437 protein-coding genes, 13 tRNA genes, 3 other RNA genes, 1 pseudogene and 1 riboswitch (2 of these 455 cut by a window edge) are annotated in these 448413 nt (G+C 63.9%); of the genes and pseudogenes, 222 read left to right on the top strand and 232 right to left on the bottom strand.

Translation table 11 applies throughout. The features are described 5' to 3' along the window. Positions 1–225: the 5' portion of a hypothetical protein gene (locus WJS89_RS03145; protein ID WP_346339470.1), read on the bottom strand. Its footprint begins 432 nt before the window's first position; only the first 225 of its 657 coding nucleotides appear in the window; the start codon lies at positions 223–225; its stop codon lies beyond the left edge, outside the window. Between the two features lie 221 nt (positions 226–446). Here WJS89_RS03145 and WJS89_RS03140 point away from each other — a divergent pair, with 221 nt between their 5' ends. The 4 genes from WJS89_RS03140 (at position 447) to WJS89_RS03125 (ending at position 5806) form a co-directional block, all read left to right on the top strand. Continuing rightward, on the top strand, positions 447–2675 hold the full coding sequence (locus WJS89_RS03140; protein ID WP_346339469.1) for a hypothetical protein: 2229 nt from the start codon (positions 447–449) through the stop codon (positions 2673–2675). 102 nt (positions 2676–2777) lie between these two features. Further along, positions 2778–3284 carry a hypothetical protein gene (locus WJS89_RS03135; RefSeq protein WP_346339468.1) on the top strand — a complete coding sequence of 169 codons (507 nt, stop codon included), beginning with the start codon at positions 2778–2780 and terminating at the stop codon, positions 3282–3284. Beyond that, a complete protein-coding gene (locus WJS89_RS03130) occupies positions 3284–3892 on the top strand; it encodes a hypothetical protein (protein ID WP_346339467.1) in 609 nt (202 codons plus the stop codon). Before WJS89_RS03135 ends, WJS89_RS03130 begins: the two co-directional genes overlap by 1 nt. Before the next feature lie 273 nt (positions 3893–4165). Continuing rightward, on the top strand, positions 4166–5806 hold the full coding sequence (locus tag WJS89_RS03125; protein ID WP_346339466.1) for a recombinase family protein: 1641 nt from the start codon (positions 4166–4168) through the stop codon (positions 5804–5806). On the opposite strand, the gene WJS89_RS03120 is transcribed toward WJS89_RS03125, so the two are convergent. After that, positions 5777–5853: transfer RNA gene (locus WJS89_RS03120), tRNA-Arg, on the bottom strand. The two genes, WJS89_RS03125 and WJS89_RS03120, sit on opposite strands and share 30 nt — an antisense overlap. Positions 5854–5983: 130 nt before the next feature. On the opposite strand from WJS89_RS03120, the gene phaR reads away from it, so the two are divergent. Genes phaR through alr form a run of 6 tightly spaced genes read left to right on the top strand, consistent with a single transcriptional unit; the run spans position 5984 to position 12559 of the window. Next, complete coding sequence (gene phaR, locus WJS89_RS03115; protein ID WP_346339465.1) at positions 5984–6484, top strand: polyhydroxyalkanoate synthesis repressor PhaR; 501 nt, start codon at positions 5984–5986, stop codon at positions 6482–6484. A gap of 55 nt (positions 6485–6539) precedes the next feature. Beyond that, a complete protein-coding gene (locus WJS89_RS03110; RefSeq protein ID WP_346339464.1) occupies positions 6540–7061 on the top strand; it encodes a hypothetical protein in 522 nt (173 codons plus the stop codon). A gap of 43 nt (positions 7062–7104) precedes the next feature. Further along, positions 7105–8454: a bifunctional UDP-N-acetylglucosamine diphosphorylase/glucosamine-1-phosphate N-acetyltransferase GlmU gene (gene glmU, locus WJS89_RS03105; RefSeq protein WP_346339463.1), complete on the top strand. Its 1350-nt coding sequence runs from the start codon at positions 7105–7107 to the stop codon at positions 8452–8454. Continuing rightward, positions 8455–10278 carry a glutamine--fructose-6-phosphate transaminase (isomerizing) gene (gene glmS, locus WJS89_RS03100; protein ID WP_346339462.1) on the top strand — a complete coding sequence of 608 codons (1824 nt, stop codon included), beginning with the start codon at positions 8455–8457 and terminating at the stop codon, positions 10276–10278. A 29-nt stretch (positions 10279–10307) separates the two neighbouring features. Further along, positions 10308–11522, top strand: a complete 1215-nt coding sequence (locus tag WJS89_RS03095) for a bifunctional alpha/beta hydrolase/OsmC family protein (RefSeq protein ID WP_346339461.1) — start codon at positions 10308–10310, stop codon at positions 11520–11522. Beyond that, positions 11519–12559, top strand: a complete 1041-nt coding sequence (alr, locus tag WJS89_RS03090) for an alanine racemase (RefSeq protein ID WP_346339460.1) — start codon at positions 11519–11521, stop codon at positions 12557–12559. The genes WJS89_RS03095 and alr overlap by 4 nt, the downstream gene beginning before the upstream one ends. Here the strand turns inward: alr and WJS89_RS03085 are convergent. The 4 genes from WJS89_RS03085 to WJS89_RS03070 form a co-directional block, all read right to left on the bottom strand. Next, the gene (locus WJS89_RS03085) at positions 12556–12924 is read right to left on the bottom strand and encodes a hypothetical protein (RefSeq protein WP_346339459.1); all 369 of its coding nucleotides are present in this window, start codon (positions 12922–12924) and stop codon (positions 12556–12558) included. The genes alr and WJS89_RS03085 overlap by 4 nt on opposite strands. Positions 12925–13014: 90 nt before the next feature. Then, entirely contained in the window at positions 13015–13662 is a 648-nt protein-coding gene (gene nth, locus WJS89_RS03080; protein ID WP_346339458.1) for an endonuclease III, read from the bottom strand. After that, positions 13659–14351, bottom strand: a complete 693-nt coding sequence (gene dapB / locus WJS89_RS03075) for a 4-hydroxy-tetrahydrodipicolinate reductase (RefSeq protein WP_346339457.1) — start codon at positions 14349–14351, stop codon at positions 13659–13661. The genes nth and dapB overlap by 4 nt, the downstream gene beginning before the upstream one ends. Before the next feature lie 37 nt (positions 14352–14388). Then, complete coding sequence (locus WJS89_RS03070; protein WP_346339456.1) at positions 14389–14784, bottom strand: acyl-CoA thioesterase; 396 nt, start codon at positions 14782–14784, stop codon at positions 14389–14391. A 92-nt stretch (positions 14785–14876) separates the two neighbouring features. Here WJS89_RS03070 and WJS89_RS03065 point away from each other — a divergent pair, with 92 nt between their 5' ends. Continuing rightward, positions 14877–15578: an NAD-dependent deacylase gene (locus tag WJS89_RS03065; protein ID WP_346339455.1), complete on the top strand. Its 702-nt coding sequence runs from the start codon at positions 14877–14879 to the stop codon at positions 15576–15578. Between the two features lie 17 nt (positions 15579–15595). On the opposite strand, the gene WJS89_RS03060 is transcribed toward WJS89_RS03065, so the two are convergent. From WJS89_RS03060 to lepB, 4 genes are read right to left on the bottom strand one after another with little or no spacing between them, the layout of a single operon-like run. Beyond that, entirely contained in the window at positions 15596–17404 is a 1809-nt protein-coding gene (locus tag WJS89_RS03060; protein WP_346339454.1) for an SLC13 family permease, read from the bottom strand. Positions 17405–17450: 46 nt separating this feature from the next. Continuing rightward, entirely contained in the window at positions 17451–18344 is an 894-nt protein-coding gene (era, locus tag WJS89_RS03055) for a GTPase Era (RefSeq protein ID WP_346339453.1), read from the bottom strand. Continuing rightward, complete coding sequence (gene rnc, locus WJS89_RS03050) at positions 18341–19030, bottom strand: ribonuclease III (protein ID WP_346339452.1); 690 nt, start codon at positions 19028–19030, stop codon at positions 18341–18343. Before rnc ends, era begins: the two co-directional genes overlap by 4 nt. Further along, positions 19020–19877 (bottom strand): signal peptidase I, encoded by an 858-nt coding sequence (gene lepB / locus WJS89_RS03045; protein ID WP_346339451.1) that lies wholly within the window; start codon positions 19875–19877, stop codon positions 19020–19022. The genes rnc and lepB overlap by 11 nt, the downstream gene beginning before the upstream one ends. 78 nt (positions 19878–19955) lie before the next feature. On the opposite strand from lepB, the gene pgi reads away from it, so the two are divergent. Genes pgi through WJS89_RS03025 form a run of 4 tightly spaced genes read left to right on the top strand, consistent with a single transcriptional unit; the run spans position 19956 to position 25616 of the window. Further along, on the top strand, positions 19956–21470 hold the full coding sequence (gene pgi, locus WJS89_RS03040; RefSeq protein ID WP_346339450.1) for a glucose-6-phosphate isomerase: 1515 nt from the start codon (positions 19956–19958) through the stop codon (positions 21468–21470). Next, positions 21467–22819 carry a glutathione-disulfide reductase gene (gorA, locus tag WJS89_RS03035; protein ID WP_346339449.1) on the top strand — a complete coding sequence of 451 codons (1353 nt, stop codon included), beginning with the start codon at positions 21467–21469 and terminating at the stop codon, positions 22817–22819. The genes pgi and gorA overlap by 4 nt, the downstream gene beginning before the upstream one ends. Next, positions 22819–24405: a phytoene desaturase family protein gene (locus tag WJS89_RS03030; RefSeq protein WP_346339448.1), complete on the top strand. Its 1587-nt coding sequence runs from the start codon at positions 22819–22821 to the stop codon at positions 24403–24405. Before gorA ends, WJS89_RS03030 begins: the two co-directional genes overlap by 1 nt. Continuing rightward, complete coding sequence (locus WJS89_RS03025; protein ID WP_346339447.1) at positions 24402–25616, top strand: CaiB/BaiF CoA transferase family protein; 1215 nt, start codon at positions 24402–24404, stop codon at positions 25614–25616. Before WJS89_RS03030 ends, WJS89_RS03025 begins: the two co-directional genes overlap by 4 nt. A gap of 3 nt (positions 25617–25619) precedes the next feature. Here the strand turns inward: WJS89_RS03025 and WJS89_RS03020 are convergent, their stop codons facing one another. Genes WJS89_RS03020 through WJS89_RS03005 form a run of 4 tightly spaced genes read right to left on the bottom strand, consistent with a single transcriptional unit; the run spans position 25620 to position 29587 of the window. Continuing rightward, the gene (locus WJS89_RS03020; RefSeq protein WP_346339446.1) at positions 25620–26279 is read right to left on the bottom strand and encodes a potassium channel family protein; all 660 of its coding nucleotides are present in this window, start codon (positions 26277–26279) and stop codon (positions 25620–25622) included. After that, a complete protein-coding gene (locus WJS89_RS03015; protein ID WP_346339445.1) occupies positions 26272–27603 on the bottom strand; it encodes a TrkH family potassium uptake protein in 1332 nt (443 codons plus the stop codon). The genes WJS89_RS03020 and WJS89_RS03015 overlap by 8 nt, the downstream gene beginning before the upstream one ends. Positions 27604–27623: 20 nt before the next feature. Continuing rightward, on the bottom strand, positions 27624–28391 hold the full coding sequence (locus WJS89_RS03010) for a hypothetical protein (RefSeq protein WP_346339444.1): 768 nt from the start codon (positions 28389–28391) through the stop codon (positions 27624–27626). Continuing rightward, the gene (locus WJS89_RS03005; RefSeq protein ID WP_346339443.1) at positions 28388–29587 is read right to left on the bottom strand and encodes a toxic anion resistance protein; all 1200 of its coding nucleotides are present in this window, start codon (positions 29585–29587) and stop codon (positions 28388–28390) included. Before WJS89_RS03005 ends, WJS89_RS03010 begins: the two co-directional genes overlap by 4 nt. 230 nt (positions 29588–29817) lie before the next feature. Between WJS89_RS03005 and WJS89_RS03000 the strand changes: the two genes are divergently transcribed. The 3 genes from WJS89_RS03000 to WJS89_RS02990 are packed head-to-tail and all read left to right on the top strand — an operon-like array spanning position 29818 to position 32047. Next, positions 29818–31170 (top strand): pilus assembly protein TadG-related protein, encoded by a 1353-nt coding sequence (locus WJS89_RS03000; RefSeq protein ID WP_346339442.1) that lies wholly within the window; start codon positions 29818–29820, stop codon positions 31168–31170. Positions 31171–31173: 3 nt separating this feature from the next. Next, complete coding sequence (locus WJS89_RS02995) at positions 31174–31647, top strand: TadE/TadG family type IV pilus assembly protein (RefSeq protein WP_346339441.1); 474 nt, start codon at positions 31174–31176, stop codon at positions 31645–31647. Position 31648: 1 nt separating this feature from the next. Continuing rightward, a complete protein-coding gene (locus tag WJS89_RS02990; protein WP_346339440.1) occupies positions 31649–32047 on the top strand; it encodes a TadE/TadG family type IV pilus assembly protein in 399 nt (132 codons plus the stop codon). Here the strand turns inward: WJS89_RS02990 and WJS89_RS02985 are convergent. Next, positions 32044–32802, bottom strand: a complete 759-nt coding sequence (locus WJS89_RS02985) for an enoyl-CoA hydratase-related protein (protein WP_346339439.1) — start codon at positions 32800–32802, stop codon at positions 32044–32046. The two genes, WJS89_RS02990 and WJS89_RS02985, sit on opposite strands and share 4 nt — an antisense overlap. A gap of 99 nt (positions 32803–32901) precedes the next feature. Between WJS89_RS02985 and fsa the strand changes: the two genes are divergently transcribed. From fsa to WJS89_RS02970, 3 genes are read left to right on the top strand one after another with little or no spacing between them, the layout of a single operon-like run. Then, a complete protein-coding gene (fsa, locus tag WJS89_RS02980; protein WP_346339438.1) occupies positions 32902–33558 on the top strand; it encodes a fructose-6-phosphate aldolase in 657 nt (218 codons plus the stop codon). A 36-nt stretch (positions 33559–33594) separates the two neighbouring features. Continuing rightward, positions 33595–34146, top strand: a complete 552-nt coding sequence (locus tag WJS89_RS02975; protein ID WP_346339437.1) for a DUF484 family protein — start codon at positions 33595–33597, stop codon at positions 34144–34146. Next, entirely contained in the window at positions 34143–35054 is a 912-nt protein-coding gene (locus tag WJS89_RS02970) for a tyrosine recombinase XerC (RefSeq protein WP_346340070.1), read from the top strand. Before WJS89_RS02975 ends, WJS89_RS02970 begins: the two co-directional genes overlap by 4 nt. Here WJS89_RS02970 and WJS89_RS02965 read toward each other — a convergent pair whose 3' ends face one another. Genes WJS89_RS02965 through rsmI form a run of 4 tightly spaced genes read right to left on the bottom strand, consistent with a single transcriptional unit; the run spans position 35055 to position 37847 of the window. Next, a complete protein-coding gene (locus WJS89_RS02965) occupies positions 35055–35666 on the bottom strand; it encodes a DedA family protein (protein ID WP_346339436.1) in 612 nt (203 codons plus the stop codon). Next, entirely contained in the window at positions 35663–36610 is a 948-nt protein-coding gene (gshB, locus tag WJS89_RS02960) for a glutathione synthase (protein ID WP_346339435.1), read from the bottom strand. The genes WJS89_RS02965 and gshB overlap by 4 nt, the downstream gene beginning before the upstream one ends. Positions 36611–36642: 32 nt before the next feature. Continuing rightward, positions 36643–36996, bottom strand: coding sequence for a YraN family protein (locus WJS89_RS02955; protein WP_346339434.1), 354 nt, complete (start codon positions 36994–36996; stop codon positions 36643–36645). Beyond that, the gene (gene rsmI / locus WJS89_RS02950) at positions 36993–37847 is read right to left on the bottom strand and encodes a 16S rRNA (cytidine(1402)-2'-O)-methyltransferase (protein WP_346339433.1); all 855 of its coding nucleotides are present in this window, start codon (positions 37845–37847) and stop codon (positions 36993–36995) included. The genes WJS89_RS02955 and rsmI overlap by 4 nt, the downstream gene beginning before the upstream one ends. Here rsmI and WJS89_RS02945 point away from each other — a divergent pair. Next, the gene (locus WJS89_RS02945; RefSeq protein ID WP_346339432.1) at positions 37846–39024 is read left to right on the top strand and encodes a penicillin-binding protein activator; all 1179 of its coding nucleotides are present in this window, start codon (positions 37846–37848) and stop codon (positions 39022–39024) included. The genes rsmI and WJS89_RS02945 overlap by 2 nt on opposite strands. Here WJS89_RS02945 and hemW read toward each other — a convergent pair. Further along, positions 39021–40148 carry a radical SAM family heme chaperone HemW gene (gene hemW, locus WJS89_RS02940; protein WP_346339431.1) on the bottom strand — a complete coding sequence of 376 codons (1128 nt, stop codon included), beginning with the start codon at positions 40146–40148 and terminating at the stop codon, positions 39021–39023. The genes WJS89_RS02945 and hemW overlap by 4 nt on opposite strands. A 34-nt stretch (positions 40149–40182) precedes the next feature. Between hemW and WJS89_RS02935 the strand changes: the two genes are divergently transcribed. Beyond that, positions 40183–40785: a CAP domain-containing protein gene (locus tag WJS89_RS02935; protein ID WP_346339430.1), complete on the top strand. Its 603-nt coding sequence runs from the start codon at positions 40183–40185 to the stop codon at positions 40783–40785. Here WJS89_RS02935 and rdgB read toward each other — a convergent pair. Together rdgB and rph are read right to left on the bottom strand one after the other, a co-directional pair. Continuing rightward, positions 40782–41390 carry an RdgB/HAM1 family non-canonical purine NTP pyrophosphatase gene (gene rdgB / locus WJS89_RS02930; protein WP_346339429.1) on the bottom strand — a complete coding sequence of 203 codons (609 nt, stop codon included), beginning with the start codon at positions 41388–41390 and terminating at the stop codon, positions 40782–40784. The two genes, WJS89_RS02935 and rdgB, sit on opposite strands and share 4 nt — an antisense overlap. Then, a complete protein-coding gene (gene rph, locus WJS89_RS02925; RefSeq protein WP_346339428.1) occupies positions 41387–42103 on the bottom strand; it encodes a ribonuclease PH in 717 nt (238 codons plus the stop codon). The genes rdgB and rph overlap by 4 nt, the downstream gene beginning before the upstream one ends. Before the next feature lie 85 nt (positions 42104–42188). Here rph and WJS89_RS02920 point away from each other — a divergent pair, with 85 nt between their 5' ends. From WJS89_RS02920 to grpE, 3 genes are read left to right on the top strand one after another with little or no spacing between them, the layout of a single operon-like run. Beyond that, positions 42189–42440: a hypothetical protein gene (locus WJS89_RS02920; protein WP_346339427.1), complete on the top strand. Its 252-nt coding sequence runs from the start codon at positions 42189–42191 to the stop codon at positions 42438–42440. Between the two features lie 40 nt (positions 42441–42480). Continuing rightward, positions 42481–43512, top strand: a complete 1032-nt coding sequence (hrcA, locus tag WJS89_RS02915; protein WP_346339426.1) for a heat-inducible transcriptional repressor HrcA — start codon at positions 42481–42483, stop codon at positions 43510–43512. Then, complete coding sequence (gene grpE / locus WJS89_RS02910; protein ID WP_346339425.1) at positions 43509–44051, top strand: nucleotide exchange factor GrpE; 543 nt, start codon at positions 43509–43511, stop codon at positions 44049–44051. The genes hrcA and grpE overlap by 4 nt, the downstream gene beginning before the upstream one ends. Before the next feature lie 25 nt (positions 44052–44076). On the opposite strand, the gene WJS89_RS02905 is transcribed toward grpE, so the two are convergent. Both WJS89_RS02905 and WJS89_RS02900 read right to left on the bottom strand, forming a co-directional pair. Beyond that, positions 44077–44442 carry a hypothetical protein gene (locus WJS89_RS02905; protein WP_346339424.1) on the bottom strand — a complete coding sequence of 122 codons (366 nt, stop codon included), beginning with the start codon at positions 44440–44442 and terminating at the stop codon, positions 44077–44079. A gap of 82 nt (positions 44443–44524) precedes the next feature. Next, entirely contained in the window at positions 44525–45745 is a 1221-nt protein-coding gene (locus WJS89_RS02900; protein WP_346339423.1) for a nucleotidyltransferase family protein, read from the bottom strand. Between the two features lie 94 nt (positions 45746–45839). Between WJS89_RS02900 and galE the strand changes: the two genes are divergently transcribed. From galE to WJS89_RS02855, 9 genes are all read left to right on the top strand, one after another. After that, positions 45840–46826, top strand: coding sequence for a UDP-glucose 4-epimerase GalE (galE, locus tag WJS89_RS02895; protein ID WP_346339422.1), 987 nt, complete (start codon positions 45840–45842; stop codon positions 46824–46826). Further along, complete coding sequence (locus WJS89_RS02890; protein ID WP_346339421.1) at positions 46823–47905, top strand: hypothetical protein; 1083 nt, start codon at positions 46823–46825, stop codon at positions 47903–47905. Before galE ends, WJS89_RS02890 begins: the two co-directional genes overlap by 4 nt. Continuing rightward, positions 47902–49194, top strand: coding sequence for a lipopolysaccharide biosynthesis protein (locus WJS89_RS02885; protein WP_346339420.1), 1293 nt, complete (start codon positions 47902–47904; stop codon positions 49192–49194). Before WJS89_RS02890 ends, WJS89_RS02885 begins: the two co-directional genes overlap by 4 nt. 76 nt (positions 49195–49270) lie before the next feature. Next, a complete protein-coding gene (locus WJS89_RS02880) occupies positions 49271–50239 on the top strand; it encodes a polysaccharide pyruvyl transferase family protein (RefSeq protein WP_346339419.1) in 969 nt (322 codons plus the stop codon). Next, positions 50236–51213 (top strand): glycosyltransferase family 2 protein, encoded by a 978-nt coding sequence (locus tag WJS89_RS02875; protein WP_346339418.1) that lies wholly within the window; start codon positions 50236–50238, stop codon positions 51211–51213. Before WJS89_RS02880 ends, WJS89_RS02875 begins: the two co-directional genes overlap by 4 nt. Further along, positions 51210–52325: a glycosyltransferase gene (locus WJS89_RS02870; protein ID WP_346339417.1), complete on the top strand. Its 1116-nt coding sequence runs from the start codon at positions 51210–51212 to the stop codon at positions 52323–52325. The genes WJS89_RS02875 and WJS89_RS02870 overlap by 4 nt, the downstream gene beginning before the upstream one ends. Continuing rightward, entirely contained in the window at positions 52325–53392 is a 1068-nt protein-coding gene (locus tag WJS89_RS02865; RefSeq protein ID WP_346339416.1) for an EpsG family protein, read from the top strand. Before WJS89_RS02870 ends, WJS89_RS02865 begins: the two co-directional genes overlap by 1 nt. Beyond that, on the top strand, positions 53389–54276 hold the full coding sequence (locus tag WJS89_RS02860) for a glycosyltransferase family 2 protein (protein WP_346339415.1): 888 nt from the start codon (positions 53389–53391) through the stop codon (positions 54274–54276). Before WJS89_RS02865 ends, WJS89_RS02860 begins: the two co-directional genes overlap by 4 nt. Continuing rightward, positions 54273–55436 (top strand): glycosyltransferase, encoded by a 1164-nt coding sequence (locus WJS89_RS02855; protein WP_346339414.1) that lies wholly within the window; start codon positions 54273–54275, stop codon positions 55434–55436. Before WJS89_RS02860 ends, WJS89_RS02855 begins: the two co-directional genes overlap by 4 nt. On the opposite strand, the gene WJS89_RS02850 is transcribed toward WJS89_RS02855, so the two are convergent. From WJS89_RS02850 to WJS89_RS02825, 6 genes are all read right to left on the bottom strand, one after another. Next, positions 55420–56637 carry a sugar transferase gene (locus WJS89_RS02850; protein ID WP_346339413.1) on the bottom strand — a complete coding sequence of 406 codons (1218 nt, stop codon included), beginning with the start codon at positions 56635–56637 and terminating at the stop codon, positions 55420–55422. The two genes, WJS89_RS02855 and WJS89_RS02850, sit on opposite strands and share 17 nt — an antisense overlap. Continuing rightward, the gene (locus tag WJS89_RS02845; RefSeq protein ID WP_346339412.1) at positions 56627–58573 is read right to left on the bottom strand and encodes a polysaccharide biosynthesis protein; all 1947 of its coding nucleotides are present in this window, start codon (positions 58571–58573) and stop codon (positions 56627–56629) included. The genes WJS89_RS02850 and WJS89_RS02845 overlap by 11 nt, the downstream gene beginning before the upstream one ends. Then, complete coding sequence (locus WJS89_RS02840; protein WP_346339411.1) at positions 58570–60768, bottom strand: GumC family protein; 2199 nt, start codon at positions 60766–60768, stop codon at positions 58570–58572. The genes WJS89_RS02845 and WJS89_RS02840 overlap by 4 nt, the downstream gene beginning before the upstream one ends. 16 nt (positions 60769–60784) lie before the next feature. After that, complete coding sequence (locus WJS89_RS02835) at positions 60785–61480, bottom strand: polysaccharide biosynthesis/export family protein (protein ID WP_346339410.1); 696 nt, start codon at positions 61478–61480, stop codon at positions 60785–60787. A 107-nt stretch (positions 61481–61587) separates the two neighbouring features. Continuing rightward, positions 61588–64059: an O-antigen ligase family protein gene (locus WJS89_RS02830; protein WP_346339409.1), complete on the bottom strand. Its 2472-nt coding sequence runs from the start codon at positions 64057–64059 to the stop codon at positions 61588–61590. A 284-nt stretch (positions 64060–64343) separates the two neighbouring features. Then, complete coding sequence (locus tag WJS89_RS02825) at positions 64344–65168, bottom strand: hypothetical protein (protein ID WP_346339408.1); 825 nt, start codon at positions 65166–65168, stop codon at positions 64344–64346. Between the two features lie 142 nt (positions 65169–65310). On the opposite strand from WJS89_RS02825, the gene WJS89_RS02820 reads away from it, so the two are divergent. Continuing rightward, positions 65311–66447 (top strand): site-specific integrase, encoded by a 1137-nt coding sequence (locus WJS89_RS02820; protein WP_346339407.1) that lies wholly within the window; start codon positions 65311–65313, stop codon positions 66445–66447. A 25-nt stretch (positions 66448–66472) separates the two neighbouring features. Here WJS89_RS02820 and WJS89_RS02815 read toward each other — a convergent pair whose 3' ends face one another. Then, positions 66473–66817: a thermonuclease family protein gene (locus WJS89_RS02815; protein WP_346339406.1), complete on the bottom strand. Its 345-nt coding sequence runs from the start codon at positions 66815–66817 to the stop codon at positions 66473–66475. Between the two features lie 250 nt (positions 66818–67067). Between WJS89_RS02815 and WJS89_RS02810 the strand changes: the two genes are divergently transcribed. The 5 genes from WJS89_RS02810 (at position 67068) to WJS89_RS02790 (ending at position 72324) form a co-directional block, all read left to right on the top strand. Beyond that, positions 67068–67307 (top strand): helix-turn-helix domain-containing protein, encoded by a 240-nt coding sequence (locus tag WJS89_RS02810; protein ID WP_346339405.1) that lies wholly within the window; start codon positions 67068–67070, stop codon positions 67305–67307. Then, positions 67304–69595: a DUF5906 domain-containing protein gene (locus tag WJS89_RS02805; protein ID WP_346339404.1), complete on the top strand. Its 2292-nt coding sequence runs from the start codon at positions 67304–67306 to the stop codon at positions 69593–69595. Before WJS89_RS02810 ends, WJS89_RS02805 begins: the two co-directional genes overlap by 4 nt. 433 nt (positions 69596–70028) lie before the next feature. Further along, positions 70029–70469 (top strand): hypothetical protein, encoded by a 441-nt coding sequence (locus WJS89_RS02800; RefSeq protein ID WP_346339403.1) that lies wholly within the window; start codon positions 70029–70031, stop codon positions 70467–70469. After that, a complete protein-coding gene (locus WJS89_RS02795; RefSeq protein WP_346339402.1) occupies positions 70462–71817 on the top strand; it encodes a phage terminase large subunit in 1356 nt (451 codons plus the stop codon). The genes WJS89_RS02800 and WJS89_RS02795 overlap by 8 nt, the downstream gene beginning before the upstream one ends. Before the next feature lie 180 nt (positions 71818–71997). Continuing rightward, positions 71998–72324, top strand: coding sequence for a hypothetical protein (locus tag WJS89_RS02790; protein WP_346339401.1), 327 nt, complete (start codon positions 71998–72000; stop codon positions 72322–72324). Between the two features lie 8 nt (positions 72325–72332). Here the strand turns inward: WJS89_RS02790 and WJS89_RS02785 are convergent, their stop codons facing one another. Beyond that, positions 72333–72470: a hypothetical protein gene (locus WJS89_RS02785; RefSeq protein ID WP_346339400.1), complete on the bottom strand. Its 138-nt coding sequence runs from the start codon at positions 72468–72470 to the stop codon at positions 72333–72335. Between the two features lie 36 nt (positions 72471–72506). Here WJS89_RS02785 and WJS89_RS02780 point away from each other — a divergent pair, with 36 nt between their 5' ends. The 3 genes from WJS89_RS02780 to WJS89_RS02770 all read left to right on the top strand — a co-directional run bounded on the left by WJS89_RS02780 (position 72507) and on the right by WJS89_RS02770 (position 75208). Then, complete coding sequence (locus tag WJS89_RS02780; RefSeq protein ID WP_346339399.1) at positions 72507–73220, top strand: hypothetical protein; 714 nt, start codon at positions 72507–72509, stop codon at positions 73218–73220. Between the two features lie 4 nt (positions 73221–73224). Further along, the gene (locus tag WJS89_RS02775) at positions 73225–73497 is read left to right on the top strand and encodes a hypothetical protein (protein WP_346339398.1); all 273 of its coding nucleotides are present in this window, start codon (positions 73225–73227) and stop codon (positions 73495–73497) included. A gap of 94 nt (positions 73498–73591) precedes the next feature. Next, the gene (locus WJS89_RS02770) at positions 73592–75208 is read left to right on the top strand and encodes an Alw26I/Eco31I/Esp3I family type II restriction endonuclease (protein WP_346339397.1); all 1617 of its coding nucleotides are present in this window, start codon (positions 73592–73594) and stop codon (positions 75206–75208) included. 5 nt (positions 75209–75213) lie between these two features. On the opposite strand, the gene WJS89_RS02765 is transcribed toward WJS89_RS02770, so the two are convergent. The 8 genes from WJS89_RS02765 to WJS89_RS02730 all read right to left on the bottom strand — a co-directional run bounded on the left by WJS89_RS02765 (position 75214) and on the right by WJS89_RS02730 (position 83934). Then, positions 75214–76476 (bottom strand): DNA cytosine methyltransferase, encoded by a 1263-nt coding sequence (locus WJS89_RS02765; RefSeq protein WP_346339396.1) that lies wholly within the window; start codon positions 76474–76476, stop codon positions 75214–75216. Further along, positions 76443–78023: an N-6 DNA methylase gene (locus WJS89_RS02760; protein ID WP_346339395.1), complete on the bottom strand. Its 1581-nt coding sequence runs from the start codon at positions 78021–78023 to the stop codon at positions 76443–76445. Before WJS89_RS02760 ends, WJS89_RS02765 begins: the two co-directional genes overlap by 34 nt. A 164-nt stretch (positions 78024–78187) precedes the next feature. After that, positions 78188–78263: transfer RNA gene (locus WJS89_RS02755), tRNA-Lys, on the bottom strand. A 105-nt stretch (positions 78264–78368) separates the two neighbouring features. Then, positions 78369–79499 (bottom strand): rod shape-determining protein RodA, encoded by a 1131-nt coding sequence (rodA, locus tag WJS89_RS02750; RefSeq protein WP_346339394.1) that lies wholly within the window; start codon positions 79497–79499, stop codon positions 78369–78371. Next, positions 79499–81445 (bottom strand): penicillin-binding protein 2, encoded by a 1947-nt coding sequence (gene mrdA, locus WJS89_RS02745; RefSeq protein WP_346339393.1) that lies wholly within the window; start codon positions 81443–81445, stop codon positions 79499–79501. Before mrdA ends, rodA begins: the two co-directional genes overlap by 1 nt. Before the next feature lie 23 nt (positions 81446–81468). After that, positions 81469–81906, bottom strand: a complete 438-nt coding sequence (locus WJS89_RS02740; RefSeq protein ID WP_346339392.1) for a hypothetical protein — start codon at positions 81904–81906, stop codon at positions 81469–81471. Between the two features lie 83 nt (positions 81907–81989). After that, positions 81990–82883, bottom strand: coding sequence for a rod shape-determining protein MreC (locus WJS89_RS02735; RefSeq protein WP_346339391.1), 894 nt, complete (start codon positions 82881–82883; stop codon positions 81990–81992). Between the two features lie 7 nt (positions 82884–82890). Continuing rightward, complete coding sequence (locus WJS89_RS02730; protein ID WP_346339390.1) at positions 82891–83934, bottom strand: rod shape-determining protein; 1044 nt, start codon at positions 83932–83934, stop codon at positions 82891–82893. Between the two features lie 154 nt (positions 83935–84088). Between WJS89_RS02730 and mutL the strand changes: the two genes are divergently transcribed. Further along, on the top strand, positions 84089–85912 hold the full coding sequence (mutL, locus tag WJS89_RS02725) for a DNA mismatch repair endonuclease MutL (RefSeq protein WP_346339389.1): 1824 nt from the start codon (positions 84089–84091) through the stop codon (positions 85910–85912). A 120-nt stretch (positions 85913–86032) separates the two neighbouring features. Here mutL and WJS89_RS02720 read toward each other — a convergent pair whose 3' ends face one another. Next, complete coding sequence (locus WJS89_RS02720) at positions 86033–86473, bottom strand: hypothetical protein (protein WP_346339388.1); 441 nt, start codon at positions 86471–86473, stop codon at positions 86033–86035. A 352-nt stretch (positions 86474–86825) separates the two neighbouring features. Here WJS89_RS02720 and WJS89_RS02715 point away from each other — a divergent pair, with 352 nt between their 5' ends. After that, positions 86826–87443 (top strand): outer membrane protein, encoded by a 618-nt coding sequence (locus WJS89_RS02715; protein WP_346339387.1) that lies wholly within the window; start codon positions 86826–86828, stop codon positions 87441–87443. Positions 87444–87550: 107 nt separating this feature from the next. Then, positions 87551–87769, top strand: a complete 219-nt coding sequence (locus tag WJS89_RS02710) for a hypothetical protein (protein WP_346339386.1) — start codon at positions 87551–87553, stop codon at positions 87767–87769. On the opposite strand, the gene ilvC is transcribed toward WJS89_RS02710, so the two are convergent. After that, positions 87703–88695: a ketol-acid reductoisomerase gene (gene ilvC / locus WJS89_RS02705; RefSeq protein ID WP_346339385.1), complete on the bottom strand. Its 993-nt coding sequence runs from the start codon at positions 88693–88695 to the stop codon at positions 87703–87705. The two genes, WJS89_RS02710 and ilvC, sit on opposite strands and share 67 nt — an antisense overlap. A 13-nt stretch (positions 88696–88708) precedes the next feature. Beyond that, complete coding sequence (gene miaA / locus WJS89_RS02700; RefSeq protein WP_346339384.1) at positions 88709–89635, bottom strand: tRNA (adenosine(37)-N6)-dimethylallyltransferase MiaA; 927 nt, start codon at positions 89633–89635, stop codon at positions 88709–88711. On the opposite strand from miaA, the gene serB reads away from it, so the two are divergent. After that, a complete protein-coding gene (serB, locus tag WJS89_RS02695) occupies positions 89628–90446 on the top strand; it encodes a phosphoserine phosphatase SerB (protein WP_346339383.1) in 819 nt (272 codons plus the stop codon). The two genes, miaA and serB, sit on opposite strands and share 8 nt — an antisense overlap. Here serB and WJS89_RS02690 read toward each other — a convergent pair. Then, positions 90443–91366: an SPOR domain-containing protein gene (locus WJS89_RS02690; RefSeq protein ID WP_346339382.1), complete on the bottom strand. Its 924-nt coding sequence runs from the start codon at positions 91364–91366 to the stop codon at positions 90443–90445. The genes serB and WJS89_RS02690 overlap by 4 nt on opposite strands. A 181-nt stretch (positions 91367–91547) precedes the next feature. Between WJS89_RS02690 and WJS89_RS02685 the strand changes: the two genes are divergently transcribed. The 3 genes from WJS89_RS02685 to WJS89_RS02675 are packed head-to-tail and all read left to right on the top strand — an operon-like array spanning position 91548 to position 94999. Then, entirely contained in the window at positions 91548–92279 is a 732-nt protein-coding gene (locus WJS89_RS02685; RefSeq protein ID WP_346339381.1) for an AAA family ATPase, read from the top strand. Between the two features lie 7 nt (positions 92280–92286). Beyond that, on the top strand, positions 92287–93531 hold the full coding sequence (locus WJS89_RS02680) for a hypothetical protein (RefSeq protein WP_346340087.1): 1245 nt from the start codon (positions 92287–92289) through the stop codon (positions 93529–93531). Positions 93532–93574: 43 nt separating this feature from the next. After that, entirely contained in the window at positions 93575–94999 is a 1425-nt protein-coding gene (locus WJS89_RS02675) for a tetratricopeptide repeat protein (protein ID WP_346339380.1), read from the top strand. A gap of 29 nt (positions 95000–95028) precedes the next feature. On the opposite strand, the gene WJS89_RS02670 is transcribed toward WJS89_RS02675, so the two are convergent. Genes WJS89_RS02670 through WJS89_RS02660 form a run of 3 tightly spaced genes read right to left on the bottom strand, consistent with a single transcriptional unit; the run spans position 95029 to position 97610 of the window. Beyond that, positions 95029–95928, bottom strand: a complete 900-nt coding sequence (locus WJS89_RS02670; RefSeq protein WP_346339379.1) for an aspartate carbamoyltransferase catalytic subunit — start codon at positions 95926–95928, stop codon at positions 95029–95031. Between the two features lie 9 nt (positions 95929–95937). Next, positions 95938–96408 carry a Holliday junction resolvase RuvX gene (ruvX, locus tag WJS89_RS02665; RefSeq protein WP_346339378.1) on the bottom strand — a complete coding sequence of 157 codons (471 nt, stop codon included), beginning with the start codon at positions 96406–96408 and terminating at the stop codon, positions 95938–95940. After that, positions 96405–97610 (bottom strand): DUF3089 domain-containing protein, encoded by a 1206-nt coding sequence (locus WJS89_RS02660; protein ID WP_346339377.1) that lies wholly within the window; start codon positions 97608–97610, stop codon positions 96405–96407. The genes ruvX and WJS89_RS02660 overlap by 4 nt, the downstream gene beginning before the upstream one ends. Before the next feature lie 80 nt (positions 97611–97690). On the opposite strand from WJS89_RS02660, the gene gatC reads away from it, so the two are divergent. The 5 genes from gatC (at position 97691) to WJS89_RS02635 (ending at position 102901) form a co-directional block, all read left to right on the top strand. Continuing rightward, a complete protein-coding gene (gene gatC / locus WJS89_RS02655) occupies positions 97691–97978 on the top strand; it encodes an Asp-tRNA(Asn)/Glu-tRNA(Gln) amidotransferase subunit GatC (protein ID WP_346339376.1) in 288 nt (95 codons plus the stop codon). Continuing rightward, positions 97979–99457, top strand: a complete 1479-nt coding sequence (gene gatA, locus WJS89_RS02650; RefSeq protein WP_346339375.1) for an Asp-tRNA(Asn)/Glu-tRNA(Gln) amidotransferase subunit GatA — start codon at positions 97979–97981, stop codon at positions 99455–99457. It abuts the gene before it with no gap. Further along, on the top strand, positions 99448–99705 hold the full coding sequence (locus WJS89_RS02645; RefSeq protein WP_346339374.1) for a hypothetical protein: 258 nt from the start codon (positions 99448–99450) through the stop codon (positions 99703–99705). The genes gatA and WJS89_RS02645 overlap by 10 nt, the downstream gene beginning before the upstream one ends. Next, positions 99702–101168 carry an Asp-tRNA(Asn)/Glu-tRNA(Gln) amidotransferase subunit GatB gene (gene gatB, locus WJS89_RS02640; protein ID WP_346339373.1) on the top strand — a complete coding sequence of 489 codons (1467 nt, stop codon included), beginning with the start codon at positions 99702–99704 and terminating at the stop codon, positions 101166–101168. The genes WJS89_RS02645 and gatB overlap by 4 nt, the downstream gene beginning before the upstream one ends. Positions 101169–101242: 74 nt before the next feature. After that, a complete protein-coding gene (locus tag WJS89_RS02635; RefSeq protein ID WP_346339372.1) occupies positions 101243–102901 on the top strand; it encodes an alkaline phosphatase family protein in 1659 nt (552 codons plus the stop codon). Positions 102902–102913: 12 nt separating this feature from the next. On the opposite strand, the gene WJS89_RS02630 is transcribed toward WJS89_RS02635, so the two are convergent. Continuing rightward, a complete protein-coding gene (locus tag WJS89_RS02630; RefSeq protein ID WP_346339371.1) occupies positions 102914–103051 on the bottom strand; it encodes a hypothetical protein in 138 nt (45 codons plus the stop codon). Positions 103052–103153: 102 nt separating this feature from the next. Here WJS89_RS02630 and WJS89_RS02625 point away from each other — a divergent pair. The 7 genes from WJS89_RS02625 (at position 103154) to WJS89_RS02595 (ending at position 109018) form a co-directional block, all read left to right on the top strand. Next, positions 103154–103238 (top strand) — tRNA-Leu (locus tag WJS89_RS02625). A 71-nt stretch (positions 103239–103309) separates the two neighbouring features. Beyond that, positions 103310–104878 carry a trigger factor gene (tig, locus tag WJS89_RS02620; RefSeq protein ID WP_346340069.1) on the top strand — a complete coding sequence of 523 codons (1569 nt, stop codon included), beginning with the start codon at positions 103310–103312 and terminating at the stop codon, positions 104876–104878. A 3-nt stretch (positions 104879–104881) separates the two neighbouring features. After that, entirely contained in the window at positions 104882–105865 is a 984-nt protein-coding gene (locus WJS89_RS02615) for a glycosyltransferase family 2 protein (protein ID WP_346339370.1), read from the top strand. A 38-nt stretch (positions 105866–105903) separates the two neighbouring features. Beyond that, entirely contained in the window at positions 105904–106563 is a 660-nt protein-coding gene (locus tag WJS89_RS02610) for an ATP-dependent Clp protease proteolytic subunit (protein ID WP_346339369.1), read from the top strand. Positions 106564–106640: 77 nt separating this feature from the next. Further along, complete coding sequence (locus WJS89_RS02605; RefSeq protein ID WP_346339368.1) at positions 106641–106826, top strand: DnaJ domain-containing protein; 186 nt, start codon at positions 106641–106643, stop codon at positions 106824–106826. A gap of 346 nt (positions 106827–107172) precedes the next feature. Beyond that, complete coding sequence (gene clpX, locus WJS89_RS02600; RefSeq protein WP_346339367.1) at positions 107173–108456, top strand: ATP-dependent Clp protease ATP-binding subunit ClpX; 1284 nt, start codon at positions 107173–107175, stop codon at positions 108454–108456. 94 nt (positions 108457–108550) lie between these two features. Further along, positions 108551–109018 (top strand): CPBP family glutamic-type intramembrane protease, encoded by a 468-nt coding sequence (locus tag WJS89_RS02595; protein WP_346339366.1) that lies wholly within the window; start codon positions 108551–108553, stop codon positions 109016–109018. Here the strand turns inward: WJS89_RS02595 and WJS89_RS02590 are convergent, their stop codons facing one another. Then, complete coding sequence (locus WJS89_RS02590) at positions 109019–111157, bottom strand: DUF3857 domain-containing protein (RefSeq protein WP_346339365.1); 2139 nt, start codon at positions 111155–111157, stop codon at positions 109019–109021. A 100-nt stretch (positions 111158–111257) separates the two neighbouring features. On the opposite strand from WJS89_RS02590, the gene lon reads away from it, so the two are divergent. The 3 genes from lon to WJS89_RS02575 all read left to right on the top strand — a co-directional run bounded on the left by lon (position 111258) and on the right by WJS89_RS02575 (position 114253). Beyond that, complete coding sequence (gene lon, locus WJS89_RS02585; RefSeq protein ID WP_346339364.1) at positions 111258–113660, top strand: endopeptidase La; 2403 nt, start codon at positions 111258–111260, stop codon at positions 113658–113660. 163 nt (positions 113661–113823) lie between these two features. Next, positions 113824–114102: an HU family DNA-binding protein gene (locus WJS89_RS02580; protein ID WP_346339363.1), complete on the top strand. Its 279-nt coding sequence runs from the start codon at positions 113824–113826 to the stop codon at positions 114100–114102. Positions 114103–114178: 76 nt separating this feature from the next. Then, positions 114179–114253, top strand: a tRNA-Val gene (locus tag WJS89_RS02575). A gap of 67 nt (positions 114254–114320) precedes the next feature. Here WJS89_RS02575 and WJS89_RS02570 read toward each other — a convergent pair. Then, positions 114321–115022, bottom strand: coding sequence for a Crp/Fnr family transcriptional regulator (locus tag WJS89_RS02570; protein WP_346339362.1), 702 nt, complete (start codon positions 115020–115022; stop codon positions 114321–114323). A gap of 232 nt (positions 115023–115254) precedes the next feature. Here WJS89_RS02570 and WJS89_RS02565 point away from each other — a divergent pair. The 8 genes from WJS89_RS02565 (at position 115255) to WJS89_RS02530 (ending at position 121220) form a co-directional block, all read left to right on the top strand. Continuing rightward, positions 115255–115331, top strand: a tRNA-His gene (locus WJS89_RS02565). Positions 115332–115363: 32 nt separating this feature from the next. Then, entirely contained in the window at positions 115364–116416 is a 1053-nt protein-coding gene (locus tag WJS89_RS02560) for a Glu/Leu/Phe/Val family dehydrogenase (RefSeq protein ID WP_346339361.1), read from the top strand. 52 nt (positions 116417–116468) lie between these two features. Next, entirely contained in the window at positions 116469–117200 is a 732-nt protein-coding gene (gene ccmC / locus WJS89_RS02555) for a heme ABC transporter permease CcmC (RefSeq protein ID WP_346339360.1), read from the top strand. Between the two features lie 118 nt (positions 117201–117318). Continuing rightward, positions 117319–117774 carry a cytochrome c maturation protein CcmE gene (gene ccmE / locus WJS89_RS02550; protein WP_346339359.1) on the top strand — a complete coding sequence of 152 codons (456 nt, stop codon included), beginning with the start codon at positions 117319–117321 and terminating at the stop codon, positions 117772–117774. Next, on the top strand, positions 117771–119714 hold the full coding sequence (locus WJS89_RS02545) for a heme lyase CcmF/NrfE family subunit (RefSeq protein ID WP_346339358.1): 1944 nt from the start codon (positions 117771–117773) through the stop codon (positions 119712–119714). Before ccmE ends, WJS89_RS02545 begins: the two co-directional genes overlap by 4 nt. Beyond that, positions 119708–120226: a redoxin domain-containing protein gene (locus WJS89_RS02540; protein WP_346339357.1), complete on the top strand. Its 519-nt coding sequence runs from the start codon at positions 119708–119710 to the stop codon at positions 120224–120226. The genes WJS89_RS02545 and WJS89_RS02540 overlap by 7 nt, the downstream gene beginning before the upstream one ends. Further along, positions 120226–120597, top strand: a complete 372-nt coding sequence (locus tag WJS89_RS02535; protein WP_346339356.1) for a cytochrome c-type biogenesis protein — start codon at positions 120226–120228, stop codon at positions 120595–120597. The genes WJS89_RS02540 and WJS89_RS02535 overlap by 1 nt, the downstream gene beginning before the upstream one ends. Beyond that, complete coding sequence (locus tag WJS89_RS02530; protein WP_346339355.1) at positions 120594–121220, top strand: tetratricopeptide repeat protein; 627 nt, start codon at positions 120594–120596, stop codon at positions 121218–121220. The genes WJS89_RS02535 and WJS89_RS02530 overlap by 4 nt, the downstream gene beginning before the upstream one ends. Here WJS89_RS02530 and ald read toward each other — a convergent pair. Next, positions 121199–122305 carry an alanine dehydrogenase gene (gene ald, locus WJS89_RS02525; RefSeq protein WP_346339354.1) on the bottom strand — a complete coding sequence of 369 codons (1107 nt, stop codon included), beginning with the start codon at positions 122303–122305 and terminating at the stop codon, positions 121199–121201. The two genes, WJS89_RS02530 and ald, sit on opposite strands and share 22 nt — an antisense overlap. A gap of 92 nt (positions 122306–122397) precedes the next feature. On the opposite strand from ald, the gene WJS89_RS02520 reads away from it, so the two are divergent. Both WJS89_RS02520 and WJS89_RS02515 read left to right on the top strand, forming a co-directional pair. Beyond that, complete coding sequence (locus tag WJS89_RS02520; RefSeq protein WP_431993538.1) at positions 122398–124344, top strand: potassium transporter Kup; 1947 nt, start codon at positions 122398–122400, stop codon at positions 124342–124344. Continuing rightward, positions 124341–124862 carry a 2'-5' RNA ligase family protein gene (locus WJS89_RS02515; protein ID WP_346339353.1) on the top strand — a complete coding sequence of 174 codons (522 nt, stop codon included), beginning with the start codon at positions 124341–124343 and terminating at the stop codon, positions 124860–124862. The genes WJS89_RS02520 and WJS89_RS02515 overlap by 4 nt, the downstream gene beginning before the upstream one ends. Here the strand turns inward: WJS89_RS02515 and WJS89_RS02510 are convergent. Then, on the bottom strand, positions 124855–125268 hold the full coding sequence (locus WJS89_RS02510; RefSeq protein ID WP_346339352.1) for a DUF3775 domain-containing protein: 414 nt from the start codon (positions 125266–125268) through the stop codon (positions 124855–124857). The two genes, WJS89_RS02515 and WJS89_RS02510, sit on opposite strands and share 8 nt — an antisense overlap. 166 nt (positions 125269–125434) lie before the next feature. Here WJS89_RS02510 and WJS89_RS02505 point away from each other — a divergent pair. Continuing rightward, positions 125435–125511, top strand: a tRNA-Met gene (locus WJS89_RS02505). A 1-nt stretch (position 125512) separates the two neighbouring features. Here WJS89_RS02505 and WJS89_RS02500 read toward each other — a convergent pair. Next, positions 125513–125845 carry a hypothetical protein gene (locus tag WJS89_RS02500; protein WP_346339351.1) on the bottom strand — a complete coding sequence of 111 codons (333 nt, stop codon included), beginning with the start codon at positions 125843–125845 and terminating at the stop codon, positions 125513–125515. A gap of 761 nt (positions 125846–126606) precedes the next feature. On the opposite strand from WJS89_RS02500, the gene WJS89_RS02495 reads away from it, so the two are divergent. Further along, positions 126607–126677, top strand: a tRNA-Leu gene (locus WJS89_RS02495). A 42-nt stretch (positions 126678–126719) separates the two neighbouring features. Here the strand turns inward: WJS89_RS02495 and WJS89_RS02490 are convergent. Further along, positions 126720–127316, bottom strand: a complete 597-nt coding sequence (locus WJS89_RS02490; RefSeq protein ID WP_346339350.1) for an SDR family oxidoreductase — start codon at positions 127314–127316, stop codon at positions 126720–126722. A gap of 85 nt (positions 127317–127401) precedes the next feature. After that, positions 127402–127767, bottom strand: a complete 366-nt coding sequence (locus tag WJS89_RS02485) for a DUF1622 domain-containing protein (protein ID WP_346339349.1) — start codon at positions 127765–127767, stop codon at positions 127402–127404. A 346-nt stretch (positions 127768–128113) separates the two neighbouring features. On the opposite strand from WJS89_RS02485, the gene proS reads away from it, so the two are divergent. The 4 genes from proS (at position 128114) to dnaE (ending at position 134896) form a co-directional block, all read left to right on the top strand. Then, a complete protein-coding gene (proS, locus tag WJS89_RS02480) occupies positions 128114–129442 on the top strand; it encodes a proline--tRNA ligase (protein WP_346339348.1) in 1329 nt (442 codons plus the stop codon). After that, positions 129439–130689, top strand: coding sequence for a lipoprotein-releasing ABC transporter permease subunit (locus WJS89_RS02475; RefSeq protein WP_346339347.1), 1251 nt, complete (start codon positions 129439–129441; stop codon positions 130687–130689). The genes proS and WJS89_RS02475 overlap by 4 nt, the downstream gene beginning before the upstream one ends. Beyond that, on the top strand, positions 130682–131374 hold the full coding sequence (locus tag WJS89_RS02470) for an ABC transporter ATP-binding protein (RefSeq protein WP_346339346.1): 693 nt from the start codon (positions 130682–130684) through the stop codon (positions 131372–131374). The genes WJS89_RS02475 and WJS89_RS02470 overlap by 8 nt, the downstream gene beginning before the upstream one ends. Positions 131375–131437: 63 nt before the next feature. Beyond that, the gene (gene dnaE / locus WJS89_RS02465; protein WP_346339345.1) at positions 131438–134896 is read left to right on the top strand and encodes a DNA polymerase III subunit alpha; all 3459 of its coding nucleotides are present in this window, start codon (positions 131438–131440) and stop codon (positions 134894–134896) included. Between the two features lie 227 nt (positions 134897–135123). Here the strand turns inward: dnaE and mtgA are convergent. Together mtgA and WJS89_RS02455 are read right to left on the bottom strand one after the other, a co-directional pair. Then, positions 135124–135807: pseudogene (mtgA, locus tag WJS89_RS02460) on the bottom strand (monofunctional biosynthetic peptidoglycan transglycosylase); the annotation flags it as partial. A 108-nt stretch (positions 135808–135915) separates the two neighbouring features. Then, entirely contained in the window at positions 135916–136788 is an 873-nt protein-coding gene (locus WJS89_RS02455) for a hypothetical protein (protein ID WP_346339344.1), read from the bottom strand. 9 nt (positions 136789–136797) lie between these two features. On the opposite strand from WJS89_RS02455, the gene WJS89_RS02450 reads away from it, so the two are divergent. Beyond that, on the top strand, positions 136798–137826 hold the full coding sequence (locus WJS89_RS02450) for a hypothetical protein (RefSeq protein ID WP_346339343.1): 1029 nt from the start codon (positions 136798–136800) through the stop codon (positions 137824–137826). Between the two features lie 99 nt (positions 137827–137925). Continuing rightward, positions 137926–140574, top strand: coding sequence for an alanine--tRNA ligase (gene alaS, locus WJS89_RS02445; protein ID WP_346339342.1), 2649 nt, complete (start codon positions 137926–137928; stop codon positions 140572–140574). Positions 140575–140692: 118 nt separating this feature from the next. Here the strand turns inward: alaS and WJS89_RS02440 are convergent, their stop codons facing one another. The 4 genes from WJS89_RS02440 to WJS89_RS02425 form a co-directional block, all read right to left on the bottom strand. Beyond that, complete coding sequence (locus WJS89_RS02440; protein ID WP_346339341.1) at positions 140693–142441, bottom strand: cation:proton antiporter domain-containing protein; 1749 nt, start codon at positions 142439–142441, stop codon at positions 140693–140695. Between the two features lie 170 nt (positions 142442–142611). Beyond that, complete coding sequence (locus WJS89_RS02435; RefSeq protein WP_346339340.1) at positions 142612–143361, bottom strand: hypothetical protein; 750 nt, start codon at positions 143359–143361, stop codon at positions 142612–142614. A gap of 71 nt (positions 143362–143432) precedes the next feature. Next, a complete protein-coding gene (locus WJS89_RS02430) occupies positions 143433–145043 on the bottom strand; it encodes a GNAT family N-acetyltransferase (protein ID WP_346339339.1) in 1611 nt (536 codons plus the stop codon). Positions 145044–145050: 7 nt separating this feature from the next. Continuing rightward, entirely contained in the window at positions 145051–146271 is a 1221-nt protein-coding gene (locus WJS89_RS02425) for an NADP-dependent isocitrate dehydrogenase (protein ID WP_346339338.1), read from the bottom strand. Positions 146272–146413: 142 nt separating this feature from the next. Between WJS89_RS02425 and WJS89_RS02420 the strand changes: the two genes are divergently transcribed. Beyond that, positions 146414–147160, top strand: coding sequence for a phosphatidylserine decarboxylase (locus tag WJS89_RS02420; protein WP_346339337.1), 747 nt, complete (start codon positions 146414–146416; stop codon positions 147158–147160). Further along, positions 147157–147969, top strand: a complete 813-nt coding sequence (locus WJS89_RS02415; protein ID WP_346339336.1) for a CDP-alcohol phosphatidyltransferase family protein — start codon at positions 147157–147159, stop codon at positions 147967–147969. Before WJS89_RS02420 ends, WJS89_RS02415 begins: the two co-directional genes overlap by 4 nt. Here WJS89_RS02415 and WJS89_RS02410 read toward each other — a convergent pair. Beyond that, positions 147902–148108: a hypothetical protein gene (locus WJS89_RS02410; RefSeq protein WP_346339335.1), complete on the bottom strand. Its 207-nt coding sequence runs from the start codon at positions 148106–148108 to the stop codon at positions 147902–147904. The genes WJS89_RS02415 and WJS89_RS02410 overlap by 68 nt on opposite strands. 249 nt (positions 148109–148357) lie before the next feature. On the opposite strand from WJS89_RS02410, the gene rpsB reads away from it, so the two are divergent. The 11 genes from rpsB (at position 148358) to fabZ (ending at position 159097) form a co-directional block, all read left to right on the top strand. Next, the gene (gene rpsB, locus WJS89_RS02405) at positions 148358–149113 is read left to right on the top strand and encodes a 30S ribosomal protein S2 (protein WP_346339334.1); all 756 of its coding nucleotides are present in this window, start codon (positions 148358–148360) and stop codon (positions 149111–149113) included. 113 nt (positions 149114–149226) lie between these two features. After that, complete coding sequence (gene tsf, locus WJS89_RS02400; protein WP_346339333.1) at positions 149227–150150, top strand: translation elongation factor Ts; 924 nt, start codon at positions 149227–149229, stop codon at positions 150148–150150. A gap of 138 nt (positions 150151–150288) precedes the next feature. Beyond that, complete coding sequence (pyrH, locus tag WJS89_RS02395; RefSeq protein WP_346339332.1) at positions 150289–151017, top strand: UMP kinase; 729 nt, start codon at positions 150289–150291, stop codon at positions 151015–151017. Beyond that, positions 151017–151574: a ribosome recycling factor gene (gene frr, locus WJS89_RS02390; RefSeq protein WP_346339331.1), complete on the top strand. Its 558-nt coding sequence runs from the start codon at positions 151017–151019 to the stop codon at positions 151572–151574. The genes pyrH and frr overlap by 1 nt, the downstream gene beginning before the upstream one ends. Next, a complete protein-coding gene (locus tag WJS89_RS02385; RefSeq protein WP_431993530.1) occupies positions 151571–152317 on the top strand; it encodes an isoprenyl transferase in 747 nt (248 codons plus the stop codon). Before frr ends, WJS89_RS02385 begins: the two co-directional genes overlap by 4 nt. Further along, positions 152314–152946, top strand: coding sequence for a phosphatidate cytidylyltransferase (locus WJS89_RS02380; RefSeq protein WP_346339330.1), 633 nt, complete (start codon positions 152314–152316; stop codon positions 152944–152946). Before WJS89_RS02385 ends, WJS89_RS02380 begins: the two co-directional genes overlap by 4 nt. Continuing rightward, entirely contained in the window at positions 152937–154100 is a 1164-nt protein-coding gene (locus tag WJS89_RS02375; protein ID WP_346340066.1) for a 1-deoxy-D-xylulose-5-phosphate reductoisomerase, read from the top strand. Before WJS89_RS02380 ends, WJS89_RS02375 begins: the two co-directional genes overlap by 10 nt. Continuing rightward, the gene (gene rseP, locus WJS89_RS02370) at positions 154100–155224 is read left to right on the top strand and encodes an RIP metalloprotease RseP (RefSeq protein ID WP_346339329.1); all 1125 of its coding nucleotides are present in this window, start codon (positions 154100–154102) and stop codon (positions 155222–155224) included. The genes WJS89_RS02375 and rseP overlap by 1 nt, the downstream gene beginning before the upstream one ends. 92 nt (positions 155225–155316) lie before the next feature. Further along, the gene (gene bamA, locus WJS89_RS02365) at positions 155317–158019 is read left to right on the top strand and encodes an outer membrane protein assembly factor BamA (RefSeq protein ID WP_346339328.1); all 2703 of its coding nucleotides are present in this window, start codon (positions 155317–155319) and stop codon (positions 158017–158019) included. After that, on the top strand, positions 158019–158618 hold the full coding sequence (locus WJS89_RS02360; RefSeq protein WP_346339327.1) for an OmpH/Skp family outer membrane protein: 600 nt from the start codon (positions 158019–158021) through the stop codon (positions 158616–158618). Before bamA ends, WJS89_RS02360 begins: the two co-directional genes overlap by 1 nt. A gap of 5 nt (positions 158619–158623) precedes the next feature. Next, positions 158624–159097, top strand: a complete 474-nt coding sequence (fabZ, locus tag WJS89_RS02355; protein ID WP_346339326.1) for a 3-hydroxyacyl-ACP dehydratase FabZ — start codon at positions 158624–158626, stop codon at positions 159095–159097. Here the strand turns inward: fabZ and WJS89_RS02350 are convergent. From WJS89_RS02350 to WJS89_RS02335, 4 genes are read right to left on the bottom strand one after another with little or no spacing between them, the layout of a single operon-like run. Further along, positions 159094–159789: an ABC transporter ATP-binding protein gene (locus WJS89_RS02350; protein ID WP_346339325.1), complete on the bottom strand. Its 696-nt coding sequence runs from the start codon at positions 159787–159789 to the stop codon at positions 159094–159096. The genes fabZ and WJS89_RS02350 overlap by 4 nt on opposite strands. Then, positions 159786–160733, bottom strand: coding sequence for a FecCD family ABC transporter permease (locus WJS89_RS02345; RefSeq protein ID WP_346339324.1), 948 nt, complete (start codon positions 160731–160733; stop codon positions 159786–159788). The genes WJS89_RS02350 and WJS89_RS02345 overlap by 4 nt, the downstream gene beginning before the upstream one ends. Beyond that, on the bottom strand, positions 160730–161470 hold the full coding sequence (locus WJS89_RS02340; RefSeq protein WP_346339323.1) for an ABC transporter substrate-binding protein: 741 nt from the start codon (positions 161468–161470) through the stop codon (positions 160730–160732). Before WJS89_RS02340 ends, WJS89_RS02345 begins: the two co-directional genes overlap by 4 nt. Beyond that, entirely contained in the window at positions 161457–163304 is a 1848-nt protein-coding gene (locus WJS89_RS02335; RefSeq protein WP_346339322.1) for a TonB-dependent receptor plug domain-containing protein, read from the bottom strand. Before WJS89_RS02335 ends, WJS89_RS02340 begins: the two co-directional genes overlap by 14 nt. Before the next feature lie 95 nt (positions 163305–163399). Then, a riboswitch (cobalamin riboswitch) is annotated at positions 163400–163536 on the bottom strand. 110 nt (positions 163537–163646) lie between these two features. Between WJS89_RS02335 and rpmE the strand changes: the two genes are divergently transcribed. Together rpmE and WJS89_RS02325 are read left to right on the top strand one after the other, a co-directional pair. After that, a complete protein-coding gene (rpmE, locus tag WJS89_RS02330; RefSeq protein ID WP_346339321.1) occupies positions 163647–163877 on the top strand; it encodes a 50S ribosomal protein L31 in 231 nt (76 codons plus the stop codon). Between the two features lie 6 nt (positions 163878–163883). Continuing rightward, a complete protein-coding gene (locus WJS89_RS02325; RefSeq protein ID WP_346339320.1) occupies positions 163884–164408 on the top strand; it encodes a GNAT family N-acetyltransferase in 525 nt (174 codons plus the stop codon). A gap of 22 nt (positions 164409–164430) precedes the next feature. Here the strand turns inward: WJS89_RS02325 and WJS89_RS02320 are convergent, their stop codons facing one another. Continuing rightward, positions 164431–165633 carry an acyl-CoA dehydrogenase gene (locus WJS89_RS02320; protein ID WP_346339319.1) on the bottom strand — a complete coding sequence of 401 codons (1203 nt, stop codon included), beginning with the start codon at positions 165631–165633 and terminating at the stop codon, positions 164431–164433. Between the two features lie 100 nt (positions 165634–165733). Between WJS89_RS02320 and WJS89_RS02315 the strand changes: the two genes are divergently transcribed. The 5 genes from WJS89_RS02315 to msrA are packed head-to-tail and all read left to right on the top strand — an operon-like array spanning position 165734 to position 171009. Then, positions 165734–167533 (top strand): M61 family metallopeptidase, encoded by a 1800-nt coding sequence (locus WJS89_RS02315; protein WP_346339318.1) that lies wholly within the window; start codon positions 165734–165736, stop codon positions 167531–167533. After that, positions 167530–169014 (top strand): FMN-binding glutamate synthase family protein, encoded by a 1485-nt coding sequence (locus WJS89_RS02310; protein WP_346339317.1) that lies wholly within the window; start codon positions 167530–167532, stop codon positions 169012–169014. The genes WJS89_RS02315 and WJS89_RS02310 overlap by 4 nt, the downstream gene beginning before the upstream one ends. Before the next feature lie 50 nt (positions 169015–169064). Next, positions 169065–169826 carry a fatty acid desaturase gene (locus WJS89_RS02305; protein ID WP_346339316.1) on the top strand — a complete coding sequence of 254 codons (762 nt, stop codon included), beginning with the start codon at positions 169065–169067 and terminating at the stop codon, positions 169824–169826. Beyond that, complete coding sequence (locus WJS89_RS02300; RefSeq protein WP_346339315.1) at positions 169823–170344, top strand: sterol desaturase family protein; 522 nt, start codon at positions 169823–169825, stop codon at positions 170342–170344. Before WJS89_RS02305 ends, WJS89_RS02300 begins: the two co-directional genes overlap by 4 nt. Positions 170345–170355: 11 nt before the next feature. Continuing rightward, positions 170356–171009 carry a peptide-methionine (S)-S-oxide reductase MsrA gene (msrA, locus tag WJS89_RS02295; RefSeq protein ID WP_346339314.1) on the top strand — a complete coding sequence of 218 codons (654 nt, stop codon included), beginning with the start codon at positions 170356–170358 and terminating at the stop codon, positions 171007–171009. Positions 171010–171057: 48 nt separating this feature from the next. Here the strand turns inward: msrA and WJS89_RS02290 are convergent. Continuing rightward, positions 171058–171147: transfer RNA gene (locus tag WJS89_RS02290), tRNA-Ser, on the bottom strand. A 140-nt stretch (positions 171148–171287) separates the two neighbouring features. Between WJS89_RS02290 and WJS89_RS02285 the strand changes: the two genes are divergently transcribed. The 9 genes from WJS89_RS02285 to WJS89_RS12430 all read left to right on the top strand — a co-directional run bounded on the left by WJS89_RS02285 (position 171288) and on the right by WJS89_RS12430 (position 179362). Then, a complete protein-coding gene (locus WJS89_RS02285; RefSeq protein ID WP_346339313.1) occupies positions 171288–172379 on the top strand; it encodes a lytic murein transglycosylase in 1092 nt (363 codons plus the stop codon). A 96-nt stretch (positions 172380–172475) separates the two neighbouring features. Next, positions 172476–173630, top strand: a complete 1155-nt coding sequence (locus WJS89_RS02280) for a D-alanyl-D-alanine carboxypeptidase family protein (RefSeq protein ID WP_346339312.1) — start codon at positions 172476–172478, stop codon at positions 173628–173630. 4 nt (positions 173631–173634) lie between these two features. Beyond that, the gene (gene tmk / locus WJS89_RS02275) at positions 173635–174264 is read left to right on the top strand and encodes a dTMP kinase (protein WP_346339311.1); all 630 of its coding nucleotides are present in this window, start codon (positions 173635–173637) and stop codon (positions 174262–174264) included. Beyond that, complete coding sequence (locus WJS89_RS02270) at positions 174261–175232, top strand: DNA polymerase III subunit delta' (protein ID WP_346339310.1); 972 nt, start codon at positions 174261–174263, stop codon at positions 175230–175232. The genes tmk and WJS89_RS02270 overlap by 4 nt, the downstream gene beginning before the upstream one ends. A 45-nt stretch (positions 175233–175277) precedes the next feature. Next, complete coding sequence (gene metG / locus WJS89_RS02265) at positions 175278–176780, top strand: methionine--tRNA ligase (protein WP_346339309.1); 1503 nt, start codon at positions 175278–175280, stop codon at positions 176778–176780. Further along, positions 176777–177562: a TatD family hydrolase gene (locus WJS89_RS02260; RefSeq protein ID WP_346339308.1), complete on the top strand. Its 786-nt coding sequence runs from the start codon at positions 176777–176779 to the stop codon at positions 177560–177562. The genes metG and WJS89_RS02260 overlap by 4 nt, the downstream gene beginning before the upstream one ends. Positions 177563–177597: 35 nt before the next feature. Further along, positions 177598–178323 carry an MBL fold metallo-hydrolase gene (locus WJS89_RS02255; protein ID WP_346339307.1) on the top strand — a complete coding sequence of 242 codons (726 nt, stop codon included), beginning with the start codon at positions 177598–177600 and terminating at the stop codon, positions 178321–178323. Then, positions 178320–178907, top strand: a complete 588-nt coding sequence (locus tag WJS89_RS02250) for a retropepsin-like aspartic protease family protein (RefSeq protein WP_346339306.1) — start codon at positions 178320–178322, stop codon at positions 178905–178907. Before WJS89_RS02255 ends, WJS89_RS02250 begins: the two co-directional genes overlap by 4 nt. A 251-nt stretch (positions 178908–179158) precedes the next feature. Next, complete coding sequence (locus WJS89_RS12430) at positions 179159–179362, top strand: hypothetical protein (RefSeq protein WP_431993771.1); 204 nt, start codon at positions 179159–179161, stop codon at positions 179360–179362. Positions 179363–179789: 427 nt separating this feature from the next. On the opposite strand, the gene WJS89_RS02245 is transcribed toward WJS89_RS12430, so the two are convergent. Then, complete coding sequence (locus tag WJS89_RS02245) at positions 179790–180347, bottom strand: antitoxin Xre/MbcA/ParS toxin-binding domain-containing protein (protein WP_346339305.1); 558 nt, start codon at positions 180345–180347, stop codon at positions 179790–179792. 314 nt (positions 180348–180661) lie between these two features. Here WJS89_RS02245 and mazG point away from each other — a divergent pair, with 314 nt between their 5' ends. Then, positions 180662–181405, top strand: coding sequence for a nucleoside triphosphate pyrophosphohydrolase (gene mazG, locus WJS89_RS02240; protein WP_346339304.1), 744 nt, complete (start codon positions 180662–180664; stop codon positions 181403–181405). Here the strand turns inward: mazG and hflX are convergent. The 5 genes from hflX to dusB all read right to left on the bottom strand — a co-directional run bounded on the left by hflX (position 181402) and on the right by dusB (position 187832). After that, the gene (hflX, locus tag WJS89_RS02235) at positions 181402–182694 is read right to left on the bottom strand and encodes a GTPase HflX (RefSeq protein ID WP_346339303.1); all 1293 of its coding nucleotides are present in this window, start codon (positions 182692–182694) and stop codon (positions 181402–181404) included. The genes mazG and hflX overlap by 4 nt on opposite strands. Then, on the bottom strand, positions 182691–183122 hold the full coding sequence (hfq, locus tag WJS89_RS02230) for an RNA chaperone Hfq (RefSeq protein WP_346339302.1): 432 nt from the start codon (positions 183120–183122) through the stop codon (positions 182691–182693). Before hfq ends, hflX begins: the two co-directional genes overlap by 4 nt. Continuing rightward, a complete protein-coding gene (ntrX, locus tag WJS89_RS02225) occupies positions 183119–184501 on the bottom strand; it encodes a nitrogen assimilation response regulator NtrX (RefSeq protein WP_346339301.1) in 1383 nt (460 codons plus the stop codon). Before ntrX ends, hfq begins: the two co-directional genes overlap by 4 nt. Continuing rightward, a complete protein-coding gene (locus WJS89_RS02220; RefSeq protein WP_346339300.1) occupies positions 184501–186684 on the bottom strand; it encodes a sensor histidine kinase NtrY-like in 2184 nt (727 codons plus the stop codon). Before WJS89_RS02220 ends, ntrX begins: the two co-directional genes overlap by 1 nt. A gap of 137 nt (positions 186685–186821) precedes the next feature. Beyond that, positions 186822–187832, bottom strand: a complete 1011-nt coding sequence (dusB, locus tag WJS89_RS02215) for a tRNA dihydrouridine synthase DusB (protein WP_346339299.1) — start codon at positions 187830–187832, stop codon at positions 186822–186824. A gap of 62 nt (positions 187833–187894) precedes the next feature. On the opposite strand from dusB, the gene WJS89_RS02210 reads away from it, so the two are divergent. Both WJS89_RS02210 and WJS89_RS02205 read left to right on the top strand, forming a co-directional pair. Then, a complete protein-coding gene (locus WJS89_RS02210; RefSeq protein WP_346339298.1) occupies positions 187895–189043 on the top strand; it encodes a bifunctional 2-C-methyl-D-erythritol 4-phosphate cytidylyltransferase/2-C-methyl-D-erythritol 2,4-cyclodiphosphate synthase in 1149 nt (382 codons plus the stop codon). Then, positions 189040–189528: a CinA family protein gene (locus WJS89_RS02205; RefSeq protein ID WP_346339297.1), complete on the top strand. Its 489-nt coding sequence runs from the start codon at positions 189040–189042 to the stop codon at positions 189526–189528. The genes WJS89_RS02210 and WJS89_RS02205 overlap by 4 nt, the downstream gene beginning before the upstream one ends. On the opposite strand, the gene WJS89_RS02200 is transcribed toward WJS89_RS02205, so the two are convergent. Both WJS89_RS02200 and lipA read right to left on the bottom strand, forming a co-directional pair. Further along, a complete protein-coding gene (locus WJS89_RS02200; protein ID WP_346339296.1) occupies positions 189489–189950 on the bottom strand; it encodes a type II toxin-antitoxin system RatA family toxin in 462 nt (153 codons plus the stop codon). The genes WJS89_RS02205 and WJS89_RS02200 overlap by 40 nt on opposite strands. Next, the gene (gene lipA / locus WJS89_RS02195; protein WP_346339295.1) at positions 189950–190870 is read right to left on the bottom strand and encodes a lipoyl synthase; all 921 of its coding nucleotides are present in this window, start codon (positions 190868–190870) and stop codon (positions 189950–189952) included. Before lipA ends, WJS89_RS02200 begins: the two co-directional genes overlap by 1 nt. A 59-nt stretch (positions 190871–190929) precedes the next feature. Here lipA and WJS89_RS02190 point away from each other — a divergent pair, with 59 nt between their 5' ends. Further along, positions 190930–191553: a carbonic anhydrase gene (locus WJS89_RS02190; protein WP_346339294.1), complete on the top strand. Its 624-nt coding sequence runs from the start codon at positions 190930–190932 to the stop codon at positions 191551–191553. An 8-nt stretch (positions 191554–191561) separates the two neighbouring features. Here WJS89_RS02190 and WJS89_RS02185 read toward each other — a convergent pair whose 3' ends face one another. After that, the gene (locus WJS89_RS02185) at positions 191562–191906 is read right to left on the bottom strand and encodes a YMGG-like glycine zipper-containing protein (RefSeq protein ID WP_346339293.1); all 345 of its coding nucleotides are present in this window, start codon (positions 191904–191906) and stop codon (positions 191562–191564) included. Between the two features lie 104 nt (positions 191907–192010). Here WJS89_RS02185 and WJS89_RS02180 point away from each other — a divergent pair, with 104 nt between their 5' ends. The 4 genes from WJS89_RS02180 (at position 192011) to WJS89_RS02165 (ending at position 194253) form a co-directional block, all read left to right on the top strand. Next, positions 192011–192730, top strand: coding sequence for an NYN domain-containing protein (locus WJS89_RS02180; protein ID WP_346339292.1), 720 nt, complete (start codon positions 192011–192013; stop codon positions 192728–192730). Between the two features lie 58 nt (positions 192731–192788). After that, entirely contained in the window at positions 192789–193319 is a 531-nt protein-coding gene (locus tag WJS89_RS02175) for a pyridoxamine 5'-phosphate oxidase family protein (protein WP_346339291.1), read from the top strand. Between the two features lie 13 nt (positions 193320–193332). After that, positions 193333–193590 (top strand): hypothetical protein, encoded by a 258-nt coding sequence (locus tag WJS89_RS02170; protein WP_346339290.1) that lies wholly within the window; start codon positions 193333–193335, stop codon positions 193588–193590. 84 nt (positions 193591–193674) lie between these two features. Continuing rightward, entirely contained in the window at positions 193675–194253 is a 579-nt protein-coding gene (locus WJS89_RS02165) for a pyridoxamine 5'-phosphate oxidase family protein (protein ID WP_346339289.1), read from the top strand. A 105-nt stretch (positions 194254–194358) separates the two neighbouring features. On the opposite strand, the gene WJS89_RS02160 is transcribed toward WJS89_RS02165, so the two are convergent. From WJS89_RS02160 to WJS89_RS02140, 5 genes are all read right to left on the bottom strand, one after another. Beyond that, positions 194359–195711, bottom strand: a complete 1353-nt coding sequence (locus WJS89_RS02160; protein WP_346339288.1) for a sensor domain-containing diguanylate cyclase — start codon at positions 195709–195711, stop codon at positions 194359–194361. Positions 195712–195873: 162 nt separating this feature from the next. After that, the gene (ettA, locus tag WJS89_RS02155) at positions 195874–197553 is read right to left on the bottom strand and encodes an energy-dependent translational throttle protein EttA (RefSeq protein ID WP_346339287.1); all 1680 of its coding nucleotides are present in this window, start codon (positions 197551–197553) and stop codon (positions 195874–195876) included. Between the two features lie 146 nt (positions 197554–197699). Continuing rightward, positions 197700–199334 carry a long-chain fatty acid--CoA ligase gene (locus WJS89_RS02150; RefSeq protein WP_346339286.1) on the bottom strand — a complete coding sequence of 545 codons (1635 nt, stop codon included), beginning with the start codon at positions 199332–199334 and terminating at the stop codon, positions 197700–197702. A 39-nt stretch (positions 199335–199373) separates the two neighbouring features. Then, positions 199374–199694 carry a YbaB/EbfC family nucleoid-associated protein gene (locus WJS89_RS02145; protein ID WP_346340065.1) on the bottom strand — a complete coding sequence of 107 codons (321 nt, stop codon included), beginning with the start codon at positions 199692–199694 and terminating at the stop codon, positions 199374–199376. Positions 199695–199707: 13 nt separating this feature from the next. Further along, positions 199708–201450, bottom strand: coding sequence for a DNA polymerase III subunit gamma/tau (locus tag WJS89_RS02140; RefSeq protein ID WP_431993769.1), 1743 nt, complete (start codon positions 201448–201450; stop codon positions 199708–199710). 162 nt (positions 201451–201612) lie between these two features. On the opposite strand from WJS89_RS02140, the gene ffs reads away from it, so the two are divergent. Next, an RNA gene (ffs, locus tag WJS89_RS02135) (signal recognition particle sRNA small type) lies at positions 201613–201706 on the top strand. A gap of 114 nt (positions 201707–201820) precedes the next feature. On the opposite strand, the gene bla is transcribed toward ffs, so the two are convergent. Genes bla through WJS89_RS02115 form a run of 4 tightly spaced genes read right to left on the bottom strand, consistent with a single transcriptional unit; the run spans position 201821 to position 205216 of the window. Further along, positions 201821–202738 (bottom strand): class A beta-lactamase, encoded by a 918-nt coding sequence (gene bla / locus WJS89_RS02130; protein WP_346339284.1) that lies wholly within the window; start codon positions 202736–202738, stop codon positions 201821–201823. Beyond that, on the bottom strand, positions 202735–203064 hold the full coding sequence (locus WJS89_RS02125; protein WP_346339283.1) for a 2Fe-2S iron-sulfur cluster-binding protein: 330 nt from the start codon (positions 203062–203064) through the stop codon (positions 202735–202737). The genes bla and WJS89_RS02125 overlap by 4 nt, the downstream gene beginning before the upstream one ends. Then, complete coding sequence (locus WJS89_RS02120) at positions 203061–204149, bottom strand: cysteine desulfurase family protein (RefSeq protein WP_346339282.1); 1089 nt, start codon at positions 204147–204149, stop codon at positions 203061–203063. The genes WJS89_RS02125 and WJS89_RS02120 overlap by 4 nt, the downstream gene beginning before the upstream one ends. Beyond that, entirely contained in the window at positions 204146–205216 is a 1071-nt protein-coding gene (locus tag WJS89_RS02115; RefSeq protein ID WP_346339281.1) for a cysteine desulfurase family protein, read from the bottom strand. Before WJS89_RS02115 ends, WJS89_RS02120 begins: the two co-directional genes overlap by 4 nt. Positions 205217–205338: 122 nt before the next feature. Here WJS89_RS02115 and WJS89_RS02110 point away from each other — a divergent pair, with 122 nt between their 5' ends. Beyond that, positions 205339–205995, top strand: a complete 657-nt coding sequence (locus WJS89_RS02110; protein WP_346339280.1) for an alpha/beta hydrolase — start codon at positions 205339–205341, stop codon at positions 205993–205995. 88 nt (positions 205996–206083) lie between these two features. On the opposite strand, the gene WJS89_RS02105 is transcribed toward WJS89_RS02110, so the two are convergent. Further along, positions 206084–206275, bottom strand: a complete 192-nt coding sequence (locus WJS89_RS02105) for a hypothetical protein (protein WP_346339279.1) — start codon at positions 206273–206275, stop codon at positions 206084–206086. A 35-nt stretch (positions 206276–206310) separates the two neighbouring features. Here WJS89_RS02105 and WJS89_RS02100 point away from each other — a divergent pair, with 35 nt between their 5' ends. Further along, positions 206311–206562, top strand: a complete 252-nt coding sequence (locus WJS89_RS02100) for a hypothetical protein (RefSeq protein WP_346339278.1) — start codon at positions 206311–206313, stop codon at positions 206560–206562. A gap of 10 nt (positions 206563–206572) precedes the next feature. On the opposite strand, the gene WJS89_RS02095 is transcribed toward WJS89_RS02100, so the two are convergent. Further along, the gene (locus WJS89_RS02095) at positions 206573–207511 is read right to left on the bottom strand and encodes a threonine ammonia-lyase (protein ID WP_346339277.1); all 939 of its coding nucleotides are present in this window, start codon (positions 207509–207511) and stop codon (positions 206573–206575) included. Positions 207512–207700: 189 nt separating this feature from the next. Between WJS89_RS02095 and WJS89_RS02090 the strand changes: the two genes are divergently transcribed. Genes WJS89_RS02090 through WJS89_RS02080 form a run of 3 tightly spaced genes read left to right on the top strand, consistent with a single transcriptional unit; the run spans position 207701 to position 210505 of the window. After that, entirely contained in the window at positions 207701–208888 is a 1188-nt protein-coding gene (locus tag WJS89_RS02090) for a type III PLP-dependent enzyme (protein ID WP_346339276.1), read from the top strand. Between the two features lie 43 nt (positions 208889–208931). After that, positions 208932–210008, top strand: a complete 1077-nt coding sequence (locus WJS89_RS02085; RefSeq protein WP_346339275.1) for a 1,9-bis(guanidino)-5-aza-nonane synthase — start codon at positions 208932–208934, stop codon at positions 210006–210008. Positions 210009–210064: 56 nt separating this feature from the next. Continuing rightward, positions 210065–210505, top strand: coding sequence for an MAPEG family protein (locus WJS89_RS02080; protein ID WP_346339274.1), 441 nt, complete (start codon positions 210065–210067; stop codon positions 210503–210505). Here the strand turns inward: WJS89_RS02080 and WJS89_RS02075 are convergent. Genes WJS89_RS02075 through WJS89_RS02055 form a run of 5 tightly spaced genes read right to left on the bottom strand, consistent with a single transcriptional unit; the run spans position 210502 to position 217199 of the window. Next, the gene (locus tag WJS89_RS02075; protein WP_346339273.1) at positions 210502–211689 is read right to left on the bottom strand and encodes a class I SAM-dependent RNA methyltransferase; all 1188 of its coding nucleotides are present in this window, start codon (positions 211687–211689) and stop codon (positions 210502–210504) included. The two genes, WJS89_RS02080 and WJS89_RS02075, sit on opposite strands and share 4 nt — an antisense overlap. Next, positions 211686–213035, bottom strand: a complete 1350-nt coding sequence (locus tag WJS89_RS02070) for an NAD(P)H-hydrate dehydratase (RefSeq protein WP_346339272.1) — start codon at positions 213033–213035, stop codon at positions 211686–211688. Before WJS89_RS02070 ends, WJS89_RS02075 begins: the two co-directional genes overlap by 4 nt. Before the next feature lie 10 nt (positions 213036–213045). Beyond that, complete coding sequence (locus WJS89_RS02065) at positions 213046–213894, bottom strand: 4-(cytidine 5'-diphospho)-2-C-methyl-D-erythritol kinase (protein ID WP_346339271.1); 849 nt, start codon at positions 213892–213894, stop codon at positions 213046–213048. Then, a complete protein-coding gene (locus WJS89_RS02060; protein ID WP_346339270.1) occupies positions 213881–215524 on the bottom strand; it encodes a tetratricopeptide repeat protein in 1644 nt (547 codons plus the stop codon). Before WJS89_RS02060 ends, WJS89_RS02065 begins: the two co-directional genes overlap by 14 nt. A 22-nt stretch (positions 215525–215546) precedes the next feature. After that, the gene (locus tag WJS89_RS02055; protein WP_346339269.1) at positions 215547–217199 is read right to left on the bottom strand and encodes an electron transfer flavoprotein-ubiquinone oxidoreductase; all 1653 of its coding nucleotides are present in this window, start codon (positions 217197–217199) and stop codon (positions 215547–215549) included. 95 nt (positions 217200–217294) lie between these two features. On the opposite strand from WJS89_RS02055, the gene WJS89_RS02050 reads away from it, so the two are divergent. The 6 genes from WJS89_RS02050 to WJS89_RS02025 all read left to right on the top strand — a co-directional run bounded on the left by WJS89_RS02050 (position 217295) and on the right by WJS89_RS02025 (position 222829). Next, positions 217295–218041 (top strand): uracil-DNA glycosylase family protein, encoded by a 747-nt coding sequence (locus WJS89_RS02050; RefSeq protein WP_346339268.1) that lies wholly within the window; start codon positions 217295–217297, stop codon positions 218039–218041. Beyond that, positions 218041–219759 (top strand): lytic transglycosylase domain-containing protein, encoded by a 1719-nt coding sequence (locus WJS89_RS02045; protein WP_346339267.1) that lies wholly within the window; start codon positions 218041–218043, stop codon positions 219757–219759. Before WJS89_RS02050 ends, WJS89_RS02045 begins: the two co-directional genes overlap by 1 nt. 43 nt (positions 219760–219802) lie before the next feature. Then, positions 219803–220873, top strand: a complete 1071-nt coding sequence (locus WJS89_RS02040; protein WP_346339266.1) for a PA0069 family radical SAM protein — start codon at positions 219803–219805, stop codon at positions 220871–220873. A 43-nt stretch (positions 220874–220916) separates the two neighbouring features. Then, entirely contained in the window at positions 220917–222353 is a 1437-nt protein-coding gene (locus WJS89_RS02035; protein WP_346339265.1) for a M28 family peptidase, read from the top strand. Between the two features lie 44 nt (positions 222354–222397). Continuing rightward, a complete protein-coding gene (locus WJS89_RS02030; protein ID WP_346339264.1) occupies positions 222398–222697 on the top strand; it encodes a hypothetical protein in 300 nt (99 codons plus the stop codon). A gap of 55 nt (positions 222698–222752) precedes the next feature. Then, positions 222753–222829: transfer RNA gene (locus WJS89_RS02025), tRNA-Pro, on the top strand. A 120-nt stretch (positions 222830–222949) separates the two neighbouring features. On the opposite strand, the gene WJS89_RS02020 is transcribed toward WJS89_RS02025, so the two are convergent. The 3 genes from WJS89_RS02020 to WJS89_RS02010 all read right to left on the bottom strand — a co-directional run bounded on the left by WJS89_RS02020 (position 222950) and on the right by WJS89_RS02010 (position 226075). Further along, a tRNA-Ile gene (locus WJS89_RS02020) sits at positions 222950–223026 on the bottom strand. 42 nt (positions 223027–223068) lie between these two features. Next, complete coding sequence (locus WJS89_RS02015; RefSeq protein WP_346339263.1) at positions 223069–224691, bottom strand: sensor histidine kinase; 1623 nt, start codon at positions 224689–224691, stop codon at positions 223069–223071. Between the two features lie 154 nt (positions 224692–224845). Beyond that, positions 224846–226075, bottom strand: a complete 1230-nt coding sequence (locus WJS89_RS02010; RefSeq protein WP_346339262.1) for a hypothetical protein — start codon at positions 226073–226075, stop codon at positions 224846–224848. 179 nt (positions 226076–226254) lie between these two features. Between WJS89_RS02010 and WJS89_RS02005 the strand changes: the two genes are divergently transcribed. From WJS89_RS02005 to trmFO, 4 genes are all read left to right on the top strand, one after another. Then, the gene (locus tag WJS89_RS02005; protein WP_346339261.1) at positions 226255–227019 is read left to right on the top strand and encodes a YaaA family protein; all 765 of its coding nucleotides are present in this window, start codon (positions 226255–226257) and stop codon (positions 227017–227019) included. Between the two features lie 127 nt (positions 227020–227146). Beyond that, positions 227147–229933 carry a DNA gyrase subunit A gene (gene gyrA, locus WJS89_RS02000; RefSeq protein WP_346339260.1) on the top strand — a complete coding sequence of 929 codons (2787 nt, stop codon included), beginning with the start codon at positions 227147–227149 and terminating at the stop codon, positions 229931–229933. Between the two features lie 74 nt (positions 229934–230007). Beyond that, positions 230008–230481 (top strand): host attachment family protein, encoded by a 474-nt coding sequence (locus WJS89_RS01995; protein ID WP_346339259.1) that lies wholly within the window; start codon positions 230008–230010, stop codon positions 230479–230481. Positions 230482–230559: 78 nt separating this feature from the next. After that, on the top strand, positions 230560–231915 hold the full coding sequence (gene trmFO, locus WJS89_RS01990) for a methylenetetrahydrofolate--tRNA-(uracil(54)-C(5))-methyltransferase (FADH(2)-oxidizing) TrmFO (protein WP_346339258.1): 1356 nt from the start codon (positions 230560–230562) through the stop codon (positions 231913–231915). Positions 231916–231921: 6 nt separating this feature from the next. Here the strand turns inward: trmFO and WJS89_RS01985 are convergent, their stop codons facing one another. The 6 genes from WJS89_RS01985 to eno all read right to left on the bottom strand — a co-directional run bounded on the left by WJS89_RS01985 (position 231922) and on the right by eno (position 237290). Continuing rightward, positions 231922–232389, bottom strand: coding sequence for an EF-hand domain-containing protein (locus tag WJS89_RS01985; protein WP_346339257.1), 468 nt, complete (start codon positions 232387–232389; stop codon positions 231922–231924). A gap of 57 nt (positions 232390–232446) precedes the next feature. After that, positions 232447–233064 carry a squalene/phytoene synthase family protein gene (locus WJS89_RS01980; protein WP_346339256.1) on the bottom strand — a complete coding sequence of 206 codons (618 nt, stop codon included), beginning with the start codon at positions 233062–233064 and terminating at the stop codon, positions 232447–232449. A 25-nt stretch (positions 233065–233089) separates the two neighbouring features. Beyond that, entirely contained in the window at positions 233090–234484 is a 1395-nt protein-coding gene (locus tag WJS89_RS01975; protein WP_346339255.1) for a pyruvate dehydrogenase complex E1 component subunit beta, read from the bottom strand. Further along, on the bottom strand, positions 234484–235551 hold the full coding sequence (pdhA, locus tag WJS89_RS01970; RefSeq protein WP_346339254.1) for a pyruvate dehydrogenase (acetyl-transferring) E1 component subunit alpha: 1068 nt from the start codon (positions 235549–235551) through the stop codon (positions 234484–234486). Before pdhA ends, WJS89_RS01975 begins: the two co-directional genes overlap by 1 nt. 76 nt (positions 235552–235627) lie before the next feature. After that, on the bottom strand, positions 235628–235933 hold the full coding sequence (locus WJS89_RS01965; RefSeq protein ID WP_346339253.1) for an FtsB family cell division protein: 306 nt from the start codon (positions 235931–235933) through the stop codon (positions 235628–235630). Positions 235934–235997: 64 nt separating this feature from the next. Continuing rightward, entirely contained in the window at positions 235998–237290 is a 1293-nt protein-coding gene (gene eno, locus WJS89_RS01960; RefSeq protein WP_346339252.1) for a phosphopyruvate hydratase, read from the bottom strand. A gap of 137 nt (positions 237291–237427) precedes the next feature. Here eno and WJS89_RS01955 point away from each other — a divergent pair, with 137 nt between their 5' ends. Genes WJS89_RS01955 through WJS89_RS01935 form a run of 5 tightly spaced genes read left to right on the top strand, consistent with a single transcriptional unit; the run spans position 237428 to position 239701 of the window. Then, positions 237428–238072, top strand: coding sequence for a hypothetical protein (locus tag WJS89_RS01955; RefSeq protein ID WP_346339251.1), 645 nt, complete (start codon positions 237428–237430; stop codon positions 238070–238072). Further along, complete coding sequence (locus WJS89_RS01950; protein WP_346339250.1) at positions 238073–238459, top strand: phage holin family protein; 387 nt, start codon at positions 238073–238075, stop codon at positions 238457–238459. Continuing rightward, positions 238456–238941 (top strand): hypothetical protein, encoded by a 486-nt coding sequence (locus WJS89_RS01945; protein WP_346339249.1) that lies wholly within the window; start codon positions 238456–238458, stop codon positions 238939–238941. The genes WJS89_RS01950 and WJS89_RS01945 overlap by 4 nt, the downstream gene beginning before the upstream one ends. Further along, positions 238938–239411, top strand: a complete 474-nt coding sequence (locus WJS89_RS01940; protein WP_346339248.1) for a hypothetical protein — start codon at positions 238938–238940, stop codon at positions 239409–239411. Before WJS89_RS01945 ends, WJS89_RS01940 begins: the two co-directional genes overlap by 4 nt. A gap of 56 nt (positions 239412–239467) precedes the next feature. Beyond that, a complete protein-coding gene (locus tag WJS89_RS01935; protein WP_346339247.1) occupies positions 239468–239701 on the top strand; it encodes a DUF4170 domain-containing protein in 234 nt (77 codons plus the stop codon). A gap of 105 nt (positions 239702–239806) precedes the next feature. On the opposite strand, the gene WJS89_RS01930 is transcribed toward WJS89_RS01935, so the two are convergent. The 5 genes from WJS89_RS01930 to carA form a co-directional block, all read right to left on the bottom strand. Further along, complete coding sequence (locus WJS89_RS01930; RefSeq protein WP_346339246.1) at positions 239807–240448, bottom strand: rhomboid family intramembrane serine protease; 642 nt, start codon at positions 240446–240448, stop codon at positions 239807–239809. Further along, the gene (gene greA, locus WJS89_RS01925; protein WP_346339245.1) at positions 240448–240924 is read right to left on the bottom strand and encodes a transcription elongation factor GreA; all 477 of its coding nucleotides are present in this window, start codon (positions 240922–240924) and stop codon (positions 240448–240450) included. Before greA ends, WJS89_RS01930 begins: the two co-directional genes overlap by 1 nt. Positions 240925–241002: 78 nt before the next feature. Next, positions 241003–244356: a carbamoyl-phosphate synthase large subunit gene (gene carB, locus WJS89_RS01920; RefSeq protein WP_346339244.1), complete on the bottom strand. Its 3354-nt coding sequence runs from the start codon at positions 244354–244356 to the stop codon at positions 241003–241005. Next, positions 244356–244892 carry a hypothetical protein gene (locus WJS89_RS01915; protein WP_346339243.1) on the bottom strand — a complete coding sequence of 179 codons (537 nt, stop codon included), beginning with the start codon at positions 244890–244892 and terminating at the stop codon, positions 244356–244358. The genes carB and WJS89_RS01915 overlap by 1 nt, the downstream gene beginning before the upstream one ends. Continuing rightward, entirely contained in the window at positions 244889–246049 is a 1161-nt protein-coding gene (gene carA / locus WJS89_RS01910; protein ID WP_346339242.1) for a glutamine-hydrolyzing carbamoyl-phosphate synthase small subunit, read from the bottom strand. Before carA ends, WJS89_RS01915 begins: the two co-directional genes overlap by 4 nt. A 151-nt stretch (positions 246050–246200) precedes the next feature. On the opposite strand from carA, the gene WJS89_RS01905 reads away from it, so the two are divergent. From WJS89_RS01905 to WJS89_RS01865, 9 genes are all read left to right on the top strand, one after another. Further along, entirely contained in the window at positions 246201–246656 is a 456-nt protein-coding gene (locus WJS89_RS01905) for a GatB/YqeY domain-containing protein (protein ID WP_346339241.1), read from the top strand. A gap of 101 nt (positions 246657–246757) precedes the next feature. Next, positions 246758–247072 carry a GIY-YIG nuclease family protein gene (locus WJS89_RS01900; RefSeq protein WP_346339240.1) on the top strand — a complete coding sequence of 105 codons (315 nt, stop codon included), beginning with the start codon at positions 246758–246760 and terminating at the stop codon, positions 247070–247072. Positions 247073–247081: 9 nt separating this feature from the next. Further along, on the top strand, positions 247082–248902 hold the full coding sequence (dnaG, locus tag WJS89_RS01895) for a DNA primase (RefSeq protein WP_346339239.1): 1821 nt from the start codon (positions 247082–247084) through the stop codon (positions 248900–248902). 11 nt (positions 248903–248913) lie between these two features. Then, on the top strand, positions 248914–250926 hold the full coding sequence (rpoD, locus tag WJS89_RS01890; RefSeq protein ID WP_346339238.1) for an RNA polymerase sigma factor RpoD: 2013 nt from the start codon (positions 248914–248916) through the stop codon (positions 250924–250926). A 270-nt stretch (positions 250927–251196) separates the two neighbouring features. Then, the gene (locus tag WJS89_RS01885) at positions 251197–251496 is read left to right on the top strand and encodes a PspC domain-containing protein (protein WP_346339237.1); all 300 of its coding nucleotides are present in this window, start codon (positions 251197–251199) and stop codon (positions 251494–251496) included. Between the two features lie 187 nt (positions 251497–251683). After that, positions 251684–252355 carry a DUF6975 family protein gene (locus tag WJS89_RS01880; protein ID WP_346339236.1) on the top strand — a complete coding sequence of 224 codons (672 nt, stop codon included), beginning with the start codon at positions 251684–251686 and terminating at the stop codon, positions 252353–252355. A gap of 36 nt (positions 252356–252391) precedes the next feature. Then, positions 252392–253237, top strand: a complete 846-nt coding sequence (locus tag WJS89_RS01875) for an AAA family ATPase (RefSeq protein WP_346339235.1) — start codon at positions 252392–252394, stop codon at positions 253235–253237. Between the two features lie 82 nt (positions 253238–253319). Continuing rightward, positions 253320–254225, top strand: a complete 906-nt coding sequence (locus tag WJS89_RS01870) for an ABC transporter ATP-binding protein (protein WP_346339234.1) — start codon at positions 253320–253322, stop codon at positions 254223–254225. After that, positions 254218–254958, top strand: coding sequence for an ABC transporter permease (locus tag WJS89_RS01865; protein WP_346339233.1), 741 nt, complete (start codon positions 254218–254220; stop codon positions 254956–254958). Before WJS89_RS01870 ends, WJS89_RS01865 begins: the two co-directional genes overlap by 8 nt. Before the next feature lie 4 nt (positions 254959–254962). On the opposite strand, the gene WJS89_RS01860 is transcribed toward WJS89_RS01865, so the two are convergent. After that, entirely contained in the window at positions 254963–256369 is a 1407-nt protein-coding gene (locus WJS89_RS01860; RefSeq protein ID WP_346339232.1) for a methyl-accepting chemotaxis protein, read from the bottom strand. A 112-nt stretch (positions 256370–256481) separates the two neighbouring features. Between WJS89_RS01860 and WJS89_RS01855 the strand changes: the two genes are divergently transcribed. Beyond that, entirely contained in the window at positions 256482–257663 is a 1182-nt protein-coding gene (locus tag WJS89_RS01855; protein ID WP_346339231.1) for a vWA domain-containing protein, read from the top strand. Here WJS89_RS01855 and WJS89_RS01850 read toward each other — a convergent pair. From WJS89_RS01850 to WJS89_RS01835, 4 genes are all read right to left on the bottom strand, one after another. Next, positions 257660–259276: an ATP-binding protein gene (locus WJS89_RS01850; protein ID WP_346339230.1), complete on the bottom strand. Its 1617-nt coding sequence runs from the start codon at positions 259274–259276 to the stop codon at positions 257660–257662. The two genes, WJS89_RS01855 and WJS89_RS01850, sit on opposite strands and share 4 nt — an antisense overlap. 304 nt (positions 259277–259580) lie before the next feature. Then, positions 259581–260321, bottom strand: a complete 741-nt coding sequence (locus WJS89_RS01845; protein WP_346339229.1) for a class I SAM-dependent methyltransferase — start codon at positions 260319–260321, stop codon at positions 259581–259583. Position 260322: 1 nt separating this feature from the next. After that, positions 260323–261525, bottom strand: a complete 1203-nt coding sequence (locus WJS89_RS01840) for an exo-beta-N-acetylmuramidase NamZ family protein (RefSeq protein ID WP_346339228.1) — start codon at positions 261523–261525, stop codon at positions 260323–260325. Continuing rightward, positions 261522–262034 carry a DOMON-like domain-containing protein gene (locus tag WJS89_RS01835; RefSeq protein WP_346339227.1) on the bottom strand — a complete coding sequence of 171 codons (513 nt, stop codon included), beginning with the start codon at positions 262032–262034 and terminating at the stop codon, positions 261522–261524. Before WJS89_RS01835 ends, WJS89_RS01840 begins: the two co-directional genes overlap by 4 nt. Positions 262035–262105: 71 nt before the next feature. On the opposite strand from WJS89_RS01835, the gene tyrS reads away from it, so the two are divergent. Continuing rightward, positions 262106–263332: a tyrosine--tRNA ligase gene (gene tyrS, locus WJS89_RS01830; protein ID WP_346339226.1), complete on the top strand. Its 1227-nt coding sequence runs from the start codon at positions 262106–262108 to the stop codon at positions 263330–263332. Between the two features lie 73 nt (positions 263333–263405). Beyond that, positions 263406–263780, top strand: coding sequence for a hypothetical protein (locus WJS89_RS01825; protein ID WP_346339225.1), 375 nt, complete (start codon positions 263406–263408; stop codon positions 263778–263780). A gap of 31 nt (positions 263781–263811) precedes the next feature. On the opposite strand, the gene recG is transcribed toward WJS89_RS01825, so the two are convergent. Further along, positions 263812–265854 (bottom strand): ATP-dependent DNA helicase RecG, encoded by a 2043-nt coding sequence (gene recG, locus WJS89_RS01820; RefSeq protein WP_346339224.1) that lies wholly within the window; start codon positions 265852–265854, stop codon positions 263812–263814. A 116-nt stretch (positions 265855–265970) separates the two neighbouring features. Here recG and WJS89_RS01815 point away from each other — a divergent pair, with 116 nt between their 5' ends. Both WJS89_RS01815 and mfd read left to right on the top strand, forming a co-directional pair. Beyond that, positions 265971–266231 carry an FAD assembly factor SdhE gene (locus WJS89_RS01815; RefSeq protein WP_346339223.1) on the top strand — a complete coding sequence of 87 codons (261 nt, stop codon included), beginning with the start codon at positions 265971–265973 and terminating at the stop codon, positions 266229–266231. Beyond that, positions 266228–269725, top strand: coding sequence for a transcription-repair coupling factor (gene mfd / locus WJS89_RS01810; protein ID WP_346339222.1), 3498 nt, complete (start codon positions 266228–266230; stop codon positions 269723–269725). The genes WJS89_RS01815 and mfd overlap by 4 nt, the downstream gene beginning before the upstream one ends. On the opposite strand, the gene WJS89_RS01805 is transcribed toward mfd, so the two are convergent. Beyond that, a complete protein-coding gene (locus tag WJS89_RS01805) occupies positions 269722–270516 on the bottom strand; it encodes an EAL domain-containing protein (RefSeq protein ID WP_346339221.1) in 795 nt (264 codons plus the stop codon). The two genes, mfd and WJS89_RS01805, sit on opposite strands and share 4 nt — an antisense overlap. A gap of 129 nt (positions 270517–270645) precedes the next feature. Here WJS89_RS01805 and WJS89_RS01800 point away from each other — a divergent pair, with 129 nt between their 5' ends. After that, entirely contained in the window at positions 270646–271428 is a 783-nt protein-coding gene (locus WJS89_RS01800; RefSeq protein ID WP_346339220.1) for an NAD kinase, read from the top strand. 60 nt (positions 271429–271488) lie between these two features. Next, positions 271489–271563: transfer RNA gene (locus WJS89_RS01795), tRNA-Asn, on the top strand. Between the two features lie 21 nt (positions 271564–271584). On the opposite strand, the gene WJS89_RS01790 is transcribed toward WJS89_RS01795, so the two are convergent. The 5 genes from WJS89_RS01790 to addA all read right to left on the bottom strand — a co-directional run bounded on the left by WJS89_RS01790 (position 271585) and on the right by addA (position 282230). Beyond that, positions 271585–272262 (bottom strand): 3'-5' exonuclease, encoded by a 678-nt coding sequence (locus WJS89_RS01790; RefSeq protein ID WP_346339219.1) that lies wholly within the window; start codon positions 272260–272262, stop codon positions 271585–271587. Positions 272263–272409: 147 nt separating this feature from the next. Further along, on the bottom strand, positions 272410–275553 hold the full coding sequence (gene putA, locus WJS89_RS01785) for a bifunctional proline dehydrogenase/L-glutamate gamma-semialdehyde dehydrogenase PutA (RefSeq protein WP_346339218.1): 3144 nt from the start codon (positions 275551–275553) through the stop codon (positions 272410–272412). Positions 275554–275563: 10 nt separating this feature from the next. Further along, positions 275564–278320 (bottom strand): preprotein translocase subunit SecA, encoded by a 2757-nt coding sequence (secA, locus tag WJS89_RS01780; protein ID WP_346339217.1) that lies wholly within the window; start codon positions 278318–278320, stop codon positions 275564–275566. 130 nt (positions 278321–278450) lie between these two features. Further along, complete coding sequence (gene trxA, locus WJS89_RS01775) at positions 278451–278771, bottom strand: thioredoxin TrxA (RefSeq protein WP_346339216.1); 321 nt, start codon at positions 278769–278771, stop codon at positions 278451–278453. 66 nt (positions 278772–278837) lie between these two features. Beyond that, positions 278838–282230: a double-strand break repair helicase AddA gene (gene addA / locus WJS89_RS01770; RefSeq protein ID WP_346339215.1), complete on the bottom strand. Its 3393-nt coding sequence runs from the start codon at positions 282228–282230 to the stop codon at positions 278838–278840. A 56-nt stretch (positions 282231–282286) separates the two neighbouring features. Here addA and WJS89_RS01765 point away from each other — a divergent pair, with 56 nt between their 5' ends. Next, complete coding sequence (locus tag WJS89_RS01765; RefSeq protein ID WP_346339214.1) at positions 282287–282448, top strand: hypothetical protein; 162 nt, start codon at positions 282287–282289, stop codon at positions 282446–282448. 16 nt (positions 282449–282464) lie between these two features. On the opposite strand, the gene addB is transcribed toward WJS89_RS01765, so the two are convergent. The 8 genes from addB to WJS89_RS01725 form a co-directional block, all read right to left on the bottom strand. After that, entirely contained in the window at positions 282465–285392 is a 2928-nt protein-coding gene (gene addB, locus WJS89_RS01760; RefSeq protein WP_346339213.1) for a double-strand break repair protein AddB, read from the bottom strand. Further along, positions 285385–286137, bottom strand: coding sequence for a nucleotidyltransferase family protein (locus tag WJS89_RS01755; protein ID WP_346339212.1), 753 nt, complete (start codon positions 286135–286137; stop codon positions 285385–285387). The genes addB and WJS89_RS01755 overlap by 8 nt, the downstream gene beginning before the upstream one ends. Next, on the bottom strand, positions 286134–287126 hold the full coding sequence (locus tag WJS89_RS01750) for an aminoglycoside phosphotransferase family protein (RefSeq protein ID WP_431993767.1): 993 nt from the start codon (positions 287124–287126) through the stop codon (positions 286134–286136). Before WJS89_RS01750 ends, WJS89_RS01755 begins: the two co-directional genes overlap by 4 nt. Further along, on the bottom strand, positions 287123–287554 hold the full coding sequence (gene tsaE / locus WJS89_RS01745) for a tRNA (adenosine(37)-N6)-threonylcarbamoyltransferase complex ATPase subunit type 1 TsaE (RefSeq protein WP_346339210.1): 432 nt from the start codon (positions 287552–287554) through the stop codon (positions 287123–287125). Before tsaE ends, WJS89_RS01750 begins: the two co-directional genes overlap by 4 nt. Then, positions 287551–289887 carry a sensor histidine kinase gene (locus WJS89_RS01740; protein WP_346339209.1) on the bottom strand — a complete coding sequence of 779 codons (2337 nt, stop codon included), beginning with the start codon at positions 289885–289887 and terminating at the stop codon, positions 287551–287553. The genes tsaE and WJS89_RS01740 overlap by 4 nt, the downstream gene beginning before the upstream one ends. Positions 289888–290010: 123 nt before the next feature. Then, entirely contained in the window at positions 290011–293268 is a 3258-nt protein-coding gene (locus tag WJS89_RS01735) for a TonB-dependent receptor domain-containing protein (protein ID WP_346339208.1), read from the bottom strand. Between the two features lie 252 nt (positions 293269–293520). Then, positions 293521–294918 carry an adenosylhomocysteinase gene (gene ahcY, locus WJS89_RS01730; RefSeq protein WP_346339207.1) on the bottom strand — a complete coding sequence of 466 codons (1398 nt, stop codon included), beginning with the start codon at positions 294916–294918 and terminating at the stop codon, positions 293521–293523. An 82-nt stretch (positions 294919–295000) separates the two neighbouring features. Continuing rightward, positions 295001–295567 (bottom strand): YqgE/AlgH family protein, encoded by a 567-nt coding sequence (locus WJS89_RS01725; RefSeq protein ID WP_346339206.1) that lies wholly within the window; start codon positions 295565–295567, stop codon positions 295001–295003. Between the two features lie 121 nt (positions 295568–295688). Between WJS89_RS01725 and WJS89_RS01720 the strand changes: the two genes are divergently transcribed. The 3 genes from WJS89_RS01720 to WJS89_RS01710 all read left to right on the top strand — a co-directional run bounded on the left by WJS89_RS01720 (position 295689) and on the right by WJS89_RS01710 (position 296897). Next, on the top strand, positions 295689–296168 hold the full coding sequence (locus WJS89_RS01720) for a peroxiredoxin (protein WP_346339205.1): 480 nt from the start codon (positions 295689–295691) through the stop codon (positions 296166–296168). A 101-nt stretch (positions 296169–296269) separates the two neighbouring features. Further along, positions 296270–296566, top strand: a complete 297-nt coding sequence (locus WJS89_RS01715) for a hypothetical protein (protein WP_346339204.1) — start codon at positions 296270–296272, stop codon at positions 296564–296566. A gap of 124 nt (positions 296567–296690) precedes the next feature. Continuing rightward, entirely contained in the window at positions 296691–296897 is a 207-nt protein-coding gene (locus tag WJS89_RS01710; RefSeq protein WP_346339203.1) for a hypothetical protein, read from the top strand. A 30-nt stretch (positions 296898–296927) separates the two neighbouring features. Here WJS89_RS01710 and WJS89_RS01705 read toward each other — a convergent pair whose 3' ends face one another. From WJS89_RS01705 to WJS89_RS01665, 9 genes are all read right to left on the bottom strand, one after another. After that, the gene (locus WJS89_RS01705; RefSeq protein WP_431993766.1) at positions 296928–298772 is read right to left on the bottom strand and encodes a M2 family metallopeptidase; all 1845 of its coding nucleotides are present in this window, start codon (positions 298770–298772) and stop codon (positions 296928–296930) included. A 94-nt stretch (positions 298773–298866) separates the two neighbouring features. Then, positions 298867–299622 (bottom strand): alpha/beta fold hydrolase, encoded by a 756-nt coding sequence (locus WJS89_RS01700; RefSeq protein ID WP_346339201.1) that lies wholly within the window; start codon positions 299620–299622, stop codon positions 298867–298869. Continuing rightward, positions 299619–299939 carry a hypothetical protein gene (locus WJS89_RS01695; protein ID WP_346339200.1) on the bottom strand — a complete coding sequence of 107 codons (321 nt, stop codon included), beginning with the start codon at positions 299937–299939 and terminating at the stop codon, positions 299619–299621. Before WJS89_RS01695 ends, WJS89_RS01700 begins: the two co-directional genes overlap by 4 nt. Then, positions 299936–300961: an aspartate-semialdehyde dehydrogenase gene (locus WJS89_RS01690; protein WP_346339199.1), complete on the bottom strand. Its 1026-nt coding sequence runs from the start codon at positions 300959–300961 to the stop codon at positions 299936–299938. Before WJS89_RS01690 ends, WJS89_RS01695 begins: the two co-directional genes overlap by 4 nt. A gap of 165 nt (positions 300962–301126) precedes the next feature. Next, the gene (locus WJS89_RS01685; RefSeq protein WP_346339198.1) at positions 301127–301858 is read right to left on the bottom strand and encodes a polysaccharide deacetylase family protein; all 732 of its coding nucleotides are present in this window, start codon (positions 301856–301858) and stop codon (positions 301127–301129) included. Further along, complete coding sequence (locus WJS89_RS01680) at positions 301845–304091, bottom strand: S9 family peptidase (protein WP_346339197.1); 2247 nt, start codon at positions 304089–304091, stop codon at positions 301845–301847. Before WJS89_RS01680 ends, WJS89_RS01685 begins: the two co-directional genes overlap by 14 nt. A 97-nt stretch (positions 304092–304188) precedes the next feature. Further along, a complete protein-coding gene (rplS, locus tag WJS89_RS01675) occupies positions 304189–304575 on the bottom strand; it encodes a 50S ribosomal protein L19 (protein ID WP_346339196.1) in 387 nt (128 codons plus the stop codon). Between the two features lie 13 nt (positions 304576–304588). Next, positions 304589–305311 (bottom strand): tRNA (guanosine(37)-N1)-methyltransferase TrmD, encoded by a 723-nt coding sequence (trmD, locus tag WJS89_RS01670; protein ID WP_346339195.1) that lies wholly within the window; start codon positions 305309–305311, stop codon positions 304589–304591. 46 nt (positions 305312–305357) lie between these two features. Then, a complete protein-coding gene (locus WJS89_RS01665) occupies positions 305358–305687 on the bottom strand; it encodes a DUF5818 domain-containing protein (protein ID WP_346339194.1) in 330 nt (109 codons plus the stop codon). 76 nt (positions 305688–305763) lie between these two features. Between WJS89_RS01665 and WJS89_RS01660 the strand changes: the two genes are divergently transcribed. Beyond that, on the top strand, positions 305764–306711 hold the full coding sequence (locus WJS89_RS01660; RefSeq protein ID WP_346339193.1) for an NAD(P)/FAD-dependent oxidoreductase: 948 nt from the start codon (positions 305764–305766) through the stop codon (positions 306709–306711). On the opposite strand, the gene rimM is transcribed toward WJS89_RS01660, so the two are convergent. The 4 genes from rimM to WJS89_RS01640 all read right to left on the bottom strand — a co-directional run bounded on the left by rimM (position 306696) and on the right by WJS89_RS01640 (position 309870). Further along, positions 306696–307196, bottom strand: a complete 501-nt coding sequence (gene rimM, locus WJS89_RS01655) for a ribosome maturation factor RimM (RefSeq protein WP_346339192.1) — start codon at positions 307194–307196, stop codon at positions 306696–306698. The two genes, WJS89_RS01660 and rimM, sit on opposite strands and share 16 nt — an antisense overlap. A 6-nt stretch (positions 307197–307202) precedes the next feature. Then, the gene (gene rpsP, locus WJS89_RS01650) at positions 307203–307679 is read right to left on the bottom strand and encodes a 30S ribosomal protein S16 (protein ID WP_346339191.1); all 477 of its coding nucleotides are present in this window, start codon (positions 307677–307679) and stop codon (positions 307203–307205) included. Between the two features lie 28 nt (positions 307680–307707). Next, entirely contained in the window at positions 307708–309150 is a 1443-nt protein-coding gene (gene ffh / locus WJS89_RS01645; RefSeq protein ID WP_346339190.1) for a signal recognition particle protein, read from the bottom strand. 156 nt (positions 309151–309306) lie between these two features. Further along, positions 309307–309870, bottom strand: a complete 564-nt coding sequence (locus WJS89_RS01640; protein WP_346339189.1) for a DUF924 family protein — start codon at positions 309868–309870, stop codon at positions 309307–309309. A 39-nt stretch (positions 309871–309909) separates the two neighbouring features. Here WJS89_RS01640 and dapF point away from each other — a divergent pair, with 39 nt between their 5' ends. Genes dapF through WJS89_RS01610 form a run of 6 tightly spaced genes read left to right on the top strand, consistent with a single transcriptional unit; the run spans position 309910 to position 315139 of the window. Beyond that, the gene (dapF, locus tag WJS89_RS01635; RefSeq protein ID WP_346339188.1) at positions 309910–310710 is read left to right on the top strand and encodes a diaminopimelate epimerase; all 801 of its coding nucleotides are present in this window, start codon (positions 309910–309912) and stop codon (positions 310708–310710) included. After that, positions 310707–311924, top strand: a complete 1218-nt coding sequence (gene mtaB, locus WJS89_RS01630) for a tRNA (N(6)-L-threonylcarbamoyladenosine(37)-C(2))-methylthiotransferase MtaB (protein ID WP_346339187.1) — start codon at positions 310707–310709, stop codon at positions 311922–311924. The genes dapF and mtaB overlap by 4 nt, the downstream gene beginning before the upstream one ends. Further along, positions 311921–312838: a signal recognition particle-docking protein FtsY gene (gene ftsY / locus WJS89_RS01625; RefSeq protein ID WP_346339186.1), complete on the top strand. Its 918-nt coding sequence runs from the start codon at positions 311921–311923 to the stop codon at positions 312836–312838. Before mtaB ends, ftsY begins: the two co-directional genes overlap by 4 nt. Then, positions 312835–313455, top strand: coding sequence for an inner membrane-spanning protein YciB (locus tag WJS89_RS01620; protein WP_346339185.1), 621 nt, complete (start codon positions 312835–312837; stop codon positions 313453–313455). The genes ftsY and WJS89_RS01620 overlap by 4 nt, the downstream gene beginning before the upstream one ends. Further along, complete coding sequence (locus tag WJS89_RS01615; RefSeq protein ID WP_346339184.1) at positions 313452–314381, top strand: ABC transporter ATP-binding protein; 930 nt, start codon at positions 313452–313454, stop codon at positions 314379–314381. The genes WJS89_RS01620 and WJS89_RS01615 overlap by 4 nt, the downstream gene beginning before the upstream one ends. Next, complete coding sequence (locus WJS89_RS01610; protein ID WP_346339183.1) at positions 314378–315139, top strand: ABC transporter permease; 762 nt, start codon at positions 314378–314380, stop codon at positions 315137–315139. Before WJS89_RS01615 ends, WJS89_RS01610 begins: the two co-directional genes overlap by 4 nt. Positions 315140–315187: 48 nt before the next feature. On the opposite strand, the gene WJS89_RS01605 is transcribed toward WJS89_RS01610, so the two are convergent. Beyond that, positions 315188–315817 carry a superoxide dismutase gene (locus WJS89_RS01605; protein WP_346339182.1) on the bottom strand — a complete coding sequence of 210 codons (630 nt, stop codon included), beginning with the start codon at positions 315815–315817 and terminating at the stop codon, positions 315188–315190. An 84-nt stretch (positions 315818–315901) separates the two neighbouring features. Continuing rightward, a complete protein-coding gene (gene pspF / locus WJS89_RS01600; RefSeq protein ID WP_346339181.1) occupies positions 315902–316939 on the bottom strand; it encodes a phage shock protein operon transcriptional activator in 1038 nt (345 codons plus the stop codon). Positions 316940–317092: 153 nt separating this feature from the next. On the opposite strand from pspF, the gene pspA reads away from it, so the two are divergent. Genes pspA through WJS89_RS01555 form a run of 9 tightly spaced genes read left to right on the top strand, consistent with a single transcriptional unit; the run spans position 317093 to position 320564 of the window. Beyond that, complete coding sequence (pspA, locus tag WJS89_RS01595; protein WP_346339180.1) at positions 317093–317758, top strand: phage shock protein PspA; 666 nt, start codon at positions 317093–317095, stop codon at positions 317756–317758. 36 nt (positions 317759–317794) lie between these two features. Continuing rightward, the gene (gene pspB, locus WJS89_RS01590; RefSeq protein ID WP_346339179.1) at positions 317795–318121 is read left to right on the top strand and encodes an envelope stress response membrane protein PspB; all 327 of its coding nucleotides are present in this window, start codon (positions 317795–317797) and stop codon (positions 318119–318121) included. Beyond that, positions 318121–318507, top strand: coding sequence for an envelope stress response membrane protein PspC (pspC, locus tag WJS89_RS01585; RefSeq protein WP_346339178.1), 387 nt, complete (start codon positions 318121–318123; stop codon positions 318505–318507). Before pspB ends, pspC begins: the two co-directional genes overlap by 1 nt. Positions 318508–318520: 13 nt before the next feature. Continuing rightward, a complete protein-coding gene (locus tag WJS89_RS01580; protein ID WP_346339177.1) occupies positions 318521–318844 on the top strand; it encodes a hypothetical protein in 324 nt (107 codons plus the stop codon). Continuing rightward, the gene (locus WJS89_RS01575) at positions 318844–319143 is read left to right on the top strand and encodes a hypothetical protein (RefSeq protein ID WP_346339176.1); all 300 of its coding nucleotides are present in this window, start codon (positions 318844–318846) and stop codon (positions 319141–319143) included. The genes WJS89_RS01580 and WJS89_RS01575 overlap by 1 nt, the downstream gene beginning before the upstream one ends. Then, positions 319143–319463 carry a hypothetical protein gene (locus WJS89_RS01570; RefSeq protein ID WP_346339175.1) on the top strand — a complete coding sequence of 107 codons (321 nt, stop codon included), beginning with the start codon at positions 319143–319145 and terminating at the stop codon, positions 319461–319463. Before WJS89_RS01575 ends, WJS89_RS01570 begins: the two co-directional genes overlap by 1 nt. A 2-nt stretch (positions 319464–319465) precedes the next feature. After that, positions 319466–319702: a hypothetical protein gene (locus tag WJS89_RS01565; RefSeq protein WP_346339174.1), complete on the top strand. Its 237-nt coding sequence runs from the start codon at positions 319466–319468 to the stop codon at positions 319700–319702. Positions 319703–319722: 20 nt separating this feature from the next. After that, positions 319723–320130 (top strand): SufE family protein, encoded by a 408-nt coding sequence (locus WJS89_RS01560; RefSeq protein WP_346339173.1) that lies wholly within the window; start codon positions 319723–319725, stop codon positions 320128–320130. After that, entirely contained in the window at positions 320127–320564 is a 438-nt protein-coding gene (locus WJS89_RS01555) for a PaaI family thioesterase (protein WP_346339172.1), read from the top strand. Before WJS89_RS01560 ends, WJS89_RS01555 begins: the two co-directional genes overlap by 4 nt. On the opposite strand, the gene WJS89_RS01550 is transcribed toward WJS89_RS01555, so the two are convergent. The 9 genes from WJS89_RS01550 to WJS89_RS01510 all read right to left on the bottom strand — a co-directional run bounded on the left by WJS89_RS01550 (position 320561) and on the right by WJS89_RS01510 (position 328186). Continuing rightward, entirely contained in the window at positions 320561–321097 is a 537-nt protein-coding gene (locus tag WJS89_RS01550) for a J domain-containing protein (RefSeq protein ID WP_346339171.1), read from the bottom strand. The two genes, WJS89_RS01555 and WJS89_RS01550, sit on opposite strands and share 4 nt — an antisense overlap. Positions 321098–321162: 65 nt before the next feature. Beyond that, positions 321163–321536, bottom strand: an RNA gene (gene rnpB / locus WJS89_RS01545) — RNase P RNA component class A. 16 nt (positions 321537–321552) lie between these two features. Next, the gene (locus WJS89_RS01540) at positions 321553–322233 is read right to left on the bottom strand and encodes an N-acetylmuramoyl-L-alanine amidase (protein ID WP_346339170.1); all 681 of its coding nucleotides are present in this window, start codon (positions 322231–322233) and stop codon (positions 321553–321555) included. A gap of 35 nt (positions 322234–322268) precedes the next feature. Continuing rightward, positions 322269–323120 carry a CheR family methyltransferase gene (locus WJS89_RS01535; RefSeq protein WP_346339169.1) on the bottom strand — a complete coding sequence of 284 codons (852 nt, stop codon included), beginning with the start codon at positions 323118–323120 and terminating at the stop codon, positions 322269–322271. Beyond that, complete coding sequence (cheB, locus tag WJS89_RS01530) at positions 323120–324226, bottom strand: chemotaxis-specific protein-glutamate methyltransferase CheB (protein WP_346339168.1); 1107 nt, start codon at positions 324224–324226, stop codon at positions 323120–323122. Before cheB ends, WJS89_RS01535 begins: the two co-directional genes overlap by 1 nt. A gap of 13 nt (positions 324227–324239) precedes the next feature. Next, positions 324240–324605 carry a response regulator gene (locus WJS89_RS01525; protein WP_343347162.1) on the bottom strand — a complete coding sequence of 122 codons (366 nt, stop codon included), beginning with the start codon at positions 324603–324605 and terminating at the stop codon, positions 324240–324242. A gap of 65 nt (positions 324606–324670) precedes the next feature. Then, entirely contained in the window at positions 324671–325117 is a 447-nt protein-coding gene (locus WJS89_RS01520; protein WP_346339167.1) for a chemotaxis protein CheW, read from the bottom strand. Further along, on the bottom strand, positions 325114–327471 hold the full coding sequence (locus WJS89_RS01515) for a chemotaxis protein CheA (protein ID WP_346339166.1): 2358 nt from the start codon (positions 327469–327471) through the stop codon (positions 325114–325116). Before WJS89_RS01515 ends, WJS89_RS01520 begins: the two co-directional genes overlap by 4 nt. A 79-nt stretch (positions 327472–327550) precedes the next feature. Then, positions 327551–328186 (bottom strand): histidine phosphotransferase family protein, encoded by a 636-nt coding sequence (locus tag WJS89_RS01510; protein WP_346339165.1) that lies wholly within the window; start codon positions 328184–328186, stop codon positions 327551–327553. 79 nt (positions 328187–328265) lie between these two features. On the opposite strand from WJS89_RS01510, the gene WJS89_RS01505 reads away from it, so the two are divergent. Both WJS89_RS01505 and rpoH read left to right on the top strand, forming a co-directional pair. After that, entirely contained in the window at positions 328266–329213 is a 948-nt protein-coding gene (locus WJS89_RS01505; RefSeq protein ID WP_346339164.1) for an RluA family pseudouridine synthase, read from the top strand. 83 nt (positions 329214–329296) lie between these two features. Next, positions 329297–330214 carry an RNA polymerase sigma factor RpoH gene (rpoH, locus tag WJS89_RS01500; protein WP_346339163.1) on the top strand — a complete coding sequence of 306 codons (918 nt, stop codon included), beginning with the start codon at positions 329297–329299 and terminating at the stop codon, positions 330212–330214. A 4-nt stretch (positions 330215–330218) separates the two neighbouring features. Here rpoH and WJS89_RS01495 read toward each other — a convergent pair whose 3' ends face one another. The 3 genes from WJS89_RS01495 to WJS89_RS01485 all read right to left on the bottom strand — a co-directional run bounded on the left by WJS89_RS01495 (position 330219) and on the right by WJS89_RS01485 (position 333003). After that, positions 330219–331004, bottom strand: coding sequence for a TIGR01459 family HAD-type hydrolase (locus WJS89_RS01495; protein WP_346339162.1), 786 nt, complete (start codon positions 331002–331004; stop codon positions 330219–330221). Continuing rightward, positions 331001–332317, bottom strand: coding sequence for a dicarboxylate/amino acid:cation symporter (locus tag WJS89_RS01490; RefSeq protein ID WP_346339161.1), 1317 nt, complete (start codon positions 332315–332317; stop codon positions 331001–331003). Before WJS89_RS01490 ends, WJS89_RS01495 begins: the two co-directional genes overlap by 4 nt. Before the next feature lie 65 nt (positions 332318–332382). Then, positions 332383–333003, bottom strand: a complete 621-nt coding sequence (locus tag WJS89_RS01485) for a glutathione S-transferase family protein (RefSeq protein ID WP_346339160.1) — start codon at positions 333001–333003, stop codon at positions 332383–332385. A gap of 71 nt (positions 333004–333074) precedes the next feature. On the opposite strand from WJS89_RS01485, the gene WJS89_RS01480 reads away from it, so the two are divergent. After that, a complete protein-coding gene (locus WJS89_RS01480; protein ID WP_346339159.1) occupies positions 333075–334361 on the top strand; it encodes a multidrug effflux MFS transporter in 1287 nt (428 codons plus the stop codon). Positions 334362–334480: 119 nt separating this feature from the next. Here the strand turns inward: WJS89_RS01480 and recA are convergent, their stop codons facing one another. From recA to dapA, 8 genes are all read right to left on the bottom strand, one after another. Next, entirely contained in the window at positions 334481–335551 is a 1071-nt protein-coding gene (recA, locus tag WJS89_RS01475; RefSeq protein WP_346340064.1) for a recombinase RecA, read from the bottom strand. A gap of 102 nt (positions 335552–335653) precedes the next feature. After that, complete coding sequence (locus tag WJS89_RS01470; RefSeq protein WP_346339158.1) at positions 335654–336448, bottom strand: alpha/beta hydrolase; 795 nt, start codon at positions 336446–336448, stop codon at positions 335654–335656. A gap of 3 nt (positions 336449–336451) precedes the next feature. Beyond that, positions 336452–336799 (bottom strand): response regulator, encoded by a 348-nt coding sequence (locus WJS89_RS01465; protein ID WP_346339157.1) that lies wholly within the window; start codon positions 336797–336799, stop codon positions 336452–336454. A gap of 61 nt (positions 336800–336860) precedes the next feature. Beyond that, positions 336861–339254 carry a hybrid sensor histidine kinase/response regulator gene (locus WJS89_RS01460; RefSeq protein ID WP_346339156.1) on the bottom strand — a complete coding sequence of 798 codons (2394 nt, stop codon included), beginning with the start codon at positions 339252–339254 and terminating at the stop codon, positions 336861–336863. 14 nt (positions 339255–339268) lie between these two features. Beyond that, the gene (locus tag WJS89_RS01455; protein ID WP_346339155.1) at positions 339269–341410 is read right to left on the bottom strand and encodes a M13 family metallopeptidase; all 2142 of its coding nucleotides are present in this window, start codon (positions 341408–341410) and stop codon (positions 339269–339271) included. A 24-nt stretch (positions 341411–341434) separates the two neighbouring features. Further along, positions 341435–341998, bottom strand: a complete 564-nt coding sequence (locus WJS89_RS01450) for a DUF2062 domain-containing protein (RefSeq protein ID WP_346339154.1) — start codon at positions 341996–341998, stop codon at positions 341435–341437. After that, positions 341991–342461: an SsrA-binding protein SmpB gene (gene smpB / locus WJS89_RS01445; RefSeq protein WP_346339153.1), complete on the bottom strand. Its 471-nt coding sequence runs from the start codon at positions 342459–342461 to the stop codon at positions 341991–341993. The genes WJS89_RS01450 and smpB overlap by 8 nt, the downstream gene beginning before the upstream one ends. After that, a complete protein-coding gene (dapA, locus tag WJS89_RS01440) occupies positions 342458–343339 on the bottom strand; it encodes a 4-hydroxy-tetrahydrodipicolinate synthase (RefSeq protein ID WP_346339152.1) in 882 nt (293 codons plus the stop codon). Before dapA ends, smpB begins: the two co-directional genes overlap by 4 nt. Positions 343340–343437: 98 nt before the next feature. On the opposite strand from dapA, the gene WJS89_RS01435 reads away from it, so the two are divergent. Both WJS89_RS01435 and WJS89_RS01430 read left to right on the top strand, forming a co-directional pair. Continuing rightward, positions 343438–345417: a lytic transglycosylase domain-containing protein gene (locus tag WJS89_RS01435; RefSeq protein ID WP_346339151.1), complete on the top strand. Its 1980-nt coding sequence runs from the start codon at positions 343438–343440 to the stop codon at positions 345415–345417. A 3-nt stretch (positions 345418–345420) separates the two neighbouring features. Next, positions 345421–345912, top strand: coding sequence for a GreA/GreB family elongation factor (locus WJS89_RS01430; protein WP_346339150.1), 492 nt, complete (start codon positions 345421–345423; stop codon positions 345910–345912). Here WJS89_RS01430 and WJS89_RS01425 read toward each other — a convergent pair. The 3 genes from WJS89_RS01425 to aspS all read right to left on the bottom strand — a co-directional run bounded on the left by WJS89_RS01425 (position 345897) and on the right by aspS (position 348758). Continuing rightward, complete coding sequence (locus WJS89_RS01425) at positions 345897–346052, bottom strand: DUF2256 domain-containing protein (protein ID WP_346339149.1); 156 nt, start codon at positions 346050–346052, stop codon at positions 345897–345899. The two genes, WJS89_RS01430 and WJS89_RS01425, sit on opposite strands and share 16 nt — an antisense overlap. Positions 346053–346065: 13 nt before the next feature. Beyond that, positions 346066–346836 carry a polyphosphate kinase 2 family protein gene (locus tag WJS89_RS01420; protein ID WP_346339148.1) on the bottom strand — a complete coding sequence of 257 codons (771 nt, stop codon included), beginning with the start codon at positions 346834–346836 and terminating at the stop codon, positions 346066–346068. Positions 346837–346928: 92 nt separating this feature from the next. Continuing rightward, a complete protein-coding gene (gene aspS / locus WJS89_RS01415) occupies positions 346929–348758 on the bottom strand; it encodes an aspartate--tRNA ligase (protein WP_346339147.1) in 1830 nt (609 codons plus the stop codon). 110 nt (positions 348759–348868) lie between these two features. On the opposite strand from aspS, the gene rnd reads away from it, so the two are divergent. Beyond that, entirely contained in the window at positions 348869–350038 is a 1170-nt protein-coding gene (gene rnd / locus WJS89_RS01410) for a ribonuclease D (protein WP_346339146.1), read from the top strand. Here the strand turns inward: rnd and WJS89_RS01405 are convergent. The 4 genes from WJS89_RS01405 to WJS89_RS01390 are packed head-to-tail and all read right to left on the bottom strand — an operon-like array spanning position 350035 to position 355551. After that, positions 350035–351501 carry a Ppx/GppA phosphatase family protein gene (locus tag WJS89_RS01405; protein ID WP_346339145.1) on the bottom strand — a complete coding sequence of 489 codons (1467 nt, stop codon included), beginning with the start codon at positions 351499–351501 and terminating at the stop codon, positions 350035–350037. The two genes, rnd and WJS89_RS01405, sit on opposite strands and share 4 nt — an antisense overlap. After that, positions 351498–353660: an RNA degradosome polyphosphate kinase gene (locus tag WJS89_RS01400; RefSeq protein WP_346339144.1), complete on the bottom strand. Its 2163-nt coding sequence runs from the start codon at positions 353658–353660 to the stop codon at positions 351498–351500. The genes WJS89_RS01405 and WJS89_RS01400 overlap by 4 nt, the downstream gene beginning before the upstream one ends. After that, entirely contained in the window at positions 353657–354262 is a 606-nt protein-coding gene (locus tag WJS89_RS01395; RefSeq protein WP_346339143.1) for an HdaA/DnaA family protein, read from the bottom strand. The genes WJS89_RS01400 and WJS89_RS01395 overlap by 4 nt, the downstream gene beginning before the upstream one ends. Next, complete coding sequence (locus WJS89_RS01390) at positions 354259–355551, bottom strand: heavy-metal-associated domain-containing protein (RefSeq protein WP_346339142.1); 1293 nt, start codon at positions 355549–355551, stop codon at positions 354259–354261. The genes WJS89_RS01395 and WJS89_RS01390 overlap by 4 nt, the downstream gene beginning before the upstream one ends. A gap of 64 nt (positions 355552–355615) precedes the next feature. Between WJS89_RS01390 and purM the strand changes: the two genes are divergently transcribed. Together purM and purN are read left to right on the top strand one after the other, a co-directional pair. Beyond that, positions 355616–356683 (top strand): phosphoribosylformylglycinamidine cyclo-ligase, encoded by a 1068-nt coding sequence (gene purM, locus WJS89_RS01385; RefSeq protein ID WP_346339141.1) that lies wholly within the window; start codon positions 355616–355618, stop codon positions 356681–356683. Beyond that, positions 356673–357245, top strand: coding sequence for a phosphoribosylglycinamide formyltransferase (gene purN, locus WJS89_RS01380; protein ID WP_346339140.1), 573 nt, complete (start codon positions 356673–356675; stop codon positions 357243–357245). The genes purM and purN overlap by 11 nt, the downstream gene beginning before the upstream one ends. On the opposite strand, the gene WJS89_RS01375 is transcribed toward purN, so the two are convergent. From WJS89_RS01375 to WJS89_RS01360, 4 genes are all read right to left on the bottom strand, one after another. Further along, positions 357242–357784 (bottom strand): NADPH-dependent FMN reductase, encoded by a 543-nt coding sequence (locus WJS89_RS01375; protein ID WP_346339139.1) that lies wholly within the window; start codon positions 357782–357784, stop codon positions 357242–357244. The genes purN and WJS89_RS01375 overlap by 4 nt on opposite strands. A gap of 269 nt (positions 357785–358053) precedes the next feature. Continuing rightward, positions 358054–358476, bottom strand: coding sequence for a nucleoside-diphosphate kinase (gene ndk, locus WJS89_RS01370; RefSeq protein ID WP_346339138.1), 423 nt, complete (start codon positions 358474–358476; stop codon positions 358054–358056). A gap of 72 nt (positions 358477–358548) precedes the next feature. Beyond that, on the bottom strand, positions 358549–358989 hold the full coding sequence (locus WJS89_RS01365) for a DNA polymerase III subunit chi (RefSeq protein ID WP_346339137.1): 441 nt from the start codon (positions 358987–358989) through the stop codon (positions 358549–358551). Positions 358990–358996: 7 nt separating this feature from the next. Next, positions 358997–360451, bottom strand: coding sequence for a leucyl aminopeptidase (locus WJS89_RS01360; RefSeq protein WP_346339136.1), 1455 nt, complete (start codon positions 360449–360451; stop codon positions 358997–358999). Positions 360452–360560: 109 nt separating this feature from the next. Here WJS89_RS01360 and WJS89_RS01355 point away from each other — a divergent pair, with 109 nt between their 5' ends. The 4 genes from WJS89_RS01355 to rsmA all read left to right on the top strand — a co-directional run bounded on the left by WJS89_RS01355 (position 360561) and on the right by rsmA (position 366039). Beyond that, on the top strand, positions 360561–362786 hold the full coding sequence (locus tag WJS89_RS01355) for an LPS-assembly protein LptD (protein ID WP_346339135.1): 2226 nt from the start codon (positions 360561–360563) through the stop codon (positions 362784–362786). A 62-nt stretch (positions 362787–362848) separates the two neighbouring features. Further along, positions 362849–364180, top strand: a complete 1332-nt coding sequence (locus WJS89_RS01350) for a peptidylprolyl isomerase (protein WP_346339134.1) — start codon at positions 362849–362851, stop codon at positions 364178–364180. 15 nt (positions 364181–364195) lie between these two features. After that, the gene (pdxA, locus tag WJS89_RS01345; protein WP_346339133.1) at positions 364196–365227 is read left to right on the top strand and encodes a 4-hydroxythreonine-4-phosphate dehydrogenase PdxA; all 1032 of its coding nucleotides are present in this window, start codon (positions 364196–364198) and stop codon (positions 365225–365227) included. Continuing rightward, positions 365224–366039 (top strand): 16S rRNA (adenine(1518)-N(6)/adenine(1519)-N(6))-dimethyltransferase RsmA, encoded by an 816-nt coding sequence (gene rsmA, locus WJS89_RS01340; protein ID WP_346339132.1) that lies wholly within the window; start codon positions 365224–365226, stop codon positions 366037–366039. The genes pdxA and rsmA overlap by 4 nt, the downstream gene beginning before the upstream one ends. On the opposite strand, the gene WJS89_RS01335 is transcribed toward rsmA, so the two are convergent. Genes WJS89_RS01335 through WJS89_RS01320 form a run of 4 tightly spaced genes read right to left on the bottom strand, consistent with a single transcriptional unit; the run spans position 366036 to position 370083 of the window. Beyond that, a complete protein-coding gene (locus WJS89_RS01335; protein ID WP_346339131.1) occupies positions 366036–366533 on the bottom strand; it encodes a hypothetical protein in 498 nt (165 codons plus the stop codon). The genes rsmA and WJS89_RS01335 overlap by 4 nt on opposite strands. 29 nt (positions 366534–366562) lie before the next feature. Further along, positions 366563–367732, bottom strand: a complete 1170-nt coding sequence (locus tag WJS89_RS01330) for an RsmB/NOP family class I SAM-dependent RNA methyltransferase (protein WP_346339130.1) — start codon at positions 367730–367732, stop codon at positions 366563–366565. Beyond that, positions 367729–369192: an IMP dehydrogenase gene (gene guaB / locus WJS89_RS01325; RefSeq protein WP_346339129.1), complete on the bottom strand. Its 1464-nt coding sequence runs from the start codon at positions 369190–369192 to the stop codon at positions 367729–367731. Before guaB ends, WJS89_RS01330 begins: the two co-directional genes overlap by 4 nt. A gap of 57 nt (positions 369193–369249) precedes the next feature. Continuing rightward, positions 369250–370083 (bottom strand): HpcH/HpaI aldolase/citrate lyase family protein, encoded by an 834-nt coding sequence (locus WJS89_RS01320; RefSeq protein ID WP_346339128.1) that lies wholly within the window; start codon positions 370081–370083, stop codon positions 369250–369252. Positions 370084–370137: 54 nt separating this feature from the next. Here WJS89_RS01320 and WJS89_RS01315 point away from each other — a divergent pair, with 54 nt between their 5' ends. The 3 genes from WJS89_RS01315 (at position 370138) to WJS89_RS01305 (ending at position 372168) form a co-directional block, all read left to right on the top strand. Further along, positions 370138–371142 (top strand): SPFH domain-containing protein, encoded by a 1005-nt coding sequence (locus WJS89_RS01315; protein WP_346339127.1) that lies wholly within the window; start codon positions 370138–370140, stop codon positions 371140–371142. Then, positions 371142–371594 carry an NfeD family protein gene (locus WJS89_RS01310; RefSeq protein WP_346339126.1) on the top strand — a complete coding sequence of 151 codons (453 nt, stop codon included), beginning with the start codon at positions 371142–371144 and terminating at the stop codon, positions 371592–371594. The genes WJS89_RS01315 and WJS89_RS01310 overlap by 1 nt, the downstream gene beginning before the upstream one ends. Positions 371595–371730: 136 nt before the next feature. After that, positions 371731–372168, top strand: coding sequence for an FKBP-type peptidyl-prolyl cis-trans isomerase (locus tag WJS89_RS01305; protein WP_346339125.1), 438 nt, complete (start codon positions 371731–371733; stop codon positions 372166–372168). A 75-nt stretch (positions 372169–372243) separates the two neighbouring features. Here the strand turns inward: WJS89_RS01305 and WJS89_RS01300 are convergent, their stop codons facing one another. Continuing rightward, the gene (locus WJS89_RS01300) at positions 372244–373848 is read right to left on the bottom strand and encodes a phosphoenolpyruvate carboxykinase (protein ID WP_346339124.1); all 1605 of its coding nucleotides are present in this window, start codon (positions 373846–373848) and stop codon (positions 372244–372246) included. Positions 373849–374037: 189 nt separating this feature from the next. Here WJS89_RS01300 and WJS89_RS01295 point away from each other — a divergent pair, with 189 nt between their 5' ends. Genes WJS89_RS01295 through WJS89_RS01255 form a run of 9 tightly spaced genes read left to right on the top strand, consistent with a single transcriptional unit; the run spans position 374038 to position 380542 of the window. Next, positions 374038–374763 (top strand): response regulator transcription factor, encoded by a 726-nt coding sequence (locus WJS89_RS01295; protein ID WP_346339123.1) that lies wholly within the window; start codon positions 374038–374040, stop codon positions 374761–374763. Next, entirely contained in the window at positions 374760–376343 is a 1584-nt protein-coding gene (locus tag WJS89_RS01290; protein WP_346339122.1) for a sensor histidine kinase, read from the top strand. The genes WJS89_RS01295 and WJS89_RS01290 overlap by 4 nt, the downstream gene beginning before the upstream one ends. Continuing rightward, positions 376340–376765 carry an HPr kinase/phosphorylase gene (locus tag WJS89_RS01285; RefSeq protein WP_346339121.1) on the top strand — a complete coding sequence of 142 codons (426 nt, stop codon included), beginning with the start codon at positions 376340–376342 and terminating at the stop codon, positions 376763–376765. The genes WJS89_RS01290 and WJS89_RS01285 overlap by 4 nt, the downstream gene beginning before the upstream one ends. After that, positions 376762–377682 (top strand): RNase adapter RapZ, encoded by a 921-nt coding sequence (gene rapZ / locus WJS89_RS01280; RefSeq protein ID WP_346339120.1) that lies wholly within the window; start codon positions 376762–376764, stop codon positions 377680–377682. The genes WJS89_RS01285 and rapZ overlap by 4 nt, the downstream gene beginning before the upstream one ends. Positions 377683–377693: 11 nt before the next feature. Further along, positions 377694–378104, top strand: coding sequence for a PTS sugar transporter subunit IIA (locus WJS89_RS01275; protein ID WP_346340063.1), 411 nt, complete (start codon positions 377694–377696; stop codon positions 378102–378104). Between the two features lie 11 nt (positions 378105–378115). Continuing rightward, entirely contained in the window at positions 378116–378391 is a 276-nt protein-coding gene (locus tag WJS89_RS01270) for an HPr family phosphocarrier protein (RefSeq protein WP_346339119.1), read from the top strand. Positions 378392–378400: 9 nt separating this feature from the next. Continuing rightward, positions 378401–379204: a TrmH family RNA methyltransferase gene (locus tag WJS89_RS01265; protein ID WP_346339118.1), complete on the top strand. Its 804-nt coding sequence runs from the start codon at positions 378401–378403 to the stop codon at positions 379202–379204. A gap of 23 nt (positions 379205–379227) precedes the next feature. Beyond that, a complete protein-coding gene (locus tag WJS89_RS01260) occupies positions 379228–380094 on the top strand; it encodes an META domain-containing protein (RefSeq protein ID WP_346339117.1) in 867 nt (288 codons plus the stop codon). A 22-nt stretch (positions 380095–380116) separates the two neighbouring features. Then, positions 380117–380542, top strand: coding sequence for a hypothetical protein (locus tag WJS89_RS01255; RefSeq protein WP_346339116.1), 426 nt, complete (start codon positions 380117–380119; stop codon positions 380540–380542). Here WJS89_RS01255 and WJS89_RS01250 read toward each other — a convergent pair. Then, positions 380536–381864 carry a DNA recombination protein RmuC gene (locus tag WJS89_RS01250; protein ID WP_346339115.1) on the bottom strand — a complete coding sequence of 443 codons (1329 nt, stop codon included), beginning with the start codon at positions 381862–381864 and terminating at the stop codon, positions 380536–380538. The two genes, WJS89_RS01255 and WJS89_RS01250, sit on opposite strands and share 7 nt — an antisense overlap. A gap of 110 nt (positions 381865–381974) precedes the next feature. Between WJS89_RS01250 and WJS89_RS01245 the strand changes: the two genes are divergently transcribed. After that, the gene (locus WJS89_RS01245; protein WP_346339114.1) at positions 381975–382367 is read left to right on the top strand and encodes a four-helix bundle copper-binding protein; all 393 of its coding nucleotides are present in this window, start codon (positions 381975–381977) and stop codon (positions 382365–382367) included. Positions 382368–382440: 73 nt separating this feature from the next. Here WJS89_RS01245 and def read toward each other — a convergent pair whose 3' ends face one another. Together def and recR are read right to left on the bottom strand one after the other, a co-directional pair. Further along, positions 382441–382983 (bottom strand): peptide deformylase, encoded by a 543-nt coding sequence (gene def / locus WJS89_RS01240; RefSeq protein ID WP_346339113.1) that lies wholly within the window; start codon positions 382981–382983, stop codon positions 382441–382443. A 43-nt stretch (positions 382984–383026) separates the two neighbouring features. Continuing rightward, complete coding sequence (gene recR / locus WJS89_RS01235) at positions 383027–383623, bottom strand: recombination mediator RecR (RefSeq protein ID WP_346339112.1); 597 nt, start codon at positions 383621–383623, stop codon at positions 383027–383029. A gap of 48 nt (positions 383624–383671) precedes the next feature. On the opposite strand from recR, the gene fmt reads away from it, so the two are divergent. After that, positions 383672–384577 carry a methionyl-tRNA formyltransferase gene (gene fmt / locus WJS89_RS01230; protein WP_346339111.1) on the top strand — a complete coding sequence of 302 codons (906 nt, stop codon included), beginning with the start codon at positions 383672–383674 and terminating at the stop codon, positions 384575–384577. After that, a complete protein-coding gene (gene truA / locus WJS89_RS01225; RefSeq protein WP_346339110.1) occupies positions 384574–385320 on the top strand; it encodes a tRNA pseudouridine(38-40) synthase TruA in 747 nt (248 codons plus the stop codon). Before fmt ends, truA begins: the two co-directional genes overlap by 4 nt. Here truA and WJS89_RS01220 read toward each other — a convergent pair. Then, entirely contained in the window at positions 385305–386537 is a 1233-nt protein-coding gene (locus tag WJS89_RS01220; RefSeq protein ID WP_431993466.1) for a pyridoxal-dependent decarboxylase, exosortase A system-associated, read from the bottom strand. The genes truA and WJS89_RS01220 overlap by 16 nt on opposite strands. After that, positions 386534–388006 carry an AMP-binding protein gene (locus tag WJS89_RS01215; protein ID WP_346339109.1) on the bottom strand — a complete coding sequence of 491 codons (1473 nt, stop codon included), beginning with the start codon at positions 388004–388006 and terminating at the stop codon, positions 386534–386536. Before WJS89_RS01215 ends, WJS89_RS01220 begins: the two co-directional genes overlap by 4 nt. A gap of 59 nt (positions 388007–388065) precedes the next feature. Here WJS89_RS01215 and WJS89_RS01210 point away from each other — a divergent pair, with 59 nt between their 5' ends. Continuing rightward, positions 388066–388362 carry an acyl carrier protein gene (locus WJS89_RS01210; RefSeq protein ID WP_346339108.1) on the top strand — a complete coding sequence of 99 codons (297 nt, stop codon included), beginning with the start codon at positions 388066–388068 and terminating at the stop codon, positions 388360–388362. Here the strand turns inward: WJS89_RS01210 and WJS89_RS01205 are convergent. The 6 genes from WJS89_RS01205 to tpiA all read right to left on the bottom strand — a co-directional run bounded on the left by WJS89_RS01205 (position 388359) and on the right by tpiA (position 394305). After that, complete coding sequence (locus WJS89_RS01205; RefSeq protein ID WP_346339107.1) at positions 388359–389342, bottom strand: hypothetical protein; 984 nt, start codon at positions 389340–389342, stop codon at positions 388359–388361. The two genes, WJS89_RS01210 and WJS89_RS01205, sit on opposite strands and share 4 nt — an antisense overlap. A gap of 222 nt (positions 389343–389564) precedes the next feature. Next, complete coding sequence (gene trxB, locus WJS89_RS01200) at positions 389565–390533, bottom strand: thioredoxin-disulfide reductase (RefSeq protein WP_346339106.1); 969 nt, start codon at positions 390531–390533, stop codon at positions 389565–389567. A gap of 35 nt (positions 390534–390568) precedes the next feature. Further along, a complete protein-coding gene (gene pyrG, locus WJS89_RS01195) occupies positions 390569–392203 on the bottom strand; it encodes a CTP synthase (RefSeq protein WP_346339105.1) in 1635 nt (544 codons plus the stop codon). Positions 392204–392305: 102 nt separating this feature from the next. Further along, positions 392306–392695 carry a preprotein translocase subunit SecG gene (gene secG / locus WJS89_RS01190; RefSeq protein ID WP_346339104.1) on the bottom strand — a complete coding sequence of 130 codons (390 nt, stop codon included), beginning with the start codon at positions 392693–392695 and terminating at the stop codon, positions 392306–392308. A 148-nt stretch (positions 392696–392843) separates the two neighbouring features. After that, positions 392844–393467 (bottom strand): hypothetical protein, encoded by a 624-nt coding sequence (locus tag WJS89_RS01185; protein WP_346339103.1) that lies wholly within the window; start codon positions 393465–393467, stop codon positions 392844–392846. A gap of 88 nt (positions 393468–393555) precedes the next feature. Further along, positions 393556–394305: a triose-phosphate isomerase gene (tpiA, locus tag WJS89_RS01180; protein WP_346339102.1), complete on the bottom strand. Its 750-nt coding sequence runs from the start codon at positions 394303–394305 to the stop codon at positions 393556–393558. Between the two features lie 187 nt (positions 394306–394492). Between tpiA and WJS89_RS01175 the strand changes: the two genes are divergently transcribed. The 4 genes from WJS89_RS01175 to WJS89_RS01160 all read left to right on the top strand — a co-directional run bounded on the left by WJS89_RS01175 (position 394493) and on the right by WJS89_RS01160 (position 398234). Then, positions 394493–396451 (top strand): peptidylprolyl isomerase, encoded by a 1959-nt coding sequence (locus WJS89_RS01175; RefSeq protein WP_346339101.1) that lies wholly within the window; start codon positions 394493–394495, stop codon positions 396449–396451. A 3-nt stretch (positions 396452–396454) separates the two neighbouring features. Continuing rightward, a complete protein-coding gene (locus tag WJS89_RS01170; protein ID WP_346339100.1) occupies positions 396455–397033 on the top strand; it encodes an anthranilate synthase component II in 579 nt (192 codons plus the stop codon). Positions 397034–397094: 61 nt separating this feature from the next. After that, a complete protein-coding gene (lexA, locus tag WJS89_RS01165) occupies positions 397095–397760 on the top strand; it encodes a transcriptional repressor LexA (protein ID WP_346339099.1) in 666 nt (221 codons plus the stop codon). 117 nt (positions 397761–397877) lie between these two features. After that, positions 397878–398234, top strand: coding sequence for a VOC family protein (locus WJS89_RS01160; RefSeq protein WP_346339098.1), 357 nt, complete (start codon positions 397878–397880; stop codon positions 398232–398234). A gap of 73 nt (positions 398235–398307) precedes the next feature. Here WJS89_RS01160 and WJS89_RS01155 read toward each other — a convergent pair whose 3' ends face one another. Beyond that, positions 398308–400446 (bottom strand): ComEC/Rec2 family competence protein, encoded by a 2139-nt coding sequence (locus WJS89_RS01155; RefSeq protein ID WP_346339097.1) that lies wholly within the window; start codon positions 400444–400446, stop codon positions 398308–398310. A gap of 26 nt (positions 400447–400472) precedes the next feature. Here WJS89_RS01155 and gltX point away from each other — a divergent pair, with 26 nt between their 5' ends. Then, the gene (gltX, locus tag WJS89_RS01150; protein ID WP_346339096.1) at positions 400473–401873 is read left to right on the top strand and encodes a glutamate--tRNA ligase; all 1401 of its coding nucleotides are present in this window, start codon (positions 400473–400475) and stop codon (positions 401871–401873) included. A 4-nt stretch (positions 401874–401877) separates the two neighbouring features. Then, positions 401878–403167: a citrate synthase gene (locus WJS89_RS01145; protein ID WP_346339095.1), complete on the top strand. Its 1290-nt coding sequence runs from the start codon at positions 401878–401880 to the stop codon at positions 403165–403167. 7 nt (positions 403168–403174) lie between these two features. On the opposite strand, the gene WJS89_RS01140 is transcribed toward WJS89_RS01145, so the two are convergent. Together WJS89_RS01140 and WJS89_RS01135 are read right to left on the bottom strand one after the other, a co-directional pair. After that, positions 403175–404464, bottom strand: a complete 1290-nt coding sequence (locus tag WJS89_RS01140) for a sensor histidine kinase (RefSeq protein WP_346339094.1) — start codon at positions 404462–404464, stop codon at positions 403175–403177. A gap of 34 nt (positions 404465–404498) precedes the next feature. After that, positions 404499–405671, bottom strand: a complete 1173-nt coding sequence (locus tag WJS89_RS01135) for a hypothetical protein (RefSeq protein ID WP_346339093.1) — start codon at positions 405669–405671, stop codon at positions 404499–404501. 119 nt (positions 405672–405790) lie between these two features. Between WJS89_RS01135 and WJS89_RS01130 the strand changes: the two genes are divergently transcribed. Continuing rightward, positions 405791–408637: a coiled-coil domain-containing protein gene (locus WJS89_RS01130; protein ID WP_346339092.1), complete on the top strand. Its 2847-nt coding sequence runs from the start codon at positions 405791–405793 to the stop codon at positions 408635–408637. Here WJS89_RS01130 and WJS89_RS01125 read toward each other — a convergent pair. From WJS89_RS01125 to thiE, 31 genes are all read right to left on the bottom strand, one after another. Next, complete coding sequence (locus WJS89_RS01125) at positions 408634–408894, bottom strand: DUF1467 family protein (protein WP_346339091.1); 261 nt, start codon at positions 408892–408894, stop codon at positions 408634–408636. The genes WJS89_RS01130 and WJS89_RS01125 overlap by 4 nt on opposite strands. A 4-nt stretch (positions 408895–408898) precedes the next feature. Further along, positions 408899–410533: a ribonuclease J gene (locus WJS89_RS01120; RefSeq protein WP_346339090.1), complete on the bottom strand. Its 1635-nt coding sequence runs from the start codon at positions 410531–410533 to the stop codon at positions 408899–408901. After that, on the bottom strand, positions 410530–411309 hold the full coding sequence (locus WJS89_RS01115; RefSeq protein ID WP_346339089.1) for a type III pantothenate kinase: 780 nt from the start codon (positions 411307–411309) through the stop codon (positions 410530–410532). Before WJS89_RS01115 ends, WJS89_RS01120 begins: the two co-directional genes overlap by 4 nt. A gap of 9 nt (positions 411310–411318) precedes the next feature. After that, positions 411319–412014, bottom strand: coding sequence for a biotin--[acetyl-CoA-carboxylase] ligase (locus tag WJS89_RS01110; RefSeq protein WP_346340061.1), 696 nt, complete (start codon positions 412012–412014; stop codon positions 411319–411321). A gap of 14 nt (positions 412015–412028) precedes the next feature. Next, complete coding sequence (gene nuoN / locus WJS89_RS01105; protein ID WP_346339088.1) at positions 412029–413468, bottom strand: NADH-quinone oxidoreductase subunit NuoN; 1440 nt, start codon at positions 413466–413468, stop codon at positions 412029–412031. Further along, positions 413468–415012 carry an NADH-quinone oxidoreductase subunit M gene (locus WJS89_RS01100; protein WP_346339087.1) on the bottom strand — a complete coding sequence of 515 codons (1545 nt, stop codon included), beginning with the start codon at positions 415010–415012 and terminating at the stop codon, positions 413468–413470. The genes nuoN and WJS89_RS01100 overlap by 1 nt, the downstream gene beginning before the upstream one ends. Continuing rightward, the gene (gene nuoL, locus WJS89_RS01095) at positions 415012–417075 is read right to left on the bottom strand and encodes an NADH-quinone oxidoreductase subunit L (RefSeq protein ID WP_346339086.1); all 2064 of its coding nucleotides are present in this window, start codon (positions 417073–417075) and stop codon (positions 415012–415014) included. Before nuoL ends, WJS89_RS01100 begins: the two co-directional genes overlap by 1 nt. A 4-nt stretch (positions 417076–417079) precedes the next feature. Further along, on the bottom strand, positions 417080–417385 hold the full coding sequence (gene nuoK, locus WJS89_RS01090; protein ID WP_346339085.1) for an NADH-quinone oxidoreductase subunit NuoK: 306 nt from the start codon (positions 417383–417385) through the stop codon (positions 417080–417082). Continuing rightward, positions 417382–417984 carry an NADH-quinone oxidoreductase subunit J gene (locus WJS89_RS01085; protein WP_346339084.1) on the bottom strand — a complete coding sequence of 201 codons (603 nt, stop codon included), beginning with the start codon at positions 417982–417984 and terminating at the stop codon, positions 417382–417384. Before WJS89_RS01085 ends, nuoK begins: the two co-directional genes overlap by 4 nt. A 25-nt stretch (positions 417985–418009) precedes the next feature. Then, complete coding sequence (gene nuoI / locus WJS89_RS01080; protein WP_346339083.1) at positions 418010–418492, bottom strand: NADH-quinone oxidoreductase subunit NuoI; 483 nt, start codon at positions 418490–418492, stop codon at positions 418010–418012. Further along, complete coding sequence (gene nuoH / locus WJS89_RS01075; protein ID WP_346340060.1) at positions 418489–419517, bottom strand: NADH-quinone oxidoreductase subunit NuoH; 1029 nt, start codon at positions 419515–419517, stop codon at positions 418489–418491. Before nuoH ends, nuoI begins: the two co-directional genes overlap by 4 nt. Before the next feature lie 131 nt (positions 419518–419648). Next, entirely contained in the window at positions 419649–421646 is a 1998-nt protein-coding gene (gene nuoG / locus WJS89_RS01070; RefSeq protein WP_346339082.1) for an NADH-quinone oxidoreductase subunit NuoG, read from the bottom strand. A gap of 167 nt (positions 421647–421813) precedes the next feature. Beyond that, positions 421814–422644, bottom strand: a complete 831-nt coding sequence (locus tag WJS89_RS01065; protein ID WP_346339081.1) for a hypothetical protein — start codon at positions 422642–422644, stop codon at positions 421814–421816. Beyond that, on the bottom strand, positions 422641–423456 hold the full coding sequence (locus tag WJS89_RS01060) for a hypothetical protein (protein ID WP_346339080.1): 816 nt from the start codon (positions 423454–423456) through the stop codon (positions 422641–422643). The genes WJS89_RS01065 and WJS89_RS01060 overlap by 4 nt, the downstream gene beginning before the upstream one ends. A 5-nt stretch (positions 423457–423461) precedes the next feature. Next, positions 423462–424154: a hypothetical protein gene (locus tag WJS89_RS01055; RefSeq protein ID WP_346339079.1), complete on the bottom strand. Its 693-nt coding sequence runs from the start codon at positions 424152–424154 to the stop codon at positions 423462–423464. A gap of 284 nt (positions 424155–424438) precedes the next feature. Next, on the bottom strand, positions 424439–425140 hold the full coding sequence (locus tag WJS89_RS01050; RefSeq protein ID WP_346339078.1) for a hypothetical protein: 702 nt from the start codon (positions 425138–425140) through the stop codon (positions 424439–424441). A gap of 70 nt (positions 425141–425210) precedes the next feature. Beyond that, positions 425211–426521 (bottom strand): NADH-quinone oxidoreductase subunit NuoF, encoded by a 1311-nt coding sequence (nuoF, locus tag WJS89_RS01045; protein WP_346339077.1) that lies wholly within the window; start codon positions 426519–426521, stop codon positions 425211–425213. Further along, on the bottom strand, positions 426521–426670 hold the full coding sequence (locus WJS89_RS01040) for a hypothetical protein (protein ID WP_346339076.1): 150 nt from the start codon (positions 426668–426670) through the stop codon (positions 426521–426523). Before WJS89_RS01040 ends, nuoF begins: the two co-directional genes overlap by 1 nt. Continuing rightward, the gene (locus tag WJS89_RS01035; protein ID WP_346339075.1) at positions 426667–426807 is read right to left on the bottom strand and encodes a hypothetical protein; all 141 of its coding nucleotides are present in this window, start codon (positions 426805–426807) and stop codon (positions 426667–426669) included. Before WJS89_RS01035 ends, WJS89_RS01040 begins: the two co-directional genes overlap by 4 nt. Next, the gene (locus WJS89_RS01030) at positions 426808–427473 is read right to left on the bottom strand and encodes a complex I 24 kDa subunit family protein (protein ID WP_346339074.1); all 666 of its coding nucleotides are present in this window, start codon (positions 427471–427473) and stop codon (positions 426808–426810) included. Continuing rightward, complete coding sequence (locus tag WJS89_RS01025; RefSeq protein ID WP_346339073.1) at positions 427473–427925, bottom strand: hypothetical protein; 453 nt, start codon at positions 427923–427925, stop codon at positions 427473–427475. Before WJS89_RS01025 ends, WJS89_RS01030 begins: the two co-directional genes overlap by 1 nt. Then, positions 427922–429115 (bottom strand): NADH-quinone oxidoreductase subunit D, encoded by a 1194-nt coding sequence (locus WJS89_RS01020; RefSeq protein ID WP_346340059.1) that lies wholly within the window; start codon positions 429113–429115, stop codon positions 427922–427924. The genes WJS89_RS01025 and WJS89_RS01020 overlap by 4 nt, the downstream gene beginning before the upstream one ends. A gap of 83 nt (positions 429116–429198) precedes the next feature. Further along, positions 429199–430071 (bottom strand): NADH-quinone oxidoreductase subunit C, encoded by an 873-nt coding sequence (locus WJS89_RS01015; protein WP_346339072.1) that lies wholly within the window; start codon positions 430069–430071, stop codon positions 429199–429201. Beyond that, positions 430068–430541 (bottom strand): NuoB/complex I 20 kDa subunit family protein, encoded by a 474-nt coding sequence (locus WJS89_RS01010; RefSeq protein WP_431993763.1) that lies wholly within the window; start codon positions 430539–430541, stop codon positions 430068–430070. The genes WJS89_RS01015 and WJS89_RS01010 overlap by 4 nt, the downstream gene beginning before the upstream one ends. Before the next feature lie 95 nt (positions 430542–430636). Beyond that, positions 430637–431014, bottom strand: coding sequence for an NADH-quinone oxidoreductase subunit A (gene ndhC, locus WJS89_RS01005; protein ID WP_346339070.1), 378 nt, complete (start codon positions 431012–431014; stop codon positions 430637–430639). 84 nt (positions 431015–431098) lie between these two features. Beyond that, positions 431099–431911: an inositol monophosphatase family protein gene (locus WJS89_RS01000; protein ID WP_346339069.1), complete on the bottom strand. Its 813-nt coding sequence runs from the start codon at positions 431909–431911 to the stop codon at positions 431099–431101. Next, complete coding sequence (locus tag WJS89_RS00995; protein WP_346339068.1) at positions 431912–432517, bottom strand: DUF302 domain-containing protein; 606 nt, start codon at positions 432515–432517, stop codon at positions 431912–431914. It abuts the gene before it with no gap. Then, positions 432517–433080, bottom strand: a complete 564-nt coding sequence (gene efp / locus WJS89_RS00990; protein ID WP_346339067.1) for an elongation factor P — start codon at positions 433078–433080, stop codon at positions 432517–432519. Before efp ends, WJS89_RS00995 begins: the two co-directional genes overlap by 1 nt. A gap of 47 nt (positions 433081–433127) precedes the next feature. Next, a complete protein-coding gene (locus WJS89_RS00985; protein ID WP_346339066.1) occupies positions 433128–433814 on the bottom strand; it encodes a M23 family metallopeptidase in 687 nt (228 codons plus the stop codon). A gap of 4 nt (positions 433815–433818) precedes the next feature. Beyond that, positions 433819–434976, bottom strand: a complete 1158-nt coding sequence (locus WJS89_RS00980) for a L,D-transpeptidase family protein (RefSeq protein ID WP_346339065.1) — start codon at positions 434974–434976, stop codon at positions 433819–433821. Positions 434977–435028: 52 nt separating this feature from the next. After that, complete coding sequence (gene thiE / locus WJS89_RS00975; protein WP_346339064.1) at positions 435029–435688, bottom strand: thiamine phosphate synthase; 660 nt, start codon at positions 435686–435688, stop codon at positions 435029–435031. Positions 435689–435723: 35 nt separating this feature from the next. Here thiE and WJS89_RS00970 point away from each other — a divergent pair, with 35 nt between their 5' ends. Next, positions 435724–436122 (top strand): hypothetical protein, encoded by a 399-nt coding sequence (locus WJS89_RS00970; RefSeq protein WP_346339063.1) that lies wholly within the window; start codon positions 435724–435726, stop codon positions 436120–436122. Here the strand turns inward: WJS89_RS00970 and WJS89_RS00965 are convergent. Further along, the gene (locus tag WJS89_RS00965) at positions 436119–437012 is read right to left on the bottom strand and encodes a fructose bisphosphate aldolase (RefSeq protein ID WP_346339062.1); all 894 of its coding nucleotides are present in this window, start codon (positions 437010–437012) and stop codon (positions 436119–436121) included. The genes WJS89_RS00970 and WJS89_RS00965 overlap by 4 nt on opposite strands. Positions 437013–437139: 127 nt before the next feature. Between WJS89_RS00965 and WJS89_RS00960 the strand changes: the two genes are divergently transcribed. Then, entirely contained in the window at positions 437140–437883 is a 744-nt protein-coding gene (locus WJS89_RS00960; protein WP_346339061.1) for a phosphatase PAP2 family protein, read from the top strand. Here WJS89_RS00960 and WJS89_RS00955 read toward each other — a convergent pair. From WJS89_RS00955 to tkt, 4 genes are read right to left on the bottom strand one after another with little or no spacing between them, the layout of a single operon-like run. Continuing rightward, positions 437880–438305: a DUF4440 domain-containing protein gene (locus tag WJS89_RS00955; RefSeq protein ID WP_346339060.1), complete on the bottom strand. Its 426-nt coding sequence runs from the start codon at positions 438303–438305 to the stop codon at positions 437880–437882. The genes WJS89_RS00960 and WJS89_RS00955 overlap by 4 nt on opposite strands. After that, on the bottom strand, positions 438305–439510 hold the full coding sequence (locus WJS89_RS00950; RefSeq protein WP_346339059.1) for a phosphoglycerate kinase: 1206 nt from the start codon (positions 439508–439510) through the stop codon (positions 438305–438307). Before WJS89_RS00950 ends, WJS89_RS00955 begins: the two co-directional genes overlap by 1 nt. Positions 439511–439535: 25 nt before the next feature. Next, positions 439536–440540, bottom strand: a complete 1005-nt coding sequence (gene gap / locus WJS89_RS00945) for a type I glyceraldehyde-3-phosphate dehydrogenase (RefSeq protein WP_346339058.1) — start codon at positions 440538–440540, stop codon at positions 439536–439538. Continuing rightward, positions 440533–442509 carry a transketolase gene (tkt, locus tag WJS89_RS00940; RefSeq protein ID WP_346339057.1) on the bottom strand — a complete coding sequence of 659 codons (1977 nt, stop codon included), beginning with the start codon at positions 442507–442509 and terminating at the stop codon, positions 440533–440535. Before tkt ends, gap begins: the two co-directional genes overlap by 8 nt. 133 nt (positions 442510–442642) lie before the next feature. On the opposite strand from tkt, the gene WJS89_RS00935 reads away from it, so the two are divergent. The 5 genes from WJS89_RS00935 to WJS89_RS00920 all read left to right on the top strand — a co-directional run bounded on the left by WJS89_RS00935 (position 442643) and on the right by WJS89_RS00920 (position 444091). Then, the gene (locus tag WJS89_RS00935; protein WP_346339056.1) at positions 442643–442810 is read left to right on the top strand and encodes a hypothetical protein; all 168 of its coding nucleotides are present in this window, start codon (positions 442643–442645) and stop codon (positions 442808–442810) included. Then, positions 442810–443109: a cell division protein ZapA gene (locus WJS89_RS00930; protein WP_346339055.1), complete on the top strand. Its 300-nt coding sequence runs from the start codon at positions 442810–442812 to the stop codon at positions 443107–443109. Before WJS89_RS00935 ends, WJS89_RS00930 begins: the two co-directional genes overlap by 1 nt. Positions 443110–443142: 33 nt before the next feature. Further along, a non-coding RNA gene (ssrS, locus tag WJS89_RS12425) (6S RNA) lies at positions 443143–443294 on the top strand. A 3-nt stretch (positions 443295–443297) separates the two neighbouring features. Beyond that, entirely contained in the window at positions 443298–443873 is a 576-nt protein-coding gene (locus tag WJS89_RS00925; protein WP_346339054.1) for a 5-formyltetrahydrofolate cyclo-ligase, read from the top strand. Beyond that, positions 443870–444091, top strand: coding sequence for a DUF2842 domain-containing protein (locus tag WJS89_RS00920; RefSeq protein WP_346339053.1), 222 nt, complete (start codon positions 443870–443872; stop codon positions 444089–444091). Before WJS89_RS00925 ends, WJS89_RS00920 begins: the two co-directional genes overlap by 4 nt. 62 nt (positions 444092–444153) lie before the next feature. Here the strand turns inward: WJS89_RS00920 and WJS89_RS00915 are convergent. The 3 genes from WJS89_RS00915 to WJS89_RS00905 form a co-directional block, all read right to left on the bottom strand. Next, positions 444154–444230 (bottom strand) — tRNA-Asp (locus tag WJS89_RS00915). Positions 444231–444280: 50 nt separating this feature from the next. After that, a complete protein-coding gene (locus WJS89_RS00910) occupies positions 444281–445447 on the bottom strand; it encodes an AI-2E family transporter (RefSeq protein WP_346339052.1) in 1167 nt (388 codons plus the stop codon). A gap of 117 nt (positions 445448–445564) precedes the next feature. Then, positions 445565–445649 (bottom strand) — tRNA-Leu (locus WJS89_RS00905). A 159-nt stretch (positions 445650–445808) separates the two neighbouring features. Between WJS89_RS00905 and WJS89_RS00900 the strand changes: the two genes are divergently transcribed. Further along, positions 445809–446693, top strand: coding sequence for a hypothetical protein (locus WJS89_RS00900; RefSeq protein WP_346339051.1), 885 nt, complete (start codon positions 445809–445811; stop codon positions 446691–446693). On the opposite strand, the gene WJS89_RS00895 is transcribed toward WJS89_RS00900, so the two are convergent. Beyond that, on the bottom strand, positions 446690–448198 hold the full coding sequence (locus WJS89_RS00895) for a YifB family Mg chelatase-like AAA ATPase (RefSeq protein WP_346339050.1): 1509 nt from the start codon (positions 448196–448198) through the stop codon (positions 446690–446692). The two genes, WJS89_RS00900 and WJS89_RS00895, sit on opposite strands and share 4 nt — an antisense overlap. 151 nt (positions 448199–448349) lie before the next feature. Here WJS89_RS00895 and WJS89_RS00890 point away from each other — a divergent pair, with 151 nt between their 5' ends. Next, positions 448350–448413: the start of a hypothetical protein gene (locus WJS89_RS00890; RefSeq protein WP_346339049.1), read on the top strand. It continues 272 nt past the right edge of the window; only the first 64 of its 336 coding nucleotides appear in the window; the start codon lies at positions 448350–448352; its stop codon lies off the right edge, out of view.

Genomic DNA, 448413 nt, shown 5'->3' with positions numbered 1-448413 from the left:
GAGGTCGCCGAGACCGTGCAACCAGAGCACCGAACCAAGCTCGTATTTCTTCGCATCGCGCGATCCTGCTCCGCCTCGGCGATGGGACGCGGCTTGCGATAGCCGGCGTAGCTCGGAGATGCCCTCGCGTACTATCTCGATGTCTCCTTCCATCAGTCTTTGCGATTCACCAAGTCGCTTCAGCACGTCGGCGACCGGGTTCAGCTCGTTCGATTCGTTTGTCATGAGGGAATGGATAATCCATCTTCCCCGGTCCCTATTCCAACCTATCCCCCAAGCCACGAATCCCCTCGGTTCAGGGGATAGGTTGGAAGTCGCAAGTTCGAGGGGCGGGTAGGGATAGGTCGGAAGTGAGAGGGGGGTGGTGCGCGATAAAGTGTTTCTCGTTTGCGAAGCGACCCGAGCAACACCAACCCACCCCCCTCGAGAAGCAGAATAGGTCGAAGATGCAGCTCGAATCACAGTCGTTGAAATCACGAAATGCGGCTTTGGCAGACGCGCTCAAGGCTGCCCGATCGGCTCGCTACCGCGATACGATGGCGAGTCGGGGTGCCGCCCGGGACGACGCTACACGGGATCGGCTCCATCGACGTCGCATCCGTCAGGATGAGCAGGAACTGGAACGGCTTCGCCGACATGGCATCAGAATCAAGGTACTTGAAGACCATCGACCTAGGCTCGGACATCGGACGGCGAAGAAGCTGTATCATCGTACGAAAGGGATCCTCGACGGATCAGTCGGAACCAGTATCGCTCGCGGCCCTGATGGAAAGTTCTCGCTGCATTTCAGCTTTGTCGCCAGAGGCCTCGGCGCACGCGGCAAACGAATTTGGCGTTCGGGAGAGGCCGTCCGTGCGGCCCGCTACATCACGCGCGAAGATGCATTGGAAGAAGAAGAGCGCGGCTGGTGGTCGAATATCGCCGACGACCGCAGCGAATTGGTCGCCTTTCTCCGTACGCTGGAGGATGTCGAGCGTCACGATCGCAGGAATGCGAACGTCTACTGTACGGAAATCATCTCGCTTCCCTACGAGATGACCGCGCAGCAGCGGCGCGAAACGGTCGATGCAATCTGCGGCTTCTTTCGCGAGCGCGGGCTTCCATTCGTTGCCGCGCTACATACGCCCGATCGTGGAGGCGATCAGCGGAACTATCATTGCCACCTCATCTACTCATTGCGACCGGCGAAGCGCCTCGAACCGTTCGAATGGTCGTTCGGCCTCGCCAAGCACACCAAAATCAATTGCCCCGACGGCATTCGCAGTCGACGCGAGGCGGTGGTGGCAACGATCAACGAGCATCTGCGCCGCGCTCGGATCGCGAAGACCTACACGCCGCTCAGCAATCGCGCCCGAGGGATGCCGCTCCCGCCGCCAAAAATTGGCCAGATCAAAACCTGGGCGATGCGTCGCCTCAAAGCCAATGAAACCCGATTGGCGCGTTTGAACCGGTTCCGATCACTTGCAGCGGACATGCGGGCTAGCCTGCAGAGACACCCACCGCGCATCGAAGCAATATCGCGAACATTGCAAGATCGCTTGGCGCTCATAGCCACAACGGAAGAGCGAGCAACCAGCGCGGCACATGTCCGATTGAACTCGTGCCACGAGCATCTTTCGAGAAAAATGAAGGGAATGGAGCGGTCGATCCGTTCATCGGAGCTCGCCCGACGTAATAGCGTAGTTTCGGCTAGGACGCTCTCCTGCCTCTCGAAAATGAAGGACGAGATTCGATCGGAGAATGCGCAGCCCTTCGGTCCTGAGGGTCGCCTGACGACACGCCGAATTAGGATCGAAGCCCTCCGCGGACACCTTTCAGCACGATTGACGTCTTTCGAAGATCGAATGCGAACTGCTGCATCGGCGCCACCTCCGCGCAGCGGAGACCAGGGTACCCCCGTAGACACCGCGAATTCAAAGCTGGAGGTGCGTCTCGATGCGATTCAAGAACGAGTGAGATCCGCAATAGCAGAGGTCATTCGACGGCTGGACGTTGCCCGATCGCGCAGTCGCGAGGTTCTAGACCTCTATTCCTCTTCAGTCGCAGCAAGCCGCCGGAGGCCGGTCCGATCGACGGTTACCGCCAAGATGCTCGACGAGGTCCAGAACCTTCCATCGACGTTGTCGGAGAATCTTGCCTCGCCAGAGCCCACTCCGACGATAGAACCGGCCGGAGCTGCTCAGCCCGCCGACCTCGACATGCGAGATCGACAACAGCGCCTTCGCGCACATGTGCGGGCCAGGTTCGCTGGCTCGTCGGATTCGGATGCGACCGCAACGGCTGCACCTGGCGAGAGCCAAGCGAAGAGGGCACGTCCGAGACCGACGGGCGGTGTCGACGTGCGATCAAATCAAATGGGAGAGGCTGATCGCCCCGCGTCAGCCACCAAGCAGGTGGAACGTGCAAATCCGAGATCGAAAGAGCAGTCTGAAAAATCGCCAACGACGCCATCGCAGCCTGATGCTGAGCTGAAAAATACTGGGCCGGCGACTGGCGAGGCTGATCTTGGCCAAGAATTCGCGAGAGAACCCGAACGTCGTCAGACCGAAGTATCTGAGGAGACCGACGAAACGCCAGCGATTGCGCCGTCGAGCGAACCATCCTCGTCGGCTGACGAGGATTTTGAGAGGCTGCGCTGGCTACAGGAGATGATGAACCAGCAAAGAGGAAGGTGAAGGGAGCGCGCCGCTGGCGCAGAAATGGAATGGACGGGAGGGAGTAAGCTTCCTTCGGAATGAAAAACAGAGGGAAGCGATTAACGAAAACGGAGCTTCCCGATGAACAATAATCCTCTTTTCGAACCGTCAATCGTCAGCGAGCGCATGCGTTCACTGATGCTCTGCCTGACCGAGCAGGCTCGAGGCTACAAGATCGGGCACGGCCTTCCCGCGGGAGCCCTCTATCTTCCCGACATTCACTTGGTGATTGCGACGACGCCGTGTCTTCCGCCGGCATTTGATCGAGCCATGCAATTTGTTGGGTCCAAAGGCGGCGTCGACGTCCTTCTCGCACATCACGGCTTCTTCCCTGAGGTGCTCGATGACGTCATCTTCAGCTTCTTCTCGAAGGACAACGAGGCAACTACGCGCCACCGGCTCTTCATCGATCAAAAGCATCGCACCTGGCTTGTGGGTCCCCATCCGGGCCGTCATTTTCTCCTGAGCCGCACCGGCCTGCAATTCTCGGACATTCCGCCGTTCGCGTCGAACGACGAGCGGAGCGATGGCCTTTGCCGTGCAGCGAAGCTGATCGCCAATCTGACCTGCGGGCGAGAGGTCGCCTGATGGCTCGTAAGATCAAGGCACCGCCGGGCCTCGACTACGATCCCGTAGTGGGCGCGCACCCCAATCTGTCGTTCGGAGTCGCAAGGGTCGAAGGCGCGAATGCTCTCAACGCTACGAGGTTTGTCGCGAAGCGGCTCTTCCCGGTGTCGGCACCGAAAGACTGGTCAACACCGTGGCCCTTGCCCACATGCTATCGGCACGACGTCCTGCTGCCGGTTGGGGCGAGTGACGATCTTGTGACGCCGCGGCGCCTCGTCGAAGCCTACGACGATCAGAGTTTCGGGGACGTCAAGGATCTCGCCATCATCGTGACCTTACGGTTCCCGCAAGTCGACGAGCCAGGCGACCCCATCCAACTTCATAGTGCATGGGAGACAGGGCGCGCATTCGGAACGACACTCGTGAGAACATATGGCGCACCGACGATTGCCGTCATGCACGTGCCATCTCGGGCCTCGCGCCCGGGGGTCCCTCATGTTCACCTCATGCTGCTCGCACGGCAGCTCCTGCCGTCAGGCTTCGGGAAGTTCCTTCGACCTCTCCTTGCCGATGAAGGAAGGGACTTGGTCGATAGCCATTGGTCGGAACACCTGAACCAATCGACTTGACGAAGCTATCACGTCTAGGTCCTGGCGTAACGCGCGAAATTCGCACCATTCCAAGAGGTTGAAGCCTTTCGGGGATAGGTTGGAATTTGGTCTCCCCGAATCGTGCGACAAAGTCAGCATGAACAATCGGGACGGAGAAACGAAAGGAGATTGTGGCGGCCGGTGCGTGGTCGACCTGCTTCCCGAAGGCTTTGCCTGCAGCGACGCTGAATTAGAGCTCGTCGACAAACTTCTGGGGGGAGAATTGCATGAACTGTTCGAGAGGAAAAGAGAATGAGTGGTGATGCCCGGCCGAAAGTCTGCGCCTACGCGCGCGTATCGACGGGACGACAGGCCACGAATGACCTGTCGATCCCGGATCAGATCGCGCGCGCGGAAAAGTGGTGTGAGGCGAACAATGCCGAACTCGTGGCAACGAGGATCGATGCGGGTGCATCGGCGACCGACGACAATCGTCCGGAATTCCAGCGGATGGTCGAGGCGGCGACTTCCGACGACAAGCCCTACGATATCATTGTCGCGTATTCGCTGTCGCGGATGTTTCGCAACGCCGTTCACTTCATGCAGTATCGAGCTGCGCTTCGCCGCGCTCAGGTGCGGATCGTATCGATCACGCAGGAATTCGGCGACGACGAAGCATCGGACCTCGCGATGGGAATGCTCGCCCTGTTTGACGAATACCAGTCTCTCGAGACGGCCAAGCATACGCAACGAGCGATGCTGAAGAATGCCGAATTGGGCTTCTGGAACGGTCAAACGCCGCCGCTTGGATATCGAACCTACGAGGCGGAAAAGCGCGGCAGCAAGATCAAGAAGAAGCTGGAAGTGTTCGAAGACGAAGCATTCGTCGTGCGGAAGATCTTCAGCCTTTATCTCGACGGACCACCCGGCGAATTACCACTGGGCATCACACGTCTCGCTGCCTGGCTCAACGAGAATGGCTACAAGCATCGCGGAAAGAAATTTCACGTTTCGAACGTGCAGAAAATACTGCGGAATACGGCCTATATCGGCGTCGCATTCTACAACAAGCGCGACTCCAAACTGGGCGTGACGCGACCGGAGGAAGAATGGATTCCGATCCCTGTTCCAACGATCGTATCGGAAGAGAACTTCCAGACGGTTCAAGCGCGCCTCGTCCAAAAACAACCGGCAATGACCCCGGCGCGGGTCACAACGACCAGTAATCTTCTGATTGGGCTGGCGAAGTGCGGGTGTGATGGCGACGGCTGTGGCGGTGGCATGACCTTATCGACCGGTAAAGGCGGTCGGTATCGATATTACGCCTGTTCGAACAGAGCCCGCGCTGGCGAAACGGCGTGCAAGGGTAACCGCATATCGATGCCCAAACTGGATGAGGCGGTTCTCGACGCCATCGAGGCTCGACTTCTCCATCCAGAACGCTTGCAGGCCCTTCTGGCAGGATGGCTCGATCACTCCGATCAAGCCATCTCCGAACGTCGTGAAACTTTAAAGTCGCTGCGCGGTCGCAAAACCCACCTCGAAGCTGGCCTCGAGCGGTTGCTCGATCTTGTAGCCGACGGTCGTTTTTCATCGAGCGACGCCATCTTCGCGAAAAAGCATGGCGATCTCTCGTCCCAACTCGCTCAAGTGAAGACAGACATCGTGCTGCTGGAACGGCAACTGGCCAGTTCGGACCGAAGAGTCACTCGTGAACGGATTGAGCAATTCGCCGAGCTGCTTCGGGACAAGCTGCGGGGTGACGACCCTGCCATGCGACAAGCCTATGCACGAATGATCGTCGAACGCGTCGAAGTGGGCTCGAACATTATAAGGATTAAAGGAGGCACGAACGATATCGCCCGTGGCGTCGGTCGGGTGGGCACCATGCAAAAAGGCACAGTGCCCACCTTCGAACGTAAATGGCGCACCCGACAGGATTCGAACCTGTGACCTCTGCCTTCGGAGGGCAGCGCTCTATCCAGCTGAGCTACGGGTGCCGATCCGGCATCCAAAGCGCCTAGCCTGTCGCCGCGCGCCGTTCAAGACGCCTTGCACGGCCACGCTGTTCGTTTGTTGCGGGCGCGAAGGGGGGCGTGTAGGGCGGGATTGGAACAATCGGGAGCCAACATGTCCAAGGTCGTCATCAAGAAGTACGCCAATCGTCGGCTCTACGACACCGATCGCTCGAGCTATATCACTTTGGACGACCTGTCCGAACTGATCCGCGCCGGACGCGAGGTCGAAGTCGTCGACGCCAAATCGGGCGAAGACATCACCCATCAGGTGCTCACCCAGATCATCGTCGATGAAGAGGCCGAAGGCGGGGGGATGCTGCCGGTGCCGTTCCTTCGCGAGCTCATCAGCCTCTACGGTGGCGGAATGCAGTCGGCCGTGCCCGCTTATCTCGAGGCCGCGATGGACGCCTTCAAGAAGCAGTCGGCGGCGATGGGCGGAGCCTTCGACGGCTCGATGCTCACCGACATGGCCAAGCGCAACATGGAGATGTTCCAGCAGGCGGCGACGGCCTTCACGCCGGGCGCGGCCAAGAGCGAGACCCGCAAGGATGCGGAGATCGATGCGCTCCGGGCCGAACTGGCGGCCTTGAAGGACAAGGTCGACAAGCTCTAGGAACGTTTCGGCTCCCCAACCGTCTTGTCGAAGAGACGAAAACGGAGGGTGCCCCATGGCTGACGACAAGCAAAGGAAGAGCGCGAAGGACTTCGGCAAGATCGCCATGAGTCCCGAGGTGATTGCTGCGGGTCTCGCCGCGGCTGCCGCCGCGCTCGCCGCCAGCCCCAAGGCGCGCAAGAAGATCCAGGAAGCCACGCTCGAGGCTGCCGACAAGGCCAACAAGGCGGCGACCGAAGCGATGACGACAACGACGCGGATGGGCGCGATGATCATCGACGCGGTCGCGGATGCGGCACAGCGGATGATGTCGGGCGATTGGGATGCGGACGACGATCCCGTCGCGCCGCCTGCCGCGCCCAAGGCCAAGCCCGCGAAGAAGAAGCCTGCGCCTGCCACGGCCAAATCGGCTGCGCCAGCGAAGAAAGCGGCGACCAGCAAGGGTGCCGTTTCCAAATCCGACGTCACCAAGAAGAAGGCGGCGCAAAAGCCTGCGTCCAAGGCCAAGGCGAAGCCGGCTGCGAAGAAGGCGCCGGCCAAAAAGGCGTCGTCACGCAAGTCCGGATCGGCGAGCTGATCGTACTGGCGTTCACATCCACCCCGTGCCATCGCCCGACGCCATGACCAAGCCAGCCATCGTGATCCTTGCCGCGGGCAAGGGTACCCGCATGAAATCGCGTCTCCACAAGGTTCTGCATCCGATCGCCGGACGTCCGATGATCGAGCATCTGCTCGACAGCGCGGGCGAATTGTCGGTGTCGAGGACGGTTGTCGTCGTCGGTCAGTGGAAAGAGCAGCTCGAGGAACGGCTTGCGGGCCGCGATATCGTCTTTGCGGAGCAGCGCGAACAGCTGGGCACCGGACATGCGGTACAGCAGTGCCGGGAAGCGCTCGCCGGTCACGAGGGTCCCGTCATCCTGCTGTTCGGCGATGTACCGATGGTTCGACCGAGCACACTGCGCTCGATGACCGAGCGGCTGCGTGGAGACGACAAGCCCGGCATCGTCGTCCTGGGCTTCGAGCCCGCCGATACCAAGGCCTATGGCCGCATCCTTACCATGGGCAACGACACGATCGACAAGATGGTCGAGCACAAGGACGCGAGCGAGGAAGAGCGCCGCTGTCGCCTTTGCAATTCGGGCATGATGGCGGTCGAGGGCGCGCATCTCTTCGATTGGCTCGACAAGGTTACCAATGATAATGCGGCAGGCGAATATTACCTTCCCGATATCGTCAACATCGCCAAGCGCGAGGGCCGCCGACCGGTGGTGGTCAAGGCCGACGAAGCCGAGGTCACGGGCATCAACAGCCGCGCCGAACTGGCCGATGCCGAAGCCCAGTGGCAGGCGTTCAAGCGCGAGGAAATGATGGAGGGGGGTGTCACGCTGCGACAGCCCGGGAGCGTATTTTTCAGCTGGGACACGGACATCGCCGAGGATGTGGAGATCGACCCCAATGTCGTTTTTGGCCCGGGGGTGACCGTAGCAAGCGGGGCGCGGATCCGCTCTTTCTCGCACCTTGAGGGCGCTCGCGTGGGCGAGAATTGCGAGGTCGGACCCTACGCACGGCTGCGACCCGGCGCGGATATGCGTACGGGGTCCAAGGTCGGCAACTTCGTCGAGATGAAGAAGACCGTTCTGGGTGAGGGGGCCAAGGCCAATCATCTGACCTATCTCGGCGATGCGAACGTCGGCGCGAATGCCAATATCGGCGCCGGGACGATCACCTGCAATTACGACGGCTTCAACAAGGCGGTCACGAATATCGGCGCCGAGGCGTTCATCGGATCGAACAGCGCGCTGGTCGCGCCGGTTTCGATCGGCGGCGGCGCGATTGTCGGTGCGGGCAGCGTGGTGACGCGCGACGTTGCAGAAGGTGCCATCGCGGTGGCGCGGGGCGAGCAGAAGCAGATCGATGGAGCGGCAGCGCGGTTTCGCGAGCGCGCGCAGGCGAAGAAGGGCAAGAAGTAAATGTGTGGGATCGTCGCCATCGTCGGCAAGAAGCCGGTCGCCGAGCGCCTCTACGACGGGCTCAAGCGCCTCGAATATCGCGGCTACGACAGCGCCGGCATCTGCACGCTCATCGACGAGGATTTCCAGCGTCGACGTGCGGAGGGCAAGCTCGAGAATCTGCGTGCGTTACTCGACGCGCAGCCGCTCGATGGCCGGATCGGCATCGCGCACACCCGCTGGGCCACCCATGGCGCTCCCAACGAGAAGAACGCGCACCCGCACATCGCGGGGCCGGTCGCGATCATCCACAACGGGATCATCGAGAATTTCAAACCCTTGCGTGCGGAACTCGCCGCCGAGGGTGTCGAGATGCAATCGGACACCGACAGCGAGGTCGTTGCCCATCTCGTGGCGCGCGAACTGAAGGGCGGTGCGAGCCCGAAGGATGCCGTCGGCGCGGTTCTCTCGCGGCTGCAGGGCGCCTTCGCGATGGCCTTCCTGTTCCGCGAGCATGACGATCTCGTCATCGGCGCGCGGCGCGGTAGCCCGCTCACCATCGGCTATGGCGAGGGAGAGAACTACCTCGGCTCCGATGCCATCGCCCTCGCGCCATGGACGCAGCAGATCGCGTATCTGGAAGAAGGCGACTGGGCGGTCCTCACCCGCGACCATGTGCAGATCTACGACGCCGACAACGAAGCGGTGGACCGCGAGATCGTCACCTCGGGCGCCAACGCCAGTGCGGTCGAAAAGGGCAACTACCGTCACTTCATGCAGAAGGAGATGTTCGAGCAGCCGATCGTGGTCGCGCAGACTCTGCAGAGCTACGTTCGCCCCTACGACGGCGAAATCTCGCTGCCCGACAACAGTCTCGAGCTTTCGACCATCAACCGCGTCACCATCGTTGCGTGCGGCACCAGCTTCTACGCGGGAATGGTCGCCAAATACTGGATCGAACGGTTCGCGCGGGTGCCGGTGGACATCGATGTGGCGAGCGAATTCCGCTATCGCGACCCCATCCTCGTGAAGGGCGAACTGTCGCTGTTCATCAGCCAATCGGGCGAAACCGCCGACACGCTCGCCGCGCTGCGCCATGCCAAGGAATGCGGGCAGGTCATCGCGGCGGTGATCAACGTGCCGACCAGCACGATGGCGCGCGAGGCGGACCTGCTGCTCCCGACCCATGCGGGCCCCGAGATCGGCGTTGCTTCGACCAAGGCGTTTACCTGCCAGCTCGCCGTGCTCGCCGCTTTCTCGGCGCGGCTTGCGCGCGCCAAGGGAATGATGGACGCGGCACAAGAAGCCGAAATCGTCGAGCATCTGCAGGAGGCGCCCGAAGCGATGCAGCGTGCGCTCGACCATGACGACGACATCGCCTCGATGGCGCATCTCGTCAGCCCTGCGCGCGACGTGCTCTATCTTGGCCGCGGTCCCGACTATCCGCTGGCACTGGAAGGTGCGCTCAAGCTCAAGGAAATCAGCTATATCCACGCCGAGGGCTATGCGGCGGGCGAGATGAAGCACGGGCCGATTGCGCTCATCGACGACAAGGTCCCCGTTATCGTTCTCGCGCCCTCCGGCCCTTATTTCGAGAAGACCGTCTCCAACATGGAGGAGGTGCGGGCGCGCGGCGGCAAGATCATCTTCATCTCGGATGCCGACGGAATCGAGGCGGCAGGCGAGGGGTGCGTGGCGACCATCGAGATGCCGAAGGTCCATCCGCTTATCCAGCCGCTCGTCTATGCGGTGCCCGTGCAGCTGCTCGCCTATCATGTCGCGGTCGAGAAGGGCACCGATGTCGACCAGCCGCGCAATCTCGCCAAGAGCGTGACGGTCGAATAGGCTAGCGCGTCCGCCGCCAAGGAGGCTCGATGCAGACGACCGAAACCTTTCGCTTTCCCGGCGCCGACGGGCATATGCTCGACGGGCGGCTGGAGACGCCCCGTTACGGCGAACCGCGCGCGGTCGCGATCTTCGCGCACTGCTTCACTTGCGGAAAAGACAGCCGCGCGGCGACCTTCATCACCCGGGCGCTCGCGGCGCGGGGTATCGCCGTCCTGCGCTTCGACTTTGCGGGGCTGGGCGGTTCGGAGGGCGATTTCTCGAGCTTCGCGACGCAGGTGGCTGACCTCAAGGCCGCCGCCGATGCGCTGGCCGAGGCGGGCCACCCCGCAACGATTGTCATCGGCCATAGCCTCGGCGGCGCGGCGGTTATCGCCGCAGCGCCGGAGATTGCCAGCGTCAAGGCTGTCGTGACGATTGCAGCCCCCTCGGACACCGATCATGTCCTCCATCATCTCGGCGAAAAGCGCGAAGAGATCGAGGTCCACGGCGAGGCGACCGTCCGCATCGGCGGTCGCGATTTCTGCGTGAAGAAGCGGTTCATCGAGGAAACGGCAGGCCAGTTGCAGTCCGAGCGGCTGCACGCGCTGTCGATCCCCATTCTCGTCATGCATTCGCCGACCGACGAACTGGTTGGGGTCGAGCATGCGCGCGCCATCTTCGAGGCGGCCAAACACCCCAAGAGCTATATCAGCCTCGACGATGCCGACCACCTCCTCACTCGCGACAGCGACGGTGATTATGCGGCCGGAATCATCGCGGCATGGGTCGAGCGCTACGCCGTACCGGTGGAGGAGATGGCGCACACGCCCGCCATGCCCGGCACCGTTCGTGTCGAGACCGCGGGCGGCAAGTTCGCGCAATGGGTTGTGACCGGGTCGCACCGCTTCATCGCCGACGAGCCCAAGAGCTACGGTGGCGAGGACGACGGGCCGACACCCTACGATCTGCTGCTCGCCGCGCTTGGTACCTGCACCTCGATGACGATGAAGATGTACGCCGAACGCAAGAAACTGCCGCTCGACAAGGTCACGATCGAACTCGAGCACAGCCGCGACCATCACCAGGATTGCATCGATTGCGACAAGGACGGGGCGAAGATCGAAGCGATCGACCGGCATATCCGGATGGAAGGGGACCTGACGGCGGAGCAGCGCGAACGGCTGATCGAAATCGCCGACCGATGCCCCGTGCATCGGACGCTCGAAGGCGACCTGCACATCCATACGACGAGCGAAAAATGACCCACCGGCCCCTCCGGCTACGGATCGACGGCGGGGCGCTGCGCCACAACTGGCGTGCGCTCCGCGACGCGGCGGGAGGCGTGGCGACGGGTGCTGCCATCAAGGCGGATGGTTACGGACTGGGTGCGCCTGAGGTGATGGAGCGGCTGGCAGGTGAGGGCGCGCGGGACTTTTTCGTCGCCACCTGGATGGAAGCGGACGACCTCGGGGAACTACCAGACGGCGCGCGCCTCGCCGTGCTGCACGGTCTGGGCCCCGACGACGGTGCGGCGATTGCGGCCTCGGCCGCGCGACCTGTCCTCAACAGCGTCGATCAGGTCAGGCGCTGGCGGGTCCTCGGGTTCGACCGACCGTGCGACGTCATGGTCGATACCGGCATGAACCGACTGGGCCTCGGGCTTCATGAACTCGATGCGCTCGACGGACTGGAGATCGACACGCTCCACAGTCATCTCGCCTGCGCAGACGAGCCCGACCATCGATTGAACCGCATCCAGCTAGACCATTTCCGGAGCGTCCGCGAACGGGTCGATGCGAAGCAGTACAGCCTCGCCAATTCGGCCGGCATCCTCCTTGGCGAGGAATGGCGGTTCGACCTGGTCCGACCCGGCATCGCGCTCTACGGCGGACTGCCGACAGGCGCGTTCGCCGACGTGATCGAGCCGGTCGTGGGTATCGAGGCGCAGGTGCTGCAGCGACGCGCGGTCAAGGCGGGCGAGAGTGTGGGCTACAATGCGACCTATGTCGCCGACCACGACCTTTCGATCGCGATCCTCAATCTCGGCTATGCCGACGGCTTCCCGCGCAACATGAGCGGCAAGGCGATGGCGCGGATCGACGGGAAGGAACTGCCGCTATTGGGCCGGGTGTCGATGGATCTTGTCGCGATCGACGCGAGCGACGTGCCGGGACTGGGGGAGGGAGACTGGGTGGCGGTCGACTACGACCTGCCGACGGTCGCCAAGGCAGCGGACATCAGTCAATATGAGGCGCTGACCGGTCTCGGTCGGCGGTTCGAGCGCGCCTGGACAGACTAGCGCTCGGCGGACGCCATGTAGGCCGGGCTTTCTCCCATCCGCGCAAGCAGCACGTCGGCGACCCGGTGGCTCGAGAGGATTTCGCCCTCCGCACCCTCGAGCGCGATATCGTCATTGTCCTTGACCGAGCGGAGGAGGATCAGCGCCTCGCGCTCCTTGCCTTTCATGGCGAACACCTGGGCAAGATTGATCCGCGCCCCGACGTCGGTGCGTGCGGACTGGAGCAGCTTGCGCTCTGCGGCGTCATAATTACCGGCCATCATTTCTTCGAAGGCGATATCGGGACCGCCGAACCCTTTGTCCTGCGCCGCTGCCGGCGCGGCGAAGGCTGCTGCGGCAGCCGTAAGGGCGAGGATGCGTTTCATGGCCAGTCTCCCGATCGTTCGGGTCCCTGATAACCAATATGACACCAATGTGTCAATCAATTCGCATAAAACTGTAACATTCTCGGCGGCTCAGGTTTTTGCGGGATCGGGCGTCTTCTTCCGGAACCGGCAGAGGTCCTCGACCACGCATTTCCAGCACTCCGGCTTTCGCGCCTTGCAGGTGTAGCGTCCGTGCAGGATCAGCCAGTGGTGCGCGCCGCGGCGAAAGGGGGCGGGTGTCTGCTTGTCGAGTTTATTCTCGACCGCGAGCGGCGTCTTTCCCGGCGCCAGGCCGGTCCGGTTGCCGACCCGGAAAATGTGGGTGTCGACTGCGAAGGTCTCTTGTCCGAACGCCTCGTTGAGCACGACATTCGCGGTCTTGCGCCCGACGCCGGGGAGCGTCTCGAGGGCAGCGCGGTCCTTCGGCACCTCGCCGCCATGGTCCTCGACGAGGATGCGGGCGGCGGCGATGACGTTCTTCGCCTTCTGGTTGAACAGGCCGAGGGTCCTGATGTGGCTCTTCAGCGCGTCCTCGCCAAGATCCAGCATCTGCTGGGGCGTTTCGACCTTGTCGAATAGCGCGCGCGTCGCCTTGTTGACGCCGACGTCGGTCGATTGCGCCGATAACGCCACCGCCACGACGAGCTGGTAGGGATTGCCGTAGGCGAGTTCGGTTTCGGGATCGGGGTTCGCTTCGGCAAGCCGCGCATAGAAGTCGAAGATTTCGGCCTTCTTCATGCCGCGTCGATGACGTCGGCCATGCTGTAGAGACCCGGGCTCCGCCCTTGAAGGAATCGTGCCGCCGCAATCGCACCGCGGGCGAAGATCGCGCGGTCCTCGGCGCGGTGCGACAGGATCAGCCTTTCCTGCGGACCGAGGAACAGGACGTCATGATCGCCCGCCACGCTGCCGCCGCGAAGGGCCGCATAGCCGATGGCGCCCTGTGTGCGCTCGAGGCCCGTTCCGTCCCGGCCCCGTTCGTCGATGGTATTTCCGCCGCGCCCCCGCGCCGCCGCGCCGCCGAGGTGCAAGGCAGTACCGGAGGGTGCGTCCGCCTTGTGACGGTGATGCGTTTCGCTGATTTCCACGTCCCAATCTTCAGGCCTCAGAACGCGCGCCGCGCGCTCGACCAGATCGGCGAGCAGCGCCACGCCGATCGAGGTGTTCGGCGCCTTGAGGACGGCGATCGCCTTGCTCGCTTCGGTCAGCATGGCGTCATGCTCGTCGCCCAGGCCCGTGGTGCCAACCAGAAGGGCGCAACCGGCTCCTCTGGCATCTTCGACCGACCGTTCGAGCGCATCGGGAGCGGAAAAGTCGATGAGGACATCTGCGCCGTCCTCGACAAGCGCGACATCGGTCAGGTTTTCGGTGGCGGCGGCGATGGCGCGGCCCATGCGCCCGTCCGGAGCGAACAGCTTGATCTTCATGAGCGCTGTTGTGACGGCGCGCTCGCCGTCGCGCAAGCTAGTCGCCGACGAAACGGCTGACGATCTCGTCCTCGAGGCGTGCCGGACGCTGGCTCGCCGCGTCGAGACAGCACCACACGCTCTTGACCTCGGCCACCACATCCTCGCCGCGCTTGATCACGGTGGTGAAAAAAGCGCGTGCGCCGCGCATCTTTTCCGCCACGACATTGGCAACGATATTGTCATCGAGAAAGGTCGGGCGGCGATAGTCGATTTCATGCTTGAGCGCGACCCACAGATGGCGGGCGACGGCGTCGGGCGGGGCGATGGTCGACCAGTAATCGACGACCGCTTCCTGAACCCACCTGAGATAGACCGAATTGTTGACATGACCCATGTGGTCGATGTCGCCGGGTTCGATCCCGATGGGGTGCTGATACGTACGCTCGACCATGGCCACAATCTCGCCTTTATTGACATTCGTGTCAATGACTGAATGGCTGGCAAAGGTTGCAGTTTCATTGAGAACAGAACATTTTAGCAGCGATGCAACCGCGCAACATCGTCATCCTCACCGGAGCCGGCATCTCCGCCGAAAGCGGCGTCGCCACCTTTCGCGGGCCCGAGGGCCTGTGGGAAGGGCATCGGGTCGAGGACGTCGCCACTCCCGAAGCGTTCGAGCGTGACCCTCAACTGGTCCAACGCTTCTACGATGCGCGGCGGGCCGCGCTGCAGGCGGTATCGCCAAACGCGGCGCACGAGGCACTGGCGCGGCTCGATGCGGAGTGGGACGGCGACCTGCTGATCGTTACCCAGAATGTCGACGATCTTCACGAGCGGGCGGGGGCCGAGCGCCTCCTGCACATGCATGGCGAGCTTCGCAGCGCGCTATGCACCGCGTGCGGCGAGCGCTCGAACAGTCCCGCCACGCTGATCGACGAACCGCCCTGTCCCCATTGCGAGCGGCCCTCGCTGCGACCGGACATCGTTTGGTTCGGCGAAATCCCCTATGGGATGGACCGGATCGAGGACGCATTGATGCTCGCCGACCTGTTCATCTCGATCGGGACGTCGGGGGCCGTCTATCCCGCCGCGGGCTTCGTTCAGAGCGCACGGTATCGCGGCGCGCGCTGTATCGAGCTCAATCTCGACCCGAGCCAGGGGAGCATCTTCTTCGACGAGAGCCGGATGGGGCGCGCGGGCGAACTGGTCCCCGCGTTTGTCGATGATTTGCTGGTGGGGGCTTAGGCAAGCACGCGCAGCGTCTAGAAGAAAAAGGTGATCGCCGAACAGGTGCCGATTCCGACGGCGACATTCATCGGCAGGCCGATGCGAAGAAAATCGGCGAAGCGATAATTGCCCGCGCCGTAGACGAGCGTGTTCGTCTGGTAGCCGATCGGGGTTGCGAAACTGGCGCTGGCGCCGAACATGACCGCGACGATCAGCGGGCGCGGATCCGTTCCCAGCTGGGTCGCGAGCGCGATGACCAGCGGGGCCATGACCACGGCGACGGCATTGTTGGTGACGGTCTCGGTCAGAAGGCTGGTGACGGCGTAGATGCCGACAAGCAACAAGAGCGGCGAGGCGGCGGCGAGGGCGGGGGCGAGGGTGTCGACGATGAGTTCGACCGTTCCGGCGTTCTGCAAGCCTGCGCCGAACGCGAGCATCCCGAAGATCAGCACGAGCGTGTTGCCGTCGAGCGCTGCCCAGGCATCCTCGGGCTCGATACAGCGCGTGAGAAGCACGAACGCGACACCGCCCAACGCGAGCGCCTCGATCGGCAACCCAAATAGCGCGGCAAGGAGAACGACACCCGCCAGCGCGGCGACGGCGAGTGGAGCCTTGCGGCGGAGGAAGGGACGGACCTGCGCCTCGCCGACGTCGGCAAGCCCGATATTGGCTTCCAGCGCCTGCTGCGCATCGGCCCCGGCGGCGAGGAGCAGGCGGTCGCCGGCGCGCACGCGCACGCTGTTGAGGTCGGGCCCTGCGAGATGGCGCGGCCGGGCGAGCCCGAGGACGCGGACATGGAGCCGCGAAAGCAGCGGGATTTCTTCCAGTTGGCGACCCACGATGGGATGCGAGGAGGTGATCATCGCCTCGACGAGCTTGAGGTCGCGCGGGCGCTCCGTACCGTGCATCCGGACGCCTTCGCCAAGCCCGGTGAGCCCGACGCCCCATTCGCGCCCTTCACCGAGCGAGGCGAGTTCCACGGGAGAGGCGGCGACGATCAGCGTGTCGCTGGCACGCAGCGTCAGCGTTTCGGCGTGTGCGCGGACGATGTCGCCGCCGCGCTTGATGCCGACGAGACGCACCCCCTGCCGCTTGGCGAGCGGCGTGCCCTCGAAGGTCTGCCCGATGAAACGACTGTCGGAGCGCAGCTGCAGTTGGGAGAGATAGCGTTGATTGTCCTCGCCCCCGCCGAACGCCTGTTCCGGACGATCCGGGAGCAGCGACTTTCCGAACAGGCCAAGAAACAGCAGGCCGGTCGCGGCGGTGACCATTCCGACCATGCTGATCTCGAAGATGCCGAAGGCGGGCTGGCCTTCGCCCTGCGCCACCCCGTCGACGAGCAGGTTCGTGGAGGTGCCGATGAGCGTCATCGTGCCACCAAGGATCGAGATGTACGACAGGGGGATGAGGAGCCGCGTGGCGTTGACCCCGATCGCCTTGGCCAGCCGTTTGACGAGCGGGACCATGACGATGACGACGGGCGTGTTGTTCATGAAGGCCGAGGCGAGGAGCGTGCCGCCACCGACTTCCGCGGTAGCGAGGCGCGGGCGGCGCGCGGTGCGGCGGATGACGTAGCCCGTGACTTCCTCGAGCGCGCCGGTGCGCAGCAGGGCGCCGGAGAGGATGAACATCGCTGCGATCGTAATGGGGGCGGGATTGGAAAAGACGCCGAGCATATCGTCGACGGGCAAATAGCCCAGCAGCATCAGCACGATCGCGCCGCCGATGGCGATCACCGCGGGCGGGCGCCGCTCGGTGAGAAAGGCGAGGAACAGAAGGACCAGCAGCGCAAGCCCGATGGGCGCGCTATACGTATCGAGAAAAGCAAAAGGCGCGCGGCTCATCGAGGATGAACCGCATACGGAGCGCCTGGTTGCGCGCCCAGGGTCGTCAGACTTTCCAGTCGAGCCCGACTTCGTCGTAGACCTCGCGGTCCTCGTCCCACTTGGGATCGACTTTGACGTGAAGGAAAAGGTGGACCGGGCGACCCAGATGCTCGGCGATCTCGCCGCGCGCCGCTTCGCCGATGGCTTTGAGGCGCGATCCGCCCTTGCCGAGTACGATGCCCTTCTGGCTGTCGCGCGCGATGCGGATCTGCTGGTGGATCGCGGTCGACCCGTCGTCGCGATCGTCCCATTGCTCGGTGACGACGGTGGAGGCGTAGGGCAGTTCCTGGTGGAGCTGGCGGTAGATCTGCTCGCGGGTCAGCTCGGCGGCAATCATGCGGTCGGTGGCGTCGGAAAGCTGGTCCTCGGGGAAATGCCAAGGGCTTGTCGGCATTGCGTCGGCGAGATGTTGCTTCAAGTCGGCGACGCCTTCGCCATCCAGCGCACTGGTGAAGAAGACGGCCTCGGGCGACAAACGGTCAGAGAGCGTCTGCGCCAAGTCGAGAAGCTTGTGCTTCTTGGTGATATCGACCTTGTTGAGGACGATGATCTTGGGTTCGGGCCGGGTTTCGACGCCCTCCAGCAGCATCTCGTCGCGCTTGCCGATACCCGTCGAGGCGTCGATCATGATGACGAGCCGGTCGGCGTCTTCCGCACCGTCCCACGCCGCCTTGACCATCGCGCGGTCGAGGCGGCGGCCGGGGGCAAAGATGCCGGGCGTGTCGAGGAGCAGGATCTGCGCCTCGTCATGGATGGCGATGCCCATGAGGCGCGTGCGCGTGGTCTGCGCCTTGGGGCTGACGATCGCGACCTTCTGGCCGACGAGCGCATTGACGAGCGTGGACTTGCCCGCATTGGGCGCGCCGAGAATGGCGACGAGGCCGCAGGTGGTGGTCATGATTCGAGGACTTTCAATAGGGCCGCCGCAGCTGCGGTTTCCGCTTCCTGCTTGCTCGCGCCATCGGCCTCGGCGCTTTGGCCGCCGCGCATGAAGGCACGGATGGTGAAGCGGGGGCTGTGGGGAGGGCCCTTGGTGGCGGTCAATTCGTACGTCGGCGTTCCGAGCTGGCGGGCGGCGGCAAGTTCCTGCAGCGCGGACTTGGGGTGGACGGGGGCCTTGCGCTGGCCGTCGAGCCAGGGCTTCCAGTGGTGGCGCACAAAAGCGTCGCAGGCATCGAGACCCGCCTCGAGATATAGCGCGCCCAGCATGGCTTCGACCACATCCCCGATGATATTGTCGCTGAATTGCGCCTTGTCGTCCCGCGCTTGGCGCCCCAGGCGAACATAGTCGGGAATGCCGAGCGCGCGACCGACTTCGGCGCAGGTCTCGCGCGCGACGAGGGCATTGAAGCGGCGGGCGATCTTGCCTTCCGCCTCGCCGGGGAAGCGTTCGTAGAGCCAGCCCGCGACGGTGAGGCCAAGCACGCGATCGCCGAGAAACTCGAGGCGCTCGTAACTGTCGGCGCCTTTCTGCGTCGACTGGTGGCTGCCGTGCGTGAGTGCGGCGAGGAACAGGTCGGGATCGCGCGGGGCGTGGTTCAAGGTTTCGCGGACGAAGGCGGCGACGGGATCGCTATCCGCCATAACCCATTCCGATCCGTTCCCAGCGCGCGGCGGAGAACCAGGTCCAGGGCAGAAACCAGTTGGCGCTGCCATCGCTCGACCAGTAGTTGAACTCGGCGCGGCCGACGATATTCTCGTAGGGAACCAGCCCCATGCCGCCGATGGCGGGCTGGAAACGGCTGTCGAGGCTGTCGTCGCGGTTGTCGCCCATCACGAAATAGGCACCTTCGGGCACCGTCACCGGCGCGCGATCGTCGCCGGGGCTGCCGGTGCGCTGGTCGAGCACCCTGTAGGTGTGGCCGCCAGGCAGTGTTTCGAGAAACGCCGGGTAGAGGCACAATTGCTCGCCGTTGGCGCCCGGTTGCTCGAACTTGCTTCCGCCCGGCACGACGCGGCAGGGGCTGTTAGGACTGATCGTCATCGCGAAATCGCGTTCGAGACGCTCGCGGGGAAGAAGTTCGCCGTTGAGAATGACGCGGCCGCCGCGCACTTCGATGCGGTCGCCCGGCACCCCGATGACGCGCTTGACGACATCGACGCTCGTATCGCCCGGACTGCGGAAGACCACCACGTCGCCCCGTTCGGGTTCGCCCGCGAGAATCCGCCCTTCGAAACTCGGGATGCCCAGGGGGAAGCTGTATTTCGAATAGCCGTAGGGCCACTTCGATACGAACAGGTGATCGCCGATCAGCATCGAGGGCAGCATCGAGCCCGAGGGGATCGAGAAAGGCGCGACGATGAAGCTGCGCAGCACCCAGGCGAACAGGGCCAGGCCGATGACGAAGCGCAGGATCGAGCCGAGGCTCTCTTCCTTCTTTTCCTTCTTCTCCTTCTTCGGAGCAGGCGTGGTCGTGTCGGCGTCGGTCATGGCCGTCCTTTTCCCGTCATGATCGGCGGCGTCAAGCGGGGATGGCTTTTGATGGCTGCACCGTTAGTAGGGGAGCCGATGACCGACACCTCTCCCCGCACCGCCGCGCTCGACGCCATCGCCAATTATGAAGGGCCGCCGCTGGGCGCGCTGTTCGACGCCGAACCCGACCGCTTGAAGCGGATGGTGATCGAGGACCAAGGGCTGACATTCGACTTTTCCAAGACACATCTCGATGCCGATCTGGTGGAATTGTTCGAGGAAGCGGCGCGGGCGGCGGATCTGGAAGGCGCGCGCAAGGCGCTGTTCGCGGGTGAGGCGGTCAACTTCACCGAGGGGCGCAGCGCCACGCATGTCGCCGAACGCGGCGAAGGAGCGAGCGAGGACAACGAGGTCGCCGCCAAGCTGCGCCAGCGGATGCGCAGCCTGATCGACGCGATCGAGGGCGAGGCATTCGGCGAGATCGACGCCATCGTCCACATCGGGATCGGCGGCTCGGTGCTGGGGCCAGCGCTCGTGGTCGATGCGCTGGGGCGCGACGGGGCCAATATCGACTTGCGCTTCGTGGCCAATGTCGACGGCGAGGCGATGGACGAAGCGTTGATCGGGCTCGATCCGGAAACGACGCTGGTGGTGGCGGTGTCGAAGAGCTTCACGACCATCGAGACGCTGACCAACATGGGCGCGGCGATCGACTGGCTCGAAGGCGCCGGCGTCGAAGACCCTTACGGGCGCGTCATCGCGGTCACGGCGAATCCCGAAAAGGCGATCGAGCATGGCGTGGACGAGACCCGCATCCTGCCGTTCGCCGACAGCGTGGGAGGACGCTATTCGCTGTGGAGCGCAGTGGGCGTGTCGATCGCCGTCGCGCTGGGGTTCGACAAGTTCGAGGAACTGCTCGAAGGGGCGGCGGCGATGGACCGGCATTTCAAGCTGAAGCCATTGGCGCAGAATGCTCCCGTCATGGCCGCATTCGTCGACCTCTACTACACCCAGAACCGGCGCGCCGAAACGCGCGCCACCTTCGCCTATGACGAGCGGTTGCGGTTGCTGCCCCTCTACCTCCAGCAGCTGGTGATGGAGAGCAACGGCAAGAGCGTCGGCGTGGACGGCGCCCTGATTGACCATCCTACCTCGGCGATCTTGTGGGGCGGGGTGGGGACCGACGCCCAGCACGCGGTCTTCCAACTGTTGCACCAAGGCAGCCATCTGGTGCCGGTCGAGTTTCTCGCGGTGATCGAGAACGAGGATAGCCAGGATCCGCGCCAGCATCGGCAGCTCCTGCTCAACGCCTTTGCACAGGGCGCGGCGCTGATGGCCGGACGCGATGCCGAAGAGGCGGCAAGAAGCTATCCCGGCGATCGTCCCTCCACGACGATCCTGATCGACAAGCTCGCGCCCGAGCGACTGGGGGCGCTCATCGCGTTCTACGAACATCGCACCTTCGTCGAGGCAACATTGCTCGGGCTCAATCCGTACGACCAGTTCGGGGTGGAACTGGGCAAGGACATGGCACGCGCGGTCGACGATCCCGAGACGCGGGGCGACATGGATGCTTCCACCAAGATGCTGATCGAAAAGGCCGGACTATGAGTGACGCGTACGACTATGACCTGTTCGTGATTGGTGCGGGATCGGGCGGGGTGCGCGCCTCGCGCATCGCCGCCGCGCACGGCGCCAAGGTGGCCATCGCCGAGGAATATCGTGTCGGTGGCACCTGCGTCATTCGTGGCTGCGTGCCCAAGAAGCTTCTCGTCTACGGCGCCCAGTTCGCGGAGGATCTCGAAGACTGCCAGCGGTTCGGCTGGAACATCGACGAGCCCGAATTCAGTTGGGAGAAGCTGCGCGACAATGTGGCGAGCGAGGTCGATCGGCTGGAGGGGCTGTACCGCGATACGCTCGATGGCAACGACGTCGAGATCTTCGATTGCCGCGCGCGGCTGAAGGGCGGCCACGAAATCGAGGTCGACGGCAAGACCGTGACCGCCAAATACATCCTCATCGCCGTCGGCGCGCGCCCGCGGATGCCCGAGATCGAAGGCTGCAAGGAGCATGCGATCGTCTCGAACGACGTCTTCAAGCTGGAAAAGCTTCCCGAGCGGATCGCCATCGCGGGGGGCGGCTATATCGCTAATGAATTCGCGGGCATCTTCCACGAGTTCGGCTCCAAGGTGACGATCATCAATCGCGGCGACACCATCCTGCGCGGCTATGACGAGCAACTGCGCGACCGATTGCTGCAGATTTCGATCACCAAGGGCATCCATTTCGAATTCAACACGCGCCCCACCAAGATCGAGAAACAGGAGGACGGCTGCATCAAGCTGCATATGTCGGACTGCGAGGATATCGTGGTCGACCAGGTGCTCTTCGCCGTTGGACGCGTGCCCAATACGGAAGACTTGGGACTGGACGCGGCGGGGGTCGACCTCGACGACGACGGCGCGATCAAGGTCGATGATCATTCGAAGACCAGTGTCGACCATATCTATGCCGTCGGCGACGTCACCGACCGGATGCAGCTTACGCCGATCGCCATCCGCGAAGGCCATTGCGTCGCCGACAATCTGTTCGACGGGCAGGATCGAACGGTCGATTACGGCTGCGTGCCGAGCGCGGTCTACTCGCATCCGCCGATCGCGGCGGTCGGCATGACGGAAAGTCAGGCGCGCGACAAATTGGGCGGCGCCTACAAGACGTACACCAGCGATTTTCGCGCGATGAAGAACGTGCTCGCCAATCGCAACGAGCGCTCGCTCTACAAGATCATTACCGATGCCAACACCGACCGGATCGTCGGCATCCACATGATCGGCCCCGAGAGTCCCGAGATCCTCCAGGCCGCGGCGGTGGCGGTGAAGGCGGGACTGACCAAGGCGCAGTTCGACGAGACGGTCGCGTTGCACCCGACAATGGCGGAAGAACTGGTTCTGATGCGCTGATGCACGACGCCGTCATCATCGGGGCCGGGCATAACGGCCTCGTCTGTGCCTATTACCTTGCCCGGAAGGGCCTCGACGTCGTGCTGCTGGAATCGGCGGACAAGGTCGGCGGGGCGGCGGTGACCGACGAATTTCATCCCGGATACCGCAACAGCGCGGCGAGCTATACGGTCAGCCTGCTCCAGCCCAAGGTCATTCGCGACATGGAGCTGGAACGGCACGGATTGAGGGTCGTGCTACGCAAGACCGACAATTTCCTGCCGACGCGGGGCAGTGCCTATCTTCTCGCCGGGCGTGACGGGCTGACGCGCAGCGAACTGGCGCGGCATCACAAGGCGGACGGGCCGGCCTATGACGCCTACGAGGGGGAACTGCGCGGGCTGGTGGCACTGGTGCGACGCTGGATGCTGAAGGCGCCGCCGCAAGCGAGGAAGCAGGTGTCCGGTCTCACCGAATGGCTCCGGCTGGCGCGCGACGTGGCGGGGATGGATCCGGAAGAGGTACGTGCCCTGGCGACCTTCTTCACCAAAAGCGCCGGTGACATTCTCGATGCGCGGTTCGAGGGAGAATTGGCCAAAGCGCTGTTCGGATTCGACGGGATCGTCGGCCATTTCGCTTCGCCCTACGAGCCGGGGACGGCGTATGTCCTGCTCCACCACCTTCTCGGCGAGGCGAACGGGGTCGAGGGAGCGTGGGGACATGCGATCGGCGGAATGGGGGCGATTACGCAGGCAATGGCTGCGGCGGTGCGCGAAGCTGGCGGCGATATCCGTCTCTCCACCACGGTACAGGAGGTTCTGGTCGAGAAGGATCGCGCGGTAGGTGTGGTCGCCGGCGGCAAGACGATCCGTGCGCGCACCGTCGTCTCCAACGCCAATCCGCGGCTGCTGACCGAGCATCTGCTGCCCGACGGCGCTTTGCCCAAGCCCGCCGCCAGACATTTTGCCCATTGGGCCTGCGAAAGCGCGACGTTCCGCATGAACGTGGCACTCAGCCGACTGCCCAGCTTCACCAGCCTGCCGGGGCGCGGCAATCAGCTGACGGCGGGGATCATCATGGCACCCAGCCTCGAGCATATGGCCCGCGCCCACGCCTCGGCCGTGCTCGATGGCTGGTCGAACGACCCGGTAATCGAGATGCTGGTGCCCTCCACGCTCGATCCCGGCCTGGCACCGAAGCACGGCCATGTCGCGAGCCTGTTCTGCCAGCATTTCCGCTATACGCTTCCCGGCAAGCGTTCCTGGAACGACGAGCGCGAGAAGGCTGCGGATCACATCATCGCCTGCGTCGACAGCTATGCGCCGGGGTTTGCGCAAAGCGTCATCGGGAGGCAGATTCATTCGCCCACCGACCTCGAGGCGCGGTTCGGACTGATCGGTGGCGATATCTTTCACGGAAAGATGACGCTCGACCAGATTTTCTCCGCCCGCCCGCGACTGGGCGATCCGGCATACCGGATGCCGCTGGACGGGCTTTACCTATGCGGCTCGGGCGCGCATCCGGGCGGCGGCGTGACGGGCGCGCCCGGGCATAATGCGGCGCGTGCGGTATGGCGCGACCGGAAACGATGGAGGAAGGCGGCATGAGCATGCAGCCGCTCAAGGGCATCAAGATACTCGACCTCAGCCGCGTGCTTGCGGGCCCGTGGTGCACCCAGTTGCTCGCCGATCTGGGGGCCGAAGTCCTCAAGGTCGAGAAGCCGGGCGCGGGCGACGATACCCGTCACTGGGGGCCGCCGTGGCACGATGCGGGGAGCGAGCGGGTCGCGGCCTATTTCCTCGCCGCCAACCGCGGCAAGAAGAGCCTCGCGCTCGATTTTTCGCAATCCGAGGGCGCCGCGCTGCTGCGCCGGATGGCGGGCGAGGCGGATGTGCTGGTCGAGAATTATCGGGTCGGGGGATTGAAGAAATACGGACTCGATGCGCCGAGCCTGCGCAAGGCCAACCCCGGGCTCGTCTATTGTTCGATCACCGGCTTCGGGCAGGACGGCCCCTACGCCGAGCGGGCGGGCTACGATTATATCATCCAGGCGATGGGCGGGATGATGAGCCTGACGGGATTGCCCGACGACGCCGAAAATGGCGGTCCGCTACGCGTCGGCGTCGCCATCGCGGACCTGTTCACCGGATTGTACGCCGCCAATGCGATCCAGGCGGCGCTGCTGGCGCGTGCGGAGACGGGCGAGGGGGCGCATCTCGACCTGAGCCTGTTCGATACGCAGCTTGCGGTGCTGGCGAACCAGGCGTCGAACGCGATGGTGTCGGGCGTGGACCCCGTCCGGCAGGGCAACAGCCATCCCAATATCGTTCCCTACCAACCCTTCCAGGCGGCGGATCAGCCGCTGGTGATCGCGGTCGGCAACGATCGCCAGTTCAAGCGGCTGGCGACGATCTGCGGGCATTCAGAATGGGCCGAGGACGAACGATTTGCGACCAATGCGGCGCGTGTGGCGCATCGCGAGGCGATCGTCGCCAAGGTCGGTGCCGTGATCGCGGACCGCCCTGCGAGCGAATGGATGGACAGGCTCCTTGAAGCCGGCATTCCGGCGGGGCCGATCAATTCGGTGTCCGAGGCGCTCGCCGACCCGCAGGCCGTGTATCGCGGCGCGCGCCAGGAGCGCGGGTCGGGTTCACTTGGGGCCGTACCGATGGTGGGCTCGCCCGTGCGGATCGACGGGGTGCGGGAAGATGCGGTCGCGCCGCCCCCGGGGCTGGGCGAGCATACGGATGCGGTACTGGCTCCATGGCTCGACGAGGAAGCGATCGCGGCGCTGCGTGCGAAGGGCGTTGTCGGCTGAGCCTCAGTCGACGGCCGCGAATTTCTCGACGAGGTCGATTCGGCCCGCCACCACAACCAGGTCGCCATTCTCGATCACCGTTTCAGGACGTGCGTACGTAAAGTCCTGTCGAGGACGTTTGATGCCAACGATGGTCACGCCGTGGCGGGTGCGCACGGCCGAGGCATCGAGCGTCATCCCGGCGCAGGAGGCGGGCGCGCGGGTGTAGGCAATCGCGAACTCGTCGTCGAATTCGATATAGTCGACCATCTTGCCGCCGACCATATGCGCGACCCGCTCGCCCATGCGCGCTTCGGGATAGACGACGTGGTGCGCGCCGACGCTTTCGAGGATGCGCCCGTGCCGCTCGCTCGTGGCTTTCGCCCAGATGTTGGGAACCTTGAGGTCGGACAGCGCCATGGTCGCGAGAAGGCTCGCCTCCATGTCGGTGCCGATCCCGACCACCGCCGACCCGCAGTCGCCCGCGCCGAGACGCTTCAGGGTGGCGTGGTCGGTAGCGTCGGCCTCGACGACATGGGTGAAGAGCGAAGCGCTCTCCTGCACCAGCACCGGCGACAGGTCGATGCCGAGCACCTCGTGACCCATGCGCATCAACGAGCGCCCGACCGAAGCGCCGAAGCGTCCCAAGCCGATGACGATGATGGGTTTGGAATTCCTAGCCAATGATCGGCTCCTCTTCGGGATAGCGGTAAGGGACACGCCCGGCACCCAGCGCAAGCGCGGTTGCGATCGTGATGGTTCCGACGCGTCCGACGAACATCAGGACGATGAGGATCAGGAGCGCGAGCGGCGGCAGGTCCGCGGTGATGCCGGTCGAAAGCCCGACCGTCGCGAACGCCGACACGGTTTCGAAGAGCACTTCGTGAAGCTGTAGTCGCGTCATGCCCAGGATCGCGATCGTCGCGATCCCGATCAGGGCGAGCGCGAGGAGGACGAGTGCCAGCGCCTGGCGTTCGATATGCTGCCCCACGCGCCGTCCGAAGATGGTCGCGTCGCGCTGTCCGCGGATCTCGGACCATGTGATGATGCCCAAGAGGAAGAAGGTGGTGATCTTGATCCCTCCCGCCGTCCCCGCGCTGCCCCCGCCGATGAACATCAGCAGCGAAGTGACGGCCAGCGCTTCCATGTTCATCGCTCCCACATCGATGCTGTTGAAGCCCGCGGTGCGCGGCGTCACCGAATGGAAGGCCGCGTTGAGCAGTTTGGCGCCGACATCCATCGACCCGAGCGTGGCCGGATTGTTCCATTCCGCGATCGCCATGTTCGCAAAGCCCACGATGAGCAGCAGGATGGTTCCCGAGATGGTGATCTTGCTGTGGAGCGAATAGCGGTCCCACCGTCCGCCGAACTCGCGAACATCCTGGAAAACGGGAAAGCCGAGCGCCGAGACGACGATGGCGAGCATGATGGGGACGAGAAACAGGGCATCGCTGTTGAGGCCCATGAGACTGTCGGAATAGGTCGAGAAGCCCGCATTGTTGAACGCGCTGACGGCGTGGAAGAGACCGTTCCACGCTGCTTGGCCAAGGGGTTCGCCATGCTCCGTGTGGAGGCGGATGGCGAGCCAGGCGGCGAGCAGCAGCTCGACGATCAGGGTGATGACGAGGACCAGTTTGAGGACACTTGCGACATCGCCGCGCTCAATGCGACTGCGCTCGGTCGACGTGAGCAGACGTTGGCGCAGCCGGATCCCGCGCCCCGCGACGAGGCCAAGGAGCGTCGCTGCCGTCATCACGCCGAACCCGCCGATCTGGAACAGGCAGAGGATCACGGCCTGCCCGAAACCCGTCCAGTAGGTCGGCGTGTCGACGGTGATGAGCCCGGTGACCGCGACCGCTGAGGTAGACGTGAACAGCGCCGTGATGAGCGGGGCACCGCCGGCGCCCACGCGGGCGACAGGCAGGCTCAGGAGGAGAGTGCCGATCACGATGGTCGCGAAGAACGCGAGCGGGACGAGCCGCGTCGGGTGCCGCCAGTCGAATCGCAAATCGAGATGTCCCGCAGCCTCTAGTCGAGCGCGTTGTTAGACCCGTATCGGTTCTTGAGGAAGCGGCCTTGCGTTTCGAGCGCATCGACATGCTTCTTCGACAGGCTCTCGCCGATTTCGTCGAGGGCGCGGCGGCCCGAGCGCAGGCCGTCGACGAGCCTTTGCTCGACCGTCAGCCCTTCGTTGTCGCGCGTGTCGCGAAAGTCGCGGGGGACTTGCTCGTAATGCTCGATGAGGAGCGGCAGATGTTTCGACATCAAACGCCGCGCGTCGGCGGCCTCGGGTTCGCCTTCCGAGCGCTCCAGCAGATCGCCCATGCCCTTCACCTGCTGCCGCAGCGCGTCGAGTTCGGCGCGCGCGGCATTCGGCAGATCGCGACGCGCCCGCATCAGGAACTGGTCGAAGCGCTTGACGAGCTGAAGGCCGCCGATCTTTTCCGAGATCTCCCCCATCGCCGCACCAGTCTCACGCGGGAAGAAGACCGCGAGCGCGGCGAGTCCGATGGCGATGCCGACGGCGGCAAGAAAACCGAAGAGCCCGATCGGCATGAACAGGCCGATGCCGATGGTGACGAGGCTCACCACACCAATCGCAAGCCCAGCGCGCAGCATCGCATCGGCGAACGTGCGCCCCATGGCTTCGAGGTCGCGGGAGCGCGTCGGGCCGAGAGTGCCCATGACGCGGTCCGCGCGATCGATCGCACGATCGGTGCGCGCGCGGATTTGCGGCACCCGCTCGAGTTCGCGAACCCGCCGCTCGACAGCGGCAATTTCGGTTTCGACCGTCATTCGATCGCTTCGAAGGGCGAGGGCTGCCTGGCGATCTTGGCCTGTTCGACCCCTTCGGCCCTTGCGATATAGCCCTTCGATTTGTCGACCTCGTTCTCCAGCACGTCGACCGTCTGCTTCATGTTGCCCAGCGCCTGCAGCTTGAACTGGTCGATCTGGTCCATCGTGTCATAGATATTCTGGAAGGCGCGCTGCAGCGTTTCCAGCGGGATGGTGCTGTTGGCGGCCTGTTCGTGGATCTGCGCGGTGTTGGCCTTCAGGAGTTCGCCCGTGCTGTCGATCATGCCGGCCGTGGTGGTGTTCAACGCCGTGATCTGCTGCAGAACGAGCTTCTGGTTGCTCATCGCCTGCGCGACGGTGACGGCCGTTCGGAGCGCCGCGACGGTGGTGGTCGAAGCGCGATCGACGCCCTTCACCAGCTCGACATTGTTCTTCTTGACGAGATCGAGCGCGAGATAGCCCTGCACGGTGACCGCCATCTGCGTGAGCAGATCCTGCGTGCGTTGGCGGGTGTAGAAGAGCGCGCTCTCGCGGATCGCCTTGGCCTTGGCGGGATCGGTCGCGTCGAGATCGTTCGCCTTGTCCTCCAGCTCCTTGTCGAGCTGTTTCGAAATGTGGATCATCTGCTCGAGCTTGTGCATCGTCTTCCACAGGTTCGCGCGCTCGGTGTCGATGGCGGCATTGTCCATCAACAGTTCGTCCTTGCCGTTGCCGAGCCGCTCGAGGATCGCGCTGATATGGCTCTGGGCGGAGCGATACTTGTCGAAATAGCGGTTCACGCGCTTGCCGAAGGGAATGATGCCCAACAGCTTGCGACCGGTGAACATCTTGCTGTTCTCGCTCGGGTCCAGCTCCTCGACGGTCTGGCGGAGCTTGGTGAGGTCCGCGCCAATGCCCGTGTCGGCGTCGATCGCCTTGGTCGGGCGGTCGAGAAAGCGGTTGGAGGCACCGGCGGCTTCCTGGATTTCCTTGCGTCCCATCGCGGTTAGCTGGTCGACCTTTGCGCCGAATTCGGGGCTGTTGGCATCGAGCGCCGCAAGCTCTTCGACGAAGGTCGTGACCTTGGTCTGCAGCTGGGTCTTTTCCTCCTGCTTCAGCGGGACGAGGCCTGCCGCCTGCTCGACCGCGATCGGCTGCAGCGCATCGGGCGGGTCGAGCTTGATCTTTGTGGTGGTTTCGGCGGTGTCGGTAGCCATCCTGTCCTCTTTCCTCAATCGCGTGCCCCTGCTGCGGCGCGCCGACGAGGGTGAACCACCCGCACGCACCGACGCAAGAGCGAACTTGTGTGTTAGAAATGTAAGACGGATACGACGGCGCTTCAAGCGGGGCGGAATGTAACGAACCGTTAACCACGCCCCTGAACGGTTCGCACACCATCATGTGGCTACATCGCTGTCAAATGGGCAAATGCCGGGAGACAGGTTGCATGCGCAAGATGTGGGACAAGGTCTGGAACGACGACCGCGGGAACGTGCTGGTCATCATGGCGGCGACGATGCCGCTGCTGATCGGTACGGCGGGTCTCGCGACCGACACGGTGCAGTGGACGCTGTGGAAACGCCAGTTGCAGCGCGCGGCGGACTCGGCGGCGATCGCAGGGGTATACGAGCGCGTCCAGGTTGGTGCCAACCAGACCAAGGTCGAGGCGGCGGTGACCGAAGATCTTTCGCTCAACAACAATACCGGGATCGCTCTCTCAACGGGCTATCCCAAGGTCACGATGCCCGCGGCGACAGGCGACCAGTCGATTCCCGTGCGCGTGGAACTCGCCATCGAGCGCAGGCTGTCGTTCAGCGGCATGTTCATGCGGAACCCGCCCTTGATCGAGGCAGGCGCCACCGCTGCGAGTACGCCCGGAACCGACGAATATTGCGTCGTCAGTCTTGAATCACAGCCGATCACCGGGATCACCGGATCGGGCAACGCGGGCGTCGAGATGGACTGCGGGATGATCACCAATTCGGTGGCGTCCAACTCCGCGATCGCCAAAGGCAACGTCAAGATGAAGGCAACCGTGATTGCCTCTGTCGGGGGCATCAAGGAATCGGACAACTGGCAGGTCGAGAAATACGATCCCTACGTCCGCCAGCAGAAGGATCCTTACGCCGGCGTCTCCCCGAGCGCGTCCGACATGGACTGCTCCACGTCCAAGGTCGTCGTCCGCGGCGGTCAGAATACGACGATCTCGACCGCGCCCGCGCTCGACGAGACCTACGACTTCAGCGCGTCGGACACCGCCAATGGCGGCAAGAAGACGACCTGCTTCTCCTCGCTCAGCGTAGGGTCGGGCAAGACGCTCAACCTTCCGGCGGGTACCTATTACATCAATGGCGGCGATGCGAACATCCAGGGCACGCTCACCGGCACCAACGTCACGATCGTGCTGACCAATTCGAGCACTGCCGCCAACGCGACCATCGGGAAATTCACGATGAATGCCAGCGGGCTGCTCGATCTCAAGGCACCCGAAAGCGGCACTTTCAAGGACATTGCCATCTATCAGGATCGGCGTGCGGTGAACATCAACAGCCAGACGCCCAACAAGATCAACGGCAACTCCACGAGCAAGGTGCACGGCGCCCTCTATTTCCCGAACCAGGGGCTGGAATATAACGGCAACGGGACGTCCACGGCGATCTGCACCCTGTTCGTCGCGCGGCGGATCACCTTCTCGGGCAACAACACGACCAGCAACAAGTTCACCTCCGACGCCTCGGTATGCGGTTCGAACGGGCCCAAGGGCTTCCAGGGCGGCCAGATCATCCGGCTGGTGGCCTGATCGATGCGGCTTCCGTTTCTCCCCAGGCTGCGCCGGATCGACGGCGACGAGCGTGGATCGGCGACGATCGAGCTGGCGATCATTGCTCCCATGCTTGCCGTAATGATCACCGGCGTGATCGATTTGTCGATGGCCTATGCGCGCAAGCTCGTCATCGAGCAGGCGGCGCAGCGAGCGCTCGAGAAGGTGCGCCTCACCACGACCGTCCTTCCGGTCGACGCAAACCTCAAGCAGGAGGCCGCGCTGGCCGCCAATGTGTCCCAAGACAATGTCACGGTGACCTATCTGCTCAAGTGCGATGGGGTCACGCAGACCGATTACGATACCGATTGCGCGGCGACCGCCGTCGAGACCCGCTATCTCAACATCGAGATCACCGAGCTTTACGAACCCGTCATCAATCCCGGCTATGTCGGTATTCCCAATACGGACGGCAAACTGCCGATGACGATCGAAGTGGGGATGAGGACTTTCTGATATGATCAAGCGCGTCTTCACGAAGGGGTTCACGAAGGACGATCGCGGTGCGGCGGCGATCGAGATGGCATTCGTCCTGCCGATCTTCCTCGTCATGCTGTGGACGGTCGTTCAGATGGGCCTGGTGATGCGTGCGGTCGCGGGGATGCAGCATGCGCTGGGCGAGGGTGCGCGCCTCGCCGTCATCTATCCCACCCCGACGCACAACGACATCGTCAATCGTATCAACGAAAAGGTCTACGGCATCGGACCCGGCAACTTCACCGTGGCAACCCCGGTTGCGGATACGACCAACGGGTGGATCGACCTGTCGGTGACCTACAATCAGCAGACCGACCTGCTGTTTCTGCCGGGCCCCAATATCGCGCTCACGCGCGACAAGCGCGTCTACGTCGACTAGGATCGTCTAGCGAAAAAAGCGGTGATCGCCGTTTTGAGCTCGTCCGAGGTCAGTCGCTCGGCGAAGTGACCATTTTCCAGTTCCATCCGTTCGAGGATCGCCTCGCGGTCGGTCTTGCGTAGCAGGCTCTGCGTGAGACGCATTGCCTGCGCCGGGCGCGACAAAAAGGTCTTCACCAAAGCGTCGAATGCGCCGTCGAGCTCGGCCGCGGGCACGACGTGGCTTGCGAGGCCGATCGCCTTGGCCTCGGCGGCATCGAACGCATCGCCGATCAGCAGGTAGCGTGCGGCGGCGCGGCGTCCGGCCAGATCGGGCAGGATCAGGCTCGAAGCCGCTTCGGGCACGAGCCCCAGTTCGGTGAAGGGCATCTTGAAACGCGCGGCGTCGGACGCGACGACTAGGTCGCAATGGAACAGCATCGTCGTACCGATGCCGACCGCATTGCCCTGCACCTTGGCGATGACCGGCACGTCGTTCGTCGCCATCGCGCGAAGGAAGCGCCAAACGGGGATGTCGGCATCTTCGCCCGGCTGCGGCATGGCCTGCATGAAGTCCATGAGGTCGTTGCCGGCGGTAAAGTCCTCGCCCGCGCCCGCAATGGTGATCAGGTCGATGCTCTCATCCGCGCCCGCGCGTTCGACCGCATCGGCCATTGCGGCATACATGGCGACGGTGATGGCGTTGCGCTGGGCGGGGCGGTCGAGCTGGATGTGGAGGCGGCGTCCGTCCTGCTTGACGCTGACATGATCGCTCATCTTCTTCTCCTCCTCGTCGGGCCGCAGAATCGGGTGACGCGGCGCGCCTCACTGGCTAGAGGTTGCATCGACCGAGCGCCAGATCAGGGGACCCATGACATGAAATTCTTCGCCGACACCGCCGATATCGATGCCATCCGCGAGCTTGCCGACACGGGTTTGCTCGACGGGGTGACGACCAATCCCTCGCTGATCAAGAAATCCGGCCGCGACATTCTCGAAGTGACGAAGGAAATCTGCTCGATCACCGACGGGCCGGTGAGCGCCGAAGTCGTCGCGACCGAGCATGACGAGATGATGCGCGAGGCCGAAATCCTGCGGAAGATTGCCGACAATATTGCAGTGAAAGTGCCGCTGACCCCTGCGGGGCTCAAGACGTGCAAGGCGCTGACCGGCGATGGTACGATGGTGAACGTCACGCTCTGCTTCTCGGCGTTGCAGGCGCTGCTCGCGGCCAAGGCCGGTGCGACCTTCATCTCGCCTTTCGTCGGGCGGCACGACGATGTCGGCTATCCCGGCATCGAGGTGATCGCCGATATCCGCCTCATCTACGACAATTACGACGATATCGACACGCAGATCCTCGTCGCGTCGGTGCGCAATCCCATTCACATCCACGACAGTGCCAAGCTGGGCGCCGACGTGATGACCGCGCCGCCCGAGGTGATCTGGAAGCTGTTCAACCATCCGCTCACCGACAAGGGACTGGCCGCCTTCCTTAAGGATTGGGAAGCGACCGGGCAGAAGATCGGATAGGAACGCGTTAACTCTGTTTCGCTAGAGGTCGGTTGCATGGCTGAAGTGATTCGTTTCGAAGACCGGGCGTTGAAGTCCCTGCGCGACCGCCTCGGTGCGGCCGAGGAAGCGCGTGACGAACTGCTGGCGTTCGCACGCGGACATGCGGGGGCGACGGCCTCGATCCATCATGCCGTGCTTGCGCTGATGGCGTGCGAAAGCGTCGAGCAACTGTTCGACACGGTCGTGAAGGATTGGCCCGCGCTGCTTGCGGTCGATCATGCCGCGATCGCGCTCAAAGCGGGTGATGTGGCCTTCCGGATCGACGCGGCGGGGCGTCACCGACTCGAGCCTGCGTGGATCACGCGAGCGATGGGCCTGGGGCAGGTGCAGATGCGCGCCACCAATCACGGCGACCCGCTATTCGGGCCGATCGCTCCGACGATCCGCACCGAAGCGCTCATTCCCTTCAGCAACGGTCGGCTCTCAGGTCTGGTGCTGCTGGGGCAGGAAGACAGCCTCCCGCTGGACGGTGCACACGGACGAACGCTGATCGGCTTCCTCGGAGAGACGCTGGGCGCTATGCTCGTGCGGTGCAGCCGGAACTGAACCGACACCCCGCGGCCGCGAGCGTCGCCCGATGGTCCACGCATCTTGAACATGATCGGCGCCTGAGCGCGCATACGGTGCGCGCCTACACGGCGACCGGACATCGCTTCATCCGCTTTCTCGGCACCTATCGCGGCGAGGAAATCGCGCTCGATGCGCTGCTGGATCTCCCGGCGACCGACCTTCGTGCCTTTCTGGCAGAGCGACGCGCCGAGGGGCTGGGAGCCGCCTCTGCCGGACGTGAGCTTTCGGCCGTCAAATCTCTGCTGACGTTCGTTGCCAAGGCTGCGATGCGTGAGCCCAACCTGCCGCGCACGCGCGCTCCCAAACGCCCGAAGACGCTGCCGCGTCCGGTCGCTCCTGCCGACGTAACGGCCCTTGCCGAGACCGCGCGTGACCATCGCGAGGTCGACTGGATCGGCAAGCGCGATCTTGCGATCCTGCTCCTGCTCTACGGTTCGGGCCTGCGGATCGCCGAGGCCATGGCGCTGAGGGCGCGGGTGCTACCGATCGGCGACACGGTGCGCGTGACCGGCAAGGGCGGCAAGGAACGCGTCGTCCCGATCGTGCCTGCGGTCGCGCAGGCCATCGAGGCGTATGCCGAGCTTTGCCCCTGGCCGCTCGACAAGGACGGGCCTCTGTTTCGGGGTGCGCGGGGCGGGCCTCTATCGGCCGATCTCGTCCGCCGCGCCGTGCGTAATGCGCGCCGCGAACTCGGGCTGCCCGAAAGCCTGACGCCGCATGCGCTCAGGCACAGCTTCGCCAGCCACCTGCTGGCGGCGGGGGCGGACCTTCGCTCGCTTCAGGAACTGCTCGGCCATGCGAGCCTTTCTTCGACGCAGATCTACACCAAGGTCGATGCGGCGCGGCTGCTCGACGTCTACCGGAACGCGCATCCGCGGGGCTGATCAGTCCGCGTTCTTGCCGACGTTCCGGTGCGTCCACAGGCGCCACACGTAGCCCATGAGCAGGACGACGATGATCGCGGTGCTGATAGGGCCCATGTAGTTTTCAATCTCGTCGACATTGGACCCGAGCTCGTAGCCGACCATCGCCAGCATGGTCGTCCAGCCCGCCGTGCCGATGGTGGAAGCAATGAGAAAACCACGCCAGCGCATCTTGAGGAGGCCCGCGGGAATGGAAACGAGGCTGCGCACGGTCGGCAACATCCGACCGAAGCCGACGAAGGCGCGGCCATGGGTTCCGAACCAGCCTTGCGCCCGCTCGATCTCGGGCCAGGTGAAGGTCACCCAGCGCCCGTAGCGGATGATGAACGGCTTGAAGCGATCGATGCCCAGCGCGCGGGCGAAGGCATACCAGAAGATGTTGCCGAGCATCGCGCCGATGGTGCCCGCGACGATGATGCCGGGAAGCGACATCTCGCCTTGCCCCGCGCGGATCCCCGCGAGGCTCATGATGAGTTCGGACGGAATCGGCGGAAAGACCGTTTCAAGAAACATCAGCAAGCCGACCGCCACGACGCCGCCTGCGTCAATGAGATCGACGACCCAGTCCGTCATGCGGCCAGCTTGCGCTCGATGGCGTCCCAGACGAGGCCCGCCGAATTGATGTCGTCGAAGCGGTCGAGCGCGACGAGGCCCGTGGGAGAGGTGACGTTGATCTCGGTCATCAGCCCGCCGATGACGTCGATGCCCACGAACAGCAGGCCCCGCCGTTTGAGTTCGGGCCCGATGGCGGCGCAGATTTCGCGGTCGCGGTCACTTAGTTCGGTTGCCACGGCGCTGCCCCCGACAACCATGTTGGAGCGGAATTCACCCTTGGCGGGAACGCGGTTGATGGCGCCGATCGGTTCGCCGTCGACGAGAATGACGCGCTTGTCGCCTTCGCTGACGGCGGGGAGGAATGCCTGCGCGATGAAGGGCTCCTTCAGCTCCTGCCGGAAGAGTTGGACGAGGCTCGAAAGGTTTTGCGCGTCGGCGCCGATGCGAAACACGCCTTCGCCGCCCTTGCCGTGCAGCGGCTTGACAACGATCTCGCCATGTTCGCGGAGAAATTCTCGGATTTCCGCTTCCGAGCGCGTGATGAGCGTGGGCGGCATGAGGTCGGCGAAGTCGAGGACGAAAAGTTTCTCGGGCGCGCCGCGGATCGCTTCGGGATCGTTGACGACCATCGTCTGGCCCTGAGCCCGCTCGAGCAGGTGACAGGCGGTGATATAGGCGATGTCGAAGGGAGGATCCTGCCGCACCCAGACGACGTCGGTATCCGCGCCGAGATCGATCAGACGGCGTTCGCCAGCCTGGAAATGATCGCCTTTCTCGCGCCGGACCGTGACAGGGCGGGCATCGGCACGGACCCGGCCGTCGAGATAGGACAGATGTCCCGGCTGATACTCGTAGAGCGCGTAGCCGCGCGCCTGCGCTTCGAGCATCAGCGCGAAGCTGCTGTCGCCCTCGATCTTGACGGTTTCGAGCGGATCCATCTGGAAGGCGACGGTGCGGGTCATGGGAGTGTCGCTAGAGCGATATGACGGGGCTGTCACCAACCGACCCAGATATTTTCGAGGTGTCGGACGCGCGGGCCGGGCGCGACGAGGAGCGCGTCGATGCGCGTGTCGTGGCCTTGGGCCGTATAGTCGGGGGCAAGGGCCACGGCGGCTGCGACGATCCTTTGCATCGCACGCGGTTCGAGGAAAGCTTGGGCCTCGTCGAGACTAGGGCGCGCCTTCACTTCGACGAAGGCGATGAGATTGCCGCGACGGGCGACCAGGTCGATCTCGCCGACAGGAGTACGGACGCGCCTGTCGAGGATGCGCCAACCCTTGAGGCGGAGCCACCATGCGGCGATGCGCTCGGCCTGTCGTCCGCGCCGCTCGGCTTCCTGTCGCTTCATTGCTTTGTGCGGGCCTGGATGCGGGCGTAAGCGTCGTTCTTCTTCATGCCGAAGCGGTCGGCAATGACGCGCGCGGCGCGGCTGGGGGTTTCGGTTTGGAGCGCCTCGTCGATCGCGGCGTCGATGTCGGTATCGCTGGCGGGGCCGGTTGCGAGCGGCGGACCGATGACGAGGACGATTTCCCCCTTCGGGGGTGCCTCGGCGTAGCGGTCGGTGAGATCGGCGAGGGTGCCGGTGGCGACTTCCTCGTAAAGTTTGGTCAGTTCGCGCGCGACGGCGGCGGGGCGCTCGCCGAGGACCTCGGTTGCGGCGGCCAGGCTTTTGCCGAGGCGCGGACCCGTCTCATAGAAGACAAGGGTAAGATCGAGCGCGGCGACCTTTTCCAGCGCATCGCGGCGCGCTTTCTCCTTGCTCGGCAAGAAGCCTGCGAACAGGAAGCGGTCGGTCGGGAGGCCTGAAAGCGTCAGCGCCATGATGGCGGCGCTCGGACCGGGCGCGGCGGAGACATGGTGTCCCGCGCTCCGCGCCGCCGCCACCAGTTTGTAGCCGGGATCCGCGATCAGCGGCGTTCCCGCGTCGCTCACCAGCACCACGACCTCATGCGCGAGCCGCGCCACCACCGCGTCGCGATCGGCGAGCGTCGAATGGTCGTGATAGGGCCGCATCCGCTTCTTCAGCCCCAGATGATGCAGGAGCTTGCCCGTCACGCGACTGTCTTCAACGAGGATTAGATCGGCTGCCTCCAGCATTTCTTTCGCACGGCCCGAAAGGTCGGAAAGATTGCCGATCGGGGTCGAAACAATATAGAGGCCGGGTTCGGGACAGTTCTGCATGAGGGAAATCCAAGCCATGAAATTCAAGGCGCCGCAAGCACTTCGCCACTGGGCAAAAGCGACAATAGCGGCAGGCTTGCTCACGCTGGCGGCCTGTTCCAGCGGGCCGAACGACACGCCCGCTCCGGCGACGCCCTCGAGCGAGCCGGTAGCGGTCGACCCCGATCCTCAGCCTGTCACCCCGACCGGCGAAGAGAAGAATCGCGTCGCCATCCTTGTGCCGCTGTCGGGCGACAATGCCGCCATCGGTCGCTCCATTGCCAATGCCGCGCAGATGGCCCTGATCGATACTGAGGAAAGCTCGATCCGCCTGACGCTTTACGATACCGCCGCGAGCGGCGGCGCCGAAGCCGCGGCGAACCAGGCGCTTGCGGATGGCAACCGGCTTTTTCTCGGCCCGCTCCGCGGCGAGAATGTCGGGATCGTCGGACCGATCGCCGACAGGGCCGACGTGCCCGTCATCGCTTATTCGAACGACGAGAGCGTCGCTGGTGACAATGTCTACATCATGGGCTTCATGCCCACCCAATCGATCGACCGCGTTGTCGATTATGCCGACAGCCAGGGTGCCGACGTGTTCGCCGGGATCGCGCCCAATGGCCTCTATGGTCAGCGCACAACGCAGGCGTTCCTGCGCGCGGTAGAGCGCGAGGGGGGCCGTGTCGCGCGGCTCGAGACCTATGATCGCAGCCCTGACTCGGTCACGGCAGCCGCGCGGCGCATCGCGGCGGTCGAGGACGTCGACATGATCCTGGTCGCCGATTCGGGCCGGATCGCGCAGATCGCGGCGCCGTCGCTGCAACTGTCGGGCGATCTTATCGGCACGGAGCTATGGGCGTCGGACAGCGATCTGGGCCGCGTCGCGGGAATGCGCGGGTCGGTCTTTGCTGCCGTTCCCGAGCGGATGTTCGGCCAGTTTGCCGGTCGCTATCGCAGCCGTTTCGACACTTCGCCCTATCGCCTTGCGAGCCTTGGTTATGACTCCATGCTGCTCGCGGTGCGTCTGGCGCGGCAATGGGATGTCGGAGACACGTTTCCCGAAGGTGCGCTGACCGATCCGGGAGGCTTCCAGGGTGTCGACGGCATTTTCCGTTTCGGGCGCGATGGCATCGCGGAGCGCTCGCTCGAAGTCCGGCGGGTGACGGCAAGCGGTACCGAAGTCGTCAGCCCCGCCTCGACATCGTTCGGCGACTAAAGCGCGATTTCCGCAAGGATCGCGTCGTTGAGGAGGCGACCGGCAGGCGTGAGCTTCAGCCGGTGGCCGTCGCTTGTCAGCAGCCCCTGGCCTTCCATTCGCCCAACCGCCGAGGGGTCGACGGCAGACAGGGCGAAGCGGTTTTCTAGCGCCGCCAGGTCGATGCCTTCGGTGAGACGCAGGCCCATGACAAGCGCTTCTCGGACCGCTTCGCGCGGCTCGAGCCGTTCTTCCTCGCGCAGGCCATGTCCGTTGCGGGCGACGGCGGAGAGGAAGTTCTCCGGCTTCCGGTGACGCGTCGTTCGCTGCCCGTTGCGTCGACCGTGCGCGCCGGGTCCGACGCCCGCATAATCGCGGTAGCGCCAGTAGGCGAGATTGTGGCGGCTTTCCTCGCCGGGGCGGGCATGGTTCGAGATCTCGTATGGCGGCAGGCCCGCCGCGCTCATGCGCTGCGTGGTGAGTTCGAACAGGTCGGCGCCAAGGTCCTCGTCGATCGGCGTGAAGTCACCCTTGCGCACCATGGTCTCGAAGCGCGTGCCGGGTTCGATGGTCAGCTGGTAGAGCGAGATGTGACCCGTGCCGAGCCCGATTGCCTGGTCGAGGACCGCGTCGAAACTCTCCACCGTATCGCCGGGTAGTGCGGTAATCAGATCGAACGAGACCCGATTCACCGCGCCCTGCGCCGTCTCGAGCGCGCGAAGACCTTCGTCGGCGTCGTGCAGGCGGCCGAGAAACGCAAGACTTTCATCGTCGAACCGCTGGAGGCCGAGGCTCAGGCGATTGACGCCCGCTGCGGCGAGGTCGGCGAACTTCTCCGCTTCGACGCTTTGCGGATTGGCTTCGAGCGTGATTTCGAGTGTGTCGGCGGGTAACCAGTGGCGTGTTGCGGCCTCGATGATTGCGGCGGTCGTGGCGGGGGGCATCAGGCTGGGTGTGCCCCCTCCGAAGAAGATGCTGTTCAACCGCCGTCCCGGGAGCAGCGCCGCCTCGTGCGCGAGGTCGGCGAGCAGTGCGGCCCGCCATGAGTCTTGGTCCACCGCCTCGCGAACGTGGCTGTTGAAGTCGCAATACGGACATTTTTTCGCGCAGAACGGCCAATGCACGTAAAGCGCGAGATCGTTCATCCTATCGGAAGCTTGAGGGGCTAGGGTGGCGCGCATGATCTATATCGTCCTTAAGACAGGCGCGTTGGCCGCGCCACTGCTGCTCGCCGCCTGCGCCGCACCTGGGGGAAGTGGGTGGGGTCCATATCCGGCACCGCAAACCTATCCCCCGCGTTCGTCCGCGCCGCCACTGTCACGCGCCGCGCCGCAGGCAAGTTTCGAACAGGCGATGATCGACGAGCATCAGCGCGCCCGCCGCGACTTCGGGGTGGTGCCCCTTCGCTGGGATCCTGCGCTGGCCGCCGATGCGGGGCGCTGGGCCGCCGAGATGGCGCGAACGGGCCGCTATGCGCATTCGCCGCGGGACGTTCGCGCCTCCCGGCAGGGCGAGAATATCTGGCGGGGGACACGCGGCGCTTTTTCCTACGCGGTGATGGCGGGGACGTTTACCGCCGAGCGTCGCTATTTCCGCGCGGGCGTCTTCCCGAATAATTCGACCACGGGCAATTGGCGCGACGTGGGGCATTATACCGCGATCGTGTGGCCGACCACGACGCATTTCGGCTGTGCGATCGCGAACAACCGAGATTTCGACTATCTCGTCTGCCGGTACAGCCCGCCGGGCAACCGCGACGGGGTGCGCCTCGCGCCGCGTTAGGCCTCGAGCCAGTCCTTGAGCTGGCGGAAGGCGTCGGCGCGATGGCTCATGGCGTGCTTCTTCGCCGGCTCCATCTCGCCGAAGGTCGCGCCATGCCCGTTGGGAACGAACACGGGGTCGTAACCGAAGCCATTCTCGCCGCGCGGTGGCCAGACAAGCTGACCATTGACCTTGCCCTCGAACGTCTCGACGCGCCCGTCGGGCCAGGCGAGGGTGAGGGCGCAGACGAAATGCGCATCGCGCGGCGCTTCGGGACCGGCCGCCTCCAACGCAGCCTCGACCTTTTCCATCGCGCGCAAGAAGTCTCGGTTGCCGTCCTCGTCTTCGGCCCAGCGCGCCGAGCGCACTCCGGGATCGCCGCCCAGCGCATCGACGCACAGGCCGCTGTCGTCGGCGAGCGCGGGGAGGCCGGACAGGTCGGCAGCCTGCCGCGCCTTCAGTTCGGCATTGTCGACGAAGGTGACGCCGGTTTCCTCGGGCTCGGGCAGCCCGGCGTCTTCGGCACCGACAACAGTGATGCCGAAGGGCTCGACCAGTTCGGCGATCTCGCGGAGCTTGCCCTTGTTGTGGGTCGCGAGGACGAGCTTTTCGCCAAGCTTCCTCACCGCCCCGTCGCTTTCAGCTGCGCCGCGAAGATCTCCTTGCAGCCGATTTCGGCCAGACGCATCAGCCGGAGCAGCGCTTCCTGGTCGAATGCCTCGCCCTCGGCGGACACCTGCGCCTCGACGATATTGCCGCTCGCGGTCAGCACGAAATTGCCGTCCGAGCCGGCGTTGGAATCCTCGGGGTAATCCAGATCGAGCACCGGCGTCCCGTCGTAAATGCCGCAGCTGACCGCCGCGACCTGATCGGTGATCGGATCATGTTCGAGTTCGCCGCGCTCGAGCAATCCGTCGATCGCGAGCCGAAGCGCGACCCAGGCACCCGAGATGCTCGTGGTCCGCGTTCCGCCGTCGGCCTGGATGACGTCACAGTCGAGTGTCACTTGCCGCTCGCCGAGCTTCTTCAGGTCGACGCAGGCGCGCAAGGAGCGACCGATCAGCCGCTGGATTTCCTGCGTGCGGCCCGACTGCTTGCCTTTGGCTGCCTCGCGGATGCCGCGGGTGTGGGTCGAACGGGGAAGCATGCCATATTCGCCCGTGACCCAGCCCTTGCCCTTGCCGCGCAGCCACGGCGGCAGCTGGGTCTCGATGCTTGCGGTGACGAGGACCTTGGTCTCGCCGAAGCTGGCCAGCACGCTGCCTTCGGCATGTCTGGTGAAGCCAGCCTCGAAGGAGAGGGGGCGCAGTTCGTCGGGGGCTCGTCCGGATGGGCGCATGATAATAGATGTCCTTCGTCGAATGATCGTTGCGCCTCGCCCTAGCGATCCTAGCGTGAAGGCGAAAGTCAAAGGGGGAACGAGAATGGCAAGAAATCGCAATCCGGGCGCCGTCTTCGCAGCGGTCGCTCTGCTTCCAGTCGTCGCGGCGGTGGGCGCGTTGATCGCGATGGTGCTGGGCGCGGCGGCAGGATGGATCGGCGGACTGATCTTCCCGCAAGTGTTCGATCGTTTGTCGACGCTCCTGTTCGGCGAGGTCGCGCCCGCCTGGCAGATCGGCGCCATGTTCGGCTTCATCGCCGGTTTCCTGCGCGCCTCGGCGCCGCGTCGTCGCTGACGGCCTTTGATCGCGCGCCCGTGTCTCCTACATAAGAGCCATGAGCGAACGACTGGGCGATCTGACCGACCGCATGCGCGCGATCTTCGGGGAGGTGGTGACGGCCTACCTCGAACAGGGCGCGCCCGTGGGGTCCAAAGCGTTGACGGGGCGTGTGGCACTCTCGCCTGCCTCGATCCGCGGCGTGATGGCCGAACTGGAAGCGCGTGGGCTGCTCACGGCGCCGCACACCAGTGCAGGGCGGATGCCGACGGAAACCGGCCTCCGTCTGTTCGTCGACGGCATGATGCAGGCGCGCGTCGCGCCCAAGCGATTGCGTGAGGCGATCGAGAAGGAATTCGAGGACAAGCCGGTCGACCAGGCGGTGGCGGGCGTCACGCAGCGCCTTTCGGGGCTTTCCGAATGCGCCGGAATTGTCACCGCGCCCAAGCGCGAGGCGCGGCTGAAGCAGCTCGCCTTCATGCCGCTCGACGAGGGGCAGGCGCTGGCGGTGATGGTCGGCCAGGATGGAAGCGTGGAAAACCGGGTCGTGCCGCTGCCGACCGGCACCAGCGCCATCGCGCTCAACGAGGTCGCCAATTTCGTGTCGGCGCGGCTCGCTGGACTAACGATCTCCGAAGCCGAAGCGCGGCTGCGCGCCGAACTGGCCGAGCGACGCGAGCAACTGGACGATCAGGCCGCCGATCTCGTCGCCGCGGGCCTTGCCGACTGGGGCCGCGACCAGCGGGATCGCGAAGTATTGATCGTGCGCGGCCGTGCCAACCTGCTCGACGAGAAAAGCGCGGAAAATCTCGAACAGGTCAAACAGCTTTTCGAGGAACTGGAGAGCCGCCGCGACATCATGCGGCTTCTCGAGAATGTTCGCGAAGGCGAGGGGGTGCGCATCTTCATCGGATCGGAGAACCGCATGTTCGCGTTGAGTGGGTCGAGCGTCATCGCCGCACCCTATCGCGACAAGGACGAAAAGGTCGTCGGCGTCATCGGCGTCATCGGCCCCACGAGATTGAACTATGCGCGGGTCGTTCCCATGGTGGACTTCACCGCCGAAGCCCTTACGAGACGGATGATATGAACGAAGAAGATTATACGGACGAAGCCGACGAGCTTCGCGAAGAGACCGCCGAAGACAGCCCCAAGCTCGCCGAGCACGATCGGCTGTCCCAACTCGAGGCCCAACTCGAGGACCAACGCCAAAAGGCGCTCTACGCCGCTGCGGAGGTGCAGAACGTGCGCCGCCGCCTCGAACAGGAGAAGGCCGACGCGACCAAATTCGCGGTCACCGGTTTCGCGCGCGACGTGCTGGCGGTGAAGGACAATCTCGAACGTGCGCTCGATCATGTGCCCGACGAGGCGCGCGACGGACGCGCGGCGAAATTCATCGAGGGAATCGAGGCAACCCTTCGCGAACTCGAGTCGATCTTCAACCGCCAGGGGATCGAACGGGTCCCCGCGCAGGGGCTGGAGCTAGATCCCAACGTCCACCAGGCGATGATCGAAGTGCCGAGCGAAGATGTCGAGCCGGGCACGATCGTGCAGGAAATGCAGGCGGGTTACACGATCAAGGGACGCCTGCTGCGGCCCGCGATGGTCGGGGTCGCGCGCCGCCCTTGAGGCGTGGCGACTGCAACGCTTGCAACTAGCGGCTGGCAGGCCGGTCGGGTTTGCGGTCCTTCAGGATATAGGCAAGGCCGAGGCCCGCACCGATCCCGCCGGCGACGCCCTTGATCGCGACGTCCTTGGAGGTGAGGACGGGGACGAACGGCTCCTCGACGCACTTATCGAACCTGTCGTCGTCGCTACGGATGTAGACGACCGAAACCGCCTCGCGCGATTCTTTTACGATCGTCGAGATCCGGCAAAGGTCCTCGTTGATGAGCCGATATTCCTGATAGGTCGCGACCGACGCGGTCTTGGAAGCTGTGCGCGCGGTCGTATCGGTCGACGGCTTGCCGGAGGGGTCGGGGCCGAGCATCAATGCGGCGATCGTTGCGGTGAGGAACATCGTCAGTCTCTCTCAGACAAATTTCCGCGAAACTTTAACCGATCGCACGATCGGTCACAAGCCGCGGGGAAGGGCTCGCCCGTCATTCTAGTGGCGATTGGTTACCCGTTCGTTTCTCCCATTCATTCAGCGCCAGAAGGCGCGCCCGTTCGCTCTTGCCGCCCGTGCGCCGGGCAAAACCGACGATCCGGCCCGCGGCAAGCGACAACCAATGCGCCAGCAGTGCGCGCACATGATCGACCGGCCCACCGATCTCGCCCCACTGCGCCGCGAGCCGCGAGCGTTCGGGCCACAGACGCCGGCGTAATTGCGCGGCAGGGGCGGCACCGATGGAATGGCGGATCTTCGAGGCGCGGACGCGGTCGGGATCGCTCACCATGAGGCTCCATGCCAATGCAATCCCTGGCGCGAGCGTGTCATCAGCCACAATCCCGTCGAAAGCCTGCCGCGAAAGCGCGTCGAGCAGCGCAATGTCGCGTCCGGCGCCATAGCGATCGACGAGAGTTGAAAGGCGGTTCGGGTCGGGCGCACCCTGGCGGTTCAGATAGGCAAAATCGCTGACGGTGAGCGGGCCGTTGTCGAAGCGGTTGCTGCGCGCAGCGTGTAGCGCGAGGTGAAGTCGCTGGTCGGCGAGCGAGGGAACGGGCACCCGGATATCGAGAAGCGCGACCGAACGGACGCCTTCCCAGAAGTGCGGATCGTGCGACGGATCGCGCCCGTCGGCGTGCAGCATGCGCTGATGCAGTTCGACGGCCTGCGTGCCGTCGGGCGAGAGAAGCAGCGGAAGCTGGTGACTGTGCGCCAGCATCGCGAACGGATCGCCGACATTGTCATGATAGGGGGTAAAGCCGCGCTCGATTAGCATCGCGTAGGCGCGTTTGATCGCGGATGTGCCGCGCACAAGTATGTCCATGTCGCGCATCGGCCGCAGGCCGATCTCGGGATAGGCACTGAACGCGAGATCGACGCCCTTGAGCGCGCAATGCTCGATGTCCGCCGACGCGAACGCCCTCGACAGGTCGGCGAGCAATTGCATCTTTCCCATCGCATCGAGGGTCGCGGCACGATGGGCTTCCACGGCTTCCTCCAGCAAATCGGCCGGAGCACCCTCGGCGATTTCCGGAGAGCGGCGGAGCAGGTGCGCCGCCATCGGGAGCAGCCGATGTTTGCGCAGACGGTCGGCAATGACGTCCCAGTCGGTGGGGGCGAGCGGAGCCGAAGGTTGCGCGGCGGGATCGCCGGGAGACATCATCCCGCGGATCCACGCTTCGGCAGGCGTCAGACGGACGGCATCGCTCGGCATGTCTGATCGATAGAAGGCGCACGGATGCTTGGAAAGGGATCGGTCAGCGGCTACGCCTCGAAGAACAGGGGTTTGTTGGGCAAAGGGCTTTTTCATGCGCGTGCTGCTGACCGGCGGGACCGGCTTCATCGGATCGCATACCGCGCTCGCGCTGGCCGAGGCCGGTCACGAGCCGGTCCTGTTCGACAATTTCGCCAATAGCGAGCGATCCATTCCCGATCGCCTCGCACGGATTGCCGGTCGTCAATTCGACATGATCGAGGGCGACGTTCGTGACGAGGCGGCGCTCGCGTCTGCCTTGGAGGGCGCCGACGCCGTCGTCCATTTCGCCGCCCTCAAGTCGGTGGCGGAGTCGGTTCGGTCGCCACTCCACTATCACGACAACAATGTCGGAGGGCTTCTCTCGCTCTTGCGGGCGATGGACGGTGCAGAGGTGCGCCGGATCGTCTTTTCATCGAGCGCGACCGTCTATGGCGATACGCAGTCCCCGCCAATCAAGGAGGATTGTCCGCTCCGCGCCATCAATCCCTATGGAAATACCAAGGTGATGGGCGAAACGCTTCTCGGCGACTTGGTGGCCGCACCCGGAAGCGACTGGGAGATCGCGATCCTGCGTTATTTCAACCCGGTCGGCGCGCATCCGTCGGGCCTTGTCGGCGAGGCACCGACAGCGCGGCCGTCCAATCTCATGCCGCTTCTCGTTCGGGCGGCCATGGGGCGCGGTCAGCTCGATGTTTTCGGAACCGATTATCCGACGCGCGATGGAAGTGCGGTGCGCGACTATCTCCACGTCATGGATCTCGCCGAGGGGCATGTCGCGGCGCTGGACGCGCTCGGCGCAAATCACGCCTTTACGGTGAACCTCGGAACCGGAGCGGGCACGAGCGTCTTCGAGATGATTGCCGCGTTCGAAGAGGCAACAGGCGCTGCCGTACCCTTCCGCACGGCGCCGCGTCGCGAGGGCGATGCTGCGCAAGTCTACGCCAGCGCGGCGAAAGCACGCGATCTTCTTGGCTGGGAAACACGCCGATCCCTTGCGGACATGTGTGTCGATGCCTGGCGCTTTGCGAGGATGGCATGAGCGAGATCCTAAGGCTCGATCCCGAGGTGAACGGGCATCGCGCAAGGCTCCGTCTCGGGCCTCACGACCTCTTTTGGGAAAGCGATGCACCGTTCCAGCCGCAGAACGGCGATTGGACGCTCTTCGCTGCGCTTCCCTATGCGATGCTGCGCGGAGCGAGGCTTCAAATCGATATGCCCGTCTCGCGCGAGGCCGCCTCAAACGCGACTCGCTTTTCCGAATATTTCGCGCAGCGTTTCCCCGGGCATCGCGAGGTATCCATCGAAGCGCGTGCCTTCACCGATCCGCCACCGATCTCGAACGAAGTGGGGATGTGTTACAGCGGAGGCGTGGACGCCTCGTTCGCCCTGCTGGAAGCGCAGCGCCAGCCGATGCTGCGCGAGCCGGATTGGCTCCTGTTTCTCCAGGGCTATGATTACGCGCTTGATGACCGCAATTACCAGGCGGTGCTGGCGCACCTCCGTGTGACGACGGCTCTCCCTGTGCGCTCGGTCCGGACCAACTGGAAACAGTCGGTCGATGCGGAACGGTTCGGTCTTTATCACACGCAGGGTCTTGCCGCGGTTTTGCACCTCTTCGCACCGCAGTTGGCGCAAATCGCTGCCGATTTCACCTTCGAGGAAGACGCGAATGAACTGGCGTACGGGTCGAACGGCACCCTCAATCGCCTGCTTTCGGGGAGTGCGACGAGGATCGAGCCGGTCGGTGAACGCGCCACGAGGGTCGAGAAGGTCGAAGCGCTGGTTCGCAACGGTCGCAGCAAGGACCTGTTCGTCTGCTACCACGTCCGCGAAGGGGCGACCAATTGCGGCCGCTGCAACAAGTGCAAGCGAACGCAGCTCCAGATCGAAGCCGTGGGCGGCGGAGCGTCCGATTATATCCGGGCGCGCTTGAGCGCCGGCGACCTGTGGTCGATCCGCATCGGTGGATTTCTGGAACGACATTTCCTCAAGCAGACGCTGCGACGTACCCCTTGGGATGCGAGGTCGTTGCCGGTGCGCGTCAAGCTCGCAGCGATGAGTGCCTATGCGGCGCTTCGTCGACCCTTCCGGCCGCTCAAGGCGTGGTTGCGGAAATGAACAGCGGGGAAGTCGCCCCTCAACGACCGGCCGCCGCGCCCGCTTTCTCGCTGGCGCATCTCTTCGTCGGCAGCGGAGCGCAGATCGTTGCGCAGGGAATCGCGCTGTTAAGCATGACCGTCGTGGCGAGGCTCTATTCGCCCGCCGAACTCGGTCTTTTCACTTTGTTCAGCACCTTGATGATGTTCCTCGCGCCGCTGGGATCGCTCACGCTGAGCAACGCAATTCTCTTCGCGACCCGGCGCGGCGAGATGTTCTCGCTCGGTCAGGCCTCGTTGCTCGGGACGCTGGCGGTCTCGCTCCTCGTCGTCGTCCTCGGTTCGGTCCTCTCCGCAACGGTGTCGGCGGAGCTGCTCTGGTGGATGCCGCTTTTGCTCGCGTTCGCGCTCATTACCAAGGCACTCAGCTTCTGGGCCAGCCAGAGTGCCATCTGGTTTGCGAGGATCCCCCTGGAGGCGCGCGCCGCGATCCTCGCTGCGGTCGCGACCGCAATGATCAGGATTCTCGGCGGCGCCATCGAGGCGGACGCCTTCTGGCTGATGCTGGCGGCCGGCGTCGGGCCTGCGTTGCTTGCGCTTGTCGTCTGGCAAAATGCCTTTGGCGGCCTGTCGCTTCGACGCGTCTTTCGGTTCGACCGAAACAGGCTGTTGGCGGCGACGTCGCAGCACGCGGATTTTCCGCGATACACCATGCCGGCGATCGCTATCCGCTACGGCGCCCTCGCCCTGGCTCCCTGGTTTCTGTCCGAGCGTTTCGGGCTCGCAGTTTCGGGGCAGTACGGCCTCGCCTTCACCATCATGATGATGCCGCTGGCCCTGCTGACAATCGCTGTCTCGAGAATCATGACTCGTCCTATCGTCAGCGTCTTCGACGCTAATAGGAGCGACGGCGTGCGCATGGTGCTCCGCGCCTCAGGGGGTTTCGGAATCGTTTCGACGCTCGCGGCCGCAGTCCTTTTCTTCACCGTAAACCACATTATACCCATTATTTTCGGGTCTGGGTGGGATCAGGCGGGGCGCTTCGTGATATGTCTGTTGCCCTGGATGATAATGATGTTCATCGAATTGCCGATGCTAATCCTCGTGCCGCGACTGAAACTGCAATCACACGCCGCTCGCCTCGAAATGACTTTCGCGCTTATTCGAATACTCGTCCTATTAGCTGGCGCGAGATTCGCTGGTCCGATAGGAGCGGTCTTGGGCTTCGCGCTAGCCGGTGCAATACAATCATTCATCATGACGACTATCACGGTTCATCGGGCACGATCCAATCGTGCTTCCTCCGCATGAAGCGACTTTCTTTCTGGGCTGGCGGTATAGTCTCTATCTATTGGGCCACCGCCGCAGCGTCGCGCCAATTGAAGTATTGCTCGACTTCATCCTCTTCGTCGCCGACCTCGGCAATCTCAGCAACCTCGGCAACGTGGCGGTCATCCTTGCGCAATACGACTTCCCCCGCGTGGCGCTTCCCGATTATCGCGCTGTCCCGATGATGATCGGGGACACGTTGAAGGACCTCGACAGCATCGCCGCGCAAATGCGTAAGGGAGATGTGGCGACCCTGATCGGCGGAGGCAACATGGGGACGCGCTACCCCAATATCGAACTGTTGCGACGCGCGGTCATCGACACGCTGCACCGATGGCCGCTCATCTGCTTTCCGCAGTCGATCGACCTGGGCGAAGACGCCGATAGCGAAAGCCTCGCCAGGTTCCTCGAACCTTATTGGAAGCATCCCCGACTGGTGCTTTCGCTTCGCGAGCGCTTGTCTTTCGAAAAAGTGGCGCGCCTCTGGCCTCATCACCAACGGTTGATCCATGTCCCCGATATCGTCCTCGGCTGGCCATGCGGCGAGGCCGGGGGTCGGCGCTCGAATGCGGTGGTCAGTTGGCGCGGCGACAGCGAGCGAACCACGCCGGACGCGCTCCGGCAGAGCATCCAGGACGTCCTCCGGTCGAAATTCGGCGCCGTCACCGAGCGCGACACCGAAACGCACCGTCAGCATGACGGCCTGAACGAGGCGGAGAATGCTCTGCGAGAACTTCTCGATCTCTATCGTGGCGCCCGGATCGTTGCCACCGACCGCTTGCATGGCCTGATCCTCGCCTATCGCTGCGGCACGCCGGTCCTCGCGCTCGACAACGTTAATCGTAAGATCAGCGCGAGTGTCGACGATTGGCTTGAAGGGACCGACCGGGTGGCATTGCTCGATGAGGGCGAGTCCATCGACGAGCGGATCGAGGCGCTGATGGACGGTAAAGCCCGTACCCTATTGATGCACGCCGATCCCATCTACGATCCCCTCCGTAAGGCCTTGGAGGCGGGAGCGTCGTGAAAGTCTCGATCATCGTTCCCGTGTATAACGTGGAGGCGTTTCTCGACGCTTGCCTAGCGAGCCTCGAGCAGCAGACCCATCGCGATCTCGAGATCATTCTCGTCGATGACGCGTCGACCGATGGCTCGGCGGCGATCGCGGAGGGCTTCGCGACCCGTTGCCCTCACGGCCGGCTGGTGCAGCACGCGCGCAATCGCGGCCTGTCGGCGGCGCGCAACACCGGAATCGATCATGCGTCGGGCGAACTGGTCGCCTTCGTCGATTCCGACGATGTCGTCGCGCCGCACTTCGCCGAAACGATGGTTGCGCTGCGCGAGATCTCACGCGCGCCCATCATCTCGGTCGACAAGGTCACGTTCGAGGACGGAGAGACGCCGCACTTCGCCGCGCGGTCCCTGCTTCCGCGACACCGAATGCTCCAGCCCGGAGACCCGGAGCGGTTCCGACCGCCTTATTTTGCCTGGCTCAAGGCGATCGACCGTGACTTCCTCGAACAATCGGGCATCCGTTTTCGAGAGGGCGAGCTTTACGAGGATCATCGGTTTCACTGGTTGCTGGCGGCAAGCGAGGCACCGATGGCCTCCGTGGACCGAGCACTTTACGGCTATCGCCTTCGCGAAGGATCGATCACCGCCGATGCAGCGCGGGGGAGGGCGCGGCTCGCCATCTTGCGCGAGTTGGCAGAAACGATCGGCGCCGAGCAGGGCAGGGCCGTCGTCGAGATCGGGGAAGAGGGAATTATCGACGGCCTGGCCTATCTGATGGCCATTACGAAGGCGGCGGACCGAAGCGACTTCCTCGCCTTTGCCGACGGCGAGATCGCAGCGATCGCCGCGCGCAGCCCGGCTTTCCGTCCGCGCACACGACGACAGAAGCTCGTCTGGCACGGCCTGCGATCGGGCATTGCCGGACACTCGGCATTGCGGCTCGCGCTCGCCCTTCGCGATCGGCTCGGAAAGGCAGGCGCGCGATGAGCAAGCCCGTCCGCATCCTCCAACTCAGCGGTCGCATGAAACGCGCCGGCGCCGAGACCTTCCTGATGAACGTCTATCGCGGGATCGACCGATCGCGTTTCCAGTTCGATTTCGTCGGTTTCGAAGAGGGCGATGGCGACTTTGACGCGGAGATACGATCGCTCGGCGGTCGGATCATTCGACTGCCCGCCGACGGGTTCGCGCGGCGCCTGGCGATGCTCGATCGCTTTCTCGCCACTTCGCCAGCCTATGCGATCGCGCATGCCCATCTGGGTCTCAGCAGCGCATGGCTGCTCGCGGTGTGCGCTCGGCACGGGGTCGATCATCGCTGGATGCACAGTCACAGCCAGTCCTTCGGACCCACGATCGCGCGCACGCCCTATCGGATGCTCTCGCGCGCAGTCGCCCGCAAGGTCATCACGCGTCGGCTGGCGTGTACGCAAGGCGCCGCGCGAGCGATGTTCGCCACGGCAGCGGGGGCCGAGATTCTGCCCAATGCGGTGGATCTCCAGCGCTTCAGGCCCGCGTCGAGGATCCGCAAACGCATCCGGCGCGACTTCCAGATTGCCGGCAGCGACATTCTGGTGCTGCATGTCGGGCGGCTCGAAACGGTCAAGAACCACGAGTTCACGCTCGCGCTCGGCGCTGCCGTCGAAGCCGGGGAACGGATCAGGATCATGACCGTCGGTACCGGCCCGCGCGAGGGCTGGCTGGTCGGCGAGATCGCAGCGCGGGGGCTTGGCGGCACGATCGTACATGCAGGCGCCCGCGACGATGTCGCCGATCTCATGCGGGCCGCCGACGCCATGATATTGCCTTCACACCATGAGGGCTTTCCGCTCGTTCTCGTCGAAGCACAGGCGGCGGGCCTGCCGACGATCGTCTCCGAGGCGGTCGATCCCGAGGTCAATCTCGGTCTCGGTCTCGTCGACAGAATGGCCCCGCGCGATCCCGAGCGATGGCTGGAGGCGATCCGGGGCGTCGGCACGCGCCCCGTGCCCGATTTCGCCGCGCGCGTCGCGAGGTTGGAGGCGCTCGGTTTCGACGCGAAAGGCGCGGCGCGCCGCTACGAGGCCCTGATCGAACAAGAGATTGGCGGGATAGGGCGCTGATGGAAACCTTCTACATCACCTACGATGGGATCATCTGGGGCGGGTTGGTGGTCGCGCTCCTCGCAGCGACGGTCAACGCGCTCGCCGCCGACGATCCGCACACCGGGATCGCACCTGCCACCGGGGGTTTCTTTCTCGTCAGTGTACTCACGCTTCTTTATGGCCTTCGGCCTGTTCACGCCCACTATATCGACATGCTCACCTACGAGCGGGCCTTCCGCCGTTACGCGCGAGGCGGCAACGAGAGCAGCTTCACCGACCCGCTCTTCGACCGGATGTACCATTTCGCGGCGAGCATCATTTCGGTCGAACTGTTCTTCTTCCTCGTCGCCATCGTCTACATCGTCGGGCGGGCCATCGGGGCGAAGATGCTGGTCGGGCCGCGCTGGCCGCTTCTCCTAGCGACGATGGCATCTTCGTTCCATTTCTACGCGCACGGCACCAATGTCATCCGTGCCGGGATGGCGGGCTCGTTCGCGCTGATCGCGATCGCATCGTCGAAATGGTGGAAGAAAATCCTGCTGTTCCTGGTCGCGGCCGGAATCCATCTGTCGATGCTTCTTCCGATGGCGGCCCATCTTGCCGCGACCCGAATCCGCGACCTCAGGATCCCGCTCGCCTTCTGGTTCCTCTGCATTCCCGCGTCGCTCTTTCTGCCGACAGAAGCGCTTTCCGGGTTTGCAGAACGGTTCGGAGAGACGCGCGGCGAATATTTCCTCGAGGATGGCGAGTTTCAGCGCCGTTACCGTTTCGACTTCATTCTCTACAGTAGCGCCGCGGTTGCGGCGATCTGCGGATGGAAGTGGATCGCGAAGTATGAGGACGAGCGCTACGAACTGATCGCGAAAACCTACCTCCTCGCGAACGGTGCCTGGATCCTCGTCAACGACGTCGCTTTCTCCGACCGTTTTGCCTATCTGTCGTGGTTCCTGATCGAAATCGTCTTTCTCTATCCGCTGCTGACCAGGCCGCGACTGGCGCGAACCTATGCCTGGCCGGCGGCGCTCGCGATCATCGTCGCCAACGTGGCCCTCGGGATCGTGGCCTTGGGCCCGGTGTCGCCATGAGCAATGCGCGCCTCGTCACGATCGGCTTGCCCTTCATGGATCCGGGCGACTGTCTTGCCGAGGCGGTGCGGTCGGTGTTCGCGCAGACGCATGCCGACTGGGAACTGATCCTCATCGACGACGGCTCCACCGACCAAAGTCTCGAGCGCGTCCGATCGATCGACGATCCGCGCGTGCAGGTGATTTCTGACGGTGCGAACAAGGGCCTTGCGGCGCGCCTCAACCAGATTGCCGATCTGGCGCGGGGCGAGATTATTTGCCGGATGGATGCCGACGACCTCATGATGCCCGATCGCCTTGCCCGGCAATTGGCGGTGCTCGACGGCTTGCCCGAGGTCGATGTCCTCGCGACCGGCAATTTTTCGATCGACGACGAAGGCGCCTTGGTCGGCCTTCGGGACCGGCTCCATGTTGAATTCGATGTCCTCGGGCTGCTGTCGGGAAGCCAGGGCCTATTACACCCCACCTGCATGTTTCGCCGCGACTGGGCGCTGCGGCACCGATACGATCCCGCAAGGCGACGCGCACAGGATCTCGACCTCTGGGTGCGGGCGGTATCCGCGGGAGACTTTCGCGCCCGAGTGATACCCGACCTGCTCTACATCTATCGTGATGATCGCAGCATCTCGGGCGCAAAACTCCGGGCGGCGTACCGGGTCCAACAGCGGTTGGTTTCCAGACACGCGCCCGCGCGCGAACGCGCAGGCCTGCTCGCGCGGCTGGCTGTGAAGACCGCCCTGAGCCCGTTGACAGCATTCGCCTCCTACCGACGTTTCCTTCGCGACCGGCGCAAGACCCGCCTGCCGACCCCGGCCGAGCGAGCCACCTTCATGAAAGCGATGCGAACGATCGAGCGCACGTCGGTGCCGGGGTGGGACCGATGAAGGGACTGCCGCGCATCGCCGTCATCGCAACCGCACCATTCGTCGTGCGGGCGCACCTCGTCCCGCACCTGCGCGCGTTGACGTCGCTCGGGCAGGTCACGCTCTTCTGCAACACCGTACCTGGCGAACTGGACGACGTGCTTCCAGACGGCGTTCAGACCGTGCCGGTGGCGCTCCGCCGCCCGATCGCGCCCCTCGCCGACGTACGTGCGTTGCGGGAGCTGACGCGAAAGCTGCGACAGGGCGGGTACGACGTCGTCCAGACCTTCCTTCCCAAGAGCGGCCTCCTCGGACAGGTCGCGGCCCGAAGGTCCGGGGTTCCGGTGCGGCTGCACCACTTCGGGGGGCAGGTATGGTTCACCCGGTCGGGCGCGATGCGCCGACTTCTCAAAACAATGGACAAGCTGATGGCGCGCAACGCCACGGCGGTAAGCTGCGATGGTCCGTCGCAACGGGCGTTCATCGCCGCCCAGGGCATCCATCCAGACGCCCGCTATTTCGGGCCGAAGGGCTCGCTCAGAGGCGTCGATACCGGGCGCTTCGCACCGGACGCCGCTGCGCGTGCGGATATCCGGGCGCGCCTGTCTCTTGAAGAGGACGCGATGGTCATCGGTTATTGCGGTCGCCTCAATGCCGACAAGGGCGTTCCCGAACTGCTGCGGGCTTTTGCGACCCTGGCGAAGGACCGCGACCATCTACACCTCTTGCTCGTCGGTCCGGATGAAGACGAGATTTCTGGCGACGTCGCGGCGCTCGATCCGGCGATCCGCAGGCGCGTGCATCTGTCCGGACTGGTGATCGATCCGGCCCGCTGGATGGCGGCGTTCGATATCGCGGCGCATCCTTCGCACCGCGAGGGCTTCGGGTTGGTAGCGATCGAGGCAAATGCCTGCGGGGTTCCCGTGGTCGCTTCGCGGATCGTCGGTCTCGAAGATGCCATCGAGGGAGGCGAGGGCGGCGCGTTCCACGAGGCCGGCGATGTCGAAGGGCTCGTCGATGCGCTCGCCCCTTTCATCGATGATGACGTCTACCGCAAAGAACAGGGCGAGCGCGGTCGGGCACGCGCGAAGCGTCTATTCGACGAGGCGCTCATCGTCGGAGACTATTGCGCGTTCCTCACGCAAGCGGCAGCTTCCCGAGGCGTCAGGCTTGGCGATTGACGTCGGAAACCTCGGTTTCCGCGCGCGTCCGGTCGCCCGCGCCGCTGCCGCGCACGGTGGCCAGTAGCAACTTCACGTCTAAAGCCAGGCCGCGGAGCGCGAGATAGCGCCGTTCCCAATCGACGAGGCGCTCGGGGTCGCTCATGTCGATGTGATGGACCTGCGCATAGCCGGTGATGCCGGGCTTGATCGCGAAGACGCCCGCTGCACGGCGACGGCTTACCAGTTCATCCTGTGTCGGCAGGCACGGGCGGGGGCCGACGAGCGCGATTTGGCCGAGCAGCAGGTTCCATGCCTGCGGCAGCTCGTCGAGCTTGGTGCGACGCAGAAAATGGCCAAGCCGGGTCACGGCACTGCGACCCACTTCATGACTCGGAAGATCGCCGACGGCCGTCCGCATCGTGCGCAGCTTCAGGAGCGTGAACGGGCGCTCGTGCTGCCCGACGCGCTTCTGCAAAAAGAAGGGATTGCCGCGGCTATCGAAGCGGACGGCAAGCGCGAGCAGGAGGATGACCCAGCCAAGGAGAAGCAGGATCGCGGCCCCCGCTGCGCGATCGGCGACGGCGGAGAGCGTTCGATAGGCAAGTGGTGCCGTCCGGGCGCAAACGGGCATGACCGCATCGCTGGCGGTGCTGTCCGAATCGATCGCATCGTGGACGAGATCGACGACGTCATCGACGAAGACGACCGGTTTGAGCGAAGCCGCAAGCGTCCATGCGCGGCCTGCGAGGGAGGACGGGCTTTCGAAGACGATTTTGGGGAGGGTGATGACCCGAAGAGCGCTGGAAGGGTGACGAGACAGAGCGTCGACGGCGCGTCGTTTGGTCTCGGCATAGGCGCTATGATCGGTAAGATCGAGCGCGTGGGTCGACGACAGTTGGACGGAGATCATGCCCGACGCGGCGGCTGCGTCGGCCAGTCTGACCGCGAGGCGATGGTTGACCGCGTCGAACGCTTCGGCGTGGGCCTCGACGTCCGTGTTGACGACGGCGAGGTTGACGAGCGCCCGTGCCGGCCCAAGACCGTCGAGCGCATCATAGGTCACGGCCTCATGTCCGGGAAAAAGCCGTGCGAGCCTTTCCACGTCGCGGCCGAGCACGACAACCTCATATCCACGGTTGCGCAGCGCGGGTACCAACGCGCGGCCCAGCCGCCCGCTGGCCCCCGCGACGATCACGCGGCGTTCGATGTCAGGCGACATCTCTAGGGCGCACGCGCTCGCCATAACCAGGCACGAGGTCCGACAGGATCGCGAGGACGGCCCCATCGTCGTTTCGCGCGAAAGCATCTTCGAGCCCGGCCAGCGCCTTTTCCATCTTGGGCCAGTCGAGCCCGCGTTCGCGCGCCTTGACGATCCGGTCGTGCCGCGTCGGTTCCGCCGAAGCGTCGATGAGCAGTTCCTCGAACAGCTTTTCACCGGGCCGCAGCCCTGTCTCGATGATCTCGATATCGCCCTCGGGGTGGGCGGCGTTGCGGACCGATCGGCCTGCCAGTTCGATCATCGTATGGGCGAGGTCGCCGATGCGCACCGGGTCGCCCATGTCGAGTAGATAGATCTCGCCGTTCGTCCCCATCGAACCGGCCTGCACGACCAGCGAGGCGGCCTCGGGGATGGTCATGAAGTAACGGGTGACGTCCGCATGGGTCAGCGTGACGGGGCCTCCTTGGGCGATCTGCCGTTCGAATTTCGGTACGACCGAACCGGACGAACCGAGGACGTTGCCGAACCGTACGGCGTTGAGTTTGACGGCGCTGCCGGCGGCCGCGCGCGACTGGAGAATGAGTTCGCAAACCCGCTTGGAGGCGCCCATCACGTTAGTCGGGCGCACCGCCTTGTCGGTGCTTACAAGCGTCATTGCGCCGACACCGTGATCTTCGCACGCCGCCAGCACGTTTCGCGTCGAGCGAATGTTGTTGGCGGTGCCCGCAACGACATTATGTTCGACGAGCGGGACATGTTTGTAGGCGGCGGCATGGAAGACACGGTCGGGCGCGGTTTCGACGAAGAGTCGATCGGTCGATTTGGGATCGGTCAGGTCGAGCAGGCGGGTTTCGATGCTGACGCCATAGCCATGAGTCGCCTCGGTCTCGCGCAATTCCTGGTCGATCCGGTAGAGATTATATTCGCCATTGTCGGCAAGGATCAGGACCGCGGGCCGTTCGGTGAGGATCAGGCGGCAAAGTTCGCTGCCGATCGATCCTCCCGCGCCCGTCACGAGGACGCGGCTGTCGTGGATGGGCGCGAGCAGTTCGGGGAGCGGCTCGACCGGATCGCGTCCGAGCAGATCCTCGATCGCGATCGGCTTGAGGTCCGAGAGCTCGATCTCGCCCGAAACGATGTCGCTGACAACGGGGAGTTCCTTGATCGTCAGCGAAGCGTCGATCTTCGCGATCCGCTCGACGAGGCGGAGGCGCCTCGGCCGTTGCATCGATCGCGCGGCGAGAAAAAGGTTTTCGATCGGTTGCTCGACGAGCAGGCGCTCGAGCTCGGAATCGTTGAAGATCGGGATCGTGCCGATGTGCCGTCCGCCATGCTTGTCGTCCGGATCGACGACACCGACGAGGATGAACCCCGGTTCTCGGCGGATGGCCTCGGCAAGCTGCATCGCCGTCTGGCCGGTGCCGTACACGAGCACCTCCCGGCGCTCGAAGCCGGCGTGGGGATTGCCCGAGATCGAACGCAACAAAAGAAAGCTCACGACGACCCGATTCACGATCAGGAAGATCATGAAGACCATGGGCTGGATCACTGCCAGCGTTCGGGGGATGCCGACGAACTGCGCGGACAGGAGAACGAACGTCATCACCGCCGAGGTCAGGAGAATGGCGAAGCCGATACGCTCCATCCCGTCCCAGCCGAAATAGCGCAGCATGATCTTGTAGACGTCCTGCAGCCAGGCGAAGGCGAACCAGCAGGTAAGTGCGAGCGCGACGAGGATCGCGAAGGCGGAGACTTCGAGATAGGGATCGCCGATACGCAGATAGAAAGCGACGAACGTCGAGAGGATGCAGGCCAGGACATCGGCCGTGATGATCATCGCGAGCCGGACGTTGCCCGGGAGCGCGATCAGCCTAGCGGGAAACTTGCGAACGGATTCAGGAACGAGCGAGGGAACGGTACGGCGATTTCCCATCATCCTCGACCATAGCCATATTGCTCGCCGTAGCCATAGCCATAGCCGTAACCATAGCCATCACGCCGCGCGTCGAACTTGGTGATGAGCGCGCCCACGATGCGCGCATCGACAGCGACAAGACGCTTGATCGCGCTTCGTGCGGTCCGCGCAGGAGTTCTGTTGGATTCGATGACGAATACCGTGCCTTGGACCACGCGCGCGAGGAGCGGCGCATCGGCGAGGCCGAGAACCGGCGGCCCGTCTACGATCACATAGTCGAACAGGCCGAGCATCTCGTCGATCACTTCACCAAACCGGCCTGAAGACAAGAGCTGCGCGGGATTGGGGGGCGGGGTGCCGGTAAACATCAAGGTCAGGTTATCTGCCTCGGCTGCGTGCAGGACGTCTTTCGCGGCAACCCGGCCGCGCAGCAAGTCGGACAGCCCGCGATCGAGCGGGTAGCCGAAATGGCTGTGAATCGAGGGTGACCGTAGATCGGCATCGACGAGCAGGACGCGGGCTCCGGTGGACGCGAGATCGCGCGCCAGTGAGAGCGATGTCGTCGTCTTGCCTTCGTACTGGCGGCTCGATGTCACCAGCGTGGAGCGCGGCATTCCGTGCTCGGTCTGGAACTTGAGCGCCGTCAGCGCGGAAAAATAGGATTCGGACAAAGCGAGCCGCTGGACCGCGGGAACGCTCTTGCGCGAGCGATCCTCGATCTTGGGCGTCTGCCCGATCAGCGGCAGCCCGAGCTTGGCACCGATGTCGTCGGGGGTGAGCCGCGATCGACGAACCTGGTCGAGCAGGAAGACGAGGCCTGCGGCGATGGCCATGCCAAGCGCCAAAGACACCGTCAGGATCAGTGACAGACCTGCGCCCGACGGGCCGCCCGGCGGCATCGCCCGGTCGACGATGGAGACGCGGTTGGCGCTCGAAGCCCCGGCGACGCCCACCGCCTTGAAGCGCTCGAGAAGCCCGTCGTAGAGCTGGCGCTGCGTGTCGATATCGCGCTGGATGATGTTGAGGCCGATTTCCTCGCTCTGTTCGCCCAAGAGGTCCGACTTGGCGGCGGCAACCTGCGCGCGCAGCGAGGATTCGGCGCGCTGTGCCTCGCGATAGGAATCGCGCATCCTGCTGCTGACGCCGCTGTTCACGAAGGCCTGCTCGCGCGCGATGGAATTATCGAGATCGCTGATTTGCGCACGCAGCGCCGCGACGGCGGGGTATTCGGGTCCGAAATCCGATTCCAGCTTGCCGAGTTCGGCGGCGAGCAGCGCCCGATCTTTGCGCAACGTGCCGATCGCACCGTTCTGTAGCGAAACGCTCGCGGCCTCGCCTCCGCCATTCGCGCGGAGCTGCGCTTCGGCAGCGATGCGCCGTGCGGTGGCCTCTGCGAGCGCGGTGTTGAGGCTGGTCAGCGTGTCGGCGCGAACCGAGCCCGAGCGGCCGACCGCACTCTGAACGGTCGAGACGAGTCCGCGTTCGCGTGCGTAGGTCGCCGCCTCGCGCTCCGACTCTTCCAGTTTGACTCGCGCCTCTTCGAGCCGCTCCGACAAGAAGGCACGGATCGACTGCGTTGCCTCGAAGCGCTGCTCGAGATCCATATCGACATATTGCTCGGCCAGCGCGTTGGCGATCCGCGCGGCGCGCTCGGGGTCCATCGCGGCATATTGCAGGTCGACGATGCGAGAGTCCGCGACGGGCGAAACGGATGTTCCGCCGCGGACACGTTCGACGGCGGCATTGTAGCGCTGTTCTCCAGTCCAGGTGGAGAGTGTCGCGCGCGCCTCTTCGTCATCGCCGACAAGGAAATCCGTATCTTCATCGAGCGCCAAGGCATCGACCACCTTCTCCGCGAGGCGCCGGCTCTTGAGGAGCTCATACTGCGTTTCGAAGAATTCATAATCGAAAACGGTGTCGGCGGTCGTCCCGGTATCGATCGTCACATCACCCACCGGCGCGCGGTCGATCTGGATACGGGCGGTGGCGACATAGGGCCGCACCATCGTCTTCGAATAATAAAAGCCCAGCAACAACGCGCCTGCCATGATGGCGAGGATCAGCCAACGGTGCCGCCACACCATGCTCCACAGGTCGAGCAACGGGGAGGACAGCGCAGCGTCTCCGCCGGGCGGTGCATCGATCCGCAGGGGAAGCGTCGGTCCGACGCCGCGGCCCGATCCGCCGGGCCGCAATGGGGTGGGGAGAGTGTTCACGCGCCGCTGTCCCTTTCTACAGAATCGGGATGAACTGGCCGAGCGACGGGAGCTGGCGCGCGTCGCGAAGGAAGCGCCGCATCCCGCTCTCGCCGACGACGATGATGTCGTTTCCGAAGACGGTGGGGTCGGGAGTTCGTCCCGCGCGGATCTCGTTGAGATCGAACATGGCCGCCATTTTCTGTCCGCCGACCGTTCGGAAGATCACGACCTTGTCGGGATCGGCGAGGTCCGTAACCCCTGAAGCGGTCGCGATGGCGCGCTGCAGCGTCATGCGTCCGACGACGGGATAGTTTCCGGGACGCTGGACCGCGCCGTCGATCGTGACGATCCGCGCGCGCGCCTCGGTGATATTCACCGAAACCTGCGGGTTCTTGACGTACCGTCCGCGAAGCTTGTCAGCGATGGCGGCGGCCATTTCGTCGGTTGTCATCCCCGCGGCGGCGACATTGCCGATCAGCGGCATCAGGAAATTGCCGGCCTGGTCGACCTGTCCGGAGGCCGCCAGTTCGTCGGCGTTGAAGACGGTGACCGCAAGCTCGTCCGAGGGGCCGATGCGGTAGTCGATCAGTTCGACGGTCTGTTCCTCGAGCGTCGGGTCCGGCAGCGCCTCCTGCACCGACACGGCTTGCGCATTGCGGTCGAGCGAAGGCGTCGATGCACAGGCCGAGAGCAACGACATGGCGAGCATAAGCGGTACGATCCGCATCATCCGAGCAACCCCATCCCCAAAATCCCATTCGTTAGCGTGAGCTAGCACGGGATGGTTAACGATTCCTAACCCTGAATTCGCATCGCGGATCGGTTTTCCAGGCATGGTTAACGGAGGCGCGCCTCGATTTCCCATCGGCGCGGCACGTCGTTCGCGGAGAAGCGGATTTGCAGCGACTGGCTGAGGCAGGAACGCGCCCCTTCCGGGATCTTCAGACGCAATGTCCGGCTTCCGTTAGCGGGGACCGTGTCGGTAGCCTCGATGCGCTGCTCCCCGCATCCGACCGAGACCGAAACCTCGCCGCCGCCTCGGCTCGACGTGAACCCGAGTTCGACCACATCGAAAGGTGTCAGGCGGGGTACGAAACGACCGATCGAAACGGGTTCGTCGTTGGGTGAAATCGCGACGAAGAGTCGCGTCTCCGATTGCATCGAGGGTCGCAGCTTCACGAGGTCGGCATCGCTCGCGGTCCAGTCGAAGGGCGTGGCGCCGATCGCGTCGATACCGCCGGGATAGGGCGACAGATCGAACGGCGCGCGCTCCGGATAGACACTCGTATATGTAACGGCGGCATCGTCGAATAATTGCTGGCGGTGGAGCTGGTGAAGGAAGGGAGCGACGATCCGAGGTGGGACGTCACCGCCCTCCGCGAGAATGGAAAGGAGGCGCGCAAATCCGAGCACTTCGAAGTCGCGCAAGGGATTGGGGACGGGGAGCGAACTCACGAGCAGTCGATCGCGCGGAGTCTCGTTGACAAGGCGTCGCATGAACGTCGGATCGTTGGCTTGGAGGGCGAGCGCGGCGGCGACCGCTTCCGCGCGCTCATCCCGCAGGCGGAAAAGCGCGGAGAGCGCGCGCGCACCTTCGTCCGACCGACGCGAATCGACCGCGCGGAGGGCGCGCTCGAGAAGACTTGCCCGCTCGCGAAGGCCGAGCCGCGCGAGCGTTTCCCATTGCGCCTCGGTCGTTCCCGGACCGATCGTTTCGAGCGCGAGGTAGAAGGCCGGCGGGTGCAGCGGCGCGGCCGCGACCGCCCGGCGCGCGGTCGGCAAGGCCTCCTGACGCGTCAGCATGATCTCGGGGCCGGATCGGATTTTTTCCGCTGCGCGTTGCACCAGCGCGCGTGAATGATGGGGATCGAGACGGAGGGCCTCGTTGAGATCGCCGCGCTGGTAGGCCGCTTCCGCACCAAGCGCACGATGGGCAAGGCTCGCCGTCCAGCAGCACAGCAGAATCAGGGGAATCCCGATCCACGCATTCGGTCTGCCGCCGGGTCGGTCCGGACGGACGAGCGCGAAGGCGAGCGCAACGGCGGCGATGGCTGCGATCGACAGGGTACGAACGGGATAATCGAGCAGCGAATGCGCCGCGACGACCGCAAGCATCAGCGTGACGAGTGAAAGCGGCACACGCGCGTCCGCTCTTTGCCGGAGCAGACGACGCGCGATCGCCCATGCCGCGGTCGCCAGCCAAAGCGTGAGGCACAGAAGCCCCAGCCATCCGCTTTCCACGAGAATCTGCAGCGGTTCGTTGTGCGCGTGATTGAGGTAGACGTCGTCGACGAGATCCAATGGCAGCTGCACCGCCGCGGCATCGGCGAACGTACCGAGCCCCGAGCCCAGCCCCCCGACACCCGGCGCCCAGCGGATGATTTCGCCATAAGCTGCAAGACGTCCACCGGCGATCGGCGAACCGGGCGCGGAGCCTGCACCCCATATCACTGCCGCGACGACACCGAATGCGAGAAGAGCGGCCGGGACGGCATAGAGCGCGACCCGCCGATTTCGACCGATCAAACCGCGTCGCGAAGCGCCTTCGAACCGTGGCTTGGGCATCAACCACAGGGCTGCGGCGAGGGAAATGATGTAGAAGAGAGCACCGGCCAGCGAGCCTGCGCGCACGCATCCGACACCGGTGACGATGGCAATCGCTCCCAGCACTGCCCACTTTTTCGGCTCTGTCGGTGAACGCCGCCGCGACACCCAGCCGGCACCCGCGAGAAGGCCCAAAGCCATGAGCAAACCTTGGTGATTGGGATTGGCGAGCAGCCCGCCGCGCGGATCGCCTGCGGGCCCGAGCGCTGACAGACCGGCCAGCGCTGCGATCGCCGATGCGCAAGCGGCCAGCGCGACCGCGAGCAAGGCGAATCGCCGCTCGCGAACCGAGCAGCCGAGCGCACCCAGAAGGACCGCCAGCGGCATTCCGATGCTCGAGAGGACGCGGGCGGTCGACGATGCGTCAAGGCTCGCGGTGGGGTGGGGCGCCGGCAATCCGATCGATTGCCGGACATCGTTTGCCAGTCGATGCCAGTCGCTGGCCCAGATCGATGGCGTGAGCAGCTGCAATGCGGCGAGAAGCAGGATCAGTGCAAAGGGCGCCATCGCGAGCCAGCCGCCCCTTGCCATCCTTCGCCGGTCGACCAGATGCAGTCCGATGAACAGGGCGCAAAAGCACCAGCCCGCGACCGCCAGCACCATATTGGCGCGGCCGGTCCCCACGCTGGCTCCGCCGAGACAGATCACGACGAAGAGAAGGGCGGGGAACCACCGTTCCTCCAGCAATGTCCGCCAACGGATCATGCGCCACCTATGCCGCGATGGTCATCCCGCGCAAAGGGTCAATGCGAAGCCTTTGCGCGGCTTGCAGCGAAAGTCGTCATTGCAAATAAGGAAAAGTGGTGGACGCACTAGGGCTCGAACCTAGGACCCGCTGATTAAGAGTTGCGCAGAAGTGGGTCGTCCGCGGGTGACGGAGGGCAACCTGCCACTGCATGTCGCGCCGGGCGGTCAACTTGGGGGGATGGAGGTTGCCCGCCGGTAGCGATTTTCCGGTGCTTGCGTCGGTGCTTCCCTACTTCCAGAAATCATGTTCTCGTACCTACCTCAAAGTCGCCGATCTTTCCGAGCATCTCGCGGGAAAACGATCCTGGAAGATCTCCTGCGGCGGCGGCCGGTCCAAATCGGGGGAACAGAGTGATGCCACCTTGGCGTTCGATTTTCGCAATGGTGACTAGACCACCCACCTCAGAAAAACCTTCTTCTTTAATAACTGCTCGTAGAGCCTTTGTGGGATTGTAGTCGACACTCAGCGCAAAACCTTTTCGGCACATTTCGCGCAATTCGGCCTTCCTGTTGCCCAGCAAGAACATGCGCTTCTCTGCGCTGAATTCGCACTTGTGATACTGGCCCTGCTTTTGGCTCCAAAGGAGTAGATGCCAAACTTGGGCACCCCCGTGAGGATCTTGTGGACAGGTGCCTGTTAAAAACGCCTCGAAGGATGCTTGGGCCTCTCTGGCGAAATGACTTCCGATGAGAGTTACGAATTTTACAAAATCTTCCATCGTTGGATATTCTGAATAGAATTCTCCAGTCGATCCAGCCAACGCTGACATGATCAAGCCGTAGGTCATGTTTGCGGGGAGCGTGTTTCCCGCATACGCAAAACCCAATTCGCCGTTGTAGACGGGTACCGACCCCGGCCCATCTTCATGTCTCCGGTACAGGGTATAGGGGACTGGCAAGATTTTTGGAGCAACGTCCGTCAAAATTTGTCGCCCGTTTTGGAATTTATCGGAAGGAGAACTGATCCGGCTATCAGCCGCGATCCAGAGGCCCCCATTAAAATATCTTTGGCTGCCTGAGACGAGGTCATCCTTTTCGAGGTCTAGCCAAACAATTACGCTCGTCATTCTCTAGAGCTCCGAAAAGGCTTCACTTGACCCAGATGGATCACGCCCAGAAGCACATTTTCATGGTCCGCGACCACTAAATTTTGCGACAAGTAGATGCCCCTGAGCCGCGCCGGTGTGCGGCAATTCAGGGAGAAAACAAATGCCGACACTCAATCTTACCGAAGCCCGCATCCGCAATTTGGAGCTGGGTTCGGGTATCCACCGCGACGAGCAGGTCAGAGGCCTAATGGTCATCTGCCACAAGTCGACGAAGAGCTACGCCGTTCAGGGCGATGTTCGGCGCAACGGGCGCCACGTCCGCACCGTTCGTAAGAAGATCGACCGGGTCGACCGGATCGGGCTTCGCGAGGCTCGCAACAAAGCGCGGTCGCTGATGAGCCAGATACAGTCTGGCATCGATCCGACCGCCGGACCCGACGAGAGCGGCATCACGCTCGCCGACGCGCTCAAGGTCCACATTGGCGAGAAGGAGTTCAGCCCGCGCACGGTCGAGGGCTACGAGTACCATCTCGACAAGTATCTGACCCGCTTCCGCAACCGGGCGGTGGCCGACATCTCGCGTCAGGAGGTCCGTGAGCTATTCGACGGGCTTAAGGCGAGGAACGGCGAGACGACGGCCGCCGCGGTGATGAGGACGCTCCGTGCGGCCATCAACACGGCGATGCGCGTCGACGAAACGATCCCCGGCAACCCGGTGGCCGCGCTGCGCGTCCCGACGACCAAGAAGCGACAAGTCCCGCCGCTCGACCTCGGCGCGTGGTGGGGCGAGGTGAACGAGCTTGCGCCGATCCGCCGCGACCTCCACATGGCGACGCTGCTGACAGGCGCCCGCCGGTCGACGATCGCGCAGATCAGGCGCGCTGACGTCGACGTCGAGCGCCGGATCGTGCGCTTCCGCCACATGAAGACGGGCGGCGAGATGCTGTTCCCGGTCGGCCACCGGCTGGCCCTGGCGCTCGACATGAGGATGATCGCCGACGAGCCGCTCGGCAGCCGCTGGCTGTGGCCGTCGTCGCACAGCAAGGTCGGCCACGTCGTCGAGCCGAGGGCGCCGGGCCTGCCGAGCCCGCACGCCTACCGCCACCACGCCAGGACGCTGATGATCGCGAGCGGCGTGCCCTACGCCGAGAGCGCGCTACTGCTAGGCCAGAAGCTGCCGGGCGCATCGGGCGGGTACGTCCATGCCGAGCACCTGGTCGAGCACCTGCGAAAGCACGCCCAAGCGTTCGAGGACCATGTCTTCGCTACCATCGGCGAATCCGTGGCGACCGACTAGGGAGCTGTCGAGGGGAGGGCGGGCGTCAGCGCCCGCACTCCCTCGCCGTCAGCCCGCCGTTGTCCCATCGGCCGACGTAGACGGCTTGGCGGCGGTCGAGCTGCCAACAGGCGAGATTCGTCCGGCCGGCGTAGGCCACGACGATCTTGCGGCCGTACCGGTCGACGCTGACGACTCGGTAGGTGAACCTGCCGACGCGCATTCCCTGTTGTAGCGACCGCTTCGACGCCTCGGGGTCGCCGGGAGCGCAGACCCGCCACTTCGGACACCGATATTCGGGCGCGTCGATGCCGAGCTGGCGCAGCTTCTCCTCGCCGCAGTTGACGCTGTCGCCGTCGACGACATACGGGGCAGGGCAGTCCGCGATCATGCGTCGACGCCTATCACAGCTGCTCCCAAGGCTCATCGTTCGAATTTCGCGAAACGTTGATACCTCCGGGGGTCGCTGGGGGATAATCCAAGTCGCAGAGAAAGATGTGACAGCGAGGGCGCCTACCGATTTTGTCGGGGGCTTCACTAGCGGCGACTGACGCGCTCCCTCCAAGGCCAGAAGCCTGGTCAGTCATCCACCTGAACCCACCCGCGGGTCACAAGTCTGCGGGCGATGAGGAGTCATGTGCATGACGTACGATCTTTCGCTGATGGTCGAGGACGCGGTAAAGCGCGCGCTCGACACCCATAAGCCCACGCCCTGGTACAACAATCAGGCGGCGGCAGAGTATCTGAAATGTACCCCCGGCACCCTGAAGACCTGGCGGTCGAGGGGCGAGGGACCCCGCTACCAAGTTATCCAGAACCGTCTCGTCCGCTATCACGTGGACGACCTCGACGCGTTTGTGCGCGGGGAGGCGAACCGATGACCGACAAAATGGAAGGAGGCGGGCGCGCCGTCTTGGCCGGCGCGCCCGCAGGAGAAGCGAAGCGACTGGTAAGCTCCGTTAAAAAACTGGATGCGCCGGTCACCGCCGGAAGGGCACCCATGTTCGAAACCTCCTCGCTCGAAGCCTACCGCGCGAGCGGTATGGAGCTGATCGCGCTGCACGGTCACGAAGCAATCGGTCCGAAGGGCCAGCGGCTCGGCAAGGTACCCCGCAAGGGGTGGCGGACGTCGGCGGCGCTGACCGTCGACGAGGCGGTCGAGGCGATGGAAGCGGGTACGAACGTCGGAATGCGGCTGCGTCCGACCGACTTGGTCGTCGATGTCGACCCGCGCAACTTCGCTGAGGGCGATAACCCGCTGCCCCGTCTGGCTCACGCAATCGAGATCGACCTGGACAACTACCCGCGTGTAGTGACCGGATCGGGCGGCTTGCACATCTACATGGCGCTGCCCGAAGGGTTTAGCGGCGTGGAGACGGTCGAGGGCTTCGACGGGATCGAGTTTAAGCAGCACGGCCGCCAGGTGGTCGCTGCCGGTTCGATCCATCCCGAGACTGGCAGGCCCTACGCATGGTGGGACGATCCCTTGGGGGTCGAGATCGGCGACGGTGCCCCCATGGCGCCGGGCAAGCTCCTGACGCTCCTGGAGCGTAAGCAGGCGAGCAAGTCGGTCGAGGCTGGCGACGTGACGCCCGAGCAGCTGGACGAGATGCTGGAGGCGCTCGACCCGACCGCCTTCAAGGATCACACCAAGTGGCTCGAACTCATGATGGCCTGCCATCACGCCACCGGCGGCAACGGGCGCGACGAGTTCGTCGCCTGGTCAACCGCGGACCCCGAGTACGCCGACGACGCGTGGGTCATCGGTCGTCGGTGGGACAGCCTCCACGCCGACGGCGAGGGGCGGCGCGTAACGCAAGCCACACTGTTCAAGGAGCTGGTGAGGGCCGACCGCCACGACCTGCTGCCGAGGAACAGCGCCGCCGACGACTTCGAGGGTGTGGAGGTCGAGGACAAATCAGCCATGGCCGAGAAGTCTGATCGACCGTGGTGGGAAGAATGGGTGTGGATCGCGACCATCGAGCGCTTCGTGCGCCGCAGCGACCTCGCCAAGTTCAACGAGAAGCAGTTCAAGTCGCTCCACCAGCATTTGTGGCCGGACGGGGACATCTGCGCGGCGGTGTGGAAGGGCAAGTTACCCGTCGAGCGCTTCGAGAGCTTGGCATACATCCCGAGCGAGGCCGAGGTGATCGCGAAGGGGCCGTGGGCGGGTTGCTACAACCTGTGGCGGCCGAGCGGCGTCGCGCCCAAGCCGGGCGACGTCAGCGCGTTCGTCGAGCACATGGCCTACCTGTTCCCGAACGAGAGGGAGCGTGAGCATGTCCTCGACTATCTTTCGATGCTCGTCAGTGACCAGTTCGTGAAGATCCACTTCGCGCTTCTGATCCAAGGCAAGCCGGGTACGGGCAAGAGCTTCTTGGCAAAGCTTGTACGGGCGATGATCGGCGAGGCCAACGTCGCGACGCCCCAGAGTTGCGAGGTGGTCGAGAAGTACACCGGCTGGCAGGAGGGGGTGCAGCTCGCAGTCCTCGAGGAGTTGATGGCCTTGGGGCGCAAGGAAGTGTCCAACACGCTCAAGCCGGTCATCACCGACGACTTCCTACGCATCAGGCTGATGCACACGAACGTCTACAGCACGCCGAACTTCCTGAATCTGCTCTGCATCACCAACCACCGTGACGCGCTGCCGATCGAGGCGGGCGACCGCCGGTGGCTGGTCGTCTTCTCGGACAGCGAGCCGAGGGACGAGGCGTACTACGACCGGCTGTTCGGCCTCCTCAAGGGCGACGGCCCCGCAGCGATCAAGCACTTCCTCCAGAGCCGGAAGGTCGGGCTGAACCCGAAGGGCGTGGCACCCGTCACGCGCGGTAAGGCGGAGATGCAGAAGCTTTCGCTGTCAGAGCCAGAGCAGTATCTTTCCGACCTCCTAAACGACGGGGCCGGGCCGTTCGAGTTTGACCTGGTGCGCACCTCTGACCTGGTCGAAGCACTCCCAAAGCGGCTCCAGTCGTACCGTGGGCTCCAGAACAAGCTGGGTTCCTGGCTTCGCGACGTCGTGGGGGCCGTCGACCACTCGCGCTACAAGAAGACGGATGGCAGCGGTCGCAAGGCGTGGAGGTTGTGGTCGATCCGCAACCATGAGGCGTGGGAAGAGGCCGGTCCGGCTGCACGCTTCGACGCCTATGTGGAGGCCGTGGTGTCCGCCTAGTGCGGGCATAGGGACAGGGGTAGACCGCCGGTAGACCACCGTCGGCGGTCTACCTGTCGTCCTTAGATTTCTAATGTTTTTCTGGCAGGTAGACCGCCGTAGACTTACCCTTTTGATATTATGGGATGAACGGAGTGAAGGGGATCAACCCTTGGTCACGACGAGCGGAAAACGCTCAGGAAGATGACAAAGAGGCGGTCTACCGTGTCTGCCCTCCACCATCCTCGGGAAACCAAGGAAAATCGGTAGACCGCTCCGATGTCTACCGGCGGTCTACGGCGGTCTACCCCGACCGCTCCATCCCAACGCAGGCTCACAAACCCGCGATACCCGCGACACAAAACACGCGCGCGCGGGCGTTCGGGTCTGCCCTTCTGACCGAAGATCAGGGGACTGACACGCCCGAAGCCTTAGTTTCCCAAGGATTTTTGAGATGAGTGATAACGACAAGAACCGTGCCGAGTACCGCACCGAACCCCAAAAGCGTGGCGTCGGCCATCCGAAGTACGTCATCCCCGAGGTGGAGGTGAACCGGGTCATCAGGGCGATCCGGAAGGGCAAGAGCGAGGTGTCGATCGCCCGCGCCCTCCGCATCAACTACCGCACCTGGATGCGGGTCAGGGACGAAGATGAGCGTATCGCCTCCGCCCTTTCCGAGACACGGCGCCTTGAGGAAGACGAATTGGTCGGGCTGCTGATGGACAAGGCTCGCGCCGGCGACACAACCTCGATCATCTTCGCCCTCAAGGGCCGCCACGGCTACCGCGACAACGGGACACCCAAGGATGGTGACGACCGGGTCAATGTGACGATTAACCTGCCGGGCGCTAACGACATGGACAGCTACATGAAGTCGGTGGGCAAGGATGGCTGAGGCGCTCGAGGCCACGCCCTATCAGGGCCGGGTGCTGTCGGTGCCAGAAGACGTCGACCTGTTCCTTGGCGGCGGGCGAGGGGGCGGCAAGTCCTACTGTAAGGCGCTGCTGATCCTCCGCCACGTCGAACAGTACAAGGAACAGGCGCGGGTGCTGTACGTGCGCAAGACGTACAAGGGCCTCGCCGACTTCGAGCTGGTGCTGCGCTCGCTTTTCTCGGCGGCCTACGGCTCGAAGGCGTCGTACAACGCGACCGAGCACGTCTTCAGGCTTCCTTATGGATACGTCGAGCTCGCGCAGGTCGACGGACCCAACGCCTACGACAAGGTCCAGGGGCGCAGCTTCACTATGATCATGGTGGACGAGCTGACGCAGTGGGCCGACCCCTTCGTGGTCGACATGCTCCGCTCCAACCTGCGTGGCCCCAACGGCATCCCGCTGCGCACCGTCTATGCGGGCAACCCCGGTGGCGTCGGCCATCAGTGGGTCGCCTCACGCTACGTCCTCTCGGCTCGCCCGTGGGTGCCATTCCCCAGCCACGCCGAGCGTCCATGCGTCCACGCGCCGAGCACTTACCTGGACAACCCGCACCTCGACGGCGACGACTACCGCCGCCAGCTACAGGCGGCGTGCGCGGGCGACGCCGAACTGTTCAGGGCTTGGACCGAGGGCGACTGGTCGGTTGCGCGTGGTGCCTTCTTCGCGGGCTGCCTCTCGCCTGAGCGCAACGCTGTCGATCCTTGGGATGCCGTACCGCCAGGATGGGAGGCGTTCCTCGCCCACGACTTCGGCACCGCGTCGCCATCGGCGACGTACGTCATTGCCCGATCACCAGGCGCACTGGGTCCAGACGACCAGTTCTACCCGCGCGGCTCGATTGTCGTGCTCGACGAGCTGGCAACCGTCCGACCGAACCGCCCGAGCGAAGGGCTGGGCTGGACGGTGCCGCGCCTGTCGGACGCTATCAAGGAGATGGCCGCCAAGTGGAACATGCAGCCACAGGGAGCCGCCGACGACGCGATCTTTGCCCGTGCCAGAGGTTACGGTGCCGCGACCATCGCCGACGAATTTTCGCAGCAGGGCGTCATGTTTCAGCCGGCAGGCAAGGGCGGCCGCAAGGCGGGTTGGGAGCGGATGCGGACGATGCTGTCGCAAGCCGGGATGCCCGACAAGCCGGGGCTCTACATCGCCCGCAACTGCGAGTACGCCTGGGACACGCTGCCCGTCATCCCGCGCGATCTTCGCGACCCCGAAGAACTGGACAGCGACAGCCCGGACCACGCCGCTGACGCGATCCGCTACGGATGCATCTGGCAGAAGCCGAACTGGAGGGTGCGAAGCTTCTAGCAAATAAATTTGTTGACAAAACTAAACCATTGAGCGCGCGGCAAATCTATTTTTCTTGATCATGGCCGCTTTTGTTATCGCGTAGTCAATTCTGATCATGGTCGAACAAATAGTTTGCTTCCTCGTCCTATCAAAACGCCATAAATGGATGCCCTTCGAAACACATGGAAGGGAAAAACAATGCACGTTTACATGCCGGTACGAGTTCTCGATGAGGCTGCCGAAGCGATCCTCAAGCGGGATGACACAGTGAAAGTTGTTGTCGAGGTCCCGAAGGAGGATTTCGAGCGCGCTTGGAACGAACTCGGGCGCTACCTTGACCCTGAGTTCGCCGATATGCAGGGCTGGGATAACGAAGACGACGTGAAGGTCGCAGTAGCAGCCTTTGTGGCAGCATCTGATCACCTCCCCGCCTTCACCTCAGACTTAGCCAAGTGGCTTTTGCGCAACGATGACAATGGCGACGTTCGTCTTACCTTCGAAGAACATCGCGCCGCCGAAAGCTAAGCGGGCGCTCAATCGCCGCTGCTCAACGTTGGTCCGAATTTTTTGGCAACGCGCGCATCTACATCCGGTGCGGTCGACGGATTGCGTCGGCCCACCGCGATGGCGGTGAAACGATAGCGGCTGTGCCGCGCCGTGATCGGCTTCATCGGCAACGCGAGATGCAACCCCCGAAGGAGAATATGATGGCACAACCCAAAGCCATGCTGGGCGCCAAGTGGATGTCGGAAGCCGATATCACTGCGGTCCTGGCCAAGGCGCGGAGCAATCGGGAAGCGCAAAAGCGTCTTCTCGGTTCGCTCGGCAACAAGATCGAAATAAGACGTGCCGAGATCGAGCGATCGCTCGATCGTGTTTCCCCGGCGAAGCGGGCGGGTACCGTCAACGAGGTCGTCGGCGGCTACTGTGCCGAACTCAAGCGCAACACGGTCGACAAGCGTCTTGCTTACACGCGCGAAGCGCAGCGGATCGCTGAACGTGTCGCGAGCGTCGCACCGCACTACAAGTCATCGGTCCAGATGCTCGCGCGCGAAAACATCGGCAGCGAACGGCGCTCGCGGATCATGGAGCAGATCAAGTCATCCGGCCCTGCCGAACTGGCGTCGCTGGCAGAATATGCTGCGGCAAAGATGGACCTCGAATTGGGTGCGGCGCTGAACGCGCGCATCGTTGACTTACCGAGGGACGAACGCCCGTTTTCGGCAGGCGAATTGGCCGACGCTCTTGTCGGCATGAAGTTCAAGACGATTGCAGGCGCATTGGCCGAAATTGAGCGTAGCGTCCTCGAGGCTCTCCAGGACGATAGCGCTTTCGAAAAAGGTCAGGCCGACCCGACCCGCAAGGTTCAGATCGCAATGATGAAACGACGCGAACAGCCTGCTCGTGAGTATGAGGAGTAGCACCATGGGGATTTACGTCTTCTACGCCGACGGTCAGGCCGAGCGCCGCGCCGACTGTCGCAATACGGTTGTCGCGTCAGGTGCCGACGAAGCTGAGGCCCGCGCCGCCGCCGAGACGCTGACTGGCGGGGAGGGGAGCTTGCGTTCGTTCACGGCGGTCGAACTGACCGAAGCACTTCCGCCGTTCACGGTCGAAGGTCACAAGCCGGTGGGGCGGGCTAACCAATCGACGTGGCCGACCATAACACGCGGGGGCAATCGAATTGGCGCTTTTTGATTTGCTGATTGACGCAATCATCCCGAGGCGATCTGAACTCTTGAAATAGTAAAAATATCCTCCATAGTCCCTCATAACTTAGTGAGGGGGTAGCGTGAGTAAAGAAGTAGGTTTTAGAGGTCAGCCACCGCATGAGATCTTTCACGAATACATGAGCGAAATCGTGGAAAATGCGGCTTTTGAAGGCATGCCTGACGCCCGATATGACGACGGCAAGATTCAATGGGAAGCACCTTCGAACCGAAAAGGGGGTAAATTTAAGGACACGCATCAAAAACGCCGGGAATGGTGGGCTCGCAAGGCGGAGAGTGTCGGAATTGATACGCGTGAGGATCAGTGGATTTCGAAAACCGCGAAGGCAATCCACCCCACTAAGAAAAAGCCATGCAAGAAGTGCGGCCACCTTATGGATATACGATATGTGTATCCTGGCGCTAATTTGATAAAGAAAATCAACGCCCTCGAATTTGTTGAGGAGGAACATGAAGCGGAGCAGACCGAAGATATCTTCTCGCTGCTAACGCGCCTCCACGACCATTACGGTGAGGAATTGGTCGCAGTATTGCCCTCGATTTTCCGGCAAAGTGGGGCGCCCGCATCCTCCAATGACTTCACCATATGGTTAGATTGGATCAAGGCCGGCCTTGTGCCCTCTGAGCCTCGAGGCGTCCTGAGCCCGGGGGCGATGTCTAACGCTCCTGATCGCCTGGATGGTTTTCACAGTTTCAATCTCTGCTGTCGCAAGACCGCAGATAGCGGCAGAACTAAGGAGAATCTTCGGTCCTACAATACTGATCGGCGCGTATTCGAATATTGGGCTTCTGGCAATTGGATTGCCGCGGATCGATTGATGGGGATCATCAGACGCGATTTCCGAAAAGAAAAATGCCTGAATGGCCACCCTGGGCCATGCCAAGCGGATCACATCGGCCCGATTTCGCTAGGCTTCAATCATAATCCATACTTCCGCTTGCTCTGCGGCCCGTGCAACAGCGCAAAGAACAATCGTATGTCCTTCGCGGATGTGGATTGGTTAAGACAACAAGAGAAGACTGGTGTGTCGGTAATCTCATGGCATTCCCAAGAACTTTGGGATGAATGCAAAGAGCAGGTGGCAACTGATGAGCACGCCTTGCGCTTAAGCAAGATTCTGCGTGATAATCGCCATTCGCTGATGTCGGCATTGTCGAAGATAGCGAGCGCTGGTCACTTCTCGTTTTTGGCAAGTCTCTTAGAACTCCATCATGCCGATTATGATGTGAGCTTTCGCAATTTAAGGGTTGAGGGTCACGTGACCCAATGGGACTCGCTCGAAAGAACTGAGCGCGCCACGAATTATGCAATTGAGCAAAAAGCACGGCGCTCCAGAGTCGCGTTTGGAGAGTTGCTTGCATACTTCGAGAAAGCGAACAGAAACGCTTTTGTGGTTAGTAATGACGTTAGCGATGCGCACTTGCATGACGCACTCTCGTCTCTAAATGAGACGCGCGATGTTAGCGCACAATACAACCAAGCGATTTTGGAAGCTCTTAGTGCCGACCCCGAGCATGCTGATGGATTGTACCGAGCTGTCCAATTAGATTTCGGATCCTTCGACTTTTCGCTGTTTAACGATGCTCAGGTCCGTCTTCAGTCCCACATGAATGAGTTGGGTGTCCAGTTGGCAGGTATGTGGGATGAAGATAGATACAGTCGCGAAATTGGCGATTGATCTAGCTAGGCGAGACTCCGCCCTCGGCGAGTGAGCGAAGACGCCGATCCAAAATCTGTCGTCTCCTCGATTTCCAGCCCTTTTCTGCGATGGATACGAGCAAGAAATTCGGCAGGGCGGATCTGCCCCCTCATGAGCTCTTGATAGTCAGTCATCGGAGGGCCAACATAGTCGAGCAAACTACCGTCTTCGCCTGCAGCTAACTTCGGCAAATCATTGAGCGCCTCTAGTACAGAGATGGGGCGGACACCTATAAGCCCCCCGCTTAGTGGCGGTGCGCCCAAAGAGAATGGCGGTAAACGGCGAAAACCTACGATAATTACGCGTTTGCGGCGTTGTGGTACGCCAAATTCGTCGGCAGATACCTGCCACCATCGAATTTCCTTGGCTACCTTGCCAAGTGCGGCGATTACCTCCTGAAAAACCGCTCCTTTTTCCATGTTTAAGAGCCCTGTTACATTCTCAAACAAGAATGCATCTGGGTCAATTTCTTCTACTAGTCGGCAATAGTCCTTGAACAAATGATTACGCGCGTCGGCTCGTGACCGGGCTTTTCCAGCAGTTGAAAAGCCTTGGCATGGTGGTCCGCCCACAACGATTAACGGCTTGTTAGATCGACGTCGTTGCGAAACAGCTGCCACGATATCAGCACGAGTCTTTGACTCAGATATGTTGCCCTCGACTACATTGGGCGTGATGTTTTTTGCAAAGGTGTCCAGAGCGTAGTGATCGATATCTGAGCCGACCACGCTTTTCCAACCTGCCCATTCGAATCCGAGCGCGAGTCCACCGCATCCAGAAAAAAGATCGACTACGTCACCAGCGGCGCCGAATTGATTTGCAAGTTGAAACGCCAGCAATGGAGGCACTGCATTCCCAATTTGATTAGCGTGCGCGGTTCGTGATCCAACAAATTCAAAGCTGTCTGGAAAGCTTTGAAGCCGGGCAGCTTCTCGATAGGAAATTGTTCTCAGTTGATTTACATCGTAGTGGAGATGGCAACCGTTCCCGGGTCGAGTGAAATAAGTGCTGATCGTGTAAGAGGGAGCGGTCGGTTCTAACCTTCCGTAATAGGTAGAACGGCTTCCCTCGCCTCTTGCATAGCTTTGGCGAATTGTCTCAAGCCTCTTTGAAGGCACGGATTCTGGGACATCTTTCCAATTGCCTCCTGGCGGAACGGATCTAGCTACCATTAAATCAAGCTCCGAGAGCTTCGGCGCAAGATGCTGCGGAATCATGACCAAATTTCCTTTTTGAGATAAGCGCATTTCTCCTCTTCGGAGAACTTGTTGAAGGCGGTTAGAATGGCCTCAAAATCGGCTCGTCCCAAGCCGTAACCTTTCGCAACTGCAACTTCCATGGCAATGCATTGATCGATGCTCGGCTGCTTCGCGAGCCCAGCGATTTTGGATCTAAGAGCTTCGTCCTCGAATAGTTTATAAGGGACTGCGCACTTCCGAATGGCTCCCTGAGAGACGTGATTGGTGGACAGAATAGCTCTTATTTGTATCTCAAATACGAGGCTGTTGAGGATTGCCATCCAAGTGTCAGGCAGGTTTGAACTCTGGGAAGCAAAGCGTGCAATACCCAAGGAATTGCCAGCCACGTAATTTGGAGGGATAATACACGAATGAACTCGTCGCTTTTGTGATGGACGGCTGACGTCTCTCCACACCACACGCCTTTCGAAAACCGACCCCGGGATTTTTTTCTTTTTGGGATCAAGCTTGGGTAGGTCCTCCAGATTGGCCGTGAAACGCTGAATGTTTCGTCCCTTTACAAATGGGATGCCGTTGGGACTGTCCGTGAAACATTCGGATATCCTAGTCTCGTCCACTTCTCGTCCTAAGCGAAGCCCAAAGCGCAAATCGCTTTCAAGCCAGCTCGTAGACGGATGCATTCCTCGAATGAAATTAACAATTTCAGATTGTAGGCCTGTGACCGCGAGGGGCAACGGCTCTTTCGCGTCAGCAATGGCATGAATTCGTTCATCGGATAGCTGTAAATCAGGACCATGTCGTCTCAACGAGAATTCTCTTGTTGGGCCTCCCCTTCTACCGACTAAGGTTACTATCGACTGGTCGACTTTCTTGAACAGACGAGCTTCCGCTGGATAAAAATCCAGTCTTTCCACTAACAATTTCTGAAAGAAGTTCTCTCGAAAGCGCGTTGAAACTTGATCTCCAAAAATTGTGGATGGGAGAATGATTTGCAGCAGCCCCCCCTCTTTGACCAAAGACGCTGCGAGCAAGGCTCCAGCCCTCGCAAGATTGACCGTATAGCCGCCAACACTTCTCCTCTGAGCGCTTCCGGAGCCTTCAAATTTCTTAGCTAATCCTTCGGAATAAGCTCGGATTTCACTCCGATATGTTTCAGATTCGGAGACGAGGTCCCTGCTATCTGGCTTCAATTGTTCCCAAGGAGGATTTGTAATAACAACATCACAAGTCGCGAGTTCTGAAGCGTCGAATGCATCGACAGCATCCGCAAAGATCTGAACTGAATGAGCCTCATTCTCCGCCAAGACGCCCTTTACCGCTTTAGCGGCTTCATCCACGGCTTCGCGGTCTAAATCGACGAGGTGCACTCGATTGAGATTCCGCAGCGTACCGCGTTCATTCAGATGTCGAATCCAAGCGACGATTAGTCGACCGTCGCCACAAAATGGGTCGCAAATAGACTGAGGTGCAAATTCGTCAGGGGCTGAGCTCACCAACGTTCTTGCAAGAACCTCAGGAGTATAAAATTTGCCGGTAAGGCGATCTTGGAGATCGGGACGGGAACTCGATTCCACGGCGGCTTTGAGATGCAGCAATTTTCAATTCTTTCGGCTAGTCCCTGCATGGGTAGCGCGTTCGTCGTCTGTTCTAAACCGAAAACTTTTGCGGAGAGAGTCGGTGCTTTCTCGGTGTTCGTGGTGGCGCAATCGAGCGCTGAGCGCCGAAGTGTTCTATAAGCCTATGAAGCGTAAGGGAAAAATGGTGGACGCACTAGGGCTCGAACCTAGGACCCGCTGATTAAGAGTCAGCTGCTCTACCAACTGAGCTATGCGTCCACACTTTTGCAAATGCTGCGGCGCCCGAAGGGTTCCGCTCGCGGAAGAGGCGCCTCTAGCGGGGGGCGTTTCGGCTTGCAACCCATTTTTCGCAAGGCCCGGGCATCAGGCAGAACTCAGCCCCGATTTGCGACGGATCTCGGCCGTCTTGGTCTGCCGGTCGAACGCGACCAGAATGCCGATCATCAGCATCGTCGTCATCACCACCGACCCCCCGTTGGAAACCAGCGGCAGGGGGATGCCGACGACAGGGGCGAGCCCCATCACCATCATGAGGTTGATCGCGACATAGAAGAACAGGGTCATCGTCAGCCCGGCTGCGGCGAGTTGGGCGAAACGGGTCCTGGCACGACGCGACACGCGCAGGCCCCAGGCGAGCACGCCGCCGAAGGCGAGGATGAGAATGACGCCGCCGAACAGGCCCCATTCCTCGACGATCGCGGAAAATGCGAAATCGGTATGACCCTCGGGCAGATATTCGAGGTGGCTTTGCGAGCCTTGCATATAGCCCTTGCCCCACATGCCGCCCGAACCAATCGCGATTTTCGACTGCGTGAGATTGTATCCGGCGCCCAGCGGATCGGCTTCGGGGTCGAGGAAGATGAGGATACGGCGTTGCTGGTAGGGTTCGAGAAACTGGATCGCAATGGGGATGACCGCCGCCGCCGCCGCCGCGCCGCCCGCAAAATACCACCAGGGAAGCCCCGCGAGGAACATCACGACGATCCCGCCGAGGATCAGGACGAGCGCCGTACCGAGGTCGGGCTGGATCAGGGTGAGCGCGGCGGGAATGCCCGTCAGCAACGCCGCGGGCCAGATGGCGCGAAACTTGTTGAGATCGCCCGTCGGGAGCAGCTCGTAGAAGCGGGCGAGAATGAGCACGAGAACCGGTTTCATGAATTCGGATGGCTGGAGCTTCATAAATCCAAGGTCGATCCAGCGCTGCGCGCCCATTCCGACAAAGCCGACGAATTCGACCGCCAGCAGCATCGCGAGAATGACGACATAGGCGATCGGGGTGAGCCCCTTGATCCAGCTCTCGGGAACATAGCTCACACCGAGCGCGATGACGAACATGAAGAGGAAGATAGCCCCTTGGCGAAGGGCCCATGGCTGGAGCGACCCGCCGGCAGCGGAATAGAGGTGCGCCACGCCGAAACTTCCGATGAGGAAGACCAGCGCAATGAGCGTCCAGGGCAAGCGCGCCAGCGGTTGGGGAATGATCGAGGACAGCATCAGGTCACGCCTTCACCGGGCGTCGGCTCCTCGCGTCCGGCGGCACGCGCCTCGGCGATCTCCAGGACACGGCGTTGGAACGCGGCGGTCCGCTCGGCGAGGCTTCCACCCCACTGTTCCTCGAGACTGGTCAGTTGCGCCATCGCCTTGTCGCGGTCGAACAGGAAGGTAAGAACGTCGCGCGCGATCGGCGTGGCCGCGCCCGAGGTGCCCCCATGTTCCACCGAGAAGCAGCAGGCATATTTGGGTTTGTCGAACGGCGCGTAACAGACGAAATGGCCGTGATCGCGATATTTCCACGGCACGTTCTTGCCATCGCCGAGCGCGAGGCGGACGACCTGGCTCGTGCCGGTCTTTCCCGCGACCTCGACACCCTCAACCGGCACGCGGCTGACGCCCGCGGTGCCGGCTGAGTTGACAACTTGCCACATGCCCTGGCGCGTAACATCGAGATGCTCCTGCGGAATGTCGAGCATGGGCGCGGGATCCTTATGGGCGCCGAGCAGGCGCGGCAGGATGGCACGACCGCTGGCAATGCGTGCGGTGTGAACGGCAAGCTGGAGCGGATTGAGAATGATATATCCTTGGCCGATCGACGCGTTGAGCGTATCGGCGCCCGTCCATTTCTGGTCGTATTTGCGCAACTTCCATTCGGGGTCGGGCACGGTGCCGTAACTCTGGCTGACCAGCGGAAGGTCGTATTTCATCCCGAGCGTGAGCGTGCGCGCCATCTCCGCGATGACATCGTAGCCGACCCGGTGCGCCATCGAATAGAAATAGGTGTTGCAGCTCTTCATGATCGCATCGCGCATGTTCATCGGGCCATGGCGATGCAGGCAGCGGAAGAAGCGGTTCCCCAACTGATAGCCGCCCGGGCAGAAGACGCGCTCGTCCGGATCGACGCCGGCGGCCTGAAGCGCCAGCGTATTCATCGGCTTGAGCGTCGAGCCGGGGGGATAGAGAGAATTGACGACCTTGTTCACCAGCGGGCGATGGTCGTCCTCGGAAAGCATCTTCCATTCGACCTGGCCGATGCCGTCGGAGAAGCTGTTGGGATCGTAGGCCGGCATCGAGGCCATGCACAGGATGTCGCCCGTTTCGCAGTCGATGACGACCGCAGCCCCGCTCTCGTTGCCGAGACGCCGCGCGGCGAATTCCTGCAGGTCGACGTCGATCGACAGCTGGATGGTCTCCCCCGATCGGTCGGGCTTGGGTTCCAGCTCGCGCACGAGCTTGCCGCGCGCGGTCAGTTCGACACGCTGCCCACCCGGCTGTCCGCGCAACCCCTTCTGCTCGAGAACTTCCTCGAGACCCTCCTTGCCGATCTTGAAACCGGGGGTGAGCAACAACGGATTCTTGTCCTCCGCGACATATTCCTCGCGGCTGGCGGTGCCGACATAACCGACGAGATGTCCAACGGCGGCGCCGGCGGGATAATAGCGCGAGAAGCCGCGCTGGGGCAGGACGCCTTCAAGGTCGGGGAGATGAACCGAAATCGCGGCATATTTCTCGTAATCGACGTTTTCGGCCAATTGGACGGGCTGATATCCGGACTTGCCTTCAAGCTCGGTGGAAATGCGGTCGATCTGCTCGGGATTGAGGTCGAGAAGCTCGGCAGCGCGCGAGAGCGTGACCTCGAGCTTTCCCTCCGGCACTTGGTCCGCGATGAGATCGACTCGAAAATCGGAACGGTTGATGGCGATGGGTTTGCCATTCCGATCGACCATCCAGCCGCGACGGGGGGGCACGATGATCATCTGGACGCGGTTGTCCTCGGCCATCGTCTGATAATATTGGTTCTGGCTGATCGATAGGTAGCCGAGCCGCGCGATCAACGCACCGCCGAACAAGGCCTGCGCGCCGCCGACGAGCATGGAGCGCCGCGAAAAGGCTTCCTTGCGCATCGTCTCGGTAACGCGTTGCGGCTTTTTCGGACGCTTGGCCATGATCCCTTATCTCGCAAATTCAGTCATTTGCGCAACCGATAGCGATCCAGATAGGCGACGATGAACGCAACGATCGGGAAGAACAGCGTGGAAATGACGATTGGGGGGATGATTACCTGTAACGGCATTGCCGCGTCCTGAATGGCCGCGATCCACAGCTGGATGAACTCGGCGAGCGCGATCAGCAGCGCCGCGATGATCCAGTTGATGAGATAGTTACCATAGACTTTGCGCGCGTCCATAACGTCGAGCACGGTCAGCGCGAGCGTGAAGGTGACGATCGAAAGACCGAGCGGGTGGAGGCACATCAGGTCGTTGAACAGCCCCAGCGGCATGGCGTACCAATTGGGGAACGGATCGGACCGCTGCAGGCGCCAGGCGATGAGCATCAGCAGACCGAAATCAGGCCACCAGCCGTGCGTCGCGATAAGCGGAATGACAGCCAGGAAACTTGCGATCACGACGCTGGCTGCAGGGAGTTGGTTGGCAAAGGCCCGAGGCCCCTGTTCGAAGGCGCTCGGACGGCGGGGTTTGGCTCGGCCGATCATTCCTCCGTCCCCGTCAGCGGCGCCTCGAACGGGGCGAGCGCATCAGGTTCGAAGGGCGGAAGCACGATGGCGACGCTCGACTGGGCAGGGGTGGCGATCGGGACGGCGATCGCGCCATCGTCGTCGAGCCGGATCACACGCGCGAGCGGGACGAGCGGCGGGTACAGCCCCCCGGTGCCGCTGGTGATGACGACGTCGCCGGGCTTGAAGGGATTGCGACCCACTTCCAGCGGTCGAAGGTCGATCACGCCCGCGCCCTGTCCGCGCGCGATGACCGGCTCGTCGGTACGCAGGATGCGCGCAGGAACGATCAGCGAGCGATCGGTCGTCAACAGAACGCGCGCGGAAAAGGCACCCGTACCAACGATGCGGCCGAGCAGGCCGTCGGCGCTACGGACCGGCATCCCGATTTCCACGCCGTCGCTTCGACCCGCGGAAAGTATGGCGAAACGGCGAACGCTATCCTGGCTCGACCCGATGATCCGACCGGCGGCGACCGGTTCGTTCGATCGTTCGCGAAGCGCAAGCGCCTGCTTCAACTGGATATTCTCGCGTTCGAACGCTTCGGCGCGAAGCGCGCGCCGCGCGAACTCGTCGCGTTCTTCGCGCAGTGCCGCATTCTGGCGCGCTGCATTCCAATAATCGCCCGCACCCGTTGCGAGCCCGCCGACCGTCGCGCTGACGGCCGAGAGGCTCTGCGAGACGGGACGGGTCACGTCGGTGGCGGCGCCACGGATGCCCTCGAAGGTGCGGGGCGCGACGACGCTGATGGCGAGCATTACCAGCCCGACCACCAGTCCAACGCCCAAGGCGACGAAGCTGAAGAACAGGCTATATTGCGCCCGTCGAGACCAGCCCGGACGGCGGAATTTGCTTGCCCCCGCCACCATCGCGAAATCAGACGGTCAGGAGGACGCCGCGGTACTGCTCTTCCTCGAGCGCACGGCCAGTACCCATCGCAACGCACGTGAGCGGATCTTCCGCCACGATGACGGGAAGCCCCGTTTCGTCGCGCAGGACCTCATCGAGCCCCTCCAGAAGCGCGCCGCCTCCGGTGAGCACGATGCCCTGATCGCAGATGTCGGCAGCCAGTTCGGGCGCGGTATTCTCGAGCGCGATGCGCACGCCCTCGACGATCGTCCCGACGGGTTCGGACAGTGCTTCGGCGATCTGACCCTGGTTGATCGCGATTTCCTTCGGCACGCCGTTCACGAGGTCGCGGCCCTTGATGTAGACCGTCTCGCCGATGCCGTCGCTGGGCGGCTTGGCGATACCGACTTCCTTCTTGATCCGCTCCGCCGTGGCCTCGCCGATCAGAAGATTGTGATTGCGACGAACGTAGGAGGAGATCGCCTCGTCCATCTTGTCCCCGCCGACACGCACGCTGGTGGTGTAGGCCAGGCCGCGCAGCGACAGGACGGCCACTTCGGTGGTGCCGCCGCCGATATCGACGACCATCGAGCCGACGGGTTCGGTCACCGGCATGTCGGCGCCGATCGCGGCGGCCATCGGCTCCTCGATCAGATAGACCGCGCTCGCACCCGCGTTCGACGCGGCGTCGCGAATGGCGCGGCGCTCGACGTTGGTCGCACCCGAGGGGATGCAGATGACGATCTCGGGGAAGCGCCACGAGCGCATCTTGCCGCCGTGCACCTTCTGGATGAAGTGCTTGATCATCTCTTCGGCCACGTCGATGTCGGCGATGACGCCGTCGCGCAGCGGCCGGATTGCCTCGATCTGGTCGGGAGTCTTGCCCATCATCAGCTTGGCATCGTCGCCGACGGCCTTGACCTTCTTGATTCCGTTCACGGTTTCGATCGCCACGACGGAAGGTTCGTTCAGCACGATGCCGCGCCCGCGCACATAGACGAGGGTGTTGGCGGTGCCGAGGTCGATGGCCATATCGTGGCTCATCCACTTGAACCATTTGTTCCAGAACATATGGGCGTCTTCCGTTTTGCTGTTATGGTGGCGCGAACGCACGGAGGCGGCCCGCATCTCCAATCGTTAAACAAATTTTGTTGAAAGCGATATGAATTTACAAGGAAATCCGCGGCTTTCAAGCGCTTGGATGCAGTGAGCGAATAAGGTTTCGATGTCAATAAGAAGGCTCCCCAGCGCACTGATCGACCGGATCGCGGCAGGCGAAGTGGTCGAGCGGCCGTCCAGCGCATTGAAGGAACTGGTCGAGAATGCCGTGGACGCCGGTGCGACGCGCGTCTTCGTGCGACTGTCCGGAGGCGGGCTGACGAAGATCAGCGTCGAGGACGATGGTTGCGGGATGGCCCCCGACGAGATGCGCCTCGCGCTCGAACGCCATGCGACCAGCAAATTGCCCGACGAGCATATTGAGGATGTCGAAAGCTTCGGCTTTCGCGGCGAAGCGCTGCCCTCCATCGCGAGTGTATCGCGCTTTACGCTCGAAAGCCGTCCTTCTGGAGGCGATGGCTGGCGGATCGTCGTCGATCATGGCGAGCGCGTGGAAGACGGGCCCGCGAGCGTACCTGCGGGCACGCGCGTCAGCGTCGAAGACCTGTTCGGGAAAGTGCCCGCGCGGCGCAAGTTCCTGCGCTCGCCCCGTTCGGAATATCTTGCCGCCCTCGACGTCATGCGACGTCTCGCGATGGCGCGGCCCGATCTTGCATTCCGCTTCGAGCATGACGGACGCGCGATCATCGCCGTCCAGCCCCAGTCCGCGCCCGAGCGCGTTGCGGCTCTGTTGACGCCCGAACTGGCGAAGAATGCGGTGGGGATCGATCATGTGCGCGGCGACCTGCGGCTCGAGGGAGTCGTGAGCCTGCCGACGTTCAACCGCGGAATGGGCGACCAGCAGTTCCTGTTCGTGAACTCGCGCCCCGTGAAGGATCGGCTGCTGGTCGGCGCGCTGCGCGGCGCCTATCGCGATCTCATCGCGCGCGACCGTCATCCGGTCGCCGCCCTGTTCGTGACTTGCCCGACGAGCGAAGTGGACATCAACGTCCATCCCGCCAAGACCGAGGTGCGCTTTCGTGACGCGCAGGGGGTTCGCGGGCTGATCGTCGGCGGGGTGCGGCGTGCGCTCGAAGACGCGGGGCATCTGTCGGCGGCGCGCGAACAGCATGCGCAGCCCGCCAACTGGATGGTGGAAGGGCAGGGCGCAAGCGCAGACTTCGCGCCGCCCCCGGTCGACCCCGACGCTCCGGGACGGCCGCTGGATTTCCGCAACGTGGCCGAATTCGGATCGACTTACGATGCGGGGCCGAACCCATCGCAATCCCAGCGCTTCGCCGCGGTGACCGACGCGGCTCCTCTTGCGCGGGGGCATGTGGCGACGGAACCCGCCCCGACGGCCGCGCGCCATCCCTTGGGGGCGGCCCGCGGGCAAGTGGCGGCGACCTATATCGTCGCGGAAGCCGAGGACGGGCTGGTCATCGTCGATCAGCATGCCGCGCACGAGCGCCTGGTGCTGGAAGCGATGCGGGAGGCTCGCGAGGGCCAGCCGGTTGCCAGCCAACCCCTGTTGATCGCCGAACCGGTCGAGCTGGACGAAGCCGATTGCGAGCGGCTCGAGGAAGCTGCGGCGGAACTGGCGACGCTGGGGCTGGAGATCGAGCGGTTCGGTCCCTCGACCATGCTGGTGCGCGCGACCCCCGCGCCGCTCGGCGACAAGGTGAAGGCGCCACAGCTGCTTGCCGATCTCGCCTCCGAACTGTCGGAACTGGGCAGTGCGCCCTCCCTGCAAGACCGGATCGACCTCGTCGCCGGCACGATGGCCTGCCACGGCTCGGTGCGGGCGGGTCGCATCCTGCGGGTCGAGGAAATGAACGCGCTCCTCCGCCAGATCGAGACGACACCGCGTTCTGGACAGTGCAATCACGGTCGCCCGACGTGGGTCAAACTTTCGATGTCGGATGTCGAAAAGCTATTTGGTAGACACTAGAGAGGGCTAGCACTTGCCGGTCTTCGGCGGCTTTGACGCCTGAACCACTGAAAGCGGACTGTCTGCTTACGACCCCATAGCTACCATTGCTTCATCGCCCCAAAACACTCTTGAAGGTGGTCAAATACGGTCATGGAGGTAATAGGCCAAACTACGTGCGTGTTGACCCCAATGGAAGAAAAGCAGGCGAAAGGAGAAATGAGCATCATCTGTGCTGACGTGCTCTGCGAACCAGACGACTTCGCGCATGTCCCCGGTGATATCCGCTAAATCGTCTATGGCATCCGCCATCATGAGCGCATCATCGTAGTCGGCGGACGGATCCGCTATTGGATATAGACCGAATTGAGGAAAGCGGTCGGCAATCTCTCTGTAGAGGGACGGCCCATCCTTCGCAGGTGGATCGATCTTAACGTCTGTTACGTCTCCGGGAGGCGTAGCGTAGTAGGCGGCGACAAGGCAGTCCAACGTTCGAAGCAGTTCCTCGTCGGCAGGAGGGTCGCCACCCCAGACGACGCCGAGAAAATCCCTCGCTGCATCTAATGCCGGTGAACTCTGCATGGTTAAACGCTTACACCGTCGTCGTATAGCTTCAAAGTCCCCTTTCCACCTCAAAATCGGGAGTAGCGGTTCCGTCTCACGTTGCCTGAAACCTGACGTTGATCGGACACGGGAAACGCGTGACCCGACCATCCGTTTTCATGTCTCGACAGTGATAAAGCTCGCAATCGGCGATGCGGAAAAACTGTTCGGGCGCCATCGAAAAAATGAATTGTCAGCAATAACAGGGACGTAGACGCCAAGGCCGCGAAAGCTGTCATTGCGATGAATTCAACTCTCATAAGAAGTTCAGACGCGGTCCTCTTCTGAGTGGGCAACCGGAGACGGGTCCGGTCAAAAATGGAGTTTCTTGATGTTCAAATTGATTTCCGGCGCCGCGATCTTCGGCACCGCAGCACTCGCCGCATCGCCGGCCTTCGCCCAACTCGCGCCTTCGGGGCCGCGCATCGAGCTTCAGGCAGGTCTCGAACGCGAACGCGGCGAGCTGAACACCGGACCGGGGACGACGCTGCCGTACGAAGAAGACTCGCTCTACTATGGCGTGGCTGCCGGATACGACATCTCCCTCGTCGCGGTGGCGCTTGGCGTCGATGTCGAAGTCGGGACGACGGACGAGAAATATGACTTCGACTATACCGAGGACGGCGTGGACTATTTCGGCACGTCCGAGAGCGGACGCGACCTCTACCTCGGCGGACGCATCACGGTCCCCATCGGTCCGATCGGCGCTCTCTATGCGAAAGCGGGCTACAGCAATGTTCGCACCACCCTCGATGTGACGAGCGACGATGGAACCGATGTGATCAGCGAGTTGATCGACAGCGACAAGGACGGCTACCGGATCGGCGGCGGGGGACGCTTCAACGTCGGGCGCGGGACCTATGTCGGCGCGGAGTATCGTTTCTCCCAGTATGACAATGACCCGATCAAGAAGCATCAGGTCGTCGGAACGCTCGGCATTTCCTTCTAACGCGGCGCGCGAACGCTCCCTCCCCGGACCCTCGCACCGGGGAGGGAGACAAATTGGAATTCGCCGTCTAGGATCGCCCTTTCGTGAGAACGAGAGGGCGTTTCAGCATGGCCAGACAGGATCGGATCTATTTCGCGCAGCGCGCCGCCGAGGAGATGGAGGCCGCGTTGAAGGCAGATCATCCGAACGTGGTCGAGACGCACCGCCTGCTCCAGCGCCGATATCTCGAGCGTGCGCTGGTCGGCGAACGAACCGGCGCTCAGGACAAGCCGGATCTCTTCGGTGACAATCGTGCCAGTTTCGCCCCTACCGTCTCGGACGGGTGAGCGCGGGCCCGCTCGCGCGCGTCGGTAAGTAGCGGATAGCCCTCGGCGGCCTCTTCGGCGAGTTGTGCCGCAAATTCTCCGCTTTCCACGCTCTCCAGCATGTCACGCATCCGCTGGCGCACATGGTGATCGGCAACCGCAGGCCCGCCGAGCACTGCCCCTAGTTCGGCGGTGTTGCTGATCGCCTCGCGCATCCCGGCAATGCCGCGTTCCTCGATGAGCTCGGCGAGCAGCTTGAGTTCGCCGACGCATTCGAAAAATGCCACTTCTTCGGAATAGCCGGCATCGACGAGCGTCTCGTAGCCCGCTTGCAGAAGGGCCGGAACACCACCCCACACGACCGCCTGTTCGTTGAACAGGTCGGCGACGGCTTCTTCCTTGAACGAGGATTCGAAGAGGCCGGCGCGTGCACAGCCGATCGCACGGCCATAGGCGAGGGCGATGCCTTTCGCGTTGCCGGTCGCGTCCTGGTGCACGGCCCAGAGAGCCGGCATGCCCTTCTCCCGCGTATAGAGCTTGCGAAGCGCGGTCCCCGGACCCTTCGGCGCAAGCAGGATGACATCGAGATCCGCGCGCGGCTTCACATGGCCGAAGTGCACCGCGAGACCGTGGCTGAAGCCGAGCGCGGCACCTTCATCGATATCGGGCGCGATGGTTTCGTAGATGCCCGTCATCAGCTCGTCGGGAACGAGCATCATGACGAGCGCTGAGCCCGCCACCGCTTCGGCAAGGGGAGCGGCGACGAGACCGTCGGCGCGCACGGCTTCGAAGCTGTCGCTTCCCTCGCGCAGGCCCACGACGACGTTCATCCCCTCGTCGCTGAGATTGAGCGCCTGTGCGCGACCCTGATTGCCGTAGCCGACGATGGCGATCTTTCTTCCAGCGAGTGGCGAGGGATCGATGGCGTTCTGCGTGATGGCTTCCATGCGGGCCGTCCTATCAAGCTCTTGAAAGCAGGGCTAGCGCACGCTCGAATGCGCCGGGATCTTCCAGGCTTTCCAAAAAGCGCGGCCAGTCTTCGGGAGGCTGATTGCGAAACCAGGTATATTGCCGCTTCATATATTGTCGCGTTGCTAGCTGACCGGCGGCGACCATCTCCTCGCGGCTGCGCTCGCCTGTAAGATGGGATGCAATTTCGGGCACGCCGATCGCGCGCATGACGGGGAGGGCGGGGTCGAGGTTTCGGGCGAGGAGGGTTTCGACTTCCTCGATGGCGCCGGTCTCGATCATGCGGTTGAAGCGCGCATCGCAACGGCGCGCCAGTGCCTCGCGCGGCGGCAGGAGGAGGAGTGGTCGCAGGTCCACCACGTCGCCGATGCCGCCTTCCTTGCGATCCTGCCAATGCGTGAGCGGCCTGCCGGTCGAGCGGACGACTTCCAGCGCTCGCGCGATACGGGTGGTGTCGCCGGCATGCAGTCGGGCGGCCGCTTTCGGATCTTCGGATTGAAGAGCGATGTAATTGTCGCTCGTGGATGCGCTGCGGATCGCCAGGCGGATATCGGGATCGATGTCGGGGACGGGAGCGATGCCCTCCAGCAGGGTCCGCAGATAAAGGCCCGTCCCGCCGACCAGAATGGGCAGGCGCCCCGCGTCCTGCGCTTCGGCGATCGCTGCCTTCGCGAGCGCGGCATAGTCGGCTGCCGAACAGGCGTCGGCACCGTCGCGGACGCCATACAGCCGGTGCGGCGCGCGTGCCCGATCTTCCTCCGAGGGGCTGGCGGCGACGATCGAGAGGTCGGCGTAGATCTGTGCGCTGTCGGCGTTGATGACGGTTCCCCGGACGCCTTCGGCAAGCCGGAGCGCAAGTTCGGACTTGCCGCTCGCGGTCGGACCCGCGATGAGCGCCAGAGGAGGTTTCGTGACCATCTCAACGCTGATAGCAACCGGTCGCCTGGATGCCAGTCTCATCGACCGCGCTGCCCACGGCGACGATTGGCGCTGGCTAGACGAGGGCGATGCCGCTGAAATCGCGGGGGCGATCACGATTCCTGAAGGCGCCGACGTCATCGCCCGCCCGGACGGCTTCACGCCCAACCTCTTCCTGGCAGACATGGACTCGACCATGATCGGACAGGAATGCATCGACGAACTCGCCGCCGAGGCGGGGGTAGGAGAGCGCGTCGCCGCGATCACCGAGCGGGCGATGCGCGGCGAACTCGACTTCGAAGGCGCGCTGCGCGAACGGCTCGCATTGCTGGAAGGCCTCGACGCAGCGGTCATCGATCACCTGCTTGCCACGCGCATCCGTCCCAATCCGGGCGCCCGTACGCTCGTCCAGACGCTCAAAAGTCGGGGCGTGCGCTGCATCCTCGTTTCGGGCGGGTTCACGGCCTTCGCCGACGTCATCGGGGAAAAGCTGGGCTTCGACCGCGTCGTTTCCAACACGCTGGGAATCGAGGATGGAAGGCTCACCGGCACTGTCACGGCTCCCGTCGTCGATGCCGCGCGCAAGCTCGCCGTGCTTCAGGAAGAACGTGATCGGCTGGACGGCGGTCAGGTCATCGCCATCGGTGACGGGGCCAATGATCTGCCGATGCTGCGCGCCGCCGACATGGGCGTCGCCTATCATGCCAAGCCCGCCGTCGCCGCCGAGGCCGACGCCGTCATCGCGCATCACGGATTGGACGCACTGCTCTGGGGCCTCGGGTTGCCCCGAGCGGACTGGATCGAAGACTAGGGCGCGACCACGAAGCAGGGCTGGTTGCGGCGCTCCATCGCTTCGCAGGCGGCGCGGGCCTCGCGGCCATTGGCGAACGGGCCGACTCGAAGACGCGTGACGCGGCCGACAGCCTTGTATTCCGCCTGTTTCCCGTTGAACACCGACGCGCCGCTGAGCGACGCGAACAGTTCCTGCGCGGCTCCGTCGCGCGCGAACGCCCCGAGCTGCACGGCGTAAGCGTTCGCGAGCGAGGCTGCTGCGGCGGGCGCCTTCGCTCGAGCCTCGGTCTGGCGTGCGGGTCTGGGTGCCGATGCAGGTTCCGGGGGGCGCGCCGCCACGCGTGTCGCGCCTTCGGGCGCGGCCTTGGTCAGGCTCGTCGCACCGCTCGACAAGCGTTGCGCCAGCGCGACGCCGGTGCGCCGCTGGGCGACGGGAAGGGCGCGATCCATTTCCGCCAGCGTCTGTCGCGCCGCGGCAAGATCCTTCGCGACCGCTCGGCTGACGAGCGCATAGCCGGTGACGCTGTCGCGTTCCAACGTCTCGCCATTGAACAGCGCGGTACCGTAAACGAGCATGGCCCGCGGCTCGCCCTGCTCGGCCGCTTCGTAAAGCCAGTCGAGCCCCTCGGCGCGCTTGCCTTCGCTGTAGAGCATCAGACCGAGATTCGTGCGGGCGCCGAGATGACCCTGCTGGGCGGCATCGGCGAACAGCGCGCGGGCGCGATCTGCGTCCCCTCCGACACCGCGGCCCAGACGATAGGCCTGCGCAAGGTTGAACTGCGCATCCGCATCGCCGTCTGCGGCAAGCGGCTCCCAGATTTCGACGGCGCGCGCCGGTTCACCCCCGCGCCAGGCCGCGATCCCGTCGGAAACGCTTTGCGCGTTTGCCGGCGAGGCGGCGAGCATCGCACCTGCAAGAAAAATCGTCAGTCGCATCATCCCTCGGCCGCTCTTCTATTTGTCTGAGATTCCACACTAATAGCGATGCGTCTGCCCGCCAAGCGCCGCGACGTCGATACACGATGAACACCACCCATAAAACGTTAACCAGATTTTAGGCGCTTGGGGTTCAAAAGCCGGAACAACGAACAATCGTCCAAATTCCGGCGAGGGGAAGATAATGCGCGTTTTGGCTATGGCATCGCAGAAGGGTGGATCGGGCAAGACCACCGTTTCGGGCCACTTGGCAGTCCAGGCTCAGCGAGCCGGTCACGGTCCCGTCTGTCTAATCGACATCGATCCGCAGGGCAGCCTTGCCGACTGGTGGAACGAGCGTGAAGACGAGATGCCGGCCTTCGCCCAGACGACCGTCGCGCGGCTCGCGAGCGATCTGGAAGTGCTTCGCCAGCAGGGCTTCAAGCTTGCCGTCATCGACACGCCGCCCGCCATTACCATGGCCATCCAGTCGGTCATTGCGGTCGCCGAACTCGTCGTCATCCCGACGCGTCCCAGCCCGCACGATCTGCGCGCCGTCGGCGCCACGGTCGATTTGTGCGACCGTGCCGGCAAGCCCGCCATCTTTGTGGTCAACGCGGCAACCCCCAAGGCCAAGATCACCTACGAGGCCGCCGTCGCGCTGTCGCAGCACGGCACCGTCGCGCCGGTCACCGTGCATCATCGTACCGACTTCGCCGCCTCGATGATCGACGGCCGCACCGTCATGGAAATCGACCCCGAAGGCCGTTCGGCGCAGGAAATCACGGCGCTGTGGGACTACGTCGCGGATCGTCTCGAGAAGAATTTCCGCCGCACCGTCTTCGCGACCCCGCAGGTCGGCGGAAGCCAGAGCCAGGGCAGCGCGCCCGCCGCGCCGCGCCCCGTCGGCGGTTTCGGCCGCCGGGTAGTGGGATAAGGAGACCATGACGATGAATGCACCCAAGGCATTCGCGTCGCTCTCCGGTGGCCTGCTCGCCCGCAAGGGTTCGGCTCGCCCCGCCATGCGGCGCCAGAATTACGGCCAGGTCGGGTCCGAAGGGCTCGACGATCTTGGCTGGAACGACATGGGTTCGGATCCCGTCGGCACCGACGAGGACGGCGGCAACGTCGAATCGATCACCCGCAACCCGCTGTCGGGTCTTAGCCCCAGCCAGCCGGTCGTCCACGACCAGCAGGCGCAGCTCAAGCAGCAGTTCGCGTCCGACGACGAGGACGGCGACGACTATGCCGACGATCATGCCGATCTCGACGATTCGACCGCCGAACTGTGGGATCCGGAGGCCGATGAAAGCCCCAATGTCTTCACCGGGCATCGCGACGGCAAGAAGTCGGACGCGCTGACGCCGCCGAGCCCGGGTTCGAGCGCAGACGCGGAAGACGACGCCGTCGAGGAAGAATCCTACGACGTCCGGGAAACGTCGTTCGATACGCCGCCCGTTTCGCAGAGCATCTTCTCGACGAAGGCGAAGGCGCTGCCCGATCCGGTCGAAGACGATTTCGCCGAAGACGAATCGGCGGAACACGAGGATCTCGATGCGCCGCAGCTGATGCGCACGGTTGCCGACCTCAAGCCGCTGACCGACGCCCAGAAGGACGAAGGCAGCGCCTGGAGCGAGGACGACCTGGAAGCCGAAGCCTCCGCCGCCGAACAGGCCGCTCATGGTCTGTCGACATCGGACGAGGAGGATGGCGACCTCTACGGCGAGGAAGAGGAAGCGACCGCCGAGGAAGAGGCGGGCGAGGATTTCGATCCCACTGCCAGCAACCGCTTCGCCTCCTTCATCACGCGCCCCGCGCGCGAGGAAGAGCCGGCGCGTCCCTCCTACGATGAAACGCAGTTCGAAGAGCAGGACGCGGACGAGGACGAGCTGTTGCTCAGCGCCGAAGATGTGCTCGACGATACGGACGAGTCACCGGTGTCGGGAGCGGGCGGCTACGAAACGCGTGAAGTATCGCGCCGTGATGTTGCCGAGGCGAAAGCCGGAGCAAAGGACAGGGCCGCCTTCACCCTGCGTCTCGATCGGGAACGCCATCTCAAGCTGCGACTCGCCTGCGCCCTTACCGGCCAGTCGGCGCAGAAGATGGTGACCGAGGCGCTTGATCGCCTGCTGGGAGAAATGACCGAGCTCGACGAGCTGGTCGAACAGGCGAGCGTGGAGAAACGCTGACAACAGGGAAGAATGACGACGATCCAGGGAAGGGGAAAGTCAGATGAAGAAACAAATGGGAAAAGCGATGGCGGCGGCCGCGCTTGCGGCGGGCCTTGCGGCCTGCACGTCGGCAACCGACGGCATGGGCGGCTTCGCGGGTAACGTCGACAAGAAGAACATCGGCGTCGCCATGAAGGCGCAGCAGGCCCTTATCGAAGGCCAGCACGGCGTCGCGATCGAACATGCCGAGCGCGCGGTGGCGAACAAGCCGCAGGACGCGGGCTTCCGCTCGCTGCTCGGCAACGCCTATTTCGCCGCAGGTCGCTTTGCGTCCGCCGAAGCCGCCTATCGCGATTCGCTCGAGCTGATGCCCGCGCAGCCGCAGGTCATCCTCAAGAAGGCGCTTGTCGAAATCGCGCAGGGCAAGAGCGCACAGGCGCTCGACGGGCTCGAGCAGGCGCGTGGGTATGTCGATGCCGCCGACCTTGGCCTCGCAGTGGCCTTGGCGGGTCGCCCGCAGGTCGCGATCGACCTCCTCAACAGCGCCGCGCGCAGCCCCGAGGCAACGGCCCGTACGCGCCAGAACCTCGCGCTCGCCTATGCGATGACGGGCGACTGGCAGCAGGCCCGCACCATCGCCGCACAGGATGTTCCGGCGAACCAGCTGGACGCGCAGCTCCAGGGCTGGATGGCGATGGCGAACCCCGAGCACCCCAGCCTCGCGATCGCGGCGCTGACGGGCGTGACGCCCTCGCAGGTCGATCCCGGCCAGCCGATCGCGCTCGCGCTGGTCAGGAACGAAAACCAGCCGCGCTACGCTTCGCTGGCGCCGCGCCCTCAGCCGCAGCCGCAGCAGGCCACGCCGGTCCCGACCGCGCAGCCTTACGCAGGCCTGCGCACGGCCGACCTCGCGCCCCAGCAGCGGATCGCGCTTGGCGATGCTCCGGTGACTTTTGCGAAGACGATCGAGATTCCGGTTCGCGACATCACGCTGGTCGACGAGGCTGCCGAAGCGGCATCGATCGAGGAAGCCGAAGTTTCCGTGGCCACGCTCGACGTCGACGAGGTCGCGCCGGTCGCTCTGATGGCGAAGGCAGTCGCGGCAGCCAGGCCGCAGGTGGCCGCGCCCGCGCTCAGTAGCGACGCGGTTCGTCTCACCGAATCGGTGCGCAGCATGAAGGTGAAGGCCGTCGCCGCCGAACAGGCGAGCCGTTCGGTCGTCCAGCTGGCGTCGTATTTCGATCAGGACCTGCTGGCGCATGGCTGGAGCGTCGCGACCAAGAAAGTCGACGGGCTCAACGCCTTCCAGCCGATGGCGGCGCGTTTCGAACATGACGGAAAGACCTATTACCGCCTCGCCGCCCACGGCTTTGCAAGCGATGCCGACGCACGCAGCTTCTGTGCCGATGTGCAAGCTAAGGGCATCGATTGCTTCGTTCGCAAGATGGCGGGCGATGCCCCGACGCGGTTCGCTCGGAAAAGCTAAGGCCCGATACGGAAAACTAGGATGGTCCCCTAGGCGCTGTGGCGGTTCTCGATCAGAAGGTCGAGGACCGCCATTCGCGTTGCGACCCCCATTTCCACCTGCAACGTGATCAACGAGGCGGTGCTCTCGGCGAGATCGCCGTCGATCTCGACGCCGCGGTTCATGGGGCCCGGATGCATGATGATCGCTCCATCGGCGGCCGTCGCGAAACGGTCACGGGTCAATCCGTAGCGCGCGAGATATTCGCCGGGTCCGTCGCCGAGATCGTCGGACAGGCGCTCGCGTTGCACGCGAAGCATCATGACCACGTCGGCACCGGCCACGGCGTCGTCGATCCCGTCGGGGCCGTCATGATCGTCCGGCATCAACGCTATAGGTCCTGCCAGGCGGACGTTCGCCCCCATCCGGTCGAGCAACTCGCGGGTCGAATTGGCGACGCGGCTGTGGCGGATGTCGCCGCAAATGGCGACCGTCAGTCCTTCGACCCGTCCGAAATGATGCTGGATCGTGGCGATATCGAGTAGCCCCTGTGTGGGATGCTGGCCCGCGCCGTCTCCCGCATTGACGACCGCCGCATCCATTGCGTCGGCGACCGCTTGCGGCGCCCCGGGGCTCGGGTGGCGCAGGACGAAGACATCGGGTCGCATGGCGTCGATGGTCAGCGCGGTATCGACGAGACTTTCGCCCTTTGCGACCGAACTGGCTCCGACGGGAAGGGTCGTCACCATTGCGCCAAGGCGCTGCGCCGCCAGGTTGAAACTCAGATAGGTGCGGGTGGAATTCTCGAAGAAGGCCAGAACCATGCTTGCCCCGCGATGCAGATCGCTCGCCTTCTTCTCCTGCCGGTTATGCGCGAGCCAGCGCTCCGCGCCGCCGAGGATGCGATCAAGTTGATCGTCGGAAAGGTCGCTCGGCGCAAGGAGGTCCATGCCGGCTGCCTACTCTGCGCTCGGCAGATTGACCAGCGCGTCGATCGCGCCCTGGAGGATATGCGCCGCCGCCATCGCATCGACCTTGTCGGCACGGCGTGCACGGCTGACGTCGGCGTCGATCATTGCGCGCTCGACCGCCATGGTGGACCAGCGCTCGTCCCAGAGGAGGATGGGCAACTGCAGCGGAGCGAGATTGCGCGCAAAGGCCCGCGTCGACTGGGTGCGCGGCGAATCGCTGCCGTCCATGCTGAGGGGAAGGCCCACAACCAGTCCCGCGATGCGCTCGCGCTCGAGGAAAGCGGTAAGGGTGCCGAGGTCCTTCTGGAACTTGGTGCGGCGGATCGTGTCTACCGGCCCAGCGAAGCTCCACTGCGCGTCACAGGTGGCGAGCCCGATCGTCCTGGTCCCAACATCGAGACCGGCGAGCCTGCCGGCGGGACAGGCCTCCCTGAAACCCGCCGCGTCGGTGTGGATCATTGCGCCGACCATGCCGACAGGCGCGCGGCGACGTCCTCGCGGATCGCTCCCCAGAAGAGCGCATAATCGAAGACGTGATAATTGTTGCCAGGAAGCACGAAGGGGCCAAGCTCGGGGACTTCGCCGTTCAACAGGAGGAGGCCCCGATCGCAGCGCGCGCCGACCGATCCCGGCCGAAGAACCGCCGACGTCAGGGTCGCGTCGGGGACGAGAAGACCGGGGTTGTCGGCAGGAAGCGCTTCCCCATCTTCCCCGCCCGTAAGCGGATTGGTGCAGACCAGCCGGTCGCGCTCGCGTTCGATACCGGCATAGCCTTCGGCATCGAGCCATTCGCGCAGCACCAGTCCGGGGTTGGGGGGATCGCCGAAGGTCAGCCAGCTCATCATGCAGCGGGCTTCCTCGCGGCTCGTACAGGCCGGCAGGCCGGTGGCGGGAAGATCGGCCTCGGCATCGACCGGCCAGCCGACCACATAGGCGGCAACCAGCCGATCGGCGATCTCCCCGCGCCGCTCGGTGAGCAGTCGCAGCGCGTGGAGTCCGCCCTGACTGTGGCCCGCCACGATGATCGGCCCTTCCGGATTTTCTTCGAGGAAAACGGTGAAGGCCTCCGAAATATCGCCATAGGCGACGTCGAGCGCGGCCTGCGCGTTGGCACTCTGCGACAGGAAGGTCCCGAAGCTGGCCTGGCGATAGCGGGGCGCCCAGACCTTGGAGACGTCGGCAAAGGTGCTGGCCTGGCTCTGCACGAACAGGCGCGCGCGGGTTTCCGCGATGCCAGTCAGCTCCATGTCCGCATTCCACCGGTCCGTCTTCAGGTAGGTGGTTGGGTGGATATAGAAAGTCGCGGCGGCGCGCTCCGGACCGAGCGGCGGCAGTGCCACGGGGGGCGGGATTTCGATTTCATCTTCGACCTGTGTTCCGGTCTCGCTGTCTCCTTCGACCGGGGCGTCGATTTCCACCGACTCAACATTCTCGGCGTCCGGCTCCCAGTCGGCGAGCGGCTCGTCCATGTCGGGGCGCGACCACCAGGCGTCGATCGAGGCGTAGGTCGGCCGGGCCTCGGGGGGCGGCGCCTTGAACTCGACCTTGGGCATTGCCTGTTCGGCGAGGATACGGTCCCCGAACTGGTAGAAGACGAAAGCGCCGGCGACCACGAGGAGCGTGAGCACGGCGACGATCCAGAGAAAAATTCGCGCTGCCATGAAATGGGCGACTAGCGGGGCCGATGCCGCACCGCAACATCGCTTGAAGGCGGTGGCCCGAGCGGTTAGAGGCCGTGCCCATGTCTGTTACTCTCGATCAGGTGCGCCACATCGCCAATCTGGCGCGCATCCAATTGTCCGACGGCGAAGCAGAGACGCTGCTGCCCGAACTCAACAACATCCTCGACTGGGTCGAGCAGCTCGCCGAAGTCGATACCGACGGCGTCGAGCCTTTGGCGACCGTGGTCGACATGCAGATGCGGCTGCGCGAGGACGGCGTCACGGATGGCAACATCCGCGACAAGGTGCTGGCCAACGCGCCCGAGCCGCAGCACGGCTTCTTCGGCGTTCCGAAGGTGATCGAATAGATGGCGGATCTCACACACAAGACCATCGCCGAGCTGCGCGACGGCTTTCGCAGCGGCGACTTCTCGGCGGTCGAGATCGCCGAGGATTATAACGCCGCGGTCGAGGCGGCGGACACGCTCAACGCCTATCTCGTCAAGACGCCCGAACTGGCGCTCGAGGCAGCCAGGGCGGCGGACGAGGCGAAGTCGAAGGACGCGCTCCTGCCGCTGTCGGGCATTCCGCTGGCGATGAAGGACCTGTTCGCGACCGAGGGCGTGCTGAGCAGCGCGGGCTCGAAGATGCTCGGCAACTTCGTGCCGCCGTACGAGAGCACGGTGTCGGGCAAATTGAAGGCCGCGGGCGCGGGCATGCTCGGCAAGGTCAACATGGACGAGTTCGCGATGGGCTCGTCGAACGAGACCTGCGCGCACGGCAACGTCGTCTCGCCTTGGCGTCGGGAAGGCAGCAATGCGGCGATCACGCCGGGCGGGTCGTCGGGCGGCAGTTCGGCGGCGGTCTCGGCACGCATCGCCCCGGGCGCGACGGGGACGGACACGGGCGGATCGATCCGCCAGCCGGCGGCCTTCACCGGCATCTGCGGCATCAAGCCGACCTACGGGCGGTGCAGCCGCTGGGGCGTGGTGGCGTTCGCTTCCTCGCTCGACCAGCCGGGGCCAATGGCACGGACGGTTCGCGATTGCGCGATCCTCCTGGAAAGCATGTGCGGGTTCGATCCCAAGGATTCGACCAGCCTCGACGCGCCGGTGCCGCAGTGGGAAGCGGGATTGTCGGGCGATCTCAAGGGCAAGAAGGTCGGCGTTCCCAAGGAATATCGGATCGACGGCACGCCCGCCGAGATCGATGCGCTGTGGGAGCAGGGCGTCGAATGGCTGCGTGATGCTGGCGCCGAGCCGGTCGAAATCTCGCTGCCGCACACGCGCCATGCGCTGCCCACCTATTACATCCTCGCCCCCGCCGAGGCCTCGTCCAACCTCGCCCGCTACGACGGCGTGCGCTACGGCCTGCGAGAGACGGTCGAGGGCGGCGGTCTGCACGACATGTACAAAGCGACCCGCTCGGAGGGTTTCGGCCCCGAGGTGAAGCGCCGCATCATGATCGGCACCTACGTGCTGTCCGCGGGCTTCTACGACGCCTATTTCACCAAGGCACAGCGCGTCCGCGCGCTCATCAAGCAGGACTTCCGCAAGGCCTTCGAGCAGTGCGACATGATCCTCACCCCGACCGCGCCGAGCGCGGCGTTCGGGCTGGGCGAGAAGTCGGACGATCCGATCGCCATGTATCTCAATGATGTGTTCGCGGTGCCCGCAAGCCTCGCGGGGTTGCCCGCGATGAGCGTGCCGGGCGGGCTCGACAGCGACGGTTTGCCGCTGGGACTGCACCTGATCGGCAACGAGATGGACGAGCAGACGGTGCTGAACGCGGGTCTCGCCATCGAGGAACGAGCGCCGCAAATTGAACTGCCGGAGAAGTGGTGGTGAGCATTTTTGGCGAAAGCGAATATGATCAGCGCGACTATCGAATGGGGCTGGCCGGGTTGTTGGCCGGGACCCATGCGCTGCGAATCCTCGCGGAGCGCGGAATCGCTTCTGGAGACGATATCCGGGAAGCGGCGGTCGGCATGAACGAGGTGCTAGACAGCATCACAACGTGGCGTCCGGGCGAGAAGGAACATTTGCAGGGGCTGTTTCAAAAAATCGAAGCGGTCGCGGAAGAGAACGAACGATGAGCGACTATCGGGTGAAGGGCGCCGAGGGCGAGTATGAGGTCGTGATCGGCCTTGAGGTCCATGCGCAGGTGACGAGCGAGGCGAAGCTGTTTTCGGGCGCGGCGACCGCGTTCGGGGCGGAGCCCAATACGCAGGTCAGTCTCGTCGACGCGGCGATGCCGGGGATGCTGCCGGTGCCCAACAAGGAGTGCATTCGCCAGGCGGTGCGCACGGGTATGGCCATCGACGCGCAGATCAACAAATGGTCGCGCTTCGACCGCAAGAATTATTTCTACGCCGATCTGCCGCAGGGCTATCAGATCTCGCAGCTCTACCACCCGCTGGTGGGCGAGGGCGAGGTGGAGGTCGCGCCCGACGAGCAGAAGCCCGACGAGACAAAGACCATCGGTGTCGAGCGCATCCACGTCGAGCAGGATGCGGGCAAGCTGATGCACGACCAGCATCCGACGATGTCCTACGTCGATCTCAACCGCTGTGGTGTCGCGCTGATGGAAATCGTGTCTAAGCCGGACATGCGCTCGCCCGCCGAAGCGGGGGCGTATTTGCGCAAACTGCGCTCGATCCTGCGCTATGTCGGCAGCTGCGACGGGAATATGGAAGAAGGCTCGATGCGCGCCGACGTGAACGTGTCGGTCCGCAAGCCCGGCGAGAAGCTAGGCACGCGCACCGAGACCAAGAACGTCAACAGTGTGCGCTTCGTGATGCAGGTCATCGAGCATGAGGCCAAGCGCCAGGTAAAGGCATTGGAGAGCGGGGAGGGGGTCCATCAGGAGACCCGTCTGTTCGACGTCGCCAAGGGGGTCACCCGCCCGCTGCGCTCGAAGGAAGACGCGCACGACTATCGCTACTTCCCCGATCCCGACCTGTTGCCGCTGGAGCTGGACGACGCTTTCCTCGCCGAGTGCCGCGCGAGCCTGCCCGAGCTGCCCGACGCCAAGCTGAAGCGCTACGAAGACCTCGGGATTACGCCTTACAATGCGGCGGTGCTGACGGCGGAAGTCGAAACCGCGCGCTGGTTCGACCGCTTGCTCGACGCGGGCGCCGAACCCAAGGCCGCGTCCAACTGGGCCAACAGCGTGCTGCCGGGCGTGCTCAATGCCAAGGACGTGGATTTTCACGACGAACGCAACACGCCCGAGGCGTCCGCCGCGATCCTCAAAATGGTCGACGATGGCGACATCTCCAAGGGGCAGGCCAAGGAAGTGATGGAATTGCTGCTCGACGAGGGCGGCACCCCCGCCGAAATCGTCGAGAAGCATGGCATGAAGCAGACGAGCGACACCGGCGCAATCGAGGCCGAGGTCGACAAGGTGCTCGCCGCCAATGCCGAGAAGGTCCAGCAGTACAAGGACGGCAAGGAAGCGTTGTTCGGCTTTTTCGTCGGACAGACGATGAAAGCGATGCGTGGGCAGGCGAACCCGCAGGTGGTGAACCAGATCTTGCGGACCAAGCTCGACGGCTGACGGACAGGCCCGGGCGCATGCCTCGGGCGGACAATGCGGCAAGGCTGAACCCCGGCCCGCCCCGACGAACGGAGATGATGATGCGCAAGACGATCCTTCTGGCCGCAACGGCCCTCGGACTTTCCGCCTGTGCGACGCCGGAGCGCGCGCCCGTCGCAGGACTTCCCGTTCCCGGCCAGCCGGACACGGCCAATCAGGGCGCACCCGACTTGCTGGTCGTCATCTCGGTCGACCAGCTGTCGAGCGATCTCATGGAGGAATATCTGCCGCGCATGTCGGGCGGGCTCGCGCGCGTGGCCAACGAGGGCACGCTCTTCATCAACGGCTATCAGGCGCAGGCTTCGACCGAGACCTGCCCCGGCCATTCGACGATCCTCACCGGTAGTCTTCCCGCCAATACGGGCATCATCGCCAACAACTGGTACGAGCGCGAGCGGGGCGAGGAGCATGAGGAAGTCTATTGCGCCGAGGATCCCGATCGCCGCGGCGAACAGGGTGACCGGCAGATCATCAGCCCCATCCATCTCGAGACCCCGACGCTCGGCGACTATCTGAAGACGGCGGACCCGCGCTCGCGCAATGTCGTGGTGTCGGGCAAGGACCGCAGCGCCGTCATGCTGGGCGGTCACAAGGTCGATCAGCGCTGGTGGTGGGGCTCGGACGGCTGGATGAGCGACCTTACCGGTCCCGCTCCCGCCGTCGTACGCTCTGCGACCGTCGCGACGCGCAGCCTTATCGATGAAGGTTCGGCAGGGTTTGAAATCCCCGCTTATTGCCGCACCAAGCCGGTCGTCGAGGTCGAGAACCGAGGCCGGGTCGGGGACGACCCGCTCGGTTGGGCGAGCGGCGACTATTCCTCGTTCCGCGCGACACCCGCCTATGACGGCGCGGTGCTGGCGCTGGGCGCGGCACTGATAGACGAGATGCAACTCGGCAAGGGCGGCGCGACCGACGTGCTGTCGCTGGGTCTGTCGGCGACTGACTATGCGGGCCACAAATTCGGACCGCAGGGCGGCGAGATGTGCCTCCAGCTGTTCGGGCTGGACCAGAATCTAGAGGGGTTCTTCGGCGCGCTGGATGCCAGGGGGCTGGACTATGCAGTGGTCCTCACCTCCGACCATGGCGGCCTTGCCATTCCCGAGCGCCTGCGCTTGCAGGGCAACATGCAGGCCGCGCGGCTCGACAAGGATTTCGGCTCCTTCGGGGCCAATGTGCTGGCCGAGCAGGGACTGCCGGGTGAGACCCTTCGCGGCACCACCGACCTCTATCTCGATCCCGCACTGACAGGCGCGGCGAAGCGGCGCCTGATCGAAGGACTAAAGGCCGCGTACGCTCCACATCCGCAGGTCCAGGGCGTCTATTCGGAAGCCGAGATCATGACGATTCCGGTCCCCTCGGGCGATCCGACCCGCTGGTCGATCCTCCAGCGCCTGCGCGCGACGCATCATCCCGATCGCTCGGGCGACGTGGTCATCGTACTCAAGGAATATATCACACCCATTCCGGTGCCCAGCAGCGGCTATATCTCGACGCACGGCAGCCCCTACGACTACGACCGCCGTGTCCCGATCGTCTTCTATCGCAAGGGCGAAGCACCGCTGCGGCGTGACGATCCGGCGCGAACCGTAGATATCCTGCCGACGATCGCCCGTCACATCGGCCTGTCGCTGGGCGACGCGAACCTGGATGGCGTCTGCCTCGACGGGGTCCACGGCGTGCGCTGCGCCGAATAGACCTCACCCGCGCTAGACGGGGTCGCGACGCTCGCGGCGTGGCGGTTCGCCCGGCTGGGGCGGAGGTTCGTCGATCCGGTCGGGCTCGCGCACGTCGGGGTCGGGGTCGGGCGTCACGCGCCTTGGCGGACGAGGGGGTTTGCTGGCCATGGGAGCGAAACCCGCGGCAATGCGATGAAGTTTCGCGCCATCTGCGCTTGCCTGCCCCGCCCAGCTTGCTATAGCGCGCACCACTTCGGGCACTTACCCCAAGCGGGCGTGGCGGAATTGGTAGACGCGCTGGTTTTAGGTACCAGTATCGAAAGATGTGGGGGTTCGAGTCCCTTCGCCCGCACCACCGCCGCGCTCCGTGACGATCGGTGAGCCGCCTTATCTATTCATAGCATACGGGACCATGACAGCGTGAGCATCACCATCGTCGAGAAAGACAACAAGGGCCTTCAGCGCGCCTACGACATCACCATCCCTGCGGGCGACATCGAGAAGAAGGTCGACGCCGAGATCAAGCGCGTTGCGCCGCAGGTTCGTATGCCCGGCTTCCGCCCCGGCAAGGTGCCGCCCAACCTCATCCGCAAGATGCATGGCGAGGCGATCCAGGCGCAGGCGCTCGAGGAGGCCGTGCGCGGCGGTGTCGAAGAATTGCTTCGCGAGAAGAAGCTGAAGCCCGCGATCCAGCCCGACGTCTCGCTTGCCGATGGCTACGAGCATGGCAAGGACGCCGACGTCGCGGTGAAGCTGGAAGTGCTTCCCGACGTTCCCCAGCCCGATATCGAAGGCATCAAGCTCGAGCGTTTCAACGTCGAAGCCGACGACGATGCGATCCAGGCCCGGATCGACGAACTCGCCAAGAACCAGAAAAGCTGGAAGGACGCCGCCAAGAGCAAGAAGGCCGGCAAGGGCGACCTCGTCGTCATGGACTTCTCGGGCGCGATCGACGGCGAGAAGTTCGAGGGCGGCACTGCCGAGGACATGGAAATCGAGCTGGGGTCGGGCCGCCTGATCCCGGGCTTCGAGGACCAGCTCGAAGGCGCCAAGGCGGGCGACGAGCGCGAGGTGAAGGTCAACTTCCCCGACGATTATCCGGCCGAGAACCTCAAGGGCAAGGAAGCGGTCTTCGAGGTCAAGGTGAAGAAGGTCCGCGTCGAGAACGAAACCAAGGTCAACGACGACTTCGCCAAGGCGCTGGGCCTCAAGGATCTCGACCAGCTCAAGAGCGTCCTTAAGGACCAGGCCGAGCAGGAACTCAACAACCTTACCCGCACGCACATGAAGCGCCGCCTGCTCGACCAGCTCGCCGCTGGTCACGACTTCGACGTGCCGCCGACGATGGTCGAAGCGGAATATGAAAACATCATGCAGCAGCTTCGCCACGAAGCGAGCCATGAGGAAGACAGCGAAGCGGCGCTGAAGGAAATCGAGGCGGATGCCGACGATTATCGTTCGATCGCCGAGCGCCGGGTGCGCCTCGGCCTGCTATTGTCGGAAATCGGCCAGCAGAACAATGTCGAGATCTCGCAGCCGGAAATGAATCGCCTGATCGCGCAGGCGGCGCAGCGTTATCCCGCCGAACAGCAGCAGCAGTTCCTGAAATATATCCAGGAAAACCCGATGGCTGCCGCCCAGCTTCGCGCGCCGCTCTACGAGGAAAAGGTCGTCGACTTCCTGTTCGACAAGGCCGAGATCACCGACAAGACGGTGACGCGTGAGGAACTCGAGGAAGATCTCGAGCGCGAAGAGGATATGGAAGCCGAAAAGGCCAAGGCCAAGCCCGCCAAGAAGAAGGCTGCCGACAAGAAGCCGGCTGCCAAGAAAGCGCCGGCAAAGAAGGCGGCGGCGAAGAAGGCCGACGACAAGCCGGCCGCGAAGAAGGCTCCGGCCAAGAAGGCGCCCGCGAAGAAAGCCGCCGAGAAGAAACCGGCAGCTAAAAAATCCGCAGCTAACAAGACCCCTGCGAAGAAAGCAGCCAAGAAGGACTAACGCATGGTGGGGGGCGAGGGGCCTCGGGTAGCGATCCTGCTGCCCTGCTATAACGAGGAAGCCGCGATCGGCGCGACGATCGACGGCTTTCGCGAGGTGCTCCCCGACGCCACCGTCTACGTCTTCGACAACAATTCGAAGGACCGCACCGTCGAGATCGCGCGCGAGCGTGGCGCGGTCGTCCGTCCGGTGATCTTGCAGGGCAAGGGCAATGTCGTGCGACGCATGTTCGCCGACATCGAGGCCGATATCTATCTCATGGCGGACGGTGATCTCACCTACGATCCCGCCGCTGCGCCCGAAATGGTGCGGATGTTGTGGGACGATCAACTCGACATGGTCGTCGGCACGCGGCATCACGACGCCGAAGAAGCCTATCGCGGCGGCCATGTGCTCGGGAACAAGGCTTTCACGAGCCTTCTGGCGCGGCTTTTCGGTAAAAGCTTCACGGACATCTTCTCGGGCTACCGCGCCTATTCGCGGCGCTACGTGAAGAGCTTCCCCGCCACCAGCGAGGGCTTCGAGACCGAGACCGAGATGAGCGTCCACGCGCTCGAGCTGAGGATGCCAACGGGCGAGGTGGCGACCAAATATCTCGCGCGGCCGGAAGGATCGGAAAGCAAGCTCAATACCTATTCGGACGGATGGCGCATCCTCAAGATGATCGGCACGCTCTACCGTGTCGAGCGACCGCGCAGTTTCTACGGCTTCTTTGCGGCCTTTTTGCAGTTTCTCGCCATCTTCCTGGCGATCCCGCTGTTCGTCACCTTTTTCCAGACGGGCGAAGTCCCGCGCTTCCCGACCGCGATCCTCGTCACCGGCATGAGCATCGTGGCAGGACTGATCTTCGTGACCGGCCTCATCATCTCCACGGTGACGCGCGGTCGCAAGGAAATGCGGCGCCTCGCCTATCTTTCGTACGAAGCGCCCAACACGCCGCAACGCGAAGGCTTGAAAGCGGCATCGAAATGCCGACATTGGCGATGATCTGACGCCGCGCTCGCGGCCAAATATAAGGATAATCCATGAGCCTCGACCACGAAGATATCGTCAACGCCCTCGTTCCCGTCGTCATCGAACAGTCGAACCGCGGCGAACGCAGCTTCGACATCTTTTCGCGCCTCTTGCGCGAACGCATCATCTTCGTGACCGGCGGTGTGGAGGACAATATGGCCTCTCTCATCACCGCCCAATTGCTCTTCCTCGAGTCCGAGAACCCGAAGAAGGACATCTTCATGTACATCAACTCGCCGGGCGGCGTAGTGACGGCGGGCATGGCGATCCATGATACCATGCAATACATCCGCCCCAAGGTCGGCACGGTCTGTATCGGTCAGGCCGCCTCGATGGGCAGCTTCCTTCTGGCGGCGGGCGAGCCCGGGATGCGCGTAGCGCTCTCGAACGCGCGGATCATGGTCCACCAGCCCTCGGGCGGCGCGCGCGGGATGGCTTCGGACATCGAGATCCAGGCCAAGGAAATCCTCCGCATCCGCAGCCGCATGAACGCGCTTTATGCCAAATATACCGGCAAGCCGATCGAGCAGATCGAAAAGGCGATGGATCGCGATACCTTCCTCGAGGCCGACGAGGCCAAGGAGTTCGGGATCATCGACCAGGTCTTCGCCAAGCGCCCCGAACAGGGTGAAGACAAGGACACCCATGCAGGTGATGTGACGCCGAGCTGACCGGCGCGCGTCCGAACATATTCGAACCCGTCGGGGCCGGCTTGGCTCCGGCGGGTTTTTCTTTATGGTGATCCGCGATGAAGGATCCCTACGCCATCCTTGCCGTCCCGCGCGACGCGACCGAGGCCGAGATCCGCCGTGCCTACCGAACGGCGATCCGCTCGTGCCATCCCGACGTGTCGCGCGACGACGGGGCCAGCGCGCGCGATCTCAACCTTGCCTATGGCATGCTCGCCGACCGGGCGCGGCGAGCGAGCCTCTAGGCCGGATCATCGCAGTCCGCGCGGGCCGATGGTCCCGGTGCCCTGCCGATCGGCTGGATCGTCGGCCTGTTTCTCGTTCTCAATGCCATTTTGCTGGCGGGGTTGCTGACCGGCGGGTCCCCGTTCGGTTGATGGGTCGTAAGAGCGCAAGTTGCGGCATTTCCTGCGCTTTTTCGTGTCAGTTTCCGGTCGGCCTTGCGAGCGATGGCCATTGCCTCCATATTCGATGCAAAGGAGCCTCGGGCCAAGCGGGGCGTTAAGCATTTCCAATCATTGTCTCTGCTATGCAATGCGCTAGCATGGGCGGGCCGCTTCAGGCGGCGACACAGCGTTACAAGGGATTTTTATGACCAAGTTGACCGGCGGCAGCAGCGACAGCAAATCGACGCTCTACTGCTCGTTCTGCGGCAAGTCGCAGCACGAGGTACGCAAGCTCATCGCCGGGCCGACCGTCTTCATCTGCGATGAGTGCGTCGAGCTGTGCAACGACATCATCCGCGAGGAAACCAAGTCGAGCCTCGTGAAGACCCGTGACGGTGTTCCGACGCCGCTCGAGATCAACGAAGTCCTCGACGATTATGTCATCGGGCAGAGCCGCGCCAAGCGTGTGCTCTCGGTCGCGGTGCACAACCATTACAAGCGTCTCAATCACAGCGCCAAAACAGGCGGCGAGGTCGAGCTCGCGAAGTCGAACATCCTCCTCGTCGGCCCCACGGGCTGCGGCAAGACGCTGCTGGCGCAGACGCTGGCGCGGATTCTCGACGTGCCCTTCACGATGGCCGATGCGACGACGCTCACCGAAGCGGGCTATGTCGGCGAAGATGTCGAGAATATCATTCTCAAGCTGCTGCAGGCGTCCGACTATAACGTCGACAAGGCGCAGCGCGGCATCGTCTATATCGACGAGATCGACAAGATTTCGCGGAAAGCCGACAATCCCTCGATCACGCGCGACGTGTCGGGCGAGGGCGTGCAACAGGCGCTCCTGAAGCTGATGGAAGGCACCACTGCGAGCGTTCCGCCGCAGGGCGGGCGCAAGCATCCGCAGCAGGAGTTCCTGCAGGTCGATACGACGAACATCCTGTTCATCTGCGGCGGTGCGTTCGCGGGGCTGGAAAAGGTCATCGGCGATCGCCTCGAGGGCAAGTCGATCGGCTTCGGCGCCCATGTGGCCGCGCCCGAGGAAAAGCGCGTCGGCGAAACGCTCAAGAATACCGAGCCGGAAGATCTCATGAAGTTCGGCCTCATCCCCGAATTCATCGGTCGTATGCCGGTGATCGCCACGCTCGAGGATCTCGACGAGGGTGCGCTGGTGCAAATCCTCAAGGAGCCGAAGAACGCGCTGGTCAAGCAGTACGGCAAGCTGTTCGAGATGGAGAATGTCGAGCTCGTCTTCACCGACGATGCGCTGCTCGCGGTCGCCAAGAAGGCGATCGAGCGCAAGACCGGCGCGCGTGGGCTTCGCTCGATCCTCGAAGGCATCCTGCTCGACACGATGTTCGACCTTCCCTCGATGGAAGGTGTCGACGAAGTTCATGTCGATGCCGATGTGATCGAAGGGCGCAAGGAGCCGGTGCGCGTCTACGCCAAGAAGGACAAGGACAAGGCGGCAGGCGACACGGCGGCCTGAGCCGCCGCAGCGCTGACCGATGACCGAAACGTTCGTTTCCCAGGCCACGGCGCCGCGTCGACATTTTCCTGCCTTCGTGCCGGGATTTCTGACCGTGGCGCGGCGCCCTCTGGTGACGATCGTCGGCGCCTACCTACTGACGATCCTCGGTTCGCTAATGCTGGCAACGATCGTTCGTGCCGTGATGCCGAGCGGGGAAGCCCCTGATTTCTCCGAGATAGCCGCCCTCGGACCGGGCGTCGTGATCTTCAGTCTCGTGATCTTCGCGCCCGTCGTCGAAACGCTCATCATGGGCGCGGTGCTGATGATTCTGCAGCTCTTCATGCGTCCCGGCTACGCCATCGTTGTCAGTGCCGCCGGATGGGCACTCGCGCACAGCCTTCAAGCTACGGTATGGGGAATGGTCATCTGGTGGCCTTTCCTCATCTTCTCGCTCCTGTTCGTCGTGTGGCGCGAACGTTCGATCTGGCTGGCGTTTCTCATGCCGATGATCGTCCATGCCATGCAGAACAGCCTGCCCGCGCTCATGGTCGCCTTTCCCGAGACGTTCGGCGCCGCCTGATCAGCGCGGCGACGTGCGGACGATGGGCGGCGGCGTCAGTTCCTCTCCGTCTTCCGGTGCTTCTTCCGGTTCGAACCCGGCGGGCGCGAACAGATAAAGTTCCTCTTCCGCAATTTCGTCGAGCCGCTCCTGCGCGGAGCGCGCCTCTTCGGCGCCGATCCGATCGACGTCCCGCTTCATCTCGGTGCGGACCGTAATTCTATCCTCGCCCTGCGTGACGGTGCGCACGAGACGCGTGCCAGCCAGCCGCTCGTCGAAATCGGCGACGCGGACGGCGAAATCGCCCGAGGGTTCGGAAGGAAGTTTGAAGGTCTCGGTGGCTACCGTCCAGAAGGGCGCGCCGAGCATGACGTCCATGTCGCGATACGGCCCTTCCTCGCGATCGAAGTCGACATCCCATTCGGTCGAGTCGACAGCGAGCGACCAGCGATACGCATCGTCCTCGTCGTTCTCGTTATCGGCCGGGACGGTATCCGGATCCTCGCTGTCCGCGTCCTCGTCCTCGTCTTCATCGGCAGCGCGCCAACCGGCCCATGCCGCGCCGGCGTAACGGATCGTCAGCCGCCCCTGGGCATCCCGGTCGACGAGTTCGACCGTTTCGATATCGTCATTGGCGATCGAAGGGAGGATGGTCTTGAGCATCGTATCGCGTGACTCGCGCGATCCGGCTTGATCGAGAACCACGCGCATGGCCGCCGCATGCGAGCCGCTGAGTTCCATCATCGCCGTGAAGGGCACCTCGCCGGAGATGCCATCCGACCCATCCCACTCGATGGCGAGGGTCTGGGAGGGCGCCGACTGCACGGGATGCGGGATCGACACGAGCGAGGCATTCGCCACCAGCGGCAACCCGTATCCGAATTCGGCACCGCTCACGTCCGCGGGCGTCACCTGCCCGAAGCCGGTGCCATCGAGGTAATAGGTACGGCCGTTGACGTGCGCCCGCGTGATCACATGATCGAACAGCGCCAGCGAGGGGAGCGACCGGCTGAGGATCGCGCCTTCGGAGGAGCGGACCAGCAGCGCGTCGTTGCGGATCCCCATCCGCTCGAGCAGCGCCATCAGGATCGCGGTCGATGCCTTGCAGTCGGCCGCCCGGTCCCGGTATGCCTGCTCGGGCGGTGTCGGCGTGTAGGCGCCCTGTCCCAGGAGGATGGCAATATAGCGCACGTCCTCCTGCACGACCCGCAGCGCCTCCATCATCCGCGCTTCGGGCGTGGCATGCTCGGCCATGATCCGGTCGGCGAGCGCGGCAAGTTCGCCATCGGGATCGATTTTCGTCACGTCTGCATAGAAAGGCTGCATCGCCATCGCGGCGGCCGACCAGTCCGGATAGGGCGAGGCCTGGAAGAAGGCGACCGTCTCTTCGGGTGGTGCGTAGAGGGGATAGTCTTTGGTATCGGCCTCGGCGTCCTCTGCATCGCCATCGACGTCGATCTTGATCGAGCCGTCGCTGTCCAGGCGGTCGAGACGGACATCGTAGGCCGTCCCGAAGCGCGTCTTCTTGCGTTCGGGCTCGCCATACTGAGGCGTAAACCGCACGCGCAGACCGTCCTTTTCGTCGGCGACCAATCGCTGGAAGATGGCCGCAGGCACGTCCATCCCGAGCTTCACGTAAAGTTGCTCGGGAGGAAGCCCGAACAGGTCCTTCTGCATCCGGAAGCCGTAGGCGATGTGGATCTCGTCGCCGACCTGCAGGCCCGGCACGAGCACCATCACGGCCTTGGTCCCGTCGATCGTCGAGCTCGCGAGCTGCTGCTGCTGATCGACGACGCGGATGTCCGCGTCGGCCAGCCGGTCGATGACCTCATCGCCGCGGTGGATCGTGAGGGCATGAAGAAAGGCGGGGCCTCGCGCGGAAACCCACGGGAAATGGAACGCGCCGACCTGCTGCAGGCCGGATCGATTATTGGGGCGCGCGACCATCTTGAGAAAGACTTCGGTCGTGTCCGCATCCACGCGGGTCTGGGTATCGAGAAGAAACAGGTCCGCCGCGGCACCCGTGTCCTCCTCCGGACGTTCGATCGTGCGATCTATAACCCATTCGGGCGCCGACTGCCGCTGGACTTCCTGTGCGACCGCGATGGAGGCGAAGGACGTGCTGGCAGCCGCCAGCGCGAGAAAAGTACGCAAAACCATAAGAAACCCAACTCCCTTCATTCGGCGCCGCGAGCCTTGCATGCATGTCTCCCTCGCGCAACGGTTGTCACCGGAGCGGGCGCCCACCATATGATGGGGTATGACAAAACGTACGCTCCCCCTGTTGCCGCTGCGCGACATCGTCGTCTTTCCGCAGCGGATCGTTCCCCTCTTCGTCGGCCGTGAGAAATCGGTCGCGGCGCTCGAAGCCGCGATGGCCGAGGACAAGCAACTCTTTCTCGTCGCGCAACTCGATCCGGCGGAGGACGATCCCCGTCCCGACCAGCTGTACGACCTCGGCGTCGTCGCCACGGCGATGCAGCTGTTGAAGCTTCCCGACGGTACCGTGCGCGTGCTGGTCGAAGGCGCACAGCGGGCGAAGCTCCACAAGATTTCCGATGCCGAGGGCGGCCATCAGGTTGCCGAAATCGAGGTGATCGAGGCGGAGAGTGGCGACAGCCCCGAGACCTCGGCGCTGATGCGTTCGGTGCTCGACCAGTTCGAGAATTATGCCAAGCTCAACAAGAAGCTGCCCGCCGAGACGGGGATGCAGCTGGCCGAGATCGAGGATCCCAATCTTCTCGCGGACGCGGTTGCGAGCGCGCTGTCGGTTAAGGTGTCGGACAAGCAGTCGCTTCTGGGCGAACTCAACCCTGCCAAGCGCCTGGAGATGCTGTTCGCCTTCATGGAAGGCGAGTTGGGTGTCCTCCAGGTCGAGAAGAAAATCCGTAGCCGCGTCAAGCGCCAGATGGAGAAGACGCAGCGGGAATATTATCTCAACGAGCAGATGAAGGCGATCCAGCGCGAACTGGGCGACGAGGACGAGGATGGCGACGAACTCGCCGAACTGGCCGCCAAGATCCGCAAGACCCGCCTGTCGAAAGAAGCCAAGACGCGCGCCGAGGCCGAGCTCAAGAAGCTCAAGGCCATGGCGCCCATGTCGGCAGAAGCGACGGTGGCGCGCAACTATCTCGATGTCCTGCTCGCCTTGCCGTGGGGCAAGAAGAGCCGGCTCAATCGCGACATCGAGGAAGCACAGAACGTCCTCGACGAGGACCATTTCGCGCTGGAAAAAGTCAAGGAACGGATCGTCGAATATCTCGCCGTGCAGGCGCGGACGAACAAGTTGAAGGGGCCGATCCTCTGCCTCGTTGGCCCGCCCGGCGTCGGCAAGACCTCGCTGGGGCGCTCGATCGCCAAAGCGACCGGCCGCGAGTTCGTGCGCCAGTCGCTGGGCGGCGTTCGGGATGAAGCGGAAATCCGCGGCCATCGTCGAACCTATATCGGTTCGCTCCCGGGCAAGATCGTCTCCAACCTGAAGAAGGCAGGGACGAACAATCCGCTCTTCCTCCTCGACGAAATCGACAAGCTCGGTCAGGACTTCCGCGGCGACCCGGCATCGGCGCTGCTGGAAGTGCTCGATCCCGAACAGAACAACAAGTTCAACGACCATTATCTCGAGATCGATTATGATCTCTCGGACGTGATGTTCGTGACCACGGCGAACAGCCTCGACATGCCGCAGCCTTTGCTCGACCGGATGGAGATCATCCGACTGGAAGGCTATACGGAGGACGAGAAGGTCGAGATCGCCAAGCGCCATCTCATTCCCAAGCAGCTCGAGCAGCATGGGGTCGAAGAGGGCGAGCTGACCTTTGCCGACGACGGCCTGCGCGCCATGATCCGCCACTACACCCGCGAGGCGGGAGTGCGCCGTCTCGAACGGGAAATCGCGAAAGTGGTGCGCAAGGCGCTGCGCCGGATTCTCGAGAAGAAGACGGACAGCGTATGCTTCACGGCCGACAATGCCGGGGAGTTTCTCGGGGTGCGCAAGTATCGCTACGGCATCGGCGAGGAAGAGGACCAGATCGGTGCGGTGACGGGCTTGGCCTGGACCGAAGTCGGCGGCGAGCTTCTCACGATCGAAGCGGTGACGGTTCCCGGCAAGGGCCAGATCAAGACGACGGGCAAGCTCGGCGAGGTGATGCAGGAGTCCATCCAGGCTGCGATGAGCTTCGTGAAAGCGCGCTCGCCCTCTTATGGCGTGAAGCCGAGCATTTTCGGTCGCAAGGACATTCACGTCCATCTGCCCGAAGGCGCCGTTCCCAAGGACGGGCCGAGCGCAGGCATCGGAATGGTGACGGCGATGATCTCGACGCTCACCGGCATTCCCGTGCGCCGCGACGTGGCGATGACGGGCGAGGTCACCTTGCGTGGCCGCGTGCTTCCCATCGGCGGGTTGAAGGAAAAGCTGCTGGCGGCCTTGCGCGGTGGCATCACGACCGTGCTCATTCCCCACGAGAACGAGAAGGATCTGGCCGAAATCCCCGACACCATCCTCGCGGCGCTCGAGATCATTCCGGTCAGGCATGTCGATGAAGTGCTCGCGCGGGCGCTGACCGGCGAAATGACCGCGATCGAATGGTCCGATGCCGATGAACTGTCGACCGAGCCGATCGTCCCGCCGGGCGCCGATGGCGACGAGGCCGCGATCCGACATTAGCGCGCTCTTGGGGCGGAATTGTCCCAGAAAGGGCAATTTTTCGGACGAGTGCCTTTGACTCCGCGGGTGCGAGACGGTCTAACGGGACCACGGATTAACGAGCGCGCGCCGAGTCTCCGGCCTGCCGGGGGTCGCGCGGCGCTCAACAAGAAAGGCGATGCGCATGAACAAGCAAGAGCTGATTGGTGAGATTGCGGACCGGGCGGGCCTCAGCCGTAGCGATGCGAGCCGTGCCGTCGAGACCATGCTCGAGGTGATCACGTCGACGCTCAAGCGCGGCGACGAAGTCCGTCTCGTCGGCTTCGGCAACTTCTCGGTGACCGAGCGCAAGGCCTCGACGGGCCGCAATCCGCGGACGGGCGAGCCGATGGAAATCAAGGCCAGCCAGCAGCCCAAATTCCGCCCGGGCAAGGTTCTCAAGGACGCCGTCCAGAAGAACTGATTGCCGCCCGCGTACTTGCGAGGCTGGACAGCGCTGGCGCGCTCGCCTACAGGCGCGCTTCCGCGCAGACGGTCATGGGCGCGTAGCTCAGTGGTAGAGCACACCCTTCACACGGGTGGGGTCGCAAGTTCAATCCTTGCCGCGCCCACCATGACCGACAAAAAAAGGGCCCGACAGCCATGGTGCTGGGGCCCTTTTTTCATTGAGATCGGGAAGCGTCAGTTGAGGTAGGTTTCCTCGAAATCCGCGACGCGGCGAAGTTCGTGGGTCTCCTCGAAGAAGACGCGCCGTCCTTCGCGCCGGATGAGGCCCTGGCGTTCGAGCTGTGCGAACATGCGATTGACGTTGACCGAGGTCTGGCCGGTCATGTCCGCGATCTCCTGCTGCGTGAACGGATTGATCATGCCGATCCGCTCGGGCTCGGCCTTCGTCCGGCGCGCGATCTCCAGCAACAGATGCGCCACGCGCGACAGGCTGTCGCGACGACCACAGCTCAGAAGCCATTCGTAATTGATCGAATTCTCGCGCTGCGCCATCCGCAGGAAAAAGCGAGCGATCTCGGGGTGCACCGCGATGACCGGCTCGAGGTCCTCGGCTTTGCCGACCATGACGCGCGTCGGGGTGATGGCCTGCAAACCGACGTTGGAGCTACTCTCGGAAGGCAGAATTCCTTCGCCCGCGAAACGCAAGGCGACGATCTGTCGGCGACCCGAGGTGTCGGTCTTGAATTTTGTCAGGATGCCCGACCGGACGAACATGATTTCATCACGAGGCGATCCCGCGGTGCGGAAGGGCCGCTTGGGGTCGAGGTCGATAATCTGGTGGGGAATGCCCGTGAGGGCGGCTGCCGCGGCGGAGCTGAGTCCCGCGGCGGTCAGGATGTCGTGAAGATCGGTATCTTCACGCCGTACACTTCTCATGAAAAAAACTCCTCGCCGAAACCCTCTCCCTGTCTAGGGTCGGCAACCTATTTAATTTAAAGCACTTATTTGGATCGCTTCGCTTTCGAAACTAGAATACGTATGCCGATCCGCGCTGCCAGAGACAACCCGTTGCCGTAACGGTTTGTCGCATCGCGAACACTTCGCAGCGGCTTGCCAATCGTGCGCGCCACCCCTAAAGGGGCCGCGCACGCTCCGACGAGGGCGTATGGCGATCGTAGCTCAGCTGGTTAGAGCACCGGTTTGTGGTACCGGATGTCGCGGGTTCAAGTCCCGTCGATCGCCCCATTTTTCACGGCATCGAGAGAGGCGAAGCCGCCATGAGCACCGTATTGGGGAACCCTAATTTCGACGACCATGAGGTCGTGCACTTCGTGACCGATCGCGCCAGCGGACTGCGCGCGATCATCGCGCTTCATTCGACCGCGCTCGGCCCGGCCGCCGGCGGCACCCGCTTCTGGCATTATGCCGACGATATGGCGGGGGTCAGCGACGTGCTGCGTCTGTCGCGCGGGATGAGCTACAAGAATGCGATGGCGGGCCTCCCGCTGGGGGGCGGCAAGGCCGTGATCCTTGCCGACGATGCGCGGACGAAGACACCCGCGATGCTCGCTGCCTTCGGTCGCGCGGTCGATCGACTCGGCGGCACCTATGTAACCGCCGAGGACGTCGGCATCACGGTCGCGGACATGATCGCGGTGTCGGGCGAAACCCGGCACGTTGCCGGGCTCCCCGTCGACGATGAAGCTTCGGTCGGCGGAGACCCCGGTCCCCATACCGCGCGCGGCGTCTATCTCGGAATCAGGGCGGCGGTTCGTCGTCAACTCGGGAAAGACGATCTCGATGGCGTCCACATTGCGCTTCAGGGTGCGGGCAGCGTTGCCGGGCACCTCGCGCGCTATCTTGCCGATGATGGCGCCAGGCTTTCGATCGCCGATGTGAACCGCGAACGGGTGGAGGCGGTCGCCGCCGCCACGGGCGCGCAGATCGTCGATCCGGCGAACATCCTTTCTCTCGATGCGGATGTCGTGAGCCCTTGTGCACTGGGAGCGATTCTCGACGAGGCCAGCATCGCTGCCTTGAAGGCGCCGATCGTTGCGGGCGCAGCCAACAACCAGCTCGCAACGCCCGAGGACGGGCAGCGCCTGCACGCGCGCGACAGTCTCTATGCTCCCGATTACGTCATCAATGCGGGCGGGATCATCAACGTGTCGACCGAATATCTGGGCGACGGCGGCATGGACCTCGTCAACCAGCGCATCGACGCCATCCCGGGCCGTCTCGACCAGATCTGGAACGAGAGCGCGGAAACGGGTCGCGATCCGGCGAGCGTTGCCGATGCGATGGCCGCGCGGCTGATCGGCAGGGGCTGAACGACCATCTGGCCCGCGAGGGGAAGCGCGGCTAAGAGGCTGGACCAACACCATGCATCGCTTCGCCAACCCCGCCCGCTTTCTCAAAATCGCGCGACCCGCCACAAGCTGGACCTTGTGGCCCGGCCTCGCGCTCGTTGTCGCGGGCCTGGTCGCCGGACTCTTCTTCGTGCCGGCCGATTATCTCCAGGGCGATAGTTTCCGAATCATCTACGTCCATGTGCCCGCCGCCTGGCTGGGGATGGCGGGCTGGAGCGCGATCGCCGTCTCGAGCATCGCGGTTCTCGTCTGGCGCCACCCCTTGGCGGCCGTCGCGGCGCGTGCGGTCGCTCCGGTCGGCGCGCTCTATGCCGGGCTCTGCCTCGTGACCGGGTCGATCTGGGGACGTCCCACCTGGGGAACCTGGTGGGAGTGGGACGGCCGTCTCACCAGCATGCTCGTGCTTTTTTTCCTCTACCTCGCCTATATCGCGCTGTCCGATGCCGAACATGCCAAGGGCGAAGGCGAGGGACGCATTGCAGCGATCTTCGGCTTGGTCGGAGCGGTAAACCTACCGATTATCCATTTCAGCGTGATCTGGTGGAATACGCTTCACCAAGGCCGCTCGATCAGTCTTGTCGAAGGCAAGTCGTCGATCGACGGGTCGATGCTGTGGCCGTTGTTGCTCAGCGCGATCGGTTTCACGCTGCTGTTCGTCGCGATCACCTTGATGCGCATGCGCGCGGAGTTGGCGCGCACGAAGGTCGAGCAGCGCCTGCGCCGTCGCGGGGAGCGTGTATCGTGAATCCCTGGCCCTTCGTCATCGCAGCCTACGCCATCACCATCATCGCGACTCTTCTGCTTCTTGCGTCTTCGTTCCGCGCGATGACGCGAGCGGAAAGACAGGCCGGCGAGACGCGCCGATGAGCAGGATCGCGCCCAAACGGCAGCGGCTGGTGCTCGTGATTGCGGCCATCGTCGCGATCGGCGGTGCGGCACTGCTGGCCCTGTGGGGGCTACAGAGCCGGGCCGCGTATTTCGTGACGCCCAGCGATATCGCCGCGGGAGAGGTCGAAACCGGCGTTCCGCTGCGTCTGGGCGGCATGGTCGAGGAAGGGTCGATCGCGCGTATAGACGATCGCAACACCGTCCGTTTTGTCCTCGCCGATGGCACCGCCCGCGCGCCGGTAACCTTTCGCGGGATTACGCCGGATCTGTTCGTAGAGGGCTCGGGCGCGGTCGCGGAGGGCGAGCTGCTCCCCGACGGGACGTTCGCGGCGACCCGAATCCTCGCCAAGCATGACGAGAATTACATGCCGCCCGAGCTTGCCGACGAGGCCGAGGAGCATGAGGCGGCCGAAACGCTGGACGCGTCGTGACGGCAGAAGTCGGCCACGCCGCCCTCTGGCTCGCGCTCGCGACGGCGGTATTTCAGTTCGGGCTCGGGGTGGCGGGACATCGCGGCGCGCCGGAACAGGGGGTCATGCGGGCATTATCGATCGTCCAGGCGGTGCTCTGCTCTCTCGCGTTCATCTGCCTGCTGCGCGTCTTTGCGATGACCGACCTTTCCGTCGCGCTGGTCGCGAGCAACAGTCACAGCGCCAAGCCCGACTTCTACAAGCTCGCCGCCGCATGGGGAAATCACGAAGGCTCGATGCTGTTGTGGGTGCTGCTGCTGACGCTGTTCGGTGCGCTGATGGCGCTGTTCGCCCGGCGGCTCGAGCCGAGGACGCTCAACGCCACGCTGATGACCCAAGCCGCGCTGGCGGTGGGCTTTCTCGCTTTTCTCCTGCTGACGTCCAATCCCTTCGAGCGTCTGTTACCGCCCGCGCTGGAGGGCAGGGGGCTCAACCCTCTCCTGCAGGACCCCGGCCTCGTCTACCATCCGCCGCTTCTCTACGTGGGCTATGTCGGCCTCTCCATCACCTTCAGCCTGGCGGTCGGCGCCATGCTTACCGATCGGGTGGACCGGACGCTCGCCGACGCGATGCGGCCGTGGGTCCTGTTGAGCTGGATGTTCCTGACCGCCGGCATTCTCGGGGGTAGCTACTGGGCCTATTACGAGCTCGGATGGGGTGGCTACTGGTTCTGGGATCCGGTCGAGAATGCCTCGCTCATGCCGTGGCTTGCAGCCACCGCGCTCCTGCATTCCGTAGCAGTGCTGGCGGCGCGCGAAGCGTTGCGCGCCTGGACCATGATGCTGGCGCTGCTCGGCTTTGCCATGTCGATGCTCGGCACCTTCCTCGTCCGATCGGGGCTGCTGACGTCGGTTCACGCCTTCGCGGTCGATCCCGAGCGCGGCACCTTCATCCTCATCCTGATGGCGCTGTACGTCGGCGCGGCCTTCGCGCTCTACGGATGGAAGATCGCGAGCGTCCGCGAAGGCGAACCTTTCGCCTATGTCAGCCGCGAGGGCGCGCTCGTGGCCAACAACATTCTCCTGTCGGTCGTTCTGGCCTTGGTGCTGTTCGGCACCTTCTACCCCTTGCTCGCCGAGGCTTTCGGGGCATCGATCTCGGTGGGTCCGCCCTATTTCAACCTCGTCACCGGCCCCCTCGCGCTGGCCTTGCTCGCGCTTCTATTCGTCGGTCCCGGATTAAGCTGGCGACGGCAAAAGAGGACGATTTCACCGGTCGTCCGGTGGGCGGTTGTATTCGCGATCGCCGTACTCGTCGCCCCGATCGTCCTCGGCGTGTCGATGAGCTTTCTCGAGCGCTTCGGTCTGGCGCTCGGTTCGGGACTCGTCATCGCCAGCCTCGCGCCTCTGGTCGGGCGGCGCCTCCTGCGAACGCCGGCGTCCGTCTGGGCGATGGTCGTCGCCCATCTGGGCGTTGCGTTGCTTACGATCGGCATCGCCAGCGAGAGTGCTTTCACGAGCGAGCGCCTCGCCATCATGGAGATCGGTGATCGTACTCAGGTGGGGCCGTGGACGGCGGAATTGCGCGACGTACGCCCTGTGGCGGGCCCCAACTGGAGCGCGGTCGAAGCGCGACTGGTCGTGACCCGCGGCGGCGGCGCCTCGGAACTCCTCCCGCAACAACGACTCTTCAACGCGCCTCCGACCTTGACCAGCGAAAGTGCGCTGCGCACCGAGTGGGACGGCCAGTTGTACGCGACCGTGGGCAATGGCAGCCTTGGCGAGGGGTGGCAGGTGCGACTGTGGTGGAAGCCGTTCGTCACCCTCATCTGGCTGGGCGGCGCGCTGATCGCGCTTGGGGGCATGATCTCGCTCGCAGGCCGGGGCCTCAGTAGCGCGCGCAAGGCGCTTGCCGCGCGGGACACGGAGCCGAGCGGCTATCGGAAGGCGCGATCATGGTAAAGCGCCTCGCGCCCCTGTTGCTCGTCGTCGCGCTGTTCGGCTTCTTCGCGTGGCGCCTCGCCGCACCTGCCGGAGAACCGTCCATCAGTAGCCAGCTGGTCGGACGACAGGCCCCCGACCTCGCTTTGGAGGCCGTCCTCGACGACAAATCATCGATCACGAGTTTCGCGACCGGCGAGCCACGGCTCGTCAACCTGTTCGGCAGCTGGTGCGTCCCCTGTATCGGCGAGGCACCGCAGCTTGAGCGACTGGCCGCATCGGGAATCGCGATCGACGGCATTGCGGTGCGCGACGAACCGGCTGCCGTCGCGGAGTTTCTCGTCGACCATGGCGATCCGTTCGAGCGCATCGGCGGCGACCCCGAGAGCGAGGCGAGTTTCGCGTTCGGTGCGACAGGTGTTCCGGAAACCTTCCTTCTCGACGGCTCGGGTGTCATCCGAGCGCATTGGCAGGGCCCGATCGAGGCCGACGATGTCGCGTCGATCATCGAGAAAGTCGAGGCGCTCCGGTGATGTTCCTCCCGCTTCTGCTTGCTGCGGCAACCCCCGATTATGCCTATGCGCAACTTCAGGACCCCGCGCTCGAACGTGAGGCGGTGAGCCTCATGGAGGAATTGCGCTGCCTGACCTGTGAGGGCCAGTCGATCGCCGAGAGCGAAGCCGATATGGCGGGGGACATGCGCGCCCTCGTGCGTGCGCGCCTCGCGGCGGGCGACAGCCCCGCCGAAATCCGTGGCTGGCTGATCGATCGCTACGGCAATGTCGTCAGCTATCGTCCGGTGACCGACGACCCGGTCGCATGGCCGCTCTTCGCTGCGCCGGTTCTCCTGCTGCTGTTGGCGGGGTGGATGGTTCGGCGCCGCTTCAAAGGCTCGGAGCAATGACGGTCTATCTCCCCGTGGCGATGATGATCGTGGTCTCGACCGCTTTCTTGTGGTGGCGGGGCGCTCGCGGTCCGGTTTTGACGCTGGGAATCGCAGCGATGCTCTTCGGCGGGGCAGGGTACGCCTTGATGGGGCGTCCGGGGCTCGATGCCAAACCGGTCGCCGCGCGCCCCGACCCGGCACCGCCGATGGTGCTGAAGGGAGCCCGCGAGGCATTCTACGGCCGGTTCAACCGTGTCGAGCAATGGGGCATTCTCGCCGACAGTTTCACCGCTCGCGGCAAAACGGGCGATGCCGCCAAACTTTACGCGAGCGCACTGCGCGAGCATCCGCGCAACTTTGCCCTCTGGTCGCTCTACGGCATGGCGCTCGCCGATCACTCTGGAACGCTGACCCCCGCCTCCAGGCTCGCCTTCGAGCGCGCGGTCGAGCTGGGACAGGACGCGCCGGGGCCGCGCTTCTTCCGGGCGCTCGCGCAGGTGCGCGCGGGCGAGGGCGAGGACGCCCTGCCCGAACTGGTGGCACTCGCCGCGTCCAACCCTGAGCAAACTCCACGACGCCGCTTGATCGACGGCGCCCTGGAGATCGCGAGAATGCAGGTTCAGGCTTCGACGGGGTCGTAAGGCAGGGCCAGCGCGGTGGCGACCGCCTTGTGCCGGATCTTGCCGCCCGACACATTCAATCCGTTCGCGAGATGCGGGTCGTAGGCCATGGCATCTTTCGCGCCGCGATTGGCGAGGCGGATGACATGCGGAAGGGTCGCGTTGTTGAGCGCAAACGTGCTCGTCCGCGCGACGGCGCCCGGCATGTTTGCAACGCAATAGTGGATGACGCCGTCGACCTCGTAGACGGGATCATCGTGGGTCGTGGCTTTCGAGGTTTCGAAACAGCCGCCCTGGTCGATCGCGATATCGACCATCACCGCGCCGCGCTTCATGGTCGAAAGCATTTCGCGCGTAATGAGCTTGGGGGCCGCATCGCCCGGCACCAGGACCGCGCCGATGACGAGATGCGCCTTGGCGATTTCCCGCTGGATCGCCTCGATGGTCGAATATTGGGTCTTGATGGTCGAGCCGAAATGAAGGTCGAGGTCGGCCATCTTCTCGTTGGACACGTCGAAGATCGTGACGTCGGCGCGCTGGCCGGTCGCCATCATCGCCGCATTGATGCCCGCAACGCCGCCGCCGAGGATGACGACGCGGCCGGGATTGACGCCCGGCACGCCGCCGAGGAGCACGCCGCGACCACCCTGTTCTTTTTCGAGATAGTGCGCGCCTACCTGCACAGACATACGGCCCGCGACCTCGCTCATGGGTGCGAGCAGCGGCAAGCCGCCCTTCGGTCCCGTCACGGTTTCGTAAGCGATACAGGTCGCGCCCGAGTCCATCAGGCCGTGCGTCTGCGGCATGTCGGCAGCCAGGTGAAGGTAGGTGAAGAGCGTATGACGCTCTTCGAGCAATGCGATCTCACTCGCCTGAGGCTCCTTCACCTTGACGATCATATCGGCCTTTTCGAACACCGTCTTGGCGTCGGCCACGATGGTCGCGCCGACGCGTTCGTAATCGGAATTGGAGAAGTCGATGCCCATTCCGGCATCGCTCTCGATGAAGACCTCATGCCCGAACGAGGTCAGTTCGCGCACGGAGGTCGGCGTAAGGCCGACCCTATATTCGTGGTTCTTGATTTCCTTGGGGACGCCGATGCGCATGAAACTCTCTCCTGAATGATGCTTCGCGCGGCGCTATAACGGGGCGAGAGGCGATTGTCCCCCTCGATTGCTGCACCAAATTTGCGGTGCTAATGACGCCGCACTCGAAAGGCTGGGAGCCGCGACCGCATATGGACGACACGCACGGGGGGCACGCTCCTTCCGGATCGACGACCAAACTGGCCGCTGGAGCGGTCGGCATCGTCTTCGGCGATATCGGCACTTCGCCGATCTACGCCTTCCGCGAGACCTTTGCGGGTCATCACACCCTCACGCCCGATGCCCTGCACATCTACGGCGTTCTCAGCCTCATCTTCTGGTCGATGATGATCATCGTGACGATCAAATATGTCGCGATCATCACGCGCGCGGACAATCATGGAGAGGGCGGCAGTCTTGCCCTGCTGGCGCTGTTCACGCGCAAGGGCGGCGGCCTGTCCTGGTCGCGCGGGGTGATCCTTCTCGGGGTCTTCGCGACGGCGCTGTTCTACGGCGATAGCATGATCACGCCGGCGATCTCGGTGCTTTCCGCAGTCGAAGGTCTGACCACAGTGAGTGCGGGATTCTCCCCATTCGTGCTGCCGACCGCGATCGTCATTCTTCTGGGCCTGTTCGCGGTGCAGCGCCGCGGGACCGCGGGGATCGCCAAGTTCTTCGCTCCGGTCATGATCTTCTATTTCATCGTCCTCGCCATCCTCGGACTGATGCATATCGGCGACCATCCCGCCGTACTGTGGGAGATGCTCAATCCTTGGAATGCGGGTCGCTTCTTCGCGCTGGAACCGACACGCGCGCTGTTCGCGCTGGGCTCGGTCGTGCTGGCGGTTACCGGTGCCGAAGCGCTCTACGCCGACATGGGGCATTTCGGCCGCGGACCGATCAAGATCGCCTGGACGCGCTTCGTGATGCCCGCGTTGTTGCTCAACTATTTGGGGCAGGGGGCCCTCATCCTGTCGGCTCCGACGCTCAGCCAATCCGAAACCCTTGTGGCCAATCCCTTCTTCCTCATGGCGCCGGACATGCTGCGCCTGCCGCTGGTGCTGATGGTGACGGTCGCGACCGTTATCGCCAGCCAGGCGGTGATCACGGGTGCCTTCTCGGTGACGCAGCAGGCGGTGCAGCTCGGCTTCATTCCGCGCCTCCGCATTCTTCACACGAGCGAGGATGCCGCGGGCCAAATCTATATCCCCGCGATCAACTGGGCGCTGATGATCGCGGTCATCGTTCTGGTGCTGACCTTCCGCTCATCGAGCAACCTTGCAGCGGCGTACGGGATCGCGGTCACCGGTGCGATGCTGATCGACACCGTGCTGATCGCGGTCGTCCTGCTCTACCTCTGGAAGTGGCGCAAGCGCTATGTGCTGCCGTTGCTCGCCCTCTTCTTCACCGTCGATATCCTCTATTTCGGCGCCAACCTCCTCAAGGTCCCCGAAGGGGGGTGGGTGCCGCTGCTGATCGGCGCGGTCGCCTTCACCTTGCTCACGACTTGGGCACGCGGGCGCAAGTTGCTGCGCGAACGCCTCGACCGCGAGGTGATGAGCGTCGACATGTTCCTCAAGTCGATCGGCAAGAGCGTTGCGCGCGTGCCCGGCACCGCCATCTTCCTGACGACCTCCACCGAAGGCGTCCCTTCCTCGCTGCTTCACAACCTGAAACACAACAAGGTGCTTCACGACCGGACCGTGCTGCTCACGGTCAAGATCGCCGACACGCCGCAGGTCGACCCCGCAAAGCGCGCCGAAACCACTGCGTTCGACCGCAACTTCTATCGCTGCGTCCTGCACTACGGCTTCATGGAAGACATCGACCTTCCCGAAGCGCTCCAGCATGTCAAAGGCGTCGGGGGGCCGTGCCGACAGATGGAAACCAGCTATTTCCTCGGACGGCAGACTCTGCTGCCATCGAAGGCTTCGGACATGGCGGGGTGGCGCGAGAAGCTGTTCGCGTGGATGCTGCGCAATTCGGAGAGCGCGATGACCTATTTCAAGCTCCCGCCGAACCGCGTGGTCGAGTTGGGAAGCCAGGTGCGGATCGGATGAGCGGCGCGCTGATCGTCACCGCCGCCATCGGCAAGCGCGACCTCGCATGGCTGGATGCGGAGCGACAGGAACATTTCCCCCCCGAACGCAACGTCCTGACCGCGCACCTCACGATGTTTCATGCCCTACCGCCGAGTTGCGAGGATGAAGCGGCGCGGTTTCTCTCCGAGCTCGCCCGCGACCATATGGCACCGCGGGCGGAAATTCCGGAAGTCATGTCGCTGGGAAGGGGCGTCGCCTATCGCGTTCGCTCCGAGGAGTTCCAGCGCCTTCGCGGCATGATCGCGGACAGGTTCGAGGGGCTGCTGAGCGCGCAGGACGCAGGCGGATGGCGACCGCATGTCACCATCCAGAACAAGGTCAAGCCCGGCACTGCCAAGGTGCTGCTGGCAAAGAAACGCGACACATTCGAACCCCGCGATCTCGACATCGTGGGGCTGACACTCAATCGCTATTTGGGCGGGCCCTGGGAAGAGATCGGGACCTGGCGTTTCCGCGGGAAGGCCCGCGTCAGCTGATCTGGCCCACGCCGTCGCAATCGAGATCGAACGAGGCCATCCCGCTTTCGAGCATCGAGGCAAGCATCGGCGTTTCCATCAGGGCTTCGGGAATATCGCTTTCCTCGGCTGCCGCCTCGAGAGCCTCGTCCCAATCATTGGGGTCGTAGTCGCCCCGTCCCACAAGCACGAACGCCATCAGTTCGGCCTGCTGGTCGTCGGCAAGGTCCTCGATGATGCCCATCAATTCTTCCTCCACACTGGTGTTGATGTCGTCGTCGAGCACCGAATAGGCCTCGTCCTCGTCATCACCGTCGACATTGTCGGGATCTTCGTCGGCATCGTAATTGGTGGCGACCTGCGCCTCGTTCTCGCGGGCGCGGATGATGATGCGGCAGAGCGTGTCGAGCGGGGTTGCGGGTTCCATATGCGATGACTTTCTTTGATCGATTTCGGCATGGCAACGACACGGATCGACCCGCGGTTCCGCGGTTTTCGACGGAGCGATTGACGCGCCCGCACGGCGCTTCTATAGGCTCGCAACCGCATCGCACCGAGGCTGCTGCCACGGTCGCGATAGCCCTTGGAATTGGGGCGGAGTAGCTCAGCTGGTTAGAGCAGCGGAATCATAATCCGCGTGTCGGGGGTTCAAGTCCCTCCTCCGCTACCATCTATCGTCGCTTCAGCTTGGAACGCAGACGACTAAATGTGCCACTGTCTAGTCTCAAAACATCACGATCCCAAAGCTCCCCTTGGCGAAGCGCGTAGATGCCTTCGATGTCAGTCCAACCATCGCTGCGCTCATAACGCACAAGCCAGACGGTAGGACCGATCAGCTCGTCTTGGGGTATGAAATCTTCCAGGTTGATCAACTGTGCAGACAGACGGCATTGGAACATGTAACCGTCGTTCCCCTCGAGAACCTCGCCCTGATATGCCACCGGCTCGCCACGCGATTGGGGAGGCTGCACCCCGCTTTTCGGAGGCGGGAATGTCCGGCTCATACCGTCAAGCTTCCGAAGTAAGCGAGCATCCGGCCGCAGCCCCTCGGACTTATTCGCACCAGAACGCGTCTTCCGTCCTGTGGATCGACCTGACGTGTAGCTAAATCAGCTGCGACCAAGCGAGATATCTGTCGAATAGAAGTGGTGCCTGGCACGTTAGCGGCGGCAGCCAATGAGGCCATGGTAGCTCGGACCTGTTTCAGCTCCGCATCGAAGAGCTCCAAGAGCATGTCCCAGCACGGCTCACCGAAAAGTCCTTCGTCGAAATAATCGCGCCTCTGTTGACGGTGGCGACGCGCAGTTTGCACCCGGGCATCGATTTCACGGCGAATCCGAGCGTCAATCACAGAGGGGTCGTGCAATACTCGTCGCAAATCGGCGAGCAACTCGTCGACCTCCGACGCGCTGCTAGGCTCTATCGAACCTTCGATGACCCGGAAGTCTCGATATTTGGACAAGGCTCGACCCCTCACAAGGCGGCAAGCGCCACCGAAAAATCCGAGCATCACGACAATGAACGATATCCGTTTTGGATCAATACGATAGACCCAAAACGGTGCTATTAATCGCGTTAATTAAATTAAGGGGTGGCGAGCGCCAGAATTTGGTCTCTGTCGTTCCATAAGTGTTTAGCGATGTGAGGTTCGACGATTCGTCGCCGAGAAAGTATTGGTCTCAGCCATATTTGCTTTTTGTGCCTTCGGAGTCGGACTACCTTACTTTTGAGAGAAACACGGAGGGAATACGCGGCTGGATAATGGCGCGAAACTAGGCCGATCATGCGGAACCATAATCCGCGTTTCGGGGGTTCAAGTCCCTCCTTCCGCTACCATTCATCCCACCCATCGACATGTGCATGCGAGGCGCGGCGCGATCAGGCGCTTTGCATCAGGACCGTCCGGCCGACCAGTTCGTCCTCGGTCGCCGCGCGGGCGAGCACGGCGGCGACATCTCCGCGATGCGCCTTTGCGGACGGATCGACGTCCTCGCCCAGCACGACGTCGCGCGAACCTTCGTCGTCCGTCAGAGCGACCGGGCGCAGGATGACATGATCGATGGCGGCTGCCTTGAGATGCTCGTCGGCATCGTGCTTGGCCTGTAGATAGCAGGCGAGATCGGACTGCGGGTCCGGGTCGTCGGCGCCCACCGAACTGAGCATGACGAAGCGGCTCGCCTGCGAAGCCTGTGCGCGATCGATCAGTGCGATCGCGCCCTTGCGATCGACCTTGTCGGTCATTTCATCGTCCGTATCCCCGCCCGAACCGGCGGCGAAGATCACGACGTCCGCGCCGTCACAGACGTCGTCGGGAAGATTCGTCAGATCAGCCGTTCGCAATTCCGCATCGGACGGCAGTCCGTCGAGATCGGACGATTTCCGGTGAAGCGCGATGACGCGGTGGCCGTCATTGGAAAGCTGGTTGGCGAGGCGCTTGCCGGTATTGCCGGTCGCGCCGGCGATGAGAATGTTCATGACGATGTCCTGCAGGGGTTTGAGCGATCGCTCGGACCGCAGTCCCCACGTGAATGTCCGGGTGAGGGCGATGGTTGCCGCCCCTTTAGCGAACCTGTTCGTCGTTCTCGTTCACGTAGCGCCGCTTCCAGGGCAGGACACCTTCGATTTCCGTCTCGAGGCTGAAGGACAGGAAGGTCCGGATCAGGACCACGATCGCCAGAAGCCCGACGCTCTCCAGGGTTAGCGGCGAGGTGATCGTATAGATGATGTCGCCAGCAATCAGGAATTCGAGCCCGAGCAAAATCCCGCGGCCGAGGTTAGCGCGGTAATTTTCGAAAGCCTCGCGCCGCGCGCTCTTGTCGCGGATTCGCAGCAGGAACATCGCGGTCGAAGCGATCAACCCGACGACGATAATCCCGACCCCGCAGGCTTCGATGATCCCGGCAATGGTTCGCATCAGGTCGTGCATTCGGACTCTCCAGCTTCGGCCTCGGTCGGCTCGTCAGTGCTCGAGGGAGGATCTGCGTTCCCAAAGGGCCCGCCACAAACGAGAAACGCCCGGGCAGTGGAGGTGCCCGGGCGTCCTTGCGTGACGATTGCTCGTCAGCCCCCAATGACCGGCAACGAAGAGCGAGTTCGTCTCCGGACAGGCTTTGGGCTAGGCTCATAGCGACACTTTTGTCACCCCCTTCGGCGCGGATCGCTGCGCTTTCTTGATTTCTGTGGCGTTGCCGCAACGCTTCGGCACGGACATTGTCAGCACGCCTTGCGCCCTCTAGAGGGGGCGCGACCTCCTTGCATGAAAGACCGACCCCGTGCGCCTGTCCCGATCCTTCCTTCCCGTCCTCAAGGAGAGCCCCTCCAACGCCGAAATCGTCAGCCACAAGCTGATGCTGCAGGCGGGCCTCGTGCGTCAGACGTCGAGTGGCATCTATGCCTGGCTGCCGCTCGGCCTTCGCGTCCTTCGCAAGATCGAGCAGATCGTGCGCGAGGAACAGGACCGGATCGGGCAGGAAATGCTGATGCCGACGATCCAGTCGGCCGACCTGTGGCAGCAATCGGGCCGCTACGACGCCTACGGACCCGAGATGCTGCGCATCACCGACCGCCACGACCGCGAGATGCTCTACGGGCCGACCAACGAGGAAATGCTCACCGCCATTTTCCGCGATTATGCCAAGAGCTACCGCGACCTGCCGGCGATGCTCTATCATATCCAGTGGAAGTTCCGCGACGAAGTGCGCCCCCGCTTCGGCGTGATGCGTGGGCGGGAATTCCTGATGAAGGACGCCTACAGCTTCGATCTCGACGAGGCCGCGGGGCGCAAGAGCTACCTCAAGCAGTTGATCGCCTACACGCGCACTTTCGACCGGATGGGACTGAAGGCGATTCCGATGCGTGCCGACACCGGCCCCATCGGCGGCAAGCTCAGTCACGAATTCATCGTCCTCGCCGAAACGGGGGAGAGCGAGGTCTTCTATCATAAGGTCTGGGACGAGCAGCCGTTGATCGAGGCGACCGAGTTCGACACCGACGACGGCGATGCGCTCGACGATTTCTACGCGCGAATGATCGAGCATCCCGATCGCTATGCCGCGACCGACGAGATGCGCGACGAGGAGCGCGAGGCGGCCCACGGCGATGCCATCCAGGCGAGCCGCGGGATCGAAGTCGGCCACATCTTCTTCTTCGGCGACAAATATTCCAAGGCGATGGACCTCAAGGTTTCGGGCCCCGACGGCAACATGCTCAACCCGCTGATGGGCAGCTATGGCGTCGGTGTCTCGCGTCTCGTCGGCGCGATCATCGAGGCGAGCCATGACGAGAATGGCATCGTCTGGCCGGAAGCCGTCGCACCGTGGCGTGTCGGCATCGTCACCATGCGCGCCGATGACGAGGACTCTGTTACTGCCGCCGAGAGCATCTACGATGCGCTGAACGCCGCAGGCGTCGACACGCTCTACGACGACCGCGACGAGCGCGGCGGCGTGAAATTGGGCGGCATGGACCTGATGGGGCTGCCCTGGCAGATCATCATCGGGCCGCGCGGCCTCAAGGACGGCGTCGTCGAGGTCAACAAGCGCGGGACCGGCGAGAAGCAATCATTGTCCGTTCAGGACGCCATCGCCAAGTTCGCCTCATGATCCTTGCACCCCACGAGCGAATGATCGCTCGGCGTTACCTCCTTCCCCACAAGGGCGAAGGCTTCATCTTCGTCGTCGCAGGCTTTTCGGTCGTTGCCGTGGCGTTGGGCGTTTTCGCGCTCATCAGCGTGATGAGCGTCATGAACGGTTTCCGTGCCGATTTGTTCGACCGGATCGTGGGCTTGAACGGTCATGCGATCGTCAACGGTTTCAACGGGCGTCTATCGAACTGGGAGGAAGTCTCGGACGAGGCGATCAAACTCCCAGGCGTCGTGGACGCGACGCCCCTCATCGAACAGCCGCTGATGGCGTCTGCCAACGGGCGGGTGGAGGGGGTGCTGCTCCGCGGCAACCGCATGGAGGACATTCGCTCCAACCCGCTCATCACCGAGAATATCATCGCCGGTAACCTCGCCGAACTGCGTCCGGGTAGCGACAATGTCGCGATCGGCGCGCGGCTTGCGAGCGCGCTGGGGGCCTATCCGGGATCGGAGATCCAGCTCATCAGTCCCGAGGGGCGGACGACGCCGGTCGGCACCGTCCCACGCATCGTCACCTACCGCGTGGCGGCGATCTTCGAGGTCGGCGTCTACGATTACGACAAGGCGTTCGTGATGATGCCGATGGAGGACGCGCAGACGCTGCTCATGCTCGGTGACGATGTCGCGATGGTCGAGATCGAAGTCGACAATCCCGATCGCGTGCGCGAGATCGTCGCGCCCCTCGATTCCCTGATCGCGGGCAACGGTGTGCTCGTCGACTGGCGTCAGATGAATTCGGCCCTGTTCGAGGCGCTCGAGGTCGAGCGGGTCGTGATGTTCGTGGTCGTCTCGATCATCATCCTAGTGGCGGCCTTCAATATCGCTTCCTCGCTCATCATGCTGGTGCGTGCCAAGCGCCGCGATATCGCCATTCTGCGCACGATGGGTGCGAGCAAGAAAGGCATGACGCGCGTGTTCATGACGGTCGGGCTGTTGATCGGGCTGGTGGGCATCGGGCTTGGCATCATCCTTGCCACGCTATTCCTGCTGTTCCGTCAGCAAGTCGTGGACTTCATTCAGTTCCTGACCGGACAGGATCTATGGGATCCGAGCGTCCGCTTCCTCTCGAACCTGCCGGCAAAGACCGATCCGGTGGAAGTGGCCGCGATCATCGTCACGACCCTGGTCCTGATCTTCCTCGCGACGCTGTTCCCCGCGCGCAAGGCGGCGCAGACCGATCCCGTCGAGGTATTGCGTTATGAGTGAGCCGGTTCTCCAGACGCGCGACCTGAAGCGCTCCTTCACGCAGGGTCACGTCACCATCGACGTTCTGCGCGGCGTCGATCTGACCATCCAGCCGGGCGAGATCGTCGGTCTGCTGGGGCCGTCCGGCTCGGGCAAGTCGACGCTTTTGCAGGCGGTGGGATTGCTCGAGGGCGGGTTCGACGGATCGATCCGCATCGCGGGCACCGAGGCTTCGCGCCTCAATGCCGAGGATCGCACCGACATGCGCCGTGACACGCTGGGGTTCGTCTACCAGTTCCACCATTTGCTTCCCGACTTCGACGCGATGGAGAATGTGGTGCTGCCGCAGCTCATCCACGGCATGGACCGCGAGGGCGCGGAATTCCGCGCGCGCGACCTGCTGACACGCCTGGGGCTGGGGGAACGGCTCGACCATCGCCCGTCCAAACTGTCGGGCGGCGAACAGCAGCGCGTGGCGGTGGCGCGTGCGCTCGCCAACCGGCCGCCGCTGGTACTTGCGGACGAACCCACGGGCAATCTCGACGAAGCGACCAGCGAACGGGTGTTCGCCGCCTTCCTCGAACTCGTTCGCGCCGAGGGTTCGGCGGCGCTGGTCGCGACGCATAACGAGGATCTCGCCGCGCGGATGGACCGGGTGGTGCGCCTCCACGACGGCAAGCTCGGACCGGGTCTCAGTTTCGCCTAAGTGGTTCCAAAATCTGTGGATAAGTCGGTTGGCGTCGCGCCCCCCGCGGGCCATAGTCGCGTAATGACCTACGTTCCCCTGCGCATTTTCTCGAGCTTCACCATGCTGGAGGGAGCGATCGAGCCCAAGGCGATCGCCTCGCGCGCGAAGGATCTTGGCTTTCCCGCCGCGGGCCTGTGTGATCGCAACGGCCTTTACGCGGCGATGGGTTTCTCCAAGGCGGCCTTTGCCGAGGGCGTCCAGCCGATCATCGGCACATTGCTCGCGGTCAAACGTCCCGAAGACATGGGCGACGGCAAGGCGATCGACTGGTTGCCGCTCTACGCGCAGGACGAGGCCGGGTACGACAATCTCTGCCGTCTCGTCTCCGCCGCTCACCTCGACCGTCCCGTCGAGCAGGATGCGCATGTGACGCTCGAGCAGTTGGCGGCGCGCACCGAAGGGCTGATCGCTTTGTCGGGGGGCGGCGAGGGTGCGCTCGCGCGGCTTTATGCCGACGGGCAGGACGACAAGGCCGAGGCGATGGCGACCCGGCTGGCGTCGATGTTCGAGGACCGTTTCTACATCGAGATTTCGCGGCGCGGCCATCCCGTCGAGGATGCGGCCGAAGCGCGGCTGATCGCACTCGCCGATGCCAAGGACTGGCCGCTCGTCGCCACCAATCCCGCGCACTATTCGACGCCCGACTTCCACGCTGCGCATGACGCCATGCTCTGCATCGCGAGCTCGAGCCAGGTCGACAACCCCGACCGCACGACCAGTTCGCCCGAAGCCTGGCTGAAGGGAAAAAGCGAAATCGAGGGCCTCTTCGACGACCTCCCCGATGCGGTCGCCAACAGCGGGGTCATCGCCCAGCGCTGCGCGATCGCCGCGCCCGACCGCCGCCCGATCTTGCCGACCATGTCGGACGACGAGGACGAAGCGCTCAGAAAGGCGGCGCATGCGGGTCTCGAGGCCCGCATCGCCGGCAAGGCCGAGGCCGAAAAGACGCCTTATCGCGAGCGCCTCGACTTCGAGCTCGAGATCATCGCGAACATGGGCTTCTCGGGCTACTTCCTGATCGTCGCCGACTTCATCCAGTGGGCCAAGGACAATGACATTCCGGTGGGGCCGGGCCGCGGGTCGGGCGCGGGCAGTGCAGTGGCGTGGGCGCTGACGATCACCGACCTCGACCCATTAGAACTCAAACTGCTCTTCGAACGCTTCCTCAATCCCGAGCGCGTATCGATGCCCGACTTCGACATCGATTTCTGCGAAACCAAGCGCGACCGCGTGATCCGCTACGTCCAGGAGAAATACGGGCGCGACAAGGTCGCCCAGATCATCACCTTCGGGCGATTGAAGGCGCGCGCGGTGCTCAAGGACACCGGACGCGTTCTGCAGATGAGCTATGGACATGTCGACCGGCTCGCCAAGCTGGTCCCCAACCATCCGACCGACCCGTGGGATCTGAAGCGCGCCTTGAACGGCGTGAGCGAACTGGCCGCGGAGGTGAAATCGGACGCGGACGTGAAGCGCCTGTTCGACCTGGCGACCAAGCTCGAAGGCCTGCCGCGGCACAGCTCGACCCACGCCGCCGGCGTCGTCATCGGCGACCGACCGCTCGACCGCCTCGTCCCGCTCTACCGCGACCCGCGCTCGGACATGCCGGTGACGCAATTCGACATGAAGCATGTCGAGCAGGCCGGGCTCGTCAAGTTCGACTTCCTCGGATTGAAGACGCTGTCGGTGCTCAAGGAAGGCGCGCGCCTGTGCGCCAAGAAGGGCGTCACGATCGACTATGCCGCCCTCGCGTGGGACGATCCCGAGGTCTACAAATTGCTCCAGCGCGGCGACACGGTCGGCGTCTTCCAGCTGGAATCGGAAGGGATGCGGCGCACGCTGGCGGCCGTTCGCCCGACCAATTTCGGCGACATCATCGCGCTCGTCTCGCTCTATCGCCCGGGCCCGATGGACAACATCCCACTGTTCGGCGACCGCAAGAACGGGCGCAAGGAAATCGCCTATCCGCACCCCATGCTCGAGGAGGTGCTGAGCGAGACCTACGGCATCTTCGTCTATCAGGAACAGGTGATGCAGGCCGCGCAGGTGCTCGCGGGCTACAGCCTCGGCGAGGCCGACCTTCTGCGCCGCGCGATGGGCAAGAAGATCCAGGCCGAGATGGACAAGCAACGCGCGCGTTTTGTCGAGGGGGCCGCCAGGAACGACATCGACGCCGCCAAGGCCAACGAACTCTTCGACTTGATCGACAAGTTCGCGGGCTATGGCTTCAACAAGTCGCACGCTGCTGCCTATGCGCTGGTCGCCTATCACACCGCGTGGCTCAAGGTGCACCACCCGGCGGAATTCTATGCCGCTTCGATGAGCTACGACATCAATCTCACCGAAAAGTTGGCGCTCTTCGTGGACGATGCACGGCGCTCGGGCATCGAGGTGCTCGCACCGACGATCAACGAGGCGATGGCCGAGTTCGACGTGCAGGACGGCCCCGATGGCAAGCTGGCGGTTCGCTACGCGCTGGGTGCGCTCAAGGGCGTTGGCGAAAAGGCCATGGAGCAATTGACACAGGAGCGCGACGCCAACGGAAAATTCGCAAGTCTGGAGGATTTTGCGGGACGCATCGATCCGCGGCTCCTCAACCGCCGCCAGTTGGAAGCGCTGGCGGGCGCGGGCGCGTTCGACGCCTTCAACGACAATCGCGCCGAAGTGCATGCCGGGGCCGAGACGATCCTGCGCCATGCCCAGTCCGCAGCGTCGGATCGGATGAGCGGGCAGGCGACCTTGTTCGGCGGTGAGGCAGAGCCGGACATGGCGGCGATCCGCTTGCCGCAGGCCGAATGGAATCTCGCCGAGCGGATGGGGGCCGAGCGCGACGCCTTCGGCTTCTATTTCTCTTCGCACCCGGTCGAGGCGCAGGCGCATCTGGTCGCCGCGCACAAGGTCAGGCGCCATGCCGAATTGGGTCAACTCAACGTCCAGCCGGGTTCGCGCGCGGCTGCGAAAATGGCGGGACTGGTCGAAGAGGCACGCTGGCGCACGTCGGCCCGCGGCAACCGCTACATGATGGCTACGCTGTCCGACCCGTCGGGTCAGTTCACCGCCATGTGTTTCGACGATGAAGCCTCGGCGGCGATCGAGGAGGCCGCCAAATCGGGCGAGGCCGGACTGATCGCGGCCGAACTCGATCGGCGCGAAGGGGAAGAAGACGTCCGCGTGACCGTCCGCAGCTTTACGCCCTTCTCGTCGCTCGCCAGCAACCAGCGCCTTCGCCTCGACGTGACGATCGAGGACGGCGCCGCGCTCACCACGCTGCGCGACGCGTTGGAGGAGGGCGGGCGCGGAACCGTCGTCGTCGCGGTTCCCGTCGGCGATGGCCGAACCGCCGAAATCATGTTGGGACGGACCTTTTCGCTCGACGCCGATTGCGCGGACCGCCTGTCCAGGCTCCTCGGCGACAACAATGTCGCCCTATCGACCGACGAGCCGCAGCGACCGCAACTCGTATATTCGGCAGCCGGTTAGACTTCGGGAACGCTGTCCGGCGTCAGGGGCGGGGTTTCCGCGGGGGCCTCGAGCGGGGGCGTCTCGCTGGGGGCAGGATCGACCGGATCGGGCATCGGCTCTTCCATCGGCGTTTCCTGCGGCGCGGGGTCCTGGTCGGGTCCGGGCGTCGCGGGCTGCGGACGCGGGGCCGGATCGGGTTGAGGCTGTTCGGGGGTATCGTTATCCATGATGCGTGCTCCTTCAGGATAGACACACGCATCGAGGCCATCACGTTCCACCACCCCGATCCGCGATGCGATGGTCGACCCGTAGCGTGCGGTGAAACCGCTCGGATTGCGTCCCGGGCGCTCCTTGGGCAGCGGCAGGACTGCCGCGATCGCTGCCGCCTCGCGCCCCGATAGGTTGGAGGCGTCCTTGTCGAAATAACGCTCCGCGCTGGCGGCGACGCCATAGGTGCCGATCCCCGTCTCGGCGACGTTGAGATAGACTTCCATGATCCGCCGCTTCCCCCAAAGCCGTTCGATCAGGAAGGTGAAATAGGCTTCGACGCCTTTGCGAACATATCCGCCCCCTTGCCAGAGGAAGACATTCTTGGCGGTCTGTTGGCTGATCGTCGAACCGCCGCGAATGCGCCCGCCCTCGGCATTGCGCCGCCGTGCATTCTCGATCGCTTCCCAGTCGAATCCCTTGTGGCTGCAGAACTTCCCGTCCTCGGCCGCGATAGCCGCGCGGACCATGTCGCGGTCGATCCGTTCGAGCGGCTCCCAGTCCTTCGTCAGGTCGTTGTCATCCATGATCATGGTCGCGGTGATCGGAACCGGCACGATGCGGTAAATCGCCACCCAGGCGATGCTCGCGAGAAACATCAGCAGCACGAACCAGAGGAGCCAGATCGTCAGGCGGCGGAGAGGGTGGCGGCGTGTCGTCATACGACGACCGGTAACTCCGCGCTAAACTGAACGCCAGCCTACAGTTACGTTGGGCGGTGGAAGGAACGGGACGAAACCGCCAATTTCATCCTTGGGTTCAGGGAGCGATCATGCTCGCGTGCTATTGTAAGGGATAAGAAAAGTAGTCCGAGGAGGTCGTTCATGACCATCAACAAGAACATACTCATCGCGTCGGTCGCGGCATTCGCGCTGGCAGCGCCGATGGGCGCATCCGCCGAAGCCCGGCCCCCGCAAGCCGATCAGGATCGGGACGCGAAGAAGGACAAGCGCGCCGAGCGCCAGCAGCAACGCGCCCAGCGACAGCAGCGCGATGCACGGCCCGACCGGCAGCAGCAGCGCGTCGATCGTCAACAGGCCAATCGGGCGCAGGAGCGTCAGCAGCAGCGTGCCCAGCAGCGCCAACAGGCTCGGGCGCAGGAGCGTCAGCAACAGCGCGCCCAGCAGCGCCAGCAGGCACGGGTTCAGGAGCGTCAGCAACAGCGCGCCGAACAGCGCCAGCAGGCTCGCGCGCAGGAACGTCAGGCGCAGCGCGCGCAGGAGCGGCAACAGCAGCGTGCGCAACAGCGTGCCCAGCAACGCCAGGCCGAACGTCAGCAACAGCGCGCCCAGCAGCGTCAAGCCGAACGTGCGCAGGAGCGCCGTGCCAATCTGCGTCAGCAGCAGCGTGCCGAACAGCGACAGGCTGAGCGCCGGCAAGAACGTCGCGTAGAGCGTCGCCAGGAACAGCGTGTCCAGCAACGACGGGAACAGCGTCTGCAGGAGCACCGCGTCGAGCGCACCCAGCAGCAGCGTTTCGACGATCGTCGCGCCCAGGTCGCGCAGGAACGCCGCCTTCAGCAGCGCGCCAACGAGCGCCGTGCCGACCGCGCGATGGAACGTCGGGTCGAACGGGGTCGTGACCTGCGTCAGCAGCGTATCGCCGAGATCCGCCGCGATCGCCGCGAGGATATTCGCGACCATCGCAAGGCCGTGAAGAAGCAGCTCAAGCAGGCCGAAAAGCGCGCCGAGCGCCGTTATGCCCAGCGCGAAGCCTATCGCGACTGGATCGAGAAAGGTGATCGCCGCGCCGTCGTCCGGACGGTTCGCGATGCACCGGTCCGCTTCGTGCGCACCGGCAGCCGGATCGAGCGCGATTGGTACGAGCCGCGCCTGCCGCGCGCCTATCGCACCCGCTATCAGGACGATCGCAATACCTATTATCGCTACGACCGCGACCTCGATGCCATCTATCGCATCGACCGTACGCGCAACATCGTCCGTTCGGTCATCCCGACCTATTACAGTCCGCGCTATATCGGACGCACGGTGCCGAGCTATTACGACCAGGGATATGTGCCCTACGGCTATCAGGGCGCTTATTATCCAACGTCGACCAGCTACTACCGGACCATGGGACCGGCCGTGTATCGGGTCGATCCGACGACACAGCTGATCACCGCAGTCGCCGCGCTGCTGACGGGGCAGAATTTCACGGTCGGCCAGCGGATGCCGATGGGATATGACGTCTACAACGTCCCCACAAACTACCGCGATCGGTATTACGACACCGATGACAGTTGGTATCGCTACGACGACGGCTACGTCTACGAAATCGACCCGCGCACGCGCTATGTGACCAACGGATATCCTCTGTACGAGGCCGACTATATGGTGGGTTCACCTTGGCCGACGGACTATCCGGACTATAACGTGCCCTATGGCTACCAGGGTCTCTACTATGACACGTCGGACTATCAGTATCGCTACGCGAACGACGCCATCTATCGCGTCGATCCGACGACCCAGTTGATCACCGCATTGGTCTCGTTGGTGACCGGGCAGCCGCTTTCCGTCGGTCAGCCGATGCCGTCCAACTACGGCGTCTACAATGTGCCGCAGCAGTATCGCGCGCGGTTCGTGGAACGGCCAGACGTCAACTATCGCTATGCCGATGGCTATGTCTATGCGGTGGATCCGGAGAGCTATCTCATCACCGACAGCTACGATATCTACAGCTAGGAAGCGCCAAAAAAGGGGCGTACGGGAAGCGGGCGGCAGCGATGTCGTCCGCTTCTTCGTGTCTTGCCGCAACGCAGCAAGACGCATACATCGACCCCCATGACCTCGACCAACGACATCCGCCGCTCGTTCCTCGACTATTTTGACGGACAAGGACACGAGCGCGTCGCCTCCGCGCCGCTCATTCCGCACAACGACCCGACGCTGATGTTCGTCAATGCGGGCATGGTGCCGTTCAAGAACGTGTTCACCGGGCTCGAGACGCGGCCCTATTCGACCGCGACCTCGAGCCAGAAATGCGTGCGGGCGGGCGGCAAGCACAACGATCTCGACAACGTCGGCTATACCGCGCGGCACCACACCTTTTTCGAGATGCTCGGCAATTTCTCTTTCGGCGATTACTTCAAGGAGCAGGCGATCCATCATGCGTGGACGCTGCTGACGAAGGAGTGGGGGCTGTCGCCGGACAAGCTGACCGCGACGGTCTATCATACCGACGACGAGGCCTTCGACCTGTGGCGCAAGATTTCGGGCCTGCCGGAAGAGCGGATCATCCGCATCGCCACCAAGGACAATTTCTGGGCGATGGGCGCCGATGGACCGTGCGGTCCATGCAGCGAGATCTTCTACGACCATGGCGACCATATCCCCGGGGGGCCTCCGGGCAGCCCCGACGAGGACGGCGACCGCTTCGTCGAGATCTGGAACCTCGTCTTCATGCAGTTCGTGCAGGCCAATGACGAGATCGTCTCCGACCTGCCCAAACCCTCGGTCGATACGGGAATGGGGCTCGAGCGCGTTGCGGCGGTGCTGCAGGGTGTCCACGACAATTATGATATCGATCTTTTCCAGGCGCTGATCGCAGCCTCGCAGGAACTGACTCATACCGACAGCGAGGGCGACCGCGCAGCCTCGCATCGCGTCATTGCCGACCATCTGCGTTCCAGCGCCTTCCTGATCGCGGACGGCGTGCTGCCGTCCAACGAGGGACGCGGCTACGTACTGCGGCGGATCATGCGTCGCGCGATGCGGCATGCGCATATCCTCGGCGCCAAGGACCCGCTGATGCACCGGCTGGTGCCCGAACTGGCGAGCGAAATGGGCGGCGCCTTCCCCAAACTGGTGCGCGCGCAGCCGTTGATCGAGCAGACGCTCGAGAGCGAGGAAGTCCGCTTCCGCCGCACGCTGGCGAACGGGCTGAAGCTGCTCGACGAGGCGCGTGCCGACATGGCCGAGGGCGAGAAGCTGCCCGGCGCGACCGCGTTCAAGCTCTACGATACCTACGGCTTCCCATATGACCTCACCGAGGACGCGCTTCGGCGTGATGGGCTCGAGGTCGATCGCGAGGGCTTCGACGCCGCGATGGCTGAGCAGAAGGCCGCGGCGCGCGCGGCGTGGAAGGGGTCGGGTGCGCAGGCGTCGGACGAGGTCTGGTTCGACCTCGCCGAGGAACATGGCGCGACCGAATTCATCGGCTATGCCGCGACCTCGGGCGAGGGCGTGGTGCAGGCGATCCTCAAGGATGGTGCCAGCGTCAACGAGGCGAGAGAGGGCGACGCGGTGCAGATCGTGCTCAACCAAACGCCCTTTTATGGCGAAAGTGGTGGGCAGGTCGGCGATGCGGGCGAACTTACCGCTGACGGCTTTGCGGGGATCGTGACCGATACCGCCAAGCCCTTGGGCAAGCTGCACGCCTTGCAGGTAAAGGTCGCGAAAGGCGCGGTGAAAGTCGGCGACACGCTGCACCAGGACGTCGATGGCGACCGGCGCGATCGGGTGCGGGCCAACCATTCGGCGACGCACCTGCTGCACGCGGCGCTGCGCGGCATCCTCGGTGAGCATGTCACGCAGAAAGGGAGCCTCGTAGCACCCGATCGACTGCGCTTCGACTTCTCGCACCCCTCCTCGCTCAGCGCCGACGAAATTGCCGCGATCGAGGCGGAAGTGAACGAGGAAATCCGCGCCAACCAGTCGGTCGGCACCCAGCTCATGGCACCCGACGATGCGGTCGAGGCGGGCGCTCTGGCACTGTTCGGCGAGAAATATGGCGACGAGGTGCGGGTGCTCTCGATGGGTCGCAAGACCGATCGGCATTATTCGGTCGAATTGTGCGGCGGCACGCACGTCAATGCGACGGGCGATATCCAGCTGTTGAAAATCGTGTCCGAGAGCGCTGTGTCCTCGGGCGTGCGACGCATCGAGGCGCTTACCGGCGAGGCGGCGCGGCAGTGGCTGCTCGACCGCGATGCCAAGTTGCGCAGTGCGGCGGCGAGCCTCAAGGCGGCGCCCGACGAAGTGCCCGACCGCATCGCGACGCTGGTAGAGAATGCGCGGCGGCTCGAGAAGGAATTGGCCGAGGCCAAGAAAGCACTGGCGATGGGCGGCGGGTCCGCGCAGGCTGCGGGGCCGGAGGACGTTGCCGGACGCCCGTTCCTCGGCAAGGTCGTGGAAGGGCTGGAGCCCAAGGCGCTGCGCCCGACCATCGACGAAATGAAAGGGCAGCTCGGCAGCGGCATCGCGGCGCTCGTCGCGGTCAACGACGGGCGCGCCAGCGTGGCGGTCGGGGTGACCGACGATCTGACCGGTGACGTCTCCGCGGTCGAGCTCGTGAAGGTCGCGGTCGAGGCGTTGGGCGGCAAGGGCGGTGGCGGCCGGCCCGACATGGCACAGGGCGGCGGACCCGACGGCGGTGCGGCGGATGCGGCGCTGGCGGCGGTGAAGGACGCACTGGCCAGCGTTTCGGCCTGACGAGTATAACGACGAACAGCTTCAAGGTTCGTCATCCCAGCGTAGCTTGGAATCCCTCTCGGCTCGAACTCTCAGCAGGGAAAACACAGGCCCCAGCCAGCGGCGGGGTGGCGGCGGTTCAGGCTCGCCGCTTCCCGAGGCTGGGTGCAAATTCCAATCCGCCTTCGTCCATGATCTGGTCGCGCAGGTCGGCGCGCTTCTGGTGGATGCTCGCGATAACCGGCCCCATGGCGACGCCGATGTCCACAAGGACGGCTTCGGAGAGTTGCAGCGAGGCTTCCAGCGCCTCGGGGACCGCGTCGGTGACACCCGCCTTGTAAAGACGCGCGGCATGTTCGCTGTCGCGGGCGCGGGCGATGATGGGGATGTCGGGATTGTCGGCGCGGACCGAGGCGGTAAGGCGGGCGGTGAGGACCGGGTCGTCCATCGTCAGCACCAGCGCATCGGCTTCGCCAAGCGCGAGCCGCTCGATCAGCTCGGCGCGCGCGACGTCGCCGTAAAGGACGTGATAGCCCTTCTCGCGGTTGCGGCGGACCGCGTCGATGTCGCTGTCGATCGCAAGGTAGGGGCGGTTATGCTCGTCGAGCATTTGCGCGATCAGCTCGCCGACGCGACCGAAGCCGAACACGACGGTGCGGCCCCTGACGTCTTCCGCCGCGAGGTCGGCGGCGGTCTCGCCCGCTTCGACTTTCCGCCCGGCCAGTCGCCCGAGGTCGGCGAGGAAGGGGGTGATGGTAAGACCCAGGGCGGTGGCGGCGGACCAGAAGCTGACCGTCTCGCGGTCGAGTACGCCCGCCGCACCTGCCGCGCCCAGCAAGATGAGCGTGGTTTCCGAGGGGCTCGCCATGAGGATGCCCGTTTCGGCCGCGACCCCGCGCCGCGCGCCCGCGATGCGCAACAGTGCGCCGGTGACGACGGCCTTTACAAGGATGACGCCCGCCAGGCCGCCGATCAGCAGCGCCCAGTCGTCGAGTACCTCGCGCACGTCGATGAGCATGCCGATCGAGATAAGGAAGACGCCGAGGCCGAGGCCTTTCAGCGGCGCGATGATGACGTCCACCTCGCTGTGATATTCGGTCTCGGCGATCAGCATCCCCGCGAGCAATGCGCCGAGGATAGGCGAGACGCCCGCTGCCGAGGTGGCGACCGCTGCGAGGATGACGGTGAGGAGCGAGATGGCGAAAAAGCCCTCGGGGCTCTTCGCGCGCGCGGCCTGCGCGAACAGCGGCGGCAGGAGGAAACGGCCGACGACGAGGATGGCGAAGACCGCGATGCCGCCCGAGATGACGACGCGCGTCAGCCCGTCGACGTCCGCCCCGCCGACCGTGCCAAAGACGAACAGCATGGGGACGAGCGCGACGTCCTCGAACAGGAGCATCGACAGCGCGGCGCGGCCAACCGGGCTGTGCGTGCCCGAAATGGGGAGCACGAGCGCGGTCGAGCTCATCGCGAGCGCGAGGCCCAGTGCGGCGGCGCTCTTGGTCTCCCAGCCGACGATGCCGAGCAGCACCGCACCGAAAATGCTGGCGGTGACGAGCAGTTCGGCCGCGCCGATGCCGAACACCATCTTGCGGAGCGACCACAGCCGCTTGAAGCTCAATTCAAGCCCGATGGCGAACAACAGGAGGATAACGCCGAAATCGGCGAACGGCTGGATCGCTTCGGGATCGTCGATCGTGAAATGCCGGATCCAGCGAATGTCCTGGCTCAAGGCGCCCAATGCGAAGGGCCCCGCGGCGATGCCGACGAGGATGAAACCGATGACGGGATTGATCTTGAAACGCGCGAAGGCAGGGATGACGATCCCCGCCGCGCCAAGGATGACGAGCGCGTCCTGCAGTCCATCGATGTCGAGTTCGCCCGCCATGCCTGCCTAATGGCCTAGGCGGACGGGCGTGTCACGGGGGTGTGACACCCCCTGTCGCCAACTTCGTCAATTTGCGTGGCGTATCGGGTCTCCATGTCGCCTTCGGAGAGAAACAAGGCGCGCCGAATGATCCTCGCACCAAAGAAGGCGCAATCCTACTTTTCGAGCGGCTATTCCCGATCTGCTTCGGGATAGACCAGTTCGATCATCTGCTCGTCGTCCAGCTCCTCCAGATGCACGGGCAAGCGGTAGGCCTTGCGGTTTTCGGACAGGACGATCTCGCCGTTCCAGTCGCTCACGAAGACGCGCTCGAGCGGTCGGTCCTCCGGGCCGCTCCACATGATCGAGAAACGCTTGGACGCGCAGCCGCCGACGGTACGAAAGGCCAAGCGCAGGAACGGCGAGAAGTCGTTGTCCATGTAGGCGGCCATGACACGGCAGCCGAGGCGGGCATCCCCGACGCGATGGCGCAGGGCATCGCCGCCGGGGGAGAATACCTCGGGCATGATCCTGACCTGCCCCGCACGGCGATCGGCGACGAGGTCGAGCTTGCGGTCGAGGATGCGGTCGGCGGGAAGGACGAAGCGGCCCGTGGAGTCCAGCTCCAGCGGGAAGCGGTCCCCCGACTTGCGGTCGGTCAGCGCCAACTGGGGCGCATCGGCGGGGTCGAAATCGTGGACGCGCCACTCGAGCGTGGCCTGCGGTGCGTAGCGGGCACGGTTCTTCGAAAAGGTCTTCACGGCGTCGCGAAGACGATCGCTGGTGAGGCGGAAGGGCTCTCCACCGAAGCCGAGGATGACGATTTCCGCTTCGTCGTTGGTGATCTGTTCAGCGGGGGCGCCGACGGGCGGGGTGGTGGGCTGGGCCAGCGCGGGAGCGGTGGTGACGAGCAGAAGAGCGGCGAGACTCGTCTTGATCATGCACTTTCCCCTATATTGTTACGGGGCCGCAAATGTTGTCGGGCTGGTGAACCGAGTTTGAACGGCGAGGATCAGCCACCGCCCATCGTGCCCGTGCCGATCGGTTCGGCGCGCGGGCGTTCCTTGTCATGGCTGTGCGCGGTGTCCCACTTGATGTCGTAGAGGTCGAAGCGCCTGTCCGCGAGGTTGCGGACGGTGCCTTCGGCGCGTGCCCAGGACAGGTCGGCGAGGTTGACGTCGCTGATTGCCAGCGTCTCGACATTCTCGGTCGTCTCCGCGGCAATGCCGTCGCGCGCGAACGGGAAGTCGCACGGCGTGAGGATGCAGGATTGGGCGTATTGGATGTCCATATTGTGGACGTTGGGCAGGTTACCCACGTTGCCCGCCATCACCACGAAGCACTGGTTCTCGATCGCGCGCGCCTGGCAGCAGTAGCGCACCCGCAGATAGCCCTGCCGACTGTCGGTGCAGAAGGGCGTGAAGATGATGCGCGCGCCCTCGTCGACCAAGCGGCGGGCCAGTTCGGGAAATTCGCTATCGTAGCAGATGAGGACGCCGATCGGGCCGCAGTCGGTGGGGATCGTGTCGATGCTGTCGCCGCCCGAGATGTTCCACCAGTAACGCTCGTTCGGCGTCGGGTGAATCTTCTCCTGTTCGTGCACCGCCCCGTCGCGCAGGCAGACGAAGGCGACATTCTGGATGTCTCCGTCGGGGGTCTGGGTCGGATGCGAGCCACCGATGATGTTGATGTTGTAGCGCATCGCCATTTCACTGAGGCTCGTGCGGATGCGCTCGGTATATTCGGTGAGCTTGGCGATCGCGTCCTTTGGATTCAGCTCCTCTTCCTCGGCACTGAGCAGGCTTAGCGTGAACAGCTCGGGGAGCAGGATGAAATCGCTCTCATAGTCCGACGCGACCTCAATGAAATAACGGACGTTGTCGATGAACTCCTCGAAGTCGCCGACTGCGCGGGCTTGCAACTGGCAAGCGGCGATGCGCACGCTCTCGACCCCGCGGGGAAGGCGGAATTTCTTGGGTTCGTTGCGATCGACATAAGGGTTCCGCCAGACCATGTGGACGGCGTGCCCCATGCTCTGCGTGTCCTCGCGAAGATACTGCTTGAGGATGCCGATCGGCTCGAAACCGTTGGCGAGCTGGAAGCGGATGACGGGGTCGTGAATTTCGCCCGAGACGACCTTCTCGAGATAGTCCTCCGCGCCTGCCACCTTCTTGCGATTGCGTCGATAGCGGGGGATGCGGCCGCCGAAGGCGATGCCGGTGAGTTCGAGTTCTTCGGCCAGCTTGCGGCGCTCTTCGTAGAGCCGGCGACCGATGCGGGTGCCGCGCGCCCTCGCGTCGACGACCATTTCATAGCCGTATAGCCAGTCGCCGGTGGGATCGTGCCGCGCGCCATAACCGCCGCCGGTGATCTCGCGCCAGGTGTGGTGGCCGAGCGCGATTCCCTCGGCGATGCGTTGCGAAGCGCAATAGCCGACGATCTTCTCGTCCAGCACCGCGACGAAGCAACCGCGCGGGAAGTTGTTGAGCTGCCCGCGGATCTCGCTCGCCGTGTAGGGCACGAAATCCTTGTAGGCGCGCGCGGCGAGCGCGACGATACCGGCGATGTCCGACAGGCGGGCCTGCCGGACATTCAACCGCGCTTTCGTTTTCTGGTTGGGCAAGAGAGGCTTAGCTCCAGCTCTTCATGCGCTCTTCGAAGTTGTTGACGATCGCTTCGAAGAATTGCTCGGTGGTCATCCATGCCTGGTCCGGCCCGATGAGAATGGCGAGATCCTTGGTCATCTGGCCGCCCTCGACGGTCTTGATGATCGTGTCCTCGAGCGTCTCGGCGAACTTCACAACGTCGGGCGTATCGTCGAACTTGCCGCGGTACATGAGGCCGCGCGTCCAGGCGAAGATCGACGCGATCGGGTTGGTCGAAGTGGCGCGGCCTTCCTGGTGCTGGCGGTAGTGACGCGTGACGGTGCCGTGCGCGGCTTCGGCCTCGACGGTCTTGCCGTCGGGCGACATGAGGACGCTGGTCATCAGACCCAGCGAACCAAAGCCCTGTGCGACCGTGTCCGACTGGACGTCGCCGTCATAGTTCTTGCAGGCCCAGATGAACTTGCCGTTCCACTTGAGCGCGCTGGCGACCATGTCGTCGATCAGGCGGTGCTGATATTCGATGCCCGCTTCGGCGAACTTGTCCTTGAATTCGGCGTCGAACACTTCCTGGAACAGGTCCTTGAAGCGGCCGTCATAGGCCTTGAGGATCGTGTTCTTCGTCGACAGATAGACGGGCCAGCCGCGGTCTAGGCCGTAGTTCATGCAGGCACGCGCGAAGTCGCGGATGCTGTCGTCATGATTGTACATGCCCATGGCGACCCCGGCCTCGGGGAACTGGTGCACTTCCTTCTCGATCACCTCGCCATCCTCGCCGACGAATTTCATCGTCAGCGTGCCGGGGCCGGGGACGAGGAAGTCGGTGGCGCGATACTGGTCGCCGAAGGCGTGGCGGCCGACGACGATGGGATCGGTCCAGCCCGGAACGAGGCGCGGGACGTTGTCGATGACGATCGGCTCGCGGAAGACGACGCCGCCCAGGATGTTGCGGATGGTGCCATTTGGCGACCGCCACATCTTCTTGAGATCGAACTCCTCGACGCGTTGCTCGTCGGGAGTGATGGTCGCGCACTTCACGCCGACGCCATATTCCTTGATGGCGTTGGCGGCGTCGACGGTGATCTGGTCTTCGGTCCGGTCACGCTCCTCGATCGACAGATCGTAGGACTTGAGGTCCAGATCGAGGTAGGGCGCAATGAGCCGTTCCTTGATCCAGTCCCAGATGATGCGGGTCATTTCATCGCCGTTCAATTCGACGATCGGATTCTTGACCTTGATCTTGTCCATGTGCGCGTGGCCTCTTTCGTATAAGGTGTCAGTTTTCGTTGGCGGCTCTAAGCGGGCGAGGGCGCTTTCGCAACCGGTCGGGGGGCTTACGCATTAGGGCAAGGATTGTTTCGCCGGTAAACCGGCCCTAGGAGCGCGATGCATGGCAGAGATCGAAAACCCCGACAGCCAGCTGACCGCGGTCAAATGGCGTTTTCCCGAAGTGCACCCCGAGGGGCGCAAGTTCGTCGCGATCGCGGCATTCATCACGTTCTTCGTTTTCGTAGCGATCGACGGCTGGTTCGGCGAATTGCTGGGCTGGCTGCTCGTCGGCGTCACGGTCTGGGTCGCGGCGTTTTTCCGCGATCCGGTGCGGGTGAGTCCCCTCGACCCGGCGTTGGTGATCGCGCCCGCCGACGGGCTGGTGACGATGATCAAGAAGGGCCCGCCGCCGCCCGAACTGGTCGGCGAGGGGCTGCTGCGAAACGGAACGTTCACGCGGGTCTCGATTTTCATGAGCGTGTTCGACGTGCACATCAACCGCGCGCCGATCGCGGGGCGGGTCGAGAAGATCGCCTATATCGAGGGAAAGTTCGTCAATGCGGATCTCGACAAGGCAAGCGAGGATAACGAGCGCTGTCATATCCTGGTCGGGCGCGACGACGGGGTAAAGATCGGCTTCACGCAGATTGCGGGGCTGGTCGCGCGGCGGATCCTCACGCACGTCAAGGAAGGCGATGCGGTGGAGAAGGGCGAGCGGGTCGGTCTGATCCGCTTCGGCAGCCGTGTCGACGTGTATCTACCCGAAGGTACGGGGAGCCGGGTGATCCTCGGCCAGCGGACCATTGCGGGCGAGACGGTGCTGGCAGCGCTCGGCAGCGACGAGAAGCTCGAGGGCCGCGCGCAGTGAGGGACGACGCGCCCTCCGATATCGCGCCCCGCAGCGGCCTGCCGTTCCGGGCGCTCGTGCCCAATGCGATCACGGCGCTGGTACTTTGCTTCGGGCTGACCGGTGTGCGCTTTGCGATCGAGGGGCGGTACGAGATCGCGATCATCTCGATCATCGTCGCGGGGGTGCTCGACGGATTGGATGGTCGGGTAGCCCGACTGCTCAAGGCGCAGTCGCGGTTCGGGGCGGAGCTGGACAGTCTTGCCGACAATATCGCGTTCGGGGTGAGCCCGGCACTGGTGGTCTTTCTCTGGTCGCTGAGCGAGGCGCCGCGGTTCGGATGGATCGCCAGCCTGGCGCTCGCGGTCTGCTGCGCGCTGCGGCTCGCGCGATTCAATGCGCGGATCGACAACGACGACCAGCCGCACAAGTCCGCAGGTTTCCTGACGGGCGTTCCGGCGCCGACGGGGGCGGGGCTGGCGTTCGTGCCGCTCTACCTGTGGATCATCACGGGAGAGGGACTCTTCCGCGAATGGTGGCTGGTGATGCCCTGGGTGCTGTTCGTCGCACTGCTGATGATCAGTTCGGTCGCGACCTACAGCTGGAGCTCGGTGCGCGTACGCCGCGAGTGGCGGCTGTTCGCGCTCGTCGGTGTCGGGTTGCTGGGCGCGGCACTGTTGACGATGACCGAGGAAGCACTGCTCCTGATCAGTATTCTCTATCTCGCCTGCCTGCCGTTCAGCATGGCAAGCTATCGGCGGGTCAAGCAGCGGCGGCGAGCGGGGCGCGCGTCGCCGAGTGAGACGGCACCTTCTCCCACCGCACCGTAACCGGGCGGGTCGGCGCCAGCGGCGGACGGCTGGTGCCCGACAGAGCGGCGCTGATCTTGGCACCTTCTGCCTGCACGACATAGGTGACGCCGGCGGCCATGGCGGCGATGAGGAAAGCGAAGAACAGTCCGATGATCATGATCCGTTACCCCTGCTGCGGAGCGTGTTCTCGCTCCGTTCTTGTTGCTAGTTCCTCCTTTGTTCCCGTCAAGTCAAGCCGTTTCGGTCACTTTTTGTTCTCCTAGTCGTTCGCGGATGCGATAAGGGGTTGAAGGGCGGAGGCCTTTCGCCTATCTGCCGCGCCATCTCGCAGACGGGTCCACCATACCGGTGCTCTCACGAAGAGTTATTCGGACCTGTCGAGGCATAACCGGAAGGAGACTATCCTATGGCGGCCAACGTCGTCACCATGCAGCAATTGCTAGAAGCCGGATCGCATTTCGGCCACCAGACCCACCGCTGGAACCCGCGTATGAAGCCGTACATCTTCGGCGCGCGCAACGGCGTTCACATCATCGATTTGTCGCAGACGGTTCCGCTGTTCGCCCGCGCGCTCGACTTCGTCGAGCAGACGGTGCAGCGCGGTGGCAAGGTGCTGTTCGTCGGCACCAAGCGCCAGGCTTCCGAGCCGATCGCCGAATATGCGGCGAGCTGCGGTCAGCATTACGTCAACCATCGCTGGCTGGGCGGCATGCTCACCAACTGGAAGACCATCTCGAACTCGATCAAGCGCCTCAAGACGCTCGAGGAAAAGCTCGGCGGCGACACCGCGGGCCTGACCAAGAAGGAAGTTCTCCAGCTGACGCGTGAGCGCGACAAGCTCGAAAAGAGCCTCGGCGGCATCCGCGACATGGGCGGGCTTCCCGACGTCATGTTCGTGATCGACACCAACAAGGAAGATCTGGCGATCAAGGAAGCCAACGTGCTCGGCATTCCGGTCATCGCGGTGCTCGATTCGAACTGCGACCCCAGCGGCATCGCCTTCCCGGTTCCGGGTAACGACGACGCCAGCCGCGCGATCCGTCTCTACTGCGAAGCCATCGCCAACGCCGCCAATGTCGGTCGTGGGCAGGAAGCGCAGATGAGCGGTGAAGATTTCGGTGCGAGCGAAAACCCGCCCGCCGAAGCTGCCGCGACCGCGTAACATTTTCGTCGCGCGCGTTCCCTAGAGCGCGCACGGCATCATCAATTCGGGGGAGGGCGCGGCGGACAGCCGTTCCTTCCCCCTTGCACAACAATTCGAAAGGACCGTTCCCGATGGCCATTTCCGCCGCCCAGGTGAAAGAACTCCGCGACCGCACCAATGCGGGTATGATGGACTGCAAGAAGGCGCTTGCCGAAACGAACGGCGACATGGAAGCCGCGGTCGACTGGCTGCGCACGAAGGGCCTTGCCGCCGCCGCCAAGAAGTCGGGCCGCACCGCCGCCGAAGGCCTTGTCGGCGTTGCCGTCGAAGGCAACAAGGGCGCGGTCGTCGAGGTCAACTCGGAAACCGACTTCGTCGCCAAGAACGAAACCTTCCAGGCATTCGTGAAGGACGTGGCCGACCTCAGCCTCAAGGCCGATGGCGACGTCGAGGCGCTGAAGGGCATGAGCTATCCGGGTGCCGATGGCAGCGTCGAAGAGCGCCTGACCGACAATATCGCGAAGATCGGCGAGAATCAGTCGATCCGCCGGACTGCGACGCTCGAAGTGCCGCAGGGCGCGATCGTGAGCTACGTGCACAATGCCGCCGCGCCGAACCTCGGCAAGATCGGCGTGCTGGTTGCGCTCGAGAGCTCGGCCGACGATGCCCAGCTTCAGACGCTCGGCAAGCAGGTCGCGATGCACATCGCTGCTGCCAACCCGCTGGCGCTTAATGCCGAGGATCTCGATCAGGACATGCTCGATCGCGAGCGCGAAATTGCCAAGGCCAAGGCGATGGAATCGGGCAAGCCCGAGGAGATCGCGAACAAGATGGTCGAAGGGTCGATCAAGAAGTTCGCCAAGGAAAATGCGCTGATGAGCCAGCTGTTCGTCATGGACAACAAGACGCCGGTCGCGGACGTCGTCGGCGCAGCGGGCAAGGAAGCCGGTACCGAGATCAAGCTCGTCGGTTTCGAGCGCTTCCAGCTCGGCGAAGGCATCGAGCGCGAGGAAAGCGACTTCGCGGCGGAAGTCGCGGCGGCTGCCGGGCAGTAAGCTCGCTCGCATTCGCTGATTGAAACAGAAGAGGGGCGGGGGCTGCGAGGCTTCCCGCCCTTTTTCGTGTGCCAATGCCTTGTGAGCGCCGCGCGTGCGCCCTAAGAGCGTTCGAACCCCAAACCTGCCGGAGATTCCATGACCCGCCCGACCTTCAACCGCGTGCTTTTGAAACTGTCGGGCGAAGTCTTGATGGGGAAGGGTTCGTTCGGCATCGATCCGGCGACGACGGGGCGCGTGGCGGGCGAGATCAAGCGTGCCAAGGAAGCGGGCTATGAGCTGTGCATCGTGGTCGGCGGCGGCAACATCTTCCGCGGCGTCGCGGGGGCATCGCAGGGCATCGATCGGGCGAGCGCCGACTATATGGGGATGCTCGCGACGGTGATGAACGCGCTGGCCATGCAGAATGCGCTCGAGCAGATCGGGGTCGATACGCGGGTCCAATCGGCGATCCCGATGTCCAGCGTGTGCGAACCCTATATCCGCCGCAAGGCGCAGCGGCACATGGAGAAGGGCCGCGTGGTGATCTTCGCGGCGGGGACGGGAAGCCCCTTTTTCACCACCGACACGACTGCGGCGCTGCGGGCGGCAGAAATGAATTGCGACGCGCTGTTCAAAGGGACGAGCGTCGACGGCGTCTACGATGCCGATCCCAAGAAGGTAGCTGGCGCAGAGCGCTACAAGAGCCTGACCTTCGACCGCGTGCTGGCGGATAATTTGCGCGTCATGGACGCAAGCGCCGTGGCCTTGTGCCGCGACAATGATATTCCGATCGTCGTCTTCAACATCCGCGAGGAGGGCAATCTCGAATATGTCCTCGCCGGCGAAGGGACATCGACGATCGTCACGAACGAGGAGAGCGAATAATGGCCCAGTATGAAAAGAGCGACGTGTCGCGCCGCATGAGCGGGGCGGTGGAAAGCCTGAAGGGCGATCTTTCAGGCCTGCGCACGGGGCGCGCGTCGACCGCGCTGCTCGACCCGGTGCAGGTCGACGTTTATGGCGCGAACATGCCGATTAACCAGGTCGCGACCGTGTCGGTGCCCGAACCGCGGCTGATCAGCGTGCAGGTATGGGACAAGTCGAACATCGGCAATGTCGAGAAAGCGATCCGCGCGGCGGGGCTGGGTGTCAATCCGGTGGTCGACGGGCAGCTTATCCGATTGCCGCTGCCCGATCTTACCGAAGAGCGTCGCAAGGAGCTTGCGAAGCTGGTCGGTCAATATGCCGAGAAGGCCAAGATCGCGGTCCGCAATGTGCGGCGCGATGGCAATGACGCGATCAAGGCCGATGAAAAGGCCGGAGAATTCGGCGAGGACGATCGCAAGAAGCACGAAAGTGACGTGCAGAAGATGACCGACGATCGCATCGCGGAGATCGACAAGATTGCCGAGGCGAAGGAAAAGGAAATCCTCACCCAGTGAGCGAGGCGCTGGCCTCCGAAACGAACCAGGGTGCTCCCGCGGCAGCGGGCGTGCCGCGCCATGTCGCCATCATCATGGACGGCAATGGACGCTGGGCGAAGGCCAAGGGCCTACCGCGCGTCGCAGGCCATCGCGAGGGGGCGGAAGCCGTGCGGCGGACGTTACGTGCGGCGGTCGAGCAGGGGATCGAATGCCTGACGCTCTATGCCTTTTCGAGCGAGAATTGGCGGCGGAGCGAGGAAGAGGTCACCGATCTCAAGGGGTTGATGCGCTTCTACCTCGATCGCGAACTGGACGAGCTGGCGCGTGAGGGGGTGCGACTTCGTTTCATCGGGGAGCCGAGCGCCTTCGGGCCGGACCTGTGGGACCGGCTGCAGAAAGCCAGCACCAAGACGGCGGGCAACGATCGGCTGACGCTCAATGTCGCGCTCAACTACGGAAGCCGGCAGGAGATCGCCGCTGCGGCGCGCAGACTGGCGCAGGACGTTGCCGATGGAGCACGGGCAGTGGAGAGCATCGATTGCGATGCCGTCGATGCGGCCATGCAGACGGCGGGATTGCCGCCGCTCGATCTGGTGATCCGCACGTCGGGTGAGCAACGCCTGTCGAATTTCCTGCTGTGGCAGGCCGCCTATGCCGAGTTTCTTTTTCTCGACATGCTCTGGCCCGATTTCGGCGCCGCGGCGCTTGAGGACGCGATCATGACGTTTCAGCAGCGGCAGCGCAGGTTCGGCGGGCGATGAACGAACTGGCGACACGTACCGTCGTAGGACTGATCCTCGTCGGGATCGCGATCGCGATCGCCTGGGTCGGGGGCTATCCGTTTGCCCTGTTCGTCGCGGCACTGTCGACGGCGGTCTACTGGGAGTGGATGCAGCTGGTGAAGGATCGCTCGATCCTCTGGAAGATCGGCGGCTTCCTTTATTGTCTCGTTCCAGCGATCGCGCTTCTGTGGCTGCGCGATCGAACGCTGGACGGTTTCGGCTTCATCATGTGGGTCTTCATCGTGACGTGGGCGACCGATGTCGGTGGCTACGCGATCGGCAAGACGATGGGACGCACCAAGTTGGCGCCCGCGATCAGCCCCAACAAGACGATCGAGGGGCTGATCGGGGGCATGGTTTTCGCCGCGCTGTTCGGCGGTGCCTGGGCCTGGGCGGCCCAGCTTCCGCACGGCCTCTACATGCTCGCGCCCTTCGCGGCGATCGCGGCGCAGGTCGGCGATCTTTTCGAAAGCGCGATGAAACGGCGCGCGGGCGTCAAGGACAGCGGTCGGTGGCTTCCGGGGCACGGCGGCTTGTTCGACCGGCTCGACGGCCTTTTGGTCGTGGCGACCATCGCCGGCGCGCTGGTCTACACAGGCTGGCTGTGAGCAAGCGTATTTCCATCCTCGGCGCGACCGGGTCGGTCGGCGGATCGACGCTCGCGCTGATTGAAAACGACCCCGATTACGAGGTCGTGTCGGTGACGGCGGGATCGGACATCGAGAAACTTGCGGTCATCGCACGCAGGACGGGGGCGCGGCGCGCCGTGGTCGCCGATGTGGCACTGCTGGACGATCTGCGCTCGGCGCTGGAGGGCGTCGATTGCGAGGCGAGCGCTGGCGAGGCCGCGCTTTGCGAAGCCGCGCGGGAAGCGGATTTCGTGATGGCGGCGATCGTCGGGACCGCGGGCTTGAAGCCGGTCATGGCGGCCATCGAGGCGGGTGTCACCGTGGGTCTCGCAAACAAGGAAAGCCTTGTCACCGCAGGCGCGTTGATGATGGACGCGGCCAAGCGTCACGAGGCGACGATCCTGCCCGTAGACAGCGAGCATAATGCCATTTTCCAGTGTCTGCTCGATGGGGATTACGCCGCGGTCGAACGGCTGATCCTGACCGCAAGCGGAGGACCGTTCCGTGAATTGAGCGCCGAGGAGATGGCCGGCAAGACGCCCGAGCAGGCCGTGGCGCACCCCAACTGGTCGATGGGCGCGAAGATCAGCGTCGACAGCGCCACGATGATGAATAAAGGGCTGGAGCTCATCGAGGCGCATCACCTGTTCGGGCTACCGAGCGAGAAGATCGACATCATCGTCCATCCGCAATCGGTCATCCACAGCTGCGTCGAATATTGCGACGGGTCGATCCTTGCGCAACTTGGACCGAGCGACATGCGCGTGCCGATCGCGCATTGCCTTGCTTATCCCGAGCGGATGGCAACGCGGATCGAGCGCCTCGACCTTGCGGCGGTCGCGCGGCTCGATTTCGAAGCCCCCGACCCCAAGCGTTTTCCGGCATTGCGCCTGGCGCGCGCGGCGCTGGAGGCGGGAGGGAGCGCGCCCGCGCGTCTGAACGCTGCGAACGAGGTCGCGGTGGCGGCCTTCCTGTGCGGCAAGATCGGCTTCTCCGACATTGCGGCAAGCGTCGAAGAAGTGCTCGAGAAGGGAGCTAACGAAGCGCCGCTGGCGTCGATCGACGACGTGCTGATGGTCGATGCGGCTGCGCGCAGCGATGCTGCCGACGTGGTGAAAGCGCGGGCGGCCTGATGGAACAGCCGTCAATCCTGTTCATCCTCGTCGCCTTCATCGTGGTGCTGGGGCCGCTCGTTTTCTTTCACGAGCTGGGTCACTACGGCATGGCGCGGGTGTTCGGCGTGAAGTGCGAAGTCTTCTCGATCGGGTTCGGTCGCGAGATTCTCGGCTGGACCGACAGGCGCGGGATGCGCTGGAAGGTCGGCTGGCTCCCGATGGGGGGCTATGTGCGCTTCGCGGGTGATGCCGACGCGGCGAGCCGTCCCGACCCCGCAGCAGTAAATGCGGCCGACCCCGCCTTGTTCGCCAACAAGCCTGTGTGGCAGCGCTTCCTCGTCGTGCTGGCGGGGCCGATGGCGAATTTCGTCCTGGCCATCGCCATTTTCACGGCATTCTTCGCCAGCGTCGGGATGTTGCAGCCTCCGGAGAATGTCGTCGGCTCGGTTCAGCAGGAGAGCGGCGCGGCCGCGGCAGGTCTCGAGGAAGGAGACCGGATCGTCAGCGTCGCGGGGAAGACGACGGACGACTTCGATGCGATCATGCGCACCGTGATCCTGCGTCCGGGCGAGACCGTGCCGGTGGTCTACGAGCGCGGTAGCTCGCGGCGGACGGTCGCCGTCACCATCGGTGAAGTGCAGCAGGAGGACGTCTACGGCGAGACCCACCGGATCGGGCGGCTGGGTATCGGCCAGACGCTGGGCGAGCGCCGCACGCTGGGGCCGATCGAGGCGATCGGCGAGGGGGTGACGCGTACGATCGCAATGCTCGACTGGATAATCGACGGACTGGGACGGATCCTGTTCGGGAACCTGTCGGTCAAGGAAATCGGCGGCCTCATCAAGATGGCGCAGGTGACCGGTCAGCAGGCGCAGCTCGGCTGGGAAGCGGCGGTCGGGTTCGCGGCGCTGCTTTCGATTAATCTCGGCTTCATCAACCTCCTGCCAGTTCCCATGCTCGATGGTGGACACCTCCTCTTTTACGCGATCGAGGCGATCCGCCGGAAACCGGTCAGCGACCGGGCACAGGAATGGGCGTTCCGTGGAGGTATGGCGCTCATCGCGATGCTGGTCCTGTTCACGACGCTCAACGATCTTTCCTCGATCGGCGTGGGCGAGCGGATAGGACGCTTGATGGGATAGCTGCCTTACTCTAGGCAGGCGCGACATAAATTCGGGCACGACGCCAAGCATAAAGGGTCGGCCTTTTTCAGGATAAAAGAGGGCGGGAACGCGTGACAGTGACACACAAGAAGGCCTTCGGCCGCAGCCATGCAGCATTGCTCGTCGGAACGATCCTCTCGGGCGCGATGATGCCGGTGGCCGCTCAGGCTCAGGTCGAGGAAGTGCCGCTGCCCGACCTCGTGGTCGACACCAGCGCACAGGACGTCGCGCAGCCCGTTTCGACGCAAACCGCCAATCCGCGCGAAGGCTTGATTCGCTCGATCCGTGTGACGGGTACCCAGCGCATCGAGCGCGAGACCGTTCTGGCCTATTCGGGCTTGCAGCCGGGCCAGACCTACGACGCCGCCACGCTCGACCGGGCCTTGCGCGCACTCTACGATACGCAACTCTTCTCCGACGTCGTCATCACGGGCGCCGATACCGGCAATCTCATCGTGGCGGTCCAGGAAAACCCGATCATCAACCGCATCGTGATCGAGGGGAACCGGCGGCTCAAGGACGACAAAATCACCCCGGAGATTCGGCTTGCTCCGCGGCAGATCTTTACCCGCGACAAGGCGCGCGCGGACGTCGATCGCATCATCGAACTCTATACTCGCGAAGGACGCTACGCGGCGGTTGTCGAACCCAAGATCGTGCAACTCGACCAGAACCGCGTCGATCTGGTGTTCGAGATCACCGAGGGTCCGAAGTCGAAGATCCGTTCGATCAACATCATCGGGAACGAGCAATTCTCGGACGGCAAGGTCATCAAGGAAATGTACAGCCGCGAGGCTGGCGGTTTCCTCGGGTTCCTCAAGTCCAACACCAGCTATGACGCCGACCGGTTGGCGGCCGATCAGCAGAAGCTCCGGCTCTTCTATCTGACCGAGGGCTATGCCGAAATGCGCGTCGTCAGCGCGCTCGCCGAGCTGACCCCCGATCGCGAGGATTTCGTGATCACCTATGTCATCGAGGAAGGGCCGCGCTACAAGTTCGGATCGATCGAAGCGGACAGCGCCCTGCGCGACCTGCCCGAGGAACTGATGCTCCGGCAGATCGACATCGAAAGCGGCGAGTGGTTCGACACGACGCGCGTCGAGGACATGGCGACGCGTCTCAACGAGCTGGCCGGGCTGCTCGGCTATGCGTTCGCGAATGTCGAACCGGCTTTCTACCGCGACGACGAAACGCGCACGATGGATATCACCTTCCGCACGAACGATGCACGGCGGGTGTATATCGATCGGGTCGAGATCAACGGCAACGTGACGACGCGCGACAACGTCATCCGCCGCGAATTTCGTCTGTTCGAAGGCGATCCCTTCAATGCCCAGCAGATCGCGCGTACGCAGGACCGGATTCGCAGCCTCGGTTATTTCCAGGAAGGCCTGGAAATCAAGCAGGAACAGGTCGCCGACGATCGCGTCAAGCTGGTGCTCGACGTCGAGGACAAGCCGACCGGGCAATTGTCCTTCTCGGCAGGCTTCTCGAGCCTTGAATCGTTCCTCCTCGCCGCCTCGATCGCGGAGACGAACTTTCGCGGGAAGGGCCAGACCCTCAACGCGGGCGTGAACTGGTCGCGCTACTCGCAATCGGTGCAGCTCGGCTTTACGGAGCCGTATTTCCTCGGCCGCCCGATCCTGTTCGGTGCGAACCTCTACCGCCAGGATTACTCGAACTTCAACTTCATCGGCGGCGAGCGTCGCACGACCTACAACCAGGTCCGGACCGGCGGCGGCGTGCGGCTCGGCTTCCCGATCACCGAATATCTGTCGATGGGCACGCGCTACACGCTGTCGCTCGACGACATCACGCTCGACAAGAGCCAATTCTATTCCGACCTCGACGGCGATGGCGTAATCGGCGACGACGAGTGCGATCCGCTTCGCGCAGGGACCTATCTCTGCTCGGAAATCGGCGAACGACTGACCTCGGCGGTCGGCTACACGCTGGCATTCGACAACACCAACGGACTGCGCGCCACGCGCGGGCAGCGGTTCAGCTTCATCCAGGATTTCGCGGGGCTCGGCGGCGACGTCAAATATCTTTCGACCCGGGTGAACGGAACGAAGTATTTCGGACTGCCACGCGACTTCGTCTTCTCGTTAAACGCCCAAGGCGGTTATACACTGCCGCTGGAAGATTCCGATATCATCGGGCGCGATCCCATCCGTATTACCGACCGCTTCTTCGGCCCGTCCTTCCGTGGCTTCGACATTCGCGGCATCGGGCCGCGCGTCTTGCGCATTCCTTACGATCAGGACGGCAATCTGCTTCCCGAAAACGCGCGTGAATCGAATTCGCTCGGCGGACGTGCCTATTACTTCGGGCGCGCCGAACTGGAGATTCCCGTCTCGGCCTCGCTGCGCGGCTTTGGTATCCGTCCTTCGATCTTTGCCGATATCGGTTCGGTCTGGGATCTGACCGAGCCGTTGACGAGCGATATCCTGTTCACCTGTACACCCGGTGCCGACAGCGACCTTCCCCAGCGGATCGTCCGGCCTGGTGACACGGTCGGCGATGGTGCCGGAGGGCAGATTCCGGTCACGTCCTGTGCCGACTTCGGTGACGGCGACGACGCTTACATCTTCCGTTCGGGCTATCGTGAGACATTCGTCGGCAACAGCCCATCGCCGCGCCTGACGGTGGGCGTCGGCGCAAACTGGAATTCGCCGTTCGGTCCCCTTCGCATCGACTTGGCGACCGCCATCCTCAAGCAGGAAGGCGATGAGCCTAAAACCTTTTCGTTCAACGTAGGAACACAATTCTGATGAAAAATCTTCTGATCGCCGCGGGCCTCATCGGTGCCGCCACGCTCTCCCCGAATACCGCTTCCGCACAGGCCGTTGCCGATGCGAAGGTCGGGATCGTCGACGTGGAGCGCGTTGTCACGACCTGCAATGCCTGCGCGACCGCGCTTCAGGCAATCGAAGCGCAGGCCCGTGCGGTGCAGGCTCGCGAAACCGAATTGGGGACGCCGCTCCAGACGCAGGGACAAGCGCTCCAGGCCGAGATCACGGCGCTCAACGGTGCCGAACCCTCCGCTGCCCTCCAGCAGCGTGCGCAGGCGTTCGAACAGCAGCGGACCAACGCCGCCAACGAAATCCGTCAGCGCCAGGCGACCGTGCAGCGTAATCGCAATTACGTCCTCCAGCAGATCGGCACGGCGCTCGACCCGGTGTACCGGCAGGTGATGGCGAGCCGCGGTGCGAACATGCTCATTCCGCAGAACAATGTCCTCGGCAACATGCCGGCGGTGGACATGACGGGCGACGTGCTGGCTGCGCTCAACGCGTCGCTCACCACGATCCAGACGCAGGCGCCCGCGCCGCAGCAGCCGGCCCAGCAGCCCGCCGCCCAAGGCCGCTAAGACAAATGAGCGATAGCGGTAGCGAGGCCGTCATGGGACCGATGGACGTCACTCGCGTGATGGCAGCGTTACCGCACCGCTATCCGCTCTTGCTCGTCGACCGGGTGGAGCGGATCGAGAAGAACAAGAGCATCCGCGCGGTGAAGGCCGTGTCGATGAACGAGCAGTTCTTCCAAGGGCACTTCCCGGGGCGGCCGATCATGCCGGGTGTATTGCAGATCGAGGCGCTCGCGCAGGCCGCGGGCGTGCTCGCGGTCGAAAGTCTCGAGCTCGCGGGATCGGGAAAGCTCGTCTATTTCATGGCGATCGAAAACGCCAAGTTTCGCAAGCCCGTCGAGCCGGGCTGCCTGCTGCATCTGGATGCCGAAATCGTTCAGATGCGGCGCAATATCTGCAAGTTTTCCGGCAAGGCTTCGGTAGACGGGGATATCACCTGCGAGGTCGGCTTCACTGCAATGATTGCCGATCCGCCCGCCTAAAGTCGCATCTTGCCATCGGCATCTCGGGTGAGATCGAACAGGCGCGCGATCGTGTCGCTATGTTCGAGCTCGAAGCGCGGTGCGTCGGCGACGATCTGCTGGTCGCGCATCAGCACGAGGCGGTCGAAAGCCTGCATCTGCGACAGGTCATGCATCGCGACGACGAGACCGCGCCCGGATGCGGCCTCTTCGGCGAACAGGTCTCGCAGCGTCAGTACCCAGTAGGGATCGAGATTGGCGAGCGGTTCGTCGAGCAGGAGGTGCCGTGGACGCGTCGCGAGCGTGCGCGCAATCAGGACGCGCGCCCGTTCACCGGTGGATAGGGCGTTGGCGGGGCGATCGAGAAACGGGGTGAGTTGCAGACGCTCGACGAGTTCTCGGATGCGATCCTTGTCGGCAGACAAAGGTGAGAGTTCCAGAAGATCGCGGACGGGGATTGCCCACTGCACGCTTCGAAGCGCGGGGAGGAAGCCGACCATCCGCGCCCGTCGGGCTGGCGTCGCGCTTTTGAGATCCTCGCCGCTTACGCGGAGGCTTCGCGCCTTCCCAGCGATACCCGCAAGGACGCGTAAAAGGCTGGTCTTGCCGCTTCCGTTGGGCCCGATCAGCGCAACGCTCTGACCCGGTGCAACTGAGAAATCGGTCGGGCTAAGGCGACCCGATAGTGAGAGACCAAGCGCGTCGAGGCTCATGCCGCCGGGCTCCTTCCCAGCCGCATCAGGAGGACGACGAACAGGGGTGTGCCGATCAGTGCGGTCACGACGCCGATTGGGATGGGACGACCGGGTGGTCCCGCCTGAACGAGAAGGTCGGCCGCCAATAGGAGCGCAGCCCCCAACAGTGCGGCGGGTAGCAGCGCGCGGCCTGGGTGTCCGCGAACCAGGCTTCTCGCAGCGATGGGCGCAATAAGCCCGACAAATCCGATCGCGCCGCACGCCGCGACGCAGGCACCGATGGCGATTGCCGACAGGAAGATGCTCCGCTGGGCAAGGCGCCTCGGGTCGATGCCGTAGGATGCGGCGACGTCACCGCCCAAGGCCAGCAGATCGTAGCGTCGGCGGTCGCGCCACAGGAGCGCCGCGGCGAGCCCCGCGGGAATGAGCGCGGCGGCGGCGTCTGGCCAGCCACGATCGACGAGGCTGCCCATCAGCCAGCGCCATTGGTCGTAAAAAGCGAAGGGCGAGGGGGCCAGCGCGAGAAGGAGCGAGGTTGCCGAGCCTGCTGCCAGTGCGATTGCCAGCCCGGCCAGGAGAAGACGCGCGGGATCGGCACCGCGTCCTGCGATGGCGAACAATCCCACCAGAGCGAGTCCCGAACCTGCTGCGCCCCCGGCAGCGAGCGCGATGGGGGTCGTCAGCGCGAGAAAATGGGCGACCGCGACCGCACCAAGCGCGCCTCCGGAAGCAGCGCCCGTGATGTCGGGTGAAGCGAGCGGGTTGGCGAAAACGGCTTGCAGTGCCGCTCCTGTCATTCCGAGCGCCGCGCCGTAGCCGATCGCGAGCAAGGTTCGCGGAGCGCGCAATTCAAGAAGAATGGCACGGGCGACATCGTCGTCGAGCGCGAAGAGGTCGAGCGGAAGCAGGAGATGCAGCGCTGCCAGAAGAGCGAGCAGGAGCGACGGCAGCCACCGTTTCATCGGCGCTGCGCCTTCAGCGCTTCGACCGCACCGAGCATCGCAATCCGTCCGCAGCTGAAAGGGCGCCCGTCGATCGAATAGCGAGGGACGTCGAGCGTGCGGACGAGCGGGTGGTTCTGCCAGTCGCCGCCCCGGTGCCAGTTGTCGGCGCGGTAGCGGCTTTCGAGGATATGACGCGGGCGGGCGCGCACGATCTGTTCGACATGGCCGCGACCGGGCGCGATCTCGAGCGGCTCGATCCCCGCCATCGCGATCCACGCGCTGTTGAGGGCTCCAACATTATTGCCCGAGTGGCTGAGATAGAGGGCTCGGATGGTTTCGGGCGGTTCGGCCGCGAGACGGTCGTAGCGCTGCACCCAGCGCTGTGCCGCTCGCGTCCCACCGACCAGTCGACCGACTTCCAAGACCTGGCTGCGCACCGCGTCCGGCGTGGGTGTATTGGAAAGCGCGTGAATGCGGATGCCGAGGCGACGCGCAAGACGGGCCCCGCCCGACGACAGTGGCCGCGAGACGAGTACGAGATCCGGTTTCAACCGCGCGATGTCGGACAGGCTACCGTTATTTCGATGGATGCCGCGCGCACGATCCGAGAGGGCGTGTTCGGCGGGATTGGCACCCAGATGACTGACGCTTACGACATTTCCCTGCGGCGCAAGCGCGAGCGCATATTCGTCCGCGCACAGGTCGAGGCTGGCAATGCGCAACGTGGCAGCGGCAAGAAGACTAGAGACGGACATCGACGCCTGCGAAGAGTTTTCGTCCAGCGGTGCGATAGCCGATCACATCCTGATAGTCGCTATCGAAAAGGTTCGATCCGCGTACCGACAGGTCGAGATTGTCCGTGAGAGCGTAGGCGACGCGGGCGTCTGCCAGCACGTACGGGGCGAGGCGCAACCGCGGCGCCGGAAACTGGTCGAAATCCGTATCGAAGCGCTCGCCGACATAGGCGAGGGTGGCGCCGTAACGAACCAAGCCTTTCTCTCCCGTAAGGATCAATGCAGCACGATGAGCCGGCCGCCGGATTTCATCGAGCCAAATTTCAGATACGCTGGCCTCGGAAGCGTCAAGATAGCTGTAGTTTGCGGTGATGCGCGTCGCGGCGTCGAGCGGAAGAGCCGCTTCGACCTCCAGCCCGCGTCGTCGACTGGACGTGTCGCTGTTGGCGACGCCCGAAAGAAAGGTCTCCGGATCGTAGGTGGAAACGATCTCGTCTTCGAGCTGCTGCTCGAACAAGGTCAGGCCAAAGGACGGACCGCTGCGCCTGCCGACGGAAATTCCGACCTCGCCGCCGCGGCTGCGCTCGGGCGCGAGATCTGGATTGCCGACGAAGCTCCCGGGGAAGAAGCCGAAAAGATCGGTGAAACTCGGCTGCGCGATGCCGGTCGCGTAGCGCGCGAAGAGGGAAATTTCCGCGCTCACGTCATACGCAAGCGATCCCTGAACGGTGGTCGCGTCCTCGAATTCAGAGAAGATGTCATGGCGAAGGGCCGCATCGATACGGACCTTGTCGATCCGCGCAGACCATTGGGTGAGCAGGGCGTTATTGGTGCGCGTGCGATCCTGGTCGGTAAGTCCTCCATATTGCCGGTCGCGGGCGCGAAACCATTCCGACCGATGATCGGCGGCGAGAAGGCCGGTCACGCGAGCCCCTCCAATTGAAAAGGCGCGTTCGAGTTCGATCCCCGTCGTCGCACGCTCCGCACTGGTGTCGTTGAGCGCTTCGCCGTCCAGTCTGTTATGGTTCGAGGAAGCCAGGAAACTGCCGTCCAGGCGCGCGCGCACCGTGTCGAGCGTGCCGATGGCGGCAGCGGCCCTTGCCGCTCCGAGGCGGTTTTCGGTCGTGTCGAGCGTATCGGCGCGGCGGAAGGTGATCGGGTCGAAGCCGTCATATTCACTATGCGCATCGAGCGCAAAGGCAGACAATCGAAGATCGACCGGCCCGGCGCGCCAGTCTCCCCGGAAGGTCGCAGTCACATTCTCGAAGCCGTCGTCGTCGCCGGTGCCGTCGAAGCTGTCGAACCCTTCGGATCGGCGATAACCGCCGGTGAGGGTCATGCTGTCGACACTCACCGTGGCATCGGCGCGGAAAAATCGGTCCGAGCCGCCTTCGACGAGAAGTCGCGAGGGTGCGGGCAATGTTTCGAGAGCAACGACACCGCCGATGGCTTCAGAGCCCCACAAGGCGGAGCGGGGCCCGGGAACGAGTTCGAGCCGGTTACCGAGCGGCGTCGCAAGAAGTTCGAAGCGCGCTTCGTTGGACGCGGCTGGATCGTTCGCCGCGATGCCGTTGATGAAGAGCAACGTGTGATTCGCCTCGGCGCCGCGAATCCGCAATTGCGCCTGCGTGCCCGGCGGGCCTGTTTCGGCAAGCGCGGTGGAGGCAAGCAGTCGCAACAGATCAGTGTGGCGCGCGGGCGAGAGCGCTTCCACGGTGGCCGGATCGATGGCCGTTCCGGGGGTGTCCGAGCGGCCCTCTTCGTCCTCGAGGCGCGTGGCCGCGATGATAATGGGCGCGTCCGGGGACGGCGCTGCGAGCGGGGTCAGCGGGGCGAAAAACAGCAGAGGCGACATGATAAAATTTCCGTTCCATCCATGACATCGTCACGACGGATCGGAATGCGCGGAAAGCATTCGTCGCCGCGCCGCGCCGCTGGTCCCGGCAGAGCGGTCGGACGGATCGAATGGCCGGTATCTGGCTTCCCCGAGGTGGGGTCACAGTTGCGGGCACAGCGCCGGATTTGCCACCGGCTTCCCTCTTCGCCGCACCCATTACAGGCGCGAAACCGTTCGATCTTCTGGAAGCAGCCGTTGGCAGCGGGGGTTTTGCTTGTCAATCGGCGACATCCCCGTTAGGGACGCCCCAATCTTTTCACGAGGCTGGTCGGAAACCAGTCCAAATAACGGAAAAGCAACATGAAAACCGACACGCATCCCGATTATCACATGATCACCGTCGAAATGACCGACGGCACCAAGTTCCAGACCCGCTCGACCTGGGGCGCCGAGGGCGACACGCTCGCGCTCGACATCGACCCCAAGACGCACCCGGCCTGGACCGGCGGTACCCGCAAGGCCGCTCAGGGTGGTCAGGTCGAACGCTTCAACAAGCGCTTCGGCGGGCTCAGCCTTTCCAAGAAGAACTAGGCTCGCATGGTCGGGCGCTCGCCGCCCACCATCGAGACCGAACGCCTGCTCCTGCGTCCGTTTCGCAAGGAGGATTTCGACCCATGGGTTGCGATCCTCGCGAAGCCGGACGTCAGCGCCTATCTCGGGCCGCCCAAGTCGCGGTCCGACCTTTGGCTGCGGCTCACGTCGAGCATCGGTCAATGGTATGTGCAGGGCTATGGCGGCTTGATGATCGAACTACGCGATACCGGCGCGCTCGTCGGAAACGTCTCGCTCTTCGAGGCGATGCGGGGACTGGGGTTCGAAGGCGAACCCGAGCTTGGCTATATCGTCGATAGTGCGCTTCACGGTCAGGGTATCGGATACGAGGCTGTCGATGCCGTGCTCGCCTGGGCCGAGGCCAACATGAAGCCGACGCCGATCTGGGCGATCATCGACCCGGCCAATCCCGCCTCGCACAAGCTGGCAAAGACGGCCGGGTTCCAAAAAGTCGGCGAGGACGTTTACGAAGGCGACGTGCTCGATATCGTGAAGCGGCCGGCCTGGTAGGCGCGGCCGCCTTTCATACCAATCAGAAAGCCGAAATTCCGGTGATCGCGCGTCCGAGGATGAGTGCGTGGACGTCGTGTGTACCTTCGTAGGTGTTGACCGTCTCGAGGTTGAGCATGTGGCGCATGACCGGATATTCAGAAGAAATGCCGTTGCCGCCGAGCATGTCGCGCGCCGTGCGGGCAATAGCCAGAGCCTTGCCGCAATTGTTGCGCTTGACGATCGAGATCATCTCGGGCGTGAGCTTGCCCTCCTCGAGCAGCCGACCGACGCGGAGCGATGCCTGAAGACCGAGGCCGATCTCTGTGACCATATCGGCGAACTTCAATTGCGGGATCTGGTTCGCGGCGAGCGGGCGACCGAATTGCTTGCGGTCGAGCTGATAGGAACGGGCGGCTGCAAAGCAGGCTTCCGCTGCACCCATCGCGCCCCAGCTGATGCCGTAACGCGCGACGTTAAGACAGCCGAAGGGACCCTTGAGGCCCTCGACATCGGGCAGCAGTGCATCGTCGCTAACCTCGACGTCCTCCATGACGATCTGGCCGGTGATCGAAGCGCGCAAGGACAGCTTTTCCTTCACCTGCGGCGCGGAAAGTCCCTTCATGCCCTTCTCTAGGATGAAGCCGCGGATCTTGCCGTCATGCGCATCGGACTTTGCCCACACCACGAAGATATCGGCGATGGGTGAATTGGTGATCCACATCTTGGCGCCATTGAGGACGTAGCCGCCGTCCACCTTCTTGGCGCGGGTGCGCATGCCACCGGGATCGGAACCGGCGTCGGGCTCGGTGAGGCCAAAGCAGCCGACCATTTCGCCATAGGCCAATTTGGGCAGATATTTGCGCTTCTGCTCTTCGGAGCCATAGGCGTTGATGGGGTGCATCACGAGGCTCGACTGTACCGAGCAGGCGCTGCGATAGCCCGAGTCCACCCGTTCCACTTCGCGCGCGATGAGACCATAGGAAACATAGCCGAGCCCGGCACCGCCATATTCTTCCGACACGGTGGCACCTAAAAGCCCAAGTTCGCCCATCTGGTGCATGATGTCGCGGTCGAAGCTTTCCTCGTTGAAAGCCTTGGCGACGTGCGGCTGGAGCTTGTCCTGCGCGTAATTGCGGGCGGTGTCGCGCACCATCCGCTCTTCTTCGCTGAGCTGATCTTCGAGGGCGAAGGGATCTTCCCAGTCGAAGGGGACGAGGGTCTTGGTCGTGGATTTCTGAAGCATGGGCGTGCCCTTACAGCGGCAGGAGCGATGACACCAGACCTTGCGCGGTCAGGCGCATCCGCTAGCAGTCGTAACGCAGAATATACTCGGGAGATTTCGTATGTCGTTGATCCTCGCCACCGCGCTGGCGTCCGTGCCGCCGCTGATCGCCGATACCTACGAGCTTTCGTTCGAGAATGCGGCGTATCACGAGGCGCGCATCAGCGTGCGCTTCGAGGCGGTGCCCGAAGGTCCGCTGACCGTCCGGATGGCGCGGTCGTCGCCCGGGCGTTATGCGCTTCACGAATTCGCCAAGAACGTCGATGACGTGAGCGCCGTCGATGCGGCCGGCAATGCGCTCCGCGTGACGCGGCCCGATCCCTATAGCTGGATCATCGAGGGCGATCATAACGGGGCGGTGATCGTTCGTTATACGCTGTACGGCGATCGTGCGGACGGCACCTACGCGCAGATCGATCACACGCACGCGCATCTCAACGCCCCGGCAAGCCTCATGTACGCGCCCGATCTGCCCGATCGGCATGCGGTGGTGAAGATTACGCCCTACGATCCGTCGTGGAAGGTCGCGACGCAGCTCTTCCCGAGCGCAGACCCCTACGTCTTCACGGCGCCCAGCCGGGCTTACCTGATGGATTCCCCGATCGAGGTTTCGGACCATGTCGTGCGTCGATGGACCGTCGAGCACAAGGGCGAGCGCGCCGAAATCCGGATCGCGGCGCATACCAATCTCGACGACGCCGAACTCGACGACATGGAAGGGCAGTTGAAGAAGATCGTCGACCAGCAGATTCGCTTCTGGGACGACCTGCCGGATTTCGAGGCGGGGACCTACACCTTCCTCGTGGATATGCTTCCATGGGTGGATGGTGACGGGATGGAGCATCGCAACTCGACCGTCATTACGGTACCGCGCGCGGCGGATGCCACGGGTCTGCCGTCGCTCAATGTGTTCAGCCACGAATTTTTCCATGCGTGGAGCGTGGAGCGGTTGCGGCCGGCGCAACTCGAGCCGTTCGACTTCTCGCAGGCCGACGTCACCCAGCATCTTTGGTTCGCGGAGGGTTTCGACAGCTATCTCGATGGCGTGCTGATGCACCGCGCCGGAGTGGCGAGCACCGAGGACACCTTGTCGGGACTGGCAGGCTCGATCACTTTCACGAGCTTTTCGCCCGCCGTGCCGGGCAGCAGTCCGTCCGAGATGAGCCGGTTGGCGCCCTATCTCGACGCCGCCACCTCCAATGATCCGATCGACGGCTTCAACAGCAAACTCAGCTATTACACTTATGGTGCGGCGGTAGGGCTCGGCCTCGACCTCCTTCTGCGCACGCGGTTTGACACCAGCCTCGATGCCTATATGCGCGCTTTGTGGGAGCGTTACGGAAAGGTGGAGCAGCCCTATACGGATGCCGATCTCCTCGACACCCTCGCCGACGTAACGGGCGACCGTGCGTTTGCGGAGGATTTTTTCGCGACCGTCGTCCACGGCGACCAACTGCCCGATTATGGGTCGTTGCTCTCGGCCTTCGGGCTTGAGCTTCGACTGCTGAACGCGGAGCAACCGTGGCTCGATTTCATCCAGCCGAGCTTCGAGGGATCGCGCGCAATGCTCGACAGCAACACCGTTCGCGGATCGGCGCTCTATCAGGCAGGGCTGGGTCGGGGCGACGAGATCGTCTCGATCGATGGACGCGCGATCGATAGCGCCGCGGACTGGGCGGCGGCGATGGGCAGCCTGAAGCCCGGGAACGGCGTCACCATCGCCTTTCGTCGCCGCGGGGGCGCGGAAGGACAGGCAAGCGTGAAGGTCGGATCCAACCCCTACCTGGAAATCGTTCCGGTAGATCGTCCGACAAGGCAGCAACTCGACCGGCGCCAGGCCTGGTTGGGCAAGGGGGAATGATCGCCGAAATTCTCGACTGGCTGGTCACCGCTTTCGTCCTCGTCCTGGGGGTGGGGGCACTCGCAGTCGTCATCCTCTTCGTGATCGACGTCACGCAGACCTCCGACGCGGTACGACGCAACTTCCCTGTCATCGGACGCTTCCGACACCTCTTCAGCCAGCTGGGCGAGTTCTTCCGGCAGTATTTCTTCGCGATGGATCGCGAGGAGATGCCTTTCAACCGGGCGCAGCGCGACTGGGTGTATCGCTCGGCGAAAGGAAAGGGGAACGTCCGGCCGTTCGGATCGACCAAGAACCTGCAGCCTGTTGGCACGCCCATCTTCGTCAATTCCGCCTGGCCCGCGCTCGACGAAGAAGCGGTCGAGGCCGGACCGATGCAGATCGGACCGGGCGCCGAGAGACCGTATACCGCACCGAGCTTCTTCAACATGAGCTCGATGAGCTATGGTTCCTTGTCGAAACCCGCGGTCCGGGCCCTGTCGCTGGGGACGGCCAAGGCGGGCTGCTGGATGTCGACCGGCGAAGGTGGCCTTGCGCCCGCGCACCTCGAAGGGGGAGGGGATGTCGTCTTCCAGATCGGCACCGCGAAATATGGTGTGCGCGACGACGAGGGACATCTCGATGAAGAGAAGTTGCGCAAGATCGCGGCCCATCCTGAAGTGAAGATGATCGAACTGAAATTGGCGCAAGGAGCCAAGCCCGGCAAAGGCGGGATCCTGCCGGCCCACAAGGTGACGCAGGAAATCGCCGACATTCGCCATATCCCCGTCGGCAAGGACAGCATCTCGCCCAACCGGCACCTCGATATCGCGAACGACCAGCAACTGCTCGATCAGATCGAACGGATCCGCCGCGTGTCGGGTCTGCCGGTAGGCATCAAGACGGTGCTCGGCGACGACGGCTGGCTCGATGGGTTCTTTGCGGCCATCACGGAACGCGGGAAGGATTGCGCCCCCGATTTTATCACGATCGACGGCGGCGATGGCGGGACGGGCGCGGCGCCGATGCCGCTCATGGACAATGTCGGCATGGTCGCTCACGAAGCGTTACCGCTGGCGGTACATCTGCGCGCAAAGCACGGCCTGGCCGAACGGGTCCGGATCGTGATTTCGGGGAAGATGATTACGCCGAGCGATGTCGCCTGGGCGCTCGCGACGGGAGCGGATTTCATCAATGCCGCGCGGGGTTTCATGTTCTCCATCGGCTGCATCCAGGCGATGAAATGCCATACGAACCGCTGCCCGACGGGCGTGACGACCCACAACAAGCGGTTGCAGCGCGGACTGGTGCCGGAGGACAAGGCCGACAAGGTCGCCAATTTCGTCGCGCAGATGCGCAAGGAAGTGAATATCATCGCGCATAGCTGCGGGGTGAAGAGTCCACGCGACCTCAAGCCGTATCACGTCCGGCTGGTCTGTCCTGACGGGCGCTCGCGGCGGATGGACGAACTGCATCCCGATCCCGTCCTTCAGAATGGCTAGGCCATTCAGCACGGTTTCATGACGCATGCTTTATCGCTAAGTCCTTCATCATGAACGACGAAACCGCTCTTCCGATCGCTGCCGAGCGACAGGCACGCACCGGCCTTTCGCTGGCCGTGACGATCATCGGCGCCTGGATCGGTGGGCATATCGCGGCGGTCTGGTTCCTGACGGCGTGGGAGCAGCCACTCCTCGCGGTTGCGCTGTTCCTCGTGCAGACATGGCTTTCGGTGGGCCTCTTCATCATCGCGCACGACGCGATGCACGGGAGCCTCGCGCCGGGGCTGGATAGCGTCAATCGAGGGGTAGGGCGGCTGGCGCTGCGGCTCTACATGGGGTTCAGCTACGACCGGCTCACGCCCAGCCATCATGCCCATCACGACCATGTCGGCACGCGCGACGATCCCGACTTCGATGCCGATCATCCGTCGAGCTTCGCGCGCTGGTACTGGACCTTCATGCGGCGCTATCTGGACTGGTATGTGTTCTGGGTTACCGGGACGATCGTCGTGGCCTATGTCGCCTTGCTGTGGATCGTCGGTGGACCCGAACGGGCCGTCCACATTCTTTTCTGGGCAGGGCCCAGTCTCGCGGCGTCGATCCAGCTTTTCTATTTCGGTACCTATCGGCCGCACCGGCATCTCGAGGGCGAGGCCTTTGCCGACACACATAACAGCCGCTCGAACGATTTTTCGCCGATCGCCAGCCTGTTGAGCTGCTTCCACTTCGGCTATCATCACGAACATCATCTTTCGCCCGCGACGCCCTGGTGGCGCTTGCCGGCCATCCGCAGGGTACGACGCGCATCATGAATTTCGACTTTCTCTCGACGTTTCCCGTTTGGCAGGGGTTGCTGATCGCGTTCGGCGTGGTCGTGGCGATGGAACTGACGGCTTATGCGGTCCACCGCTGGGTGATGCACGGTCCGCTGGGATGGGGTTGGCATGCCTCGCATCACGAACCGCGTGACGGCATGTTCGAGAAGAACGATCTCTACGCCGTCGTGTTCGCGGTGCTGGCAACCGCGCTCTTCACCATCGGAGCGACGACGGGGCCGGTTTGGCTGTGGTATGTGGCGCTCGGTACGACGATCTATGGGCTCCTGTATTTCATCGCGCACGACGGCCTGGTGCACCAGCGTTGGCCGTTCCGGATCGTCCCCAAGGGCGGCTACATGCAGCGCCTCTATCAGGCGCATCGCCTGCACCATGCGGTCGACGGGCGCGAGGGCTGTGTCAGCTTCGGTTTTCTCTACGCGCCGCCCGTGCGGGTGCTGAAGGAACAGCTGAAACACAACCGTTCGGTACCTGCGCCCGTATCTGCAGAATAGGAGAAAGATCCATGCGTACGACACTCATTCTTTCCGCCGCGGTCGCGGGCTTGCTTGGCGGGGCGGCGCTGACCGGCATGCCCGCGCAAGCGAAGGACTATTCGCGGGTGCCTTCCGCAAGTCTCTCCATCGAGAACGACGCTCCCCTCGAAGTGGCCTATTTCGCAGGTGGTTGCTTCTGGGGGGTAGAGGCGGTCTTCGAGGAAGTCGCTGGCGTGAAGTCTGCGGTTTCGGGGTTCACCGGCGGCGCAGCGAAGAACGTCAGCTACAAGCAGGTCACGCGCGGCGGAACCGGCCATGCCGAAGCGGTGCGGGTGACCTTCGATCCCCGCCGCGTCTCCTATTCCGATCTCATGCAAGTCTATTTCTCGGTCATCGCGGATCCGACCCAGCGCAACCGGCAAGGGCCCGATGTCGGCGAGCATTATCGCAGTGCCTTCTTCCCGGTCGATGCACGACAGAAGCGCGAAGCACGCGCCTATATCGCGCAATTGGGCAAGGCGAAGGTGTACGACAAGCCGATCGTGACCCGGATCGAGCCGTTTCGCCATTTCGTAACGGCCGAAGCCTATCATCAGGACTTCATGCGCAAGAACCCCCGGCATCCCTACATCGTGCGTCACGATGCGCCCAAGGTCGCCGCCTACCGCGAGCTGTTCGGGTAGGCGTCGGCACGCTGGAAGCCCCGGCGGTGTGACATTGTGGCGAGGGCGTGGCGGAGAGGGTGGGATTCGAACCCACGGTGAGCTTGCGCCCACGCCGGTTTTCAAGACCGGAGCATTCGACCACTCTGCCACCTCTCCGCACGACCCAGTCGAGACAGGCCCCATACAGGTGCCCCGCGCTATTTGGAAAGGCCGGATCGTGCCTCCCGCACGACGAAAGACGGTAGCCGTGTTGCCCGCGATGGATAAGGATGCGCCCCATGTTGTTGAGCCTATTGATGCGTAGCACCCTGATCGCCGCGAGCCTGTTGTTCGCGCTGCCCGCCTGCAGCCAGCCTGCCGACGAGCGCGATCCGCTCGCGCCGCTGCCTGCCGATGTGCAGCGCTCCGAATTGGCGGTCCCGCCGACGCCGACGGGCACGCTAAGCTGGGCGGCGTATAAAGATCATCTCCGTGCCCGGGCGATCGCCGAGGGCATTCGTCCCGCGACGGTCGATAGCGTCCTTCCGGGGCTGCAGCCGAGCAATCGCGCCATCGAACTCGATCGCTCGCAGCCGGGAGGGTCGCCGGGATCGAGCCGCATTCCGCCCTACGCACCGTATCGCGCCAAACATGTCACGCGCGACATCATCACGCGCGGCAAGGCCGAGGCCCGACAGCATTGGGATCGCTTGCACTGGGTGCAGGAGCGCTACGGGGTCGACAAGGACGTGATCCTCGCCATCTACGGCAAGGAGACGAGCTACGGCCGGATTACCGGCAATTTCGACCTGTTCGAAGCGCTCGGCGCGCTGGCTTGGGAAGGCCGTCGACGCGATCTGTTCGAGGGCGAGTTCATGGCGGCCTTGAAGCTGCTGGATCGCGGCTATTCGCGCGGACATCTCAAAGGCAGTTGGGCCGGCGCCGCAGGCAAGACGCAGTTCATGCCGACTAATATCCTGACGCTCGCCGCTGACGGAGATGGCGATAATTTTGCCGATATCTGGAATTCGGAGCCCGACGCCTTCGCGTCGATCGGCAATTATCTTGCGTCGAAGGGGTGGATCCGCGGCATCGACTGGGGAATTCCCGTCAGCGTTCCCGCCAACTTCGATCGCAATAGCGTGCGTCGGCTGACCGAGCCCGAGCGTTGTCCGGCGGTGTTCAATCGCCATAGCCGCTGGTTGACGATGTCCGAATGGCGCGCGCGTGGCGTCGTGCCGACCGACACGAGCTTCTCGGACGGGGTCCAACTCAAACTGTTCGAGCCCGATGGACCGGGCAATACCGCTTATCTGCTGACGCGCAACTACGACATGATCCTCGACTATAATTGCTCGAACTTCTACGCCCTGACCATCGGCCTCGTCGCCGACGCGATCGAGCGATAGCGCGTTTTCGAAGACGATAGGGCTTGAGGGGAGGGGGCGCGCTCCCCTACACCCGTCTCCATCAATTCCACGCCTTACGGAAAGGCCCATTCACGCATGCGTTATGCCCCCCTTGCCCTGCTCGCCATCCCCGCGGCGGCCATCGCCGCGCCGTCGATCGAAACCGAGGCGCCGATCGCCTATCTCATCGATCTGTCGTCGGGGCAGGTCCTGCTCGACCGCGAAAGCGACCGGCAGATCCCGCCCGCTTCGATGGCGAAGATGATGACCAGCCATGTGGCCTTCGAACTGATCGATGCGGGCAAGCTCGACGAGCAGAAGAAGTGCCAGGTTCGCCCCGAAACGTGGCGCGAATGGTCGGGTCCCGCGGCAGGTTCGACGATGTTTCTGTCGCCGAACGAGCAGGTCAGCGTGGAGAACCTCCTGTACGGAGTGACGACGGTTTCCGGTAACGATGCCACGATGGTGCTGGCGGAGTGTATCTCGGGCACCGTCGAAGCCTTCGTCGACCGCATGAACGCTTCGGCCAAGGAGATCGGCATGAAGGGCAGCCGGTTCGGCAATCCCGTCGGCTGGCCCGACGAGGGCGCAACGCTCGTGACGGCACGCGACCTTGCGGTGCTCGCCCGGTCGACGATCGAGGATCATCCCGAGCTCTACAAGAAATATTACGGCAAGAAGGAATTCACCTGGGGCAAGACGCAGGGCGGCGATGCCATTACCCAGCCCAACCGGAATCCGCTATTCGGGAGCGTTTCGGGTGCGGATGGCCTCAAGACAGGCCATACCGAGGAGGCCGGGTATGGCTTCACGGGCTCGGCCGAGCGTGACGGACGGCGCTTGGTCATGGTGGTCGCGGGCCTCGACAGCTATGGCGCGCGCATCTCCGAAAGCCGCGATATCATGGAATGGGGTTTCAACGCCTGGGACACGATGCCCCTCTTTCAGGAGGGGGCCGAAGTGGGTTCGGCGCAAGTGCAGCTTGGCAGCGCGGATCGCGTGCCGCTGATGGCTCCGCGTGACCTTGCCGCGACCTTTGCGTCGGGCGTTGCGTCCGACCCTTCCGCCAAGATCCGCTATGTCGGACCGATCAAGGCGCCGATCGCGCAAGGTGACAAGGTCGCCGAACTTGTCGTCAGCGTCGATGGCGAAGAGGCGGTCTTGCCGCTGGTGGCAGGTGCCGACGTCGAGGAAGCCGGTTTCTTCCGCCGGGCGTGGATCGGGGTCAAATCGCTGCTCGGCATGGCCTGACGCGGTGGCGCGGGGGCGTTTCATCAGCCTCGAAGGCGGGGAGGGGGTCGGCAAGTCCACGCAACTCGCTGCGCTGGCCAACGCGCTTGAAGCGCGGGGGCTCGAGGTCGTGGTGACGCGCGAGCCTGGCGGCAGCGAGGGGGCAGAGGCCATCCGCGCGCTGCTGCTCGGCGGCGACGAGGGGCGCTGGAGCCCGCGCGCGGAAGCGCTGTTGTTCGCGGCCGCGCGGGCAGATCATATCGAAAAGACGGTACAGCCTGCGTTGGCAGAAGGGCGTTGGGTCTTGTCGGACCGCTACTTGGACTCTTCGCTCGCCTATCAGGGCGAAGCGGGGGGTCTGGGCCGCGAGGCGATCCGCGCGCTGCATCGTTTCGGAAGCGAGAATTTTCTTCCCGATCGCACCTTGGTGCTGACGCTCGATGCGAGCGAAGCGGCCACGCGGGCCGAGACACGCGATGGCGGTCGCGCGGACCGGATCGGCGGTCGGGGCAGCGACTATCACGCGGCTGTCGCACGCGGCTTCGCGGCGCAAGCGGCGGCAGAGCCGGAGCGTGTTCGGCTTGTCGATGCGGGCGGCGACGCGTCAACGGTGACGGCAAGACTGGTTGATGCGCTGGCGGATCTGCTGCCGTGATTCTCGGGCAGGACAAGGCAATCGAGCGTTTTCTCGACGCCTGGCGCGGCAAGACGCCACATCACGCCTGGCTATTGGCCGGGCCGCGGGGTGTGGGGAAAGCGACGTTCGCCCATGCAGCGGCAGCGCGGGTACTGGCCGAAGCTAGCGCGCAATCGCCGTCGGGAGAGGGGCTTTCGCTCGATCCCGATCATCCGACCGCGCATCTGCTGGCCGCAGGCTCGCATCCGGATTTCCGCTTGCTCGAACGAGTTATGAACAAGACCGGCACTGCATTGGCGAGAAATATCTCGGTCGATCAGGTGCGCTCGCTCATGAGCCTGTTCGCAATCACCCCGTCGATGGGCGACTGGCGTACGGTTGTCGTCGATTCAGCCGACGATCTGGAAGCTGGCGCGGCGAATGCGCTTCTGAAGATGCTCGAGGAGCCGCCGCCACAGACCTTGTTCTTCCTCGTCGCACATGCACCGGGGCGCCTGTTGCCGACGATCCGTTCGCGCTGCCGGCGGCTCGACTTTGCGCCTCTTTCAGATGACGCCATGACGTCGGTGCTGGAACGAGAGCGCCCGAAGGACAAGCCTGCCGAGCGGGCGCGTCTCGTCGGGCTTGCGCAAGGGTCGGCGGGCAGGGCGATCGCCATCGCCGAACAGGACCTCGCGGCCCTCGCAGCCGAAGCGACGCTCGTCCTTCGCGAAGGGGACCGCGACACGGCACGGCGCGCGAAGTTGGCGAAATCGCTCTCCACCAAGGCGGCGGCGGAGCGCTACGCAAGCTTTCTTGCCATGGTCCCCGGACTGATCGCCGCCGAAGCGCGGACTGCGCAAGGCCGCCGGCGCGAAGCGCTTCTCGACGTTTACGCGGACGCGCGCACCACCGCGCAGCTTGCGCCGCGGCTATCGTCGGACCCGGCGAGCACGATCTACGTTCTCGTGGGGAAAATGGCGGCGGCGGCAGAGGCAGGGGCCTAAGGGCGCGCTTGTGCACGCCCCGCACGGCGGCTAGTCGGTGGAGCGATGAGCAAGCCCTATTACCTTTCCACCGCCATTTCCTACCCCAATGGCGCGCCGCACATCGGCCATGCCTACGAGGCCATCGCCGCTGACGTCATGGCGCGGCACAAGCGCGCGCAAGGCCGTGATGTCTACTTTCAGACAGGGACGGACGAGCACGGCTTGAAGATGGCGCAGACGGCGCGCGAGCAAGGCATCTCCCCCTCCGAGCTCGGCGCAAAAATGTCGAGCATGTTCAGGGCGATGTGTGACGATCTTGCGATTACCTATGATCGCTTCATCCGGACGACGGACGCGGATCATCACCACGCCGCGCAAGCGCTGTGGCGCGCGATGGAGGCGAAGGGCGACCTTTACAAGGATCGTTACGAAGGCTGGTATTCGGTGCGCGACGAGGCCTTCTATGACGAGAAGGAACTGACGACCGCGGAGGATGGCGCGAAGCTGTCGCCCGAGGGAACGCCGGTGGAATGGCAAGTCGAGGAAAGCTGGTTCTTCCGCCTGTCGAACTACCAGCAGCCGCTGCTCGATCATATCACTGCCAATCCGCAATTCATCCAGCCCGACAGCCGTCGCAACGAGGTCGTGCGCTTCATCGAAGGCGGGTTGCGTGACCTGTCGGTCAGCCGCTCGAGCCTCGACTGGGGCGTCAAAGTGCCGGGCGACGAGGCGCATGTCATGTATGTCTGGGTCGATGCGCTGACCAACTATATCACCGGGGTCGGCTACCCTGACGGCGGCGAAAAATGGGACCGCTTCTGGCCCGCGGACTGCCATCTCATCGGCAAGGACATCATTCGCTTCCACGCGATCTACTGGCCGGCGTTTCTGATGAGCGCCGACATCGCCCTGCCGCGACAGGTCTACGCGCACGGCTTTCTCCTCGGCGAGGGCGGCGTGAAGATGTCGAAGAGCCTCGGCAATGTCGTCGACCCGATGCAGGTGGCGGAGCGCTATGGCGTGGATGCGCTGCGCTACTATCTGCTGCGCGAAGTGAGTTTCGGCCAGGATGGGAGCGTCAGCGAGGAAGCGCTGGTGACGCGCTGCAACGCGGAATTGGCGAACAGCTTCGGCAATCTGGCGCAGCGGACCTTGTCGATGATCCACAAGAATCTCGATGGCATGATGCCGCAGCCGGGCTCGCAGGAGGCCGACCGGGCGCTGCTCGAGACGGTTCGCGAGGCGTGCGAGGAGAAGCTTCCCACCCAATTCGACACATGGGCGTTCGAGAAGGGGCTCGAAGCCTGGCTGCAGGCGGTCTACGCCTGCAATGCCTATGTCGACGAAATGGCACCCTGGGCATTGAAGAAGAGCGACCCCGATCGAATGGCGGAAGTGCTCGGCACCCTGTCCGCGACGCTGACCCCCCTTGCAACAGCGCTGTTGCCGGTCGCGCCCAAGGGCGCGCAAGCTATTCTCGATCAGTTGACGGGAGCCGAAACGGGCCCGCTCGACAAGCCGACACCCGCCTTCCCGCGGCTCGAACTGGTGGAGGAGGGGGCATGAGCCTCATCGATAGTCATTGCCACCTCAATTATGAGGGCCTTGTGGAGCGGCAGGACGAAGTTCTCGACACCGCGCGCGCGCGCGGTGTGACCGGGATGTTGAACATCTCCACCCGCCAGCGAGAATGGGCCGACATTGTCGCGACCGCTGAACGCAACGCCGATGTTTGGGCCACGGTCGGCGTGCATCCGCACGAGGCTGACAATCATCCGGACCTGGGTGTGGAAGCGCTGGTGGAAGCCGCGGCGCACCCCAGGGTGGTGGCCATCGGCGAATGTGGCCTCGACTATTATTACGACAAGTCGGATCGCGAGGCGCAAAAAGCGCGCTTCGAGGCGCATATCGAGGCGGCCCGGCACACGGGCCTGCCGCTCGTCGTGCATACGCGCGAGGCGGAGGAAGACACCGCGCAGATCCTGCGTCGTGCGGTCGAAACGGGTGGCGTGAAAGGCGTCCTCCACTGCTTCACCAGCTCGCAATGGCTGGCCGACGAAGCGCTCGATTTCGGCTTCTATATCTCGCTGTCGGGGATCGTAACCTTCAAGAATGCCAAGGACTTGCAGGCGACGGCGAAGATATTGCCAAAGGATCGCTACCTGGTTGAGACCGACAGCCCGTTCCTGGCGCCCGTTCCCAACCGCGGCAAGACGTGCGAGCCGGCGTTCGTGGTCGATACCACGCATTTCGTGGCGGACTTGCGAGACGAAGCGGTCGATGACGTCAAAGCGCAAACCACCGAGAATTTCTTCCGGCTGTTCGACAAGGCCAAGCCTGCCGCGTGAAGATACGCGTCCTCGGGAGCGGAACCTCATCGGGGGTGCCGCGCATCGGCAACGACTGGGGCGCGTGCGATCCCGCCGATCCGCGCAACCGCCGCACTCGCGCGGCCATTCTCATGGAAAGCGGCGGCAAGCGCCTGCTGGTCGATTGCGGACCGGATCTTCGCGAGCAGTTGCTCGATGCCGAAGTCGGCATAGTCGATGACGTCATCGTCACGCACGATCATGCCGACCATTGTCACGGCATCGACGATCTGCGGACCGTGCGCTGGAACCTCGGCGCGCTCCTGCCGATCCATGCCCGCGCCGATACGCTGGAGCGATTACGCGAGCGCTTCGGCTATGTCTTCGAGGATCGCGGAATCTACAGAGCGCTCTTCGAGGGGCATGCGATTGCAGGAGAGATGGGTTGGGGCGAGGGGACGCTACGCTTCGTCGATCAGCCCCACGGCGGGATTACCAGCCTCGGTCTGAGGTTCGATGCAAATGGCAAGAGCTTTGGCTATGCTATTGATTTTGAACGGGTTACCGACGAAATGCGTGCTCTTTATCAAGGCCTCGATGTGTGGCTTTGCGACTGTGTGCGCCGCGAGCCGCATCCCACCCATGCGCATTTGGCGATGGTTCTGGAGGCGGCAGAAGACCTGGGCGTGGGGCGCCTCGTCCTGACGCATCTGGATAACAGCATGGATCATGCCCAATTAAGCATGGAGCTGCCAAGTTGGGCAGAACCTGCTTTTGACGGAATGGAAATCCGCCTGTGACGAACGACTGGATGCTCGGCGGCGTCTATATTCTGATGGCAGCGGCCATCGTGGTCTCGGCTTTGTTGTCGCGGCGAGAGCCTGTTGCGCGGCTGCTGAAGATGGCGCTGGCGTGGATCGCGATCTTCGGCGCCGGCTTCATCATCTTCACGTTCCGCGATGATCTCGGCATGGTTGGCGACCGATTGAAGTCGGAGGTGACCGGCGCGCCGATCACCGCGTCCAACGAGGTGCGCATCCCGATGGCGATCGACGGGCATTTCTGGGTCGAGGCCGACGTCAATGGCACACCCGTCAACTTCCTTGTCGACAGCGGTGCGACGATGACCACGCTCGGCATGCCTGCGGCTCAGGCCGCGGGCGTCGCCGTCGATCCGCGACGCGACCAGATGGTGCGGACCGCCAACGGCGTCGTCCGGGTGGCCCGTGGTCGTGCCGAACGCGTCTCGGTCGGGCCGATCGTGCGCGACAATATGATGGTGCATGTCACCGACCAAGAAGACATGAACGTGCTCGGCATGAATTTCCTGTCTTCGCTCGATCGATGGGGCGTCGAGGGGCGTTGGCTGGTCTTGGAACAATAAAAGCCGGACATACCGCTGAATGCGTGATCCGGCCTGAAACGCTACTGTACTTTACATAATATATATTATCGGACCTTTGCGTGTGAGAGCAAAGCTCAGATGTCCGGTCTGCACAAAGCTCAAATGTCCGCTTGTGCGCCTTCCCTCGGCCGGACCGAAGGAGGTTTGCAATGGATCCGGCAATCGAGAACGAAGCGCGACTGCTTGATCGAGTGTTGGCTGGCGAACTGCCCGCTTGTTAAGCGGCACGGATCCTAGGCATCGGCAATCGGCAGTTCCGACGACGGAAAGCTAGATATCTTGACGAAGGCCCTGCAGGCTTAATCTCCAAAAAAGTCGGGCGCCCGGCGGCCAACAAGATCGATCCTCGGATAGTCGAGGACGCTGCGGCCCTTCTCCGCACCATTTATGCTGACTTTAGCCCGAAGCAGGCGGCTCTTTTATGTTACCTGTAGTCGCGCCAAATCCAGTCTGGCATTGGTTGCTTATTCGGCGGATCCGGCAGCCGTTAAGGCACATGTAGTGGCGGCCGGCTGGTTTCAGAACGACGAGGTCGTTCTCGCGCTCCCCGAAAGTCTTGGGTGATCTGATCAGCGCTCAACCAGGTGCTGTATTTTGACCTAAGCAGCATCGTCTCGGGCCGCACGTTCGATAGAAATTTCGTTTTTCATCCAGTATTCGTGACTTACGCCTCGAGCGGATAGACGAACCACGGGTTCGAGGTAGGGCGGTTATAAGAAACAGACTGAACATTGTCGGAGAGAGGACAGCCGGGCATGACCGAGATGAGGGCGTTTTACGAATGCTCGGCCACCAGCGCTCCTTGAGAAATCTGTATCGAGCCACTTAAAGTTTGCGCATCTCGAAATTGCCGATTTTAGATCAATTGCACTGCGCATCCAAATATTGACGAACCTCGCTCAGGCCAGTCGTATTGTTTTCTAGAATGTATTCTAAGGCACTTCGCCCCTCAAAAGGAATGGCTTTATTGGGTCGGCGCAGCCAACTGTTTGCTGCCGTGGATTCCGAAAAGATTGTATGCAGCGCCTTGTATATCCCTAGGCAGTACGACAAGCGATCTAGGAGGTCGGAGGATACCTGCGGCTCATCGGCCATCAATCCTTGGTATGTACGAAGATCATTTACGTCGAGGATGGTCATTCGCTCTGTCTCACTCAGTCGCCACGCATCAGCAATTTTGTGGAAGACTCTGACGCCCGTTTTACCGAGGTCTCTCTGATGTTCCGAATTTTCTCGCGACGCATTTCTAAGGGCATCAGTTTCGTCCAGTCCGACGCCCAACCCCTTCTCCTTCCGAACCCGAAAGAAGTCTCGCTCCTTAGCGTTTGGTTTGGCGAATTGCGCAGCAAGATCAAGGCTAGCTTTCGATGGGCCCTTACGGCCCTTAGACTGGTCATCAGGATCGAATGGTTGTGCCATCAGTCGGCCCTACCACATTCCGTCCGCACAATGTGAGCATTTCATGAAAGCCCCCTCTCCCCGGACCCCTCACCCCGGCTTGCTCACGTGGGTCCACAGGTACCCCCCAATCGGTCGCCGCCGCCTGCGCTGTGAGGGGCGCGCAGCGTCGACCGATTGGGTCCCCCCTATGGACTACATGGACAAGCCAGATCGACCCTAGGCGGACATTATAACTTTGCGCGAAAAGGGGACTTTACAGCTTTGCGCTAACATGCGGATTAGTGCCGAACAGGCCGCTTGCCGCCCCTCTTTCGATTCCGCATAGATTGCAAATGAGCATACAGCGTCTTCGCACCGTCATGCGCCGATTGCGTGATCCCGAAACCGGTTGCGAGTGGGATCGCGTCCAGACACATCGCTCGATCGCGCGCTATGCGATCGAAGAAGCGTATGAGGTCGTCGACGCGATCGAGCGTGACGATATGGATGAACTCGTCGATGAGCTGGGCGATCTTCAGCTGCAGGTCGTCTTCCATGCGCAGATGGCTAGCGAACGCGGTGATTTCACATTCGATGATGTCGTGGATCGCATCTGCGACAAAATGGAGCGCCGACACCCGCACATCTTCGGCGATGATCCCGAGGGCGGCCATCATCGCTGGGAAGAGATCAAGGCGGCGGAACGTGCTGGTAAGCCCGATCAGAGCGCCTTGGCGGGCGTCGCCAGAGCTCTTCCGGCGCTCGAACGGGCGCAAAAGTTGCAGAAGCGTGCCGCGCGGACCGGTTTCGACTGGCCCGATGCAACCGGCGCACGCGAAAAGATCGACGAGGAACTGCTCGAACTCGAAAGCGCAGAGGGTGCGGCACATCGCGAGGAGGAACTGGGCGATCTGTTGTTTGCCGTGGTCAACCTCGCACGCTTTCTCAGCATCGACGCGGAAGATGCTTTGCGAAAGGCGACCGCGAAGTTCGAGAAGCGCTTTCGTACCATCGAGGCGCATCCCGACTTTTCCACGACCGATCTCGACGGCAAGGAAGAATTATGGCGTGCGGCGAAGCGCGCTCTGGAGACTTAGAGCGCCTCGAAACGGTTCCAGTCGCGATCCGACAGATCGACCTGCAACGTCATGCTTTCACCGTCCACGCTGCTATCGGTAACATTGCCGTTGGCATGCAGCCAGCTGATCCGGGCGCCGTCGGATACCGACAGGCTGATCGTGCGCGTTTCGCGATCAGGATCGAGCGCCTTTCCGACGCGCTCGCGTAAATCGTCGACCCCTTCCCCGCTGGTCGCGCTGATCGGAATGGCATTGGCCGCCGCCGCTCGTTCAAGAGCGCGTGCGTGGAGTTCCTCATCGAGCAGATCGACCTTGTTCCAGACTTCGACCCGCGGCGGAGCCCCCTCTCCCGCCAAACCGAGATCTTCCAGCACATTCTCGACATCGTCGGCCTGGGCATCGCTGTCGGGATGCGCGATGTCGCGGACGTGGAGGATGAGATCGGCGGAGGCGACTTCCTCCAAGGTCGCGCGGAAGGCGGCGACGAGCTGGGTCGGAAGGTCGGAGACGAAACCGACGGTATCGGAAAGAATGACCTTTTCGTGGCCCGGTAGCCGTACCGCGCGCATGGTGGGGTCGAGTGTCGCGAACAGCAGATCTTCCGCCATCACAGATGCTTCGGTCAAGCGATTGAAAAGAGTCGACTTTCCTGCGTTGGTATAGCCGACGAGCGCAACGACGGGCCAAGGCGCGCGTTGGCGCCGATCACGGTGCAGACCGCGGGTTTTCTTGACCTGTTCGAGTTCCTTGCGAATGCGCGCCATCCGGTCGCGGATCATTCGGCGGTCGGCCTCGATCTGCGTCTCGCCGGGACCACCGAGGAAGCCGAACCCCCCGCGCTGGCGTTCAAGGTGCGTCCAGCTTCGGACCAGACGTCCCGCCTGATAGTCGAGATGCGCTAGCTCAACCTGGAGCCGACCCTCGGCGGTCGCGGCGCGTTCGCCGAAGATCTCGAGAATGAGGCCGGTGCGGTCGATGACCTTTGCCTGCGTCCGGTCCTCGAGGTTCTTCTGTTGCACCGCGCTCAGGCTGTGGTCGACAAGGATCAGCGTTGCATCCTCGCCCTTGGCGATCCGGTCGATTTCCTCGACCTGTCCGCCGCCAAACAGGGTGGCCGGCTTCATCTGCCGCACATTAAAGGCGCGCGCCTCGACGACATCGATACCGATTGCCTCGGCAAGTCCCGCCGCCTCTTCGATGCGCGCCTCAGCATCACGCGAGTGCGGATGACCGCCGATAACGGGCACCGCCAGTACCGCTCGCCCCCCGCTGGCGCTCTCGCCCTCTTCACGATCGAACACGCTCATGAGGGCAATCCGTCGGATACGGTGGAGACGGCATGCTTGAAAACGAGTTGGAGACCACTGTCGGCAGCGAGGACCAGGCAGTAATTGTCATGCGCCACCAGCGTACCCGAAAGCGCGACGCCGTTGACGAGGTAGAGCTGAACACCCTGCCCACGCCGCCGGGCAAGAAAATCTTCCTGCCGGTCGCCGTCGCGCCGGGGGGCGTCGAGGTCGGGCAGATCGATCGCTCCCAGCGATACGGCGGTGATCGCATGCTTGTAGACGAGCTGTTCAACCTCGTCGCGGCGCAGCGTGACGCTGTAGGTGTCGAAGCCCGTCAGCATACCTTGAAGGCGGACCCCCTTCATCAGGAAGACCGTCACCGGATGGTGGGCGCGGCGAACGGCGTTTAGGAGATCGTCTTGCACGGTACGATGTTGCTCGCTCATCCCTTTTTGTCGCGCTTGTCGGTAATGCCCAGCGCCTTCAATTTCCGGTGCAGCGCCGAGCGCTCCATGCCGATGAAGGCAGCCGTGCGCGAAATGTTACCCGAGAAGCGACGGATCTGGACCTTCAGATACTCGCGCTCGAAATTCTCCCGGGCCTCGCGCAGCGGCGACCCCATCATCGCGACCGTCGAGGTGGCGCCGCCATTCGCTCCGGGGGATTCCGTCACCTCGGGTGGCAACAAGTCGACCTCGATACATTCGGCGCGGTCGCCCGGGGTGAGGATCATGGTGCGTTCGATGATATTCCTCAGCTGGCGGACATTGCCGGGCCAATCGTGCGCCTGCAGCGTCGCCATTGCCTCGTCGGATACGCGCGGCGGGCGGATCCGGCGGTCGGCTGCGAAACGCGCGAGGAAATGTTGGGCGAGGACGATGATATCCTCTCGCCGTTCGTTGAGCGGGGGGATCACCACGGGCACCACGTTGAGGCGATAGAACAGATCCTCTCGGAATTTGCCCGCCTCGATCTCTTCCTTGAGATCGCGCGAGGTAGCGGACAACACGCGAACGTCGACCTTCACGGGCCGATCGCCGCCGACGCGGGTGAAACTCTGGTCGGTCAGGACGCGGAGGATCTTCGCCTGCGTGTTGGCCGGCATGTCGGCAATCTCGTCGAGGAACAGGGTACCGCCATGGGCCTGCTCGAGAAATCCCGGCCGCGCCACGCCGCCTTCCTCGATCCCGAACAGCTCTTCCTCGACCCGCTCGGGAGCCATCATGGCAGAAGAGACGGTAATGAAGGGGCCGCGTGCGCGCGGGCTCCAGCCGTGGATCATGCGTGCGGCAATTTCCTTGCCCACGCCGGCCGGACCGGTGATGAGCACGCGGCTTCCGGTCGGCGCGACGCGCTTGAGGGTCGCGCGCACGGTGTTGATCGAGCTTGACGTTCCTTCCAGCTGCTCTTCGCGCATCACGGCCTGTTTCAGCTGCTCGTTCTCGCGGCGCAGTCGATCGGTCTCGGTCGCGCGGGCAACGAGGTGGAGGAGCTTGGAGGCTTCGAACGGCTTCTCGATGAAGTCGACCGCGCCCGCCTGCACGGCAGCGACCGCGGTATCGAGGTTGCCGTGCCCGGAGATCATGATGCAGGGCAAGGACGGGTCGCGTTGCTTGATGGCCTCGAGCAACTGCAGACCGTCGAGCTTGGAACCTTGCAGCCAGACGTCGAGAAGGGCGAGATGCGGACGGCGCTGCTCGATGGCCTCGAGCGCGGCATCGCTCGTCGCAGCGGTGCGCACGTCGTAGCCTTCGTCCTCCAGCACTCCGGCGACGAGGTCGCGGATGTCGGCTTCGTCGTCGACTACCAGGATTTCCAACGCCATCAGTTCTCGTCCTCGTCATATTCGTTATCGTCGCCGACGCGCACGAGTCTCGGCGCGGGTTCCGCCTCGGCCCGTTCGGCCAGCTTGGCGGCATCGAACAGGATCCGCACGTGCGTACCGCCCCCTGCCCGGTCGAGGAAGGCGATCTGCCCTTCATGCTCCTCGACAATCTTCTTGACGATCGCCAGCCCGAGGCCGGTGCCCCTCACCCGAGTCGTCATATAAGGTTCGGTGAGGCGCTCGCGTTCCTCCGGCAAACCGACACCATTATCTTCAAGGTCGATCGCGACTTGTCCGTCGCCTTCCTCGATCGTCAGAATGATGCGGTCCCCCTCCTCATGCGATACGCCTGTTTTCCGCCTTGCTTCAATGGCTTCGACAGCGTTCTTGACAATGTTTGTCAAGGCCTGGGCGAGCTGGCGGCGATCACCGACCATGCGGATATCGGCATGCGCCGGGCGCATTTCGAAATGGATGCCGGGATGCGCGACCTCATGCAGGAACAGCGCGGCGCGGGCGATATCGTGGATATTCTCGTCGCGGAAAATGGGTTTTGGCATCCGGGCGAAATTGGAGAATTCATCGACCATGCGGCGAAGGTCGCCAACCTGGCGGACGATGGTGTCGGTAAGACGCCCGAACGTATCGTCGTCCTCGGGGATCTTGTCGCCGTAGCGCCGTTGCAGCCGCTCGGCGGCAAGCTGGATGGGCGTGAGCGGATTTTTGATCTCATGCGCGATGCGGCGCGCGATGTCCGACCAGGCGGCGCGGCGCTGATCGGCGAGCTGGTCGGTGACATCGTCGAAGGTGAGCACCGTCCCGTCCTCGTAGCGAACACGCTTGACCGCTAGCGTCCGCGCGCCGCCCTCCGTACGAAGTTCGACGCTGGCTTCGCTGGCGGTTCCGGCGAGCACGTCTCCGAGCTCGTCGGTGGTATCGCCGAGACGCGTTCCCGCAAGATTTTCCTCGGTGTCGCCCAATAGCATGGCGGCGGATCGGTTGATGAGCTGGATGCGCTCGTCGTCGTCGACGGCGATCACGCCTGCGGTCACCGAACCGAGGACCGCCTCGATGAAGGCACGGCGGAGCTCGGACAGTTCGTTGGCATCGAGCAGCGCGCCCGTCTGCTCCTCGATCCGCGAGGTCATCCGGTTGAAGGCGGCCGCGAGCGTGGCGATCTCGTCCTCTGCCGGCTGCGGGGGAACGCGGGTGGTGAAATCGCCCTTCTCCACACGGCCGGCGGCATCGACGAGTTGGCCGACCGGGCGCCCGATACGATCCGCGAGCTTGAGCGCGGCGAAGATGGCGAGCGCGACGATGACCACGGCGCCAAGGAAAAGGATGAGGAAGAATTGCAGCTGCTGGTCGCGCGAGCGGTCGAGCGTCTGCTCGTAATTCACCTTGACCCGTTCGGCGCGGGCGAGACGCTCCAGCAACTCGCCTTCCGCACGGCGGGCGACGTAGAGGTAGCCGTTGTCCACACGCGGGAGCGAGGACAGCATGGCGATGCGATTGATGCTGTCGAGCTGCACGCTGTCGCTCGTCGAAAGGCGTGCGGCTGCGGCGATGATTTCTTCCTTGTTGAGCATCCCTTCGTAAGGCTGGACCGCCGAAAGCACTTCAATTTCGGAGCCGTCGATCCGCAGAATGGCAGCTTCGGACAGTTCGCGCGTATAGGTCTGCTCGCGAAGAAGCTCGTTGAACTCTTCACCGCGGGGGTCGAGTTCGGGCAATTGGTTATCCATGTCGCCCGCCATGTAGATCGCCTCGCCCGCGACATCGTCCCCCTCGTTGATGAGCGAGGCGTTGGCGATGTCGATCGAATTGTCGACGATCTCGCGCGCGCTGTCGGAAAACCAGAATTCGAGGCTCGACTGGACAAGTAGCGAGGCGAAAATGGCGACCGCGACCGTCGGCACGGCGGCGACCACCGAGAACAGCGCCACGAGGCGCATGTGAAGCTGCCCCTCGCCTACCCCCTGCCGCGCGCCGCGGCGGCGGGCGATCAGACGCGAGAGAAGGACGAGAAGGACAATGGCGGGGATGAGATTGCCGACCATCAGGAGCGCGATCATCGGCGGGCTCAAGAGGTTGGGCGCGCCATGATCGTGAAGCAGGAGATCGGCCGAATAGGCCATGGTCGCGATCAGGATGACGGCCGCGACAAGCGTTGCGATGCGCATCCGCGGGCTTCCCGCAGTAAGCGGAAAGCGACGGCGCTCCTCTAGGCGGGAATCACTGGTCGTTGCATCCATGCACGGACCGCGTAGCACGGAAGCGTTGCATGAAAAACACACATTTGCAGTCGGACTGATCTGCGTCAGGCCGCGTCGCGCGTGACCCCATTCTCGATGAACGGTGCATAGAAGTCTCGCAGCAGTTGCTTGACCGTTTCGGGGTCATCCTGCTGGTTCACGCCGTGACGGAATTCCGCCGATCCGTGCAGACCCTTGGTGTACCACCCAAGATGCTTTCGCGCACAGGCGACCCCGACGCGCGCGCCGTAGAGCTCGAGCATGTCTTCATATTGTTCGAGGATCGTGTCGAGCTGGACCTGTAAATCCGGATCGGCTGTTGCGCGGCCATGCATGAGATCGTCGATGACCTGGCCCAACAGCCAAGGCTTTCCGTAAGCGCCCCGGCCGATCATGACGCCGTCCGCATTGGACTGGTCGAGTGCGGCATGGGCGTCTTCGATCGAATTGATGTCGCCGTTGACGATCACGGGCAGTCTCGTCGCCGCCTTGACGTTGGCGATGTAGGACCAGTCGGCACTGCCGCGGTACATCTGGCAGCGGGTGCGGCCGTGGACCGTGATGAGCTGGACGCCGAGGTCTTCTGCGATCCGTGCCAGTTCAGGTGCATTGAGCGAGGCATGGTCCCACCCCATCCGCATCTTGAGCGTGATGGGCACGTCCACCGCCTTGACGGTCGCCTCGATCAGTCGTGCGGCAAGCGGCAGGTCGCGCATCAGCGAGGAGCCCGCGTATCCGTTGACGACCTTCTTCACGGGGCAGCCCATGTTGATGTCGATGATCGCAGCGCCGCGCTGCTCGTTGAGCTTCGCCGCTTCGGCCATGCGCTCGGGTTCGCAGCCCGCGAGCTGGAGCGAAACCGGTTCCTCGCTGGGATCCCAGGTCGCCTTTTGGATGGACTGGCGGGTTTCGCGGATCATCGCTTCCGACGCGATCATCTCGCTAACCGTCAGACCGCAGCCGTGCCGCTTGACGATCTTGCGAAACGGCACGTCGGTCACGCCCGTCATCGGCGCGAGGATGACGGGTTCGGCGATGGTGATCGGACCGATGGAAATGGGCTTGAGGCGGCTCATGGTCGCGGGCCGATAGCGCAAAAAGCCTTCACAGGCAAAGTTTTGCGCGCCATCAGGCTGCCATGCAGATCACCGCGCTAATCGTTGCCGCCGGATCGGGCACGCGCATGGGTGCCGACGTGCCGAAACAATATGCGCAAATCGCCGGAAAGGCGGTGCTCGCGCACGCGGTTGACGCGCTGATCGATCATCCGCGGATCGACGCGGTTCGGGTCGTGATCGGGCGCGACCAGCACGGAATGGCCGCGCGTGCGCTTGGCGATCGTGCGGTCGGCGCGCTCATCGACGGGGGCGCAACGCGAAGCGAAAGCGTCGCCAACGGGCTTCGTCAGGTCGAGACCAGCCACGTCCTCGTTCACGATGCGGCCCGCCCCTTCTGTCCGGCCGACGTGGTCGACCGCTTGATCGAAGCGCTTCTCGAAACCGACGCTGCCGTCCCTGTGCTGCCGGTTCCCGACACGGTATCGCGCGCGGTCGATGGCGTACTGACGCAGGCTGTGAGCCGCGACCACCTCGTCCGCGTCCAGACCCCGCAGGCTTTCCGTACGTCGCGGCTGCAATCGCTCATGGCAGAGAGGGTCGCAGGCGCCTCCTTCACCGACGAGGCTAGTCTCTTTCGTGAGAACGGTATGTCGGTCGCCACGGTCGATGGCGATGAATCGCTCGAAAAGCTGACCACCCCCCGAGACTGGCAGCGCGCCGAGGATGTGATGGGAGACCAGATGATTTCACGCACCGGTATGGGCTATGACGTGCACGCCTTTGCGGGCGAGGGGCCGATCATGCTTGGGGGTATCGAGGTCGCGCACGACAGGGGTCTGGCCGGGCACTCGGATGCCGATGTTCTGCTCCACGCGATCACCGACGCGTTGCTCGGCGCCGCCGGCATGGGTGATATCGGCGAGCATTTCCCGCCGACGGATGATCGTTGGAAGGGCGCTTCGTCGGATCAGTTCCTCGCGCATGCGGCCACGCTCGTTCGGGAGGGCGGCGGGATCGTCGACCATGTCGATGCGACGGTGATCTGCGAGGCGCCCAAGGTCGGGCCTCATCGCCCCGCTATCCGTGCGCGGATCGCGCAGATCCTCGACGTCCCCGAAGCGAGGGTCAGTGTGAAAGCGACCACGACCGAGAAGCTCGGCTTTACCGGACGGCGTGAAGGCATGGCGTGCCATGCGGTCGCGACGGTCCGGATGCCGGAAGATCGATGAGCACGCTGGACAAATCGCTGATCAGCGCCGCCGAAGGAGTACTGTCCACGCATCGTGTGCGCGCAACTCGCGTTGCCGTGGCGGAAAGCTGCACAGGCGGATTGGTCAGTGCGGCGCTGACCGCCCTGCCCGGTTCGTCCGATGTCTTCGTGGCCGGATATGTGACCTATGCCAACGAGGCCAAGATGCGGATGCTGGGGGTCGATCCGGTCTTGCTCGAATTGCATGGCGCAGTGTCGGGCGAGGTTGCCGAAGCGATGGCCAGGGGCGCGCTGGAGCGGTCGGGTGCGGATGTGGCGGTGTCGATCACCGGGATCGCGGGGCCGGGCGGTGGATCGACGGAGAAACCCGTGGGAACGGTGTGGTTCGGGCTTGCATCGCCCGTGGGCGTGACCACAAAACGCGAGCGGTTCGACTCCTCCGCCGACCGCGATACGATCCGGCGTCAGGCGGCGCTCGAAGCCTTGGCGCTGCTGCTGCCGTAGAGCGCATCGGCGCGTTCGATGAAAGCGTCGGTCATGCGGCGGAGCGCGCGATCGAACATCTGTCCCGCAACGGCCTCGAAGATGCGATTCTTGAAGGCGAAATCGACGCAGAAGGACAATTTGGTGCCCCCGTCCCCATCGGGTTCGAAACGCCAGTCGTTGTGGAGGAACTTGAGGGGGCCCTCGATATAGTCGACGACGACGTGGTGGGGCCGTTCCTTCGTGACCTTGCTGGTAAAGCGTTCCTTGAAGGCCTTGAAGCCGACGACCATGTCCGCGACCATTTCGGTCTCGCTATTGGAGCGGACACGGATGGCGCTCACCCATGGCAGGAATTCAGGATAACGCTCGACATCCGCCACGAGGTCGAACAACTGCTCGGGGCTGTAGGGAAGCTGGCGCGTCTCCGAATGGCGCGGCATCAGCGCGCCGCCGCCTTGGCGAGCTTCGCTTCGCGATTGGCGCGCATTTCCTCGAAATCGTCGCCCGCGTGATAGCTCGAGCGCGTGAGCGGGCTCGAAGCCACCATGAGAAACCCTTTTGCACGGGCGATCGAGGCGTAGGCGTCGAACGCCTTGGGCGTTACGAACTCCTCGACAGTGGCATGCTTGGGCGTGGGCTGGAGATACTGGCCCATAGTGAGGAAATCGACGTCCGCCGAGCGCATGTCGTCCATTATTTGGTGCACTTCCAGCCGTTGCTCCCCGAGGCCGAGCATGACGCCGGACTTGGTGAAGATCGACGGATCGTGCTTCTTGACCTGCTCCAAGAGGCGCAACGAGGCATAGTAACGCGCGCCGGGGCGAATGGTCGGATAAAGCCGCGGAACGGTTTCGAGATTGTGGTTATAGACGTCGGGACGCGCCGCGACGATCTTCTCGATCGCCGCTTCATGCTTTCCGCGAAAGTCGGGCGTCAGGATCTCGATCGTCGTTTCGGGAGTCTCTCGGCGCAGCGCCTCGATCACCTTGACAAACTGGTCGGCGCCGCCGTCTGGAAGATCGTCGCGATCGACGCTGGTGATGACGATATGCTTGAGGCCCATCTTGGCCGCCGCGATCGCCGTGTTCTCGGGCTCCATCGGATTGACGGGGCGCGGCATCCCCGTCTTCACGTTGCAAAAAGCGCAGGCGCGCGTGCAGGTGTCGCCGAGAATCATGACCGTGGCGTGCTTCTTGGTCCAGCACTCGCCGATATTCGGACAGGCCGCTTCCTCACAGACGGTCGCGAGCCCCAGGTCGCGCATCAGTTTGCGGGTCTCGTTATAGCCTTCGCTGACGGGCGCTTTCACACGGATCCAGTCGGGCTTGCGCTTGCGTTCGGGGTGCATCGGAGCGTTCATGAGGGCGAGATAGCGATTGGGGTTGCCTATGTGAACCCGCCGCATATAGCTCTTTCCTCATGAACGCCTTCACTACGCTCGTCGATGGCTACCATCGATTCCGCCGCCAGGACTATCAGCGCCAGCGCGACCGCTGGTCGGAACTCGCCGAGGGCCAAGCCCCGCCGGTGATGATCATCAGCTGTTGCGACAGCCGCGTGGACCCGACCGCCATCTTCGACATCGGGCCGGGAGAGGCCTTCATCGTTCGCAACGTTGCAAACCTTGTTCCGCCGTTCGATCAGGGCCCGGGTCTGCACGGCGTGGCCTCGGCGATCGAATTCGGCGTGCTGGGGCTTGGCGTTCAGCATATCGTCGTCCTGGGACATGCCAGCTGCGGCGGAATTGGCGCGGCGCTATCGGGCGCGGATCTCGGTCAGCCAGGACGCAGTTTCGTCGACGATTGGATCGGCCTGATCAAGGAACCGCGCGACGCGGTCGTCGCCGACGAAAGCATCGAAGACAAGCAACTCGGACTCGAACAGGCGGCGATCTGCCACAGCCTGCAGAACTTGCGCTCCTATCCCTATGTGGCCGAACGCGAAGCAGCCGCGAAGCTTTCGCTCCACGGCTGCCACTTCGGGATCGCGAAGGGTCGTCTGTCCATCCTCGACGAGGAGACCGGCACCTTCAGCGACGAATAAGCGCTAAATTAGCACTTCGTATCATAGTCGTAGACCGGGTTGCCGTTCTTATCGACATAATAGCAGTTGCCGCGCGTATCGCGATAATATTGCTTGCCCTTGATGACGGCACCGAGCACCGCACCCGCGGCTGCACCGATGGCGGCACCTTCGACCGTCGACACGCCCTTGACGACGGCACCGCCGACCGCGCCGGCAGCCGCGCCGATGGCGGCACCCTTCAGGGCACGATCGCGCTGATCGTTGTCGGAGCTGCGGTAGGGATCATCATAACCATAGCCGTAGCGATCGTTGGTTGCGCAGCCGGTGACCATCAGACCAGCGGCCATAGCGGGGATGAGAAGCTTTTTCATGGGTCGTGTCTCCTTCGACGAATACAGTAGGGCGACGACGCGGCGGGACGGGGTTTCGTTCCGCCGCCGGTGCGCTATGTGAGACGGATGGGAATGAACGAACGATGAGCAGGCGTAACGAACGCCCCGACGAAGAACTTAACATCGCGCTTCTGATCGACGCCGATAACGCCTCGCCCGACCATCTGGACGAGGTGCTGACGGTTTTGGCCGAATGGGGCGAGATCAACATCCGCCGGGTTTACGGGAACTGGCGCAAGAACAGCCTCAGCGGCTGGGCAAACCTGACCGGTCGACATAGCCTGGTTCCGGTCCAGCAGTTCGATATCGTGAAGGGCAAGTCGGCGACCGACATGAAGATGGTCATCGAGGCGATGGATCTGCTCCATCGCGGCACCATCGGCGCCTTCGGAATCATGTCGTCGGACAGCGACTTCCTTCCTCTCGCCCAGCGTATTCGCGAGGGCGGCATTCCCGTTTACGGCTTCGGCACGGCGAAAGCGCCGATGAGTTTCCAGCAGGGCTGCACGCGCTTCTACGACACCGCAAAGCTCGCCGACGAGAACGGGGGCGGTGACAATTCGCCGCCGCCCAAGATCGACCAGGACCTGCTCGATATCCTCGGCAATGCCTACAAGCAGTCGAAACGCGACGAGGATGGTTTCACCCCTTTGTCCGAGCTTGGGCAGCGTGCCAAAGCGGTCTCGTCTTTCGCCGTCCGAAATTACGGGTTCACGCGGCTCTCCGATCTCGTGCGCAGCCTCGACAATTTCGAGGTCAAGAATGGCGCCGACGGTCGGCTGGTGGTGAAGCGGCTGCGGTAGGCCGACGGAACGGCCCCCTCTCGTCTTTCGTTGGGAAACCAAAGAAAAGGAGATTTGCATGTTCTTCAAGAACGACAAGGAAAACCCGCAGGAAACCGCCGCCCGCCTCGAGAAGAAACTCTGGAAGGCGCTGGAGGGCTCGAGCCCCTTCGTGATGCTCGGCCTCAAGGGCGTCGAAGACGACCGCACGCGCCCGATGACCGTTCAGATCGACGGCGAGGATGAGAACCGCACCATCTATTTCTTCGCCGACAAGCGTGAGAGTCTTTACACCGATCTCGAACGCTCGGAGGGCGCGCTGGCGGCCTTCCAGTCGAAGGGCCATGATATCTTCGCGCACATTCACGGCAATCTCGTCATCGACAACGACCCGGCGGTGATCGATCGACTTTGGAATGCGATGATCGCGCCCTGGTTCGACGGCGACAAGAACAACCCCAACCTGGTGCTCTTCCGCTTCGACACGGCCGAGGCGAACGTCTGGGAGAACGAAGGCGCCGAGCACCTCGTCCAGGCGGCGATCCATTTCATCACCGGCGACAGCGAAAAGCCGAATTACGAAGACAACCGCGCCGACGTGCAGCTTTAGGAAAGGACACGACATGAGCGACAAAGATCTCAACCGCCGTACGGAAACGGCGAAGCAGAACGACGATAGCGACATCATCGAGCGCAGCCTCGAGACACCGTCGTTCCAGAGCCGCAGCGGTGGCGATATCCAGACGGATGTCGGCACGCAGGCGAGCGAGGAACGCGTTCGTGACCCCGAAGCGAGCGAAGGCGTGACCAAGGAGGATGACATCAACCACGGCCAGCGTGCCCCCGTGCCGCCGCTTCCGGGCGGTCGCGGTAACGGCTGATCGGAGCGATGATTGCAGAAGAAGAGGGGTCGGCCTGCGGGTCGGCCCTTTTTCTTTGGGCGAAGGGTGCGTAACGCGGACGTCATGACCATCGAGACACTGGAGGAGGTCGTCGCCGACATCGTGACGCGACTGAGCGATGCGGCGAGCAATCGCAAAAGCGCCATGCATGTCCCTGCCGTCGCGAGCGCCGATGCCCAGGTGCGCACGATGGTACTCCGCGACTTCGATCGCGAAGCCATGACGCTGCGTTTCCACAGTGACGCGCGCAGCCCCAAAATCGGCGCCTTCGAGCGCGATCCGCGCTGCGGGGTCCTATTCTACGACAAGGAAGCCAAGGTGCAGTTGCGGGTGAGAGGGACGGTGCGGGTCGAGCGCACTGGGCCGATCGCCGACAAAGCGTGGGCGGAAAGCGCGAATTTTGCGCGGCGGTGCTACCTCGCGCCCGAGGCGCCCGGCACGCCCGAGGATGCACCCTTCGCCAACCTGCCCGACGACGTGCGGGACGAGGAGCCCAGCGACGAGCGGCTGGATGCCGAGGCGCGCGAGAATTTCTGCGTGCTCCTCATAAGGATCGACGAGGTCGATTGGCTCTATCTGGCCCATGATGGGCATCGCCGCGCCAGATGGGGCGGCGCGAGCGCGCAATGGCTGGCGGTGTAGCGACCGTTTGCAGCCCGATCGGTGCGAGCGCGCCCGTTTCGAAGTCGCCCTATGGTCGCCGCTTTATGGCGACGTCCTTCAGGCCAGGCGCTGCCGCATCCGTAATCAGACGCCTGCGCACGGATTGGGTGGGTGTACGCGAATGATGCAGCGGTTTCGGCCACCATCCTTGGCGCGGTACAGCGCGGCGTCGGCCTCGCTCAGCATTTGCCCGGGTGTCGTAAAGTGCTGCTGGTGGTCGGCGAGCCCGATGCTGAGCGTAACCTGCTCCGGCCCGTCGTCGGGCCAATCGTGCGCCTCGGTGCGTACACGGATCACTTCGCAGTCCGACAGTGCCTGAGCGGCGCTGCGTCCTTCGAAAATGGCAAGAAATTCCTCCCCACCCAGACGCCCGAGTTCAGCACCATCGCCAAGCCCGTCGCGGATAATGCCGGTCAGCGCGCGAAGAATGTCGTCGCCCTTAAGATGACCGAAGCGATCGTTGATCCGCTTGAAATGGTCGATGTCGATCATCGCGACACACAGAGGCGCGCCATCGCGCCCTGCCTCTTCCATGGCCGTACTCAGGCGACCGAGGATCTTTCGGCGCGCCGCGATCCCCGTCAGCGCGTCGGTCTCCGCCAGTTCGAGGTTGCGCTCGGCGGCGGTCTGATGGCGCGTAAGCAGAACTGCGAGCGGAATCACCGAGACGATAAGTGCGACGATGTAGGCCTGAAAATACAGGACCTGCGCCTCGATCATCGGAAAGGACTGGCTGACGGGTCCCACGCCCTCGGCCGTCAACAGCGAGCCGATGAGCGCCACGAGCCCCAACGCGATCGAACTGCCGGAAAGGCCGAGAAGCGCGGTCGCGATCGACAGGCCGACCATCGGAAGGAACAGCAAGGGATAGTCACCTTGTGCGAACGCGATCACGGAAAGCGCGGCGACGAGGAGGAAAGCGCCCAAGGCCGTCATCGTTATCAATTTGGCACGGCGACGCGAGTCCTGCGCGATGAACATCACGATGGGTGTCACCGTTGCGAGGCCCAGAATGACGGTGGTCGCCCACGAACGAAGAAACAACAGCGTGAAATTGTTTGACAGCGCACCCGCCATCAGCGCGCTTGCGATCCCGCCAACGATCGCCGCGGCGACAAAGTGCAGCATCGTCGCCGGCTGGGCGAACTGTGCATCCTTCCGTCTACCCATTAGGGCCAAGACGAGCAGACCCTCGACGATATTGGCGGCCGTATAGCCGGCGGCCTCCAGCCAGGGGACGCCGCCGACGATGTTGGACGCTAGGCTGGCCAGTCCGACCCCTGCCGCCACCAATGGCCGTGTCTCGCGTTCCGCAAGAAGGAGCCCTGCGACAAAGACGCCGCTCGCCGGCCAGAAGGCAGCGATGCCGTCTTCGGCGTTGGTCACGATCAGGGCCGCCACCGCGCAGACGAGATACGCCAGCGACGTGGTCAACACGAGAAGGATCTGGCGGCGCGAAATGGTCAGCGTGAACCCCGTTGGACTGAAACGGGGATGCTGACTTGCATCAACCCCCGGAACAGTAGTGGTTAGCGGATCACGCCGCAGGTTCAAGTGCTCCGCAGACGTTTCCGCCTTCGGCCGCCGAAAGTCTTTTCCCTAGCGCGAGAGTTTTTTGTAGCTCACGCGGCTAGGACGATCGGCCGCATCGCCGAGGCGTCGGCGCTTGTCTTCCTCATAAGCCTCGAAATTGCCCTCGAACCATTCGACATGACTGTCGCCCTCGAATGCGAGAATGTGGGTGGCAAGGCGGTCGAGGAAGAAGCGGTCGTGGCTGATCACCACCGCGCAGCCGGCGAAATTCTCGATGGCTTCCTCGAGCGCGCCAAGCGTCTCGACATCGAGGTCGTTGGTCGGTTCGTCCAGCAGCAGGACATTGCCGCCCTGCTTGAGCATTTTCGCCATGTGAACGCGGTTGCGCTCACCGCCGGACAACTTGCCGACCTTCTTCTGCTGGTCGGCGCCCTTGAAGTTGAAGGCGCCCACGTAGGCGCGGGTCGAGGTGTCGTGGCCGTTGACCTGCATGTAATCGAGCCCGTCGGAGATTTCCTCCCAGACGTTGTTCGTGGGCGTCAGATCGTCGCGCGACTGATCGACATAGCCGAGGTGCACGGTCTCGCCGATCTCGACTTTGCCGCTGTCGGGCGTTTCCTGGCCCGTAAGGATCTTGAACAGGGTCGACTTGCCCGCGCCGTTGGGGCCGATGACGCCGACGATGCCGCCCGGCGGCAGCGTGAACGAAAGGTCTTCGAACAGGAGCTTGTCGCCATAGGCCTTGGTCACGTTCTCGACTTCGATGACCTTGCCGCCCAGACGCTCGGGCACCTGGATGACGATCTGCGCCTTGCCGGGCTTGCGGTCACCCTGAGCGTCCTGCAGCTCCTCGAACTTGCGGATACGCGCCTTCGATTTGGTCTGCCGTGCCTTGGGGGACTGCCGGATCCACTCGAGCTCGCGAGAAAGCGACTTCTGCCGCCCGCTTTCCTCGCGCGCTTCCTGCTCGAGGCGCTTGGCCTTCTTCTCGAGGTAGGTCGAGTAGTTGCCCTCGTAGGGGAAATACTTGCCGCGATCGAGTTCGAGGATCCAGCCGACGACATTGTCGAGGAAGTAGCGATCGTGGGTGATCATCAGCACCGCACCCGCATATTCCTTGAGATGATTTTCGAGCCAGTCGACGCTTTCCGCATCGAGGTGGTTGGTAGGCTCGTCCAGGAGCAGAATGTCGGGCTTCTGGATGAGCAGGCGCGTGAGCGCGACGCGGCGCTTCTCACCGCCCGACAGATTCTCGACCGAAGCGTCCGACGGCGGACAGCGGAGTGCCTCCATCGCGATTTCGAGCTGGTTGTCGAGGGTCCAGCCGTCGACCGCGTCGATCTCTTCCTGGAGCGTGCCCATTTCGGCCATCAGCGCGTCGAAGTCGGTATCGGGGCCCGGATCGCCCATCTCGGTGCTGATGGCGTTGAACCGGTCGACCTTGTCCGCGATGTCGCGCGCGCCGTCCTTGACGTTCTCCAGCACGGTCTTGCTCTCGTCGAGCTGCGGCTCCTGCGCGAGGTAACCGACGGTGATATTCTCCCCCGCCCAGGCTTCGCCTTGGAAGTCCGTGTCCATGCCGGCCATGATCTTCATGAGCGTGGACTTGCCCGCACCATTGGGGCCGACGATGCCGATCTTGGCGCCCTGATAGAACTGCAGGTTGATGTTCGAAAGCACCGGCGCTCGCGCACCGGGGAAGGTCTTGGTCATGTCCTTCATGACAAAGGCGTATTGGGCGGCCATGTGGGGCGGTTCCTACTTCTAAAGTGTTGTGATTCCGGCCTCACATAACCGTTCGCCCCGAGCTTGTCGAAGGGCTGTTCTCGCTTTTCGGACTGCGACCGGTCGGCACCGCCCCGCGACCCGCCCTCGATCCTTGCTACTGAACCCTAGTCGCGGCCCGCCATCGCTTCCACCCCGTCGAAACTATAGTCGCTAAATTGTTCGCGCAGCGTCTTTTTCGAGAGCTTTCCGGTACCGGTGTGCGGAAGTTCGTCGACGAATTCGACCGCATCGGGAAGCCACCATTTCGCGACCTGGCCGCGGATACCTTCGATGACGTCATCCGCACTCGGATCCTTGCCCTCGCTCTTCACGCAGACGAGCAGTGGACGCTCGTCCCATTTGGGGTGAAAGATCCCGATGCATGCCGCTTCGGCGACCCCGTCGACGCCGATGGCGGCGTTCTCGAGTTCGATTGAGCTGATCCATTCGCCACCTGACTTGATGACGTCCTTGGAGCGGTCGGTGATCTGCATGGAGCCGTCGGGGTGGAGCGCCGCGACGTCACCGGTCGAGAACCAATTGTCGCTGTCGACGGCCTTTTCCTCGGCCTTGAAGTATCGCTCGATCGTCCAGGGCCCGCGCACCTGCAAATCGCCCGTCGCCTGGCCATCGCGGGGAAGGACGTTGCCCTCGTCGTCGACGATCCGCATTTCGATCCCGAAGGGCACCCTGCCCTGCCGCGCGGTATAGTCGACCTGCTCTTCATCGCTCATCTCGTCCCAGCCGGCGGGTTTGCCGGCGAGGCTGCCGATGGGCGAGAGTTCGGTCATCCCCCATGCATGGCCGACTTCGACGCCGCGCTCGCGGAACCATTTGATCATGGCGCGCGGAGCGGCTGCGCCGCCGATCGTCACCTGTTTGAGCGAACCCAGTTCATCGCCGGTTTTCTCGATATGCGCGATCATGTCGACCCAGATGGTCGGGACGCCTGCCGAATGGGTAACTTTCTCGTCGCGGAACAGGTCGACCATGCGCTTGGCGGTATAATCAGCGGACAGGACGAGCTTGCAGCCGACCATCGGCGCGGCCCACGGAAGGCCCCAGGCGTTGGCATGAAACATGGGCACGATCGGCAACGCACAATCGCGCTTCGACAGATCGAAACAGTCGGGCTGCACCTCGGCGAACGCATGCAGCATCATGCCGCGATGCTCGTAGATGACGCCCTTCGGGTTGCCCGTGGTACCGCTCGTATAGCAGAGCCCGATAGGATCGCGTTCGTCGGCTTCGATCCAGTCGAAATCGCTGTCCACATCGGCGATCCATTCCTCGAACGAGGGGTCGCCGTCCCACCCCTCGGGCGGATCGTAGACGACATAATGTTCGATCGTCGGCCATTTGTCGCGCAGCGCATCGACGAGCGGCTTCATCATCGCGTCGTAGAAAAGGACACGGTCCTCGGCGTGATTGACGATGTAGACGAGCTGCTCGGGAAAGAGTCGCGGATTGATGGTATGCAGCACGCCGCCCATTCCGATCGAGCCGTACCAGCTGATCAGGTGCCGCTCGTGGTTCATTGCCAGCGTCGCGACACGGTCGCCTCGCTCGATGCCGAGCCCGCTCAGCTTCTTCGCCAGCTGCCGCGATTTCATGGCGACTTCCGCCCAGTTGGTGCGGGTCTTGGTTCCGTCCGCCCAGGCCGAGACGATCTCACCGTCGCCATGCTCGCGTGCGGCATGATCGACGAGCCGCATCACGTTCATCTGCCAGTCCTGCTGGGTACCGAGGCGTATCGTCATGGCGTCACTCTCTCCTGAAACGCGTTGAGGGGTTTTCGTCTACGGCATCTGGAAGCCGGGCGGCATCTGGAGGCCGCCGGTGGCTTTCTGCATTTCCTCTGCCGCTGCCTGGTCGGCTTTCATCTTGGCGTCGTTGAACGCGGCGGCCACGAGGTCTTCGAGCATGCCTTTGTCATCGGGCTTCATCAGGCTGTCGTCGATCTCGACGCGGATGATGCGACCCTTGGCGCTGGCACGGATCTTCACCATGCCCCCGCCGGAAGAACCTTCGACCTCGATCTTGTCGAGGTTGGCCTGTGCGTTGGCGAGATCTTCCTGGGCTTTGCGGGCCATTTCCATGATGGCATTCATGTCGGGCATTTCGGGCATGATATCAGGCTTCCTTGATGTCGGTGAGTTCGGCGTCGGGAAAGGCGTCGGTGACGGCTTTCACCATCGGTGACTGGAGCACCGCTTCGCGGTCGGCCTGCCGGGCCATCACCGCCTGTTCGGCGAGCGTCGGGCCGCCACCGTCGTTCTGCATGGCAATGGTCCATGGCTGGCCGGTCAGCGCTTCGGCCGCCCGCGCGAGCTTGCGTGCGAATTCGTTGTCGAGCGGTGCCTTGGGCTGGAGCACGAGCGAGGGCGGGTCGTAGGAAACGACCCCGACCTTGTCGTGCAGTTCGACGGCAATCAGTGCATTGGCGTCGTCGCGGTCGATCAGCGCGTGAAAGGCGGCAAAGCTGGGCGGAAGGCCAGCGTGTGCGCGGTCGTCTGTCGAAGCGGTCGATGTCGGGGCAGGTAGTGCGTCTGCTCGCGGCGCATCGAGGGTCGATGCTCGCGGCGCATCGAGGGTCGATTCCTGTGAGGTTCCGGTCGTGGCGTCATCTTGGGCGTTCGCTGCCTCGCCGCGTTTCACCGGAGCCGGCGGAGGCTTGCCGTTCGCCAGTGCATCGATCACGGCGCCCGGGTCGGGCATTCCTGCGGCATGGATCGCGCGGAGCAGCGCCATGTCGGCGGCTTCGCGCGGATCGGGCGCGACCTCGACATCCTTGAGGCCCTTCAAGAGCAACTGCCACAGCGCGTGAAGCTGCGGCCATCCCATCGCCTCGGCATCGTTGGCGATCGCGGCTTGCTCTTCGGTTGAGCGAAGCACATCGTCCATTCCGCTGGCCTTGCGGCGGCTGACGGCATGAAGGCTGTCGAGCAGTCCGCGCATCAGCGAGGCAGGCTCCACACCAAGGTCATGCGCCTCGTCGAGCCCGGCGAGCAGCACGGCAGCGTCGCCGTCGAGAAGGTGGTCGAGCAGGCGTCGAATGCGGCCACGGTCGGCAAGGCCGAGCATGTCGCGCACTTCCTCGGCGCCGACGTGCGCCCCGCCATGGGCGATTGCCTGGTCGAGCAGTGACAGGCCGTCGCGCACCGATCCCTCGGCGGCCCGCGAGATGATGGCGAGCGCATCGGCTTCGACCTCGATGCCCTCCTTCTCCGCGATGGAAGCGAAGTGGGAGGAGAGCTGGTCTGCCGAAATGCGGCGCAGATCGAAACGCTGGGTGCGCGACAGGACGGTGACCGGCACCTTGTCGACTTCGGTCGTCGCGAACAGGAATTTGACGTGTGGCGGCGGCTCCTCGAGCGTCTTCAACAGCGCGTTGAAGGCGTTCTTCGAGAGCATATGCACTTCGTCGATGATGTAGATCTTGTAGCGCGCCGACACCGAGGAATAGCGCACTGCCTCGATGATCTCGCGCATATCGTCGACGCCGGTATGGCTGGCGGCGTCCATCTCGATGACGTCGATATGGCGACCTTCGGCGATCGCGCGACACGGCTCGCATACGCCGCAAGGGTGGATCGTGGGACCTCCCTCGCCATCGGGGCCGATGCAATTCAACGCCTTGGCAATGAGGCGCGCGGTCGAGGTCTTTCCAACCCCGCGAACGCCGGTCATCAGAAAGGCATGGGCGATGCGGTCGGTCTCGATGGCATTGGCGAGCGTACGCACCATCGCGTCCTGCCCGATCAGTTCATCGAAGGTCGTCGGTCGATATTTCCGCGCAAGAACCTGATAGGGCGCATTTTCGGGCGCCTGCGGCTGTTCGGGCTCATCGAGTCCGAGGCCCGGCCCCGCGTCGATATCGGAAGGCGCGTCGTCGGCGGGAATGAGCGATTCGTCGGTCACGGCAGGCAGCCTAGCAACATACACGATGCCAGCGAAGGGATGCTGACAAACATTTCGACGCCCCCTCGTACGGCAGAACGAGAGTTGATTTCCGATCGCTCGCTCGCCATATGCGCTCTCGGAAGTCGGCGGACGATCTGTCCGTGAACCTGGTCAGGCCCGGAAGGGAGCAGCCACAGCGGTTTCGGTCGGGTCGTCGGCTTCCACCTTTTCCGACAAGTGCACCACCAATCCTCCCGGTCCTTCGGTTCGGTCGGGTCGTCGGCTTCCACGGTTTCCGACGGTGAATCTCCTTGCGGTCCGAAATGATTGACGGGGCGGACCGTTAGCGCGGATGCCGAACCACGTCGGCGAATATCGCTCCCACTTCCGCGTGCATCGCGCTGGCTGAAGCCACGTCGCCGTCATATCGATCGAGCATCACGGCGAACCAGAATGTTTCTCCGGAATCGTCAACGAAGAAACCGATATCGTTCGCTTGGGGATCGGGCATTCCGGACGGCTTGCAGGTGCCCGTCTTGTCGCCGGCGCGCCATCCGTCGAGCAGCCCGGCGCGGACCCGCTCCAATCCGGTCCGCGATCGAGCCAGCAGGCCTGCGAGCCGCGCTTCATCAACGGGTTCGAGCACATCCCCGTCGAGCAGAAGCCGCACCGTCTCGGCCATGGCGAGGGGCGAACTGGTGTCGCGGTCGTCCCCTGCCCTGTTCTCGTTAAGTGCCGTCTCTCGCCGATCGAGCCGTGACACGGTGTCGCCCCACGAACGCCAGATGGCGGTGACGGCGGGCGGGCCTCCTAGCGCGTCGATCAGCATATTCGCCGCGACATTGTCGCTGGTCAGCAGGGTTCCGTCGAGCGCGTCACCCAGCGTGATGACCCCCGCCTCACCGTCGAGACGCTGTTCGACATAAGGCTGGTGACCGACGAAATCTGCGCGCGTGAAGCGCACTTCCCTGTCAAGATCGATCGATCCCTTCGCATCCGCTACGAGCGCCGCGCCGCCGAGCGCCAGCTTGAAAGCGGAACAGAAGGCAAAGCGCTGATCGCCTCGATAGTCGATGAGCGTGTTGCCATCACCGTCGATAAGGACCACGCCGAGCCGCCCACCCGAGCGCTCCTCGATCGCGTGGAGCGCGCGGTGCGCGCCTGCGTCGAGCCGCATCGTTTCTGTCTCGGTACCGAGCTGAGCGGGCACGGCGCACGCACAAAGAGCGAGTGCCGGAAGAAGAAGGCCAATTGTTTTCATCGGCTCCAATCCTGCGACTTGCCCGGCATCTTGACCGTCAACACCCCCTCGGTCGGCACTTCGACCTGGCAGGCAAGGCGCGAGGTCTGGCTGACGAAGGGCGCGAAGTCGAGAAGATCGTCTTCTTCTTCGCTCGCGGGTGGAAGCGATGCGAAATCAGCGGGATCGAGAATGACATGGCACGTTGAGCAGGCCATCGCACCTTCGCACGTGCCTTCGAGCGGCTGTCCGGCGGCCTGCGCGACGTCGAGCAGGCGTGCACCCGGTTCGGCTTCCACTTCTCGGTCGAGGCTTCCATCGGCTTTCAGGAATCGGACACATGTCATTGCGATTTCGCACTTCCGTCGAGCTTTCGCAGCGCTGCAACGAAGTCGTCAGCACTCGTATATCGACCGAATCCGAGCCGGATCGAACTGCGCGCGTCGCAGTCCGACAGGCCGAGTGCGCGCAGAACGTGACTGGGCCGCCCGGACCCGCTTGCGCAAGCTGAACCCAGCGAAAAGGCGATGTCGCGATTTTCCGCGAGCAGGCGGGCGGCGTCCAGCCCGTCGCGTCGCAGGTTGAGATTGCCTCGATAGCGATCGTCCGCGCTTCCGTTGAGCGCCCAGTCGGCCAGGATGGCCCGACCCTTTTCCCATAAGGCGGCAACGTGTGCGCGGTCCGTCTCGAACCGCCGGCGGGCAAGCGATGCTGCCTCACCGAAGCCGACGCACAGCGCCGGACTGAGCGTTCCCGAGCGGAGGCCCTTTTCCTGACCGCCGCCGTAGAGCAGCGGTTCGGGCGTGACCCCTTCCGCCATCCAGAGCGCGCCGATCATTTTCGGGCCGTGGAGCTTGTGCGCGCAGACCGCGACGAGGTCTGGCCCCTCCGGGACCGGCACTCTTCCCAGTCCTTGAACGGCGTCGCACAGCATCAGGGCGCCCGCATCGTGCGCGATCGCGGCGATCTCGGCGACGGGCTGAATCACCCCGATCTCGTTGTTGACGAGCATCGCGGCCACGAGCGCGGTGTCAGGACGTATGGCATCGCGAAGCCGGTCGAGGTCGACTCGCCCGTCGGGCTCGACGGGAACGACCGTGACGTCATGGTGTCGTCCGCAATAGGCAATCGTATCGAGCACGGCGGCATGTTCGGTGGCGATGGTCACGAGGTGCCCGCGTCGCTCGGGGAGCACGCCGCGGATCGCCCAGTTGATGCTTTCGGTCGCCGAGCCGGTGAATGCGAGCGTGCCGTCGGAACGCCCGAGTGCTTCACTGACCTGCGTGCGGGCGATATCGATGGCGACGGCAGCTTCGCGGCCCGCACGATAGGGCGCATGAGGATTCGCGAACTTCTCTTCCATCCACGGCGCCATCGCCGCGCGCACTTCGGGTGCGATGGGCGTGGTCGCCTGATAGTCGAGATAGATCACGCGGCGCGGGCGCGCTGCAGGATCGTGTCCAGGCGTGCGACGAGATCGTCGATATCGCCCTCGTGGGTATCGGGGCCGAAGCTGACGCGCAGGAACGCCTGATGAATTGCGGGTTCGAGCCCCATTTCGCCGATGACGCGGCTCCCCTTCATCGCACCTGAAGAGCAGGCCGACCCCGCAGACACGGCCACGCCGGCAAGATCGAGTTGCACCAGCAGCGACGGCGCACTGGTGCCGGGAAACGCAATGCCGCCAATCGTGGGGATGCGGTCGGCATCTTCCGCAATGACGACGCCGCCGCGTTCTTTCACTGCCTTTTCAAGCTGTTCGCGCAGATACTTGTGTGTCGACATCGCTTTGCGGAAACGCCCCGCCTCGAGGGCGGCGGCGAAACCGGCGGCGGCGGGGACATTCTGCGTACCGCGACGATACCCCTTTTCCTGGCCGCCGACGGCGCGCAATTGCGTGAGATCCTTGACGAGCAATGCACCGATCCCCGGAGGACCGCCCAGTTTGTGCGCGGAAATGGCGATGAAATCGGCGTCGGGGAGATCGATTTTCCCGCCTGCCTGCGCGGCGTCGCACAGCAGCAGGGATCCCGCCGCGTGGACGGCTTCGCGGATCGCGTCCGCATCCTGGATCACACCCGTCTCGTTATTGACCAGCTGAATTGCCACCAGCGCAGGTCCCGCCGCGAGCGCGTCGGTCAGCGCGCTCATGTCGACGCGGCCCTGCCGGTCGACACCCAGTTTTACCGACGCATCCCCCATGGTGGCGGGAACGACGTCATGTTCGGTCGCGCCATGGATACGGCGCGTGAGCAGACAATTTTTCGCGGCCAGTGCCACTGCCTCGCTCGCCCCGCTGGTGAAGATGAGGTCGTGCGCCCACCCCAGCTCGCGGTTGATGGTGCGGCGCGCGTCCTCGAAAATCCGGTGACAGTTGCGCGCTTCTGCATAGGGGCTGTTGGGGTTGGCCCAGCAATCGAGCGCCGAACACATCGCCTCGCGCGCTTCGGGGTGCAGCGGCGTGGCGGCCGCGTGATCGAAATACAGACGTGTCGTCATGGCTCTTCCCCTTGCTTCCCCGTGCGACTCGCGATTGCGCCGCGCGCGCAAGTCCTTATATAGGCGCCGAGCGCACGCAGCCCCGTTTCGTGCAACTTTGTATCATTAACAAGGTCCCACGTATGCCTGAAGTGATTTTTCCCGGACCCGAGGGTCGTCTCGAAGGCCGTTTCACTCCGGGGCCGCGCCCGCGCGCTCCCGTGGCGCTGATCCTGCATGCCCATCCGCAGGCGGGCGGGACGATGAACAACCAGATTGTCCAACTGCTGCACAAGGATTTCGTGCGCCGCGGTTTCGCGACGCTGCGGTTCAATTTCCGCGGTGTCGGCAAGAGCCAGGGCACGTTCGACAACGGTATCGGCGAACTGTCGGATGCCGCCAGCGCGCTCGACTGGGTGCAGCAGATCCATCCCGAGGCCGAGGTGACGTGGGTCGCCGGAGTGAGCTTCGGTGCCTGGATCGGGATGCAGCTTTTGATGCGCCGCCCGGAGATCCGCGGCTTCATCTCGATCGCGCCGCCCGCCAACATGTACGATTTCAGCTTCCTCGCCCCCTGCCCGGCGAGCGGGATCATCGTTCAGGGGACCGCCGACGAGGTCGTCACGCCGCAGGGTGTCCAGAAGCTCGTCGACAAGCTGCGCACGCAGAAACACATCACGATCGAGCACAAGGAAATCAAAGGCGCGAACCATTTTTTCGCCGACGAGATCCCCGAGCTATTCCAAGAAATCGATACCTACCTCGATTATCGGCTCGATCCCGATTGCCCGATCCGCTGAATTTCACCGTTCGCAGACCAGGCGCAGGTGACCTGTCGGGTCTGTGCGCGACGAACCGGCTTAATCGCACCGCTTTCGATCTTCGGCCCTAGACCGTCCAGATCAGGACATTGGCGACGAGGATGATCGCCATCGCGAGCATCAACCAGCCGCGCTGACGCGCTTTCGCGTCCTCTTTGCGGACCTGCGTCAGCGCGACGCCGCCCAGCAGAAATGCGGCCAGCATGGCGATGGACAAAGCGGCGGTGGCAAGCGGCGGCAGATTTTCCACGAATTTCACGCTTTCTTTACCCTGCACGCGTAAGTGCGTTGGACATGGCAAGTGTTAGCCCTGAAGCACGGCTCGAGGAAGCCTTCGAACGGATCGAGGAAACGATCCTGCCCTGCATCTCGATGATGCTGGAGACGCTTCTCGATGCCTCGGCCGGGCTCGAGGATGCCGATCCCAAGGTGCTCGCTGCCGAACTGCAGATTCTCGCGGCGGAGCTGGAAGAGCTCATCCAGGCGGTCGAACGCTCCAGCCCCGCTCGCATGGATCCTGGCCCCTACCGCGCCAACGTCGCCTGAGTACCGCCCCTTAGCCGACGAGTTCGGCGTGCAACTCGGGATCCACGTTTCCGCCGCTAACGATCGCGATGTCGCCATCCTGCGGTGCCACGTCTCCTGACAGTAGAGCCGCGATCGCGACCGATCCGCCCGGTTCGACCACTTCCCCGCATTCGTGCCACGCCCACCGCACGGCCTCGCGCACGGCGTGCTCGCTGACCTGGACGCCATAAGCCCCTGCATCACGGAGGATCGAGACCGTCGCTTCGGCGGGACGGAATGTCTGGATGGCGTCGCATAAGGTGGGCGGGGCATTTTCGCCAACCGTTTGCGGCGTTCCAGCCGCGATACTGCGCGCCATGTCGTCCCAGCCCATGGGTTCGACAACGAGGATCTGTGCATCGGGACAGGCGAGCGCGATGCCGCCCGACAGCCCGCCTCCGCCGCAGCACACCAGGATGCGTTGCACCGCCGTTTCGGCCTGTTCGATTACCTCGAGACCGACTGTGCCCTGCCCCGCGATGATGAAAGGGTCATCGAAGCTCGGCACGAGGATGGCGCCGGTCTCGCCCGCGATCCGTGCAGCGATCTCCTCGCGGCTTTCGCGCATCCGGTCGTAGGTGACGATCGTCGCTCCTTCGGCTCGCGTCGCTTCGAGTTTCACCGATGGTGCATCGGCGGGCATGACGATGGTAGCAGGCATCCCCAAGCGCCGTGCCGCGATCGCGACACCGCGCGCATGGTTGCCGCTCGAGAAGGCCACCACGCCCCTCGCCCTCTCCGCCTCGCTCAGCGCGAGCAAACGGTTGGAGGCGCCGCGCAACTTGAAGGCCCCGCCCGTCTGCCTGTTCTCCCATTTGATCCCGATCCGCTTGCCCGCCACCGCATGATATGTGAGCGGCGTGCGTAGAACGGCCCCGGCGATTCGGTCTTTGGCAGCCAGCACATCGTCGCGGATCGGAACATTCATGATGGGCTAAGCCTTTCGTGGATATAGAGAAGTCCGTGGCTCGGGGGGCGGGCCTGTCCCTCCCTTTCTAACCACTTTACATTGTCATGGAATGCGCCATATAGCGCGCCCGTCGCCCCATGGGACTTCCGCAAGGCGACAAGTGTTGAACAGGCCGTAAGAGGCCGGACATTTCGGAGGTCCCGTGAATTGCACGACCATCATTCCGCGCTGGGGCTAGTTCAGGCCCGCAGGCCCATCCTGCCCGTTACTCTCGTCCGTCCGCATGCGGCTTTCCGCGCGGCGCGTTTCTTCGTGGAGAAATTCCCGGGGAAGAGCCTGTATGCGGTCAAGGCCAACCCCGACCCCGACCTGCTGCGCATTCTCTGGGAAGCGGGCATCACGCACTATGATGTCGCTTCGATGGGCGAAGTACGGCTTGTCTCGGACACGCTTCCCGACGCGACCTTGTGCTTCATGCATCCGGTCAAGGCCGAGGAAGCGATCGAGGAAGCCTATTTCATTCACGGGGTGAAAACCTTCAGCCTCGACAGCATGGCCGAACTGGAGAAGATCCGCCGCGCCACCCGCGGTGCGACCGACCTCAACCTGCTGGTGCGCCTGCGGGTGTCGTCGGATCACGCCAAGCTCAGCCTCGCGACCAAGTTCGGGGCCGATCCCGACGAACTCACCGAATTGCTGATGGCGACACGCCAGACCGCCGACGCGCTCGGCCTGTGCTTTCATGTAGGCAGCCAGGCAATGGCGACCGCGGCCTTCGGTGATGCGATGGAGCGGGTGCGGCAGGCGATCATCGACAGCAGCGTCACGATCGACATCGTCGACGTCGGCGGCGGCTTCCCGAGCGCCTATCCCGATATGGAGCCGCCGGCGCTCGAAAGCTTCTTTGCGATGATCCACGAGAAATTCGAGGATCTGCCGATCAGCTATTCGGCCGAACTGTGGGCCGAGCCGGGACGTGCGCTTTGCGCCGAATATTCGAGCGTGCTCGCGCGCGTCGAGCAACGTCGCGGCAACACGCTCTACATCAACGAGGGCGCCTATGGCGCGCTCTTCGATGCGGCGCACATCGGGTGGCGCTACCCGACGCAGCTGGTGCGCTCCGAGCCGAGCGAGGCGCCGCTCGCGCCGTTCCGCTTCTTCGGGCCGACCTGCGACGACATGGACAAGATGGAAGGCCCGTTCTTCCTGCCCGACGACATCGGCCCCGGCGATTATATCGAGATCGGGATGCTGGGCGCCTACGGCAACGCGATGCGTACCCAGTTCAACGGGTTCGGCGTCGAGGAAGTCGTGCGCGTGTCCGACGAGCCGATGCTCACGCTGTACGGCCCGCGTCCGGAACAGGACGAAGCCAGTAACGTCGTGCACCTGTAAGCGCGCGTTCGATCACCATTTTTGGATTACTAGGAGACGTTTCATGAGCGAGGATCTCGCCACCCATCCGCACGAAGAGCAAATCGACCGCCAGAAGAAGGCCGAATTGCTGTCGAACGTGGTCGAGCATATCGATATCAAGAGCTTCGATGCGCGCCCGATCGTCGATGCGATGGGCAAGATGAGCTTCACCAGCCGCGACCTCGCGCGCGCCACGCGCATCTACAATCAGATGCTCGAGGACAAGGACTGCTCCGTCATTCTCGTGGTCGCGGGCTCGACGTCGGCGGGCGGCTGTATGGATCTCTATGCCGACCTCGTGCAGAACAACATGGTCGACGCGATCGTCGCCACCGGCGCGACCATCGTCGACATGGATTTCTTCGAAGGCCTTGGCCACAAGCACTACCAGGCGCTTGAAATTCCCGACGATAAAGTCCTGCGTTCGCTCTACATCGATCGCATCTACGATACCTACATCGACGAGGAAGCGCTTCAGGACACCGATCACACGATCGCCGAGATCGCCAACTCGCTCGAAGCCAAACCTTACTCGAGCCGCGCCTTCATTCGCAAAATGGGCAAGTATCTCAGCGAGAAGGGTAAGAAGGACAACAGCCTCGTCAAGCTCGCCTACGAGCATGACGTGCCGATCTTCTGCCCGGCGTTCGTGGACAGTTCGGCGGGCTTCGGACTGGTCAAGCACCAGGTCGACCGCATGAAAGCGGGTGAGGACTACATGGTTCTCGACGCCATCGCCGACTTCCGCGAACTCACCGACATCAAGATCAAGGCGGGCACGACGGGTCTGCTGATGATCGGCGGCGGTGTGCCGAAAAACTTCGCGCAAGACACGGTCGTGTGCGCGGAAATCCTCGGCCACGAGGATGTCGAGATGCACAAATATGCGATCCAGATCACCGTCGCCGACGTGCGCGACGGCGCCTGCTCTTCCTCGACGCTGCAGGAAGCGTGCAGCTGGGGCAAGGTCGATACGGCGCTCGAGCAGATGGTCTATGCCGAGGCGACCTCGGTGCTTCCGCTACTCGCGAGCGACGCCTATCATCGCGGTCACTGGAAGACCCGTGCCAAGCGCGCCTTTGCAAAGATGTTCGACTAAGGTCGCCAACCTGACGTAAGGAGCCCCCCGCAACAGCATTTGCGGGGGGCTTTTTCGTGGACATTCCTTATTCGCTGATCGCGCCGATGGTGGCGCTCGTCGCCTGGACGATCGTGGTGCTCTTCTGGGCGATCGTGAAGATCCAGACGGCGGCGCGCTCGCCCGAGGCGAAGATCGATGTCAACGCGCTGCCGCGCGGCACGCGGGGACGCGATGTCGAGGGGCATCTACCTCGTGAGGCGAGCTGGCCGCGACAGAATTACGAGCATCTCGTCGAGCAGCCGACGCTCTTCTACGCCGTGATAACGGCCCTGGCGCTGATGGACGCCGATCATTCGATCAACGTGTGGCTCGCATGGGGCTATGTGGGTTTCCGCGTCGTCCATTCGTTCCAGCAGATTTTCGGCAAGGTGCGGATGATCGGCTTCGTCGGATCGAGCCTGTGTCTGATCGGGCTCGTGCTCCACGCCGGCCTCGAGGTTGCCTATCACCTCTAGCGGGTGAGGCGGCTTACCAGTTCGACGTGCGTGGACCAGCGGAACTGGCCGACGGGCTGCACCCAGTCGAGCGAGTAGCCGCCCGCGACCAGCACCGCCGCGTCTCGAGCAAAGGTGCCGGGGTTGCAGCTGACGTAGGCGATCGCGGGCACGGACGATGCGGCAAGCTGCGCGCATTGCGCCTCGGCGCCCGCGCGCGGCGGATCGAGGATGACGGCATCGAACGCGGCCAGTTCCTTGGCGTCGTAGGGACGGCGGTAGAGATCGCGGTGCACGGCTTCGACCGGTCGGCCTGCTCGGCGCGCGGCCTGCATCAGCGACAGGATTGTGTCGCGCCCCGCTTCGGCGGCCTCGACAGCCCCGTTCTGCGCCAATGCGAAGGTGCCGAGACCTGCGAATAGGTCGAGGCGACGTGGCCCCTGCCCCTCGAGTGCGGCGCCGACGCCTGAAACGAGGGCGGCTTCGCCGTCAGCGGTGGCCTGGAGGAAGCCGCCCTGCGGAAAGGGCACCGCGACGCCCGACAGCGTGATGGTAACCGGTTGTGGTTCGTAGCGCGGCTCGGCGCCATAGCCGTCGTCGATAGAGAGGCGGGCGAGGCCGTGTTTCTCGGCAAAGGCGGGCAGTGCTTCGGCAGCGGCGAGGCCTTCGGTCTCGATCCCGCCAAGCAGAAGGTCGATCCCTTGGTCGGTCAGCGTCATCTGCACCCGGCCCGCGCGGCGCGGCGGAAGCAGGTCGCCGAGCAAGGTGCGGATCGGGCCGATCAGCGCCAACAGTTCGGGCACGAGAACATGGCATTCGCTCATGTCGACAATCTGGTGCGACTGTTCGCGCGTGAAGCCGAGGAGCAGCTTACGGCCCAGCTTCAGCGCCTTGAGATCGGCGCGGCGGCGGGTCTGCGGCGGCGAGAGATGTGCCCGGCGGATATCGGTCGCGATGCCCTTCTGCGCGAGTGCGCCCGCGATGCGGTCGGCGCAATAGTCGGCATAGGCATCATCGGTCAGATGCTGGAGCTGGCAGCCGCCGCATTGCGGGAAGTGGCGACAGGGCGGGTCTTGGTAACCAGGGCCGCGCGTGACGATTTCGCCATTCTCGACCGTGTCGCCAGGTGCCGCGAGCGCGACATAGGTGCCCGCATCGGTCAGCCCGTCGCCGCGCCCGGCGATGCGGACGACCGTCTCGCTCACATCACCCCCGGCAGCGCGGCAACGAGATCGTCGGCGATGAAGGGTGCCTCGCAGGCTTCGGCAGCGCGGCCGTGCAGCCAGACGCCGGCGCAGGCAGCCTCGAAAGCGGGCATGCCGCGCGCACGGCAGGCGGCGATGATGCCCGCCAACACGTCCCCTGCCCCCGCGGTTGCCAGCGCGGCGGGCGCGGGCGGCGCGAATGCGAGGCGACCGTCCGGTGCGGCGATCAGCGTGTCGGACCCCTTGTAGACGACGACGTTGCCGCAGCGCTGGGCGGCGATGAGCGCGCGATCGGGCTTGGATCCCTCGATTTCGCCGAAGAGCTTCCGAAATTCTCCCTCGTGCGGGGTGAGAATGGCATCGTGACCGACGAGCCGGTCCGGATCGCCGACATGACCGAGCGCGTCGGCGTCGAGGACGAGGGGATACGTCTTGGTCAGCGCCACCGTCAGCAAGGGCGGGATATCACCCATGCCGGGGCCGACGAGAAGGCAACCGATCCGTTCGTCGTGGAGTGCCGATGCATCCTCGGTCTGGACGATCGCGCTCGGCAGACCGTCGATCATTCGGCTCGTCGAGACACGGACATAACCGGCCCCCGCGCGCGCCGCGGCGTGAGCGGACAAGGCGATCGCCCCCGGCATCGCACCGGAGAGGCAATGCACCAGGCCGCGATCGAACTTGTGCCCGCTGCGGTCGAGCGGCGGCAAATCCGGCGCGCCGAGCTCGAACCAGTCGCTTTCAGGGTCGAGGCCGATGGCGGCGCTGGCGACGCGACCCATGCGATGCATGGCGGGAGCAAGCCGATGGGCCGGTTTGGGTGCACCGAGCGCAATCGTGAGATCGAAGTGCCCCAGGTCGCTGAGGACTTCCCCCGTATCGGCGACGACGCCCGACGGCAGATCGCAGGCGACGCGCCTGCGGGCAGCACCGAGCAGTCGCCGCGCGGGAGCGGCAATTGCCTCGTCGATCGATCGCGACAGTCCCGTGCCGAAGAGACAGTCGATAACGAGGTCGGCGGTCGGCCCATCATCGGCAAGGACGTCGATCTCGCCGTTCCACTCCGCGGCCACGGCTTTGGCGGTGTCGGTTGCGGGCTCCCCTGAGCGGAGCAGCTTCACGCTCGCCCCCGCTTCGGAAAGATAGCGCGCGGCGACATAACCGTCGCCGCCGTTGTTGCCGGTGCCGACCATCACGATCGTATCGCGCGGGCCGAACATCGCCAAGCAGGCTTGCGCGAGCGCCGCTCCTGCCCGTTCCATCAACGCGCGTTCGCTCGTACCGCTATCGAATGCCGACTGTTCGAGACGGCGCATCTCCGCGGCGGTGAGGATCGGTCGGGTCATGGCGCGCGCCTTAGCGCAGGCTTGTCGCCAAATGCCACCATTTGTCGGGGCATTCGTCCGCCGCGGCATCGCGCGCCTCGGCGCTCTTGAACAAGGCGAAGCAGGTGGCGCCGCTCCCCGACATGCGGGCAATCTCGATACCCTTCCGCTCGCGGAGCCAGACAAGCACGTCGGCGATGGCAGGCGTCATCGCGATGGCGGGAGGTTCGAGATCGTTCCGGGCCCCTATCCAGTCATCGCCGAGCGCTCCGCGATCGTTGCCGTCCCATGCGCCGAACACCTTCGGCGTGGAAACGGCGATGCGCGGATTGACGAGAAGCACGGGCCGGTCCGAAAGTTCGGGCAAGGCAACGGGCGCCAGCGCATCGCCGACGCCCTCGCCCCGCGCGGTCATCGAAAGCAGGCATGCCGGAACGTCGGCACCGAGGCGGGGTGCGACGGCTTGCGCATGGGCAGGATCGATCCGCCAAAGCGCGGTCAGCAAGCGCAGGGTCGCCGCCGCATCGGCCGAACCGCCCCCGAGGCCGCTGGCGATCGGGAGGCGCTTATCGAGACGGAGTTCGACGCGATGATTGGCGTTTGCATGCTTGGCAAGCTGCTCGAAGGCACGGCGAACCAGATTGTCCGCATCATCGAGGTCGCTTCCGAACGGGCCACTCAGTTCCAGCGCGAGCGAGGGGCAATCCGCAGGGGTGGTCGTCGCTTCAAGCCAGTCGCCGTCCGTGCAAAAGGCGAACAGGGTTTCGAGCTCGTGATAGCCATCCTCGCGCCGCCCGCGAACATGAAGCGCGAGATTGAGCTTTGCCGGGGCGGGCTCGCGCAGCCTTACGGGCGGAGCGACCGGATCAGGGAGAAGCATTGGCACTCGTCAGCCCGACGATGAGCTTGTCGCGCATGCGTTCGATGGCGCGCGGTTTTTCTGCGTAGGTCAGCGCCGCTTCCCAGGCGAAGCGCGCCTCGATCCGCCGTCCGGCAGCGTACAGGACGTCGCCATAATGTTCGTGGATTTCCGGATCCGCAGGGGCCTGTCGAGACGCGCGCTCGAGCGCCTCGAGCGCACCGTCGGCATCCCCTGTTTTATAGAGAGCCCAGCCGAGGCTGTCGGTGATATTGGGACTGTCGGGAGCGAGCGTGCTGGCCTTGCGGATGAGGGCGCTCGCAAGACCGGTTTCCTCCCCGTTTTCGAGCATCGCATAGCCGAGGAAGTTGAGGATGAGAGGTTCTTGGGGGCGCAGGGCGAGCGCGCTCTGGAACAGGCTTCGCGCAGCAGGCCAGTCGCCTGCTTCGAAGCGAGCGGATGCCTCGAGAAAGAGGAGTTGCCAGTCCGGATCTCCGGAAAGCCCGCGCGCCTTTGCGTAGGCATCGGCGGCCTCCTCGTGGCGCTCGGCAGCCGTCAGCGTGTCCCCCAGCCTCGCGAAAATGCTTGCGCCGGCACCGAGCTCGCGCGCCGCTTCGGTCGCGAGCGTTATCGCTTCCTCGACGCGGCCGACACTGATCAGCGCCTGTGCAAGACTGTCGCTCGCCTGTGGCGCCAGCGGGGATTGGCGCGGAACAGCGGCATAGAGATCGATGGCCTGGTCCGTGCGTTCGCCATTCTCGAGAAGGGCTCCGGTGACGATGGCGGCGGACGCGCTGTCGGGGGCGGTCGCTCTTGCGACCTGCGCCAGCAGGATCGGCATATCGCTTCCGCCACCGCTACGCGCGATATCGATGGCGATCGCGAGGAGCAGTTCGGCGTAGGCCTCGGCCGGATGCGTCACCGCCTGACCGATCGGCTCGCCCGCGGCCAGACGGGCGCGAGCGTCCTTGCGGATGGGATTGTCACCATTGAGGAGACTGTCGACAATGTCGGGGCGTCCCAGTGCTTCCAGCCGTTCGGCAAATGCCATCCGCAGATGCGTTTCGCGCGGACCCGAGCGCGCGAGGGCCTCGTCGATCCGTGGGATCGCGAACGCGGCATCCCCAGCCGCAAGGGCCAGGAGGGCGGCTTGTTCGGGAGCCTGCCGGGACAGGGGACGGTTCTCGGCGATGGCGGCAAGGCGGCGTGCAGCGCGGGTCGCATGTTCGCGGCTGCGCGTTTCGGCATCGATCCATCCTCGAACGAACGGTTCGATGAAGCTGAGATCCACCTCGCTTTCCGGGTCGACGAGCACCTCGAGCGCACGTCCATAGTTCGCCTCGCGCAACGCATCCCCCAGCATCAGCAGGCGCATGTCGAGACCGAGCGCTTCGGGAGCAGCGCTTTGTCCGGCAATCGAACGGGCGATGTCGAACCGTCCTGCAGCGATGGCGCTGCGAACCGCCTTGTCTTCGAGCTCGCCATCCATCGAAGCGCCCGAGGCCAGCCAGTCGGCATAAAGCTCTGCAGCCCGATCGGGTTCGCCCAGGAGATCGGCCGCTCGCGCGCTGACGTAGCGCTCGTACGGGCTGTCGACGCTGTTGAAGCGGATGCTGACGTTTTGCGCGCCCGCGGGCGTGGCCGCCGACACGAGGGCAAGCGCGATGCAAAGACTACATGTTCGGATAATTGGGTCCTCCCCCGCCCTCGGGCACCACCCAGTTGATGTTCTGCGTCATGTCCTTGATGTCGCAGGTCTTGCAGTGAACGCAATTCTGCGCGTTGATCTGCAGCTTGGGATCGCCCTCTTCCTCGCCGACGATTTCGTAGACGCCGGCCGGGCAGTAGCGCTGCTCGGGCGAAGCGAAGCGATCGTAATTGATCGTGATCGGCGTCTCGGCATCTTTCAGCGCGAGGTGGATGGGCTGATCTTCCTCGTGATTGGTGTTGGAGAAGGACAGGTTCGTCAGCCGGTCGAACGTGAGGACACCGTCGGGCTTGGGATAATGGATCGGCTGCGCGTGCGCCGCGAGCTTCATATGCTTGTGATCGGCCTTGTGCTTCAGCGTCCAGGGCGTGCCGATCTTCAGATGGTTGAGCCACATGTCCATGCCCGCGAGCATCGTCCCCAGCTTGCCGCCCGCCTTGGCGACGAAAGGCTGCGCGTTACGGACCTTCTTGAGTTCCTTGCCGATCCAGCTCGACCGGACGGCGGGCTCGTAGCCGTCGAGCACGTCATGCTGGCGATCCGCGCCAAGCGCCTCCACGACATGCTCCGCCGCGAGCATTCCCGACTTCATCGCGGTGTGATTGCCCTTGATGCGGGGCACGTTGACGAAGCCGGCCGAACAGCCGATCAGCGCGCCGCCCGGAAAGGCTAGCTTGGGAATGGCCTGGTAGCCACCCTCGTTGATGGCGCGAGCACCATAAGCGACACGCGTCCCGCCCTCGATCTCGGCGCGGATATCGGGATGCGTCTTCCAGCGCTGGAATTCCTGGTAAGGCGAAAGATAGGGATTGTCGTAGTCGAGCGCGACGACGAAGCCCAACGCTACCTGTCCGTTGTCCTGATGGTAGAGGAACCCCCCTCCCCAAGCATCGTCGAGCGGCCAACCCTGGGTATGGACGACTTTCCCCGCCTGATGCTGTTCGGCAGGAATGTCCCACAACTCCTTGATTCCAATCCCGTAAACCTGCGGTCCGCTTTCCTCGCGCAGGCCGAAGATTTCGGTGAGTTCCTTGGTCAGATGGCCACGAACGCCCTCCGCAAAGAACGTGTATTTGCCGTGCAGTTCCATCCCGGGCTGGTAGTCGGGTCGCTTGGAGCCGTCGCGCGCGATGCCCATGTCGCCGGTCGCGACGCCCTTCACGCTACCATCATCGTTGAACAGGACCTCGGCGGCGGCAAATCCGGGAAAAATCTCGACTTCCATGCCTTCCGCCACCTCGGCGAGCCAGCGGCATAGGCTCCCCAAGCTCCCGGTATAGGTATTCTTGTTGTGCATGAACGAGGGGAGCATGAGATGCGGGATGTTGATCTTGCCGCTGTCCGACAGGATCCAGTGATGGTTCTGCGTCACCTCGATCTTGAGCGGGCAATCTTCACGCTCGCGCCAGTCCGGGAGCAGTTCGTCCAACGCCTTGGGATCGATGACCGCGCCCGAGAGGATGTGCGCGCCCACTTCGGAGCCTTTCTCGAGCACGACGACACTGATCTCGCGCTCTTGCTCGGCCGCCAGTTGCTTGAGGCGGATCGCCGCACACAGTCCCGCCGGCCCCGCGCCGACGATGACGACGTCATATTCCATGGATTCGCGTTCGCTCATCACTTTTCCCTTGATCGCAAATTGCCGTCCGTTCGGCTTGCCCCTGCACTGCCAATGAATTGACCGCGCCGTCAACATCGCCAATCGTCGGCGGCATGAGCGGGAACATGGCGGGATTCGGGGCGAAGGAAGCGGGCGCGCTGTTGCAATGGTGGCAGCAGAGCGGTGTCGACACGGCGATTTCATCGAACGCGCCGAGTTGGCGTTCCCTCGCTGCTCTCAAAGAGAGGGCTCGCGCCGATGCGCCCGTCGTTACCGACACGCCCGAAGGGATGCCGGAGGAAAAGGCGGCTGTCTCGGTGTCGCCGAGGTCTGCCGACGCGCCCGCGATCGAACCACTGCCCGATGCGACCGAGGCCATCCCCGCGTGGCTCGAACGCCGTTCGAATAGGCTGGGTGCGCGGCATGTGTCGGCTGAACTGACGCACCAGGCGCCGCTCGTCATCATCGTCGCGCGGCCGCTCGACGGAGAGACGGGGGTCGGTGCCGACAATATCCAACTGTTCGACGCGATGCTGAAGGCGATCGATTGCGCGGGAGCGGCGACCCTCTTTCTCGACCCCGCATTCCTCGAGGGGCAGTCCGCGCGTGCGCCACTCGAAGCCGATCTCGTCACGGCAGCGCGCGGCCTTCTTCGCGATGCGAAGCCGCAGCGTCTGCTGGTCTTCGGCGATGGCGCTTCACGCGCACTTTTCGATGCGCCGATTGCGAAGGCGCGCGGAAAGCTTCACCGCGTCGAAGGTATTCCCGCCGTCGCGACGTTCCATCCGCGTGGACTGCGCGATCGCCCGGCGGACAAGCGGTTCGCGTGGCAAGACATGCTCATCCTCATGGGGGCTTGATGAAAATTTTCGTATCCGCGGTGGTTGCCGCATCCGGTTTCCTTGCCATCCCGGTAGCGGCGCAGGAGATCGACCCGCTGGCGCCCATGCCTACCCAACCCACCCCGGCGCCCACGCCGACGCCCGTCGTCGCGCCGCTCAAGAGTTGGCCGCTCATCCTCAACGCGGTGGCGCGCGGCGAATGGGACCTGGCGCAACGCTCCATTCTCGGGATGGATCGGCGCGATCCGCTCTACGCTTACGCGTTGGCCGAGTTGTACACCGCGCCCGGCTCGCCCCTCATCAGCGGCGAGCAGGCGGCATCGCTTGTCGCCATCGCGCCCGAACTTCCGCAAGCCGGGGCCCTGTCCCGACTGGCGCGCGAGCGCGGGTCGGCCGCCCCGCCGACCCCCGTCGAACGCGGCCTCGTCAGCATCGGCAGCGCCTCACGCCGGTTTCGCGCCGCAAGCGTCGGCGATCCCGTCGGCGAGCGAGTCCGCGCGCAGCTCGAACAGGCGATCAAAACGAACGACGGACCTGCCGCCGAGCAGATCTATCGCCAGGCGGTGGCGTACGAAGGGCTTGCGGGCGAAGCGCAGGCGGAAATCGCCCAGCGTGCGGCATGGATATATTTCGTTTCGGGCGACATGGGCGGGGCGCGTCGCATGGCTCTCGAAGGGATGGCGGCGGGGCGCGGCGAATGGCGCGCGCAGTCCGCCTGGGTGCTCGGCCTCGCCAGCTGGCGGCAGAACGACTGCAACACGGCAGCCAGCGCCTTTCGCGAAACGGCGCTCGGAACGCGCGACCGCGAACTGGGCGCGGCCGGCCATTACTGGACTGCGCGCGCCGAACAGGCGTGCCGCCGTCCACAGCGGATCGGACAGAGCCTGCGCGCCGCCGCGGTCGATCCCGAAACCTTCTACGGCCAGCTGGCACGCGAGCGACTGGGCGAGCGGCGGCAGTTGCCCGAGCGTGTCGAAGCGCCCTCACCCGCACAGGTCCAAGCGGTCGAAGCGCTTCCCAATGTCGCACGGGCGCGCGCGCTGGTCGCAATGGACCGGCGCGCACAGGCTGAAGCCCTTCTCAGGCACCAGGCGCGGATCGGCGATCCCACCCAGCATCAGATCCTCGTGAGGACGGCGGCCGATCTGGGGCTCGGCGTTCAATATTATCTTGCGACCAACGCACCGCGCGGCACCTTGCTCAATGCTCGCGACCGCTATCCTGCGCCGGACTGGACGCCCGACAACGGATGGCGAATCGACCCCTATCTGGCCTTTGCGCACATCATCCAGGAAAGCGATTTTCGGGAGAACGTCGTCAGCCCGGCAGACGCCGTGGGCCTGATGCAAGTGCGGCCCGGCACCGCGCGCGACACCGCGCGCTCGCGCGGTCAGAGCGTGACCGCCGAGCAGCTCAAGGATCCCGAGACGAATATCGATCACGGGCAGGCGTTCATCGAACAGATGCGTCGCAACCCTGCCACTCGCGACCAGCTCATGCGGGTCATTGCCGCGTACAATGCCGGACCCGTTCCAGTGGCGCGCTGGGCAGCCATTCCCGGGGATGATCCGCTCTTGTGGATGGAAAGTCTGCCCTATTGGGAGACGCGCTTCTACATTCCCTCGGTGCTGCGCAATTATTTCGTCTATCACGCCGAAGCCGGGACGACCCCTGCCGCGCTGCGCGACCTCGTCCAAGGCCGTCCGCCCACCTATCCCGCTACCATGCGACCCTGACAGCGTTCTTGTTATGTTCCGTGCCAAGCGATAGGCTGGCATCATGCTTCGTGAGTCGCGCAAGGGCCGTGGTGCCACCGGAAACCGGACGTCGACGCGTTTCAACCTGAAAGAGCATGTCGCCGACGGTGACTGGCTCGATGCGGTCGAGACGCTGGACGGGATCGCACCACGACGAACGACGGTGACGATCGAGCGCCCGAAGACGATCCTCACCAAGAACAGTTCGCCCGACATCGGCTTCGATCGCTCGGTCAATCCCTACCGGGGCTGCGAGCATGGCTGCATCTATTGTTTCGCGCGCCCTACCCATGCGTATCACGACCTCTCGCCCGGGGTGGATTTCGAGAGTCGCCTTTTCGTGAAGCCGGACGCGGCGCGCCTGCTGCACGAAACGCTCGGACGAAAGGGCTACACCCCTGCCCCCATCGCCCTCGGCACGAATACCGACCCCTATCAGCCGATCGAGGAACGGTGGCGCGTCACGCGGTCGATCCTCGAGACGCTGACCGAACTCGATCACCCTTTCACGATCACCACCAAGTCGGATCGGGTGGTGCGCGATCTCGATCTGATCGCCCCGGCGGCCCGCAAGGGATTGGCGGCGGTCGCGCTGTCCGTCACCAGCCTCGACCCCAAGACGCACCGCACGCTCGAACCGCGCGCGCCGGCACCGCGAAAGAGGCTGGCCGCCATCGACGCGTTGAGCGCGGAAGGCGTCCCGGTCTATCTGTCGGTCTCGCCCGTCATCCCGCATATCACCGACATGGAAATGGAGGCGATCATCGAGGCGGGGGCGACGGCGGGGGCACGGAGCGCCTTCTTCCTTCCCGTACGCCTGCCGCACGAAGTCGCGCCCCTGTTCAAGGAATGGCTCAAGGAGCATTATCCCGAACGCGCGCGCAAGGTGATGGCGACGATCCGCGAGCTGCGCGGCGGGCGCGACAACGATCCCAATTTCTTCACGCGGCTGCGCGGCACGGGCATGTGGGCCGAACTGTTCCGCAAGCGCTTCGAGAAAGCCTGCCGCGAGAATGGAATGGGGCGGCAGAAGTTCAAGCTCAACTGTGCGCTGTTTCGTGCCCCGCAGGGCGATCAGATGCGGCTTCTATAAGGGGTCGTGACAAGTCTGGAACGACGGCCTAGCGTCGCGCGCCATGATCATCTCCTCCTCGCGCCTCGCGCTCGCCGCCGCCCTTCTCGCCACCCCCGCCAGCCCTGCGCTTGCCCAGCAGAAAGCGCCCGAACGGCGCAGTGATGCGATCGCGGCCGCGACCAACGATCTGCGTTCGCAGGACCTGCCGTATGACGCGCATGCCCTCGAACTCGGCAAGGCCGCGATGAGTGACGGGACCGCGTGGGATATCCTCGAGGACCTGACCACCGAGGTCGGCCCAAGGTTGGGCGGAACGCCCGCCGAGGCGCGCGCCCGCGACTGGTCGGTGACCCGCCTCAAAGCCCTGGGGTTCAAGAACGTGCGGGTCGAGGAATATCAGATGCCGACATGGGTCCGGGGCGCGGAAAGCGCCGAGATCCTCACGCCCTATCCGCAGCAGGTCGTCTTGACCGCGCTCGGCAATTCGGGCGCGACGCCTGTCGAAGGGCTGACCGCAGAAGTGGTTGGATACGAGGATTATGCGGCCTTCATCGCCGATAGTCTCGCAAACCAGCGCGGGAAGATCGTCTTCATATCGAACGACATGCCGCGCAACCAGGATGGTTCGGGCTATTCGATGCCCTTCGGCGCGCCCCGCTGGGTCGGGCCGAACGAGGCGTCCAAACGCGGCGCCGCCGCAATCGTCGTGCGCTCGATCGGGACCGACCATAATCGCACGCCGCACACGGGCGGCACCAATTTCGAGGATGGCGTGACGCCGATCCCCGCCGCCGCGCTCGCTGTCCCGGATGCCGAGCAGCTGATGCGCATGCTCGATCGCGCGCAAAGCCCCGTTCGCATGAAACTTGTGCTGACGCCCCGCAACATCGGGATGCAGACCTCAGGCAATGTCATCGCCGAGGTGCCGGGCCGTGACCCGAGCGCCAAGAAGGTTCTCGTCGGTTGCCATCTCGACAGCTGGGACAATGCACCTGGCGTCTTCGACGATGGCGCCGGCTGTGCGATCGTCGCGGCGGCCGCCAAGCGGATCATGGACGCCGGAACGCCCGAGCGAACCATCCAGGTCGTCTGGTATGGCGCCGAGGAAGTCGGCATCTGGGGCGGGCGCGATTTCGGGGAGCGCCATGACGGAGCGGACTATCATGTCGTCGCCGAGAGCGACTTCGGTGCAGACCGCGTCTGGAGCGTATCGACCGACCTCGGTGATGATCGCAGGGCCGAGGCCGACCGGCTCCGCGCCACGCTGGCGCCCCTCGGAATCGCGTCGGGAGCCTATGATCAGGCCGGCGGCGCCGACGTTGGGCCGCTGCGTGCCGAGGGTGCCCCCGGCATCTCGCTTCGTCAGGACGGAACGCGCTATTTCGACCTCCATCACACGTCGAACGACACGCTCGACAAGGTCGACCCCGAGCAGCTCCAGCAGAATGTCGCTGCGTGGACCGCAATGCTCGCGGTCATAGCAGGACCGATCCAATAGGCTTTTCGTGCGTTGAACCCCCGACCACTTAACGGAGAACGACCATGCGTACTGCCATTCTACCTCTTGCCGCCCTCGCCGCGCTGTCGATCGGCGCCTGCAGCGTCTCGACCGACGAGGACGACAACAGTCTCACCGTCGATGTGAACGGCGATGCCGTCAACGAGGCGGTCGACGATGCGGGGACCGTGGCTGCCGATATCGGCAATGATATCCAGGACGGCGCCGTCGAAGCGACCGATCGCGCGCAGACCGAGCTGAGCCAGGAAGCGAACGAAGCCGAACGTGAGCTCGACGCAGAGGCCAACGAAGTCGAGACCGAAGTAGAAGGCCACTCCAACTAGGCTCGCGGAAAAGCTGGCAGGCCGCGTGACTGTCTGATAGGGGCTGGCGCCTCGTCGGGGAGTGGCGCAGCCTGGTAGCGCATCTGCTTTGGGAGCAGAGGGTCGCAGGTTCGAATCCTGTCTCCCCGACCATTCTCCTCGGTGACAGATGCTGGGTCTTCGTCGGCGGCGCGATGCGATCGATCCGCGACCGTGGGATCCTTGGTCCTTCTTAAAAAGCTCGTGGCCTCCGGCTCTCCCCATGTCCAGGGGTGGTAGGCGCGGAGGGACTCGAACCCCCAACCAAGCCGTTATGAGCGGCCGGCTCTAACCAATTGAGCTACGCGCCCCCGCCTTCCCCCTAGCGAGCCGAAACGGGCGCGCCAAGCCGATCAGGCCGCGCGGACGAGGGAAAGATGCAGTTCGCTGCTCTCGAGGACGAGGTCGCCGCCGCCAACCCGCGCCAGCCCGCGAACAAGGCGGAGCGCGAAGCCGATGCCAAGCAGCGAGCGGCTCTCGCGATCCAGGAGCAGTGCGGGGTCGAAAAGCTTCGCCTCGCCGAGCGCCTCGATCGCTCTCGGCAGCGCGATGTGGACGGAGCATTTCGCCACGTCGCAAGACGTGCCGATCGACAGCTTTTCGCCGGGTTCGGTAATTTCCAGCAGGGCATGGACGAGGCGCTCGATGAGCCGCCCCGCCAGCGTTGCATTGGTGGCACAACGCCCCGCCTCTCCTGCGGCATCGATCGACAGGCTTGATCCTCCCCGTTCGGCACGCGAGACGAGGTTGGAGCGAAGGTCGGCGAGGATCGCGGCGAGCGGCTTGGCCTCGGCGTCCTCGCGCCCCCCTTGCATCCGCGCTGCGAAATCCAGATCCTTGATGGCCTCGAGGAGGATGCGCGCCTGAGCGACGATCTCGGCGGCGCGCTCGCGATACCGGCGATGGGCGGGCCCGAGATACTGACCGTCGATGATTTCCGCAAAGCCGATGATGGCGTTCAGCGGCGTCTTGATTTCGTGGACGAGTTCACGAAGGCTGTCGGGATCCTCGGGTAAGCCGAATACGGGCCGCGCGCTCGCACTGCGACGTCGCTTCTCGTTTCGGGAGCCGCGGGTGGCCACGCCACGATATCCCAGGAAGCGACCGCTATTCTCGTCATATTCGGGCTGCCCTTCCAGGTGCCAGCGCCCCGGCAACGCCGCCAGTTCGGTTTCCAGCGCGAACGCTTCCCGCGCCCCGACTTTCGTCGCGAGACGAGGGTCGGCGCTCAACGACTGGCCGACGAGCGCGGCCCGCGGCGCGCCCTCGACCCAATCGATCGCACCATTTTCGCCGCTCTCCCATCGAAAGGCACGGACAGCATTGCGATCGGGCGTCGCCTGTTTGGAGCCAAGCGTTTCGGCCGGCGTGCGATCCCCTACGGCCTTCAGCTTCTCCAACGGCTCTGCTTCGGATGGGGGGCTGTCGGAAGACTTCGAAGACTCTTCGGCCGGCGGGGCCATCGGCACGGCAGCGGCTGCCTCACGCGCGGCCTTGAGCCGCTCCATTACTTCGCTCAGCCGTCTTGTTTCGGGATCGGCTTCCCCATTCTCGTCCTGCGCCTCGGCCACGACTTCGGGCCAGAGATCGGCGAGGAAACTCCGCACGCGTCCGCGCGCGGCATCCAGCAGCCGTGCGCGCATGGCATCATCGGCAGGCGCCGCCGCCAGCACGGGCGCGGCCACGGCGAGGTCGTCCTCTGCAAACAGTTGGAGCATGTCCAAGCCGAGCGCACGTCCCGCGATCGCGCGAGCCGTCGCGCTCCGCACTTGCGTCGGCACCTTGTCGCGTTCGGAGCGGATTACCGCGAGTGCAGCGACCATCGGGGCGCTATCATCTACACCTTGTTCGCTGACTCTCGCCGCGAGTTCGACGAGCTGCCGCCAGCGCACGGCACGATCGCGCGCTCCGGTGACCGGAAGCGTCAGTAGGGTAGCAAGGCGATCGTCGAACCGCACGCGCGCGTGTCTCTCCATGCCGGGGGATTCCGGCAGGGTGCGAAATGCGGGGTCGCGGCCCCTTCTTCCAGTAATATTTCGTTAACCATCCCAATACGGGACGTAGCGCCTACAAAGGAAAAGCGCCGAGCTCCGCAAGGGAACCCGGCGCCTCTGGAATTAAGAAACGAGCCTAGCTCTGGAGCGCGCTCCACGCCTTCCAGTAGTTCGCGACAGTTTCGAACTTGCCGCTCACCTGATCGAGCGCGGCAACGGCGCCGGCATGATCGCCAGCGCGAGCGAGCGACATACCAAGACGAAGGTTGACGAGGTTGGCGTCGACGCCCGTCTTGCCGAGAGCAGCGCGATAGAGATCGGCCGCACCCGCGAAGTCATCGTAGCCATAAAGCGCGTTAGCGGTCGCAACCGCGGCGCGTGCTTCGGCGGCATTCCGCGCGCTGGGGATACCGGCCGTTACTTCGGCCTTGTCGCCGGCGGCGGCCTTCTTCGTCGCGGCGACCAGTTCCTTGAAGGTGACCTTGTTGGCATCGACGACGCCCGCCTCGATCCCTTCGTTCAGGACCGCAAGCGCTTCGCCGGGATAGCCACCACGAATGAGTTCGTCGGCGTAGAATCCATAGTCGCGTTCGCTTTCCATCGCACCGGTGGCGCGCATAAGCCGCCAGATGTCGAGCAGTTCGGTATCCTTGAGCGTGCCGCTATCGGTCATGACCGCTTCAAGGACGCGCAGTCCGTTGCGCCACGTCTCGGGCGAAGGGTTGTCGTTGATCCACATCAGCGACACCGGGGCGACCCCGACCAGCTGGTTCTTGTACCCGATGCTGATCGCGCGCTTGTACCAGTTTTCATCGACCGGCTGACCGTTGGCTTTTTCAAGTTCGATGCCGCGCTTCATGAAACCGAGCGCCTCGGCGAAATTTTCTTCGCTGTTATAGGTTTCACCGATGAGGACGAGCGGCTCCCCGTTGGTAGAGTCGAGGTCGTACGCCTTCTGGAACCAGGTCCGCGCGTTGGCATATTGATTGTCGTTATAATAAAGCTTGCCGGCACTCAGATACTGCTCGGCATAGTCGGTGCCACTGGCATATCCCGAGGTCGCCATCGTATCAATGCCCTGCACGGTCAGGTCGAGATTGTCGGTCGTCTGGCCGGCCTGAACCATGAAGTTGCCGATGAAGTAATAGTCGTCGGGTTTCTTGGCCTTGGCCTTGGCCGCCTGCGCCAGACCCGGCACCGCCGCCCAATTCTGTTCCTGCGCCGCGGTCTGCAACGCAACCAGGGATTCGCGCGCTTCCTTCGAGATCTCGAGGCCCTTGCCCTGCTCCTGCGCCGCAACGGGCGCGGGGGCGACAAGGGCAGTGCTGGCGAGCGCGAGGGCGATGGCGGTCAAAGTCGTTTTCATGGAGGTCTCCGTCGTAATCAAAAATCGTCGGGGACCGCATACAATAGCGCCCCCATCGTCGCCAAGGGGGTAGCAAAATCGCGCTGAACAAGGGCTGACGCACCCGCGCAGCCGAATGAAAGAAAACCGGACTTTCTGCGGTTTTGACGCGCCCGCGGCGATCGGCTAGCGACGAGGCCATGCTGATCATCCTGTCCCCCGCAAAATCGCTCGATCTCGACAGCGACTATTCCGAAGAACCGACCGTTCCCCGTTTCGAGCGCAAGGCCGCTCAGATCACCCGCGCGGCGCAGAAGCTTTCGGCAAGCGACCTTAAACGCATCATGCACGTCTCGGACAAGCTCGCCGATCTCAATGCGGAGCGCTATGCCCGATTCTTCGATACAGAGACGCGTCCCGCGATCCGCTCGTTTGCCGGCGACGTCTACCGCGGCTTCGATGTGGCCAGCATCGACGACGATGCGCTCGACTTTGCGCAGGATCATGTGCGGATCCTGTCGGGGCTCTACGGCATGCTCCGCCCCCTCGACCGGATGCGGCCCTATCGTCTCGAGATGGGCACGGGCTGGAGTCCCGAGAAGGGCGAGGACGGCAAACTCACCGACCATTGGGGCGATGCGGTCGCCAAAGAGCTTCGCAAACAACTGCGCGAAGAAGGATCGGGCGTTCTGTTGAACCTTGCCAGCAACGAATATTATGACGTCGTCCGAGGCCAGTTGCCCAAATCGCTCACGATCATCGCTCCGGACTTCCGCGTCAGGACAGCGAAGGGGCTGCAATTCCAGAGTTTCGCAGCAAAGGTAGCACGCGGGGCGATGGCACGATGGGTGTGCGACGAGCGTATCGGGAGCGTCGACGCTTTGACCGAATTCGATCGCGACGGCTGGCGCTATTCGGAAGCGGATTCCTCGGAGAATGCCCCGACATTCGTTCGTGAGGGCTAACAGCTTTTCGTTAACGTCAACTCCGCGTTTCGCGTTGGCGCTCCAAGCCTAACTCTGCTAGTTCTTGCGATATGAAGAATCGCGCCGGTCCTCGGTGGCGATCCTACCGAACTTAGCAGGATTCCTCATGGTCGACACACCCGGCGATACCCTCCCCGTCTCCTCCGGCGACATTTCGCCCATCTCCATCGTGGACGAGATGAAGTCGAGCTATCTCGACTATGCGATGAGCGTCATCGTCAGTCGCGCGCTTCCCGACGTTCGGGATGGGTTGAAGCCGGTCCACCGCCGCATCCTTTACGCCGCGCAAGAAGGCGGTTTCGTCGCGGGGCGTCCGTACCGCAAGAGCGCCAAGATCGTCGGTGACGTCATGGGTAACTATCACCCCCATGGCGACAGCGCGATCTACGATGCGCTCGCTCGCATGACGCAGGACTGGTCGATGCGCGTCCCCTTGGTCGACGGCCAGGGCAACTTCGGCTCGATGGATCCCGATCCGCCCGCCAGCATGCGGTACACCGAAGCGCGGCTCGCCAAGGTCGCGAACTTCCTGCTCAACGACATCGAAAAGGAAACGGTCGCCTTCACCCCAAACTACGACGGCAGCCGCGAGGAGCCGTCGGTGCTGCCGGCACGCTTCCCAAACCTGCTCGTCAACGGGGCGGGGGGGATTGCGGTGGGCATGGCTACCAACATCCCACCACACAACCTCGGGGAGGTCATCCAGGCCTGCAAAGCTTATATCGAGGACCCCGCCATCAGCGTCGAAGGACTGATGGAATATGTAAAGGGGCCCGACTTCCCGACGGGCGCCTCGCTGCTCGGTGCAAGCGGCATTCGTGCGGCCTACACCAGCGGGCGCGGCTCGATGGTATTGCGCTCCAAGTATGAGATCGAGGAAGGGCGCGGCGACAAGCGGCAGATCGTCCTGACCGAAATCCCCTTCCAGGTCGGCAAGTCGGGACTGGTCGAGAAGATCGCGGAAGCCGCAAAGGACAAGCGGATCGAGGGCGTTGCGGACATTCGCGACGAGTCCAACCGAGAGGGCGTGCGCATCGTCATCGAATGCAAACGCGATGCAACACCCGATGTCGTGCTCAACCAGATCTGGCGGCACACGCCTGCCCAGTCGAGCTTCGCGGCCAACATGCTCGCGATCCGCGGCGGCAAGCCCGAGACGCTCGACCTTCGCGACATGATCGAGGCGTTCGTCAAGTTCCGCGAAGAGGTCATCACCAAACGCTCCAAGTTCGAGCTCGCCAAGGCGCGCGAGCGCGCGCACCTGTTACTCGGTCTCGTCGTCGCGGTCACCAACCTCGACGAGGTCGTCGCGATGATCCGTGGCTCGGCAAGTCCGGCGGAAGCCCGCGAAAAGCTGCTGTCGCGCGAATGGGGGATGGAGGAGATCCGTTCCTACATCGAGCTGGTCGAAGGCGTCGTTTCGACGCAGGCGGAGGGCAGCTATCGACTGTCCGAAGCGCAGGTGAAGGCGATCCTCGAGTTGCGCCTCCATCGCCTCACCCAACTGGGCCGTGACGAGATCGGAGACGAGCTGAAGGAACTGTCGGTCACGATCAAGGAATTGCTCGAGATCCTGTCGAACCGTGCGCGCCTCTACGAGGTGATGCGCGAGGAGCTCGACGAGGTGGAGGAGCAATATGCCACGCCTCGCAGGACCGAACTCGCCCCCGCCGCCGACGGGATCGAGGACGAGGATCTGATCGAGGTCGAGGACATGGTCGTGACCGTGACGCACACGGGTTATATTAAGCGCACGCCCCTCGCCCTGTTCCGCGAGCAGAAGCGCGGCGGCAAGGGCCGCAGCGGGATGAGCACCAAGGATGAGGATGTCGTCACCAACCTGTTCGTGACGACGACGCACAATCCGGTGCTATTCTTCTCCAACAAGGGCATCGTCTATCGCAAGAAGGTCTGGAGGCTGCCGGAGGGCGGGCCGACCGCAAAAGGTCGCCCGATGGTGAACCTCCTGCCGCTCGCCGAAGACGAGAAGATCACGACAGTTCTTCCGCTCCCGCAGGATGAGGAAGAGTGGGCCGGTCTCCACCTCATGTTCGCGACCGAGGGCGGCACGGTGCGACGCAACAGCATGGACGCCTTCACCAACGTGCCCTCGAACGGCAAGATCGCGATGAAGTTCGACGAGGGCGAGGACGGACGCCCGCTCGACCGGCTCGTGGGCGTCGATCTGCTTACCGAAGACGACGACGTGTTGCTCGCCACCCGTAACGGCAAGGCGATCCGCTTCGAGGCCACCAAGGTGCGCGAATTCGCCAGCCGTGCCTCGACCGGCGTGCGCGGCATCAAGCTGCTCGACGACGACAAGGTCATTTCGATGTCGATCCTCGGCGCGACGGGCTCGACCGGCGAGGAGCGAGAGATCTATCTCAAGTCGCCGATCTGGCGCGATAACGACAGTGCGGAGGGGCTCGACGGCGAACGCTATGCCGAACTGGCGGACAAGGAGGAATTCCTCCTCACGATCACCGAAAACGGCTACGGCAAGCGCACCTCGACCTTCGAGTATCGCGTGACCAACCGTGGGGGTCAGGGCGTTGCGAACATCGTGACCGGCGACCGCAACGGCGGCGTCGTCGCCAGCTTCCCGGTGCAGCAGGGCGAGCAACTGATGCTCGTGACCGATCAGGGCAAGATGATCCGAACGACCGTCGGCGATATTCGCATCGCCGGGCGCAACACGCAGGGTGTCACGATCTTCAACGTGGCGAAGAACGAGAAGGTCGTTTCCGTCGCGCTGATCGATGAGGAAGAAGATCCCGAAAACGAGGCCGAGGAAGCGGCGTCGGAGGACTTGCGTGGTGACGACAAGACCATCGCTCCCGACGACGGTGCCGACACGGCTGACGATAGCGCGGCAGGCCCGCAGGGCGAATAGCGCGGCGAGACGCGGAACGGTGCGCGGTCCCCTCTCGTTGGTCGGCTAAAGATCAACGAAAAGGAGAATGCCCCATGGGGATCGCCACCGACACGCTCGTCCTCGTCACCGACGGACGCAAAATGCTGTTCCTTCGCAACGAAGGCGACAAGGAGCATATGAACCTGCAGGTCGAGAGCAAGCGCCGCCGCGACGACAGTTCCGATAGCGAACTCGGGACCGACGAGCCTGGTAGCGTCTTTTCCTCGGGTTCGAACGCTCGGTCGTCGTATGAGGAAACAGACTTTCATCAGCTCGAAGAGGACCGCTGGGTTCATGAGGCCGCGGATCTCGTCAATTCGCGCGCGCTCAAGAACGACTTCGATGAACTCGTGATCATCGCGCCGCCCAAGGCGCTGGGAGAACTGCGTCCCAAGCTCCACAAGGAGACGGAGAAGCGCACGATCCTGCAGATCGACAAGGAAATGACAAATCAGCCGCTGAAGGATATCGAAGCGCTGATCGAGGGCGAGACCGCGAAGGAAGCGCCGCCTGAAGTCCTGAGTTGATTTTTGCGTCAAGCCTTCTGGAGGGCGGCCTTCGGGTCGCCCTTTTTTTGTGCCGCATCAACGGCTAATGCGCGCGGCATGACGCAAACTATAACCATCATTGGTGGCGGTCTCGCCGGTTCGGAGGCCGCCTGGCAATTGGCCGAGGCGGGCGTGGACGTACGCCTGTTCGAAATGCGCGGCGGCGGCGATACGACCCCAGCGCATGACACCGACAAGCTCGCCGAAATGGTCTGCTCCAACAGCTTTCGTTCCGACGATGCCGAATCCAACGCCGTAGGGTTGTTGCATCAGGAAATGCGGCGCATGGGCTCGCTCATCATGGCCAAGGCGGATGCGCAGGCGGTTCCCGCGGGATCGGCGCTGGCGGTCGACCGGCACCTGTTCGCCGACGCGGTGACGCAGGCGGTCGAGCAGCATCCCAACATCACCGTCCACCGCGAACGCGTCGATGCATTGCCGGAAGATGGCATGACGATCGTCGCGACGGGTCCCCTCACCGGCTCGTCGCTCGCCGACAGCATCGCCCGCGCCACCGGCAAGGACGCGCTCGCCTTCTTCGACGCCATCGCGCCGATCGTGCACCGCGAAAGCATCGACATGGACGTCGCGTGGTTCCAGTCGCGCTGGGAAAAGGGAACGGGCAAGGATTATCTCAATTGCCCGATGGACAAGGAGCAGTACGAGACGTTCGTGCAGGCTCTGGTCGATGGCGAGAAGACCGAGTTCAAGGACTGGGAGAAGGACACGCCATACTTCGAGGGGTGCATGCCGATCGAGGTGATGGCCGAGCGTGGGATCGATACGCTCCGGCACGGGCCGATGAAGCCCGTCGGCCTTGACGATCCGCGCACGGGCCGCTGGCCCTACGCGGTCGTGCAGCTGCGGCAGGACAATGCCCTCGGCACGCTTTGGAATATCGTCGGGTTCCAGACCAAGCTGAAGTGGGGTGCGCAGAAGGACATCTTCCGTACGATCCCCGGACTGGAGAAAGCCGAATTCGCGCGGTTGGGCGGGATCCATCGCAACAGTTTCATTCGTTCGCCCGAGCTGCTCGACCAAGAGCTACGCCTCAAGTTCATGCCGCACATCCGCTTCGCCGGCCAGATAACGGGCTGCGAGGGCTATCTGGAAAGCGCGGCGGTCGGCCTGATGGCCGCCCGTTTCGCGGCAGCCGAGGCGAAAGGCGAACGGTTCGAAGCACCGCCGATTGAGACCGCCTTCGGAGCCCTTCTCCACCATATCACCGGTGGGGCGAGTGCGGACAGCTACCAGCCGATGAACATCAATTTCGGGCTGATGCCGCCGATCACCGGTCGCAAGATGAAGAAGGCCGATCGGCGCAAGGCCTATACCAAGCGGGCGCGGGCCGCGTTTGCGGACTGGTTGGAGCGCCAAGGCGTGGACGATCGCATGCCGGTCGCGGCAGAATAGCGCCTTCTAGCAGCTGCACGACGGTTTCTTGGCGCGTGGCTTAGGCGCCGTGCTCGCATATTCCGCGCGCGTGAGCTTGCCGTTTCCGTCGGCATCCGCACCTTCGAACTTGTCGATCGTGGTGATCGCCCATTCCTCGAAGCTCAGCTTGCCGTCGCCGTCGAGGTCGAGGTTCGCGTAGCGCTTGCGGCGCGGGTGGACGATCTCGGACAAGGTGATGATCTCGTCCTTGTTCTTGTCGACGCGGTTGAAGCGCTTTTCCTCCTTGGTGACCGGATCGGCGCGCGGCGCTTCCTCGATCAGTTCGGGAATTTCCGGCAGCACGCGCGTTTCCCCTGCCGCTTCTGTTTCCACGAGTTCGACGGAGGGCGCATCCGGCAATCCTCCGGGCGTAGGCGTACTGTCGCGGGCGAGCAAAACGGCTCCCGCAGTGAATAGCAAACTTGCGCCAATCCCGACTGCCCAGCGAAGCATGAAGCCTCTCCCTCTGGCGATCCGGCGTCGAAAGCCTAGCGAGCGGGGTTGGAGACTTCAAGCATTGCCGGTGACTTTGCCCGAGAGGCGGTGGCTGAGCATCGCGAAGGCGCGGCCGGGGGTGGCTTCGGGTTCGGGCTCGGTACGAAGCATGTCGCGCGCTGCGAGGCGGGCCAGCAAGGTGAGCGGACGGAGCGCGCGCGGAAAGCTGTGACCCCGCAAATCGCGCATCAGCGAACGAGCGGCCGGCCTCACCGCGTCGGGGACGAAACCGCGAACGCGGGCGAGCATCGCCAGCCGCCCGGCCGTGCCGAGCATCGGATCATCGCAGCCAAGCAGGAAGGCGATTGCCTCGAACAGGCGCGCCCCCCCTGCCCCCACGCGCTCGAGATCGACCGGCTCAGCGAGCAACGCGGCATAGCTGTCCTCGATCGCAGCGAGACTGGTACCCGTCAGGTGTCGCGGCAAAACATGCTCGGCGACTGCCCGAAGCCGCGGCTCGGCGGGTGCGGGCTCATGATCGAGCGCCTCCAGCGCTTCGCGCCACCAGGCGAGCCGGATCGTTCCGACCAGCGGCTCGCTCGTCTGCGCGACGATCTCCGCAAACGTTGCGTCCAGGCGCAGCACGGCTTCGACCGCAGGCCGCACCGGGGCGGGGAAATGGGTCAGCGCCAACGCCCGGTCGGGCGTCAGCGCGCCTTCAGCGATAGGTGACGCGCCGGACTGCTTCGACCACCTGCTCGGGCTTGATCAGCGCCATTTTCTCCAGGTTCGCGGCATAAGGCAGCGGCACGTCCTCGTTGGTGACGCGAAGGACCGGCGCGTCGAGATCGTCGAAGCCCTCTTCCATGGCGATCGCCATGATTTCCGAAGAGATCGAACAACCGGGCCAGCCTTCCTCGACGCTGACCATGCGATTGGTCTTGGCGAGACTGGCGAGGACGGTCCCCTTATCGAGCGGACGCAGCGTGCGGAGGTCGATGACCTCGGCGTCGATACCGTCCTCGGCGAGCTTCCTCGCGGCCTCCAAGGCAATGCCGACGCCGATCGAATAGCTGACGATGGTGACGTCGCTGCCCTCGCGCGCGATGCGGGCCTTGCCGATGGGGAGGACGTAATCGTCGACCTGCGGCACAGCGAAATTCTGGCCGTAAAGCAGTTCGTTTTCGAGGAAGACGACGGGGTCTTCGCTGCGGATCGCGGCTTTCAGCAGCCCCTTGGCATCGGCGGCCGTGTAGGGCGCAATGACGACGAGACCCGGCACCGAGGCGTACCACGGGCCGTAATTCTGACTATGCTGCGCGGCGACACGCGAGGCGGCGCCATTGGGACCGCGGAAGACGATCGGGCAGCGCATCTGGCCGCCCGACATGTAGTTGGTCTTGGCGGCGGAATTGATGATGTGGTCGATCGCCTGCATGGCGAAATTGAAAGTCATGAATTCGATGATCGGGCGAAGGCCCCCCATCGCTGCGCCCGACCCGACGCCGGCAAAACCATATTCCGTGATCGGCGTGTCGACGACGCGCTTGGAGCCGAATTCCTCGAGCAGCCCCTGGGTGACCTTGTACGCGCCCTGATACTCGGCGACTTCCTCGCCCATCACGAACACGCGGTCGTCGGCACGCATTTCCTCGGCCATCGCGTCGCGCAAGGCTTCGCGGACCGACGTAGCGACGGTTTCGGTGCCTTCGGGGAGATCGGGGTCGACGTGACTGCTCTTGTCGGTCGCAGGCAAGTCCTTGGTGATCGCGTCTTGGCTCTCGTCCCGACCGACATCCTTGCCTTCGCCATCCTGATCAGACGCCTCGGCGGCCGGCGGGGAGGACGCTGGAGCATCGTCTACGCTCTCGCCTTCCTCACCGATCATCGCGATGGCGGTGCCGACCGCGACATTGTCGGTGCCTTCCTCGACGAGGATCTTGAGAAGCGTGCCTTCGTCGACCGCCTCAAATTCCATGGTGGCCTTGTCGGTCTCGATCTCGGCGATGATGTCGCCCGCGACGACGGTATCGCCCTCTGCCTTGAGCCACTTGGCGAGGGTGCCCTCTTCCATGGTGGGCGAGAGGGCGGGCATCTTCAGTTCGGTGGCCATCAGTACGTCTCCACCAGAACGTCGGTGTACAGTTCCTGCGCCTCGGGTTCGGGCGCGTTCTCGGCGAAGTCAGCTGCCTCCTTCACGCGTTCCTTGATCTCGGAATCGATCGCTTTGAGGTCGTCTTCCGACGCGCCCATCTTGAGCAGTTCCTGTTTCGCCTTCTCGAGCGGATCGCGCTCGCCGCGGAAACTGTCGACCTCGTCGCGGGTGCGATATTTGGCGGGATCGGACATCGAGTGTCCGCGATAGCGGTAGGTCATGAGTTCAAGAAGGATCGGCCCCTTGCCCGCACGGGTCCATTCCAGAGCGACTTCTGCCGCGCCGCGGACCGCGAGCACGTCCATGCCGTCGACCTGGATGCCGGGAATCTGGAAGCTCTGTCCCCGCTTCCACAATTCGGGCTCGCTGCTGGCGCGCTTGATGCTAGTACCCATCGCATACTGGTTGTTCTCGATGGCGTAGATGATGGGGAGATCCCACAGTTCGGCCATGTTGAAGCTCTCGTAGACCTGGCCCTGGTTGGCCGCGCCGTCGCCGAAATAGGAGAGGTTCACGCCCCCATCTTCGCTATATTGATGCTTGAAGGCGAGACCCGTGCCGAGCGAGACCTGTGCGCCGACGATGCCGTGACCGCCGTAGAAACCGTGCTCGACACTGAACATGTGCATCGAGCCGCCCTTGCCCTTGGAAATGCCCGCCGCGCGGCCGGTCAGTTCGGCCATGATGACATTGGGATCGATGCCGTAGGCGAGCATATGGCCATGGTCGCGATAGCCCGTGATGACGCTATCCTTGCCAACCGTCATTGCCGACTGGAGGCCGACCGCGACCGCTTCCTGCCCGATGTAGAGATGGCAGAAGCCTCCGATGAGTCCCAAGCCATAGAGCTGGCCCGCTCGCTCCTCGAAGCGGCGGATGAGCAGCATCTGCTTGTAAAGCTCGAGCAACTCTTCCTGGCTTGCCTCGAAGCGTTTGGGCTCGGGCGGTTCCGGTATGTTCTTCTGATCGTCAAGGGTGCGCGAGGCGGCCTTGGCAGGCGCCTTCCTGGCGGGCTTCTTCGCCATAATCTCTCCTGTTGTCGCGCGCTCTATAAAAGCGACGTTACGGCAAAGGCAATGCGGGAAAGGGCCGAGGGGTTGCTCAGTCGAGCGGAATAATGATCTCGTCGTCGCGGATAAGGCCAAGATCGCGGCGGACCAGTTCCTCCGCGATATCGGGATCCGCGGCCTTGGGGTCGAGCAACTGCGAGCGGTGGCGCAGCGCATCGCGTTCGGCTTCGAGCGCAGCGAGTTCGGCCTTTCGCTCGTCGAGCGCGCGGACGTGACCGCCCCAGGCAAGCAGACCGTTGTCGCCAGCGATGGCATAGCCTGCAAAATTGCCGATGATCACGAAGGCCACGAGCGGCACGACAATGCGGCGCACCAGTCCTCTTGATTTTTGGCTCATCGACATGTGGCCCTTAAATCACGAAACGGAAAATAAACCAAGATTTTCTTGGGGCTGAGGCGTTTTATTTGCGATCGACCGCGACGTTGAAAGCATCGGCGCCGAGATAGCAGGCATTGTCGCCAAGCTCCTCCTCGATCCGAAGCAGCTGATTGTATTTTGCGGTCCGATCCGAACGCGCCAGGCTGCCGGTCTTGATCTGTCCGCACGACAGCGCGACCGCGAGGTCGGCGATGGTGCTGTCCTCGGTCTCGCCCGATCGATGCGACATGACGGCGGTGTAGCGGGCATGCTGGGCCGTCCGCACGGCCTCGACCGTTTCGGTGAGCGTGCCGATCTGGTTGACCTTGACGAGCAGCGAGTTTGCCATGCCGTCGTCGATGCCCTGTTGCAGCCGCGCGGTGTTGGTGACGAACAGGTCGTCACCCACGAGCTGGACCTTCTCGCCGAGCCGCTCCGTCAGCAGTTTCCAACCGGCGAAATCGTCTTCCGCCATGCCGTCCTCGATCGAGAGGATCGGATAGTCGGCGGCGAGCTTGGCGAGTTCCTCGACCATGTCGGCGCTCTGCAGCGTGCGTCCCTCGCCTTCCATCACATAGGTGTCGTTGCGGAAGAACTCGGTCGCAGCGCAGTCGAGGGCGACGTAGATCTCCCGCCCGAGCGTGAAGCCTGCAAGGTCACAGGCTTCGCCGATCATGTCGAGTGCCTCGCGGCTCGATTTCAGCGCGGGTGCGAAGCCGCCCTCGTCCCCGATCGCGACCGACAGGCCGCGTTCCGACAGGGCGCCCTTCAGGGCATGGAAGATCTCGGTGCCGATGCGGAGCGCTTCGGAGAAGCTGTCCGCACCCACGGGCATGACCATGAATTCCTGGAAGTCGATCGGGTTGTCGGCGTGCGCGCCGCCGTTCAGGATGTTCATCATGGGAACGGGCAGGATCATCGCGCCCACTCCGCCGACATAGCGATACAGCGGCAGCGCGCGCGCATCGGCGGCCGCCTTGGCGACCGCGAGGCTGACGCCGAGCAAGGCGTTGGCGCCGAGCTTGCCCTTGTTCTCGGTGCCGTCGAGATCGAGCAGCGCGGCGTCGACCTCTGCCTGATCCTCGGCCTGTTCGCCGATCAGCGCGTCGGCGATGGGGCCGTTGACGTTGGCGACGGCCTTGGACACGCCCTTCCCGCCCCAGCGCGCCTTGTCCCCGTCGCGCAGTTCGACCGCTTCATGCGCACCGGTGGAAGCTCCCGAGGGAACGGCCGCACGTCCGAGCGAGCCGTCCTCGAGGGTCACGTCGACTTCGACGGTCGGATTGCCGCGGCTATCGAGAATCTGGCGGGCGTGAATGTCGATGATGGCGGTCATGGCGCGCTCCCTTTGTCGTCTGAGCGGGCGTTAGCGAGCGGTGATGACAGGCGCAATATGGCGCGCGAAAGCGGGGACGGAACGGGTTCGGCATCTGGCGGGTTGTTTCGGTGAAGTAAGAGACGAAGGAGTTCGTAATGCCCATTCCGACTGAGACCGACCTGCCCGAACGCACCGACCGGATCGTGCCGGGCGCCAGCAAGACCGCCACCGACATGGAAAGAGAGCTGATCGTGGAAGATACGCCCACCACCCCCAACACCCCCACCACCCCCAACACCGACCCCCTGACGACGACCGAGAGCGGAACCGCCCGCGACAAGGTTGTCGCGAAGGTCAATGAAGCGCGCTCGAGCATCGCCCGTGAAGCGGCGGGCAAGACACGCGGCGTCGTTGGCGACGGCCTTTCCAAGGGTTCCGAGGCGATCGGCTCGATGTCGCGCCTCGTCGGCGACACTGCCGGCAATATCGATGAATCGCTCGGTGCCGAATATGGCGACTATGCACGGTCGGCAGCGAAGTATCTCGACGATACGGCGCAGAAGTTTGCCGCAAAGGATCCCGACGAGCTCGTCGACGATGTTCGCAGTTTCGTGCGCAAGAGCCCGGGAATGGCGCTCGGCGCGGCGGCCGTCGTCGGGTTTGCGCTCGCAAGGCTCGTTTCGGCAGGATTCGACGCCGAGCGCGGCGACGATGACCTCGGCACGACCGGCTATGACGGCCCGCCGCGCGACGGTGACGTGCCGCCGATCGATCCGATTACGACGACGCCCGGGGCGTAAATGAGCGACGCCGCAGTTGCCCAGAAAGCGAAGTCGGAACGGGACCACGAGATCCCGGATCCGCAAGCACCAGTCGATCCCGATGCGTCGATCGGCGAATTGATCGGGCGCATCGTCGAGGACGGGCGCCAGTTGGTCGGGGCAGAGATTTCCCTGATGCGCGAAAAGGCCCGAGTGGAAGTCGGATTCTACAAGAGTTCGGCGATTTTCTTCGGCGCTGCGGCGGTTTTCGCGATTGCGGCACTGGTCGCTTTCGCAGTCGGCGTGACGATGGCGTTGGCGACCTTGATCGGCCCCCTGTTGGGCGGATTGGTTTCGACCCTGCTTTTTCTGGGCGTCGCAGCACTGCTCGGCAAAATGGGTCTCAAGCGATTGGAGCAGGCATGAGTATCGATCATCGAGTGCTTTCGGCCAAGAACGAAGTGGAAGTGAAGCGTGCACAATTGCTTCACTCGATCAAGTTCGCGCTTGGGGAGACGAAACGTCGCCTGGCTCCCGACTTGCTCGCCGAGATGGCGTGGCAGGAAACCAAGCGCGCGGGAAGCAAGATGGCCGACGGCGCCGTCGACTTCACCAAGCGCAAGCCTTGGCTCGTCGGCGGCATCGCTGCCGCAGCGGGACTGTTTCTTGCACGCAAGCCGGTCGGCAGGCTGGCGGTCGATGGATATGAGGCGCTGAAGAACAAGGGCGACCCCGAAGTCGAAGACGATTTCTCGAGCCCTGCATCCAGCGAGCCGTCACCCCACCCCAACCCCGACCCCACGCCGACCGTCTCTGAGTTTCGCGAGGCGGGAACGGCAATCGAAGACAAGGCGGCGCCAGCGAAGAGCTCGCGGCGTACCAACAAAACAACGGAGGACGTAAAATGAGTGTCAAGGACAAGGCAAACGAAGCGAAGGCGAAAGTCGGCGAGAAGGCCAATGATGTCGCCGATGGTGCCCGTCGCGGATATGAAAGTGCCCGCACCAAAGCCGTGAACGCTTACGGCAGCGCGAAGGACGGTGCCCGTACGGGTGCACGCAAGACCGGTGAGGGAATCGAGAGCAATCCTTTCATCGCCCTCGCAGCGGGCCTCGGGCTCGGCGCGATCATCGGCGCGCTCATCCCGCGCAGCCGCCGCGAAAAGGAACTGCTCCGCGATGTCGGGCGCGATCTCAACACGCGTGCGCATGGCGCTTACGGTGCCGCCAAGGATGCCGGCCAGCGCCAGCTTGAAGAGCGCGGTCTTACCCCGGAAGCCGCGGAAAATGCGGTGCGCGATGTTGCGCGCGGTGTCAGCGAGGCGGCCAAGCAGTCGGCGAGCGCTGCGGCCAGCGCTGCCAAGAACAAGGACGCCTAGTCGATGATGTTCGGGGCGGCTTTGCAGGCGGCGATAAATCCGCTAGCGAGCCGCCCATGAGCAAGCTTCATCTCGTTTTCGGCGGCCGGGTCAAGGATCCGCGCGGCCTTGAATTCACCGACCTCGACGCAATCGATATGGTCGGGCTTTACGACAGCTACGCTGCGGCCGAAGAGGCTTGGCGCGGTGCGGCTCAGCGTACGGTCGACGAGGCCGACGTCAAATATGTCGTCGTCCACCTGCACCGATTGCTGGAGCCGGACGACAAGGTGCTCGACGCCGAGGGCTGAGATCTCTCGCCTCTATACGAATTCATGATCGGGAACGCGCCGTCCGTGTGACGGGGCGAGCCCATTGTCATGCTTAGCGGTCGTCACAAGGCGATCGGTTGGGGGTTACGGCCTGTCCCATTGATTCGTCGGTCGATGTCCCCTCGCGAGAATGCCGAACATTCCGATCCCCGCAATGAAGCCGCCGACATGGGCGGCCGTAGCGATGAGGGTCCCGCCCATGACGCCCATGAAATCGAGCATCAATTGCAGCACGATCCAGGCGGCTAGAAGCCAGATGACGTTGAGCAGCCGGTCGAGCGCAGGGGAACGGGTGAAGGGTTTGACGCGGCCAAATCGCATGGCGAAGGCACCAATCAGCGCACTCACGGCGCCGCTTGCGCCGACCATCGGGACGGCGGCGACTGGATCCATCAGCCATTGCGCCGCGGCGGCAGCATAGGCTCCAACGATATAGAGCCCGACCAGCCGCGCAGGACCGATGACGGCTTCGAGACGAAGGCCGCACAAGACCAGAAGCAGCAGATTGAAGGCGAGGTGCGCGAATCCTGCGTGGAGTAGCGTCGCGCTCAGCGGCGTGAGCGGCATCGGTACGGCCGCGGGCAGCGGGAACAGGCCCCCTACCCGCGCCGGAATGAATCCCCCCAGCACGAAAGCGGTCGCTTCCCGCTGGAAAGCCGACACGAGGAGAAAGGCGACCACGGTCAGCACGGCGATGATGCCCGTCGCCGACCGCAGCAACGCCATTATTTGAACTCGACCTTCTCGATCTCGAAATATTTCTCGCCCGCGGGGGTCATCACTTCGACCTCATCGCCAACGCTTCGGCCGATAAGTGCGCGGGCGAGCGGCGAATTGAAGTTGATGCGACCGAGTTTGGCGTCGGCCTCGCTCTCGCCGACCAGCTGATAGGTTTTTGGATTGTCGTCCTCGTCGACCAGATGGACGGTCGCGCCGAACACGACCTTGTCGCCCGACATGGTCGTGGGATCGATGACCTGCGCGCGTGCGAGTTGGTCTTCGATATGGCTGATGGTCGCCTCGATCTGCCCCTGTCGCTCCTTGGCGGCATGATATTCGGCATTTTCAGAAAGGTCGCCATGGGCGCGCGCTTCCTCGATCGCATCGATCACCGCGGGGCGCTCGATTGTCTTGAGGCGCTTCACTTCGGCGCTCAGCTTGGCATGGCCCTCGGCCAGCATCGGCACCTTTTCGACTGCCATCGCTCAATCATCCTTCGTCAAAACCGCGCCCTGCTGCAAAGTCGCAGTACGTCAGGTCCGGCTTGTGGTGAGTAACTTTCAGGAGGACGAATAATAGGACTGTAGCGAGCGGACTTCAAGGGACTCGGGGTCGGCACGCCCGATCACCCGCGCGATGGCGCGGCTCGCCCCCACGGTCGTATAATAGGGAATGCGTGCCTTGAGCGCCGCCTCGCGGATCGCCTGGCTGTCCTTGAGGCTTTGCCAACCCTCGGTGGTGTTGAACACGATGTCGACCGCGCCGTCCTTGATCTTGTCGACGATATGCGGGCGGCCCTGCGCGACCTTGTTGACGCGGGTGACGCGTACGCCGTGGTCGGACAGGAAGGCGGCGGTGCCGTCGGTGGCGATGAGTTTGAAGCCCGCCATGTCGAGGTCCTGCGCGGCGGGCAGGATGGCTTCCTTGTCGCTTTCCTTGACCGAGATGAAGGCGCAGCCCGTGTCCGGGTAAGGGTCACCCGCGCCCAATTGTGCCTTGGCGTAGGCGGCGTCGAAATTGCTTGCGATTCCCATGACTTCGCCAGTGCTCTTCATTTCCGGTCCCAGCACGGGATCGGCGCCGGGGAAGCGGGCGAAGGGGAAGACGGCTTCCTTGATCGCGATATGATCGACGCCCCGGTCGATGGGATCGAAGTCGGCCAGCGAGGCACCCGCCATGACCTTAGCGGCGATCTTGGCGACCGGGCGGCCGATCGCCTTGGCGACGAAGGGCACGGTGCGCGAGGCGCGCGGATTGACCTCGATGAGATAGACGGTGCCATCCTTGACCGCGAACTGGATGTTCATCAGCCCGCGAACCCCCAGCGCCATGCCGAGTTCGTGCGCTTGGCGCTCGATCTCCTCGATGACGCGGGGCGGCAGACTGAAAGGCGGAAGCGAGCAGGCGCTGTCGCCCGAATGGACGCCGGCTTCCTCGATATGCTGGAGTATGCCAGTGACTGCCACGGTCTCGCCGTCGCAGATGGCATCGACATCGACCTCGATCGCGTCGCGGAGATATTTGTCGATGAGAACCGGTGAGTTTCCGGAGACTTGCACGGCAGTGTTGATATAATGGTCGAGCTGCTGGGGGCCGTCGACCACTTCCATTGCGCGTCCGCCCAGCACGTAGCTGGGGCGGATGAGAACGGGGTAACCGATCTTTTCGGCGACCGCGATCGCTTCCTCGCGGCTGCGCGCAATGCCGTTGTCGGGCTGGGTGAGGCCCAGCTTGTTGACGAGCGCGGCGAAGCGCTCGCGGTCTTCGGCGAGGTCGATGCTGTCGGGCGAGGTGCCGAGGATGGGCACGCCCGAGCGCGCGAGATCGGTCGCGATCTTGAGCGGGGTCTGGCCGCCGAGCTGGACGATGACACCGCGGATGGTGCCCTTCTGCCGCTCGGTGGTGATGATCTCGAGCACGTCTTCCAGCGTCAACGGCTCGAAGTAGAGGCGGTCGGACGTGTCGGGGTCGGTCGAGACGGTCTCGGGATTGCAGTTGATCATGACGACCTCGAGCCCTTCGGCGCGGTCGTCCTGCGAGGTTTCTCCGCGATCGCGGCCAAGAGCGAGGGCGGCGTGGACGCAGCAATAGTCGAACTCGATGCCCTGCCCGATGCGGTTGGGTCCGCCGCCCAGGATGATGACTTTCTCGCGATCCGACACGTCGGCCTCGTCGACGGGGTCGTCGAACAGCGGCGCTTCGTAGGTCGAATAGAGATAAGGCGTGACCGCGTCGAATTCGGCGGCGACGCTGTCGATGCGCTTGAAGACGGGGCGGACCCCCAGCTTGAGCCGGTGCGCGCGCACTTCGCCCGGCGTGGTGCCGCCCGTCATGGCGCGTAGCACGTCGTGGACCATCCCCCTGCCCTCGACCGCCGCCGACATGGCGTGCGTGCTTTGCGCGGCAAGCTGGGCGAGCCGTTCGTCGGAGAAACCGAGGCTCTTCAGGCGGCGCATGCCCTCGGCCTTGCCGGGCAGACCGTTCTCGGCGACCTCCTTCTCGCAGGCAATGAGGGTTTCCAATTGGCGGAGGAACCAGGGGTCGAACCCGCTGATCGAATGGATCCGCTCGACGGTGAAGCCTTCGCGCAGGGCCTGGGCGGCAGCGAGGATGCGGAAGGGCGTCTGGCGCGCGAGCGCACTCTCGATATCGCCCTCCAAGGCGCCTTCGAGTTCGGGCACCGGGTCGAGACCGGCGAGACCCGTTTCCGTGCCGCGAAGCGCCTTCTGGAAGCTTTCGGCGAAGTTGCGGCCGATCGCCATGACCTCGCCGACCGACTTCATCGCGGTGGAGAGCAAGGCGGGCGATCCGGCGAATTTCTCGAAGGCGAAGCGGGGGATCTTGGTGACGACATAGTCGATGGTGGGCTCGAACGAGGCGGGCGTGGCGCCGCCGGTGATGTCGTTCCTGAGTTCATCGAGCGTGTAGCCGACCGCGAGCTTGGCGGCGATCTTGGCGATCGGGAAGCCGGTGGCCTTGGAGGCGAGCGCGGAGGAACGGCTGACGCGCGGGTTCATCTCGATGACGACCATGCGCCCGTCCTTGGGATTGACCGCGAACTGGACGTTGGAACCGCCTGTTTCGACGCCGATTTCCCTGAGCACCGCGATGCTGGCCGAGCGCATCCGCTGATATTCCTTGTCGGTCAGCGTCAGCGCGGGGGCGACGGTGATGCTGTCGCCCGTGTGCACGCCCATCGGATCGACATTCTCGATCGAGCAGATGATGATGCAATTGTCGGCGCGGTCGCGCACGACTTCCATCTCATATTCCTTCCACCCGACGATGCTCTCCTCGATGAGCACTTCGTTTGTGGGGCTGGCCTCGAGGCCGCCGCGGACGATATTCTCGAATTCTTCCTTGTTGTAGGCGACCCCGCCGCCCGTGCCGCCCAAGGTAAAGCTGGGGCGGATGATCGCGGGAAGACCGATCTTCTCGAGCGCGGCCTGCGCCTCCTCCCAGCTGTTCGCGATTTCGCTGATCGGGCTTTCGAGACCGATCTTGTCCATCGCGGCCTTGAACTTCTCGCGGTCCTCGGCCTTGTCGATCGCCTCGGCCTGCGCGCCGATAAGCTTGACGTTGTGCTTCTGGAGAATGCCGTCGCGGTTGAGCGTAAGCGCACAATTGAGCGCCGTTTGCCCGCCCATCGTGGGGAGGATGGCGTCGGGGCGCTCCTTCTCGATGATCTTCTCGACGACCTTGGCGGTGATCGGCTCGATATAGGTGGCATCGGCCATGCCGGGGTCGGTCATGATCGTCGCGGGATTGGAGTTCACCACGATGACGCGATAGCCCTCCTCCTTCAGCGCCTTGATCGCCTGGCTGCCCGAATAATCGAACTCGGCAGCCTGCCCGATGACGATGGGCCCGGCGCCGATGACGAGGATGGAGGAGATGTCGGTGCGTTTGGGCATTACTTGCTTTCTACGGGATAGGCGTCGCTGCTAACGAATCTTTCGGGCTTGACGTTGGCGGTAAGCCATTCAACGAAGGCCGTTTCTTGCTGTGGATGCTTGAATTGAGGCGCAAACCATCCAATCATCGCTGCGATGCATGCGTGCTTGCTATCGGAGAATGGTTCTCCACTACCGCCGAACGTAACAATCTCGGTTTCTTTGTCCGAGCTTTCTTGGAACGTAAAATCCCCAGAAGGAATTCCGCACCTTCTCAAGGTTTCGGCATAAACCAAGCGACCGAAACTTCGTGGTTCGAATTTCGGAGTGAGGCCGAGATCGATGAGAGCTCTTTGAAGGTCCAGAACCTCCTCAATTGACCATGTTCGCGGAATTGCGAGACCGTGTTGCGAGAAGTATCGAAGCTCGCGTCGATCCGTTTCGACGAGATCCTTTGCGAGTTCGTAGAAGCCTGCTTGCAGCTCGGGGCGAACCACAACCGATACGGTCCTTCCCGAACCCACTCCCTCGTACGAATTCAAGTTTGCAGCCTTCACCGCATCATCCCCACGAATTTCTCGAACAAGTAAAAACTGTCCTGCGGGCCGGGGCTGGCTTCGGGGTGGTATTGGACGCTGAACGCGGGGCGGTCGGTGAGTTCGAGGCCGCAGTTGCTGTCGTCGAACAGGCTGACATGGGTTTCGCGGACGTTGTCGGGGAGGCCTTCGCGTTTTACCGCGAACCCGTGGTTCATGCTGGTGATCTCGACGACGCCATCGGTGCAGCGCTTGACCGGATGGTTGGCGCCGCGGTGGCCCTGGAACATCTTCGATGTCTGGCCGCCGACCGCGAGCGCGAGGAGCTGGTGGCCGAGGCAGATGCCAAAGAGCGGTTTGTGCGTGTTCAGCAGCTGGTGGATGACGGGGATGGCATATTCGCCGGTAGCGGCAGGGTCGCCCGGACCGTTCGAGAGGAAGATGCCGTTAGGGGCGTGCGCCATGATGTCGTCGAAGGTCGCCTGCGCGGGGACGACGGTGACGCGCGCGCCTGCTTCCACAAGATTGCGGAAGATGTTGTGTTTGGCGCCATAGTCGATGGCGACGACGTGGGGCGCGTCGGATCTGGCGTGGCCGAGCTTGTAGCCCTGTCCCAGCTCCCACCCGCCGTCGGACCAGGCCTCAAGCTGCTTGCGCGAGACCTCTTGCGCGAGGTCCATGCCCTCGAGGCCGGGCCAGTCGGCGGCTTTTCGAGCCAGCGCATCGACGTCGATGTTGCCGTCGGGGGCGTGCGCGATGGCGATGGTGGGCGGGCCTTCCTCGCGCACGAGGCGGGTCAGCGCGCGGGTGTCGACGCCGGCGATGCCGATACGGCCGTGCTCGGCCATCCATCTGGGCCAGTCCACCTCGCTGCGGAAGTTGGATGGGCTCGTCACCTCCTCGCGGACGATGCAGCCTAGCGCGTGGGCGACGGGGGCCTCGACATCCTCGGCGTTGGCGCCGACGTTGCCGATGTGCGGGAAGGTGAAGGCGATGACCTGCTGCGCGTAGCTGGGGTCGGTCATGACCTCCTGGTAGCCCGTCATCGCGGTGTTGAAGCACAATTCGCCGACCGCTTCGCCGGTGGCGCCGAATCCCCTCCCCCAGATCACGCGGCCGTCGGCAAAGACGATGGCGGCGGTGGCATTCTCGGGGCGGGCGGGCGCGCGGGAAGGCATTCGGGGCGGGTGCTCCGTGACGAGGGGTTGTCGGCGATGTTGCTAAGCGTCAGCCGCTACACCCGCTTGTCGGTCCCCGTCAACGGCTGACCTTTCGCCCGATCGCGGCTAGAGTGATTTCTTTTTTCCCTAGCATGATGGAGTGGGCGCCGTGATTCGCGACGATCTGAAGAGCCAAATGGTGGCCGGCATGAAGGCGGGCGAAAAGGACCGGGTCGCGACGATCCGGCTGATCCAGTCCGAGGTGAAGAACAAGGACATCGAGGCGCGCACCGGCGGCGAGATCGCCGACGACGATGCGCATGTGACCGCCGTGCTCCAGAAGATGGTCAAGCAGCGCCGCGAGAGTGCGGAGATGTTCCGCAAGGGCGGCGCCGAGGATCGTGCAGCGGCGGAAGAGGCCGAAATTGCGGTCATCGAGGGATTCCTCCCCGCGCAGATGAGCGATGACGAGATCGAGGCGGCGGTGGCGGCGATCATCGCCGACAAGGGTGCGACGGGCATGAAGGACATGGGCGGCGTGATGGCCGAGGTCCGCGCCCGCCACGGCGCCGCGATCGAACCCGCCAAGGCAAGTGCGGCGGCGAAGAAGCAGCTGATGGGGTGACTTCACAAAATCCGTTCGAATCGAGCGGAGCGCGAAGCGTGTAGTCGAGATGCGGGTGCGCAATCGCCTCTCGACTTCGCTCGAGACGAACGGGGTATGCTGTGGCTTTTTTCGTTTACATTCTCGAGTGTGCCGATGGCTCGTACTACACCGGCCACACGGACCGGCTTGAATACCGCATGGCCCAGCACGAGGCTGGCGAAGGAAGCGACTGGACTCGTCGGCGGCTCCCGGTGCAGCTTCTCTGGAGCGAGACCTTCTCGTCACGCGAGGAAGCGCTGTCAGCAGAACAAACCATCAAGGGTTGGTCGAGGGCGAAGAAGAAAGCTTTGATGGCAGGCCGGTTCGACCTCCTTTCCTACTTCGCAAAGCCTCCGAGCGAGCGCCCCTCGACTTCGCCCGGGACGAGCGGATAGATTGCGACCGTGTCTCTCCCCCCTTCCTTCCTAGACGAATTGCGCGCGCGCACACGTGTCTCGGCGGTGGTCGGGTCCGATGTGAAACTGATCCGCGCGGGGAAGGAGTTCAAGGCCTGCTGCCCGTTTCATGACGAGAAGACCCCGAGCTTCTACGTCAACGATCAGAAGGGCTTCTATCACTGCTTCGGATGCGGGGCGCACGGGGATGCGATCTCGTTTCTCGTCGATGGGCGCGGGATGGCATTCATGGACGCCGTCAAGGAACTGGCGGGCAAGGCGGGGATGGACGTTCCCGCGCCCGATCCGCGCTCGAAGGAACGGGCCGAGCGCCGGGCGGAACTCGTCGATGTCACCGAGGCGGCGGCGGATTGGTTTGCCGAGCAACTGAACGGCATCGATGGCGGCGGCGCGCGTGCGTATCTCGAGAAGCGCGGCATCGGTGCGGATCTGATCCGGCGGTTCAAGCTGGGGTTCGCGCCCGACGATCGCAGCAAACTGAAGCGCGCGCTCGACCGGTTCGGGGTGCCCAAGCTGGTCGAAGCCGGGATGCTGATCGATCCCGAGGACGGCAATCGCGAGCCCTACGACCGCTTCCGCGGGCGGCTCATGATCCCCATTCGCGATCCGCGCGGGCGGGTGATCGCGTTCGGGGGGCGCATTCTGGGTGACGGAGAGCCGAAGTATCTCAACAGTCCCGAGACCCCGCTCTTCGACAAGGGTCGCCAGCTTTACAATCTCGACATTGCCCAGACAGCGGCGCGAAAGGCCGAGCGGGTGATCGTGGTCGAAGGCTATATGGACGTCATCGGTCTGGCGAAGGGGGGCATCGACGAGGCGGTGGCGCCGCTGGGTACCGCGCTGACCGAAGATCAGCTTCCCCTGTTATGGCGCCTGACGCCCTCGCCCATCCTGTGCTTCGACGGCGACGCTGCGGGGCAGCGCGCGGCGATCCGCGCGGCAACGCGGGCACTTCCGTTCCTGGGACCCGAGCAAAGTCTCTCCTTCGTCGAGTTGCCCGAAGGGCAGGATCCCGACGACGTGGTGCGCGAAGGCGGTGCGGCGGCGTTCGAAAAGCTCGTCGCGGAGCCCGAGCCGCTGGCGGCCCGGCTGTGGCGGTATGAGGCGAGCGCCGGCTCGCTCGATACGCCCGAACAGCGCGCGGGTTTGAAACAACGGATGCTCGAGCATGCGCGATCGATTGCGAATCCATCGCTCTCGCAACTGTATCGCGAGGATTGGATGGCGCGCTTCGATGCCCTGGTCGGGCGCGATCGGTCGACCTCATCGCGTGGCTGGAGCCAGAAGAAGGGGCGCTGGGTGCCCCCTGCCCCGCCGGTCGGCGATGTCGCGCGGGCGGTGGCGCGGCAGGGTGTGGAGAATCGCGTGATCGAGGCGCTCCTGACGGGATTTGCCCAGTTTCCCGAGCGACTGCTGGAGGAAAGCGAGGGGCTGGCGGCGTTGCCGATCGAGGATCCACGTCTCGCAGCGTTGCGCGAAAAGCTGCTCGATGCGGCCTTTGCTGCCGAGTCGCTTGATAAAGAGGTGCTTCTTCCCATATTGGCGGACGCAGGCGTGGAGCGATCTGCGCGACCGGTGATGGGGTTCAGTTTCTCGGGGACCGCAGGCGATGCGACGATCGCGATGCGTGACCTTTCCGACACCCTCGAGACGATTCTCGCGAAGGCGGAGATCGATTCGGCACTGGAAGCGGCGACGAAGCGTTTGGAACGGGAATTTACCGAAGAGGCCTATGCGGAGCAGCAGAGGCTTCACCGAATGAGAGACGATAACCGCGAAAGGCTACAGGCCCTCGCGCAAGTGGATTGAAAACGGATTTCATGGCCAAAACCGATACCGACACGAAGGACGATGGCGACCAGCCGCTGATCGACCTCAACGATGCCAAGATCAAGAAACTCATCGCGCGCGGCAAGAAGCGCGGCATCCTCACGTACGACGAGGTTAACGAAGCGCTGCCCAGCGACCAGATGAGCCCCGACCAGATCGAGGACATCATGTCGGCGATCAGCGAGATGGGCGTCAATATCGTCGAGGCGGACGAGGACGACGAGGACGAAGTCGAGCCGATCGACGAGAAGGCGGCGGGCAAGAAGGACGATCCCAAGACCGTCAAGGCCGCTACCAACACCAAGGAACGTGCCGACCGCACCGACGATCCGGTGCGCATGTATCTGCGCGAGATGGGCGCGGTGGAACTGCTCAGCCGCGAAGGCGAAATCGCGATCGCCAAGCGGATCGAGGCCGGCCGCGACTTCATGATCTGGGGGCTTTGCGAGAGCCCGATGACCTTCGATGCGATCATCGAATGGTCCAACAATCTCAATGAAGAGACGATGCAGCTGCGCGAGATCCTCGATCTCGAAGCGATGATCTCCAAGGGGCCGACGCAAGAACAGCTCGAGAAGAGCGAGGACGAGGACGACGACGGCGAAATCAGCGAGGATACCGCCGGTCCGACCGTGGTCGAGGACGAGGAAGAGCCCGATCACGAGGAAGAGGACGGCGACGAGGATGACGCCGCCGCCCGCGCGAAGAAGCGCCGCGAGGAAGAAGAGGAAGACAACACGCTCAGCCTCGCGCAGATGGAAGAGGCACTGAAGCCCACCGCGATCGAGAAGTTCGCGGAGATCACCTCGCTCTACAAGAAATTCTCCAAGCTCCAGCAGGAGCGCCTCACGGCCTTCGAAGCGGGTGAGGAATTTCCCAAGGCCAAGGAAAACAAGTATCAGAAGCTCTCGGGCGAGCTGACCGCGCAAGTGGAATCGATGCAATTCCACAACGCGAAGATCGAGATGCTCGTCGACCAGATGTACGGGTACAACCGGCGTTTGATGACGCTGGGCGGGCAGATGCTTCGCCTCGCCGAGCGCCATCGCGTGCCGCGCAAGTCCTTCCTCGACGAATATGACGGCAACGAGCTCGACGATGCGTGGCTCGACCGGGTCGGCAAGATTGACAAGAAGTGGGCGAATTTCGCCAGTTCGGAGCGCGACACCGTCGAGCGGATTCGCGATGAGATCGCCGAGATCGCGCAGGCGACCGGCATGGCGCTCCCCGAGTTTCGCCGCATCGTCAACCAGGTGCAGAAGGGCGAGCGCGAGGCCCGCATCGCCAAGAAGGAAATGGTCGAGGCGAACCTGCGTCTCGTCATCTCGATCGCCAAGAAATATACCAACCGCGGGCTGCAGTTTCTCGACCTCATCCAGGAAGGGAACATCGGGCTCATGAAGGCGGTCGACAAGTTCGAGTATCGCCGCGGCTACAAATTCTCGACCTATGCGACGTGGTGGATCCGTCAGGCCATCACGCGTTCGATTGCCGACCAGGCGCGGACGATCCGCATCCCGGTGCACATGATCGAGACAATTAACAAACTCGTCCGCACGAGCCGCCAGTTCCTGCACGAAACGGGTCGCGAGCCGACGCCGGAAGAATTGGCCGAGCGCTTGTCGATGCCGCTCGAAAAGGTTCGCAAGGTGATGAAGATCGCCAAGGAGCCGATCAGCCTCGAGACGCCGATCGGGGACGAGGAAGACTCGCACCTCGGCGACTTCATCGAGGACAAGAATGCGGTCATCCCCGTCGATGCCGCAATCCAGGCCAATCTCAAGGAAACGGTGACGCGCGTCCTCGCCAGCCTCACGCCGCGCGAGGAGCGCGTTCTGCGCATGCGGTTCGGGATCGGAATGAACACCGATCACACGCTTGAGGAAGTGGGCCAGCAGTTCAGCGTTACGCGTGAGCGCATCCGCCAGATCGAGGCCAAGGCGCTCCGTAAGCTCAAGCATCCCAGCCGCAGCCGGAAAATGCGTAGCTTCCTCGATCAATAGGCCCATTTGGGTCGCAAACCGCAACTGATCGGTTCCTGCCGCCCGTTCGTCGAAGCGGGCGGCACCTTTTCGTGACCGGTTCATTGATTTGTTGCATTGCACAATCATATGCGGTGCACAGGACCGCCGGTTGGGGAAATTTCCCTGATGGCTATTGCCCGACGGGGCCGGACGAAACGGTTTTCCGGGATTTCCCGCAGTTGGCATGGTCGCTGCAAAGTCTGGGTCGAAGGCGGGATTTTCCGCCACGATCGATGAAGGAAACACGTGATGAGTGACAAGAATCTCCTGCTTCGCAACGACACCCTCCTCGGAGTGTGCAAGGGGCTGGGTGAGGACTTCGGCTTCAACCCGACCTTCCTGCGCGTCGCTCTCATTCTGCCGCTTTTCTGGTTTCCGGTAGAGATGGTGGCGATCTATCTTGCGCTGGGCGTCGTGGTATTCGCGTCGCGGGCCTTGTTCCCGATCAAGGATCGGCGCTCCGGTGCCGATCTCAAATTGGCGCAGGTCGATGGGTCTGCTGAGGTGGTTCCGGCGATCGAGAGCGAGCCACTGCGCAACGCTGCATAAACCAACTTCGCCGTCACACGATCATGAGGCCGTCGCTCATCACCGAGTGGCGGCCTCGTGCCGTTTTGGGGCAGTTTTCATCGCAAGAAATGTCAGACAAAGGCCATATGGTAACCACGTCTTTACGGCCTGCCTGTATGCCTGTCGGTCCCACCAAGAAAGAAGTGACGAGACTGGAAGGATGAGGATGGTGGCTCTGGCTGCGAATTTCGACGCCCCTTTGTTCGACCCGCTGCCGCGGATCGATGCGGAGGGCTCGAAAGGTCATGCACATGTCGAGGCGTTGCTTGGCTGCGACGCGATGGACATGACGCGCGATTTCGCTGATTTCGTGCATCTCCTGTGTGCGCTTCACGGCAAGCACCCTACCCTCGTCGAGGCAGCCCTGTCGCGCGTCACGCCCGGACCGCAGCGGGAATGGATGCTGCGCGCCGCGGACGGGTTCGAAGCCGAGCGCCTCGCGCTCGTATCGCTGGTGAGCCAGGTCGGCCCCGTACCTTCTACCCCCGGAGCGGCGCAGACCGAAACGGCGATCCAGTCTCAGCGCCATGCCGTCGAGACGCTCGCCAGGTCGGAACGCAACGGATGCGCCTTGGGCGCCGCGGTCGCACTGGTTCGCGACTGGACCCCTTTTCGGGCATTACTCGACATGGTCGCTGCGCGGTTGAGCGTCGACCTGCCGCTGCGCAAGCTCCCCGATACCGATCTGATGGAGGGGGTGGTAGCGGCATGCGACGGCCCCGGTGCGCAACGCGCTTTCGGGTTTGGCGCGGACCAGCTCCTCGCGCAGCATCGTGGCCTGTTCGACCTCTTGGAAGCGCGATCCGAAGCGCGCGCGAAACTCGACGGCACCGCCTGACTTGAACGCTTCGGCCCCGCCGCATAGAGCGAGGCCATGAAATTCGATACAACCGAAACCTACGTCGCTACCGACGACCTCAAGGTCGCCGTCAATGCTGCCGTGGCGCTGCGTCGCCCGCTACTCGTCAAGGGCGAACCGGGCACCGGCAAGACCGTCCTGGCGCACGAGATCGCGAAGGCGATCGATGCGCCGCTGATCGAGTGGCACGTCAAGTCGACGACCCGCGCGGTGCAGGGCCTGTATGAATATGATGCGGTGGCGCGATTGCGTGACGGACAGCTCGGCGAGGAGCGCGTCCACGACATCTCGAACTACATCAAACGCGGCAAGCTGTGGGAGGCGTTTACCTCCCCTCGCCTGCCCGTGTTGCTGATCGACGAGATCGACAAGGCCGACATCGAATTTCCCAACGATCTGTTGCAGGAACTCGATCGCATGGAGTTCCATGTCTACGAGACGGGCGAAACGGTGAAGGCGGCGGTACGCCCCGTCGTCGTGATCACGTCGAACAACGAGAAGGACCTTCCCGACGCCTTCCTGCGGCGCTGCTTCTTCCATTATATCGCTTTCCCGGATCGCGAGACGATGGAAGCGATCATCGACGTCCATTTTCCCGGCATCCAGAAGATGCTGGTCCGTAAGGCACTCGACCTCTTCTACCAGGTGCGCGAGACGCAGGGGCTGAAGAAGAAGCCTTCGACGAGCGAGCTGCTCGACTGGCTGAAGCTCGTTCTTTACGAGGATATGCCGATGGAAGTCCTCGCGAACGCAGATCCGACGAAGGCCATTCCACCATTGCACGGTGCTCTCCTCAAGAACGAGCAGGACGTGATGCTGTTCGAGAAGCTTGCCTTTCTCGCCCGACGCGAGGGCCGTTAGTCGGTCGGACTTGCCCATTCATCGAAGCCAGGCTGCGCCCGAAGATGCGCCGCGCCTAATCGTTGGGGCCACAAAGGGGGACATGATGGATCTGGCAATCGAAACACAGGCGCTGACAAAGCGCTTCGGCAAGGCCGTGGCCGTCGACGGCATCGACCTGGCGATACCCGAGGGGGCGATCTACGGCTTCCTCGGCTCCAACGGCGCGGGAAAATCGACCGCTATCCGCATCATCCTTGGGTTGCGCACCGCGACATCGGGCGTCGTGAAACTGTTCGGCAAGCCGCTGGACCATCGCCACCGTCCGCTCATCGGCGCGATGGCCGACAGCCCTGGCGGCGCCTTTTACGAGCATCTTTCCGCGCGCGATAATCTGCGGGTGACGGCGATGGCGCTGGGGATCGAGAGCGATCCCGATGCGCTGCTCGAGCGCGTGGGCCTGGGGCACGCCCAGGGCAAGAAGGTGCGGGCCTTTTCTACCGGTATGCGCCAGCGCCTGGGCATCGCCCGCGCGCTCGTCGGCGACCCTCCCCTCATCATCTTCGACGAGCCTCTCAACGGCCTCGATCCCGAAGGCATTCGCGAAATGCGCACGCTCATGCGCGATATCGCCGAGGGCCGCACGCTCATCATCTGTTCGCACCTGCTCGACGAGATCGAGAAGGTGGCCAGCCACGTGGGGCTGCTGTCGAAGGGACATCTTATCCATCAGGGACCGCTCGACGGCATCGCGGTCGACACCGACCTCGTCGAACTGGGTGCGGTGGGGAACGTCGACGAGGCGCTCTCGTCGCTGGCCAGTCACATCAGCCCCGTCGGCGACCATCGCTGGCATGTGGTTCCCCGCGACGGGCTGCCTGTTTCGGAGCTCAACCGCATCCTCGTCGAGAAGGGTATCGCGGTCGATCACCTCGCGCAGAAGCGTTTCAGTCTAGAGGAATTCTATCATGACCGCATTGCCGCACACCAGGGAGGCGATCATGGTTGAGGCCGTCCACGTCCGCACGCCGGGATTGATCCGGTCGGAACTGCTCAAGCTGAAGGGCAGCCGCGTCTTCTGGATGACCATCGCGGTGCCGAGCTTCGTGTTGCTGCTGGCCTCGCTCGTGGTGCTGACCGAGGGGAGCAATTCCGCGATGTTCGTCGCCGGTGGACTCGCGATCTGGGGGACGCTGGTCCTGCCGTTGGGGACGATGGCGCTGACCGTCATCCTTGCGCAGATCGAGCATCAGCCGCGAGCCTGGGATCCGCTGCTTAGCCTGCCGGGCGCACGCCGGCGGATCTTCCTCATCAAGCTGGCGGCGGGTGCGCTGGTTCTGGCGGGATGGTCGGTGCTGCTCGGCGGCGGCTTGTTGGCGTTGGCAGCCTTCTTCAAGGCCGTGCTTCCCGCGAAGATGGCGGGCGACCCCGTGCCCGTCGGCGAGTTTGCGACGCTCGTGCTGCGCGTCTGGGCGGCGAGCTTCTTCATGCTCGTGGTGCAATACGGACTGGCGCTGTTCTTTCGCGGCTTCATCCTCCCGATCACGATCGGCATCGGTGGCATCATCACGGCCGGCGTCGCCGCCAGCAGCGAGTACGGCCAATACTTTCCCTGGCTGATGCCGCTCAATCAGCTAGCGACGGAAGGGGCTCCGGCCGATACGGCGCTGTGGCTCGGGATCGGCGGCGGAATCGTAGGCGCGATCATCCTCCAACTGGCGATGCAGCGCCGCGAATGGTGAGGCCTCAGGCGATGGCGTCGTCGCGGTAGGCGAGTTCGAAATTGCCGTAACGCTCGCCCTTGATGAAGAGCGGCACGAAGACGTTCTTCACCGGGAAGCTCTCGTTGCCGAGGTTCATCTGGTAGGTCGCCAGCTTGGCGGGCTTGGTGCTCGCCACGGCCGCGCGCGTCGTATCGTCCATCAGGATCCGGCGGTTGCGGCTGTGCTTGTCGTTCCAGACCGGATCGTCGCCCTGCGGTTGGCAGCGTTCGGTGAGATGCGTGGGAAGGTAGCCGTTCACGTCGGTCAGCGCGCAAGCAATGGTGCGATTGTCGGCCGCCTTATATTCGTCGATGATCGGCCGGATGTAGGCGTCGGCGAAATCGGCGAAGCGGTTGTCGTATTGCGGCGGATTGGAACCCTCGCGAAGCTTGTAGTCGCGGTCGAGCACCGCATCGAGCGTGATCTCGCCCCGATCGATGGCATTTTCGATCACGTTCTGGATCTGGCGCATCACGTCCTGCCCACGCGCGATGAAGGGGGTATCGTCGATTTCGGCGCCCGAGTTGGCGAGCGTGTCGAGCATGTTGTTGGACATGCCCTCCAAGTGATTGAGGCGCTTTTCGGCCAGTTTGAGTTCGTCACCGCTGGCGCGGGCGCCTCCGGCGAAGTCGGTCAGGCCCGCCTTCACGCGGTCGACGCTCGTCTGGATGAGGCTGGTCGACTGGGCGATGCCTTCGGACTGATTACCCACCATGTCGACGATCTCGGACACCTCGCGTACGGTCGAGCCGATCGTATCGATCCCTGACTGGGCGGCACGGCTGCGCTCGACCCCGTCGCTGATCTCGCTGGTCACCGCATTGGCCTCGCGCGTGAGTTCTCCGAGCGTGACGGCAATCTCGCCGGTCGCGCTGCGGGTGTCGTGCGCAAGCTTCTTCACTTCGGCGGCGACCACGGCGAAACTGCGGCCGGCATCGCCCGCTCGCGCGGCTTCGATCGTGGCGTTGAGCGCGAGCATGTTGGTCTTGCGCGCGATCGATTCGATTGTCGCAGAAACGTTCTGGACCTGGTTCATCGCCGTCGCGAACCCCGCCATCCGTTCGCCGAGCTGGACGACGAGCTGCGTGAGCTCGTGAAAGCCCTCGATCGTGTTCTCGATCGCCGCGCGCCCGTTGGCGAGCTTGGTCTTGGCCTGGTCGGCAAGGAGGCGCGCTTCGTCGGTGCTGTCCGACACGCGGGCCTGATCGATGGTCAGCCGTTCGGTGACTTCCTGGAGCTGATCGAGAGTCTTGAGGCTCTCGCCGATCCGCGTCGACACCGCCTCGACATAGCCGGCAACATCGCTGCACTCGAGACTGAGCGAACCGCAGTCGCGCGCCACGGCACGAATCGCGTTTTCGGTGACCTGTTCCAGTCCTTGGGTCGCCATGGAATGAGTTCCTTTATGAGCACGTCTTGAGGCCCGTTTACCCGCGCATCCCCTATCATTTCGTTAACCAAGCAATTTGATTGCCGCCGACCGAGCGACTAGGGGAAACAGGATGTTCATCACCTTTCTCGATCGCCTGCGGGCCGCGGGTATCCGCGCGAGCCTGAAGGAGCATCTGATGCTCCTCGAAGCGCTCGACAAGGAAGTGATCGAGCCCGACCCGACGCAATTCTATTTTCTCGCGCGCGCGTGCCTCGTCCCGGACGAGAAGATGCTCGACCGGTTCGATAGGGTGTTTGCCGAGACGTTCAAGGGCATCGAGGGGCTCGGCGGAGAGGAAATGGCCGTCGACCTGCCCGAGGATTGGCTTCGGGCGGTCGCCGAGCGATACTTCTCGCCCGAGGAAATGGCGGAAATCCAGTCGCAGGGCGACTGGGACGAGATCATGGACACACTTCGCCAGCGCCTCGAGGAGCAAGAAGGAAGGCACCAAGGCGGCAACAAGTGGATCGGAACCGGGGGCACCTCCCCCTTCGGCCATGGCGGATATAATCCGGAAGGCGTGCGCATCGGAGGCCCCGGTCGGCACGGGCGGGCGATGAAGATCTGGGACAAGCGCCTGTTCAAGGATCTGGACGGCGATGTGGCGCTCGGTACCCGCAACATCCAGGTTGCACTGAAGCGACTGCGACGCTTCGCCCGCGAAGGTGCGGCCGAGGAATTGGATATCGACGGCACCATTTCCGGCACGGCGCGGCAGGGCTGGCTCGACGTCAAGATGCGGCCCGAGCGGCACAACGCGGTGAAGCTGCTCCTATTCCTCGATATCGGCGGATCGATGGATGCACACGTCAAGCAGGTCGAAGAGCTGTTCTCCGCAGCCCGAAGCGAGTTCAAGCATCTCGAACATTATTACTTCCACAATTGCATCTACGAAGGCGTCTGGAAGGAAAACCGGCGACGTTGGGACGGCGCGATCCCGACCTATGACGTGCTTCACAAGTTCGGCGCGGACCATAAGCTCGTGATCGTCGGCGATGCGTCGATGAGCCCCTATGAAATCACCCATCCGGGCGGCGCCATCGAACATTATAACGAGGAAGCCGGCGCGGTCTGGATGCAGCGGCTGACGGACCAGTACCAGAGCGCCGCCTGGCTCAATCCAACGCCCGAAGCCTATTGGAACCATAGTTATTCGACCCGCATCCTCAAGCAGCTGATGGATGACCGCATGTTCCCGCTCACGCTGGACGGGCTCGATGCGGCGATGCGGGAGCTTTCGAAAAAGTCCTAGGCCGCCGGATCGATCTGCTCGGCAAGGTTGCGAACGCCTTCGATCCATTGCGAACGCGAGACATGCTTGGCCGAGGGATACAGTCGATCGATCAACGCCAGTACCTGCGGGTCGCCGGCCTTTTCCACGATAAAAGTTTGCGCGAAGAGACCACGAAGGAGCGCCAGGAGGTTTGTCAGAACCTCCATCGTCATCGGCTTCCCGTCCGTCTCCTTGGGGCGCTCGCCCGTCAGAAGGAGGGCGGAGTTTCGCGGAACTGGGAACCCGCTTGCGACGACGTCCCCACCGATCGCGCACCAAAGAAGCGATGCGACCCGACGGTCGTCGACGAGGCAGCGCCCGGCCATCTTGGTGTTGAACGCGCCGCGCGCGACCGATTCTTGGCCCACCCGAATGCCGTCCCGATCGTGAATGCCGCAAGGACGTCCCGGCCCATCGAGAATGGCGGCCGTTTCCTGCGCGAGCTCGGAAGCGACCCCATCTCCGATGATTGCGATGCTGGGAATGCGGCCTCGATTGGAAACGAGCGCATCGAGAATTTTCGGGTAGAGATGAAGCGAGGTCGTGCCGCCCAATTCAGGCATCGCATTGACCTCGCAGATGGCGCCACCCGTCTCGCGCCACGACGCCGCGATGTCTGGGATGATCAGATCGACGCCCGCTAGGTCGAGATCGAGCTGCGTGGCCGCCCGCTCTGCCAGACGCGCATTGTCGGGGTGCACCTCTTCGGTAACCGCGACGGGCATCCCACCGGTGGTCACGTTGGACTTTCGCGCGAGGCGCACGAAGTGACCCTTGGCGGGAATGGACCCTAGCTCCAGATCCTGTTCCTCGATGAGGCTCATTGCCTCGGTGCCGAGGCGGATCTTCTTGAGTCGCGCGAACGTGTCGTCGCCCCTTCCCGGCTCGTTGTTGAGACGTTCGACGAGCGAGCGGATGTCGCTCTGCCCATCGCCGGTCACGCCGGCGGGACGACGCTCTACCGCCCAGATCATCTTGCCGCGAAACACCGTGAGGCGATAATCCCGTCCTTCGACGTGGCGTTCGACCATGATCGACTTCGAGATCTGGTGGGCGGCATCGAACGCGGTCCGCAGGTCGTGCTCGTTCGCGAGGCCCGCTTCGACCGCAACGCCCCCATCTCGATCGGCGGGCTTCACCACCACGGGATAGCCAAAGCGATCGGCGATCCGCACGGCTTCCTCGGCATCGTTCGCCAGCTTGAAATCTGGCGTTGGGAGCAGCGCACGACGCAGCATCAACGACGTAAGTGGTTTCCGGCGGGCGATCGCCACGCCGTTTCGCTTCGTAAACTGGGTGAACGTACTTTCGACACGCGCGCCATTACGACCGATCCCGAAGAGCGTCATGTCGCCGGGGAGTTGGCGAAAGGGGATGCCGAGCTCGAATGCGGCACGGGTAAGGCGCGGCCCGTTGCTCGTCGACGGCTGCGTTGCACGCAGCGCTACGACGACATCCTTGAGCTGTGTGGCAAGCGCGTCATCGGACAGGGTGCCGGTCAGATCGAGCAGAAGTAGAGAACAGAGGTTGCTGACCGGCTCGGTGGAATAGTCGAAACCGGGAACGAAGAGAACGAAATCGCCGCCGCCCATCGTGACGCCACGTGTCGCATCGAGAAACGGCAGTCCGGCACGGGCTTGGATTGCGTCGACGGCCGCGCCGAACCACCGCGCGACCGCGCCTGGATGATCGTCCGTCGGGGCGTCGGGAAGCGGAGTATTGTCTTCGAAATCTAGAGCTTTGAGAGCGTCGACGATCCTGGCGGATGTTCTTTCGTAGACATTTCGTTCGCGAGAATCTGTTCGTATCTGAACGCGGACCGACGCGCTTTGCAGGCCGAGAACATAGCCCCCGACCCTGTGCGCGCTGATGACACCCGACGACATCGTCTCTTGGTCAATCGAGCCGACAGTGCAGGGTACGCAGGCCCCAGCGCATGCCGACTCCGCCAGGAAGATCATCGATCCCGAGGATATCTCCGATCGCCTGTTCGACGTGCGCTTCGTCGGCATCGCAGATGTCGAACAGGAGCCGCGTGAACGCGCTCATCTGGCCGCGCGTCTCGAAAACCCAGTGATAGGAGTGCTGTCTATCGCCCTGCAGCCGCCAACCCGCCGCCTCGAGGTCGCTGATGACGTCACCGTCAAGATAACGACCCTCGTGGCCGGTGGAATTGTAGGCGCCCACGAACTCGTCGAGGAAGCGGCTCACCGGATGACCTTCCGCCACATCGGAAAGAACCAAGGTACCGCCATCGCAGGTGACGCGCGCAGCTTCGCGGTAGAAGCGTGGCTTGTCGTCGAGGTGGTGTACGCCCGCCAGACTGACGAGTGCATCGACCCGGTCGTCCTTCCAGGGGAACGGATAGAGCGGCGTGCGGGGTCGGCGTGCGTCGTTCTGACCCGCATGGGTCGTGAAGTCCGAGCAGGGCTCGTGGCGCACCCATTCGCAGTGCTGCGGAAGATAGGGCCCGAGATATCCGCCGCCCGCGGGAACGTCACCGATCACTATATTGCCGGAGAGGTCGAGGGGCTCGAGGAGCTGACGGAATTCCGCAGCGCGCGCGCGCGGAAAGGCCTGCATCGCGCGGTCGTAGCTCGAGCCGCGCTGATCGAAGAGTTCGGTATAATCTACCATGTCAATAAAGCAGGAACGGCGCCCTTTCGTCTGTCCAGGCCTCCTCGTCGGGCACCGCGATCGCGTCGAGATCGGCAGGCGCCGCCCGCTCGTCGTCGACCCATGTCCGCAGCGAGGGACCGCCGTTGATGATGTCGATCGCCGGGCGGCCAGACGTATATTCATACTCATAGTCGAGGCCGCGCCACAGGTCGTATTCAGGAAAGATCGTCCGAATGGCCTTGAAAGCCAGCGCCTGTACACGCCACGCCTTGAAGGCCTCATGATCGTAGCCCGCTCCCTCGGCATGGATATGAACGCCGTGGCAGAGCGCACCGGAATGTTTGTAGAAGGTCGGATCGAACCAGATTTCGCGCAGCGTGCAGCCGGTGAGCCACTGCGGCGCGAGCCGCCGCATTTCCGCGATGACGGTGCGGGCGTTGATGTCCGGTGCGCCGAAGATTTCCAACGGGCGCGTGGTGCCCCTGCCCTCGCTCAGATGCGTTCCCTCGACCATGACCGTACCGGCATAGGCACGCGCCATGTTGACGCTGGGCGCATTGGGCGACGGATTGAGCCAGACGCGGTCGGTGGGCCAGCCATGGCCGGGGCCGGCGGGGTCGTAGCCCTGCATCTCGATGACGCGATAATCGACGTCGAGCTTGAAGCGGTCGATGAACCAATGGCCCATTTCGCCCAGCGTCATGCCGTGGCGCATCGGGATCGGTCCCGCGCCGACGAAGCTTTCGTAGCCGGAGGTGAGCTTGGGGCCTTCGACGGGGCGGCCCGCCGGGTTCGGGCGATCGAGCACCCAGACGGCCTTTCCGTGCTTCGCGCCCGCTTCGAGCAGGTAGAGCAAGGTGGTGAGGAAGGTGTAGATGCGGCAGCCGACGTCCTGCAGGTCGACGAGGACGACGTCCCAGCCCTCCATCATCGCGTCGGTCGGGCGGCGGACTTCGCCGTAGAGGGAATGTACCGGGATCTTGTGAACGGGATCGATGTAGCTCTCGCTCTCGATCATATTGTATTGCTTGTCGCCCTTCATCCCGTGCTGCGGGCCGAAGGCGGCGCGAAGATCGACATCACCCAGCCCGGCCAATGCGTCCAGGCTGTGCACGAGATCTTCGCTGACCGAGGCCGGGTGGCCGCATAGCGCCACGCGGCGGCCTTTCAGCTCGCGGCGGAGGTCGTCGTCCTCGAGCAGACGGTCGATGCCGAATTTCAAATCTCTTCTCCATAGATGGCGAAACAGTCGTCGTGATGAAAATCGGCGGGTCCGGCGGGATGTGCAAGCGCGAAATAGCCTTTGCGGCCGTCGATCGTCTCGATGATGGCGGACAGGCCGACGCGGTGGCCGTTCAGGGGCTGGCCTGCGATCATGGCAGTGAGGACATAATCGTCGCCATCGCGGCTCCCGGCGAGGATACAGCGATTGGGCAGGTTCGAGCGCGCGTGGCGATAGCTGCCGAAACGATACGCCGACCACCGGCCGTCTGGAGCGAAATTATATTCGCGATAGCCGGTCGCATTGTGACGCAGGAAGATCTCGAAGCAGGTCGAGCGCCAGAGACGATCCTCGCGACGCAGGGGGCCAATGTCGGGAAGCTGTAGCGCCTCAACCTCACCCCGCACGCGATAGCGGAGCGTCAGCACGTCGTCGTCCGCCCGTGCTTCGACTTCGAGCGCGGTGACGTCCGGCAGCGGATGATCGCGATGGGGGGTGAGCTTCATCATTTGCCCCTCCATCGTGGGCGAGGCTTTGGGGTGTGGCAAGTCGTGATCAGGCCCGCTAACAGAACCGCATTATGATGACCTATAAAAGCGAGCTGATGCGCAGCCTGTCGGGCCGCGACTATATCCACCAGACGACGGACGCCGAGGGGCTCGACCAGCTCGCCACGAACGGGACGGTGACGGGCTATATCGGCTTCGACGCGACCGCGAGGAGCCTGCACGTCGGCAGCCTCGTGCAGATCATGCAGCTACGCCGACTGCAGCAGGCGGGGCATCGCCCGCTGGTGGTGATCGGCGGGGGCACGACCAAGATCGGCGATCCGTCTGGCAAGGACTCATCGCGCCAGATGCTGACCGAGGCAGACATCGCCGCGAATGTCGAAGGGATCAGCAAGGTCTTCCACAAGCTGCTGCGGTTCGACGACAGCGATACGGGCGCCATCATCGTCAACAACGACGAGTGGCTGGGCAGCCTCAACTATCTCGACCTGCTGCGCGACGTCGGGCCGCACTTCACGATCAACCGGATGATGACCTTCGACAGCGTGCGCACGCGCCTCGAGCGCGAGCAGCCGCTCACCTTCCTCGAATTCAATTACATGATCCTGCAGGCCTACGACTTCCGCGAGTTGAACGCGCGCTACGGCTGCCGCCTGCAGATGGGCGGGTCGGACCAGTGGGGGAATATCGTCAACGGCATCGAACTTACCCGCCGGATGGGCGGCGAAGAGGAGCTGTTCGGGGTGACAACGCCGCTGATCACGACCGCGGACGGCAAGAAGATGGGCAAGACGGCCTCGGGCGCGGTGTGGCTCGACGCGGACCTGCTCAGCGCGTACGATTACTGGCAATTCTGGCGCAACACTGCGGATGACGACGTGGTGCGCTTCCTCAAACTTTTCACCGACCTCCCGCTGACCGAGATCGACCGGATGGCGCAGCTATCGGGCGCGGACATCAACGAAGCGAAGATCGCGCTGGCGAATGAAGCGACCGCGATGCTGCATGGCGAGGACGCGGCGCGCGAGGCGGCGGAAGCGGCACGGCGAACCTTCGAGGAAGGCGCGTCGGATGCGAACTTGCCAAGCCTGTCGACGGGCGGCGAGATCGGTGTTCTGGCGGCGCTGGTGGGCTTGAGCTTCTGCGCGTCGAACGGCGAGGCGAAGCGCAAGATCAAGGAAGGCGCGGTGAAGCTGGACGACCAGGTCGTAAGCGATCCGCAGCTACTAGTGACGGTGGTGGGTGATCCGGTGAAGCTGTCACTTGGGAAGAAGAAGCACGGATTGTTGGTAGTTTAGCTACAGACTTTTACAAATCGCTGATTTGGGTGAAAAGCGGACTTCGGAACTCCGGCCAAAAGGGTTGGCGCAAATGATGGATCCCTCATACCTCCCGGTGTTTGAAAATGCATATCTCGAAGACAGCTACCTTCTCGGCTTTATGGCCGAAGGGACGGACCTTCGCCTGAAAGTTTTGTTTGCGCTCACTCAGGACCATCCACTGCACGAAAATCCAAAACCTGGCGAAGCACACTGCTATCGCGAGGGCTATCTGATCATTGAACACCCGATGGAGATCCAGACGAAGCCCGCTCGAACTTTTCTGACCACGGATCCTGACGGCTCAATCGACCTCGGCAGCATTGAACTGCATAGACTGGCGGAAGGTAACTATCTTCTTGTCACCGAATGGTTTGAGGCCAGCTTCAAATCCGAGAAACTTAGCATCGAAGTGTCGCAGCGCTGACGTCAGCAATGGGATCGCTAGCAGACACATCTCAACCGCCCTTCAGCAACCCCACCGCCATATCGCGTTCGAAGAGATAAAGGCAGACACGCGCTGCCTGGCCGCGCTCTCCTTCCAGCCCGCCATCGCGGTCTAGCAGCATGCGCGCGTCCGCCTGCGCCATCGGAGCCAGCTGGGCGAGGTCTTCGGGGTCGACGAGGCGGAAGCTGTGGTCGCCCGACTGGCGGGTGCCGAGGATTTCGCCCGCGCCGCGCAGGCGCAGGTCTTCCTCCGCGATGCGGAAGCCGTCGGTGGTTTCGCGCATGAGGGCGAGGCGGGCGCGGGAGGTTTCGGACAAGGTGTTGCCGCGCAGGAGCAGGCAGCGCGATTTGCCGGTGCCCCGCCCTACCCGTCCGCGCAGCTGATGAAGCTGGGCGAGGCCGAAGCGGTCGGCGCCCTCGATGATCATCAGCGTTGCGTTGGGCACGTCGACGCCGACTTCGATGACCGTCGTGGCGACCAGCACCGCGAGATCGCCGCGCTGGAAGCGCTCCATGACGGCGTCCTTGTCCTCGCTCTTCATCCTCCCGTGCACGAGGCCGACCTTGTCGCCGAGCCGCGCCTTGAGGCTGGCGGCGCGCTCCTCGGCCGCGGCGGCGTCGAGCTTGTCGCTTTCCTCGACCAGCGGGCAGACCCAATAGGCCTGTTCGCCGGTCGCGATATGGCGCTCGAGCCCAGCGACGATTTCGTCGAGGCGGCTCTCGGACATGACGAGCGTTTCGATCGGCTGCCGCCCCGGCGGAAGCTCGTCAATGCGGCTGACTTCCATCTCGCCATATTGGGTGAGCGTGAGCGTGCGCGGTATGGGCGTTGCGGTCATGGCGAGAAGGTGCGGCGGGCGCTTGCCCTTTTCGCTCAGCATGAGCCGCTGCGAGACGCCGAAGCGGTGCTGTTCGTCTACGACAACGAGGCCGAGATCCTTGTAAGCGACGGCCTGCTGGAAGATGGCGTGGGTGCCGACGAGGATGTGGATCGAGCCGTCGGCCAGCCCCATCAACGTCGACTCGCGCACCCTGCCCTTGTCGCGCCCGGTGAGGATGGCGACGTTGACGCCGATGGGGTCGCACAGGCGCTTGAGCCCCTCGTAATGCTGGCGCGCGAGGATTTCGGTGGGGGCGAGCATGGCGGCCTGTGCGCCTGCCTCGACCGCTTCGAGCATGGCAAAGAGCGCGACCAGCGTCTTGCCCGAACCGACGTCGCCCTGGAGCAGGCGGAGCATTGGGCGCTCCTGCGCCATGTCGCCTCGGATCTCGGAGACGCAGCGCGCCTGCGCGCCGGTGAGGGTGAAGGGCAGGTTGAGCTTTCCCGACAGGCTGCCGTCGCCTTCCAGGGCGCGTGTCTGCGTGCGGCGGGCGGACTGGCGGATGAGGAGGAGCGCGAGCTGGTTGGCGAAGACTTCGTCATAGCCCAATCGCGCGCGGGCCTTGGCGGCGCCGGTGTCGGCATGGGCGGCGGCGAGCGATCCGCGCCAATCGCTCCATCCGCGATCGGAGAGCACCGAGGGTTCGATCCATTCGGCGAGGTCGGGCGCCTGGCTGAGGGCCTGCGCGATGAAGTCCTGAACCTTGCGGTTGGTCAGGCCCTCGGACAGCGGATAGACGGGTTCGCGAAGCGCGGGCTCTTCCTTCACGACGTCCGGGTGGACTATCTGCAGATCGTCTCCATAGGCATCGAGGCGGCCCGATATGCGCGCCTTCTCGCCCAGCGGGAGCTGCTTCTTGGCCCAGCCCGGATTGTTGAAAAAGGTCAACGCGACCATGTTCTCGCTGCCATCCTTCGCATAGATCCGCAGTGGGGCGCGGCCCCTGCCCTCGCGCAGATCGATGGGCGTCAGGTCGATCACGATCCGCTGGCCGACGAGATGATGGCCGAGTGTATCGGTGGCGATGCGCTGGATCATTCCGGTGGGGAGGTGGAAGAGCAGATCGACGAGGCGGGTAAGCTTCAGCTTCTCAAGCGCCTTGGCGATCTTGGGGCCGACGCCGTCCAGCGTATCGGTGGTCGCGAACAGGGGGTGGAGAATCTCGGGCCGCATGGTCTTCAGCCTCCCTAGCAAGGCGGAACCCGAGCGCCTACATGCGCGCTTCATTCGAAACAATTTTCACCCCGGGCGGAAGCGCGCGGGGCCGCATCGCTATGGAGAATTCCCGCATGGACGAACGTCGTCGCGCCTTGAAATATCGTAGCTGGCACCGCGGTACGCGCGAGGCGGACATGATGATCGGCGGCTTCTTCGACCGCTACCAGCACCAGTGGACCGATGCGGACATGGACTGGTTCGACGCGCTGTTGATGGAGCAGGACGTCGACATCATGGCCTGGGCGATCGGGACCGCGGAGGCGCCTGCACGCTTCCAGGGGCCACAACTCGAGACGATGAAGAAGCTCGACTTCATCCGGATCGCACGATGAGCGAGAGACTGCAGACGGTTCTTAAGGCCGACACGGCGCTAACGCTCGCGAGCGTTCCGGCGGGTTATCTGCCGTGGCTCGCGACCGATCTCGCGCGGGCGGCCGGCGACAAGGGCGGACGCGCGTGGCTGATCGTGTCGGACGAAGCGGCACTGCGCGCGGTATCGGAGACCGCGCCCTTGTTCGCGCCCGAAGTACAGGTGGTAACGCTGCCGGCCTGGGACTGCCTGCCCTACGACCGCGCGAGCCCGCCGCTCAAGGTCATGGCAGACCGGATGGGCGCGCTGGCGAGGCTGGCGCGCAAGCCCAAGAAGCCACAGCTTGTGGTCACGACCGTCAACGCCGCAATGCAGCGGATGCTCTGTCCGGATCGGATCAAGGGCCTCGTGCGACGTCTCGAGGAAGGCAGCGAGATCGAGCGCGAGAAGCTGATCGGGTTGTTGCAGGCCAATGGTTACGCGCGCGTCGACGCGGTGCACGATGCGGGCGAATATGCGGTGCGTGGCGCGATCGTGGATCTCTATCCGGCGGGCATGTCGAATGGCGTCCGCCTCGACTTCTTCGGCGACGAGATCGAGACGATGCGGGCGTTCGATCCGACCGACCAAAGGTCGACGGGGCGCGTCGAAGGCTTCACGCTGATGCCGGCGTCCGAGGCTTTGCTCGACGAGGAGTCCATCAAGCGCTTCCGCAGCCGCTATCGCGAGAAGTTCGGTGCCAATGCAACGAGCGATCCGCTCTACGAGGCCGTCAGCGACGGTCGGCGTCTGGCGGGGATGGAGCATTGGTTGCCGCTGTTCGAGGAGTCACTTGCCGACCTGACGGATTATACCGGTGAGGACGATGTCGTGCTGCGCGATGCCAATGCCGATGCCGCGCTCGGCTCGCGCCTAGAGGCGGTCGAGGACTATTTCCAGAACCGGCGGCGCGTCGAAGCCAAGGAGGCGGGAAGCTATCGGCCGTTGAAGCCCGATGCGCTCTATCTTTCGGACGGCGAATGGTCGTCGGTCAAGGCCGATACGCCCGTGCACCTTGCAACCCCCTTCCCCTCGCCCGACAGCGAAGCGGTCGTGGACATGGGCGTGTCGGGGCCCCGCGATTTCGCTCCGGAACGGGCGCAGGGGTCGAATGTCTATGAAGCGGTCGCCGAACATGTCGCGAAGCTGACAAAGGACGGCAAGACCGTCGTACTGGCGAGCTACTCGAAAGGCGCGCGTGAACGGCTCGACGGATTGATCGCGGATCATGGTGTGGACAGCCGACGGATGGCGGACAGCTGGCAGGAAGCGCTCGGCGGGAAGGCCCCTGCCCTGCTCGTCCTTCCGCTCGATCATGGATTCACGACCCCCGATGTCGCGGTCCTTTCCGAGCAGGACATGCTCGGCGACCGGCTCGTGCGGCGGCGCAAGCGCCGGAAGAGCGCGGACGCTTTCCTTGCCGAACTGTCGGCGATGACGCCCGGCGATCTGGTGGTACACGAGGAACATGGGATCGCCCGCTACAAGGGCCTGACGACCATCGACGTGCAGGGTAGCCCGCACGATTGCGTCGCCCTCGAATATGCGGGTGAGGACAAGCTCTATGTCCCGGTCGAGAATATCGACATTCTCTCGCGCTACGGCGGGGCGGACGAGGCGGTAAACCTCGACCGCCTGGGCGGCGAGGCGTGGCAGCGGCGCAAGGCCAAGATGAAGGAGCGGATCCGCGAGATTGCGGGTCGGCTCATCAAGGTGGCTGCCGAACGCGCGCTGCGCGAGGGCGAACCTGCGCAGCCCGACAGCGCCTTTCCGCAGTTCGTCGACCGTTTCCCCTACGAGGAGACCGACGATCAGGAGCGCGCGATCGAGGAAGTGCTGGAGGACCTGGGCTCGGGCAAACCCATGGATCGGCTCGTCTGCGGCGATGTCGGTTTCGGAAAGACCGAGGTCGCCTTGCGCGCCGCCTTCGTGAGCGCGATGGCAGGCTATCAGGTCGCGGTGGTGGCGCCGACCACCATTCTCGCGCGCCAGCATTACCAGAATTTCGTCGAGCGCTTTCAGGGTTTTCCGATCGAGCTCGGCCGCATCAGTAGGCTCGTGTCCTCATCCGAAGTCAAGGAGACCAAGGAGCGGCTCGAGAAGGGTGATATCGATATCGTGATCGGCACCCATGCGCTTCTCGGAAAGACCGTGAAGTTCAAGAAGCTGGGGCTCGTGATCGTCGACGAGGAGCAGCATTTCGGCGTGGCGCACAAGGAAAAGCTGAAGGCGCTGAAGAGCGACGTCCACGTGCTCACGCTCACCGCCACACCGATCCCCCGCACGCTGCAGATGGCGATGACGGGGCTGCGCGATCTGTCGGTCATCATGACGCCGCCGGTCGACCGTCTCGCGGTGCGCACCTACGTGATGCCGCGCGACCCGGTGGTGATCCGCGAGGCGCTGCTGCGCGAACATTATCGCGGCGGGCAAAGCTTCTACGTGGCGCCGCGGGTCGCGGACCTGCCCGACATCGAGGAGTTCCTGCGCGAGGAGGTACCCGAAGTGAAGTTCCTCGTGGCGCACGGCCAGATGAGCCCGACCGAGGTCGAGGAGCGGATGAGCGCGTTCTACGACCGCAAATATGACGTGCTGCTGTCGACGACGATCGTGGAGAGCGGGCTCGATATTCCGAGCGCCAATACGCTCATCGTGCATCGTGCGGATCGCTTCGGCCTCGCGCAGCTCTATCAGCTTCGCGGCCGTGTGGGACGCTCGAAGACGCGGGCTTATGCCTATCTCACCACGCCCGAGCCGCATCTGGTGAGCGAAAGCGCGGAGAAGCGGCTGCAGGTGCTGGCCAATCTCGACAGCCTTGGCGCGGGCTTCCAGCTTGCGAGCCACGATCTCGACCTACGCGGCGCGGGCAACCTGCTCGGCGACGAGCAATCGGGACACATCAAGGAAGTGGGTTTCGAACTCTACCAGTCGATGCTCGAGGAAGCGATCGTGCAGCTGAAAGCGGATGGCGGTGCGGGGCAAGCGGGCGAAGCGCTCAATCCACAAATCAATGTGGCTGCGCCGATCCTCATTCCCGACGATTACGTGTCAGACCTCGATTTGCGGATGGGCTTGTATCGGCGTCTCGGCGATCTCGAAAGCCGCGCGGATATCGACGCGTTCGCCGCCGAGCTGATCGACCGGTTCGGCAAGCTGCCGGAAGAAACGCAGAACCTGCTCGAGGTCATCGAGATCAAGACCAACTGCCGCAAGGCACGGATCGCCAAGATGGACATCGGCGCCAAGGGCGCGGTGGTGACGTTCGCCAGCGACGGTTTCCCCGACGTTCCGGGACTGATCGCCTATATCGAGAAGCTCAAGGGCCAGGCGAAGCTGCGGCCGGACGGGAAGCTGGTGCTGTCGCGCAACTGGCCGGGCGAGCATGATCGCATCCACGGCGCACTGCAGCTGTCGCGGGGCCTCGGGCGCGTCGTGGCGGCGGGGCAGAAGAAGGCAAAAGTGGCGGAGCCGGTCTAGCGGTTGGCGAACGAGACGAAGCGGCCGAGCGCTTCTTCGTCGAGCGGGCCGGAACCGAGGAACCCCTGATAGAGGTCGGCGCCCCATTCGCTCAGAAGATCGAGCTGCGCGGCGTTCTCGACGCCCTCCACCACCGTACGCAGGCCCAGTTCCTGTGCGAGCGTGAGCATAGCGCGCATGACGATCCGCGCCTTGTCGCCGCCGACGATCTGCTCGACGAGACTGCGATCCATCTTGAGCGTGTCGATCGGCAGGCTGGTGAGATAGACGAGGCTCGAATAGCCCGTGCCGAAATCGTCGATCGCGATGCGGATGCCTTTCTCGCGCAAGGCGGCGAGCCGCTCGGCGGCCTTGGGATGCTCGCTGACGTGCTGGGTTTCGACCAGTTCGACCGTCAGTCGCTCGGGCGGGAAACCGCTATCGGCGAGCATGTCGAGGAAGCTTTCGGGAAAGTCACGGTCGAGCAGTTCTTCGGGCAACAGGTTGATCGACAGGCCGATGTCGCCGAGTGCGCCTTCCCATGTCGCGGCGCGCTCAAGCGCGTCGTACTGGACGGTGCGCGAAAGCGGGCCCTGGAGGCGCGCGGCCCTTGCGCGGGTAAAGAGCGCTTCGGCTCCCGGCCCCGTCTCGTCCCAGCGCGCGAGGGCTTCGGCAGCGACCACGCGGCCCGTCGCCAGGTCGATCATCGGCTGATAGTGAATCGAGATCTCGCGCGTGGTCAGCGCATCGAACAATTCCGGATCGCGGTCATGCCCCACTGGCAGGAGGGGGTCGTCGTTTCTGCTCAACATGTCGCCTTCCATCGAAAGGATCGCCACGCACCACAAGCGGGGCCGAACCGACTGGCCCTTATCGAGACAGTAGCGTGAAGCGCGCCGCTCGCCTATGCCCGTCTTCATGCAGCGAGGGGAGCAGCAGGCATGAACGAGCGCAGCCCGATCGGGATCGCCATTTCTTCGCGCCAACAGGCGGCGGACGCAGGCGAACTCCTACGCGCTCGGTACGAATTCGTCGAGGCCGAGGAAGCGGCGACGCTGCTCGCGGTGGGCGGGGACGGATTCATGCTGCGCACGCTCCATCAGATGCTGGAAGAAGGCCTTCCCAAACGGCCCGTGTTCGGCATGAACCGCGGCACCTTCGGCTTCCTCATGAACGAGTGGCGCGAAGAGGGGCTGATCGAGCGGATCGCCAAGGCCAAGCCGATCGATATCCTGCCGCTGAAGATGGAAGCCGAGACGATCCACGGTAAGGTCGTTACCCGGCCCGCGATCAACGAGGTCAGCCTGCTGCGCGAGACGGGGCGGACGGCCAAGATCCATATCGACGTGGCCGACCGGCCGGCGATCGACGAACTGGTGTGCGACGGGGTGATGGTGGCGACGCCTGCGGGGTCCACGGCCTACAATCTGTCGGCGGGAGGGCCGATCCTGCCTTTGTCGGCGAACATGCTGGCGCTCACCCCCATCAGTCCCTTCCGCCCGCGCCGCTGGCCGGGCGCGATCCTCAACGAGGATACGGCGGTGCGGCTGACGGTGATCGATCCCGAGGACCGGCCCGTGAGCGCGGTGGCGGACCAGTTCGAGGTGCGCGACGTAACGCAGGTGACGATCAGCCTCGACCGTGCGCGGCCCCTTACCCTGCTGTTCGACCCCGAGCATGCGCTGGACGAGCGGATCGCGCTCGAGCAGTTCGAAACAGGCTGATTTCCCCCTTGCATCGGCGCGCCCAATCGGTATACGCCCTCCCCATCGCCTTCGGGCTGCTCCCCGATAGCTCAGCGGTAGAGTAGGTGACTGTTAATCACTTGGTCGTTGGTTCGAATCCAACTCGGGGAGCCATTTCATTCCAATCGACGCATTTTATTGTGACTGAGGTCTGTCGCCTAGCTGCCGAGCCGCGACGTAGACCCGCAAGGCTCGCTCACAGTCCGCAAGCGCACGGTGTTCGCTGTGAAGGCTTATCCCTGCATCCGCGCATATCGCGCTAAGGCGATAGGATTTTCGCCCAGGCCAGACACGACGAGATAAGGCCAGCGCGCAATCATGCTTGTTCGTGAAGCGAGCGTGTCCGTGTCGGTCACATGCTGCCTCCAGCATCTTGCGATCGAAGGGCGCATTGAACGCCACCATTGGAAGGTCGCCAACGAAGTCGCGGAATGCTGCTAGCGCCTTATCAGGACTAATGCCGTCCTTTTTTATCATCGCCCGATTGATACCCGTGATTTCGGTTATTCGGCTTGAGATACGTCCTTTCGGCATCACTAGGGTAGTGAAGGTGTCGTGTAGATCGGTTTCGCGATGAACACGGATCGCGCCGATTTCGATAATCTCGTGCTTCGCTGGATTAAGTCCCGTCGTTTCTAGGTCATAGACGACAAAGCTCTCGGGTAGCACTTCGACCAACGGCTTTGGTTCGCGCTCGGTCGATTGAGTGGTAGTCTGCCAGAAACTCGGCTTGTCGGATCGTGCGCGGTCCTCCGACCGCCGCATAAGCCAAAAGAGCGCCGCTATCGCCGCGATGACTAAAAACATCTCCATTGAGCGAGGCTGGCTCACATAGACTGGGATCGCAAGGCTCACCGGCCTGCTTCAGTTTCTTCTCCCTGACCGAGGAAGCATGCGAGCGGCCGACTGGTTGCTAACTGACTGGGCCAAATCGCCCTGCTCCCTACCCGCTTTTGGTGGTCACCCCTCCAACGACGCCATCAAGCTCGCATTCCCACCCGCAGCGGTCGTATCCACACAGGTCACCCGCTCGGTCGCGAAGCGCTCGACATAGTTCGGGCCGCCCGCCTTGGGTCCCGTCCCGCTCAATCCCTCGCCGCCGAAGGGCTGGCTTTCCACCACCGCGCCGATCTGGTTGCGGTTGACGTAGAGGTTGCCGACCTTGGCGAGGCGCTGGACGATGCGGCGGTTCTTCTCGATGCGGCTTTGCAGGCCCAGCGTCAGGCCGTAGCCGGTGCCGTTGATCGCCTCGACGACCTTTTCCAGATCGCCCGCCTTCCAGCGGATGATGTGGAGGATGGGGCCGAAATTCTCGCCCTGTAGCTGCTTCAGATGCTCGATCTCGTAGATCGAGGGCTGGACGTAATAGCCGTGCGCGCCGACCGCCTCGGGCACGTCGCGGCGGACGATGCACTTGGCGTGCGTGTCGAGCCAGTCGAGGTGGCGGCGGAGCGACTGGCGCGCGGCGCCGTCGATCACCGGGCCGATGTCGGTCGAAAGCTTGCGCGGATCGCCGATCGTTTGCGTTTCCAGCGCGCCGCCGATCATGCGGATCATCTCGTCGGCGACATCTTCCTGGATGTAGAGGACGCGCAGCGCAGAGCAACGCTGGCCCGCCGACTGGAACGAGGAGGCGACGACGTCGCGCGTCACCTGTTCGGGTAGCGCACTGGAATCGACGATCATCGCATTCTGGCCGCCGGTTTCGGCGATCAGCGGAATGAGCGGGCCGTCCTGCCGGTCGGCGATGGTGCGGTTGATCATCCGCGCGGTCTCGGTCGAGCCGGTGAAGGCGACCCCCGCGGTGAGCGGATGCGCGACGAGCGCTGCGCCGACCTTGCCGTCGCCGGGGGTCAGCTGGACGATCTCGCGCGGGATACCCGCCTTGTGCAGGAGCCAGATCGCATAATCGGCGATGATCGGCGTCTGCTCGGCGGGCTTGGCCATCACGGCATTGCCCGCGGCGAGGGCGGCGGCGACGGGGCCGGTGAAGATGGCCAGCGGGAAGTTCCACGGGCTGATGCAGGTCCAGATACCGCGGCCGTGGAGGCGGAGTTCGTTTTCCTCGCCCGTGGGGCCCGGAAGCGGCACGGGATGACTGAACTTGGCGCGCGCCTCGCTGGCGTAATAGCGCAGGAAGTCGACAGCTTCGCGAACTTCGAGGATGGCGTCGGGAAGCGTCTTGCCTGCCTCGCGGATGCAGAGCGAGAAGAGCGTTTCGCGATGCTCCTCGAACAGGTCGGCGGCCTTGTCGAGCAGCCGCGCTCTCGCCTCGCCGCCCATCTGGTCCCATCCGGGCTGGGCGGCGGCGGCGGTGTGCATCGCGCGGTCGATGGCGTTTTCGGTGCTCTCCGCGGCGATGCCGACTTCGATGCGGTCATCGTGCGGGCTGGTGATGCGGCGGACGGGATGCTCGCCGCGTGCGGCCTCGGTCGGTTCGGCCTGGAAATTGCGCTCCGCTTCCTTGGCGAGGCGCTCCATCAGCGGTTCGCGGATCAGCGGATCGGACAGGTCGACGCCTGCCGAGTTGCGGCGGCCGATGCCGTAGATCTGATCGGGAAGCGGGATCGCGGGATTGCGCTTGGGTTCGATCGCATCGAGCAGCGCGACGGGGTCGCGGACAAGTTCCTCGACGCCGACACGGTCGTCGGCGATGCGGTTGACGAAGCTGGAGTTGGCGCCATTCTCGAGCAGGCGGCGCACGAGATAGGCGAGCAGTTCCTTGTGGCTGCCGACGGGCGCGTAGATGCGGATCGGGCTGCGCTGCTCGCCGATGCCGTCTTCGAGGTTATGCAATTCGGTGTAGAGCTCGTCGCCCATGCCGTGGAGGCGCTGGAACTCGAAGCCCGGTTTGCCCGGACGCGGGCCGGCCATCGCCTTGATCGCGCCGATGGTGTTGGCGTTGTGCGTGGCGAAGGCGGGGAAGAGCGCGTCGCCGCCAGCCAAGAGGATCTTCGCGCAGGCGAGATAGCTGACGTCGGTCGCCATCTTGCGGGTGAAGACGGGATAATCCTCGAGCCCGCCGACCTGCGCGGCCTTGATCTCGGTGTCCCAATACGCGCCCTTCACGAGACGGACGAACAGCTTGCGTTCGTACTTGCGCGCGAGGCGGACGGCCCAGTCGCACGTGTGGGTGCCGCGCTTCTGATAGGCCTGGATGGCCATCCCGAAGCCTTCCCAACCATCGGCGAACAGGCCGTCGTCGGCCACGATCGCCTCGATGATGTCGAGGCTGAGCTCGAGCCGGTCCGCCTCTTCCGCGTCGACGGTGAGGTGGATGTTGGCGGCGGCGGCTTTTTCACACAGGCCCTTGAGGATCGGGAGGATCGCGGTGGCGGCTTCTTCTGCGTGGCTCCACTCGTAGCGCGGGTAGAGCGCGGAGAGTTTGACCGAGATTCCGGGGGCACCGTGAAACGTCTCGTTGCGTCCGGCCTTGCCGAGACGTTCGATGGCGCCCTCATAGGCACGCGCATAGCGGGCGGCGTCCTCGTGGGTCATCGCCGCCTCGCCGAGCATGTCGAAGCTGTGGGACAGGCCGCGCTTCATCTCGGGCGCGGCGCGGCGGAGAGCCTCTTCGATCGTCCGCCCGAACACGAACTGCTTGCCGAGGATCTTCATGGCCTGGCCGACCGCGGTGCGGATGACGGGCTCGCCAAGGCGTCCGACTGCCCTGCCCAGCGCCGCGCGCCAGCCGTCGGCGGTGTCGTTGGCTTCGTCGAGCACCCGGCCCGTCATCAGCAGCGAGAAGGTCGCGGCATTGACGAAGGTCGAGCGGCTTTCGCCCATCTTCTGGGCCCAGTCGTTGCCGGTGATCTTGTCGTGGATGAGATCGTCGATCGTCTCGGCGTCGGGCACCCGGAGAAGTGCTTCGGCAAGGCACATCAGCGCGATGCCTTCTTCGGAGCCGAGGTCGTAGGCCTGCATGAAGGCGTCGATGCCCTCGGGTTTGTGCTTGCGCATCTCGGTGATGAGCGTCGTCGTCATCGCCTCGGCTTCATCGGCCTGCTCGCCCTCGAGCCGCGCCTGCTCGATCCGCTCCTTCACGACCGCATTTTCCTCCGCGCGATAGGCTTCGCGAAGGGCTTTGCGATCGATAAATTTCATACGGGGAACCTCAGACGAGCGTGCCATGACAATGCTTGTACTTGCGTCCCGAACCGCACGGACACGGTGCATTGCGGCTCGATGGCGGGGTGAATTCGCCGGCGGGTGCGGCGTCCATGACTTCCTTGGGCGAAGCGGGACGCGGCGACTGGCGCGGCGGAATATTCGACAGGATCGAGCCGGTGGCGGCGTCGATGTCGGCGGTATTGTCGTCACCCGAGAAGGGGTCGAAGTGCGACGTGATGAAGTCGGGCAGCGCCATCTCGGGCGGCGGCGCGGCCTGCGGCGGTTCGATCTCGACACGCACGCGCATCAGCGACTTGGTAACCGCCTCGCGGATGGTGACGAGCAGCCGTTCGAACAGAAGGAAGGCCTCCTTCTTATATTCATCGATCGGCTTCTTCTGCGCATAGGAGCGCAGATGGACGACCTGGCGCAGGGCATCGAGCGTGGACAGATGCTCTTTCCAATTGCTGTCCAGCGACTGGATGACGGTCTGTTTTTCCCACTGGCCCCAGCGATCGGGGTCGGCGTCCTTGACCTTGTCGGTCATCTTCGCGTCGGCAAGTTCGGCAATCCGCTCGATCCACAATTCCTGATCGACCGTGTCTTCCTCGAGCCAGTCGTTGACTGGGGGATGGAGGTCGAGAACCTCGTCGAGCGAGGTTTTCATCCCATCGATATCCCACTGCTCGGGGAAGGTGCCGAGCGGCGCGTGATGCGTGACAAGACCCGCGATCGTGTCGTGACGCATGTCCTCGACGACGTCGCCGACGGTATCCGCGTCCATCACGTCGGCGCGCATCTCGTAGATGACCTTGCGCTGATCGTTCATCACATCATCGAACTCGACGACCTGCTTGCGCACGTCGTAGTTGCGCGCCTCGACTTTCTTCTGCGCGGTTTCGATGGCCTTCGAGATCCACGGATGGGTGATCGCCTCGCCGTCTTCGAGATTTTTGTTCATCAATTTGGCGAACGCGGCCTGGGGCCCGAAAATGCGCAGCAGATCGTCGTCGAGGCTGAGGTAGAAACGGCTGCGGCCCGGGTCGCCCTGGCGCCCCGCGCGGCCGCGCAACTGGTTGTCGATGCGACGACTCTCGTGGCGTTCGGTGGCGAGAATGTAGAGGCCGCCCTTTTCCTTCACGCTAGCGCGTTCCTCGGCGACCTCCGCCTTGATCCGCTCAATCGCGGCGTCCTTTTCGGGCCCGTCCTCCATCTCGGCGAGTTCGTCGCCCACGCGGAAGTCGACGTTGCCGCCCAACTGGATGTCCGTCCCGCGGCCCGCCATATTGGTGGCGACGGTGACGGCGCCGATGCGGCCGGCCTGCGCGACGATATGCGCCTCGCGCTCGTGCTGGCGCGCATTCAGGACGCTGTGCTCGATGCCCTTCTTGTCGAGAAACTCCGAGAGCATCTCCGACTTCTCGATCGACACCGTGCCGACCAGGACGGGCTGCCCAGCATCCTGCCGTTCCTTGATCTCGTCGGCGATGGCGTCGAACTTCTCACCCATGGTCTTGTAGAAGACATCTTCGTCATCGACACGCTGGATGGGGAGGTTCGTCGGGATGGAGACGACCTCCATGCCGTAGATGTCGTGAAATTCGGGCGCCTCGGTGAGCGCGGTTCCGGTCATGCCCGACAGTTTGGGATACATGCGGAAATAGTTCTGGAAGGTGATCGAGGCCAACGTCTGGTTCTCGGGCTCGATCTTGACGCCTTCCTTGGCCTCCACGGCCTGGTGCAGGCCATTCGACCAGCGACGCCCATCCATCATGCGGCCGGTAAATTCGTCGATGATGATCACCTTGTCGTCCTTGACGACATAATCGGTGTCCTTGCGGAACATGACGTTGGCCTTCAGCGCCTCGGTCACGTGATGCACGACCTGCGTATTGGCGACGTCGTAGAGGTTGGAGCCTTCGATCAGCCCCTCGCTCTCGAGCATCCGCTCCATCTTCTCGGTGCCGTCTTCCGTCAGCACGACGCTGCGCTGCTTCTCGTCCTTCTCGTAATCCTCTTCCACGAGCCGCTTCACCAGCTCGTCGATCTTGACGTACAGATCGGACTTGTCGTCGGTGGGACCCGAAATGATCAGCGGGGTGCGCGCCTCGTCGATGAGGATGGAGTCGACCTCGTCGATGATCGCGAAGTTGAAGGGGCGCTGCACCATCTGGCTGCGGCTCATCTTCATATTGTCGCGAAGATAGTCGAACCCCAACTCGTTGTTGGTCGCGTAGGTGATGTCGGCCTTATAGGCGTTGCGCCGATCAGGCTCCATCATGTTGGGAACGATGACGCCGACCGAGAGGCCGAGGAAGCGGTGGACATTGCCCATCCATTCGGCGTCGCGCTTGGCGAGATAGTCGTTGACGGTGACGACGTGCACGCCCTTGCCGGGCAGCGCGTTGAGATAGGCCGCCAGCGTCGAGACAAGGGTCTTGCCCTCGCCCGTGCGCATCTCGGCGATCTTGCCCTGGTGCAGCGTCATCCCGCCGATCATCTGAACGTCGTAGTGACGCTGGCCGAGGGTGCGCTTGGCAGCTTCACGAACGGTCGCAAAGGCTTCGGCCATAATGTCGTCGAGGCTCTCGCCCGCCTCAAGTCGGTCCCGAAACTGCGCGGTCATGCCCTGCAGTTCCTCATCGCTCATCGCCTCGAAACGCGGCTCGAGATCATTGATCGTCTCGACGCTCTTGCGCATCTTGGCGACGGCGCGGTCGTTGGAACTACCGAAAATCGATTTGGCAAGGCCCGCAATCATCGAAAAATCCTTGTGAAATGGGCGGTTGTGACGGCGTTCGATGGCCCGTCGCTACAAAAGAAAAGGGTCGGGCGCGATGTAGGAGCGACCCGACCCTTCGTCAATCAAAGTGGCATTCGGTGAGCCTGGCCTAGAGCTCGCCCTCGACCCACTGCTGGATCTGCCCCTTCGGCGCGGCACCGACCTTTTGCGCAGCCGCCTCACCGTTCTTGAAGAGGATCATCGTGGGGATGCCGCGAACGCCGAACTTGCCCGGCGTTTCGGGGTTCTCGTCGATGTTGATCTTGGCGACCGTCAGCTTGTCGGCAAGCTCGTCCGAGATTTCCTCCAGCGCGGGGCCGATCATCCGACAAGGTCCGCACCACTCGGCCCAGAAGTCGAGGAGTACGGGCTTGTCCGCGTTGAGTACGTCGGCTTCGAAGCTTGCGTCGGTAACGGCCTTGGTCGCCATGATGGATACTCTCCTAAGAAGAAAAAATTTGCGTTGAAACTCGATATGGGATCGGTTTCGTCGTTCTCAACCCATGGGAAAGAGCGTGGGTCCCGCGGTGTAGAGGAGATATCCTTCGATCCGCCGTCCGGGCAAGATCTGCGACAACGCCGAGGCATAGGCCTCGACCTGCGCGACATAGGCGACCGGGATCTCCTCGATCGAGGCCGGAACATGCGCGCCGGTCTTGTAATCGACGAACGCCACGCGATCGTCCTCGACAAGCAGCCGATCGACGATCCCGGCAACCACATTGCCGTCGTCGAGCGTCGCGGTCAGCGGTGCTTCCGCGAGCGACCCTGGCGCGAAGAGGAAGGCGAAGGCACGATCGTCGATCACGCCGAGCGCGGCCGTCACGAGGTCGCGGCGACGCGCCGGCTCTTCGATGCCCCGTGCGTGCCGAAGCCAGTGGTCGGCGGCGGCGGCGCGCGCCCCGGGATCGACGGCCGGAAGGCGCTCGAGCAGGGCATGAATCAGAATACCTCGCTCCATCGCACCGCGCTGCGAGGGCGAGGGAGGCGGATAGACAAGATCTTCCTCGTTCGGCAGCGCCGAGGGTCGCAAAGGACGAGGTGGCCGGGCTTCGGCGGGCGCGGCGGCGTGCAGCCACTCGGGATGACCCTCGTCGGGAGCGGCCGTTCGGTCCGATGAGCCGGCTCGAGACTTCCGCGTACCCGTCTCGTATCGCAAGCCCTCGCCGGCCCAGTCGAGTTCGAGCGGGGCGCAATCCATCGTCTCCATCGCGCTGCGGACCTGTGCGTGCCAACTGGTCTGCGCAACTCTGGCTACGCCGTTCGCGCCACGCGGTCGGGGAAGCGTGCCGGCGACGACGAGATGCCGGGCCGCGCGGGTAAGCGCGACGTAAAGCAAGCGCCAATGTTCCTCGCGCTCGCGCTCTTCCAGTGCATCGAGCGCCGCGTCGAAGGGCGCGCCACGCTCGTCCTTGCGCGGTCGCGGCACAGGAAGGTCGCCGACCGTGCCCAGCGGAAGAACGACGCTCCCCTGCCCGCCACCCGCCTCGGGGTCCCAGGTCGCGTCGGCGAGGATGACGACGGGCGCTTCCAGACCCTTTGCCCCATGGACGGTCATTACGCGCACCCGTTCTCCCTTGCCGTCCGCTTCACGCTTCACTTCGGTTTCCTCGCTTTCGATGCGGTACAGGAAGCCGTCGAGCGACACGGTTTCGGCGCGTCCGTAGGCGATGGCGTTGTTGATCAATTCCTCGATCGGATCGCAGGCATCCTCGCCCAGACGCCCCATCAGCTTGCGGCGACCCTGCAACGGGCCGGACAGGATCGTCTCGAGGAAGATCGACGGGGCTACATAGTCTGCCATGCGCAGCATGTCCGCCAGCGCGGCGGTTGCCGTGCGGGCCTTGTCACTGTCCGCCGCGCGCAGTTGCGTCCAGAGGCTCGCCCCGCCGCGATTGATTGCGAGGCCCTGCAATTCCTCCTGGCTCCACCCGAACAGCGGGCCGACGAGAAGGCAGGCGAGCGACAGGTCGTCGAGCGGTTGCGTTGCGAACCGCACCGCCGCGAGCAGATCCTGCACGGCAAGCGGACGGGAAAGGAACAGCCTGTCCACTCCGGCCACGGGTACCCCTGCCGCGAAGAGACGTGCGACCAGCAACGAGGCGAGCTCGCTGCGGCGGCGAAGAAGGATGAGGATGTCTCCCGGATCGACCCCGTCGCGCGAGACCATTGCAGCGACCTTGTCGGCGAGGCGGGTGGCGAACTGACGGTCGCGAACATCCAGCCAATCCTCCTCGCCTTCCTCGTCGGCGACTTCTTCCTCGTCGAGAGCGAAAGCCGGCCAGAGATCGACCCGGCCCCAATCTTCCAGGCTTCGGGGTTCGTGGCGAACCGGGGGACGATCGAGGCCCATCGCCTCGTAGCCGACGGTCTCGATCGTCCGATCGACCAGATCGAGAACGGCAGGCGCGCTGCGAAAACTGCGTGCGACGGTAAGATCGGCAAAGGCACGCGCCATCGGCTCTTGATGGCGCGCAGCCTCGGCGAGCTCGCGGAAACGATTGCGCGCGGCGACGAACTGGCGGGGCTGTGCGCCCTGGAAACCGTAGATCGCCTGCTTGAAGTCGCCGACCATGAAAAGGGTGCGAAAGCGGTCTTCCGTTTCGGCATTGCCGGAGAAATATTCGTCCGCCATCGATCGGATGATGTGCCATTGGTCGGCATTCGTATCCTGCGCCTCGTCGACGAGGATATGATCCACGCGCGCATCGAGCTTGTAGCGGATCCAGTCGCCGATCCCGGGTTGTGCCAGCAGGCGCAATGTCCAGGCGATGAGATCGGAGAAATCGGCGTAGCCGCGCGCACGCTTGGCAGCGCCATATGCCGCCACGAACGATCGGCCCGCAGCAAGTGCAGCCTCGAGGTCGTCGAGATATTCGAGACGCGCCGAGAGATTGACGAGCGGTAGATACCAGTCTGCGAAACGCTCGACGAGCTCGGCATAATCCGGTTCGGCTGCGAGCTGTTTGGCGGCAGGCGTGCAGATCTCGCGCGAAGGCCGCTTGTTCGCTTTCTTCAGCAGATTATCCGACAGACTTGGCAACAAAGCCACCCGATCCGCTGGCGTCGCCGTCGCGAAAGCGCGGAGGTTCTCGACGATAGCGGTGGCCTTCTTGCCGCTGCCCCAAGCAACATTTGCGTCGATCAGGCGGTCGAACAACGCCCGGTCCAGGTTGGCGAGTTGGTCCTCGAGGATCGCCTCGGCGTCGCCTTCCGGCAAGTCCGCTTCTTGCCGCAGGAATCGGCCTAGATCTTCCAGCTCGAGCCGTTCGAAGGCGGAGGGAAAAGCGGCGCAGCGCTTGAGATACGTCTCGGCGCCCTGCTGTCCCATACGCAGGCTCAACGCTTCGAGGTGACCGAGAAAGGCACCCTCGCCCTTCGACGCACTTTCGCAAAGGTCGGCAAGGACGTCTCCCGCGAGGGCATCGGCGACGATATCGTCGATCGCCTCGAACCCGGGCGCGATGCCGGCTTCGGCGGGGAAAGCGGCCAGCAGCCCCTGCGAAAAAGCATGGATCGTCTCGATGCGCAGGCCACCCGGCGTGTCCAGCAGTCGCGCGAACAGCTGGCGGGCAAGCGCGAGCGTATCGTCGTGCGTGCTTTCGCCAAGATTGGTGAGGTCCGAACGCAGGTCCTGCTCGTCCATGCGAACCCACATCGCAAGCCGTTCATGAATCCGGTTGGCCATTTCAGCGGCGGCCGCGCGGGTGAAGGTCAGGCAGAGGATGGCGTCGGGCCGCACCCCGCGCAGTAACAACCGCAACACGCGTGCGGTGAGCACGGTCGTCTTGCCCGTCCCCGCCGACGCGGAAAGCGAGGCGTGTCGCGCAGGATCGGAAGCGCGGGCCTGGGCGCCTTCAAGCCTTGGAAGCGGTTTGACGTCGTTCATCGCACGGCTTTCCGCAAAGGCGTTGCATTCGTTTCCCGCGCGCTTACATCGACGCCATGACAGACAAGAATGATCCTGACAAAACCACTTCCGGCACCTCCCGCGACAAGACGATCCGCAAGGCGGGCGTCGCGGTCGGCATCGGCTCGGCCGCGATTGCGGCGGCGCTTCTCTATGCGAACCGTCGCAAGAGGGACCGGGACGACTCCCAAAGCTGAGCTTTTCGCAGCGCGCTCAGGCACGACCATACCATTCCTCGAGGCGCATGAGCTGGTCGTAGTCTCCGTAGGGAGCGAAGGCGGGGTTGAGTTTGGCGACGAACCGCTCGGTGCCATGGAGATAAGCGTCGGCAAGGCCGGCGAATGTGGCGTGGACGGCGGACAGGTAATCGTCGACCTCTTCACGCGTGGCACTCATCCGTTCACCGAAGCGATCGGCTTTCTTGGCGAATTTCCAATATTCCAGCGCGACCGGGTGTGACCCCGCATCGGGGAAGCCGCCTTTCTGCGCGATAAGTCCCAAAAGCCCGAGCTGCATCGCAAAATGCGCGTTGAGCGCCTTTCTGGTGGGTTTGCTGCCGGTCTTGTAATCGACGATGGCAAGCGCGTCTTCGCCGCAGCGATCGATGCGATCGGCAATGCCATATAGACGGACGCCCGCGATCGGCGCCTCGCCCCTCTGCTCGGCACGAAATGCCATCCGGCCCGCGGCGCGGTCGGCCGCAAACTCCTCCGCGAGGAAACGCGCGGATTCCCGCAGACGAACTCCCCATAGGGCGCGAAGCATGGGGTGCACGTCATCGCGCGCCAGAAGGCGTTCCAGCCCGGGGAGAAGCGCTTCGGGGTCGGCACCGTCCTGCTCGAGCCAATCCTCGAGCCACTCGTGCACACGGCTCCCCTGCCAGGCTGCGATCTGGCGGCTGTCGAGCGGATCGAGCGCACGAAGCCGCAGGATGTGACTGGCATAGAAGGCAAAGGGATCCACCCGCAGGCGTTCGACCGACGTGACCGAAAGCCGTTTGGGACGATGCTCCGCCGGGACGTCCGGCGCGGGACGCTCGGCGGGTTGCACTGAGGATGGCCGGTCGATCGTGGAGGCAAGGCGCTCGAGCGTCGTGTCGCGTGGGAGGCTGCCCGCCATGGCTTCCAGACGGAGCCAGAAACGCGATGCGATGGTCGGAGCGCGCTCGTCTCGTGCCGCGCGGGTCAGAAGGACTTGCGGCGCGCCGAGGGCGCTCATGAAGTCATGGCCCGCAAGGCCGACGCGATAGTCGAGGCCCGGCAGCCCGAGCCGACGACGAAGGCGCGGTGCGAGCCACGGGTCGCTGTTTTGCGATGCCGGCCAGCTTCCCTCGTTGAGGCCGCCGAGGATCATGAGGTCGCTTTGCACGAGACGCGCTTCCAAGAGACCGAGGATCTGGAGGCGGGGATGTCCTCCATAGGGTGGCCGGACCGTGCGGCCCTGCATCAGCGAGCGCCAGGCGATGGTTCGTTCGTCAGCTTGGATCGAGAGACCGCGCGCTGCCGGGGATCGCTCCAGATCCGCGATGAGGCTCGACAATTCGCGGCCCGCCGCACCACTCCACGCGGCATCCCCGGCGAGATGCGTCAGGGCGGTGCGCAGTGCTGCGGCGAGCGCGCCGATACTGGTCGCCGCCGACAGTTCACGGCAGGCGGCCTCGATCGGCTCGCGGATCAGCGAAAGCGCTGCCCGATCGTCCTCGCGATGTCTCGCGTCACGATTTTCGATGGTGCTGGCAATGCCCTCGAGGCCGGGCGCCGGACGCGGACCGCGCAAGGCGAAATCGAGACGCCGGACCGCGCGGAGCCAGTCTCCGCGCGCGCGCGCCTCGCCTCCGACGAGCGGGTGCTTGACGAGCGCCATGAAGGGGATCGGAGAAAAATCGTCTTCGACGGCTTCCAGCAGCAACATGGCGAGGCGACCCGGAGGCGTCAGGGCTAGCGCCTGCCCAGCGCTGTCGTCGACCATCACGCCCCAGCGCTGGAGGATGGCGCTGACGCGTCGCGCCAGGCCGCGGTCGGGGGTGATGAGCGCTGCGGTTTTCCCCGGTTCTTCGAGTGCGCGCCGCATCTCGATCGCCACGCCCGTCGCTTCGGAAGCCGGGTCGGCGAACACGGCCGCCCTGACACCGTTCCCGAACTTGCGATCCTCGGGGCCTAGCGACTGCCACTTGTCGGTGAAACGTGCAGCGGTCATCGCATTGAGAACGGCCCGGCTCCGTTCGGGCTCGGCGGCTGCATAGCCTCGTCGGTGCCAGTCGCGGACCTCCCCTCGCCCAACGTCCATCCGATCGAGCAGGAGGCGGAGATGATATTGGGGATGGCTGAGCATCGCAAAGGTCGGCGCGTCGTCGACCAGCTTCGGGTCGAGCCGAAGCGCCGCCCATTCTTCTTCGGGCATCTCGCGTTCACGAGCGAGCGCGGGCAGCACGACGCGGCCTTCGGGCAGGCGGGCGATGCTGGCGAGCAGTGTGGCCACGGCGGGCGCGGTGGTGGTGATCCCGGCGGCAATGGTGAACCCCTCAGGCGGCAATTTCTTCCAGCGTTCGGCAAGACGGCGCATCAGACGGTTGCGCCGGTCCGCCATGTCGATCACTCCGCGCTCCGCGAGAAGATGTGGCCAGGCATCGAAGATGACGTCCAGTCTCGCGAACAGTCGCGCCCAGTGATCGCTGAGGTCGGCACTGTCTTCGGCAAGCGACCGCAATTCCCGGGGTTCGACTTCCTCGATGAGCAGTTGATCGATCGTACGCGCAAGGTCGGCCGCCTCGCGGAGCGCATTGACGGTGGAGGTGCCGGGCTGACGCGCCAGCAACTGGGCGAGGATGAACACGCGTTCGTTGGGATCGATGGCGGGAGGGAGCGGCGCTTCATCGATGGGATCAAGCGCGCCGCCGATGGTGTCGCCCAACTCGGGATCGCCGATCGCGATCAGGCGCGGAAGTAGCAGACCGTCTCCCGATGCGCGTACGAACGCATCGCGCACGGTTCGGACAGCACGATTGGTCGGCAAGAGGATCCGACCGCGCGCAAGTTCGAGCGGCGAGCGCTGGCGCGCAAGGATGCCCGCGACGAGCGCATCGGCGAAACTGCGATGGGGCGGGATCGAATAGACCGCAGGGCGCGAAGGCGCCTCACTCATGCTCGAGCACGGCCTCGGTGCGTCCGATGGCCTCAGGGGTGCCGACATCGAACCACAAACCCTGGTGGACTGCGCCATGGAGGCGACCTTCCTCGATCGCGCGGTCCCAAAGGATGTTGGTGGAGAATTTGCCCTCCGGGGCATCGCGCAGCAGGCGCTTGGACACGATCTGGATGCCGGTGAAGACGTACGGCGCCACGCGATTCCCGCCGCGCCGCCGCACGCGTCCCGCGCGGTCGAGGTGAAAATCGCCCAGGCCCTTATGATTGTAGGCGCGGGCGTGGGGAACGAGCAGGAGCAGCGCATCCATCTGCTCGGCGTCCCACTGGCTGGCGAGCAGGCGCAGGGCGTCGCAGGGCCCGTCGACCCAGAAATTGTCGCTGTTGCAGGCGATGAAGGGATCGCTGTCGATGAGCGGCAGCGCCTTCACGAGCCCGCCGCCGGTTTCGAGCAACTGGTCCCGTTCGTCGCTGATGCGGATCTCCAGCCCCTTGTGCGCGTCTAGATGCCCTTCGAGCGAATCGGCCAGATAATGCACGTTGACGACGGCCTTCTTCACCCCGGCGCGTTCGAGGCGATCGAGGACGTGATCGATCATCGGCCTGCCCGCCAGCTCGACCAGCGGTTTCGGACGCGTCGCGGTCAGTGGGCGCATGCGTTTCCCGAGCCCCGCCGCCATCACCATCGCCGTGTCCGGGATCGGGGCGTCCACGTTCGGTCGAAAGCTGAGAGCCGAGCGCTTCATTCGGCATGTTCCTCGAACGCCGCCGCACGCTTGTCGGAGGGGATGTGGCGGTCGAACCATTCGGCGACCGGCGCGAGGGCGGGATGACGAAGATTATGCTCGACGAGTCGCCACACGCGCGGCTGCCACTTGAGATAATGCGGCTTGCCGTCACGCTTCCACAAGCGCGTGAAAATGCCGAGAATCTTGACGTTTCGTTGGGCGCCAAGCACCTCGTACTCCGCCTCGAAGCCGTCGCGATCTTCAATACCGCCATCGCGCACGAAGCGGTCACGCATTCTGCGTTCCAGCTCCGGGTCGACATCGCGCCGCGCGTCCTGCAGCAGCGAGACGAGATCGTAGGCGGGATGACCGCCGAGCGCGTCCTGAAAGTCGAGAAGTCCAAGCTCGCCGCCATCGAGGAGCATCAGGTTGTCGGCGTGATAGTCGCGAAGGACAAGGACCGGGTCGCGTCCGGTGCGTTCGAGGACGTCCTTCCAGCTCTGTTTCCATGCCCGCTCGAAGCTGCCGTCATCCTGATAATCGAGACCGACGGCGGGCATATACCATTCGGGAAAAAGCGCGACCTCGCGCAGGAGGATGGGTTCATCGTACGGGTCCACGAACGCCGGCACAGGATGGCGACCGAGCTCGACGAGGGTGTCCACGGCCTGTGCATAGACCTGTTCCTCGTCCGCTTCTCCTTCTTCGAGGACGGGGTTGACCCGGCGGTCGCCGAAATCCTCGAGCAGCAACAGTCCTTCATCGAGATCCTTCGCAAGGATGCGCGGCGCACGAAGGCCGTGGGCGTCGAGATGCTCGGCGATCGCGATGAAGGGGCGCGAATCCTCATGCTCGGGCGGTGCGTCCATCAAGACCGCACGGCCGAGCTCGGGATGATCGACGCGGAAGTAGCGGCGGAACGAAGCATCCCCCGCCAGTGGGGAGATAGAGGCCCCTCCCCAGCCATTGGCGTCGAGAAAAGCGGGAGCGGCAGTGGGTGGGGTCATGACAGCGGGCATCGGTCTTTCCAAGACGCAGGCGCCTTCACTGTCAAGCGACGCGCGCCCGATTGCGGATCGGGCTCGATCGACAGGGCCAAGGCATGATCCCATCGCCCCGCGATCTCGGGCCATTCCACGAGAAGAATGGCGTCGGACAGGTCGTCGAGACCAAGCTCCAGCAATTCATCCTCCGCCTCGACGCGATAAAGGTCGACATGGAAGACGGGCGGTGTGAGATGTTCGTACGGCTGCACGATTGCGAAACTGGGACTGGGGACCTCGCCTCGATGACCAAGCGCCTGCAGCAAGCCGCGCGCAAAAGCGGTTTTCCCCGCGCCGAGAGGGCCTGACAACGTCACGATGTCGCCCGGCCGCAGCGCTTCTGCGAGCGAAGCGCCCGCTGCACGCGTCGCCGCCTCGTCGACGAGCTTCACGCCGTCTCGCGCGGGATGACGAGTGTCACCGCCGTGCCTTCGCCCGGAGCCGACACGAGTTCGACGCGCCCGCCGTGTGCCTCGATGAACTGGCGCGTCAACGGAAGCCCGAGCCCCAGCGCCGCCTCGCCCCGCTCCCCGCCCGCACTGCGGTGGAAGCGGTCGAACACCTGCGCCTGCTCGGCGGCCTCGATGCCGGGCCCATCGTCCGAAACGGTGATGAAAGCATGGTCGTCGTTACCCGCAGCTTCGATCGCGATATGGGATCGATGCCCGGCATGCGCGACGGCGTTCGCGAGCACGTTCTCGACCGCTTCGCGCAACCGCCGTACGTCGCCCATGACGTTCCCTGTCGAGGGTTCGACCCTGACGTCCAGCTGTTGTTTGTTCTCCGAAACGCGAGACCCGAAGCCCTTCACGACGGTTCGCACAAGACCGGCCAGATCGACCCGTTCCTTCTCGAGCTGCAACGCGCCGCCCTCGGTGCGGGTCAGGTCGAGGACGCGATCGACAAGGCGGGAAAGCCGTTCGACCGACTGGAGGATGGCCGCGACATATTCGTTCGCGGCCTCCGACAATTCGCCTGCGTAGCCTGCCGCAAGCATTTCCCCGAAGCCCCCGATGGACGTCAGCGGCGTGCGCAGCTCGTAGCTCATATTGGCGACGAAGTCGGTCTTGACCTTATCCGCCTCCTCGAGCGCCTTGGCCCGCTCGCGAAGAGCGCTTTCGATCCGGAGGCTGTCGGTGACGTCGACCATGGTCACGAGGGCGTTGCCGTCCGGCAGAGGGACGGCGCTATACTCGAAGCTGCGACCGTCGGTCATGTTGATGCGCCCTGATCCCGCCTTGCGCCCGCTGGTCGTCGAGCGGACGAGTTCGCGCACCTGCGCTGCCTCGGTCGGATTGACCAGTCGCTGTGCCATGGCGGGCACGAGTTCATCGACACGTGGATGTTCCGAAAGCCAGCTCTCGTCGAGCCCCCAGAGCTGCGAGAATCGCCGGTTCCAGAGGTACAGGCGACCGTCGGAGGCGAAGACGCTAACGACTTCGAAGAGATTGTCGAAAGTCGCGGCGCGAACACGAAGCAGGGTGTCGCGCGCGCTTGCAAGCCGCACCTGCTCGGTACGATCTTCCATGATGAGCCTGAGGCCGCCGTTCGGTAACGGTTGGCCGACGACGCGCAAATGGTCCCCGTTGGCGAGGATCCAGTCTTCCTCGATCAGCTCCTCGGTAGCGGTGAACCAGTCGCGTCGCTCTGCCTTCCAGCTCGGGTAATCGCGCACTTCTGGAACGCGACCACGCTCGCGCATCGCATCGAGCAACCGTTCGAAGGGAATACCCTCGTCGAGGTCGTCGGTATCGAGCTGGCTCATGATCGCGAAGGGCTGGTTGTAGAAAGACAGGCTGCCGTCGGGGTCGAACTGGGCGGCGCCGGCCGCCATACGGTCGGCCAGTTCGCGCTGCGACTGGATGTTCTGCGCCAGTTGGTATCGCGCGTCTTCGAGATCCTGGATGTCGACGGCGAACCCGGCCACCGCGCCGCTCGGAAGCGGCACATCGACGAGCCTGAGAATGCGCCGCTCTCCCCCGATGATCGCGGGCTGCGTGCGCGAGTACGGCTTGCCGGCTTCGATCGCCGCGATGGCGCCGCCGCGTGCGCTCTTCTCGCCGGTGCCATCGACCAGCTCGGCCCCGCGCGCGATGACGTCGGCCGCGTCTTCACCCTCGACCGCCGCCACGAACGCCGAATTGACGAGGCCGAGGCTGAGATCGGGGCCACGGTACCACATCGGAAACGGCGCACTCTCGATGAGATGCGTGAGGCTGTCGAGCGCCGCTTCGGTCTGCTCGAGCCGCCGAGCGAGCCGGCGCTTGCGCTCCTCGCTCTCGGAGATGTCGATCACCCAGCCGAGGATCGCGCCCGGTGTCCCACCCGCGCCGGTCAGTTCGCCGCGGACCGCGTAAATCCGTCCGTCGACGGTTTCGATGGTGGTATCGAGGCCGTTTCCGCCGCGGCGCAAATGGTCGATCGAGGCGGTTAGCGCACCGATTTCCTCCGGGGGGACGACTCCACCCTCGCCAAGCGCTTCCAGTGACGAGGGGTCCGCATCGAGCTTAAATACGCTCCTCAGCTGGCTGTCGAGCTCGAGTGTGCCGTCAGGGGCGAGAACGAACGGTCGGGCAGGCGAGCGTTCCGACAAATCGGTCAGCGATTGCGCTGCGTCGAGAATCGCAGCGGCCCTGGCCATCCTCCGATGTCCCACCACCACCACCCCGAGCGCCAAGGCGACGAGAAGCGTCAAGGCAATCAGGACAATGAGATCGTGACTCATGGGTCTCCATCGAACGGGAGACGGACGTCCCCGCGTGTCGATCCGCTATAACGCTCTCAGCGCAAAGAAAAAGGGCGGGAAGCCGAAGCTCCCCGCCCAAATTCCTGCCAAGTCGGCTGCTTCTTAGAACGTCGCGCGGACGTTGGCAAAGAAGCGACGGCCGAGATAGTCGTACTGCGACGCGAATGCCGGAGCCTGACCGAAGGTCGAGAACGGGCTGACAACCGTCGACACCAGCGGCGGACGCGTATCGAAGAGGTTCGACACACCAAGCGTCACCGAGAAACGATCGAGCACGCGGGCAGTGCCCGACAGGCTGTGATAGAAGGTCGGTTCGAGCTTGAAGATCGGGCAGGCCTCGATCGGGCCGCTCCCGTCCGCGCTACGCAGCGTCGAATTGAAGCAAACGTCACCCGTGCCGATCGACGCAATGATGTCTTCCTCGTCGTTGGCACCGCCGATGACGTCGAGGCCGTAGTTGATCGAGAAATTGTCGAGGGCGTACGTCGCGTTGAAATCGCCGATCCAGTCGGGCTGTCCAACCTCACCCGTGTTATCGATGGGCGTAGCGCCATCGATGGCAATCGTTTCCGACGTGAGCTGCCAGCTCATCAGGGCATTGATCGAAAGACGACCGTACTCTTCGAGATCCTGAGTGAAGCGTCCACTCACGTCGATCGCCTCGTTGCGCTGCGCGGCAATGTTGACGAACGGGTTATCGACGAACTCGATCTGGCCGAGAAGCGACGGGTTCCGGATGCTTTGCCCACGCGTAAAGAGGTCGCAGAACGGATTGTTTTCCGGACGCTCGGGATCGTAGCAGGCCGCGACAATGAAGCCCGCGCCATACTGGCCGATCTGATCGTCGACCTTGATCTTGATATAATCGAGTGCAAGGCTGAGGTCCGCACCGCGCCATAGAAGGTCACGTGGGGTCAAAACCGCCGACAGGGTCAACGCGTCGGACGTTTCCGAATTCAGATCCTGCTCGATACCGCCGATCGAGAAAATTTCCGAACTACCGCCCCGAATAAAATTCGGATCGACGCCTTCGTTCGCACAACGCGAGACATAGGTGGGGTTCGGATTCTCCGGGACAAGAACATTGAGGCAAGGGTCACCCGGCGTCGCGAACCCGGTTTCCCGTCCGAGTAGGGCCTCAAACAGGGCCGGCGCACGGTATGAAGTACCATAGGAGGCGCGGAAGCGAAGCAGGTCGTTGACCTCCCAATTCACGCCGAGCTTGTAGGTGAAATTGCCTTTTTCGGAGTACGAGAGACCATCGATGCGCTCATACTCGTTATTCGTCACACGCGCCGCACCCGAAAGAGCAACGTACTGGAACGGCGCAGCCTGCGCGAGAACCGGTACCTCGATTTCGCCGAACGCCTCGTAGCTTGTAAAGCTACCGGCCGTGATCTGGGCCTGAGTGAAGCCCCAGTTCTGACCATCTTGAACCGCCTGATCGGGAACATCGTTAATCTCGTCTCGGCGCGCCTGAACGCCGACCACGAAGCCGACCGGGCCCGCAGGAAGCGTCGTGAGCTCGTTGCCGAAGATCAATTCGCTGTTGATCTGCGAGTAAGTCGTCTTGCCCACCGTTTCGAAGAACAGGAACGCTTCTTCTTCCGGGCTGAACTCGCCGTTCTGGATACGCGGATCGGCAAAGTCGATATCGACGCAGGGAACACCGCGATACGAGGTCAGACGTCCGTTACAGGCCTGCTGCCGGAATTCGACCAGATCAACGGCATCCTGCGCCACCTGATCGTTGCGATATTCGCCATCCGAATAGCTGTACTGAACATGGAAGTCGTAGAAGGCGTTTTCCCACCAACCGTCCATGCCGAAGTCCGCAAAGTCGCCACGAAGTCCCGCGACGCCGCGATAGTAATCGACCTCCTGCGAACTGTCGTAGAGGAACGGGACGATCGGACGTACCAGGAAGTCCCCTCGGATCGAGGTGACCGGGTCACCGATCGCGGGGTCCCCGAGAACCTGCGGCGTGATGAAGGCATCGCGCGTATACTGGAAGAAGAAGAGCTGGCGTTCGTCGGTGTTGTTCGTCTTACGCTTGTTGTAAAGACCTTCGGCGAAGAATTCGATCCCGTCGGCCAGTTCGTACGCGCCGTCCGCATAGGCGGTGTAACGCTCGATCTCGGGATAGACATCGACCTCGAGGGTCCGCGGCGATTCATCATTCAGGAGCGCATAGGCGTTCTGATAATATTCGAACGGCACCGATCCATTCCGGAATGCCGCAATCGGGATGCTCGTTTCATAGTACCCCGGAGCGAACGCACCCACGGGCGAAAGGAATTCGTCCAAACGATCACCCGGATCGTTAAACTGAATCTGACCGCCATTGGGATTGAAGAACGGCGATACGTAGCCTTCTCCTGTGGCGCCGACTAGGAAAGGATAATCGTAAACCTGAATGACCGGCCCATAGGTGTTTCCGCACAGCGGCTCGCCCGTGCGCGGGTCGTTCACGTCGACGCGCTGGCTGCCATCGCGGTTGAAGAGATACTCTTCGCCGCAAGCAAGGAAGTCCCGGTCGCCGCGCTTCAGCGCGCTGCGCTTGAAATAGTCGCCACCGATCTGGAAATGACCGCGATCGAATGTCTTGCCGAAGGCTGCAGAGGCACGGAACTGGTCAGCACCCCCCTCCTGTGTCGGCGAATAGAAGAGATCGAGTTCGAGACCATCGAACTCGGTGTCGGTGATCAGGTTGACGACGCCCGCGATGGCGTCCGAACCGTAGATTGACGAGGCGCCGGTCTTCACGATCTCTACCGAACCGATCAGCGATGACGGAATGACGTTCAAGTCGAACGGACCCACCGAACCGCGCGTACCTGCGGGACCGGCACGACGCCCGTTAACGAGCACCAACGTACGCTGGGCACCAAGGCCGCGCAGCGAAAGCGTTTGCGCGCCGGGACCGCCATCGGTCACAAAGTTCGACGAAAGTGCTGCGGTGATCTGCGTCGAGCCCGCAGCGAGCGGCGACTGCTGCAGAATATCCGCAGTCTCGACGTCACCTTCCTGCAGCGCGACTTCGGGGTTGATTACCTGAATGGGGTCGGTCGCGGTGAAGTTGTCGCGACGGATGCGCGAACCCGTAATGACGATCGCGTCCTCGCTCACTGCCTGCGTACGCTCGGCGTCCTCGGGCAGCGTGTCAGCGGATCCCGACTGGGTCAGCGGATCGACCGCGTCGAGACGCTCGAGGCAAGCCTGCTTCTCTTCTTCGTCGGCAATAACCGCGCAATTTTCGGGATCGGGCACGTCCTGAGCGTGCGCGGTGCCGGTAAACAGCAGCGCGGAGAGCGCGGCGACGGAGCTACCCGCCAAGGCCTTGGTTCGAGTGATTCGCATGTCGATAAAACCCCAAATGAATGAAATCAGTGGGGGCAACCTACTGAAAGAGCGGCGAATTGAAATCGCGTTGCAGCGCAAAACGGGACAAAGTCGAACGCTGTGTCATTTGTGACACATGAACGACAGGTTGACGACAAATGTCATTTGTCGAACGACTACGGCCTTTGGTCGATGTCGCGTTTGATCGAATAGAAACGAGGAAAGGGCGCCGCAACGCGACGCCCTCCCTATTTCTTCGTGGCCTGCCGATCAGTATCGATAATGCTCGGGCTTGAACGGACCCTGCTGGTCGACCCCGATATAGTCCGCCTGTTCCTTCGACAGCTCGCTCAACGCGACATTGAGCTTTTCAAGGTGCAGCGCCGCGACCTTCTCGTCGAGATGCTTGGGCAGGACGTGCACGTCGTTTCCATACTGTTCGGCACGCTTGAAGAGCTCGATCTGCGCCAGCACCTGGTTGGTGAAGCTCGCGCTCATCACGAAGCTCGGGTGACCGGTCGCATTGCCGAGGTTGAGTAGACGGCCCTTGGACAGGAGAATGATGCGGTTGCCGTCAGGCTTCTCGATCATGTCGACCTGCGGCTTGATCTCGGTCCACTTGAAATTCTCGAGCGCCTCCACCTGGATCTCGTTGTCGAAGTGGCCGATGTTTCCGACGATCGCCATGTCCTTCATCTCGCGGACATGGTCCACGGTGATGACGTCCTTGTTGCCTGTCGTGGTGACGAAGATGTCGGCGCGCCGGGCGGCCTGTTCCATCGTCACGACCTCGAAGCCGTCCATCGCCGCCTGCAGCGCGCAGATGGGATCGATTTCGGTCACGATCACGCGCGCACCCGCACCGCTCAGCGAGGCCGCCGAGCCCTTGCCGACGTCGCCATAGCCCGCGACGCAGGCGACCTTGCCCGCCATCATCACATCGGTGCCGCGGCGAATGCCGTCGACGAGGCTTTCCTTGCAGCCATACTTGTTGTCGAACTTGGACTTGGTGACGCTGTCGTTGACGTTGATCGCGGGGAAGGGAAGCAGCCCCTTCTTGGCGAGCTGGTAAAGGCGATTGACGCCCGTGGTCGTCTCTTCGCTCACGCCCTTGATGTTCTTGACGGTCTCGGTGAGGTAGCCCGGCTTGCGTTCGAGGAACGCGTTGAGCGCCTTGTTGAACTCGCGCTCCTCCTCATTGGCCGGCTCGGGAAGCTGTTCGCCCGCTTCGACCCGCGCGCCCCACAGCGCAAACATCGTGGCATCGCCGCCGTCGTCGAGGATCAGGTTGCAGGTGCCCTCGCCCCAGTCGAAGGTGCGACCGACATAGTCCCAATATTCCGCGAGCGTTTCGCCCTTCACGGCGAAGACGGGGATGCCCTGGTCGGCGATTGCAGCAGCGGCATGGTCCTGCGTCGAATAGATGTTGCAGGTGGTCCAGCGAACATCGGCGCCAAGCGCGACGAGCGTTTCGATGAGCACGGCGGTCTGGATCGTCATGTGGAGCGAACCGGTGATGCGCGCGCCCTTCAACGGCTTCTCGGAGCCATATTCCTCGCGCAGCGCCATCAGGCCCGGCATCTCGGTTTCGGCGATGGTGATTTCCTTGCGCCCGTAATCGGCGAGCGACAGGTCCTTGACGATGTAATCGGTCACGTTCTTCTCCACGAATTTCGATTTCGCCCGCGCCCTAGCCGAGGTGCCATGCGCTTGCAACGCGTGCACGACGCGGCGGCGAACCCCCTGCGGCTCAGGCCGCGCCGGTCTCGGCGGCCAGTGCGGCCGGATCGATGCCGAGCGACGTCATGGCGCGCGCCCAACGCTCTGCTGGAGCGGTGTCGAACAGGAGTTCGCGCGAAGCATCGGCGACGAGCCAGCCGTGGCGCGTCATTTCGTCGTCGAGCTGGCCGGGGCCCCACCCGGCATAGCCGAGCGCAACAAGAAAATCGCTCGGCCCCCTCCCCTCGCCGAGCGCGCGCAGCACGTCGAGCGTACCGGTCAGGCTGCACAGATCGGCGATGCGCACCGTGTCCTGCCCGCCCCAATCGTCGGAATGGAGGACGAACCCGCGGCTCGGCTCGACCGGCCCGCCCTCGAGGATCGGTGCGGGCGGCGCCGAATTGCCCTCGACGCCCAAATTTTCGAGCAGGTCTCCGAAATCGATCGCGCTTGCTTCTTTGCCAATGCCGATCCCCAACGCCCCGTCCTCGTCATGTGCAGCCATGAGAATGACGGCACGCTCGAAGCGCGGATCGCCCATTCCGGGCATGGCGATCAGTAGGCGGCCGGTCAGAAAGGCGGGTTGGTCATGGGTCATGCGGCCTCAACGTGCGGGACACCGAATGGTTGAACCCCGGCGAGCCGCACCCCATTGGAACAGCTAGGGCGACCATCCGCTTTGCATTTCGAATTTTCCTATCACGAGAAGGATCAGCAACATGACCATTTCCATCGGCGACAAGATTCCCGACGTCGCGCTTTCGCTCGCCACCCCCGAGGGTCCCGTCCCGGTTCGCAGCGAAAGCTATTTCGCCGGAAAGACCATCGCGCTGTTCGCGGTGCCGGGCGCTTTCACTCCGACCTGTTCGGCAAAGCATCTCCCGAGCTTCGTCGAGAAAGCCGAGGATCTGAAAGCCAAGGGCGTCGACCAGATTGCCGCGACCAGCGTGAACGACGGCTTCGTGATGGGCGAATGGGGTCGTCAGGCCGGTAGTGACGACATCGATATGCTCGCGGACGGCAATGCAGACTTCGCTGAAGCGCTCGGTCTCACGATGGACGCATCGGGGTTCGGCATGGGGAAGCGCTCGCAGCGTTATTCGATGTTGGTCGAGGACGGTGTCGTGAAGCAGCTCAATGTCGAGGAACCCGGCGCTTACGAGGTTTCCGGCGCGGAAACGCTGCTCGGGCAGCTCTAATCGGTCAGCGGGGGCGCGCTTACGACGAAACGTGGAGCGCGCCCGGTATCCAAGCGTTGGTAAGACGAAACGATTATAAATCTCGCGAAAGGATATCGATCATGACCAAGCAACCCGTAAACACGCTCGACCAGACGAACACGACCAGTGGCCGCTTCGAGAATACGAAGCAGAACCTGGAGCAGCGCGACGACTTCGTCGGCTCGTCCTACCGCACGATCCGCGACAATCCCAAGACGAGCGCTGCCATCGCCGGTGGCGTGGTCGCAGCCGCTGGCGCCGGTGCGTTTCTCCTCAACAGGAAAAGCAAAACCGGAACGGCCTTCGGAACCGCTCGTGGTGTCGACAGCGACATCGTGAACAAGGTCGAAGAGCTGAACGAAGATCCGCAGTCGTAAATCGCAGCGATCTTCTTCAAGGGCGCCGCCTTCCCCTGTGGAGGGCGGCGCTTTTGATTCCAATGTCATGAACCTGCAAGCGAGTCGGCGCGTTGGCGCAGGGAACGAACAGAAGGATCGATCGATGAGCGAAGCCAACCCCACTTTGTCCGAAGCTGTCCGAAAGGGTGTCAGCGAACATCCCTATCTTGTCGCAGCAGCTGGCGGCGCACTGGTGGCAGCCGCCGGAAGTTTTCTCGCCATCCGCCAGCGCATCAAGCTGGATCGCCTCGAACAGGCGACCGCGGAAGACGTCGAGGAACAGATCAAGACGGGCGCGATCGCTTACTAAGCGACCGCGCCCGCAAGGGTTCTCCCCAGACTACCTACGGTTCCAACCGCAATTCTTGCCCGCGTTCTGCTGCTTGAGCCATGCCTGTAGCGGCGCGAAATATTCTTTCATCGGCTCGGCCGACATCTCGCGGTTGCCGGTAAAGGCCTCGAGGGCGTCGGGCCAAGGCTTGGATGCGCCCATCGCGAGCATCGCGTCGAGACGGCGACCGACTTCCTCGTTTCCGTAGAAGCTGCAACGGTGAAGCGGCCCTTCCCAACCGGACATTTCACAGGCCGCCTTGTAGAATTGGAACTGCAAGATGTGGGCGAGAAAATAGCGTGCATACGGCGTGTTGCCGGGGATGTGATACTTGGCGCCCGGATCGAAATCGATCGCATCGTTGCGGGCGACAGGCGGCGTCACGCCCTGATACTGCTGCTTGAGGCCGACCCAGGCCGAATTGTAATCGGCGGGCGTGATCGACCCGTCGAAGACGCCCCAGCGCCATTTGTCGACCAGCAGCCCGAACGGCAGGAAGGCGACCTTGTCCATCGCCTGATTGAGCAGCAGCCCGATGTCCTTGTCAGCACTCGGCACCTTGTCGGCGTCGAGCAGCCCGATCTGCACGAGATATTCGGGCGTTACCGACAGAGCGATGAAGTCGCCGATGGCTTCGTGGAAACCGTCATTGGCGCCGTTGAGATAGAGATAGGGCTGCTGGTTGTAGGCACGCTGATAATAGTTGTGACCCAATTCGTGATGGATGGTCACGAAATCATCGGCGTTGCGCTTGATGCACATCTTGATGCGCAGATCATCGACATTGTCGAGGTCCCACGCGGATGCGTGACAGACGACATCGCGTCCTTCCGGTTTGACGAACTGGCTTCGCTCGTAAAAACTTTCGGGCAGCGGATCGAGGCCAAGCGAGGTGTAGAAGCGCTCGCCCGCGCGAACCATTTCCACCTCGTCCATCCCGCTCTCGACGATGAGGTCGGTCAGGTCATAACCGATGTCGCCGGCGCCTTCGGGCGCGACCAACGGGAAGACATTGCCCCAGCTTTGCGCCCACATGTTGCCCAGAAGATCGGCGCGGATATAGCCATCGTCGGGCTGAACGTCCTCGCCATAATGGTCGGACAGCTCCGAGCGCACATAGCAATGAAGGTCGTTGTAGAGCGGTTCGACCTCGCCCCAGAGCCGGTCGTACATCGCCGAAAATTCCTGGGGCGTCATGTCATAGCCCGAGCGCCACATCGCGCCCGTATCGTCGAAGCCCAGTTCCTCGGCGCCCTCGTTGGCGATCGCGACCATGCGGGCATAATCGTCCTTCATCGGGCGACCGACATTCTCGTGCCAGCTCTGCCAGAGTTGGGCGAGCTCCTCGGGATTGCGATTGGTCCCCATCAAGGCTTCGGCATCGTTGCCGGAAATCCTCTCGCCGTTCAGTTCGGCCTCGCCCTTGCCGTAGAGCGAATTCAACTTGGTCGAGATGTCGTTGAGTTCCTTGGCCGCGCCGTCGGTGGTCGGGGCGGCAAGGGTGAGGCTGCCGCGCATGATGTCGAGCTTGCGAGCGGTGTCATAGTCGAGGCCATCGACCTCGGCATATTGTGCGGCCTTGGTTGCATATTCGACGCCTTTCTCGGTGAAGATGGTGCCGAAATAGGCGGCCAGCTGATCGGTATCGTCGGTGATATACGTGTTGTTCACCCAGGCGGCGCGGCTCGAGATGTCGGACAGAGCGAGATATTCGGCCTCGACGTCCTCGACGAACGCCTGCGCACCGGCCGGGGTCAGCGGATGATCGAGGTCTGCCGTTTCGAGGGATGATGGTGCCGCGTCGCTGGCAGTCGCCATGTCGCGATCCATGGACGTGGCACAACCCGCAAGCATGAGAGCCGCCAGCGAGACGGAAGCCGAAAACTTGATCATGATACTCTCCTGAGGAACCGTTCGCGCCGGAGAGTGCGCCGCTGGCGAGGCGAAATCAAGCGTCGAGGAACGAGACGATCGCTTCTCCAAGTTCGCTTTTGGTCACGCTCGACATGTGGGTGCCGGGAATGGCGATGGCCCGCGCATCGGGAAGCCGTTTTGCCAGCAGTTGTGGATCGCCATTGTCGCGGTCGTCCTTGCCGCAGATGACGGCGGTGGGCATCGTGAAAGCATCCAGCCAGGATTCCTTCGCGTCGGTAAAGCTCGGCAGCAGCAGCCGGGCGGCCTCGCGCTCGATACCCATTGTTTTCATGAAGGCGATTGCCATGAAGTCGGGATCGCCCCGTTTGGCGAGATCGTAGCGGTCGATCGCGCCCATGAAGAAGGCCTGCCGCCCAGCCCATCCGGTCAGGCCTTCGAGCCCCATGCCGCACAGCATCGCGCGGCGCGGGCGCAGCCCCTCGCCTATTCCCTGAACGACCGTACGCGCGCCCAGGCTGAAGCCTCCGAGGTCATAGGTGCCCGGCATAAGGCCGAGATGGCCGACCAGCTCTTCCAGATCGCGACCGAGGATGCCGTCGGGGTAGGCCGCAGGGTCGACCGGCGCCTCGCTCGACCCATGTGCACGCAGGTCGGGCATGATGACACGGTGGCCGGCGGCGGCGATGCGATCGGCGTGACCAAATTTGATCCAGTTGGTCTCGGCGTTCGAAAACAGGCCGTGGAGCAGGACGACGGGAGCGCCTTCGCCAATCACGTGATAGGCGAGATCGAAGCCATCGGAGGCGGTCCAGCGCGTCGCGGCGCTCATCGGTCGCGCTCAGGACTGACGTCGATCAGGGTCGCGTCATCGACGACCTCATGCGCATCCGTGTCGATCGTGTGCGGCGCGCCTTGCGCAAGCTTGTTGGCGATCGTGCGGCGCGTACCCATAATGATCAGCGCAACTATGCCGGCAAAGGCGAGCGCGGCATAGAAGATCGGCATGAGCTGCGGCTCGATCAGTCCGAGCGCGAGGGTGACCGCGAGGATCACGCCCCAGCGGCGCACAAACTTGCCGAGCAACAGCCAGGTCACGGCATCGAGCCCCTCGCGCGCGCGGCGATCCTTGCCGGGATCCTGGATCATGCTTTTTTCAGATGCTTGCGACCGAGAAGTTCGGCGATCTGGACCGCATTCAGGGCTGCGCCCTTGCGCAGATTGTCCGACACGCACCAGAGCGACAGGCCGTTGTCGACCGTGCTGTCGTCCCGCACGCGGCTGACGAAGGTCGCATAGTCGCCGACGCATTCGACGGGCGTGACGTATCCCCCGTCCTCGCGCTTGTCGACGAGCATGATGCCCGGAGCCTCGCGCAGCAGCTTCTGCGCTTCCTCGGCGGGCAGTTCGTTTTCCAACTCGACATTGATCGCTTCGGCATGGCCGACGAAGACCGGCACGCGCACGCAGGTCGCGCTGACCTTGATCTTCGCGCCGAGAATTTTCTTCGTCTCGGCAACCATCTTCCACTCTTCCTTCGTCGACCCGTCATCGAGAAAATCGTCGATGTGCGGGATGACGTTGAAAGCGATTTGCTTGGTAAAAAGCTCGGGCTCGGCGGGATCGCCGACGAAGATGTCGCGGCTTTGCTTGAAGAGTTCGTCCATCGCCTCGCGCCCCGCGCCCGAAACGGACTGATAGGTGGCAACGACGACACGCTTGACGATCGCGGCATCGTGAAGGGGCTTCAGCGCCACCACCATCTGCGCGGTCGAGCAATTGGGATTGGCGATGATGTTGCGCTTCTTGTAGCCGTCGATGGCCTCGGGATTGACCTCGGGCACGATGAGCGGAACGTCGGGGTCCATCCGGAACAGCGACGAATTGTCGATGACGGTGCAACCGGCTTTTGCTGCCTTTTCAGCATATTGCTGACTGACTTTCGAACCGGCTGCGAACAACGCCATGTCCCAGCCCGCAAAGTCGAAATGCTCGATGTTCTTGACCTTGAGCTCCTCGCCCTTGTCACCGAAGTCGATGCGCTCCCCTGCCGACCGCGAGCTGGCAAGGGCGGCAACCTCGTCGATGGGAAACTCCCTCTCCGCGAGAATGGCGAGCATTTCGCGGCCGACATTTCCCGTCGCTCCGACGACGACGACTTTGTATCCCATGAATCTTTTCCTTTTCGCTTGTCCCGCGACCTAGGGATTGAAGGCGCGATGTCAACGCGGCGGGGCGACTGCGGTGCTCACGAATTCGCTATACGTTGTGAGCGGGCGGGCTTTATGGCCTGGCCTTGGATCGACCAGGCGCGCCGAAAGCCGATCTCTCCGGATCTATTGCTCATTTTCGCCGCTCCCCAGCAAGTCACCTACCGTGCCCACGGCATAACCCTCCTTCGCCAACCGGCGGAGGAGAATGGGCAAGGCGGCGCGCTCGACCTCGCGCGAGGCAAACATCGGGTGGACGAGAAGAATGGCACCCGGTTCCACCTGCTCCATGATGCCGTCGACATAAGCGTCGACCCCGCGCGACGCCGAAGGCTCCTCGACATTCCACAGGATCATGCGTTGCGCATTGGCATCGACCGCACGTCCAAGGCCGATAAACTTCTTGCCGTAGGGCGGACGAAAATAGCGCGGCCGGGGCGCGCCTGCCGCGACGATCGCCGCGTCGGTGCGGCGCAATTCTGCCTCATAGTCCGCCGCACCTACCCCGATCATCGCATCATGCGACCAGCTGTGATTGCCGACTTCGTGTCCCGCCGCGACAATTTTCGCGACGAGTTCGGGACGCTCCGCGACCGCCTCGCCCTCCAGAAAGAAGGTCGCCGAAACCCCTGCCTGCTCGAGCGCAGGGAGGACCTGCTCGATCCCGCGCGCGGTGGGACCATCGTCGAAGCTGAGCGCCACGCGGCGTTCGTCCGCCGGTCCCGAACAGACGAGTTCACCGGTCAACGCGAAGCAGCGCGCACTCACCAGTTCGCGAAAACCGAATGCGAGTGCGGCTACGACACCGATGACGATCGCCGCGCGGACCGCGGCGACGCGCGCCCTAGCGCGGTCCACCCTCTACCCCGTTCTGGCGGAGGAAGCGCATGATCGTTTCCCACAACTGAACCGAGATGTTGGGGCCGCCAACGCGGTGGGTGTAGCCGGGATAGAAGGCCATATCGAACTGCACGCGCGCTTCCTGCATAGCGGCCGCCATCTGCGTGCTGTTATCGAGCACGACATTGTCGTCGCTCATGCCGTGGATGAGCAGAAGCGGATCGGCGATGTTCGCGGCCGTCGGGAAGGTGCTGGCTGCCGTATAGGCCTCCGGCACCTCGCGCGGATCGCCCATGTAGCGCTCGGTATAATGGGTGTCGTAGAGTTCCCACTTGGTCACCGGCGCTCCCGCAATGCCCGCCGCATAGAGGCCGGGATCCTTGCCCAGCATGAGCAGCGTCATGTAGCCGCCATAGCTCCAGCCGTAGGTGGCGATCCGGTCAGGATCGACGAAATCCTGTTGCTTGAGCCACTCCGCGCCCAGCTTCTGATCCTCGACCTCGATGCCACCCATCGCGCGATAGATACGCTTCTCGAAATCGACCCCGCGATTGTCCGACCCGCGATTGTCGATCTGGAACCAGATGTAACCCTGATCGACGATCCACTGCTGCAGCGCGCCGCTCCAGCCTTTCACGACCGTCTGCGCGTGCGGGCCGCCATAGTGTTGGAAGAAGACGGGATAGCGTTCGCCGGGCTTCATGCCCTCGGGCATGATCATCTCGTAATAGAGATCGGTGCCGTCGGGCGCCTTGATGGTGCCGTATTGCGTGGGGCGATGGCTCGCGAGGTAGGGCGCATAGGGATGATCGGCGTCGAGCTTGTTCTCCTCGATCCATTCGATCCGCTGCGCATTTGCATCGGCGAAATAGAGCTGGCTCGGCTGCGAGGGATTGGAGCGACCGACGATCGCGCGGCTCGCATCCTTGTCCATGCCCCAGCCATAGGTGTAGCCGGGCTCGGTCAGCAGCTTCGGCTGCGCGCCAGCGGTGCGATAGTCCAGCGAATAGAGATGGGTCTCGAGCGGCCCTTCGCGGTTGCCCGAAAAATAGAGCATGCCCGTCTTCTCGTTCACTCCGGACAGGCTTCCGACGACCCATTCGCCGCTGGTCAGTTGACGCCAGTGGCCGGTGTCGGTGTCGAGCAGGTAGAGATGGCCGTAGCCGTCGCGTTCGGACCACCAGACGAGATTGCCATCCTCAAGGAATTTGTAGCTGTCCGAGAGGTTCGTCCAGTGCCCCTCCGCGGCGCGTTCGCTGAAGAGGATTTCGCTCGCCCCCGTGGCCGGATCGACCTTGAGCATGTCGAGCACGGTCTGCGCGCGGTTCTGGCGCTGGACATAGAGGGTTTCGCCGTCGCGCGACCAGTTGACGCGCGCAAGATAGATGTCGGTTTCCTCGCCCAGATCGACCTTGACGCGCTCGCCGCTGGCGACGTCGATGACATAGAGATCGGTGAGGACGTTATCGGTACCGGCGGCCGGATAGCGCTGATCATAGGTCGAGGTGCCGCCCGCGCCGATCGAGGTGCGCGTGACGACGCCGACCGGGCTTTCATCGAACCGCTGGACCGCGATGCGCTTGTCGTTGGGGCCCCACCAGTAGCCGGTGTTGCGGCTCATCTCTTCCTGCGCGACGAATTCGGCCTCGCCCCAGTGGACGAGATCGCTTTCCTCCTCGGGAGTGATCGGACGCGGCTCTTGGCCGAGTGCACCCACATAAAGACGCGCATCGCGCACGAAGCCGACATAGTTGCCCTTGGGGCTCAGGGACGGATTGAGTTCGCCCTCTTCGGTTTCAGTAAGGCGCCGCACGCTGCCGTCGACGCCCGCAAGATAAAGGTCGCCGTCGATCGGGACGAGCAGCGACTGGCTGTCGGGCGCCCACTGGTACGTAACGATTCCGGATAGGTTGCCGATGCGCGCACGCTCGCGCTGCATCTTCTCGGCTTCGGAGAGTTCGGCACCCGTTCCCACCTTCATGCTGTCGACAAGCATCCGCCACTCGCCCCCATCGGCGGGTAGCGCCCACAGGTCGTAGCGGCGTGCATCGTTCTCGCGCGGTCGAAGCATCGTCAGGTAGGAGCCGTCGGGCGCGAGCATCACGCCGCGCGGGCTGGTGCCATTGAGGGAAGGAGAGCCGAAAATGCGGTCGAGCGTCAGTTCCTTAGACGCCGCGCCGTCCTGCGCGCTAGCGGGCGTGGTCATGACGAGGCTGGCGGCCGCGACGGCGCTGAGAAGAAGGGATCGCATGAATGGGAGTCTCCGAACGGGTAGGCTAAAAGAAAAAGGCGCCCGGCATTGGTGCCGGACGCCTTCATCATGTGCAAGTCGCAGATCGACGAACGTCTTACGCGTCGGTCTTTTCGCCCTTGGCCGGACGGTTGTCCTTGCGCTCGGCGATACGCGCCGACTTACCGGTGCGGCCACGCAGATAGTAGAGCTTGGCGCGGCGCACGGCGCCACGGCGCACGACGGTGATGCTGTCGACGTTAGGCGAATAGAGCGGGAACACACGCTCCACGCCTTCGCCGAACGAAATCTTGCGGACGGTGAAGCTCGAACCCGCGCCCTTGTTGGAGCGGGCGATGCAGACACCTTCGTAATTCTGAATACGGGTGCGTTCGCCCTCGACCACGCGCACACCGACACGAAGCGTGTCGCCGGGGCGGAAATCGGGGATGTCCTTGCCGAGCGCTTCGATGGTTTCCTGCTCGAGCGTCTGGATGATGTTCATGTTCACAAAAACCCTATGTCTTTCGCCGCGCGCCAGAGGGAGACTGACCTGGAGCATCCCCGTGACGCTCCCATAGGTCCGGCCTCCGTGACCGTGTATCCTCGCGGGCGCGCTGTTCACGCCATGCCGCGATGCGCGCATGATCCCCCGATCGCAGCACTTCGGGGATCGTGCGCCCCTCCCATTCCTGTGGTCGGGTATAATGCGGATATTCGAGCAGCCCGTTCTCGAAGCTCTCTTCCTCTCCGCTAGAGGTCGCGCCCATTACCCCGGGAAGCAGGCGAATGCAAGCGTCGAGCAGGAGCATCGCGGGGATCTCGCCACCCGAGAGAATATAGTCGCCCACGCTGATGGGTTCGACGGCCCGCGCCTCGAAGATCCGCTCGTCGAACCCTTCGAAACGTCCGCACAGGACGATGGCCCCCTCGCCTGCCGCCAGCTCTCGAACTTTCGCCTGGGTCAGGGGGCGTCCGCGCGGGCTCATCGCCAGCATAGGGCGCCCGTCTGCGACGCTGTCGAGCGCGGCGGCGAGGACGTCGCACTTGAGCACCATGCCCGCACCACCACCGGCGGGCGTATCGTCGACGGTGCGATGCTTGTCGGTAGCGAAGTCGCGGATGTTGCGCGCATCGAGCCTCCACCTCCCCTCCTCGAGCGCACGCCCCGCCAAGGACGTGCCCAGCGGCCCGGGAAACATGTCGGGGTAGAGCGTCAGGACGGAAGCGCGGAAAGTCATGATCGTGCCCTAGCGAACGCTCTTGAGGCTGACGAGTGGGTAGCGACTAACGAAGCGCCGTCACTTGCGTCGCGATGATCGTTCCTTCGCCTTCCATGCAGAAACTCGCGTCGGCGATCTCTCCGACGATGCGGACGCGTTTGCCGTACATCTGCGCGTCGATGCCGCTGCTGGATACGGACCATCGACGACCGTTATCGCCTGCGAGAACCGCGCACTCGGTGCCTCGCGAGAGCGTCCCTTCGAAACTGTAGAGCTGAGGCTCTCCGGCGGGCCGTGTCCCGGAAGCGCCATCGGACGCTGCGGGAGGCGGGGTATCGGGAGCTGCACAGGCGGCGATCAGGGCGAAGGGCACGAGGGCGACAATTTTTTTCATGCCGCGTCGACGTTCGGGCGAGGAAAAGCGTTCCCGATCCGCAGGAACGATGCGCCTTGGTACGGATTGACCCGCCATGCGCGATCATCCCCTCGACTGCCTCGTCATCGGTGCCGGCCCTGCGGGTCTTACCGCCGCTATCTATCTGGCCCGATATCATCTCGACACCTGGGTGATCGACGGAGGCGACAGCCGCGCCAAGTGGATTCCCACCAGCCATAATCACGCCGGTTTTCCCGATGGGATCAATGGCGAGGAACTCCTCAAGCGGATGCGCGAGCAGGCAGTCCGCTACCAGGCCGAAATCAAGAACGGACATGTCACGCGTCTGGAGAAGAAGGACGACGGCATGTTCGTCGCGGACTGGGGTTCTGGCCCGGTCGAGGCAAGAACCGTACTGCTGGCGACCGGGGTCACCAACCGTCGCCCGCCCATGATCGACAAGGAAACCCACGATGCCGCGATGGCCGAAGGGCTGATCCGCTATTGCCCGGTCTGCGATGGCTACGAGGTCACCGACAAGCGTGTCGGCGTCATCGGAACCGGCGATCATGCGGCCGCCGAAGCGAGCTTCATCCGCGGTTTTACCGCCGACATCACGTTGATTTCCGATGGAGAACAGGATCTTACCAGCGATTGTCGCGACGAGCTCAAAGATGCCGGAATCGCGCGAGTCGACGGGCCGATTACCGACATTCGTCCCGGCGACGGGGAGATTCACGTCAGCGTCGAGAGCGGCGAGACACTCTCTTTCGACAGCATTTATCCAGCGTTAGGGTCTGATCCCCACGTGCAGCTCGCGGAAATGGTCGGCGCGCTCCTGAAGGGTGAACGCTGTATCCACGTCGACGATCATATGCGTACGAATATCGAGGGGCTTTACGCCGCAGGAGACGTCGTCATCGGTCTCGATCAGATTTCCAATGCCATGGGTCAGGGCGGCGTCGCGTCGACCACGATCCGCAACGACCTTGCCAAACGCGAACCGATCCGCCGCGCGCCGGTCGCTCAGGCGTCGACGTAGAGGCTGTTCACGACGAGCCGCTCGTCGTCCCACTCGGGCACCGCGGCCTCGGTCAAGGGCACCATGAAGCGCTTGCCGTTGTCGCGCTCGATCTCGACGACATCGCTGGCACCGTAATTCTCGACAGCGACGATCTTTCCAACGGTAGCACCGGTCTCGTCGACCACCGATAGGTCCAGCAGGTCTTCGAGATAATATTCGCCTTCTTCCAAGGGTGGTAGCGCCTCACGGTCGATCTCGATCAGCGTGCCGCGCAAGGCTTCTGCCGCCTCGCGGCTGTCGCAACCCTCGAGCCGGGCGATCGCGCCCTTCGCATTGGCCCGGATCGACAGAAGGCGCCGCTCGTCCTCACCGACGAACAGCGCCTTCTGTTTTTTCAGCGTATCGATGCCGTCGGCGAACAGCTTGAGGCGAAGCTCGCCCCGCACGCCGTGCGCACCGGCGATGGCGGCGAGCGCGATGCGTTTGTCGTCCGCGCCCGCCATGCGCCGTTACTCGGCCTTTTCGCCTTCTTCGGCGGCTTCGGTCTCACCCTTGTCTTCTGCGGCGGGGGTTTCTTCAGCCGAAACTTCCTCGGACGTTTCTTCTTCGGCCGGAGCGTTCTTCGCTTCTTCCGCCGCTTCCTTGGCCGCCGCTTCCTTCTCGGCACGCTCCTCGGCGCGTTCCTTGGCCTTGTCGCCAGGCTCGGCCTTCTGCGGGTTGTTGCGCGCTTCGCGCTTCATCATGCCCTCGGCGTCGAGGAAGCGCAGGACGCGATCGGTGGGCTGGGCGCCGACCGAAATCCAATGCTCGATACGCTCCTTGTCGAGCTTCACGCGCTCGGGGTCGTCCTTGGCAAGCAGCGGGTTGTAGCTGCCGACGCGCTCGATGAAACGGCCATCGCGCGAGTTGCGGCTGTCGGCCACGACGATGCGGTAATAGGGACGCTTCTTGGCGCCACCACGGGCGAGACGAATTGCAACTGCCATAATGATATTCCTTCTGAAGTAAGTGTCGTTATTTCTTTGAAAACTTGTCGAAACCTGGCGGAAGGTTGTTGGGCATTCCGGGACCGCCCAGCCCCGGCAGGCCGCCGGGCGGAAGCTGCGGCATCTTGCCGTCCTCGCCTTCCAGATCGGGTCCCGCGCCGAACATGCTTGCGAGCTTGCCGAAGCCGCCCATTTTCTTGAGCTTCTTCATCATGCCTTCCATGCCCTGGTGCATCTTGAGAAGCTTGTTGACCTCCTGAACGGTCGTTCCCGAGCCGGCCGCGATCCGCTTCTTGCGCTTGGCATTGATGATCTTGGGCCGCGCCCGCTCCTCGGCGGTCATCGAGCTCATCATCGCTTCCAGACGCGTGAGCGCGTTGTCGTCGACCTGCGCGGCCTGCTTCATGCCGGGCATCATCTTGGCGAGTGCGCCGATGCCACCCATGCGCTTCATCTGCTGGAGCTGGAGGGCGAGATCGTCGAGATCGAACTTGCCCTTCTCCATCTTCTTGGCGAGCCGCTCGGCGTCTTCGGCCTTGACCGTTTCGGCCGCGCGCTCGACCAGCGACACGACGTCGCCCATGCCGAGAATGCGGCCCGCGACGCGGTCCGGATGGAAAGGCTCGAGTGCATCGAGCCCCTCGCCCGTGCCCGCGAACTTGATCGGCTTGCCCGTGACCTCGCGCATCGAGAGCGCCGCACCACCGCGTGCGTCACCATCCATACGGGTGAGGATCACGCCGGTAAGGTTGATCTCGGCGGAGAAGCCCTTGGCGACGTTGACCGCGTCCTGCCCCGTGAGGCTGTCGACGACGAGCAAGGTTTCGGCGGGATCGGCCGCCGCGCCGACCGCCTTCATTTCGCCCATCAGCGCATCGTCGACGTGCAGGCGACCCGCGGTATCGAGCATGAGGACGTCATAGCCCTGCAGCTTGCCCGCCTGGAGCGCGCGCTTGGCGATATCGGTCGGCTGCTGGCCGGGAACGATCGGAAGCGTATCTACGCCCGCCTGCCGCCCCAGCACCGCAAGCTGCTCCTGCGCCGCGGGACGCGCGACGTCGAGCGACGCCATCAGGACCTTCTTGCGATCCTTTTCCGTCAGGCGTTTGGCGAGCTTGGCGGTAGAGGTCGTCTTGCCCGACCCCTGCAGGCCGACGACCATGATGACCGCAGGCGGCGTAACCTTGAGATTGAGTTCGGCATTCTCGCTGCCGAGCAACTCGACCAACGCGTCGTTGACGATCTTGACGACCATCTGTCCCGGCGTGACCGACTTGACGACTTCCTCGCCGACCGCGCGTTCGGTGACTTGTTCGACGAACTTGCGCGCCACCGGAAGCGCCACGTCCGCCTCGAGCAGCGCGACACGCACCTCGCGCATCGCATCGCGCACGTCGCTTTCGGTCAAGGCTCCGCGGCCGCGGATCTTGTCGAAGACGGTGCCAAGGCGATCGCTCAGGCTGTCGAACAAAAGTCTTTCTCCTCAATCACGTGCCGCATGGCGCATAACGCAAAAATCGCCGGCGGACGAAACCTCGTCGGCCAGCGTGCGCCGCAGCGCTTCGCGATATGTCATCCCATGGGACAGGGAGGCGATAGGCGAGCGCGCCGTTCCCGTCAAGTTCGCCTAGAAGGCCGCCCCGTTGTCGAGCGCGCGCTGCTCCGCCGGCGTGCTCTCGCGCCCCAGCGCCTCGTTGCGACCCGGAAAACGCCCGAATGCCTCGATCTGGTCGCGGTGCAGCCGGGCGAACTTGGCCATCTCGGGATCGAGTTTCTCGTACAAGGCGACGGCTTCTTCCTGATCGTCGAGATCCTCGCTGTGCATCAGCGGCATGTAGATGAAGGTGCGATACCGTTCTTCCAGCTTCTGGTCGTAGCCGAGTTCGATGGCGCGGCGGGTCAGGCGACGGGCGAGCGGATCCTGTTCGAAGGCTTCTGCCGACCCGCGATGGAGATTGCGGCTGAACTGGTCGAGCATCAGGATGGCAGCGAGCATGCGGCGCGGCCCTTTGCGCCACTCGGCGGCCTTCGTCTCGATGATGTGACGACGCAGATCGCCATAGCGCCGCGCGATCTCGGCGTCGAAGTCGGGGTCCTTGCGCCACCATTTCGCTTCGCCCGCCTCCTCGAACCAGAAGTCGATCAACTCCTGCGCCTGCTGGCGGTTGGTGATGTCCTCGCTTGGCGGCATGGTTGCCCTTCCCTGTCCCTCACCCTAGATCGCGTTCCTATGAGCGTCAGCTTCCACAAAATGCACGGCCTCGGCAACGATTTCGTCATTCTCGATGCGCGGGAGACCGCGATCGAACCGACGAAGGCGCAGCGACGTGCCTTGTGCGATCGGCACCGGGGCGTCGGCTGCGACCAGTTGATCCGCATCCGCCCGAGCGCGCGCGCGGTGATCGCGATGGACATCTGGAATGCTGACGGCGGCGAGGCGGAAGCGTGCGGTAATGCCACACGCTGTGTCGCTGCGCTGACCGGGGCAACCACGATCGAGACAGCAGGCGGAATGCTCGAAGCGGCCGAGATCGGCGACGAGATCAGCGTTCGATTGCCGCCGCCGCGCTTCGAGTGGGATGCCATTCCGATGGCTGATCCCGTCGATACCTTTCCGGTCCCGATGGGCTGGGGCCCGTTCGATCGTCCGGACGCCGTGAACGTCGGCAATCCGCATCTCGTCTTCTTTGTCGAGAATGGCGAGGAAGCGATGCTAGGCGAACATGGCGCATCGATCGAACGCGACCCAGCGTTTCCCGATCGCATCAACGTCAACGTCGCAACTGTCGAGGATAAGGCACTGAATCTGCGGACGTTCGAGCGCGGGGTCGGGCTCACGCAAGCGTGCGGTACGGGTGCCTGTGCGACGGCGGTAGCGGCGATCCGACGGCGGCTCGTCGTGTCGCCGGTGGAAGTGCGGATGGCGGGCGGCTCGCTGACGATCAGTTGGGCACCGGGCGAGCCGATCCTCATGCAGGGCGGTGCGACCCACGTCTTCTCGGGCGAGATCGACCTCGAGGCACTGGCATGAGTGTCGAGACGATCACATTGGGGTGTCGCCTCAACTTTGCCGAAACCGAGACGATCCGGCGCAAGCTCGAAGCAGCGGGCGCGCGCGACGTGACCGTCATCAACAGCTGTGCCGTGACCAACGAAGCGGTGCGCACGACCCGGCAACACATTCGCAAGGCCCGGAAGGCGCGGCCCGATGCTCGGCTGCTGGTCACCGGATGCGCGGCGCAGGTGGAGTCCGACGCTCTGGCTGCGATGCCCGAAGTCGATGGTCTCATTGGCAATGCCGACAAGCTCGACCTCGATAGACTCCTGGGAAAAACAGATACTTGCGTCAGCGACGTCATGACGTCCCGCAAGGCGACGGTGGCAGCGGGCAATAGCGGAAAGGTCCGCAGCTTCGTGTCGGTGCAAACGGGCTGCGACCATCGCTGCACCTTCTGCACCATCCCCTACGGTCGCGGAAACAGCGTGTCGCTTCCCTACGACGAAGTGCGCCAAGCGGTAGCTGGGGAGCTAGACGGCGGTGCGCACGAGATCGTCGTCACGGGTGTCGATATCACCAGCTACGACCGCGACGGAATGCGCCTCGGCGACCTGCTCCAGCGCCTGCTCGCCGACGAACCGCGACTACGGCGACTACGCCTCTCCAGCCTCGACAGTATCGAGATGGACGGGGCGCTGTTCGAGCTTCTCAGTGGTGATCCTCGCCTCCTCCCCCATTTCCACCTCTCCCTCCAGGCAGGTGACGACATGATCCTGAAGCGCATGAAACGGCGCCACAGCCGAGCGCAGGCCGTAAGGATCGTCGAGCGACTAAAGGCCGCGCGTCCCGAGGTCACGATCGGCGCCGACATCATCGCTGGCTTCCCGACCGAAACGGACGCGATGTTCGCGAACAGTCTCGCCTTGATCGAAGATTGCGACATCGTTGCAGCGCACATCTTCCCGTTCAGCCCACGCGATCGCACACCGGCGGCGCGAATGCCCCAGGTCGACCGGGCGCTCATCAAGGCACGAGCGGCGCGGTTGCGGGAGCGGGCAGCGGCGCACCGCCAGCAATGGCTCGAAAGCCAGGTCGGAACCATGCAGCCCGTCCTGATCGAAAATCACGGCCGCGGCCATACCGACGGCTTCGCGCCGATCGCCATTGCGGGCACGGTTCGTGGCGACTACGGCGAGGCGATGGTTACGGACGCCGACGACAAGGGACTGACGGGGGAATTTCAATGAGTTGGCTCGACCGTCTCACGGGCGGCTTCCGCAAGACCGCTGACCGCGTGGGCGAGAATATCTCGGGCATCACGTCCAAACAGGCCCTCGATATCGCGACACTCGACGATATCGAGGAGGCGCTGATCGCGTCCGACCTCGGTCCCGAAGCCTCCAAGCGCATTCGCGATGCGATCGCGGCGCGCAAGTTCGACCAGCTCGACGAACGCGGACTGCGCACGATCCTCGCCGAAGAAATCGAGGCCATCCTTACGCCGGTGGCAAAGCCACTGGATGTGTACGGCTTTCCCCGGCCGCACGTCATGTTGGTGATCGGCGTGAATGGCTCGGGAAAGACGACCACCATCGGCAAGATCGGCCATCTGCTCATGGAACAGGATTATGGCGTGCTGCTGGCCGCCGGCGACACCTTCCGCGCCGCTGCCATCGAGCAACTGAAGATCTGGGGCGATCGTATCCATGCGCCCGTGATCGCGGGGCCCGAGGGCGGCGACCCCGCTTCGATCGTATTCGACGGGGTCAAGCAGGCGACGGCGACGGGCGAGGATGTTCTGATCGTGGATACGGCGGGTCGCCTCCAGAACAAATCCTACCTCATGGACGAACTTGCGAAGATCCGCCGCGTGCTGGGAAAACTCAACGAGGAGGCCCCGCACGACGTGATCCTTGTCCTCGACGCCACGACGGGCCAGAATGCCATCAACCAGATCGAGGTCTTCCGCGAGGTCGCCAATGTGACCGGGCTCGTCATGACCAAGCTGGACGGCACCGCACGCGGCGGTGTGATGGTCGCGGCGGCCGAGAAGTTCGGGCTTCCCATTCACGCCATCGGCGTCGGCGAGGGCGTGGACGACCTTCGCCCCTTCGATCCGCGCGCGGTCGCCCGCGCGATCGCCGGCTTGCCGCCCGCATGACCGACCAGCATCCCGGCCCCGAACTCACCGACAAGAAGAGCGGCAGCACAGGGTTGCAGCTGCTGCTCGATGTCGGGCCGCTCATTCTCTATTTCGCGGCCTTCAAGTTCGCGCCGGGAGAAGAGGTTCAACGGCTGCTCATCGGCACGGGAGCCTTTTTGGCGGCCATGATCGTCGCGATGGGGATCGGCTATCGGCGAACCGGCAAGGTCACCACGCTTCAGCTCATGTCGCTGGTGCTGGTTGCGGTGTCGGCGGCCATCACCTGGTTCACGCGCGACGGCAATTTCATCAAGATGAAGCCGACCCTCTTCTATGCGCTCGCCGCCGTGCTGCTCGGGTGGGGATATCTTACCGGGCGCAATCTCCTCCAATCCCTCTTGGGGGCGGCCTACCCCGGCCTGACGCCACGCGGATGGAGCCTGCTTTCGCGCAACTGGGCCATTTTCTTTGTCATCATGGCGTCACTCAACGAAGTCGTCTGGCGTAACTTTTCGACGTCATTCTGGATTGGCTTCAAACTGTGGGGCTTCCTTCCTCTCACCTTCCTGTTTGCCGCCAGCCAGTTTCCGATGCTCTCCCGCAATGGCCTCGATATTTCAGGTTCCGACACATGAGCATCATCACGATCGAGGGTGTGACCAAGGCCTACGGCAGCGGCACGCTCGCGCTGAAAGGCATCGATCTCGAGATCGAGCGGGGCGAGATCTTCGCGCTGCTCGGTCCCAACGGCGCGGGCAAGACGACGTTGATCTCGATCGTCTGCGGCATCGTCACCAAGACGGGCGGCAGCGTGACCGTCGACGGTTATGACATCGAAGACCAGTATCGCCCCGCACGCGAGCGCATCGGGCTTGTCCCGCAGGAACTCACGACCGAGGCGTTCGAGACCGTCTGGGACACGGTGCGCTTCTCGCGCGGACTGTTCGGGAAGGCCGCCGACGATGCCTATCTGGAAGACATCCTGAAGCGGCTGACGCTGTGGGACAAGCGCAAGTCGCGGATGATGGAATTGTCGGGCGGCATGAAGCGTCGCGTGATGATCGCCAAGGCGCTCTCGCACCAGCCCGAGATCCTGTTCCTCGACGAACCTACTGCCGGCGTCGACGTCGAACTGCGACGCGATATGTGGGAGTTGGTGCGCAAGTTGAAGGCGGATGGGACCACGATCATCCTCACCACCCACTATATCGAGGAAGCCGAGGAGATGGCGGACCGCGTCGGCGTGATCCGCGGCGGCGAACTGGTCGCCCTCGGCAGCAAGGTCGAACTCATGAGCCAGATGGGGCGCAGGACACTCAAGATCTTTCTGGACGAACCCCTGTCACAAATCCCCGCCGCACTCGAACCCTGGGATCTCCAGCTCGGAGACGAAGGGCACGAGATTTCCTATCAGTTCGACAGCAACGCGGAGACGACCGGCATCCCGACACTGATGCGCGAGCTCGATACCCTCGGACTGTCGTGGCGCGACCTGACGACGCAGCAGTCGAGCCTCGAAGACATCTTCGTATCCCTCGTCAACGAGGAGCGGGCATCATGAACCTGCGTGGCCTCTTCGCCATCTACAAGTTCGAAATGTCGCGCTGGCGGCGGACGCTGGGGCAAAGCCTCGTCGCGCCGGTCATCACGACCTCGCTCTACTTCCTCGTGTTCGGCTCCGCGATCGGCGGGCGAATGAGCGACATGGGCGGGATCGATTATGGCAGTTTCATTGTCCCGGGGCTGATCCTGCTGGCGGTGCTGACCCAGTCGATCGCGAACGCGAGTTTCGGGATCTACTTCCCGAAGTTCACGGGGACCATCTACGAGATCCTGTCGGCGCCGCTGTCGCCGTTCGAGACGGTGCTTGGCTATGTGGGAGCGGCCGTCACGAAGTCCTTCATCCTCGCACTCGTCACACTGGCGACGGCGACCTTGTTCGTCGAAGTGCGGCTCGAGCATCCATTGCTGATGCTGCTGTTCCTCGTTGCGATCGCGGTGGGGTTCTGCCTTTTCGGCTTCCTCATCGGGCTGCTCGCCGACAATTTCGAACAGTTGCAGTTCGCGCCGCTTCTCGTTGTGACACCCCTCGCCTTTCTTGGCGGCATTTTCTATTCGGTCGACTCTCTGGCCGAACCCTGGCGAACGGTCACGCTGTTCAACCCCATCGTCTATCTCGTCTCGGCCTATCGCTGGACCTTCTACGGTGTCGCCGACGTCCCGCTCGTCGCGAGCCTTGTCGCGATGGCGCTCGTCATTCTGATTCCGCTTGGCGCGATTACGTACATCTTCCGCACCGGAAGCCGGCTCAAACAATAAGGGCGGCGACCGAAGTCACCGCCCTCATCGTTCGTATGAACAGGAAGTCTAGGCGTCCTGGTCGGCGCGGGAAATACCGTTGCCGTCGAGGTTCTGGCTGACGAAATCCCAGTTGACGATGTTGTGGAGCACGCTCTTCAGATAGTCGGGGCGCGCATTCTGGTAGTCCAGATAATAGGCATGTTCCCAGACGTCGACGGTGAACAGCGGGGTCATGCCGTGCACGACGGGCGTGTCGGCATCGTGGAGGCTGGTGATTTCCAGCTTGCCGTTGTTGAGGATGAGCCAACCCCACCCGCTGGCGAAATGGCCGGCACTTTCTTCCTGCAGCTTTTCGAGAAGCTTGTCGGTCGACCCGAAATCGCTCTCGATCATCGACTGGAGCTTGTCTGAAGGCTTGGTCGAACCCTCGGGGGCGAGACCTTGCCAGAAGAAGCTATGGTTCCAGACCTGCGCGCTGTTGTTGAAGAGACCCTGCTCGCCATTCTCGCTGGCGTGCTTGATGACCTCGGAAAGCTTCTTGCTCTTCAGGTCGTGCTTATGGTCCTTGATCGCCTTGTTGGTCTTGTCGACATAGGCCTTGTGATGCTTGCCGTGATGATAGCTCAGCGTCTCAGCGGACATGTTGTCGCCCAGTGCGTCCTTGGCGAAGGGAAGTTCGGGAAGGGTGAAGGCCATGAAATGCTCCTGTTGGTCCTTGAGGGTTCACCTCGCCAACGCGCGCGGACGCCCACCGTTGCACTTGGGGAGCGATGAGCGAAATTAATCGATCGGATCGGTGTTGAGCTTCAGTCGCTTGATGGCGTGGCGCAGCTGATCGTAGCTGAGGCCCAGCGCCTCGGCCGTCGCACGCTGATTGTAGCGCTGGCGCTCGAGCGCGTCGGCGATCAATGCTTTCTCATAATCGGCAACCGCGGACTTGAAATCGTCTGTGGCGAGCGGAACCGCAGCGGTCTCCGACCCCGGTATCTCCGCGCGATCCGGGTCAGCGGAATCGCTGCGAGCGCCATCGCCCGGAAGCGGCGCCCACGGCGACTTAAAAGGATTGAAATTGATCTCGGCGACAGGCCTCTCGGGATCATCGGCGCGGTAGACCGCGCGCTCGATGACGTTGCGGAGCTCACGAACGTTTCCGGGCCAGGCGTACTCCTCGAGCCGCGCTTCGGCGCGCTTTTCGAACCCCGGCCAGTTGGGCCAGTCGAGCTCGACCGCCATGCGCCGTCCGAAATGCTCGGCGAGGAGCGTGATATCGCCTTCGCGCGCCCGAAGCGGCGGCAGGGTCACGACTTCGAAGCTCAAGCGGTCGAGAAGGTCGGCGCGAAACTTGCCCTGGTCGACGAGCTTGGGGAGATGTTCGTTGGTCGCCGCCACGATCCGCACGTCCACGCGAACGGGCTTCGAGGCACCGATGCGCGTAATTTCTCCATATTCCACAGCGCGTAACAGGCGGTCCTGCGCACCCGATGACAAGGTTGCCAGCTCGTCGAGAAAGAGCGTGCCGCCGTCGGCTTCCTCGAACCGACCCTGGCGGGCTTTGCTTGCGCCGGTGAAGGCGCCCGCCTCGTGCCCGAAAAGTTCGGCTTCGATCAGACTCTCGGGAAGCGCCGCGCAGTTCATCGTCACCAAGGGTCCGGACCAGCGGGTCGACAGGCGATGAAGGCGTTCGGCGATCAGTTCCTTGCCCGTGCCCCGCTCGCCGATGACGAGCACGGGCCGATTGAGCGGGGCGGCCTTGCTGGCACGCTCGACGGCGTCGAGAAAAGCCAGCGACTGGCCCACAAACTGGTTCGTCCGCTCCATGGGATTTCATGTGGTATTTTTTGCCACCATTTGGCAAGAAGTTTCACATCTTCCGGTCTTGGACTTTGGAGAAAACCCGGAAAGTCCTAGCTCACCCAGAACTGGCATGTTTCTGGCATAGTTGGGACTGAGAACGATTATTGGGAGCCGCATATGGCCATCTTTTCCCGTGTAAGGGACATTTTCGCAGCTAACATGACCGAGCTGCTCGACCGTGCCGAAGACCCGGCACGCATGATCCGCATGATCATCCTCGAGATGGAAGAGACCCTCGTCGAGGTTCGTGCATCCGCCGCGCGCTCGATCGCGGACGAGAAGGAAATTCGCAGGGCATTGGTGCGCCTCGATGGGCTGCAGGATAGCTGGACCGAGAAGGCCGAATTGGCCTTGTCGAAGGATCGCGAGGATCTCGCCAAGCAGGCGCTCGTGGAACGGCAGAAGGCCAAGGACCTTGCCGACGGTCTGCGTGAGGAAATCGGGCAGATCCAAGAGACGCTCAAGGTCTATGAGGAGGACATTTCGAAGCTGCAGACGAAGCTTCGCGAGGCCCGCAGCCGCCAGAATTCGATCGCCAATCGCCTCGAAAGCGCGATGAGCCGTCACAAGGCGCGCGAAGTCCTCAACGGCAACCGTACGCAGGATGCCTTCTCGCGCTTCGAGAGCCTCGAACGCCGCGCCGACATGGCGGAAGGCCAGGCCGACGCGCTCGGCATGACGGGCCCCAAGAGCCTCGAGGAAGAGATTTCGGAGCTGCGTTCGTCCGACAAGGTCGACGCCGAGCTGGAGGCCATGAAGGCCGCGCTCAGGAACAAGGGATAAATCGAATAACGCGCCTCGCGCGCGATAAAGGGGAAGATGATGGACGAATTCATGGGCTTCTTTGCCATTGCAGCGATCTTCATCGCGCTGCCGTGGCTGGTGTTTCACTATATCACCAAGTGGAAAAGTCAGGCGACGCTGACGCAACCGGACGAAAAGCTTCTCGAGGATCTGCACGACGCCGCGCGGCGCCTCGACGATCGCCTCTGCACGATCGAGCGGATCATGAGCGCGGAAGATCCGGACTGGCGCCGCAAGTGCGCGCTCCCAGAGCAGAACCGCGACCAGGCGCTGCTCGACCGTGCAGACGATCTCCTCGCCGAGCACCAGGAGTTGCTCGCGCGTCGCCGGGAGCGCGGATAATGGCCCCTCCCCCGTCCCGCACGAAATTCTACAAAGACAAGGCCAACGGGAAGGTCGCGGGCGTCTGCGCGGGACTGTCGGACTACACCGGCATCGACCTCACGATGATGCGCGTCATGGTGCTCTTCGCCATCCTCGCCAGCAGCGGATCGGCCGTGCTGCTCTATATCCTCACGGCGATCATTGCCGAGGATAAGCCTGCCGAACTTCGCTACGAGGACGAGGAAGACCAGCGTTTCTGGCGCGGGGTGCGCGCGTCGCCGACCAAGTCGGCCAAGCAGATCCATTCCCAGTTCCGCTCGATCGACCGTCGCCTCGCCGATATCGAGAGCTATGTGACGAGCGAGAACCGCGTCCTCGCCCGCCAGATCGACGAGCTCAAATAGGGGACAGCCAAAAATGGATCTTTCACTCTTTATCGAACTTGCGCCCTTCGTGACGATCGTGATGGTCGCATGGGTTCTAGGCTGGGTGCTGACCACCTGGCTCCGGATCAAGAACGGCTATCCGCTGGAAGGAAGCTGGGGCAACGCCATCCATCCGCACAAGGATCGCGAGGCGGAGGAGCGAATCAAGCTTCTCACCGGCGAAAACGCCGAACTGCGCGCGCAGATGAGCGCGATGAAGGAACGCGTCGAGACGGTCGAACGCATCGTCACCGATCAGAGCTACAGCGTAGCGCGCGAGATCGAGCAGCTCGAACGCAAGAAGGGGGCGAATTGATGGGCACGTTTGAATTCATCATCGCGATCATCGCGCTGACCAGCATCGGGACGTTCCTCTCGAACTGGCAGCGCGCCAAATATGGCTACCCGATCACCGACGAGCTCGGGAACGAAGTTCGCCGTGAGGAGGGCACGCGAGCCGAGGCGCATGAGGCCCGGATCGAGGCACTGGAGAAACGGTTGCGCGTGCTCGAGCGGATCGCGACCGACCGCGGCATCGAGACCGCCGATCAGATCGAGGCATTGCGCGATCTTCCCGAATACGGAGTACGCGAGAGCGTGGCGAGAGGCCGCTGATGTCCACTCTGATCGTCATCGGTATCTTTGTCATCGTGCTGATCGCACTCGTCGGCGGACTGGTGCTCGAATATGGCAATGTCACCAATCGGAAGGGGAGCTCCGATGAAAGGGGCGCCGCAGATGCAAGGCTGAAGGCCGAGAATGTCGCGCTGCGCGAACAACTCGACCAGGTCTACGATCGGCTCGAAACGCTCGAGCGGATCGTGACGGACAAGCCCTCGCGCCTGTCGGAGGAAATCGATAGGCTGGCTACCTTGCCGCCGCGACCTCCCAAGGCCGGACAGCCGCCCGAGCCGCGGCGCGAAGAAAAGGAATAGACATGGATCCGTTTTCGATGGTCGTCGCGATCGTCCTCATCGCCACCATCGGCGGGGTCGTGAAGGAAAATGCCAAGACGCGTCAGCGCATCCGCGAGAATGTCCCCGACGATGGCGAAATGAAGATGCTCCGCGACGAAGTGGTGAAGCTGCGAGACCGCGTGCAGGTGCTCGAACGGATCGCGGTCGAGAAGGAAGACACGCTCACCCGTCAGATCGAGGAATTGCGCGACCGTTGAGGCTTGGCTAGGGCGGCGACATGTCCCTTCCTCCCCTGTCCGACCTGCAGACCGAATATGAGTTTCTCGATAGCGAAGATCGCTATCGCCTGCTCATCGATCTGGGCCGAAAGCTCGAGCCGATGCCCGAGGCGCTCAAGACCGACGCGACCAAGGTGCGCGGCTGTTCGGCCAGCGTCTGGGTCTATCCGACGCAGGATAACGACACGCTGCATTTTCTTGCCGATAGCAATGCCGCCATCACAAAAGGCATCGTTGCGCTGGTCCTGAGCGCGGTTCAGGACAAGCCCGCTGCCGAGGTCGCCGCGACCGACATCCACGCGGCACTGGCACCCTTCGACCTCGCGAACGAATTGTCGTCGAACCGCACGCAGGGCGTTCCCAACATGATCGCGCTCATCAAGGAAACGGCGGGGCGGTTGGCGTGAGCAGTCTCGGCGAGCCGGGGGCGGAGTTCGATCTACCGCGTTTTCTAAAGCTTGCAGGGTCGGTCGGGCACGGCAAGGCGCTCGGCTACACGTTCCACGACGAAGGCGAGGGATGGATCGAGATGTGCCTTCAGCCGAAAGCCGAACTGGTGGGCGTCGAGGACGGCGGGATCCTCGCTTCCGGCGCCATCGTGGGCTTGCTCGATGCGTGCGGCGGTGCCGCGGTCTGGCAGAAGCTGGGTGGTTTCAAGACCATCGTTACCGTCGATATGCGGCTGGACTATCTGCGTCCCGCGACGATCGACGATGGGACCATCATCGCGCGGTGCGAATGTTATAAGCTGACGAAAAAGATCGCCTTCGTGCGGGGGACTGCGCGTATCGAGAATGGCGGCGAGCTGGCGCATGTCGCCGCCACCTACATGAAGCCCTAGCCGAGGGCCTGTCGTCGTTCTTCGGCGCTTTTCAGCACGTCATAGGCTGCCTTGACCTTCTGGAACTCGGCCGCCGCCTCTGCATCGCCCGGATTGACGTCGGGGTGCAGTTCCTTGGCACGCTTGCGGTAGACTTGGCGGACGTCCTTGAACTCCGCATGCGCGTCGAGGCCGAAGAGGTCGAGCGCACGCATCTCGTCGCGGCTCCTGCTGCCGTCGCCCGAGCCCGCCCATTCGTAGTGCGCACTCTGGCGGAACCCCGAGGCGTCGCGGCTTTCATCGGCCGCCCGCTTGGCGGCTTCTTCCTTCGACAAGCCTTGGAAATAATTCCAGTTCTTGTTGTATTCCGCCGCATGTTTCTCGCAGAAATACCAGCGTTCCGGGCTGTTTGGCGCCTTGGGCGCAGGTCGGTCTCCAGCCTCGGAACAATCGACACGGTCGCACAGGCGCACCTTGGCGGCCTCGCGGCTCGATTCACCGTAGGCGCGCCAGCGGGGAAAACCCCAGTCGTTTGATCGTCGTGCGCGTGGCATCGTCTCTTCCATCTAGGTGGCGCAACCGATGCTGACCACCCTGTCCTGTCGCGGTCGTGCAGAAAAACGCCAGGGGACCTGTAAGCCGGGTTCTGTCCACCCGCTTGTCGCGGGATGGGCGACCATTCATCTAGGACCGCCGTTACCGGCGACCTCCAGCAGCCAACCCGGGCGACGAACCGGAACCGGTTCATGCGCCGCCCCTATTCGGCCTTGCTCCCGGTGGGGTTTACCGTGCCGCCGACGTTGCCGCCGACGCGGTGCGCTCTTACCACACCCGTTCGCCCTGACCGCGCCGAAGCGCGGCGGGATGCTTTCTGTGGCACTGTCCCTGAACCCGCCCTGAGGCGAGCCCGCCGGGCGTTACCCGGCACCGTCGTTCCGTGGAGCCCGGACTTTCCTCGAAGGATCACTCCCTCGCGGCCGCCCGGCCCCCTGACGACGGGCGATATGGTCTATTGCGGACGGGGCAGCAAGAGGGCGAGCAGCTTTGCCCTGCATTCTCCATCGATGATGCCGTCGATCGTCTCGGGCCGGAAACGCCGCTGGAAGGCTTCCACCGCCGCCGTTTCGTCGGTCACGTCATAGCCGAACCGCTCGAGTGCGAGCATGAAGCCGGCATCGGTCCAGAACGGGTCCATGAGATCGCGCGTCGGCGAGGGAAGCGCGAGGCGACGCTTGGCAAGCGCGGGCCAGGGAAACTTCTCGCCGGGGTCCTGCTTTCGCCTGGGCGCGACGTCCGAATGGCCGACGATGTTGCCGCGGCTGATGCCATGGCGGTTCTTGATGTCGGACAGGAGCGGGATCAGGGCGGCAATCTGTTCGTCGGGGAAGTCGGGATAGCCGAATTCGTGACCGGGATTGACGATCTCGATACCGACACTGGCGGAATTCACGTCCGTAATCCCGCGCCAGTAGCTTTTCCCCGCGTGCCAGGCGCGTTTCTCCTCGTCCACCAGCTGGTAGATGGTCCCGTCCTCGACGATACAATAATGCGCGGACACCCCGCCGGCCTCGCTGCACATCTTGTCGAGCGCCGCCTCGGCGGTGGGCATCCCGGTATAATGCAGGACAACCATCGAGACGGGCAGTTGCCGCTCGTTGCAATTGGGGGAAGGTCGATCGACTACATCCATGGAGCCGCTGTTAGGCACTTTTCGGAGGCCGCGGGTCAAGCCCCGACAGCGCGCCGATCCACATTTTCGTGGCCATCGAGGCGATAGATGCCGCGCATCATCCGGTCGGCAGCGAAGCGGTCGGTCTGGCCGATGACGGTCTCACCCGCGCCCAGCAGCAGTCCGCCATCCGGCCTCAAGGCACGCGCGAAGTTTTCGAAGGCTTCTCCGCGTCGTTGCGCGCAGAAATAGAGCAGCACGTTGCGGCACAGGATGAGATCGAAGCGCCCCGGGCGCGGCGGCGTGTCGAACAGGTTTCGCACCTCGAAGCGGACCTTGTCGCGAATGCTCTGTGCGACCTGCCACTCATCGCCTTTCTCGGCAAACCAGCGGACGGTCTGCTGGATCCCGAGTCCGCGCTGCACTTCGAAATGCGTGAACATTCCCTCGCGCGCCCGGTCGATCACCGCGCTGGAAACGTCGGTGCCCACGATCTCTATGGTCCAGCCCTGCCACGCGACAGGGTCCTCGGCGATCATCATCGCGAGGCTGTAGGCCTCCTGACCGGTCGAGCATCCGGCCGACCACAGGCTCAGCTTCCGCTCTGCCATCCGTGCCTTTCGGAGCGTAGGGAGGAGGTCACGCGCCAGCATGTCGAAGGGCGCACGGTCGCGGAAGAAGTAGGTTTCGTTGTTCAACAGCGCTTCGACGACTTCGTCGGACAGCCGCGGCTCCTTGTTTGTAACGAGCAACGTGATCAGCTCGTCGATCGAACCGATCTGGCGCTTGCGCAGGATCGACTGGAGCGCGGTCTCGATACGCCAGCGACGGCTCATCGTGAGCTGCTGCCCCGTACGCGCTTCGAGGAGACCCGCGAGGATCCGGCTGCTGCTGTCACTGATCGCCATTATGCGGCGCCTCCGATACGCTTGGATACGAACCTTGCAAGCTCCTCGGGTGGTGCAAGGCGACAGGCGAGACCCGCGTCGAAAATGCTCTTGGGCATTCCCCACACGGCGCTCGACGCTTCGTCCTGCGCCATGACCACCGAGCCGCACGCAACGAGCCGCTGCGCGCCCGCCGTGCCGTCGCGGCCCATGCCAGTAAGGACCACGCCGCAGGCGCGCTCGCCGCAGGCCTCGGCGGCCGAAGCGAACATGGGGTCGACCGAGGGAAGGCAGCCCACGGCCGTGCGGCCCTCCGTGAGGCGCGCCATAAGACCGTGAGCGGTGGCCTTGATCTCGAGGTGCTTGTCGCCGGGCGCGATATAGATGCGGTCGGCAAGCAAGGGGTGGCCGTCGTCGGCCACATGGGTCTTGCGGTTGGCGAACTGGGTCAACTGCCGCGCGAAGACGGTCATGAAGGCGCCGGGCAGATGCTGGGTGATACAGATGGGCACGCCGATCTTTGGCGGCAGCGCACGCAGGAAATTGCCCAGGGCGTGGATGCCGCCGGTGGACGAGCCGATGAGCAGAACGTCGATGGGGCCTTCGTGATCGTTGCGCAGCTTCGCAAGGCGCACGGGCGTCGGCGCTGGCGGGATGGGGATAGCCGGTTTGGGAACCGCACCCGACTTGGCGAGCGCACGGAGCTTGTCGAGCAGCACCTGTGTGAACGTGCCACCAAAACGGCCGGTGCCGGGCTTGGGGATGGTGTCCGATGCGCCCATTGCGAGCGCCGACACGGTCGCCTGCGCGCCTTCCTCGGCAAGCGAGGAGCAGACGAGCACCTGCGCACCGCGCGAGGCTTCGAGGATTTCGGGAAGCTTCTTCAGTCCCCCTTCCCCGGGCATTTCGAGGTCGAGAAGCACGATGTCGGTGTCGACATGACGCAGCTGCTCGATCGCATCTTCGGCGGTGGGTGCATCGGCGACGACGGTGAAGGTGGGATCGCTCTCGATCATGCGCGTCAGCACCGCGCGCGCGACCGTGCTGTCGTCAACCACCATCAGCCGCACGCGTTTGTCGGTGCGGCCCGGTTCGTCAAAGGTTGTGGATGCGAGCACCCCGCCCATGGGGAGCTCCTGACTAGGCGACGCCGACGAGCTGGAGTTTGACGTGCAGCGTCTCGCGGTCGAACGGCTTCATGACATATTCGTCCGCGCCCGCTTCCAGCGCGGCACGGATGTGCGCCATGTCGTTCTCGGTCGTGCAGAAGACCACCTTCGGCTGGTCAGCGTGGCCGCCCTGGCGCAGGAGCTTCAGAAACTCCATGCCACTCATGACCGGCATATTCCAGTCGAGGAGGACGACGTCGGGCATCTCCTGCTCGCAATGGCTGAGCGCCTCCTTGCCGTCGCCGGCTTCTTCGACCTTGAAGTCGAGCGTTTCGAGGATGTGCCGCGCAACCTTGCGGATCACTTTGCTGTCATCGACGATGAGGCAGGTCTTCATGTGGGTCAGCCTTCGGGTTGGAGTCTCGTTGTGAGACGGTGTAGCGTTAAAGTGCAAACAGGCGGTTAAGCAGCGCGCGTCTCGACGGCGTCGGGGCCAGCGATGATCGCGTCGATATCGACAAGGAGCAGCGGGCCTTCGGGCGTGTCGACCATGCCGAGCGCGACACGTTCCCAGCCTGCGCCCATATTCGCGCGCACCGGCGTCGGATCGCTCGATCCTTCGACGACGTCCTCGACGCTATCGACGCTCAGCGCATAATGATGGCCCTCGACTTCGACGACGGCCGCCTCGTGGATCCTGTCGGCAGCGAAATCGGTCGCACCGAGATCGAGCGCGCGGCGACAATCGACGACGGTAAGGACCCGGCTGCGAAGCGCCGACAGTCCAGCAAGATGCGTCGGCGCGCGCGGGACCGGGCTGAGTGCGTCCAGTTCGATGACACTCTCCACTCGGGCGGCGTCCAGTGCGACACGGCTGTCGCCGATGGTGCAGATCAGGAGCAGGTTCATGCGACGTCTCCTCCGGCAGCGGTCTTGAGGGCGAAGAGCAGGCCTGCGCGGTCGTAGCGGTAGATGCTGTCGGCATCGCCGTCAGGTGTCGCGCGCAGCTTGAGAAGCTTTGCCTTCGACCCCTCTGGCGCGGCGGCATCGGCACGAGCGTCGATGACGAGGTCCGCGTCCTCGGCGGCGTCGGTGCCGCGCGCGACGACGCGATAGCCGGCGGCCTCGACGATCGGACGAAGCATGTTCTTCATCCAGGGATCGTCGGCCGGAAGCGCACAGACGAGGTTGTTCGAACAATGTCTGCCGTCATCGCCAAGGGTGGCGAAGAGATAGTGGGTGTCGACCATTTCGGCGGGTTCCTCACCCACCAGACTGACACCTGCGACCTCGCCCTGCCCTTCGGCAGCGATGACGTCGTGGCTGAGGGTCTTGAGGTCGATCACTTCGTCGAAGACGTACCCGATCTCGCGCTCGCCGTCCGAAAGACGGAAAAGGCGGACGCGGTCGCGGCCTTCGAGCGCCGTCAGGTCGGTGATCCCCGCAAGTGGGAGAATCTGTTCGCCCAGGGTGACGCGCATCGCGCCCGCGCTCTGGCTGAAGGCGCTGGTGGCGACATCTTCGATGCGATCGACATTGCCGAGCCGGATGACGCGGCGCTGGCCGGCGAGCGAGCGGAAGAGGAGAAGTTCGACCAGATCGTCGTTGGCGGCCTGTTTGCCCTCCCCGACACGCGCGGTACGGTCTTGTTTCTCGAGTTTGACGCCTCCGACGTGCGCGAGCCCCGCAGCATCGAAAAGGAGAATGGGCGATCCATCGTCGGCCAATGTCGTGCCTGCATAGAGGCCGGTCGCCATCACGGCGGGCGCGGCAGGCTTGACGACCAGTTCCTCGTGATCGTGGATCCGGTCGACCGCGAGGGCATAGACGTCTCCGCCCGCGGGGCGCAGGACGACCAGCGTGCGTTCTTCGTCGGACAGCGAGCTGTCGAGGCCGAGGACGTCCGCAAGCGCGATTTCTGGTACGCGGCGGCCTCGAATGGTCGCGATGCCCGCACCGCCGACGCGCTCCAGGGTGACGCTTTCACCATTGGCGCGGACGATCTCGTCGATGGCGCTGCGGGGAATCGCGAAATGCTGGTCGCCGATCGAGACGGTCAGCGCCGGGATGATGGTGAGCGTCAACGGGACACGCAACGTCATGCGCGTGCCCTCGCCCGGCTTGCTGTCGATTTCGACGAGGCCTCCGATCCGCTCGATGTTGGAGCGCACGACGTCCATACCCACACCGCGGCCCGACACGGAGGTGACGGCCTTGGCGGTCGAGAGACCGGCCTCGAAGATCAGGCTGAGTTTGTCGCTCCGGCTCATCTCCCGCGCGACCTTCTTGTCGATCACGCCATTGGCGATGGCCTTTTCGACGAGGCGGTCGGCATCGATGCCCTTGCCGTCGTCGATGATGTCGATGAGGATCTGGTTGCCTGACTGCCGCGCCGAGACGCTGATAACCCCATTTTCGCGCTTGCCGGCCGTGAGGCGTTCGGCGGGCGCCTCTATGCCGTGATCGACCGCATTGCGGATGATATGGGTCAGGGGGTCGCGGATCATCTCGATCATTTCACGATCGAGTTCGACGTCGCCCCCGTCGATATCGACGAGAACCTGCTTGCCGAGTTCACCCGAAAGGTCGCGGACGAGGCGGGGCAACGCGACAAAAAGATTCTCGATGCGCTGCATGCGGGTGCGGGTGATGCTGTCGCGCATATCGGCGATGATCGAGGAAAGGCGCTCGAAGGCACCCGCGACGGCGGGGTCCTCGTCGGCTTCGCGCAGGCGGCGAGCCAATTCATTGCGCGCAAGCACCATGTCGGAGACGCCGCTCATGACCCGGTCTAGCAGTTCGACCGACAGACGGATGGTTCGCGGGGCGCTCGTGGGTGCCGTTGCGGCGGGTTCGCTGACATTCACAGGCGCAGCGGCGACCGCTTCGATCGGACCCTCTCCGGAAACGGCGGCGATGAGCGCACTGTCGTCACCCTCGGGAAGCTCTTCGCCCTGATCGATGATTTCGATCATCTCCCCGATCTTGTCGATGATGGCCAGGACCGCGCTCACCATATCGGCATCGGGTTGACGTCGACCGGCGCGTACGTCGGACAGCGCGTCTTCGGCAGCATGGCTGAGGGCCTCGAGGCGCGGGAAGTCGAAAAATCCGCAATTGCCTTTCACCGTATGGACGAAGCGGAAGATGTTATCGAGGCGTGCGCGGTCGCTGGGCTCGGCCTCCCAGGCGACGATCTCGCCCCCCAGGCTCTCGAGCATTTCGCGGCTTTCCGCGACGAAATCGGCAATCAGATCGTCCATGCTTTGGTCACGTCCCGTAGCTGTTCGGGAGCGTCATGCCGCAAGGAAGGTTAAAAGCGCGTTAGCGAATGCGCCATTTTCAGGCGTTCAGTGAAGCGCCGATCATCATCACCGTCTCGGCGGGCGAGGAGAACTGGATCCCTCCGCCGAGACTTTCCGCCAGCTTGAGGGAAAGGAGTGCTCCGGCGGTGCGAGGTTCGGGATCCTCCGGCGCCTGCCCACTCTCGAGAATCGCACGCAGCGTCTTGTCCATGATCAGGCGCGGACCCTCGGCGCGGATGACGACTTCGATGAGATCGCCACGTTTTTCCGCGCCGACGTCGAGTTTGCCGCCCCGCACCAGCGCGTCCCCCGCAATGAGGGCGAGATTGAGGAGCAGTTTGACGGCGTCCTTGGGAAGGCGCGGTTCCTCGACCATCCATTCGAGCTCGACCTTCTTCTCCTGACCGAGCAATCCTTCGAGCACCATCTTGGCCTCACCCGTATCGATTTCGGCGCCGAACCCGCCCGCCGCGCCGAACGCCAGGCGGAAGAATTTCAGTTTGGCCGCGGTCGCGGCGGCGCTGTCGCCGAGCAGTTCGACAATCTGTTCGCGCATTCCAAGGTCTTTTTCGTCCTCAAGCAATTCGAGGCCGTTGTTGAGTGCGCCCACGGGGCTCATCAGATCGTGGCAGAGACGGCTGCAAAGTAGCGCGGCGAAATCATGATCGGTCATGGCGTCTGTTGATGGCCAGCAGGCCGAAGCGACGCAACCCCTATTGAAGCGTCTCCGGCCCTTCCCCATCTTGGCGTCTATGGGCGGGGGGCGTCACGACATCGTGCTGAATAGCGACCATGCAGGCTGGCGGCTCGACCGCGCGGTCACTGATGTGGCGGGCACGCTGTCGCGCGAGCGGGTCAAGAAATTGATCGCCTCGGGCGCACTCGAAAGTGCCGCCGGAGCCGTACGCGATCCGGCGACAAAGGTTAAAGGTGACGAGCGCTTCGTGTTGAACGTCCCCGAACCGCGCCCGCACCACGCCGAACCGCAGGATATCCCGCTCACGATCGTTCACGAGGACGAGCATCTGATCGTTGTCGACAAGCCCGCGGGGCTGGTCGTGCATCCGGCGGCGGGCAATCCCGACGGCACCTTGGTGAATGCACTGCTCTACCATTGCGCCGGGCGCCTGTCCGGCATTGGCGGGGTGGCTCGGCCCGGCATCGTCCACCGCATCGACAAGGACACGTCGGGATTGCTGGTCGTCGCCAAGACCGACCCCGCGCATGAGGGGCTGGCGAAACAGTTCGCCGACCATTCGATCGAGCGGGCCTACACGGCAGTCGCCTCGGGGCTGATGCTGGCGGGGTCGGGCACGGTCGATGCGCCGCTCGCGCGGTCGAGCGCCAATCGCAAGAAGATGGCGGTGGTCGAAACCCAGCGCGGCAAGCGGGCCGTGACGCACTGGACGAAGCAAACCAATCTCAAGTCCGCGAGCCTGATCGAATGTCGCCTCGAGACGGGGCGCACGCATCAGGTGCGCGTGCACATGGCCCATCTGGGGCATCCGCTGATCGGCGACCCGTTCTACGGACGTACCAAGAAGGAACATCGAACGATCTTGAAGGAGCTGGGGTTTTCCAGGCAGGCATTGCACGCGGCGCGGCTAGGGTTCCTACATCCCGCCTCGGGCGACCGTTTGTCGTTTGACAGCGCACTTCCGTCGGACATGCGTGAACTTTTGGATGCCCTTCACGTATAGGATTGGGTGGGCTATTAAAACCGACCCGCATGAGCGCACTGCGGCAAGACCCTATTCAGGTCGCACGTGCTAAGGAGCTATGAATGGCGAAGAGCGCAGCATTGTCGATCCCGAGCACCGGAGGCGAAGACGGCCTCAACCGGTATCTGTCGGAGATCAAGAAATTCCCGATCCTCACCCCTGAGGACGAATATATGCTCGCGACCCGCTGGAAAGAGCATGGCGACACCGAAGCGGCGGCCGAACTGGTCAATTCGCATCTCCGCTTGGTGGCGAAGATCGCGATGGGCTATCGCGGCTATGGACTGCCTGTCTCGGAGCTGATTTCCGAAGGAAACATCGGCTTGATGCAGGGCGTCAAGAAGTTCGAGCCCGAGCGCGGTTTCCGGCTTGCGACCTATGCGATGTGGTGGATCCGCGCCTCGATTCAGGAATTCATCCTGCGCTCGTGGAGCCTCGTCAAGATGGGCACCACTGCGGCGCAAAAGAAGCTGTTCTTCAATCTTCGGCGGATGAAGAATCAGATCGAAGCCTTCGAGGAAGGCGATCTCAAGCCCGAGGACGTGACGCACATCGCGACCGAATTGGGCGTGTCCGAAGACGACGTCATCTCGATGAACCGCCGCATGGCGCGCGGGGGCGATACGAGCCTCAACGCGCCTATGCGCGGTGCGGATGACGAAGGGGACACGCAGTGGCTGGACACGCTGCATTCGGAAGCGCCGCTTCAGGACGAAATCGTCGAGGACGACGAGGAACGCCGAGTCCGTCACGAGCTGCTGATGGATGCGATGAGCGCGCTCAACGAGCGCGAGCAACATATCCTCACCGAGCGGCGTCTGACCGAAAATCCCAAGACGCTCGAGGATCTCAGCCAGGTTTATGGTGTGAGCCGCGAGCGTATCCGGCAGATCGAGGTGCGCGCGTTCGAAAAGCTGCAGGCGGCACTCATCAAGAATGCCGAAGAGCAGCGTTACCTAATCGCGGGCGACGCGGCTTAGGCTTTTACAGACCTCCGACGGTCATCAAGGGGCGCCAGTTTTCGAACTCGGCGCCCCATTCGTATCCGGCGTGGGAAACGCCAGCAGTAACGAGCACGCCCGCTATTCCCATCCGGCACGCGCCCAGCATGTCGGTAGCGGGATTATCGCCGATCATCACCACCGTGTCGCGGTCGGGGTTGCCGGCGAGCTTCAACGCATGCTCGTAGATCGGTCGATGGGGCTTTCCGTAATAACGCACTCGCCCTCCCCTTCGCTCGACTTCCTCCGCAATCGCGCCGCCGCAGAGGACTTCCTCGCCGCGATGCATGACGATGACGTCGGGGTTGAGGCAGTGAACGAGCAGGTTCTGCTCGATCCAAGCGGTGATCTCCTCCTCATATTCGGCAACGCTCGAGCGATGTTCATCGAGGCCGGTCAGCGCAATTTCCTCGATGGCTTCGCCGCGTAGCGCGATGTCGACGCCGTGTGCGGTGAGATCGTCATAGTCGAAACGGCTGCCTGCAAACCCGACCTTGCGGGGTGGGTGGGTGAGCGCCTCGATGCCCGCCTGCCCGCTGGAAGTGAGGTCGTGCCACAGCTCGCGCGACAGCCCTATCGCTTCGAGGTCCGCCACGACGCGATCCGCAGGCCGCGGCGCGTTGGTGAGGATGACGACCGTTCGCCCTTCCTCTCGCCAGCGTTCTAACCGCGCAAGCGTATCTGGGAACAGTCGTGCGCCATCATGAATCACACCCCAGACATCGCAGAGAATCGTATCGTAGCGCGACGGGAGGTCGTCGAGGGTCATGCGGTCTGGAGGTCGGAAAGCTCCGTCTTGGGCTTGTCGTCCTCGCCCTTGGACACGAGCGTGGCGATGGCCAGGTCGCCCGTGACGTTCAGGGTCGTGCGGCACATGTCGAGCAACCGGTCGACGCCGAGGACGATACCGATGCCCGCCGGTGGCACACCGACCATCGCGAGGATCAGCGCGACCACGGGCAGCGAGCCGGCGGGAACGCCTGCCGTGCCGATGCCGCCAAGGATGCACATCAGGAGCACGATGACCTGCTGACCGATGGTGAGGTCGACACCGAAGAACTGCGCGAGGAAGAGCACCGTGATGCCCTCGAACATGGCGGTGCCATTCTGGTTGGCAGTTGCGCCGATGGTGAGAACGAAGCGGGCGGGCGCGCGCGGGAGTTTGAGGTTCTCGTCGGCGACCTTCAGGGCGTAAGGCAGGGTCGCGTTGCTGCTTGCCGTAGAGAAGGCGATCAGCATCGCTTCCTTGACGTTCTTGAAGAACCAGATCGGACTGACGCCGGCGAACAGCCGCAGCACGATCGGATAGATCACGAACATGTGCACCGCGAGCGCGAGCAGCACGACGCCGACATAGGCCGCGAGGCGAAGAAGGAGGTCCCACCCGAACGCGCTGGCGAGGTTGAACATGAAGCATGCAATGGCGATGGGCGCCAGGCGGATGACCCACATGATGAGCTTCATGGTGACGTGGAAGACACCTTCGATGCCGGCCTGCAGGATGTTCGCCTGCTTGCTGTCGGTGAACAGTAGGCCAATGCCGAAGAACAGCGCGAAGAACATCACGGCGAGGATGTCGTTGGCACTCATGGCACTGAAGACGTTGGACGGCACGATGGCCAGGACCGCATCGAGGCCGCCAGGGGTCTCGGCGTTGCGGTCGATGATCGCGGCGGCGCCCTCCGCGGCATCCGCAAGCAGGCCCTCGGCGATGGCACGATCGACACCCGCGCCCGGCTGGAAGATATTCGCCGCAGCAAGCGCGATGACCACCGCGACGCTCGACAACAACACCGTGTAGAACAGCGTCCGCAGGCCCACCCGCTTGAGGCTGCGCGCATCCCCCATCTCCGCGATCCCCACGACGAGCGCGGAGAAGAGCAAGGGAATGACGAGCATGAACAACAGCCGCAGGAACAGCTGCCCGATGAACCCTGTCACCTGGCTGACTTGCTCGACCCAGCCTGCGTCCTGTGCTGTCGCATAGACGATCAGGCCAAAGATCAGGCCGACAAGGAAGCCGATCAGCATCTGCCATTGCAGGCCGATGCCGCCGGTCCTGGGCTGCGTCAGGTCGTCCATAATTTCACACTCCCCCAGGAGACTTTTATCGGCGCCGTTGTGCGGACCCGCCTTGCCTGCGTCAACTAGGCGTAATCGTACGAGCCGCCACGCGCGAGCGCTGCCTGATAGGCTTCACGTTCGTGACAGCGCTTCAGCCACGCGCGGATATTGGGGTAGCGCTCGTCCAGCCCCGCGCGACTTTGTGCGGCTTCCATCGGAAAACTCATCATCATGTCGGCGGCCGTCAGGTCCGGCCCCGCAAACCATTCCCGCGCCGCAAGTTCGCGATCGAGAAACGCGAAATGTTCATGCAGCATCCCGCGCAGAGGTTTGCGGGCGGGGCGGCCGAGGATGCCGAGCCGCTTGACGATGAGACTGCCGAACAGCGGCGGCATCAACGAGCCTTCCGCATAATGCATGTAGAAATTGTAGAGGCGCGCGAGAAGCGGGTCCTCTGGAGGGCCGTAGCGGCCGCTCCTCGCGACGAAATGCTCGATGATCGCCGCGCTTTCGGCGAGGACGACATGATCCTCTTCGACGAGCGGCGATTTGCCCAGTGGATGCACCTTCTTGAGCGCGGCGGGCGCGCGCATCGTTTTGGGATCGCGTTCGTAGCGCCGCACCTCGTAATCGAGCCGCAATTCCTCGAGCAACCAAAGGATTCGCTGCGACCGGCTGTTCTCGAGATGGTGGACGATAATCATGAAAGGGCTACTCCAGCGGGTTCGGGACGATGCTTGTTGCATGTCGGGACGGGATAGGCCAGCGACCCCGGATGACAGCAACTCCCTCCGCCACGTCTCCCGAAAAGCGGCGCGTCGGCCCTCGTGAAGTGGTCTTTCTGCTCGCCGGCATGATGGCGATGAACGCGCTCGCGCTCGACACCATGTTGCCCGCCCTCCCGTCGATCGGCGCCGATCTCGGCGTCTCCGACGCCAATCGCACGCAGCTCGTAATCGTCGCCTATATCCTGGGCTTCGGATCGAGCCAGATGCTCTGGGGACCCCTCGCCGACCGTTTCGGACGAAAGCCGGTGCTGGCAGCGGGAGTGGGGCTTTACGTTCTCTTCTCATTCCTTGCCGCCTCGGCGCAGGACTTTACGCTTCTGCTCATCGCGCGCGCGGCGATGGGTGCGAGCGGCGCGGTCAGCCGCGTTCTCGTGCTCGCCATCGTGCGCGATCTGTACGAAGGCGAGCGGATGGCCTCGGTCATGAGCCTCGTCCACATGGTCTTCATGGTCATTCCCGTGATCGCACCGAGCCTGGGCCAGCTCATGCTCGGAATCGGGCCCTGGCGGCTGATTTTCTACGCCCTCGGATTATACGGCGTCGTCCTGTTCGTCTGGAGCATGGCGCGCCTGACCGAGACGCTGAACCCCGAGTATCGGCGCCCGATCAGTCTCACGAGCCTTAGGGAAGGCATCTCGCGCACGCTAAGCGATCGTCTGTCGCTCGGCTACACGCTTGGGCTGACGAGCGTCTATTCCACCCTCATCGCCTATCTGGCATCGATCCAGCAGATCATCGGCGAGGTCTTCGGCAGGCCCGAGGATCTGGGATGGATCTTCGCCGCGATCGCTGGACCCATGAGCCTCGCCAGCTGGACCAATAGTCGGATCGTGGGACGCTTCGGACTACGCCCGGTCGGCCACGGCGGTCTCATCGCCTTTGTTCTCGTGACCTGCTTGCATCTTGGATGGCACGAGTTCGTCGGGTCCACCGTCGCGAGCTTCGCCGTTCTGATGGCCGCGACCATGGTGGCCTTCGCCTTCTGCACGGCCAATTTCGGTACGCTGGCGATGAGCAACATGGCGCCGATTGCCGGCACCGCGAGCTCGACCCAAGGAACGCTCAGCACCATCCTCGCGGGGGTCATCGGCGCCGCGATCGGGCAGGCGTACGACGGGTCACTCACGCCATATCTTTCCGGCCTCGCACTCATCGGCGTGACAGCGCTCGCGATCGTGACCGTCACCGAGCGCGGTAGACTGCTCCGCCGCCGTTCAGCCGAAGTTGCGACGACCGCGCCTCTTCGTGCCACCGACGAGAGCGAGCTTTGCTGACCGCTTTCATACGCTGATCTGGCGCCGGGCGGGATGGATATCGCGACGCCCACCGTGTCCATATGAAAACAGGGCCCGCCGAAGCGGGCCCTGCCGGATTCAGAAAAACAATTCTTCGATCAGTCGTCCGCGTCGGGACCCGTCATCATTGCTTCCTCGAGCTCTTCCTTGCGATTGCCGCGGATGGCTTGCTCGATCTCGTTCGCCATTTCCGGATTTTCCTTGAGAAAGGTCTTGGCGTTCTCGCGACCCTGTCCGATTCGCGTGCTGTCGTAGCTGAACCAACTGCCCGATTTCTCGACGAGACCGGCCTTGACGCCCAGATCGAGGATTTCACCCAACTTGGAGATGCCCTCGCCATACATGATGTCGAACTCCACCTGCTTGAAGGGCGGGGCGACCTTGTTCTTGACGACCTTCACGCGGGTCGAGTTGCCGACGATCTCGTCGCGATCCTTGATCTGACCGGTGCGGCGGATGTCGAGGCGGACGGAAGCATAGAACTTCAGCGCATTGCCGCCCGTCGTCGTTTCGGGATTGCCGTACATCACGCCGATCTTCATGCGGACCTGGTTGATGAAGATGACGGTCGTCTTGGAACGGTTGATCGAGCCGGTCAGCTTGCGCAGCGCCTGGCTCATCAGACGGGCCTGCAGGCCGACGTGGCTGTCGCCCATCTCGCCCTCGATCTCGGCCCTCGGCACCAGCGCGGCGACCGAATCGATTACCAGCACGTCGATGGCGTTGGAGCGCACCAGCGTATCGACGATTTCCAGTGCCTGCTCACCCGTGTCGGGCTGCGAGACGATCAGTTCGTCGATGTCGACGCCCAGCTTCCTGGCGTAGACAGGGTCGAGCGCATGCTCGGCGTCGACGAAAGCGGCTGTGCCGCCGGCTTTCTGCGCTTCGGCGATCGAGTGAAGCGCGAGCGTGGTCTTTCCCGAACTTTCGGGCCCGTAGATCTCGACGATACGGCCGCGCGGAATCCCCCCGATTCCCAGCGCGATGTCGAGCCCGAGGCTACCGGTCGAGACGCTGTCGATCTCGATCTTTTCGCGGCTGCCCAGCTTCATCGCCGAGCCCTTGCCGAAGGCGCGGTCGATCTGCGCCAAGGCGGCGTCCAAGGCTTTCTGCCGATCGCTGTCCATGTTGGTTTTCCCCGAATCTACGACTTTCAACTGGGCTGCCATCATCCATCCCCTTTCGTCAATCGCCAGCGGCAGAATGCGCTGGTCACGAGAACGATGTACACAGTTTGTTCCGCAAGAACAAGGGGAGAACGGATTGGCGCTCTACCGGCTTAGAATTGCGTCCCGCGCTTCGTGCATCGCGGCGGCGAATTCTCGCCGTCCGTAGAGATCGTTGTGCCCCGCGCCCGCGATCGTGCGATCGAGGACGAGGTTGGAAGCTACTGCTCGAAGGCCGTCGGTGCGAGGCTTCGAGATGATTTCGTCTTGTTCGGCAGCGATGATCGCGACGGGCAGCTGTTGCGCCGCGAGGGCTTTGGCGGAGGCGATTTCGTTGCGGAAGAGCGCGCCGACGGGGAGCATCGGAATGGCATCGGCAGCGACCTGACGCAACGAATCGAACGGCGTGACGAGGATCAGCCCCTCGGCTTCGCGGTCGGCAGCAAGGTAGGTGGCGACGCCCGTTCCGATACTCATTCCGACCACTAGGACGCGCGCGGCCTCCGTAGCCTCGAGCGCGGCGTCGTAAACGAGCGGGGCGTCGGCGAGGAGCGCTTTTGCATTGGGCGAGCCTTCGGATGCGCGGTAGCCGCGATAATGAAAGCTGACGACATGGGCTTTCGGAAAGAGCGTGTGCGCGAGCATGGCCGCATCGCCGCTGTTCCAGACATTGCCGGGAAAGATGAGGACCATGAGGTCGCTCGGCTGCGCGGGCGGAATATGAATGCCGACGAGGCGATGCCCGCCCGCCGAACGGGTTTCGATTTCCCGAGCGGCTTCGGGAAGCGGTTCGCCTTCTCCCACGGCATGGGCGGGAAAGAGCAGTCGTTCTTCCAACGCCATCAAAAGGAGAAGGGCCGCGCCGAGCGCGATGACGGCTGCCGTGAGCCAGAAGCGCACGTCCTACGCACTGTCGGCATGAGCCAGCGCCTCGGCGATCACCGGCTCGACACGGTCGATGGTAAAGGGCTTGGCGAGCGTTGGGGTGTTTGCAAAGCGTTCGGGCGGATCGGTCACATGACCGCCGGTCGCAAGCGCAATCGGCACCCCGCGATCGGCGAGCAGTTCGGCGACCGGCCAGATCGCCTGCCCGCCGACGTTGACGTCCAGAATAGCCAGATCGGGCTTCCCGTCTTGGAGCCACTCAAGCGCGGCATCGACCGCATCGCAGGTCGTCGCGACCGAGTGGCCCAACGATTCGAGGAAATCCTCGAGCATCATCGCGATCAGCGGCTCGTCTTCGACCAGCATTATGGAGAGGTTTTGCGCCATATCGGTCCTGTCGTTAAGGGGCAGCGGCGAGAACGCCAAGCTATTTGTCTTCGAGCACAGCGCGGACAGCCTCGGCGAGCTCTTGCACGCTGAATGGTTTGGGAAGGAAATTGACATTGTCGATGTCGATGGATTTGCGCAATTGCTCTTCGGCATAGCCCGACATGAAGAGAATCGGCAGGTCGGGCCGGTCCTTGCGCGCTTCGCGACCCATGGTAGGCCCGTCCATCATCGGCATGACGACGTCGGAAACCAGAAGTGCGATATCGTCGGCGCCCTCGAGAATTTCGAGCGCCTCCTCGCCATTAGTGGCCGTGAGCACCTCGTAACCGTGGCGGGAAAGCGCACGCTCGGCGACGGTCCGCACCATTGGTTCGTCCTCGACGAGAAGGATGGTGCCGGACCCCCACAGCTCGTTCTCGGAACCCTTGGCTTTCGCTGACGGCCGCTTCTGCTCCTCGACCGCGATTTCGTGGACGGGGAAGTAGATGGCGAAGCTGGTCCCCTCACCCACCGTGCTGTCGGCGAAAATGTAGCCACCCGACTGCTTGACGATACCGTAGACGGTCGAAAGCCCCAGCCCAGTTCCCTTGCCGACCTCCTTGGTGGTGAAGAAGGGCTCGAAGATCTTGCCAAGAACGGCGGGCGGGATGCCCGAGCCCGTATCCCGTATCGATAGCGCGCTGTAATCGGCCACGGGAAGAATCTCGCTGCCGATATCCGCCACCTGATCGGCGCGGACCGGGTAAGACTGGATCGTGAGTGTTCCCCCGCCCTTGTCGAGCATCGCGTCGCGGGCATTGACCGCAAGATTCACGATGACCTGCTCCAGCTGGCCTGGGTCCGCACGCACGGCCCCCACGTCGCGACCATGCTTGACCTTGAGTTCGACCGTCTCGCCGAGCAGACGCTTGAGCAGATGCGAGACCTCCGCCACCACATCCGCGAGCTGAAGCACCTGGGGTCGGAGCGTCTGCTGGCGCGAGAAAGCGAGCAACTGGCGGGTAAGACCCGCCGCACGGTTGGAGTTGGACTTGATCTGCTGGATGTCGTCGTAATCGCTGTCGCCGGGCGTATGGCGCATCAGCATGAGGTCGCAATGCCCGATGATGGCGGTCAGGATATTGTTGAAGTCGTGCGCGACCCCGCCCGCCAACTGGCCGACCGCCTGCATCTTGGTCGCCTGCGCGATCTGGCGCTTGAGCTTGGCTTCCTCGCTATTGTCCTTGAGCAGCAGCAGGACGCTTGCCTCGCCGATGCCGCGAAGCCCCGCGACGGTCAGCGCAACGGGCTCCTTGGGATTGTGCGCGAGCCGCACCGCGATGTCGCCCGACATGGCGGGCCCTCTGGCATGGCGGCGGACCGTATCGGCAACCGTGGCCTTGTCCTCTTTCACGACGAGATCCCCGGGATACGCAGGCCCGTTCGCTTCCTGCACACCGCCCGCGACACGGAACGCGCGGTTCATGGTCAGGAACCGCCCGTCGCGATCGACCAAGGCGAGACCCAACGGGAGCAGTTCCAGCAGTGCCTGCACATTTTCCGAGGCAGCAAGGCCGCCCGCTTCCTGCGATTCGAACAGCAGCAACGTGCCCGCGCCGGCTTCGCTGTCGGGATCGAGCGGGACGTGGACGCCGCGTAAAAGCGGCGCATTCTCGCCTTCGTTCACCAATGACAATTGGCCCTCGCCGTGCTGGCGAAGAAGTTCGGTAAGCCGAGGCGCCTCCTGCGGCGTTTCGGCGAAAGCACGCTGCGTGAAGGGCTGGTTGGCGGCGACAAGACGGCCATCGTCGTCGACAAGGACCGAAAGGACGCCGGCCGCGGCGAGCCGCTCACCCGTTTCTCCCGCGACCCGCCGCGCAGACAGTTCCAGTCGATCGGGTTTTTCACGCGCGAGGAAGTGCCAAAGAAGGAGAAAATCGTCACCCGTCCCGATCCGCTTCACATGGATCGACGAAGTCTCTTCCGCAGAGATGGGCAGCTCTGCACGCACCTCGCCCTCGTTCGACGCCCGCTTCAGCACCGAATCCATCGGTTGCGACCGTGGTTCGGCAAAAGGGTCAGGAGACGACGCGAACCGTTTTTGAAAAGGTTGGTTGGCGATCAGCAAGCGCGCATCGCGATCGGTCACCGCAGCCGGATCACGGGCTAAATGGAGCGCAGCGTGAGCGAGCGCGAACGCTTCGGGAGCCCCCTTGGCGCCCTCCCCGCTCATATCGAGTTCTTGGGTTCGCTGGCGCGTGAGGGCCCAGGCAAAACCTCCGCCGAACAGCAGGGCAGCGCCCGCCGCCGCGCTTGCCAGCGCCGGGTCGAAGGAAAAGCCGACGACCAAGACGATCGCCGCCAGTCCGGCCGCGGCGACGAGCGGAAGGGCGCGCGCAAGGCGCCCTTCCTCCGTTCCCGTCGAATCGAGGCCGGCGTGGCGGTCGAGCATCGCCTGCTTGCCGCCTACCAGACGGTAACGCGGTCTTCGGGCGGCAGATACATGGCATCATCGGGGCCGATGTCGAAGGCATCGTACCACGCATCGATGTTGCGGATCACCCAGACACGCTGGACCGATGGGGAGTGGCTGTCGGTCTTGAGCCGCCGCTTGAGTTCCTCGTCGCGATAATTGCGCCGCCAGACTTGCGCCCAGCCGAGGAAGAAGCGCTGATCACCGGTGGTGCCGTCGATGATCGGCGCTTCCTTGCCACCGAGCGACTTCTTGTAGGCATCGTAGGCGATCGACAGCCCTGCAAGGTCCCCGATATTCTCGCCCAGCGTGAAGGTGCCGTCGACATATTCGCCGGGGAAGATCTCGTAGGCATCATACTGGTCGATGAGCGCCTTTCCGCGCGCCTCGAACCGCTTGTAATCCTCGTCGGTCCACCAAATCTTGAGATTGCCGTCGGAATCGTACTTTGCGCCCTGATCGTCGAAGTGATGGCTGATCTCGTGGCCGATCACGGCGCCGATCCCACCATAATTGATCGCCGGATCGGCGGCGGGATCGAAGAAGGGCGGCTGGAGGATCGAGGCCGGGAAGACGATCTCCATCTGCCCGAAATTTGCGTAGGCGTTGACCGTCATCGGCGCCATGCCCCACTCCCAGCGCCGCAGCGGTTCGTTCAGCTTCGCGAGCGAGTCTTGATGGCTCCATTCGCGGCGACGCTGGACGTTGCCGAACAGGTCGTCGGGACGCATGACGAGGCCCTCGTAGGTTTCCCAGCGATCGGGATAGCCGATCTTGGTCGTGAACTTGGCGAGCTTGGCCATCGCCTCGGGCTTGGTTTCCTCGGCCATCCAGTCGGCAGTGACGATCCGCTCGCGCATGGCATCGATGACATTGTCGACGAGCTTCATCATCTCGGCCTTATACTCGGGCGGGAAGTGCTTCTCGGCGTAGAGTTTGCCCACATCGTCACGCACGGTTCCCGAAACGAAGTCGACTCCTCGCTTCCAGCGGACTTCCTGCTCGGGAACGCCCGACAGCGTCGTTGAGTAGAAGGCGAAGTTGCGGTCGTTGACGGCGGCGGGCAGTGCACTCGAGAAGCTCGAGACCGCGCTCACCAGCATCTTGTCCTTGAGCACGCGAAGATCGGTGTTCGAGGCGATTTCGAGGCCCTCGGAGATGGCGCTGGGGGTCGCGACGTTGAGGCGCGAGAAGTCATACTCGCCCTGGGCATACATCGTGTCCCAGGCCCAGTTCGGATAGAGCGCCTTCATCTCGGCGACGCTCATGGGATTGTAGGTTTCCTCGCTGTCGCTGCGACGATTGCGGTCCCAGTGCACTTCGGCAAGCTTGGTCTCGTAATCGAGGATCGCCTGCGCCCGCTCGCGTCCGTTTGCGACGCCCGCGAACGACAGCATGTCGGTCAGATAATCGACGTAGGCGCTGCGCACGCTCGTGAAGCGCTCGCTGTCCTGCAGGTAATAATCGCGATCGGGAAGGCCGAGACCCGACTGGTAGAGGGTGAGGATGTAGCGCGAGCTATCGCCCGAATCCTGCCCGACGTACCAGACGAGCGGCGCGCCGCCGAAGCCCAGCCGATCGCCGCGTCCGACCTGGCGTGCATAGTCCTGCCAGCTGTCGACCGCTTCGATCTCGGCCAGGATGGGCTGGATCGGCGCCATTCCCTTCGCCTCGATCGACGCTTCGTCCATGAAGGCGGTGTAGGCCGCACCGATCCGGCTCGACGGCTTGTTCGCCTCTTCGAGGATGATCGCCTTCGTCCGGTCCTTGGAAAGATCATCGAGAGCGCCGAACATCGAATAGTTGGACTTGTCGGCAGGAATTTCGGTCGTGTCCGCCCAGACACCATTCGCATAACGATAGAAATCGTCACCCGGAGCGACGCTCGGCTGGGCGCCGGTCTGATCGAAGCCGTAGGTGCCGAGCTCGGGCTGCCCCGCCGGGTCGTCAGACAGCGAGGCCGTCGTCGCGTTATTGCCCGACGAATTGGCGACCTCGTCATTGTCGACGATGGCGGTGTCGACCTCGGGCGCTTCGGGTCGCGGCTCCTGACCCATCGTGACATCATTGTCCATCGTGGTGGCACAGGCGGCGAGGCTGGTCGACGCCAGCATGAGGATCATCAAACGGGTCATGGGATTCACTCCTGAACGGAAAAACTAGGCGGGGGGGGGCAGATTACGATGCTTCCAACGCCGCGCAATCCAGAGTCGCCAACCCACGACCGAAATGACGTAGGTGAGGAGCCCGAGGACAAGCGCGATCACGAACAGGCCGAACATGACTGCCGGAGCGGCATCCGACAAGGCCCAAGCGAACCATTGCGACAGGCTGGCCTGCTCGCGCACCAGATTCATGAAGGCATCGACGTTCGTCCGGAAGCCGAACAGGCTTCCAACTTCCAGGCTTGCCAGCAGGAACGCCGGTGTCGTGACGGGATTGCTGATCCACGTCACGGCGGCGGCCATCGGAATGTTGGCGCGCAGCGGAACCGACATGGCGGCTGCGGCGATCATCTGGGTGCCGGGGATCATCAGGAAGACGCCGATGAACATGCCGACGAACACCGCGCGCGGCACGCTACGGCGCGTGAATCGCCAATATTCGGATCCGGCGATATAGCGTCGGACCGGTTTGAGCCATCGCGATTGCATCAGCTCGGCGCGGGTCGGCGCATGGCGCGCGAGAAAGCGCTTGAAGGGCCCCGGGGGCCGTCTAGCCATGGTTCTTCATGATCCGCTGCTGCTGGCGCTTCCAGTCGCGATCCTTGATCGTCTGGCGTTTGTCGTGAACTTTCTTGCCCTTGGCCAAGCCAAGTTCGACCTTCGCCCGGCCCTCGCCGTTGAAATAGATGGAAAGCGGGACGATCGTCATTCCCTGCCGCTGCACCCCGCCCAGGAGCTTGCTGATCTCGCGGGCGTGCAGGAGCAGTTTGCGCGGGCGGCGCGTCTCGTGATTGAGCCGGTTGCCGTGCGAATATTCCGGGATATGCGCATTGATGAGCCACGCCTCCCCATCCTCGACCGCGGCATAGCTTTCCTTGATCGAACCTTCGGAGTTACGCAGCGCCTTCACCTCTGTGCCCTGAAGGGCGATGCCCGCCTCGAACCGTTCCTCGATCGAATAGTCGAAATGCGCGCGCCGGTTGTCAGCGACGACGCGGACCTTGTTGAACACCTTGCTCATCCGGCGAGGCCGGCGTGTGCCAAGGCCGCATCGACGGCGTTGCGAGCGGCCTCGGACGGCTCGGTAATCGGTAGGCGGACACGGGTCGAAAATCCGGCCCGCACCTTGGAAAGCGCATATTTCGCAGGACCGGGAGAGGCGTCGGCGAAGAGCGCTTTGTGGAGCGGAAAGAGCTTGTCCTGCAATTCCAGCGCGCGGTCCCAGTCCTTTGCCATCATGGCCTCCTGGAATTGCGAGCAAAGCTTCGGCGCGACATTCGCGCTGACCGACACGCAGCCGACGCCGCCCATCGCGGAAAAGCCGAGCGATAGGTCGTCGTTGCCCGAGAGCTGCGCGAACCCCTCGCCGCACAAGGCGCGGTGCGCGGTGACACGCGTGAGATCTCCGGAGGCGTCCTTGATGGCGACGATCTTTTCGTGCTTCGCGATCTCGCCCATCGCCTCCACGCCGAGATCGGCCACCGTGCGGCTGGGCACGTTATAGACCATGATCGGTAGGGGCGAGGTCTCCGCAAGGTGCGTAAAATGAGCGACCAGACCCTGCTGATTGGGCTTGTTGTAATAGGGAACGACGCACAGCGCTGCGTCCGCGCCCGCCTCCGCGACCATCTGGATGTTTTGCGCCACCGCAGCGGTGTTGTAGCCGCCGCATCCCGCGATTACGGGCACCCTGCCCTTCGCTTGCTCGACGGTCGCGTGAACGACCGCGCGATGCTCCTCGGCGCTCAGTGTCGCGACCTCGCCGGTGGTACCGCAGGGCACGAGGCCGTGACTTCCCTCGCCGACCTGCCAGTCGACGAAGGCGCGCAGGGCATCGAGATCGACCGCACCGTCGGCGTCAAACGGGGTGACGAGCGCGGGAATTGAGCCCTTAAACATGAGTTTTGTCCTTTCCGGGGAACGGTTTGGCGCTCCCAGCCCTTCCTCAAGAGAATTGTTCAGCGCGTGATAAGAAGTCTTTGCCCATTATGTCTACCATGAGAAACAAGCTCCTCTTCGGTTCGATCGTCATCCTTTCCAGCGCGGCGGGGTCGTCGGTGCTGACGGAGGGTGTCGACAGGAGCGCGACGGCCTCGAGCGTCGCCACCGTGGCGCAGGTGCGCCCGACTACGCAGCAGATCGACGCTGCGATCGCGGAATGGCGCCAGTTGCGTCGCGACAACCGCCCGAGTTTCGAGCGGGCGGCGCGCTTCGCCATCGCCTATCCCGATTTCCCCGAAGTCTCGACGATCCGCTCGCGCGCCGAGAGCGCCCTCGGCGCAGGAGCACGACCCGAACAGGTCATCGAATTCTTTCGCATCGCTCCGCCGAAAAGCGGGCGTGGCTGGGCGCGGCTCGCCGAAGCATTTGCCAGCGTCGGACGCACGCCGGAAGCCAATGCGGCCGCCAAGGCTGCATGGCTCCAGCCCAGTCTCCAGGGCGAAGACGAAGGGCTGATCCGGTCGCGTTTCTGGAGTGCGCTGACCCGCGCGGATCACGATCGCCGGATCGATGCGCTTCTGTTCGAGCGCGAGCCGCGCCGTGCCGCACAGATCCTCGACCTCGCCACGCCTGCCGAGCGGCCCATTGCCGAAGCCCGTATCGCGCTCCAAACGGGCGCAAGCGACGCCAATGCCCTGTTTGCCCGCGTGCAGGACAAGGCGGCCAGCCATGCCGGGCTTCTGATGGACCGCGCCCGCTATTATCGCAGTGCCGGCGCCGTCTCGCAGTCGCACGCGCTCCTGGCCCAGCCTCACCAGTTCACCACGCGCCCCACCGATATCGACAAATGGTTCGAGATGCTGCTTTTGGCAGCGGACGAGGCGAACCGCTCGCGTGACTATGCCACCGCCTTCAACATCGCGCGTCAACTCGAGGACGCATTCGTTCCGGGCGACGACAAGACACTCCAGCCCTACGGCGTACGCGACAAATATACCGACCTCGCCTGGCTCGCGGGAACGATCGCGCGCGATCGACTGCGTCGTTTCGATGCGGCGAGCACGATGTTCGAGCTTTATTCGGGTGGCGGGCAGTCGTTGCAGGTCAAGACCAAGGGCCTCTATTGGGCAGGCCGTAGTGCCGCCGAGGCGGGCAATGCGGCCCGCGCGAACCAGATGTTCGCCGCCGCTGCCGAAACGCCCGAGCTGTTCTACGCTCAGTTGGCGCTCGAGCGCCTGGGTCGCGAAATTCCGGTGCCAAAGGACCTTCCCGGCGTCGACACAAACGTACTGGCAGAATTCAACGCGCGGCCGATCGTGGCCGCGCTGCCCCGACTCGCCAACAGTCGTGACGAGCAGGCCCTTTTCGTCCGCGCGCTTGCGGAGAGCCTCGAGAGCCAGGGCGAACGCGTCGCAGCGAGCCGCCTCGCCGAGCAGGTCGGACGACCCGACCTCGGCGTGTGGATCGCGCGCGCCGCGCGGAACAGCGGCACCGATTTCTATTACAAGTCGGCCTGGCCCACCCATGACGCGGGCGTGCCCGGCGGGCAGCTATGGAGCTATGCCCACGGTGTGACCCGGCAGGAAAGTTCGTTCGATCGCTCGGCGCGTAGCCACGCAAATGCTTTTGGAATGATGCAGCTCCTTCCCGGCACCGCGCGCGACCAGGCACGACGCAGCGGATTGCCGTACGATTACGGGCGGCTGACCAGCGATCCGGCCTACAACGTCCGGCTTGGCAGCGACTATCTCGCACTTCGGTTGGGTCAGTGGGAGGGCAACCTTGCGCTGGCGGCGGCCAGCTACAATGCCGGCCATGGCAATGCGCTGAAATGGGTCAGGCGTTATGGAGACCCGCGCTCCTCCGGCGTCGATACGCTAACCTGGATCGAGAGCATCCCGTTCAGCGAGACGCGAAGCTACGTGCAGCGGGTCGTGGAGAATGCCGCGGTTTATGACCGACTGAACCCGTACGTGCCCTCCTATGGCGCGGTGCATGTGTCTCGCCATCTCGGCAAGTCGAACCGGCCCGGCTGACCTATGGCGGGGGGCAAGCGCCCGCGCTACATCACGCCCGAGGGGCTGGCGCGGATCAAGGCGGAATATGACGACCTGTTCGGTATCGAGCGTCCCAAGCTCGTCGAGCTCGTCTCGTGGGCCGCGGGCAATGGCGATCGCTCGGAGAACGGCGACTATATCTACGGCCGCAAGAAGTTGCGCGAGATCGACCGCCGATTGGGCTATCTGTCCAAGGTGATGAAAGGTGCAAAGGTCGTCGACCCTGCGCGGGCCGAGAGGCGGGACGAGGTGCGGTTCGGTGCGACGGTGCGCTTGGTCGACGAGGAGGACCGACCGCGGACCTTCACGATCGTCGGCGACGACGAGGCCGAGGCTGGTGACGGGCGCGTTGGCTGGTCCGCGCCGATCGCACGGGCGATCATCGGCGCAAAGATCGGCGACGAGCGCGCCGTGCGGCTACCTGCAGGCGAGATTTTCTACGAAGTCGAAGCGATCAGCTATCCCGACGCCTGATCGGCGCGCCCACGGTTGCCGCGGCATCGCTCGGAACAATAGCGCACCTCGTCCCAGACGTTCGCCCATTTCTTTCGCCAGGTGAACGGACGTCCACAGACGGCGCAATCCTTCTGGGGAAGATCGGATTTCTTTCGCATCGCGGCTGCGAGGCTATCGCGAAACGCTCGCCAGGTCGACGATCTGGGCGCCTTCGCTGTCGTCCTCGCGGGGTGCCTCTTTCGGCAAATTCTGGTCGAGCGTCTTCACGAGATGCTCCATGGCGGCAACCATGCCCGCAGCGCTGTTTTCGGCGTCGATCAGCGTCCACGGTGCCCAGCGCGTATCGGTTTCGGCAAAGACCGCATTCCAAGCTTTGACATGATCGGGACGCTCGACGTCGGGCTCATCGAGCAGGAGGCGTTGCCATGGATCGACGCGTCGTTCGCGCACGCGGCGGGCCTGCATTTCGGCCGAGCAATGGAGGAAGAGCTTGACGATCATCGTATCGTGATCGTTCTGCTGCGCCTCGAATTCGTTGATTTCGTCACAACCGCGCGACCAATGTTTTTCGCTCATCGCACGCTCGATCCGCTCGTCGACGAGGCGACGGTACCAACTGCGATAGAAAAGCGAATTATGCCCTGCGGCAGGCAGCTCGCTCCAATATTCGGCCAGCCAGTGACGCCGGCTGCGCGTGATCGGACGAACGTCGCTGCAATAGGTACGGGTGGAACAGGGGTCGAAGCTGGCCAGCATCTGCCGCAGCAACGCACGCTTTCCGGTCGCCTCCCAGCCCTCGACGATGACGATCAACCGCTTGCCGTACGCGATCTGACGAAGATGAAGATGTGAAAGCGACGCACGCAGCCCGGCAAGCCGCGCTGCGATATCCCCCTCAAACGTCGTCCCCCGTCCCGGCGCTTTTGTTAAATCGATTTGCACAAACGTGGATTTAACCGCGCAACCACGGAAGCGCAATGTGCATCAACCACCTTCGTCCCTTCGCAGGACAATGTGGTTCCTGTTCCCTTGGACTAGTTGCGGTTGTCCTCGACCAACTCGCTTGGCGCCGGGGTCTCGGCGTCCTCGTCCGGTTCGACGGTGATCGCCAGGCTGAGTTCCTCGAGTTGCTTGTCCGTCACCGGTGCCGGTGCGTTCATCAGGAGATCCTCGGCCTTCTGGTTCATCGGGAAAAGGATGACCTCGCGGATATTGGGTTCGTCGGCGAGCAGCATCACGATGCGGTCGACGCCCGGCGCCGAGCCGCCGTGCGGAGGGGCACCGTAGCGGAACGCGCCGATCATGCCGGGGAAATTCTCGTCGACCTGTTCCTTGCTGTAACCAGCGATCTCGAACGCCTTGTACATGATGTCCGGGCGATGGTTCCGGATCGCGCCCGAGGACAATTCGATGCCGTTGCACACAATGTCATACTGCCATGCGAGGATGTCGAGCGGGTCCTGATTTTCCAGCGCCTCCATCTCGCCCTGCGGCATCGAGAAGGGGTTGTGGCTGAAGTCGATCTTGTTCGTTTCCTCGTCAAGTTCGAACATCGGGAAATCCACGATCCAGCAGAACTTGAACGCATCCTTCTCGATAAGGTCGAGGCTGGTGCCCACACGGGTGCGCGCGAGACCGGCGAGCTTGGCGGCTTCGGCTTCCTTGCCCGCGGCGAAGAAGAGGCCGTCGTCGGGGCCGAGGCCCAGTTCGTCGGCGAGCGCGTCCATCTTTTCGGGACCGTGGTTCTTGGCGATGGGTCCGCCCCACTCGCCGCCCTTGCGGGTGGCGTAGCCGAGACCCGCAAAGCCTTGCTCACGTGCCCAGTCGTTCATCTCGTCGAAGAACTTGCGGCTCTTCTCGGCGGTCCCCGGCGCGGGGATCGCGCGCACGACGTCGCCGCCCGCGACGATCTTGGCAAAGAGCCCGAAGCCCGAGCCTTCAAAATGCGATCCGACGTCGGAAATGACGATCGGGTTGCGAAGGTCCGGCTTGTCGTTGCCGTATTTCAGCATCGATTCCTTGTAGGGAATGCGCGGGAAATCACCGGCCGCCGTAACGCTGCGGCCTTCGGCGAATTCCTCGAAGAGACCCGCAAGAACAGGCTCGATAGCGTTGAACACATCTTCCTGCGTGACGAAGCTCATTTCGAAATCGAGCTGGTAGAATTCGCCCGGGCTCCGGTCCGCGCGCGCATCCTCGTCGCGAAAGCAGGGTGCGATCTGAAAATATTTGTCGAAGCCCGCGACCATCAGCAGCTGCTTGAACATCTGCGGCGCCTGCGGAAGCGCGTAGAACTTGCCGGGGTGAACGCGGCTCGGAACGAGATAGTCGCGTGCGCCTTCGGGCGAAGAGGCGGTCAGGATCGGCGTCTGGAACTCGGTGAAGCCCTGATCGATCATGCGACGGCGGATCGAAGCGATGACCTTCGAACGCAGCATGATGTTGGCGTGCATCGTCTCGCGGCGCAGGTCGAGATAGCGATACTTGAGGCGAATATCCTCCGGATACTCCTGCTCGCCCGCAACGGGGAGCGGCAGCTCGGCAGCCTCGCTCTCGACATTGACCGAACGCGCGAACACCTCGATCTGGCCGGTGGGCAGGCGGTCGTTGACGGTGCCTTCCGAGCGCGCCTTCACTTCGCCGTCGATGGTGACGACGCTCTCGACCCGCAGCTTGTCGAGGATCGGCAGCGCCGGGCTGTCCTCGTCGGCGACGATCTGGGTGAGACCGTGATGGTCACGAAGATCGACGAACAGCACCCCGCCATGGTCGCGCTTGCGGTGGATCCAACCCGAAAGGCGGACGGTCTCGCCGACATTTTCTGCGGTCAGGGCGGCACAGTGATGGGTGCGGTAAGCGTGCATGATCGTTCCAGATTTTCCGTGATGGGCATGGGCCCCAAAAGTCGCGGCACGCACTCGCCTTGCAAGCAGTCTTTGTCAAGCCGCGCCCACTGCGCTAGGGCCGCCTGCAAATGAAAATCCATGACCTGATTACGGACTCCGAGAGTCTCGCCCAACTGATCGAACGCATGAGTGTCCACGGCTATGTCGTGGTCGATACCGAATTCATGCGCGAAAACACCTACTGGCCCATCCTGTGCCTCGTCCAGATTGCGACCGAGGACGAAGCGGCGGCCATCGACCCGCTGGCGGACGGAATCGACCTGACGCCCCTGCTCGACCTGCTCGTCAACAATGACGAGGTCTTGAAGGTCTTTCACGCGGGCGGGCAGGATCTGGAGATCTTCCACAATCTCACCGGCAAGGTCCCTGTCCCGCTGTTCGACACGCAAATCGCGGCGATGGCCCTGGGCTACGGGGAGCAGGTCGGATACGCCAATCTCGTCCAGGCGGTTCTCGGCCATCAGCTCGACAAGGGCGCGCGCTTCACGGACTGGTCGCGCCGGCCGCTCGACAAGCGACAGCTCGATTATGCCATCGCGGACGTGACGCACCTCGCCGAGATCTTCCCGATGCTCCTCGACAAATTGAAGGAGACTGGGCGCGGCGACTGGCTCGACGAGGAAATGGCGCGGCTCGCCGACCCGTCGAGTTTCGCCTTCGAGCCGGAAGATGCGTGGAAGCGGATGCGCCTTCCGAGCCGCAAGCCCGATGTCCTCGGTCGGTTGAAGGCGCTGGCGGCGTGGCGCGAGAGAGAAGCGCGGGGCAAGGACATGCCGCGCGGTCGTATCGTGAAGGACGACACGCTGGGCGAACTCGCGAACCATCCGCCGAAGAAACAGGAAGATCTCGTTCGTATTCGCGGCCTGTCAAAGGGTTGGAAGGACAATGATATCGGCGGGCGGCTGATGGAAGCGCTGAAGAGCGCCGAGCCGCTATCCGACGCGGACATGCCGCCCAAACCGCCGCGCCGTCCGGGGCTGACCAAGGATGCGAGCCTCGTCAGCGACCTTCTGAAATTGCTGCTGAAGATTCGGGCGAAGGAAAGCGGCGTTGCCCCGCGGCTCATCGCACGGGCGCAGGAATTGGAACTGCTGGCCGCGGGCGAGCGCGAGAATCTCCACATCCTGTCGGGATGGCGGTTCGAAGAGTTTGGAAGCGACGCGCTCGACCTTGTCGAGGGTCGGCTCGCTTTCGCGACCGAGAACGGCAAGCTCAAGATGACGCGCACGGGTTCCTAGACGAACCGCACCGCCGCTTCCAATCCCAGCGCGCTGGCGAGTTGCTCGTGGCGCTTTTGTACCGACAATCCATAGAGCCGATACTGCTTTTCGCGTAGCTCGATGACGAGTTTTCCCTCGAGCCGACGGAGCGCGGTACGGCGAAGGAATTTCTCGGTACCGCCCGAGAGGCGCTGACCGAGCCGGATGGCGCGGCCCCACGCGATGCCGCTGGCAATCTGCTCATCGGAGAGCAGCGACAGGCCGCCCGGATCCGTCCCGTCCGCCCCTCCGAAGGCCGTGTAAAGCGCGCGGGCGATCAGCGCCCTGCCCTCGGCGTCGATGCCGACCCAGTTCCCGTGCAGCGCAAGATCGACCGCGCGTTCGGCGCGAAAATCCGGGTGGGCGTTCCAAGCGATGTCGCTCAGTAGGCACGCAGCGAGCCTGAGGCGGGCGCGCCGTGGTCCCTCGTGAGAGAACAGGGGAGCGATCCATTGGTCGAGCAGCGCTCCGATGCTGCCGAACCGACCCAATTTACGACCGACTTCAAGTGCTGCGGCCAGCAGCGGGTCCTGCGCGCGGACGTCATCGGGGAGATCCTGGTAGAGAAGCCCTTCCCGCAATCCGAAGGCGGAGATGGTGATATGTGCAGGCTCCAGCGTCCGGACCAGTTCCTCCAGGATCATCGTCGCGGCAGGCAGGTGCGGTGCGCGGCGGCTCGAGATCGTTCCGACGGCTTTGAGCTCGTCGTCACTCCACTCGTCGGCGAGGCGATGAAGTTCGGGCAGACGCTCGAAGGCGATCCGATGCTGATGGGCGATCGGCAGCGGATGGCCGCTCTCGCGAAGGTCGAGGTGCGCGATAGCGCGGAAGCTGCCGCCGACGAGGTACAGGCCGTTGCCTTTGGCGGCCTGCGCGAGCCGACCGCCTTCGAGAGCATCCTGAAGCTTGGCGGCGACAAGCTGGCGATCCGGCGGTGTTCCGACGCGAAGCACGCCGATCGGCTGGCTGGACACGGCGCCGGCGGCCCCGCGGGCGACGCCTGCCAGTTCGAGACTCCCGCCGCCGAGATCGGCGACCACTCCGTTGGCGCTCGGAATCGCACTGAGGACACCGAGCGCCGAAGCAACTCCTTCTTGCTCGCCCGTTAGCAATGCGGGCTTCAGTCCCATCCGGCTTACGGCATAGAGAAAATCGGGTCCGTTGCTGGCATCGCGCACCGCTGCGGTCGCGACGGTCCGCAACCGTTTCACGCGCATCTGCTTCGACAGGACGCGGAAGCGGGCGAGCGCATCGAGCGCCATCGCCATGCTTTCCTCATCCATCGCACCACTGGATCCCAGTCCGGAGCCCAGACCTGCCATGACCTTCTCGTTGAAGAGGATGGAGGGTACGCGTTCGGTCCCGCCGTAGACGACGAGCCGCACCGAGTTGGAACCGATGTCGATGATGCCGACGGGGCCGAAATCGAGCTTGTCGATCATCCGCCGCGCTGAGTGAGCTTGAGTTTGGGAATACGCTTGCCCGCCAGCGCGGTACCGCGGCCGGAGAGCGAGGGATTGTTCATGAAATAATGGTGGCAGTTGAAGCGGCGCTTGCCGGCCACGACCCGGTCGTAACTGCCATCCTCATTCAAAACCCAGCTCTGCTCATTGTCGATGAGATTGGCGATCATCACCTGGTCGAGCACCTGCGCATGCACGGTCGGATTCTCGATCGGCATCATATATTCGACCCGGCGATCGAAATTGCGCGGCATCCAGTCGGCGGAGCTGATCAGGACGCGGGCTTTTCGGTGCGGCAGCCGCGCGCCGTTTGCGAATACGAAAATGCGGCTGTGCTCCAGGAACCGTCCGACGATGGATTTGACGCGGATGTTCTCGGAAAGGCCGGGAACTCCCGGTCGCAGGCAGCAGATACCGCGCACGATCAGATCGATCGACACTCCCGACTGGCTGGCCAGATACAGCCTGTCCATCACCTCGCGGTCGACGAGCTGGTTCATCTTGGCCCAGATCGCGGCGGGCTGGCCTGCCTTGGCATTGTCGATCTCGCGGTCAATCAGCGTGAGGATACGATCGCGCAGGCTGGCGGGACTGAAGGTCGCCAGCTCGACGCCCCGGGGCTGTATGAACCCCGTGACGAGATTGAACATCTTGGCCGCATCGCGCGCCGCGCGGGTCGATGCGGTGAAATAGCTGAGGTCGGTATAGATCTTCGACGTGACGGGATGGTAGTTGCCCGTCCCCCAATGCGTGTAGGTGCGCGTCTTGCCACCTTCGCGCCGTACGACCATCGACGTCTTGGCGTGGGTTTTCCACTCGAAGATGCCGTAGACGACCTGCACCCCGGCCCGTTCCAGGCGCGCAGCCCAGAAAAGGTTCTGCTCCTCGTCGAACCGGGCCTTGAGTTCGACCACGGCAGTGACGGACTTGCCCGCCTCGGCCGCCGCTGCGAGCGCTTCGATGATCTCCGACTGCTTGCCCGCGCGATAGAGCGCCATTTTGATTGCCAGCACGTCGGGATCTTCCGCCGCCTGGCGCAGGAAGCTGACGACGACATCGAATGTCTCGTAAGGGTGGTGGACGATAATATCCTTGGCCCGGATGGCGGCGAAACAGTCGCCTCCATACTCCTTGATCCGCTCGGGAAAACGCGGGTTGTAGGGCGGGAATTTAAGGTCGGGGCGATCGACCTCGACGACTTGTTCGAGATCGGCGATGCCGATGAGCCCGGAACTCTCGAGCACCTGCGCATCATCGGCTTCGAGGCCCTCGGTGATAACGCGCTGAAGGCTTTCGGGTGTATCGGTGGCAATCTCGAGCCGGATGACGCGCCCGCGCCGGCGCCGCTTGATCGCGCTGCGGAAGGTCAGGACCAGATCCTCGGCCTCTTCCTCGATTTCGATGTCGCTGTCGCGAAGGACGCGGAAAGCCCCCGCCTCGTGCCGCTCGAAGCCGGGGAACAACCGGTCGAAGAACTCGCGCACGACCATCTCGATCGCGATCAGGCGCTTGGCAGGCCCATTCGACGGAAGTTCGAAGAAGCGCGGCAGGCTCGAGGGGATCATTAGCAATTCGACGATATGCTCGCCTGCGGCCGGATCGAACAGATTGTAGATGAGGCCGAAGCCCGCGTTGGGGACGAAGGGAAAGGGATTGACGTTGTCGATGGCCTGCGGGGTCAGGACCGGCAGGATCTCGCCGTCGAAGCGTTCGGAAAGATCCTCGCGTTCGGCATCGGTCAACTCGTCGCGGTGGATGACGTTCACGCCCGCCTCGTCGAGCTTGTCGGATAGTAATTGCCAGACACGCTGCGCCTCGGCGGTGAGTTCGTCCGCCATGGCAGCGATCTCGTTGAGCTGCTCCGTCGGCGTGCGTCCGTCGATCGAGCGTTCCTCGATGTCCTGGAGCTGCTGCCCCTTGAGGCCGGCGACACGGACCATGAAGAATTCATCGACGTTGGAGCCGGAAATGGAGAGAAAGCGCAGCCGTTCGAGCAGCGGATGATCCTCGTTCATCGCTTCCTCGAGCACGCGTCGGTTGAAATGAAGCCAGGACAGTTCGCGATTGAAGAAGCGATCGGGACCGAAAGCCTCGATCGCGTCTCCGGCTCGTTCGACGATCGGATCGGCCTCGCTCATGCTGCCTGTCCCTTCTGCTCCAGCGCCGCACGGATCGTCGGAATCGTCAGCCGGGCGCGATTGGCCATCGCGTAGCGGTCGATCCATTGCACCAGTCGCTCGGCGGCATAGTAACTGCGTTCGCAGCGCTCGGTCAGGTAACGCCTGGCATCCGGCGCGAGATGCATACCGCGGTCGGCGAAATGCAGTTCGAGGAGCGATCCGAACAGTTCGTCATCGGGAGGTCGGATCTGCGTCACCGGCGTCACCGCGAGGCGTGTCGCAAGGTCCGGCAGCGTCGGGGCCCAGTCGGGCGGTGAGCGGTCGGCGATCAGCAGCAGCGGGAGATGGTCGTCCTGTGCCCGGTTCCATGCGTGAAAAAGCTCCTCCTCGTCATGCTCTTCCGCATCGTCGAAGAGCCTTCCCCCGGTGCGCTCGACGAAGAGCCGGCCGAGAAGGCTCCGGCCCGAGCGGCGCGGGCCGACGAGGACGGTAGCGCGGACAGGCCATGTCGACCATTTCTCGAGATGGTGAAGCGCCGCTTCATTGGCTTGGGAAACGAGAAAGCGATCCGGCGTGAAATGCTCGGGCCAGCGCAACGGCAGTGCGATCTGGTCGCTCATCGCCGCGGGTTCTGGATGACCCTTTCGGGCTGGATGGGCACCGGCGCGGGCGCCTCGTCGGGGGTCGGCACCGGAGAGGGCTCGGGATTTGCAGGCGTCGGAGCGGGATTGGTGATTTCCTGCCGCTGAATTTGCAGGACGCCTTCGACATAGGTCGAGTACCATCCGCGCTGCGCAAGCGATGCGCGCAATGCCGCCACGTCCCCACGGTAGGAGATCAGAACGTTGCTGATTCCTCCGATTGCGAGGCTGAGCGAGGAAACGTTCGTCACCCCCGGGACCGATCGCAGCGCGCCGATGGCCGAATCGAGCTGACTCGAACTCTGGGCAAACACGCGGAGCTGGTAATTCGCGGCCGCGACTTCGCTCGGCGCGTCTTCTTCCTCCTCCTCAATGGGCGGCGGTGCTTCCTCGACGATCAATGCTTCGTCGGGGCGAAGCCGACCGGCGCGGAAAGCCCGCTGGAACAGTTCGTCCATCTGCTCCGCTCCCTGCTGCATCATCGCGGGAACGCCGCTGGAGTCGGCGACGCGAAGCCGGAAGCTTCCGATCTTCTCGCGGTTGCGGCCGACACGCGCCACAAAGCGCCCTTCGGCGGGGCCGCCCGGATAGAGTCGGTCGACGGTGACTTCCGCGACCAGCACGTTCGCGACCCCGTAGAGGTCCGCGACGTTGGTCCACCATTCGGTGTCGGGACGCCTCGTGACCGCGGCGTTCACGAGCAGCGGATCGGCGCCGAGTCCCGACACCCGGACATAGTCGACCTGGCTATCGCCGGTGCGAAGCTGCGCCCACGCGCGTTGCCAGGGATTGCGCGTTTCGACGGCGGTGACCGTCCCGCCCGTTACCATCACCGGCACGACCAGCATGGGCGCGGAACGGCTGCGCCCTCCTGCCAGCCCGAGTCGCTGCCCCGTGCGGGCGCGGTCGAACTGCACGCCGAGCGTGGCGATATAGCGGTCCGTCCCGATCTGCTCGCGTTCGACCACCACTGCGCTGACGAGGCCGTCGAGCACATCGTCTCCGAGCTTGGGTGCCTGCGCGGCAGGCTTCTTGGTCGTCTGCGCCCAGAGCTTCGCCCAGCCCTTGCGCTGCGCTTCGCGCCAACCGTTGTAGCGGGCATCTTCCGCATCCTCGCCAACGACATCGACTTCGATACCGCCGACCTCGAGCACGCGACTGGTGTCGCGCGGCAGGATGCCACGATCGCCATCCTCCATCTGCGCAAAGGCATAGCCGCCCGACAAAGCGAGGCCGACAAGGGCGATGAGAAAGAGGCGCATGGACATGGAAGCAACGCTTTTGGCGATTTGGGAATGGAAATCCAAGGCGCATCTCGCTAGCGAGCCAGACATGAGCGACGACACCCCCCTCACCTATGCCGACGCCGGCGTTTCGATCGATACGGGCAATGCGCTGATCAAGTCCATTGCGCCGCTCGCCAGAATGACCGCGCGACCGGGCGCCGATGCCTCGCTCGGCGGCTTTGGCGGTCTGTTCGATCTCAAGGCGGCAGGTTTCGTCGATCCGCTGCTGGTCGCTGCCAACGACGGGGTCGGCACGAAACTCAAGCTGGCAATCACTGCGGGTGATCATTCGGGCGTGGGGATCGATCTCGTCGCGATGTGCGTCAACGATCTCATCGTGCAGGGTGCCGAGCCGCTCTTCTTCCTCGACTATTTCGCAACCGGAAAGCTCGATAACGACATTGCCTCCGCAGTGGTCGCGAGCATCGCCGAAGGGTGTCAGCAGGCAGGGTGCGCGCTGATCGGTGGCGAAACGGCCGAAATGCCGGGCATGTACGCGGACGAGGACTATGATCTTGCCGGTTTCTGCGTCGGCGCGGTGGAGCGGGGTCAGATGCTCGATGCCAGCGCGGTACGTCCCGGTGACGCGCTCGTGGGATTGGCGTCCAATGGTGTCCATTCGAACGGCTTCTCACTCGTGCGCCGGATCATCGATCGCGAAGGCTGGACGCTCGAGACTTCGGTCGACGGTGATAGTGCGGGCCAAACACTAGGTGAAGCGCTGCTGGCGCCGACGACGATCTACGTGCGCGCCCTGCTTGAGCCCATCCGCGAAGGCGGGGTGCATGCGCTGGCGCATATCACCGGCGGCGGCCTGCTCGAGAATATCCCCCGCAGCCTGCCCGATGGCTGCCACGCGCATGTGGATATGACCGCATGGGATCGCCCTCCTCTCTTCTCGATGCTCCAGCGTGGCGGGAGCGTGTCCGAGGAAGAGATGGCGCGGACCTTCAACTGCGGTGTCGGGATGGTCGCGATCGTGCCCGATCCCGACGCCATGGTGCTGGCACTGGGTCGCGCAGGCGTGGACGCATTCGTCATCGGCGAGGTGCGCGAAGGCGATCGCGGCTGTACGGTCGCGGGCGACGGCTGGTCGGCCACGCATGACGCCTGACCCCTGCAAGGTCGCGATCCTCATTTCGGGTCGGGGCAGCAACATGCGGGCGTTGATCGATCGGGCGGATGGCTACGATGTCGTCCTGGTCGGATCGAACCGTCCGACCGCGGCCGGACTGCAATGGGCCGAGGAACAGGGCATCCCGACTTGGTCCGAAGACAGCCGCCGCAAGGATCGCGATGACTTCGACAGGCGGCTCGGCGACCGGATCGAGGAGAGCGGCGCCGGAACGATTGCCCTTGCGGGGTTCATGCGCGTGCTCGGCCCCGATTTCATTCGACGCTTCGAGGGGCGGATCCTCAATATCCACCCCTCCTTGTTGCCGAAATACAAGGGTCTGGACACCCATCGACGCGCGCTCGATGCCGGAGACGCCGAACATGGATGCAGCGTCCATGTCGTGACCGCCGAGCTGGACGCGGGTGACGTTCTCGCGGCGGCCCGGGTCCCGATCCAGCCCGGCGATCGGGCCGAGGACCTGGAAGAGCGCGTGCTCGAGGCCGAGCATCGCCTCTATCCCGAGGCTCTGCGCGACTTCGTCCGGTCGCGCGGGCGCTAGCGCAGCCGCTCGATCCAGTCCGCGAAACTTCCGATCGATTTCTTGAGGAAATCGCGCGTGTCCGCGTCGGTGAGCTTGCCGTCCTCGATCTTGTCCGTGCAATTGTTGACCAGCACCTCGGGCCCTGGCCACAGGCGCATTCCGATTGTCCACGCGACGACGCGAAGGTGCGCATGGGCGCGTGCCGTCCCGACGGCTCCCGGCGAAGCGCCGACGGGCATGGCGGGCATATCCTTGAGCGGTTGCCCCGCAGAGGGTCGCGACAGCCAGTCGAGCGCGTTCTTGAGTACCCCGGTGAGCGAATGATTATATTCGGGATTGCCGATGAAGATGGCATCGGCCTTCTGCGCCGCCTCGATCAGCGCCTTCGCACCGGCGGGAGGATTGTCCTCCAGATCTTCATTGAAGGGTTCGACGTCGTCGAGCGGATGCTGGGTCACCTCGAAGCCGTCGGGCGCGAGTTCGACAGCCGCATCGAGCACTGCCTGGTTGAAACTATTCTTCCGGATCGAACCGTTGATGGCGAGGATGTTGGTCATGAAGTCTCCTTTCCACCGCCAACGGCATTCGGACGGCAAGCGTTCCCCGCCGGCGGCATCCCGTCGGGATAGGAGGTGGATTCGGCCCAACGCCGTCCGGATCGGAGATGAGAAAGGGGTGCGCGTCCGCCGCTGGGCGATCGTTATTGGCGATCGTCAGACGATCGCGTCTCGACGCCATGTCGCGGGTATGGGCCCGTCTCAAAACAAAAAAAGGGGCCACAGGCACGACCCTGCGACCCCCTTCGGCACGTTTGAGTAAGAGTCCCTTAGCCGACAATTTCGCTTTCGTCGAAGAAAAAGGCGATCTCGTTGGCGGCATTCTCCTCACTGTCCGATCCGTGGACACTGTTGGCTTCGATCGATTCGGCATGTTGACGGCGGATCGTACCCTCTTCCGCGTCGGCCGGATTGGTCGCGCCCATGATGTCACGGTTGCGCTTGACGGCGTCTTCGCCTTCCAGAACCTGCACGACCACGGGGCCCGAGGTCATGAACGAGACGAGATCGTTGTAGAAGGGGCGCTCCTTGTGGACTTCGTAGAAGCCCTGCGCCTGTTCTTCGGTCATCTGGATGCGCTTGGACGCGATCACGCGCAGGCCGGCTTCTTCCAGCATCTTGGTGACCGCACCGGTGAGGTTGCGGCGGGTGGCGTCGGGCTTGATGATCGAGAAAGTGCGGGTGACCGCCATGATATGTCTCCGAAAATATTGGGGGCTGATATTGCGCGCGCCCCTAGCCCGCGCGCACGCGGCGCGCAAGGCTCAGGCGCGCTGCACCCACCTGCCGTCCTCGCGCGCCCAGTAATGCCGTTCGATGTCCGCCGTGTCCCCGAGAGCCTTCCATGCAATGCGTGCGGCCTCGATGGTTTCACTGTCGAAGAACATGAACGCCCGCTCGAACCCGAGCGCGGCGGGGCGCCATTCGCCGTCCGCCAACGCGATGTTGCGAGCGCCATTCGGCGCAACCGTTCGCGTGGACAGGAGGATGGGCTGGTCGGTGTCACGCTGCCCCCCTTCGACGCCATGTGCGAGAAAGGTATCGGGTGAAAGCGTCCAGAACGCCCGGTCGAGGCGCGCAAGCTGCGCCTCGTCGGCAGAGGTCACGAGCAGCCGCTCGCCGGCCTCCAGCAATTTGCCCGCGACGGCGGCGAGAACTCCCGTCCCCGCCGCCTCGTCATCGAGCTGGTAGAAGTCGATGCGCAACGCGCGATCAATCTTCGCAATTCTGCTCGACGTACAGGTCGAGAAGGCGAACGCCGTAGCCGGTCGCACCCTTGTCGATCTTGGGACGCGGCTTGTCGGTCCAGGCCATGCCCGCAATATCGAGATGCGCCCATTTGACGCCATCGTCGATGAACCGCTGGAGGAATTGCGCCGCCGTGATCGATCCCGCTTCGCGAGGCCCGACATTCTTCATGTCGGCGATCGGCGTATCGATAAGGCGGTCGTAATTCTCACCGAGCGGCATGCGCCACAGCTTGTCGCCGGAGCCGCCCGAGGTCTGCATCAAGCTTGCGGCAAGATCATCGCTATTGGTGAAAAAGCCGGCCTGTTCGTGGCCGAGACTGATGACCATCGCACCGGTCAGGGTGGCAAGATCGAGGATCACCTCGGGCTTGAACTCCTTCTGTCCGTAGGTGAGCGCATCACACAGAACGAGGCGGCCCTCGGCGTCAGTGTTGATGACCTCGATGGTCTGCCCCGACATGGACGTGACGACGTCGCCCGGGCGCTGCGCATTTCCGTCGGGCATGTTCTCCACCAGCCCGCACAGCGCGACGACATTGGCCTTGGCCTTGCGCGCGGCAATCGCGATCATGGCACCCGCGACCGCTCCTGCACCGCCCATGTCCCATTTCATCGATTCCATGCCTTGCGGCGGCTTCATCGAGATGCCGCCGGTGTCGAAGGTCACGCCCTTGCCGACGAACATGGTCGGCGTGGCATCGCCCGCGCCGCCCATCCACTTAAGGACCAGCATCCGCGGCGGTCGGACGGAACCCTGGCTGACGCCGAGCAGCGCACCCATGCCGAGCTTTTCCATTTCTTCCTGGCCGAGCGTCTCGACAACCAGCCCCGTCCCTTCGGCATGCTCGCGCACGCGCTCGACGAAACTTTCGGGATAGATAATGTTGGCCGGCTCGGTGACCAGTTCGCGGGTCAGCGCGAGACCGCGCGAAAGCGGCTCCCAACGCGCGTTCCATCGCCCTTCGGCATCTTTGGGCGCGCCGACGATGGTCAGCGTCTCGAGGCTGATTTCTTCCTCGGGCTTGCGCTTGGACCGGTGGTCGAACCGCCACGCGCGGTTGACCGCACCCAAGGCGATCCGGGCCGCATGGTCGGCGTCGACCGACTTGGCCGAGAGATCGACCACGGCATGCGTTTCGCCCGAGGTCAGCAGATGCTTGACCAAGGTGGCCCCCAAGACTTCGGCATCATTGTCCTTGCCCGACCCGATACCCACAACAAGAACGCGGCGTCCGTCGCCCGGCAGATAGGCCGTCGCGGATTTTCCGGCCTTTCCCTCGAAGCGCTGCTTCTCCAGACTTTTGACGATCGAGCCGTCGGCTCCAAGCGCCGCGATCGCCTCGTCGTCGGTGCCGGTAGCGGGGACGACATGGACATAGTCGCCGTCTGGAAGCTGCGATGCGAAACGGATCTGCATGGGAAAACGGTCCTTGTTGAATGAATGGATTGCGCGCGTCTTAGAACGGCGGGCGGCGAAAAGGCAAAGCCGGATTGCGGGGGCGCGGACGAGCGGGCATAGGCGGGCGATGGGCGGAGCAATTCGGAAGGCGCACTGGCAAACGGGAGCGGCGATGGCGCTCGTCCTCGGCGTTTACGCGCCGGCTTTTGCGCAGGACGTGACGATCCCGCCGGCGCTCGAGGGGCTTGGCGAAGAAGGCAGCGAGATCGCGTTTGCCGCCGATGAAATCGTCTATTCGCCCGAAACAGACGAAGTTCTTGCGGTTGGACGCGTACGGATGCGGCAGCAAGGCTATGCGCTTGCCGCCGACCGGCTGCGCTGGGACCGCGCCGCTGGAACAGTGGTAGCCGAGGGCAATGTCGTCCTGCGCGCGCCGACGGGCGACAAGCTGATCGGCGACAGCGTCCTCTTGGAAGACACGCTCGAAGCCGCGACGATCGATAATTTCCTGCTTGCGCTCGAAACGGGAGGGCGGATCGCGGGCGATGTGGGCCGGCTCGAGAATGGCGATGTGACGGTCGACAATGCGGCCTACTCCCCCTGCCCCGCCAATTGCGAATCCCTCCCTTGGCGAATTTCCGCGGCTCAGGTCGTCCGCGAGGCCGACACCGGCCGGCTGGTCTTTCGCGGGGGACGCCTCAGCATCTTCGGGCTCGACCTGCCGTTGCTGCCCGTCTTCACCATCGGCGATCCCGGTCCCCTCGGCGGGGTGTCGGGCCTTCTGGTCCCCGGGTTCAGCATTTCGGGCGTCAACGGCGTCGAGCTTTCCCTTCCCTATTACAAGCGCATCGCACGCAATCGCGACATCACCGTCACGCCACATCTCTACACCGCCAACCTGCCGGGCCTCTCCACACGCTATCGACACCTCGGCGAGCATGGTGCCTTTCAGGTCGGCGGCTTCATGACCTACGGCGATGTCGACAATCCCGATTTCGATGCCGTCGACGAAACGCTCGGCGAAGACTTCCGCGGCTATTTCGACGCCAACGGGCGGTTCCAGTTCGACCCCTACTGGCGTGCGACAGGCTCGTTCCGCTATGCGACCGACAAGACCGTCACCCGTCGCTTCGACCTCACCCGCGACGATCGTCTTCGCAATATGGCGCTCGTTGAGCGGCTCGACGAAGACAGCTACATCTCGATTGCCGGATGGGCGTTCCAGGGCCTGCGTGTCGACGACGTGCAGGAAACCATCCCCATCGCGCTCCCCGCGATCGATGCCCGCTTCCGGCTCGAGGATCCCGTTCTCGGGGGGCGCGTCGAACTGCACGGCAACAGCCTCGCCATCCTGCGCACCGAGGGACAGGATACCCAGCGTGCGTTCGCCCTCGCGCGCTGGGATCGCCGCCTCCTGACCAGCCTCGGCCAGGAACTGACCTTCACCGGATATGCGCGCGGCGACGTGTACCATACCGACGAGGTTCTAGAGACGCCTGTTCCCATCTATCGCGGCGAAGAAGGATGGAACTATCGCGGGATCGCTGCCGCAGCCGCAGACCTGCGTTGGCCGCTGATCGGTTCGGCATTGGGCGGCACCCAGCGGCTCGTACCGCGCGTGCAACTGGTGCTGACCCCTCCGACTTCCAATCTCGACATTCCCAACGAGGACGCGCGCGCGATCGATCTGGAAGACAGCAATCTGTTCGCCCTCAACCGCTTCCCCGGATACGACCGCTGGGAAGACGGAAGCCGCGTCACCTACGGCGTGGAATGGCTGCTCGACCGTCCCGGTTTCTCGGTACGCTCGAACATCGGGCAGAGCTACCGGCTGACTGACGAGCCGCTGATTTTTCCGGACGGGACGGGGCTGACCGATCAATGGAGCGATTTCGTCGGGCGGACGCGCGTCCGATACGGCAGGTTCATCGACCTCACGGCACGCTACCGCGTCGACAAGGACGATTTTTCCTTCCGCCGCAGCGAACTCGACCTCACTGTCGGCTCGATCGAAACATACGCGACCATTGGCTATCTGCGCCTCGACCGCGATATCGATCCCTCGATCGAGGATCTGCGCGATCGCGAGGAATTGCGCGTCGCGGGACGCCTCCATTTCCTCGATCATTATTCGCTCTTCGGATCGACCGTGCTCGATCTGACCGATAGTGCCGAAGACCCCTTGTCGCTGTCCGACGGGTTCGAACCCGCGCGCCATCGTCTGGGCGTGTTCTACGACGACGACTATATCGAGCTTGGGCTTTCGTGGAAACGCGACTATGAGCGGATCGGAACGTTCCGCCGGGGATCGACTTTTTCGGTCACTTTCAATCTGAAAGGTCTCGGCCGCTAAGGCGAGGTTCAGCCGCCTGGCGCCACATCGGCGACATAAACTCGCAGGGACTGCAACGACTTATGACGACTTTCACGAAATTTACCGGAGCGATTCTCGCGCTCGGAGCCGCCACGTTCACCACTGCCGCCGCGCACGCGCAGCAGGGCGATAGCGCTCGCGCGCTGAACATCCCCGACAATGTCAAGATTTACGGGCAGGCGTTGCCGCCGGTGGTGAAGGCAACGGCAATCGTCAACGGCGAGATCATCACGCAGACCGACATCGACCAGCGCGTCGCGCTGTCACTGTTCGGAAGCGATGCCGAGCTCAGCGCCGAAGACATGCGTACGTTGCAGCAGCAGACGCTGCGCAATCTCATCGACGAGACGCTTCAGTCGCAGGCCGCCAAGGCAGAAGAGATCGCGCTCCCGCAGGCGGATATCGACAACGCCATGCAGCGGATCGCCGAGCGCGCCAACATGAGTGTCGAAGACCTCATCACGTCCCTCGAGGCGGCAGGCAGTTCGCGCGCTTCCCTCGAGCGCCAGATTCGCGGTGAGCTTTCCTGGTATCGTCTTCAGGACGCGAAGATCTCCAGCGGCGTGACCGTCGGCGAGGAAGAGATCGACAGCATTCTCGCCAAACTCGAGGCGGACAAGGGCCAGACCGAATATCAGGTGGGCGAGATCTTTCTCTCGTCCACGCCGGCCACCGATGGCGAAGTTCGCCAGCAGGCGCTGCAGGTTCTCGACCTGCTCCGCCAGGGCGTCGATTTCCGCGCCCTCGCGCGCCAGTATTCGGAAGCCAGCCATGCCGCGGTCGGTGGTCTTCTGGGCTGGGTGCGTCCCGACGATCTTCCGGGCGAACTCGGGGCGGCGGTTCAGGATTTGACGGTCGGGTCTGTGTCGATCCCCATCAAGATCCCCGGGGGATATTCGATCCTCGCGCTGCAGGACAAGCGGACCATCCTGACCGCCGATCCGCGCAATTCGGTGCTCAGTCTGAAGCAGGTCGCGATCCCCATTCGTCCCGGCCAGTCCGAAGCCGAACTCAACAGCTTCGTGGAGCGCTTCAGTCAGGCAGCCGCCAGCAGCCAAGGCTGCGGCAGCGCGGAACGCCTCGCTTCCGATTTCGGTGGTCGCGTCCTGACCCAGGAAGGGATCGTGGTGCGCGACCTTCCGCCGGCGCTGCAGGCGATGGTCGCCGACATGCAGATCGGTCAGGCCACCCGCCCCTTCGGCTCCATCGACGAGGCGCTCAGCGTGCTGGTGATGTGCGGGCGCGAGGATCCCACGGTCAGCCTGCCGAGCCGCAACCAGATCGAGGCGCAGAAGCTCGATGAACGGGTCGCGATGCGCGCCCGCCGCTACCTGCGCGATCTCCGCCGCGACGCCATCATCGACTTCCGCTAGGGTACGGTCCGAACGGTGGGGGTAGCCGATCCGATCGTATTGACCATGGGCGATCCCGCCGGGATCGGTCCGGAGATTGCCGCGAAGAGCTGGGCCGCACGTCGGGAACAGGACGTTCCGGCATTCGCGCTGGTCGGCGACCCGGCGGCGGTCGCCGCCGTCTGGGATGGCCCGATCGAGGAGATCGGCATGCCCGGCGCGGCGAGCGATGTTTTCGCTCATGCCCTGCCCGTCATTCCCGTCCGCTGTGAGCGGGACACGGTGCCGGGCGAGCCGAGCGGCTCGAGCGCCCGCTGCGCATTGCAATCGCTCGAACTGGGGGTCGGCCTTGCCCGGGCGGGGTCGGCGAGCGCGGTCGTCACCGGTCCCGTTTCCAAGAAGCAGCTCTACCAGATCGGCTTCACGCACCCCGGGCAGACCGAATTCATCGCCGAGCGATGCGGCGTCTCGAGATCGAATATCGCGATGATGCTCGCCGGGCCGACGCTGCGCTGCGTGCCCGTGACCGGACATATCCCGCTGGCCGACGTGCGCGACGCGCTTTCGGTCGAGCTGATCCTGGCGCGGGGACGCGCGACGTTGCGTGGCCTCATCCGCAATTTCGGGATCGAAAAACCGCGCCTGGCCGTGTCGGGGCTCAATCCTCACGCAGGAGAGCAAGGCGAGATCGGCCGGGCGGAGATCGACGTCATCGAACCCGCGATCGAGACACTCCGTAGCGAAGGCTGGGACGTCTCCGGCCCGCTCCCCGCGGACACCATGTTCCACGAGCGTGCGCGAGCCCACTACGACGCGGCGCTGGCGATGTATCACGACCAGGCGCTCGTGCCGTTGAAGGCACTCCACTTCGACGAAGGCGTCAATTTCACCCTGGGGCTGCCCATCGTACGCGCGGCCGCCGATCATGGCACCGCCTTCGAAATCGCAGGCAGCGGAACGGCGCTCGCATCGGCGACGATCGCGGCGCTCAGGATGGCGGCCGAAGCCGTTTCCAACCGCAGCGCGCAGGGCAATCCGGCACCGCAGAGCATCGCCGCACCGCTGTGAGTGGCGTCGAGCCCTTGCGCGAGGTCATCCGGCGTCACGGCCTGAGCGCTTCCAAGGCTCTCGGTCAGAACTTCATCCTCGATCGACAGCTTCTGGCACGGATCGCTGCCATCCCCGGCCCGCTGGAGGGGGAAACGGTCTTCGAGGTGGGCCCGGGTCCCGGCGGACTGACACGGGCACTGCTGGACACCGGCGCAAGGGTCATCGCGGTCGAGCGGGATGCGCGCTGCGTGCCCGTGCTGGCCGAACTGGGCGAGGAGTTCGAAGCGACCTTCCGTCTCATTGAAGGCGATGCGCTCGAGGTCGATCCGGCCAGAGAGGCGGGCGGCCGCGTCCACATCGTCGCCAACCTTCCCTACAATATCGGCACGCAGTTGCTGGTGGACTGGCTGGAAACCGATCCCTGGCCGCCCTTCTGGACGTCGCTTACGCTCATGTTTCAGCGCGAAGTCGCCGAGCGCATCGTGGCGTCGCCCGGAACGGGCGCCTACGGGAGGCTTTCGGTACTTTCGCAGTGGCGAAGCGAGGCCCGGATCGCGATGAAACTGGCCGCCGCGGCCTTCACTCCTCCGCCCAAGGTCTCGAGCGCGGTGGTGCATCTGGTCCCTCGCGCACAACCCGAAGGCGTCGACCCAAAACGCCTCTCCGCGCTCACGGCCGCCGCTTTCGGTCAGCGCCGAAAGATGCTGCGCCAGTCACTCAAGAGCGTGGCGGGGGCGCTCGATGCGCTGGAAACGGTAGGAATCGAGCCGACACGGCGCGCCGAAACGGTCAGCGTCGAGGAATTCGTGGCGCTGGCGCGCGCGCTCTAGTTCGCTTCGCCTTCCTCGGCGACATTGTCATTGGCCGCCACGACCGGCCCGCGCTTGATCGCTGCGCTGATCGCATCCTGCTCGGCGCAACGCTGTCCGCAGATCCGCTCCAGACGTGCGATATTCGCCTCGGCCTTCGCCACCGCGCCGAGCGCCGCATAAGCCTCGCCCTGCACCGCCAGCGCGGACCGGTCCGTGGGTTCGATCGTCAGCGCCTTGCGCGTGAGACGGATCGCCTGACCGAACAGATCCTGCTCGATCGCGACCTTGGCCATCGACACATAAGCGGCACGGTTGCGGGGATCGGCGACCAGCGCCGCCTCGAACGCATTGTCGGCGGCGACGAGATCGCCGGCCCTGAGCGCCGCTGTCCCCTGCTCCACCAGCGCGATCGACTGGGGCGCAAGCTCGTCATCTGCGGGCTGGGCGAAACCGGGAACGGCAAGGGTCGATGCGGTCAGGCCGAGGGCGATCAGTACAGGGGTCAGGCGCATCACTATCTCCACGTCAAGGCTCCAGCCTATCAGGATTTTTCCAGTCTCGCGACGAAAAACCCGTCGGTGCCGTCATGGCCGGGTGTCAACAGGCGCCCGCCTGCCGAACCGCGACCGAATTCGAATATATCCTTAGCAACGAAGGATGAATGTGCGCTGAGGAACCGCTCGAGCTGGGTTGTGCCTTCGGCATCGATCAGCGAGCAGACGGCGTAGACGAGGCGCCCGCCCGGACGCACCAATGGCGCGGCAAGTTCGAGCACACGCTCCTGCGTGGCGACGAGGTCGTCGAGCCGCTCCGGCGTAAGGCGCCAGCGCAACTCCGGGCTGCGTCGCCATGTCCCCGATCCGCTGCAAGGCGCATCTACCAGCACGCAGTCGAATTGCTCGCGATAGTGCATCAGCGCCTCGGCTTCGCGCGGCGGGTCGAGCAACAATGTCTCGATTTCCGCCCCCGCACGCAGCGCGCGTGGCCCCAACTGGCCAAGGCGCCGCTTGTCGACGTCGGATGCGACGATGCGCGCGTCCGGTTCAGCGGCGGCCAGCGCGAGTGCCTTGCCCCCTGCCCCGGCACATAGATCGAGGAGCGTTTCCCCCGCACGCGGCGCGCACACCAGCGCGACCAGTTGGCTTGCCTCGTCCTGGATTTCCACGGCCCCGGACTTGAAGGCTTCGCTTCCCTCGACGGGGGTGCCGGTCGCAAGACGCAGTCCCCAGGGACTTAGCGGAGTTCGTTCTCCACCAAGATCCGCGCGGACCTGGTCGCGGTCGGCCTTCGCGAGATTGACGCGCAGGTCCAGCGGCGCACGATCGATAAGCGCCGCGTGCTCGCTTTCTTCGACGAGTGGCGACAGGCGCGCCGCGATCCAGTCGGGGACGATCCCCGCAACGGGAACCTGCTCCGTCGCTTCGATGGGCGCTGGCCCGTGCTCGCTGCCGTCGAACAGGTCGCGAAGCGCCGTCTCGTCGCGCGCGAGACCGAGCATTGCGGCTCGTCCATCGGCGGGCGGCTCGGCATGGCGCCTGATGGCAGCGAAAACGTGTTCACGCACCGCGCGGCGGTCCTTCGAGCCCGCGTAGCGACGCGTTCGAAAATAGTCGCGCACCAGCGCGTCGGCGGGCGGTCCGCCCTCGCGCGCGGCCGCGATGACCTGATCGAGGATCTCGATTGCGGCCTGGACACGGGCGGCAGGTCTCATCGGGTCGGGTAGTTCGGTGCCTCGCGGGTGATCGCGACGTCGTGGACGTGGCTCTCCGACAGGCCCGCGTTGGTGATCTGCACGAAACGCGCGCGGGTCCGGAAATCCTCCATCGTGGCCGAACCCGTATAGCCCATCGCCGCTTTCACGCCGCCGACCAGCTGGTGCACGATGTCGCGCACCGGTCCCTTGAAGGGAACCTGGCCCTCGATGCCCTCGGGGACCAGCTTCATATGGTCCTTGATGTCCTGCTGGAAATAGCGGTCGGCGCTGCCGCGGCTCATGGCCCCGACGCTCCCCATGCCGCGATAGCTCTTGTAGGCGCGGCCCTGATAGAGGAAGGTTTCGCCCGGTGCTTCCTCGGTGCCTGCGAATAGGCTGCCGATCATGACGCTGCTGGCGCCCGCCGCGAGCGCCTTGGCAGCGTCCCCCGAGGTACGGATGCCGCCATCGGCGATGATGGGAATGCCCGCTGCCGCAGCGGCCTTGGCGCAGTCGAGGACGGCGGAAAGTTGCGGAACGCCGACGCCCGCGACGATCCGCGTCGTGCAGATCGAGCCGGGGCCGATCCCGACCTTGACCGCATCGGCGCCGGCATCGACGAGCGCCTTGGTCGCATCCGCGGTGGCCACGTTTCCGGCGACGACCTGAACCTCGCCCGACAATTTCTTGACCGCGCCGACCGCCGCACCGACCGCATCGTTATGGCCGTGGGCGGTGTCGATGACGATACAGTCGCACCCCGCATCGATGAGGGCTTCGGCGCGCTTCAATCCCTTGTCGCCCACCGTCGAGGCCGCCGCCACGCGCAGCCTGCCGGCTTCGTCCTTGGTGGCGTTGGGGCTGGCGACCGACTTCTCGATGTCCTTGACCGTGATGAGGCCGACGAGATGGCCGTCATTGTCGGTGACGAGCAGCTTCTCGATACGCCGCTGGTGAAGGATTCGTCGCGCTTCCTCCTGGCTGGTGCCTTCCTTGACGGTGGCCAGGTTCTCGCTGGTCATGAGTTCGGAGACCGGCTGCTCGGGGTTTTCGGCAAAGCGCACGTCGCGGTTGGTGAGGATCCCCGCCAACTTGCCCCCCTGCTCGACGACCGGGATGCCGGAAATCTTGTTGGCCTTCATCAGCTCGAGCGCCTCGGCGAGCGTCTGCTCGGGGCGCATGCTGATCGGCTCGACGACCATGCCGCTCTCGAACCGCTTGACGGCGCGGACCGCGCTTGCCTGCTGGCCGATCGACAGGTTGCGGTGGAGGACCCCGATACCGCCCAGTTGGGCGATGGCGATCGCCATGTCGGCTTCGGTGACCGTATCCATCGCCGAGGAAAGAAACGGGATGTTGAGCGAGATCGAGCGCGTCAGGCGCGTCGAGGTGTCGGTTTCGGAGGGAAGCGTGTTGGAGCGCAGGGGCTGCAGCAGCACGTCGTCGAACGTGAGCGCTAGGGGAATGTCGTGAGCCATCCCCTCCCCTTGCAAACTCGCCGCGATTCGCCAAGCCCTGCGGCGTCACACACCCCGCTAGTGACGCTCCGCCCGCTCCAGCAGACGTTTTGCGGACGCGATATGCATGGCCTCGACCATCTCGCCCTCGAAATTGATCGCGCCTCCCTTGCCCGCCGTATGATCGAGGATCGCCCGCGCCCGCGCGACATCGGCCTCGCTCGGCGCGAAGACCCGCTGAACCGCTTCGATGTGCGAAGGATGGATCAGCGTCTTGCCGTCAAACCCGAGGCGATGACCGTCGCGCGCCGCTTCCTCGAGGCCGGCCGGATCGTCGATGCGATTGTGCACGCCGTCATACGCGGCGATGCCGCGGGCGCGGGCGGCCAGCAGCGTGCGTTCGAGACAATGCCGCATCCCCTCGCGCCCCGTTCCGGCAGGCAGGCGCAGGTCGGCCGCAAGATCGTTGGTCCCGACGATAAGCATCGCGGAAACGTCCGCGATTTCCCCGACGTTCACCACGCCGCGCGCGGTTTCGATCATGGCGGCGACCGGGCGTCCGCACTTGGCTGATAAGGATGCGACGAGATCGGGATCGCTGACCAGCGGCAGGACGAGAAAATCCGCGTTCGACCCGCACGCGGCGGCGACATCGCCGCTATGGCAGCCGTGCCCACGTCTATTGACACGGATGGCGACGGGCATCGGCCATTCCTCTTCAAGCGCGGCCACTGCCGCATCGCGTGCGCTGTCCTTTTCCTCCTCCGGAACCGCATCTTCGAGATCGAGAATGACCATGTCGGCGCCCGAGGCGCGCGCCTTGGCGATCGCGCTGTCGCGGTTGGCGGGGCAGAAGAGCACGGCAGGGCGATCGAACAGCGCCGCACGAGAAGCGAATTTTCTTTGCGTCAACGGGGGCGCTCCTGCATCATGCGAGCCGACAGCAAATCCGGGGAGGACGGCTCAATGGAATATATCGTCGGCGTCATTGCCGCCTTCGTGTTCATCTACTTTGCGATGGCGATCAAGATCGTGCGCCAGGGCTATCGCTATACGATCGAGCATTTCGGTCGGTTCACTCGTACCGCGCTGCCCGGCTTCAATTTCGTTCCTCCGGTCTTCTACCGCGTCGGACACAAGATCAACATGATGGAGCAGGTCGTCGATATTCCGGGCCAGGAGATCATCACCAAGGACAATGCGATGGTCTCGGTCGACGGGGTCGTCTTCTTCCAGGTCCTCGATGCTTCCAAGGCCGCCTACGAGGTGAGCGACCTCTATTCCGCGCTGCTGGCGCTGGCGACGACCAACCTGCGCACGGTGATGGGCTCGATGGATCTCGACGAAACCTTGTCGAAACGCGACGAGATCAACGCGCGTCTCCTGAGCGTCGTCGATCAGGCGACCGAAGCCTGGGGCGTCAAGATCACGCGTGTCGAATTGAAGGACATCCGCCCGCCCGCCGACATCATCAATGCGATGACGCGCCAGATGAAGGCCGAACGCGAAAAGCGCGCTTCCATCCTGGAAGCGGAAGGCGAACGCGCAAGCCAGATCCTGCGCGCCGAGGGCCTCAAGCAAAGCCAGATTCTCGAGGCCGAAGGCGAGCGCGAAAGCGCCTATGCAGAAGCGGAGGCGCGCGTGCGCCTCGCCGAAGCGGAAGCCGAGGCGACCCGTTCGGTCTCCGAGGCCATCGCGAGCGGCGACCGGCAGGCGATCAACTACTTCATCGCGCAGAAATATGTCGATGCGATCGGCAAATTCGCGACCTCGCCAAACGCCAAGACGATCCTCTTTCCCGTGGAAGCGACCAACCTCATCGGCTCGCTCGGCGGCATCGCGGAATTGTCGAAGGACCTGCTCGGCGACGATGCGGATAAGCGCAGCGTGCCCACCAAGCCGCAGGTTCGCCGCACGCCCGACTCCCCGCAGATCGGATCGGGCATCCCGCGTTCGGGTGACGACAGCTGATGGAAACCATCCCTCCCGGCGGCTGGTGGATCATCGCGGGGTTCCTGCTCGTCGCGCTGGAACTGATGCTGCCGGGGGTGTTCCTCGTCTTCATCGGCGCTGCTGCGATCGCGACCGGCGCTTTCGTGTGGCTGTTCGACCTGGGCCTTACCGAAAGCCTCGTGCTGATGACAGTCTACACCATCGTCGCGGTTCTGCTCGGCCGCCGCTTCTACGCGCATCCCTCGATCGACGAGAGCGACGGCATGATGAACGACCGCGCGCTACAGGTCATCGGCCGCGGCGTGACCGCAGTGCGCGATTTCGAGCATGGCGAAGGACGCGTGAAACTGGGCGACAGCGAATGGAACGCGCGCGGGCCGGGCGATGCGAAGGCGGGCGAGCGGCTTGAAATTGAAGCGGTGGAAGGCACGCGGCTCGTCGTCTCACGTCCCGCAAAGCGCCTTTCCTGAGCTGAGCAGATCACTACGGGGACCGCGTTTGACGCCTCCCCCCTGGGTATGTGACAATGCGAAGCACGGCTCCTCAGGCGAAGCTTTCACGCGCGCCTTCGTACCGACGCCGCAATCATAACCCAAAAGGACAGATATGACTTCAGCAACACACGGTGACACCGTGACCATCGACTATGTCGTCAAGAAGAGTGACGGAACCATCGTGGGCAACACGCAGGACGCGGGCCCGCAGGACATCACGCTCGGCAAGGGCGAAATCTTCCCGCAGATCGAGGAAGCGCTGACCGGCATGAACCCCGGTGACCAGACCGAAGTGTCGATCGACAGCGACAAGGGTTTCGGACCGCACCGCGACGAGCTGGTCGTCGACATCCCCCGCGCGAGCCTGCCGGCCGAAATGACACCGCAGCCCGGCATGGGGCTTCAGGCACAGTCGCCGCAGGGCCAGCCCGTCAATCTGGTCATCGTCGAAGTGGGCGACGAAACGGTGAAGGCGGATGGCAACCACCCGCTCGCCGGCGAAGATCTCGTCTTCGACCTCACGCTGCGCGATATCCAGAAGGCCGCGTAGTCAGTCCCCACAAAAAACCCGGCCGCCGCATTGCTGTGGCGACCGGGTCTCTCTCCTGACGGGGCAGTCGGTGACTTACACCGTCGCTTTCACCGGGCCTGCTTCGCGGACTCCCGCGTCGACATGCTCGGCAAACTGGGAAAAGTTCTCGTTGAACAGGTCGACGAGCTTGGCTGCGGTCGAGTCGTAGGCCTGCTTGTCGTCCCACGTGGACCGCGGCTCGAGGATGGCAGCATCGACGCCCGGCACCGCGACCGGCACCTCGAAACCGAAATTCGGATCCTTGCGGAACTCGGCGTCGTTGAGCGAACCATCGAGGGCGGCGTTCAGCAAAGCGCGCGTGGCCTTGATCGGCATGCGGCTACCGACACCATATTTACCACCCGTCCAGCCCGTATTGACGAGCCAGCAATCGACCTGCCCTTCGGCAATGCGCTTCTTCAAGAGATTGCCGTAGACCGACGGGTGGCGCGGCATGAAGGGCGCGCCGAAGCAGGTGCTGAACGTCGCCTCGGGCTCGGTGACCCCGATCTCGGTGCCCGCGACCTTGGCCGTATAGCCCGACAGGAAGTGATACATGGCCTGATCGGGAGTCAGCTTCGCGATCGGGGGGAGCACGCCGAACGCATCGGCGGTGAGCATGATGATATTCTTGGGCGGCGGCCCGAGATTGTCGTCCGATGCATTGGGGATGAAGTCGATCGGGTAGGCGCCGCGGCTATTCTCGGCGAGCGCCGGGTCGTCGAGGTCGAGATCGCGCGTGACCGGGTCCATCACGACATTCTCGAGAACGGTGCCGAACTTCTTGGTGGTCGCGTAGATTTCGGGTTCGGCTTCCTCGGACAGGCGGATCATCTTTGCGTAGCAGCCGCCCTCGAAGTTGAAGACTGCCTCGTCCGACCAGCCATGCTCGTCGTCGCCGATGAGCGTGCGGTTGGGATCGGCAGAGAGCGTCGTCTTTCCGGTGCCCGACAGGCCGAAGAAGATCGCGGTGTCCCCGTCCGGTCCGATGTTGGCCGAGCAGTGCATCGGCATGATGTTGTTCCGGGGCAGGATGAAGTTGAGGAGGCCGAATACGCTCTTCTTCATCTCGCCGCCATATTCGGTGCCGCCGATGAGGATGAGCTTGTGCTTCAGGCTCACCGCAATGACGGTCTCGCTGCGGGTCCCGTGACGCTCCGGATCGGCGCGGAAGCTGGGCAAGTCGACGATCGTATATTCGGGATCGAAGCCGGCCAGATCCCCGGCCTCGGGACGCACCAGCATCGTGCGGATGAACAGGTTGTGCCAGGCATATTCGTTGACGACGCGCACACGAACGCGATGCTCGGGCTGCGATCCGCCGTAGAGGTCGGCGACGAAGAGCTCTTCCTTCTCTCCCAGCGCCTTACGGAAGTCGTCCCACAACGCGTCGAAATGCGCTTCGCTCATCTCGACATTGACCTTGCCGAAATGCACCTCGCCCTCGGACACCGCATCGCGAACGATAAACTTGTCCTTGGCACTCCGCCCCGTGTGTTTACCCGTCGCGACGACGAGCGGCCCGTGCTTGGCGAGCTTCCCCTCATCCCGCGCGAGTGCTTCTTCCACCAGCGGAGCGGTCGTCAGGTTCCAGTGGATCTTGGCGTTCGTCTCGATATTCTGGTGGTCGAGGCCCTTGGTGGGCGTGCGATCGGTCACGACTGATTTCCCTTCACGTTGTACAGGCGCGCGCGACAGAGCGCCGCGTTCGCATACGTATGCATGCGCCTAGTGGCAGGGCATCGCTCCCGCCTCAAGGCTGTGAACGTTCACGCAGGCGTGTTTTCCGATCATATTCCGACGCGTCGCCTTGTTTTCGTGACCGATTGCGGCAAGGGATGGACCGTGATGGCCAAGACGATCGCTCTCGTCGACGACGACCGCAACATTCTCACCTCGGTGCAGGTGGCGTTGCAAGCCGAAGGTTTCGTGACGCGGATCTACACCGACGGGCCCAGCGCGCTGCGGGCGTTTGCGGAGAATCCGCCCGACCTTGGCGTCTTCGATATCAAGATGCCGCATATGGACGGGATGGAGCTGCTCGGCCATGTGCGCGCGGCCGATCCGCCGGTCGGGACGATGCCGGTGATCTTCCTCACCTCCAAGGACGACGAGCTCGACGAAGCCGAGGGGCTGAGCCGCGGCGCGGACGACTATATCACCAAACCCTTCTCGCAGCGCCTGTTGATCGCGCGCATCCACGCGATCCTCCGGCGTCAGGACCTGGCCAGCGGCAACGGCGATACCCCCCCGGACGAGGCCGGCGACGTCCCGATCCTCAAACGCGGTCGGCTCGAGATGGATCCGGCGCGTCACAAGGTTTTCTGGGACAGCCAGCCCGTGACGCTCACCGTCACCGAATTCCTCATCCTGGAAAGCCTGGCGCAGCGACCCGGCGTCGTGAAATCACGCAACCAGCTGCTCGACGCGGCCTATCATGACGACGTCTTCGTCGACGATCGCACGATCGACAGCCACATCAAGCGCATCCGCCGGAAATTCCGTCAGGCGGACGACAGTTTCGACGGAATCGAGACGCTCTACGGGGTCGGATACCGGTACGGCGAGGAATGAACGCCAAACCGCCTTCCGCCGGCTTCGAGGCGCCCGTGCGCGAGCGCGAGGCGCCGGCCTTCTGGAAATACTGGACGCTCGTCCACCGCATTCTGGCGGTCAATATCCTGCCCATCCTCATTTTCGCACTCGGGATCATCTGGCTCGACACCTATCGCAATCAGCTGCGCGACGAGCGGGTCGATAGGCTATCGAAGGATGCGATGGCCGCTGCGCAGGCAGTGATGCAGGTCGATAGCGACGAGCGCGCGACCCTCTTGTCGGCGCTTGGCCGCGCCGAAGGCGCGCGGTTGCGAATCTACGATCCCGAGGGCGGTCTTGCCGCGGACAGCTGGACCGCCGGGCCGGTCACCTACGAGTTGCAGGATCCCGCCACGCAGCGATGGACCAAGAAAGCCGCACGGATCATCGATCGCGGTTTCAATTTCATCACTGGTGCGCCCGCCATCGAGCCCTTCGAGGAACCCGCGATCGACCGTGCTTCGGCATGGAGCGAGGTCGGCGCGGCACGGGACGGTGAACGCACGGTCACGAAAGTGCGCGAAGCACCCGAACGCACACCGGTCTTCTCCGCCGCCACGCCCGTGGAGGACGGCTCCACCTTGCTCGCGACGATCAACGACCGCGACTATACCGACATCGTTCGCCGCGAGCGCGGATCGGTGGCGATCCTGCTCTTGGGATCGGTGCTGCTGGGCGTACTGCTATCGTTGTTCCTCGCCCGCACCATCGCACGTCCCCTTCGCCGCATCGGGCTGGCGGCCCACCGGGTGAGGACGGGGCGTGCCCGCGAAGTGAAGGTGCCGCGACTTCCCAATCGCTACGACGAAGTCGGTTCGCTCGCCCGTGCCGTCAGCGACATGAGCCGCGCGTTGCAGGAGCGGATCGACATGGTCGAGAGTTTCGCGGCAGACGTCAGTCACGAACTGAAGAACCCTCTCGCCTCGCTGCGTAGCGCGGTCGACAGCCTCGATGCCATCGACGACCCCAAGGTGCGCAGCCGCCTGCTCGACGTCGTCCGCCAGGACGTCATCCGGCTGGACCGGCTGATCAGCGACATTGCCGAAGCCGCGCGCGCCGATGCCGAACTGACACGCACGCAGATGGAGCGCATCGCCCTCGACCGCCTGACCGGGGGGCTGGTGGATGCGTGGCGGCAACGGCGCGAGATTGGCGATGTAAAAATTGCGTTGCAGAAGAAGGGCGCGGGGGACTTCGATGTGCCCGCCGAACCCAATCGCCTCGCCCGTGCCATCGACAATCTTATCGACAATGCGGTGAGCTTTTCTCCCGCCCACGGGCGGATCGACTTGACGTTGTCACGTGAAGGAGACCGGATTCGCCTGGTGGTGACCGACGAAGGGCCGGGCGTGGCGCCCGAGGACCGGGACGCCGTCTTCCACCGCTTCCATTCGGACCGCCCCGAGAGGACCGAATTCGGACGCCACTCGGGCCTCGGTCTCGCCATCGCCCGCGCGATCGTCGAAGGACATGAAGGCGAGATCTTTCTGTGTGAGCGCGACGACGACGCAGAAGGCGCCTGTTTCACAATCCTGCTGCCCGCCTGGTCCGACCGATGAGCGAGAACATCCACGCGACGACCGTCGCGAAAAACGGGCGCGCCACCCTTCTCGTCGGGCGATCCGGCGCCGGCAAATCCGATCTGGCCTTGCGTCTTATCGACCGAGGCTGGACGCTGGTTTCGGACGACCGAACGTTGATCGAGGCAAGTGACGGACATCTGAGCGCCACGCCCCCAGAAGCCTTTGCGGGCCGCATCGAGGTTCGCGGGCTCGGGATCGTGACCATGGACTACTTGCCGCGTGCGACGGTCGCGCTCCATGTCGACCTCGATGCTGCGCCGGAACGGATGCCGATGGACGCGCGGCGCTTCACGCTGCTAGGTGTGTCGGTTCCCAGCATCACCGTCGATGCGCGCGCACCATCGGCCCCGATCATCGTCGAACTGGCCTTCGACGGACTGGAGACCCCACCGCGATGAGCGACGCTGTCCCGCAGATCCTGTTCGTTACCGGAATGTCGGGCGCGGGTAAGTCGACCGTCCTCGACACACTCGAGGACTGGGGCTGGGAGGTCGTCGACAATCTCCCGCTCGATCTTGTCGGACGTTTTGCCGAAGGCAGTTCGAGCGATGGCGCGCCGATGGCGATCGGCGTCGATATCCGCTCGCGCGGTTTCAGCCCCGAAGGCATCGAGCGCGCCGTCGCTTCCCTCGACGATCGCGATGTCCAGACGCTCTTCCTCGACTGCTCCTCTACCGAACTTGCGCGGCGGTTCGACGAGACGCGGCGCCGGCACCCCCTCGCCATCGACCGCCCCGCCGAGGACGGCATCTGGCTGGAACGTCGGCTTTTGAAGGTGCTGCGCGGCACGGCCGACGCGGTCATCGACACGACCGCGATGAAGCCCGTCGAACTGCGCGAGGAACTGCAGAAACGCTATGGTACGGCTCTCGACCGTCCCGTCATCACGGTCGCCAGCTTCGGATTCTCGCGCGGAGTCGCCCGCACGGCAGACCTGGTTTTCGACATGCGCTTTCTCGACAATCCGCATTGGGATCCCGAGTTGCGTCCGTTGACGGGGCGTGACGAGCCCGTGAAATCTCACGTTTCCGCCGACCCGGCCTATGGCGAGACGATGGACCAAATTGAAACATTGTTGAAACGGCTCATTCCGCGCTATTGGGACGCGGGCAAAAATTATCTGACCATCGCCTTCGGCTGCACAGGGGGACGCCACCGTTCGGTGGCCGCAGCGGAGGATATGGCGGCACGGCTCGGGGCAGACGGTCATGGCGTTTCCATTCGGCATCGCGATCTGACCGCGACGCCCGACGACCGGCTCGAGAAGCGCGGACGACAGCGCTCCGGGTCGGACAGCGAGCGGAAGAAGGATTGAGCGGTAAGTTGATGATCGGTCTGGTACTGGTGACACACGGGCGCTTGGCGCCGGAATTCATCTCGGCGATGGAGCATGTGGTGGGACCGCAGGACGCCATCGAGGGGCTGTGCATCGGCCCCAACGACGACATGGAAGCACGCCGTGCCGACATCGCCGCCGCGATCGGACGCGTCGACCAGGGACAAGGTGTCATCATCCTCACCGATCTTTTCGGCGGCACGCCCTCCAATCTCGCCATCAGCCTGATGGGCGAGACCGAATGCGTCGAGGTGATCGCAGGGATCAATCTCCCGATGCTCATCAGGCTCGAGAGCGCGCGCAAGACGATGGGCGTGGCCCAGGCTGTCGCCGCGGCGCGCGAGGCCGGGCAGAAATATATTTCGGTCGCGAGCGAAGTGCTCGGCGAAGCGGCGGCCTGAGGCCTCGATCGATGACCGAAAGCCGTAAACTCAAGATCGCCAACCGGCGCGGACTCCATGCCCGGGCGTCGGCCAAGTTCGTCAATCTCGTGCACGAGATCGGCGACGGCGTCACGGTCGAAGTCGAGAAGGACGGCAATCGCGTCACCGGCCGGTCGATCATGGGACTGATGATGCTCGGCGCCGCAATGGGCGACTGCATCACCATCCACGTCGAGGGCGAGGACGCCAAACCCGCGCTCGACCGGCTATCGGGACTCGTCAAAGACCGGTTCGGCGAGGACTGAGGGCGAGCGATGCCCCGCGAGATCACGTCTTTCTCCAACACGACCGTCAAGCTGATCCGCTCGCTGCGCGACAAGAAGGCGCGGCGGATCGAACGAATGTTCCTTGCCGAGGGTTTGCGCATCATCACCGAGGCACGGGACGAGGGGCAGCTACCGAAACTCCTCGCCTTCGCCGAAGCGGGCGCGGCGCATCCGCTGGCGCAGGACATCATCGCGGCGACCGAAGCGGCAGGCGGCGACTGCATCCTCACCACGCCGGACATTCTCACCAAGATGAGCGGCAAGTCGAACCCGCAGGCGTTGATCGCCGCCTACGATCAGCCCGATACCGCCTTGTCGTCGATCGATCGTGGCCGTTCCGACCTGTGGTTCGTCGGGCAAAGCCTGCGCGATCCGGGCAATATCGGCACGATCCTGCGCACGGGCGACGCGGTCGGTGCGGGCGGGCTGATCCTGCTCGACGACAGTGCGGACCCGTTTGCCGTCGAGACGGTGCGGGCCTCGATGGGTGCGATGTTCACGCAAGGCCTGGCGCAGGCAAGCTGGGACGAGTTTCTCCCTTGGCTCCGCAGCGGCGCGGGCCGACTCATCGGCACCAGCCTGCAGACCGAGCATGACTATCGCGACGCTCCGTATGAAGCCCCCGCCTTCGTCCTGATCGGGAACGAGGCGCAGGGACTGCCCGAAACGTACGAAGCCGCGTGCGACCTGCTCGTCAAAATCCCGATGCACGGTCGCGCCGACAGCCTCAACGCCGCGATCGCCGCCGCGGTCACCGCCTACCAGATCCGGAGCAGTTGGCGGAACCGCTGAAACATGCCGCTCGTTTCGGGGGCATGAAGTATCTCCTTCTCGCCGCCGCGACCGTATCGCTCGCCGCTTGCACCCAGCCCTATGGCGATCGCTATGGCGACCCCTACGGCTATCCCCCCGCGCCGCCGACGGGCGGCTATTACCCGCAGGATGGTTCCGATCCCTACGGTGGCGGCTATGGTGAGACGCAGACGATGGATCCCTATCGCGCCACGGGAACCGAACCCTTCTGGAGCCTGACGATCAATCCGCAGAGCATGCGTTTCGAAGCGATGGACGGGCGCACGGTCATCGACGATACGCCGCGAGTGCAGGCCGGCTACGCAGGAGACGTCTATCGCGGGCGACGGATGGAAGTGAATATCGTCCACCAGCGCTGTTCGGACGGCATGAGCGATCGCGTCTATCCCGACCAGGTCCAGGTCTATGTCGACGGCCGCGAATGGCGCGGCTGCGGGGCGCCCGAACGCTACTTCCAGCAGGGTTGGGAGAGTGGCACCGCGCCCGGATATGGCGATTATGGGGACAATCGCGACCCCTACGGTTACGACCGCGACCCCTATGCGGCAACGAGCCCGCTCGCACGCACCAGCTGGCGCGTGACGCGGATCAACGGCGCGGCCGTGTCGTCGGGCGGCTATTACATGAATTTCCTGCCCGACCGCTTGCAGGCCCGTTTCGGCTGCAACGACCTGTCGGGTGGCTACGCGCAGCAGGGCGAGCGTTTGCGCGTCGATCGCCTCTCATCGACGCGCATGGCCTGCCCCGACCTGGCCGCCGAAACGCGCGCGTCCAATGTCCTGTCGGCGCCCATGCGCGTGCGGCTCAGCGACGATCTGCTCATCCTTTCGAACGACCGCGGCGAAATCCAGGCCCGCCGCTCCAATTGACATGCAAACAGGAGAACCGCCCATGACCCGCCTTGCCCTTCTCGCCATCGCCGCCCTCCCCCTCGCCGCGTGCGCAACGCCGCAGCAGCAACGGGGTTATGACGACTACAACCGCTACGAAGGACCCATCCAGGCGGGGCCGCAGACCGATTTCCGCTACTCGGCGACCGGCATCAACTGGACGATGACGATCGATAACCAGCAGATGCAGCTGCGCACGGACGAGGGCTTTGCCGCGACCGACCGGCTGCTGGACTTCACGCCCAACCGCCAGAGCGGCGATGTCTATCGGGGTGAGGATATGCTCGTGACTATCGTGCAATCGCCCTGCACGATCGGCGATGGCGGCCAGTCCTATCCGCACCAGGTGCAGGTCCAATTGGGCGGCCAAAGCTTCCGCGGCTGCGGCCAGCCCAGCCTCGTCCCGCCGACGCGGTCGCGCTACTGATCGTCCTCGTCGCTTGCTGACGTCAGTTTGGTGAGCGAGCGCGGGCTGGTCTCGACCTGCCCCGCCTCGACGATTTCCTTCGCGCTTCCAGCGCCATAGTCCTCGAACCTGCGGGCCTGTGTGAGCACTTGGCTCTCAAGGCTGCCGACCATGCGGTTGTAGCTGTCGTTGGCGCGCCCGAGGTGGTTGCCCATCTTGGCGACATGATCGGCCATGGTGGCGATGCGGTTGTGGAGTTCACGTCCAAGGGCGGCGATCTGGCCGGCCTCGGCGGCGAGCTTCTCCTGCCGCCAGACGCTGGCCACGGTGCGCGCGATGGCCACGAGGTTGGTCGGCGTCGCCAGCAGCACCTTGCGCTCGAACGCCCAGTCCCACAGCGCCTGATCCTTCTCGAGCGCGGCGGTCAGGAAATGCTCGCCCGGGATGAACATCACGACATAATCCGCCGCATCCTCGAACTGCGCCCAGTAGCTCTTCGAGCCCAATTGCTGCGCATGGTTGCGGATCGAGGCGACATGCGATGCGAGGTGCCGGTCGCGCTCGCTGTCGTCGGTCGTCTCATAAGCATCGAGATAGGCGTTCAATGAGCATTTCGCGTCGATTACCAGCTTGCGGCCGCCGGGCAGGTTGACGACGACGTCGGGACGCAGCCGTCCTTCTTCGCCACCGACCGACACTTCCGTGGCGAAATCGGCATGCTGGCTGAGGCCCGCCTGCTCGAGCACGTTCTCGAGCGTTTTCTCGCCCCAGCGCCCGCGGGTCTTGGGCTGCGCGCGCAACGCCATGACGAGATTGCGTGCTTCGTCGCGAACCTCCCCCTGACCCAAGCGCAGCTCCTGCGTCAGCGACTTCAACTCCGAATAGGCGCCGACACGCTCCTTCTCGACCCGGTCGATCTTCTGCGCCTGCTCGCTGAGGAGTTTCTTGATCGGGTCGACAAGCTGCGAGAGTTTCGCGCTGCTTTCCTTGTCGGCCTCGCCGAACCTCTTCTCCGCCTTCTCGAAAAAGTCCTTCGAGATGCGGTCGAGCGCCTTGTCGGAGAGTTCGCGAAACTGGTTCTGCAGTTCGTTCTTCTGCCGCTCGAAATCGGCAAGACGGGCATCGAAGGTCGCCTTCTCGGCGCGCAGGGCATCGAGTTCGGATTGCATCGCGTCCCGCCGTTCGACGGCATCGCGGCGTTCGGCGGATACGGCGTCGAGCTGCATCCTGAGGCTTTCTACCGTCCCTTCTGCCTTTCCTGCGCCCTGCCGCCCCACCAACCAGCCGACAGCGGCCCCCGCGAGGAGCGCAATAAGTGCGATGGCGACGAGCGTAAGATCCATGAAATCCCCCGATGAGAACGAAAAGCGAACCTAGCGCTCTACGAAACGCGCCTCAAGCGGAACCTTCCGCTTTGCCCCGCGCTCCCTTTCGAAACAGGAGGGAGAAACCCATGTCCATTCGCAAGATGATTTCGCTGCACCCCGACGTCGCGGGCCATAACAACGAGCCTTTGGGCGACGCTGTCCATCACGCCATGTATTGCGCGATGATGTGCCTGAGCTGCGCCGACGCCTGCTCGGCCGAAGAGATGGACATGACGCAGTGCGTGCGCAGCTGTTCGGACTGTAGCGACGTCTGCAACGCGACCGCACGCCTCGGATCGCGCCGGTCGGGCACCAACGAAGCGGTGCTGAAGGAAATGCTCGAGCTGTGCGCGCGTGTCTGCGATGGCTGCGCCAAGGAATGCGAAGGGCATGACAATCCGCACTGCAAACTCTGCGCGCAGATCTGCCGCGAAACCGCCGAGGATTGCCGCAAGGCCGCGCAGACGATCGGCGCGTAGGGAAGCTTAACCGCGGCGAAAGCCGGGGTGCCGCCCCTGAAAGACCGGATACCGGCCTTCGCCGGGAAACGGTTTACGCCGCGATGCGGCCCGTCTTGCGCATTTTCGCCAGCTTCTTCAGCACCATGTCGCGCTTGAGCTTCGACAGGTGATCGATGAAGAGCACGCCTTCCAGATGATCCATCTCGTGCTGGAGGCAGACCGCGAGCAGGCCGTCGATCACTTCCTCATGGCGGTTGCCGTCCGCATCGAGCCATCGCGCCTTGATACGGTCGGGGCGCATCACGTCGGCATATTGCTCGGGGATCGACAGGCAGCCCTCGGTGTAGGGGATGTCGGTCTCGCTCGTCTCGAGGATCTCAGGGTTGATGAACACCTTGGGATCCTTGACCGGCTCGCCGCCCTCTTCCTCGGGCTCCTGAAGATCGATGACGAGGATGCGGATGGGATGACCCACCTGCACCGCCGCCAGCCCGATGCCCGGTGCGTCGTACATCGTCTCGAACATGTCGGCGATCAGCGCGCGATGCTCGTCGGTCACCTTGTCGACGGGCTTGGAAATCTGCCGCAGCATCTCGTTGCCGTCGGGCGTCTCGTAAATCTTCAGAATGGCCATGGGCGCTATTTAGTCAGCGAAGCCAACAGGTTCAAGCCGCGTGTCAGCCGACGGGGCGGCGTGCGCGGAGCGCCTGAGCGAGGGTGCCCTCGTCCAGATAATCCAGCTCGCCGCCAACAGGCAGGCCATGCGCGAGCTGGGTGAGACGCAGCGGATAGGTCTCGAGCCGTTCGGCGAGATAATGCGCCGTCGTCTGACCCTCGAGCGTGGCGTTCATCGCCAGCACCACTTCATCAACGCCGCCGCCCTCGATGCGGGCGACCAGGCCGTCGATCGCCAAGTCTTCGGGCCGCACGCCATCCAATGCCGACAGGCGCCCGCCGAGGACATGGAAGCGTCCGCCGAACAGTTTCGAGCGATCAAGCGCCCACAGGTCGGCGACATCCTCGACCACGCAGATCGCGCTATCGTCGCGGCGCGGATCGGCGCAGATGCCGCAGGGATCGCTGGTATCGACGTTGCCGCAGCGCGTGCAGGTGACGAGCGTGTCGGCAACCGCCCCCAGGGCCGCGAGCAGCGGATCGAGCGCCGTCTCGCGTTTCTTGACCAGGTGCAGTACCGCTCGGCGCGCCGAACGGGGCCCGAGCCCGGGAAGCCGGGCCAGTGCCTGCGTGAGCGCGTCGAGTTCGGGAGAGGCCATGGCAAAACACATAGGAATTGCGCGGCATTTCCGCCATAGGCTGCGGCCATGCGTGTGATCATGATGGGAAGTCCCGATTTCGCCGTGCCGACGCTCGAAGCGATCCTCGCGAGCGGGCATAAACTGGTAGCGGTCTACTGTCAGCCGCCGCGCCCTTCGGGACGGGGGAAGAAGTTGCAGCCGACCCCGATGCAGCGCCGGGCCGAAGAGCTGGGCCTCGAAGTTCGCCATCCCAAAAGCTTGAAGAAAGCAGAGGCGCAGGCGGAATTCGCAGCCTTCGCGCCCGACGTCGCGATCGTCGCCGCGTACGGCCTGATCCTGCCGCAAGCCGTGCTCGATATCCCGCGGCTTGGATGCGTCAATGTTCACGCTTCGATGCTCCCCCGCTGGCGCGGAGCCGCACCCGTCCAGCGCGCGATCATGGCGGGCGACGAACGGACGGGCGTGACGCTGATGCAAATGGAAGCGGGCCTGGACACCGGACCGATGCTCGCGAAGCGTGATGTCGCCATTGCACGCAAGGACGCAGGGCAACTGACGGAAGAACTTGCAACGCTCGGAGCAGCGATGATCGGCGAATGGCTCGCAAATCCCGACGGTCACGAAGCCACGGCACAGCCCGAGGACGGCGTCACCTACGCGCACAAGATCGACAAGGCCGAAGCGCGGATCGACTGGTCTTGCGATGCCCCCGTCGTCGTCCGCCACATACAGGGGCTCGCCCCCTGGCCCGGCGCCTGGACCGAGGCGGACGGCGAGCGGCTCAAGATCCTCGATGCGGAAGCGATCGAGGGCGCGGGAGCACCGGGAGAGATCATCGACGAGCGGCTCGGCGTGGCATGCGGATCGGGCGCGGCGCGCGTCCTCAAGGCCCAGCGTGCCGGCAAGGGCGTACAGTCCGCCGACGAACTGCTGCGCGGCTATGCACTCGCGCCCGGTACGAGGCTGACGTGACCCGCTGGCGGCTGACGGTCGAATATGACGGGACGCCCTTCTCTGGATGGCAGCGGCAGGACGGCGCGCCCTCCGTCCAGCAGGCGATCGAGGAAGCGATTCATGCGATGAGCGGCGAGGACGCGCGGCTTCACTGCGCAGGCCGGACCGATGCCGGCGTACACGGCCTCGCAATGACCGCGCACTTCGATCTCGACAAGCCTTTCGAAGCGTGGCGGCTTCGCGACGGTCTCAATGCGCACCTGCGGCCCGCACCGGTCGCCATCCTCTCGGCGAAGGAGGCGGCGGACGATTTTCACGCGCGCTTTTCCTGTGTGGGCCGCGAATATGTCTATCGTATCCTCAGCCGCCGCGCCCCGCCGACGCTGATGCGCGATGGCGTGTGGCATATCCCGCAACCGCTCGATGTCGACGCCATGCACGCCGCCGCACAGCAGCTCGTGGGCCGTCACGATTTCACCACCTTTCGCTCGGCGCATTGCCAGTCCGACAGTCCAGTCAAGACCCTCGACCGGCTTGACGTCGTTCGCGAGGGCGAAGAAATCCGCTTCCACGTCGCCGCGCGCAGCTTTCTCCACCACCAGGTTCGATCGCTCGTAGGCACGCTTTCGCTGGTCGGGCGCGGTCAGTGGAGCGCTGCCGACGTACGGGCGGCGCTCGAGGCGTGCGATCGTCAGCGGCTCGGGCTCAATGCGCCGCCCACGGGGCTTTATTTTATGCGCGCCCTCTATCCCGACGACTGAGCGAGCATCTCGACGGCACCGGGTTGCGTCAGGAAATCCCGCGGGCTTGCGGTCAGCCCGTAGGCGCCCGCGCAGAAGATCGCGACAAGATCGCCGACGTCGGTTCCGGCCGGGAGCGGAACGAGGTCTCCGAGAAGATCGAGCGGCGTACAGAGGCGCCCGACGACATTCATTGCGGTGTCCGCGGCCTCCGAAAAGCGCGACGCATTTACGATCGGATAATTTCGCCGCAGGAACTGTCCGAAGTTGCCAGTCGCGGCGAGCATGTGATGCAGCCCGCCATCGGTCCCGAGAAAGGTCTGCCCGCCGCTTTCCTTGCGGTCGAGCACCCGGGTGACATAGACCCCCGCCTCCCCGACCAGCCAGCGTCCGAGCTCGAGAATCATCTTGGTATCCGCGAGGGCATCGCTCGCGGCCAGTCTGGTGCCAAGCGCGTCGCCGACTTTCGCGATGTCGAGCGGACGTTCGCCGTGGTAATAGGGAATGCCGAACCCGCCGCCGAGGTTCGTCTCGGCAGGCGCCGTTCCAACGTCGTCCGTAAGCTGGCGGACGAGATCGAGCGTCGCACCCTGCGCCTCGATGATCGCGTCGGCGGACAGGCTCTGCGATCCGGCATAGACGTGATAGCCGCGCCAGTCGCAATCCTGCTCGATGAGCCAGCGCACGAGCGGCGCCGCGCGGACGTGATCGATCCCGAAGGGGCTTGCCAGGCCGCCCATTTTCATTCCTGCGCCCTTGAGCAGGAACGGCGGATTGATCCGGACCGCGACCGTCGGGCGTATCCCGAGCCGCGACGCGACGTCGCACAGGCGCCGGGCCTCGCCTTCGCTTTCGAGATGGATGGTGACGCCCGCCCGCAAGGCCGCCTCATGGTCGGCGACGCTCTTGGCCGGGCCGGCGAGCGACTTGGGCAGATCGAAATGTGCCACGCGTTCGATTTCGCCGCGCGAAGCCAGATCGAAGCCATCGACGAGCGCCGCAAGATGCGCGAGCAAGGGCGCAAAGGGATTGGCCTTGATGGCGTAATGGAGCCTCAACCGCTCCGGCATCGCCGATCGGAAAGCGGAAACCTGCGCTTCGACACGCTCGACATTGTAGAGGAAGAAGGGCGTCGTCCCCGCTTTTTCCGCCCAATAGCCGATCGGATGACGCGCGATTTCCAGCGCACCATTCTCCGCCGCCCGGAATTGCTCCGGAATGGGTCCCATCGTCTTCACGCAGCCTTCTCCAGCGCGCGATGATCGATCTTGCCGTTGGGATTGCGGGGCAGCATTTCGTGACGGACGATCCGATCGGGCATGAACCAGCTCGGCGCGTGCGATCGGAAATGTCGGCGGAGCATCTCCTCGCTCTCCTCCCCGACAATGTGCAGGTCGATCGCCGCCCCGACCGCATCGTCTTCGCGAACGGTCACCGCGGCCTCGGCGACCCCTCCGATCTCCAGCGCGAGAGCCACGATCTCGTCGGGGCTGATGCGGTTGCCGGACACCTTGATCATCCGGTCGGCGCGGGCGCGAAAATGGAGCAGTCCTTCGGAATCGCGCACAAAGCGGTCGCCCGACCAGACCGCCGTGCCGCCGTAGCGACTATGGGCGGGGGCCGGGCGGAATTTCGCTGCGGTCAGCTCCGGCGCGTTCCAATAGCCTTGGGCGACCAGCGGCCCCGCCTGGACGAGCTCGCCCTCTTCGCCGGGATCGCACGGCGTGCCATCCGCGCGCACGACCATCAGCTCGGCGTGGGGAATGGCGGTACCGACACTCGTGGGATGGCGATCCGCGAGCCGTGGGTCGAGGCTTGCCGCGCGGAAGGCTTCGGTGAGGCCATACATGAGATGCGCCTCGGCGCGGGGGAACGCCGTGCGCAGCGCGGCCAGCAAGGGCGCGGTCATCGCGCCTCCGGTGTTGGTGATCGTCCGCACGCTTGCGCCCTCCCCGTTCGACCAGTCGAGACGCACAAGTTGATGCCACAAGGGAGGAAGTGCAGCCAGATAGTTGATTTCGTGCCGAACAACCGCCTTGCGGACATCCGCAGGCAGGAGATAATCGAGCGCGAAGACCTGCCCTCCTCCACGCCAGGTTGCGAGCAGCTGGTTCTGTCCGTAGTCGAAGGCGAGCGGCAGGAGCGCAAGCGTGCGCGTCCGATCGTCGATCTTCGTATAGGCCGCCACCGCCTCGGCGCCGAGCATGAGATTGGCATGACTCAGCATGACCCCTTTCGGGCGGCCGGTCGATCCCGACGTGTAGAGAAGCGCGGCCAGCCGACCGGGTGACTGAGCAGAAGGCGCGAGGCCCTCGCCGCGAAGATCGAGCGGCACCAGCATCTCCACGCGATGGTCGGCCGACACTTCTTGCTCGATCATCCGCAAGCGGGCGCCGGAAGAGATGAGCGTCGCGCCGCTGTCGGCGAGGATTTCGGACAATTGTCCAGGTTTGAGCGCCGCGTTGACGGGGACATGGACCAGCCCCGCCCGCGCTGCCGCGAGCGGCATGAGGCAGGTGAGCAGCGTCTTGGGCTCCCACGTGGCGACGCGCGCTTTCTCTTCGAACCCGCGCTCCCGAAGCCACCGCGCCATCCGCCCGACCATGATTTCGAGCGCAGCATAGTCGAGTCGGGCCTGCCCCACGTGAAGCGCCGGCGCATCCGGATCGCCGAAGGTCGTCAGATGGTCGAGGGGCAGGCATTGCATGGCTCCCGCCCTAGCGTCATGCTTGCGAAAGCGCCACGCTTTGCCTAGGGCGCTCGGCCATGACTGCGACAGGCGATGCCACCCCCAGCCCCACCGAGCGCGACCGTGTCGACATGGTGGTCGACGCGTTGCTCGTCGAGATCGTGGGACTCGATGCCGCCACTTTGCAATCGCTCGAGGAAAACAGCGAACTGTTCGGCGCGATGCCGGAATTCGACAGCATGGCAGTCGCGCAGTTCCTGACCGCGCTCGAGGAGCGGCTGGGTGTGCTCGTCGAAGACGATGACGTCGAGGCCGAGGACTTCCTGACCTACGGCCGCCTCATCGCCTTCGCCGAGCGGCTGGCACTCGGCTAGCGCCGCGCCGTAACGGTCCCTGTCGCGACCTGCTCGTCCCCGGTTTCGGGGACGAAAGCATTGATCGCGAAGGCGTATCCCGCCTCGCGCCCCGACGGCCCGAAGAACCATCCTCCGAAGTTGGATGCACTTGCCACGCGGTCGTCGCCGAACACACCACCAACGAAGCTTGCGACCGAGCCATCGATCTCGGCTTCACCGAAGTAGATGCCGAGCGAGGTCCGCTCGTCCGAGAGCCCACCCTGCGCGAACCGTCGACCGATGAGGGTCATCCGCGTACGGATCTCACCGTTGGCGGGGTTCGCCGAGAGCGTCACGGTGCTCTCGCCGAGGTCGTACTGGCCTTGCAGTTCGCCCGAACGCACCACCATGTTCCCGCTGATCGAGAAGCTGGAATAGCTGATGGTGCTGGACGGTAGCGCATCGTTAGTCTGAGTCGGGACCCCGAAGACGCAGTTAATATCGAGAATTCCGCTCGATCGTCGGGCGAAAAGCCGCGCGGTCCTGACGTATTCGGGCGTGATGCCGCCGAGTTGGCGCGCGCCGATGCCGAAGCGGGTCGTGAACCCATTCTCGTCCAGCTTGGAATAGAGAAGCGACGACGCCGTGCTGTTCGGATCGCGTTCGGAAGGGCCGAAGGCATACGTGAACGGGGCATCGAAAGCACCTTCGACCGAATAGGTCTGGGTCGCTGCGGTATAGTCGATGTTGAGCGAGGCCTGCGATTCCGGATAATTTCCGAAACCCGTCGATAGGATCACGCTGCCGGCATTGTAGAGGCCCGCACACGCCGAGTCGAAAGACTGGTTGCCACTGAGACTGGCATAAGGAGTGTAGCTGATCGGCGTGGGGGTCGGTGTCGGCGTCGGAGCAGGCGTTCCTCCGCCGGTGGGGGGCGGTGCCGAACTGCCGCCTCCCCCGCCGCAAGCGGTGAGCGACAATGCCAAAGCGAGCAAGGGAAGCGCAGCGATACGAGCCATGATGGAAACTTTCACCGACGATTACGGTGCAAGATTTGCGCGCGCTTCCCGAATTTTTCTACGAAATTAAGCGGGCAGGCCCCTCGGGGAACTGTGGTTCGACTGCAACGAAAATTTGGCCTCGAAACGCCATTCCATTCGCGACTTCATCAACAGTGCCAGTGGGATGGCTGACAATGCACGCCGCTTCGACCGTTTCTGTGGCCGGGCTGCCACAGTGAGTTATTCGGCGGCCTGACGCTCCGAGAAGGCGATTTCGGCAAGATAGCGCTCGGCGTCGAGCGCGGCCATGCAGCCGGTCCCCGCCGCCGTCACCGCCTGGCGGTAGTGCTTGTCCATCACGTCGCCGCAAGCGAACACGCCGTCGACGCTCGTGCGGCTTGTGCCGGGTTCGACCCACAGATAGCCGTCATCGTCGATCTTGAGCTGCTCGGTGAACAGTTCGGTCGCGGGCGCGTGGCCGATGGCGACGAAGGCGCCTTCGCAATCGAGCCGGGTGACTTCGCCCGTCTTGGTCGACTTGACGTCAAGGCCGACCAGCGCCTGCGGCTGACCCTCGAGCACGAATTCCTCGACCTGATGATCCCACAGCATGGTGATCTTCTCGTTGGCGAACAGCCGGTCCTGAAGGATCTTCTCCGCACGCAGTTCATCGCGGCGGTGGATCAACGTCACGTCGTCGGAATGGTTGGTGAGGTAGAGCGCTTCCTCGACCGCGGTATTGCCGCCGCCGATGACCGCGACCTTCTTGCCGCGATAGAAGAAGCCGTCGCACGTCGCGCAGGCCGATGCGCCCTTGCCCTTGGCATGTTCCTCGCTCGGCAGGCCGAGCCACTTGGCCTGAGCGCCCGTGGCGATGATCAAAGCGTCGGTCTCGTAGACCGTGCCGCCGTCGCCCTTGAGCGTGATCGGTCGCTTCGAGACATCGACCTCGACGATATGGTCCCACACCGCCTCGGTGCCCACGTTCACCGCCTGCTGCTTCATTTCTTCCATGAGCCAGGGCCCCTGGATGACGTCGCGGAAGCCGGGATAATTCTCGACGTCGGTGGTGGTAGTAAGCTGGCCGCCGGGCTGGATACCCTCGACGACGATGGGCTCGAGGCCAGCACGCGCGGCGTAGATGGCGGCGGTCCATCCCGCGGGGCCGGAACCGAGGACGAGCAATTTGGTGCGTTTGGTGTCGGACATGATCATTACCTAAGGCGCTGCGTCGCGCCGTTCAATCAGACGAGGCGACTCTGCTCGAGCGCGGCCGCGATGAAGCTGGAGAAAAGCGGATGCGGGTCGAAGGGCCTGCTCTTCAATTCAGGGTGGAATTGCACGCCGACGAACCAGTTGAGATCGGGCCGCTCGACGATTTCGGGCAAGCGCCCGTCGGGGCTCATGCCGGAGAAGACCAGCCCGCCCTTGGCGAGACGGTCCATGTAATTGGCGTTGACCTCGTAGCGATGACGGTGCCGCTCGGAAATCTCGGTCTCGCCGTAGATGCTCGCGACCTTGCTGTTGGCATCTAGGCTGGCGGGATAGGCACCCAATCGCATCGTCCCGCCGAGATCGCCGTCGGCGCTGCGCTGCTGCAGCCCTTCCTCGCTCATCCACTCGGTGATGAGGCCGATGATCGGCTCGCCATCCTCGCCGAATTCGCTGGTCGTCGCCTGCGTGATCCCCGCTTCGGTTCGGGCGGCCTCGATGCAGGCCATCTGCATGCCGAGGCAGATCCCGAAGAAGGGAATGTCGCGCTTCTTGGCAAAGCTGATCGAGGCGATCTTGCCCTCGCTGCCGCGTTCGCCGAAACCGCCGGGCACAAGGATGCCGTGCAACGGCTCCAGCGCCGCGACCAGCTCGTCTTCCTCGCCGCTTTCGAACAATTCGGCATCGATCCACTTGATGTGAACCTTGCAACGATTGGCGAACCCGCCGTGGATTAGGGCTTCGCGAAGGCTCTTGTAGGCATCGGGCAGCGACACATATTTGCCGACGACGCCGATCGTGACCTCGCCCTCGGGATGATCGAAGCGGTCCATGATGTCGTGCCAGACGGCCAGGTCGGGATCGGGCGCATCGAGACCGAAGGAAGCCAGCACCGCATCGTCGAGGCCTTCGCGGTGATACTGCAGCGGCACGTCGTAGATCGAGCGCGCATCCAGCGCCTGGATGACCGCATCCTCGCGCACGTTGCAGAACAAGGCGATCTTGCGCCGCTCTTCGAGGGAAATCTCGTGCTCGGTGCGGCACAGCAGCACGTCGGGCTGGATCCCGTATCCGGTCATCTCGCGCACGCTGTGCTGCGTCGGTTTGGTTTTCAGTTCACCGGCTGCGGCGATATAGGGCACGAGCGTCGTGTGGACGAAGCACACATTCTCGCGTCCGAGATCGTAGGAAAGCTGTCGCAGCGCTTCGATGAAGGGCAGGCTCTCGATATCGCCGATGGTACCGCCGATCTCGCAGATGACGAAGTCGAGGCCCTCGATATCCGAAAGGGCGAATTCCTTGATCGCGTCGGTAACGTGCGGAATGACCTGCACGGTCGCGCCGAGATAATCGCCGCGCCGCTCCTTGGCGATGATCGACTGATAGATTCGCCCGCTCGTGACATTGTCGCTCTGGTGCGCCGAAACGCCGGTGAAGCGCTCGTAATGCCCAAGGTCGAGATCGGTTTCCGCACCGTCGTCGGTGACGAACACCTCGCCATGCTGGTACGGCGACATCGTCCCCGGATCGACGTTGAGATAAGGGTCGAATTTCCGGTTTCGGACCGTGTATCCACGCGACTGAAGGAGGGCACCCAAGGAGGCTGCCAACAGACCTTTGCCGAGCGAGGAAACCACGCCGCCGGTAACGAATATGAACCGCGCCATGGGAGTGTTGCCTTAAGTGGCGTTTGGGGGCGAGCGCAAGCGCGCGAATCGAAAAGCGCGCACTATTTTTGAGGCGAGCGCGCGTTTCGCGACCGGTTTCGCTTACTGGCCGAGCGGCGCTTCGCCCTCGCCCTGCGTGTCGGCGGCCTGTTCGGGTAGCGTCGGCTGCGAACCGACGGGCACCGGCTCCGGCTCCTCGCCTTCGAGCGGCGCCTGGATATCGATGGTGGTCTCGCCCGCGAGGCTGGTGTCGAGTTCGGCGGCCTCGTCACGCGTTGCGGCAATGGCGGCGAGCGCGATCGCCATGACGACGAAGAGGATGGCAAGAACTCCGGTCGCGCGGGTCAGGAAATCGGCTTGGCCACGCGCGCTCATGAAGCCTGATGAGGAGCCACCCACACCAAGCCCGCCGCCTTCCGAACGCTGCATCAGGATGACCGCGACGAGCGCGGCGGCGATGATGGTCTGGACGACGAGAAGGAAGGTGAACATGGGAGGGCCGGTCTTTTCGATGAGATGGAAAGTTGCCGCGACCTAGCGCTGCCCGGCACAATTTTCAATCGTCACATGTGTGGTGCACAAACGACAAGGGCCGGAGCATGACGCCCCGGCCCTCGCTTGGTCCGATCAAGATCGCGCTTTAGTTCGCGCCGCTGACCTTGGCGCTGTCGGCGGCCTTTTCGGCGGCCTTCACCGCCTGCTCGGCAGCTTCCTCCGCCATTTCGGCAGCTTCGACCGCTTCCTCGGCGGCCGTTTCAGGCCGGTCGACGGCCTGCGCCTGCAGCTCTGCAACCTTGTAGAGCGCAATCGCGCCGTTGGGGTCCTTCTGGAGGCCGTTCGTCGGCAGGCGGACAATCTTGCCCGAGGCCAGTTCGACCTGAACATACTCGTCCGTGATCTCGTCGATCGTGCCGACCGACGCGCCTTCGACGTCAACGACCGCCTTGCCGACCGAGACCGAAGCCTCGGTATCGGCGAGCGCCTTCTCGTACGACGCGTTCAAGGCCGGAGCGCTCATGCCGAACAGGAGCTTGCCCTCGTGCGGCGTGAAGCTCGCCACGGGCACGGGGATCATGTGCTTGTCGGTCTTGACGGTGATGAAATTGGCGTCGGTCGCGGCGACGGCGCCGACCGGATTGCCCTGCGTATCGACGACCTGCATACCGACCTTCATTTCGGCGGGCGCAGCTTGGGCGAATGCGGGGGCGCCCGGCGCGGCGAGCGCGATGGTGGTGGCGGCGAATGCAGTCAAAATCCGTTTCATGTGTACCTTTCCAGTGTGCAAATTTCAGTTTCTCTTATAGACGGACAACGCTTAAACGAAGCTGAACGCTCCCTTCAACCAGTTGAAATCAGGCTTTTTCCGCCGCCAACATGATCGGAAGGAAATCGGCCGCGGAGAGGCTCGCACCGCCCACCAGAGCGCCATCGACGCCCTCGGTCGCGAAAATCTCCGCCGCGTTCGACCCATTGACCGAACCGCCATAGAGGATGCGGACCGACTGGTGTCCGTCGCCGTAGGCGGCCTCGAGCGATTGACGCAGGCGATTGTGCATCGCGGCGATGTCGGCGGGTTTCGCGGTCTTGCCGGTGCCGATCGCCCAGACGGGCTCGTAGGCAACCGAAAGGTGCAGCGGTGCGGTTACGAGATCCGGGAGCGAGCTTTCGAGCTGCGACGCGACATGTTTCAGCGCCTGGCCCGTCTCGCGCACCGTGAGATCCTCGCCCACGCAGACGATCACCTTCAGTCCGGCATTGATCGCCGTTTCGGCCTTCTTGCGGACCTGCGCGTCGGTTTCGCCGAACGCCTGCCGCCGCTCCGAATGGCCGACGATCGCAAGGCTGGCGCCCGCGTCCCTGACCATTTCCGCCGAAACGGATCCGGTGAAGGCGCCCTTGGTATCCTCGTGCACGTCCTGTGCGCCGATCATGAAGCCCGGCGTGGCGGACGAGGCGCGGTTGATGAGCGTCGCGGGGACGCACAATGCCGTCAGGACATTGTGGAGCGTCTCCGCCTCGATCGAGATATGCGTGGCCTGCCCCAGATCGGCGCGCGTCCCATGCATCTTCCAATTGCCAACGACGAACCGGCGCCGAGCCATGTCGACTCCCCTTCTTCTCGTCCCACCCGATGTGATGCGGCCCGCTCTAACCGCAGCGGCGCGCCCTGCGCAACCCGCGATGCCGGCAAGATCAGCCGCGCAGGCCCATTGAAAGCCCTGCCCGCTCCGCCTATTGCGGCAGCACACGAGCGCCGCCGCGCGCACCAGAACGAAGAAGATTTCATCCATGTCCGCCAAATTCCGCAATCTGTCGAAGTCGAAGTTCGGCAGCGTCTTCCTGATCGGCTTCCTGGTCCTGATCCTCGCCAGCTTCGCGCTTGCGGACCTGTCGAACTTCAACATGGGCGGTGGCGGGCAGAACGGCACGCTCGCCGAGGTCGGCGGGCGCAAGGTCACCGATGCGGACATGAGCCAGGCGCTCGAACGGCAGCTCAACGCCGCGCGCCAGAATAATCCGGAAGCTGTCTACACCGACATCGCTGCCGACTTCGATCCGCTGCTCAATCTGCTGATCCAGGATCACGCGCTCGCCGAATTCGGCGAACAGAACGGCCTGTATATCTCGAAGCGTCTCGTCGATGCGGAAATTGCCAAGCTCCCGGGCGCGGCCGGCCTTGATGGAAAGGTGACGAGCGAAAGCTACAATGCCTTTCTCGCGGCCAACCGCCTTACCGATAGCGAAATCCGCAAGCTCATTCGCGACGACCTCGCGCAGCGGCTGATGGTCGCGGGCATCGGGGCGGAATCGCGTGTGCCGTCCGGCCTGGCGCAGACCTACGCCTCGATGTTGCTCGAAGAGCGCAAGGGTGTGCTCGGCCTGATCCCGACGGCACCGATCGCCGCCGCCATCGATGTGTCCGACGAGGACGTCACCTCTTTCTACCAGCGCAACAGGCAGCGCTACACCATCCCCGAGCAGCGTGTGCTTCAGATCGCGCGGCTTGCCCCTTCGCGGTTTGCCGACCTCGTCGCCACCCGCGCCGAAGTCGACGAGGCGCTCGCGGATCGCGAAGGCGAACTCGGCACGCGCGTCATCCGCACGATCAGCCAGGTCGTCGTCCCCGATCGCGGCACCGCCGACCAGATCGTGGCGCGCACCGGCACGATGAGCTTCGCCGACGCCGCAAAGCCTGCGGGCTTCTCGGCTGCCGATATCTCGATCGGGCCGCAGACGCGTCCGGAATTCCGCCAGCTCGCGGGAGAGGCAGTCGCGTCCGCGGTATTCGCGGACGACGTGGCGGCCGGCGACGTCGTCGGTCCGGTCCGCTCGCCCTTCGGATGGCATGTCGTCAAGGTCGACGGCATCGAGACCGAGGAAGGCGAAAACGAGGCCGAGGCCCGCCGTACCGCTGCCGACGAAATCACCAACCGCAAGCGCGTCAATGCGATGGCCGACCTTGTCGCGGACGTCGAGGATGCACTCGACGAGGGTGCCAGCTTCGAGCAGGTCGTCGACCGTTTCAACCTTGATCGCGTGCAGACGCCGCTGGTGACCGCAACCGGCCGGGCGCGCGGAAATGAGGGTTTCGAACTTCCGGAAGAAGTCCGCCCCGCGCTCGAAGTCGGGTTCGATATGATGGCGGGCGACGATCCCGAGACGGTCCAACTGGGGGAGAGCGACGGTTTCGCCATCGTGATGGTCGACGATGTCGTCGAGCCCGCCCCTGCGAAGCTGGCCGACATCCGTGACCGCGTCCGCAGCGATTATGTCGCCGACCAGGCCACCCGCACCGCCACCAAGCTCGCCAATCAGGCACTCGAAGCGGTTCGCAAGGGCAGCTCGCTCGCCGAGGCCATTGCCGCCATAGAAGAGGAAACGGGTCTCGACCTGCCGACGCCCGAGGATACTACGCTGCGTCGTCTCGACCTGTCGCGCTTCGGCAACGACATTCCTCCTCCGCTCCAGATGCTTTTCCGCCTGAGCAAGGGTAATGCGCGCCTCGTCGGCGATCCCGAGGATCGCGGCGTTTACGTGGTGCACCTGCTCTCCACCGAGCGCGGCAATGCCTTGTCCAACCCGCAGCTCATCCAGCAGACGAGCGAGAGCTTCCTGCGACCCGTGGCGGGAGAACTGCAGCAGCAGTTCCTCAACGCGGTCGGGCGCGAGGTCGGGGTGAACCGGAACCAGCGACAGATCGACGCGACCCGCAACCGGATCGTCGGCGGTGGCGCGGGAGCCCAATGATCGGTGCGCGTCCTCGCGCTCGACAATCGCGATAGCTTCACCTTCACCCTCGTCGACTATCTGCGTCAGGCGGGTGCTGACGTGCGTGTCCACCGCTCCGATGCCGTCAGCGTCGCGCAGGCGCTCGAGATCGGTCGCGACGGGATCATGGTCTCTCCGGGTCCCGGTCGTCCCGAAGATGCCGGAATCAGCGTCCGGCTCGCGCGCGAAGCCATCATGGTACGCCGTCCCTTCCTAGGTATTTGCCTGGGTCATCAGGCGCTGGCGCTGGCCTGTGGAAGCACCGTCGAGCGTGTCGACCCGGTGCATGGCAAAACGGCGACCCTCACCCATGACGGCGCCGGCCTGTTCGCCGGCCTGCCCTCGCCGTTCGATGCGACCCGCTACCATTCGCTTGCCGTCACCGAGGTTCGCGCGCCCCTCCGCCCGAGCGCCTGGAACGCCGATGGCCTGTGCATGGCGGTACATCATGATGATGCGCCCGCGTGGGGCATCCAGTTCCACCCCGAAAGCATCGCAAGTCGCCATGGCCACGCCCTGCTGCGCGCGTTCGTGGAGCGATGCGTTTCGCCCGGCGCTTGACAGGCTCCCCTTTAGTTGCCATTCTGTTCCGCGTTCGTTCCACTGGCTCCTGGGGGCTCACATGCTGACGCCGAAGCAACATGAACTGCTCGTTTTCATCAACCAACGCCTGAGCGAGACCGGCATCAGCCCGAGTTTCGACGAGATGCGCGAGGCGCTGGATCTCAAGTCCAAATCGGGTGTCCACCGCCTGATCGGGGCACTGGAGGAGCGCGCTTTCATCCGCCGCCTACCCAATCGCGCGCGTGCGCTCGAAGTGCTGAAGCTGCCAGAGGGTATCGCCGAGGCCGCGAACGACACCGGCTCCAAGCCGCGCGAGGTTCCGGTCGTCCCGACGCCCGCCAACGACGTGGTCGAGATTCCGATGCACGGGAAGATCGCGGCGGGGACGCCGATCGAGGCGCTTCAGGGCGATGAAGGCTTTGCGGTGCCTGCCGCGCTTCTCGGTCCGGGCGAGCATTATGCGCTCGAGGTGTCCGGCGATTCGATGGTCGACGAGGGCATTCTCGACGGCGATTATGCGCTCATCCGCAAAGCCGATACTGCCCGTGACGGCGAGATCGTGGTCGCGCTCGTCGACGAGGCGGAGGCTACGCTCAAGACCTATCGACGCGAGGGTTCGATGGTTCGTCTCGATCCCGCTAACGCCTCTTACGCAGCGCAGCGCTACGAGGAAGGCCGTGTCCGCGTGCAGGGTCGGCTTGCCGGGATCATGCGCCGCTACTGACCCCTCTGCTGCGCGTTCGTCCGATCGCTGATCAACGTCCCGTTCCGCCGTTCGCCTAACGGCGGCGGAAATGGGCGTCGGGTGGCGGGACGCTTCTTTCGATCAACGGAGACCGCCGTGCCCGTACGTTTCGATTATCTCGAACTTCCCGCCCATGACATCGGCGCGACCCGCAAGTTCTACGAAGACGCCTTCGACTGGGAGATGACCGATTTCGGCGGCACCTACATGGCCACCGTCACCGGCGATACCGACGTCGGATTGTTCAGCGAGCCCGACGAGCGTCCGGCCGCTCCGCTCCCCGCCTTTCGGGCCGACGACCTGGAAGCGGTTCTCGAAAAGGTGGTTGCGGCAGGCGGAAGGCTCGAGCGACCGATCTTCGCCTTCCCCGGCGGGCGCCGGTTCGAGGCCGTCGATCCCTCGGGTAATCGGTTCGCGGTCTACGAAGCCGAACCGCCCTCCGGCTCTGCGTAAGCAGCGGTCGGGGTCTGCCGCGACCTGCGCGCAAAGAATTTTTCCGGTCCCCGGGCAGGCGGCCCCGCCGGGATCAGCGCGCCGTTCGTCCCCAGGGGTGCTGAGCTACATGCTCGGCGACCGTATCGATGCGCGGTTCGCTCCCCAGATGGATCGCAACGCCGCCATTGGCCTCCAGCGCCTTGCGATCGAGACGGAGCCAGCGCGGCTCGCAACCTTTCGGCAGCCAGCGCTCCGAAACTACGATATCGGCACGCGCGCAGGCCTCGACGAGGTCCGGCCAGGCGATGAGGTCGCGCGAACGGGTGGCCAGCAGGTGCCAGTCTCGCCCGCCGCGTCGCACGATCGCGACGCAGGAATCGCGGTTGCAGTTCGCAAATCCGCTATCGTCGAGCGCCGGCGCGTCGCCGTCGTAGCCAGCCCCTTCGGCCAGCACGTCGCGAACGAAGTCGCCCGCCCGCGCACGCAGGAGATGGGGCACCCCCGCCTCATCGACAATCGCGAGATGGCGCCCGTCTCCCGTCACCAAGAGGTCGGGCCGCGGTGCGAGCGCGGCGGCGGCCAATCCGATGACGATGGGCACTGTCCCGAGGTAGCGCGTACGATGCCGCCACAAGCATAGCCACAGGAAGCCGATGACGCAGGCTCCGAAGGCCCATCCGGGCATGCTCGGCACCATCGCGACCGCCCCCTTCGCTCCCGCAACGGAATGGGCGAGGGAGAGCAGAAGGTCGAGCGTCAGTCCGACGACCCACCAGAAAGGCGCGCCCAGCCCGACAAGGTCGGTCAGCAGGGCAAGCGCCAGCACCGGCATGATCACGAAGGTCGTGAGTGGAATGGCGACGAGGTTCGCGACAACGCCGTACAACCCCGCCTTATGGAAGTGAAAGAGCGCGAAGGGCATGAGCGCAAGCTCGACCGCGATCCCGGTCAGGAGCAAGGCCAAGAGCCCGCGACCGAAGCGTCGGACGACATTCTCCTCGCGCGCCGAAAGCACGCGCTTGACCGCGGGATGTGCGTGAAGCGCGATGATCGCGGTCACTGCGGCAAAGCTGAGCTGGAAACTCGGGCCGGCGAGCGTTTCGGGCCGAACGGCCATGATCACGACCGCCCCGACCGCGACCAGTCTAAGGCTGAGCGCATCGCGGCCCAGCGCCAGCCCGAGTAGCACGAGCAGTGCGGCGATACAGGCACGCACGGTCGGAACCTGCATGCCGGTCAGCAGCGTATAGGCGACGCCCGCCCCTGCCCCGATCGCGGCGGCAAGGATCACGAGATTGATCCGGTTCGCCAATTTCGGAGAAAGGGCAAGCAGCCGCAGCGAAAGGATCATCGCCGATCCCACGACGGCGGCGATATGAAGCCCCGAAACCGCGAGAAGATGCGCAAGACCCGACCGGCGCATCGCCTCGGCATCGTCTTCGCTGATCGCATTCTTGTCGCCGGTCGCAAGAGCGGTCGCGATACCCCCACCGTCTCCGGGAAGCCGCTCGCGGACCTGCGCACCGAGCGACTGGCGCGCACCGGCGAGAAATGCGGGATTGGAGGGTTCAAGCAATCGCACATCGCTCAGCGCGCTCCCTACCCCGCCGATGCCGCGAAACCAGGCGGTCTGCGCGAAATCGTAGCCGCCCGGCACCGCCATCGAGGGCGGCGGCACGAGCCGGGCGCGCACCTCGATCCGCGCGCCCTCGCCCATGCCCTCGCGCCATTGCGCTTCGCGAAGGCTCACGCGAAGCCGCTCGGGCAACGCGGCGGCGGCGTCCGGGCGCACCGTCAGGCGCCACTTCCCACGCGCTACCAACGGCTCGCTTTTCTCGATTGTCGCCACGAAGCGCGTGATCGTGATCCGCTCGATCCGGTCGTGCGCGACGCTCTCCGCGCGCAGCCAGATCCACCCGCACCCCAGTGCGGCGGCGAGACCAAGTCCCATCAGCATCGCGCCAAGCCGCCCTTCGACCAAGGTGCCGACCCCGGCGAAGGCCGCGCCGATCAGGATCAGGCCCGCCCATGCGCGTGCGTCCGGCAGCGCGAACCACAGCGCGATGCCGGCCCCGAAAGCGGCCACGATCCATAAGGGCAAATGGCTTCGTTCGGCTTCGAGTAGCCGTTCCAGCCTCTTGCGTACGCGCCCCAGCGCCGATACGAGGCCGCCGAGCCGACCTGTCAGCGGCGGGGAGCCACGCGACAGCGTCCGCCCCCAGCCTTGCATGGCCCGAACTGAAAAGGAAAAGCCGCGTGAGCGCAACCGATATCGTCACCCGCTTCGCCCCGAGCCCGACGGGCTTCCTCCACATCGGCGGCGCGCGCACCGCACTGTTCAACTATCTGTTCGCCCGCGCCAATGGCGGCAAGTATCTCGTCCGCATCGAGGATACCGACGCCAAACGCTCGACCCCCGAAGCCATCGACGCCATCTTCGACGGATTGGGCTGGCTCGGCCTGCTCGGCGACGAGGAACCGGTCTTCCAGTCGGCGCGCGCCGAGCGCCATGCCGAGGTCGCGCGCCAGCTCCTGGAGAGCGGCAACGCCTATCGGTGCTACCTCACCAGCGAGGAACTTCAGGCGCGCCGCGAGAAGGCGCAGGCCGAAAAGAAGCCCTTCCGACTGCGCAGCGAATGGCGCGATCGCGCGCCCGGCGCGGAAGAAGAGGGCAAGCCCTTCGTCGTCCGCATCAAGACCCCGGAAGACGGAGCGACGACCATCACCGACATGGTGCAGGGCGACGTCACCGTGAAGAACGGCGAGATCGACGACTTCGTTCTGCTGCGCGCGGACGGCTCGCCCACTTACATGCTCGCGGTCGTCGTCGACGACCATGACATGGGCGTCACCCACATCATCCGCGGTGACGATCATTTGAACAACGCCTTCCGCCAGCTTCCGCTGATCGACGCGATGGGGTGGGAGCGCCCGACCTATGGCCACGTGCCGCTGATCCATGGCGGCGACGGTGCCAAGCTCTCCAAGCGCCACGGCGCACTGGGCGTCGATGCCTATCGCGACGAGATGGGCCTGCTTCCCGAAGCCGTCTTCAACTATCTGTTGCGGCTTGGATGGGGGCATGGCGACGAAGAGATCGTGGATCGCGAGCGCGCCATCGAGTTGTTCAGTGCAGACGGTCTCGGCAAGAGCCCGTCGCGCTTCGATCTGAAGAAACTGCTCAACCTGAACGGTCACTACATCCGCGAAGCCGACGATTCGCGCCTCGCCGATCTCGTGGCGGACCGGGCCGGGGCGACGACCGCAGACGACAAGGCCCTGCTCGTGCGCGCCATGCCCGAACTGAAAGCGCGTGCGCGCGATCTCGACGAACTCGGCGACGGTGCGACGTTCCTGTTCAAGAAGCGCCCGCTCGACATGACAGAAAAGGCTGCCGACCTGATCGATGACGAGGCGCGCAAGAATCTTGCCGACCTGCATGCAGCCTTGAGCGATGTGCCGCGTTGGGAAATGGACGCGCTGGACGCGAAGGTGCGCGAGGTTGCGGAAGCCAGGGAGTTGAAGCTAGGGAAGCTCGCGCAACCGCTGCGTGCCGCACTGACGGGCAGCAATACATCACCGGGGATTTTCGATGTCCTCGTCCTGCTGGGCCGCGAGGAATCGCTGGCCCGCATCGCCGACCAAATGGAGCAATAATTCGATGAGCGACAAGACCGCGACCCTCAACGTAGACGACCAGAGCCTCGACCTTCCGGTCCTGCCGGGTTCGGTCGGCCCCGAGGTCGTCGATATCCGCAAGATGTATGGCCAGACCGGCAAGTTCACTTACGACCCCGGCTTCACCTCGACCGCCAGCTGCCAGAGCGCGATTACCTATATCGACGGCGACGAGGGCGTTCTCCTCCATCGCGGCTATCCCATCGACCAGCTCGCCGAGCAGGCCCGCTTCCTCGAGGTGGCCTACCTCCTCCTCCATGGCGACCTGCCCAAGAAGGACGAGTTCGAGGAATTCGACAACACCATCACCTATCACACGATGGTCCATGAGCAGCTGGCACAATTCTTCCGCGGTTTCCGCCGCGACGCGCACCCGATGGCGGTGATGACCGGCGTGGTCGGCGCGCTGTCGGCATTCTATCACGATTCGACCGACATCACCGATCCGCAGCAGCGCCTGATCGCCTCGCACCGCCTGATCGCGAAGATGCCGACGATCGCCGCGATGGCGTACAAATATTCGATCGGCCAACCGTTCATTCACCCGAAGAACGACCTGACCTACACCGGCAACTTCCTGCGCATGACGTTCGGCGTTCCGGCCGAGGATTACGAGGTCAATCCGGTCATCGAGAATGCGATGCGCCGGATCTTCATTCTCCACGCCGACCACGAGCAGAACGCCTCGACCTCGACCGTCCGGCTCGCCGGCTCGTCGGGTGCCAACCCGTTCGCCTGCATCGCCGCGGGCATCGCCTGCCTGTGGGGACCCGCCCATGGCGGCGCCAACGAGGCGGCATTGAACATGCTGCGCGAGATCGGCGACAGCAAGAACGTAAAAACCTATGTCGACCGCGCGAAGGACCGCAACGATCCGTTCCGCCTGATGGGCTTCGGACACCGCGTCTACAAGAACTACGACCCGCGCGCGAAGGTCATGCAGCAGACCGCCGAGGAAGTGCTCAAGGAGCTCAATATCTCCGACCCGGTGCTCGACGTGGCGCGCGAACTCGAGCAGATCGCGCTCAACGACGATTATTTCATCGAGAAGAAGCTCTACCCGAACGTCGATTTCTATTCGGGGATCATCCTCAACGCGATCGGCTTCCCGACGGAGATGTTCACCGCGCTCTTCGCCCTCGCGCGCACCACGGGCTGGGTCGCGCAGTGGAACGAGATGATCTCGGATCCCGAGCAGAAGATCGGCCGTCCGCGCCAGCTTTATGTCGGCGCCACACAGCGCGACTTCGTGCCGCTCGAGGACCGCAAGTAGGGTCGGGTCAGGGGCGCGGCAGCTTCAGCGTGAAGCGCGCGCCCTCCCCCTTGGCGCTATCCAGCACGATATCGCCCTGCATCGAGCGCGCGAGGCGGCGCGAGATGGCCAGCCCGAGCCCGGCGTGATCGTCGTCGCTGCGGCCTAGCCGCTCATATTCCTCGAAAATCCTGCCCTGGTTCGGGCGATCAATCCCGGGCCCCTGGTCGGCGATCGTGACGGCCGCCTGGCCTTCCATCTCGTCGAACACCACCGCGACCGTGCCGCCGACGGGGCTGTGACGGATGGCGTTGCCCATTATGTTGACGAGTACCTGAAGGATCCCGCGCGGTTCTCCCAGCGCGGTGAGCGGCTCGTTGGTCTGTTCGAGTTCCAGATCGACCCCTACGGCGCGTGCATCGGCACTGACCATCGCCGCGGCTTCGCGCGCCAGTTCGGCGAGATCGACTTCTTCGGCTTTTGCAGGCGCGGCCGCACTCATCGACCGGATGACCGAGAGGAGGTGCCGGCCCGCAGTGGCGATGTCGCCGGCATAATTGGCATAATCGGAGCGCAGCGGTCCGTCGCTGCGATCGACGATCTGGTCGGCCGCACTGATGATTCGCGTCAGGGGCGAGCGAAGCGTTTCGTCGAAGCCCTCGTCGGGCGCTTGGGCGACGTCGGGCAAATGAAGGATCGACAAGGCGAACCCGCGAAGCTCGCCTTCATCATCAGTGACGGGCGCTCCGGAAAAAGCGAACTCGAAGTCGTGGGATTTGACCATGGCGCGCTGCTTGTCGAAACGCTTTCCGGTCGCGAGCGCTTCGAGGAGCGGAAAACTGCCGTCTCGGCGCGGGCGCAGCGACACGAAGTCGGTGAAGGGACGCGGAAGGCTCGAGAGATCGACATCGAAGCGCCGCGCGACGTCGCGATCGAGCCGCGTCATCCGAAGTCGGGTATCGAGCTCGATATCGCTCGCGACACGATCGGTGAATCTCGCCAGTCCGCGCGGCCGGGCCTGCCAGTCCTCGATCGTGATGACCGCACCGCCGTCCCCGTCGGGACGCACCTCGATCCGGAGTTCGAGATCCTCTGCTTCGGACGCCGCGATGATGGCCCTGCGGAGCGTCCGGTCGTGCTTGAGCGCCTCGCGCACGACTGCCGCCAGCTGTGGGACGGCGATGCGGTCGCCGAGCCGCGCGCCGGCCGCAGCCTGCAAGGCATAGAGCGGCCCGTCCGCCGCGACGAGCCGCAGCTCGCCATCCGCCGCGCCCGTAAGGGGCAGCGCCATCGGATCGATGGAAATCACGCCGTTCATCGCCTCTGCATAGACGAACGGGGTTAACGCGGGGTCAACCGCCGGAGCGAAGGTAGGCGCCGACGAACGATGCGGCCGTATGGAGCAGGATCGCCATCAGTCCCACTAGCGGTGCTGCCGTAACCAAAGCCGCTGCAATGATGAGCATTTCGAAATTCCCGCTGGTCGCCACCAGCGCCCATCGGTTCGCCACGGGACGACGTGCGGCCTCGACCCGGTAGAGGCGCGCGAAGGCCAGTGCGCTTGCCACCAGCGGCACCGCAAGCCATCCCGCTTCGGCGGCAACCGGCACCCCGAAAGCAATGAGCACGGCGATGCGGAAGAGGCTGACGAGTTCGCGGCGTCGCTTGGGAACGATCTGCAGACGCCGCGCGGCCAGCGAACGTTCGATCTGCGGAAACGGCAGCGACAAGATGAGCGCGAGACCCGCGAGGATCGGCCACCCGAGGAGGATGAGAAGGAAAGCCGCGAACAGCAGGACAATTCCGGCGCCCCAGAAAATCCTGGTCGGCGTGGCGGTCGAAACGATCCTCTCGACGACAAGGGTTTCCAACGGCGCGATCAATGCGCGGGCGATAAGGTCGGGGCGCGCCCGCCGGGCAGCCGCTTTCTGGCGCTGCTCGAACGGAAGCGCGTCGGACGCGCGATGGATCAGCAGTGGGACGTCGCCTTCGGGATCGTCGAGCGCCCGGATCGGGACGCGCGCCTGGACGAGCCGCCGTAGCAGCGTGGAAACGAGATCCCAGTCCCCCGCCATCGCCGCCGTCGAGCGCACCTGTTCCCCCGATGCGACGGCAAGCCCGGCCCAGCGCCATTCCAGGTCGATCCGTTCGAAGCGCGCGCTATGCTCGCCATCCAGAAGCCCTTCGATGGAAAGCCCCTGTTCCTCGTGCAGGCTCGCGAGACGGTCGGCGTCGGGAATAAGCCCATCGGCGACGAGAACCATCCGTTCATCGGGCGCGAAGCGGGCCGCGGCATCGCGCGATTCCGCCGCATGATGGACGGGAAAGCCTTCGGCACGCAGCCGTTCTACCCGCGCCTCGACAACCTCGTGCGGGCCCTCGCTATAGACGATGATCGGCGCCATGCCTGCCGCAGCGAGCAGGCGCACCTGGAGGTCGAGCACCGCCTGCCCGCCGACAGGCACGAGCGCGTGGCGCACGCCTCCCGTCTCCCCGTTCGCCGCAATCAAAGCGCCCAGCGCCATCGTTTCGTCCCTTCCCCGCTCCGCTTCCTTTAATGACGACCGCTCATCGGCCGTGCCACCCCTATTCGCGGATAATTCGCGCCTTTCCCCGAGCGTCAAAGGGCAGTAGCCTAGCGGCTATGAGTGGACACCCCTTTCGCGGAAACCTGGGCGGCAAGAAGCCCGATGACGAACAGCCCGACCCGATCGAGGATCGCGCCCTCGAGGACGATCGTGAACGGGAGATGCAAGCCCCGTCCGACGACCCGCATCCGTTCGCACGAGCGACCCGTTTTTCCGCTCCGCCGAAGGAGGAGATGCCGGGGGATGAAAGCGAACCGTTGCTTGCCAGCAAGGGCGCTGCGAAGGGGGCACACGACACGCTCGACCTGACGGACGAGCAGATGCTCCCGACCAGCCAAAGCGACTTCGATGACCATGCGATCGGTGATGACGGGCTAAGTGCGACGCTCGAGGATGATGATTCTTGGGATCCGCTGCCACCGATCCACTCCGATCCGCTCGCTCCCGAAGACGACCGCAATCTGCCTCAAGGCGCGCCCGACGATGAAGCGGGTACCGATCCGCTCGACACCAGCCAAGAGGATCGCACACCCGAGGATGGACACGATCATTCCGCGATGGAGCGCGAGGAACACGTCGAGGATTGGCGAGAAGACGCCGCTCCGCTCCCCCCAAACGAAGATGAGTGGGCCGAACCGGACGACACGCAGGCCGCTGAGGCAATGGACACGGACGAAACGCCCACCCCCGTCGACTGGGGCGCCGAGCCCGTCGCCGATCATGTCGAAGACGTGCCCGCCACGCCCGCTGGCCGGCGGATCCTTGCCGTCATCCTCGCCATCGCCGCGCTGGGCTGGCTCGGACTGGTCGGCTGGTCTGCGGGCAGCACGCTTGGTGCTGGCGTTCCCCGACCCGACGAGCTTGCCTTGTGGATCGCCATCGCCGCGGCGCCGCTCATCCTCCTGGCTCTCTTGTGGATGATGTTCGGGCGCACGCGCCGACGCGAGGCCGAGGCCTTTACGCGGCAGGTCGCCTTGATGCGCGCCGAAGCGCAGGCGCTCGACCAGCGTCTCCACTCCATGAGCCACAATCTTGGTGCCAACCGGATGCGGCTCGGCGAACTCGCAGGCGAACTGGAAGGCCGCGCCGACCAGGCGACCGACCGGATGCGCAGCGTCGCCGACGAACTCGAACATGGCGCCTCGCGGCTCGCGCAACATGGCGTGACCCTCGACACCGCCGCCAACAATGCCCGCGCCGACATGGCCGCGCTGGTCGAGAGCCTGCCCGACGCCGAGGCGCGCGTGCTTGCGATGGGGCAGCAGCTTCAGGGTGCGGGCTCGGGAGCCATCGAGGATATTCGCAAGCTCGAGGCCGCGATCGCTTCGCTCGGCGCACGCACAAGCGAAACCGAGACGCGCATGGCGGACGCACGTGGTGGGCTCGAACAACAGCTTCGCGCGCTGGAGGAAACCGGCGACAAGGCGATCGGCAAGGTCGAGCATGCGCAACGTTCGACAGGCGAACTGGTCGACGGGCTTCTTGCCCGTTCGGCCTCGACACTGGAGCAGATTCGAGGCGGCATCGCCACGCAGGCCGAGGCCGTCCAGACCCTCCTGCAGCAAGCCCAAGGCGGCATCGAGCGCAGTTCGACGGATGCGGCGGCTGCGCTCGCCAATCACATTCGTGGCGCGGATGGCGCCCTTTCCCGCCTCGGCGAGCAGGTGAAGGCGCGCGACGAACAGACAAGGCTCATGCTCGCCAACCTCGACGAGGGCCTGGGCGCACTAGAAGAGCGGTTCGACCGCTTCGGCCGCGACGGTGACGGTCGGGCGCAGAATGTCGTGGCGCAATTGTCCGCCGTGCGCGAGCAACTCGCCGCGACGCGCGCCGAGGCGCAGGAACAGGACGGGATGATCGACAGCCTCGCCACCCGCACGAGCGGGATGCGCGACACGTTGAACGCGCTATCGTCCTTCCTCAACCAGCAGCTTGCGGGCGATATCGGCGGCGCGCAGGACGGGATGGAACGGCTCGTCTCGACGGGCGAGGTGCTCACGCCCCAGCTCACCGACATCCGCGCCAACGCCACCGGCGCGCGCGACGCGCTGGAAACGACGGCCGCGCAGATCGAGAAAAGTCACTCGACGCTCGCAGCGATGCTCGAGACAGTCGATAGCGGCGCCGGAAAGGCCGAGGCACGGCTCGCGGAGCTTCAGGAGTCGATCGCAATCCTGCAGAGCGATGCAAAGAGCCTTTCGGACGAAACCGGCCCCGCGCTGCTCGAGGCGCTCTCCAAGGTCCAGGATGCCTCGGGCCGTGCCCGCGAAGCGGCGCGCGATGCCATCTCGAAGGCTATTCCCGAGGCCGCGGGCAATCTTTCCGAAGAAGCGCGTAAGGCGCTGGGGAAAGCCGTCGAGGATGTCGTCCTCACGCAGATGCGTGAACTCGATCAATTGTCGAGCCGCGCGGTCGAAGCAGCGCGCTCGGCCAGCGATCGCCTGTCGGCGCAGATGCTGTCGATCGGCCAGACCGCCAATGCCCTGGAAGCGCATCTCGCCAACGTCGGCGAGCAGAGCCGCGAGGGACAGAGCGAGGCCTTCGCCAGCCAGGTTTCGCTCCTCATGGAATCCATGAATTCGGCGGCCATCGACGTCGAGAAAATCCTGTCGGACGAGGTCGATGACAAGAGCTGGGCCGCCTATCTGAAGGGCGAACGCGGGGTCTTCACCCGGAAGGCCGTACGGCTGTTATCGGCCGGCGAGGCGCGCGAGATCGGCGCCGTCTACGACGAGGATCCGGAGTTTCGGAACGCGACCAATCGCTTTGTCCATGATTTCGAAGCCATGCTGCGCCGCGTTCTTGCCGAACGCGACGGGGCGATCATCGGCGTGACGTTGATGTCGAGCGACATGGGCAAGCTCTACGCCGCCCTCGCGCAGGTCGTGGAGCGCAGGCGCTAGGAGTAGAAGTCGAACGCCTCGGCGCCAATCCAGCCATATTCCCAGTTCGCGACCCACAGGCCGGTCAGCGGCAGCGCGATAATCGCGGCGCGGATGAGGTGGCGCTTGAGGTCGAAGCGATGCGGCGCGCTTTCGGCCTGACCCGGGACCAGATCCGCCCCGACTTCCTCGTCGGTCTTCATTCCGAACGGCAGGCTGATGAACGCCGCAGCGACGAACCAGAGGAAGTAGATCGCAAGGATGCTGACGGGCTCCATCGCCTCAGCCGCCGACCGCCATCACTTCCACGATCGGCTTCTTGCCCGTCCAGGCGAAGGCACAGCGGCGCACCGCGATCCGCACCTTCTCGCAGGCCGAGTCCACGTCCTTGCCGGGGTCGAATGCCTTGGCGGCACTATCCGAAAGGTCGGCGAGAAAATCCTCCGCATCGGCCTCGACCGGGACGCCGAGCGCGCGCACCTCGGGCGAGCCGGACAGTCCTCCGCGTCCACCGAGCGGCAGCGCCACGGCAATCACGCCGTTGTGGGCGATCTTGCGGCGCTTGTTGATCGTCTCGCCATCGGCGGGAAGAATGACGTCGCCGTCGAGCACGAGCCTTCCCGTACGGACATGATCGACCTTCTCGGGCTTGCCGGGCGCGAGTTTCACCACCTCGCCGTTCACCTGATAGACGTTGTGCGGAATGCCGCTCGCCTTCCCGAGGCGCGCCTGCTCGCGCATGTGCCGGTTCTCGCCGTGCACCGGCACGAGGATGTGCGGGCGGATCCATTCGTACATCTGCTTGAGCTCGGGTCGGCCGGGATGGCCCGAAACATGGACGTGGTGCTGCTTCTCGGTGACGATCTCGACTTCGAGGTCGGACAGATTGTTCATGATCCGCCCGATCGCGACCTCGTTGCCGGGGATCTGCTTCGAGGAGAAGATCACGGTGTCGCCCTTCGCGAGCTTGATCTCATGATCGCCGCGCGCCACCCGCGCCAGCGCTGCACGCGGTTCGCCCTGCCCGCCCGTGCCGATGATCATCACCTTGTCGCGCGGGAGTTGCATCGCCTCGTCGAACCGAACGGTGTTGGGAAAGTCCAGCAGATAGCCCGTCGACTGCGCGACGCGCAGAATACGGTCGAGACTGCGCCCCGCGACACAAACCGTCCGCCCGGTCTCCTTCGCAATCCGCCCCAGCGTCTCGAGCCGCGCCGCATTGGAGGCGAAGGTCGTCACGAAGACACGATTCTTTGCCTCGCCGATCGCTTCCTTCAGCCCCTCGTAGACGCCCATCTCGCTGCCCGAGGGCGCATTGGTGAAGACGTTGGTGCTGTCGCACACCAGCGCGAGCACGCCCTCGTCGCCGATCGCCTGCATGGCCTCGTCGCCGGTCGGCGTCCCGAGCACGGGCGTTTCGTCGATCTTCCAGTCGCCGGTGTGGAAGACGTTTCCATAGGGCGTCTCGATGAGGACGCCATTTCCTTCAGGGATCGAATGCGACAAGGCCACGAAGCGCACGGCGAACGGATCGAGGTCGATGCGGCCAGCAAGCGGGATCTCGTTGATCTCGACCTGCCCCGTCAGCCCTTCCGCCTCGAGCTTTTCCTTGATCAGTCGCGCGGTGAAGGGCGTCGCATAGAGCGGGACCTTCAATTCGTCGGCCAGATAGGGAATCGCGCCGATATGGTCCTCGTGACCATGCGTCAGCACGATGCCGACCAGTTCCTCCTGCCGCTCCTCGATGAATTCGAGATCGGGAAGAACGAGATCGATACCGGGATAATAGGGGTCGGCGAAGGTCAGCCCCAGGTCGACCATAACCCACTTGCCGCGGCAACCGTAGAGGTTGACGTTCATGCCGATTTCGCCCGAGCCGCCCAGCGCGAGGAAGAGAAGTTCGTCACCGGGGCTCATGTCGTCACCGCCTTGTCATGAAGCTGCACGAGGCCGCGCAGCGTGAGTTCGAAATCGACATGATCGAACAACCCGTCGATCTCATCGAAAAGCGCCGCAAGACCGCCGGTCGCGATCACTTTGGCGGGGCGGCCGATCTCGGTACGCGTCCGCGCCATCAGTCCTTCGATCATGCTTACATATCCCCAATAGACGCCGATCTGCATCTGCTCGACCGTCGTGGTGCCGATGACGCTGTCGGTGTCGGGCTCCTCGATCGCGATGCGCGGCAATTGCGCGGTATTGCCGACCAGCGCATCGAGGCTCAGATTGATCCCCGGCGCGATGACGCCACCCTTGTAGGCCCCCGTGAAGTCGACGACGTCGAACGTGGTCGCCGTCCCGAAATCGATGATGATGAGGTCGCCTTCGTAAGTCGCGTGCGCTGCGATCGCGTTCAGAGCACGGTCGGCGCCCAGGCTTTGGGGTTCCTCGACGTCGATCGTCAGGGGCCATGCGGCCGCCCCCTGCCCCGCGACGACAAGCTCTGTGCCGCAATAGCGCAGGGCGAGCTGCGAGAGATTGTGCAGGGCACGCGGCACGACGGTGCCGGCGATCATCCCGTCGATATCGGCGAAGGAATGACCGTTCAATTCGAGCAACTGCTTGAGCCAGACCGCATATTCGTCCGCCGTCCGGCGCGGATCGGTCGCGATCCGCCAGCGTGCCTTGATCTCCGTGCCCTCGCATAGGGCGAAGACCACATTGGTGTTTCCGACATCGACGACGAGCAGCATGGCCGCTCTTTACGCTCCGTCCGGGCGATTGGCGAGGCTGACGTCGCCCGCGCGCACGATCAGCAATTCGGTCGGCGTTTCGAGCATCAGCGCTCCGCCGTCGTTGAGCCCCGCGAAGACGCCCTCACGGGTCGCGCCGCCTTCGTCGTGGACGGTGATGGGCGTTCCGATGGGATGCCCGCGCTGCATCCAGGCCATGACGATCGCGCTGGTCGGCGAGGATCGCCATGCAGCGAGCATCCGCGAGAACGCGCCTGCCAATAGCGGTGCGAAGGCTTGGGGCGTGGTCCTGGCCGTGTCGGCCAGCGCCGCCGTCCGCTTGCCCTCGATGGCGGGAGCTTCGGCGAGGTTCACGCCGAAACCGGCCACGACGCGGCTTCCCGACCGCTCTAGCAGGATTCCCGCAAGCTTCGCGCCGCCCAGCATCAGGTCGTTGGGCCATTTGAGTTGCAGATCGGCCTGTGGGGCGACGAGTTCGACCGCATCGAGCAGCGCGAGCCCCGCGACCAGCGACAGCGTCGCGGCCTTGGAGTCTTCCTGCTGCAGCTCGATGAGCGTGGAGCCGAAGAAATTGCCGTCCAGACCCTGCCATTGTCGCCCTTGGCGGCCGCGCCCGCTATCCTGCCGACGCGCGACGAGCCAGTCGCCTTCCACGGCGGACTTGTTTTCCAGAAGGTCGCTGTTCGTCGACCCGGTGACGTCGATGATGCGGATCTTGCTCAGAACAGCGCCGCCGCTGCCTGTGAGGACCAGTCACCGATGGGTCCGATGAGGAGATAGCCGAGCGGCGAGACGAGCAGCGCGAAGACAGCGATGAAGGCCGTTTCGAGGCCGCGATGGCTGACGATGGAGCGGTCGGCATCATCGAAATACATGATCTTGACGATCTTGATATAATAGAAGGCGCCGATCACCGTGCCGATGATGCCCAATACCGCAAGCGGCACCAGCCCCGCTTCGACCGCCGCGACGAACACGAGCAGCTTGGGCCAGAAACCGAACAGCGGCGGAATGCCCGCGAGGCTGAACATGAAGATGGCCAAAGCCGCTGCCATGCCCGGACGGCTGGACGAGAGGCCCTTCAGGTCCGCAATCGCCTCGATCGGCCTGCCCTCGTCGTCGACGAGCATCATGACGACGAGGAACGCGCCCAGCGTCATGGCGACGTAGACGGCCATGTAGAACATCACCGCGCTCGCGCCCTGCGTCCCGCCGGCGGCGAGACCGATGAGGACGAAACCGATATTGTTGATCGACGAATAGGCCAGCAGCCGCTTGATGTTGCTCTGTCCGTAGGCGGCGATGGCGCCGAGCAAGATCGACGCGATGGCCGCGAAGATAACGATCTGGCGCCATGCCTCGATGGCCGGACCCAGCGCCTCAAAGCAGAAGCGCGTCGCCATCAGCACGGCGGCGACCTTGGGCGCACTCGCGAAGAAGGTCGTGACCGGCGTCGGCGCGCCTTCGTAGACGTCGGGCGTCCACATGTGGAACGGCACCGCGCTGATCTTGAAGGCGAGGCCCGCCATGGTGAAGACGAGGCCGAACAGCAGGCCGATCCCCAGCTCCTCGCGCGCGAAAGCGGCGGCGATCCCGGGGAAGCTGGTCGTTCCGGTGAAGCCGTAGACGAGGCTGATGCCGTAAAGGAGGATGCCCGAGGCCAGCGCGCCCAGAACGAAATATTTGAGCCCTGCCTCCGCCGAGCGGGCATCGGTGCGACGATAGCTGGCGAGAATATAAGCGGCGAGACTGTTCAATTCGAGCCCGACATAGAGCGTGAGCAGATTGGTCGCGGACACCATCACGCTCATGCCGACGGTCGCGAGAAGGATCAGCACCGGATATTCGGGCCCATGTTCCTCGGCCTTGCCGAACCAGCGGTCGGCCGCGAGGATCGCCACGATCGCCGACACGTAGATGAGGATCTTGCCATAGACCGCGAAGGGATCCGCGCTCAGCAGACCGCCGAACAACGGACCCGCGCTCGACGGCTCGCTCGTCAGCAAGGCGGTTATGCCCGCCGCTATCAAGAGGAGGATCGTTCCCCAGGTAGTCAATTTGGTGGCGCGCGCGCCCATGGTGGACGCGGTCAGCATCAGCACCGGCTCGCCGAAGATAAGGATGAGTTCGGGCGCGATGGCGGCGAAATTATAGGTCATCAGTGGGCCCCACCAAGGTCAGCCGCGGCAGCTTCGGTCGCCGGAGCACCGGTGCCTTCGGTCGGACGCATGTCGAAATGCACGGCCGAAGGCTCGATCCGCTCGAGCAGATAGCCGATGTCGGCGCGCATGGGTTTGATAAAGCTTTCGGGATAGATGCCCATCCATAGCACCACGAGCGCGATCGGGAGCAGCAGCGCCCATTCGCGGCGGTCGAGGTCGGGCAGCGTGGCGGCTTCCTCGGTCCGCGCGGCGCCGTAGCAGATGCGCCAGTAGAGCCACAGCATATAACCCGCACCGAGGATGATGCCCGTCGTCGCGACCACCGCGCCCCAGCTCGACATTTCGTAGGTGCCGACGAGCGCAAGGAATTCGCCGACGAAGCCCGATGTGCCCGGCAGGCCGATCGACGCCATGGTGAACAGCAGGAAGACGAGCGCATAGCCCGGCATGTTGTTCGCAAGGCCGCCGTACTTCGCGATCTCCTTGGTGTGCATCCGGTCGTAGATGACGCCGACGCACAGGAAGAGTGCGCCCGAGACGAGGCCGTGGCTCAGCATGACGATCATCGCGCCTTCGATGCCCTGCCGGTTGAAGGCGAACAGGCCGAAAGTCACGAACGCCATGTGCGCGACGGACGAATAGGCGATAAGCTTTTTCATGTCCTTCTGCACCAGCGCGACGAGCGAGGTGTAGACGACCGCGATACTCGACAGGACGAACACCAGCGGCACGAACGTCGCGCTGGCATCGGGGAACATCGGAAGGCTGAAGCGGATGAAGCCGTAGCCGCCCATTTTCAGGAGCACGCCCGCGAGGATCACCGACCCGGCGGTCGGCGCCTGGACGTGCGCGTCGGGAAGCCAGGTATGGACGGGCCACATCGGCATCTTCACCGCGAAGCTGGCGAAGAAGGCGAGCCACAGCCACCATTGGACGCCGGCGGGGAAGTCCGTTTCCATCAGCACCGGGATCGAGGTCGTGCCTGCCTCGAGCACCATGTAGATCATGGCGATCAGCATGAGCACCGAGCCGAACAGCGTGTAGAGGAAGAATTTGTACGCCGCCTTGATTTTTTCCGCACCGCCCCAGATGCCGATGACGAGATACATCGGGATGAGGCCGCCTTCGAAGAAGATGTAGAAAAGCAGCAAGTCCTGCGCCGCGAACACGCCGATCATCAGCGTTTCGATGAACAGGAAAGCGCTCATATACTCGGGAACGCGGTGGGTGATCGCGCGCCAGCTGGCGCCGATGCAGATCGGCATCAGGAACACGCTGAGCATGATGAGCATCAGCGCGATCCCGTCGATCCCGAGCGCCCAGGCTGGCGCGAAGGCGCTATTGGCGAAGCCGAGATACTCGGTGAACTGCCAGCGATCGCCGCCGACCTCGTAGGCGCTCCACAGCGCGATGCCGAGCGCGAGGTTGACGAGCGTGGCGATGAGCGCCGTCCAGCGCGCAGCGTTCGCGCCCATGAAGAGCACGGCGACGCCCGCGATCGCGGGGATCGCGATCAGTGTCGAGAGAATGGGAAAGTCCATCAATGCCCCGCCCACCAGTATGCCCAGCTGGCGGCAGCGATGAGCCCCAGCAGCATGACCAGTGCATAAGAATTCAAGTAACCCGTCTGGAGACGCGTCGTGAGCCCGTTGCCGAACGCTACCAGCTTACCCGCCCCGTGCGGACCGAAGCGGTCGATCGTCTGCTCGTCACCGCGATGCCAGAACTGGCGCCCGAGCCACAGAGCGGGCTTCACGAAGATCGCATGGTAGAGCTCGTCGAAATACCATTTGTGCTTGAGGAAGGTGTAGACACCCCCCGTCGACGCGACCACGCGGCTCGGCGCGGTCGGATCGCGCATGTAATTGTTCCAGGCGATGAAGAGGCCGGTGAGCATCACGAGCGCAGGCATCAGCTTCACGAGATAGGGGACCTCGTGCGCGTGGTGCACCAGCTCTTCGTTGTGGACGAGGCTGCCCGCCCAGAAGGCCGCGCCCTCTTCGACACCGAAGAAGGGATAGTAGAAAGCATAGCCCGCTAGCACCGCGCCGACCGACAGCACGATCAGCGGCACCAGCATCGACCAGGGGCTCTCGTGCGGATGATAGCCCGCCGTTCCGACCTGCCCGAGGCCCGGCGCGACGTCCTCGCTGTCGACATTTTCCTCGTGCGCGGGATCGTCGTGTGCGGCGTCATGCGAAGCGTGCGCAATATGCTCGGACCCGACCCAGCGGGGCTTGCCGAAGAAGGTGAGGAAGATGAGCCGCCACGAATAGAAGCTCGTCAGGAGAGCGGCGAGCAACCCGATGAAGAAGGCGAACCCGCCGGGCACCGTGCCTGCCGCGAAGGCGCTTTCGATGATCGCATCCTTGGAGAAGAAGCCTGCGAAGCCGAAATAGGTGCCGGGAATGCCGACGCCGGTGATGGCGAGCGTGCCGAGCATCATCGCCCAGAAGGTGATCGGGATCTCCTTCCGAAGCGCGCCGTAGTAACGCATGTCCTGCTCGTGGTGCATCGCATGGATGACCGAGCCCGCACCGAGGAACAGGAGCGCCTTGAAGAAGGCGTGCGTGAAGAGGTGGAACATCGCCGCGCCATAGGCACCGACGCCTGCCGCGAAGAACATGTAGCCGAGCTGCGAACAGGTCGAGTATGCGATGACGCGCTTGATGTCGGTCTGCACCAGCGCGACCGTCGCGGCGAAGATAGCGGTCGCGGCGCCCACATAGGTGACGAGCTCGAGCGCGCCCGGAGCGACTTCGAAGAGCGGCGACAGGCGACAGACCATGAACACACCCGCGGTCACCATGGTGGCGGCGTGGATGAGCGCCGACACGGGGGTCGGGCCTTCCATCGCATCGGGGAGCCAGGTGTGCAGCCCCAGCTGCGCCGATTTCCCCATCGCACCGATGAACAGCAGGATACAGATAAGGGTCAGCGTATCGACCTGAAGTCCTGCAAAACCGATCGTCGACCCGACTGCGCTTGGCGCCGCCTCGAGGATCGCGGGAATACTGACCGTGCCGAAGACGAGGAATGCGGCGAAAATGCCGAGCGAAAAGCCGAAATCGCCGACGCGGTTGACCACGAACGCCTTGATCGCGGCCGCATTGGCCGACGGCTTATGATACCAGAAGCCGATCAGGAGGTAGGAGGCGAGACCCACCCCTTCCCAACCGAAGAACATCTGGACGAGGCTGTCCGCCGTCACCAGCATCAGCATCGCGAAGGTGAAGAGCGAGAGGTAGGCGAAGAAGCGGGGCTGCGAGGGATCTTCCTCCATATAGCCCCAGCTGTAGAGGTGGACGAGGCTCGACACCGTCGTCACCACCACCAGCATGACCGCGGTCAGGCTGTCGACGCGCAAGGCCCAGTCGACGCTCATGTCTCCCGAATTGATGAAGTCGAGCACCGGCACGACCGTGGCGGCGTTCGCGCCCGTCAGGAAGCCGATGAAGATGGGCCATGACAGCGCACAGCTGGCGAACAGCGCGCCCGTGGTGATGACCTTGGACGGCAATTTGCCCATGTACCGCCCGAACAACCCCGCGACGATCGCGGCGAGCAGCGGAAGGAAGACGATCAGCTTGATCGACAGGTCCATCGCCTCAGCCCTTCATTCGATTGACGTCGTCGACGGCGATCGAGCCCTGGCGACGGAAGAAGATGACGAGGATGGCAAGGCCGATGGCGGCCTCGGCGGCGGCGACGGTCAGTACGAACATCGCGAAAATCTGTCCCGTCAGATCGCCGAGAAAGGCGCTGAAGGCGACGAGATTGATGTTCACCGACAGGAGGATGAGTTCGATCGCCATCAGCATCAGGATGATGTTGCGGCGGTTGAGGAAGATGCCGAGCACGCCGATGGTGAACAGCACCGCGGCGACGGCGAGATAATGCCCGAGCCCGATCATAGCTCGACCCCCTCGCCCGTCTTGGGCGTCGTCATTCGGATGGCTTCCTTCGGATCGCGGCGGTTCTGGCGGTCGATCTTCTGCGGACGAGCATCTCCGCGCGAGCGATGCGTCAGCACGATCGCGCCGATCATCGCGACGAGCAGGATCAACCCCGACAGTTCGAACGGCACGAGGTAGCGGCTGAACATCAGTTGGCCGAAGGCGACGATATTGGATGTCTCGCTCACCGGCGGCGCATCGGCGATGACCGGGCCCGCGCGGCTCGCCAGGACGGCGATCGACATTTCGGCGAGCAGCACGAGCGCGATCAGAATGCCGAAGGGCAGGTTCTGCGTGAAGCCGCTTCGGAGCCCCGCAAAATCGATATCGAGCATCATGACGATGAACAGGAACAGGACCGCGACCGCGCCCACGTAGACGAGGATCACGAGGATCGCGATGAATTCCGCGCCCAGAAGGATCATCAGTCCCGCCGCGTTGAAGAAGGCGACGATCAGCCACAGCACCGAATGCACCGGATTGCGGGCGAACACGACCAGCAACGCCGACAAAATGGCGAGGCTCGCGAACAGGTAGAAGGCGAAAATTCCGATCACTTGATTCCCCGGTTTCGAGCGCGCCCTAGCGGTAGGGCGCGTCGGCGGCAAGATTGGCCGCGATGGCGCTTTCCCACTTGTCGCCATTCTCGAGCAGTTTGGCCTTGTCGTAGAGAAGTTCCTCGCGCGTTTCGGTCGCGAATTCGAGGTTCGGCCCTTCCACCACCGCATCCACGGGGCACGCCTCGGCGCAGAGCCCGCAATAGATGCACTTCACCATGTCGATGTCGTAGCGCGTGGTCCGGCGGCTGTCGTCGGCGCGCGGCTCGGCCTCGATCGTGATGGCCTGCGCGGGGCAGATCGCCTCGCACAACTTGCACGCGATGCACCGCTCTTCCCCGTTCGGGTAGCGGCGCAAGGCATGCTCGCCGCGAAAACGCGGGCTCTGCGGGGTCTTCTCGTAGGGGTAGTTGATCGTCGCCTTGGGCTTGAAGAAATATTTCAAGGTCAGCGCATGCGCCTTGAGAAATTCCCACAGCGTGAAGCTCTTGATGGCGTGCGCGATCACAAGACGCCTCCATTATAGCGCGTAAGCATGAGATAGCCCGAAATGACCATCACGAAGAGAATCGAGAGCGGCAGGAAGATCTTCCACCCAAGGCGCATCAGCTGATCGTAGCGGTAGCGCGGCACGGTCGCCTTCACCCACCCGAAGATGAAGAAGAAGATGCCGATCTTGAGGAAGAGCCAGAAGATACCGGGGATCCAGTAGAGCGGCGCCCAGTCGACGGGCGGCAGGAACCCGCCCCAGAAGAGGATCGCGTTCAGCGCGCACATCAAGAGCACGTTGGCATACTCGCCGAGCCAGAAGAGCGCGAAGCTCATCGAGCTATATTCGGTCTGGTGGCCGGCAACGAGTTCGCTTTCCGCCTCGACAAGGTCGAAGGGCGTTCGGAAGGTTTCCGCCATCGAGGAGATGAGGAACACGACCGCCATGGGGAACAGCAGCGGGTTGAACCCGAAGCCGTTGAGGAAGCCCAGGACATGGCCCGTCTGCGCGAGCACGATCCCGGTCATGTTGAAGGTCCCCGCCCACAGCACCACGCAGATGATGACGAAGCCGAGGCTGACTTCGTAGCTGACCATCTGCGCCGCGGCACGAAGCGCGGAGAAAAACGGATACTTGGAGTTGGACGCCCAGCCCGCGATGATCACGCCATAGACGCCGATCGAGCCGACGGCGAGAATGTAGAGCAGGCCGATGTTGAGGTCCGCCAGCACCACGCCCACGTCGAACGGCACCACCGCCCAGACGAGCAGCGCGATGGTGAAGGTGATGATCGGCGCGATCAGGAACAGCACCTTGTTGGCGCTCGACGGGATGATCGTTTCCTTGAGGAATACCTTCAGCCCGTCGGCGAAGCTCTGCAGCAGCCCGAACGGTCCGACCACGTTGGGCCCGCGCCGCAGCGCCATCGCGGCCCAGATCTTGCGCTCGGCATAGATGACCATCGCCACCGCGAGCATCAGCGGCAGCGCGATGACGAGAATGTGGATCGTCGTGCCGAGGAACCAGGCCCAACCGTCCTGCATCCCGGCGCTCTGGAACGAGGCGACGGCGCCTTCGGTAAAGAGGAACTGCACCCCTTGGCCGACGACCGGAAACACCAGCGTCGCCAGTGCGACGAGCGCAGCGATCACGACGAGGAGGCCGACGAGAACGATCATTCTGCCGCCTCCGCAAAATCCTCGCCATGAACGAGTTCGGCCGAGCAACGGCGCATGGTCGGGCTGGCGCGGCAGATGGCGTTGGTGAGATAATAGTCGCCGATCGGATAAGCGAGCGCACCCGAGCCGACCGCGTCGATCGACGGCGGATCGAACGCCCAGTCGAGCAGTGCGCCCTCATCGGCGCCGAGCTCGGGATGATCCTGCTTCATCGCGGCGCGCAGCATTGCGAAGTTGTCGAATTTCAAGGGCGTGCCCGTCAGATCGCTGACCGCGCGGAAGATCGACCAGTCCTCGCGCGCATCGCCCGGCGCGAAAACGGCCTTTTCCGAGCGCTGCACGCGCCCTTCGAGATTGACGTAAGTACCATGCTTCTCCGCCGGCGCCGCACCCGGCAGCACGAGATCGGCCATCGCCGCTCCCTTGTCGCCGTGGTGACCGACATAGACCTTGAACGCCTTGGGGAAGGCCTCGGCCGAGACTTCGTCCGCGCCGAGCAGCAGCACGAGCTTTGGCTTGGCATCGACGATGTCGGCGATCCCGCCATCCTGGTGATATCCCAGCAGCAGCCCCGCCATCCGGCTCGCCGCGGTGTGGACGAGATTATGGCTGGCACCCAATGTGTTGGCGGCCGCGATCAGGTCGCCCTGCCCACCAGAGGCCAAAACAGCCGGCCCACCGATCACGACCGGCGCATGGGCCCCCTTGAACGCCTCGACCACTGCCTTGGGCAGTTTGGAAAGCGCATCGAGCCCCTCGCCCAGCCATTCGACCGGATAACCAAGGTCGACCTGCGGCCCGACACCGTAGATCTTCGCGCCGCGACGGAAAGCCTTGCGCACGCGTGTGTTCACGAGCGGCGCTTCCCAGCGCAGGTTCGTGCCGACGAGCAGCACCGCGCCCGCATTCTCGATCTCCGCAATGGGGGTCGAGAACCGCACCGCACCGAGGTTCGACACGTCATAGTCTAGCCCCGTCTGACGGCCCTCGAAGAGCTTGCCCCGCTGCTGCTTCAACAGCGCTTTTGCGGCATACATCGTCTCGGCATCGACCAGATCGCCTGCGATCGCCGCGACCTTCGATTTCGCTTCGCCCAGCTTGTCGGCGAACAGTTGCAGCGCCTCGTTCCAGTCGGCGGCGCGCAGCTTCCCATTCTCGCGGATCCACGGGCGGTCGAGGCGGCCGCGCACCAGCGCATCGACATGATGCCGCGCCTTGTCCGAGATCCATTCCTCATTGACGTCGTCGTTGATGCGCGGAAGCACCCGCATCACCTGCCGCCCGCGCACGTCGTAACGGATGTTCGAGCCGACCGCGTCATGCACGTCGATCCCCGGCACCTTCTTCAGCTCCCATGGCCGCGCCTCGAAGCTGTAGGGCTTCGACAGCAGCGCGCCGACGGGGCAAAGATCGTGAAGATTGCCCGACAGCTCCGACTGGAGCGCGGTTTCGAGATACGTCGTGATCTGCGCATCCTCGCCGCGGAAATACATGCCGAGCTCGGGCGTGCCCGCCACTTCGTCTGCAAAACGTACGCAGCGCGTGCACTGGATGCAGCGGGTCATCGCCGTCTTGACGATGGGCCCCATATATTTGTCCTCGACCGCGCGCTTGTTCTCGTCGAACCGCGTGTAACCGCGCCCGTAGGCCATCGCCTCGTCCTGGAGGTCGCATTCACCACCTTGGTCGCAGATGGGGCAGTCGAGCGGGTGGTTGATGAGAAGGAATTCCATCACCCCTTCGCGCGCCTTCTTGACCATCGGCGTGTCGGTACGGATCTCCTGCCCGTCGGCGGCGGGCAGCGCGCAGCTCGCCTGAGGCTTGGGCGGTCCCGGCTTCACCTCCACGAGGCACATCCGGCAGTTGCCCGCGATCGAGAGGCGCTCGTGATAGCAGAATCGCGGGATTTCCTTGCCCGCAAGCTCGCAAGCCTGCAGCACGGTCGCCCCATCGGGGACTTCCAGTTCAACGCCGTCGACGGTGAGTTTGGGCATGTTCGATCCGCTACACGTTATCAGTTCCGCGACAGGAGCCGCGTCTTGGGCGTCTCTCTGGAAGAGATGGGGGTAAAGTGCAACCCGTCGCTTGGCCCAGATTCAAATTCGCGCCAGGCGATTGAAGGAGCGCGGCGAACGCTTCCAACCGATCATCGCTGGCGACGTTAACCGAGGCGATACCAGCGAAAAAGTGCCATCGCGATCGCATTACGTTGATAGACGGGATGGAGGTCCGGAGTGTCCTTCAATCCGCATTCCGGCGAGGCCGAATAAAGAGCTCGAAGCGCGGTGCTTTCCTCCTCGCTCATCGGCTCTTCGCGTAGAACAGCCAGAGATCGGCCGGGCGACACTACCGCCAGGCAGCGCGCAACCGTCGCAATGTCGCTGTCACCAACAGAATCCTCTTCATGAATGAACCGGTTGGCTGCCTCCACATCAATGGTCTCGGACCGGTCTGGCACATCGACGATGCGCCGTGTGACGATGATCTCGGCGAGTGCAGCGTTGATCAGCGGGGTCGGCGCACCGGCTGCAGCCGAAGTGAGGCAATGCCGGTGGCGACCGAGAAAGGCCTTCGAGATCGAATCAAAACCATCTTCGGGTCGCTCGGAAACATAAGCGGCTGCGCGATCGCCGATCGACGCGACGGCGCAATTCGCTACATAGCCGGCCATACCGTAGCGATAGAGCACATCGTACCCGGAGAACTGATTCTGCAGCCAGATCGCTTCCCAATCTATCGAATCTATGCCGAAGTACGGACCCCTTTTCGAGGTACCGTCCGTCGCTAGGTTGATCGATCCCATCAGTGACTTGGATCTTGGTTCCGCAACCGGCGAGGTCCGCTCCTCGATCGTGTCGTCGTCCTCGAGCGCCTCGCCCTCGATAACGATGGCTTGTTGCCCCTCGACACCTTCTTGGTCATCGTCACGGTCTTGAGCCATCGCACCGGAAGACCATATACATGCGACCAAACAGAAAATGAGCCGCTTCATGAATTGGACGCGCCCGCCATGGAAGAAACATCATACCAATTGAACAACGCCATCGTCAGCGCCATCCGTTGATAGATCGTGGACATACGGCCCTTGGGCCGCTCGGAGAGGCCGCACTCGGGCGAATTGGAATAAGCCCGGTCCAACGCTTCGCGCTCGTCGGGATAGCCGGGGGTCGTGAAGAGCACGTCGTACGCATAGCCCGGCGAGAGCGCGACGATACACCGACCCACGGTCGCAATATGACTGACGCCCTCGGGACCCTGGATGAATGACCAAGCTCGACCGTTGTCCACCGCCGCCGCTCGAAGGGGCGGCTGGTCGACGTTCCGCACGACGAGTAGTTCGGCGAGCGCAGCATTGACCATCATGATCGGCGCCGCGCGCTCGGCGCTGTTGACGCAGTGAAGATGCCTTCCACGATAGGCTTTCCAAAGCGTCTCATATTCGGTTTCAAATTCGGTCGATACGTAAGATGCGGCGCCGTTACCGACCGATGCGAGAACGCATTCCGCCATCTCACCCGCATGCCCGTAGCGCGCGACGGGATTGTTGGTATCGAACCGTCGCGCAAGACCGGCCGCGCCGAAGTCGATTTCATCTTCCTGATTGACCATCCCCAGCCTCCCGGGGGGGGATTTGCGGTTGCTTGGACGCTCGACCGGACGACCATCCTCGCCGGTCACGATCCGCTCGATGATGATCGCAGGCTGGCCGTCGGAGCTTGCCTCCCTATCCTGCGCGAAAGCAGGGATCTGCCCCGCGACGAGAACGAACCAAGCGAAACCAAGACCGGCAAGGAAACGCCTCATCTGTCTTAGCTCCGCTGGGCGAGTTGAAAGAGTCCCAGAGCGAGACTGCGCCGCTGTTCGATCGGCGAGATATCGGGGACTTCATCTACCCCGCAATTGCTCGCGGAGGCGTAGAGAGCTTTCAAACGGGATCGCTCGTCGGTCTCTTCCTGTGACGGATCGCGGCCAAGATAGGCTCCGACCGCAGAAGCATTTGTGTATGCGACGCACCGCGCCACCGTATCCATCGTGACCTTGACCCCTTCGCCATAGATAAAATCCTTGGCCTCTGCCGGACCGAGACGAATGATGGTCGGTGCCTGCCCGACGAGACGCTCCGCAATGGCAGCCTGGAGATACTCGGCGGGCACTGCGAATTGCATCTGCTCGACACAGATCGGATGGCTACGCGCAATCGCGCCGACCATCGCCTCGTAATTCTGTGTCTCCCCGAGTCTAACGAGGCTGGCCGCACGCTCGCCGCGGGACGCAACAACGCATCTCGCAACAGCACGCGCCTGATTGAGTACCGACACGCTGGATTGATATTCAAGGCCTCCGAAACGCGTCCCGTAAGCGAGGTTCTCGAAAGCACTGAGGCGCCGCTCGTTGAGTTCGCGCTGTTGGCGCTGGGCAGCGTAGGGATCGTACTGTGGCCGCTTCTGCTGCTGTTGCTGCTGACCTTGATTGCCGTTCTGGGGCTGGGTCTGCTGCGCCATAGCGGGCCCAGCGACAAGGAGACCTGCGGCCGCACCCGCTAGCATTGCCGGAATTTTGAGGAAAAGAGCCACGTGGGGCCTCCTGCTGACACGGTTGGGAAACAAAACGACTTTCCGAGACCTTCGTCAGAATACGCTAAAACCACCCGGTGAACCTTGTCTGAATGCCAGACAACGACCATGAAATGTCATGTTAAGCGGTTGGGACACGATGCTTCGAGGGGGGCGATCCCGCGCACTAGATTCGCGACTTCCCACCCCTCCCATGAGGCTCCCCTTTCAGACTACCCGCGAGCGCTCCAGAAATAGAGACCGTTTGCGGCCGCGGCGCGCTGGAAGATGGGCGGAATATCGGCCGGCCGCTCCTTCAGCCCGCATTGCGGAGCTGCCGCATATAGCGTGTCGAGCGCTGCGAGTTCGGCGTCGGTTCCCGCGCCCGTTTCGAGCACGGCGATCGCTTGGCGCGGCGCGAGAACGGCGACGCAGCGGCCGATCGTATCCACGTCGATGTCCGACCCGCCCGACATGATGAAAGCCTGGGCTTCCGACGGACTCGCATCGCCAAGTCCGAGAACCATCGTCTGGCGCCGTTCCATTACGACTCGCTCGGCGAGGGCTGCACTGGCGATCATCGGCGATACGCCGGAGGCCTCTTCCGTCATGCAGGAACGGTGATCTTGCCGCAGGCCTTCTGTGAGCTTGCCATACTTCTCGTCATCGACGATGGCGCCGCCAATATACGAGCCAGCCTCGTCACCCGCCGAGCGCACCAGGCAGTTCGCGAGCGTCTGACCCTTCTGCCAAAGGCGTGTAGCCGCCTTGTTGTCATCCATCAGCAGCCGCTGGTTATATTCCTGCTCGAAATACTTCTTGTTCGGCGCGAAAGAGTCCGCATTCGGCGCCTGCTGCGCAGCCGCGCTGCTAGCGAAGGCGGCCGAGCAAAACGCGATACAGGCAAAAGCGGCAATGATTTTAAGCGTATTCATAAACTTTCCTCCCGATCGAGTCCCATGTTGCGCTCGGTGCCGAGGATAAGCAAGTCCTACAATATCGCTGTCATTCCGCCGCGATCGCCGGCCGGTCGCCGTCCTGCGCTGCAATCCGGCGCTCGATCTCGGGGCGGAAATGCTTGATGAGGCCCTGGATCGGCCAGGCTGCCGCATCGCCCAATGCGCAGATGGTGTGACCCTCGACCTGCTTGGTGACGTCGTGCAGCCGGTCGATCGTGCCGACCTCGGCGTCGCCCTTCACCAGCTTTTCCATCGTGCGCCACATCCAGCCCGTACCTTCGCGGCAGGGAGTGCACTGGCCGCAGCTCTCGTGCTTGTAGAAATAGCTGATCCGGCTGATCGCCTTCACGATGTCGGTGGACTTATCCATGACGATGACCGCCGCGGTGCCGAGGCCCGAGCCCTGCTCCTTCAATCCGTCGAAATCCATCGGACAATCCATGATGTCCTTCGCCGGCACCAGTGGAACCGACGAGCCGCCGGGGATCACCGCGAGGAGATTGTCCCACCCGCCGGTGATACCGCCGCAATGCTTCTCGATCAGCTCGCGGAAGGGAATGCTCATCGCTTCCTCGACCACGCAGGGTTTTTCGACATGGCCCGAAATCTGGAAGAGCTTGGTGCCGTGGTTGTTCTCGCGGCCGAACGACTTGAACCAGTCGGCGCCGCGGCGAAGGATCGTCGGCACAACCGCGATCGATTCCACGTTATTGACCGTGGTCGGGCACCCGTAGAGCCCCGCGCCCGCTGGGAACGGCGGCTTCAACCGCGGCTGACCCTTCTTGCCCTCGAGGCTTTCGAGCATCGCGGTTTCTTCGCCGCAGATATAGGCCCCTGCCCCGCGGTGCAGGAACAGGTCGAAGTCGACGTCCGAGCCGCAGGCGTTCTTGCCGATGAAGCCCGCCTCGTATGCTTCGTCGATGGCGCGCTGCATCGCGATCGCCTCGGCGATATATTCGCCGCGAATGTAGATGTAGGCCGCCCGCGCCCGCATCGCGAAGCTGGCGATCAACGCCCCTTCAATCAGCTTGTGCGGATCGTGGCGGATGATCTCGCGGTCCTTGCACGAACCGGGCTCGGACTCATCCGCATTGATGACGAGGAAATTGGGGCGCCCGGGCGTCGGCTCCTTGGGCATGAAGCCCCACTTCACGCCCGTCGGGAAGCCCGCGCCGCCGCGACCGCGCAGGCCCGAGGCCTTCACCTCCTCGATGATCGCATCGGGGTCGCGCTTCAGTAGCGCCTTGGTATCGTCCCAGTCGCCGCGCGCCTGCGCCGCCTTCAGCCACGGCTCCTGATAGCCGTAGACATTGGTGAAGATCCGGTCCTTGTCCTCAAGGCTGGTGATGCCGTTCATCAATATTTCTCCAGCATCTTGGTCGCGCCGACATAGAGAAGCGCGGCGAGCACTAGGCCGATGATCAGCCCGAACAGGTTTTTGAGCAGGTATAGCGCGAGCATCAGCCCGAGCACCGCGACACCGATCTTGATGACGAGATGCATCATGCCGGCACCCCGCCGAAGACGAAGAAGAGCGCGACGAGGATTACAACCGCGATCAGCGCGAACTTCACGAAGCCCACCACGAACTTCCAGATGACGAACGCGATCACCAGCGCGACGAGGATGGCGACGATATCCATCTACCACTGCCCCCGATAATCGTAATTGCGCTCGGCCATCTTCTTGAGGCTCGTCGGCCCGCCTTCGGGCACACTCGCTTGGCGGCCGATCTGCGACCCCACCTTCGGCTGCTCGCCGCGGGCCAGCGCTTCGAGGATCGCCTTGGTCGTTTCGGCGGTCAGATCCTCGTAATTGTCATCGTTGATCTGCATCATCGGCGCGTTGGCGCAGGTCCCCATGCACTCGACCTCGGTCAGCGTGAACAGCCCGTCGTCGGTGGTGTGACCCTTCTTCATGCCCATCGCCTTGCAGGCCTCGATAATGCTTTCCGCCCCACGCAGCATGCAGGGAGTCGTGCCGCAAACCTGCACATGGAATTTCCCGACCGGCACGAGGTTGTACATCGTGTAAAAGCTCGCGACTTCCATCGCGCGCACCACCGGCTGGTTTACCGCGCGCGCGACGAACTCGATGACGGGCACGGGCAGCCAGCCTTGCGTATCGGTCATCCGCCCGACCTGCCGCTGGGCGAGGTCGAGGAACGGCAGCATCGCCGAGGCCTCGCGCCCCGCCGGATATTTGGCGAAAATGGTTTCGGCGATTGGCGCAGACGTCTCGTCCCACGCAAAATCGCCCCACTTGGCGCGCAGGTCCGGCGTGTCTTCGGCGAAATGACGGAGGGCCATTAGTTGATTACCTCTTCGAGCGATCCAGTTACGGTGGATCGCAGCGTCCCAACAGCCGACACGAGCGTTCCGTCCTCGTAGGAAAATTCAACAGTCACAGTCTTGCTGCCATCATCGTCCGGGAAACGAATGTCGATTGTATAATCACCACAGGGATCCGTTCTATGGTGTTCGTAACGAACATCAAAAACGAATGAACTGTTCAGCAATACCGCGAGATCTGCGATCCCAGCAAAGCCCGAGGCGAACATTATGGTCGGACCGCCAGTGACATAAGAGAATTCAGCATCCGGCCGCACCCACTCTTCAATTTGCTCCCGGTCCAACGCTTTTGCAGCCTTAACAATAGCGATGCTTCTCTGCGCGTAAGCCTCAACTTGAGCGCTGCGATTAAGCCCCATCGGTTCGGGCGCTGGGCACGCCAAAGCTATGGAGAAAGCGGCGGCAATCACCGGTCACACTCCCCGAACACTACGTCGATCGCGCTCAGCACGGCGGTGGTGTCCGCCAGCATGTGGCCCTTCATCATGAAGTCCATTGCCTGGAGGTGCGAAAAGGCCGTCGGGCGGATCTTGCAGCGGTAGGGTTTGTTCGTGCCGTCGGCGACGAGATAGACGCCGAATTCGCCCTTGGGGCTTTCGGTCGCTACATACACTTCGCCCGCGGGGACGTGATAGCCCTCGGTGTAGAGCTTGAAGTGATGGATGAGCGCTTCCATCGACTGCTTCATTTCGCCGCGCGAGGGCGGGAAGACCTTGCGGTCGAGGCTGCCGATCGGGCCATCGGGCATTTCCGACAGGCACTGGCGAATGATGCGCGCCGACTGGCGGACTTCCTCGACGCGGACCATGAAGCGGTCGTAGCAATCGCCGCGCGTGCCGACGGGCACGTCGAACTCCATGCGATCATAGACTTCGTAGGGCTGCGACTTGCGCAAATCCCACGCGATGCCGCTCGCGCGGATCATCGGGCCACTGAAGCCCCACGCCAGCGCGTCTTCCTTGCTCACCACGCCGATATCGACGTTGCGCTGCTTGAAGATGCGGTTGTCGGCGACGAGGCTGATCGCATCCTCGAAAAGCTGAAGGCGGTTGTCGAGAAACTCGCTGAAGTCGGCCAGCACGCTTTCGGGAATGTCCTGGTGCACCCCGCCGACGCGGAAATAGTTGGCGTGCATCCGCGCGCCGGAAACGGCTTCGTAGAATTGCGCGATATCCTCGCGCACTTCGAAGAGCCACAGGTTCGGCGTCATCGCGCCGACGTCCATCACATGGCTGCCGAGGTTGAGCATGTGATTAAAGATGCGGGTCATTTCCGCCATCATCGTGCGGATGTACTGGGCGCGGATCGGGACCTCGAGCCCCATCAGTTTCTCGACCGCGAGCACGTAGCTATGCTCCATGCACATCGGCGAGCAGTAATCGAGCCGGTCGAAATAGGGCAAAGCCTGCGCGTAGGTCTTATATTCGATCAGCTTCTCGGTGCCGCGGTGGAGCAAGCCGACATGCGGATCCACGCGCTCGACGATTTCGCCGTCCAGCTCCATGATCAGCCGCAGCACGCCGTGCGCCGCCGGATGCTGGGGTCCGAAGTTAATCGTATAGTTCGAGACCGCCTCGTCGCCGGCGGTCGGATTGTCCATGCTGTCGGCGCGCGTATGCTCGCGGATCAGCTGGGTCTCGCCCGGCGCGCCCGCGACTTCGACGACCTTGATCTGGGGATCACTCATTTCTCGTCCTTGCGCGGCTCGGCCGGCGCATCCTCACGGGTTTCGGGCGCCTTGACGTCGCTGTCCTTGCCGCCTGCATGATCGGCCTTGGAGGCGGCGCTGTCGCGCGCTTCTTCCTCGGCCTTCTTATTGGTCGGCGCGCCCGCGCCCGTGTCCTTGGTGCTCTCGGTCGTCTTGGGGTCGCCCGGCCCCGCTTTCGCATCGACCTTTTCGGGGCCGGCCGGCGCCTTGGCGGGCGACTGGCCGCCCGGGGCGGTGGCTTCGGCCTTTTCGTCGCCCGGCAGGCGATATTCGGGCCCTTCCCAAGGGCTGAGGAAGTCGAACGTGCGGAAATCCTGCGCGAGGCTTACCGGCTCGTAGACGACGCGCTTCTCGGCTTCCGAATAGCGCACTTCGACATGCCCCGTCATGGGGAAGTCCTTGCGCAGCGGATGGCCCTCGAACCCGTAATCGGTAAGGATCCGCCGCAAATCGGGATTGCCCGCGAAATCGACGCCGTAGAGATCGAACACCTCGCGCTCGAGCCATCCGGCGACCGGCCACAGCCCCGTCACGCTCGGCACCGGCGTATCCTCGTCGGTCATCACCTTCACGCGCAACCGATGGTTATGCGTGACCGAAAGCAGGTGGTAATTCACCTCGAACCGCTCGGGCCGTTCGGGATAATCGACGCCCGCAATCTCCATCAGCTGCTGGTAGCCATGCTCGTCGCGCAGGCTTTTCAGGAGCGGCACCAGCGTCTCGCGCGTCACCGTCAGCGTCAGTTCGCCGACATGGCTCGCCTCCTCGACGATGCCTTTGCCATGGCTCGACCGGACGCCGTCCAGAAAATCGGTGCGCTCGGCAATTTTCGGGTAGGACAAACTCATCGCTCGATCGTGCCCTCGCGGCGGATCTTCCGCTGCAACTGCATGATGCCGTAGAGCAAGGCTTCGGCCGTCGGCGGGCAGCCCGGCACGTAGATGTCGACCGGCACGATACGATCGCAGCCTCGCACCACGCTGTAGCTATAGTGATAATAGCCGCCGCCGTTAGCGCAACTGCCCATCGAGATGACGTAGCGCGGTTCGCTCATCTGGTCGTAGACCTTGCGCAGCGCCGGGGCCATCTTGTTGCACAGCGTGCCCGCGACGATCATCACGTCGCTCTGACGCGGCGATGCGCGCGGAGCGGCGCCGAAACGCTCGAGATCGTAGCGCGGCATGTTGACGTGGATCATCTCGACCGCGCAGCAGGCGAGGCCGAAGGTCATCCACCACAAGGAGCCGGTACGCGCCCATTTGAACAGGTCTTCGGTCGAGGTGACGAGAAAGCCCTTCTCGTCCAATTCGGCCTGCATTTCCTTGAACTTGGCGAGCGTTTCAGCGTCCGGCTCGCCGACCTCAAGGCCTTCGATCCGTGCGATGTCCTGCTCGGTGGGCTTGGGCGAATAGGTTACTCCCATTCGAGCGCTCCCTTCTGCCAGGCGTAGACGAGGCCCAGCGTCAATTCGGTCAAGAAAATCATCATCGCGGCCCATGCCGCCCATCCAAGGCCGAGCACGCTCACCGCCCAGGGAAACAGGAAGGCCGCTTCGAGGTCGAAGATGATGAACAGGATGGCGACGAGGTAGAAACGCACGTCAAACTGGTCGCGACTGTCCTCGAAAGCGGGGAAGCCGCACTCATATTCCGACAATTTCTGCGGATCGGGCCGATGCGCGCCCGTCAGGCGCGACACGCCCATCGGCAGAAACACGAACAGCGCCGACAGCGCCAGCGCTATGCCGAGGAACAGGAGGATGGGAAGATAGTCGGCGGCAACGTCGGCCAAAGGGTCTCTCCGCTAGGGGTTCGCGGGTCGCTTTAGGACAGGAGGAAGGGCCTTCGCAACCGCCAAAAGCCCATGCGGCGCGGGCTAGCGCAGCGCGCCCGCGACGAGCTTGTGCAGCTTGGAATGAAGATCGCTGTTCGCCGCCAGATATTCGCGCTTCTGGCGCATCCGGTCCTGCCCGCGATAATCGGTCACGAATCCACCCGCCTCGCGCACCAGCAGGAGGCCCGCCGAGACGTCCCAGATATCGAGATCGTCTTCCCAGAAGCCGTCCATGCGTCCTGCGGCGACCCAGGCGAAATCGAGCGTTGCCGCGCCGAACCGGCGGATCGCCGACACTTCCGCCCCGACCGCGCCGTAGATGCGCACCCACTGGCCGATGTTACCGCGACCGAAGTGGGGCATACCCGTCCCGATGAGCGCCTCGTCGAGATGCCGCCGCGCCGAGACGCGCAGCCGCTGGTCCTGCAACCAGGCCCCGCGACCCTTCTCGGCCCAAAAGCTCTCGTCGGTTACCGGCTGGTAGGTCAGCGCATGGGTCACTTCCGGATCGCCATTGGGCTTCTTGTCCTCGACCGCGATCGAAATGGCGAAATGCGGGATGCCGTGGAGAAAGTTCGAGGTGCCGTCCAACGGATCGACGATCCAGCGCGGCTTGTCGGGATCGCCCTCGATCGTACCGCCCTCTTCCAGCACCATCCCCCAGTCGGGGCGTGCGTGCCGCAATTCTTCGACGATCGTCGCCTCGCAACGCTTGTCCGCCATCGACACGAAATCGGCCGGGCCCTTCTTGGACACCTGCAACTGCTCGACCTCGTTGAAATCGCGACGCAGCCGCGGCGCAGCCTTGCGCGCGGCGCGTTCCATCACCGTAATCAGACCCGAATGGGATACCATCTATTCGCTCGTTTCTTCGTTCATGATCACGGGCGCATCACCCGGACCGTTATCGTCTTCTCGCGCCGAGCCTGCCTTGCCAGCTGCCGACGTTGCCAGGCCCTCGAGGGCGGTCGCGACCTTCTGTACGCGCTCGTCTTCGCCTTCGATCCCGTGGCGCGAGGCCAGCCAGACGGGGCTGTTGTAGGCGATCATCACTTTGCCGTCGGCCTCCTGGTAGACCGCCATCTTCTGCGGCAGGTCGAGCGCCGCGCCCGGCGCTGCCTGCATGAGACCCGTTCCGACCTCGGGCTTGCCGAAGATGATCGTGACCGTCGGCCCCAATTCGAGATCGACCGTGCCGGCATTCATCTCGTGATCTATGCGCGCGACGACCATGAAGCCGCCCTCGTCCAGCGCAGCCTCCAGCCGCTCGACGGTTTCGAGAACGGTGCCGTTGCTCTCGACCCGCTTGATGCCGTTGCCGAATGTCGCAACCTCGCCGCCCGTCGATTGCACTTCTTCCTCGGCCGTTTCGGCGCGCCCCGCCTCGGCTTCGTCGGAGGACCATTGCTGGTCGCAGGCCGATACCGCGAACGCCGCACCGAGAAGAAGTGCCAGCCGCATCAGTCGGCGCGCTTCACGTAGGTGAAGTCGGTCGTGTCGACGATCACGCGCGTGCCCGAGGTGATATGGGGCGGCACCATGATCTTGACGCCATTATCGAGCACGGCGGGCTTGTAGCTCGAGCTTGCCGTCTGGCCCTTTACCACCGCGTCCGCCTCGACGATGTCGGCTTCGACATGCTGCGGAAGCTGGACGCTGATCGGGCGATCCTCGTGCGTTTCGAGGATGACGTCCATGCCATCGTTGAGGAAGGCCGCCTGATCACCGAGCATGTCGCGCTGGACGATCGTCTGCTCGAAGGTTTCCTTGTCCATGAACGTGAGTTCCTCGCCATCGGCGAACAGGAACTGGAAATTCTTCGTATCCAGCCGCACCTTCTCGACCGATTCCGCCGAGCGGAAACGCACGTTGGTCTTGCGCCCGTCCTCGATGTTCTTGAGTTCGACCTGCATGTAGGCGCCGCCCTTGCCGGGCTGCGTATGCTGGATTTTCACGGCCTTCCACAGGCCGCCCTCGTAATCGATGATATTGCCGGGACGAATGTCGACCGCGTTCATTTTCATGGGTCTGTGGACCTCTTCGAATGTGCTAGGGTTGGTTCGCGCCCCGCCTAGCCTTCATCGTCCTCGCCCGCAAGAAGCGGGTAGGGATTGACCGGTCGGCCTTCCCACCAGCTCTCCTCGGGCTCCATCCGATGGATCGCGAAATGAAGGTGCGGCCCATCGGGCGAGGCGTTGCCGCTGTAACCGACGGTGCCGAGCGTCTGCCCAAGCGCGATCCGGTCGCCTTCCTTCAAACCCGGCGCATAGTTATCGAGATGGGCGTAATAATAGACCCAGCTCTTGTCGCCCGACCGGACGTAGAGCGTCTTGCCGCCGCCGCCCTCGGAATAATAGATTTTCTCGAGGATGCCGGGTGCCGCCGCGACGACCGGCACCCCCGTCGCGGCCATGATGTCGATGGCATCGTGGCGACGGGCACCACCCGCGCGCGCCGCGGTGAACGTGTCGACCAGGTCCCCGGGCGCGATCCCGGCGACGGGCACCGCAAGCCCGCGCGGCCCGATCTCGACCGACCGGGCGCGGCGAAGGCTCGGGTCCATGCGAGGCGCAACGCGCACCGTGTCCCCGCGATCGAGCCCCTCCTCGGCGACCGATCGCGGGTGTTCGGGCACACCGTCTTCCGTGGGAGCCTCGACCGAAGCGGGTGCGGCAGTCACCGCTCCCGACTTGACGGCGACCAGCCACCCCATCGAGGTGATGATCGCCGTCGCGATGGCAACGAGGATCGAACGCATCGATCTAGGCGACGAATTCCGCCGAGAAGCCCGGGCTCATCATGTAAGCGAGTTTCAGCACGTCCCAATTGGTCATGCGAAGACATCCATGGCTCTGCGCATAGCCGATCGTCGACGGCGCACTCGTACCGTGGATGCCATAATGCTCCTTCGTCAGATCGAGCCAGGCGACCCCCACCGGACCGTTGGGGCCCGGCGGCAGCATCTGTTCTTCCTCGCTGTCGGGCACGTCCCAGAACAGGTCGGGCTGGTAGCTGAACTCGGGGAGGAAGGCGAAGCTCGTCACTTCCCAGTTTCCGAGCGGCAACGGATCCTTTTCCGAACCCGTCGTCACCGGGAAGGTGGCGATCAGCTTGTCTTCCGTGTCATAGACTTCCATCACACCTTCGGACTTGTCGACGATGATCCGGTCGCCCTTCTTGCCCGTCGCGTTGACGTTCATGGCGTTGAACCAGTTGCGATATTCGGAATAGACCTCACCGCTATACTCGCGGCTGGTGGGCAGCACGTTGGGCAGCGTCAGCACCGAGCCGATCTTGAGTTCGGTCGAGGGATCGTTGAGCGCGATGATCGTGTCGGGCGTGGTGTGGAACCGCTCCGCGACCTCTTCGAGCAGGTTGCGATAGTTCAGCCGCTCGAGCTTGGACTGCGCTTCGGCATCCTCGGGCCAGTCGGGCACGAAATTGCCGTCGACTACCGAACTGTCGATCTTGAGCTTCTTGGTCGGCTGGCGCTTGTCGCGCATGAGCAGCGAACGGGTCTCTTCGTCGAGCGAACCCGTCACTTCAAGTTCGTTCGCTTCCTGGAAACCACGGAGCGCCTTTTCGAAGTTGGTCCCCTCCATCCCGTCGATCACGCCCGGCGAAAAGCCCGCTACATCGAGCAGGACCTGCGCGTGCAGGATCTGCTCGTCGTACTGACCGTCCTTGGAAGCAGGGAGGTTGTTGATCCGCTGCGAGAGCGTCCGGCTGTCCTGCGCGTTCGACTGTGCATTCTGGCTGGAATCGGTCGATTGCGAGCCAGACGTTTGCGAGGGCGAGGACTGCGATCCCGTCGCATTCTGCGGCGCGGCGGTCGCATCCTGCGAAGGAGCGACAAGGCTGCCGCCAAGCGCGAGGGCGATGGCGAGCGAGAACGAGGAGACGATAGCGGTACGCGGCATAGGTTCACTCCCGAAATGATTGATCGGATAGCGAACGCACGTTCCGCGATATCTATCCCTCATTCAGATTCGGGACGAACGCCTCGATTGCCGCTGTCACGTCGCGCGCGCTCCACACCGCTTGGCTGACCGCAAGAAAATCCGCTCCCGCTCTGACCAACGGTGCGCAATTCTCTGCAGTGATGCCGCCAATGGCAACACAGGGCAATTCGAAGAGGCCGGCCCACCAGGAGAGGATCGGCGGTTCGGGTCGATGCTCGCTCGGCTTGGTCGCGCTCGGGAAGAAACTTCCGAAGGCGACATAGTCCGCACCCGCCTCACCCGCCTCCATCGCGAGGTGACGACTCGCATGACAGGTCACCCCGATCTGCTTCGACGGCCCCAGCACCGCACGCGCGTCGCGCACGTCGCCGTCGCCCTGCCCCAGATGGACCCCGTCCGCATCGAGCCGCTTGGCCATCGCCACATCGTCATTGACGATGAAGGCGACGTCCGCCTCGGCGCAGATCTCCTGCAACGGTGCCGCGGCACGCGCCACATCATGGCTCTCCGTCCCCTTGAGCCGCAATTGGAAGGCGGTCACCGCCTGGTGCGCGACCGCATCCTTCAGCCGCGCAGCGAAATCGCCGCTGACATCGGCGGGGCTGATGAGGTAGAGATCGCAGGGCTGCTGGCGCGGCGGCGGGGTGAAAGGGTCATCATCGTCGATCATCGCGCCCCACTGCCACGGGAAGAGGGCTCATGCCAATGCGTCAATTGCTGATCGTCACGACCATCGCCGCGGGCCTGAGCGCCTGCGCCCAATATGAGGATCGCCCGCTGATCGACGGGCCCGTCCCCCAGCCTCAGGAGATCGCCGTTCCGCTGGGCCAGCCGGTCTTCGTCGCGCCGCGCCTGGTGGCGACCCCGATGCGCGTCCATGAAGACAGCCGCTGCCCGGTCAATGCGCGCTGCACATGGGCGGGCCGGATGATCCTCGAGACGCGGATCGACGGTCCCGGCTGGCGCGAGACCACCTATCTCACCCTCGGCGAACCGCAGTGGGTGCGCGATCGCTACGTCACGCTCGTTTCGGCCGAACCGGGAACGATGGCGGGGCAGACGACCGCGCCGTCGGCCTACCGCTTCGGGTTTGCTACTCCCTAGCCGTTGCAGACGCTGGCGGCGTAGATCTCGTCGATCGCACCGCCCAGCGCCTTGTCGAAAGCCGCATCGTCCATGTGGCTACGCAAATCCTGCAGCAGCGCGCGGCTGAAGCTCGCGATCATGCCGGTGTTGCGCGACAGCTTTTCGACCGCTTCCTCGCGCGTATACCCCCCTGAAAGCGCCACCACGCGCGCGACGGCATGATGCCCCACGAGCGGCGCGAACAACTCGTCCTGCTCGGGAAGGCTCAGCTTGAGCATGACCCTCCGCCCCGGTTCGAGCGATCCTAGCGCCGCCACCAGCTTGGTCAGCAGGATGCGGTCCGCTTCCCCGCGCGAACGACTGCGCAGGTTCACTTCAGGCTCGACGATCGGCATCAGCCCCTTGTCGATGATCCGATTGGCAACTTCGAATTGCTGCTCCACGATCGCGCCGATCCCCTCGTCATGCGCCTCGTTGATGACGCTGCGCATCTTGGTGCCGAAAATGCCGCGTTGCCGCGCGCGGTCCAACATCGCGTCGAGACCGGGCATCTCCTTCATCATCTGGACGCCGCGGTCCTCGGCCTCCAGCCCCTTGTCGACCTTGAGGAAGGGAACGACGCCCCGCTCCCACAGATGTTGGGGCACGGGCTTGCCGTCCGCCTCGCCGTCCATGGTCTTCTCGAACAGGATCGCGCCCAGCACCTTCTTGCCCGAAAAACTCGGCGCGGTGACGATCCGCTCACGCATCTCGTGGATGCGGGCGAACATGTCGTCCTCATTCGAATAGGCATCCTCGGCGATGCCGTAGCCCGCCAACGCCTTGGGAGTGGAGCCGCCCGACTGGTCGAGCGCGGCGATGAACCCCGCCCCGCCGACGATCTGCGCCATCATTTTCGGATCGTGCATCGAAAAATTCCCCTACCCATGCATACGTATGCGCGTCGCCTAGCGGGGCCCAGTGGTACCCGCAATGCTGTGAACGCTCCCAACCGCGCCAAGGGAACTCCCGTGCCGACACGACGCTGAAAGGGGCATGCTCGATCACGGCTCCTTCCTGCATCGCCTCTGGCACCGCGCCCATCGCATCGACAGCTGGCTTCTCGTCGGCTTCATGATCTCGACCCTAGTTTTGTTCGGGCTCGCCGTCCTTGCCGAGGAGATCTTGGAAGGCGACAGTTTCGCCTTCGACCAGACGATCATCTCGGGCCTTCGGCTGGCGACCGATCCGGCACAGGCGATCGCCCCTGGATGGGTCACGAGCGCGATGATCGACATTACGGCAATGGGCGGCGGGACCATCCTGTCGTTCGTGACGATTTTTGCTGTCGGTTACCTTTTGGCGATCGGGCGGCAGCGGATCGCGCTGTTCGTCGCGGCGGTCATCGTCACGGGCGCAATCCTGACCGATCTTCTGAAGTCGCTGTTCTCGCGGGCTCGGCCAGATCTCGTCCCGCACCTCGTGGAAGTGCATTCGCTGAGTTTTCCGAGCGGCCATTCGATGAACAGTGCACTCGTCTACCTTACGCTCGCGGCCCTCGTCGCACGCACGCGCACCGACACGGGCGTGCGCATCTACCTGATGAGCGCGGCGCTGCTGCTGACCTTCCTCGTCGGCGTGAGCCGCGTCTATCTCGGCGTCCATTGGCCGACCGACGTGCTCGCGGGCTGGGGCGTCGGCGCGCTATGGGCGGCACTGGCCTCGCTGATCGCAAAACGGCTTCAGGAAAAGCACGAAATCGAGCCCCCGAGCGAGGGCGAGGAAGTGGAGAAGGCCTAGTTCCAGAGCTGGAGCGCGTGGAGCGATTTGGCAACGCTCATGTCGGTCTCGAGACGCGCCAGGCTGCGCTCCTCCATCCGCCATCCGCGCCCGCGCAGCTTCACCCACAGGTCCTGCAACCAGAAGCTCCCCTTCCAGTCGCCGCCGTCCAACGTCATCTCGAGTTCGGCGGGTGTCGCGAACAGCGCCATGCGTCCGTGCTTGCGCGTATAGATTTTCCCGAACCGATAACCCCGACACGAGAATTCGTCCTTGGGCGCCCGCACGAGGCTGGCGCGGTCGAGCAGCACTGGTTTCTCGCCGCCCAGCACGAAACGGAAGCTCTTCGACGTCATCGCCGTCAATTTCTTGTTCTCGCCCTCGACCCACGCCCGCATCCACTGATGCTCTAGCGCCTCGATCGTCGCATTGAAGTCGGCCATCAGTCGGCGCGCTCCAGTGCCGCTACACCCGGAAGCGTCTTGCCTTCCATCCATTCGAGAAAAGCGCCGCCCGCGGTCGAGACAAAGCTGAAATCGTCGGCCACCCCCGCCTGGTTGAGCGCTGCGACGGTATCGCCGCCTCCCGCAACGCTGACGAGAGAGCCTTCCTTCGTGAGCGCCGCCGCCGTGCGCGCGAGGCTGACCGTCGCCGCGTCGAACGGCGCGGTTTCAAACGCGCCGAGCGGCCCGTTCCACACCAGGGTGTTGCAGGTCTTGAGCACATCGGCGAGCGCCTCGGTGGCCTGCGGGCCGATGTCGAGGATCATTTCGTCGTCGGCGACTTCATGCACGTTGCAGGTCCGCAGACTGTCGGGATTGGCGGCGAATTCCTTGGCGACGACCACGTCGTAGGGCAGGTGGATCGTGCAGTCCGCCCGGTCTGCCGCCTCGAAGATGCCGTCCGCATCGGGCACCAGATCGCGCTCCATCAGGCTCTTGCCCACCTCCACCCCTCGCGCGGCAAGAAAGGTATTGGCCATCCCGCCGCCGATAATGAGATGATCGACCTTGTCGACGAGATGCTCGAGCACCTGGAGTTTGGTCGAGACCTTTGCGCCGCCGACGACCGCGGCGACGGGAAGTTCGGGCTCGCCCAAAGCCTTGGCTAACGCCGACAGCTCAGTCTCCATCGCCCGCCCTGCGAACGAGGGGAGATGTTCCGCCACGCCCACCGTCGACGCATGCGCACGGTGGGCCACCGAAAAGGCGTCGCTGACGAAATAGTCGCCGAGCGCCGCCATGGCCTTGGCCAATTCGGGATCGTTTTCGGTCTCGCCAGCGTGGAAGCGCGTATTCTCGAGAATGCCGATCGACCCCGGCAGCATGATCGACACCGCCCGCGCCGCTTCGACCCCTTGGCAGTCCTCGACATAGCGCACGCTGCGCCCCGTCAACTCACGCATCGTCTCGACCAGGAGCGCCGTCGACATGCCGGGCTGCGGCGCGCCGTTCGGGCGCCGGAAATGCGAAAGCAGCAGAACCTTGGCGCCCTTGTCCGACAATTCGGCGATCGTCGGCAGATGCGCCCGCAGCCGCGTATCGTCGCTGACGTCTCCGTCGTGCATCGGGACGTTGAGGTCGCAGCGCACCAACACGGTCTTCCCCGAAAGGTCGGCGGGCAGGTCGTCGAGTGTCTTGAAAGTCATGAATGTTCCTCGGCGGACGTTCGCATCAGATCAGCTTGGCCATCACCCCGGCGGTGTCGATCATGCGATTGGAGAAGCCCCATTCGTTATCGTACCAGCTGACGACGCGCGCGAGCTTGTTCTCGAGCACGGCTGTCTCGAGGCTGTCGACGGTCGAGCTCGCCGGATGATGGTTGAAGTCCGAACTGACGAGCGGCTCATCGGTATAATCGAGCACGCCCTTCATCGCACCGTCGGCGGCGGCCTTGAGCGCCGCGTTCAATTCGTCGGCATCGGTGTCGCGCCCCGGCTGGAATACGAGATCGATGAGACTGACATTCGGGGTGGGCACCCGCACCGACGAGCCGTCGAGCTTGCCCGCGAGTTCGGGAAGCACCAGCCCGACAGCGCGCGCCGCGCCCGTCGTCGTCGGAATCATGTTCACCGCGCCAGCACGCGCCCGCCGCAGATCGCTGTGGGTCTGATCGAGGATGCGCTGGTCGTTGGTGTAGCTGTGCACCGTCGTCATGAATCCGCGTTCGATGCCGACTGTATCGTTGAGCACCTTGGCGACCGGCGCGAGGCAGTTGGTCGTGCAGCTTGCATTGGAGACGATCACATCGTCCGCCGTGAGTGTATCGTGGTTGACCCCGTAGACGATGGTCTTGGAAACATTCTTGGCCGGGGCGCTGATGAGCACGCGCTTGGCGCCCGCATCGAGATGCGGCTTGGCCGCTTCGTGGCTCTGGAAGGCTCCCGTACATTCCAGGACGATGTCGATGCCCATTTCCTTGTGCGGATGGTTCGCCGGATCGCGGTCGGCGACCATCTCGATCTTGTGCCCGTCGACAATGATCGAATTTTCCCGCACCTCGACGGGCTTGGAAAAGCGGCCATGCGTGCTGTCGTAGCGAAACAGGGTCGCATTATGCTCGGTGTCGGTCAGATCGTTGATCGCCACCAATTCGAGGTCATGATCGTCCCGCTCGAGGATCGCCCGTGCGACGAGGCGACCGATGCGACCGAAACCGTTGATGGCGACTCTAGTCATTCTTCAGATGCTCCATGATCTTGGTTTGGATGGCCTCGGGCGTGAAGCCGAATTTCTCGAACAGGTCGGGCGCGGGGGCGCTGGCCCCGAAGCGGTCGATCCCGATGTTGAGCCCGTTCTTCATCGTGATATCGGACCAGCCGAAGGTCGTCCCCGCCTCGATGGAGACGCGCAGGACCTCGGAGGGATCGACGTCCGGAAGGAGATCGGCACGATAGGCCGCGTCCTCCTTCTCGAACTTCTCCCAGCTTGGCATCGAGACGACGTCGGCGCCGATCCCGTCATTCTCGAGCCGCGCAGCGACTTCGAGCGCGAGATGCACTTCGCTTCCCGTGGCGATCAGGATGACGCGACGGTCCTTGTCCGCCGCCTTCAACCGATAGGCACCCTTGGCGACCAGATTGTCGCTCTGCTTCTCGGTGCGCACCGCGGGCAGGCCCTGTCGCGAGAGCGCGAGCAAGCTAGGCCCGTCCCCCGCCAGCGCATCCGCCCAGGCTTCGGCTGTCTCGACCGCGTCGGCGGGACGATAGACGGTCAGTCCCGGCATCGCGCGCAGACTCTGCAAATGCTCGATCGGCTGATGCGTCGGCCCGTCTTCGCCCAGCCCGATGCTGTCGTGGGTCATCACATGGACGACCTTCGCGCCCATCAGCGATCCCAACCGGATCGCGGGCCGCGAATAGTCCGCGAAGACGAGGAAGGTGCCGCCATAGGGCAGCACGCCTCCGTGCAGCGCCATGCCGTTCATCGCAGCGGCCATGCCGAATTCGCGAATGCCGTAGTAGATGTAGCGTCCGCCGTAATTGCTTGCGGTAAGCGGCTCGATCCCGCCCGCCTTGGTATTGTTCGATCCGGTGAGATCCGCCGATCCGCCGATCGTGGCGGGGATCGCCTCGTTGATCGTGTCGAGCACGATCTGGCTGGCCTTCCGCGTCGCCATCTTTTCGCCTTTGGCGATGAGGTCCTCGAGCAATCCCGAAAGCCAGCGGCGATCGAACTTGCCGTCGATCCGGCTCCGGAAGTCGCTGGCGTCGGCATGATCGGCGAGCCGCCCCTTCCAGGCCTTGTGGGCCTCCACGCCGCGCTGCCCGAGGTCGCGCCATGCGTCCCGCACGTCGTCGGGAATGACGAAGGGTTCGGCATCCCAGCCGAGCTCGGCACGCGCGGCGGCAATTTCTTCATCGCCCAACGGGGCACCGTGCGTCGCCGCGGTCCCCTGCTTGTTGGGCGCGCCGTAGCCGATGGTCGTGCGGCAGCGGATGATACTCGGCTTGTGGCTCGCCTTGGCCTCGCCGATCGCCTTCGAGACGCTGTCCGCGCTCATCCCGTCGCAACTGAAGGTCGACCAGCCCATCGCCTCGTGCCGCTTGAGCACGTCTTCGGTGCGCGAAAGATCGGTCGAGCCGTCGATGGTGATCTCGTTATCGTCCCACAGTACGATGAGGCGCCCGAGCTGGAGATGGCCCGCCAGCCCCGCCGCCTCGTGATTGACGCCTTCCATCAGACACCCGTCGCCCGCGATAACATAGGTATGATGATCGACGAGATCATCGCCGTAGATCGCGTTGAGGTGACGCTCCGCGATCGCCATCCCGACCGCGGTGGCAAGTCCCTGCCCCAGCGGCCCGGTGGTCGTCTCGACGCCGTCCAGCATGAAATTCTCGGGGTGCCCGGCACAGGGACTGCCGAGCTGCCGGAAATTGCGAATCTCGTCCATCGTCGGGTGCGCGTAGCCCGTCAGGTGCAAGAGCGCGTACACCAGCATCGATCCGTGCCCTGCCGACAGGACGAAGCGGTCGCGGTCGGGCCAGCTCGGGTCACTTGGATCGTGCTTGAGATGATCTGCGTAGAGCGCGACGGCCGCATCCGCCATTCCCATGGGCATTCCGGGATGCCCCGAGTTGGCGGCTTGCACCGCATCCATCGAGAGCGCGCGGATGGCGTTGGCTAGGCGGCGCTTGGTCGGCATGCTGATCCTCGTCTTCAGGGGGTCGTGAGGCTGCTATTGGAAGGCGTGGAAACGCACGTCAACCATGCCCGCCCACAAACCGCCGTGCGATCCCCTTGCAGGGGCGTATCGGCTGGCCTACGTCCCCACTGACATGGCCGATCCCACCCTCGACAATGCGCTCGACCGCGCCGATGCCGCCCTCGCGCGGATCGAGAAGGCGCTCGCGAGCCGTCCCGACGGGGAAGCGAAATTGCGCGCGGAAATGCGTGCGGTACTGGCCGATCTCGACGCCTTGCTCGCGAATGCGGAGAGCGATTGATGGCCGAGGTTACCCTGCACATCAACGGGCGCGACTATCGCATCCGCGCCAAGGATGGCGAAGAGGAAAAGCTCGTCCGCGCCGGCCAGATCGTCGAGGACCGTTGCGAGAAGGCGCGCGAGGCTCTGGGCAACCTGTCCGACACCAGCCTCTATTTCTATGCCGCACTCATGCTCGCCGACGATCTTGCGTCGGACGAGCCGGTTGCGCCGCCTGTCGATCCGCAGGCGGCCGCCCGTGCGACACGGCTCGCCGAACGGCTGGAAGCGCTTGCCGAAACTCTCGAGCAGGGCGCTTGAGCTTGCCCACCCTCGTCCCTACATCGTGCGGGACGGGTACTGCCTGGCACGAGCGTTCTACTATCCCTGAGGCTTTCTACATCCTAGGGAGCCGTCCCTACCCGGACCGTGGTCCGGGATACATGGCGCCCACCTGACGTTTTGGCGTCAGAGGATACAGAGGCAACGACCAAGGCGGTCCCGTCACCATGAACGCACCACTCCCCCACACTAAATCGGACATCCGCGCCGACATGCGCGAGCGACGGCGAACGTTCGTCTGCTCGCTCGAGGACATCACGCGCGACGCGTTGGAAGAGCAGCTCGCCGAACTGCTCGCTCCCTACCTTGCAAGCGCGCAGATCGTCGGCGCCTACCGCGCCGTTGGAGGCGAAATCTCGCCCGACGCCGCGCTGGAACGCGCGCGCCGCCTCGGCCGAACGGTCGCCTATCCCTGTTTCGGCGAAGACGAGGACCGCTTCGTCTTCCGTGCCGGCGATCCCGATATGCCGGGTCCGTTCCGCATCCCCCAACCCTCGCCGGACGCACCGGAAGTTCGACCCGACCTCATTCTCGTCCCGCTCCTCGCGGTCGGTAACGGGGGCATGCGGATCGGGCAGGGCAAGGGACATTTCGACCGCGTCCTCGCGCAGGTCGACGGCGCGCTCGTCTGCGGTATCGGCTGGCAGATGCAGCGTCTCTTCCAAGACATTCCGACCGACGAATGGGACATTCCGCTCGACCTCTTCGTCAGCCCGCGCGGCATCGAGGATTTCCGCTCGTGAGCGAGGAACGTCACGAGCCCAAATCGCGCGTCGCCATCGGCGTCCTCGGCATCGTCCTGTGGATTTCGGCATGGACCGCACTCGTCGTGTCGGCGTCCGACTGGGTGTCGACCTGGCCCGTCCTCGTCCAGATGCTTTTCTACCTCGTTGCGGGGCTCGGCTGGGTGATCCCCTTGAAGCCCGCACTACGCTGGATGGAAACGGGCCGCTGGCGCTAGGAAAAGCGCGGCGAATTCGGGTTTCGGGAGGAACCGCGCCCTCTCCTCCGATAGGGGGAAAGTGGCGCGAGTGACGGGACTCGAACCCGCGACCTCCGGCGTGACAGGCCGGCGCTCTAACCAACTGAGCTACACCCGCTGAAGCGTGGTGGCGGCCAACTATGATAGGTGCCCCCACCTGTCAACAAGCTATTGCCGTTTTTCTTTCGAACTTTCGTCCTTGTCCTCGCCCGCGTGCGTGAGCGTGCCATGCTCGAACAGGAAGCCCGCGATATCGGGCGTGCCCGCCGCCGCGATCACGGTCTTGATGATGATCAACAGGGGAACCGCCAGCAACGCCCCCACCACACCCCAGATCCACGCCCAGAAGCTCAAGGAGATGAGGATCAGAAGCGGCGAGACCTGCACCCGCTTGCCGACCACGAAGGGCGTGAGGACGTTCGCCTCGATCATGTGAAAGACCACGAAGAGAAGCGGCGGCAGCAGCGCCGCCCAAGGGTCGGCGAACGCCATCAGCCCGCCCACGGCCAACAGCAGAGTCGCCGCGATCGGTCCCAGATAGGGAATGAAATTGGTGACCGCGACGATGCCGCCCCACATGATGGGACTGTCCATCCCGATGATCCATAAGGCGAAGGCCGTCACGATCCCCAGCGAGACATTGATGAACGTGATGGTGCCGATATAGGTCGACGTCGCATCGACGACCTGTCCGATGACCCGCGCGGTCGTCAACGCTCCTTCGAAGCTGCCGCGGCTCGTGATCGTGCTCTCGCGCATGGCGGTCCAGCGCGACAGGAAGAAGAAGATGACCAGCATGGCATAGAACATCTGGATGAGCGCGATGGGCGCCGAGGTCGCGAACAGGTCGAGCACCGAATCGGGGGTCGTCACCGCGACGGCCGTATTCGTCCCGTCCGCGCTCATCCCGGAGAAGGCGTCCTCGATAAAGGCTTCCAGTTGCGCATAATATTGGATGATCGGCATGACCGTATCGCGGATCCGGTCGATGCGCTCGGGGATGAGGGCAAAATAGTCGATCGCGGGAAGCACGATCGAGGCGATCACGAAGCTTGCGAAGAGGATGAAGAGGATGAGGCTGGCGATACTCGCAACCGCGCTCGGCAACCCGCGCCGCTCGAACCATTCGAGCAGCGGAACGAGCGCGATCGCGATCACCAGCGCGGCCGCTGTCGGCAGGAAGAATTCCGCGCCGAGCGACAAGGCAAAGGGCAAGGCGATGACGACGAGCAGGCCCATGAAGAGCGCCACTGCGGCGAGCAACCGCACGCGCTTCACTTCGAGCGTATGCCCATCCTGCAATTCGATATGTTCGTCGGGAAGCGGTGCTGCCATGAACGCGAACCTAGCGACGGCGCGTGATACGGCAAAGCGGTTTGTGAGGGGCTAGGCAGACCTCCACTTCGCTGCGGGGCCAGCACGTCGGCCGTCTCGAAGAACGGACCTTTGTGCTGGTACCTCCGGCCGGACTCGAACCGGCACTTCGTAAGAAAATCGATTTTGAGTCGATCGCGTCTACCAATTCCGCCACGGAGGCCGACACCAGCGAAGCGCGGACCTACAAGAGCCGCGCGCGATGCGCAATATCGCGTGAGGCCGTGGCGAGGGAACATGGGCCGCGCCGATCCATTGGCACAGGGTCAGTAACGCGCCACGGCCGATCAACAGGGCACGGCGCATGCAAGGAGCCTGCCCCATGGATCCGTTACTTCTCGTTCTTATCATCGTTGGTGCGCTGGTCGTCGTCGGCCTCGTCATTATGGCCAACCGGAAGAAGCATACCGATGAACTCAAGGGTCAGTTCGGTGACGAATATGACCGCACGCTCGAGCGTTCCGATTCCCAGCATGCCGCCGAAAAGGCGCTGGAAGAGCGGCAGGACCGCGTTTCGCAGTATGACATCCGCCCGCTGACCACCGCGCAGCGCGACCGCTACACCTCGACCTGGACCGACGTGCAGTCCGAGTTCGTCGATCATCCCGATAATGCGGTGCGTCGTGCGCACACGCTGATCGACGATGTGATGCGCGACAAGGGCTATCCGATCGACGATTTCGAACATCAGTACGAGGATCTGTCGGTCAACCACCCGAAGGTGGTTTCCGAGTATCGCGCAGGTCACGATATCGTCACCCGCCACGAAGCGGGCAATGCGACGACTGAGGAAATGCGTCGCGGCATGATCCATTACCGCACACTCTTCGACGAGTTGATGCGGGACGTCGATCAGGCCGTGGATCGTGCGACCGGAGACCGCGACGGTGACGGAATGCCCAATGCGCTCGATACCCGCGATACGCCCGCCAATCCGCCGCGCCCGGCATCCGAACGCCCGCTCGGCGATCGCGACGGCGACGGAACCCCCAACGCGCTCGATGCGCGCGACGAACGCGGCGACCGCAACCGCCCCTTGGGCGACCGCGACGGCGACGGAACACCCAACGCGCTCGATGCGCGCGATGAACCTGGCGACCGCAACCGCCCCATGGGCGATCGCGACGGCGATGGAACTCCCAACGCGCTCGACACACAGGACGAGCGCCCTGTCGCTCCCCCGCCGAGCGCACCCCCCCGCCGCTAGTTGCGCGGTGGCTGGTGGCGATAGCTAAGTGCTTCGGCCACATGAATTCGTCCGACCTGGTCGCTTTGCGCCAGGTCGGCGATCGTTCGGGCCACCCGCAGCACGCGGTGATACCCACGTGCCGATAGCCGCATCGCCGACGCCGCATCGGCCAGCAGCCGCGCTCCCGCCTCGTCCGGGGTTGCATGTGCTTCAAGCTGGTCCGCATCGGCCTCGGCGTTGATGCGGATGCCCGTGTCCCGATAGCGGATCGTCTGTCGCTCGCGCGCTGCCGCGACCCGCACGGCGACCTCCGCGCTTCCTTCCGCAGGTCGCGGTAGCGTCAGGTCTGCCGCGCTCACCGCCGCGACTTCGACGTGCAGGTCGATACGATCCATCAGCGGTCCCGATACCTTCGCCTGATAGTCGGCCGCACAGCGCGGCGCGCGCGCGCAGGCTAGCGCCGGATCGCCGAGGTGCCCGCATCGGCAAGGATTCATTGCCGCCACCAGTTGCACGCGCGCGGGAAAGGTAAGATGCGCATTCGCCCGCGCCACGCTGACCGTCCCCGTCTCGAGGGGCTGCCGCAATGAATCGAGCACCCCGCGCTGGAATTCCGGCAATTCGTCGAGAAACAACACCCCGAGATGCGCGAGGCTGATCTCTCCCGGCTTCACCTTGAGTCCGCCGCCCACCAGCGCCGGCATGCTCGCCGAATGATGCGGATCGCGGAACGGCCGTCGCCTCTTCAGCCGCCCGCCTTCCAGCGTCCCTGCCACGCTCGCGATCATCGACACTTCCAGTGCTTCGCTAGGTCCCAGCGGTGGCAGGATCGACGGGAGGCAACTCGCCAGCAGCGATTTGCCCGACCCGGGCGGTCCGCTCATCAGCAGATTATGTCCTCCCGCCGCCGCGATCTCGAGCGCTCTCTTGGGGGTCTCCTGCCCCTTCACCTGCCGCAAATCGGGCCCGCTCGTCAGCTCCTCCGGCTCCCCCGGCTCGGGCGGCTTGATGACGCTGGTTCCCTTGAAATGCCCGAGCAGCGCGAGAAGATCGCCCGCCGCCAGCACCTCGACGTCGCCCGCCCAAGCCGCTTCGGCCCCCTGTGCATGGGGACAGATAAGCCCCTTGTCGGCCCCCGCCGCGTGCATCGCCGCCAGCAGAACGCCGGGCGAAGCGGCGATCCGCCCGTCGAGTCCCAATTCTCCGACCGCGATATAATGCGACAGCATCTCGGCATCGATCACCCCCATCGCCGCAAGGAGCCCCAAGGCGATCGGAAGATCGAAATGCGAGCCTTCCTTGGGAAGATCGGCGGGTGACAGGTTCACCGTCACGCGTTTGGGCGGCAGCGACAGGCCGATTGCGGACAAGGCGCTCCGCACCCGTTCGCGGCTTTCGCCCACCGCTTTGTCGGGCAACCCGACGATGATGAAATTGGGAATGCCGGCAGAAAGCTGCACCTGGCATTCCACTTTGCGCGCTTCGAGCCCCAGATAGGCTACGGTGTCGACGATCGCGACCATCAGCGAGCGTCCATCGAATTCAGTTTCAGGCCACGCAAAAATCCCCCTAGCTCGGCGTGCACAACCCTAGAGCGCGCACGAGTGAAAACAAGTCGCGTCGATCGCCCCGTCCCGTCTTGAGAGAGTCGCAAACACACACCACATGGTCGTCATGGGCAGAAGACCGAAGCGATGGATCGACCACGACCCCTGGCGCACGATCATGTTCGTCGTCG

The organism is Sphingomicrobium aquimarinum (genome assembly GCF_039655735.1).
Taxonomy (GTDB): Bacteria; Pseudomonadota; Alphaproteobacteria; order Sphingomonadales; family Sphingomonadaceae; genus Sphingomicrobium; species Sphingomicrobium aquimarinum.
Note: the sequence above shows the minus strand (reverse complement) of the source record. Positions and strands in the feature narration are given on the sequence as shown.

What these genes read in the sequence shown, in the direction of transcription:
- WJS89_RS02070 (WP_346339272.1), bottom strand. Translation starts at nt 213,035, where the DNA reads ATGACCCGACCGATCCTCACCGCCGCGGAGATGCGCCGTCTCGAACAG.
- WJS89_RS01430 (WP_346339150.1), top strand. Translation starts at nt 345,421, where the DNA reads ATGGCGGGGGGCAAGCGCCCGCGCTACATCACGCCCGAGGGGCTGGCG.
- WJS89_RS02720 (WP_346339388.1), bottom strand. Translation starts at nt 86,473, where the DNA reads ATGCAGAGTTCACCGGCATTAGATGCAGCGAGGGATTTTCTCGGCGTC.
- nuoH (WP_346340060.1), bottom strand. Translation starts at nt 419,517, where the DNA reads ATGCAGGACGGTTGGGCCTGGTTCCTCGGCACGACGATCCACATTCTC.
- WJS89_RS01705 (WP_431993766.1), bottom strand. Translation starts at nt 298,772, where the DNA reads ATGCTTGCGGGTTGTGCCACGTCCATGGATCGCGACATGGCGACTGCC.
- WJS89_RS02510 (WP_346339352.1), bottom strand. Translation starts at nt 125,268, where the DNA reads ATGGAACCCGCAACCCCGCTCGACACGCTCTGCCGCATCATCATCCGC.
- WJS89_RS03060 (WP_346339454.1), bottom strand. Translation starts at nt 17,404, where the DNA reads ATGAGCCGCGCGCCTTTTGCTTTTCTCGATACGTATAGCGCGCCCATC.
- WJS89_RS01245 (WP_346339114.1), top strand. Translation starts at nt 381,975, where the DNA reads ATGTCCATTCGCAAGATGATTTCGCTGCACCCCGACGTCGCGGGCCAT.
- WJS89_RS02785 (WP_346339400.1), bottom strand. Translation starts at nt 72,470, where the DNA reads ATGAAGCCGATCACGGCGCGGCACAGCCGCTATCGTTTCACCGCCATC.
- WJS89_RS02050 (WP_346339268.1), top strand. Translation starts at nt 217,295, where the DNA reads ATGAGCGGGAACATGGCGGGATTCGGGGCGAAGGAAGCGGGCGCGCTG.
- WJS89_RS02660 (WP_346339377.1), bottom strand. Translation starts at nt 97,610, where the DNA reads ATGGCAGCGCGAATTTTTCTCTGGATCGTCGCCGTGCTCACGCTCCTC.
- gshB (WP_346339435.1), bottom strand. Translation starts at nt 36,610, where the DNA reads ATGACCCGCACCGTCGCCTTCCAGATGGATCCGCTCGAAACCGTCAAG.
- hflX (WP_346339303.1), bottom strand. Translation starts at nt 182,694, where the DNA reads ATGAGCGTGTTCGATCGTGAAGAGGGCGAGAGCGCCAGCGGGGGGCGA.
- WJS89_RS02350 (WP_346339325.1), bottom strand. Translation starts at nt 159,789, where the DNA reads ATGAGCCTCGACGCGCTTGGTCTCTCACTATCGGGTCGCCTTAGCCCG.
- WJS89_RS02690 (WP_346339382.1), bottom strand. Translation starts at nt 91,366, where the DNA reads ATGATGCGACTGACGATTTTTCTTGCAGGTGCGATGCTCGCCGCCTCG.
- WJS89_RS01350 (WP_346339134.1), top strand. Translation starts at nt 362,849, where the DNA reads ATGACGACTTTCACGAAATTTACCGGAGCGATTCTCGCGCTCGGAGCC.
- WJS89_RS02830 (WP_346339409.1), bottom strand. Translation starts at nt 64,059, where the DNA reads ATGATCCGTTGGCGGACATTGCTGGAGGAACGGTGGTTCCCCGCCCTT.
- WJS89_RS01565 (WP_346339174.1), top strand. Translation starts at nt 319,466, where the DNA reads ATGGATCCGTTTTCGATGGTCGTCGCGATCGTCCTCATCGCCACCATC.
- WJS89_RS00980 (WP_346339065.1), bottom strand. Translation starts at nt 434,976, where the DNA reads ATGCCGCGTACCGCTATCGTCTCCTCGTTCTCGCTCGCCATCGCCCTC.
- WJS89_RS01525 (WP_343347162.1), bottom strand. Translation starts at nt 324,605, where the DNA reads ATGAAGACCTGCCTCATCGTCGATGACAGCAAAGTGATCCGCAAGGTT.
- WJS89_RS01125 (WP_346339091.1), bottom strand. Translation starts at nt 408,894, where the DNA reads ATGGAGCCCGTCAGCATCCTTGCGATCTACTTCCTCTGGTTCGTCGCT.
- WJS89_RS02085 (WP_346339275.1), top strand. Translation starts at nt 208,932, where the DNA reads ATGAGCGAGGATCTCGCCACCCATCCGCACGAAGAGCAAATCGACCGC.
- WJS89_RS00985 (WP_346339066.1), bottom strand. Translation starts at nt 433,814, where the DNA reads ATGCGTTCGATCCTCGTTGCCATCGCGACGGCGATCATCACCTCGATG.
- WJS89_RS00930 (WP_346339055.1), top strand. Translation starts at nt 442,810, where the DNA reads ATGGCCGAGGTTACCCTGCACATCAACGGGCGCGACTATCGCATCCGC.
- WJS89_RS01295 (WP_346339123.1), top strand. Translation starts at nt 374,038, where the DNA reads ATGGCCAAGACGATCGCTCTCGTCGACGACGACCGCAACATTCTCACC.
- WJS89_RS01805 (WP_346339221.1), bottom strand. Translation starts at nt 270,516, where the DNA reads ATGTTGAGCAGAAACGACGACCCCCTCCTGCCAGTGGGGCATGACCGC.
- WJS89_RS02010 (WP_346339262.1), bottom strand. Translation starts at nt 226,075, where the DNA reads ATGAAAACGACTTTGACCGCCATCGCCCTCGCGCTCGCCAGCACTGCC.
- WJS89_RS01560 (WP_346339173.1), top strand. Translation starts at nt 319,723, where the DNA reads ATGTCCCTTCCTCCCCTGTCCGACCTGCAGACCGAATATGAGTTTCTC.
- WJS89_RS01400 (WP_346339144.1), bottom strand. Translation starts at nt 353,660, where the DNA reads ATGAGCGAGGCCGATCCGATCGTCGAACGAGCCGGAGACGCGATCGAG.
- grpE (WP_346339425.1), top strand. Translation starts at nt 43,509, where the DNA reads ATGAACGAAGAAGATTATACGGACGAAGCCGACGAGCTTCGCGAAGAG.
- WJS89_RS02615 (WP_346339370.1), top strand. Translation starts at nt 104,882, where the DNA reads ATGGTGGGGGGCGAGGGGCCTCGGGTAGCGATCCTGCTGCCCTGCTAT.
- WJS89_RS02590 (WP_346339365.1), bottom strand. Translation starts at nt 111,157, where the DNA reads ATGGTTTTGCGTACTTTTCTCGCGCTGGCGGCTGCCAGCACGTCCTTC.
- WJS89_RS00955 (WP_346339060.1), bottom strand. Translation starts at nt 438,305, where the DNA reads ATGGCCGACTTCAATGCGACGATCGAGGCGCTAGAGCATCAGTGGATG.
- WJS89_RS01335 (WP_346339131.1), bottom strand. Translation starts at nt 366,533, where the DNA reads ATGCGCCTGACCCCTGTACTGATCGCCCTCGGCCTGACCGCATCGACC.
- WJS89_RS02190 (WP_346339294.1), top strand. Translation starts at nt 190,930, where the DNA reads ATGAACGCCTTCACTACGCTCGTCGATGGCTACCATCGATTCCGCCGC.
- WJS89_RS02945 (WP_346339432.1), top strand. Translation starts at nt 37,846, where the DNA reads ATGAAATTCAAGGCGCCGCAAGCACTTCGCCACTGGGCAAAAGCGACA.
- WJS89_RS02800 (WP_346339403.1), top strand. Translation starts at nt 70,029, where the DNA reads ATGAGTGATAACGACAAGAACCGTGCCGAGTACCGCACCGAACCCCAA.
- WJS89_RS01480 (WP_346339159.1), top strand. Translation starts at nt 333,075, where the DNA reads ATGACAGCAACTCCCTCCGCCACGTCTCCCGAAAAGCGGCGCGTCGGC.
- WJS89_RS01930 (WP_346339246.1), bottom strand. Translation starts at nt 240,448, where the DNA reads ATGGCGTTGCTGCGGTCGGCGACGGGCATCATCGCCGTGCTGACCGTG.
- WJS89_RS01955 (WP_346339251.1), top strand. Translation starts at nt 237,428, where the DNA reads ATGCCCATTCCGACTGAGACCGACCTGCCCGAACGCACCGACCGGATC.
- ntrX (WP_346339301.1), bottom strand. Translation starts at nt 184,501, where the DNA reads ATGGCGTTGGAAATCCTGGTAGTCGACGACGAAGCCGACATCCGCGAC.
- rimM (WP_346339192.1), bottom strand. Translation starts at nt 307,196, where the DNA reads ATGGCGGGCGCGGACGACAAACGCATCGCGCTCGCCGCCATCGCCGGT.
- rpoD (WP_346339238.1), top strand. Translation starts at nt 248,914, where the DNA reads ATGGCCAAAACCGATACCGACACGAAGGACGATGGCGACCAGCCGCTG.
- WJS89_RS01290 (WP_346339122.1), top strand. Translation starts at nt 374,760, where the DNA reads ATGAACGCCAAACCGCCTTCCGCCGGCTTCGAGGCGCCCGTGCGCGAG.
- WJS89_RS02055 (WP_346339269.1), bottom strand. Translation starts at nt 217,199, where the DNA reads ATGAGCGAACGCGAATCCATGGAATATGACGTCGTCATCGTCGGCGCG.
- WJS89_RS01000 (WP_346339069.1), bottom strand. Translation starts at nt 431,911, where the DNA reads ATGGTATCCCATTCGGGTCTGATTACGGTGATGGAACGCGCCGCGCGC.
- WJS89_RS02485 (WP_346339349.1), bottom strand. Translation starts at nt 127,767, where the DNA reads ATGCACGACCTGATGCGAACCATTGCCGGGATCATCGAAGCCTGCGGG.
- WJS89_RS01495 (WP_346339162.1), bottom strand. Translation starts at nt 331,004, where the DNA reads ATGACCCTCGACGACCTCCCGTCGCGCTACGATACGATTCTCTGCGAT.
- WJS89_RS01615 (WP_346339184.1), top strand. Translation starts at nt 313,452, where the DNA reads ATGAGCATCATCACGATCGAGGGTGTGACCAAGGCCTACGGCAGCGGC.
- pyrH (WP_346339332.1), top strand. Translation starts at nt 150,289, where the DNA reads ATGACCCGCCCGACCTTCAACCGCGTGCTTTTGAAACTGTCGGGCGAA.
- WJS89_RS02030 (WP_346339264.1), top strand. Translation starts at nt 222,398, where the DNA reads ATGCGTACTGCCATTCTACCTCTTGCCGCCCTCGCCGCGCTGTCGATC.
- WJS89_RS01735 (WP_346339208.1), bottom strand. Translation starts at nt 293,268, where the DNA reads ATGCGAATCACTCGAACCAAGGCCTTGGCGGGTAGCTCCGTCGCCGCG.
- rph (WP_346339428.1), bottom strand. Translation starts at nt 42,103, where the DNA reads ATGCGCCCATCCGGACGAGCCCCCGACGAACTGCGCCCCCTCTCCTTC.
- WJS89_RS02955 (WP_346339434.1), bottom strand. Translation starts at nt 36,996, where the DNA reads ATGAAGCGACAGGAAGCCGAGCGGCGCGGACGACAGGCCGAGCGCATC.
- recA (WP_346340064.1), bottom strand. Translation starts at nt 335,551, where the DNA reads ATGGCAGCCCAGTTGAAAGTCGTAGATTCGGGGAAAACCAACATGGAC.
- purN (WP_346339140.1), top strand. Translation starts at nt 356,673, where the DNA reads ATGACGCCTGACCCCTGCAAGGTCGCGATCCTCATTTCGGGTCGGGGC.
- mfd (WP_346339222.1), top strand. Translation starts at nt 266,228, where the DNA reads ATGAGCGAGAGACTGCAGACGGTTCTTAAGGCCGACACGGCGCTAACG.
- purM (WP_346339141.1), top strand. Translation starts at nt 355,616, where the DNA reads ATGAGCGACGACACCCCCCTCACCTATGCCGACGCCGGCGTTTCGATC.
- WJS89_RS02320 (WP_346339319.1), bottom strand. Translation starts at nt 165,633, where the DNA reads ATGCTTCAGAAATCCACGACCAAGACCCTCGTCCCCTTCGACTGGGAA.
- eno (WP_346339252.1), bottom strand. Translation starts at nt 237,290, where the DNA reads ATGACCGCCATCATCGACATTCACGCCCGCCAGATTCTCGATAGCCGC.
- WJS89_RS02855 (WP_346339414.1), top strand. Translation starts at nt 54,273, where the DNA reads ATGAAGGGACTGCCGCGCATCGCCGTCATCGCAACCGCACCATTCGTC.
- WJS89_RS02205 (WP_346339297.1), top strand. Translation starts at nt 189,040, where the DNA reads ATGAGCACGCTGGACAAATCGCTGATCAGCGCCGCCGAAGGAGTACTG.
- WJS89_RS02580 (WP_346339363.1), top strand. Translation starts at nt 113,824, where the DNA reads ATGAACAAGCAAGAGCTGATTGGTGAGATTGCGGACCGGGCGGGCCTC.
- WJS89_RS01050 (WP_346339078.1), bottom strand. Translation starts at nt 425,140, where the DNA reads ATGAATACGCTTAAAATCATTGCCGCTTTTGCCTGTATCGCGTTTTGC.
- hemW (WP_346339431.1), bottom strand. Translation starts at nt 40,148, where the DNA reads ATGAACGATCTCGCGCTTTACGTGCATTGGCCGTTCTGCGCGAAAAAA.
- gatB (WP_346339373.1), top strand. Translation starts at nt 99,702, where the DNA reads ATGAGCGACTATCGGGTGAAGGGCGCCGAGGGCGAGTATGAGGTCGTG.
- lipA (WP_346339295.1), bottom strand. Translation starts at nt 190,870, where the DNA reads ATGAACGCTCCGATGCACCCCGAACGCAAGCGCAAGCCCGACTGGATC.
- WJS89_RS02170 (WP_346339290.1), top strand. Translation starts at nt 193,333, where the DNA reads ATGAGCGACAAAGATCTCAACCGCCGTACGGAAACGGCGAAGCAGAAC.
- WJS89_RS01580 (WP_346339177.1), top strand. Translation starts at nt 318,521, where the DNA reads ATGGATCTTTCACTCTTTATCGAACTTGCGCCCTTCGTGACGATCGTG.
- glmU (WP_346339463.1), top strand. Translation starts at nt 7,105, where the DNA reads ATGACCAAGCCAGCCATCGTGATCCTTGCCGCGGGCAAGGGTACCCGC.
- WJS89_RS01815 (WP_346339223.1), top strand. Translation starts at nt 265,971, where the DNA reads ATGGACGAACGTCGTCGCGCCTTGAAATATCGTAGCTGGCACCGCGGT.
- WJS89_RS01710 (WP_346339203.1), top strand. Translation starts at nt 296,691, where the DNA reads ATGAGCGAAGCCAACCCCACTTTGTCCGAAGCTGTCCGAAAGGGTGTC.
- fmt (WP_346339111.1), top strand. Translation starts at nt 383,672, where the DNA reads ATGCGTGTGATCATGATGGGAAGTCCCGATTTCGCCGTGCCGACGCTC.
- WJS89_RS01755 (WP_346339212.1), bottom strand. Translation starts at nt 286,137, where the DNA reads ATGAAGCGCTCGGCTCTCAGCTTTCGACCGAACGTGGACGCCCCGATC.
- pspB (WP_346339179.1), top strand. Translation starts at nt 317,795, where the DNA reads ATGATGGACGAATTCATGGGCTTCTTTGCCATTGCAGCGATCTTCATC.
- WJS89_RS03030 (WP_346339448.1), top strand. Translation starts at nt 22,819, where the DNA reads ATGCACGACGCCGTCATCATCGGGGCCGGGCATAACGGCCTCGTCTGT.
- WJS89_RS02995 (WP_346339441.1), top strand. Translation starts at nt 31,174, where the DNA reads ATGCGGCTTCCGTTTCTCCCCAGGCTGCGCCGGATCGACGGCGACGAG.
- WJS89_RS01880 (WP_346339236.1), top strand. Translation starts at nt 251,684, where the DNA reads ATGGTGGCTCTGGCTGCGAATTTCGACGCCCCTTTGTTCGACCCGCTG.
- WJS89_RS02570 (WP_346339362.1), bottom strand. Translation starts at nt 115,022, where the DNA reads ATGAGAAGTGTACGGCGTGAAGATACCGATCTTCACGACATCCTGACC.
- recR (WP_346339112.1), bottom strand. Translation starts at nt 383,623, where the DNA reads ATGGCCTCTCCCGAACTCGACGCGCTCACGCAGGCACTGGCCCGGCTT.
- phaR (WP_346339465.1), top strand. Translation starts at nt 5,984, where the DNA reads ATGTCCAAGGTCGTCATCAAGAAGTACGCCAATCGTCGGCTCTACGAC.
- WJS89_RS02530 (WP_346339355.1), top strand. Translation starts at nt 120,594, where the DNA reads ATGACGGTCTATCTCCCCGTGGCGATGATGATCGTGGTCTCGACCGCT.
- WJS89_RS02285 (WP_346339313.1), top strand. Translation starts at nt 171,288, where the DNA reads ATGCGTAGCACCCTGATCGCCGCGAGCCTGTTGTTCGCGCTGCCCGCC.
- WJS89_RS01155 (WP_346339097.1), bottom strand. Translation starts at nt 400,446, where the DNA reads ATGCAAGGCTGGGGGCGGACGCTGTCGCGTGGCTCCCCGCCGCTGACA.
- WJS89_RS02790 (WP_346339401.1), top strand. Translation starts at nt 71,998, where the DNA reads ATGCACGTTTACATGCCGGTACGAGTTCTCGATGAGGCTGCCGAAGCG.
- WJS89_RS02340 (WP_346339323.1), bottom strand. Translation starts at nt 161,470, where the DNA reads ATGTCCGTCTCTAGTCTTCTTGCCGCTGCCACGTTGCGCATTGCCAGC.
- recG (WP_346339224.1), bottom strand. Translation starts at nt 265,854, where the DNA reads ATGCGGCCCGAGATTCTCCACCCCCTGTTCGCGACCACCGATACGCTG.
- dapA (WP_346339152.1), bottom strand. Translation starts at nt 343,339, where the DNA reads ATGTTTAAGGGCTCAATTCCCGCGCTCGTCACCCCGTTTGACGCCGAC.
- WJS89_RS01135 (WP_346339093.1), bottom strand. Translation starts at nt 405,671, where the DNA reads ATGGCGCTGGGCGCTTTGATTGCGGCGAACGGGGAGACGGGAGGCGTG.
- WJS89_RS02005 (WP_346339261.1), top strand. Translation starts at nt 226,255, where the DNA reads ATGCTGATCATCCTGTCCCCCGCAAAATCGCTCGATCTCGACAGCGAC.
- WJS89_RS01175 (WP_346339101.1), top strand. Translation starts at nt 394,493, where the DNA reads ATGTCCGCCAAATTCCGCAATCTGTCGAAGTCGAAGTTCGGCAGCGTC.
- WJS89_RS01040 (WP_346339076.1), bottom strand. Translation starts at nt 426,670, where the DNA reads ATGATGCATCTCGTCATCAAGATCGGTGTCGCGGTGCTCGGGCTGATG.
- WJS89_RS02730 (WP_346339390.1), bottom strand. Translation starts at nt 83,934, where the DNA reads ATGTTCTGGAACAAATGGTTCAAGTGGATGAGCCACGATATGGCCATC.
- smpB (WP_346339153.1), bottom strand. Translation starts at nt 342,461, where the DNA reads ATGAGCAAGGTGTTCAACAAGGTCCGCGTCGTCGCTGACAACCGGCGC.
- lon (WP_346339364.1), top strand. Translation starts at nt 111,258, where the DNA reads ATGACAAAACGTACGCTCCCCCTGTTGCCGCTGCGCGACATCGTCGTC.
- tkt (WP_346339057.1), bottom strand. Translation starts at nt 442,509, where the DNA reads ATGCCGACCAAGCGCCGCCTAGCCAACGCCATCCGCGCGCTCTCGATG.
- WJS89_RS01145 (WP_346339095.1), top strand. Translation starts at nt 401,878, where the DNA reads ATGAGCGACAAGACCGCGACCCTCAACGTAGACGACCAGAGCCTCGAC.
- WJS89_RS01020 (WP_346340059.1), bottom strand. Translation starts at nt 429,115, where the DNA reads ATGGACAATCCGACCGCCGGCGACGAGGCGGTCTCGAACTATACGATT.
- ald (WP_346339354.1), bottom strand. Translation starts at nt 122,305, where the DNA reads ATGCGCATCGGCGTCCCCAAGGAAATCAAGAACCACGAATATAGGGTC.
- WJS89_RS02820 (WP_346339407.1), top strand. Translation starts at nt 65,311, where the DNA reads ATGCCGACACTCAATCTTACCGAAGCCCGCATCCGCAATTTGGAGCTG.
- WJS89_RS01870 (WP_346339234.1), top strand. Translation starts at nt 253,320, where the DNA reads ATGATGGATCTGGCAATCGAAACACAGGCGCTGACAAAGCGCTTCGGC.
- WJS89_RS02500 (WP_346339351.1), bottom strand. Translation starts at nt 125,845, where the DNA reads ATGAGCCGGACATTCCCGCCTCCGAAAAGCGGGGTGCAGCCTCCCCAA.
- era (WP_346339453.1), bottom strand. Translation starts at nt 18,344, where the DNA reads ATGACCACCACCTGCGGCCTCGTCGCCATTCTCGGCGCGCCCAATGCG.
- WJS89_RS02040 (WP_346339266.1), top strand. Translation starts at nt 219,803, where the DNA reads ATGCTTCGTGAGTCGCGCAAGGGCCGTGGTGCCACCGGAAACCGGACG.
- WJS89_RS02805 (WP_346339404.1), top strand. Translation starts at nt 67,304, where the DNA reads ATGACCGACAAAATGGAAGGAGGCGGGCGCGCCGTCTTGGCCGGCGCG.
- WJS89_RS01935 (WP_346339247.1), top strand. Translation starts at nt 239,468, where the DNA reads ATGAGCAAGCTTCATCTCGTTTTCGGCGGCCGGGTCAAGGATCCGCGC.
- WJS89_RS01120 (WP_346339090.1), bottom strand. Translation starts at nt 410,533, where the DNA reads ATGAGCCCCGGTGACGAACTTCTCTTCCTCGCGCTGGGCGGCTCGGGC.
- WJS89_RS02535 (WP_346339356.1), top strand. Translation starts at nt 120,226, where the DNA reads ATGTTCCTCCCGCTTCTGCTTGCTGCGGCAACCCCCGATTATGCCTAT.
- WJS89_RS01505 (WP_346339164.1), top strand. Translation starts at nt 328,266, where the DNA reads ATGGGCGGGGGGCGTCACGACATCGTGCTGAATAGCGACCATGCAGGC.
- WJS89_RS02635 (WP_346339372.1), top strand. Translation starts at nt 101,243, where the DNA reads ATGATGATGCGCAAGACGATCCTTCTGGCCGCAACGGCCCTCGGACTT.
- mtaB (WP_346339187.1), top strand. Translation starts at nt 310,707, where the DNA reads ATGAGTGTCGAGACGATCACATTGGGGTGTCGCCTCAACTTTGCCGAA.
- WJS89_RS02885 (WP_346339420.1), top strand. Translation starts at nt 47,902, where the DNA reads ATGAACAGCGGGGAAGTCGCCCCTCAACGACCGGCCGCCGCGCCCGCT.
- WJS89_RS02245 (WP_346339305.1), bottom strand. Translation starts at nt 180,347, where the DNA reads ATGGCACAACCATTCGATCCTGATGACCAGTCTAAGGGCCGTAAGGGC.
- WJS89_RS01535 (WP_346339169.1), bottom strand. Translation starts at nt 323,120, where the DNA reads ATGGCGATCAGTGACAGCAGCAGCCGGATCCTCGCGGGTCTCCTCGAA.
- WJS89_RS02610 (WP_346339369.1), top strand. Translation starts at nt 105,904, where the DNA reads ATGAGCCTCGACCACGAAGATATCGTCAACGCCCTCGTTCCCGTCGTC.
- WJS89_RS02335 (WP_346339322.1), bottom strand. Translation starts at nt 163,304, where the DNA reads ATGTCGCCTCTGCTGTTTTTCGCCCCGCTGACCCCGCTCGCAGCGCCG.
- WJS89_RS02935 (WP_346339430.1), top strand. Translation starts at nt 40,183, where the DNA reads ATGATCTATATCGTCCTTAAGACAGGCGCGTTGGCCGCGCCACTGCTG.
- WJS89_RS02865 (WP_346339416.1), top strand. Translation starts at nt 52,325, where the DNA reads ATGGAAACCTTCTACATCACCTACGATGGGATCATCTGGGGCGGGTTG.
- WJS89_RS02305 (WP_346339316.1), top strand. Translation starts at nt 169,065, where the DNA reads ATGAACGACGAAACCGCTCTTCCGATCGCTGCCGAGCGACAGGCACGC.
- WJS89_RS01330 (WP_346339130.1), bottom strand. Translation starts at nt 367,732, where the DNA reads ATGAGACCTGCCGCCCGTGTCCAGGCCGCAATCGAGATCCTCGATCAG.
- WJS89_RS00970 (WP_346339063.1), top strand. Translation starts at nt 435,724, where the DNA reads ATGCGTCAATTGCTGATCGTCACGACCATCGCCGCGGGCCTGAGCGCC.
- WJS89_RS01065 (WP_346339081.1), bottom strand. Translation starts at nt 422,644, where the DNA reads ATGAAGCGGCTCATTTTCTGTTTGGTCGCATGTATATGGTCTTCCGGT.
- WJS89_RS03065 (WP_346339455.1), top strand. Translation starts at nt 14,877, where the DNA reads ATGCAACCGCGCAACATCGTCATCCTCACCGGAGCCGGCATCTCCGCC.
- secA (WP_346339217.1), bottom strand. Translation starts at nt 278,320, where the DNA reads ATGATTGCGGGCCTTGCCAAATCGATTTTCGGTAGTTCCAACGACCGC.
- WJS89_RS02325 (WP_346339320.1), top strand. Translation starts at nt 163,884, where the DNA reads ATGGTCGGGCGCTCGCCGCCCACCATCGAGACCGAACGCCTGCTCCTG.
- galE (WP_346339422.1), top strand. Translation starts at nt 45,840, where the DNA reads ATGCGCGTGCTGCTGACCGGCGGGACCGGCTTCATCGGATCGCATACC.
- guaB (WP_346339129.1), bottom strand. Translation starts at nt 369,192, where the DNA reads ATGGCTCACGACATTCCCCTAGCGCTCACGTTCGACGACGTGCTGCTG.
- WJS89_RS02780 (WP_346339399.1), top strand. Translation starts at nt 72,507, where the DNA reads ATGGCACAACCCAAAGCCATGCTGGGCGCCAAGTGGATGTCGGAAGCC.
- WJS89_RS02715 (WP_346339387.1), top strand. Translation starts at nt 86,826, where the DNA reads ATGTTCAAATTGATTTCCGGCGCCGCGATCTTCGGCACCGCAGCACTC.
- WJS89_RS01485 (WP_346339160.1), bottom strand. Translation starts at nt 333,003, where the DNA reads ATGATTATCGTCCACCATCTCGAGAACAGCCGGTCGCAGCGAATCCTT.
- WJS89_RS02435 (WP_346339340.1), bottom strand. Translation starts at nt 143,361, where the DNA reads ATGATCAAGACGAGTCTCGCCGCTCTTCTGCTCGTCACCACCGCTCCC.
- WJS89_RS01865 (WP_346339233.1), top strand. Translation starts at nt 254,218, where the DNA reads ATGGTTGAGGCCGTCCACGTCCGCACGCCGGGATTGATCCGGTCGGAA.
- WJS89_RS02300 (WP_346339315.1), top strand. Translation starts at nt 169,823, where the DNA reads ATGAATTTCGACTTTCTCTCGACGTTTCCCGTTTGGCAGGGGTTGCTG.
- greA (WP_346339245.1), bottom strand. Translation starts at nt 240,924, where the DNA reads ATGGCAGTCGAAAAGGTGCCGATGCTGGCCGAGGGCCATGCCAAGCTG.
- WJS89_RS01015 (WP_346339072.1), bottom strand. Translation starts at nt 430,071, where the DNA reads ATGAGTTTGTCCTACCCGAAAATTGCCGAGCGCACCGATTTTCTGGAC.
- WJS89_RS02150 (WP_346339286.1), bottom strand. Translation starts at nt 199,334, where the DNA reads ATGACGATACGCCTCGGTACCCAGCAGGACTGGCAGATGAACGTGATG.
- WJS89_RS02440 (WP_346339341.1), bottom strand. Translation starts at nt 142,441, where the DNA reads ATGGCGGGCGAACTCGACATCGATGGACTGCAGGACGCGCTCGTCATC.
- WJS89_RS01550 (WP_346339171.1), bottom strand. Translation starts at nt 321,097, where the DNA reads ATGCCACGCGCACGACGATCAAACGACTGGGGTTTTCCCCGCTGGCGC.
- WJS89_RS02825 (WP_346339408.1), bottom strand. Translation starts at nt 65,168, where the DNA reads ATGACGAGCGTAATTGTTTGGCTAGACCTCGAAAAGGATGACCTCGTC.
- WJS89_RS02475 (WP_346339347.1), top strand. Translation starts at nt 129,439, where the DNA reads ATGATCCTTGCACCCCACGAGCGAATGATCGCTCGGCGTTACCTCCTT.
- WJS89_RS03070 (WP_346339456.1), bottom strand. Translation starts at nt 14,784, where the DNA reads ATGGTCGAGCGTACGTATCAGCACCCCATCGGGATCGAACCCGGCGAC.
- WJS89_RS02360 (WP_346339327.1), top strand. Translation starts at nt 158,019, where the DNA reads ATGAAAAATCTTCTGATCGCCGCGGGCCTCATCGGTGCCGCCACGCTC.
- WJS89_RS02345 (WP_346339324.1), bottom strand. Translation starts at nt 160,733, where the DNA reads ATGAAACGGTGGCTGCCGTCGCTCCTGCTCGCTCTTCTGGCAGCGCTG.
- WJS89_RS01460 (WP_346339156.1), bottom strand. Translation starts at nt 339,254, where the DNA reads ATGCTCGACCGCCACGCCGGCCTCGATTCGACGGGAACGGAGGAAGGG.
- mazG (WP_346339304.1), top strand. Translation starts at nt 180,662, where the DNA reads ATGAGCATACAGCGTCTTCGCACCGTCATGCGCCGATTGCGTGATCCC.
- WJS89_RS01605 (WP_346339182.1), bottom strand. Translation starts at nt 315,817, where the DNA reads ATGGCCTTCACCCTTCCCGAACTTCCCTTCGCCAAGGACGCACTGGGC.
- WJS89_RS02095 (WP_346339277.1), bottom strand. Translation starts at nt 207,511, where the DNA reads ATGAATGTTCCGATCCGCGACGATGTGCTGGCTGCCAAAGACCGAATC.
- WJS89_RS01060 (WP_346339080.1), bottom strand. Translation starts at nt 423,456, where the DNA reads ATGAGGCGTTTCCTTGCCGGTCTTGGTTTCGCTTGGTTCGTTCTCGTC.
- WJS89_RS02470 (WP_346339346.1), top strand. Translation starts at nt 130,682, where the DNA reads ATGAGTGAGCCGGTTCTCCAGACGCGCGACCTGAAGCGCTCCTTCACG.
- WJS89_RS01275 (WP_346340063.1), top strand. Translation starts at nt 377,694, where the DNA reads ATGATCGGTCTGGTACTGGTGACACACGGGCGCTTGGCGCCGGAATTC.
- WJS89_RS01425 (WP_346339149.1), bottom strand. Translation starts at nt 346,052, where the DNA reads ATGCGAAAGAAATCCGATCTTCCCCAGAAGGATTGCGCCGTCTGTGGA.
- WJS89_RS01030 (WP_346339074.1), bottom strand. Translation starts at nt 427,473, where the DNA reads ATGGCCCTCCGTCATTTCGCCGAAGACACGCCGGACCTGCGCGCCAAG.
- rpsP (WP_346339191.1), bottom strand. Translation starts at nt 307,679, where the DNA reads ATGGCAGTTGCAATTCGTCTCGCCCGTGGTGGCGCCAAGAAGCGTCCC.
- thiE (WP_346339064.1), bottom strand. Translation starts at nt 435,688, where the DNA reads ATGATCGACGATGATGACCCTTTCACCCCGCCGCCGCGCCAGCAGCCC.
- WJS89_RS01740 (WP_346339209.1), bottom strand. Translation starts at nt 289,887, where the DNA reads ATGAGTCACGATCTCATTGTCCTGATTGCCTTGACGCTTCTCGTCGCC.
- WJS89_RS01450 (WP_346339154.1), bottom strand. Translation starts at nt 341,998, where the DNA reads ATGGCTAGACGGCCCCCGGGGCCCTTCAAGCGCTTTCTCGCGCGCCAT.
- miaA (WP_346339384.1), bottom strand. Translation starts at nt 89,635, where the DNA reads ATGGTCACGAAACCTCCTCTGGCGCTCATCGCGGGTCCGACCGCGAGC.
- WJS89_RS01800 (WP_346339220.1), top strand. Translation starts at nt 270,646, where the DNA reads ATGAACGAGCGCAGCCCGATCGGGATCGCCATTTCTTCGCGCCAACAG.
- gorA (WP_346339449.1), top strand. Translation starts at nt 21,467, where the DNA reads ATGAGTGACGCGTACGACTATGACCTGTTCGTGATTGGTGCGGGATCG.
- WJS89_RS02890 (WP_346339421.1), top strand. Translation starts at nt 46,823, where the DNA reads ATGAGCGAGATCCTAAGGCTCGATCCCGAGGTGAACGGGCATCGCGCA.
- putA (WP_346339218.1), bottom strand. Translation starts at nt 275,553, where the DNA reads ATGAAATTTATCGATCGCAAAGCCCTTCGCGAAGCCTATCGCGCGGAG.
- metG (WP_346339309.1), top strand. Translation starts at nt 175,278, where the DNA reads ATGAGCAAGCCCTATTACCTTTCCACCGCCATTTCCTACCCCAATGGC.
- WJS89_RS03085 (WP_346339459.1), bottom strand. Translation starts at nt 12,924, where the DNA reads ATGAAACGCATCCTCGCCCTTACGGCTGCCGCAGCAGCCTTCGCCGCG.
- WJS89_RS02100 (WP_346339278.1), top strand. Translation starts at nt 206,311, where the DNA reads ATGGCAAGTGTTAGCCCTGAAGCACGGCTCGAGGAAGCCTTCGAACGG.
- pyrG (WP_346339105.1), bottom strand. Translation starts at nt 392,203, where the DNA reads ATGGCGCGGTTCATATTCGTTACCGGCGGCGTGGTTTCCTCGCTCGGC.
- WJS89_RS01185 (WP_346339103.1), bottom strand. Translation starts at nt 393,467, where the DNA reads ATGAAACGGATTTTGACTGCATTCGCCGCCACCACCATCGCGCTCGCC.
- WJS89_RS00960 (WP_346339061.1), top strand. Translation starts at nt 437,140, where the DNA reads ATGCTCGATCACGGCTCCTTCCTGCATCGCCTCTGGCACCGCGCCCAT.
- WJS89_RS02420 (WP_346339337.1), top strand. Translation starts at nt 146,414, where the DNA reads ATGGCAGAGATCGAAAACCCCGACAGCCAGCTGACCGCGGTCAAATGG.
- trxA (WP_346339216.1), bottom strand. Translation starts at nt 278,771, where the DNA reads ATGGCGACCAAGGCCGTTACCGACGCAAGCTTCGAAGCCGACGTACTC.
- ftsY (WP_346339186.1), top strand. Translation starts at nt 311,921, where the DNA reads ATGAGTTGGCTCGACCGTCTCACGGGCGGCTTCCGCAAGACCGCTGAC.
- WJS89_RS01100 (WP_346339087.1), bottom strand. Translation starts at nt 415,012, where the DNA reads ATGGACTTTCCCATTCTCTCGACACTGATCGCGATCCCCGCGATCGCG.
- WJS89_RS01540 (WP_346339170.1), bottom strand. Translation starts at nt 322,233, where the DNA reads ATGGATGTAGTCGATCGACCTTCCCCCAATTGCAACGAGCGGCAACTG.
- WJS89_RS01875 (WP_346339235.1), top strand. Translation starts at nt 252,392, where the DNA reads ATGAAATTCGATACAACCGAAACCTACGTCGCTACCGACGACCTCAAG.
- pdhA (WP_346339254.1), bottom strand. Translation starts at nt 235,551, where the DNA reads ATGGCGAAGAAGCCCGCCAGGAAGGCGCCTGCCAAGGCCGCCTCGCGC.
- tsf (WP_346339333.1), top strand. Translation starts at nt 149,227, where the DNA reads ATGGCCATTTCCGCCGCCCAGGTGAAAGAACTCCGCGACCGCACCAAT.
- WJS89_RS01310 (WP_346339126.1), top strand. Translation starts at nt 371,142, where the DNA reads ATGGAAACCATCCCTCCCGGCGGCTGGTGGATCATCGCGGGGTTCCTG.
- WJS89_RS02685 (WP_346339381.1), top strand. Translation starts at nt 91,548, where the DNA reads ATGCGCGTTTTGGCTATGGCATCGCAGAAGGGTGGATCGGGCAAGACC.
- WJS89_RS01860 (WP_346339232.1), bottom strand. Translation starts at nt 256,369, where the DNA reads ATGGCGACCCAAGGACTGGAACAGGTCACCGAAAACGCGATTCGTGCC.
- WJS89_RS02815 (WP_346339406.1), bottom strand. Translation starts at nt 66,817, where the DNA reads ATGATCGCGGACTGCCCTGCCCCGTATGTCGTCGACGGCGACAGCGTC.
- WJS89_RS01255 (WP_346339116.1), top strand. Translation starts at nt 380,117, where the DNA reads ATGACCCGCCTTGCCCTTCTCGCCATCGCCGCCCTCCCCCTCGCCGCG.
- WJS89_RS01850 (WP_346339230.1), bottom strand. Translation starts at nt 259,276, where the DNA reads ATGGGCGGCGGCGATTTCGTTCTCTTCGTTCCCGGTTTCGACTATTCC.
- WJS89_RS02675 (WP_346339380.1), top strand. Translation starts at nt 93,575, where the DNA reads ATGAAGAAACAAATGGGAAAAGCGATGGCGGCGGCCGCGCTTGCGGCG.
- WJS89_RS02905 (WP_346339424.1), bottom strand. Translation starts at nt 44,442, where the DNA reads ATGTTCCTCACCGCAACGATCGCCGCATTGATGCTCGGCCCCGACCCC.
- WJS89_RS02110 (WP_346339280.1), top strand. Translation starts at nt 205,339, where the DNA reads ATGCCTGAAGTGATTTTTCCCGGACCCGAGGGTCGTCTCGAAGGCCGT.
- WJS89_RS02520 (WP_431993538.1), top strand. Translation starts at nt 122,398, where the DNA reads ATGACGCCGCACTCGAAAGGCTGGGAGCCGCGACCGCATATGGACGAC.
- WJS89_RS00935 (WP_346339056.1), top strand. Translation starts at nt 442,643, where the DNA reads ATGGCCGATCCCACCCTCGACAATGCGCTCGACCGCGCCGATGCCGCC.
- dapF (WP_346339188.1), top strand. Translation starts at nt 309,910, where the DNA reads ATGAGCGTCAGCTTCCACAAAATGCACGGCCTCGGCAACGATTTCGTC.
- rplS (WP_346339196.1), bottom strand. Translation starts at nt 304,575, where the DNA reads ATGAACATCATCCAGACGCTCGAGCAGGAAACCATCGAAGCGCTCGGC.
- WJS89_RS01375 (WP_346339139.1), bottom strand. Translation starts at nt 357,784, where the DNA reads ATGACCAACATCCTCGCCATCAACGGTTCGATCCGGAAGAATAGTTTC.
- WJS89_RS01995 (WP_346339259.1), top strand. Translation starts at nt 230,008, where the DNA reads ATGGGGATCGCCACCGACACGCTCGTCCTCGTCACCGACGGACGCAAA.
- WJS89_RS02185 (WP_346339293.1), bottom strand. Translation starts at nt 191,906, where the DNA reads ATGAAAAAGCTTCTCATCCCCGCTATGGCCGCTGGTCTGATGGTCACC.
- WJS89_RS01355 (WP_346339135.1), top strand. Translation starts at nt 360,561, where the DNA reads ATGGGCGGAGCAATTCGGAAGGCGCACTGGCAAACGGGAGCGGCGATG.
- fabZ (WP_346339326.1), top strand. Translation starts at nt 158,624, where the DNA reads ATGAGCGATAGCGGTAGCGAGGCCGTCATGGGACCGATGGACGTCACT.
- WJS89_RS01790 (WP_346339219.1), bottom strand. Translation starts at nt 272,262, where the DNA reads ATGGAGATGTTTTTAGTCATCGCGGCGATAGCGGCGCTCTTTTGGCTT.
- WJS89_RS01210 (WP_346339108.1), top strand. Translation starts at nt 388,066, where the DNA reads ATGACTGCGACAGGCGATGCCACCCCCAGCCCCACCGAGCGCGACCGT.
- WJS89_RS02455 (WP_346339344.1), bottom strand. Translation starts at nt 136,788, where the DNA reads ATGGTCGCGAATATCCTCGCGGCGATCGCGGCGGATCTCGGCGATACG.
- WJS89_RS01035 (WP_346339075.1), bottom strand. Translation starts at nt 426,807, where the DNA reads ATGGATATCGTCGCCATCCTCGTCGCGCTGGTGATCGCGTTCGTCATC.
- mrdA (WP_346339393.1), bottom strand. Translation starts at nt 81,445, where the DNA reads ATGGCCAAGCGTCCGAAAAAGCCGCAACGCGTTACCGAGACGATGCGC.
- WJS89_RS02775 (WP_346339398.1), top strand. Translation starts at nt 73,225, where the DNA reads ATGGGGATTTACGTCTTCTACGCCGACGGTCAGGCCGAGCGCCGCGCC.
- WJS89_RS02065 (WP_346339271.1), bottom strand. Translation starts at nt 213,894, where the DNA reads ATGCTTCTCCCTGATCCGGTCGCTCCGCCCGTAAGGCTGCGCGAGCCC.
- WJS89_RS01610 (WP_346339183.1), top strand. Translation starts at nt 314,378, where the DNA reads ATGAACCTGCGTGGCCTCTTCGCCATCTACAAGTTCGAAATGTCGCGC.
- WJS89_RS01510 (WP_346339165.1), bottom strand. Translation starts at nt 328,186, where the DNA reads ATGACCGATCATGATTTCGCCGCGCTACTTTGCAGCCGTCTCTGCCAC.
- nuoN (WP_346339088.1), bottom strand. Translation starts at nt 413,468, where the DNA reads ATGACCTATAATTTCGCCGCCATCGCGCCCGAACTCATCCTTATCTTC.
- WJS89_RS02380 (WP_346339330.1), top strand. Translation starts at nt 152,314, where the DNA reads ATGAACGAACTGGCGACACGTACCGTCGTAGGACTGATCCTCGTCGGG.
- WJS89_RS01395 (WP_346339143.1), bottom strand. Translation starts at nt 354,262, where the DNA reads ATGAGCGACCAGATCGCACTGCCGTTGCGCTGGCCCGAGCATTTCACG.
- frr (WP_346339331.1), top strand. Translation starts at nt 151,017, where the DNA reads ATGGCCCAGTATGAAAAGAGCGACGTGTCGCGCCGCATGAGCGGGGCG.
- WJS89_RS02180 (WP_346339292.1), top strand. Translation starts at nt 192,011, where the DNA reads ATGAGCAGGCGTAACGAACGCCCCGACGAAGAACTTAACATCGCGCTT.
- dnaE (WP_346339345.1), top strand. Translation starts at nt 131,438, where the DNA reads ATGACCTACGTTCCCCTGCGCATTTTCTCGAGCTTCACCATGCTGGAG.
- WJS89_RS01250 (WP_346339115.1), bottom strand. Translation starts at nt 381,864, where the DNA reads ATGGATCTTACGCTCGTCGCCATCGCACTTATTGCGCTCCTCGCGGGG.
- ilvC (WP_346339385.1), bottom strand. Translation starts at nt 88,695, where the DNA reads ATGGAAGCCATCACGCAGAACGCCATCGATCCCTCGCCACTCGCTGGA.
- hfq (WP_346339302.1), bottom strand. Translation starts at nt 183,122, where the DNA reads ATGAGCGAGCAACATCGTACCGTGCAAGACGATCTCCTAAACGCCGTT.
- WJS89_RS01855 (WP_346339231.1), top strand. Translation starts at nt 256,482, where the DNA reads ATGTTCATCACCTTTCTCGATCGCCTGCGGGCCGCGGGTATCCGCGCG.
- WJS89_RS02735 (WP_346339391.1), bottom strand. Translation starts at nt 82,883, where the DNA reads ATGGTGGCGGGGGCAAGCAAATTCCGCCGTCCGGGCTGGTCTCGACGG.
- efp (WP_346339067.1), bottom strand. Translation starts at nt 433,080, where the DNA reads ATGAAAATGAACGCGGTCGACATTCGTCCCGGCAATATCATCGATTAC.
- WJS89_RS01435 (WP_346339151.1), top strand. Translation starts at nt 343,438, where the DNA reads ATGAGAAACAAGCTCCTCTTCGGTTCGATCGTCATCCTTTCCAGCGCG.
- nuoK (WP_346339085.1), bottom strand. Translation starts at nt 417,385, where the DNA reads ATGATCGGGCTCGGGCATTATCTCGCCGTCGCCGCGGTGCTGTTCACC.
- nuoF (WP_346339077.1), bottom strand. Translation starts at nt 426,521, where the DNA reads ATGAACGGCATCACCAGCCTTGAGGACAAGGACCGGATCTTCACCAAT.
- WJS89_RS01945 (WP_346339249.1), top strand. Translation starts at nt 238,456, where the DNA reads ATGAGTATCGATCATCGAGTGCTTTCGGCCAAGAACGAAGTGGAAGTG.
- WJS89_RS01285 (WP_346339121.1), top strand. Translation starts at nt 376,340, where the DNA reads ATGAGCGAGAACATCCACGCGACGACCGTCGCGAAAAACGGGCGCGCC.
- WJS89_RS01265 (WP_346339118.1), top strand. Translation starts at nt 378,401, where the DNA reads ATGCCCCGCGAGATCACGTCTTTCTCCAACACGACCGTCAAGCTGATC.
- dusB (WP_346339299.1), bottom strand. Translation starts at nt 187,832, where the DNA reads ATGAGCCGCCTCAAGCCCATTTCCATCGGTCCGATCACCATCGCCGAA.
- rodA (WP_346339394.1), bottom strand. Translation starts at nt 79,499, where the DNA reads ATGCTGTCCTCGATCATTCCCCAACCGCTGGCGCGCTTGCCCTGGACG.
- WJS89_RS00895 (WP_346339050.1), bottom strand. Translation starts at nt 448,198, where the DNA reads ATGGTCGCGATCGTCGACACCGTAGCCTATCTGGGGCTCGAAGCGCGC.
- WJS89_RS03095 (WP_346339461.1), top strand. Translation starts at nt 10,308, where the DNA reads ATGCAGACGACCGAAACCTTTCGCTTTCCCGGCGCCGACGGGCATATG.
- addA (WP_346339215.1), bottom strand. Translation starts at nt 282,230, where the DNA reads ATGAACGACGTCAAACCGCTTCCAAGGCTTGAAGGCGCCCAGGCCCGC.
- WJS89_RS02560 (WP_346339361.1), top strand. Translation starts at nt 115,364, where the DNA reads ATGAGCACCGTATTGGGGAACCCTAATTTCGACGACCATGAGGTCGTG.
- WJS89_RS01720 (WP_346339205.1), top strand. Translation starts at nt 295,689, where the DNA reads ATGACCATTTCCATCGGCGACAAGATTCCCGACGTCGCGCTTTCGCTC.
- WJS89_RS01640 (WP_346339189.1), bottom strand. Translation starts at nt 309,870, where the DNA reads ATGCCGCCAAGCGAGGACATCACCAACCGCCAGCAGGCGCAGGAGTTG.
- fsa (WP_346339438.1), top strand. Translation starts at nt 32,902, where the DNA reads ATGAAATTCTTCGCCGACACCGCCGATATCGATGCCATCCGCGAGCTT.
- WJS89_RS02860 (WP_346339415.1), top strand. Translation starts at nt 53,389, where the DNA reads ATGAGCAATGCGCGCCTCGTCACGATCGGCTTGCCCTTCATGGATCCG.
- trmD (WP_346339195.1), bottom strand. Translation starts at nt 305,311, where the DNA reads ATGACTTTCCGCGCTTCCGTCCTGACGCTCTACCCCGACATGTTTCCC.
- rseP (WP_346339329.1), top strand. Translation starts at nt 154,100, where the DNA reads ATGGAACAGCCGTCAATCCTGTTCATCCTCGTCGCCTTCATCGTGGTG.
- alr (WP_346339460.1), top strand. Translation starts at nt 11,519, where the DNA reads ATGACCCACCGGCCCCTCCGGCTACGGATCGACGGCGGGGCGCTGCGC.
- WJS89_RS02710 (WP_346339386.1), top strand. Translation starts at nt 87,551, where the DNA reads ATGGCCAGACAGGATCGGATCTATTTCGCGCAGCGCGCCGCCGAGGAG.
- nuoL (WP_346339086.1), bottom strand. Translation starts at nt 417,075, where the DNA reads ATGGACCTGTCGATCAAGCTGATCGTCTTCCTTCCGCTGCTCGCCGCG.
- WJS89_RS02145 (WP_346340065.1), bottom strand. Translation starts at nt 199,694, where the DNA reads ATGCCCGACATGAATGCCATCATGGAAATGGCCCGCAAAGCCCAGGAA.
- WJS89_RS02540 (WP_346339357.1), top strand. Translation starts at nt 119,708, where the DNA reads ATGGTAAAGCGCCTCGCGCCCCTGTTGCTCGTCGTCGCGCTGTTCGGC.
- WJS89_RS01700 (WP_346339201.1), bottom strand. Translation starts at nt 299,622, where the DNA reads ATGAGCGCCGCGACGCGCTGGACCGCCTCCGATGGCTTCGATCTCGCC.
- carB (WP_346339244.1), bottom strand. Translation starts at nt 244,356, where the DNA reads ATGCCCAAACGCACCGACATCTCCTCCATCCTCGTCATCGGCGCCGGG.
- WJS89_RS01680 (WP_346339197.1), bottom strand. Translation starts at nt 304,091, where the DNA reads ATGCGATCCCTTCTTCTCAGCGCCGTCGCGGCCGCCAGCCTCGTCATG.
- ndk (WP_346339138.1), bottom strand. Translation starts at nt 358,476, where the DNA reads ATGGCGGTCACCCGCACTTTCTCGATCATCAAGCCCGACGCCACCCGC.
- WJS89_RS01465 (WP_346339157.1), bottom strand. Translation starts at nt 336,799, where the DNA reads ATGCTGGTCGAAGACGAGCCGCTGATCGCGATGATGCTCGAGGATTTC.
- WJS89_RS02985 (WP_346339439.1), bottom strand. Translation starts at nt 32,802, where the DNA reads ATGAGCGATCATGTCAGCGTCAAGCAGGACGGACGCCGCCTCCACATC.
- mutL (WP_346339389.1), top strand. Translation starts at nt 84,089, where the DNA reads ATGTCAATAAGAAGGCTCCCCAGCGCACTGATCGACCGGATCGCGGCA.
- WJS89_RS00965 (WP_346339062.1), bottom strand. Translation starts at nt 437,012, where the DNA reads ATGCACGATCCGAAAATGATGGCGCAGATCGTCGGCGGGGCGGGGTTC.
- def (WP_346339113.1), bottom strand. Translation starts at nt 382,983, where the DNA reads ATGGCCATTCTGAAGATTTACGAGACGCCCGACGGCAACGAGATGCTG.
- WJS89_RS01270 (WP_346339119.1), top strand. Translation starts at nt 378,116, where the DNA reads ATGACCGAAAGCCGTAAACTCAAGATCGCCAACCGGCGCGGACTCCAT.
- WJS89_RS02175 (WP_346339291.1), top strand. Translation starts at nt 192,789, where the DNA reads ATGTTCTTCAAGAACGACAAGGAAAACCCGCAGGAAACCGCCGCCCGC.
- WJS89_RS01975 (WP_346339255.1), bottom strand. Translation starts at nt 234,484, where the DNA reads ATGGCCACCGAACTGAAGATGCCCGCCCTCTCGCCCACCATGGAAGAG.
- alaS (WP_346339342.1), top strand. Translation starts at nt 137,926, where the DNA reads ATGACCTCGACCAACGACATCCGCCGCTCGTTCCTCGACTATTTTGAC.
- WJS89_RS02125 (WP_346339283.1), bottom strand. Translation starts at nt 203,064, where the DNA reads ATGACATGTGTCCGATTCCTGAAAGCCGATGGAAGCCTCGACCGAGAA.
- WJS89_RS02045 (WP_346339267.1), top strand. Translation starts at nt 218,041, where the DNA reads ATGAAAATTTTCGTATCCGCGGTGGTTGCCGCATCCGGTTTCCTTGCC.
- gatA (WP_346339375.1), top strand. Translation starts at nt 97,979, where the DNA reads ATGGCGGATCTCACACACAAGACCATCGCCGAGCTGCGCGACGGCTTT.
- tyrS (WP_346339226.1), top strand. Translation starts at nt 262,106, where the DNA reads ATGATGACCTATAAAAGCGAGCTGATGCGCAGCCTGTCGGGCCGCGAC.
- tpiA (WP_346339102.1), bottom strand. Translation starts at nt 394,305, where the DNA reads ATGGCTCGGCGCCGGTTCGTCGTTGGCAATTGGAAGATGCATGGGACG.
- WJS89_RS01620 (WP_346339185.1), top strand. Translation starts at nt 312,835, where the DNA reads ATGACCGACCAGCATCCCGGCCCCGAACTCACCGACAAGAAGAGCGGC.
- WJS89_RS02165 (WP_346339289.1), top strand. Translation starts at nt 193,675, where the DNA reads ATGACCATCGAGACACTGGAGGAGGTCGTCGCCGACATCGTGACGCGA.
- WJS89_RS00995 (WP_346339068.1), bottom strand. Translation starts at nt 432,517, where the DNA reads ATGCGGCTGGCACTTCTTCTCGGTGCGGCGTTCGCGGTATCGGCCTGC.
- WJS89_RS02310 (WP_346339317.1), top strand. Translation starts at nt 167,530, where the DNA reads ATGATCGCCGAAATTCTCGACTGGCTGGTCACCGCTTTCGTCCTCGTC.
- WJS89_RS01315 (WP_346339127.1), top strand. Translation starts at nt 370,138, where the DNA reads ATGGAATATATCGTCGGCGTCATTGCCGCCTTCGTGTTCATCTACTTT.
- nth (WP_346339458.1), bottom strand. Translation starts at nt 13,662, where the DNA reads ATGAAGAAGGCCGAAATCTTCGACTTCTATGCGCGGCTTGCCGAAGCG.
- WJS89_RS01965 (WP_346339253.1), bottom strand. Translation starts at nt 235,933, where the DNA reads ATGAGCCAAAAATCAAGAGGACTGGTGCGCCGCATTGTCGTGCCGCTC.
- WJS89_RS01140 (WP_346339094.1), bottom strand. Translation starts at nt 404,464, where the DNA reads ATGAACGGCGTGATTTCCATCGATCCGATGGCGCTGCCCCTTACGGGC.
- secG (WP_346339104.1), bottom strand. Translation starts at nt 392,695, where the DNA reads ATGTTCACCTTCCTTCTCGTCGTCCAGACCATCATCGCCGCCGCGCTC.
- rpsB (WP_346339334.1), top strand. Translation starts at nt 148,358, where the DNA reads ATGGCGGCCAACGTCGTCACCATGCAGCAATTGCTAGAAGCCGGATCG.
- WJS89_RS01130 (WP_346339092.1), top strand. Translation starts at nt 405,791, where the DNA reads ATGAGTGGACACCCCTTTCGCGGAAACCTGGGCGGCAAGAAGCCCGAT.
- WJS89_RS01835 (WP_346339227.1), bottom strand. Translation starts at nt 262,034, where the DNA reads ATGATGAAGCTCACCCCCCATCGCGATCATCCGCTGCCGGACGTCACC.
- WJS89_RS01570 (WP_346339175.1), top strand. Translation starts at nt 319,143, where the DNA reads ATGTCCACTCTGATCGTCATCGGTATCTTTGTCATCGTGCTGATCGCA.
- WJS89_RS03125 (WP_346339466.1), top strand. Translation starts at nt 4,166, where the DNA reads ATGAGTGGTGATGCCCGGCCGAAAGTCTGCGCCTACGCGCGCGTATCG.
- hrcA (WP_346339426.1), top strand. Translation starts at nt 42,481, where the DNA reads ATGAGCGAACGACTGGGCGATCTGACCGACCGCATGCGCGCGATCTTC.
- pspA (WP_346339180.1), top strand. Translation starts at nt 317,093, where the DNA reads ATGGCCATCTTTTCCCGTGTAAGGGACATTTTCGCAGCTAACATGACC.
- WJS89_RS01455 (WP_346339155.1), bottom strand. Translation starts at nt 341,410, where the DNA reads ATGACCCGTTTGATGATCCTCATGCTGGCGTCGACCAGCCTCGCCGCC.
- WJS89_RS01750 (WP_431993767.1), bottom strand. Translation starts at nt 287,126, where the DNA reads ATGACCCCACCCACTGCCGCTCCCGCTTTTCTCGACGCCAATGGCTGG.
- WJS89_RS01405 (WP_346339145.1), bottom strand. Translation starts at nt 351,501, where the DNA reads ATGATCGACAAGCTCGATTTCGGCCCCGTCGGCATCATCGACATCGGT.
- rnd (WP_346339146.1), top strand. Translation starts at nt 348,869, where the DNA reads ATGAAAATCCATGACCTGATTACGGACTCCGAGAGTCTCGCCCAACTG.
- rnc (WP_346339452.1), bottom strand. Translation starts at nt 19,030, where the DNA reads ATGGCGGATAGCGATCCCGTCGCCGCCTTCGTCCGCGAAACCTTGAAC.
- WJS89_RS01490 (WP_346339161.1), bottom strand. Translation starts at nt 332,317, where the DNA reads ATGGACGACCTGACGCAGCCCAGGACCGGCGGCATCGGCCTGCAATGG.
- WJS89_RS02630 (WP_346339371.1), bottom strand. Translation starts at nt 103,051, where the DNA reads ATGGCCAGCAAACCCCCTCGTCCGCCAAGGCGCGTGACGCCCGACCCC.
- WJS89_RS00910 (WP_346339052.1), bottom strand. Translation starts at nt 445,447, where the DNA reads ATGGCAGCACCGCTTCCCGACGAACATATCGAATTGCAGGATGGGCAT.
- WJS89_RS01520 (WP_346339167.1), bottom strand. Translation starts at nt 325,117, where the DNA reads ATGAACCTGCTCCTGATCTGCACCATCGGCGACAGCCGTGTCGCACTG.
- WJS89_RS01715 (WP_346339204.1), top strand. Translation starts at nt 296,270, where the DNA reads ATGACCAAGCAACCCGTAAACACGCTCGACCAGACGAACACGACCAGT.
- gyrA (WP_346339260.1), top strand. Translation starts at nt 227,147, where the DNA reads ATGGTCGACACACCCGGCGATACCCTCCCCGTCTCCTCCGGCGACATT.
- pgi (WP_346339450.1), top strand. Translation starts at nt 19,956, where the DNA reads ATGACCGACACCTCTCCCCGCACCGCCGCGCTCGACGCCATCGCCAAT.
- gatC (WP_346339376.1), top strand. Translation starts at nt 97,691, where the DNA reads ATGTCTGTTACTCTCGATCAGGTGCGCCACATCGCCAATCTGGCGCGC.
- WJS89_RS03025 (WP_346339447.1), top strand. Translation starts at nt 24,402, where the DNA reads ATGAGCATGCAGCCGCTCAAGGGCATCAAGATACTCGACCTCAGCCGC.
- WJS89_RS02990 (WP_346339440.1), top strand. Translation starts at nt 31,649, where the DNA reads ATGATCAAGCGCGTCTTCACGAAGGGGTTCACGAAGGACGATCGCGGT.
- WJS89_RS03135 (WP_346339468.1), top strand. Translation starts at nt 2,778, where the DNA reads ATGAACAATAATCCTCTTTTCGAACCGTCAATCGTCAGCGAGCGCATG.
- WJS89_RS01055 (WP_346339079.1), bottom strand. Translation starts at nt 424,154, where the DNA reads ATGGCGCAGCAGACCCAGCCCCAGAACGGCAATCAAGGTCAGCAGCAA.
- WJS89_RS03130 (WP_346339467.1), top strand. Translation starts at nt 3,284, where the DNA reads ATGGCTCGTAAGATCAAGGCACCGCCGGGCCTCGACTACGATCCCGTA.
- WJS89_RS02605 (WP_346339368.1), top strand. Translation starts at nt 106,641, where the DNA reads ATGAAGGATCCCTACGCCATCCTTGCCGTCCCGCGCGACGCGACCGAG.
- WJS89_RS02975 (WP_346339437.1), top strand. Translation starts at nt 33,595, where the DNA reads ATGGCTGAAGTGATTCGTTTCGAAGACCGGGCGTTGAAGTCCCTGCGC.
- WJS89_RS01845 (WP_346339229.1), bottom strand. Translation starts at nt 260,321, where the DNA reads ATGGTAGATTATACCGAACTCTTCGATCAGCGCGGCTCGAGCTACGAC.
- WJS89_RS02425 (WP_346339338.1), bottom strand. Translation starts at nt 146,271, where the DNA reads ATGGACAAGATCAAGGTCAAGAATCCGATCGTCGAATTGAACGGCGAT.
- WJS89_RS02845 (WP_346339412.1), bottom strand. Translation starts at nt 58,573, where the DNA reads ATGATGGGAAATCGCCGTACCGTTCCCTCGCTCGTTCCTGAATCCGTT.
- rapZ (WP_346339120.1), top strand. Translation starts at nt 376,762, where the DNA reads ATGAGCGACGCTGTCCCGCAGATCCTGTTCGTTACCGGAATGTCGGGC.
- gap (WP_346339058.1), bottom strand. Translation starts at nt 440,540, where the DNA reads ATGACTAGAGTCGCCATCAACGGTTTCGGTCGCATCGGTCGCCTCGTC.
- glmS (WP_346339462.1), top strand. Translation starts at nt 8,455, where the DNA reads ATGTGTGGGATCGTCGCCATCGTCGGCAAGAAGCCGGTCGCCGAGCGC.
- WJS89_RS03005 (WP_346339443.1), bottom strand. Translation starts at nt 29,587, where the DNA reads ATGGCTACCGACACCGCCGAAACCACCACAAAGATCAAGCTCGACCCG.
- WJS89_RS01515 (WP_346339166.1), bottom strand. Translation starts at nt 327,471, where the DNA reads ATGGACGATCTGATTGCCGATTTCGTCGCGGAAAGCCGCGAAATGCTC.
- WJS89_RS03140 (WP_346339469.1), top strand. Translation starts at nt 447, where the DNA reads ATGCAGCTCGAATCACAGTCGTTGAAATCACGAAATGCGGCTTTGGCA.
- bla (WP_346339284.1), bottom strand. Translation starts at nt 202,738, where the DNA reads ATGAAAACAATTGGCCTTCTTCTTCCGGCACTCGCTCTTTGTGCGTGC.
- msrA (WP_346339314.1), top strand. Translation starts at nt 170,356, where the DNA reads ATGCGTACGACACTCATTCTTTCCGCCGCGGTCGCGGGCTTGCTTGGC.
- WJS89_RS02810 (WP_346339405.1), top strand. Translation starts at nt 67,068, where the DNA reads ATGACGTACGATCTTTCGCTGATGGTCGAGGACGCGGTAAAGCGCGCG.
- WJS89_RS00950 (WP_346339059.1), bottom strand. Translation starts at nt 439,510, where the DNA reads ATGACTTTCAAGACACTCGACGACCTGCCCGCCGACCTTTCGGGGAAG.
- WJS89_RS02795 (WP_346339402.1), top strand. Translation starts at nt 70,462, where the DNA reads ATGGCTGAGGCGCTCGAGGCCACGCCCTATCAGGGCCGGGTGCTGTCG.
- WJS89_RS02015 (WP_346339263.1), bottom strand. Translation starts at nt 224,691, where the DNA reads ATGGAGAGACACGCGCGCGTGCGGTTCGACGATCGCCTTGCTACCCTA.
- WJS89_RS02280 (WP_346339312.1), top strand. Translation starts at nt 172,476, where the DNA reads ATGCGTTATGCCCCCCTTGCCCTGCTCGCCATCCCCGCGGCGGCCATC.
- trxB (WP_346339106.1), bottom strand. Translation starts at nt 390,533, where the DNA reads ATGTCCGACACCAAACGCACCAAATTGCTCGTCCTCGGTTCCGGCCCC.
- pspC (WP_346339178.1), top strand. Translation starts at nt 318,121, where the DNA reads ATGGCCCCTCCCCCGTCCCGCACGAAATTCTACAAAGACAAGGCCAAC.
- WJS89_RS01305 (WP_346339125.1), top strand. Translation starts at nt 371,731, where the DNA reads ATGACTTCAGCAACACACGGTGACACCGTGACCATCGACTATGTCGTC.
- WJS89_RS03010 (WP_346339444.1), bottom strand. Translation starts at nt 28,391, where the DNA reads ATGACGGTCGAAACCGAAATTGCCGCTGTCGAGCGGCGGGTTCGCGAA.
- WJS89_RS02920 (WP_346339427.1), top strand. Translation starts at nt 42,189, where the DNA reads ATGGCAAGAAATCGCAATCCGGGCGCCGTCTTCGCAGCGGTCGCTCTG.
- WJS89_RS01765 (WP_346339214.1), top strand. Translation starts at nt 282,287, where the DNA reads ATGACAGACAAGAATGATCCTGACAAAACCACTTCCGGCACCTCCCGC.
- WJS89_RS01205 (WP_346339107.1), bottom strand. Translation starts at nt 389,342, where the DNA reads ATGGCTCGTATCGCTGCGCTTCCCTTGCTCGCTTTGGCATTGTCGCTC.
- nuoG (WP_346339082.1), bottom strand. Translation starts at nt 421,646, where the DNA reads ATGCCCAAACTCACCGTCGACGGCGTTGAACTGGAAGTCCCCGATGGG.
- WJS89_RS01690 (WP_346339199.1), bottom strand. Translation starts at nt 300,961, where the DNA reads ATGGGATACAAAGTCGTCGTCGTCGGAGCGACGGGAAATGTCGGCCGC.
- ettA (WP_346339287.1), bottom strand. Translation starts at nt 197,553, where the DNA reads ATGGCCGCCCAATACGCCTTTGTCATGAAGGACATGACCAAGACCTTC.
- WJS89_RS02965 (WP_346339436.1), bottom strand. Translation starts at nt 35,666, where the DNA reads ATGACGGACTGGGTCGTCGATCTCATTGACGCAGGCGGCGTCGTGGCG.
- lexA (WP_346339099.1), top strand. Translation starts at nt 397,095, where the DNA reads ATGCTGACGCCGAAGCAACATGAACTGCTCGTTTTCATCAACCAACGC.
- WJS89_RS02115 (WP_346339281.1), bottom strand. Translation starts at nt 205,216, where the DNA reads ATGACGACACGTCTGTATTTCGATCACGCGGCCGCCACGCCGCTGCAC.
- clpX (WP_346339367.1), top strand. Translation starts at nt 107,173, where the DNA reads ATGACCAAGTTGACCGGCGGCAGCAGCGACAGCAAATCGACGCTCTAC.
- pspF (WP_346339181.1), bottom strand. Translation starts at nt 316,939, where the DNA reads ATGGAGCGGACGAACCAGTTTGTGGGCCAGTCGCTGGCTTTTCTCGAC.
- WJS89_RS02200 (WP_346339296.1), bottom strand. Translation starts at nt 189,950, where the DNA reads ATGCCGCGCCATTCGGAGACGCGCCAGCTTCCCTACAGCCCCGAGCAG.
- WJS89_RS00900 (WP_346339051.1), top strand. Translation starts at nt 445,809, where the DNA reads ATGGATCCGTTACTTCTCGTTCTTATCATCGTTGGTGCGCTGGTCGTC.
- WJS89_RS02315 (WP_346339318.1), top strand. Translation starts at nt 165,734, where the DNA reads ATGTCGTTGATCCTCGCCACCGCGCTGGCGTCCGTGCCGCCGCTGATC.
- WJS89_RS01950 (WP_346339250.1), top strand. Translation starts at nt 238,073, where the DNA reads ATGAGCGACGCCGCAGTTGCCCAGAAAGCGAAGTCGGAACGGGACCAC.
- WJS89_RS01885 (WP_346339237.1), top strand. Translation starts at nt 251,197, where the DNA reads ATGAGTGACAAGAATCTCCTGCTTCGCAACGACACCCTCCTCGGAGTG.
- lepB (WP_346339451.1), bottom strand. Translation starts at nt 19,877, where the DNA reads ATGACCGACGCCGACACGACCACGCCTGCTCCGAAGAAGGAGAAGAAG.
- aspS (WP_346339147.1), bottom strand. Translation starts at nt 348,758, where the DNA reads ATGCACGCTTACCGCACCCATCACTGTGCCGCCCTGACCGCAGAAAAT.
- trmFO (WP_346339258.1), top strand. Translation starts at nt 230,560, where the DNA reads ATGACGCAAACTATAACCATCATTGGTGGCGGTCTCGCCGGTTCGGAG.
- cheB (WP_346339168.1), bottom strand. Translation starts at nt 324,226, where the DNA reads ATGGGCGGGGTGCTCGCATCCACAACCTTTGACGAACCGGGCCGCACC.
- WJS89_RS01260 (WP_346339117.1), top strand. Translation starts at nt 379,228, where the DNA reads ATGAAGTATCTCCTTCTCGCCGCCGCGACCGTATCGCTCGCCGCTTGC.
- WJS89_RS01940 (WP_346339248.1), top strand. Translation starts at nt 238,938, where the DNA reads ATGAGTGTCAAGGACAAGGCAAACGAAGCGAAGGCGAAAGTCGGCGAG.
- WJS89_RS00925 (WP_346339054.1), top strand. Translation starts at nt 443,298, where the DNA reads ATGAACGCACCACTCCCCCACACTAAATCGGACATCCGCGCCGACATG.
- carA (WP_346339242.1), bottom strand. Translation starts at nt 246,049, where the DNA reads ATGCCTTCCCGCGCGCCCGCCCGCCCCGAGAATGCCACCGCCGCCATC.
- WJS89_RS01360 (WP_346339136.1), bottom strand. Translation starts at nt 360,451, where the DNA reads ATGCAGATCCGTTTCGCATCGCAGCTTCCAGACGGCGACTATGTCCAT.
- WJS89_RS02410 (WP_346339335.1), bottom strand. Translation starts at nt 148,108, where the DNA reads ATGATCATCGGACTGTTCTTCGCTTTCCTCATCGCCGCCATGGCCGCC.
- rpmE (WP_346339321.1), top strand. Translation starts at nt 163,647, where the DNA reads ATGAAAACCGACACGCATCCCGATTATCACATGATCACCGTCGAAATG.
- ruvX (WP_346339378.1), bottom strand. Translation starts at nt 96,408, where the DNA reads ATGATCCACACCGACGCGGCGGGTTTCAGGGAGGCCTGTCCCGCCGGC.
- rsmI (WP_346339433.1), bottom strand. Translation starts at nt 37,847, where the DNA reads ATGGCTTGGATTTCCCTCATGCAGAACTGTCCCGAACCCGGCCTCTAT.
- WJS89_RS01215 (WP_346339109.1), bottom strand. Translation starts at nt 388,006, where the DNA reads ATGCAATGCCTGCCCCTCGACCATCTGACGACCTTCGGCGATCCGGAT.
- WJS89_RS02870 (WP_346339417.1), top strand. Translation starts at nt 51,210, where the DNA reads ATGAGCAAGCCCGTCCGCATCCTCCAACTCAGCGGTCGCATGAAACGC.
- WJS89_RS02765 (WP_346339396.1), bottom strand. Translation starts at nt 76,476, where the DNA reads ATGCGCTTATCTCAAAAAGGAAATTTGGTCATGATTCCGCAGCATCTT.
- WJS89_RS02220 (WP_346339300.1), bottom strand. Translation starts at nt 186,684, where the DNA reads ATGCGCATCGCAACGCTTGTCGCGGCCGTCATCCTGATCGCGACCATG.
- WJS89_RS01010 (WP_431993763.1), bottom strand. Translation starts at nt 430,541, where the DNA reads ATGCAGGCCGAATTGGACGAGAAGGGCTTTCTCGTCACCTCGACCGAA.
- WJS89_RS01695 (WP_346339200.1), bottom strand. Translation starts at nt 299,939, where the DNA reads ATGATCCAGGATCCCGGCAAGGATCGCCGCGCGCGCGAGGGGCTCGAT.
- WJS89_RS02210 (WP_346339298.1), top strand. Translation starts at nt 187,895, where the DNA reads ATGCAGATCACCGCGCTAATCGTTGCCGCCGGATCGGGCACGCGCATG.
- WJS89_RS01115 (WP_346339089.1), bottom strand. Translation starts at nt 411,309, where the DNA reads ATGCTGCTCGTCGTCGATGTCGGAAACACCAATGTGGTCTTCGCCCTA.
- WJS89_RS01825 (WP_346339225.1), top strand. Translation starts at nt 263,406, where the DNA reads ATGATGGATCCCTCATACCTCCCGGTGTTTGAAAATGCATATCTCGAA.
- WJS89_RS03000 (WP_346339442.1), top strand. Translation starts at nt 29,818, where the DNA reads ATGCGCAAGATGTGGGACAAGGTCTGGAACGACGACCGCGGGAACGTG.
- WJS89_RS03110 (WP_346339464.1), top strand. Translation starts at nt 6,540, where the DNA reads ATGGCTGACGACAAGCAAAGGAAGAGCGCGAAGGACTTCGGCAAGATC.
- WJS89_RS02670 (WP_346339379.1), bottom strand. Translation starts at nt 95,928, where the DNA reads ATGGACCTCCTTGCGCCGAGCGACCTTTCCGACGATCAACTTGATCGC.
- rpoH (WP_346339163.1), top strand. Translation starts at nt 329,297, where the DNA reads ATGGCGAAGAGCGCAGCATTGTCGATCCCGAGCACCGGAGGCGAAGAC.
- WJS89_RS01660 (WP_346339193.1), top strand. Translation starts at nt 305,764, where the DNA reads ATGCGCGATCATCCCCTCGACTGCCTCGTCATCGGTGCCGGCCCTGCG.
- WJS89_RS01665 (WP_346339194.1), bottom strand. Translation starts at nt 305,687, where the DNA reads ATGAAAAAAATTGTCGCCCTCGTGCCCTTCGCCCTGATCGCCGCCTGT.
- addB (WP_346339213.1), bottom strand. Translation starts at nt 285,392, where the DNA reads ATGAGTGAGGCGCCTTCGCGCCCTGCGGTCTATTCGATCCCGCCCCAT.
- WJS89_RS01390 (WP_346339142.1), bottom strand. Translation starts at nt 355,551, where the DNA reads ATGTCCATGCGCCTCTTTCTCATCGCCCTTGTCGGCCTCGCTTTGTCG.
- WJS89_RS02835 (WP_346339410.1), bottom strand. Translation starts at nt 61,480, where the DNA reads ATGATGCGGATCGTACCGCTTATGCTCGCCATGTCGTTGCTCTCGGCC.
- WJS89_RS01985 (WP_346339257.1), bottom strand. Translation starts at nt 232,389, where the DNA reads ATGCTTCGCTGGGCAGTCGGGATTGGCGCAAGTTTGCTATTCACTGCG.
- WJS89_RS02680 (WP_346340087.1), top strand. Translation starts at nt 92,287, where the DNA reads ATGACGATGAATGCACCCAAGGCATTCGCGTCGCTCTCCGGTGGCCTG.
- WJS89_RS02515 (WP_346339353.1), top strand. Translation starts at nt 124,341, where the DNA reads ATGAGCGGCGCGCTGATCGTCACCGCCGCCATCGGCAAGCGCGACCTC.
- WJS89_RS01575 (WP_346339176.1), top strand. Translation starts at nt 318,844, where the DNA reads ATGGGCACGTTTGAATTCATCATCGCGATCATCGCGCTGACCAGCATC.
- dapB (WP_346339457.1), bottom strand. Translation starts at nt 14,351, where the DNA reads ATGAAGATCAAGCTGTTCGCTCCGGACGGGCGCATGGGCCGCGCCATC.
- WJS89_RS01725 (WP_346339206.1), bottom strand. Translation starts at nt 295,567, where the DNA reads ATGACCCATGACCAACCCGCCTTTCTGACCGGCCGCCTACTGATCGCC.
- WJS89_RS02260 (WP_346339308.1), top strand. Translation starts at nt 176,777, where the DNA reads ATGAGCCTCATCGATAGTCATTGCCACCTCAATTATGAGGGCCTTGTG.
- ccmE (WP_346339359.1), top strand. Translation starts at nt 117,319, where the DNA reads ATGAGCAGGATCGCGCCCAAACGGCAGCGGCTGGTGCTCGTGATTGCG.
- WJS89_RS02035 (WP_346339265.1), top strand. Translation starts at nt 220,917, where the DNA reads ATGATCATCTCCTCCTCGCGCCTCGCGCTCGCCGCCGCCCTTCTCGCC.
- WJS89_RS02900 (WP_346339423.1), bottom strand. Translation starts at nt 45,745, where the DNA reads ATGCCGAGCGATGCCGTCCGTCTGACGCCTGCCGAAGCGTGGATCCGC.
- WJS89_RS02490 (WP_346339350.1), bottom strand. Translation starts at nt 127,316, where the DNA reads ATGAACATTCTCATCGCCGGCGCGACCGGCAATACCGGCAAGCGCCTC.
- ccmC (WP_346339360.1), top strand. Translation starts at nt 116,469, where the DNA reads ATGCATCGCTTCGCCAACCCCGCCCGCTTTCTCAAAATCGCGCGACCC.
- WJS89_RS02850 (WP_346339413.1), bottom strand. Translation starts at nt 56,637, where the DNA reads ATGTCGCCTGACATCGAACGCCGCGTGATCGTCGCGGGGGCCAGCGGG.